This window comes from Polaribacter sp. PL03 (assembly GCF_033875165.1).
Lineage (GTDB): Bacteria > Bacteroidota > Bacteroidia > Flavobacteriales > Flavobacteriaceae > Polaribacter.
Genome location: NZ_JAWZSV010000003.1, coordinates 230,687 through 634,193 on the forward strand (window position 1 = coordinate 230,687; position 403,507 = coordinate 634,193).

The window sequence follows — 403,507 nt, forward strand, 5'->3', positions numbered from 1 at the left end:
TATATCAGAAAATAAAAAAATCTGATAAGTCTATTGCTATTTATGAAAACTTGTTGGCTAAAGATACTTTAAACTTGGTTTTAGAATATCAATTAGGTAAGCTGTATTTAACAAATAAAAAAATTAAGAAAGCAACTTTAATTTTTAAAGATTTAATAAAAAAAGATAGTACAAATGCATACTATTCTTACCAATTAGGGTTGGCTTATTCTTATTTAAGTAAAAGAAATAAAATGATAAATAGTTTTATTTCTACCTACAAAAAAGACAGTACACACATAAAAGCAATCTCTAAATTGGCGCTTAGTTTTTTTAAATTGAGAGATAAAGATTCTACCTATCTTTTTATTGATAGAGGTTTAGTATTACAACCCAATCATGTTAGTATAAACAGAATAAAAGTAAACCAATTGTATAGAGAGAAAAAGTATGAAGAAACAATACCAATTCTTTTAAAATTAGATAGCATAGAAAAAATGGAACTTTATAATAATACAATGTTAGGCAAGGTGTATTATAATTTAGAGATTTTTGATAAGGCAAAAGAACGTTTTAAAAATGCACTAAAAATAGATTCAGAAGATTTTAAAATGTTTACTTATTTAGGACATATTGATATGAAACAGAAGAATTTTACAAGTGCAATGATGAATTATTATAGAGCTACTATAACAGATAAACACAAAAGAGATGAAGAGTTTTACGGTTTAGCAAATGCTTATTATGAAATGAAAAATGCTAAACGAGCATTGGTTTTTTATGAAAAAGCGTTTCAAGAAAATACAAGAAATTACAAAGCTAAATTTCAAATAGCAAAAATTACAGACGACCTTTATAAGGATAAAAAAATGGCATTTAAGCATTTTAAATATTATGAAGAACGTTTTTTAGATAAGGATAAAGAAATGACTACTTATGTTTCAAAAAGAATTTCAGACATAAAAAAAGACTACTTTATGCGAGGCGAAAAGTTAGAATAGAAAAGTCATTAAAATTTAGTAATTTCACACACTAAATAAAAGTATGTTTTTGCGTGTTTTTTCTTTTTTAATACTGTTTATCTTCATCACTTCTTGTGATAAGTTCTCGTTTTCAAAAAGTAATGAAAAAGAACAAGTTTTAGATACAATTGTTAATTTTTCATCTGTAGATACTTCACCATCATTTAAAATTTGTGATTCTTTAATAAACAAAGTAGAGAAATCTAATTGTTTTAGAAACACAATTCATAACAAAATAGGAGCAGAGCTACAAAAGCATGAATTTACTATTAGAGACTCTATATCTGAAGTTATTTATGTAGATTTATTAATCTCTTCTAAAGGGAAGATTGTTTTAGAAGCAATTCAATCATCAGAAAGTATTAAAATACAATTACCTAAATTAGATAGTATTTTAAAGGTTTCTGTAGATTTAATTCCTAGTATTTACCCAGCAATTAAGAGAGGAATACCTGTAAATACAAAATATAGATTGCCAATACTTATAGAATTATAAATATTTGTTTATCTCTTTAGAGATAAAAAAGAGGCTAAAAAAATAAAGGTTGTATACTATTTCGATGTTTTGAAATAGAATACAACCTTTACTATTTTTTAAATTGAAAATACTTAGTTAAGCATGTTCCAAAGTTTATCTTTTAATTCTTGTAAACCTTTTTGAGCTACAGAAGATATAAATATTGCTTCAACACCTTTAGGTAAATCTGCAGCAATTTCTGCTTGTAATTCATCATCTAGCATATCCGTTTTAGATATAGCCAATAAGCGGTCTTTATCTAATAACTCTGGGTTGTGTTTTTTAAGCTCATTTAAAAGAATATCATATTCTTTATTAATATCATCACTATCTGCAGGTATTAAGAATAACAAAGCAGAATTACGTTCTATATGACGTAAAAAACGATGTCCTAAACCTTTTCCTTCTGCAGCACCTTCTATAATACCAGGAATATCTGCAATTACAAATGTTTGATGATTTCTATGTTCTACAATACCTAAGTTAGGTTTTAAGGTTGTAAAGGCATAATCTGCAATTTTTGGTTTTGCAGAAGTTAAAACAGATAATAAAGTAGATTTTCCTGCATTAGGGAAACCAACTAAACCAACATCTGCTAATAATTTTAATTCGATTCTAAACCAACCATCGATACCATCTATACCAGGTTGTGCATATCTTGGTGTTTGGTTTGTCGAAGATTTAAAATTCCAGTTTCCAAGTCCACCTTTTCCACCTTGTAGTAATACTACTTCTTTTTGGTCTTCGGTAATTTCAACAATTATTTCATCTGTATCTGCATCTCTTACTATTGTACCTAAAGGTACATCTATGTAAATATCTTTTGCATCATGCCCAGTACTTCTACTAGCACTTCCTGCACCACCACCTTCTGCTCTAAAATGACGTTTAAATTTTAAGTGAAATAATGTCCACATGTTTTTATCTCCACGCAAAATAATGTGTCCACCACGACCACCATCACCACCATCTGGTCCACCTTTTGTTATGTATTTTTCTCTGTGTAAATGCACAGATCCTTGTCCTCCTTTACCAGAGGTAGCGTATATTTTTATGTAATCGACAAAATTTCCTTCAGTCATAATTATTGTGTAATTGTGTAATTAATAAAACGTATAATCTATAGATTCTACATTTTATAATTAAACGATTTATAAAGTATCAAATACTTTTGAAATTCGTTGTGTAATCTCTTCTATAGAACCTACACCATTAATTCCGTAGTATTTATTTTGAGCGTCAAAATAATCCTTTAAAATAGCTGTTTTTGTATTGTACTCGTTAAAGCGATTTCTAATTTTTGCTTCATCAGTATCATCTGCTCTACCGCTAGTTTTTCCTCTTTCTAATAAACGTGTTACTAAAAGGTCTTCTGAAACCTCTAAAGCAACCATTGCGTTTATTTGTTCTCCTTTTTCTTCTAAAAATACATCTAAAGCTTCTGCTTGAGATTGTGTTCTAGGAAAACCATCAAAGATAAAACCATTAGCATCTGCATTTTTTTCTACTTCTGCTTTTAGCATGCTAATTGTAACTTCATCTGGTACTAAATTACCATCATCCATATACTTTTTAGCTAATAAACCTAATTCCGTTTTGTTTTTAATATTGAAACGAAATACATCTCCAGTAGAAATATGCACTAAGTTGTACATTTTCTTTAAAAATTCTGCTTGTGTTCCTTTTCCGGCTCCTGGAGGGCCAAATAATACGATGTTTTTCATTTTTGGTTGTGTTGATAGTTGATATATCTCGGGATAGTTTCTTCCCAATCCATTATAATCTAAACCATAACCAACAATAAATTTATCTTCAATACTTTCTCCGATATAATCTATTGGTAATTCTTTTCTAAATACATCTGGTTTAAAAAATAAAGTAGCAACTTTTAGTTGTTTTACGTTTTTATCTCTAAATATATTATAAATCTCTTGAAGTGTTGCACCCGTATCTATAATATCTTCTAATATAATTACAGTTCTGCCAGTTAGATCTTCATTAATACCAACTAAATGTTTTACATTTTCTGTTGATGAAGTACCTTCATATGAAGCTAATTTTACAAAAGAAACTTCACAGTCTCCTTCGAATTCTCTTATAAAATCGGCAGCAAATAAGAAGCAACCATTTAAAATACCAACAAAAATTGGAATTTCACCTTTTGGTAAATCTGCTTTTACACTTTTTGCTAAGTGTTTTACAATTGCCGAAATTTTATCCTTATTAATATAAGGTTTAAAATATAAATCTTGAAGTTTTATAATACTCATAAGAGTGCAAATATAACTGCTATTTGTGAAATGAAAAAACCGTTTTCTTATGAATTACTGAAACAAGTTCAATAAAAGAAAACGGTTTATACTATGTTAAGTTAGAACTATTTGTTCTTTTCTTCTTTTTTAGAAGTATCATACATTATTGGTGTTGCCACAAATAATGAAGAATATGTACCTACTATTACACCTACAATTAGTGCAAACATAAATCCTTTAATAGAATCTCCACCAAATGCAAAGATTGCTAACATTACTAATAATGTTGTTAAAGATGTATTTATTGTTCTTCCTAATGTAGAGCTTAATGCTTTATCTACAACATCGCTGTATTTCCATTCTGGGTGCGTTCCTGTAAATTCTCTAATTCTATCAAATATTACCACGGTATCATTTAAAGAATAACCTACAACCGTTAATATTGCGGCAATAAAAGATTGACCGATTTCCATATCGAAAGGCATAAAGTTATATGTAATAGAGAACACAGCTAATACGATTAATACATCATGAAAGACTGCAACTACTGCTCCAATAGAAAAAGATATTTTTCTAAAACGTAATAAGATATATAAGAATACAATTAGTAAAGATCCAAAAACAGCATATAAAGCATCTGTTTTAATATCATCTGCAATTGTTGGTTCTACTTTAATGTAACTCATTACACCAGAACCTTCTTTTTCAAAACCTGGTTTAAAGTTTTCATAAGTAGTATTACCTAAGTAAGATTTTAAACCTGTGAATAAAGTGTTCTGAACCTGCTCATCTACATCCTGACCTTCGTCATCTATTCTATAAACAGTTGTTATTTTTAATTGGTTTGGTGTACCATAAGTTTTTACTTCTGGTGCTGTACCAAATGCATCTTTTAAAGTTTCTGCAACTTTAGTAGAGTTCATGTCTTGATCGAAACGAACTACAAAAGAACGCCCACCTTTAAAATCTACACCTTGTTTTAATCCTATAGAAAATATAGAAATAAGACCACCAATAATAATTGCTCCTGAAATTACATAAGCAATTTTACGTTTATTTAAGAATTCCATATTAATATTCTGGAACCATCCTTTAGAAATAGACGTATTAAAAGTTAATTTAGAGTTTTTATTGATTGCTCCATCAATTAATAAACGAGTAATAAATACTGCAGTAAATAATGAAGTTGCGATACCAATCATTAATGTTAAAGCAAAACCTTTAATTGGTCCTGTTCCAAAAACGTATAATACAATACCTGTTAAAAGAGTTGTAATATTTGCATCTATAATTGCAGATAATGCTCCTTTTATAGAGAAACCTTCATCTACAGATTGTTTTAAACCTTTGTTTCTAAATAAACTTTCTTTAATTCTTTCGAAGATAATTACGTTTGCATCAACAGACATACCAATCGTTAAGATAATACCTGCAATACCAGGTAATGTTAAGACTGCGTTGAAAGATGCTAAAATACCAAAGATGAATAAGATGTTTACAATAAGTGCAATGTTTGCATACAAACCTGCTTTACCATAATATAAAATCATCCAAAGTAAAACTAATAAAATTGCTAATCCGAAAGATAAAAAACTTGCATCGATAGCTTCTTGCCCTAAAGATGGCCCAACAACTTCAATTTGAATAATTCTTGCTGCAGCTGGTAACTTACCTGCTTTTAATACTGTTGCAATATCTTCTGCCTCTTCAATTGTCATGCTTCCACCAGAAATAGAAGTACTACCTCCTGTAATTGCATTATTTACTGTTGGTGCAGTATAAACATTATTGTCTAATACTACAGCAATAAATTTATTTTGTTGAGCAGCTAAATCTGTTGTTAATTTAGCCCAAGCTTTAGAAGCACCACTATTCATAGTCATGCTAACCTCTGGCTTATTCATCTGGCTAAAAACTTGCGATGCATCTAAAATAACATCACCTTCTAAAGGAGCGATATCATTTCTATTAGATTTTATTGCATATAAAGCTACTAATTCATTTGCTTCAAAATCGCTATTATCTGTTCCTGCTGGTTGCGTAGAAAAAGATTTATAATCCCATAAGAATTTTACATAACGTAATTCATTAGGAAGTAAATCTCTAATTTCTTTTCTGTTTAATAAGTTGTTTACAGTTGCAGTATCTAAAACCTTAGCATAACCAATTGTAGAACTTAATTGAGATTGCATTGGGCTTAAGTAAGAGAAAAGCATTTTTTGATTTACAACAGTAGAATCGATAGACGCACCTAATAAATCATCAATATCATCTTTTTTTACAGAATCTTTTACTTTTTCTGTAATAGAAGTATCTTTTAATAATTCTATAGACTTAGAATTAGCAACAGATAAATATTGTAAAACCTCTGCATTAGAATATACTTCCCAAAACTGTAATTCTGCTTTACTTGTTATTAACGTTGTTACACGTTCTATATCTTTAGCTCCTGGTAATTCAATTTGAATTCTACCAGAGTTTCCTATTCTTTGAATATTTGGAGAAGCAACTCCAAATTTATCAATTCTACTTCTTAATACTTCAAAAGCAGTACCTATAGAACTGTTAATTTCTTTTTGTAAAGTTTCTCTAACAGAAATATTATTTTCATCAAAAGAAATTTTATCACTTAACGCCTTCGTTCCAAAGATAGCAGGATCACTTAACTTAGTGTTTCCAGCAATCAATTCGAATTCTTCGAAAAATAAGTCTAAATAATTTGCATTACTACTTTTTTGCTTGTCATCTGCAGCTTCTAAAGCTTTGTTAAAAGCTTCGTTTTTAGAATCATTTGATAGATTTCTTAAAACTTCTTTTACAGAAACTTGTAAGATAGCATTAATACCACCTTTTAAGTCAAGACCAAGATTCATCTCTTTGTCTCTAACATCATTATAAGTGTATTTTGCTACACCTAAGTCTATAATGTCTTTGTTTGCAACACTGTCTAAGTACTTTCTTTCGATTGTAGCTTTTAATCTTGCATCATTATCAGTTACCTTTCTTTCAGAATATTCTTTAGCTTCATCTTCTACTTTGTTGGCTAAAAATGTGAATGATAATTGATATAAACTCACTATTCCAAAAAGAATAGCGAATACTTTAATAAGTCCTTTGTTTTGCATGTTTGTTATTTTATGTCGACTTCTTTTTTTTAAAACGAGCAAATATAGTATTTCAAAGTAGCCTAAGCAATTATTTTAAGACATTTGTGTAGCTCTTTTTACGATTTCTTTTTCACGGTATAAATTAGAGAATAAGAACTCTTAAAAATGCTGTTATTTGTTCTGTTAAAAGGTATTACAACAACTCTTATGTTGTGAAGCTGCTGTATTACTTGTGCATTAAAACATTTTAGGAATATAAATACATTAAATATTTAAAATGATTTTATACTTTTTTCTGATAATTTTTCTTTAACAGTCTTATTCATTTTTTAAAATAAGTGTAATACTTAGTCTTATTTCACCATAAGATATTTCTTCGTTTAGATGTTCATAAATTGGTTTCAATTCGATTTTTCGATTCAATTTATTAAAAGCAACCCTAACTTTATCTATAGTTTCCTTTCTAACATACTTTTCTAATTTTACAGCTTTTCCTTCTGAATATAATTGAGATAAATGTGAGTAAATAGTAGTAATTGATAAGTTTCTTTTTTCGGCAATCTTTACAGGACTTAAATTTTCCTTATATAACTTAAAAGTTTCTTGTATTGTATTTATTTTTCTAGGTTTACTTGTTTCTTTAAATTGACGAATCACATTCATAAACTCTTCGCCGTATTTTTCCATTTTGTTTATTCCAACTCCAGAAATTGCTAAAAATTCATTTTCTGTTACTGGAAGTTCACTTGCCATTAACTTTAATGTTTTATCATTAAAAATGATGTAAGCTGGCATCTTTTCTTCTTTTGAAATAGCATATCTTACTTTCTTAAGAGCAGTAAATAGATCTGTATTTGTATTACTTTTGCTAGCGTTTTTAACAACTTTTTGTTGCTGTTTTTTGTCATCCGAAGTCAAAGGAGTTGTTAAACGTACTGTTTTTTCACCTTTTAAAACTTCCCAACCAATTGATGTTATTTTTAATGCGGAATTTTCACTGTACATTATTTCTATTAATCCTTGGTTTGCCATTTGAATGACATAATCTCGCCAATCGAAAAAAGAAATGTCTCTTCCTATTCCGTATGTTTTTAGGGTAGAATATTGTTTTGTATGAATATCTGCATTATTACTTCCTCTTAAGACATTAATTAACATTGTAATACCGTCTTTTTCTCCCATTCTTACAATTCCAGAAAGTGCTTTTTGTGTTAAAATACTTCCTTCAAAACTTTTAGGTGGATTCTCGCAAACATCGCAATTTCCGCAATCTTCTTTAAGATGTTCTCCAAAATATGATAGTAATATTTTTCTTCTGCATGATTTTGCTTCTGCAAATTGAAGCATTCTGTTTAGTTTTTCTTTTTGCATAACAGTATTAGCACCGTTATCTGCAAACTGACTGTATAGAACAAAGTCTCTCATATTATAATACAGTATGGTTTCAGACGGTAAACCATCTCTTCCTGCTCGTCCTATTTCTTGGTAATAGCCTTCTAAATTTTTAGGTAGATTATAATGAATAACAAAACGAACATTAGATTTATCAATTCCCATCCCAAAAGCAATTGTAGCAACAATTATCTTTGTATCATCATTAATAAAATCGGTTTGTGTGCTTTCTCTGTCTTCAGTATTCATTCCGGCATGATAAAATGCTACCGAATGTCCATTTTGTTTAAGGTAACTTGCTACTTCTTCTGTGTTTTTTCTACTCAAACAATAAATAATACCGCTTTCGTTTTTTCTACGTTCGATGAAATTAGCAATTTCTTGTAATTTTTTCTTTTTCTGAACTTGTCCTCGAACTTCAATACTTAAGTTTTTACGGTCAAAAGAAGAGATAAATAATTTTGAATTTGTTAAACCAAGCTGTTCTTCAATATCTTTTCTAGCAGATTTGTCTGCAGTAGCAGTTAATGCCATAAAAGGTACTAATGGTAACGAGTTTCTAAAGACTTTTAGTTGGGTGTATTCTGGTCTAAAATCATGTCCCCACATACTTACGCAATGTGCCTCATCTATAGCTACTAATTTTATATTTAGTTGTTTTAGCCAAGTGTTGCTAACAGATATTAATTTTTCTGGTGATAAATATAATAATTGTAATTCACCATTAATTGCACTATTAATTACTTTGTTTTCTTCTTGTGTAGAAATAGAGCTATTAAAAAAATCTGCTTTTATTCCGTTTGCTTTTAATGCTTGTACTTGGTCTTTCATTAATGAAATAAGCGGAGAAACTACAATTGTAATTCCGTCGAAAACCAATGCAGGAATTTGAAAGCACATAGATTTTCCGCCACCAGTAGGCATTAATACAAAACTGTCTTTTCCGTTTATTGTTCGGTCGATAATTTCTTCCTGTAACGGTCGAAAATTCTCATAACCGTATATGTTTTTTAAAAGGGTATGTGTTTGTTTTATCAATTTTCTTCAATTAAGGGGCAAACATACATATTGAGCTTTAGAATTACTTCTGAATATTAAATTTTTTAACAAAAAAAATCCAACTCAAAAGAGTTGGATTTTAATCTGTATTAGTAGCTCTAAAATAGCTGCATTTTTTATAATTCTAATAAACCGTTAGTAGCTTTAACTCCAACAGCAGATGCTGCTAAATGTTCTTTTTCAGCATTACTTAAGTTAATTTCGACAATACTTTCAATTCCGTTTTTACCTAAAACAACAGGAACTCCAATACATAAATCGTTTAAACCATATTCACCTTCTAATAAAGTAGAACAAGGAAATATTTTTTTAGTATCACAAGCAATTGCTTGTACCATGCCAGAAACTGCAGCTCCAGGAGCATACCAAGCAGAAGTACCTAATAAACCAGTTAATGTAGCTCCACCAACTTTAGTGTCTTGCATAACTTGTTCTAATCTTTCTTCAGAAATAAATTCTGAAACAGGTATAGAGTTTCTTGTAGCTAATCTAGTTAAAGGAACCATTCCTTTATCTGAATGCCCTCCAATTACCATTCCATCAACGTCAGAAATAGGTGCACCTAAAGCTTCTGCTAATCTGTATTTAAAACGTGCAGAATCTAAAGCTCCACCCATTCCAATAATTCTATTTTTAGGAATTCCTGTAGTTTTATGAACTAAATAAGTCATAGTATCCATAGGATTAGAAACAACAATAATAATTGTGTTAGGAGAATGCTCTATTAAATTAGCAGAAACCATTTTTACAATTCCAGCATTAATTCCAATTAACTCTTCACGAGTCATTCCTGGTTTTCTAGGAATTCCAGAAGTAATTACACAAATGTCAGAATTTGCAGTTTTAGAATAATCGTTTGTACTTCCAGAGATTTTAGTGTCAAAACCATTTAAAGAAGCAGTTTGCATTAAATCCATAGCTTTACCTTCTGCAAAACCTTCTTTAATATCTAAAATAACAACTTCAGAAGCAAAATCTTTAATAGCAATATATTCTGCACAACTAGCACCTACTGCACCTGCACCAACAACTGTAACTTTCATATTTTTATATTTTAATTATTTTTAATATATACACCGCTAAAATACAAATTTTTAGATGATTTTTTAGTTAATTTAAAGCAAAAAAAGACATCTAAACTAGATGTCTTTTTTTGTTATAATTTAAAATATAATTATCTAATACTTATAGCAACACCTAAATTAGCCGTATTGTATTCTTGCAAAGTATAGCTTCCAAATATTTTGAAAAAACCTAAGCTTAATCTAGCTCCTATAGTTGATTTGAATCCACTAGCATCGAACTTAGAATTTATTGGGTCATTAATTGTTCTTGATTGAAGTCCGTAATTTAACTTATATTCTCCTAGCATTTTAAGAGTAGAGCTTCCAGAACCATAACCTACACCACCATATATATTTATAATAGGAAAGTTTAAAGAAGCAATTGCTTCAACTGTATAAGAGTTAAGTTTAAATTCAGCAATTCCATTTTCTACAGTAACTTCGTCACTGTTTTCTATTTTATAGTCTACATTCATTGTTGTATAAGCTGCAAGTAAAGAAACGTGTAAAGGCGTTTTTCCTATAGGACCAAACCAATCTGTAATTTCTTTCTTTATACCAATACCTAATAAGTCTCCTTTTACATCATCTGAACCTACTTTTGGTACTAATCTTAAACTTACTTCAAATTTAGCAGGCAACCCTAAGCTTAATTGCACTGCAGGAGCAGGAACAGCATTTAGTGGTAAGCTCTCTTTTACACCACCAGGTGCATTAAATGTTGTAGTGTAATTAACGCCTCCTTCATTTATATTTACTGTTGTAATTGGTGTTGTATCTTCTGAACCAGCAACAGTTGCAGCAGAAATACTACCTCCGGTTGCTTGGTTTATTGACGTTAAACCAGATAAGTTAAACATTTCATCTTCTTCTGGTACTAAAGATGCATTTAAGCCAATTGAAATATCAAAACCAAAAGGTTTGTGCACTTTTGCTGTATGGTACCAACCGTTATTCATTCCATAAATTAACCCTTTCATTGCAGGATTAATATAAGCTTCAATTAGTTTGGTTCTATCGTTGCTGTTTGCTAAAAGGTATCCTTCAAAGCCTTCTTGCGCATTTGTGTTGAATCCTAAGGCGAAAGCGCCTAAAATAAATAAAATTGATTTTTTCATATTAAAAAAGTTTAATTAATGCTCTTTAACAATTATGGGTTTATAGGGCGAATATATAAAATTATGTTAAAGTAAATATTATGAATGTATTGTTTTACTTAAAAAATAGGGGAAATACTTAGTTATAGGTATCAAAAAAAAACCTCAACTTATAGGTTGAGGTTTCTTTTTATTTATTAAATTAATTGTGAAATCTACACATCAATTTTTGCATATTTTGCATTTCTTTCAATGAAGTCTCTACGTGGTGGTACTTCATCTCCCATTAGCATAGAGAAAACTCTATCTGCTTCTGCAGGACTATCAATTACAACTTTACGTAATGTTCTAAACTCAGGATTCATTGTTGTGTCCCAAAGTTGTTCTGCATTCATCTCTCCAAGACCTTTATAACGCTGAATTGTTGCAGATCCACCCATTTGCTGAACAATTAAATCACGTTGATCATCATCCCAGGCGTATTCTCTTTTTTGACCTTTTTTAACTAAGTATAAAGGAGGTGTTGCAATGTAAATATAACCTTGCTCTACCATTTCTTTCATATATCTAAAAAAGAATGTTAATATTAAGGTAGCAATATGCGATCCATCTACATCGGCATCACACATAATAACTACTTTATGATATCTTACTTTTGTTAAGTTTAATGCTCTTGGGTCTTCTTCAGTACCTATAGAAACACCTAAAGCTGTAAACATGTTTTTGATTTCTTCGTTTTCAAAAACTTTATGTTGCATTGCTTTCTCAACATTCAAAATCTTCCCACGTAGTGGTAAAATTGCTTGAAAATTTCTATCTCTACCTTGTTTTGCTGTTCCACCTGCCGAATCTCCCTCAACTAAGAAAATTTCACATTGAGCTGGGTCGGTTTCTGAACAATCTGATAATTTACCAGGTAAACCACCAATAGACATTACCGTTTTACGTTGTACCATTTCTCTGGCTTTACGTGCTGCGTGTCTTGCGGTTGCTGCTAAAATTACTTTCTGAACAATTGTTTTAGCGTCGTTAGGATTCTCTTCTAAATAATTAGTTAACATTTCTGAAACTGCTTGCGATACTGCAGCAGAAACTTCCCTGTTTCCTAATTTTGTTTTTGTTTGTCCTTCAAACTGTGGTTCTGCTACTTTTACAGAAACAATAGCTGTTAATCCTTCACGGAAATCATCACCAGCAATATCGAATTTTACATTTTTTAATAAACCAGATTCGTCAGCATACTTTTTTAAAGTACCCGTTAAACCACGTCTAAAACCAGATAAATGTGTTCCTCCTTCATGCGTGTTAATGTTGTTTACATAAGAGTGTAAATTTTCTGCATAAGAAGTATTGTAAACCATGGCAACTTCAACAGGAATACCGTTTTTTTCGCCTTCCATAGAAATTATTTGCGAAGTCAATTGCTCGCGCGTAGAATCTAAATATTTTATAAATTCTGGTAAACCTTCATCAGAATGAAAAACTTCAGAAATAAAGTTTCCTTCATCGTCTGTTTCACGTTTATCGGTTAAAGTAATTGTAATTCCTTTATTTAAAAACGATAACTCACGCATACGAGTAGCTAAAGTCTCGTAATTAAATACTGTAGTTTGTTTAAAAATAGAATCGTCTGGTAAAAAAGTAACAATTGTACCTGTAAAATCTGTTTCACCAATTGTTTTTACTGGGTATAAAGCTTTTCCTTGAGAGTATTCTTGTCTCCAAACCTTACCTTCTTTATGAACTGTAGCAACTAAAAGGTTAGAAAGTGCATTTACACAAGAAACACCAACACCGTGTAAACCACCAGAAACTTTATAAGAGTCTTTATCGAATTTACCACCGGCACCAATTTTAGTCATTACTACTTGTAAAGCAGAAACGCCTTCTTTTTCGTGCATTCCAACAGGAATACCACGTCCGTTATCTTTTGTTGTAACAGAATTATCTTCGTTTATTGTAACATCAATAGTATCACAATAACCACCCATTGCTTCATCAATAGAGTTATCTACAACTTCGTACACTAAATGGTGTAAACCACGTACGCCAACATCTCCAATATACATTGAAGGACGCATTCTTACGTGTTCCATTCCTTCTAATGCCTGAATACTGGAAGCATCATAATTCTTTTTTTTCTCTTCGCTCATTATATAAAGTGAATTATTAGTTTTTAGATTGATTAAACTCGTCTTTGTTAAACAAGTTTAGTAAACTCAAATTTACAATTTTTATAAATCATTTAAAAGCTTTTTAGTGATTTTGAATCATATTTGTAGTAATTTCTTGATTTTTTAAAAATGCTTTAAATCGCCTTAAAATGGCTTTAAATTTAAATTTAATTTTTTTTATTGAAGCTGTAATTTAGAAAATATAGAAAGTAGCTTAAAACTTTTATTTTAAAATTATAAAACAAAATCATTTATCTTTTTAATGTGGTATTAAGTCGTTTTTTAGTTTGTAAGCACATAGTCTAGTAATGGTAGGTTAAATTAAAAAACGAGACTAAAAATAAACAGCTACTTTGTTTAAGTGTTTAAATAGATAAAAATCAATTGATAAAGATAGAATCGTTTTTTAGTAAAAGGAAACAGTATTCATGTGTTAAAGATACGGTGTTATTGTTTCGTAAATTATATGTAAACTGTTATTTTAAAGTAGTAGAAAGGTAACTTTTGTATGATTTTAAGTTAACAATAGTTTTGTGATACAGAGATAAATTTGCAGTCGAATTTAATCATAAACTGAAAAAAATGCATTTTAAATTTTTACTTACTTTTTTAACATTATTTAGTGTTACTATAATTAATAGTCAGAATACAGGCGTATTAAAAGGAGTTATAACAACAGAACAAGGAGAACCTATAATGGGTGCAAATGTGCATATAAAAAGTTTATCTGTGGGCACAACTTCCAATGAAGACGGAGCGTTTATTATAAAAAGAATTGCGAGTAATTCTTACAATATTGAGGTTTCTTATCTAGGATACAACACAATTATTAAGAAAATTACCATTAGTAATTCACAGACAATTATGAATTTCATATTAAAAGAAAGTTCATATATGTTAGAAGGTGTTGTTATTACATCTCAAAAAAGAGAGCAAAAGAACAAAGATGTTCCTATTGCGATAACTTCTTACGGAACCGATTTTATAGAAAACCAAGGAACTTTTGAATATGATGCTTTGTCGGAATACGTACCTGGTTTTCAAGTACAAATTCAAAGTGTAAACAACCCAGGTATTGTTATTAGGGGAATTACAAGTGATAGTGGAGATTCTAGGGTAGAACCAAGAGTATCTATTTTTCAAGATGGTGTTTCTATAAGTAAATCTAGAGGTTCTGTGGTAGAATTATATGATATAGAACGTGTAGAAGTATTAAAAGGACCACAAGGAACCTTGTTTGGTAGAGGAGCACAAATTGGCGCAATGCATATCATTCAGAACAAAGCAAAAAATGAAACATCTGGTGCTGTAAAAGTTGGTTATGGTAACTTTAATCAGTTTTTAGCAACAGGTCATTATAATGCGCCTTTAGTAGATGATAAATTATTTTTTAGAGCTGCTGCTATTTATAATAAAAGAGATGGTTTTATTAAAAATATTTCTGGAGGAAATTTAAACGGAAAAGAAACTGTTGCTTTTAGAACTTCTTTTAAATATTTAATAAATGATGATACAACTTTAGATCTTATTGCAAACTGGCAAAAAGATACGCCTCCAGGAACTTCTTTTAAAAGTGGCACTTTTGCACCTTTAAAGGGAGATACAAACCCAAATACTTTTGCAGATTTAGAAAGAGGAGAAGAATTAGGTTTAGATAGAACTGTTTATGGAGTTACAGCTATTTTAAAGCATGAGTTAAATGATACTTGGGATGTAACTTCTACAACTGCGTATCGAAAATTTAATTCGGATGAGGCTTTTGATGCCGATGGAACGGTTGCTCCGGCTTTATTTTTTCATGAAATATCAAAAGGAAAACAATTTAGCCAAGAATTTAGATTTAATTTTGATACTGATGATAAATTTAGAGGTTTTTTTGGAACCAATTTCTTTTATGAAGATGGTTCGCAACATGTGCCTTGGGAATATAATGAGCAAAGTGTGGCTATGTTATTTTTAAATCCTACTTTTTTAGTTTCAAACGGATTTTCAGTTTTGTCGCCAAATTTACCAGATGATCCTGCTACTTTTGGAGCCCTTTCTGGTGCTTTTTTAAAGCAATTTAATACAGAGTCTAATACAAATTTCGGAGAAAATTATTCTGGAGATGTTTTTGCAGATGCTTCTTATGATCTTACAGATAAACTTTCTGTTACTTTAGGTTTAAGAGCTACTTTAGAAAACATTAATGCAGGGTATCAAGTAACAGATTCAGAAAATCCTTCTGCTTTAAGTTATTTATTAGGAAACAATCCTAATGTGTTATTTACATCTACAAATGGTAAAAAAATAGAAGCCAGTGAAACTTTCTTATCAGCAGTTGGTCGTTTTGCTATAAATTATGACATAAATGATAATATTACATTATTTGGAACAACTTCTAGAGGAAGAAGACCAAATGTTATAAGTGTTACTGCAACAGAAACAAATATTTTGTCAGACGAAATTGTTTGGTCTTATGAAATAGGTGGTAAGTCGTTATTTTTAAACAATAGATTACAGTTTGATATGAATGCATACATGTATGCGTATTCTAATTTTCAAACCACAATTACTAAGTTCGAAAACGGAAACCTTGTTTCTACGCCAGAAGATAGTGGAAACGCAAGTTCATTTGGTTTTGAAGCAGCTGCGCAATATGCTTTTACAAAAAGTAGTAGTTTCTTTGCTAATTATGGTTACATAGATGCTTCTTTTGATGATAAAGATACTAATGGTAATGAGCAGGCTTTGGCAGGAAATACATTTAGATTAACACCTAAGCATTCATTCTCGATTGGTTTTAATATCAATCCAAAAATTAATGAAAATTTAGAGTTCTTTTTTAGACCAACATATACCTATAAGTCTAAAGTATTTTTTGAAGAAACAAACTTACCTAATATTTCACAAGAAGGTTTTGGTATTTTAAATTATAGAGTAGGTCTTACTATAAACAAAACATATGAACTTGGGTTTTATATGAATAATGCTTTAGATAAGCAATACATTGTTGATGCTGGTAATACTGGTGGTGCTTTCGGAATTCCGACATTTATTGCTGGAGCACCAAGATTTTTTGGAGCACAATTAAAAGTAAAATTTTAAACTTAATAATTATAATAGAAATGCTATCTATAAATATGATTTACAACATTTTTTAGATAGCATTCTTTTTTAAATTTATAAATAATGAAAAAATCGAGTATTATATTTCTTTTATTAATGCTATTTATTAGTGTTGTAAAAGGGCAAGAAGTTGTAGATTTAGCTACCTTTAAAAGTAGTATTTATCAGAAAGAAATTAATGTAGTTGGAATGAAATTAGGAAATGAAGCCAAAATAATTTGGTCTAAAGAATACAAAGAAAAAAAGTCTCCAATAGCTTTTGTTTACTTACATGGTTTTGGGGCGAGTAGTAGAGAAGGAGAACCTGTACTAAGTCTACTTTCAGAAAAATACAATGCTAATGTTTATATGTCTCGTTTAAAAGAGCATGGTTTAGATAGAGATGATAATTTTATAAACTTAACGCCAGAAAATTATATAGCTTCTGCTAAAGAGGCTTTAAGAATAGGGAAAACAATTGGTGAGAAAGTAATTTTAGTAAGTACATCTACAGGCGGAACTTTAAGTTTAAAGCTAGCTTCAGAAGATGCTACTATTGCAGGTTTAATTATGTATTCGCCATTTATAGGGCTTAAAAATCCTGCATTTGCAGCAATTCTAACTCCAGAAGGTAAAGCCGGATTTATAAAAAGTAATGGTAGTGAAATTATGAAGCAGAAAAGACCAGAAGAAGAAGCTAAATACTGGTCTACTTCTTATCATATTAACGGTTATGAGGCTTTAATAAAAATGTTAGTAAATAATATGACTTCGGATACCTTTTCGAAAGTTAAAATCCCTGTATTTGTTGGCTATTATTATAAGAATGAAGAAGAGCAAGATCAAGTAGTTTCAGTTCCTGCAATTTTAAAAATGTATGATGGTTTAGGTACTTGTGTAGATAAAAAAACTAAAGTTGCTTTTCCTGAAGCAGGAAACCATGTAATTGCATGCGATTTAAGATCTAAAGATTGGCAAGGTGTTTATAAGGAAACGGTTACTTTTATTGATGAAGTAATTTTAGAAAAAGAACAAAAGTTCGATTTTGATTTACAAGGGCATCGTGGAGCAAGAGGTTTATCACCAGAAAATACAATTCAAGCTTTTAATAAGGCGTTAGATTTAGGTGTAAATACATTAGAATTAGATGTGGTTATTAGTAAAGACAACAAGGTGGTAGTTTCTCATGAACCTTGGTTAAATGAAGAAGTAACCTTAGATGCTAAAGGAAATAAGATTACTAAAGAAACTGCTTTGGCTTTTAATATGTATAAGAATAACTACAGAAAAATAAAAAGTTATGATGTTGGTTCTATTGGGAATCCTAAATTTTTAGAGCAGAGAAAAGAAATTGCTTATAAACCGTTATTGTCTGAAGTAATTACTTTTGCTGAAGCTAAAAATAGTGAAATTCGTTATAATGTAGAAATTAAAAGTACACCTACAGATGAAGAAAAAGGATATCAACCTTCCGTTGCTGAATTCTCTAATCTTGTAATAGCGCAGTTAAAAAACTCAAAATTACCTTTAGAAAGAATAACCGTACAAAGTTTCGATCCTAGAGTTTTAGAATATATTCATAAAACATATCCAGAATTTACTTTGGCATTCTTAACGTATCAAAATAATTTTGAAACGAATCTGAAAATGTTAAGTTTTGTACCAGAAATTTATAGTCCGTATTTTATTTTATTAAATAAAGAAGAGGTTAAAAATATTCACAATAAGAATATGAAAGTGATTCCTTGGACCGTAAATAAAAAAGAAGACATGGTTAATTTGCTACATATGGATGTTGACGGAATTATTACAGATTATCCCAATATTGCAATTCCTTTAAGAAAATAAGCATTTTTAAGTAAAAGGAGTAAAATGCCTTAATTTTATCTTTGTATTTCTTTAGACATAAAAGTTAATAAGTAGTTTTTTTATAAATAGACTAACATATTTTATGATATCAGTAATTAAATATCAATATTTTATAGATTGTGTAATGGTTGTATAAAATGATAGAAAAGAGGTTTTTGTACCACATTTTCTGCATATATTTGTCAATATCAATAGATAATATGGCAATTAATAATAACAATCGTAATTTCAATAATCCTAATTTATAGGACGGAAGGTTGTTGTTTAAAAATATATAAAGCCTTCCAAATTTTTGGAAGGCTTTTTTTTTGAATCTAAAATTAAAGACATGAGTAAAATAATGACGGTAGACATTTTGTCTAGTATTAAAGGAGCGAAACCATCGGAATCGGTGAATAAATTATTTGATGTAATTAAAAATGCAAATCAGAATAATAATGCTACAAATACGGTTCATAATAATGTGGTGTCTTTAAAAGATTTAAGAGAAGATGTTGTTATTGAAAGTTCTTCTTTGGAAAAAGAAATTATTAGAGAAAACTTTCCGAGAGAAAAAAACGGATTTTTAGTTGTTGCTAAAGTGATAGAAGATTAATATGGAGTCGCAAATAAAAAAAATACATCAACAATTGATGTCTAAAGAAATTACTTGTACAAGTTTAGTGCAAGAAAAGTTAGACTTATTAAAACAAAATACACATAATACTGTAAACTCTTTATTAGAGGAAACAGCGTTGGTATTGGCTAAAAAAGTAGATACTAAAATAGAAAATGGCGAAGAAATAGGTCTTTTAGAAGGAATTCCTTTCGGGATAAAAGATGTCTATATGATGCAAGGAACGTATACAACTGCAAGTTCAGACTTGTTAAAGAAATACAAAGCTGCATACACAGCAACTTCTATTCAGAAATTATTAGATGCAGGGGCAATACCTTTAGTAAAAGAAAATTGTGATTCTTTTGGACATGGTTCTTCTTCTGAAAACACCATTTTTGGCGCAGTAAAAAATGCTGTAAATTCAGATTTAGTTGGTGGAGGTTCTAGTGGAGGTTCTGCAGTAAATGTTGCAAAAGATTTTACTGTTTTTTCAATTGGTGGAGACACTGGTGGTTCTATTCGTCAGCCAGCAGGTTATAATAAAGTATATGGGTTTAAACCAACCTATGGTAGAATTTCTCGTTACGGTTTAATGGCGTACGCATCTTCTACAGATTGTGTAGGGCCAATTGCTAAGTCTATAGAAGATATTAGAATTGTATTAAATATAATGAGTGGTAAAGATGTTAGAGATCAAACTACTTATAACTCTGAAGTAATTTCTGAAGATGTAAATTCAACAATAAAAACAGTTGGTTATTTTAAGAATTTTATTGAAAGTGAAGCAATTTCATCAGAAATAAAAGAAGGTTTTTTAGCTACTTTAGAAAAAATAAAAGCCAAAGGAATTGCAGTAAAAGAATTAGACTTCTTTAATTCAGATGTTTTAGTTTCGACTTATTACACCTTGGCGATGGCAGAAACTGCCTCTAACTTGTCTAGATTAGACGGTACAAATTACGGAGCAAGAATTGAAGGAGCGAATTTAAAAGATACGTATTCGATTACACGATCAGAAAAGTTTTCTGAAGAAACAAAAAGAAGAATTGTTGGTGGTAACCAAGTATTGTCGCAAGGTTTTTCTGATGAAATTTACTTAAAAGCACAAGACTTAAGAAACCAGATTTCGGCTAGATTTAGTGAAGATTTCGAATCTGTAGATATTATTTTGTCTCCAGTTACACCTGCAAATCCACCAAAAATTGGCGAGAGTTTAAACAATCCTTTGGCAATGTATTTGTCAGATGCTTATACCGTTGGTTTTAGTTTAGGAGAATTACCTACGTTAACCATACCAAAAGGAACTGAAACAGGATTACAAATTACAGCAGACAAGAAAAAAGATGCGGAAGTTTTACAATTTGCTAACTTCTTAAACGATATTTTATAATGGAACAAGCGCAATTAAATGAAGCTTTAAAAGCTCACGATTTAGAATTGATTATCGGTTTAGAAACGCATGTTCGTTTAAATACCAAGTCCAAATTATTTTGTTCTTGTTCCAATGAAGAAACAGAAGAACCAAATACAAATATTTGTTCTGTTTGTACAGGACAAATGGGTGTTTTACCAGCAATAAATAAAGAAGCAATTACAAAAGCTATCTATTTTGGAAAAGCAGTAAACTCTACATTTTCTAACGAGGTTACTTCTTGGGATCGTAAACATTATGAATACCCAGACAACCCGAAAAACATACAAATTACACAGTTTCACAATCCTGTAATTCCAGATGGTAACGTTTCTTGTTATAGAAATGATGGAACTGAATTTACAGTAAGTTTAACGCAAACGCATATAGAAGAAGATGCTGCAAAATTAATGCACGAGAAGAAAATTTCTTTGGTAGATTTTAATAAAGCAGGTGTTCCGTTAATAGAAATTGTTACAGATCCTTGTATTAGAAATATTGAAGATGCTTCTACATATGCACAATATATTCAAAGAATTGTTCAAAATTTAGGTATTTCTGAAGCAAATTTAGAAAAAGGAGAGTTTAAGTCTGATGTTTCTGTTTCCTTAAGAAAAATAGGAAGCACAGTTTTAAACCCAAGAACAGAAATAAAAAACTTAAATTCTTTTAAGTTTATGGTAGAAGCTTTAAAGGAAGAAATTGAAAAGCAATTAAACTACTTTACAGAGCACAAAGATTTTAGACCAGACCAAACTACGGTTTTATGGGATGCAGATTTAAAGCAAACCAAAACCATGCGTAAAAAGGAATTTGAAGCAGATTATCGTTTTATTTCTGAGCCAGATTTACCTTTTGTTGCTATAAAAAGTGTTGTAGAAAGTATTAAAATAGATACAAGTACGTTGCCTTACGCGGTAGAAACTGTTTTAATTAAAGGCGGTGTTTTACCACAAGATGCAAAGTTTTTTACTGCAGATGCAATTCGTTCTAAAACATTTATGGCCATTAATAATGCTATTCAAGATCCGTCTTTTGTTGCAAAAACATTGGTAAATAATATTGCTGCAGATGAATATGAAAACATTCATCAAATTAGCGATTTAGTTGAAATTTTTCAATTATTTAAAGCAGATAAAATAACTTCTGTTTTAGTTCAAAACGGAATAACATCTTACTTAAAAGATGCTAATTTCGATTATAAAAAATATTTTGATGACAATACTATTTCCGAAGAAAAAATACAAGATGCAATTGCAAAAGTAGTATCAGAAAATGAAGCAATTGCAACGGATATTAAAAATGGAAACCAAGGAAAAGCAGGTATTCTTGTAGGTAAAGTAATTGCAATTATTGGTAAAGGAGCTTCCGGAAAAGTAATTAGAACAGGAATTTTAGCGCAGCTTTCTGGAAAAGAGTCTGTAAACAAGAAACAAGAAGTATTAAGCGATGCTTTAGAAACTAGTAATCAAAAACTAGATACCAATAATCAAGAAGAAGAATTACCACTAGTACCAATAATAATCAAAGAAGAATATAGAACTCATAAAATATCTGAATTAACAGAGAAATCAATTTCAGAAAAAGTAACATTATCTGGTTGGGTTTCTAGTGTTAGAGATCATGGTGAGTTAATGTTTATCGATTTAAGAGACTCTAGTACTCAAATTTTTCAAGTACGTTTAAGTAGAGAGTCGTTTCCTAATTTAGATGAATTAGTGAAATTAAAAACAGAATCTGTAATTTCTGTAACAGGTATTGTTGTTCAACGTAAAGAAGATGATTATAATGCTGGTTTAAGAACAGGTAAATTAGAGTTAGAAACATCAGAATTAGAAATATTAAACCTTTCTAAAACGTTGCCTTTTGAAATTAAAAGAGCGGCGAAAAGTAATGAGAAAGTCCGTTTCGAATACAAATTTTTAGATCATAGAAATGATGAGGTTCGAAGAGCAATTGTAAACAGACATAAAGTAATTAAATTACTACGTGATATTTTAGATGAAGAAGAGTTTCTAGAAATAGAAACCCCAATTTTAACTGCTGGAACAGACGAAGGAGCTAGAGAATTTATTGTACCTACTAGAAAACAAGCAGGTTTGTTTTATACATTACCACAAGCGCCACAGCAGTTTAAACAAATGTTAATGGTTGGTGGTTTCGAAAAATATTTTCAAATAGCACGTTGTTTTAGAGATGAAGATTCTCGTGGAGACAGACAACCAGAATTTACACAATTAGATATTGAAATGGCATACGCAAGTATGCAGCAAATTATAGATTTAAACACGAAAATGTTTAATGAAGTTGTGCGTAAAATCTATGGTAAAAAATGGATTTTACATCCGTTTGAAGTAATTACCTACAAAAACGCAATGGATAAATACGGTTGTGATAGACCAGATTTACGTTATGGTTTGCAAATGCAAGACATTACAGAGATTGTAAAAGACACCACATTCCAAGTTTTTAGTAAACCAATTGAAGGCGGTGGTATTGTAAAATGTATTAAGGTTTCTGCTGAAGAGCAAGGAAACAAACGTATGTCTAAAGGGCAAATAGAAAACTTAACAGCCATTGCACAACAAAATGGTTTAGGTGGTTTAGCATATATTATTGTAAATGAAAATGATTTACAATCGCCAATAATTAAGTTTTTAGGTGAAGATATTGCAGCTAATATTATAAAAGCTACAGAAGCAAAAATAGGAGATATTGTATTCTTTTCTGCAGCAGATTATGCAACTGCAAACAAAGCGTTAGATGCCGTTCGTCAAGAAATGGGACGCATTTTAAAGTTGATAAATCCAAAAGAATTAAGACCAGCTTGGGTAGTAGATTTTCCAATGTTTGAAAAAACAGACGAAGGAAGATGGACGTTTACACACAATCCTTTTTCGATGCCAGCAATTTATGATTTAGAAAAGCATATGAATGGAGAAGGAGAGGAAATAGGTACAATTATTGCGCAACAATACGATTTAATCTTAAACGGTTATGAAATTGGTGGAGGTTCTGTTCGTGCACACAAAGCAGAAATTTTAGAAGCAACCTATAAAAATATGGGTTACGATAAAGAAGGAATGTTAAAAAGTGTTGGGACGATGTACAAAGCTTTCCAATACGGAGCGCCACCTCACGGAGGAATTGCTTGGGGTGTAGACAGATTAATGATGATTTTAGAAAAGAAAGCATCTATTAGAGAAGTAATGGCTTTCCCTAAAACAGGTTCGTCTGAAGATTTATTATTTAACGCACCTTCTATTTTGAGTGATAAAAAGGTTGAGGAAATGAATGTGAAAATTATGAGGAAATAGTTTAATTGATCTACAGATTTTTAAAAACCTGTAGGTTTAAATTTTATAAAAAAATAATTAAGAAGAAAGGTTGCCTATTTTAAAAATCTATCTTACTTTTGTTTCACAATGAAAAACAATACAATAAATACAGGTTGGTGGAACTCTCTTATATCATAAGTGAGAAGAAACCTATATGTATATAATATATTTAAAAAGGCTTATCTCACGATAAGCCTTTTTTTTATGATGATTTTTAAATCATTCAAAGTAAAAAAATAAAGAGAAATGTTCCCTCGAGCGCAGTCGAGAGGTTCGCGAAAAGTCTCGACTGCGCTCGACCAGACAAAAAGTAAAATGAAAAAATTACAATTTAAGACAATTCATAAAACAAAAATGGCAGATACAGTTACTCCAGTAGGGCTGTACTTACGTTTTAGAGATAAATTTGCTAACACGCTTTTGTTAGAAGGTTCAGATTATCACAGTAAAGAAGAAAGTTTTTCTTTTATTGCTGTAGAGCCTATTGTAACTATGAAAGTAGACGATTATCAGTTTACGGTTTCTCACAAAGGAACACAAATTGATGAGCAACCTATCAATAAAAACTTCTATGAATTATATGATAATTTCAAGAATACTTTAGAATTAGATTGTCCTGCCGAGTTAAAATCATTCAATGGTTTGTACGGTTATACAACATTCGATTCTGTTCAGTATTTCGAGAATATAAAATTCACAAACAAGAAAGCACCTTCTGCAATACCAGAAATGCAATACAGTTTTTATCGTTTTGTTATTGTTATCAATCATTTTAATGATGAAATGACACTGATAGAAAACATAGAAGAAGGAACTGAATCTCGCATACATGAAGTAGAAACTATTATAGATGCACAATCTTTTAATACACAAAAGTTCGAAATTGTAGGCGAAGAAACTTCAAATGTTACTGGCGAAGAATTTAAAGAATATGTAAGAAAAGCAAAATCGCATTGTAAAAGAGGAGACGTTTTTCAATTGGTGTTATCACGTCAATTTCAACAAAAATTTAAAGGAGACGAATTCAATGTGTATAGAGCATTACGTTCTATCAATCCGTCGCCATATTTGTTTTATTTCGATTACGGATCTTTCAAATTAATGGGCTCTTCACCAGAAGCGCAAATTAAAATATCCGCAGGTAAAGCAACTATTAATCCAATTGCAGGTACGTTTAGAAGAACTGGTGATATGGCAGAAGATATTAAATTGGGTAAAAAATTATCCGAAGATAAAAAGGAAACTGCAGAACACGTAATGTTGGTAGATTTAGCACGTAACGATTTAAGCAAACATGCAGATAAAGTTACCGTTGAGGTATTTAAAGAAGTACAATACTTTAGCCACGTAATTCATTTGGTTTCTACCGTTAGAGGCAAAATTAAAGGAAATCCGATTGAGATTGTTGGAGACACTTTTCCTGCAGGAACGCTAAGTGGCGCACCAAAATACAAGGCAATGGAGTTGATTAACAAATACGAAAATCAAACACGTGGTTTTTACGGTGGTGCAGTCGGAATTATCGGTTTAGACGGATCCGTAAATTTAGCAATTGCCATTCGTTCGTTTGTTAGTAAAAACAACGTTTTGTATTCGCAAGCCGGTGCCGGAATCGTAATTCATTCCGACGAAGCAAAAGAATTACAAGAAGTAAATAATAAGTTAGCAGCGTTAAAGAAAGCGTTGATTTTAGCAGAGAATATTTAGGGCGTTCGAGCGGGCTTTCCACTATATCTTTTTATTTTAAAAAGAAAATAAAAAGGATGCCGTTTCAATCCTTAACGCAAAAAAAAACATTAAAAGATTGAAAATTTAAAGATTCAACAATTTTTAAATTATTTAATCATTCAATTTTTGAATAACAATGAAAATATTAATTTTAGATAATTACGATTCTTTTACCTACAATTTGGTTCACATGGTAGAAAAAATTACAGGAAATTTCCCTGCAGTTTTTAGAAACGATGAAATCAGTATTGCAGACGTAGGAAACTACGACATGATTATGTTATCTCCAGGACCAGGTGTTCCAGATGAAGCAGGAATCTTAAAAGACGTAATAAAAACCTACGCAGGTGTAAAACCAATATTTGGAGTTTGCTTAGGTTTACAAGCAATTACAGAAGTTTTTGGAGGAACAATTATCAATTTAGAAGATGTTTTTCACGGCGTTGCAACAGAAATGAGGGTAACAGACAAAAACGCGACTATTTTTAAAGATGTTCCAGAAACATTTATGGCGGCACGTTACCATTCTTGGGCAGCAACAGATGACGGTTTTCCAGAAGAAATACAAGTAACGGCAAGAGATGAAGATGGATTAATTCAAGCAATTGAGCATAAAATATTTCCTATTTCTGCGGTTCAGTTTCATCCAGAATCTATTTTAACAGATGTTGGTGAGCAATTGGTAACTAACTTTATCAACGCAAATTCATAATGAAAGCAATTTTAAACAGACTTTATAACCACGAAAGATTGTCTAAATCTGAAGCAAAACAAATCTTAAAAGATATTGCTGCAGAGAATTACAATGATGCCCATTTAGCGTCGTTTATGACTGTTTTTATGATGCGTCCTATTACGGCAGACGAACTTGCAGGTTTTAGAGATGCATTAATGGAATTGGCTATAAAAGTAGATTTATCAGATTATAACACAATCGATATTGTAGGAACTGGTGGCGATGGAAAAGATACGTTTAACATATCAACCTTAACCTCTTTTATCGTTGCAGGAACCGGACAAAAAGTAGCAAAACATGGTAATTACTCAGTGTCTTCTCAATCTGGTTCTTCAGATATGCTAGAAAGTTTTGGGTACAATTTTACCAATGATGAAGCTATTTTAAGAGAACATTTAGAAAAGGCAAATATTTGTTTTTTACATGCGCCTAAATTTCATCCGGCAATGAAAGCTGTAAGTGCAACAAGAAAGGCGTTGGCATTAAAAACGTTTTTTAATATGCTAGGACCTTTGGTAAACCCTAGTTCGCCTAAAAACCATATGTTAGGTACTTTTAATTTGGAAGTTGCACGTTTGTACAATTACATTTTACAGGAAGAAGACATTAATTACGGAATTATTCATGCCTTAGATGGTTATGATGAAATTTCGTTAACAAGCGGATTTAAATTCTTTACGAAGAGAGGAGAACAAATTATAAATCCAGAAGATTTAGGACAAAAAAGGATTCAGCAATCAGAAATATTTGGAGGAAATTCAGTTGCTGATGCAGCTAAGATTTTTAAATCTATTATTGGTGGAAACGGAACAGAGGCACAAAACAATGTGGTGTTAACAAATGCTGCTTTTGCATTAACTATTGTTGATGATACAAAACCTTTTGACACGGCATTTAATGAAGCTAAAGACTCACTTTTTGGGTTAAAAGCAAAACAAACATTAGAAAAATTAGTAAGTATTTAAGATGGCAAAAAAGAAAAAGAATTTAATTTCAATTATTCCTGCATTTCTATTAATGGGAGCAGCGGTAGGTATTCAAACTACAGATATATTAAGGGATACTGCTATCGGTTTAATTGTAGGAATTATCGTTTACTTTTTTTTGACACGAAGAAATAAAAATATTAATAAAACAAAGTCTTAATAATGACAATTTTAGATAAAATAATAGCATTTAAAAAGAAGGAAATTGCTAAGATAAAAGCAGAAGTTCCAATTAAAAAATTAGTTGAAAGTCCAAATTTTGGAAGAGAAGTTTTTTCACTTAAAAAATCTTTATTAGAAGTTGGTTCTACAGGTATTATTGCAGAGTTTAAGCGTCAATCGCCTTCTAAAGGTATTATTAACGATAAAGCAACTATTGCAGATGTTACTAACGGATATTTAGATGCAAACGTTGCTGCACAGTCAATTTTAACAGATACTTCTTTTTTTGGAGGTACTATGGCAGATTTAATGGAGGCGAGAATTATTAATCAACAAAAACCAATTTTAAGAAAAGATTTTATTGTTGATGGTTTTCAAATTGTAGAAGCAAAAGCAATAGGAGCAGATGTAATTTTATTAATTGCTTCTTGTTTAACGGCAGCGGAATTAAAGAACTACGGAAACTTAGCAGCAGATTTAGGTTTAGAGGTTTTGTATGAGATACATACACAGCAAGATTTAGATAAAATAAATAATTTAGACAATAAAATTATAGGTATAAATAATAGAAATTTAAACACTTTTGAAGTTGATTTAGAAAACTCTATTAAGTTATCTAGTCAAATACCAGATACTTGTGTTAAGGTTTCTGAAAGTGGAATTTCTGATCCAAAAATTATTACAGGATTAAAAGAATTTGGCTTTCAAGGTTTTTTAATTGGAGAAAATTTCATGAAAACAGAGAACCCAGGAGAAGCTTGTCAAGAATTTATTAGTCAAATTAGATAAGTATGAAACTGAAAGTCTGCGGAATGAAATATGTAGAAAATATCCAAGAAGTTGCAGCATTGCAACCAGATTATTTGGGGTTTATTTTTTATGAGAAATCAAAAAGGAATTTTGAAGGAATTATTCCAGAACTTTCGAAATCTATTAAAAAAACAGGTGTTTTTGTAAATGAATATCCAGAGATTTTAATCTCTTTGGTTGAAGAATATAGCTTAGATGCTATTCAATTACATGGCGATGAATCTGTTGATTATGTAAAGGATTTAAAAAATCAGTTAGCAGAAAGAAGAGCCTTATTTATTGAAGAAAATAAGCAAATAAAAAAGAAGAAAAATCAACATTATATTTCTGAAAATGAAGTAGAGGTTATTAAGGTTTTTGGAATTAAAGATGAATTTAATTTTGATGTTTTATTGCCTTATTTAGAAGTTGTAGATTTCTTTTTGTTTGATACTAAAGGGAAAGAAAGAGGAGGAAATGGAACTAAGTTTGATTGGTCTGTTTTAGAAAAATATCCATTTGACAAACCTTTCTTTTTAAGCGGAGGAATAGGTTTAGAAGATTTAGAACAATTACAAATAATAAGAAAAACTAATTTACCAATTTATGCTGTAGATGTAAATAGTAAATTTGAAAGTAAACCAGGATTAAAAAATATTAATGAAGTAAAAAGCTTCAAGAATACATTATAATATGAAATCAAAATTTCACCCAGACAAGAATGGGTATTTTGGACAATTTGGAGGAGCGTTCATTCCAGAATTGTTACACCCAAACGTACAGGAATTAGCAGATAATTATATTCAAATTATCGAATCAGAAGAATTTCAGACAGAATATAAATCTTTATTAAAAGATTATGTTGGTAGACCAACACCTTTATATTTAGCAAAAAGATTATCTGAAAAATACGGAGCTACTATTTATTTAAAACGAGAAGATTTAAATCATACAGGTGCGCATAAAGTAAACAACACGGTTGGCCAGATTTTAATTGCGAAGAAATTAGGTAAAACTAAAATTATTGCAGAAACAGGAGCAGGACAACACGGTGTTGCTACAGCTACCGTTTGTGCTTTAATGGGATTAGATTGTACTGTTTTTATGGGTGAAAAAGATATTGTTCGTCAAGCACCAAATGTAGCCAGAATGAAAATGTTAGGAGCAAAGGTAGTTCCTGCTACAAGTGGTTCTAAAACATTAAAAGACGCTACAAATGAAGCAATAAGATATTGGATTCAGCATCCAGAAACATTTTATTTAATAGGTTCTGTTGTTGGTCCTGCACCACACCCAGATATGGTTGCTAGATTACAAGCTATAATTTCTGAAGAAATGAAATGGCAGTTAAAAGAAAAAACAGGAAAAGAAAATCCGGATACAATAATTGCTTGTGTTGGTGGAGGTAGTAATGCTGCAGGAGCTTTTTATCATTATTTAGATGATGAAGACGTTGAGTTAATTGCAGTAGAAGCAGCAGGATTAGGTGTAAATTCTGGTGAAAGTGCAGCTACATCTCAATTAGGGCAAGTGGGTATTATTCATGGAAGTAAAACTATTTTAATGCAAGATGAATATGGCCAAATAGTAGAGCCTTATTCTATTTCTGCAGGGTTAGATTACCCAGGAGTTGGCCCTTTACATGCTTTCTTATACGAAACTAAAAGAGCTAAGTTTATGAATGCAACAGATAAAGAAGCTTTAGCTGCTGCATATGAATTAACTAAAATAGAAGGAATTATACCTGCTTTAGAAACAGCGCACGCTTTGGCTGTTTTACCAAAAATTAAGTTTAAAAAAGACCAAGTTGTGGTTGTAAATTTATCTGGTAGAGGAGATAAAGATTTAGAAATTTATATTAAACACTTAGAGGATTAATGAATAGCAATATTTTAAATATTGAAAAAGAGTTATCTGGCTTAAGAAATGAGTTGAAAAATCATTCATTATATAAAAAACTACAAACTTTAGAAGATGTTAAGGTCTTTATGAAACTTCATGTTTTTGCTGTATGGGATTTTATGTCACTTCTAAAAGCTTTACAGATTAACTTAACCTGTGTTTCAATTCCTTGGGTTCCTGTTAAAAATGCAGAGTTAGCACGTTTTATTAATGAAATTACAATTGCTGAAGAGAGTGATTACGATGCAAATGGAGTAATTAAAAGTCATTTTGAGATGTATCTAACTGCTATGGGTGAAGTTGGAGCAAGTACAGCTCAAATTGATAGTTTTGTTAAAAGTATAAAATCTGGTATTTCTGTAGAACAATCATTAGAAAACTTAAATTTACCTATTGAGGTTATAGAGTTTCTAAATTTTACTTTTGATACCATTAAAACAAATAAAAGTCATATAATTGCTGCTGCTTTTACATTTGGTAGAGAAGATGTAATACCAGATATGTTTATTAATATAATAAAGAAAGCAACTATAGAAAATAATAAAAAGTATGATAGCTTTATGTATTATTTAAATAGACATATAGAGTTAGATGGAGATGAACACGGACCTTTATCATTAAAAATGATAGAAGAACTTTGTGGTAAAGACAATAAGAAGTGGGTAGAAGTTTTAGATACGGCAAAGAAAGCATTGCAGCTAAGAATTAATTTGTGGAACTCTATTGAGCAACAATTAATGAATAGAAATTAAAATTATTGATATGAATTCAATTCAAGAAATATTTCAGAAAAAAGATAAAAATTTATTATCTATTTATTTTACATGTGGTTACCCTAAATTAGATGATACTGCAAAAGTAATTTCTACACTAGAGAATAGTAAAGTAGATTTTATTGAGGTTGGTTTGCCTTATTCAGATCCTTTAGCAGACGGACCAACAATACAAGAAAGTAGTCAGAAAGCGTTAGAAAATGGTATTAACTTAGATATTATTTTCGATCAATTAATGACGATTAAAGAAACCAATAAAACACCTTTGGTTTTGATGGGATATTTAAACCAGATGCTAAAATATGGTGAAGAGAAATTCTGCCAAAAAGTAGTTGATTGTGGTATTGATACGGTTATTCTTCCAGATTTACCAATGGTTGAATTTGAAAATCATTATAAACTTTTATTTGATAAATATGGTATTACAAATGTATTTTTAATAACACCACATACATCCGAAGAAAGAATTAGAAAAATAGACTCATATTCTAAAGCATTTATTTATGTTGTTGCTTCGGCATCAATTACTGGAGCAAAAGGTGATATTTCTAGTAATCAAATTTCTTATTTCGAGAGAATTAAAGCAATGAATTTACAAAGTAAATTGATAATTGGCTTTGGTATTTCTGATAAAGAAACATTTACTACAGCCTGTAAGTATGCAAACGGAACAATAATTGGTTCTGCATTTATAAAGAATTTAGGTATAAATGGAGTTGATAAAATTGATGAATTTATTAAGCCTATAATATCATAAAAAAAAGCGAAACTTATTAAGTTTCGCTTTTTTTTTGATATTTAATAAATTTATAATGTTTTAATTAATATTACACCATTAGAACCTCTTACGCCATACTGAGCCGTTTCTGGGCCCTTTAATACTGTAACACTTTTTATGTCTGAAGGAATAATATCTTCTACACTAGAAACCGAAACTCCATTTACTATAAATAACGGGGCTGTAGAACCTTGAAAGCTACCAGCTCCACGAATTAATATAGAATTATCTGAAGACACTACTACACCAGCAACTCTACCTCTTAAGTATTCATATATATTTCTATACAGTACATTATTATTTCTTTTTGTTCTTTTACTTACAATAACTCCTTCTGTTGTAGATGCTACATCTGCACTTATTGCGTCTTTACTATATTTAACAATCATGTTTTGTTTACCATTATAAACAGCATCTTGCAAACCGTAAATAGAAGACAAAGCGCTAATTTTCTTAGGTGTTTTTCTTAACTTAACCTGAATGAAACCACTAATATTTGTAGTTTTCTTTTGCTTTATGTTATCTATAAAAATAAATGCGCCAGCAATAGGTTTGTTTGCAGTATCTTTTACAAAAATTCGTAAAGTATTTTTGTTTTTTTTCTGTGAAAAAGTATTGTAACTACCTAAAAGGAATGAAAATAAAAAAAGAATTCGAATTATTTTTTTCATAATAAAATTTTTTATAAATATAATATTTTTTTTGAAAATAAAGTTAAAACCTATTTCTAGAAGACTTAGTTTAACTTATTTTTATTAATTAACACTAATTAAATTGATATCAAAAACCAATACTGCACCTCCAGGAATTGATCCACGACCATTTATACCATAACCTAAATTATATGGAATTAATAGAATACCTTCTCCTCCTTCTTTAAAATAGGTTATTCCTTCTGTCCAACCAGCAATAACTTGGTTTAATCCAAAAGAAATTCCGTTAGAACCACTTTGGTCAAAAACACTTCCATCTAAAAAATAGCCTTTATATTTTACAGTAACGTTAGATGTACTTGTAGGTCTTGTACCATTACCTTCACTATTAATAACATAATATAAACCAGAATTTGTTCTAGTTGCGTCTAGATCGTTGTCTTCTATGTATTTAACAATATCTGCTTCAGTTTGAGGTATGAAATTATTTTTTTCTGAATTACAAGAAGAGAAAATAATTATTGAGAATAATAAATATAAATATGATTTCATTTTTTTGTTTTATTGAAGTTTCAGCGAATATACTTTGATTATTTTTAATATACTTTCTCTCCGTTTAAATAAGTTGCAGCAGCTTTTGTTTTAGGAATTTCACTTCCTGAAACCGTCATCATATCTTGATTTAAAATTACGAAATCTGCAAATTTACCAACTTCAATAGAACCTTTTTCTTCTTCTTCAAAATTAGAATATGCAGCCCAAATTGTCATCCCCTTTAAGGTTTCTTCTCTTGTTAATACATTATCCATTTGAAACCCATCTTTAGGATAGTTCTCTAAATCTTTTCTTATACTAGCTGCATAAAATGTTAAAAACGGATTTACTTGTTCTACAGGAAAATCTGTTCCTAAAGCAATTTTACCGTATTTATTTAACAAATCTTTAAAAGCATAAGCTCCTTTCATTCTTTTACTTCCTATTCTATCTGCAGCCCAATACATATCTGAAGTAGCGTGTGTTGGTTGTACAGATGGTAAAATATTATCAAAATGATCAAAATCTTCTTCAGAAATTATTTGTGCATGTTCAATTCTCCAACGTCTGTTTTTTGCATCTTTTAAAACATCTTTGTAAGTTTTAAGCATCCAAGTATTTGCAGAATCGCCAATTGCGTGCGTGTTCATTTGGTATTCTGAAGCTGCTATTTGTTTTGCAATTTCTCTATATCTTTCTGGGGCATATATTAGCGCACCAAAATGATTTTCTCTATCTGAGTAAGATGAGCGCATTGCAGCACCTCTAGAGCCTAAAGCACCATCGCCATAGACTTTAAAAGAACGTACATTTAATCTATCTGTTTTAATAATACCTTTTTTAATATAATAATCTATTTGGGCTTGTTTATCACCAGAAACCATAGCGTAAACTCGCATTTTTAAAATTTTATTTGTTTGTAAATCATCTATTAATTCTATCGTTTCTCTATCTAAACCAGCATCATCAACAGTTGTTAATCCGTATGAAAAAGATATTTTTTCAGCATCTAATAAACCTTTAATAGCTGCTTCTCTTGATGTTTCTGGTAATTTTATAAAATCCATTGCAGCATCAATTAAAACACCAGAGATTTCTCCGTCCTTTAACATAATTTCTCCTCCAGAAATTTTTGTGTCTTTTGTTATTCCGGCTAAATCAATTGCAGCCTGATTTACCAATAATGCATGTCCATCAACTCTACCAACAGCAACAGGAATTGTTGGAAATAAGATGTCTAGTTTCTCTTTTGTAGGAAATTCTTTTACTTCCCAATCATTTTGATCCCAACCACGACCTGTAATAAAAGTGGTGTTTTTTTCTTTTTGAAAATCTACTAATTTCTGCAATACTTCATCGTAACTTTTTGTGCCTTCTAAAGATACTTTTTGTTGCTGCAAGCCCATTCTATAAAAATGGCAATGTGCATCAATTAAACCAGGAACAATTGTTTGGTTTTTTGCATCTACAATATTTTTAGACTCATATTTACCGGTAATTTCTTCATTTTTACCAACCGCTATAAACACACCGTCTTTAACAGCGAAAGCAGCAGCTTTGTCAAAATTATTATTTACAGTATAGGTGTTCGAGTTAATAATTATTAGATCTACTTTTTCTTTATCGCAAGAAAAAATAGAGAAGATGGTAACTAAAAGTAAAAGGCTTTTTTTCATTTTTTTATTCTTTAATTTATGAGTTTATATACATAATGTATGCACAGTACATTAATAAAAATTGTAATGGAATTCTAATATAAGCAACTTTCTTAGAGCCAATTGCTGGTCTAATTTTACTGGCATCCCAAATGTGAATTGGAAGAAAAAGTATCATTAATATAAAAATACCTAAGGCTGCATTTTTTACAGTTAAAGATAGGAATAAACCAAAACCTAAAAGGAATTCAATAACTCCAAAAATATAGTTAATTGCTAGTTTTGGAAGAAATTCTGGAATAAAGTTTTTGAAAACTTTAGGTTTTATAATGTGCATAATTCCTGCAAAACAAAAAAGTATTCCGAATAGAATTCTTAAAATAAGTATTAGAACTTCCATAGAAATTATTGTTTTATTAGAGTGTTTTTATATAAATACTTGTCCATTAAATAAACAATACTTGCCATAGAAGCACTACCTAATTCTAGTTCGCGTTTGTTTACTTTGTCAAAAGTATCGCTACTTGTATGATGATAATCGAAATAACGTTGGCTATCTGGTCTGTAACCAACCAAAGTAACTCCATCTCCTTTTAACGGAGAAATATCTGCACCAGAACCACCTTTATCTAAATTATGCAGGCCATAAGGCGATAATAATTTTTTCCAGCTTTGTAAAAGTTTTGTATTTGAAGAATTTGCTTGAATAGAAAAACCTCTTGGTGTATGGCCACCAGCATCCGACTCTAAACCACCAATATGGTTTTCTTTGTTAAATTTAGCTAACTCTGCATATTTTTTTGCTCCACGAGTTCCGTTTTCTTCATTCATAAAGAAGACAATTCTAATGGTGTTTTTTGGTTTTATATTATTTTTTTTGAATAAATATGCAACTTCTAATGATTGTACAATTCCTGTACCATCATCATGTGCACCTTCACCCAAGTCCCAAGAATCTAAATGACCACCAACAACAAAAACATTTTCTGGAGTTTCTGTGCCTCTAATTTCACCAACAACATTAAAGGAAGCTGCGTCTGGTAAAGTTTTACAACTTTGTTTAAAATAGAATTTTAAATTAGGATTTTTCTCTAAATCTGTACTTAAGATATTTGCAGCATTACTACTAATTGCAGCTGCAGGTATGTGCTGTTCTTTTGGTAAATCGTTGTAAGTCATGGTTCCTGTATGAGGAAAATCATCTACAGAATTTGTCATAGAGCGAACAATTACACCTTTTGCACCAAATTGGCCACAGATTGCTGCACCTTGCACTCGTTGGTCTACACAACCACCATAAGCACTAAATGTATTTATTAATGTATTGTCAAAAGGTCTATTGAAAAACACAATTTTACCTTCCATTTTTTTACCTAAAGCTTTTGCTTCATCAAGAGATTTTACTTCTAAAACTTCTGCTAAAATACCTGTATTTGGTGTTGCAATAGAAAAGCCTAAAGCACAAATTGGCACATTTTTTTGAATTCCGTTAGTTGTGTAAGTTGCTATTTCTTTTTCTCCTCGAACCCAATGAGGCACCATAACTGGCTGTAACCAAACAGAATCTAAACCTACTTCGTTCATTATCTTTTCTCCCCAAATAACTGCTTTTGCAGCTTCTGGGGAACCAGATAATCTACCACCAATATTCTTAGTTAAGTCTCTTAACCATTCGTAAGACTTACCTTCTTTTAAAACGCTATTAAATAAAGTTTTAATGTGTGTTGAATCTATTTTTTCTTCCGAAGAAAAACCTTTAGCTATTTTTTCTTCTGTTTTTTTATTACAAGAAAGTATACACAAAGAAATAGTAGTTAGAAGTAGTAGTTTTTTCATGAATTTAGAGTTTAGTTCGCTCTAAAATTACGAAAATGAAATGAGAATTTAGATTATTTAAATTTCATTTATTTTTTTTTCAGCTTCATTATACAACAACCTATATTTTTTAAAGTTTTCTTTTGACATCGATTTTAATTCAGAAACAATTTCTTGTAATAATTCTTTAGCCTTTTCTTTCTTATTATTTCGAATATAGAAGTTCGATAATTCTAATCTTTGTTCGTAATTAGAATACCTTTTATCAATCTTTAAAAGCATATTTTCTGCTTTTTCAACGAATCCTTTTTGCTCTAATGCTAAGCCGTATAAATAAAAGGTTTCTTTAAAATCTTTTTCTAAATTTATTTTTTCTGAATATTGAATAACTTTTTCGAAATTTTGGACTTCAAAATAGCATGTAATTAGCTTATTTAAAGTGTAAGGTTCTTCTTTAAAATTACCTTCTAATGCAGCTTCATAATTAAGAATTGCATTGTTAAAATCTTTATTTTGATGATATGCATCTGCAAGATTAATTTTATTCTGAAAAGTATTAGAAAAGGTTAATTCTTGTTGTAAATTATTAATTTTCTTGGTTGGGTTTACAATATTTGTAATTTCTTCTGTAATAGAATTTACATCTTTTTTATTGATAACTTGTGTAATTAAGTACACAATACAACCTAATAAAGGAATGAAAAAGATAATAAAAAACCAATAGTAGCTGCTTCTGTTTTTGTAAGCATGGTATAGACAATAGGCTTGTAAGCCAAGAATAAAGTAGTAATAAAGCATTTGTAAATATAATTATTTTAAAAGCTACTTAATAAAGGTAATTCTTAAAAATCGAACTTATAAGTAAAGCCTCCTAAAATTTGAAAACCTTGTGTATTAAAATTAGCAAAACGTTCATAATTTGCATTTAAGACATTATTTAATCTTAAAAAAGCAGAAAACTTATCATTAAAATGATAACCACCATTTAAATTTACATCTACAAAAGATGTTAAAGTTTCTACACCACTTATACTAGAAGGAAATTCTGCATTATACAAAACATCTTTACGTTCGTCTACATAAAAAATATTTGAAGTTGCATACCATTTATTTCTTTTATATTTTGCTAAGAAAGAACCTTGTAAACTAGGTAGATTCCAATTTTCTAAAGCATTTGTAGTTGTATAATTGTCATATTGTACTTGTGTAGAAAGGGTAAGGTTTTTATTGTAAATGTATTCTATCTCAGCAAAAATAGAGGTAGATTTTACATCATCATAATAAATACCGTAAGAATTTCCATATTCATAACCTTTTAAAACTTGTCCGTTAGAAACTGTTGTTGTTCCATTAGATTTAGAGTTATTTCTTAAAAACAAAGGTTTGTCTTCTTCCTTTTTTAAGCTTCCTTTTAAATTGTAACTAATATCTCTGGTTATATTTCCTTTTAAGCCAATAAAGAAGTTTGATGTTTCTGCTGTTTGAGTAATTAGTAGTGTGGGAGAAATATACGGATTTTCCTCTGTAAATTCTTTATAAGTATTTGTTTTTAGATTACCTGTTAAACCACCATAAGTATAAACGTATTTATTAAGAATAGTAGCTTGTATAAATAAATCTGGAAATACAAATAAATTGGTAATATCGTTTTCGGTATCTAAGGAAACAAATGTTTTTAAGCCAGCTTTTAAAGAAAAGTTGTTATACTGTATTTTATATTCAGGAATAATTTTTACAGTAATTTGATTGTAATCGATTGTACTAGAGTTATTATAAGTAGTTTCGAAACTTCCTTTAAGAAACTCTAAACCGGTATCTATAGAAAGGTCATTAAAATTACTATTTAGAAAGTCTAATGGTAAATTTAATTTTGCATTAAACTTAGCTAGTATTTCTGTACTTTTAAAATTATCTGTAAAATAAGAAGCAAAAACTTTACCATAGTCAATGTAAGAATCATGAAATTTAAAATCTCCTGTTAGCTTTAAATAACTATAATTTTGAGCTTCATCAATTGAGTTTATAACAGCGTCTGTAAACACTTTGTCTTGCGGTAAGCCATACCAATTATAATTGTTTCTTTCAGCGTCTAAACTTACCTTCCAATCAAAATACCTTTCTTCGTGTTTAAAAAAAGCAGCAGTACTAAAGTTTAAAAAATTACTATTTAAAGCAGAACTTCTAACATTTTCTTCGGAAGCACTATATTTTGCATGTATGCCATATTCATAGTCGAAACGAGTATTCTTATAAATAAATAACTCTGCATAAGGACTTGCATAATTACCAAAACCAGCAGCTAAATAATTATTATATATTCTTTCTTTTACACCAACATTAATTCCTTTTACAACACCGCTTTTAGGAACAAATGTAGAAGCAACAGGAGCAGAGAAAATGGTGTAGTTAAGTTTTTTCTTGTCGCTTTTTTTTAGCAATTTAATAATAGGATCGTTTTTTATCTTTTTTGCGTCTGCAATTTTAGGGTTGTATTTTGTAATTACATTTACAACCTCTGTTTCTACAATAGTATCTTTCTTTTTTTCTTGCGCATTAGCAACAAAAGAAAGTGCACCAATTAAAATAACATAAATAAGAAAGCCTCTTTTCATTAGTTCTTTTTTTCTGGAGTTACTGAATTGTTTGTTTTGGCTTCGTTTTCTTTAATAGCATCAAGCTCTAATTGTGCATCTTTTATAATATCATCAAACTGTTTAAAGTTTTTAATTACATTTTCTAATACAAAAGTAGCTTGATATATATCTTTTAAACCGTAATAATTTTTACCCATTACCACATAACTCTTTACCGCCCAATATTTATAAGTAGCATATTTTGCAATTAATTTCTGAACAATTTTGTTAGATTCTTCATACTTTTTTTGCTGGCTTTTAAAATAAGCGTTGTAATATAAAGCTTCTGCTTTTAACTCTCCGTTTGCTGTTTTTTCTATCTGAGTATAATATTGTTCGGCAGTTACAAAATCTTCATTTTTAATAGAAGCTCTCGCAATAATTGTATTTGCATCACTTTCTAATGTAGTCTCTATTTTGTCTCTCTGTAATAACTTTTTAGCATATTCTATAGCCAAATCATACGCTTCGGTTTCATAATAACCTTTCATTAGATTACTCTGTGCAAATAAGGTATTCTCTAAAATATAAGCCTCTTGCTCTAATTTATCTAAAAGAGGAAGTGCACTTGTAAAATCATTTTTATTTAAATAAATCTGGGCTAATTTATTAAGAGAATCTTCTGTATAATCAGAATTTTTTTCATCAATAATAAATTGATAATACGTAATAGCTTTTTTATATTCTTTTACTTTAAAAAAGATATCTGCCAAGTAATAATAAGCTTTCATTTTATGATTTCCGTTAGGAAAATCTATAGTATATTTTTGAAGGCTTCCTATAATATCTTCACCAACTCTAGACTCTAAATATTTTTTTTCGGCAACAGCAAAAGTAGTATTGTCTAATTCAGAATTTGTAAAGTTTATAAATTTTAAGGTAGAAATCCAATTTACATAATCTTCTAAATTTCCTTCTTCAATATATACATTCCTAGCATTTGCAACGGCTTCTATAGCATCTGGAGAATTAGGGAATTTTGCAGCAACATCTTTATATTTTATTATAGATTGTGCGTTTTGATTGTCATTAAAATAAAGCAAACCTTGTCTTAATAAAGCCCTAGATAAAAAGATACTTTTAGGATGTTTTTCTAACAATCTATCATATGCCAAATGTGCGTTTTTATGATCTTTTAGCTTAGAATATGTATTACCAATTTGGTACAAAGCATCATCTTTTAAATTAGAAACTTGGTAATCATTTATCACTTTTTTTAATGAAGCAATTTTGTTTTTATTTTCATCAATAAAACCATAACTCATTCCTATTTGATAGGCTGCGTAATCTGCACCTAAACCAAAATTGTCTGTAACTTTTTTATATGTAGAAATTGCTTTCTTATAATTAGTTGTGGCGAAGTAGCTATCTCCTAAACGAATTAAGGCATCATATTTTAAGGCATCTGAAATTGTATCTTTTTTTAAGAAATCTTTAAATGAAATTGCTGCATTTTCATATTCTTTTAACTTAAAATAACTATAACCAATATTGTAGTCTACTAATTCGAAATCGTCTATTTTTTCAGATTTTAAAAACTTATTTAAGACAATAAACTTTGTTAAAGCATCTTTATATTTTCCTAACCTGTAAATTGTTTCAGCTTCCCAGTATTGCGCTCTTTGGTTTATTTCTGTATTTATAGATTTTTTTCCTTCAACAAAATAAGAAAGTGCTTCTGTATATTTATTTTCATTAAATAATTGAATACCTCTGTAAAGAGAAACTTCTAAAGTTAACGCTATGTTTTCTTTAGATTTTTTTTCTGATAAGAATGTTAAAGCACCTGTATAATCTTGCTGATTTAAAAAAGATGAAACCACCAATTCATTTATTTCTTTGTACGCTCTAGATTTAGGATAAGTCTTTAGGTAATTCTGTAAAACTTCAGAAACTGGCTCAAAAGGATTTCCTTCTTCATAACTTAATTTTGCGTAATTTAAAGCTGCATCTTCTTTAATATTTCTATCAAAAGCCATTTTAGAAGCAGACTTAAAAGCATTTAATGCTTCAGCTTTTTTATCTAAATTCATATAACACTCCCCTAAATGATAATAGGCATTTTGGGCAACTGTGTTTTTTTCGTCTATAATTTTATTAAAGTTATTTACAGCATTTTCAAAATCGTTTTGTTTGTAATATGCATAACCTAGTTGGTAAAAATCTGTATTAAACCATTTTCCTTTGGTACCTTTATATCCTTTTAAGTAAGGAATAGCTTCTGCATATTTTTTAAGGTTAAAATAACTTTCGCCAATAATTTTAGAAACATCAGATTTAAATTTTCTATCCATTGTTGGCAATAACTTTAAACCAACATCTATACAACGCTTAAATTTACCTGCTTTAAAACTAATATCTAATAAATAGTAAGAAATTTCTGCTCTATAAGAATCATTATCTGCAATTTCTTTTAAAGTAGATTCTGCAATACCATAATCTTCTAATTTATAAGAAATAAAACCATAATAATATCTAGAGTCATTTCCATATTTAGCATCGTTTATTAAAGGTAAAAAACGTGGTTTTGCTAAAGTGTAGTTATTGGTTACTAGAAAACAGTATCCCATTTTAAAATTTAACTCTTTCTTATTTTCATTAGAAAGGTCATCAATATTTACTTTTTTAAACCATTTTAAAGCATAAGAAGCTCTTTTGTTAGCAAAATAATAATTTGCTACATTGTAAAAAGCAGCATTTTTTTTACTACTATTTGGGTTCTCTTCAACAAAATTTAGTACTTTTTTATCGGCATCTGGCTGGTTTAATTTTATGGCACACATGGCTTCATAGTAACCTGCATTTGCTTTTAGATTAGAACCAATAGAAGCATCTTCATTAACTTTATTAAAAGTTTTTTGAGCAGCAGCATATGCTTTTGTGTTGTATAGTTTTAAAGCATTGTTATATGCAGTTAAACTTGTTGCATCTGCAATTGTCTGTTGCGAAAAAGAATTGTTTGCAACAAAGAAGATACATAAAGAAAGAATCAGTTTTTTTAAAAAACGATATTTCATAGAGTTAATTTTATTCTCAAAATGGATAACGAACAATTTCTTAATTTGTTTGATAGATGAACAAAAAAATATCACAATTTTAGTCAAAAATAAGAATTGTTGTCATTTCATAGTAAAAAATCATCAGAAACTTTTAAGTTTGTAGAAACTACTTAATATTATGAGCAATCTTGTTTTACAGTTAGAAAATGCAGAAATTTATCAAAGAGATAATTTGGTGCTTTCTAAAGTGAATTTAACCATTAATAAAGGAGATTTCTACTATTTAATAGGGAAAACAGGAAGTGGAAAAAGTAGTTTAATGAAGACTTTATATGGCGATTTACGTTTGCAAAAAGGTACAGGAAGTATTGTTAATTTTGATTTAAAAGAATTAAAAGAAAAAGAAATTCCGTTTTTAAGAAGAAAAATAGGAATTGTTTTTCAAGATTTTAAGTTATTAAACGATAGAAACGTTTTCGACAACTTAAAATTTGTATTAAAAGCAACTGGTTGGAAAGACCAAGAGCTTATGAAAAATAAGATTCATGAAGTTTTAGATAAAGTAGGTTTAAAGGCTGAATTTGATAAAAAACCATTTGAACTTTCTGGAGGAGAACAACAAAGAGTTGCTATTGCAAGAGCTCTTTTAAATGACCCAGAATTAATTTTAGCAGATGAGCCAACAGGTAATTTAGATCCAAAAACATCTATGGAAGTGATGGAACTTTTAAATGATATTCATAAAAGTGGAAAAACCATTTTAATGGCTACACACGATTATCAATTAATAGTAAAATTTAAGCAAAAGACCTTAAAATGTGAAGGTGGTGAGTTGTTTGAAGTTGCACAACAAGCTACAGTTTAAAAAGAATAGCAATTATTTTCTTTGCGTTTTCTGTAGTGTTAAAATTAAATAATTTTTTTTGACGTGCTTCTATTTGTAAATCAGTATAATTTGTTGCAAATAACTTTTCTGTTATTCTTAAAACTTCATTTTTTGTATTGGCCAACTCGCATAAGTGTTCTAAACCAGTATCTTCTATCATTTTAGTATTTGCAATAATGTGTTTTCCTTGATAGAGCGCATTTAATAATTTTAATTTTATGCCCGTTTTCTGATAAGTGAAAAGTGTATTTATATGTGCATCGTTCAATAATTCTTCTAACTCTCTTTGAGTAGGAATGTCATTGAAATAAATATTTTCATATTTATTTACAGAAGCTAAAATTAATTTGTTCTTACAACTACTAGCTATTACAAACTTAAAAGAAGATTCTTTATAAACATCTATTAAAAACAATGCAACTCTAACATTATCTGCAACTCTTAAATCGCCATGATATAGAATAAATGTTCCTTTTTTGTAATTATTTTCTATTTTTTTTGTTTGATGAAAAACCGGAATATAAGACGCTTTTTTACCATAAATTTTAGAGAAATAGTTTTGTTCAAATGGTGAAATTGTAAAAATACCGGTCGTTTTTTTTAAAATATCCTCAAACCTTTTTAGTTTGAGAGCCTCAATATAAAAGAACGTCTTTTTAAATAAATTAGGTTCACTTTTAGACAATCCTAAAAAGTAATCATGTTCTATATTGTGTGTTCTTACGTATGTGTTTGTAAAATTGAATTTAGTAAGCGGATATGCAGTATGTAAACCTTCAAAAATTATTGGTAACTCTAAGTTTTTAAGGTTATTAATTAACTTATTACAACTTCTGCTTTTAACTCTAAAAGGTAAAATAGAAAACAAAGATAAGAAGCTATTTTTTCTTTTGTAGTAATAAACTTTTTTACAATATTTTTCTAAATTTGGTTGTTTCTCCTTTTTATCAAAAATATAAGTGTGTAAATAAATAGCAACACCTAACTTATGTAATTCTTTTATTTTATAGAAAACATCTATAATACCACCATAATTTGGAGGATAAGGAATATCGAAAGAAACAAGATGTATGCTTTTTTTCATAAAAGACAAATGTAAAATTTAAAAAATGAATACATTTAGACTTTCTAAAAGAATTATGAATATCAATAGAACAGAGATTGCAGATTTAATATATAATAAGATTATAGAAAATAGAAGCGCCATAAAAACTCAATTTTTAAAGACAAATGAGACTGTTGGTTATTTTTTTATGGATGATTTATTACCTACTGAATTAGCTCTTGAAATTCATGCGAAATTTCCTACGACAGAAGAAGCTGTAAAAAGAAAAAATATAAGAGAGTTTAAGTTTACTGCTTTTCAAATGAATAATTACAATAGTCTTTTAGAGGAAGTAATTTATGCTTTTCAAGATGAAAGAATAATTCAATTAATTTCAGAAATTTGTAATTTAGAAGCAGTTTATGGAGATGAAAATTTATACGCTGGTGGTTTATCTTTAATGGGAAAAGATAATTTTCTGAATCCGCATTTAGATAACTCTCACGATAAAGACAGAAAAAGATGGCGTGTTTTAAATTTATTATATTACGTTACACCTAATTGGACACTCGAAAATGGTGGTAATTTAGAAATTTGGCCAGAAGGTTTAAAAAAGAAGCAAACTACTATAGAAAGTAAGTTTAATAGGTTGGTTGTTATGACAACGCATCAAAAATCTTGGCACTCTGTAAGTAAGGTTTTAAAGGATGATGTAAGGTGTTGTGTCTCTAATTATTATTTTTCTGATACACCTTTTCTAAACTCAGATACATTTCATATTACAACCTTTAGAGGAAGATCTTCAGAAAAAATAAAAGATATTTTCTTAAGAATAGATAATGGTTTGCGATCTAATATGCGCAGATTATTTAAAAAAGGAGTTAGAGAAAACCCACATCAATATAAAAAATAATTATTTTAAATTATTAAAGATAGTAAGTAACTTATCTTCTTGTTTTTCCCAGATCAACTCTTTTTTTGCCAGTTTTAATTCTTTGGTAAAATCTTTGTTTAAAATTTGATTAATTTGAAAAGCTATTTTTTTTGGGGTTCTATCAACAACTATTTCACCAACATTATACTTATTTATAATCTTACTCATTTCTGGTAAATCAGATACTAAAACAGGAACTTCTGCCTGTATATAATCAAAGATTTTATTGGGCAATGCAAATCGATAATTTAACCCTAAATCTTCTTCTAAACTTATTCCTAAATCTGCAAGCGGAGTTAATTTATATAATTCATTAGGTGCCATTTTACCTAAGAAAACAACGTTTTTACTTTGTTGGTCTAAAGTATTTTGTTTTTTTAAATGCTTATAAATATCACCATCACCAATAATAACTAAAATATGATTCTCTAAGAATTTCATAGCAGCTATTATTAACTCTAAACCACGCCCAATATTAATAGCACCTTGATATAATATTACTTTTTTTGTTGTTTTTTCAAAAGGAAAACTTCCTAATTCGATTTCTTTTTTAGTAGGAAGATTCATTATTGTTTTAAAAGAACTATTGTATTCCTCTTTATAAAATTGTGCAATACTATTGCAAACAGTGTAGTTGTTTTTTAATTTTGGTAACATCCACTTTTCTAGAGCAAGCCACACTTTTTTTACCTTTGGTCTGTTTACTAGTTCTGGTATTTCGGGAAAAAGCTCATGGCTATCAAAAACAATTTTTTTGTTTAGAATTTTACCTACCAAGTAATTAGGTAATAACGTATCTAAATCATTAGATAATAAGATATCTTTTTTTGTAAACAATAAATATAAAAAAAGGCGGAAGTTATATTCTGCAAAGAAAAGAAAGCCACTATTAAAAAATAAATTAAATCTTTTAGTCTTATAATTGCGGTTTAATTTCTTACTATTATTAAGTTTCCTCCCAATAAGTAGAACGTTAAAATTATTATTTGTTAATGTGTTACATACTTTAGCGACTCTTTGGTCTGTAGATAAATCGTTTGTAACGGTAACAATAACTCTTTTCAAATTAAATATTTTTTGTGCAATATAAAAACATTAATTTTAATTAATGATACTAAACTTATTTCCGCATAAAAAACATTCGTATAATTTGATTATTAAGAAAGACATCCTTTTAGTCTGTTTAATTTATTATATTCGCAGTATATTAATTAGAATTGTGTAAAAAGTATAAAGTCTTTCGCTTTTTTTTATTTATAAAATAAAATAGATTTAAATTTTTGTAAATCAGATTTAATGCTTTAATTCAAAATAGATAAAACATATGAGTAAATGTCCCTCATGTAAATCTGGTCATAAAAAAAGAATAGCTAGAGGTTCTTTTTTAAAAGTTCTTTTTAACGCCAAGATTTACAAATGCAATGAATGTAAAGTTAAGTATCTAAAAATTCCTTTTTTACCAACATCTATAATTATTAAAAAAGGGAATAACAATAAGTAAATAAAAAACATATTTTAAAAAATAAAAACCTCTAACTATTAATAGTTAGAGGTTTTTTAATAATAAGTAGACGCTGTTATTTTAATTATACTATTTAACTAACCCAAAAGCTTCAAGCAATTAAGAAAACAATTTTATTTAGTAGTTAATTAGAGTTTAAAATGTCTGGTTATAATAAATTAACGTACAATAATATTAAAAATAATAACCTCTTTATAGTTCTATTAAAAGGAATGCAATAAGAGGGAATTATGTTAAAATAAAATTAGTAAAAAATTGAATTATTAACGGTCTACCGTTTACACAAATAATCTTTTTAGTTTTTTAGATTTTTTAATCTACTTCAGGTCTATTATAAGAGATAATTTAAAATTTCTCTTTGCTAATAGGGCAATTTGCATATTCTATAATACATCATGCACGTTTTTTGTTATTGCTTTATTATGTTTAAAAGTAATTTTATTACTCGATAAAAGGCTTAAGAATTATAAACTGTGTTAAGCCATTTTTTTTTAACTTAAAACAAGAAGGTTTGTATTATTTAGGATTAGACATTGGGAGTTCTTCTATAAAAGCTGCTTTAGTAGAAGTAGAAACAGGAAAAAGTTTAGGAGTTGTACAAGAACCTAAAGAAGAAATGGGCATGTTTGCTCAGAAAAATGGTTGGGCAGAACAAAAACCAAACGATTGGTGGCTACATATTTGCAATGCAATTACGAAGCTAAAAAAAGAATACAATATAAGTAGAACACAAATTAAAGGTATTGGTATTTCGTATCAAATGCACGGTTTGGTGTTGGTAGATAAAAAAGGGAATCCACTTCGTAAAAGTATTATTTGGTGCGATAGTAGAGCCGTAGCAATAGGAAATACTGCATTTAATGAGATTGGCGAAGAAAAGTGTGCTTCTCATTTATTAAACTCTCCAGCAAATTTTACAGCATCAAAATTAAAATGGGTACAAGAAAATGAACCAGACATCTACAGTAAGATTCATAAATTTATGTTACCAGGAGATTATGTTGCCTTTAAATTTTCGAATAAAATAAATACAACTATTTCTGGCTTATCAGAAGGTATTTTTTGGGACTTCAAAGAAAACTCTATAGCAGATTTTCTTTTAACACATTACGGTATAAATAAAGATTTAGTGCCAGATATTGTAGACACCTTTGGTATTCAATCTTTAGTAGATGAAAAAGGAGAAGAAGAAACAGGAATAGCTGCTGGAACTCCAATTTTTTATAGAGCAGGAGACCAACCAAATAATGCACTTTCATTAAATGTATTTAATCCAGGCGAAGTTGCCGCAACAGGTGGTACATCTGGTGTTGTGTATGCAGTTACAGAAAGCTTGTCAGGAAAAGAAAGCACACGTGTAAATAATTTTGCACACGTAAATTATACAAAATCAAATTCAATAATAGGTAAACTGCTAAACATCAACGGAGCCGGAATTCAGTATCGTTGGTTGTTAAATAATTTGGCAGTAGACTCTTATGAAGAAATGAATATTTTAGCCTCAGAAATACCTGTAGGATCAGACGGAGTTTGTTTAATTCCTTTTGGTAACGGAGCAGAACGCATGCTAAATAACAAAGAAATTGGAACACGAATTGTTAACATGAACCTAAACAACCATCACAAAGGGCACATGTGTAGAGCTGCTTTAGAGGGTATCGCATTCTCATTTGTGTACGGTATGGAAATCATGAAATCAGACGGAATTAAACCTAGCGTTATTAGAGCAGGAAACGATAATCTATTCCGTTCAGAAATATTTGCAAATACGGTAGCAACTTTAATAGAGCAAGAAATCGAAATTTACAATACAACCGGTGCTATTGGTGCCGCAAGAGCAGCAAATTTACACAAAGGCGATTTTGAAGCTTTCGGAAAAGTAATAATGGACAATGATCATGTTATGACATTTATGCCCTTTAAAGACAAAAAACCATACTTAGAAGCCTATGCAAATTGGAAAAAAGAATTAGAACTCGTTTTAAAAAATCAATAAAAAAATAAATTTTTGGGCGTTACCTAAAAAGGTCGGGCTTTACGCACTCGCTTTTTTTACTTAAAAAAGTAAAAAAGAGCTCAAACAGATGCTTCAATCCCTAACGCAATATTATAGAATACAATAAAAGAATTACACTAATAAACAATTATTATAATGGCAAATAAAGAATATTTTAAAGGAATCAACAAAATTCAATTCGAAGGTAAAGAGTCAGACAATCCAATGGCTTTTAAATACTACAATCCAGAACAAGTAGTTGCAGGTAAAAAAATGAAAGAATGGTTTAAGTTCTCAATCGCTTATTGGCATACATTCTGTGGTCAAGGTGGAGATCCTTTTGGTCCTGGAACTCAGAGTTTCGAATGGGATAAAGATTCAGACCCAATTCAAGCAGCAAAAGATAAAGCAGATGCAGCTTTTGAATTTATTAACAAAATGGGCTTCGATTATTTCTGTTTTCACGATTTTGATTTAGTGCAAGAAGGAGCAACTTTCGAAGAATCTGAACAAAGATTAGCAACAATTACAGATTATATAAAAATTAAGCAAGAAGAAAGTGGTGTAAAATTATTATGGGGAACAGCAAACTGTTTTTCTAACCCACGTTACATGAATGGTGCTTCTACAAACCCAGACTTTAATGTGTTAGCTAGAGCTGGTGCACAAGTAAAATTGGCTATTGACGCTACTATTAAATTAGGAGGAGAAAATTTTGTTTTTTGGGGAGGTCGAGAAGGTTACATGTCTTTATTAAACACAGATATGGGTCGTGAGTTAGATCACATGGCACAATTCTTAACAATGGCAAGAGATTACGCAAGAGCGCAAGGTTTTAAAGGAACATTCTTTATAGAGCCTAAGCCAATGGAGCCAATGAAACATCAATATGACTTTGATTCTGCAACTGCAATCGGATTCTTAAAAGAATACGGTTTAGACAAAGATTTTAAAATGAATATTGAAGTAAATCATGCAACTTTAGCACAACATACAATGCAACACGAAATGGCTGTTGCTGCCAAAGCAGGAATGTTAGGAAGTATCGATGCAAACAGAGGAGATTACCAAAACGGTTGGGATACAGATCAGTTTCCTAACAATATACAAGAAACAACAGAAGCAATGTTAGTATTCATTGAAGCTGGAGGTTTACAAGGTGGTGGAGTTAATTTTGATGCAAAAATCAGAAGAAATTCAACAGATATGGAAGATGTTTTTCATGCACATATTGGTGGAGCAGATACATTTGCTAGAGCATTATTAACTGCAGATAAAATTATGACTTCTTCTGCTTATAACTCTTTAAGAGAAAAAAGATACAGCTCTTTTGATGCAGGAAAAGGAAAAGATTTTGAAGGAGGTAAATTAGATCTTAAGGATTTATACAACATTGCTCAAGAAAATGGGGAATTAAAATTACAAAGTGGTAAACAAGAGTTGTTTGAGAATATTATCAATCAACATATATAAATACAAAGAAACCTTTCAGATTTTAAATTTGAAAGGTTTTTTAATAAAACTCAGTTTTAAAAACACTTAAAAAAAACTAACTTCTAGAAAATCATGGGAAAACCAACAAATTCAGGATATCTTATTAAATTAACATTAGTAGCTACTTTAGGTGGTTTACTATTTGGGTATGATACCGGTGTAATTTCAGGAACTGTAGGTTCTCTAGATAGTTTTTTTGTAATTCCCAAAGGCTTATCAGAAACAGCAGCAAGTGCTTTTAAAGGTTTTTTAGTGTCAAGTGCACTAATTGGTTGTATAATTGGTGGGGTTTTTGGAGGGTTAGTTAGTAAAAAATTAGGAAGAAAAAAAGGATTAGTACTGGCCGCAATTTTGTTTTTAATTTCAGCTTTAGGTTCTGCAATGCCAGAAATGTTTATTGGAACCTTTGGTGAACTAGATCATACCTATTCTACAATATTTATTGTGTATAGAATTATTGGAGGTATTGGAGTAGGTTTAGCATCTATGTTATCTCCTTTATACATAGCAGAAATTTCACCAGCAAAAAGTAGAGGTAAATTGGTTTCTTTTAATCAGTTAGCAATTGTTGGAGGGTTTATGGTAGTTTATTTTGTAAACTATTTTATTTCTAAAGGTGGTGGTTCAGACGCTTGGTTAAATGAAGTTGGTTGGAGATGGATGTTTGCTTCTGAAGTAATACCTGCAGGCTTATTTTTAGGACTTTTATTCTTTGTTCCAGACACGCCAAGATCTTTAGTATTACGAAACAAACAAGAAGAAGCTTTAGATGTTTTAATAAAAGTAAATGGTAAAGAAGAAGGGAATCGAGTTTTTGTAGAAATACAAGATTCTATGAATGAGAAAACATCTGGTAACCTTTTATCTTTTGGTTGGTTAGTAATTATCATTGGAGTTTTACTTTCTATTTTTCAACAATTTGTGGGGATAAACGTAGTGTTGTATTACGCTCCAGAAATTTTTAAAACTATTTCATCTGGTACAGATAGTGCCTTGTTAATGACTATTATTGTAGGTGTTGTAAACTTCTTATTTACTATTGTCGCTGTAAAAACAGTAGATAAGTACGGTAGAAAACCATTAATGATTATTGGAGCAGCAGGTATGGCTGTAGCAATGGTTAGCTTAGGCTTCGTATTTTATTTAGGCGCAACTGGCTATTTCGCATTGTTTTGTATGATGTTGTATGTTGCAAGTTTTGCCATGAGTTGGGGTCCTGTAACTTGGGTTTTATTAGCAGAGATTTTTCCAAATAAAATTAGAGGAAAAGCTTTGGCTATTGCAGTTGCAGCACAATGGATTTCTAACTATTTAGTGTCTTTAACCTTTCCTATGATGAATGATAATTCTTATTTAACGGGCTTATTTAACCATGGATTTGCGTATTGGATTTATGGAATTATGAGTGTTTTAGCAATGTTGTTTATCATGAAATATGTTCCAGAAACAAAGGGGAAAACATTAGAAGAGATGGAAAGTCTTTGGAAAAAGAAATAATTAAAAAAAAAATCCTAACTGAAACCACTATTTCTCAATTAGGTTAATTTATAAATTAAAAAAAATGAATACAAAAATAGACCAACAATCAGCAGATAATATTAGAGCTTTAGCTGTTGCAATGGTAGAAAAAGCAAATTCAGGACATCCTGGAGGACCAATGGGAGGTGCAGATTTTATGCACATCTTATATTCAGAATTCTTTAATTTCGATCCATCAGATATGACTTGGGCATTTAGAGATCGTTTTTTCATGGATGCAGGTCATTTATCAACTTTAATGTATGCACAATATTATCTTTTAGGAAACTATGAAAAAGATGATGTTGCTAATTTTAGACAATGGGGTTCAATTACTCCTGGTCACCCAGAAGTAGATGTTGCAAGAGGAATCGAAAATACATCAGGACCTTTAGGTCAGGGACATACTATGGGAGTTGGTGCAGCAATTGCAGCTAAATTCTTAAAAGCTCGTTTTGGAAATTGGATGGATCATAAAGTTTATGGTTTTATTTCTGATGGTGGAGTTCAAGAAGAAATATCACAAGGAGCTGGTAGAATTGCAGGTCATTTAGGACTAAACAATTTTATTATGTTCTATGATTCTAATGATATTCAATTATCGACACCAACTGATGAAGTTACTTCTGAAGATACAGCTATGAAGTACAAAGCTTGGGGTTGGAAAGTAGTTACTATTGATGGTCATAATCATGATGAAATAAGAAAAGCATTAAAAGATGCGAATGCAGAAACTGAAAAACCAACCTTAATTATTGGTAAAACAATTATGGGTAAAGGTTGTGTAACATCTGATGATAAAACTTTTGAAGGTGAATGTGAATTACACGGACAACCAATTGGAGCTTCAGGTGCAGATTATACAAAAACTTTATTAAATTTAGGTGCAAATCCAGAAAGTCCTTTTGATATTTACGAAGATGTTAGTGTCTTTTATAAAGAATTATTAGAGAGAAAAATAATTGAAGCAAAAGAGAAAAAAGTAGATATTTCTATTTGGAGAGAAGCAAACACAGAATTAGCAGCAAAATTAGATTTCTTTTTATCAGGAGAATTACCAGAATTAGATTTTGAAGGTATTGAACATAAAGCCGGTTTAGCTTCGAGAGCAGCTTCATCTGGGGTTTTAGGGTATTTGGCTGAAAATGTAGAAAATATGATTGTTTCCTCTGCAGATTTATCAAATTCTGATAAAACAGACGGATTCTTAAAGAAAACTCACGCACTTAAAAAAGGTGATTTTTCAGGATCCTTTTTACAAGCAGGTGTTGCAGAGTTAACTATGTCTTGTATTGCAAACGGAATTGCATTACATGGAGGTATTATTCCTGTAGTAGCTACTTTCTTTGTGTTTTCAGATTATATGAAACCAGCTATTCGTTTAAGTGGTATTCAAGAATTGGGTGTAAAATATGTGTGGACACATGATGCTTTTAGAGTTGGAGAAGACGGACCAACACATCAACCAGTAGAACAAGAAGCACAAATTAGATTGTTAGAAAAATTAAAAAATCATAGTGGAAACCCAAGTTTCTTAGCTTTACGTCCTGCAGATTCTGCAGAAACAAGTGTTGCATGGAAAATGGCTTTAGAAAATAAAAATTCGCCAACAGGTTTAATTTTATCAAGACAAGGAATTAAAGATTTACCAACCAAAGGAGCATCATCTAGATATAAAGAAGCATTAGCTGCTGAAAAAGGTGGGTATTTAGTAAAAGAAGTAGAAAACCCTGATGTAGTATTAGTTGCTAATGGATCTGAAGTAGCAACTTTAGTAGCTGCAGCAGAAATTTTAGAAGCAAAAAACGGATTAAAAGTAAACATTGCATCTGTAATTTCTGAAGGACTATTTAGATTACAGTCTAAAGAATACCAAAACAGTATCATTCCAAAAAATACACCGTTATTTGGTTTAACAGCAGGTTTACCAGTAAATTTAGAAGGTTTGGTTGGGGATGCAGGTAAAGTGTTCGGATTGGAACATTTTGGGTATTCAGCACCGGCAAACATCTTAGATGATAAATTTGGATTTACAGGAGAAAAAGTAAGTCAACAAGTATTAGAATATTTAAAAACAGTATAAAAATAAAAGTATGAAATTTTTTATAGACACAGCAAATCTTAATGATATTGCAGAAGCAGAAGCTTTAGGGGTTTTAGATGGTGTAACAACAAACCCATCTTTAATGGCAAAAGAAGGTATTACAGGTGCACAAAATATTTTAAATCATTACAAAAAAATATGTGATCTTGTAGAAGGTGATGTTTCTGCAGAAGTAATTGCTACAGACTATGATGGAATGATAAAACAAGGAGAAGAATTAGCAGCTTTACATCCACAAATTGTAGTGAAATTACCTATGATTGCAGATGGTGTAAAAGCATGTAAATATTTTTCGGATAAAGGAATTAAAACGAATGTAACCTTAATATTTTCTGCTGGTCAAGCATTATTGGCTGCTAAAGCAGGAGCAACATATGTTTCTCCGTTTTTAGGGAGGTTAGATGATATTTCTACTGATGGTTTAAACCTAATTTCAGAAATGAGATTAATTTATGATAACTACGGGTTTAAATCACAAATTTTAGCAGCATCTGTTAGAAATACTATGCATGTTATAAACTGTGCAAAATTAGGTTCTGATGTAATGACTGGACCTTTATCATCTATTACAGGTTTATTAAAACACCCATTAACAGATAGTGGATTGGCACAATTTTTAGCTGATTACAAGAAAGGGAATTAGTATTAGAAGTATTGTTCCGAAGAAAAGAAAAAGGTGAATTCAATTTAGAATTCATCTTTTTTTTGTTCTATAAATAATTGAAGATTAGGTTTTATTAAGGTTAAGTTAGTGTTAACTTTAGTATTTGCAGAATCTATAACATATCATGCACGTTTTTTGTTATCCATAATTTTAGTTTAAAAGTATTTTTATTCATCATACAAATATTGAAGCGTTATTAATTTAAAAGACTTCGGTATATATTTTTTAAAAAATAAAATTTAACTTTATGTCGGTAAGTAAAAGGAATTTAATTTTATGTTTTTTAGTGTTCATTTCAAATTTTACTTTATTTTCTCAAGGAAAAATTGAGGGAAAATTAGAGAAATGGAACAAGGTAACAATTAGTTTTAATCATGAAGAATTTAGTGAGAATGATGAAGACAATCCGTTTTTAAATTATAGATTAAATGTTACTTTTAAAAATGGAGATGAAGAAATAACGATTCCTGGTTTTTTTGCTACCGATGGAAACGCTGCAGAAACAAGTGCTAAAAAAGGTGCTGTTTGGCAAGTGCGTTTTATGCCAAATAAAATTGGTAAATGGAGCTACAAAGCTTCCTTTAAAAAAGGAAATGAAATTGCTATAAATGATGATGAAAAAGTAGGTGAATCTGTTGGTTTTGACACTGAAACAGGAAGTTTTATAATAAAAAAAAGTAAAAATAGAACCGATGGTAGATTAATTTATAAAGACCAACGTTACTTATATTACTCTGAGTCTAATAAGCCATTTTTAAAAGGAGGTACAGATAGCCCAGAAAACTTTTTAGGATATTACGAGTTTGATGAAACACCAGCAACTCATAAATACGAGCCTCATGCTAAAGATTGGAAAGAAGGAAACCCAACTTGGAAAAACGGAAAAGGAAAAAATATTATTGGAGCACTAAATTATTTAGCGTATAAAGGAATGAATTCTGTTTATTTTTTAACAATGAACGTGCAAGGAGATGGAAAAGATGTGTGGCCTTGGATTACTAAAAATGATAGAACTCGTTTTGATACAAGTAAATTAGATCAGTGGGAAGTTGTCTTTGATCATATGGATGATTTGGGTTTAATGTTACATATTGTTACACAGGAAACAGAAAATGAATTACTATTAGATATTGGCGAACTAAAAACGCAACGTAAACTATATTACAGAGAATTAATTGCAAGATTTTCACATCATTTAGCAATTACTTGGAATTTAGGTGAAGAAAATGGACCTGTACATTGGTCTCCAAAAGGGCAAAGTGATGCAGATAGAAAAGCAATGGCTAAGTATATTAAAACACATGATCCTTATCAGAATTTTGTTGTCTTGCATACACATTCTGTTCCAAAAGAACAAGATTTATATTTAAAGCCTTTATTAGGATATGAGTTTCTAGATGGTTCTTCTATGCAAACTGCTAACCCTAATTTAATTCATAATATTACAAAAAAATGGATTAATGAATCTCAATTAACAGGTAAAAACTGGGTTGTTTCTCAAGATGAAATTGGGCCTGCAGATGCAGGAGCAAAACCAGATGCAGATGACCCAAACCATGATGCGATAAGAAAGGAAGTTCTGTGGGGAAACTTAATGGCTGGAGGAGCAGGAGTAGAATGGTATTTTGGTTATAAATATGCACATAACGATTTAAATTGTGAAGATTGGAGATCTAGAGGAAATGTATGGGATCAAACAAAACATGCATTAGATTTTTTTAATAAGTACTTGCCTTTTGATAAAATGTATGCAGCAGATGGTTTAACTGAAAATTCAGATGATTACGTTTTTGCTAAAAATGATGAAGTTTATGCGATATATTTGTCTGAAGTAGAGGAAACTAAAATAAATTTATTTGGTTCTACAAAAAAATTCTCTGTTAAATGGTATAACCCAAGAACTGGTGGAAAACTATTAAATGGTTCAATTAAAAAAATTACTGGAGGAGGCAAAAAATCAATTGGTTTTCCACCAAATAAAGATAAAGATTGGGTTGCACTTATTAAATCTACTAAAAATAAAAAAGAAAGTTCTCTAGAAAAGGAGCAAAAAATTATTAGTTTAAATGCTATTCAAGATTTCGATTTATTAGAAAATAATGGGTTGTCTTATTACAAAGATTATCCTAACAATGTATTAGCAATTAATGCATCAGAAAAAGATAATAGAAATAAATTTGCAACTGCAATTTCTAAATTTAAAGGAGCTACAGGTACCTATAAATTTACTTTTGTTACAACTGCAGAAAATGATGGTGAATCTGCTTATGTTATTAAAATTAATGGAGCTGCATTAGATACTATTAAAAACCCTAGAGTTTCCGAGTCTTTTAAAAGTATTAGACATCAAGTTAATACTGTTTATTTACATGAAAATGACATTATAGAAATTACATCTAAAGCGGTTACTAATGGTTTAATACCAGAAGGAAATGAAACGGCTTGGTCTAGAGGAAGATGGAATTCTATCACTTTTACGCCTAAAAATTATTCGCTATTAAAAACGTTAGCAGATATAAAACCATTTGAAGAAAAAGATGGAATGTTAGAAATTGAAGCAGAAAACTATCATTATAAAAATAATAATAGCACAAAAAGAAATTGGGTTGTAAGATCTTTAAACGATAAAGTAAGTGAAAATTTATCTAATGCAAATTATAGTAAATCTGCCAATAAAAATAGTTATATTGAAGCTTTACCAGATACTAGAGTTACCCATGATGATACACTTATTTTAGGTGAAAATTTCTTTCCGGTTTCTGGTACAGGAGGTGTTATTTCATATAAAATAAAAATAAATAATCCTGGAAAATATTATATTTGGGTAAATGCACTTTCTACAGGTACAGAAGATAATGGTGTACATGTTGGTTTTAATGAAAATTGGCAAGAAAGTGGAGCGAGAATACAATGGTGTGAAGGAAAAAATAAATGGAGCTGGTCTTCTGCACAAAGAATGCCAGATAACCATTGTGGTAAAGAAAAAACTGTTTATTTAAATTTTGATAAAGTAGGTGAATATGTTTTGTCTTTTTCGATGAGAGAAGATGGTTTTAAAATGGATCGATTTATTTTATCAAAAAATAGTAACTTTAACCCTAATTAAAATTAAAATTTATGCAATTTAAAAGAAGTATAACTTTTTTTATAATTTTATGTGCTTTTTTCTGTCTAAACCTTAATGCGCAAAATAATGCTCAAGATTTTAATTTTGAAAGTATTAAAGAGGGTATTTCTAAGGTTGGTATTTATAATATAACTCAAGATCATAATGGTTTTATTTGGATAGGAACAAACGGTTCTGGGTTGTATAAATTTGATGGTATAGATTATACTTCTTATAAATTTAAACATCAAGACGCTACATCTATAAGTAGTAATCTTGTTTTTTTTACTTATTTAGCAAAAAATAATGATTTATGGATTGGTACTGAAGATGGTTTAAATCTTTATGATAGGGATTTAGATGAATTTAAAAAAATAAAAGTAGGTCTTTTAGATAATGCCAATATATCTGTTTTAAGTATATTAGAATGTAGAGGCGATCTTTATATTGGCACAAGATTAAATGGCTTATTTAAGCTTAATCTAAAAACTAATAAAATACAAAGGTTAGCTTTTAAAGATGGTAGTAAACCAGCTATAAATAGTATACAAAAGAATAAAAAAGGAGCTATATATCTTGGTACAAGTTTAGGGTTAAGAAAAGTAGATACTGTAAATTCTTTAATTGTAAAACCTAGAAGGTTAGAAGGTTCTAATGTTGTAAGTTTTGAAATTCCTATTCAAACTTTATTGGTAGATAGTAGCAATAATTTATGGGCAGGAAGCTATACTAACGGTGTCTATAAATATCAATTTAAAGATAATGAAATTGCTGGTTTTTCTCAATTTTCAATAACCAAAAAACGTATATTATCTTTAGTAGAATTAGCAGATAAAACCTTTTTATTTGGTTCTGAGAATGACGGTCTTTTTCATACAAAGGCTAATGGAGTTTTAATTAAAAATTACCTTTATAATAAAAAAGATAAAAATAGTATTAGATCAAATTCTATTTGGTCTTTATTTTTAGATAGCAATCAAAGAATTTGGATGGGATATTACAATAATGGTGTTGTAGTTCACGATCAATTATTTGATAAGTTTAATAATATCGAAAGTTTAGAAAATAACCCTAATTCATTACAAACAGGTTCTGTTACAGGTATTATAAAAGGGGAATCTAATAAGTTGTGGATAACAATGGATGGTGGAGGTATAGATGTTTTAGATATGGAAACATCTAAAGTTAATCATATTAATATTTTAGACAACACTTTCTATAAAGGTTTAACAAGTAATTATATACAAACTATTTTATTAGATAGTAGAGGTAATATTTGGGCTGGTAGTTGGGATAATGGTATTTATATCCTTAAAAAAGGAGAGAAAAAGTTCACAAATATTAACATTCAGAATTCAAAAGGGAAATTATTATCTAATGCTATTTTAAGTTTTAAAGAAGATAAAGATGGTGTAATTTGGATTGGGACTTTTTATACGGGTTTATATTCGTTTAATTTAGATACAAATATTTTAACGCATCATAATTCACAAGAATTTTTAGAAAAAGGTTTAGTTACAAGCGATGTTAGAAAAATATTAATAGATTCTAATGAGACTATTTGGGTTGGTACAACTGCAGGTCTTTTTACAATAGATAAAAATCTTAATGGTGCATTAGATATTACTTCGTTTGTAGAACCAATGGCTAAGGCTAATAATAACCAAAAAAGTTCAATTCATATTTTATCATTATATGAAAGTAAAGGCGGTTATATTTGGATAGGAACAAGAGGAGCAGGTCTTTGTAGGTATGATAAAAGAAATAAAGAATTTAAGTGGTATAATAAGTTTTCTGGTTTAGATGAAGAGAATGTTGCAAGTATAATAGAAGATAATTCTGGTAATATTTGGGTTAGTGGAAATTCTGGAATTACAAAATTAGATTTAAAGGCTAACGAGGTTATAAATTACAGCACCAATGATGGTTTACTATCTGATGATTTTAATTTTAATGCAGTTCTTAAAGACGAGGAAGGAAAATTGTTTTTTGGTAATTATAAAGGTATAGATTACTTTAATCCTAAAGATTTAAGTACAAATTCTTGCAAACCATCTTTGTTTTTAACAGGCTTAAAGGTTTTTAATAAAGATGTTATTCCTAAAGAAGAAAATTCTCCTCTTTCTAAAACAATTACAGAAACAAAAAGTTTAGAGTTTAATTACAAACAGTCTGTATTTACTATAGATTACACAGGTATTAGTTATACTAGACCAGAAAAAAATCAATATGCTTATTATTTAGAAGGGTTTGAAAAATCTTGGAATTATGTTGGGAATCAAAGAAGCGCAACATATACTAACTTAGATTACGGTGATTATGTTTTTAAGCTAAAAGCAGCAAACAATGATGGTCTTTGGAATGAAACACCTTTAGAATTAAAGATTAAGATTTTACCGCCTTGGTGGAAAACCAATTGGGCTTTAACATTATATGTTTTACTATTTATTTTAGGGGTTTTACTTTTAAATAAAATAACAAATAGTAGAATTAAAGAAAAAGAACTTATAAAAAATGAAAGAACCCAAAGAATTCAACAAGAAGAATTAAATAAAAATAAACTACAGTTTTTTACAAATATTTCGCACGAATTTAGAACGCCATTAACTCTTATTTTAAATCCCTTAAAGGATATAATGAGAGATAGTTCTTTAAATTTACCAGAATCTATAAAATCTAAACACAGTACAATTTATAGAAACTCCGATAGGTTATTTAGACTTATTAATGAGTTAATGGATTTAAGAAAATTAGAGTTTGATAAAGTAAGAGTTAGAGCTTCTGAATTAAATTTGGTAGATTTTACAAAGAATATTGTGCTTTTCTTTAAAGAAGAAGCTTTAAATAGGAATATATTTTTGACTTTAGATACAGAAATGGCCTTAATTAAAACATGGGCAGATCAGAATATGCTTGAAAAAATTATTTTCAATATTTTGTCAAATGCAATGAAAGTAACTCCAGATAATGGAGTGATTAATGTAAACTTAGTTGACAACGATGAAGACTATATATTACCACTCATTTCATCAACAAAACCTGTAAAAGTAGTAGAAATTATAATATCCGATACAGGTAAAGGTTTAGAAAAAGATCAGGTTAATAAAATATTTGAAAGATTTTATCAAGTAGAAAGTCTTAATAAAACGTACTACGGAGGAACAGGTATTGGGTTGGAAGTAGTTAGTAGTTTTGTTAATTTACATAAAGGTAAGATAGAAGTAACTAGTAAAATAAACGAGGGAACAACATTTAGAATAATTTTACCTAAAGGCAAAGAGCATTTTTCTGCAGATGAAATTAAGAGTTTTATATTAGAAGAAGATGCTCCTAAAAAGGAGATAAACTTTATTCCTGAAAATGAAGTTTTAGGAAAAGAAGAGAAAGTTGAGAGCGAAAAAATAGCATCTAAAAAATATACTATTTTAATTGTTGAAGATAATACAGAGTTAAGAAATTATTTAAAAACAGAATTAAGTAAAACATACAAGGTTTTATCAGCTATTAATGGTGTAGAAGGTTTAAAAATTGCCGAAAAATCTTTTCCAGATGTTATTCTAACAGACGTTATTATGCCAGAAATGGATGGTTTTGAGTTTTGTAGACGTATTAAAACAGATATTAAAACAAGTCATATTCCGTTATTAATGCTTACTGCAAAAGCAAGAATTGATGATCGTATTGAAGGAATTGAACAAGGTTCTGATGCTTATATGACCAAACCATTTGATATGCGTTTGCTTACTTTAAGACTTTCTCAACTAATTACAAGTAGAAAATTAATTTTTGATAAATACTTTAGTGAAGTTAGTGGTGCAAAGGAGAATACAAATGCTACATCTATAGATAAAGAGTTTATTAATAGGGTTTTAGCGTATATAGGAGAAAATATTAGCAATTCTAGTTTAAGTGTAGAAGAATTAGCTAATGAATTAAACTTAAGTAAAAGTCAATCATACAGAAAAATAAAATCTTTAACAGGGCAAACTCCAAACGAACTGTTAAGAAGAATTAGATTAGAAAGAGCATATCAAATATTAGAAACAGGTTCAGCATTTATAAGTGAAGTTGGTTTTAAAGTTGGTTTCTCTTCTGCGTCTTATTTTACAAAATGTTTTAAAGCACATTTTGGAAAACTTCCAACCGATGTTGTAATTAAAGAAAAACAATAATTTTTTTCATTTTCCTTCTTAAATGTAAAATTAGCTACTAAAAGCTAATTCAGATAGTGTGTTTATGCTCAATTACCCCAAAAAGAGCCAAAATTAACATCTCATGCATTCATTTTTTTATTCAAAAGTGTTTCTAGTTTCTATATTTGAGAATTAGTAAGAAGTAAATATGCAGAAAAAACTCCCTTTAAATAATGTAATTGTAGAAGTAATAATTGTAGTTTTTTTAATTCTATTACTAGTTCTAATCTTTAATTAAGTTAAGTTGTGAATACCATAAAAAAAAATAGCATCGCATTTAAATTTCATACAACGTTTTGTGTGTGTATCGTTTCTTTATTCCTTGTTTTATCATGTGAAAAGAAAGAGGCTGAATTTAAGTTTCAAAATGAATCTTTAACAACTGAAGAAAGAGCTACCGATTTAATTAGTCAAATGACATTAAGAGAGAAGATATCTCAGATGAGGTATGATGCTCCTTCAATAGAAAGATTAGGTGTGCCAGAATATAATTGGTGGAACGAATGTTTACACGGAGTTGCAAGAGCGGGTGAAGCAACAGTTTTTCCGCAAGCAATAGGAATGGGAGCAACTTGGAACCCAGAATTAATTTTTAAAATGGGAACTGTTGTTTCTGATGAAGCAAGAGCAAAATATCATAAATTTATTAGTGAAGGACAAAGAAAAATGGGACAAGGTCTTACTTTCTGGACTCCTAACATTAATATTTTTAGAGATCCACGTTGGGGAAGAGGGCAAGAAACTTATGGAGAAGATCCTTATTTAACAAGTAGAATGGGAGTGAACTATATTAATGGTTTACAAGGTGATGATGATAAACATTTAAAAGTTGTTGCAACAGCAAAACATTTTGCAGTACATAGTGGTCCAGAAAAATCTAGACATCAAGATAATTACGTAACTACTAAAAAAGATTTATACGAAACTTATTTACCAGCTTTCGAAGCTGCTGTAAAAGAAGCAAAAGTACATTCTGTTATGTGTGCCTATAATAGATATAATGATAAGCCTTGTTGTGGTAGCGATTTGTTACTTCAAAAAATATTAAGAGAAGATTGGGGTTTTAAAGGTTATGTAGTTTCAGATTGTTGGGCAGTAACAGATTTTTGGGAAGAAGACAAACACGCTGTTGTAAAAACACCAGAAGAAGCTGCAGCACTTGCAGTAACAAGTGGTACAGATTTAAATTGTGGTAGTGTTTATGATCCTAATTTAAATGAAGCTGTTTTAAAGCAGTTAATTAATGAAGAAGAATTAGATGTTGCTTTGGTAAGGTTATTTTCTGCTCGTTTTAAATTAGGAATGTTTGATGATCAGAAAAACGTTAAATGGTCTAAAATACCATATGAAGTAGTTGCTAGCGAAAAGCATTATAAATTATCTGAACAAATTGCTAGAGAATCTATGGTGTTGTTAAAAAACGACAACAATATTTTACCGCTAAGTAAAAACATTAAATCAATAGCAGTTATTGGCCCAAATGCAGATTCTAAACAAGCTTTGTTAGGTAATTATCACGGAACTCCTCATAACTTTATTACTCCGCTAAAAGGATTACAAGAAAAATTACCAAATGCAACTATTAATTATGCATTAGGTTCATATATAGCAGAAGAATGGCCAACATTAAAAGCGATTCCAAAAGAGGTTTTAAAAAATAAAAACAGCATAGGATTACATGCAGAATATTTTGATAATAATACTTTTAAAGGAGAACCTGTACTAGTTAGAAATGATGAAACTGTAGATTTTACATGGACTCCAAAAAGACCTTTAGAAAATTTAAAATCAGATTATTTCTCTGTAAGATGGTCAGGTGAAATAGTACCAAAAGAATCTGGAAAATATAGAATTGGTTTAAAAGCAGGTAACTATGCAAAACTATATGTTAATGATTCTCTTAAGTTTGAATACAGTGCAGATTACGAGCCAAAATTAGAATATTTTGATGCTAAACTTACGGCAAAAGAAAGCTATAAAATAAGAATAGAGTATAGCAATACACTTTCAGATCCTCAAGCACATTTAGTATGGGCAAAATTAAATACAGATTTATTAACGCCAGCAATAGAAGCAGCAAAAAAATCTGAAGTTGTAATTCTATGTTTAGGATTGTCTCCAGAAGTTGAAGGTGAAGAAATGTCTGTTGTTATCGAAGGTTTTGATAAAGGTGATAGATCTAAAATTACATTACCAAAAACACAATTAGAATTAGTTAAAAAGATTCAGAAACTTGGCAAACCAACAGTAGTTGTTTTAATGAATGGAAGTGCGTTGGCTATTAATTGGACAGCAAAAAATATTCCAGCAATTTTAGAAGCCTGGTATCCTGGAGAATTTGGTGGTAGTGCAATTGCAGATATTCTTTTTGGTGATTATAATCCTTCAGGAAAATTACCAATCACTTTTTATAAATCGGTAAAAGATTTACCAGATTTTAAAAGTTATGATATGGAAAACAGAACTTATAAATACTTTAAAGGTGAGCCTTTATTCCCTTTCGGACATGGTTTAAGTTATTCAACTTTTGAATATTCAAATTTAAAAATATCAGAAAAGATAGAGAAAAACGAGGATATTACAATTTCTGTAGATGTAAAAAATACTAGCAAATATTCAGGGGAAGAAGTTGTACAGACTTATGTTTCTCATGACAACAGTACTATTAAAAATAATCCAATAAGAAGTCTGGTAGATTTTAAGAAAGTATTTATAAACTCTAATGAAACAAAAACAATAACATTTAAAATCCCGTCAAAAAAATATGCAAGAATTTCGGAAGAAGGAAAAAGAGTAATAGAATCTGGCATTCTAAACATTAGTATTGGTGGTAAACAACCAGATAAATTGGTTACTCCAAAAGATAACGTATTAATTACAAAAGTTCAAATTCAATAATAAATAAAAACAAATTCAATTAATTAAAATTACTAAAAATGATAAAAATGAAAATCGCTATCATAGCATTAGTTATGATATGTTCTCAGAGTATGTTTTCGCAAACCAAGACTGTTAGTGGTTCTGTGAAAGATGCTACAGGAGAATTATTACCAGGAGTTAGTGTAGTTGTTAGGGGGACACAAAAAGGTGTACAAACAGATTTTGATGGTCTATTTAAGATTGAGAATATTTCATCTACAGATGAGTTAATCTTTTCTTACATTGGTATGACTGCTAAAACTGTTTTAGTTGGAGATAGAGCAAGGTTAGATGTTATTTTAATGGCGTCTTTAGAAAGTCTTGATGAAATAGTTGTTGTTGCTTATGGTAAACAAAGTAGAAAAACAGTTACAGGTGCAATAGCAACTGTAGATGCAGATGAAATTGCTTCATTACCAGTAACAAACGCAGAACAAGCCTTACAAGGTAGAGCTGCTGGTGTAACTATTGTTAATTCAGGTTCACCGGGATCTAGCCCTCAAGTTTTAATTAGAGGTTTAGGTACATTTGGTAACAATAGTCCTTTATATGTTATTGACGGTGTAATTGTAGGTAACCTTTCTGGAATTAGCCCTTCAGATATAGAAAACGTTTCTATATTAAAAGATGCTTCTACTACTGCATTGTATGGAGCAAGAGGTTCTAATGGTGTAGTTTTAGTAACTACTAAAACGGGTAAACTAGGTAAAGGAAAATTAAATTTCTCTGCATATACAGGTGCTCAAATGGTTACGAATAGATATAACCTAATGAATACTACTCAGTATTTACAATTTGCAGCGAATAACAATGTCTTTCCAGATAGACCTTTAGAATTATTTCAAAACAATACAAATTGGCAAGATGAAATATTTAGAGTTGGTCTAATTCAAGATTATAAATTAGATTATTCTAAAGGAACTGAAAATAGTACTCAATTTTTTTCAGCAGAATATTTAAAGCAAGAAGGTACAATTATTAATACTGGTTTTGATCGTTATTCTTTTAGAGCAAACAGTTCTTATACATCAGGAAAGTTTAAGTTTGGACAAACAATGTCTGTAGCAATAAGCAAGTCTAGAGGAGAACAAAGTGGTGGTGGTAGAACATTAATTACACATGCTATAAAATCTGTTCCATTTTTACCTGTATATAATCCTAACAATCCAGGTGGTTTTCAAGGACCTTCAAATGCAGGTGATGAACAAGATGCAGAAAATCCTGTTAGAATTCAAACACTTCCAACATTTAGTACTAATAATTTAGGTATTATTGGTAGTTTATATGGTGAATACAATATTTTAGAAAGTCTTAAATTTAGAACTCAAATAGGTTTAGATTATTTTAATAGCAGAAATAGTACGTTTATACCTAGTTTTTCTGATGATCCTAGTAATACTCACTCACAAAACTTTGCTTCTTATGGTGCAGGTGCAAATTGGGGGCAAGCTTTGGTTCTTACCAATAGTTTAAACTATGTTAAAACATTTGCAGAAAAGCATAATGTTGAGTTTTTAGCTTTAGCAGAAAAAACAGAAAATACTGGTTTAGGTTTTGGTGGTAGTGCAAGAAATCTTGTTACAGATGAATTACAACAATTTGGTTCAGATAGCCAAACTATTGGAAGTGGTAACAGCAAAACAACTAGATTAGGTTATTTAGCTAGATTAAATTATAACTTTGATAGTAAATATATTTTCTCTGCTTCTATAAGAAGAGATGCTTCATCTAGATTTGGTTCGAACAATCGTTGGGGTACATTCCCATCAGCATCTTTAGGTTGGGTTCTTTCTGAAGAAGACTTTTTTGGAGATGATAGTAGTATTAATAATTTAAAATTAAGAGGTAGTTACGGTATTACTGGTAACGATGCTATTGGAGATTATAGATACGCTGCTACACTTGTTGGAGATTTTCAATATCCTTTAGGTGATACAAACGGTGCTGGTTTTACAGAAAATGGAGGTTCAAATCCAGATTTGAAATGGGAAGAAATTTCTATGTTAAATATAGGTCTTGATGTAGGTTTCTTTAATAATAAATTTACTGCTAGTTTAGAATATTATAAAAACACAAGTGATGATTTATTAGTGAATTTACCAACAGCATTGTCTTCTGGTTCTCATGCAGGTAACATTACAGCAAATGTAGGTTCTGTAGAAACAAAAGGTTTTGAAGCTATGTTAGGATATAACGATAATGAAGGAGATTTTACTTGGTCTGCTAATTTTAATATAGGTTCTAGTTCTAATAAAGTTTTATTCTTAGGAGTAGATGAAATTCCTGGGTATGCACTGCAAGATGCTGGTGTAAGCGTTACAAATATTCAAGAAGGAGAAGCTATAAATCATTTTTATGGTTATGTTAGTGATGGTATTTATCAAAACCAAGCAGAAGTAGATGCTGTCTTTTCTGGAGATCTTGGGCAAACTGCTGTACAAGCCGGAGATATAAGATATAAAGATATAAGTGGCGATGGAAAGATTGATGCAGATGATAGAACTGTGTTAGGAGATGGACTTGCAGATTTTACTTATGGATTAAATTTAAGTGCTAATTACAAAAATTTTGATGCTAGTTTGTTTATTACTGGTGTACAAGGAGCTGATGTATACAATACAATTAGATTTGATTTAGAAGGTGGTTCTCGTAGAGTATTTAATGGAACTACTGAATTATTAAATAGCTGGACTCCTAGTAATACATCTACTACGATGCCTAGATTTGGTGGATCTACAGAAAACTTTGCAGTATCAGATAGATTTATCGAAGATGGTTCTTATACAAGATTAAAAAATATTAGTTTAGGATTTACACTTCCTGATAATGCTTTAAACGGATACCTTTCTAAAGTTAGAGTATATGCAAGTGCACAAAACTTATTAACTATAACAGATTATAATGGGTTAGATCCAGAATTAACAGCTGGTGTAGATTTAGGAAGATACCCACAACCAAAATCTTTCTTATTCGGAGTTCAAGTTTCATTTTAAAAAATAATAATCATGAAAAAATATAAAATTTTATTTCTATTTCTTACTGGAGTTTTTGCTATAAATTCTTGTAGTACAGATGATCTCGAGTTATCAGATCCAAATCAAATAACTCCTGAAACCTATTTTGCGAACGAGGCACAAGTTCAGGCAGCTGTAAATGCAGCGTACGCTAACTTACAAACTAGTTCGTTATATGGTAGAATGATGTGGTTTATCAACGACAATATGTCTCAAGAAGCCATGGAAGCTGGTGGTATGGAACCAAATAAAGCAGTTTTCTTATACTTTACTTTTAACTCAACAACTAACTGGATTAGTGAATATTGGGACTCTTGTTATAGAGGTATCAATAAAGCAAATTTTGTAATTGGTAATGCGCCTATTATTGATGCAATACCAACGTCGAAATTAAGTAATGCAACTAAGTTAAAATTTTATGCAGAAGCTAGATTTTTAAGAGCACAATACTATTGGTTGCTAGTAAATAAGTTTGGAGACATTCCTTTAAGAAACGGAGATTTTACAGAAAGAGGAGGTAAACCAAAGAGCCCAAAAGCAGATGTAATAAAATTGATTATTGAGGATTTAGAATATGGTTCAAAACATTTATTATCTAAAGCTTCAGAAAAAGATGTTGGTAGAGCTACTAAAGGTGCTGCACAAGCTTTCTTAGGAAAAGTGTTATTATATGAAAAAAGATACGGAGACGCTTTAACTTCATTCAATAAAATGTCTGGTTACGATTTAGAACCTAATTTCTTAGATAACTTTTTAGAAGAAACAGAAAATGGAATTGAGTCTGTGTGGGAAGTTCAATACGATTTAACTTTAGGAACAGCTAACAAATGGGGTGGAAATGTTCAAGGTCAAGGTCAAAACCACGCTACTTTTAGATCACAAGATTATGGGTGTATCGATTGGTCTGGATCTGCTCCTTCAGATGATTTAGTTAATTCTTTTGAACCAGGTGATAAAAGATTAAATTACACATGCTATTTTGCTGGTGATACTTATAATAATGGAACTAGCACTTTTGATGCAGGTAACTTTTTTGTAGGAAGAGGTTGGAGAAAATACCAAAACTATTATAAGCAACCAAATGAAGTACAAGAATCTGGAATTAATGCGAAAGTAATTCGTTATGCAGATGTATTGTTAATGATGGCAGAATGTGAAAATCAAAGACCAGGTGGTTCTCAACCAACTGCAGTTGCCTTAATTAATAGAGTAAGAGCTAGAGCTGGTGCAACAACAGGAGGATTATTTCCATTGTTATCAACTACTCTTACAAAGGCACAAGTTTTTGAAGCTATTGTACAAGAAAGAAAAGTAGAATTAGCAGGAGAGCAAGTTCGTTTTGATGATCTTATTCGTTGGGACAGAGCAGCAACTTTCTTAGCTGGGACTGGTTTTCAAGCAGGTAAAAACGAATTGTTTCCAATACCTACTGCAGAAATTTCATCAAATCCAAACGTTACAAGTGCCGACCAAAACCCAGGGTGGTAATAAAAAATTAATAATTTGAATTGATTGATTAAAACGGCGTATTCTAACGAAGCGCCGTTTTTTTATTTTAAATATTATACAAGTACCATTAAATGTTTTATTTTAGTAAGTCCTTTAAAATTTTAATTACTATTCCATAAAAAATGCAAAAAAAATAAGATCTTCTGATTGTTTTATAAAATAATGCAGGAGTAACAATTTTTTTTAAAAAAAAATAAATAAATTTTCTCATGAAAAATAGTATAAAACTTATTTGCTTTTCTCTTTTTCTAACAACTTTAAGTTCTTGTTCTAAAGAGGTTAAAACAGCATCGTCTAAAATTTTTAATCAATTAAATCAAGCAGAAACTAATATTGATTTTAAAAATACTCTTATAGAAAATGATTCTATAAATTATTTTACCTATTCATACATATATATGGGTGGTGGTGTTTCTGTAGGTGATATAAATAATGATGGATTGCCAGATTTATATTTTACAGGAAATCAAGTTGACAACAAATTGTATTTAAACAAAGGAAATTTAAAGTTTGAAGATATTACTGATAAAGCTGGTGTTTCTGGAAATAAGGAGTGGCATACAGGAGTTACAATGGCAGATGTAAATAATGATGGTTTTTTAGACATCTATTGTTCGGTTTCTGGAAAATTTGGAACATTAAAAAATCAGTTATTTATCAACAATAAAGATAATACTTTTACAGAACAAGCAGAAAAATATGGTTTAGCAGATGAAGGAAATAGTGTAAATGCTACTTTTTTTGATTATGACAATGATGGAGATTTAGATGTATATGTAGCTAATTATCCTCCTTTAAAATTTAATTCACCAGCATTTGTTTATCAAATGAAAATGAAAAACGTAAAAGACAAAGAGTCGGATCATTTATATAGAAATGATGGAGAAACTTTTACAAATGTTACCGATGAAGCTGGTTTAAAAGCTTTTGGTTTATCTTTAAGTGCTACCGTTGGAGATTTAAATAATGATGGTTGGCAAGATTTATATGTTTCTAGTGATTTTAGTTCACCAGATTTAATGTACATAAATCAAAAGGACGGTACTTTTAAAGAAGTTGTAAAAAAAGCAACTGCACATACTGCTTTCTATGGTATGGGAGTTGATATTGCTGATTTTAATAATGATGGAAATTTAGATATTTTTCAGGTAGATATGGATGCCAAAAGTAACCGTAGGCAGAAGGCAAATATGGCAAGTATGAATCCAGATTTGTTTTGGGGCGTTGTAGATGCCGGCTTTCATTATCAATACATGCAAAATTGTTTTCAGGTAAATTCAGGTGTTTTCGATAATGGAATTCCATATTTTTCTAATATATCTAGAATTACTGGTACTTCCTCTACAGATTGGAGTTGGGGACCATTAATGGCAGATTTTGATAACGATGGGTTTAAAGATGTTTTTATTACAAACGGTACAAGAAGAGAAGTAAATAATAGAGATTTCTTTAACCAATTGGAAGCAAAAAAATTAGGAATGGACAAATCTCTAGAAATGAGTTTGCAAATTCCATCAGAAAAAATAGATAATTTTATTTTTAAAAATAATGGAAATCTAAATTTTGAAAAAGCCAACAAAAAATGGGGAATTGAATATGAAGGTTTTTCTAATGGAGCAGTGTATGCAGATTTAGATAATGATGGCGACTTAGAAATTATTACCAATAATATAGATGATTACGCGGCTGTTTTTGAAAATAAAAGTGCTGATAATAGTAATTTTTTAAAGGTTCAATTTATAGGAGGTTTAAATAATAAATTCGGGTTAGGAAATCGAGTTTATGTTAAAACTACAGATAAAACCCAAATGCAAGAATTAACGTTAACAAGAGGTTTTCAATCTTCTGTAGCGCCAGAATTACATTTTGGTTTAGCTAAAATTTCTAAAATTGAAGAAGTAAAAGTAGTTTGGCAAAATGGGAAAACTCAAATTTTAAATAATGTTTCAGTAAATAAAAATCTAATTTTTAATTATGATGATGCCACAACAGCTGTCATCAATAATAAAGGAGAAAAAGAGAATTTATTTGAAGCTGAAAATAATCTATTTCCTAAGTTCAAACATCAAGAAAACGTACATGATGATTTTGATACTCAGGTATTATTGCCTCATAAAATGTCTAGTTTAGGGCCAGCTTTAGCAATAGGAGATTTAAATAATGATGGTTTAGAAGACTATTTTATTGGAGGATCTAAAGGAAAATTAGGAGGAATGTTTTATCAAACTGAAAACGGTTTCGAAGTACAAAATGTAAGTTTTTTACAAGAAGATCTTTTAAGTGAAGATTTAGGTGCTCTAATTTTTGATGCAGATGCAGATGGAGATAATGATTTGTATGTTGTAAGTGGAGGTTATGAGTTTGATGCAACATCAGAAGCATTACAAGATAGATTGTATATAAATGATGGAACAGGAAATTTTTTAAAAGCAAAAAACGGAGCTTTACCTAAATTTATTTCAAGTGGATCTAAGGTGTATAATGCAGATTTAGATAATGATGGTAAAGAAGATTTGTTAGTCTTAGGTCGTCAAATACCTGGGCAATATCCATTACCAGCAACAACATATTTGTTAAAAAACGTGGGTTTAAAAGGAAATCCAAAATTTGAATTCTTTTCAGATGAGTTTGTAAAACCTTTTAAAGATTTAGGAATGGCAACATCGGCAACAATAACAGATATTAATAATGACAACTTAAGAGATATTATTATTGTTGGAGAATGGATGTCGATAAAAGTATTTCAAAATAATAAAAATGGTTTTGTTGATGTTTCTAAGGAATTAGGCTTAGATAAAAATACTACTGGTTGGTGGTGGAGTATAAATCAAGGAGATTTTGATAATGATGGAGACACAGATTATATTTTAGGTAATAATGGGCTTAATTATAAGTATCAAGCAAACAAAGATGAAACTTTTGATATTTATGTGAACGATTTTGATAAAAACAACAAACAAGATATTGTATTAAGTTATTACAATGATGGTAAACAATATCCTGTAAGAGGTAGATCATGTTCGTCACAACAAATACCTGGTATTAAAAAGAAATTTAAAAATTATGAAAGTTTTTCTGAAGCTACTTTAGTAGATGTTTTTTCTGATAAAGCATTAGAATCTTCTTTACACTATCAAGTAAAATCGTTTGCTAGTATTTATTTAGAAAATAAGAACGGAAAATTTATTGTACATAAACTTCCTCAAGAAGTTCAAATTTCAAGTATAAATGAAATTATTGTTAAAGATTTTAATGATGATGGTAATTTAGATGCTTTAGTTGCAGGTAATTTACATATGTCTGAAGTAGAAACACCAAGAAATGATGCGAGTTATGGTGTTTTTTTACAAGGAAATGGTGATGGAACCTTTAAAGCCGTTTCAAGAAAGGAATCAGGTTTTTTTGCATCAGGTGATGTGAAAGGAATGGGAGTAATTAGTAAAGATGAAAAGGAATATATAATTGCTGTAAGAAATAATGATGATGTAAAATATGTTAAAATCAATAAATAATTTCAATTATAGGTAAACGATACTATTAAAGGAGAAGAATGCCGTTAAAAACCAAAAATGATGTATTTTTTTTACAAAATGCATCATTTTTTATGTTTTAAACAAGATACTATTTATAGTTTTAGAGTTCTAAATAGATAACATTATTATAAACTATAATTAATTATGAAAATCACTAAAATTTTAAGTCTTTTATTCTTTGTAACAGTTTTTATTTCTTGTGAAGAAAATGAAACGTCACTAGAACTTATACAACCTACTTTTACAGCAACAGTTTCTCCAGAAGATACGGGAACTTTTATCTTTGAAAACACAACTCCCAATAAAGGAGATTTCTATAGTTATTTTGAGTATGATATTGCTGGTGATAGAGGTGCGGCAGACAGACCAGGTACTGTAGCTTATTCTTATAAAGCGAGCGGGAATAAAATTGTAACTTTAACTATGTTAGGTAAAGGTGGATATTTACAAACTTCTAAAGCAATTTCTGTTACCGTTGCACCCGATCCTTCAGCAGCATTTGATGGTGGATTAATTGTAAACGGAGGTTTAGAAGACGGTTCTGGAGATGATTTTACGAGTTGGAATAAAAACAATGGTGCAGACTTAATGACTGCGGAAACAACAAGTGTTAAAGGTGGTTCAAGAGCTTTAAAAGTAACAAATACAGAAGATAATGCAGGAGATCATTGGAAAACTCAGTTTGTAAGTGATGCTTTTGATACTGCTGTTGATACTACTTATATTATTTCTTTTTGGATAAAAGGTGACGCAGCAGTTGTTCGTGCTTCTACAAGCCCAGGTTCTGGTAGCGAAACGTATGGAGGTGATATGACAGCAACTTCTGATTGGACAGAATATAGTCAAGAATTTACTGCTACAATAGCTTCATCTACATTATCGTTAGATATTGGCTCAACTAAAGGTACTTTTTATATTGATAATATTAGTGTTGTAGCAAAGTAAAAAGTAAAAATCAAAAATCAACCACCACTTTAAAAAATTAATTTTAAAATTTAAAAAAGTATAAATGAAGTTTAAAAATCTATTTAATATCTTAAAGGTATTACCGTTATTTCTATTAATCATTTCTTGCGGGAGTGAAGAGGTAAATGATGGCCCAATAATAATACCAGTAGCAAAAGTTCAGGCAGCTTTTAATATGTCTATATCTTCAACAGACCCAAACGTACTATTATTAGATAATAGAACCGTTGGAACTGGTGATTTTACCAGCAAGTGGGATTTTGGTAAAGGAGGAAGTTTTGTATTAGACCAACCAGGAATAGAGGAAGTAAGATATGATACTGATGGTACTTTTTCTGTAAGATTAATTGTTGAAAATTCAGCAGGATTAACTGTAGATGCTAAAACAGTAATTGTAGATAGTAAATCTGGAGGTATCTGCCCTAATGGAGTATGTGGTTCTACAAACTCATCAATTCTAAAAGATGCAGCTGCTACTTTTTTTGTAGGTAATATAACAAGATCGTCAAGAGTAAATAGTGGTGGTAAGCATACAGAATTGTTAAAAACATATTTTTCAAGTATTACTTCAGAATATGAAATGAAAATGGATAGAATGCATCCATCTGAAGGTAACTTCGATTTTACTGCAGCCGATGCTATTGTAAATTTTGGAGTAGAAAATGGAATTAATGTACATGGTCATGCTTTAATATGGCACAATGCAACACCAGATTGGGTTAAAAACTTTTCTGGATCTGATGCAGAGTTCGAAGTAATGGTAAAAAATTATATTGTTACAACAGTAACAAGGTATAAAGGTAAAATAGCTTCTTGGGATGTTGTAAATGAAGCAATTGATGATGGTAGTGGAAACCCATTAAGAAATTCTATTTTTAAACAAAAAATGGGAGATGATTATATTAAAAAATGTTATCAATGGGCAAGAGAAGCAGATCCAGATTGTTTGTTATTTTATAATGATTATAACATGGCGTCTACTCCTAGTAAAAGAGCAGCAATGTTTAAAATAGTAGATAGTTTAGGAGATTTAATTGATGGTGTTGGAGCTCAAATGCATATTAATTATAATTTCCCGTCAAAGGCTAATATTCAGGCAGTTGCAGATGGTACTGTTTCTAGAGGACTAAAACTACATTTTGCAGAATTAGATATTAGAGCAAATCCAGATAACAATCAAACTAGTTTAACAGCAGAAAGAGCTAACCTTCAAAAAGCAAAATTTGCAGAAGTTGTAAAAATTTATAATTCAATTCCGTTAGAAAATAAATATGCTTTAACGGTATGGGGTTTAAGAGATAATGAAACTTGGTTAACAGATTTTTGGGGTCATATAGACTGGCCATTAATGTTTAATGAAGATTACAGTAAGAAACCTGCTTACGATGGTTTTATAGAAGGATTACAATAAATAAGTTATTTGTTAAGTGTAATTTGAATTTAGAATCAGTTAAACTTTCTTGTAAAGTTTAACTGATTTTTTTTTTAGAATAAATAATTAGTTAATTTTTAAAATATCATACTATGAATTACAGTAAATGTTTCAATTCAATATTTATAATTACTACAGTTTCTTTATTACTTTCTTGCAGTAGTGGTGTAAAAAAGGAAGAATTAAAAGGTCTAAAAAATTATGCAGATTTTCCTGTAGGAACTGCTATTAAAATAAATACATTATTAAAAGATACACAGCTACAAAAACTACAACAGCGTAATTTTAATAGTATTACTTCTGCTAGTGATATGAAAATGAATAGCATTATGCCTAAAGAAGGTGTTTATTCATGGAAAATTGTAGATAGCATTGTTAATTATGCGCAGAAAAATAAGCAAAGATTATTTGGCCACAATTTAATTTGGCATAGTTCTACACCAAATTGGGTTCAGGAAAAAGCATCAAAAGATAGTTTGTGGTTGGGTACTTTTATGAAGGAATACATAACAAAATATGTAACAAGATATAAAGGAAAAGTTGCTGCTTGGGATGTAGTTAATGAAGGTTTAGAGTCTCATGGAGGTGAAGTAAGAAAAACAATTTGGTACAACGCAGTTGGTAAAGATTATATTGCAAAAGCATTTAAATATGCGCATGAAGCAGACCCAGAAGCTATTTTATTCTATAACGATTTTAATATTGAAAGAGATACGTTAAAATTGAATAGTACTCTAAAAATGATTAAAGATTTACAAGCAGAAGGAGTTCCTATATCTGGTTTAGGTTTTCAAATGCACATTAGAATGGATACACCTGATGAAGTAATTGCAAATTCATTAAAAAAAGCAGTAAAAACAGGTTTACAAATTCATATATCTGAGTTAGATATTATTTTTAATAAACATGATGACACTAGAAAAGGTGGTATACAAGTTTATGAAAAACTAACGGAAGAAATGAAACAAGAACAAGCTAAAAAGTATAAAAATTTAGTTAAAATGTATAAAACTATTGTACCAAAAAAACAACAATATGGTATTACTTTTTGGGATTTTACAGATAGAGATACTTGGATTAAAGGTTTTTTTAATATAAATGATTGGCCAACTATTTTTGATGAAAAACTAGAACCTAAACCGGCTTATTTTGGTTTTTTAGAAGGATTAAAAGAAGAAAATTAAGTAATGAAGAATTTTTTTATAATTGTAATTATTTCTATTTTTTGCTTTAACTGTTCAGGTAAAAAACAAAATATATATCAAATAACCGAAACTACATTTACAAATCCTGTTTTAAAAGGGTTTTATCCAGATCCAAGTATTTGTAAAGTAGACGGTAGTTATTATCTTATAAATTCAACTTTTGCTTATTTCCCAGGAATACCTGTTTTTAAAAGTAATGATTTAATAAATTGGAAACAAATAGGAAATGCTTTAGACAGACCAGAACAATTAGATTTAGAAGGTTTAGGGGTTTCGCAAGGTGTTTTTGCACCTGCAATTTCTTATCATGATGGTGTGTTTTATATTATTAACACAATTGTTGGTGGTAAAAATAATTTTATTATTTCTGCTAAAAATCCTGCAGGTCCTTGGTCTAAAGCAACTTGGTTACCAGAAGTAGAAGGCATAGATCCTTCTATGTTTTTTGATGAAAACGGAAAAGCATATGTTATTTATAATAGTAATCCTCCTAATAATTCACCAGAATATGATGGACACAGAACTATTAAAATTATAGAATTAAATGTTAAGAATTTAAAAACAGTTGGTAAAACTAAAATAATTATAGATAAAGGTGCAAAACCAGAAGACAAACCAATTTGGATTGAAGGTCCGCATATTTATAAAAGAAAAGGATTTTACTATTTAATGGCAGCAGAAGGTGGTACTGCAGAAGATCATTCTGAGGTTGTATTTAGAAGTGAAAATATTTTAGGACCTTATAAAAGTTATGAAGATAACCCAATTTTAACACAAAGAAATTTAAAAGACGATAGAAATAACCCAATTACATCTACAGGTCATGCAGATATTATTGAAGACAATTTAGGCAATTGGTGGGGAGTTTTTCTTGGATGCAGACCTTATGATAATGAAAATCATTTTAATACAGGAAGAGAAACATTTATGGTTCCAGTAAAATGGAAAAAAGGTTGGCCAGTTTTCGATTTACAAGGAGATATTGTAAAAGATAGTTATAAAATTACTTTAGATAAATCACCTACTCTGTTACAATCTAAAAATGCTAATTTTAAAGATGATTTTAATACGAACTCATTAGTTTTTGATTGGCTTTTTTTAAGAACGCCAAAAGAAAAATGGTATTCTCTTTTAAACGGAGAACTAACTATAAATACACGTCCAGAAACTACTTCAGGTATTTCAAACCCAAGTTTTATTGGGTACAGGCAAAAACATTTGTTTGGTGAGGTAACTACAAAATTATCTTTTAAACCAGTTTCAGAAAATGAAAAAGCGGGTTTAATTGCTTTTCAAAATGAAAAACATTATTACTATGTATGTAAGAGTTTAAAAGACAATAAACCTGTAGTTCAATTATTAAAATCTACAGAAAACGGAACAGAAGAAATTGCATTTAAATTAATTAATACAACAGAAAAAATATCTTTTAAGATTGAAGCTAAAGGAAAGTATTATAGTTTCTTCTACTCGATAAACGATGAAGATTGGCAAGTTCTAAATGAAAATATTGATGCTACTTTTTTAAGCACCAAAAAAGCAGGTGGTTTTGTAGGTACAATTTACGGAATGTACACAACTTCATCAGGAGAAAAAAGTACAAATAAAGCTGTTTATAACTGGTTTGAAAATAAGAATCTAAATTAATATTAACAATAATAAATTCACAAATTATGACTTATAAAAAAATTATTTTTATAACTCTATTAACAACAATAATCTCTTGTAAATCAATAGCTATTAAAGAAGAGGTTAAGCTACCAAAGGCTAAAAATGTTATTCTTTTAATTGCCGACGGTACAGGTTTGTCTCAAGTATCATCCGCATTTTATTTTAAAAGTACCAAACCAAATTACGCAAGGTTTAAGTCAATAGGACTTATTAAAACCTCTTCTGCAACAGAAGATGTTACAGATTCTGCTGCAGGAGCAACTGCTTTTTCTACAGGAGAAAAGACATATAATGGTGCAGTTGGTGTAGCTGTAGATTCTACAAAGCTAAAAAATTTGGTAGAAATTTTATCTCCTCAAAATGTTAAAACCGGCTTAATTTCTACCTCGTCAATACAACATGCAACTCCGGCAAGTTTTTATTCGCATGTTTTACATAGAAGCCAATATGAAGATATTACTTTAGATTTAGTTACTTCTGACGTAGACTTTTTAGCTGGTGGAGGAATAAAGTTTCTTAATAAAAGAAAAGACGGTAAAAATTTATTAACGGAATTAGAAGTGAATGGATTTGAGGTAAATACCACTGCTTTGGGAAGTTTTTCAGAAATTAAAAAGCATTCTAAAATGGCATATTTATTAGCAGAAGAGCATATGAATGCAGTTGCAAAAGGACGTGGAGATTTTTTACCTAAAGCAACAGAATTAGGTCTAGAATTTTTGAATAAAGATGCTTCTAAATCTGGTTTTTTTATGATGATAGAAGGTTCGCAAGTAGATTGGGGTGGTCATTCTAATGATGCTGATTATTTGATATCTGAATTGATTGATTTTGATGACGCTGTAGGTAAAGCGCTAGATTTTGCAGAGAAAGATGGCAATACATTGGTTATAGTAACTGCAGATCATGAAACCGGAGGGTTTACGTTAGCTTCTACGCCAAAGAAAAAAGAAGATGGCACCACTTATGACGATTATAAGGAAATTACAGGAACGTTTTCAACCAAAGGGCATTCTGCTACTTTAATTCCGGTGTTTGCTTTTGGTCCAGGTTCTGAGGCATTTACTGGAATCTATGAAAATACAGCTATTTTCCATAAAATATTTGAATTAACAAACTGGAAGAAAAAATAGACTCCTTTTTTTATTCTAAGATTAAAGGCTACAGCAATTGGTAAAAATTTTAAAACTCAAAATAATGTTACATTCTAAAATAGTACATTTTCTTCTTTTAAGCATTTTTATTTCTCAAAGTCTGTTTATAAATGCACAGGATAAATCAGAAAATCAGTTACAAGAATTATCAAGATATATTGGTACTTGGTATGGTGCAGATAATATTAATGATGATGATTTAGGAACAAACCCTAAGGTTAAAATGACCGTAGAACCTACAATTGGTTTTACAAATGGTTTACAAGTAGAAGTTTTTGAAAGTAGAAAAAACGAATGGAAAACTACTTTGGTAGAACTTATTTCTTATGATGTTGTAACCGATAAAATTATAGCAAAAGGCATTAATAATAAAAACGAATGCTTTATTGGTAAAGGAGAATTTTATGAAAATAATTCTTGGATTATGAAAGACGAGAATTTAAATGGAGAACATATTTCTACAGTAAATTTTAATTTCCTAAGCAGTTCAGAAGTTGTTTTAAAAGGAACAGATTCAGCAGGTAAAGAACTTTGGGAAATAAAATATATCAAGAAAAATAAGAAAAACAAAAATATTGGTATTCAGTTGGTTTCAGTAAAAGAGTTAATGGATAAAAACCCAGAAAATACTTTGAAACAATTAGGTAGAATGGGCTATAGTTATATCGAAACCTTTGTGTATAAAGAAGGTAAGTTTTATGGTTATTCTCCAAAAGAATTTAGAGATGTAGTAGAAAAAAATGGCATGCGTTTTTTAGGTTCTATGACTTTTTATAACCCAGTTAATAAAAGTGAAAAAGAAATAGAGAAGTGGTGGAGTAAAACAATTTTAGATCATAAAAAAGCAGGTGTCGCTTATTTATCAACTTCAAATAACAATCTAAAAAACATTAAATCTTTATCGGAATTAAAGGTATTTACAGATTATTATAATTTAGTAGGGAAGCTTTGCGAAAAAGCAGGTTTAAAATTTCTATTTCATAATCATAAAGACGAGTTTTTAGAGGTAGAAGGTAAAATAATTTACGATTATTTTTTAGAGAATACCAATTCAAAGTATGTAAGTTTTCAATCAGATTTATACTGGATGCATGTTGCAGGTGTTAATCCTGTAGATTATTTTGAAAAATATCCAAAACGATTTATAAGTTGGCATGTAAAAGATTATAAAGAACTGGGGCAAAGTGGTAAAATAGACTTTAATAAGATTTTTTTATCAGCAGAAAAAGCAGGGTTAAAATATATAATTGCAGAAGTAGAAGATTACACGTATCCAACAATTACAAGTGTTGGTTTAGCATGGGATTATATGTATTATAAATTATTAAAATAAACGTTTTATGAAGAAATCTTTAACAATTAAATATCTGTTATTAACTATATGTTTCCTTACAATGATAAAAACAAATGCACAAGATCAATTTCGTGTTTTATTGTTTACCCAACATGATGATTGGCATTACAATAGTATACCTGTTGCAGTTCATGCTTTTGAAGAAATGGCATCAGAAAATCAGTTTAAGTTTGATTGGACACAAAGACCAGATGATCTTATAAAGAAATTACCAAAGTATGATGTGGTAATATTTATGAACGCCAATGCAAATTTTTTAACACCAAAGCACATGACCGCTTTAAAAGCATTTATGAAACGAGGTGGAGGTTTTGTTGGTATACATGGTACAGCAGATGGAGAGAATGGTAATAAGTGGTTTGATGGTCTTGTTGGAGCAAGATTTGTAGATCATCCAAAATTACAAGCCGCAATTGTAAAAGTTGAGAATAAAGATTTTCCGGCAACATGGCATCTACCAAATAAATGGCTTCGTAGTGATGAATGGTATAACTTTAAAAACATGAATTTAGAGAAGTTAAATATTCTATTAACTGTTGATGAAGCTTCTTATGATTTTACTGCAGGTTATGATGCTATTCCTTTAAAAGGTATGGGAGAGAAACATCCTATTTCATGGTATCAAGAATATGAAGGAGGAAGATCTTTTTATACGGCTTTGGGGCATAAACCAGAATCATTTAAAGACAAAAGTTTCTTAAATCACCTTTTTGGAGGCATATATTGGGCGGTTAATAAACAAAAAAAATAACTATGAGATTTTTTATAGGACTGTTTTATTTGATTACTATTTTTAGTAGTTGTTCATCATCAAAAAATGAATTAGAAAAAGACATTATTCTACCTTCTATAACATGTAGAGATGGTTTTCAAAATGGAGATGAGGAAGGAGTAGATTGTGGAGGTTCTAGTTGTAATAGTTGTACAAGTTCTGGGCCTGTAATACCTACTTCTGGCTACATGTCTCCAACTACATATAGTGGCTACAACCTTGTTTGGAGTGATGAATTTACAGATACATTAGATACAAAAAAATGGAGTTTTCACAAAGGTTCTGGTTGCCCTAATTTATGTGGTTGGGGAAATAATGAATTGCAATATTATACAGATAAAAATCATTCTTTTGTAGACGGAAACTTAGTAATTGAAGCTAAAAAAGAAAGTATCTCTGGGTCAGAATATTCATCAACAAGAATACATACAGATAATAAATTTGAGGTAAAATATGGTAGAATAGATATTAGAGCCAATATGCCATCTGCAACTGGTTCTTGGGTAGCTTTATGGTTAATAAATAAAGACTATTCTATTGCAGCCCCAGCAGAAAAGTGGCCAAGTGGAGGTGAAATTGATATTATGGAATATTTAGGAGAATCAAAAAATAAATTTTTTGGTACTGCACACTTTGGAAGCGATTTGTCTAATCATAAATACAATTCTACCTATTACACCACAACTGGAGAAAATTTTGATGAAATATTCTATGTTTTTTCGATTGTTTGGGAAGAAGACAAAATTACGTGGCTCATTAATAATGAAGAATACAAAACATTTACACCAAGTAATACAAATGGGCAACCTTACCCTTTTAATGATGAGTTCTTTTTAATTTTGAACTTATCTGTTGGTGGTAACTTACCCGTTACGCCTGTTGCTAGCGAATATTCTGCTTATTTGATTGTAGATTATATTAAGGTTTTTGAGAAAAATTAACACATAAAGTTTAGCTAATTATGAAAAGAGAACTAAAATCGATTGTAAAAATATTTTTATTGAGTATGTTTTTTATGTTGACTGTTAAATGTCAGAAAAATAAAACAAATAAAAGTGATCTGGTTGATAAAGAAATGAGTAAAAAGGACGCTTTAATAAAAAAGGATACTTCAAAAATAATTACAGAAGGCGCTAAATTAGTTTTAGTTTCTGATGCATACGAATTTACAGAAGGACCAGCAGCCGATAAAGAAGGCAATGTTTATTTTACAGATCAGCCTAATGATAGAATTTTAAAATGGAATGCTACTGATAATTCTGTTTTAGAATATATGAAACCTTCTGGTCGTTCAAACGGACTTTATTTTGACAATGAAGGGAATTTACTATCTGCAGCTGACGAAAAAAACGAATTATGGAGTATCAATTCAGATAAAAAAGAAACGGTTCTAGTACGCAATTTTCAAGGAAAAAAATTAAATGGTCCAAATGATCTTTGGGTGGATAGTAAAGGAGGTATTTATTTTACAGATCCTTATTATCAAAGAGATTGGTGGTCTCATAAAAAACCACAACAAAAAGAAAACCGCGTCTATTATTTAGCCCCAAATGCAGATAAACCTATTATTGTATCTAATGATAATTATGTACAACCCAATGGTATTATTGGTTCTAAAGATGGTAGAAAACTATATGTAGCAGATCAAGTAGACAATAAAACCTTTGTTTTTGATGTTCAGAAAAACGGAAGTTTAGCGAATAGAAAATTATTTACAGCTATGGGATCTGACGGAATGACTACAGATAATAAAGGAAATATATATTTAACAGGAACAGATGGTGTTACCGTTTTTAGTACTGATGGTAAACAAATTGAACAAATTGCAGTTCCAAAAGGATGGACAGCAAATGTTACTTTTGGAGGGAAAGACTTTAAAACACTTTTTATAACTTCTTTAAATTCAGTTTACACTTTACAGATGAATGTTCAAGGAATTCGATATAAGAATTAATATAATTTTAAAAGTAAATATCATGAAAAAAACAAAATTTACAAGTACGCTAATTTGTGTTTTAATGCTTGCAATTACTGCTTGTAATAATGATAAAACATCAAAAAAAACTAGTACTAATTTATCTGTATCTGAAACCAACGAAGATATTGCATTAAAACGCGCTTTCGAAAAACGTTTTTTATTAGGAAGTGCAATTAATGATGGTATTGTTTCTGGTAAAGAAAAAGTTTTAAACCAAATCGTAAAAAAGGAGTTTAATACTATTACGCCAGAAAATTGTATGAAAGCAGAATCCGTAAATCCAGCACCTGGAGTTTATGATTTTAAAGCTGCAGATGATTTTGTTGCTTTTGGTAAACAAAATAATATGTTTATAGTGGGACATACTTTAATTTGGCATAACCAAACACCAGCTTGGTTTTTTACTAATAAAAAAGGAGAACCAAATACTCCTAAAGAACAAAAAGAGAGATTACGAAGTCATATTGAAGCAGTAGCAGGAAGATATGCAGGCAAAGTACAAGCCTGGGATGTTGTAAATGAAGTGATAGATAATGATGGATCTTACAGACCAACAACTTGGGTAAATAGTATTGGAGATGGAGATGAAATGGTAAAATTGGCTTTTAAATATGCTAGTGAATATGCACCTAATACAGAATTATATTATAATGATTTTAATGCTTGGAGACCAGAAAAGAGAGAAGGTATCGTGCGTATGGTAAAAATGCTTCAAAAAGAAGGTATTCGTATAGATGGTATTGGTATACAAGCTCATTGGGGACTTAATTTTCCGAAAAATGAATACATTCAGCAAGCTATTGATGCATATGCTGCTCTTGGTATAAAAGTAATGATTACAGAGTTAGATATTGATGTATTACCTTTAACAAAAGAAGGGCAAATTATTGGTAAAAGTATGATGGAGTCTCAATTCCAATTAGAAGAATTTGAAACTTTTTTTGATCCATATAAAAAAGGTTTACCACAAGACGTGGAAAATCAATTAGCAAACAGATACAAGGAAATTTTTGAGATTTTCTTGAAAAATAAAGACAAAATAGACAGAGTAACTTTTTGGGGTGTGCATGATAGCATGTCATGGAAAAACGACTATCCAATTCCAAATAGAACAAATTATCCTCTGTTGTATGATAGAAATTCAAAACCTAAACTTGCAAGAAAAGCTATTTTAGAAACGGTACAATAAACAGCTTGCTTTTAATAATTTAGAATCATTAAAATAGAATAGTCTTAAAATAGATTTATGAATTTAATTACTCCTGAAAATTTTAAATATACTTTAGATAATAAATCAATTAAGTTATTTACATTAAAAAATAAAAACGGAATTGTATCTCAAATAACCAATTACGGAGGTAGAATTGTAAACTTATTTACACCAGATAGAGAAGGTGTTTTTGAAGATGTTGTTTTAGGTTATGGTACTGCAAAAGAGTATTTAGAAAAGCCAGATCATTTCTTTGGAGCAATTATTGGTCGTTATGGTAATAGAATTGCAAATGGTAAGTTTAGTATAGATAATAATGAGTTTTTGTTAGATAAAAATGAAGAAGAAAGCCAATTACATGGAGGTAAAAAAGGTTTTCATGCAGTTGTTTGGGAAGCAAAGCAAATATCCGATTCTGTTTTAGAGTTAACTCATTTTTCTAAACATTTAGACCAAGGTTTTCCTGGTAATTTAGAAGTAAAAGTAGTGTATACATTAACTAATAAAAATGAATTACAAATAGAATATTCTGCAGTTTCAGATGCAAAAACCGTAATAAACTTAACAAACCATTCTTATTTTAATTTATCTGGTAATTTTAATAAATCAATAGAAAATCATTTATTTCAAATAAAATCAGATTATTATTTACCTGTAAATGATAAAATGATTCCTACAGGAAACTTAGAAAAGGTTTCTAATTCTCCTTTCGATTTTAGAAATTTAAAAACATTAAAGCAAGTTATAAATAAACAACACCAACAAATAGAATTAGGTAGTGGTTTTGATCATAATTTTATTTTAGATGATGAAAATACAGGTTTTGTAGCAAAAGTAATTGATAAAAATTCTGGCAGAAGTTTAGAGGTGTATACCACAGAACCAGGAGTACAATTTTATTCTGGCAATCACCTAAATAATTTAGAAGGCAAAAACAATGTTTTATATCAAAAAAGAGCAGCTTTTTGTTTAGAAACCCAGCATTTCCCTAATAGCCCAAATCATAAAAAATTTCCTTCAACATTATTATTACCAGAAGAAGTTTATACGTCAACAACAACATATAGGTTTTATGTAAAATAATCATCTGTGTTAAATAGTAAGCATTAAAACCTTTATTAGATAAAACGGTGCATCATTTCTATTATTTAAAGCATTATTTGTAGTACAATATTCTAAAGATTATAATTAATTTTAAAATCAGATAAGTTTAATGTGTTAAGTTAATTGCTTATCGTTTTTCGAAATTTTTTATAATAAAAAATAGAACACTTTAAAATAATGGAAAGAAAATCTTTTATTAAACAACTTTTAGCGGGATCTGCTGGTGTAACATTATTTGCATCACAGATACAGATGTTACAAGGTTGTACAACTCCTTTAAAAACTAAAAAATTAGGAATAGCTTTAGTTGGTTTGGGGTCTTATTCTACAACACAATTAGCACCAGCTTTATTAGAAACAGAGCACTCTTATTTGTCTGCAATTGTTACTGGTACTAAAGAAAAAGAAGATGTTTGGTCAAAAAAATATAACATCAAAAAAGAAAATATTTACAACTACACTAATTTTGATGAAATTGTAAATAATGATGACATAGACATTGTATATATTGTTTTACCAAATAGTATGCATGCAGAATTTACCATTAGAGCCGCAAAAGCAGGGAAACATGTTATTTGTGAAAAACCGATGGCAACTTCTGTAGAAGATTGTCAGAAAATGATTAATAGTTGTAACAATGCTAATGTAAAACTATCTATTGGTTACAGATTACATTTTGATCCTATTAATGGTTATTTAATGGAACTTGGTCAAAATAAAGTTTTTGGTAAGATGAATACTGAAACTGGTTTTGCATTCACTTTAAAGAATCCTGAAAAATGGAGATTGCAAAAATCTTTATCGGGTGGTGGACCTTTAATGGATTTAGGAATTTATGCATTACAAGCTGCAATTTATATGTATGGTGAATTGCCAACCTCTTTATGGGCAAAAGATACAACAAAAGACACTGCTTTTTTTAACAAGCAAAATATAGAAGGAAGTTTAGAATGGGAAATGACGTTTCCTTCTGGTAAAGCACTTTGTAAAACTTCTTATGAAGAGGATTTTTACTGTTATATAACTGCAAATACAGAAAGGGGAGAAATAGAATTAAACCCTTCTTTTACCTATGATGGTTTAAAAGGTAAAACACCAATTGGTCCAATAGAAATCGAAAATGTAAATCAGCAAGCATTTCAAATTGATGCTTTTGCCTTAAATATTTTAAATGATACTAAAAGTATTGTTTCTGGTGAAATGGGATTGCGTGATATGTACATCATCGAAAAAATTTATGAATCTGCCAGAACAGATGGTAAACAAGTTTTGTTAGATGAAATACCTAATATTTTGGATTTAAGAAAAATAAGGAATTAAAAAAATAATTCATTTTGTATATAAAAAATAAATTTTACTTTTTAATATTTTTATTTAGTTGTTGTGTAGTTTTTTCTCAAAACGAATCACCTGTTTTAACAGCAAATTCAAGACAAATTTTTTGTCCTCAGACTCAAATAGAAATTGCTCCAAATTTCACTATTTCAGATAGTGATAATACTAGTATAGCTCTTTTATTTGTTCAAATATCTTCTGGATATCAAATTAATTTTGATGAATTATCTTTAGTTGGTACTCACCCAACAATAAACACAAATTGGAATGCTTCCGAAGGGAAACTTACGCTATCTGGAATTGGGTCTGATGAAATTTTATTAACTAACTTAGAAAGAGCTGTTAGAAATATTGTTTTTAAAACTACTGCCACTTCTATAGTTAATGAAAAGTTTTTTTCTTTTACTATAAGTGAAGCAAATTACTTACCATCTACCAATCATTTTTACGAATATGTTGCAGAAGATGGAATTACTTGGAGTAATGCAAGAACAGCAGCACAAAATAAAACTTTTTATGGCTTAAAAGGATATTTGGCAACTTTAGCTACGGAAGAAGAGGCAATATTAGCTGGCGAACAAGCAATTGGAACTGGTTGGATTGGGGCTACAGATCAAACAGAAGAAGGTGTTTGGAAGTGGGTTACTGGTCCTGAACCAGAAACTATATTTTGGAACGGAAAGGTAAATGGAAGTACCCCAAATTATGCAAATTGGAATAACAATGAACCTAACAATTTTTTAGGAGATGAAAATTATGCACATATTACAGATCCAAATATTGGAATTCGTGGCGCATGGAATGATTTGCCAAATATTGGAGGTGTTAATGAATATGTACCAAAAGGGTATATTGTAGAATATGGTGGTTCTATTGGTGACCCAACTTTACAAATTTCTGCAAGTACAAGTATTTATTTACCAAAAATAAATACAACAACTAATGCGGTTATTTGTGAATCTGGAATAGCAACTTTAACAGCAACACCAACGGAAGGAATTATTTTATGGTATGACGCATTAAATAATGGGAATTTATTACAAACAGGTTCTTCGTTTACAACTCCTACAATTAATGCAACAACAACTTACTATGCAACAATTTCTATAGATGGTTGTACAAGTTTTAACAGAACCCCAATAACGGTTACTGTAAATAAAAAACCTACAATTAGTGTTAATTTAGTGCATAATATATGTGTAAATACAGCTGTAAGTATAAATGCATCTGTTTCTGCGGGTACTCTTTTTTGGTATGATTCACCAACAAGTACAATTCCTTTGTTTGAAGGTAATGTTTTTACAACACCAATATTATCTGCTGATAAAACATACTATTTAGAAGCAAAAATTGCTGATTGTGTTTCAGATACAAGAACAGCTGTAAAGATTTCTACAAGTACTAACATCCCAGAATTTAATGTAGTAAAGCAAACAGTTGTTTTTTGTTTAAACAGTAACTCTGTAACTTTAGAAACTGAAAATCCTCAAGGAAATTATACATACCAATGGAAAAGAGATAACGCTATAATTACAGGTAATTCAGCTTCAATTATGGTAAGTAGTACAGGAAATTATACCGTAAAAGCAATTTCAAATGCAGGTTGCGAATCTGTAGAAAAAAGTATTTTAGTTGTTAATTCTGAAATAGCAAAGGTTACTAAAGAATCTATTGTAATTAAAGATAATTCGAGTAACAATACAATTGAAATTATAACAGATACTTTAGGTATTGGCGATTATGAATTTTCTTTAGATGATGAGTTTGGAGATTATCAATCAGCATCACTTTTTGAAAATATAGAGACAGGAACACATAACCTATTTATAAGAGATAAAAAAGGTTGTGGAACTGTAAAATATGTTTTCTCTATCTTAAAATATACAGAATTCTTTACACCTAACGAAGATGGAATTAATGATTTTTGGCATATAAAAGGTTATAATAAAGATGTTTACGCTGTTTCAGATATAACAATTTATAATAGATTTGGTGTATTACTCTTTAAAATAGATAACCTAAGTTTAGGTTGGGATGGAAAATATCAAGGTAAAAAAATGCCTTCAAACACATATTGGTTTCGTGCAACGTTAACAGATACAAATGGGTTTTCTACAAAAAAATCAGGAAATTTTAGCTTGATTAGATAAGTATGAATTAGCTGCAAAAGATTATAAGAAACTGATGATAGGTGTTGAATAGACTTTAAAGAAATATTTTTATTAGCATAAAAAGTAAGGTTAAATACCTTTAATATAAAGTAGAAGATTACACCTAATCAACAATTACAAGTTTAGCATGTAAAACATGTATTCTAAATTATTAAAATAAACATTTTACTATGAAATCTCTTACAATTAAAAACCTGTTATTTATCATATGTGTTTTAACAATGATTAATACAAATGCGCAAGACCAGTTTAGCGTTTTATTGTATACCCAACATGATGATTGGCATTACAATAACATACCTGTTGCTATTCAGGCTTTTGAAGAAATGGCAGAAGAGCACCAATTTAAGTTTAATTGGACACAAAGACCAAATGATCTTATAGAAAAGTTACCAAAACATGATGTAGTAATATTTATGAACGCAAATGCCGATTCTTTAAAGACAGTTCATATGACTGCTCTAAAAGTATTTATAAAGAAAGGTGGAGGTTTTGTAGGTATACATGGAACAGCAGATGGTAAAAATAATAATTCTTGGTTTGATGGTCTTGTTGGGGCAAAATTTGTGAATCATCCAAAGTTACAAGCCGCAATAGTAAAAGTTAAGAATAAAGATTTCCCAGCAACATGGCACCTACCAAGTAAATGGCTTCGCAGTGATGAATGGTATAATTTTAAAAAGATGAATTTAGAGAAACTAAACATTCTATTAACTGTTGATGAAGATTCTTATGATTTTACTGCTGGTTATGATGAAATTCCATTAAAAGGTATGGGAAAGACACATCCTATTTCATGGTATCAAGAGTATGACGGAGGAAAATCTTTTTATACCGCTTTAGGTCATAAACCAGAATCTTATAAAGACAAAAACTTCTTAAACCATATTTTTGGAGGTATATATTGGGTTTTAAATAAGAATAAGCAAAACTGAACTAAAAGGATAAAATTAATAGATGCTAATAAGTTTTCTAAAGGTTTTGAAGAACAGGGAATTAAATTATTTACATTAAAAAATAAAAACGGAATTGTATCTCAAATAACCAATTACGGAGGTCGAATTGTAAACTTATTTATACCAGATAGAGAAGGTGTTTTTGAAGATGTTGTTTTAGGTTACGGTACTGCAAAAGAGTATTTAGAAAAGCCAGATCATTTCTTTGGAGCAATTATTGGTCGTTATGGTAATAGAATTGCAAATGGTAAGTTTAGTATAGATAATAATGAGTTTTTGTTAGATAAAAATGAAGAAGAAAGCCAATTACATGGAGGTAAAAAAGGTTTTCATGCAGTTGTTTGGGAAGCAAAACAAATATCCGATTCTGTTTTAGAGTTAACTCATTTTTCTAAACATTTAGACCAAGGTTTTCCTGGTAATTTAGAAGTAAAAGTAGTGTATACATTAACTAATAAAAATGAGTTACAAATAGAATATTCTGCAGTTTCAGATGCAAAAACCGTAATAAACTTAACAAACCATTCTTATTTTAATTTATCTGGTAATTTTAATAAATCAATAGAAAATCATTTATTTCAAATAAAAGCAGATTATTATTTACCTGTAAATGATAAAATGGTTCCTATAGGTAATTTTGAAAGTGTTACCAATTCTCCTTTCGATTTTAGAAATTTAAAAACATTAGAGCAAGTTATAAATAAAGAACATCAACAAATAGAATTAGGTAGTGGTTTTGATCATAATTTTATTTTAGATAAAGAGAATAAAGATTTTGTTGCAAAAGTATTTGATGAAAATTCTGGCAGAGGTTTAGAGGTGTATACCACAGAACCAGGAGTGCAATTTTATTCTGGCAATCACCTAAATAATTTAGAAGGTAAAAACAATGTTTTATATCAAAAAAGAGCAGCCTTTTGTTTAGAAACGCAACATTTTCCAAATAGCCCTAATCAAACCAATTTCCCATCAACTTTACTATTACCAGAAGAAAAGTTTTTTTCAAGAACTATTTATAAGTTTAGTGTTTATAAGTGATTGCTAGAATTTAGTAACACTTTTAAAATAGAATTTAATTCTTGTTATGCAAGAATTGTTCTACTAAAAGCAGTATTTGTTTTACAGCAATCTACATTTTACAGCTAATTTTAAACCAATATCAAGTGATATTTTTTTAAACTACCTATTTGGTGGTTTATATAAAAAAAAGCTCACTTAATAGCAGGTATGCAACATCCATAGAAATTTACAAATAAATATAATATAGATATGTTTAATAAAATAAGTACAACTTTACTCTTAGTATCAATTTGCTTTTTAAGCTGTAAAGAGACAAAAAAAGAAGCTGTTAAAGAAACACCTCAAGACATAACATCTTTACAAAACAGTTTTAAGGAAGATTTTTTAATTGGTACAGCACTTAATACTGGTCAGATTAAAGAAGTAGATAGCGTACAAACAGCATTAATAACTAGAGAATTTAATGCTATTACACCAGAGAACGATTTAAAATGGGAGCAAATTCACCCTAAAAAAGATACTTATAATTTCGATGTCTCAGATGCTTATGTTGCTTTTGGTAACAAAAATAACATGCATGTTGTAGGGCATACTTTGCTTTGGCATAGTCAATTGGCACCTTGGGTTCATGAAATTACAAATAAAGATACTTTAGTAAATAACATTACAAAACATATAAATACAATAGCTGGTAGATATAAAGGTAAAATTGATTCTTGGGATGTTGTAAATGAAGCTTTAAATGAAGATGGATCTCCAAGAGAATCTATCTTTTATAAATTATTTGGAGATGAAAGTTACTTAGAGTTAGCGTTTAAACTTGCCGAAAAAGCAGCACCAGATGCAGAACTAGTTTACAACGATTACAATCTTTGGAAACCAGCAAAAAGAGAAGGAGTAATTAGAGTTGTAAAAAATTTACAAGCTAAAGGTATTAAAGTTGATGGTGTAGGTATGCAAGCACATTGGAGCTTAGAAGGGCCATCTTTAGAAGATATTGAAAACAGTATAATTGCATATTCAGACTTAGGGGTAAAAGTAATGTTTACAGAGTTAGATATTACCGTACTGCCAAATCCTTGGGAATTGGATGGAGCTGCTGTAGAGCAAAGTTATGAAAGCTACGAGAATGATCCTAAAATGAATCCTTATCCTAATGGATTAACAGAAGAAGTAGAATTAAAAATAGCAAAACGTTATGAAGATATTTTTAATCTTTTCTTAAAGCACAAAGATAAAATTAGTCGTGTAACTTTTTGGGGAGTTAATGATGGGCAGTCTTGGTTAAATAATTGGCCAATTAAAGGTAGAACAAATTATCCTTTACTTTTTGGAAGAGATGATAAGCCAAAAGAAGTTTATAATAATGTAATTGCTCTTAAAAATAAGGCAAACTAATAGCTACTAAAAACATGTCAATTAAAACACAAAAATTATCAGTTAGAGAAAAAGTAGGTTATGCTCTTGGAGATTTGGCAGCTAATTTAGTTTTTCAAACTCTAATGACTTATCTGGCGTATTTCTATACAGATATTTATGGTTTAGAATCAAATCACGCATCTGCAATAATATTAACTGTTGGTCTTGTGGCTGCTTTTGGTTTTAACCCAATTATTGGTGCTATTGCAGATAGAACAAATACTAAAATAGGTAAGTTTAGACCTTGGATATTATGGACTGCAATACCTTTAGGTGTAACAGCAATATTAGCTTTTACAACACCAGATTTTGAATACAAAGGAAAAGTTATTTATGCAGTTGTAACCTATACTTTATTGCTCTTATTATATTCAGCAAATAATTTACCTTATTCAGCTTTAAGTGGTGTAATTACAGGAGATATGGGAGAAAGAAATAGTATTTCTTCATATCGATTTGTAGCGGTAATGTTTGCTCAGTTTTTTGTGCAAGTATTTATGTTACCAATTATAGAAACTGCTGGAGGTGGAGATAAAGCTGTTGGTATTGAGTTGGTAATGACTTGGTTGGCCGTTATAGGTACAGTAATGTTGTTAATTACCTTCTTTACTACAAAAGAACGTATCATACCCAAACCAGAGCAGAAGTCTAGTTTAAAAGAAGATTTAGGAGATTTATTTAAAAATAGGCCTTGGGTTATTATGTTGGTTTTAACAACTTTAGTCTTTGTAACCTTGGCTATGAAAGGAGGTTCTTATGTTTATTACTTCAATAATTTTGTAGACGAGAAAGAACTAACAAGTTTTATCAGTCCTATTTTAGATTTTTTATCAAGTATTGGTGTTAATTTCTTTGGAGAAAATCCTGTTTCTGCTGGTTTCGGATTGTTTAATGCAGGTGGTATTATTTTTATGATGGTTGGTATTGGCTTATCTAAAAAATTAGCCGATAAATATGGGAAAAGAGATGTTTTTCAAACATTTTTATTTATTTCAACATTGTTTATTATGTTCTTCTATTTCTTCTCGGCAAAGTCGGTAGGATTGATGTTTTTATCACAAATTTTACATGGTTTTTTCTACGGAATAACAATACCTCTTCTTTGGGCGATGATTGCAGATGTAGCAGATTATTCTGAATGGAAAAACAATCGTAGAGCAACAGCTATTATATTTTCTGCAATGATGGTGGGTTTAAAAGGAGGTTTAAGTATTGGTAGTGCTTTAGTTGCATGGATTTTAGGATTGTATAATTATGTTCCAAAAGAAGCGTCGCAAGTAGAAAGTGCAATTAATGGAACAAAAATGTTAATCAGTATATTTCCTGCAATTCCATTTTTAATAGGATTTGGATTATTGTTTTTTTATGAAATAGATAAAAAGATGGAATTAAATATTGAAAAAGAGTTAAACGAAAGAAGAAACGGTTAAAAATTTATAAAATGCCAGAAAAAAGTATAGAACACATCAATTTTGATGAATTAAATAAAACAGCTATTTCACAACCATTAGTATCTCATATTTACACTGCAGATCCTTCTGCACATGTTTTTAATGGTAAAATATATATTTACCCTTCTCATGATATTGATGCAGGAGAAGCTTTTGACGATTTAGGAAGCCATTTTGCGATGGAAGATTACCATGTAATATCTATGGATAGTGTAGATAGTAAAGCCGTAGATAATGGTTTGGCACTTCATGTAAAAGATGTTCCTTGGGCAAAACAACAAATGTGGGCGCCAGATGCAAATGAAAAAAATGGAACTTACTATTTGTTTTTTCCTGCAAAAGCTCATGATGATATTTTTAGAATTGGCGTGGCTACAAGTAATTCTCCAACAGGACCTTTTAAAGCAGAACCAGAAGCAATTAAAGGTAGTTTTTCTATAGATCCTGCTGTTTTTAAAGATGATGACGGAAGTTATTATATGTATTTTGGAGGTCTTTGGGGCGGACAATTACAACGCTGGAGAGATGGCGAATTTAATGCATCAGAACCAGACAGTCCTACCGCATTTATTCCAGAAGATAATGAAGCTGCATTGTTACCTTACGTAGCAAAAATGACAGATAATTTATTGGAGTTTGATGAAAAGGCAAAAGAATTACAAATTTTAGACGAAAATGGCGATTTGTTATTATCAGGAGATATTGATAGACGTTTTTTCGAAGCGGCTTGGTTACACAAGCACAATGGTAAATATTATTTCTCTTATTCAACAGGAGATTCTCACTTTATCTGTTATGCAATAGGAGATAATCCTTATGGACCATTTACATACACTGGTAGAATTTTAGAACCAGTTGTTGGTTGGACTTCGCATCACTCTGTATGTAAAGTAGATGAAAAATGGTATTTATTTTACCATGATTCTAGTTTATCTAAAGGAGTTACACATTTACGTTCTGTAAAAGTTGCAGAAATTACACACAATGCAGACGGAACTATAGAAACTTTAGAGCCATATAGCAAAATATAAGCAACTTATACAACCATGAAAAATCCAAAGCCATTATTTTTATTATTTATTTATGCGCTATTTTTCTTTAGTTGTACTTCTGAAACTAAACTTCAATTTCCTATCGAAGTTACTACAAAACCAGAAAGTATTACCAAAGGTTTTAAGGGCAATTATTACGTAACCGTAATGAATAATAAAGAAAGTGGCGATGGTGAAGTGGTTGAGATTTCTGCAGATGGTATAAAAACATTTGCTACTGGTTTTAACGAACCAAAAGGAATTGTATTTATAGACAATCATTTGTATTTCTCAGATATAAATCGTGTTTGGAAAGTTGATAAAAATGGTAACGCTACTATTTTTGTTTATAAAGATGCTTTTCCTGAAGAAGCTTTATATTTAAACGATGTGGCTGTAGCCGCAGATGGTAAAGGTATGTATGTGGCAGACATGGGAGCTACCCAATACATGAGAGATCGAGATAATAATCTTTGGCCTCTAGATAGTGAAGAAGCAAAAAAAGTACCAGCTTTAGGTAGAATTTATCATATTTCTTTAAATGGAGATATCACGATTGCCCAAAACACCTCTCATTTAATGCTAAATCCCAATGGAGTTGGTGTAGATAATAATGGTAATATTATGGTAGGCTCTTTTTTTACAGGTAACTTTCTTGTAAAAAAGAATAATAAGTTAACGCCACTTAAAGGAGTTTTTAGAGGTGCTGATGCTGTTGAGCAAGATAGTAAAGGTAATTACTACGTAAGTAGTTGGTCTCAAGGTAAAGTTTGGAAAATTGATGGTAAAACTGAAAAATCTACCGTTTTAATTGAAAATTTAAAGTCTGCTGCAGATTTTTATTTAGAAGAAGATAAAGGAAGATTACTTGTACCAGATATGATGGCTGGTAAAATTTATGAAGTTCACATAGATTAATATACTACAATTAGAAACTTATTTTTATTCCTTTTTAGATAACATTTTTATAATAACTGTCTTTTTCTACAGAAGCTAATTTACTAGCTTTAGATACTTACTTTTTATTATTTATCGATTTCTATGTATTTTAATAACAGATGGTATCTTTTATTAATGGTTGGTGAACTCAATTTTTGTAGATGCTACGGTAAATGATAATAATTACACTTTAGAAGAAAAAGTAGATTTGTTAACTCAAAAAATTGATAAGTTATTAGCTGAAAAGGAATAAATTACTATTCTTATTTATAGAATTAAGAAAAAGAAACTACAGATAGACGTTTTTTAATATAAGTAGATGAGGTTTTTTAAGAAAAATAGAGGAGGTATAAAATTGATTAAAAATAGGCATATAATAGCTATTACTTACACCTAAATTTACATCTATAAAAATAAAACCCTGTAAATTAATAACTTACAGGGTTTATTGTGGAGACGCCGACTCTATAATGTTTAATATTATCTTATGTTACTTTCTTTTTAAAAACCTAAAAAGCTTTATTTCATAGTGTTTAAAGTGTTTTTTGTTTCTTTGTTGTAAAATAAGGTAAAATGAAATAAAAGTTTGGCTGACTAAATGCTGACTAAGTTTTTTTTTTTGCCTAAAAGTTTGTAATGGCAAAAATTAAATTCATCTTACAAGGTAAATCTAAAAACACTCAAATTTATTTGAGGTTATCAATAAGTAAGAGTGTTTCTTTCAAACGAAAAACGGGGTATTCAATTGGTGTTAAAGATTGGAGTCCAAGTACTGGTTTTCCTAAGACAAATAATCCTTTTAGTAAAAATTTAAAAGTCGATTTAAAGAAGCTTGAAGTTTTTATTGAGTCGTCACTTAATAAGAGTAATTCTGAAGGGATTGAAATTACTTCTTTGTGGTTAAATGAATCAATAGCGAAGTGTTTAGGTAAATCTGAAGTGAAAGAATTTGATTATTTGATTCCTTATACAGAAAAATATATAGATAGCCTGAAATATCAATCAACTACTTATGATGGAAAAGGGGTTTCAGAAGCTACAATTAAGAAAAGAACTACGATTTTAAATAAGTTAATTAAGTTTGAGGTTAAGACAAAACAAAGATTAAAAGTTAAAGACGTTAATCTCGCGTTTAGAGAAAAACTTATTGATTTTTTAGATATACAAGAAAAATTGTCTGAAGGAACAATAGGTAGGTATCTTAAAGAGGTTAAAACAATATGTAACGATGCGCAAAAAAATGGTATTGAAGTAAGTTCTCAATTAATACACTTTAAGGGTTTTGCAACAAAAGGATTTAAAATTGTATTGTCGTTTGAAGAAATTGAGAAAATAAAGAGAATGAAATTTGAAGATAAGCGGTTATCAGATGCAAGAGATTGGTTAGTTATAGGTTGTTATACAGGGCAAAGAGTTTCTGATTTAATGAGGATGCATAAAAATATGATTGAGGAGCATCATAAGTTTAGGTTTATTGTTTTAACTCAGAAAAAGACAAAGAAAATCGTTCAAATTCCAATTCATCAAAAAGTTGAGGTTATTTTAAACTCTATAAAAGGTAGTTTTCCTTTAGTTTTTACAAAAAATGCAGATAGTAATTCGGCTTTGTTTAATAAGTATTTAAAATTAGTTTGTGAAAAGGCAAGGTTAATTGATTCTGTAAGAGGTAAATTGAGGAATAAAAAGACGGGGAGGTTAGAGGAAGGGGATTATCCTAAGTACAAATTAGTTACGTCTCATATTTGTAGAAGGTCATTTGCTACAAATTTTTATGCTAAAGAAAAGTACCCTACACCTCTTCTTATGAATATTACGGCTCATAGTACTGAAAAAATGTTTTTAGATTATATTGGTAAGAAGCCTATTGATTATGGAGTCCAACTTGCTGAAATTTGGAAAAAGGAAGAAAGTACAAAATAATCCTTATTGTAGTTAAAAATAAGATAAGTAGAGTAAATTATTTCATAAAAATTACGATATATAAATCTAAAGACTTTATTGTCTTTAATCTTGAGACATAGAAAATGCGCAACAAATTGTTGCGCATTCTTTTTAATTTCTATTCTCTATAAAAGATGAAATTTCACTCATCATAGATTCCCAAGCAAACCAAGAAAGCCAATTAAAATACTGGGTTTCATCGGTAGGGGTGGGGCTTCCTTTTAATTGTCCACATTCATTTTCGAAATCATCTAATATTTTGAGTATTTGTAAATGATTTTCCCTAGCAAAACCCACTGTATCAGTATAATAAATCATTCCAGGAACTGATCCACTATCTGCTGCATAATAATCCTTTGGGTGTTCTATTAATAAAGACCATTTAACACCTCCTTGCTTTAATATTTTTTTATGAAAATTTGGAAATGTACTGTACTTCTCTAAAAATGTTTTCTTACTTAATTTTGACATGATAATTCGTTTTATTCCTAAGGTCTTTAAAGGAATAAAAAGGCTTGAGAACAAGGTGTCTATCCCTTAGAATTATAATGTACTTTATAAGTAACAGGATAAAAATTCTTATCTATAAAGTGAGTGTAAATTTAAAAACAAGAAAGCTTAAAGTTTAACATTTTGATTTTACAGAATTATTAGGATTCAATTTTAATCCGTTCATCTTTCTTAAATTCTCTCGATTTTTAAAAAGCAAGAATGGTTTCCTTAAGTTGTTAAAACCTTTTAAAAAGAGAGAATCATTTTTAGCAATTCCGATGGAGCTCTATTCTTATTATAGGAAAAAAGTAAGTCCCTGGATTTGCTAAAGATATAGAACATCTTAATTGAAATTCTACTGAAATTATTACAAAAAGGAGGTTATGGGGAATTTAAAATTCACAAAGAAGATGAAGTAATTTTATATAAATTATGTGTCTATTTTATTCGTGATATTGAAGCTTGTAAAAAATTAGAAATAGATCTTAACAAAGGAATTCTATTATCAGGACCAGTAGGATGTGGTAAAACAAGTTTAATGAAATTATTACCATACATAGTACCTCATCAAAAAAGCTACAAAGTTATTGCTGTAAGAAATATTGCATTCTCATTCAATAACCTTGGCTTTAAAGTTATTGAAGAATATGGAAGTAATAATTATTATTGTTTCGATGATTTAGGCGTAGAAACAACAGGAAGGCATTTTGGAAAGGACTGCAACGTAATGGGGGAAATTATTTTATATCGTTATGAATTATTTCTAAAAAATAATATTAAAACTCAGGCCACAACCAATTTAAATGCGCAAGAATTAGAAGAAAGATATGGTAATCGTGTTCGTTCTAGAATGCGTCAACTCTTTAATTTAATTGGGTTTGAAAAAGAAAGTATCGATAAACGAAGGTAGGTTTTACAAGAGAGATAAAAATAAGAGTGAAAAATTATTTCACCTTAGTTTACTTTGTTGTGGTTGGTAAAATAATCTTAAAACATATTATTAAACACAATAAGATCTAAAATAATAGAATTTAAAAAATTATACTTGATAAGGCATAGTTCTATAATTTAATACTTATGATATAATTTATTGTTTAGCTCATAAAATAGCATAATTTGTATCTAAAAACTAAATTGATTTGTGGGTGAGTTTTAAACTTATTCCAGAAATAAAATTTATTTATTAGTTTTAATAGAATTAGCATCAAAAAAGCGTAATGTTTTCTCAACGTTCTCTATCCAATAAGACCATTCATGCCCGCCTTTAAATTCTTCAAATTTATGGGGAATATTTTCCTTTATAAGTTCTTTATGAAGTAGTTTATTAGCTTCAAATAAAGAGTCTTTAATACCACAATCAAAACGAATAGGAGGTAAGCTTGTTTTATTTTTCTTTAAAATATCTATTAAATTTGGCGTTTTACTTTCCTTTATATATTCGTCTACAGAATCATCTGTAAAGAGCTGCATTTGTTCTAGTTTGGTAATAGAACTATGACCAGAAATTGCTTTAAATTTCTCAGGAAATCTTCCGCCTAAAGATAAAGCACCATAACCGCCCATAGACAAACCACCTATACAAGTAGAAGTTGAGTTTTTTGCTTCAGGAATATTTTCTTTTATTGCAGTAATCACATCATTTACAATCCAATTATCAAATTGTTTTTGATGATGAGAAAAATAAGCAGAACCATCTTGCCAAAGTCCGTCTGAAGGCATTGCAATAATAGCTGGTTTAATCGTGTTATTTTTAATTAGTTTTTCTGTAGTTACATGCGCACCACCTTTCATTGCCCAAATCCAAGCACTTCCATAAACACCATGTAATAAGATGTAAATAGGTAAATTATCTATGTCATCAACTTCAGGAACATATAAACAAATATCACCTCTGCCTTTTAAATTAGGCGTTTTTACGGTTAAGAATCTTAATCCTTGAGATTCAAAGTTTAAATCTGAAAGTTCTACGGTTTTAAAGCTACTTTTCATATTAAAATACAATTACACCTTTTGCATTTTTACCCGCTAACATATCATCAAAAGCCTGTTGTAATTCTTCTAAAGGATATGTTCTGGTAATCATTTCGTCTAATAATAAATCGCCTTTATCATATAAATTCACCAATTTCGGAAAATCTATTTGTGGTCTACATTTCCCGTATAATGGATTGATGTAAATTTTATCCCATTCAAAAAGGTTCATGTCAATACTAATCGTTTCTTCAATTCCACTAACTTGAACAGCGGTTCCAGCATTTCTGATCATCGCTAAAGGAGCAGCGCCTAAAGCAGGAATAGCAGTACACTCAAAAGCAAAATCAGCACCTCTTCCTTCTGTTAATTTCTTTACTTCTTCTGATGCTTTCATCAATCCAATATCATTTTTATTTGCTAGAATAGTATGGGTTGCTCCAAATTGTTTTGCCATTTCTAAACGTTCAGCATTAATATCAATGGCAATTATTTTTGCTGCTCCAGATATTCTAGCACCTTGAATTACGTTTAAACCAACACCTCCAGTTCCTAAAATTACGGCAGAACTTCCGGCAGTAACTTTCGCTGTATTTACAGCAGAACCGTAACCTGTCATTACTCCACAACTAATTATACTTGCTGAAGGCATTGGCATTTCGCTTTCTAATTTTACACAAGCAGATTCTTTTACCAAAGCATATTCTGCCAACGTACCAATATTAAAAGAACGTTCTATAGGTTGATTATTCCACTTAGAGCCTTCTAAATGTGCATGACCAGGAGTATAACCATTTCCACCAGCAGTTACAGGTGAATTATTTTCACAAATATGTTGGTTGCCTTCTTGACATTGAAAACATTTCATACAAGGTGTTGCCCAGTTTAAAATAACTTTGTCACCTATTTTAAAATCGGTAATATCGGCGCCAATTTTTTCTATAATTCCTGCACCTTCATGACCTAAAATAATTGGTTTTCCCCAGTTTAAAGAATCGTGATCTGTGTGACATAAACCAGCAGCTTTTATTTTTACAATAATCTCATCCCCTTTTGGGTCTGAGATTGTTATCGTGTCAATAATAAAAGAACCATCCCCTTTTGCAATTGCAGATTTAGATTGTATACTCATAAATTTATTTTTTATAAAAATGTTGTAGGTTTCATTGGTATTGAAACATCAACCAACTTCGTTTTATTAATTTTTTGTTTCCCTTTGATAAATCTTGTACCTAAAACAAAGGCTTTTCCATTGTTTATTGCATCTACAGCTAATAATGCATCATCTTTAAAATACCAAACAGAAAAACTAGTGTTTACCGTTTCTTCTTTTCTAACAATCACATCATTATACCCATTTGATAAACCAACCATTTGTAGTTTTACATCATATTGATCTGACCAAAACCAGGGAATCGTGTCATAAACAAGTTGTTTACCACAAATTGATGCCGCTGCAACTTTACTTTGATCTACCGCATTTTGAACAGATTCTAAATGTAGATATTTTTTGTAGTGTGGGTTGTAATGAAAAGTACAATCACCAATAGCATAAATATTTTCATCATTTGTTTGTGAGAATTCATTTACTTTAATTCCTTGTTCAATTTCTAAATCTGCATCTTGTGCAAGCTCCGTGTTTACACGAATACCAACACCAATAATTATAATGTCAGCCTCAAAGAAAGTTGCATCATCACAAAAAACAGTATTTAAACCATTTTCTGTTTTTATAGAAGTAACGTTCTTATTAGTTAGAATTGCTACATCATTTTGTTGATGTAATTCCATAAAATAATCTGACATAACTGGAGCGGTAACTCTGGCTAATACACGTTCTTCTCTTTCTAAAACTGTTATTGATGCACCTGTCTTTTTTAATGACGCTGCAGTTTCAAGACCAATATAACCTCCACCAATAATGACTACTCGCTTTTTTTCTGATGAATCAATAGCTTTTTTTATTTTTATTGCATCGTTAGCTGTTCTCATAGGATATAAATTAGCAGCAGAATCTATTCCAGAAATTGGTGGAATAAATGGTCTTGCACCTGTTGCTATTACTAATTTATCATATTTTTGAGTCCCTTCATTTTCAATAGAAATTGTTTTGTCATTTCTGTTGATAGAAGAAATTTTCACCCCTAACTTTAAAGTGATGTTGTCTTTTTTATAGCTTTCAAGCGGTTTTAAAAGATTGCTATTTAAATCGCCATTAATTATATAAGATTTTGATAAAGGCGGTCTGTGATATGGAATATTTGGATCTGAATCAAATAATATAACTTCTCCTTTCCAACCTTCTTTTCTTAAATTGAAAGCAAAATTAACACCTGCATGACTTGCTCCAATAACTAGACAAACTTGATTCGCTGTATCTAACATCAAAATTTATTTTGCAACTTTAAAAACAACTCCATCTAAATCTTTACTTACTTGAAGCTGACAAGAAAGACGACTGTATTCGTTTGTTAAATCATCAAATTCTAACATATCATTTTCTAGTTCTTCTGCTTGCCCTGTTTTTGCTACAAATTCGGGTTCAACATGTACATGACATGTAGCGCAGGAGCAAACACCACCACAATCTCCATCTATTCCTTTTATGTTATTATTTACTGCTAATTCCATTACTGAACCAGAAGTACCTTCAACAGTTATTGATTCGTTGTCTGCTGTTATAAATGTTATTTTTGCCATTTTATATTATTTTTTAAATTGTACGTTCAATGAATTGAAACCTACTTTTCTATTAAATTCTCCTAAATTTTCTATATTTTCTTTTGAATCTAGAATTGCTATTGAAGTTACTTTTTGTGATAATTTTGCCAATAGTATTCTTAAAATTTGACGAGCATGTGTTGCTCCTAAACAGTTATGAGTTCCAAAACCAAAACTAACATGTGGGTTTACTTTTCGGTCTAAAACGACTTCATTTGGGTTTTCAAAAACGTTTTCATCTCTATTAGCAGAAGCCCAATTTAAAGAAATTCTTGTATCTGCTTTTATAGCATGCTCACAAACGTGAGTATCTTTAGTTGCTACTCTTCCCATTTGAGTTAATGGAGAGAAATAACGAACCAATTCTTCAACGGCATTGTTAATCATTTCTGGTTTTTCTTTTAAAACCGCCAAAGCTTTTGGATTCCCTGCAAAGTAAGCTATAGAGTTTGTTACTGCATTAATCACAGTATCTCTTCCTCCAGCAAAAGTTAAAATTAGTACTCCTTTTACTTCTTCTTTGGTCATCTTTTTTCCATCAACCTCAGAATTTAAAAGCACAGAATACAAACTCTCACTTGGGTTTTCAATAGCAAGATCAATTTGTTTGTCAATGTATTTATATAGAATATTGGCTTTATTTACATCTAAATCAGAATCATCACTTCTAAAAACGTGTGTTCCCCAAGAAATCCATAAATCGGCTTCAGAATACGGTATGTTTAATAGTAATGTTAAAGCTCTAGATTGTAATTTTAGAGCAAATTCTTCAACAATTTCTACATTATTACTTTCTAAGGATTCTTCAACAATTTCTTCTATGATTGTTGCCAATTTAGCAGAGTAATCTTCATCTAAAGGTCTTTTAAACCACGGATTTAAGATATCTCTAAACGATTTATGCTCTGGGGGATCAATTTCAAAAGGTATTTGTCTGGTATCTCTAATTTTTACTTCTGATGGAATTACAATTCTTCCTACTTCTTCTCCTCCAGATTGATAGTTTTGCCATTGATGTGCACATTTACGAACTTCCTTATGGCGTAAAACCATGGTTACAGGATCATTTTGATCATCCATTTTACCAATCCCTTTTTCTTCTCTTGCTTTTTTAAAAGCATCTGGAAATTCACTTGCTTTCATAATGTACTTATAGTGTTAATTATATAGTTGCAAATATTGATTGATTTGTTTTGTAAAACATCTTCTTTTTTTGCAATTTAGTGTACTATTCTGTTGTTTTTAGTTGAATTTTGTTATTTTTAACGTTAAAATAAAGTATATGAACCCGAAGTTTGAGAAAGTTCCTTTAGGAGATAAAAAATCAATACTAGCTTTTCGTTTTTCCGCGAAGAATTTTGATGCTCCTTGGCATTTTCATCCACAACATGAACTTACTTTTATTGAGAAAAATAAAGGAACAAAGTTTATTGGAGATTATGTTGGTCCTTTTGAGAAAGGTGAATTGGTTTTGATAAGGTCTAATTTACCTCATTGTTGGAAAAATGATTTGAACACAAAAGGAATGTCAACTTCTATTGTAATTCAATGGAATAAGGGAATTTTTTCGAAAGTGTACGAATTAGAAGCCGTTTTTAAAATGTTGAAAGATGCTTCTAAAGGGATTATCTTTCATAAAAAGGATATAAAAAAAATACTTCCTGATATAAAAAAAACAATTTCTTTAAAGGATACTGATTTGTATTTGCAACTACAAAAAGTACTTGTAAAATTATCTAGATTAAAATATCAAGAGCTTTCAAAAAGAAGTTTTATAGATGATTTACCAAGTGAGTTTTCATCAAGAATGCGCGATATTCACGATTATATTGATCAAAATTATCAGAAGAAGATTTATTTAAAGCATGTATCTGATTTAGTAAGCATGTCTGAACAATCTTTTTCTAGATTTTTTAGTAAAACTATGGGGAAACCCTTTTTTAGTTTTTTAAATGAATATAGAATTCAAACAGCTAAAAGAATGTTGGTTGATACAGATTGGTCTGTAAGAGAAATTTGTTTTGCATGTGGATATGAGTCTTTAACTTTTTTTTATAAACAGTTTAAAAAGTATAATAATGAAACGCCATTTGTTTACAAAAAAAGTCATAGTAAATAAAAAAAGCCTCTGAGAATTTTCTCAGAGGCTTTAATAGTTATTAAACTAATTCAAATAATATTTAAGGTCTTAAGTTTACTTGTTTTAAACTTAAATTATCCATGTAGAATTTTACTTTTTGACTATTAAATTCATTCCATCCTCTAATTTGAAAGGTTTTATCCCCTGTTTGAGTAAATTTAACCAGTTGAGAACTGTAAACCCATTTTCCTGTTTCAAAACCTGGAGTAAAAGCTGGGTTAGCATCTACACCCCAATTAGTATCTGGCCACCAATAGAATCTAACATCTGGCGGAGCTTTTAACGGATCATTAGCTCCTAGGTCTTCTACATAAACCCAAACACCAATTTCGTAATCTAAACCAGCTTCAGCAGGGAAAGTAACTTGTGTCGCAGTAGCATCATGATGACCAATGATCATACCTCCATTAGCTCTGTATTCAACATATAAACTTGCATTTCCATCTTGTGCTCTTACAGTAGAAATTTCATGGTCAAATTCTCCCCAAATTCCACCCCACCACATATATTGCCAGTTCGCTTTAGTACTGTTTTCAAAACTGTGATCATAATCAGACTTAGTATCTAAAATGTTTTCTGCTCCTTTTCCATAATTTACAACTTGATCTGTAAAAATTGTTGCATTTACTTGATCAGATGTCTTTAAAATACCAGGAGTATAAGATACTTTTGTTATATCATCTGCATAGACAGTTTCATCTAATGTAATTTCAATTACATTATTTACTCCAGCTTTTATTTCTGTAGATACTACATTTACAGGGATCATTGCTCCATTATTTTCAATAGAAAATACAAATGTTGAATTATCAAAAGAATCTGGATCCATATCTCTACTAAATTCTAACTCAATTTTACCGTTGTTTTCATCAAGTTTGTCTAAAGTTACAGGCTCTGTTGATGGAATAACTTTTATTAAATCCTTAATAAAAATAGTATCACCACCAAAAGGTCTTAATCTAGAGGCAATAAATTTTAAATCATAGTTCCCTAAAGATTTATATTGTATATCGACTTCAGTATTTGTACCACCAAATGTTGTTGGATCAACTCCACTAGTACCAAAAGTCCAATTAAAAACTTCTGGAGCACCAATTGTAGTATAAGAAAATCTTACTTTTTTACTTGCAGTAACTTCATTTAATGCAGCATCAGATATTGAAATTGGCGCACCTAAAGATCCATCATCATTTAAGTAATTACCAGTAATTTGTGCTTTAACAGCTGCTAAAACAGTTACTACAATTGTAGTGTCTAATTCTTTTAAACCACTAGGCATTGAGCTGTCTTCGTTACGATAAACATCTCCTTTAAAAACTTGATTTAAAGTTACATTATGCACTCCAGCTTCATTAAAGAAACCTTTTACAGTATTTTCTCCAGAAGTATTTTTGTCTGAACCAAAGATGCTTGATACGTTTTCTGGAAAGGTCCAGGTACGTGAAGCAACTCCACTAGAAATATCACCAAAATCTATATGACCTCCAATATTTATGTTGTTTTCAACATTTGCTTCTGAAGTAACAATAACCCTATGATTTGCTTCTGGTAAATTTAACGTTTGTTCATCATTACATGCATAAAAGGCAAGAAGCGCAATGCATAATATTTTATATATTTTTAAATTTTTCATAATTAGTTATTTATATTCGTATTTGTCTGTAATTCTTGTATAGGAATAGGGAAATAGTTATGATTTTCCGCACTGTAGTTAGTCGCACTTAACGCAAAATCGGGTCTAATTCTACCAGGTATGTATAATGGAGCAGTATCAAATGAAAGGTCAGTGTTTTCCAATCTCCAAACTTCGTCTGCTCTTAACTCTGTAAATACTTCTTTTACAATACCCCATCTTACTAAATCTTTCCATCTATGACCTTCAAAACACAATTCTACTGCGCGTTCTACGCGTTGTAGGTGAGTTAATACTGTTTGTGCATTGGCTTGTACCATTGGGTGTGCTCCATGTACTTGCTTACTAACATGTAATTGTGGGAATTTACCGCCATTATCGTCCATGTATTTTTGAAGTGTTATTACTCCAGCTCTAGCTCTAACCATATCTATATACTCTATGGCTGTTGCATAATCATCACTTGCTCCAAGTACAGCTTCTGCATACATTAATAAAACGTCTGCATATCTAATATGTCTAAAATTAATACCAGATCTGCGGTTAGCAGGTTCTGATGGTAAATGATACCAATTAGAGTGTTTTTTTACATAAGCACTTTGCCCAAATCCAAAACCTTTTACATCAGCAAAATCCAAACCATAATATTTTCCTTCCATAAATCTAACTGCAATCGTAGCATTCATTCTTGTAGATTCTATGTTCCCATTATTGATAGAATTATTTGGGTCCACTTCATCATAAACCAACATTTCTTGTAAGTTATAAGAAGCTAATAAAGTATTAAAACCTCCATATTGTATTGATCCAACTTCTGATGCAATTGAAGAAGATTCAGCACTAGTTTGCCAAGGAGTATCATCAACAGCACCTCCATTTACACCAGGAGCTAAGTCGAAAGAATAATTTACTTCAAAAATAGATTCTGAATTAAATTCATTTTCATGCTGAAAGTTGTCTGAAATATCTTTGGTTAAACTATATACTTTAGAATCTATAACTTGTTTAAATAAACCAGCAGCTGTTGGCCACTCTTTATTGTATAAATGTACCTTTCCTAACAGTGATGTTGCAGCACCCCAAGTTGCTCTTCCCATATCGTTACTTTCCCATGATTGTGGTAAATTATTCATTGCAAATTCTAAATCTGGAAGTATTATTGCGGCATTAATTTCTGCAATAGTAGAAAAAGGTTTAGAAAGTTCTTCTTTAGTTTCTGCTACTTTATCGTGAATTACACCACCACCATAAGTATGTGCTAATTGAAAGTAAAAGAAGGCTCTTAAAAATTTTGCTTGCGCTTCAATTTCTGCTTTTGAGTTACCTGTAAAAAGACTAGCATCTGCATCTTGTATATTTTGAATAACTTGATTTGCTCTAAAGATACCTACATAAAGTTCGTTCCATTTATCCGTTACATGATAAATACCATCGTTATAGGTTAAGTTTCTAAAAAGATTTGGTCTGTACCAAGATTCTGTACCACCAATATCTCCCATAACCATTTCGTATATTAGTTCTCCTCCACTAATGCTTTGAAACTGTAATGCACCATAAACAGTGGTTAATGCACTGTTGTATTGTCTTTCAGATTTCCAGAAAGTATCTGTAGTAATCGCATTTGGATTAACTTCTGTTAAAAAACTATCTTCATCACATGCTACGAAGAATAACGAGCATACAAAAACAAATAGTAATGTATTATTTTTTATTAATTTCATGATTTTTATTTTTTAAAAGCTTAATTGAACACCTAACATGAATTGACGAGTAACTGGGTAGTTCCCTCTATCTACACCTCTTGTAAAGATTCCATCTCCACCAACTTCTGGGTCATACCCTGAGTAATTTGTAAACGTAAATGGATTCGTTGAAGTTAAATACACTCTAGCTTTATCAATACCAGTATCTTCTATACCAGGAATAGTGTATCCAAGTGTTAAAGTTCTAATTCTTAAATACGTTCCGTCTTCTAAGAAATAATTAGAAGCAGCTCTTACATTATTATGAAATGCACTTCGTCTAAAAGTTGGAACATCTGATGTTGGATTTTGTGGAGACCACATGTTATATAAATCTGTATGTCTTCCTTGAGTATAGGCGTACAATTTAGACCCATTATATACTTCTGCACCATGAGAATAAAAAGTTTGTACAAAGAAATCGAAACCTTTATAATCTAAGTTTAACCCTAAACCGGCTTCAAATTCGGCTTGTCCAGAACCAGAGTAAACACGGTCATTATCGTTAACAGCACCATCGTTATTAGTATCTTTATACATCATATCTCCTAATTGAGGCGTACCTGTAGCTGATACGTCAAGCAAATTATAGGCATCTAATTGTTCTTGTGTTTTTATAACACCATCGTTTTGCAATAAAAAGAATGATCCTGCTTCATAGCCTTTCGCTAAAAAAGTAGTGTAATCTATATTTTCTCCTAAAGATGTTGTAGGTCTACCATTGGCATAACCTCTATCTATACCGTTTAAATCCGTTACTTCATTTATATTTTTAGTAAAAGTACCTGAAATACTATATTTTAAGTCATCTCCAATTCGATCTTTGTAACTTAAAGAAAGTTCTAGTCCTTTATTAACCATGTCACCAGCGTTAATTTGCTTAACATCATAAACTCCTGATGCTCGTGTATGGTAAGTACCAGAAGATGCAGGAAGGCGCTCTTGTAAAAGCATATCTTTTTTGTCATTTTGATATACATCTGCAGTTATGTTTAGTTTATTCCTAAACATAGATAAATCTACACCAATATTTTTAGAAATAGTAGTTTCCCATTTAATATTAGGATCTACATAACGACGCTGAATAGAACCATAATTTAATTCTTCGTTTGGACCAAACGGATAATTTATACCAGATTCAATAATTGCTGTAAACTGATAAGGTGCAATACCTTGGTTACCAACTTCTGCCCAACTTCCTCTTAATTTAAGATTGCTAATTGCATCTACGTTAAACCAATTTTCTTCACTAACATTCCAACCAGCAGAAAATCCGAAGAAATTACCATATCTATTATTTTCCGAAAATTTTGAAGACGCATCTCGTCTATAACTAGCAGATAATAAATATTTTTCATCATAATTGTATTGAGCTCTTACTAATTTCCCAGCCAAAGTACTTGTTTGATTGTTACTAGTAGGCTTTATTCCTTCTGCACCAGAACCTAAAGTTTGAAGGCTGTTACTAGCATCTTTACTATATATGACACCAACTCCCAAATTTCTCTGTTTAAATCTTTCGTAAGAAATTACACCTAATAAATTAAGATTGTGTTTTCCGAAGTTTGTAGAATAATTAAGAATGTTTTCAATAGATTCTCTTTTAGAAAATATATAATCCTCATTTAGCAAGGCTTGTTCAGTTGAAGCAGTTGCATTAAGTGCTCCATCTCTAGCGTATGCTAAATATTGAGGACGGAAGAATTTTCTATAATAGTTATATTCATTTGAACCTAAATTTAGTTTGTACTTTAAACCTTTTGCAATTTCATACTCTAAATTAAGTGCAATATTGCTAGACTTTGTTTCTCTTTCGTCTATATTTTCTAATTGACGAGATAGGTAACCGTAAAATATTTCATTCTCCACATCTAGTGTAACACTATTTTCTCCAATGGATGGAATATCACTTAAAGGTCTGCTCCAAGGAGATTGACCAATACTATATTCGTAAAGAGCATAAGGTTCTTGTGTTCTATTTTCAATAGTATAACCAAGAGTTGCAAAGGCTTTAAATTTACCCTTGGTAAATTGCCCAGTTAATCTATTAGCTAACCTATTAAAACCAGAATTAATTAGAACACCATCTTGTTTAAAGTAATTGGTATTAAAGTTTAAGGTTAAGTTCTCTACACCACCAGAAATATTTAAACTAACATTTTGAATAACAGCATTATCATTTTGAACGTCTTCTACAAAATTCGTATCAAAATCTAAAGCATTTGCGTTAATAAAAAAAGTTTGTGGTTGAGATCCTAACTGTTCTGTAGCTATCTCTAAACTATACAGTTGTTGAGCTGTATTCATTAAAGGGGTTCCAGAAGTAATGCTTTGGATACCTGTATAGGTTGAGAGGTCAATTTTCATTTTACCTGCTTTTCCTTTTTTTGTAGTAATTAAAATAACTCCGTTAGAAGCTCTTGTACCATAAATTGAAGCAGCAGCTCCATCTTTTAAAATATCTAAAGATTCAATTTGATCTGGAGAAATGTTTGGGTTCCCTTCATAAGGAATACCATCTACAACATATAATGGTCCAGCTGCACCAGAGGAAACAGATCCTAAACCTCTAATTTGTACGTTTGCAGCTTCTCCTGGTCTACCACTTGATGCTTGTATGTTTACACCTGCTACCTTACCTTGTATTGCTGCACCTAAGTCGGCTACTGGAGATCTACTAATTTCTTCAGCCCCAACGTTAACAACAGCTCCTGTAACTTCTTTCTTCTTTTGAGTACCATAACCCACAACAACAATCTCATCTAACAAAGAAGCGTCAGAAAGTAATGTTACATTAATAGTGGTTTTACCAGTTTTAATTATTACTTCTTTTGTTTTGTATCCTAAATAACTAAAAACAAGTGTCTCTCCAACATTAGCTTTTAATTGATAAGATCCATCCATTTCAGTACTTTGTCCATTACTGGATCCTTTAACAACTACACTAGCTCCTGGTAAGGAATCTCCATCTGCACTAACTGTTCCTTTTACGGTTACACTTTGTGCTTGAACAAAACCAAAACTAACTAGAAGTAATGCTGTAAAAAGCATTTTTCGGTAATTGCATTTTTGCAAATTAATTTTCATTTTTTTATCGAATTTTGAATTATCATACCCAAATATTGTTTTTTTCTTACAATGTACCTATTTATAGTACTTGACAAAAACTGAACAGTGTTAAAAATAGATATTTCAAAGTAATTAACAAGAAATTATGAGTTTTTTTTTCCGTTTTATAAAAAGAAAAAAACTTCTGTAAAAGGATGTTTTTTAAAGTTTGATTTCAATCGTTTTCGTGTTGGTTTATTTAGTTTTACTTAATGTAATTTACTGTTAGTGAGGTTTTTGAGTTGTATTTTTTTTTTTGAGTTGTTGATGATAAAAAGCTCAGAAATTGACTTGTGCAGTTTATGTCAAGTTCGCATTTTAGTGTATAAATACCTTAAAAGTTAACTTTACGATCTAGTTATTATTTATCTAAAAAATATCACCTAAAAGTTAATTATGGATATAAATAAGTTAATATTGTTGTTAAAACTAGTTGTTGTTTTGCTTTTTTTTAGTAAAAATTTTGATGCAAATTCCCAAAGTTTAATTTGGAATAATGAACCTTCACCATTAGAGTTTCAGTTAGGAGAAACCTTATCTCTTAATACAACTTATAATACAGATGGAAATAGTTTTAATTATATCTGGTTAAAACTTGAACGTAAAAATTCTTCAGGTGTAGTTCAAGAACAATTTAATAGTGTTTATTTTAATGGTACAGATCCTGTGTCCGATATAGATACAATTAACTTAAACTATGTGGTTCCAGAAAACATTCCTTTAAGTACTGAATTAACAAATGGGGATTATTACTATTTTTTATTCACAATGTGGACTTCTAGTGGTTGGACAACTATTGATTTACGCCCAGAAATAATAAAAAACAGTAATAATATAGGAGGGACTACAACTGTTGTTGCCAATGTGAATGTAAATCATGTTGTTGGAAGTGTTGATGATTTTGATCGTTCAAAATTTATAGGAATTCATGCAAGTCCGAATGAGAATGAATGGGATGGTGATAATGAAGTAAATGATTTAAGGGATGATTTTTTAAATGGTTTGGATGTTTATATGGGGAGAAATACTGGTGGAATCACTTGGAATTTAAGTCAAATGAAAGAAGATATCAATAACCCTGGGTTTGTAGATGCTACAGATTTAGAGTCTAAAGCTAGTTATTGGAGAGGTATTTATGCAAATAAAACAGAAATTCATCAATATGAAGCTAGAAATAATTTAATTATTGCAGCGCAATTACATCCTTTTTGGACAGGAGAAGGGCAACAAGAAACAGCAAAAGGATGGAAGTTTGCAAATGCAACTGCTACTGGAGATTATATGGGAAGATATATCAAAGAATTTCATTCCTTAAATGGACAACCAAAACCTGCTTTTATTGAAGTAATTAATGAACCCGCATATGTAAGTCATGGAGGGGCATCAGATTTTACAAATAATTTACAAGAAATTGCAGAATTTCATAATGATGTTGCTGATGGCATAAAGGCACATCTTCCAGATGCTAAGGTAGGAGGGTATACAGCTGCTTTTCCAAATTTTGAAAAAGGAGATTTCCAAAGATGGAATAATCGTTGGAAACTATTTATGGATGTTGCTGGCGAAAAAATGGATTTCTGGTCTATTCATTTATATGATTGGCCATCCATTGATGGTGGTAGAAAAGAATTTAGATCTGGTAGTAATGTAGAAGCCATGTTTGATATGATGGAACAATATAGTACCATGAAATTTGGATTTGCTAAACCTTTTATTATATCAGAATATGGAGCGCAAACAAATGATTATAGTAGAGATCAATGGACTTCTTATAGAGATTGGTTGCATGTTAGGTCTTCAAATTCATTATTAATGTCTTTTATGGACAGACCAAATTTAATAGCAAGTGCACTTAATTTTATCATCACAAAAGCAGAATGGGGGTATTCAGATGGAATTCCATATAATCATAGATTAATGAGAAAAGTAGATGAACCTAACAGTTATACGGGTAAGTGGGTTTACACAGATATGGTAAGGTTTTATGAACTTTGGTCTAAAGTAAAAGGAAAAAGAATAGATACCTATTCAGATAACCTAGACATTCAAGTTGATGGTTTTTTAAATGGGGATAAAGCTTATTTAGTCGTTAATAATTTGACTTTTGCAGATGAAACCCTTAATTTGAATATGCTTGGTATTTCTGGAACTACAATTACAAACATTCACAAAAAACAGGTTTTTACTGATGGCACCTCTACAGTTTATGAAGATGAAGATATTGATGTTGATACCAAGTCTTTAGTTTTAAAATCTGAAGCTACCATAATTTTAGAATATACGTTTGCAGATAGTATTAGTCTTAATGAAACAAGCTTAGAAACTAAATATTATGCAAATGAATATTTAAAACCAATAACTGCCAATAAAATTGAAACTTTCACAATTACTAATGTAAATAAATCAAGTTATGGTGAAGCCGTTTTAAGAATTGGTTTAGGTAGGCCTCATAACCTATCCTTAAAACCGATTGTAAAAATTAATAATACAATTATAGATTTACCAAATAATTGGAGAGGAGATACTCAATTAGGAAGAGAAAGGTTCTTTGGTGTTTTAGAAATTCCAATACCTTATAATTTACTAAAAGAAAACAACACAATTTCTATAGAATTTATGGATAATGAAGGACATATTAGTACCGTTACAATGCAGGTCTATAATTTTAGTAACAATATTAGAAGTGTAATATTAAGTACTGAAGATTATTCTTACACAAAAAAAGTGTTGCTTCATCCAAATCCTACTGATGGAATCATTACTATAGAAAATCTTCCAAGTTATAAAAAGGTATACATTTTTGATATTAATGGTTCTAAATTAAAGACTTTTACAAAGAATGAAACGATAGATATAGAAGAGTTTTCAAAAGGAATTTATATTTTAAAAACGGACAATGGGTTTGTTAGAAAAATTATAAGAAAGTAGTTTTTAGTCATAATATCAATTATTTAAGGGGTTGTTCAGTTTATGTCAAGTTAATAAAACAGAAAGAAAAGCAGCAATACTCTAATTTTAGTGATTATTAACTAAAACATATATTACCATGAAAAAAATTACTTTATTGTTACTTTTTATGAGCTCTTTAGTATTTGCTCAGAGAGTAGAACCTACTTTTACAATCTCTAATAAGTCGGATTATCAAATTAACGGAGAACAAGCATTAACCTTTTCACCAGGACAAGTTGTGAGTTACACAATAAACTTTACCCTTGGTTCTACAGATACAGTTGACGATGTAAATAATTTTGTCCTTTTTGGAGTTCAAGATGAAGCAATGACTGACGTAGATCCTGCTACAGGCACATGGGCTAATGAAACTATTGATGGAGGTAATGATTTTGTATACGCTGCTTCAGGAGATTATACAATTCCCGCTAGTACAGAGTTAAGTTCTGCAAACGCAAATTTAACATATAGAATATTAGCGTATTTAGCTTATACACCTAATGGTGGTACAACTATTTATGGAGGTGAGAATGCAAGTGATTCACCTTTAGTTTATATTAGAAGTGCCGCAGAAATAACTGCTTTGTCTACAACAGATTTCACAAAAGAAATAGCTTTAACAATGTACCCTAATCCTGTAGAAAATACTATTAATTTAAAAGGGCAAAATTTGCCTGAAACATATAAAATTACAAATACTCTTGGAAAAATTATTAAACAAGGGAATTTTGAAGGAAGTATTGATGCTTCAGCTTTAAGTAGAGGTATGTACTTTTTAGTTTATGATAATAAAACTTTTACAAAATTCTTAAAAAAATAATTTACGTTAGAGCTTTAATTATTTATTTACTGCCAGTTGAATTTAGTACTAATGGTATTAATTTCAACTGGTTTTTATTTACACATTAATTTATGAAAAATTCAATTTTTATTATTTGTAGTAGTTTGTTTTTAATGTTCTCTTGTTCTAGAAATGTTGAAAAGAAAGATTTTATTGAAGATTTAATTTCAAAAATGACGCTTCAAGAAAAAGCAGGTCAATTAAATTTAATTCCAACAACAGGTTTTAATAAAACTGATTCAGTTCACCTTTGGATTAAAAAAGGATTGGTTGGTCATGTACAAAAATCGATAGGAGTTAAAAATAATTATGAACTGCAAAAAATTGCAGTAGAAAACTCAAGATTGGGTATTCCGTTGCTGTTTCAAGAAGATATAATTCATGGTTATAAAACCATAGCACCAGTTCCTTTAGCAGAAGCATCTAGTTGGGATTTGGCAGCAATTAGAAAATCGGCAGCGATTGCAGCAAGAGAAGCATCATCCGCAGGAATCCATTTAACATTTGCGCCAATGGTAGATATTGCAAGAGATCCTAGATGGGGAAGAATTTTAGAAGGAGCAGGAGAAGATGTTTATTTAGGAAGTTTAATTGCTGCAGCTAGAGTAAAAGGATTTCAAGAATCTAATAAAGAAAATAGCAATATTCTAGCAACCGTAAAACATTTTGTTGGTTATGGAGCTTCTTTAGCTGGTAGAGATTATAATATTTTAGATTTTTCAGAAAGAGAGTTAAGAGAGACCCATTTACCTCCTTTTAAAGCAGCAATTGATGCTGGTGTATCTAGTGTAATGACCGCATATTCTGCTTATGATGGAGTGCCTTTAGTAGCAAATAATTTTTTATTGAAAGATGTTTTAAGAGATGAACTAAAATTTAAAGGTTTAGTAATGACAGATTGGGAAACGGTTGGTAATTTAGTGAAAACAGGAATTGCGAAAAATGATACCATTGCTACAAAAATGTCTTTATTAGCAGGGAATGATATCGATATGTCTACTAAAAAATATGTGAATTTACTTCCAGAAATGGTGAGAAAAGGAATTATTTCTGAAGCTGTTTTAGATAATTCGGTAAGAAACGTATTGTTGTTAAAACAAAAAGCGGGTCTTTTTAAAGATCCTTATGCGTATTTTAATGAAGAACGAGAAGCTAAAGAGCTTTTATCCGAAGAAAACATACAAGCAACAAAAGAGATGGCTGTAAAAAGTATGGTGCTTTTAAAAAATAAGAATAACGTTTTACCACTTTTAAAGAAGAAACAAAGAATTGCAATTATTGGTCCTTTTGCAAAAGCACAAAAAGATTTATTAGGTTGGTGGTCTAGTCAAGGTAACCCAAATGATGTTGTTTCTATTTTTGCTGGAATTAAAAAGAGAGTTCCACAAACCTCAACTATTTCTTATGCTCAAGGTTGTATTGTAGAAGATTTTGAAATAAAAGGAGTAGAAATGATTGCTGACGCTGTAAGAGCTGCTAATAATGCGGATGTTATAGTATTAGCCTTAGGAGAAAAAGAATGGATGAGTGGAGAAGGAGGAGGTACAGCATCTTTGCTTTTACCAGGAGCGCAACAACAATTATTAGATGCAGTTGCAAAAACAGGAAAACCAATTATTACCTTAATTGTTTCTGGAAGACCTTATGTTTTAACAGATGTTGTAAAAAAATCTACCGCTGTTTTACAAGTTTGGATGCCAGGAACTACAGGTGGTACAGCAGTTGCTGAAATTTTGTTTGGAGATTATAATCCTTCAGGGAAATTAACGGTTACTTTTCCTTTTCATCAGGGGCAAGTTCCTATTTATTATAATTATAAGAAAACCAGTCATTCTTTTAATGCAGGACCTAAGAATAATAGATATACAACAACTCATAGAGATATTACTTCTGATCCATTATTCCCTTTTGGTTTTGGATTAAGTTACAATAGTTATTCTTACAAAAATTTAAAGCTTGATAAAACTACAATGAATAAAAATGATAGTATAAAAGTTTCTGTTGATGTTACTAATAAAGGAAAATACAACGGAAGAGAAATTGTACAATTATATATTCATGATAAAGTTTGTTCGGTAACAAGACCAGTAAAAGAATTAAAAGACTTCTTAAGTTTAGAACTTAAACCAAATGAAACGAAAACGGCTACTTTTTATATTACCTCAGATAAATTAAGGTTTATAGGTCTTGATTATAAAACAACAATTGAAGAAGGAGCGTTTGAAGTTTTTGTTGGTAAGAATTCTTCTGATACTTCTAAACTAGACTTTTGGTTAGAATAAAGGTTTAAATTATGTAAAGGTAAAAAGTCTCAACTTATAGAATAAGTTGAGACTTTTAAATTTAGCATCCTTAATACATTAAAACCCAGTTCCTGGAGCCTCAGGACTTGCAGCTTGTGCTTTTTGTGGACTTAAGATTAGATAGGTTCCTAATGCAGTTAAAGCTGCATATTTACCGTAATTCCCTATTTTTTTAATAGCGTCCTTACGAGTAATTTCTTCTTTATTATTTTCTATTTGTTTTTTCATAATGTCTAGTTTATAAAATTCTCGTAATTATTCTAAGATTATTTTTTTGTTCAATTTACCAGATTCAGTTTCTAACTGAACAATATATACTCCTGCAGATAATTTTGGTAAATAAATATTTTTTATTCCATTAGAATCAAAAGATTTGTTCATCATTTGTTTACCAAGAATATTAAATAATTTAATAGTTGAGTTTCCTTGTTGTAAACCTGCAATTCTTAAAGTATAATTATTTGTTTTATAAATACTTATGTTTTCTAAACTAACATCATTCGTACTTAATACACTAGATCTAGTATGTAAATAGAATCTTCCAATTCCGTTTAAAGTCTCATCTAAAGTTATTTTGTAATTAGAATTTAACTCATCTAATCTTGTAAAAGTATTTGTCAATCTATCTTCTAAAAATACTTTCATATCTGAAGGTAAGTTTAAAGCTTCAGCAGAAAAAGTAATTTCTTTTCCAGATGCTGCATTTACTCCAACAGGAACAATCATAGATTCTAAACCTGAATTTGGTAGTGACTGAATTTGATAATTTTTTCCTTCATTATTTGAAACTAACTGTGTATAAACAGCAAAAGGTTGAGAAACTCCACCAAATAATTTACCATCAGAACCATTATCAAAACTTGTAGTTGCGTTCTCTAAATAATTAATTTTTGCATATCTAGTGTTTGTTCCCTCATAAATATTTAATTGAATCCCTGTTTTAGAAGATTTTAAGAACGTATCTGTACTTTGTTTAGATAGCATTGAAGTATTAAACGTAAAAGTACTTGCACCTGCAGAAGCTTCTACAAAGAAACCTTGTCCTGGTGCTATTTGAAAACTTGTACCCTGAACTAGTTTTGCTTCATAACTTTTTGATGTAGCATTCCAAATCCAAATTGTAGACGACTCTAATAAATCGTTCCCTCCAGAATTATTTGCTGTAAATAAATCATTTAATGAAACATATGATGAATATGGGTTCCCAATTAAATTATAACCACTAGTGTTTTTTGTAAGTGCAATGTCTGTAATATTTGCTGTTCTAATATTTCCAATAAATTGAACATTTCCTGAAGCAGTTCTCTTCATTGAATACCCCTTACCTTCTCCAAAAGCAGTACTTGCAACAGGAGCTTCAGCATAAGTCCAATTATTCGCAGCAACCGAATTGTTATATTGGGCAATACCTCTATAGTCTGTGTTTGATGTTCCGGAAGCAATTCCAAAAGATGAAATCCAAGTATCATCATAAGTTTCGTTAGATACTGGTGATGATAGTAAATGCCAGCCTTCTAAGTCACCCACAGCGGGTGTTGATAATGTTCTAAAGTATGCATAACTTCCTGTTGATGTTCCAGAAACTATCAAAGATGCTCCTCCCCAAAGTTGTGAGGTATCTGTTACAGTTAAGTTTCCTGTAACATTTAGTGATCTATTATTACGAACAAGTAATTTCTTAAATGAAAGATCTCCTGTGTAGGTAATATTACTAATAATATCAATATCATCTGTAGTTTGCAATGGCACGTTTGCTGGCGACCAATTTGCAGCAGTAGCCCAATCTCCATCTGAAACAGAAGTATATTTTGCTGCTTCTATAGTAAATTCATCAAAATAATAAGTAGATCCATCCCCAACAGTTCCTGCATTTACTCGTATCCTAAAGTATGAGTTCCATCCGTTAGCATTACCTATAGTTATATTGGTATTATTTCCAGTAAGATCAAATAAAAGTTCTGTCCAAGTATTTGCTGCAAGTGTTACACTTTTTTCTAACTTAAAATTTGCCGCAACTTCAACATCCAAATTAAAAGTTTTGGCTATGGTTGAATACATTTTAAACTTGAGAAACCTATTTGTATTTGCATTAAAACCAGTTGTTGCAGTAGAACCAGTATATGCCATTTGTAATGAATTATCACTATGAGAATTTAAGGTTTCTACAAATTGTATAACATTTGCAGTGGTATTAATGCCGGTGGCATCTAGATTAGCAACTTTAGTTGCTGTAGGCGCATTTGGATCTCCTGCCCAAGATGCTTGTAAAACCACATCATCTACACCTGGAGAATTCTCTTCCATATCAGCTACACTTGTTTGTGCTGTTAGAGACATTCCTATTAAGAAGAATAATCCTAAAAATAGTAATTTGTTTTTCATTTTTTTCATTTTTAGTTAATAATTGATTTTAGTTAATTATAAAACAGATTTCTAGAAATCTGATTATTTTTTTATAAATTTTCCTGTTTTGTTATTGTTTTTTAAGTAGTATATTCCTGGAGCAAGATTATTAATATCAATTCTACCAGAATTGTCTGATTTTAATTTTAAAACTTTTCTTCCTTGAATATCAATTATTTTAAAAAAAGTATTACTTAAATCAGGATTCACAAATAAATGGGTGTTTGCAGGGTTTGGATATAAAAGCAAGCCATTTTTGTTAATATCAATAACATTTAAAGAGCCTTCTACAATATTTATATTAAGTGCTTGCAGGGTTATATGTTTGTCTCCATCACTTGAATAAAAAGTTATCCATAACCAATAGAAATCTCCACTTGGTAAATCTGCAGTTGGTATTGCGTTTTCTAAAGAAATAGTTGCTGTAGAGGTTCCTGATTCAGTATCTAATGCAGAAGCATCTACTACTAAATAATCATTTTGAGGAACCCAACCAGCATTTAGGTGTCTTAACCAATATTTAATTCCACCATATTCTTTAGCAATAACTTTATGGCCAGAGCCTGCATGGTAATTTGTGGTTATCACTAAATCACCTCCAGTACTAAATGCAGTTGTTGTGTATTTGGATGCATCATCAAAAGTTAAAGAAGCAGTTACGCTTTCTGTAACTGTAATTTCCGAGGTATCGGTTTTGTTGCCATCTGTTGTAGTTGCTGTTATTGTAACGGTACCACTTATAACACCGGTAACCTGTCCGTTTGAATTTACAGTTGCAACTGCGTCATCAGAACTAGACCAAGTTATTGTTAAATCGTCTGCATTTGCTGGAGTAATTTCTGATGTAAGTGTTATTTTTTGTCCACCAACTATATCCGCAGTTTCTGGAGTTATTGTTATAGATGCAATATTAATTCCATACCAAGCAACTACATTTATAGTAGCAGAACCAGAAATGGTATTTGCAGGAATAGAAGTTGCCGTAATTGTAACTGTACCTTCCAGTACTCCTGTTACATTACCTTCATTATCTACAGTTGCAATTGTTTCATCACTAGAAGACCAAGTAACATCTTGACTTGCATTTACTGGTAAGAAAGCTAATGATAAACCTTCATCTTCACCAACTCTTACTTCTAATGGGTTAGGTGTTATTGTAATATCTGTTGGATCTACAGTATTAGTATCTATTATTTTATTAACGCCTTCATCAAGAATGGTTAACATTTCACCATCTCTCCATCTTACTTCTACTTTAACAATATGATTTTCTTGTCCTAAGCCAAAATGCGCAATGTTTAATAAACTTTGCGAATGTGCTTCACCAGCAGAACCAACTCTTCTTTTAAATGTTTTATTATCTGTAGTTACCGTAATTTCTGCACCTAATGGATCTACATTAGAATTTGGAGCATAACCAACATTTACAGTTACATAATTGTTGCTATTAGACATATTATTTTTATACATATGCCAAAGACCATATTCATCATCACCATTTAGAATGTCTAACTTTCCATCTTGATTATAATCAAAAGCTTGCCCCATATCTCCATGACTAGAAGCACCTCTGTTATTTGCAGTATGAGAAGTTGTAATTTCAAATTTACCTTGTCCTGTATTTAGTAACATGTAATCTGAAACTCTATTTGTTAAATACCCAAAACGATACACATATAAGTCTTCAAAACTATCATTATTAAAATCTCCTTTAGTTACACCCCAATGATTTCCTCCCTTAGGGATATTCCAAGCATCAGAAACATTGGTATAAGTCTGATTGTTATTCATTAATAGTACATCTTGGTAGTTTCTGTTGTTTGGTATCCAACCAGTTGGTGTAAATTCTGTTACATCATCAATTCTAGCATGAATAGACCAAAATATATCTGCATTACGAACAAATTCCATTTTCCAAACACCATTTCCTGTATGACCAATGTAGAAACCGTTTTCCGTTCTTGCAGTTGGCCAACCATCTGCAGCAGCTTGTGTTATTTCTAAAGTAGTTGTTTTATCCGCTATGGTGTTTTCTTGCTTTGCGCTTCCTAGAAACACAGGATAACCGTCCGCATAAGCATTTCTCGTTACAAATTCGAAACCAGAAAGTGTAATTGAGTTGTCTGCTTTCAATTCAAAAGGTAAAGTTCCTTGGCTACCAGATACTCTCATATCTAACCTTTTTATTTGTGGTAAAAAGTCGGTAGCATTATTATCTGCAATTCCAAAATAGCCTTGCCCTTTCGCTAAATATAAATCTAAATCTCCATCATTATCGATGTCAATATCTGTCATAGATGTAATAGAATAACTACCAACTAAATCGGCTGGTAACCATGCTGTAGAAACATCCGTAAATGTGAAATCTCCATTTCCTTTCCAAATTGATAGTGGAGAGAAAATTACAATATCATCTATATGATCATTATCTAAATCTGTCAATAAAATTCTTTCTCCATTTGCATCTTCAACACCTGCAACATTTATAGTTTCAAAAGTTCCATCGCCTTTGTTTCTATAGAAAATGTGTTGTTCCCCATTATCCCCATTTATTCCTTCAGCATTTATAAGTACTAAATCTAAGTCTCCATCAGAATCTAAATCTGCCCATCTAGGAGAACGACCTCTTGCTCCTTTTGTAATTCCTACAGCTGCATCACTTCTTTCTAAAGTACCATTATTGTTTTTGTAGAACACAGGAGGGGTAGGAGCGGATCCATTTCCACCACCTAAGGTGATCAGTAAATCTAAGTCTCCATCATTATCGTAGTCTGCAGCTGCAGAACCATGTAAATCCATTAATGTCCAAAGAGATAAATCTGTAGCGTTTTTTGTAAATGTTCCGTCACCATCATTCCAATACAATTTACTTGGTGAATCATTATGGTTATTTAAGATTAAATCATAATCACCATCATTATCCATATCTGCAATTGTTGGACCTGCGTATTTTAAACTTGGTTCATCTATAATTCCTGCAGCAGCAGTTTCATCTGAATATTCAGGAATTACTACATTAGAAACATCTGTTAAACTAAAACTATCTATTATTAAATCACTTCCTGTAGCTGCTAACTTTAATTCTGTTGCACCTGTTACAGAAAATTTTACAATACTATTTAAAGAAAAAGTGCCAGATCCTGAAACATCTATATTATCAGCAATAATTTTACCATCTGCATATAAAGAGAAATTTGCATAACTAGTAGCTGAGGTTAATTGAACGTCTAATCTTTTATATAAGCTACCAGAAACTATATAATTTGTTGTGATAGGAGTTAATGTTTGCAAAGTTGCAGGAACTGTTAAAATATCTGCAACAACAGGAGTTACTGTTGATGTTGGAGTCATTGCTATTTCATCTACAAAATAAACATCGTGAGCACCAACTGTACCTTCGTTAAAATGAATTCTTATATTAGATATCCATCCTCCATCATTATTTATTACTGCGTCTGTATCATTACCAGAGAAATCAAACTCTACTTCTGTCCAAGTATTTAATGTTGTTGAAAAACTTTTAGTAATTTCAAAATGATTTACATTTCCATTTCCTAAATGTAAAGTGATATCAAAATCTGTTTGATTTTGAGAATATACCATGAATTTAAAAAACTTATTTGCAGATAAAGCAAACCCTGTTTTTGTGGTATTTCCATTAAAAGCAAGCTGTAATGAGTTGTTTTTATTTGAACTAGCAGTTTCTGTATACTTAACAGAGTTCATTGTTGTATTAATGCCAGTGTTTTTAGGATTAACGACTAAAGAAATTAAAGGTACGTTTGGGTCTGTAAGCCATTCTGCTGCAGCGTCACAATCTGGTTTAGGATTATTAATATCATCAGTTTCAAAATCTGAAATTGATGTTTGTGCGATTAGACTTGATGTAAATGCAACAATAATTATAAGTAGTAATTTTTTCATAAAAAGTTTTTTGATGCGGCAAAATACTTTTTTATTGAAATATCTTTACGGTTGTGAACTTGACAATAACTTAGTGTACTTTAAATCAGATTAATAATAAGCTTGACAAAAACTTGACAAAAACTTGACAATCATACTGAGCATTATGTGTTGTACTTAGTTTTATTTCATTTTTCAACAAAAATTAAAAAGTCAGTAATAACTTATTGTTTTTTTAAAACAATAAGTTACCTTTAGCTTGATAAAAGTAATTTTTGACTAAACCTTTTTTACATTTTACATTGATTTTATGAATTTAAAACCTCTTTTTCTTCTATTAATTAGTATTGTTGTTTTATTAAAACCTATTGATTTTTATGCGCAAGAGGAATCAAAAATAGCTAAGAAAATATATAATAAAGCATTTAGCTTAAAGAACTCTAATCCAGATAGTTCTGTTGTTTTGTTCGAGAAAAGTTACTCGCTTTATTTACAATCTAAAGATACCTTAAATGCTATACAAGCATTATTTCAAGAAGGTTTTGTTTTTGAAACGAGTGCTAAATATGCCAAGTCATATGATGTACTTTGGAAAGCATTATTGTTAATGGATAATATTGAAAATAATGGAGTAAAATCTGTTATTTATCATCGGTTAGGAAGGGTTTATAGTTATTATAAAAGAGAAGATAAAGCAATTGAGTTTTTAACAAAGGCATTAGGGCTACAGAAAAAAATGTTAGATTCTCGTGGTCTTAAAAACAAAGCAAGGTTAGCTTCATATTATTATTCTATTGCAGCTACCTACAGAGAGTTGAATAAGCCAGATTTAGCAAAAAAATATTTAGACTCAAGTTATCTCTATTATAGAGCAAAAGAATCTTTGACACCAAAATCTTATTTAGATTTTGAAAAAGCAATTCTGCTTACTAAAGAGCACAAAGAAAAAGAAGCTCTTAAGATAATGGAAGACATCTACCCTTGGTTTAATACGAATACACCATCTTATATGGTGCTTGTTTATAAGTATTGGGGAGATGCTTATAAGGGTTTAGGTGACGTTGATAAAAGCGAAAAATACTATTTAAAAGCATTAAAGGTTTCAGAAGAATATAAAAGTCATATAGATTTTACACCTTTAGTATATGAGAAATTATCCGACGTATATTTATTAAAAAATAATTATCAAAAAGCTTTTAAAAACTTAAAAAAAGCTAAAGAGCTAGATCGTATTTTTTTTGATAGTAGAAGTAAGGAAAATCAGTCTTTATTAGAAATAAAAGATGATTACAGGTTAGAGAAAGAAAGACAAGAAAAAATAATTAAAGAACAGTATCTTAAGCAGTTAGAGCAAGAGGATCAAATCATTAAGCTGCAAAGAATTATTCTTATCGGTTCTTTAATATTCTTACTTGTATTAGGTTTCTTCTTTTTTAAACATTTAAGAGCAAAACATCATGCAGAAAAAGAATTAATAAGAAAAACAAAAGAATTAGAAATAGAAAAAACAAAAGAACTTCTCGCCTTAAAAAATAAAGAACTAGCTACTTCTGCATTACAATTGATAGAGAAAGATGAGTTCTTAAAAGAATTGAAAACTAGAGTAAGGGAAGGTGGAGATAAAGTAAAGATTCATGAAATAAATAAAGTTTTAAGGTCTGTCTCTGTCAATAATAATAAAAATTGGGATGATTTTAAGATGCGTTTTATAGATGTAAATAAAGAATTCTATGATATTATTTTTGCTAAATTCCCTAAATTAAGTCAAGGAGATCAAAAAATTTGCGCTTTAATTAAATTAAACTTCTCTAGTAAAGATATGGCAAGATTACTAGGTATTTCTGTAGAATCAGTGCATACAGTAAGACATAGAATACGTAAAAAAATGAACTTAGAAAGAAATGTTAATTTAGAAGAATACATTAATTCTCTATAGAATATAGGCTTTTACCAAACTGAACAACTTGACAATTACATTTAGTAAAGTTTTTGTCAAGTCTCTTTTCATTTATTTCCAAACTGTTTCATATACTTTTAACCTAAGAATAATTTTCTTGGGTTGAATTCGTATTTGTAAAAATCAAATTCATTTTAAAGAAGATTATTCTCTTAACAAAAGATAATAATTTAAAATTCAATAAGATGAAAGCAACACAATATGAAGGTAATAAAACCTTTAGTGTTATAGACAAGGAAATCGCAGCTCCAGAACAAGGTGAAGTAAGAATTAAAGTAGCTTATGTTGGTGTTTGTGGTACAGATGTACATATCTATCATGGAATGATGGATAAACGTGTAAATACACCAGAAACTATTGGACATGAAATGTCTGGAGTTATAGATGCAGTGGGAGAAGGTGTAAGTGGTTTTTCAGTTGGAGAAAAAGTAGTTGTTCGTCCGTTAGATGACAGAAAAGTAAAAGCATCAGACAAAGGTTTTAATCACATCTGTGAGGAATTAAAATTTATTGGAATTGATAGCCCAGGAGCAATGCAACAATATTGGAATGTTCCTGCATTTACACTTCACAAGTTAAAAGATACTACCGATTTAAAATTAGCAGCATTAATAGAACCTTTATCGGTAGCTACTCATGATGTTCGCTTAAGCGGATTAGTAAAAGGAGAAACTGCAGTTGTTTTAGGTGGTGGTCCAATAGGATTATTAGTAGCTATGGTTGCCAAAGAAGTTGGAGCAAACGTAATTATTTCTGAAGTAAACCCAAAACGTATTGCCAAAGCAAAAGAATTAGGTTTTGATGCTGTAAGTCCAATAGATATTGATTTAGTGGAATATGTAAGAGAAAAAACTGACGGACGTTTAGCAGATGTTGTTTTTGAAGTTGCAGGAGTTCAACCCGCATTAGATGTAATGACTGAAGTTGCAGGTATTAGAGGAAGAATCTTGATGGTTGCAATTCATGGTGAGAAAAAACCGATTGATTTATTTAAATTTTTCTGGAAAGAATTAAAATTAATTGGAGCAAGAGTTTATGAAAAAGAAGATTATGAAAAATCGATCCAATTAATCACTGCAAATGAGTTGCCTTTCATCGATATGATTACTGATGTGCAGCCTTTAAGTAACATTCAACAAGTTTTTGAAAACATAGACAATAATCCTGACGGAATGAAAGTACTAATGGATTGTAGTTTATAACCTTAAGAAATAATAAAAACAAAAGAAAACATATAATGAAAGAATTATTTAATTTATCAGGTAAAGTCGCTCTTGTAACGGGAGGAACTCACGGAATTGGAATGGCTTGTGGGAAAGCTTTGGCTAAAGCAGGTGCTAAACTGTGTGTTAACGATATTGATGATGAAAAACTAGAATCTTGTAAAGCAGAATACGCTAAAGAAGGTATTGATGTTTTTACAATTAACTTCAATGTTTGTAGTGAAGAAGGTGTAGATAAAGGAATTAGTCAAATTGAAGCAGAAGTAGGTCCTATAGATATTCTTGTTAATAATGCAGGGATTATCAAGCGTATTCCAATTTTAGATATGCCAATTTCTGATTTTGAGCAAGTACTTAATGTAGATTTAGTTGCGCCATTAATTATGGCGAAGCGTGTTGCTCCAGGAATGATTGAGCGTAGAGAAGGTAAAATTATAAACATGTGTTCTATGATGAGCGTTTATGGTCGTCAAAATGTATCAGCATATGCAGCAGCAAAAGGTGGTTTAAAATTATTGACTGCTAATATGTGTTGTGAATGGGCAAAATATGGCGTTCAAATAAACGGAATTGGGCCTGGTTATATAGCAACTGCTCAAACTGAACCGATTCGTATTGACGGTCACCCATTTAACGATTTGGTAATGACACGTACACCTGCAAACAGATGGGGAGAACCAGAAGATGTAGGTAATGCTTCATTATTCTTAGCTTCTAAAGCAGCAGATTTTGTTAATGGACAAGTTTTATATGTTGATGGAGGAATCCTTGCAAACTTTGGTTATGTAAAAGGAGAGAATGAAATTTAATATTTAATAAAACGGGTTTTTATAAATGCTGTAAAAACCCGTTTATTTTTTATTCCATAAAACAATGTAATGAGTACAAAAATAGCAAAGATAGAAACCAAATTATTTAAAGTTCCTTTAGCAGAAGTACTTTCTGATGCTAAACATGGAGACCATTTTCATTTTGAATTAGTAACCGTTACAGTTACTTTAGAAGATGGTAGTGAAGGAACTGGTTATACATATACTGGAGGTAAAGGTGGTCGTGCTATAAAAGCAATGGTAGAATACGATTTTACAGAAGCGCTAATTGGTAAAGATGGTGATGATATTGAAAGTATTTACGATTTTTTAGAATGGCACATTCATTATGTAGGTCGTGGCGGAATTGCTTCTTTCGCAATTTCTGCAATAGATATTGCTTTGTGGGATATCCGTTGTAAAAAACTTAATCAACCTTTATGGAAAGTTGCAGGTGGAACAAATAATACTTGTAAAGCATATTGTGGTGGAATTGATTTAATGTTTCCATTAGAGAAATTACTAGGAAACATGAAAACTTATTTAGCAAATGGTTTTAATGCAGTAAAAATTAAAATTGGTAGAGAAAATTTACAAGAAGATTTAGATCGTATAAAAGCAGTAAGAGAATTTATTGGTCCAGATGTTACTTTTATGGTAGATGCTAATTATTCTATGAGTGTAGAAAAAGCAATTAAAGCAATTGAAGGTTTTAAAAAATATAATATTACTTGGTTTGAGGAGCCTACAATTCCTGATAACTACAAAGGATATGCAGAGATCGTTAATGCAACAGGTTTTCCTTTAGCAATGGGAGAAAACTTACATACTATTCATGAATTTGAATATGCTATAGAGCAATCTAAACTAGCATTTGTACAACCAGACGCATCCAATTGTGGAGGTGTTACAGGTTGGTTAGCTGCAGCAAAATTAGCAGACAAAAATAACATACCTGCTTGTTCTCATGGAATGCAAGAATTGCACGTAAGTTTAGTTTCTTCTCAGTCCAATGCAGGTTGGTTAGAAGTACATAGTTTTCCTATTGATGAATATACAATGAGACCTTTAGTGGTAGAGAATTATAGAGCTGTAGCACCTAATACACCAGGGGTTGGAGTAGAATTTAATTGGGACAAACTAGCTCCTTATAAGCAAAATTAATAGCATTAAATAAAATATATTAATGAGTACTACAGTATCAATATTTGGAACTTTTAAAGAGCAAGAGGTAAATCTATTTTGTTTAAAAAACGCTAATGGTGTTGAAGTTAAAATAACCAATTACGGAGCTACAATTACTTCTATAATTACCCCAGATAAGTCTGGTAAGCTAGAAGATATTGTTTGTGGTTTTAACAACTTTGAGAGTTATTTTTTAGAGGAATATAAAACAAACGCTCCATATTTTGGAAGTACTGTTGGAAGATATTGTGCACAAATTAAAGATTCTAAATTTAATCTAAACGGATTAACTTATCAATTGGCGACTAATTGTGGTAACAATAATTTACATGGAGGTGTTGAAGGTTTTGATAAAAAAATATGGGATGCTAAAATTGTAGACAATAATAATGAAGCAGGTGTTGAGATGTCTTTAGTTAGTGCAAATCTTGAAGAAGGATTTCCAGGTAATGTAATTATTAAAGTGGTTTTTACTTTAACAAATGCAAATGAACTTTGTATAGAATATAATGCAGTTCCTGATGAAGATACTCCCTTAGCAATAACGAATCATACATATTTTAATTTATCAGGTTTTAATAAATCAATAGAAAATCATGAGGCTACAATTTTGGCAAACAAAAAGTTAGCAATGGATGAAACAGGTTCAGCTCTAGATAAAATTGTACACCTAGATAATGAAGTTGATGATTTAAGAAGCCCTAAAAAAATTAAGGAAATACATAAAAAAATGAATGATGGGTTTGCTCATTATTACATTTTTAATAAGAGTGATTTTCAATTAAAAAAAGTAGCTAAATTTTTATGTGAAGAAAGTGGTAGATCGTTAGAAATATCAACAACAGAACCTGGTGTACTATTTTATACAGGAACGTATACTTCAGACAAATTAGAAAGAGAAAATGGTCAGAAATTTGGAAAATATAGCGGTTTTTGTTTTGAAACACAGAGATATCCAAATGGTCCAAATATTAAAAATTCACCAAAATCGATAACAAAAAAAGGAGAAGAATATAAAAGTGCAACTGTTTATAAGTTTAAATATTAAGAATAAAATTTAAATATGAGTATCGAAATAACAGACGAGCAGCAAGATTTCTTAGGAATTACTAATAAAGGTAAGTTAAGCGCAGCAAGTAAAAGAGCTTTAAAATGGCCAACAGATTTGGGTAAAGATTGGTTTTTTGATTATCAGATTGAAGATTTGAAAGGTGATTTAGCTTATGAAGAAGGAGTGGTAAGAAGAGATCCTAGCGCTATTATAAAGTTTGAAGGAAAATATTTTGTTTGGTACAGCAGAAGTATTGGGCCAACTCAAGGATTTGGAGGGAACATTGCTGAAGACAAAGTTTTTCCTTGGGATAGATGTGATATTTGGTACGCAACTTCTTATGATGGTATTACCTGGAAAGAAGAAGGTTTAGCTGTAGAAAGAGGTGAATCTGGAACTTATGATAATCGTTCTGTTTTTACACCAGAAGTTATGGAGCATGAAGGTATGTTTTATTTATCATATCAAACTATAACAGGAGATTATACAGTTCGTATAAAAAATGAAGTTGGTTTGGCTTGGTCAAATAAACCTTATGGTCCTTGGCAAAAAAGTGAGGAACCAATCTTAAAACCTGCTGATAATGGTGTTTGGAAAGGTGAAACTCAAAATAGATTTGCAGTAGAGAAAAAAGGAGATTTTGATAGTCATAAAGTACATGACCCTTGTATTATACCTTTTAAAGGTAAATTCTATTTGTATTACAAAGGAGAACAAATGGGTGAAGCTATCACATTTGGAGGAAGACAAATAAGACATGGAGTTGCTATTGCTGATAACCCAAAAGGACCTTATGTGAAATCGGAATACAATCCTATTTCAAATAGCGGACATGAAATTTGTGTTTGGAAATATAATGACGGAATTGCATCTTTAATTACTACAGATGGACCAGAAAAAAACACAGTTCAATGGTCTCCAGATGGCATTAATTTTGAAATTAAAAGTGTTATAAAAGGAGCTCCTCATGCAATAGGTTTAAACAGATCTGTAAATCAAGAAGTTCATCCTACTCATATTTTACGTTGGGGTTTAACACATAAATATATGAATGATGATTATCAATATATCCAAAGGTTTACAACTTGGGAAATGACACATCATACTGCAAAAGGAGAAAAAATAACATAGTAAAAAACGAATTAACTAAAACTAAAAATATGTCAACTAAAAAATTCTTTGTAATAAAAATTGCAGCTATTGTTGCTTTGGGTGGGTTTTTATTAGGTTTTGATGCTTCAGTAATTTCTGGAGTCGTAAAATTTATTGAACCAGAATTCAATCTAACAAAACTACAATTAGGTTGGGCAGTAAGTTCAATTACTTTAACAGCAGCAGTTGGAATGCTAATTGCTGGCCCAATGAGTGATAAACATGGACGAAGAAGAATTTTAAAATTTGCAGCCATATTATTTACAATTTCTGCTGTGGGTTCTGCCTTAGCAGGGAATTTCTTTTGGTTAATTATTTTTAGAATGATTGGTGGTTTTGCTGTTGGTGCAGCATTAATTATAGCACCAATGTATATTGCTGAAGTTGCGCCTCCAGAAAAAAGAGGTCAATTAGTTTCTTTCAATCAACTAAACATTGTATTGGGTATTTCTATCGCATTTTTTACAAACTATTTAATTCTTAAATGGGGTAACTCTGATGCAGAATGGACTAAAACGTTAGGTTTTGATAAATGGAATTGGAGATGGATGTTAGGTTTAGAAGCTGTTCCTGCAATTTTTTATTACTTAGGGTTAAATTTGGTACCAAAAAGTCCAAGGTGGTTAATGACTCAAAATGAGAAAGAAGAGGCTTTAACAATCATGAAAAAGGTGGTTTCTGACGAAGAAGCAGTTTTACAAATGAATGCAGTAGAACAAAATATCCATGAAGATAAGAATAAAGCAAAATCTAAGGTTAGTGATTTGTTTAAAAAATCAATGCGTAAAGTAATTATCATAGGAATAATTGTTGGAGTTTTTCAACAAATAGTTGGTATTAATGCTGTTTTGTTTTATGCCCCAATGATTTTTGAACAAACGGGTATTGGAACAAACGCTTCATTTATTCAGGCTGCTTTGGTAGGTGTAACCAACCTAGGTTTTACAATAGTAGCGATGCTAGTTATTGATAAATTTGGAAGAAAACCTTTGTTAATTATTGGAATGGCAGGGATCTCTATTTGTTTATTTTTATTAAGTTATGGATTTAATGATGCTACTTATACGCTTTCACAAGAAGCAATAGCAAATCTTCCAAAAGAAATTAATCATGACCAAATTGTGCAACTTCAAGATAAAGTATTTGAAAACGATCTTGACTTTAAAGCTGCAATAGTTTCAACTTTAGGTGAAGAAAGTGCAAGAATACATGAGTCTACCCTTGTTACAGCTTCTGCCAAAATGAATACGCTTTTAATTCTTATCGGAATTATAGGATTCGTTGGGGCATTTGCAATGTCTATAGGTCCAGTAATGTGGGTGCTATTTTCAGAGTTATTTCCAACTAAGATTAGAGGTATTGCTATTGCATTTGTTGGGTTTATAAATCTTGGTGTTGGCTTTTTAGTTCAATTGTTATTTCCTTGGGAATTAGCGTCGCTGGGTAATGCAGGTACATTTTTACTTTTCGGAATATTTGCAGTGATAGGTTTCGTCTTTATTTGGTTAAAAGTACCTGAAACTAAAGGAAAATCTTTGGAAGAATTAGAAGAAATGTTAGTTAAATAATTATGTATTTAGCTAAAGATTAATAAAATGAAAAATATATCAACTTTACTTATTTGTGTTATAATATTGCTTTCTTGTAAACAAGAAAAGCAACTATTTGTAGGCGTTAATCCAAATGCTTTAAAAGTAGATATAATTGTACCAGAACATGGTATGGCAGATCCTCATGCTTGGGTTAAAAATGATACCGTTTTTATAATTGCTGGTCATGATAAATCCTGGGATGCAAAAAGTGCTTTTCCAATGGATAGATGGGAAATTTGGTCATCCGCAGATTTAATAAATTGGAATTTCCATAAAAGTATTCTACCTACTCAAACTTATATTGGTGATCAACCAAATTGTTGGGCAGGTGATATTTGTGAACGAGATGGAAAATATTATTGGTTTTTTTCAAATCGAAATATAGATACTGGTGTTATGGTATCAGATAAAATAGATGGAGAATACAAAGATTTATTAGGAAAACCTTTATTACCAAAAGGAATTGTACCTGTCAATCCATATGACCCAGAAATATATATAGAAAACGATGTCTACACTATTTGTTTTGGAGTGAACACCTATTACATGGCCACATTATCTAAAAATATGAAGTCTTTAGAAAGTAAACCAACTTCTATTTCTGTTATTGATGCAACAGGAAAAGAAATTTCTACAGATGATAAACCAACGTTATTTAAAAGAGGAGATTGGTATTATTTAGTTTATGGGAACAAATATGCAATGGCTAAAAAATTATATGGTCCATACAATTTTAAAGGAGCTTTCTTAGCAGGGGGGCATACAAGTTTTTTTCAATGGAAAGACCAGCAATGGTATGTGTTACAAGAAAATCATGACATCAGTGCTTTTTATCGCGGAGCAAGTCTAAAACCTGTGTTCTTTAATGAAGATGGAACTGTAATTATCCCTAAGGATGATAGAATGTATCCCGGTCCTGGAAGAAACTGGAAGTTTGAAAACAGTACAATGGGTTGGAAATCATTACAAGGTACAACAGTAAATTTAATAGAAAAAGGAATACTTACTGGTAATTTATCAGGCAAAAAAGCAATTATAGAAAGTGCGCCTTGGTTATATACAGATACGAGAGTTTGTAATAAAATTTCTTATACAATCAAAAATAATAGTGCTGCAACCGAAATGAAAGTAGCTATCTATTCTAGAAATGAAGATGCCAGTTTTTGGACTTCAGGTACAAAATCAATTGATTGGGAAAAACAAGAATGGATTACAATCCCAATAAAGTCAAATAGTACAGAATATGTAACATACATTATTAACCTTTTAGATTTTAAAGAAGTTAATGCTAGGTTAATGCAAATGGCAGTGCAACCTGCTTGTAATGCAGATAGTGGCACATGGGAAATTAAAAATATTTCTGTATTTTAAAAAATAAAAGAACTGCTCTAATAAAAACGATAAAAAATGAAGAAATTAACTAAAATAAAAACTTCAATGGATATTCTTCAAAAGAATAAATGGCAACTGATTATAGTAATTGGGTTGATTATAAACTTTAACTTCATGAGTTGTAATTCTTCTAAAAGTAATATTTCACAAAATGATTCTACAAATGAAGATGGTATGGTTTTATTTGACTTTGAGAATGAAACTCAAACTCAATTAGTAAAACCTCAAGATGCAACTTTCGAAATTATTTCATCAGAAAAAAATAATTATTTACAAGTTAACAACGGAAATACATTAAGAGAAACGGGCGTAAAATTAATGAGCCCTAACGGAAAACCTTGGAATTTGTCCTCTTACTATCAAGTAAAAGCAGATGTTTCTAATGTGGGTGATGAAAAAATGCAAGTAGAACTTTTTGTTGGTAATGATCCTGATGGATTGTTAAGATGGTATTGTTCAGATTATATCGATTTAAAACCAGGAGAAAGTAAAACAATCACTGTTAATTTAGCTTGGACTCCTTGGATTTTTAAACCACAAATAAAGATTAATGGTTTACGTGGAGTTCCTGGACAGATTAAAGCAGATTTAACGAAAGTTACTGAGCTAACTTTCTGTTCTAGATACAATACAGAACCTAATAATTTTACAATTGATAATGTTAGAGCTGTTGGTAAATATGAAGAAAAAAGCCCTGATGGATTTTTACCTTTCATAGATAAATATGGACAATATAAACATCAAGATTGGAAAAATAAAATTCATTCTGATAAAGAAATTAAAGAATTTGCTAAGGCAGAATTAGCATATTTAAATAACAGTAAAGGACCAACTGAAAGATCCACTTTTGGTGGTTGGGCAAATGGACCAAAATTAAAAGGATCTGGTTTTTTTAGAACAGAAAAAGTAGATGGAAAATGGTGGATGGTAGACCCGGAAGGGTATTTGTTTTGGACAGCAGGTTTAAACTGTGTAGCTTCAAAGTCCGTTTTTACAGGTGTTTCTCACCGAGAAAATTATTTTGAATATTTACCAAAAAAAGACGATTCTTCTGCTCAGTTTTATCAAGAAGTAGATTATGCAACCCATGGTTTTTATAAAGATAAGAGACCATATAAAACGTTTAACTTTTATCAGAATAATTTATATAAAAAATATGGTGATGATTGGTTAAAAACATTTCAAGATGTTGCTCATAAAAGAATAAAAGATTGGGGGATGAATACCATAGGTTTCATGTCTGATATAGGAGTAACAAAACAAAAAAGAACAGCATATGTTGGTTCTATTTGGATAAAAGATACACCTAAAATAAAAGGTTCAGAAGGTTTTTGGGGAAAGTTTCATGATGTGTTTGATCCTAATTTTAGAATAGCTGTTAGAAATTCTGTAGAATCTCAAAAAGGAGGAGCTAATGATCCTTGGTGTTTAGGTTTTTTTGTTGATAACGAATTGTCTTGGGGGCAGTTAGGTTCTTTGGCTGTTGGTACTTTAAAAAGTCCAGAAAATCAACCTGCAAAGATAGAATTCATCAATGATTTAAAAAAGAAATACAAAATGGTTAATGCTTTAAACATCTCTTGGAAATCGTCTTATAAATCTTGGGAACATTTATTAACATCTACAGAAATACCTAATAGAGAATTCGCAAAAACAGATTTAGTTAATTTTTATAAGAGAATTGCAGAAACATATTTTAGAACTATTAATGAAGAGTTAAAATCGGTTGCTCCAAATCAAAACTATTTAGGTTGCCGATTTGCTTGGGCAAATAATGATGTTGTTTTAACAGCTGCGAGTCATTATTTAGATATTATGAGCTTTAATAAATACGAATATAGCATTGCAGATTTTTCGTTACCAAAAGGAGTTGATAAACCAGTTATGATTGGTGAGTTTCAGTTTGGTGCTTTAGATAGAGGAAGTCTACATGTAGGAATTAAAGCTGCAAAAGACCAAACAGAAAGAGGAGAAATGTTTAAAAGTTATATACAAGGAGCATTAAGAAACCCAAATATCGTTGGTGCTCATTGGTTTCAATATATAGATGAACCAAATACTGGACGTTTTGATGGAGAAAACTATAATGTAGGTTTTGTTGATATTACAGACAATCCTCATGAAGATTTTATAGAAAAAGTAAAAGAAACTACCTATTCTATGTATGAATATAGAAAGAATAACAATTTAGAAAACAAGAATTCTAATCAATCATTATCAAAAAAATAAAAACCATGAGATTAAAAAAACGATATATAAAAACAAATTTAATTATTTTATTGATAACTACGATAGTTATAGTTGCTTGCGGAAGTAGCTCAACAGAGCCCGAAGAACCACAAGAAATAAACGATACACCATCAGCAGTTGATGACACTTTAAGTGTTGATGAAAATAGTAGCTCTGGGACTTCAAATCAAGTAAATGTAGCTTCAAATGATCATTTAGGAAATGATGGTGGAGGTACTGATAATTATAGTATAAAAACTGATCCAACTAATGGTACTATAACTGAAGTAAGTGATGGTGTTTTTGAATATATCCCTAATGCTGATTATTTTGGAGATGACAGTTTTGCATATAATATAACAGATGTTGATGGTGATGTAGATTCTGCATCGGTTGCAATAACTGTAACAAAATTTGCACCAAGTGCTAGTGCTTTTAGTAATATTGATCCAAGTCTTCCTTCATTTGTTTCTATTGAAGATACAACTCCAACAGATAAAAAATGGGTAAAGTTTGAATCGATGTCTGATGAATTTGATTCTTGGGATAGCAGTAAATGGTTTAAATCTACTTGGAATTATCCTGCTCCCGTTTACATGTCTCAGTCTATACAAAACTCAGGAGTTACAGACGGTAAATTGTGGTTAAAAGCAACTTTAAATGAAAGTAACCCTGATGGGAGATGGTTTCAAACAGCAAGAATTCATTCTATAGCTGAAACACAATATCCTATGTACACAGAAGCTAGAATAAAATCTTCTCACATTTCTGCCTACAATACATATTGGTTAAATAATGGTGATATTAATAACAGAGATGAAATTGATATTATCGAGAACAACTCAAAACCTTCTTGCAATGGTTGTCAACCTGAATTTCCAACAAGAATGAATTCGCAATATTTTCATGCTGATGCAAGTAAATCTCCAGTGGAAATTAGAGATGAAGACAATTTTATAAACACCAATTTATCAAATAATAATCCTTTAAAAGGAGTAAAATGGAATGAAGCATATCAAACTTTCGGAGTTTGGTGGAAAGATGCTAAACACATTCAATTTTACTTAAATGGAGAACCTGCTGGAAGTGTTGTAGTAGGTGAAGATAGAGGGGGACAAACATATGCAGGTCGTGAATTTACGCGTGATTTAGAAATAATATTTGATTTATGGACGAATGAAGGAAACTATCTAGGTGGTCTTCCTCCTAAATCAGATTTAGGTGATGATACAATTAATACCATGAGAATTGATTGGGTAAGAACATGGAAATTAGAAGATAAATAAGAATATAAAAATAGAGATAAATGAAGAATATTAGTCAAGAAGAAAGAGACTACTTAGCTGAACAAGGCAAAGAGTCTAACGAAAAAGTTGTTTTTGATTTAAGTGGAAACAAATGGCAATTTGAAGGTATAAGGCCAGACGAAGGTGTTAAAGTTGGTTTTCATGAGTTAAACTTTGATATTACAGGAGATTCATTTAATTGGTCTTTTGCGAAAGTTCCTGGAGATGTGTATACAGATTTATGGAGAGCAGGTAGAATAGAGGATCCGCATTTTGGAAGAAATAGTGTAAAAGCAAAATGGGTTCCAGAAAATGAATGGTGGTACAAACGTCAGTTCGATGTACCTAAAACCATGTTTGACAAACACATTCAATTGGTTTTTGATGGTGTAGATTTTGGATGCGATGTTTGGTTGAATGGAAAATTTTTAGGTTCTCATGAAGGAATGTTTTCAAAATTTAAGTTTGATGTATCAGAAGATATTCGTTTCGAAAACTTGCGTTTCGGAACCAATGTTTTAATGGTTCGTTTACATCCAGCACCAAGAAGATATAGTCAAGTTGCAGGACGTAAACCTGCGTGGCATGGAGATTATTGGGTAAGTTTACCTCCAACAGGAATTTGGAAACCAGTTTATTTAGAAGCAACAGGTAAGGTTACTATTGAAGATACGTATGTAAAACCGGTTATATTAACTGAAGATTCTGCTCGTTTAGATGTAGAAATTGAGTTAAAAAATCATGAAGATGCTGAAAGAGAAGTAGCTATTAACATTGAAGTTGAAGGTGAAAATTTTGAATCTAAAACGTATCAAGTTCAGCAAAAAGTTAAAGTTTCTAAAGGAACTAATAACTATGAAATCAGTTTAGATATTGATGATGCAAAACTTTGGTGGCCTTGGGATTTAGGAGATCAAAACTTATATAATGCTAAAGTTACTGTTATTGAAGGTGAAGATACTTTATTAGATACAACAGATACTTCTTTTGGAATTCGTGAAGTAAAAATGGTACACAATCCTGGGTTTACTTTAGAACAGGTAGAAAATCCTTGGACAGTTATGATTAATGACAGACGTCATTTTATGCGTTCAGGAACTTGGGGAGGACCACCAGATATTTTTATGGGCCGTGCACATCCAAGTAAATATGTAGAGTTAATTCGTTTAGCAAAAGAGTGTAACTTTAATAACTTAAGAATATTTGGATGGCATCCAGAAGAAATTCCTTTATTCTACAAATTATGTAATGAAGCAGGTATTACAGTTTGGCAAGATGTTTTACCATTAGCAAGTTTGTCTTTACCAAAAGATGAAGAATTTAAACAAGCTGTTTTTGCAGAAGCTATTTCATCTGTAAAAGCTCAACGTAATCATCCTTGTTTAGTGTTATTAGAAGGTTCAGAAGAATTGTTTATGACAGCTTCAGACCCAGAACACAATTTAGAATTTGTAAATGCACTTGGTGAGGCTATTAAACCTTATACACCTTTACATTTTATACCTTCTTCACCTTTAAGTGATGAGGTTGGTTTAAATTTAGGTTTTAAACCAAACGAAAGTTTCCACGCGAATGATTTATTTTATGGTGAAGGAGAGTTTGTGATGGAAGAGTATTTCCCTAGTCTAGATTTTGCAGTAATTCCTGAATTAGCAATTTCTTCTTGTCCGAATGTTGAAAGTATTAAGAAGTTTATTCCTGCAGATGAGGTTTGGCCTCCAGGACCAAGTTGGGGACACCATTGGACAGATTTTGATGCACTAAGAACTTTAAATTTTGAAGTTTTAGGAGATCAAAGTAGAGATGGTTTAGAAAAATTTGTTGAAGCTACTCAAATTTCACAAGGGGTTATTTTTCAATATGCATTAGAGCATTTTAGAACGAGAAAACCTAAAACAAGTGCTGTTTGTATTTGTCACTATATCACTTTTGCTCCAGATATGAAATGGGGTATTGTAGATTATTATCAAGAGAAAAAATTATCTTTTGATTATGTGAGAAAAGCATATCAACCTGTTTTAGTCACAATGAAGCATTTTGATAGACGTTGGTTGCCAGGAGAAGAATTTAAAGGAGCAATATGGGTAGTAAATGATTATTATAAATCATTTAAAGACTGTAAAGTTACTATCAAATACTTGGATAATAATAAATCTGTATTCAAAGTAGAAACGTTTGATATTTCTGAAATTGGAGGAGATAGTTCAGGGAAATTTGTTGATGTTTCTTGTAAAGTTCCAGGAGTAATAGGAGATAAATTCTATACAGAAATTTCTCTTGTTGATGCAGATGGAAATTCTATTTCTGAAAATGACTATATGTTATTAGTAGCAGATAAAGAAAAAGATAGAAAAGAATTAAGAGCTATTGGTTTAGAAGCTTTTGAAACGAAGGAAAAATTTGGTTGGGCAAGTTATTTCAGATATTACCCTAGTTTAGGTGGTGAAGATGGAGTTCCAGAAGCGGATCAAAAAATGCCAATTGCAAGAGGTTTTGAGTAAAAAGTAAAGCTTATTTTATAATTTTAAAAGGGATAATTCAATTTTATATTGAGTTATCTCTTTTTTTTTTCTCTAATTTCCCTAAATTTAAAAATAGTTGTAAAGGTTTTAGGTATTGATTTTTAGTGAGTTTTATGCAGTTTTTGTTGAAGTATTTAGCTTGTCAAGTTTTAGTTCAGTTAAAAAAGTAACTTTTAATTACAATATTAATTAGTTTAGTAGAAAATATAATAAGTATGATGAAAAATGCATTAATAATACTAATAAGTTTGTTTAGTATTTCAAATTTAACTAGTCAAGATTGGAATGGGGTTACGATTCCTGTAACTTTAGATGGTGGAGATACATGGGTGTTACAATCTAATGTTTCTGATGATTTTAATTATAGTGCACCAGCTGCGAATAAAGGAACAACCTTTACAAGTAAATGGGATGATTTCTATCATAATGCATGGACTGGTCCAGGTTCTACAGTATGGACTAGACAACATTCATCAGTTGATGGAGGTGAACTAAAATTAACAGCTACTAGATATTTAAGTAGCAGTGTTAATGCAGGTGCGATCCATTCTAATAATACAATTCAATATCCTGTTTATATTGAAGCAAAAATTAAAATAATGAACTCTGTTTTAGCAAATGGAGCTTGGTTATTAAGCCCAGATGATACTCAAGAAATAGATTTTATGGAAGGTTATGGCGCAACATATTCAGATAGTGCAAAAGAAGACATTTCATGGTATGCAGAAAGAATGCATGTTAGTCATCATGTTTTTATTAGATCACCTTTTCAAGATTGGCAACCAAGTGAGACATCAACAGGAAATGGAAATCCAGCACCAAATCCAACTTGGATTACTAGAAATGACGGAGCAGGAAACATTAATTGGAAAGATGATTACCATACGTATGGTGTTTATTGGAAAGACCCTTGGCATGTTTACCATTTTATAGATGGTGTTCAGGTTACTAAAAGAGAAGGTAAAGATCAAATTGATCCTTTATATTATACAAATTCAGTAAATCAAGGGGACTCAAGCAATGATACTAGAACAGGGCTATCTAAAGCAATGGATATTATGATAACTGTTGAAGAACAAGGGTGGAGAACTACAAATGGCAAGTCTGTTATACCAACAAACACAGAATTAGCAAATACAGAAGACCATACATTTAAAATAGATTGGATTAGAACATATAAACCTAGTAGTAGTTTGTCTGTTAATGATATTAAAAACAATTTAAAGGTTGATGTTTTTCCAAATCCTTCTTTTGAGCTGGTAAAAATTAATTCTAGTAAGTTAATTAATAAGATAGATTGTTTTGATATTAAAGGTCAATTGATAGCTTCTAAAAAGTATGATGATGCTTCTGTTACTTTTAATGTAGAAAAGTTTGCTTCTGGAGTTTATTTCTTAAAAATTTCTGCAGAAGACGGATCAAATTCAAGACATAAGATTGTGAAAAACTAAAGAAGTTGTTTGTTTTTAAAAAAGGATAAATTGGTTTATAACTGAATTATCCTTTTTTTTATGCTCTAAAAAACATAATATTTAGTTTTTGAATAATCAAATGAATACTTTTTAATATTAGGTAAAAAATAAAATAATTTGACATAATATATAAAAGTAACTTACTGACTTTGTGGAGGTAGTTAAAATAGTAATAGAGTATTAAAAATTATAAGAATGTAACTATATTTATGCCCAAAAAGAACATTAAAATGAGTGTATTAAATAAATTTAGTTTAGAAGGTAAAACAGCTCTGGTTACAGGTTGTAAAAGGGGAATTGGAAAAGGAATGGCAATCGCCTTGGCAGAAGCAGGTGCAAATATTATTGGCGTTTCTGCATCTTTAGAAAAAGAAGGTAGTGCTGTTTCAAAAGAAATTGAAGCAAGAGGGAAAAAATTCACAGCTTATCAATGTGATTTTTCAGATAGAAAAGCAGTTTACAAATTTATTACAGAAGCAAAAGAAAATCATCCACAGATTGATGTTTTAGTGAACAATGCTGGTACTATTTTACGTGCCCCAGCTATTGAGCATTCAGACGAAATGTGGGACAAAGTTATTGAAGTAAACCAAACGACACAATTTATACTTACAAGAGAATTTGGAAAAGAGATGGTTAAAAGAGGTTCTGGGAAAGTAATTTTTACAGCGTCTTTATTAACTTTTCAAGGAGGCATTACTGTACCTGGTTATGCAGCAAGTAAAGGTGCTATTGGACAAATGACTATGGCTTTTTCAAATGAATGGGCGGGAAAAGGTGTGAATGTAAATGCGATTGCACCAGGTTATATTGCAACAGATAATACAGAAGCTTTACAAAATAATCCAGAAAGAAATAAATCTATATTGGAACGAATTCCAGCTGGACGCTGGGGAAAACCAGAAGATTTTGCAGGACCAATCGTTTTCTTAGCTTCAGACGCTGCATCTTATATGAACGGCTCTGTTGTTCTTGTAGATGGAGGTTGGATGGGGAGATAATTTAAAGAATTAAAAAAGGGTTAATTAATTTGATTAACCCTTTTTTATTTATACTAGTTCGTTTTTAAAATTTACAGCTTCCAAACGATTTAAAACAACATCTTTAATTCTAGGGATTACCTCTTTCATTAAAAATGGTGGATAAGCTCCATTTATATCTTTTCCAATTTCGTTATACAATTCTCTCATATATGTTGTATGAACAATGGTACCTACATTTAATTTTGCAACTCCCATTGTAATTGCTTTTTGGATATCTAAATCAGGGATTCCTGTTCCACCATGTAAAACTAATGGGTTGGGAATAGCTTCTGATATTTCTAATAATCTATCAAAATGAATTTTTGGAGAAGTAGGTGTAAATCCGTGAGCAGTACCAATACCGACTGCCATAATATGAGGGTTTGCTTCTTCAACAATTGCCTTTACGTCTGCAACACTTGCTAAAAAATCATCATCGCATTTTACAACAACACTCCTACCCATTATTTTTCCTATTTCAGCTTCTACTAAAACACCTGCAGATTCTGCATATCTAGTAACTTCTTTAGTCATTGCAATGTTTTCTTTTAAACTTTTTTGAGAACCATCAATCATCACAGAATCATACCCATCATCAATTGCTTGTTTACACATATCTACAGAAACACTATGATCTAAATGAAGATAAATAGGTTGTTTTGTGTAAGGCTGAATTCCTTCTACCATTTTTTTGCAAAGATAACTAGAGTTTAAATCTACAACAGGTGGATATGTCATTACCATTACTGGGCAATTTGCTTCTTCTGCAGCCAATGCAACAGCCTTCATATCGTAAATATCATTTACATTAAAACCGATTAAACATTTTTGAGCGGCTCTATAGTCTTTTTGTAATTGTATTAAATTTTGTTTTTTCATGGTATGGTTTTTAATAGTTTAGGTTTTTTTGAATACTTCTTCCTGTAGTTCCAGGTGCAACAAACTGTAGATTCTCTATGTTTGCCCAATGATTAAATTCTTTTAAGTCTTCTTGTATATGTCCTCTTCCAATAATCCAATGATGATCTAATCCGCTACTTAATATCGTTCCAACTACAGAAGAAGCAGCAACGTTTTTTGGATTTACTTCTCCATAAGCCCCTCTAAATCTCATGGGAGAATCTATAATTTCTCCTTCAAAAGAAAGCATACTAGAAGCATGTGGATATTGATATTTGGCAATTGTAATGTCTCCTTTTTCTAATAAGAATTCTAATAACATTCCGTAAGATTGTTCCTCATCATAATTATCTAAAATACTATGATTTCTAACTTCAAACCCTGTACCTTTTTTTAATAATTTTGTTGGAGAACCTCCACAATGCCACATTCCTAATTTATTTTCTTTGTCGTTAAGAATAGACATGTCTGTTAGAGTTGGCAATGCATTTCCGTTACTAATTTCATTCATAGTAACCATAGTAATTAAGGCGCCCATATCAGATTCATCTGCAACAGGAATTCCTAAATCTTGTACTAAAGCTCCCGCTCCATCACCTGCAATTTGATAATTGTCAAACAACTCAGGCCAATTTTTTAGAGCAACTCCAATATATTCACCTTTACGTGTATAATCAGCGATAGCTAAACTAAAACGAACTGATAAAAACAATTCTCTTTCCGTTACTCCTTGAAATTTACACGATTTAGAGTTGATTAATTTTTGAACAATTGCATCTACATCTTCTTTCTTAAATTTTTCTCCATGTTTCCATACGGTTTCAATATCTACTCGATCTACACTTAAACCAAAATGTTTTGCTATTGACATTTCGTTTAATTCACAGTCATAAAACCCAGGAACTCTCATTCCTCCAACCATTAAAATAGTTGCATGTTGCATTCTTTTTTTAGCACTTACAACTCTAATAAATTTGTCTAAAACAATGTCTAGTTGTTTCGATTTTGGTCTGTCAAAAACCCAAGAATATTTTACTTCAACCGAATTTAGTATGTTTAATAAAAAATTTTGCCCACACAATCTATTTGCTGTTAATCTTCCTCCGGTAATTTCATCATGAGACCAACTTAATAAAGGAATTTTGTTTTCTCTTAACCAATTTCCTAAAGCCAAAGCCAAATCACCAGCAATTTAAGAAGCTTGGTAAATGATTAAACCACTCATACCTTCAATATTAAAATCGTTTAATACTTTTAGTAATTCCTTTTTGGTTTGTACAGGTTCTTTTAAAGCTAATAATTGATTGTTTTCACCAAAAACACTTTTAGTTTGTTCTATGGCTTCAGTGTAAGATCGCTTTGCTTTTTCCCAATCGAAATGCAATTCAAAACCGATTCCAATTAATCCGATTTTTACATCTTTCTTTTCAGGTGCTTTTTCAATTAGTTTTTCCATCTCATCAGATACAATTCCTTTTCTGAATAAAATATCTACGTTTGGGTTTAACGAATCAAAAGTTTGTTCTTCTAGTGTGTTTACGATCATGATTCTATTTGTTTTTTATTATTTCGTTTACTTCTTTTTCTGATGGAAAATAACTTCTCCCACCAAAATGAGTAGCAATTATAGATGCATATGCAGAAGCATATTCCATACGTTCAGCTAAGTTTTTTCCTTTTAATAAAGTGGATGCATAAGCGCCATGAAAAGCATCTCCACAGCCAGTAGTATCTACAACTTTAGTAGAAAAAGCAGCTTGATGTACTATTTTTTTATTTTCTAAAGCCCAACTTCCATTTGCGCCATCAGTAATCACTAATTGTCCATTAGTTATTAAGTTTAATGCGTTTATGCATTCTTCAGATGTGTTTAATTCAGTAATTAGTTGAGCTCCTTCTAAAGGCAAAATGATATGATTTCCTAATGAAATCATTTCTTTTAATACAGAAATATCTCCAGCTTCAATATCTAAAACTGAAGGAATGTTGTATTTATTGGCTATTTTTAAAAGTTCTAAATTTCCAACAACATCATATCCATCAACCAATAATAATTTACAGTTTTTAATCCAATCTTCATTGATGTCTTTTGTTTGAAGAGGTTTGTAATTGTTTGTTGAATAAAAAACGGTACGATCTCCATTTTCTGGGTTTACTTCAACAATAGCAATAGCTGGTTGAAAATTATCACTTTCTAATAGTAGAGAAGTATCAACTTCACATTTTTTTAATTCTTCATTAGCAATTAAGCTTAATGTATTATTTGCTTTATAACCTAAAAAAGCGGTTTTCAAATTGCTTTTGGCAATGACACAGGCCGCATTTCCTGCGGGTGCACAACCTTGTATTATTATATTTGATACTTCGTGTTTTGCTCCTAATTTTACTTTAGAAGGCACTTCAGTCAAAATATCGCAACCATCATTCCTGAAACTATAACATCAAATTGCATGTTTAAACTCTTTTAAATTATAGTGTAAATGTACTACGCCTTTAAAGTGTTTATTAAATACAGAATTATTCATAAAGTGTACTATTTTTCCATATATTAGATATATTGAATTCTTAATGTGAAAATACATACATAATGAAAACTGTTTTTGAACCAATTTCTAATACTTTAAATCAATCTTTTCATTATGGAGTTTTCGAAAAGTTAGAGTTTCAAACTCCTTGGCATTATCATCCAGAATGGGAACTAACATTTATTACTGAAAGTACTGGTATCAGAAGTGTGGGTAATTCTATACAAGCATATCAACCAGGAGAATTGGTGTTATTAGGTCCGAATTTACCTCATTGTTGGAAAACAAATAGAAGTACAAAAGAACTTGCTAAATCTACTGTGATTCAATTTAGAAAAGATGTATTAGGAGATGGTTGGATGGATAAAGATGAGTTTTCTTTGATAAAAAAAATGTTGATTAATAGTAACTTCGGATTAATGTTTAATGATATTACTGCAAAAGATGTAGGTGGTAAAATGGTTTCAATGAAAAAAATGTCACCAACACTTAGGCTAATAGAATTTATAAAATTACTTCATGAATTATCTTTAGAAAAATATGAAGTACTAAGTTTAGGAGCACGTTTTAATGTGAATTCTTTGGTTTCAGATAGAATTAAAAATATTATCGATTTTGTGGATAAAAACTATCAAAACAAAATTGATGCTGCGCAATTAGGTGATTTAGTTTTTATGACTCCAGTTTCTTTTTCTAAGTTTTTTAAAAAGACATTTAATAAAACGTTTACTGCCTATTTAAATGAATATAGAGTTAGTAAAGCTTGCGAATTATTAAAAGAATCTGAAACCTCGGTAGAACAAATAGCTTTTGAAACAGGTTATCCAAATCTTTCTTTTTTCCATAGAAAATTCAAGCTATTTACAAATAAAACGCCTGCTCAGTATAGAGCAACATTCTTCAAATAATAAGATTATATTCTTTATAGTGTTCTAAAAATAGCCACTTTTTTTATTTAGTATATATCATCTAATATATTTTTTATTTCGTTAGGATTCCTATTCTGAGATTAATTGAAAATTCTTTAAGCATTTTATAAAGTAGATGAATAATGCAAAATCATTTAAAATTAGACTTGTCAAGTTTTTATCAAGAAGTAATACTGATGACCTATAATGATAATACATCGTTTTTAATTAAATTTAAACATGAGGATAAAAAAATAATGTGTACCTTTTTTGAGAGGGCAAAATAATACAACTAATTAAAAAAGATGGATATTTTACAAAGTGGTAAAAATACTGTGAGGGTTTTATTATTTATTTTATTGATGATATTAGTTATGAATTGTAAAGAAAATATTAAAGAAAGAAATTTTGGAGAAGTGTTAGAAGAATTACAAACTATTGAAGGTTTGGAAGTTTTACAATCTGGAGAATCTATGATTGCTGTTTCTGGTAAATACCAAGGAAGAATATTTACAAGTTCTTCTAATGGTTTAGAAGGTAAAAGTTATGGTTGGATTAATTGGGATTTGATTACTGATAAAAAAGACCAAATAACAATGGCAAGATTGGGTGGTGAAAGTAGAGTTTGGTTTGGCCCTGAATATGGTAAATTTGCTACTTTCTTTGAGCAGAATAAAAGGCAAGAAGGAGAGGATATAAAAGTGCAAGAAGATTTAAATTCTAAGCAATTTAAAAAAGTAAGTAGTTCTAAAAAATCGATAACATATCAAGCTGATTTACAGATTGTAAATGCTAACAATTATCTATTTAAAATAAATACAAAACGAAAAATTTCTATTCTAGATGGAAAAACAATTAATACTGATTTAAAAATATCTTCGGATATTGATATTTCTGTAGTAGGTTTTAGTGCAGAAACTTGGTTGAAAAATATCGATTCCATTCAATGGACTAAAGACAAAGGGCTTTTATCTATTTGGGAAATAGGAAGTATATTAACATCTGTAGATACCAAAGTTATTATTCCTTTAGAAAAACCTTTAGATAGTTTAAAAACATATTTCGGTACCAAAGAAAAAACTAGATATCAAATAAAAAATAATACACTTTTTTACAAGAGTGATGCTCAATTATTAGGGAAAATAGGAATTCCACCAGAAAATACTAAGAATATTCTGGGAAGTTATTCTCGTAAAAACAATTTGCTAACCATTGTTACTTTCAATTTTAAAAATGATGGTGATTACTTAAATTGTTTTCCAAAAAACACAACTCCTTACAAAGGAGATGTAATCAATATATTTAATGGAGAAGTAAATAAACCTTTGGGCTACAATTGGCCATTTTATGAGTTTGAATCTTTATCATCGTCCAAAGAATTAAAACCACAAGAAGAAATATATCATAAACAAACTACTTATCATATAGAAGCAGATTTTGTTGAGTTAAATTTAATTTCAAAAAAACTATTAGGTATTGACTTAAATGAAATTCCTGTTTTTTAACAATGAAATAATATATTGATTACTAGTTGTTTGTGTTTTGTTCAAGTTTTTGTCAAGTTGTAAATCAATCATTTTTTTAATAAATTGATACATTTATTACTTAAAAGCAACATTATGAAAAATTTAATATTACTAGTTTTATTTGTATTTACGTTTAGTGTTATTACTTCTTGTAAAAACAATAACATTCTTTTAAATTCAATAGAAGTCTCTACTGATAATCCAGAAATTCTAAATTATAAAGTTGAAGGAAACTTAACAAAAAAAATCATTCTTACTATTAATAACCCATCAGCATATGCAAGTTTAAGTGTTTTTGTAAATGATGAGCTTTTAATGGATGACTTTAATATACCAAAGAAAGGAATTCAGAATTTAACGAGTGTAATTCGTTTTCCTAAAATTGGTGATGTAAAAATTCGTTTTCAAGCTTTAGATGAAAATTTAACGATAAGCAGTCTGTATTTTGAAGAGGTATCAGCATTAGAAATTCCTGTTTTTAAAGATATTTCTGTACAAGCAGGATTAGATAAAGTGAGTTCATTAAAGTATGGAGGACCATCAATTGCGGACATTGATAATGATGGAGATTATGATTTTATTGCAAACAACCATAATGCAGAAACGAGTAAGATATATTGGAATAATGGAGATGGTACAGTAACAAAACATAACAAAGACCTTGCAAGATGGTTTAAACATGATTTGCATGGTACTTCTCTTGGGGATTATGACAATGATGGAGATTTAGATCTTGTTTTAGAAGAGGGTGGTGGTAATGGAGCTAACCCAACTAGGCTTAATTTCTACCTTAATGAAAATAATAAATTTATTATGTACACTGGTGATGTAGGTTTAGATAAAGGAGGTCGAGGACGCAGTACTAGATGGATAGATGCGGATTTGGATGGTGATCTTGATTTGTTAATCATTAACGAATCGAGTTTGAAATTTTCTAAACCACAACATTTTTTTTATGAAAATAATGGTGATGGAACCTTTACATATAGGTCTCTAAAAGGACTTGAAGATGTTGAAGAATCACGAGTTTTGGTAACCGATTTTAATAACGATAATATTGACGATATCATTTTTTACGGCCCTTTAACGTTGTGGAAAGGAAATGGAGATTTTACATTTACAGATGTATCAGCGTTAATCCCAGACGAAGTTCGTTCTTCAAAACAAATCATGGCTGTTACGGACATTGATATTGATAATGACGGAGATTTAGATTTGTATTTGGCTCAAGGAATGATCTTTGAACATGGAAAAGGAGAAACTCCTTCCGTAGATTTTAATCCTATTACAAAAGAATTAGCCATAAAAACTAGAGGTTATAAAGGTGATGATGTTTTTAGTTTTAGAGCTGAAAACAAAATTAAATTACATAAATATTATTACTTGGCGCAAGGAGCCATTTTAGGTAAAGATTATCCTATTTTTTTAGGGGCAAATAAGGTTTCAAAAATTGTAAATTCTGGTGATGAGTTAGAAATTAGTCCACAAGAAGCAAAAGGATGGGCAGATGATATTTCTAAAAATGGATTCTATATCGGTTATTTAGGAAACAATGAATGGAAGGCAACTTTGGTTCGTGATGGTAATTTCTTTTGGCAATACAGATTTAGTCTTTCTGGGGTAACAAGTGTTGCGCCAGATTTTATACCTCAGAACAGAAATAATGCCGATGTTTTATTAAGAAACGATGGAGATAAATTTACAGATGTTTCTAAAGCTTGGAATATTCCTAAAGGAGGAAACGCTTTAGGTGTTACAACTGGAGATTTTAATAATGATAGTCACCAAGATCTTTTTGTGTATAGATGGGGTAGAGTAGGAGCAAGAATTTCTGATTATATGTTATTAAATACAGGTAATAATTCTTTTGAAACAACAACAATGCATGGAGCAAATGATGTTGGTGGACCAGGGAATGGAGATATGGGGCAAGCTTTTGATTTTGATTTAGATGGGCAATTAGATTTATTAAATGGTAGTGAAAACGGAGAATGGTATTTGTACAATAATCAAACAAAGTCAGACAACAAGCATGTAACTATTAAAGTAGGTTATTCTCCAAAATCTAATGTAGATCCTATTTCTGCAGAAGTTATTGTAAAAACAGCTGATAATGAATATAGAAAAAGAGTGGGATCTGCAGGAGAAATATTTTCCCAAAGTTTAATGAACATTGTACATTTTGGATTGGGAAATGAATCTGAAATAAAAAGTATTAAAGTTAGATGGAGAAATGGAGAAACTGTAGCGTTTAAAAACAAAGAAGCGAACAATATTTACAATACTGATTATGTAAATATTGATTCTAATAAAAACTCACCAGTTACTTCAATCTCTTTTAAAACAGAAAAAATAGAATTATATAAAGGGAAAAATAAAACTCTAGACGTAAGCGTTTTACCAAAAAATAAGACCAATTCTGAAATTATTTGGACATCTAGTAATACAAATATTCTTACTGTTGATAAAAATGGTAATGCAAACCCAATTAAACCAGGAAAAGCAATTGTAAAAGCATCTTCAAAAGACAATTCTATTTCATCAGAAATTAAAGTTACGGTTGCTCCTTATACTGCACCTTATGTTAAAATACTAAACAAGGAAAAGTATGGGAATCACCAGATAAAAGTGAGTGATAATTTAAAAGTGACTGTTAAATATCATGCAGGATCTGGAAACAAAGTGATTTCGGCAGATGAAGGCGGAATTCGTTTTTGGTTACGTCATTTTAAAAGTAAATGGATACCTGTAAAAGATGTGGTTCTTGTAAATAAAGAAGCGTTAAAAACAACAAGTGGAACAGCAAATATGACTTTTTCATTGAAAGATTATATTCCGTCTAACCAATTACAAGAAAACCATTTTTATCAACTTAGAGTCACTTTTACTTCTAGCGATGGAGATATGTATGAAGATGAAATTCTTCCTTTAGAAATAGTTTCTAAGTAATAAAAAAAAAGTAAACCTCTCTTATTTATAGAGAGGTTTACTTTTTCGAATAAATAAAATAATGTCTGTAATTTTAGGCTAAAAATTCTTGAGATATTTTATCTGTATGTTCACCTAAACTTGGAGATCCTAGGGTTGATGTAAAATACTCACCATCAATCTTTATTGGACACCTTGTTGTCTTATACTCATATCCATCACCCATTCTTACATTCTGAATCATGTCTAAAGATTTAAATCCATCTTGATTAAAAAGTGTTTCCCAATCCATAACATTAGCACACCAAATGTCTGCTGGCTCTAAAATTGAAAGCCAATGTTCTGTAGTATTGGTGTTTAATTTGTTGGCTAAAATCGTTTTTATTTCATCACGTTTTGTAAACCAACTTGCTGGTTCTGGATACTCGGCTAATTCATTGCAACCAATTAATTCTCCAATAAAAGGAATAGAGCCCATTGCTAAAGCGAAATAGCCGTTTTGTGTTTTATAAACACCATAAGGAGCGCCTAAATAAGCATGTGCACTATTACTCTTTGGACGAACAGTTGGTTCTCCTCCATCATGATAAAACGTGGTAATAGATTCAAATTGAAAATCTATAATAGATTCTAACATGCTTACAGAAATTTTTGTACCGATACCTGTTTTGCCTTTTTTAATTAAAGCAGCCAAAATACCTTGTACTAAATGAGAGCCAGATAAAATATCTGCAATAGCAATTCCTACAGGTGTAGGGCCACTTCCATCATTCCCATTTAACCAGGTTAAACCAGATAATGATTGCACAAGTAAATCTTGTCCGGGTTTAGATTTCCAAGGACCTTCATCTCCATAACCTGAAATATTTCCATAAACAATTTTTGGATTTATTTTTTTAATAGTTTCATAATCAAAACCCAAACGTTCTACAACACCAGGTCTAAAATTATGAACTAAAACATCTGCTTTTGCAATCAATTTTAAAACACGTTGTTTATCTACTTCGTTTTTTAAATCTGCTTCAAAACTTTCTTTATTTCTATTAACAGCTATAAATAAAGGAGATTCATTATTCATCTTTAGATTAGAAACATGTAATTGACGACTAATGTCTCCAGTTTTAGGGCGCTCTACTTTAATAACTCTTGCTCCCAAATCTGCTAAACGTAAAGTAGCAGAAGGTGCAGATAAAAACTGACTTAAATCTATAACTAATATATCTTCTAATGGTTTCATCCTATTTATAGATTAAATTCTTTAATAATTGCTTCTGTATTTTGTCCAACTCTTGGTGCTGCTTTTTTATTAAAAAGCCTTTCATCATTTAATCTTATTGGGCAACGTGTTGTGTGTATTTCTTCGCCAGAAATTAATGGTAATTTTTGATCCATTTTTAAAACATCATATGCTTCATGGTTCAATAATTTTTTATAATCAAAAACATCAGAACACCAAATTCCTTTAGGTTCTAAAATATCTAACCAATCTTGTGTGTTTTTTTCGATTAAAAAAGCACGAAGAACATCCATTATTTCATCTCGTTTTTCATACCAAGAATTGGGGTCAGAATAAGATGCTAATTGTGAAATGTTAAGAATGTTAGCTAAATTTGTTAAAGAGCCCATTGCTAAAGATAAATAACCATCTTTTGTTTGATAAACGCCATAAGGAGCGCCTAAATATGCATGTGCATTTCCTTGTTTAGCTCTATTTGGTTTTTGATTATTATCACTTAAATAGCCGGTAATAACTTCAAATTGAAGGTCTAGTGTAGATTCTAATAAACTCACTTCAACCAAAGCCCCTTTATTCGTTTTGATACGTTTTAAAAGACTTGATAAAATTCCATGAGCCAAATGTGTTCCCGTAATTAAATCGGAAACAGCAGCACCAACAGGAGTTGGATTATCATCTTTATCTCCTGTTAACTTTGCAAAACCAGACATCGCCTGAATTAATAAATCTTGACCTGGTTTTTTAACCCATTCACCTTCTGTACCATAACCAGTAACAGATGCATACACTAATTTTGAGTTTATATTCTGAACCGTTTTATAATCTAAGCCAATTTTCTCCATAACTCCTGGACGGAAATTATGTGTCATAACATCAGCTTGTTCTATTAATTTTTTAACACGATCTAAATCATCTGCATCTTTTAAATTGGCAGTATAAGATTCTTTATTTCTATTTACGGTATGAAATACCAAACTACTGCCATCTAAAAATAAGTTTTTTAAAGCAATACCTCTTCCTGCTTCACCAGAACCAGGTCTTTCAATTTTGATAACTCTTGCACCTAAATCAGCTAATCTTAATCCTGCAGATGGTCCAGCCATAAATTGAGAGAATTCTAATACCAAAATGCCTTCTAAAGGTAATTTCATAGTTATTCTTTTAATGATTTTAAATACAACTCATTTAAATCTTTTAATAGCTGTTGTTCATCTCCTCCATTCATCATATACTCTCTAATTGGCGCACCAGCTCTATCTTGAAAATACATATGACCATGATATCTTGGGCGTAAAAAAGCTCTATCTAACGCTGGTAAAGTATCTTTAAAGAAATTATCTGTTAAATCATTTGCACGCTTATCTAACCAAGCTTGTCTATGTCCTGGTTGACCTCCGTTATCAAAAAACACACCTTTTTGAGTTGCTTCTGAACCTACATATTCTACAAATTTACCAGCAATTTCTTGATGCTCAGTATTTGCAGAAATAGCTAATCCAGTACCTCCTAAAGTTGTTATTAATTTTTGATTATCAATTGCAACCATATCATGAAACTTTAAATGCTTTCTAGCATAGCCTTCACGAGAATAATTGGTGTAACCATAAGCGAAAGGACTATAAATATAATCGTCCGTTAAAGTCATTGCTTCATATACTTTAATAGGATTCCAATCATAATTTTCCTTTTTGATATTTTTACCAAGAGCTCTTAATATTTGAAGTGCTTTTATTCCAGTTTTTTCTGAAATAACTTCTTTATCAGAAGTACAAACATCTTCACCAAGTGTAGAGCAAATCATATAGAAACTCATTAAAGTATCTTGTGGGATTCCTGGAATTGCAACCATTCCTGTTTTTGACAATTCTATTAAATCATCAAAAGTTTCTGGGAATTTTAAATTTAATTTCTCGAACAAATCTGGTCTGCTCGCTGCAACAGGTGTAGCAGCATCAATAGCTAAAGCCCATTGTTTTCCTTTTATAGAATAACTTTCATGAGATTTACCAACAGTGTTTACTGCTAGGTCTTTTAAGTATTCATCTGATAAAAATTTATTTAATGGTAAAATTACTTCTGTTCTAGCAGCAAAGCCAGTCCAAGGATGGTCAATAATTAAAAAATCGTAGCGTTTTGCTAATTCATTAATTGGTTCATCTGCAAATGCTTGCAATGATCTTTTCTCCCAAACGATTTCAACATCTGGGTTTAATTCTGTAAAACGTTGGGCAGCGGCTACAATTGATGTAAATCCTCTACTGTGATTCCAAGTTATTCCTTTTAATTGTTTCATGTACTAATATTATTTGTTTTTATGGGTTACATGTGGCTTCCATTGAGTCATTTCCTATTGATTGACGTTAGTTATGGAAGGTTTATAATTTATTCGTAACTCATGTAAATTGTTCGTTTCTGTAAATACTGTTCGATACCGTAAACTCCATCTTCACCACCAATACCAGCTTTTTTATGACCAGAATGATGCCCTTGAATGTAGCCTACAATTTGTTTGTTAATAAAAATGGTTCCTATTTCAAACTCTTGAATAGATCGCATTATTAATTTATGATTTTCTGTATATAAATAAGCAGATAAACTATCATCTCGTTTATTTAATAATTCTTTAGCGTGTTCAAAACCTTTAATTTTAACAATTGGTAAAACCGGTCCAAACATTTCTTCTTGCACGGTTGCATCACCTGGTTTTACATTTGTTAAAATGGTTGGTTCATACCAATTTCCTTTTTCAAATTCTTTACCTTCTGGTCTTTTACCACCTAAAACTAATTCTGCTCCTTGTGCTATGTTCTTTTGAACAACTTCATCGATTCTTTTTAAGGCAGTAGCACTTAAACTAGGTCCCATGTTCACGTTTGTCATTGGGTCTCCTACTGTAATTTTTTGAACTCTTTTTATTAATTTTTCTGTAAACTCGTCTGCAATTTTTTCATCAACAAAAACCATTTCATTACAAATACATACTTGTCCGCAATTTGCATAACGAGATATAGCAGCAGCTTCAACAGCTTTGTCAATATCAGCATCTTCTAAAACTATAAAAGGCGCTTTTCCACCTAATTCTAATACTAATCCTGCCACGTTTTGCGAAGCACCTTTGTAAATAGCTTGTCCTGCTCTTGTGCTTCCAGTCATAGAAATTAACCTCGTAATTGGATTTTCTACTAATGCAGCACCAACAGTATGTCCATAACCAACAACCATACTAACAACTCCTTTAGGTAAGCCAATTTCATCAATTATTTTACAGAATTCAGATGCAGTTATTGGTGTTAATTCTGATGGTTTTATAACCATTGTATTTCCTGTAATTAAAGCGGGACCAATTTTACGTCCAATTAAAGCCAAAGGATAATTAAAAGCCATTAAACCTACCGTAACTCCATAAGGAACTTTGTGTATAGTAAGTTGTTCGTTAGGTTGGTCTGAAGGAAAAATAGCACCTTGTATACGTCTTCCTGCTTCAGCAGAATACGTCATATATCTTATAGTATCATCAACTTCGTAACGAGCTTCTACAAGAGTTTTTCCTTGTTCCATTACCAGTAACTTGGCAAAATGCTCTTTTCTTTCTTCTAACTTCTCTGCAATTTTATACAAATAATTTGCACGCTCTTGAGCTGGTAACATTTGCCAAGCAAATTGCGCTTTATCAGCAGCTTCTAATGCTTGTTGTACTTCGTCTAAACTACTCGAGTAAATTTCAGCAAATATTTCTCCATTTGCTGGGTTTTCTACATCAATCTTTTCTCCTGAACTTTTTTCAATCCACTCTCCGTTAATGTAACATCTGTATACTGTTGTTTCCATAAATACTATTTTTAGTTAAAGATTGCTTTTCTTTTTTCTACGAAGGCTTTTAATCCTTCTTGTGCATCTGGAGTATCATACAATCCATCTGCTAATTGTGTCTCTAATTTTAATCCTTCTTCAAGAGAGAGCTCTATTCCTTTATGAACAGATTCTTTAATGGCTATCATTGCCAATAATGGTCCTTTTGCTAATTTTTCTAAATAAGATTTAGATTGCTCTTTAAAATTTTCTTTAGCATATAATTGATTTACCAATCCAATATCAAAAGCTTGTTTTGCTATGATTGGTTCTCCTGAAATTAAAATTTCTAAAGCTTTACTTTGGTTTACAATTCTGATTAATCTTTGAGTTCCACCATTTCCTGGCATCAATCCTAAATTGATTTCTGGTAACCCTATTAAATATTGACCATCACTTGCCAAACGAATATCGCAAGCTAATGCCAGTTCTAAACCACCACCTAAAGTATGACCATCTAATAAAGCAACTACTATTTTAGGGCTCTTAGAAATTTTGTAGGCTACCAAGTTGGCTTGTATAACCATCTTTTTGTTTTCAGCAACAGAATTTTGTTGAAAAACCTTTACATCTGCTCCTGCACAAAAGAACTTTTCTAATTCGCTTTTTATGGCTATTATTTTTACATTGTTATTACGATTTGCTTCATCAATAATTTCTGATAAAGAGGTCATAAAATCAAGGTCGTAACTGTTGGCTTTTGGTTTGTTAATAACGATATAGCCAACTTTTTTTTCTATTTCTAATCTAATTTGTTTCATCTTATTTAAAATTGATAGATTTTGTTTGCTTTTAAATTGGTTAGAGTTGATTTTTCTCCACTTCTCCAAACCACTTCTACTTTCTCAATTACTTTCTCTTTTCCTAGACCAAAATGAACACTGTTTAAAAAACTTTGAGCATGAGAAGCACTACTAGAACCAATAAGTTTGAATTGTTTTCCAGTTTTTGTTGTGATGTAAACTTTAGCGCCATAAGCATCTACATTAGATTTAGAATTACCAACTCTAAAAAGGGCATAATTGTTTACAGAAACTGTTTCGTTCTCGTATAAATGCCATTGTCCATTATCATCATCTCCACTTAAAATATCTATTTTACCATCTAAATTATAATCGAAAGTTGCCCCCATATCTCCATGAGATTTAGATGGAATATTGTTTGCTCCATGTGTTAAAATAGATTCAAACTCTAAGTTTCCTTTATTTTTAAAAATCACGTCTTCACTTCTTTGGATTAAACCACCAAAACGATATAAGAAGAAATCATTAAAGCCATCGTTGTCAAAATCTCCTGTAGTTATTCCCCAATTGTTTTCCAAGCTTTCTTTAGGCAAATGTTTAGACCCATCTATAAAATGAGTTCCTTCATTAATCAACAAAACATCTGGAACACCCAAGTCTTGAGGAGTCCAATCTGGTACTACTTTTGTAACACCAACAACAGATGCTCTCACATCCCATGCTAAATTGGTTTTTAATAACCATTCTAAACGCCATTTTCCTTCACCCAAATAGCCTAAGTACCATCCGCTTTTGTCTAAAATTTCGGGAAATCCATTCGCTTCATTTTGCGTTACTTTTTGAATGTCAAAAGGCATTTTATGTTCGGTTTTAGAACTTCCAATAAACAACGGAATACTTGGTTTTTCAGGGCCTCTAGGAAAACGATAAAAATCGGAAAGTTGTATAGCTGCATCCGCATAAAAAGTTATACCATCATGACTTTTGTTTCCTTCATCTCTTAAATCTAATCGTTTCAGTTTTTCATCAAAAGAAATAGAATTATTTGCAATTTGATAATAACTTTTACCTCTTGCTAAATAATAATCTAAATCACCATCATTATCTATGTCTGCCTGTGCAGCAGTACTCATCTGGTCTATATTCTGTAACTCTTTAGGTAACCATTCTTTAGATAAGTTGGTAAATGAAAAATCGTTATTTCCTTTCCAAAATTCTGCGGCAGCATAAGGAGAAAATGTTAGTAAATCTAGTATTCCATCATTGTTAAAATCTGTAATTAGTAAACGTTCTGCATTAATTTGTTCAAAAGCTTCACTCTTTTTATAAGTAAATGTTCCGTTTCCATTATTTTCGAATAATAGATTTCTTGGAATTTCTTCATTGACCATTTGTTCTGCATTAATTTGAAGAAAATCTAAATCACCATCATTATCTAAATCTATCCATCTTACAGAACGACCACGAGCTCCCATTTCTGATAACCCAGTTTCTTCTGTAGCATCCACAAATTTCCCATTATCATTACGTAACAAGCGTTGAGGTTGTGGTGTTGACCCGTTTCCGCCTCCTAAAGAAATTAGCAAATCTAAATCACCATCTTTATCATAATCACCTGCAGCCATTCCATGTAAATCTGCTTTTGGGAAAAGCCCTTTTTGTTCTTTAAAAGTATTGTTTTCTTGTGCCCAAAATAATTGAATAGGTGTGTTGTCATGATTACCTAAAAGTAAATCATATTTTCCATCATTGTTGATGTCTGCGATAGTTGGTCCGCCATATTTCCAGTTTTTTTCTGTATTTAAATGGACTTCTTTAGTTACGTCTATAAATTTTATAGGATTGTTTTTCTCTTTACCTTTATTACAACTGATAAGAGAAATTAATAGAAACCCAAGGGCTAATAATTGTTTCGATTTTGTTTTAAGTAAACGTTTCATTTTTTAATTACTTTTTTATTTTTTTACCAAACCTTCTTGTATATAAATTTGAATTTACTTCTTTTGCTTTTTTAATCATTGGTGGATAAGGAATATCTGTATTAGAGACAAAACCTACATTATAATTTTCACCATCGTGGGCTCTACCAGTAAGTGGAGAATCTAAATATTGAAACCAATGTACTCCTACAAAATATGGGTTGTCTATTGCAGAGTTTGCATAATCTGCCCACATATTAGCTCTATCTTTTTGATCTGCTGCATGAACTAAACCTGAGTGAAATAATCCGGAATCTGGGGCTCCCATGTGATATTCTCCAATAATTGTTGGCATATCTATTTCTTCTAAAAACTTCCAGTACTTAGTACCAATACCTTCTTTGTAATGATTGTAACTAAAAACATCAACATATTTAGCTGCCGATTCACGAACTTCTTTTGTGATTCCCCAAACAGCAAAACGACATCCCATGTACATATAGTTTGGCATTTTATCTTCTAAAATATCATGAACAGTTTTAAAATATTTGGTAGCAAAAGCTGTGAGCATTATAGAAAAATCTGCCACCATACCTTCAGGAAATTCATTTTGTTTTTTATAATCAACACCTTTTTCAAGTTCTTTCCAACTAGCTATATTTGTTTTCCAAGCTTTATTTAAGTTTCCAATAGTTTTGTGCTTAGTCTTTAAAATAGTCATAAACTGTTGCTTTAAATAGCTATCTTTTCCTTTAGATAAACCATCTAAAACCAATCCATAATGTGCTTTTGTAGAACTTTCATTCCCCCAACTTCTTTCGTTATCAACAAAAACACCCATACACCAAGGATTGTTTTCGACTTCTTTAGAAACAACATCAATTGATTTTATTACTCTTCTTTCAAATTCTGGATCGAAAGGATCTGGCATTGGTCCCCAATAATCCGAACCAGAATATACCTTTTGAAAATCTCCAATAATCCATCCGTTAGCAAAATAAGGTAAGTTATTTCTGTGATAAAATGCTGGGTCAATCCAGTTTCCAAAGGACGTGAATCCCCAATTACGCATTCTGTTTTCTGTAACTTCTAACCATTTATCAAAAAAAGAATTTTTGCTTGTTTCTCCATATCTACGTTCTAAGTTCGATCTATAAAAACTATATGTTTGTCCATGTTCTATAGGCCCAAAATGAGATTCTCTTCTATAACTATAATGATTAGCTAGAGCATCATCAAATTTTGGTAATTCAAGGAACATATCATTCCTCAACTTATTAACTACATGAGCTGTTTTCATGGTTTCTAGAGGAATATCAATAATCCCTTTAGAATCTTCTGGAGTTACATCTTCTGGGTCTCTATGATATAGTTTTTCATCTGTATAATCGATACCCGTATACGTTGTAGAATTAGCCATACGTACATTTGCTAAACCAATTGAAAAGTATAAGTAACCTTCTGGATCTATTAAAGCCCATTTTCCATCAACTTTTTCTTTTCTAAAATAACCCGTTGCATCTAATTTAGGACCATCTTTCCATCCACCATATTGGCTTCTATCTGACATTAACGTATATTCTGCTAAAGATTTTAATTCTACATCAGCAATTTTCTTTAGTTCTTCATCAGAATGTACTTTTATAGGGAAATCTCTTTTTGCATTTTGCCCAAATTTATCTACAATTCCTTTTAAAAAATTTGGATCTCTTTCCGGGCTTTCTACAATTCTAATATTATCAACTAAAATAGTTTTGTCTTTTAAACCTTCTAATCTAAAAAAGTCTATTCCTGCTATTTCAGAAAAATCCATATTATATAGAAGTCCACTAATTTTCATATGAGTTGCTTCGGTTTTCCAAGCTTTAGGAGTATCTCTTAAACCACTATTTATGTCAGTTTTATTTGAGGTGAGTTCAAAGAAATATGATTTGAATTCACCTGTATCAATGTTTGTAATTCTTCTTACTCTTTCTCCATTTCCGTTTTCGGCATAAACTGTTAAAAAAGTAGTTTCGTCCCCTAAACTTTTAGCATCAAAAACTAAACTATATTTTTTGCTTTTATTTAATTTGAAATCATTTTTCGGTGTTAATTTAACTCCTGTAATTTTTTCATCTTTTTTAAAGGAAATTTCTAATGCATGATTTCCATTATTTTCAACAATTTTGTGACTTCCTTTTATGTCAATGAAATTGTTATTAATGTCTTCTTTTTCGAAATCTAAAAACAAGATTTCAGATTCTGAACTCCAATTTTCTTTTTGTGAAGTTTCTTTTTTACATGAAAAAAATACCACAGAAATAAATGTTAACATTAACAATTTTCTGACAGTTTTAAAAAGATTGTATTTTCCCTTCATATTTGCTTTGGTTTAATATAATTATAGAATTTAGTGTTGTACAGATATAACTTGACAAATAGTATTAATCTCTTGTATTACAGTGTGTAATAGATTGTTATTCATGTTTAAAACTATTCTCTCTACAAGTAAACGAATTAATATTAAATAAGGAAGTGTTTTAGGTGTTTGTACAGTTTAATTCTAGTGGAAATGTACTTGTAACTTTGAGTTTACTAGCTTTTCTTTTTTTATGCTTTCTTTTTACCTTTAGGTTTGGATAAGAAAGTATTTTGGTTAAATGTTTTTTGTGATAGGGTTTCTTAATTCATAAAAGTGATTGTGAACTTAGTTAATTAGCATTGCAGTTTTTTTTTATCAAAGAAGAGCTACATTATCATATGTTTATATTCTATTCACCTTTTGTGCATTTAGATAGACAATAAGAAAAAGTTGTTCAACCTGTTAAATAACAGTGAATTTTAGTTACCAGACAACAGTTAAATAAGCAGAACTTTTCAAGAAAATTAAAACAAAATTCTTTTCTTTTAATTTACCCTCAGTATACGTGGTAATAATAGTGGACTTTAATTATAATTTCAATCTACTTTTTTACTATGAGAAGGTGGTTTAGCCTAAATTTTGCTTCATCTAAATCTTTTATTCCATAAAAATCTGTTACAATTTCAATTATTGATTATTATCGAAATGGTTTTATAACTAAAGTTTTAGGGGGAAATCATCTTAACAGTGTTCATCGAAAAAACAGAATTCACCACATAGGAGATAGAAAAATGAAAACACTCTTAACCCTTGCTAGTGTGTGAGTACGATATAATGCGACAAAGAACTAAAACAATATTATCAGAAAAAAGTAGCAGAAGGAAAACCCAAAATGGTCGCTTTAAATAATGTTAGAAATAAAATATTATCAAGAGCTTTTGCCGTAGTAAAAAGAGGAACACCTTATGTAGAGTTACAAAAATTTGCAGCTTAAAAAATGTTTTTATTTAATTAGGATTTGACCTTGGAATACGTATAAGTAGTGAATTTAGTAAATAAAATACGAACGGCAAAATTCCGTTATTACTTTCAAGTTAATATTTAATATTGGACAAAACACCTAAATGTTCATTTTAAAAGTTGTAAAAAACCAAACAGCGACTAAATCGTCTTGACCTTATGTATACTATTTTGAGTGTACCACTTGGCAATTAATGCATATTACTTTTAAGACAACAAATACAAAATCGCAACTGGTACATATAAGAAGTTTATTAAAACCATAAAAAGAATTAAATGGTTAAGAATTACTATTATTTTGCAACACATACTACTAACGACTCTATATACAGATGGATAGCAGCAGGTGTTATATACAAAAAATCAACACAAAAAGAACAAGACCTTCTAGACTTATTAGCTGGCAATTACAAGGAAAGAGACAAAACTCAAAACGTATTAAATTACTGCTCTGACTTTATTAGCGAGCATCAACAAGATTTTAAAAATTTAAAGAATAACTTAGGTTATAAACTGAATAATTTCCTTAGGGACTACCTTGGTTATAATTTCAAATGGCAATCCAGTATGACCTCCTTTGGAAAGTGGGATGATTTTATAGGAGAAGAAATACAAGAGCAAGATCTTATAAAAGAAATAACTGATCCAACAGGCTCTATAAAGAAACTATTAGACACTGCAGGTGGAGATGTCAAAACGGTAAAACGATTTTTGCCATTTATAATGATTTCCTTGCATACCAGCACAAGAGACAAAGAGAAAATGGAGTTCAAGCATACAGGAAGATTTGTTTTCGACTTTGACAAAATTGGAGATGAAAAGACAACTATCGATTGGATGAATAAAGTATGGAAAGGCACAAAACATGTAAAACCATACATGGCATTCGTATCGCCCAGTGGGAATGGGTTTAAATTATTTTGTCAGGTTGATACCTCAACTAATGATTTCAAAAACGATTTCGCCAGCGAAGAAAGAGAAGATGTAATGACCAAACATAAAGTTTGGTATGAAGGCGCTAGAAAAGAATTAGCAGCAAATTTTTCTGAAATTGCTGCTAATATTGATACTGCTACGAAGGACCCCCAACGTTTAACGCTACTTCCTTTTATATCTAATAAGAAAACTAACTTTAAATACGATCCGAAGGTGTTTTCTAAATATTCAGAAATAGTTGATGCAGAGAAAAAACTACTTAAAGAAGAACTTGCCATAAAGATTAAAAAAAATAAAGTGGAAGTAACGAAAGTTATGGAAGACAATTGTATTAAATCTGAAGAAGATGCTTACCATTTATATGAAAAAAACAAGTCTAACGATTTTGACACCGATTTTGAATTGGACAAGTTTAAAAAAGTAATAGCGTTTATAATACAGTTATCTCAGTAAGATAGTAGAGTAAAAGATTGGTTAAAGAATACATTCACTAGTTATGAAGTCTTAAACAAACAATGTTGGGTTCTGTATGGTGTTTTTCGTAGTATGGCTATTGATGAATTAAGTAAATTAATCCCTCAAGGTTCTAATAAATTAGACAAAAACCATAGCGATTACAGGTGGGCTGATAAAAGTGATGATACGTATGATGATGAGAAAAGAAAAAAGCTAACTCCTGCTCCATTCTATAATTTGGTATTTGAAATTGGAGCTGTTAAAGATTATGAATTGGATAATTTCACAGCAACCTCATCCAATGTATCAGATTTTAAGCTTATTAATGATTATTACGAGAACTACAAATACAATTTAGATTTAAATGAAGGGGGCAAAAAGAATGCTGATCTATCGGAGTTTTTGAGGAAAATTAAACTCTATCTTGATAAAAAAAAGATGAGGTTGCCGTTAATAAAGGATTTGGTAGAGCTACCAGCCGAGGTTGAACTCGGAACCAAAGACTATTTGGACAAAGACAAAATGCATGATTTATTTCAAAATAAATATGCAGAAAAAAAGATTTTCGCTTTAAGATCACAATGCGGTACTTCCTGTGCCGTCCTAAGGTGGGAACCTTAGGTAATAAAACATTTGAATTGCTGGAAAGCTAGAGCCACAATCAATTTCTAATTGATTGAAGGTACGTAAGTGAACAATAAAGAACTTGCGCTAAGTACGCCAATCAGCAGCTAAGCTTTCATATATTTTTCGTGTACCGTTTGACAATTACCGCATATTACTTATAACTAACATATGCGAAATCCCAACTGGTACTTATCAAAATCTATATATGATTGAAAGTTAAGAGACTATCCTAATTAGGAGTACACCAGTAGTCTGGTGGAAGCGGATGTCAGCTAGAACAGCTGAAGATATAGTCCAATCTCATGGGAAACCATGAGCTGGAGGGGCACGCCCTTTCCGAGTAGAGCATAACGAACTCTACTGAATACTACCGACAGGTAAAAACTCAATTGCTACGCATCCTAAATATGGTATTGATGCGAGAACAATACTAGCCGCTCCCTATAAATCTATTAGTACACAAACGGCTATGGATAACTCTAAAAATGGCGACAAAAGAACACAAGTTAATGCGCATTCCAGCATAAACGACACTCTATTTTCTTTTAAATCAAATTCTAAAAAACCTAAAAGAGTCGATTCTGAAACAAGTTTACTTGGTTATGAATTACCAAAAGAAAAGGATCTTTTATTAAATACCACTTACAACCAGATTCTAAATTTAACCTATGAAAAACTTGCAACATTTGAGTATATTTTTATTGACGAATGTCATGCTTTAACCAATGATTTAAGCTTTCGTCCAGAAACAATTGCAGATTTAATTTTCCATCTTATCGAATTTGTTGTTAAATATCCTAATGCTAGCACTAAAATAGTTTTTATGAGTGGGACCCCTAATGTAGAGACCTTGGTTATTCCTGAAATAATGAAAAAGTATGGTATTGACCATTTATTTCAGAAGATCCTAGTTAAAAAGGAGTATGCAGTTTCTCCAACTTTAAATCTAGTCCATTTGGATACGAATGATAAAAATAAAAGAACGAATGCTGTAATGAGGCAACTTAAAGAATATTTAAAAGAAGATAGAAAATTGGTTTGTGTTTTTAATAATAAAGCAAAAATGGACGATTTACATAGAGATATTCAGACGAAGTTGGGAAAAGAAATTAAAGTCGGGTTATTCTATTCTGGATCCACTGGAGTATGTACACAAAACATTTTATCTAGTAAGTTTGGAGATTTTGATGTAGTTCTAACTACAAACTATTTTGTCAACGGGATAAACATTAATAAAGATGGGTTAACAGAAGCAGACATAAAAGCAGGTAAAACCTCCCCTCAGAAGTATGGAATGGTCATCGATTTAGGGAATAAATACAGCCACATTAGTGTAATCGATACAATACAAGCAACGAATAGATTTAGAAACAGATTGTGTGAAACTACTGTGTTTTTTCCAAAAATTTTTAAACCAGATGAAGCCCACCCTACCAGAAAATTTCAATATGATCATGCCGCAAAAACTTTACTCGGTATTTCTAGGTATAATTCTCATTTACTATCCCAAAATGAAAATGCAACTCCGAATCAAGTTTCGGAAGAAGCTGTTGAGGTGAAAAACGTCCATTTTGTAGATGAATTTCGAAAAAACCCACTTAGTATTTCCTTAAATGATATTAATGCAAAATCTATCAAAGAAGAAAACAAAGTAACAGTAGAAAATATGATAAATAAGGAAACAAAAGTTTATGAGGACTGGTTTTACTCTCTGGATGGTTACCAATACTTAGCCAAAGATGCTGGGTTTAACACAATCCTAAAACATATAGAATTAGATGAGGACCTTAAGGCGATGTCAGAACACCAAATTGAATTGGAGAACAAAATTATAAAAACGCTAGTAGAAGACGAAAAGGGAATCTACAAACTTATAGATAAACTTGATAAAGAATATAGAATTAATATTCAAGCTTCTAATAAAGTAATTGATCCAGCCAGCACAAAAGTTGGTAATTTTTCAATTATCGAAAAACAAAATAATGTTTGTACAATTGAAGGAGATTTTCATAGTTCCCATGAAAGAGGGATAAATAAATTGTTTCGATGCTATTTTAAATTGAAGTCTTACTACGATCATCACAAAGCTATGGAGATTATCACCAATCTGATCAATCCTAAAATAGACTTTACACCTTTACAAGGGGAGAGTTTTCTGAAAAACATTACGGATTACGTTAGATCTTGTAATAACATTGGAAAAAACAAATATCTAAAGGCATTGAATTACGTATTATCATTAGATTATTTGGCTGAAAAGAATTTAGGTGTCTTTAAAGTAGAAAAAGCTACTTGGATTTCCTACATAATTACAGAACCTAAACTTGTGGGAATTATTAAAGACAATTGGGTACAACAACAGTTTGATTTGATAACCTATAAACTTAATGCAGTAACACAAAAGAACGATTGGTCTATGTCTGATTCTCAGAGGAAAAAATCCGATCCAAAGAAAGCTTATTTTGAGAAACTTTACGGAGACAATAAAAAAGGACACATTTTGGAATCTGAAAAAGATACTTATCACGAGTGTTTTTCTAATAAAGAGCTTATAAAGAGTTATGATCTTGAAGATTTGGAAAATCAGTTAAAGTTGATATCCCAATATTCTCCATTACGATATACAAAAGAAGGAATACTTAAAAATTTAGAAACCATAATTATACCTAAAATAATTGAAAGTTCTAAATTATTAGATCCTTTGGAAATTGATAAAGATGATTATAGCGAACCTGAACAGTTAACAATAAAAGACGTTGACCGTAAATTTGACAATTTCACAACTAGTATTTCAGAAAAAATAGACAAACATATTCCTGCTATCATTAGGAGAAATAATCCACACCTAGAGCGTCTTTATTGTCATGCAACGAACTGGTTGAAAAATAAAGATATTTTCAGCCTGTTGGAGCATGTTAAGGATTTGATAGAAGATCCAAGGTCAGAATACAGACCTGGATTATTACCGATACTAAAGAAGATTCAGCTTGATTTGAGCACAATCAATCAGATATTTTTAATGGCATTTAAAGCATCAGAACATGCAACGTATAATAATTTAACGAAATACAAAATTTCACCTTTTAAAAAGGGAATGTTTTTCTGTGATAATAATTTTAATTTCGAGAGTTTACTTCCAGAATCAACTTCTGGTATCGTAAATATAAATAAGAATGATATTTATGATTCTCTAATTATGAATTCTAATCTCTACAAAAACACTAAAAGCATTAGACCAAGATCTAGTTCTGGTAGTAGGTCCGTTGTAACCTCAACTTCAAATTACACGAAAGAAGTCTATGTAGTGTTTAATGAAAAGAACGAATTGCTTTATGCTGGTTTTTCAAAAAAACAAGCTTGTGTTTTCTTATGTGACTACGCTTACAATCATGAAGGTTTTAGATTGAAAAAAGGGATTACACCAGTAAAGAATAATGGTAAAGGAATCTATAATCCTGATAATTTTAGGAAAAATTATTTATCAAATAAATCTATAGATAATTATAGTATAAAATTTTATGATATAAACATAAAAGATTACGTTGATTATAATATTTCATTGTAAAAAACAAACCAGCCCAAATGGGCTGGTTTGTTCTCTTTAATCTAAGATTTCTCTCTTTTTCTTAATCCACATAATTAATAATTGGCAACCGTCTTTAATAATTTTGATAATTACATCGTTTGCATCTTCTTTTTGATCCATAATTTATTATGTTTTATTGTTATATAAATAAGGCATTGTTGAGGAAAAAAGGTTCTGGATTTTATTTTATTGTTTTTTCCAAGCTTCTTATTATTGAGCTCCTTAACTTCGCATTTAAATACAGTTTAATTTGAAAATTGATAAAGTAAAAATAATTAAAACAGCGAAACTACAAATCAAAATTAAAAGAGAGCAGTTACAACTTCTAGATAATAAAGTATTCAAGAAGAATAAATTCCAATTTTATACTGAAGAATATCCTTGGACGCCTGTTTATATTGATCTTGAAAAATACAATGAAAATAAAGTTAGTCTTACAACCTATTTTAGCGATTTTTATGGGGAATTTTTATTTGAATGTTGCGATGCGTTAAAAATGCCTTATCTATTTTCATTTGTTCCTAATGAAGATATGATAGATGGTTCTATATTTATCAAAAATACCTCATCAAGAGTTAAAAACAAAAATAACGTTATAAAAAAAAGTGCGTATTTATTGCACCTAGTAAGAACTTTTGAATTAAATGATTTTGATCATTCTGCATCGGGTTGCGTAAAGGCTTTATTTGAATATGATGATATTTCTACAATAGAAATGGTTAGAAATGTATTAATAGCATTTTTTACAAAAAGAGCTATTCATGGAGTTTCATTTCAATTAAAAACTTTTAAAAAGAATACTAAAGAAGTTTTAAAAATAAAAAAAGAGATTAAGAAAAAGAAACTTGACAAGAAATCAACTTCTATATTAGAAAAAGATGACCTAAAAATAATAAAAAATAAAATTTCAGAAGAAAAATTGTTATCTCGAAAAGAGGCGAGTGAGTTATTAAAAATATCCTTACCAACTTTAAGTAATTGGACTAAGCAAAAAATAATAATTTCTTATGGAATTGGAGGAAGAGTTTATTACAAAAAAGAAGAGCTTATAGAAGCTTTAGAAAAATTAAAGAAGTAAGTAAATTAATAGTTACTGACTAAATGCTGACTAAATTTTAATTTAAAAAACCTCAACTAGCTTACTTTAAGTTGGTTGAGGTTTTTAATTGTGGAGACGCCGAGAATCGAACTCGGGTCCAAACGAGCAGCCAAAAGGCTTTCTACATACTTAGTTCTTTCTTAATTTTCGACTGAAAGCTGATTAAGAACAATCTGCTTTTAGCTTAACTTCTTTAGTTTCAAAAACCCTCCGAAGTACCAGGTTTTCTATATTTACTTTTACGATATCCAAAAGTGAAACGCCGTAAATCAGGGCTTTCCGTGGACATAAAGCTTGCACACCTAGTGTGCCGAGGCTAATCCTACTATAATTCGGATTAAGCAGCTAAAGCGTAGTTATCTTCGCCGTTTAAAAAGTTGAAATTAGGTTTTACGAGTATTATTTCATAACTCGGTATGCTTACAAATTCACTGTCCTCGCTGTCAAAACCAGTCGTCCCCTTAATGAAATAGCAAATTTTAATTTGCGTAATTGAATTAATTCTGAACTTGTTTCAGAAACTTTTCAATAGATTTTAATTTGGGCGTTACCACGTAAAAAAAACGTGGTCAGGCTTTCCGTTATATCTTTTTAATGAAAAATTAAAAAGGATGTCACTTCAATCCTTAACGCGGTCTGCAAAAGTATAAAAAATACTGTTGTTTATCATCATAAATTCTAATATCTTCGAGCAAATATTATACCATTCATACAGAATAGGTTTTGTTATCTCTAAAAACAGTAAGATTATGAAGTTTGGCATTATAAAAGAACGCAAGAATCCACCAGATAGAAGAGTTGTTTTTTCACCAGAAAAGCTACAAGAATTCAAAGAAAACTTTCCAGAAGCCGCTATTAAAGTAGAGTCTTCAGAAATTAGAGTTTTCTCAGATGCGGCATATAAAGCTGCAGGATTAGAGGTAACAGAAAATGTATCTAATTGTGATGTTTTATTTGGTGTAAAAGAAGTGCCAATTGAAGCTTTAATCAATAATAAAAAATATTTTTTCTTTAGTCATACTATAAAAAAACAACCTTATAATAGAAAATTATTATTAGCTGTTTTAGAAAAGAATATAGAGCTATACGATCATGAAACAATTATTAAAGAAAATGGTGCACGTTTAATTGGTTTTGGTCGCTACGCAGGTATTGTTGGTGCTTACAATGGTTTTAGAGCAATAGGTTTAAAAAATAATACTTTTAATTTACCGAAAGCAGAAACTTTAGATAGCCAACAAGAATTAATAAAAGAATTAAATAAAATAACTTTACCAAACCTTAAAATTCTATTAACAGGAAACGGTAAAGTAGCTTATGGTGCAAAAGAAATGTTAGATGCAATGAGCATAAAAGAAGTTTCTGTAGAAGAATACCTATCTACTACTTTTAATGAACCTGTATATTGTTTAGCAGATGTTTTAGATTATAATAAACGTAAAGACTTAAAAGTTATAGATAATATAGATTTTTATAATAATCCATCTGCTTATGTTTCAGATTTTATGCGTTTTGCTAAAGTATCAGACTTTTTTATAGCAGGACATTTTTATGGGAACGGAGCACCTTATTTATTTACAAGAGAAGATGCTAAATCTCTAGACTTTAATATAAAATTTGTAGCAGATATTTCTTGCGATGTAGATGGTCCTGTAGCATCAACATTAAGAGCTTCTACAATTGCAGCACCAATTTACGGTTATAACCCACAAACAGAATTAGAAGTAGATTATAAAGAAGAGCATGCTATTGTTGTAATGGCTGTAGATAATTTACCTTGCGAATTACCAAAAGATGCAAGTGAAGGCTTTGGAGAAATGTTTTTAGAAAACGTAATTCCTGCTTTTTTTAATAATGATAAAGACGGCGTTTTACAACGTGCTAAAATGACAGAAAACGGAAAATTGACAGCACGTTTTTCATATTTACAAGATTATATCGAAGGAAAAGAATAATGATTGAAGATAGACAGTTTCTTATAGATTTAGCAAAAATGAAAATGCCTTTTGGTAAATACAAAGGCAGATTTTTAATAGAGTTACCAGAACATTATATTGTTTGGTATAAAACAAAAGGATTTCCTAATGGGAAACTAGGCAAGCAAATGGAGTTGGTTTATGAACTTCAATTAAATGGTTTAGAAGATATTGTTAGAAAAATTCAACGAGATTTTACATAAAATTGAAATCAATTTAAAAATATAATATATTTGTTTAGAGAAAACGATCTAACTTCTATCGTTTTCTCTAATAAATGTGAATATTAATGACTTAATAAATAACCCTGTTTTTGTAAAAACAGCATCTATCTTTTTTCTTTTTGTAGTTATTTACATAATTGTAAAAATTTTACAAAAGGCTACCTTTAAAATAGCCAAAGACAATAGCTCTAAGTATAAGTTTAAAAAAATGATTAATTTTTTAGGCTATATTTTATTCGTTTTCGGAATCTTATATATTTTTAATACAAAACTTTCTGGTATTGGTACAGCTTTAGGTGTTGCAGGGGCAGGTATTGCTTTTGCTTTACAAGAAGTAATTGTAAGTATTGCAGGTTATGTTACTGTATTTACTAGTAATTTCTATAAAGTTGGCGATCGTGTAAAGCTTGGTGGTATTAAGGGAGATGTTATAGATATTGGTTTATTAAGAACAACTCTAATGGAAATTGGAGATTGGGTAAATGGCGATTTATATAACGGAAAAATGGTAAGAGTAGCTAATAGTTTTGTTTTTAAAGAACCTGTTTATAATTACTCTGGCGATTTTCCTTTTCTATGGGATGAAATTACAATACCAATTAAAACAGAAGGAGATTACCAATATGCAAAAGATAAATTCGAAAAAATATTAGAAGAAGAAGTTGGTGCTTTTGCAGAAACGTCTCAAATTTCTTGGGACAAGATGATAGGTACTTATAGTATAGAAAATGCACGAGTAAAACCGATGGTTTCTATGACTTTTAATGAAAATTGGATGACTTTTACATTAAGATATGTTGTAGATTATAAATCGAGACGAGGTACAAAATCTATCTTATTTGATAAGATTTTAACAGCAATAAAAGAATCTAAAGGAAAAATAGAAGTAGGTTCTGCTGCTTTTGAAATTACGGCGCTACCTAAAAAATAATTTAGAAGCATTCATTTAATAATTTATTAATTAACTATTTAATATTATGGTTTTAAAGTACGTCTATTTCGGATTTGCAATTTTAGGTATCTTCCTTTTCTTTTTTCTTTTAAAGAGATTTTTTAGATGGTTACAATCTAAATTAGATACTTTAGATAGAAACGTACTTTTTAAGAAAAAAGAAATTTTGCATTTCTTTAAATTTATTACACCAAGAAGAGAGAAACATATTTTAAAATTTGCTGTAAAATCGATAAGAATTACAATTAGTATTTTCTTTTTAGTACTTTATTTACCTTTTCTTTTTAGTTTTATACCAGAAACAAAAGAAATAGCAAATACTGTTTTCGATTATGTTTTAAAACCTGTTTATTTTATGATAGATGGTTTTTTAAAGTTTATTCCGGGGTTATTTTTTATTGTTGTAATTGTTTTTATTACTAAATATTTACTAAGATTTTTAAAGTATTTAACTGGCGAATTAGAAAGAGAAGCTCTTAAATTAGATGGTTTTCATGCAGATTGGGCAAAACCTACGTTCAATTTAATTAGAGTTGTAATTATTGCCTTTGCAGCAGTAATTTGTTTTCCCTACATTCCTGGTTCAGATTCAGATGCTTTTAAAGGGGTTTCTATCTTTTTTGGTGTCTTATTCTCTTTAGGTTCTACAGCAGCAATTTCTAATATTGTTGCAGGTGTTGTTATAACCTACATGCGTCCTTTTAAAGTAGGAGATCGTGTAGAAATAGGAAATACGGTTGGTGATGTAACAGAAAGAAGTTTATTGGTAACAAGAGTTAGAACTATTAAGAATTTAGATGTAACGGTACCTAATTCAACTATTTTAGGAAATCATATTATTAATTTTAGTAAAAATGCAGCAGAAGAAGTTGGTGTAATTTTACATACTTCTGTAACAATTGGTTATGATGTACCAAGTGGAGATGTTATAAAGGCTTTAGTAAAAGGAGCAAAGAATACCAAAATGATTTTAGAAGCCCCAGAACCTTTTGTTTTGGTAAAAAGCTTAGACGATTTCTATATTAATTATGAAATTAATTGCCATACTAAACACCCAGAAAAAGGAGCTGTAATTTATTCTTTATTGCATGAAAGTATAAAAAACGAATTGCACAACGCTGGTATAGAGATACTATCGCCACATTACAATGCTGTTAGAGATGGGAATGTTTTAACCGTTCCGCCAGAAAACGTACCAAAAGGATATGTGAAACCTGGTTTTAAAATAGGTGATTGAACTTTGTTTTAATCTCTTTTTTAAATTATTGATGTTGTTTCTAAAGATAAAAAACGAATTATTTTGTAAGATAATTTACCTTTCTATAAGGCCATACGTACCGTGTGCTATTCCTAAGATTGTTAGAGAAGAATACCAATAACCAGGAATAACTAGACAATAAATACCTAAAAGTAAAGATAAACCACTTAAATAAAGAAGATTATTACGAGTTTTATTTCTAACAAGTAATAGAAAAAATGCATACATAATTAAAAAAGTAGGAGCAATGTAATCTATAAAACCAAGATTCATTAAAGTAATTAAAGTAGAAAACACAATTACAATTCCTATTAAATATTTTAGAAAAGTACTTTTAGTTTTTCCGTTCCATAAATTAATTTGAAACCTTTTAGAGGTTCTTTTTCCACTAAAAAACAGTGCAAAAGAAGAAAACAAAACAAATACAGCAGCAAGAGAAATAAAGATAATTTCAACAATTTGAGGTGATAATAAACCCAAAGCATGGTCATCAATTAAAAAACTATCTAAAATATATTTATAAGCATAGGCCAAAAAGAAAAAATAAGTTCCTATAAGAATACTTGTAAAACCTTTTAAAGTAAAATTGACTTCAAAATTATCGTGTAAATGTGTGTTTTTTATCATATATGTTATAACTTTCGTAAAGATACAAAAATGATAAGTATTGTTTTTTAAATTATGAAACCAGCAGAAGAATATATATTAAATCAACCAGAACCTTTTAAATCTATCTTATTGCATTTGCAAATACTAATAGAAACTACTTTTCCTGAAGTAGATTTGCAGTTTAAGTGGAAGATTCCTTTTTATTATTTAGATGAAAAACCATTCTGTTATTTAAATTCTTCTAAAAAGAAAGGCTATGTAGATGTTGTCTTTTGGGTTTCTGCACATTTAACAAAATACAACGAGCTTTTAATTACAGAGAATAGAAAAGTTGTAAAGTCGCTACGTTATACTTCTATCGAGGCAATTAATGAAGAAATATTATTATCTGTTTTAGAAGAAGCACATCTATTAAAAGAGAAAGGTTTCTATAAGAAAAAGTAATTATTTTGTTTTAAAAATTAATGCATTTTCTCCTTTAATATAAACATACAACTCAGAATTTGCTGTTGGGTTTACAATACTTAAAGTAGTTATATTTCCTTCAGTTTTTATAAGTGGTTTTTTAGCATACCTATTTCCTTTAAAATTGTAAATAACAAGAGAAGCAGCTTCTAAGTTTTTAAATTTTAATTCGATGTTTTTACCTTTCTCTATTGTTATAATTCCGTTTTTAGGAGAAATTAACTCAGCTTTAGAAGCTAAAAGTTGTTCACCATAAATAGGTTGTTTATAAAAGTCTTCTAACGTAATTCTACCAAAGCGTAAAACCCATATAGACTCTTCAGGAAAATGTGTTTTAAAAATTTTTTCTTTCGGAATATTATAAAAATAGTTGTTAAATTTCTTTACCCATTTTCCGTTAAATTCATAACCTGCTGCCCAGGTTGCATCTAAAATTAACCATTTGTTATTTAATTTTACAGCATTCCAAGCATGATTAGAGTTTCTCTCTGGCTTGCCAATTTCATTAGAATTACTTCTAACGTATCCTTTTATAACTGCTGCTTTTATATCTAATAAATCGCATATTTTTTTAAAGGATTGTGCATATTCTTCACAAACACCTTTTTTAGTTTTAAAGGCAACGTTTATAATTTGATCTTTTAAAGCTTGCATTTTTTCTATCTTTTCAGCTTCCGAAATATAACTAAAGCTATAATTTCTTACAGTAGGATTGTAGAACTCCTTTAAATCGTACCTAATGTTTTTTGCCAACCAGAAAAATGCAGCACGCACTTTTTCTTCATCATTTGTAAAATCTTTTTTAATTCTTGAAGTTAAATCTTCTACTTTAGAAAATTTAGGATATGTAAGAACCATGTTATCTACGTTCTTAAAATTCTGACCTTGAGTTGCTATTGTTATTAGGAAGAAAAGTGCAAATATTTTTTTTATCATATTAAAAGATATATAGCATTCGTTAAACAATTATTGTGCCTTTGTGTATTATTCATAAAAAAAAACCACTCAAATTTTTAAGTTTGAATGGTTTAAAATCTATTTGTAATAGTAAACTATAATTTATTAATTGTTTTTCTAATGGCAACTAAATTAGTTAAAAGTGCTTCTAAATTGTCTAAATGTAACATATTTGCACCGTCTGATTTGGCATTTTTAGGATCGAAATGAGTTTCAATAAACAAACCGTCTACATTATTTACAATTCCTGCTCTTGCAATTGTTTCAATCATTTCTGGTCTTCCACCTGTTACACCCGCAGTTTGATTTGGCTGCTGTAAAGAATGCGTAACATCTAAAATTGTTGGCGCAAATTCACGCATTTCAGGAATTCCTCTAAAATCTACAATCATATCTTGGTATCCAAACATGGTTCCTCTATCTGTAATCCACGCTTTATTAGAACCAGCATCTTTTACTTTTTGTACTGCATGTTTCATTGCAGAAGGACTCATAAATTGTCCTTTTTTTAAGTTTACCACTTTTCCTGTTTTAGCAGCAGCAACTACTAAATCTGTTTGACGAACAAGAAATGCAGGTATTTGTAAAACATCTACATATTCTGCAGCTTTAGCAGCATCAGAAACTTCATGTATATCTGTAACTGTTGGTACATTAAAAGTTTCAGAAACTTTACGTAAAATTTTTAATGCTTTCTCATCTCCAATTCCTGTAAAACTATCTATTCTACTTCTGTTTGCTTTTTTAAAACTTCCTTTAAAAATATAAGGAATTTCTAATTTGTCTGTAATAGTAATTACTTTTTCGGCAATTCTCATTGCCATTTCTTCACTTTCTATTGCACAAGGTCCTGCTAATAAAAAAAAGTTATTAGCGTCTAAGTGTTTTATATTCGGAATTTCTGATAAAATCATTTGATAAAAATTTTAAGCAAAAATACATAAAATTTAACGTCTTTGAATAGTGAAAACTTCAATTTAGAAACCAGTTAAGAATTATAAAATTCCTTTTTATTATTGATTTAATTGGTATATTTATACCTTAAAATAGAATCAAAATGAAAAAAATAGTAAGTTTTTTAATAGTTTTAGTTACCATGTATAGCTGTGGTGTTGTTACAAAAGGAAACGATGGTGAAAATGGAACAGCTGGTAAACCAGGTTTAAATGGAAAAAAAGGTGCTGATGGCATTTCTGGAAACTATTCAAAAACAGAAAAAAATGTTTTTATAGACTCTAACACTGTTAGAAAACACTTGTACACATTGGCTGCAGATGATATGGAAGGTAGAAAATCTGGAACAGCAGGAATTGAAAAAGCAGCTGTTTATATAGAAAACGAATATAAAAAAATAGGTTTAAGCACTTTTGGAGATTTAACAAATTATAGACAAACGCTTACTTTTAAAAATAGAAGAACTAAAGAAGATATTACATCTAGTAATATTATTGGTGTGCTAGAAGGAAAGAGTAAAAAAGATGAAATTGTTATTATTTCTGCTCATTATGATCATTTAGGAATGAAGAAGAGTGGAGAAGGAGATCTTATTTATAATGGTGCAAATGATGATGCTTCTGGTGTAACTGGTCTTTTAGTTTTGGCAGAATATTTTAAAAAGGTAGGTAATGAAAGAACTATAGTTTTTGCAGCGTTTACTGCAGAAGAAATGGGTTTAATTGGTTCTACGCACTTTGGTAAAGGAATAGACGCTAGTAAATATGTTGCAGGAATAAACTTAGAAATGATTGGTAAGACGCCAAGTTTTGGACCAAATACTGCTTGGTTAACAGGTTTCGATCGTTCAGATTTTGGTAAGATTATTCAAAAAAACTTAGTAGGAACAGGTTATCAATTATTTCCAGATCCGTACAAAAAGTTTAATTTATTTTTTAGATCAGATAATGCTTCTTTAGCAAGATTAGGTGTGCCTTCTCATACATTTTCTACAACACCAATAGATGTAGACCCAGATTATCATAAATTAACAGATGAATCTGAAACTTTAAATATGACTATTATTACCCAAACAATACAAGCAGTTGCTAAAGGAACAAAAAGTATAATTAACGGTACAGATACACCAACTAGAGTGGTAATTAAAGAGTAAAGCATTTATTATGAAAAGTATTAAATTCATTTTTATTTTCCTTTTAATAGGTTGTTCATCATCTAAAGTTATTACAGATTACAACGCTAACGAAGATTTCTCTAAGTTTAAAACTTTCGATTTTTACGAAGACAATGGCGAAAATCTTAATGAGTTTGATGTAAAAAGAGTTACAATTAATATTGAAGAAAATCTTAATTCTTTGGGATTACAACAAAGTAGTTTACCAGATTTTTTTGTTTTTTTTGAAACAAAAACTTCAGAAAAGCAAAACAACAATACTTTAGGAATTGGCGTTGGAAATAACGGGATTGGAATTTCTGGAGGAATACCAATTGGCGGTAAAAGGTTAAATGAAAAACTTATTATTAAGTTTATTGAAGCAAAAACAAATGATTTGTTTTGGGAAGGTTCATTAAATAATACCATTAAAGAAAGTAGAACACCAGAAAAAAGAGAAATCTATCTTAAAGCTGTAGTTCTGGAAATATTGAAAGAATTTCCACCAAAAAAATAGACTTCAAAAAAAAACCTCTAAATTAATTTAGAGGTTTTTTTTTATAACATTATGTTTTATCTAAAACTGGTATCTAATACTAAAAGCAATGTCATTATCATAATCATTAAAAGTATTACCAAAGCCAATTTCTGGTCTTAAGTCTAATGAAAGTAATATAGGTGCTTCTGGGAAATTATATTCAATACCAACATCACCAGCAGCAAAAACAAATGTTTCAGAAAAATTGTTGTTTCCTTTTCCACTGTAATTTCCTAAACCACCACCAACACCAGCATACCAATTAAATCCTCCTTCAATATTCCAAACCCATTGGTAAATTCCGGTAGCTTTAAAACCATCATAGTTAGAATTATCTCTTAAACCTAAATCTACTTCTAACCTATTATTGTCACTTAAGGCTCTTTGGTATGAAATTTCTGCTCCAAAACCATCATTATCACCTAAACGCAAACCAATTGCGTTTTTAGAAATACTTTGTGCATTTGTAGAAAATGCACCTGCTACTAAAAGACCTATAATTAAAAATGTTTTTTTCATAATTTATATTTGTTTATAGTACAAATGTACTTTTATAGTTGCTCTAAAATTGACTCAATCAGTTTTATTGTTAATGCAAATGCGTTTTATTTAATGTGTAATCTTGTACCTTTAGAATGACTGCTAAACTCTGGTGCATACATACTCTGTATGGTTGTAATTCCGTTACTAAAACTACCTGCATTATTAACTCTTACATCATATTCAAAAACATAAACACCTTTGGGTAAACGATCAAAAAAGAAATTGGTTGCAGCATCTTTTGTACTCTCATAATACCCTAAATTATCTTGCCATTTATATTTAGAAAATATATTAATGGGTTCTACACCAGAAGCTCTCATGTCTTTCATGTGAATAAACTCCATATCTCTATCAGAACGCAATTCTATTCTAACGGTAATTAAATCGCCTACTTTTACTTGTGTTTTTTCTGTAATTTCTTCCAACTCTTTACCTGTATCAGAATTTACCTTTAAGAATAGTTTTTTATTTAGTTTTAAAGGGGTTTTAGCTGAGGTAATTTTGTCTAAATCTTCAAAATATTGCCAATACAAACTACCCCAAGCAATACCATTTCCTTTTTTACTAATGGTAACATTTGCCATTTCTTTTTTAATATCACTTCCATTCCAAGAAGTTTTAAAATAACCTGTACCAGCTTCTACTTTTACATTTTCTAGCTTTGTTGCATCAATTTTTTTAGTACCAATTTTAAGGTCTACCATTTCTGTTATAGAAACCCAATCGTTACCATTTAATAACAAAGCATATACTGCTTCTGTAGTTGCTTTTGTTGTTTTCCATCTATTTGTTTGTTTATTTTTTAATAGCCAAATTTTAAGATTATCAATGGTTTTTGTATCGTTTTCTATTTCAGAAAAAACTTCAATTAATAAAGCTTGTGTTTCTACAGGAGCTTGATAGTAGTAATAACCTGCAGTATTAGATTTCCAATACATACCTAACTCCTCTGAAGTAATCGAATTTTCTTTTAAAGACTTTAAAATTTTGTTTGCAACTATTTTTTCATCGTTTCTAAAAAGTGATAAAGCAATTTGCCCTTTAGCGTATAAATTGTAATCATTCCAATATTTTTTAGATTGATTTTTATAGTATAAAACCGCCTTGGTAGTACTTTTATTCATAGAAATAGCTTCATAAAAACTACGCATATATAAATATTGAATAGCAAAATAACTTAAATGATTTTGTGCTAAATATGCATTGTATTCTTTAACTCCTTTTTTATATTTAATTTCAGCAGCACTTTCTAATAGTTTTTCATAGCGGTTTAATATTTGTTTGTCTAGATATTTTACAGCATTTTCAATCATTTTTTTTGTTGATGAATCAAATTCTGAAACTCCTAATTTTTGCAAATGCCCAAAGCCTGTTGCTATGTGTTGCGTTATAAAAGTACTTTCATACCTTCCTCCTTTAAACCAAGGAAAACCACCAGAATTCATTTGAATATCTTGTAATTTATTGATGGCTTTTTCTTGTTCGTTCTTCATCTTATTTAAATCGAACAACAATGCAATTCTCTTCTTTTGTTCTGTTTCAGATTGTGCATCTCTTAACCAAGGTGTTTCTTGAATAATTAATGATTTTAATTCTTTATTTTTTTCTAAGTTTGATATTAAGGCATCAGAAGATTTCCAAGCATTAAATACTTCTTGAATTCTAGGGTTTGAATTCGCAACAAAACTTGCCAAAGTATTTGCATAATATCTAGAAAATGTTTGTTCTGCACATTCATAAGGATATTCCATTAAATATGGCAAAGACTGTATTGCATACCAAACTGGGTTAGACGTCATTTCTAAAGTTAATTTGTGGTTTTTTAAAGTAGAAGAGGTGTTATTTTTCAACTTATCTAATGTAAACGTTTTAGTTTCGTTAGAGCGTAACCACATTGGTAAGGTTTCTGTAACCAACATTCTATTAGATAAAACTGGTAATACATTTTGTTCTCCATCAGAAAAATCACCAGCCTTAGCTACAATTTTATATAGAACAGCTTGCACAGATTCTGGAATAGTTAAATTCCAAGATACACCGGTGTTACCATCTTTATCAACCGTAAATTCTTTATTAGAGTTTATGTTTTCTAACTCGGTGTTAATTTCTTTTCCTGTAATAGCATCGGTTAAAATTAGTTTAGCAAAACCACTTAATAGATTATTTGTTAAGTTGGTTATTTTTGCTGAAAGAGTAATTTTATCTCCTTCACGTAAAAATCTTGGTGCATTGGGTATTACCATTAACTCTTTTTGAGTAACGGTTTGCAACGTTTTTGTAGCAGATTTTAATTCTTTTGTATGTGCCAATAATTGTAGTTTCCATTTTGTAAGAGCTTCTGGCATTGTAAAAGAAAAACTAACTTTACCTGTTTTGTCTGTTCTTAATTGTGGGAAAAAGAACGCTGTCTCTTTAAAGTTTTTACGTGCTTTTATTTGTGATAATTCATTATTAATGGCATTATTTGTTGTAATAATAATAGCACCATTTACAGCTTTGTCACCATAAATAGAGATTGCATCTTCCTTTTTTAAAATATTTACTTTTGCGAACTCATTTACATTCAATTTTTCAAATTCTTCTGAAGTTAGAATTTTTCCATCAACAATTATTAAAGGATTTTCTTTTGAATTTATAGAACCAATTCCTCTAATACGAATACTTTTTTGGTTTTCTTTTTTATTGGCAATAGAAACACCAGAAACTTGCCCTTGTAATGCGTCTGATAAGCTATTGTTCATCTCAGATTCTTTTGCCATAATAGAACCTGTTAGAGATTTTCTTTTTTGAGAGCCATATGCAGTAACTACAACTTCGTCTAATTGAGACGTGTCTTCTTCTAATTTTATATTTACATTGCTTTGTTTAATTATTGAAATTTCTTTTGATTTAAAACCAATATAATTAAAAATTAAAACGTCTTTAGTTTTTATCTTAAGAGAATAATTTCCGTTAAAATCTGTTTCAGTTCCATAAATAGTTCCTTTTACAATAATAGAAACTCCAGGTAAAGGTTCTCCGTTATCATCTGAAACAAAGCCGGTAATTATTCCTTCAAAATCTTTTCTATTACTTTGTAGTTTTCGTTTTGTATTTCTTAAATATTGATGATTAAGCCAATTGTTATTATTTAAACTGAACCCGAACCAATTATAAGTTGCATAGCTTATATTAGGATAATTAGCGTAGCTTCTTCTATTATTTTTAATATTAAAATAATTTACCCCAAAACTCATATTTGCATTGCTAGTATGGTAAGAATAATAACTTTTTTTATTTGAAAGTGGATTAAAACGCCAGTTATGAGACTTAAATTCATCTAATGAAGCATCATACATAGAAGCTAACATTTCTGCAGCAACAGCATCGTTTTTATCATTTTTTATAGTAAAGTTCCAAGTTTCTTCTGCACCAGGCTGTAACTTATCTCTAAAAACATTAGTCTTAATTTGTATAGAACTTTTAGGTTCTTCTGGTACATTAATTAGAAAACTGCCACTTTTAAAGTAGTTGTAATTTACAAAGTGATATTTTATTGCAAAACCACCAACATCTTCTTTATGAACTGGTATTTTTAATGTTTTAATTTTATTATTTAATTTAACTAAATAGGTTTCTACAATTTTATTATTTTTTTCAATTTGAACAACTACAGTAATATCTTTGGAAGCAGAACCAATTTGTAACTCCACAAAATCATCAACTTTATAATTGTTTTTATTTTTGTTAATTACAAATAATTTATTGTCTGCAACATGCTTGTCTTTTGAAGAAAATAAGTTAAACTTTCTCTCATCTTTTACTGCTTGTCCAAATTTATCTTTACTTTCTAAAACAGCAATACATTTTCCAGAAAGCCATTTTTTAGTGTTTTTTAATTCAATTACTTTAGCGTCTTTGGTATTAAAGTTCTGTGTAAATAACAAAGCTCCTTTTTTCCAATTTTCTACATCATCTTCGTTTTTAGAATAAGAATCATTAGGAAATAACGCTCTAAATTCAATTTCAGAAATATCTTGATAATCTGGTGTAGACCAAGGTCTATCTCTTAATGGTTTTTTTGGAGCTTGTAATTTGTAGATTTTTAAAGTTCCTTTTGCAGCTATAAATTGTCCATTTAAGTTTTTTGTATCAATATTTATAATTGATTTTTTTTGATCTTTATCTATATTTTCATCCATATAAATAGAAGCTAATAAAGAATGATAACCAACTTTTACAACAGTTGTAGCGCTTCTAGTTTCGCCATTAACATCTGTAACATCAGCTGTAATTTCATATGAGAAAACAGGTAAATCTTTTTTAGAAACACTAGTGTCTGGTATTGCTTTAAACTTAATAGAGAAATTACCAGAACTATTAGAAACGGTCTCACCGCTAGTAATTTCTTGCGCTGTCGAATTAAAATTAGGTCTTCTCCAGTAATACCAATTAGGGTAATTAACTTTTCTGTGTACTCTATAAACCACGTTACCGTCTGTAATATTTGCACCAGAAAAAGCTTTAGCAAAACCATTTATAGTAATCGAATCATTTACTTTTATACTTTCTGTATTTGGCTTAAATTCTGTTTTAAATTTTGGCCTTTTGTATTCTTCAACTGTAATATACTTATAATCGTATTTATTGTTTTTTACTTTTGCAGTTATATGAAAAGAACCTGTTAAACCGTTGTTTGGCAGAATAAATTCTCCGGCTACAGAACCAAATTCATTCAATTTTAATGAAATTGTTTTTATAACCTGCCTATTAACATCTTTTAATGTAAGCTCTACAAATTCATTTGTAAAAATGGTTGATGTATCTCCTTGTTTTTTAATAACAATTGCCTTAAAATAAACAGTTTGTCCTGGTCTATAAATACTTCTATCCGTAAAAATAAAAGATTTTATATTAATTTTTTCATTTGAATTATTTATGTTTTTAGAAATCTGATTGTATAAATAAGAGTTTCCAAAAGTAGCATTGTCGTCTTTAGTTTTTACAGTAATAGTTACATCACTATAACGATCTGTACTTTTAAAAGAAGCAAAACCATTTTTATCTGTAAGTAGTTTTTTATGAATGTAGGTGCCTCTATTTCTTTTTTTATTTCTTAAAAATATCTCAGCATTTTTAATTGGTTCTCCGTTATTTCTATCAACAATTTGGTAATTATATTTATTATCAAAAGTATTTGTAACCAACGTTAAGTTTGTTGCTTGTATAAGTGTTGTTCCGTAAATTGAATCTTCTGTAATTACCTTATTTTCTGAAGCAAGAATTAAATACATACCACCTTTTAATTTTGGTACAATTACTTCTGTAGAGTGGTTTATATAATCGTTTTCATTTCTTAAAATGGTCGTCCAATTTTTAGCTTCTAGAAGCTTTTTAAAGAATACTATTTTTTCTTCATTTTTATAGATTTTATTAAAATCTAATTGTTGTTTTTTAGATATTTTATAAGCTGTAAAATAAAGCTGATTCATATTCTTATAAGAAACGAGTATTCTAGAGTTTTTATTAATAGGGATAAATTCTTCTGCTCTAATAGAAAGGGAAGTCTTTAAAATTTGTGTTTTTAGAATTTTACATTTTATAGCACCTAAACTTTTTGGGAAATTTGTAATAATTTTATTAGAAAGAGCTAATGCTTCTTTGTTTTTAAAACGATTTTTCTCCTCTTTTAAATGATGATAATTATTTGCTTCTTTATGAAATATGTTTGCGATTTCAAACACGTATAATCCGTTAGATTCATTGTTTTTATTCTCTTTAGCTGCTTTTTCTAACGTTTTTAAAAGTGTGTTTTCTTTATTTTTGAAGGTAGCATTGCTATGTACAAAATGTAATCTTTCTATATCTACAGCAGCTAATGCGTTTTTATAATTAGATTTTAAATGAAAAGCAATCAATTTTTGATACGTCTTTAAAGCATTTAACTGTAAGGAAACACTGTCTTTAGATTCAATTTTTAATGTACTAAATACTTTTGCTTCATTTAAAAAATCTGAAGAATCAATAGTAAATTTATAAGAAGGTCTTGTTATAGAAGTTTCGTTAGATTTATAGAAACTTAGAGCATTATTTGCTAAAAAATCATATAAAGTTGGGCTATACGTTTTGTTGTCTTTTTCTAGTTGAAGAATTTCTTCGAACTTACCAATATTTATTTTTTGTAGTGCTGTTGCATCTTTAAGAGAAGCATTAAAGTAAAGGCCAATTTCTTTAAATAATGTGTTTAAATCCCAAGTTCTAAAATCATTTTCATCTACTTTTTCTTTTGTTGCAGTTCTATTGTAAAACCTGTATCTATTCTGAGTAAAGTATTGCCAGTATAAGTTTGCTAATACGTTTTCTAATACATTTTTTGTAGGAAATTTAGTGTTAGAAATATGTTGTTTAAATTGATGAATTACTTTTAATTGTGCATCTTCTTCTAAAGTTAAAGAAAATTTACTTTTGTAGAAAAGTGTTTTAATTAACTGAGGAGAATTTTGCTCTTTTTCTGCTTTTGTATAAATCTGTTCAACAATTTTTAATGCAGATTTTGGTAAATTATCAACTTCTAATTTTTCTACTTCTGTCCAAAGGTTTTCAAAGTTATTTTGTGAATATGTAGTTAAAGAAAATAAAATCATTAATAAAATAGTGGTAGTGGTATTTCTCATAATCAATAGATTTAATGCTGTAAAGCACGTATAAATCGGTTTGTATATCAACTTAAAATTAGTTAACAAGCATTTTTAGTCTGTAAAAGTAACTTTTTGTTGAGTTATGTTCTAAATATAATCAATATTGTAAAGAGCTTTTGTATTTTTACTTTTTTAAAATTTGTTAGATGAACATTCATTTTATTGCAATTGGCGGAAGCGCTATGCACAACTTAGCAATCGCTTTATACCAAAAAGGATACCAAGTTTCTGGAAGTGATGATACTATTCACAATCCTTCTAAATCTCGATTAGAGAAATACGGATTATTGCCAGCAGAATTTGGTTGGTTTCCAGAGAAAATATCATCTAATTTAGATGCTATTATTTTGGGTATGCATGCAAAAAAAGACAATGCAGAGTTGTTAAAAGCACAAGAATTGGGTTTAAAGATTTATTCTTATCCAGAGTTTTTGTACGAACAATCTAAAAATAAAACACGTGTTGTAATTGGAGGTTCTCATGGGAAAACCACTATTACTTCTATGATTTTACATGTATTAAATTATCATGAAAAAGAAGTAGACTACATGGTTGGTGCACAATTAGAAGGTTTTGAAACGATGGTTCATTTAACAGAAGAAAACGATTTTATTGTTTTAGAAGGAGATGAATATTTAAGTTCGCCAATAGATATGCGTCCTAAATTTCATTTATACAAACCCAATATTGCATTATTAAGCGGTATTGCATGGGATCATATTAATGTTTTTCCAACTTTTGATAATTATACAGATCAATTTAGAATTTTTACTGATTCTATGGTTAATGGTGGTAGTATGATTTATAATGAAGAAGATTTAGTCGTAAAAGACGTTGTAGAATCTTCGGAAAATCATATTAAGAAATATCCTTATACAACGCCTAAACATTTTATAGAAAACGGAATTACATATTTAGAGACTTCAGAAGGAAATTTACCTTTAGAAATTTTCGGGAAACATAATCTTCAGAATTTAGCAGGAGCAAAATGGATTTGTCAACACATGGGAATTGATGAAGATGATTTTTATGAAGCAATAGCAAGTTTTAGCGGAGCAAGTAAACGTTTAGAAAAAATTGCAGAAAACAACACTACAGTAATATTTAAAGATTTTGCACATAGCCCAAGTAAGGTTAAAGCAACTACAAAAGCAGTGAAAAATCAATACTCTAATAGAACAGTTTTAGCATGTTTAGAGTTACATACGTATTCTAGTTTAAATGCTGAGTTTTTAGCAGAATATAAAGGAGCATTAGATCCTGCAGATAAAGCAGTTGTTTTTTATTCGCCTCATGCTGTAAAAATTAAACAATTAGAAGAAGTAACTGCAGAACAAATTGCAAATGCTTTTAAAAGAGATGATTTAATTATTTACACTAATCCGCAAGAATTTAAAGACTTTTTATTCAAACAGAATTTAGAAAACACAGCGCTTTTATTAATGAGTTCTGGTAATTATGGTGGTTTAGATTTCGAAGAGTTAAAAGCTAAGATTTAGTTTTTTTTAATCCTAATTGACTTAATTTTTCTTGTTGCCAATTTTTATTTGAAATTAATTCAAAGAACCAATCTCTCATTTCTTTTTTTATTAATACTTTTTTTACTACATTAAATCTTAATTTTAAAAAAAGATATTTGTTTAGGTATTTAATTCTAGTGTCTGGTTTGTCTTTTAGATTTTTATAAAATATTTTTAAGTATTTCTCCGTTTGCTTATTTCTATTATAAGTTAAGGTGTAAGGAGATCCCATAACCTCGTAACTAGAAGCTAAATAGGTGTTTAAATAATGGCTTATTTTTTTTATTTCCATAACGGTATTTTTAGCATCATTTTTTTTTGATAATAAAAATAGGTCGTAGGTGTTTCTTAAAGAAATGTTTTTAAATAAATAACCACTATCGTTAATGTGTTTTGATATAATAGTTAAGCGTAGTTGGTTTTTATAACTTATAAAGTTTTCGTTATTGCAATTAGTCATAACGCTTTTTGATATATAGTCATATCCAAAATATTTAAAGTATTTTTCTGTTATTAATTCGTCATGAATTTCTAAAGCAGCAATTCCATTTTCTTTAACTATCCTTGCATAATGCCTGGTGTGTGGAAAAGGGTGTTTGTTTTTAAGAAATTCTGTATATTTATCATTTTTTAAATTTTTTATAGTTTTCAAATAATCATCTTTTGATACTATAAAATCAATATCACCAACCATTCTTTCTGCAACATCTTCATATAAACCTTCTAGTAAATTACCTGTTCCTTTTAAGAAGATTGGCGTAATGTTATTGTCTAATAATAGCTCGTTTACTTCTTTTGCTTGTTCTATAATTTGTAGGTTTCTTTCTCTATTTAAATCAGTAATATAAATCATGTAGTTAACCAATTCTTCAGGTAAATGCTTAAGAAAATCAGCTCTTTTTAGATTACAGTATAATGCAGGAAAAACATAATGTTCTGTACTTAGCTTTACAACAGCATCCCAATCTATTTCTGTAGATTTTAATTGAGTTTCAATTTCTTTTCTATTTTCTTTTTCTAAAGTAATTGTTAAACATTTAGCAACAAAAAATAAGGTTTCTTTATAATTCATTATTAAAAATTTGAGAAACAGTTGAAATCATTTTTTTGTTTTCTGAATATGTAATTTGATAGCAATTTAAAGTAGTAAACCATTCTAAAAAGACTTCTGAGTTTTCTTTTAGAGGTGATAACCAGGAATCTGGTACTAACTGTTGAAAAGCATCAATTTTAGAAATTTTCTTACAAATTAAATCAGCGTCTTTTTCATATTTAATAAAGACTAAATCTTTACAAGGCAAGTGAGATGAAAAATTATTGTTATTAGGTTTTAAGTATCTAACAATTTTATTTAATCTTTTAAAATGATATTCTGCAGAGTTTTCTAATTCTGGATAAAGTGGAAGTAAAGCATCTAAACTATTTTTTTTGATAGATATGGAAGCAGGAAAGCTATAGACATCTTTTTTAGTAGCGTCTATTGGTACAAAATCATCTGCTAAGCAAGTAAAACCATTTCCTTGTAACAATGCTAAAGAAGTACTTTTTCCGTTACCAGAATCGCCTAAGAATAGAATAGATTTTTTACCATTTGAAACTGCAGATGCATGAAAAACTCCTAACCATTCACTTTCTTCTTTTTTATGAATTTTCTGAATTAATTCCATAGAGAATTTTCCTTGGAAAAAGTGAATTTCTTTTTTACTCCAAGCACCAATAAAATTCTTATCAACGTAGAAAAAAACATAATTATTATTTAAGAAAACGGTAAAAGTAAAAGAGGTATTATTACTATTTTCAACTTCTAAATGAGCAAATTTTGGATGCACCAAATACAATTCATATTCCGAAGAAAACTCAACTTTAAAAACAAGATTATTTATTTTATAATATTTAGTAAATTCAAACAACTTTGGTTTCTTTACATCTCTATAATCATTAACTACTTTAGAATCTATAGAGGTTTTAGGAGCATATATTTTTCTCTCTAAATCTAAAACAAAATCAATTGTTTTATCTAAAGGAACAGTTAGTTTTTTAGCTAAAGCGGTTGCTATTTCTTTAACAGTAATTCCTTTACTTAATCTTTTTAGAATGTCTGCAGTTGTATTTTCTAAAACTAAATATTCATTATTGTTTTCAAACCAAACAATAGTTTTATCTTCTACTGCTTTATATAAAAAGTGAGGTTGTTTTTTCATGAAAAATAAATGTAAGTATTTTTAGTGTATTTAGAAACAAAAAACGTTTCGAAAAATTCGAAACGTTTTTAAAGTTTATAAGTTAAGTTTTAAAAAAAAATATGTTGTTTATTACTAATTTTTACGCCAAAAGAAAGGAGTAAATAGAATTAGAACAGTAAATAATTCTAGTCTACCTATTAACATTAAGAAAGAACAAAACCATTTTGCCGAATTAGATAAATGTGCAAAATTATCTACAGGACTTACAGAACCAATTGCTGGCCCAATATTACCTAAAGAAGATGCAGCAGCACCAATTGCAGACATAAAATCTAACCCAAGTAACGTTAAAATTACAGAAGAAATAATAAAAATTAACATGTAAATAATAAAGAAAGATAAGATGTTAAATACAATTGTTCTGTTTACGGCTTTCCCGTCATATCTAACAGGTATAATAGCATTTGGGTGTAGTGCTTTTTTAAACTCTAAAAAACTGTTTTTTAGCATTACAATATGTCTAACAACTTTTACGCCACCACTTGTAGAACCAGCAGAACCACCTGTAAAGAACAAGGCAAAGAAAATACCGGTAGCAAAGAAATTCCACATTGTAAAATCTGCAGATACAAAGCCAGTTGTAGTTACTACAGAAACAACCATAAAAAGAGAATGTCTAATAGCACTTTCAACCTCACCAAATACTTTTGGGTGTGCTAAAACTGTTTCTAAATTAGGATCTTGAAAAAAGATAATTACTATTGCAATTACTGCTGAAACACCTAAAGTTCCGAATAAGTAATATTTAAATTCTTCACTTTGAAAAACTTTCTGAACTTTTCCTTTTAATGCGAAATAGGTTAAAACAAAGTTAGTACCAGCCACAAACATAAAAAAGATAATAATATACTGTATTAAAGGCTTACCGTTGTAGAAAGCCACACTATCAGATTTTGTAGAAAAACCACCTGTACTCATTGTTGCCATTGCATGATTAATAGCGTCAAACCAGGTCATACCAGCAAACTTCAATAAGAAAAATTCAACTAAAGTTAAGATAACATATATTAAATATAATCTTTTTGCAGTATCGGTAATTCTTGGATGTAATTTGTCTGCAGAAGGTCCTGGAGCTTCGGCCATAAAGAGTTGCATACCTCCAATACCTAAAAGCGGTAAAATAGCAATTGTTAAAACAATAATTCCCATACCACCAATCCAATGGGTTGCACTTCGCCAAAAAAGAATTCCTTTTGGCATATTGTCTATATCTGTTAGTATTGAAGAACCCGTTGTAGAATATCCGGAAATAGTTTCAAAAAAAGCATCTGATATACTAGGTATTGCACCAGAAAGTAAGTAGGGTAACATTCCTGTAAAAGAAAGTGTTAACCAACCTAAAGTTACAATTAAGTAACCTTCCTTTTTCTGAATGGTTTTGTTTGTAGGTTTGTTAACAAAGTATAGAAGAATACCAATAAAAGTAGTAATAATTCCTGCGTTTAAAATTCCCCATTTTTCTGGTTCATCATAAAACATACTAAAAGGAACTGTTAAGAACATAAACAAACCATTTAGAATGGCTGTAATTCCTAAAAAACGATAAATAATTTTTGTGTTTAAAGCTCCCATTTATCTAAATAGACTTTCTACAGTATTTACAGCATCTGGTAAACAGAATACAATTACTTTATCTCCGCTTTCTATTTGCATATCACCAAAAGACATATATGGTTTTCCGTTTCTAATAACTCCTCCAAAAACGGCTTCTCTAGGAAAGTTTAGATCTTTAATGGGTTTTTCTGTAACTTTTGCATTTGGTTGTACTTCAAACTCAAATACTTCGGCATCTATATTGTGTAAGTTCGCTAAGGCTAAAATTTCACCTTTTCTAATATGCCTTAAGATATTACTTGCTGCAATTAATTTTTTATTGATTAACGACTCAATACCAATGGTTTGAGATATTTCAATATAATCCATATTTTCAACTAAAGCAATCGTCTTTTTAACGCCTTTAGATTTTGCAACTAAACAAGACATAATGTTCGTTTCAGAATTACCAGTAACAGCAATAAAAGCATCTGTTTCTCTAATATTCTCTTGTTCTAACAATTCTAAATCTGTACCATCTCCATGAATTATTAAAACGTTTTCTAATTCTTCGGCAAGATTTTCTGCTTTTTCTCTATTCTTTTCTATTAATTTAATATTAAAACCTTCTTGACATAAGTTTCGTGCCGTTTTCTCACCAATACTACTTCCTCCAAGGATTATAACATTCTTAATATCAAATTTTATTTTTCCAATAATTGGGTATAAATCTTTTACATTATAACTTGGTACAGAAAAATACACTTGGTCATTTAATTGATAAGTAGTATCTCCTCTAGGAATAATGGTTTGAGAAACGTTATCTCGTTTGATAGCAATTGTAATAAAATCTACATTAGAAAATTTCTGTTTTGCTTCTTTTACTGTTAAGTTAACTAATGGAGATTTGTAGCTTAATGCGGTTCCCATTACATTAAAAAGACCACTTTCGAACTCTACGGTATCGTTAAAAGAAGACTGATTTAACAGCATCTTAATTTCATTTGCAGCCAATTCTTGAGGTGAAATCATAAAATCTAAACCAAATTGTTTAAAATCTACTTCACACTCATTTAAAAATTCTGGGTTATCTATACGAGCAATTGTCTTTTTAGCTCCTAAAGATTTACCAATTACAGAAATTGTAAAATTGGTATTCTGGCTTTCTGTAACTGCTATTAATAAATCTGCAGAATCGATACCAATTTCTTTTAAAAGTTTAATAGAGGTTGCATCTCCTTTTTTAGTAATTACATCTAAATGTTCATTAATGTAATTTAATCGTTCACCATCAAAATCGATGATGTAAGTGTCTTGAGATTCGTAAGAAAGTAGTTTTGCTAAATGAAAGCCAACATCTCCAGCACCTGCTATAATAATCTTCATATGTAAATATATAGAATATAAGATGCAAAGATACAAAAGTCTGCAAACTGTTTTTTATAAATTGGTTTTCTTTTTATGTGGAAGTTTTAATTACTGAAAAAGAAGAAAAAAACTAAAATCCTATTTTGTACATTTATAAAAAAAAAGCATGGAAAAATTAACTATTAAATCTTGGGCTTTAGATGATAGGCCTAGAGAAAAATTAGTAGCTAAAGGAAAAACAGCATTATCAGATGCAGAATTAATTGCAATTTTAATAGGTTCTGGTAACAGAGAAGAAAGTGCAGTTGCATTATCCAAACGTATTCTAAATTCTGTAAATGGGAATATTAATGAGCTTGCAAAATTATCTGTAGAAAAATTAACAAAGTTTAAGGGAATAGGAGAAGCAAAAGGAATAAGCATAATTACTGCGTTAGAATTAGGTAAAAGAAGACAATTAGAAGTTGCTTTAGAAAAGCCGAAAATTACTAGTAGTAAAGATGTTGCAAATGTAATGCAACCTATAATTGGCGATTTAGAACACGAAGAATTTTGGGTTTTATTTCTAAATAATTCTAATAAAGTTATGGCAAAATCTCAGATTAGTAAAGGAGGTTTAACTGCAACTATTGTAGATATAAGATTAGTCTTTAAAAGAGCGCTAGAATTGGCAGCAGTTGCAATAATTGTATGTCATAATCATCCATCAGGTAAATTAACACCAAGTAATGCAGACAAGAAATTAACTCAAAAAATAAAAGAAGCTGGCGATACTTTAGATATTAAATTGTTAGATCATTTAATTATTACAGAAAAAGCGTATTTTAGTTTTGCAGACGAGAGTTTACTCTAATCTTTATGCTATAAGTAGTAGGCAAAACTTTAAATTTTATTACTTTGCCCCTTTGCAACTAAATTAAACAATGATATTAGTTTATACACATAAAATTACACCAAGAGTTCGTTATATATTTAAACATATTTTAACAAGAATACTCTTAATACCTGTAAGTTTTACTTCTAAAGTAGAAGAATTTGTGGCGCATAATGGTCCTAAATTAACGTATACAAAAACACCATTAGGAAACGAATTTTTTATAAAAAGTAACGATTTGTTATTTGAACAAGGAGTTAACGATTTAGATATTAATATTCAGAAATGGGAAGAAGTACCTTGTTTTTTTGTATCTGGAAGTAAATCTGTAATTCCTTTTGATATTTTTGCTGCTAGTTTTTATTTAATTTCTCGTTACGAAGAATATCTACCACATGTAAAAGACATTCATGGTCGGTATACAGCCACAGAAAGTTTAGCTTTTAAAAACGGATTTTTAGAAAAACCAGTTGTAGATATTTGGGCCTATAAATTATTAGCAAAATTAAAAGAGAAATTTCCAGATTACGAATACAAAAATAGATCTTACGAGTATATTTCTACCATAGATATAGATAATGCTTTTGCATATAAGTATAAGAATTTTATAAGAACATTTGGTGGTTTTATAAACGATTTATTTAAATTAAGATTAATAAATGTTTGGTATCGTTTAACGGTTACATTAAACATTAAAAGAGATCCTTTCGATAATTTTCAGAAAATATTAAACATAAAAAAAGCACAAAATGTACGAACTATTTTTTTCTGTTCTATAGGGGATTATACTACGTTCGATACGAATGTATCTGCATCTAAAAATAAATATAGACTGCTAATAAAAGATTTGGTAGACTATGCAAGTGTTGGTTTACATCCATCTTATTTTACAATGCAAAATGCACTACTTTTAAAGAAGGAAAAAGATAGATTAGAAAATATTACTAATACACCCATAATTAGATCTAGACAGCATTATTTACGCTTTAATTTACCCGAAACGTATCAACAATTAATAGATTTAGAAATAGCAGAAGACCATTCTATGGGATATGCAAGTAACGTTGGTTTTAGAGCAAGTACTTGTACTCCTTTTTATTTTTACGATTTAGATTTCGAAATTCAAACACCATTAAAAGTGTTTCCTTTTGCTTTAATGGATACTACTTTAAATGATTATTTAAATATTACACCTAAACAATCTTTGGGGAAAATTAGAGATTTAAGAAATGAAGTGAAAGCTGTAAATGGTACATTTATTACACTGTTTCATAACGAGAGTTTAAGCAACCATTTACGTTGGAAAGGCTGGAAGCGTTTGTATGAATCTATGATAAAAATTGCAACCTCTTAGAATGATTAGTTTTGTTAAAAGAATAAACGTAGACGTTTTAAAATATAATGCATGCATAGAGAACTCTAATCAGTCTAGAATGTATGCTTATTCTTGGTATTTAGATATTGTAGCAGATAATTGGGCAGTTTTAGTTTTAAACGATTATGAAGCTGTAATGCCAATTCCTTTTAACAAAAAATATTTTATAAAATATAGTACTCAACCTTATTTTTGCCAGCAATTGGGGCTTTTTTCTAGAGGTATAATTTCTAATGATCTTCAGAAGGAAATGTTAAACCATATCCCTTTTAAATTTTTAAAGGTTTCTTTAAGTTTAAATTCTGATAATCTTTTACTATCGGAAGAAACAAGACGTAAAAATTACACATTAAAACTTTCTAAGCAATATGTAGAAACACAAAAATGTTTTTCTAAAGGAAGAAAACATGCTGTAAAAGTAGGCGAGAAGGCTGGGTTAAAATTAGGTATTATTACAATTGATAAACTTATCGAAATTCAAAATAAAAACTACAATTATAAAATACCAGAAGTTACTTTAATCAATTTAACAAAAACGATTCTTCAGAAAAATAAAGGAGAGATTTTAGGTGTTTTTAAAGAAGATAAATTGTTGGGTGGCGGTTTTTTTATAAGTGATAAAACAAGAATAATTTATTTATATTCTGCATTTAACGAAGAAGGAAGAAAATTACAAGCAGCAAGTTTTTTAATTTCAAATGTTATTAAAAAGAATGAAAATTCTAATCTTATTCTAGATTTTGAAGGCGGGAATATGCCTAATATTGGTAAGTTTTATAGAAGTTTTGGTGCAGAAGAAGAAATCTATTCAACCTTTAATAAAGCTTTTTTATAAAATATTTTAAAACTGATTAAAGAAAGTATTCCAGTAAACCACATTAAGACAGCAGAGGTAATTGCAGCACCTTTAATACCGTATTTTGGTATTAAATAATAATTACTAATAACATTTAGAAGTAAAGCAATTAAAGAGATGTAGTAATTTACGTTTGCTTTACCAATAGAAGATAAGAGGTTACCAAAAAGGCCTCTAAAAATAAAAATTCCAGAGACACCAATCATCATTATAAAAAAGGTTGAGGTATATAATATAAAACGATCATCTAGTAAACTTAAAATAAAACTTCCGAAGAAATAAGAAATTATTATTAGTACAATACTTACTATTAGAAAAAGCAGCATGTAGCTTTTTATATACTCTCTTATATAGTTTTTATCATATATTTTTTCTGTAAAAGTTACAAAATCTGTGTTTATAAAAACTCTTGGTAAAAACAATAAACTAAAAGGAATTAAAGAAATATATCTATAGTTTGTTACCATTTCTGCATCTTTAATTAGGTAGCCAATTAAGAGGATATCTATAACAAATAACAATTGTGTTACTACATTAGATAAACTAGCAAAAAAACCATATTTCCAAAAATTAAAATTTAATTCTGGCAGTTTTTTAATCTGTTTTACTTTAATTTTTAATTTCTTAATAAAAAATAAAGAAGCTAAAAGAGGTGTTACTAAGAGCGTAATTATGTAGCCTGTTTCATCTAAAAAGTATGTTAAGAATGTTATTAATAGTACAAAAATAATACTGTGTAACAACTCTGAATATGCAAAGTTTTTATTGTCGTGGTTTAATCTTAGTTGTGCTCTAACAATCTCAAAAAGAAAACTAGGTACAATTAAAAATGATAAAAATATCATATAAGTTTGTGCTTTTTCAAACTGAAAAGGAATAAAAAAACTAATACTAATTATAAGTAGAATTATACCAATAGAACTAAATAAACCATTTTTTAAAACGTACAAAAAAATATTATTTCTATCTTCTTCATTCTTATTTAAAGCGCTAAAACGAATAAGGCTTTGAGGCAAACCTAAGCCACTAATAGGTAAAATAAAGAGAATTATATTATAAGAAAATAGCACTACACCTAAAGCATTATTATCTATAAACTGTAAAGCAACCCAAGATGCTATTAAAGATAATAACCTAGAAATTATGGTAGCAAAAAACACATAACTTCCAGAGCGATTTAAAAAATTTTGTATATAATTTATTATTAATTTCAGAATTAAGAATTTAAAGATTTATAATAGAGTTGTTCGAAATCTGAAACAATTCTATCTTCAGAGAAATGATTTTTTACATAAGTATGCATTTTATTTTTATCTGTTTTAAAATCTAGATGCACTTTTACTATTTTATCTAACAAGGTAATTTCATCTTCTTTAGGAATTAAAAAACCAAAATTTTTAGGAAAATATTCGCTAATTCCACCAACGTTTGTAGATATTACAGGAACTCCGCAAGAAAAAGACTCTAAAATTACACAAGGTAAATTCTCATAATTACTAAACAAGACAAACAGATTACTTTCTTGTAAATGAGAAACAATTTCTTTGTGAGGAATTTGATCTATAAAATGGATCTTAGTTAAATCTATTTTAATTCTTTCTGCAAAAGCTTTGTATTTTAAAGAATTTTCTCCAATAAGTTTTACATTAAAGTTAGTTATACTGCTTTCTAATTTCTTTATAACTCTTAAAAACCCTTCTACATTTTTATGTTTATTTTGCATGTTAGAAACATGAGTAATTGTAAAAGTAGTATTGTTATTCTCTAGTGGAACAAATAAACTTGTATTTACCACATTTGGCACTTTAATATAATTCCCTTTAAAATTTAGGGCTAACATTGCGTCTCTTAAATTATTAGAAACAGGGCAAATAAAAGCAGCATTTTTTGTAATTATTTTAGAAATAAATTTTTGAGTAAAAGATATTTTAGATGCTTGTGGTTGATGATATCCTGTAAAATGTTCTGAAATTATATAAGGTTTCTTTTTAAACCATTTTAAATACAAACTAAAAATACCAAAAGGGAAAATTTCATTTAGATGAACAATATTAAAAGGTGCTGTTCTTTCTAATAAAACTAAAAATGCTTTTCTAAATAGAATTACTTTTTTAAAAGGGTTATTTTCTTTCCTTAAATAAGCAATGTGTGTTGTAATGTTTCTTTCTTCTTTAGAAACTACCTCAATAAGAGAAGTCATTTTTTCATCTGTAATAAGATGAATTACTGTTACTGTGTGCTTTTTTGCAACTGCTTTAGCATGCCTTTCTATAAAGTCTCCGTTTGTAGGTAAAACCTTAGAAGGATACCAACCACAAAGAAATAAAACATGAAGCTTGTTACTCAAAAAATAAAAATTTAGTTTTAACAAATATAACAACTTAATCTTCTTTATTTTGGGAATAATTTCTACTTTTAACAGATGAAAATAGAACACGTTTTTTTTGACTTAGATCATACTTTATGGGATTTTGAAAAAAATTCTGAATTAACTTTAGAAAAAATATTTTTAGATAACAACGTAGATGTTAAAATAGATACTTTTTTAGAGGCTTACATTCCTCTAAATTTAAAGTATTGGAAACTTTACAGACAAGAAAAAGTATCTAAAGAAGAGCTAAGATATGCAAGACTTAAAAATTCTTTTGATGCTGTTAATTATGAAATTTCAGATGCATTAATAAATAAATTAGCCGATGATTATATCGAAAACTTAGCTAATTTTAATCATCTTTTTGAAGGTACGTTTGATTTGTTAGATTACTTAAAAGAGAAATATACACTTCATATTATTACAAATGGTTTTGAAGAAATACAAAGCAAGAAGTTGAAGAATTCTAAAATAGATCATTATTTCGATCAAATTATTACTTCGGAATCTGTAGGTGTAAAAAAGCCAAATCCCAAAGTATTTAATTTTGCGCTAAAAGTAGCAAATGCTAAGAAAGAAAATTCGATGATGATTGGAGATAGTTTAGAGGCAGATATAGAAGGCGCTTTAAATGTAGGTTTAAAAACAATTCATTGTGTTTTTGATGATCTAAGTGAAACAAATAGCGATATTGTTTCTGTAAAAAACTTATTAGAAATAAAGCAATATCTTTAGAATAATATTCGTTTAAACTTAAGTTAAATTCTAAACTATGAAATCCCTCAATAAATTGTGTGTAATTATGTGCACTCTTTTGTTTTTCTGTTGTTCACAATCTTTAGATTTTGATCAAATAGAAGATTATGCTATAAAACCATCTATAACTTCCTCACTTACTTTTTTTACAATTGATGCAACTAGTTTTGCTTCGGCCTTTGGTGTACCAATAATTACAGAAATATCAGAAACTTCAGACTTTAAACTTTTTGAAAATAATTTTGTTAAAAATAATTTGGTACAATTAGATTTTGACATTCAAGTTGTAAATAAATTTAATCGAGATTTTACTATGAAAATCTTACTATTAGATGAAGATGATAATTTAATATATCAATTAAAAGACTTAAATATTACTGCAAATAACTTAGATTTTAAACAAAGAGAGGAAATAGTTGTAGCAACAAATTCTAATGTAATAAATTTTACAAGAATAGAAATTACGTTAAGTCTAGATGATAAAACAACACCTATTAATGCTTCAGATATTGGTGAAATTGAGTTTAAATCTGCCGCAACAATTCATTTAGAAAAACCGCTTTAGTATGAGAAAAATTATACTATTGTTATGTATAGGAAGTTTTTTAAATGTTTACACACAAAACAAACAAGTTTTATATGACTTTGCTGGCTTGCCACAGACCTTATTAATAAACCCAGGCTTAGAAACTAATTATAAATACCATGTTGGCCTACCTTTATTGTCTGGTTTTTCTTCAGAATTTGGTTCTACTGGTTTTAAAGTTTCAGATATTTTTGCAGCAGATAATAGAACTATAACAGATAAAATTACATCTGTTTTAAAAAAAATAGATGCTAGAGATTATCTAAAAATAAATTCTCAAATAGAGGTTTTTAGTCTAGGTTATAGATTAGATGAAAAAACATATTTAAGTGCAGGCTTTTATCAAGAATTAGATGCTATTAGTTACTTGCCAAAAGATATTATTACACTTGTAAATGAAGGGAATTCAGCTTTTTTAAATAAAAGTTTTAATTTTTCTCAGTTATTATATAAAGTTGATGTTTTAGGCGTTATTCATGCAGGAATTACAAGAAAAGTAAATGATAAATTTACAATTGGAGGTCGTTTTAAAATTTATTCATCTGCTTTAAATATAGAATCAACAAATAACGCTGGTACTTTTACTACTAATTTAGGTGATAATAATATTTATATTCATCATTTAGATAATATTAATGTAAATTTTAAATCAGCAGGTTTAGTAGAAGATAATGAGTATGTTAACAGTGCTAGTACGTATTTAAAAAATACTTTTTTAGGCGGTAATTTAGGTTTGGGTTTAGATGTTGGTTTAACATACCATATAACACCACAATTACAGTTTTCGTCTAGTTTGTTAGATGTTGGTTTTATAAACCATAGTAAGAATGTTAAAAATACTTTAATAAAGGGTAGTTTTACCTTCGAAGGAATAGGCTTTAATTATGATGCTAATAATGTTAATTATTGGGACGAATTAAATACTTCATTAAAAGAAGAATTACCAACAACAGAGACTCAAGAGTCTTATATTTCCTGGAGACCTACAAAATTTAATGCTGCTATAAAATATAGTTTTGGTAAGAAAAGAGGTAAATATTGTTATGATAATACCTACAAAAATTTTTATACAGACGCTTTTGGCGCTCAATTATATTCAGTTTTTAGGCCATTGAGTAATCAATTTGCGCTTACTGGTTTTTATGAAAAATCTATTTCTAATAAATTACAAACAAAAGTAACTTATACTTTAGATGAGTATTCTTATTACAATGTTGGCGTAGGTGTTTCTGCTCAAATATGGAAAATTAATTTTTATGGTATTCTTGATAATATTACAGAATTATCGGATATTTCGTCTGCAAATAATGTTTCTTTACAATTCGGTTTTAACCTAATTTTTAATTAAAATGAAAAATACATTAATCATCATATTTTTAATAGCAACAAATTTTTTTAGCTATGGTCAGGAAAAAGAAGTATCTAATTATAAATATATAATTGTTCCTCAAAGATTTAGTTTTTTAAAACATGACGATCAATATCAAACCAGTTCATTAACTAAATTTTTATTAAAAAAGAATGGTTTTACGGTTGTTTTAGATTCTGAAGAATATCCTTTAGAGCTTAACCAGAACCCGTGTAAAGGTTTAACTGCAGAGGTTGTAGATAAGTCTTCAATGTTTAAAACAGAAGTTGTTATAGAATTTAAAAACTGTTATAATAAAGTTATCTATACATCACAAAAAGGAGAAAGTAGACTTAAAGAATATAAGAAAAGTTTTCAAGAAGCAATTAGAAGAGCACATACTAGTATGGGGAATATGAAGTATGAAGCTATTAATAATGAGACCGTTTTTGTTGCTAATAAAGAAAATGTTGTTGTTTCTACTAAAAAAAATAATGTTAATTCACCAAAAGCCACAATAAAAACTATTATACCTGTTAAGAAAAAGTTGTCTAGTTCTTTAGAAAGTAAAAGTGCAACTGTAACTAATACTTTGTACGCACAACCGAAAGAAAATGGTTTTCAATTGATAAATTCTAAACCTGCAGTTGTTTTTTTAATATTGAATACAAATGTTAAAGACGTTTTTATTATTAAAGATAAAAACGGATTACTTTATAAAAAAGGTAATTTTTGGATTGCAGAATTTTATGAGAATGGTCAATTAGTAGAAGAAAGTTATCAGATTAAATTCTAATAATCATATCTATTTTTCCATCTATTTTTTAATATTTCTCTAAATTGATTTTCTCTTTGATTATTACCTGGCTCATACAGCTTTGTTCCCGAAATTTCTTTTGGTAGAAATTCTTGGGCTACAAAATTGTTAGGGTAATTATGTGAATATTGATAATCTTTACCATAATCTAAGTCTTTCATTAACTTAGTTGGTGCATTTCTTAGGTTAAGTGGTACAGATAAATCTCCTGTTTGTTTTACTAAATTTTGTGCTTGACCAATGGCAACATATGATGCGTTACTTTTGGCTGAATTAGCCAAATAAACGGCACATTGACTTAATATTATTCTAGATTCTGGATAACCAATAATAGAAACTGCTTGAAACGTATTATTCGCTAAAATTAAAGCAGTTGGGTTTGCGTTTCCAACATCTTCAGAAGCTAAAATTAACATTCTACGTGCAATAAATTTTACATCTTCACCACCTTCTATCATTCTTGCTAACCAATAAACTGCTGCATTTGGGTCGCTACCACGTATAGATTTAATAAATGCTGAAACGATGTCATAATGTTGTTCGCCAGTTTTATCATATCTAGCTGTATTTTTCTGAATTTTAGACAACACTAACTCATTAGTAATTTCAATTTCATCATCAACAGAAACTAATAATTCAAAAATATTTAAAAGTTTTCTAGCATCACCGCCAGAAACTTGTAAGAGAGCATCTGTTTCTTTTAAACTAATTTTTTTTGTTGAAAGAAACTCATCTTTTTCCATTGCTCTATGAAGTAAAGCAACCAAATCTTCTTTATCAAAAGAATTTAATATATAAACTTGGCAACGAGAAAGTAGTGCGGGTATTACCTCAAAACTTGGGTTTTCTGTAGTTGCACCAATTAAAGTTACCCATCCTTTTTCTACTGCACCTAATAAAGAATCTTGTTGAGATTTACTAAAACGATGAATTTCATCAATAAATAATATTGGGTTCTTAGCAGTAAATAAACCGCCACTTTTTTTAGCTTTCTCTATAACATCTCTAACGTCTTTAACACCAGAACTAATAGCACTTAAAGTATAAAAAGGTCTATTAGAGGCAGTTGCTATAATATTTGCCAAGGTAGTTTTACCAATTCCTGGAGGTCCCCAAAGAATTAAAGAAGGTATTATTCCTTGTTTAATTAAATTAGTTAAAACACCGTTCTTACCAACTAAATGTTGCTGACTAATATAATCTTCTAAAGTTTTAGGTCTAATTCTTTCTGCCAAAGGTTCATTCATTTTGTAAAAATAATAAAGTTTTATGACAGAAGTTGCTATTTTCTAATTTGGTAGCATATTTGTTATTTTTACAACTATGGAAGATAAAAAACAATTAAAAATATCGAAGTCTATATTTTTTATACCAACGCTATATGTTTTTGGTATTTGGTTTATTTATTGGATTGAAATCTATTTCAACTTCAATTTTAATAAATATGGTGTCTTTCCAAGAGAATTAATAGGTTTAAGAGGTGTTTTTTTAACTCATTTTATACATAGTGATACTAGTCATCTATTTAATAATTCAATTCCCTTATTTGTCTTGCTTTTAAGCCTTTTTTATTTTTATAAAGACATTGCCTTTAAAGTTTTAATTTATGGTGCACTTCTGTCTGGATTTATAACTTGGTGTATTGCAAGAGAATCTTACCATATTGGAGCAAGTGGAATTGTTTATCTTCTTTTTAGCTTTATTTTTTTTAGTGGAATTATAAGAAAGCATTATAGGTTAGTAGCACTTTCACTAATTATAATATTTCTTTATGGAAGCATGATTTGGTATGTTCTACCAATAAAAGAAGGAATGTCTTGGGAAGGACATTTATCTGGTTTTTTAGTAGGAATACTATTTGCGGCTTTATATAGAAATAAAGGTATTGTCAAAGAAGAGCATCAATTTGTAGAAACAGAATTCGATTTGTTATTTGATGAAAACGGACAATTTGCTCCACCAATAATAGAGGAGGAGCATGAAGGAGATTTAAATTAGGTATTTATATATTATTTAGTCATTCTTTGTCTTACTGTCTCATATAAGAATGCTCCACAAGCAACAGAAACATTTAATGAAGCTATTTCACCTAATAAAGGTAATTTTGCTTTATAGTCTACCATTTTAAGTATAGATGGGTTAACTCCTCTATGTTCAGATCCCATTACTATTGCAATTGGTTGATTTAAGTTAATGTCATATAACGAATCTTCAGTTTTTTCTGTTGCAGCAACAGTTTTAATTTCTGAAGCTTGCAGTATGAACAAAGCATCTTTAATATGATCTACTTTACAAATAGGTATTTTAAATGCTGCACCAGCAGATGTTTTTATGGTTTCAGCATTTATTGGAGCACTTCCATCTTTCTGAATGATTATACCATTTACACCAGTACATTCTGCAGTTCTAATAATTGCACCAAAGTTTCTAACATCAGAAAGTTGATCTAATAATAGAAAAAGTGGAGTAGTACCACTTTCTAAAGTTTTCTCTATTAAGGTTTCTAAATCTTGAAATTCTACAGGAGAAATTTGTGCTACAGCTCCTTGATGATTACCATTTTTAGACAAACGGTTTAACTTTTCTACAGGTACCATACTTGTAGATAGTTTTTTTTCTTTGATAAGTTGGTTTAACTCATAGAATAGATTTCCTCTTAATTCTTTCTGTAAGTATACTTTGTTTATAGTCGAGCCACTTTCTATAGCTTCTATTATAGCTCTAATACCAAAAATGTTTGTCGTTTCTGTAGTCATGTTATTCTCCATTTTGCAAATGTATGTTAAAAAAAGAGCAAAAAAAAACCATCTCATAAAGAGATGGTTTTAATTTTTGTAATTAAATATTATCTGTCAGCGTTAACGCTTTCGTCAATATTCACATTTGCATCAATTTCAGATTGCGGTACTTTTAAGAAAAATCTCTTATCATCAGCAGTTAAGCTAGAAGCACCTTTAATTCTTTGGTTACCAGTTCTTGTAATTCCTGTTCTGTAACGTTTAGCATCAAACCATTCTACACCAATTTCAGCATATAATTCTTTTCTTCTTTCAACTAAAATTTCATCTAACAATGCTTGACCAGTGTTAGTAGATTTTACAGCTAAAGGATCTCTATTAGACTGTAAAGCAAATAATATAGTATGTGCTCCTGTAGGATTACTATTATAATATTTAGCTTCAGCTTCAACTAATAACATTTCAGCAGTTCTTATTACTGGGTGATCAGAATCGAAGTTAAAAGTAAACTTTCTAGATACAAAGTTTCTATAATCTGTTGGATCTGCAATACTATAAGCATCTACGAATGTATTTCTAATATCTGTTGAAGAGAAAAGGTTTACAAAATCAACATTAAAGTATGTTGCTGCATAAGATAATACAAAGTGATCTGCATGTGCATGAGGAGCTCCCCAATAATAATTAGATTGATCTAAACTTTGTGCATTACCCCAAATCCATTCAGAATCAGAAATATCATTAAATCCATTTGCATAATTAGAATTTAAGTTACTAGCAGGTGTTCCACCTCCGTAAGCTTTAATTGCTGCATCTTCTGCACCAGTCCAATTACCCATTGTTTGATATACTCTGGCCAAAATACCATAAGCAACATTTTGATTTACATAAGATTTTGCTAATCTATCTGCACCTAAATTGTTAGTTGCAAAAGTTAAATCATCTAAGATTAAAGTATACATATCAGCTAACGTACTCATAGGATTACCTTCTGTAGATAATTCTGTATAAATAGGAGGTGCTGGTAATGAAGAATCAAACGTATAAGTGTGTTGAAATTCCATTGCTAATTGAAAGTAAAAGAAAGCTCTTATTGCTCTTCCTTGACCAATAATTTCATTCTTATCTAAGTTAGATAAACCAGTAGAAGCTTGTGCACCATTAATTAAGTTATTTGCTTGATTAATCATGTAATATGGGTAATTCCAGCTAAAACTTGAACGTCTATAAGTAGGCTCACGATTATCATTTGCATAATCATTTAAAAACCATGTTGCACGTTGAATAACATCGTTCCCTTTTACTGTTCTTGCATAATACATAGAGTTTAAACCTGCAGCATCTGTAGATGTAAATTGACCTCTAAATGTTCTCATAATTCCAGATACGAAAGCATCTGCTCCTGCTCTAGAACCAAAGATTACAGCACTTGTTACTGAATCTGTTGGTTGAGGATCGTTTAAGAATTCATCTCCACAACTAAACATTGAGAATGTTAATGAAAGTATGAATAATAATTTAAAATTAAATTTTTTCATTTTTTTTGTTTTTATAATTCTAAGTTAAGACCTAAAGAAAAAATTCTTTGATTAAAAGATCTGTTATCTGTTGTACCAGCTAAACTTTGCTCTGGGTCAATTCCTTTATGACTCTGGAATGTAGCTAAATTATCTCCTTGAAAATAGATTCTTAATTTACCTAATCCAATATTTTCTGCAACATCTGTTGGTAAAGTATAACCAAAAGTTAATGCTTTAACTCTTAAGAAGTCATTTTTAAATAAAAATCTTGTAGAAGTTGAATTAAAATCATTCTGACTATTCTGTAAACGAGGAATATCTGTAACATCCCCTGGGTTTTGCCATCTGTTAACTAAATCTACTGATGAAGCTCTACCGAAATTTTCAAATCCACTCATTAAAGCAGCATAAGTACTATCATAAACATAAGAACCTACACTAAAATTCATTAATAAATTTAAATCAAAATTACCGTATTTAAATGTATTTGTAAAACCACCTTGAAAATCTGGTAAAGATTCTTTTCCTGTTTGGTAACGTGTAGCTTCTTGATAATCGTTAGTAGTTAATTTGTTACCTGTAGGCTCATTTGTAGTAGCATCTAATTCGTCAATAGACCATAAAGCTTCTCCTGTTGCAGTATCTACACCTGCGTATTCTCTAATGTAAAATTCATATAAAGAAGAACCAACTTCCCATCTTTTAGTTCCATTAATAAATGAATCCTGAGTTAATTCAGTAATTTCATTTTTAGTAAATGAAACATTTAAATTAGAAGACCATTCAAAATTTTCAGTTGATACATTTATACTATTTAAGTTAATTTCAACACCAGAGTTTTTAATAGCTCCAACATTTGTAGTAATTCCTGTATTTCCAGTAGAACCAGGTAATGGTTTTGTGTATAATAAATCAATAGACTCTTTTGTAAAGTATTCTACACTACCACTAATTCTATTATTGAATAAACCAAAGTCTAAACCAATGTTTGAAGAAGAAGTCTTTTCCCAAGTTAATAATGGATCACTAACAGAACCTAATACAACACCTGTATTAGTCAATTCATTGTTTCCAGTTTCAAATAATGATAAGTACGGGAAATATCCAATACCTCTATTATTTCCTAATTCACCATATGAACCTTTTAATTTTAAGTAGTTTATTACAGAATTATCTGCTAAAAAGTTTTCTTTAGAAATAATCCAAGAACCACCTACAGAGTAGAAGTTTCCAAATCTAGTATCCTCAGAGAATCTTGATGATCCATCACGTCTGTAAGAACCTTCAACAAAATATTTATTATCGTAGTTATAAGAAGCTCTTCCTAAATAACTTTCTAATCTTTCTTCACTTAAGAATCCTCCAACACCTTCTGGAGTTGTACTACCGTTTAATACTTTTACGTTAGGTAAAAAACCAACACCTTGTGCATTAAAACCATCAATTTTAAACTTATAAGCTTCATGAATTATACTTGCAGAAACATTATGAACATCTCCAAAAGTCTTATCAAAGTTTAATGAATTAATTAAGTTTAAAGTAGAAGTAATATTTCTTGTTTGAGATACTCTACCACCAACATTTGCAGCATAACCAAATTCATTATGAACATACCCATAGCTATCAAATAAAACTCTTTCAAAACCAACAGTAGTTTTAAAGTTTAAGTAGTCTGTAAATTTAATTTGTGCATTACCATTTGCTTGAATATTATCTCTATTATTCTTGTTTACATAGTTAAATAAAGAACCATAAGCATTTTCCCCTTCAAATACAGCTCTAGTACCATTTAATAATTGGCTAGAGTTGTTACCATAATCATAAATAGACTGACCAAAGTTATCTGATAAAAGTTGTCCATTTACATCTCTTCTGTATAATGGGTAAATAGAAGATACTGAAGTTGTCCATTGCACAGCAGATTGAAAAGAAGAACCTGATTGTGTTGGGTTATTTTGCTTTGATGTTGAATAAGATGTATTAAAACCTAATGTTAACCAATCTTTAACCTTAGAAGTTATATTTAATCTTGTAGTAATTCTTTCAAAGTCAGACTCAGCAATACTTCCTTCTTGATCTAAATAGTTAACAGAGAAGAAATAAGTTGAAGCAGCAGAACCACCAGAAGCAGTTAAACCATGTTCATGTCTTACAGCTGCATCGTTAAATAATAAATCTCTCCAATTTGTTTCCCATAATTTATTAGAAGTAACTAAGTTACCATTAACATCTACTGGGTTTGGTACAGATGGTCCGTAAGGATTATATCCTAAACCAGAAACTAATCCATTAGTTGCTGTTTGTGCAGCATCTGCAGGAGTTGCTCCATTTACGTATACTTCAGAATTTTTCATTGCTTCCCAAGTATATCTCATTTGATCATCAGTATTTAACAACTCATGTTGTTTAACAGCTTGATTTGCGAAACCTGTTGAAGTTCTGAATGTAATTCTTGTAGGAGAGTTTAACTTTCCTTTTTTGGTGTTTATTAAAATCACACCATTTGCACCTCTTGAACCATATAATGCTGTTGAAGAAGCATCTTTTAAAACGTTCATAGATTCGATTTGATCTGCACTAATAGAATTTATATTTCCATTATATGGCGTACCATCTAAAATAATTAACGGTGAAGCATCAGCATTAATAGAACCTACACCTCTAATTCTAATCGTTGGATTATCTCCTGGTTGACCACCTGCAGAAACAATAGTTACACCAGGAACAGTTCCTTGTAATGCATTTGTAACAGATACAACTTGTTGTTTTTCTATTACTTCATTAGATACTACAGCTACAGAACCAACAATAGACTCTTTAGTTTGTGTTCCATAAGCAACAATAACAATCTCATCTAAAACTGTATTGTCTGACTTTAAAACAACGTTAATTCTATTAGAACCAGAAACTTTTCTTTCTGCTTTAATATAACCAATATAAGAAAAACTTAAAATATCACCTGTTTTTGCTTTGATTGTGTATTTACCATCAAAGTCTGTTTCAGTACCTTTCGTTGTTCCCTTTATTATAACACTAACACCAGGTAAACTTCCAGATTCATCTGTAATTGTACCAGTTATAGTCTTTTCTTGTGCAAAGGATATTTGCACTACAAACGCTAGAAAAAGCGTTAAAATTCCATTAAACTTTGTTTTCATTGTATAATTATTTGAATTAATTAGTCCCAAAAGTCTTAAATAAAACTTAATAAAACAATTTTTTAACATAAAAATGTTTGATTAATTCTTTTTATTTAGACAAAAAAAAACATCCAACCTTACAAAGGTTGGATGAATTTTTATAAAATATTTGTTTTTTATTTAAATATCCAAAGCGTAGTGTCTAGATTATCAGCGCCTTGTGCGCTAATTGCTGCGTCGTAATTATCTTTATTTAATGCTTGTGCAGTTGCAGAGTATCCATCTCTTTGAGGAATATCTGTAGCATTTGATAATAAATCTGCTGGCGCAACTAAATTAATTCTACCATCCGTACCTTCAGCTTTAAATCTTCTCCATTCTGCCCAACTATTAAATCCTTGTAGGTATAATGAAACATACTTTTCATAAGCTATATCTTCAATTCCAGTATATGGATTTGCTGCGATATACACAGCGATATCTGCTGCGGGTATACCCCATTGTTCCATACTAGCAGTAATTCCTTCTGCATATAAAGACGCTGCATTTTCAGTTGTCCATGTTTTAGCAGCAGCTTCAGCTCTAGCGAATAAAACTTCAGAATACGTGTAAATCATTAAAGGAGCATCACTTGTATTAATTACATTATCTGTAATAAAAGAGTAATTTGCTGTAGTAGAATTTGAAGCTCCATAAGGCGCTCCTATAAAAGTAGCAGTTGTTGTTGTTGGTTCCGCAAATTTAGCTAATCTAGGATCTTCTGGTAAAGTAGATGTACCGGTTCCTATTAGTTTATCTACAAAAACGTCACTTAATAAATAATCTTTTCTAGATTCAAATCTATCTTGCCAAGGATTGTCATTAGAATCTTCAGTTAAATATGTATATTGAATATTCTCTGTATTTGAAGAAATAGCACCTGCCATTGCTTCTTTAAATTTAGCCTCTCCTGTTGTTGGGTCTGCTTTAGATAAACGTAAACCCATAACCATTTTAATAGTATTGGCAAATGTTTTCCATTTAGTCATATCTCCACCGAAGTAAATATCACTATCAGGTCCCTTACCGCTATTAATTGAAGCTAATGCGTTATCTAATTCTGCTAAAAGACCACTGTATATTGCTTCTTGAGAATCATATGCAGGATAAATATTGTTTGCAATGTCTAATGCTTCTGAATAAGGAAGATATCCCCATCTATCTGTCATTCCATGCATAATATATACTTTTAAAATTGTTGCAGCAGCTATTTGGTTTCCATTAGAGCCATATGCTTGTGCAGCAAGTTTAGTATCGGCATTTGTGTTTATTTCAATAATCTGTCTTAAGTCTTCAAGTAAACCATAAGATCCATTAGGACTCCAGTTTAAAGTTTGATAACGTGACTCTTCGTCATATTGACCATTAGATAAATATTGAACATATAGGTTCGATTTTGTGTCTGCTATGTAACCACTAGTTCCTCTTTGTGCATTTGCTAAAAGAGATGCTGTTACTGGTGTACTTGGGTTATTAGGATTAAGGTTTGTATCACCAAAATCCACTGTATCACATGCTGTAAAAGATACTGCAGCAGCAAGAATAAGCGTTTTTATTTTATTTATTTGTTTCATTTTTAAATCTTTTTTTAATTAAAATGACATTCTTACATTGATACCTACTGTTCTAACATTTGGTAATTGTCCACCTTCTGTCCAGTTTACTCCGTTACTTGTTTCAATTTCAGAAGGGTCTAAACCTGGTAATGCAGAGTGAATTAACCAAACATTGTTAGCAAATACACCTAAGTTTAAAGTTTTAAACGGAGTCTTTGCTAATACAGTTGTAGGTAAATCATAATCTAAACGTACTGTTCTTAATTTAACGTAAGATGCATCGTATAACCATCTTTCATGAAGAGCAAATAAGTTACCCCAATATGTACTAGAGCTAACATTATATGAAACCGGAGCACCTGAAGTTGCGTCAACACCTTCGATAAAAACACCACCACCATCTGCAACTGCATCTCTAACTGGGTTACCTAAGTTGTTTTCTCCAACAGTTTCTATTCCTAAACCAGAGTAGTTGTTAAACATTCTTGTAACAGAAAATACTTTTCCTCCTTTTTGAAAGTCAATATCAAAACCAAAATTAAAGTTTTTGTAACGAATATTGTTAGATAATCCCCCAGTAAAATCGGGTAATACATTACCTAAGTGTTGGTTTGTTTCATATTGTGGTGTTCCGCTAGAAGATAATAAAATGTTTCCATCCTCATCTCTACTAAAAGCTCTACCATAAATAGCACCCCATTCTTCTCCAACTCTTTCTTGTAATTGAATACCTCTCCAAGAAGAAGATAATACATTTACATCAATTCCTTCAGATATTTTATCTACAGTTCTTTTTAATGTTGCAAAACTTAATGTAGCATCCCAAGCGATGTCTTCTTTTTTGATAATGTCATAGTTTAACATTACTTCAATACCACTATATGTTTGTTTTCCATCATTCTTAAGTGTGCTTGTATACCCAGTAGACCCATCTAATGTTACACTTACTGGTAATTCTTCATCTATTTTCTTAAAGTATGCAACATCTACACCTAATCTGCTATTAAAAAATCTTAATTCTGTACCAATTTCATAATCTTTACGAACACCACCTCTTAATAAAGGGTTGGCAAAAGTACCTTGTGCAGATAATGTACCAGTACTACCATAAGGAGTTCCAATACCGTAAACAGCAGATAATTGATAAGGAGTAGGGAATAAAGGAGCTTGTGCTGCACTCATTCTTAATTTTCCAAACCTTAAAAAATCATTTTGTTCTATTAATTTAGAAAAAACAAAACTTAATGATCCACCATAAGTATCAATTCTGTTAGCTTCTTCGTACGCAGAAGATCCCCAATCATATCTTGTAAAACCATCTAAAAATAACATATCCTTAAATCCTATAGATGCTTTTGCGAATATCGATTTTGTTTTAAATTTTGTAGAAGAATTGTTTACTGTAGGTCTATCTACAGAAGTACTTAAACTATAAAATCCTAATGTGTTTAATCCTCCAACAGTTGCACCGCTTAAGCTTTCAGATCCTACAGTTGAAAGTTCAAAACCTGCAGTTGCTGTAATATCGAAGTCTTCATTTAAATCTTTAGAGTAGTTAACAATACCAAATAACTCTTCTCTATAGTCCATAGATTCATTTTCACTATACGACGGTAGTGTTTGTCCACCTAAGCTTCCAAATGCTGTTCTATCATTAGATTCATAAGAGTTAAATGTTTTTCTTAAATCTAAACTCATATTTAGGTTCTCATTTACTTCATATTTTAAACCAATCTTACCATAAAGAGCATTTTTGGTTTGAAAATTTAAGTTTTCATTAGCTTCAAAGAAAGGAGAATCCCAGAATAAAGGTGAAGTGTCTGTAGGGCTATTTATGTTCCAAGAAACAAACTGTCCATTTCTCTCATAATTTCTAACTCTGTCCATATCTAATTGACGTTGCCACCATTGGTTTAAGTTAGATACAGTGTTACCGTAACCATTGTCAGGAAAGTTTTGAGTTCTTCTGTCTTGGTAGTTCATGTTAGCATAAGCTGTTAACTTATCTGTAATGTCTAAACTAGCATTTATTGTTGCTTGTACTTGTCTTCTGTTAGAGTTTGGAAAAACACTTGTTCTATCAATATTAGTTAATCCCATTCTTACGTTGTAATCATCACCACCTTTTGCGAAACTTACAGATGTATTATTTGTAACTCCTGTATCAAAAAAGTTTTTAATATTGTCTGGGTTTGCTTCAAAAGCTCTTAATTTTCCAAATTCAGGATCTCCTTGAATCCAAGAGTCCCAGTGACGTACAGGTGTACCATCTAATTTTGGTCCCCAGCTTTCATCAGCGTTATATTCAACCATTGGTTGGCCATTAAAAGCAGACCAAGATGCAGGATGTCTTGTTGCATCGAAGTTAAACGTGTTAAAGTCTTGAGAGTAACCACCACCATATTCATTTTGATATTCAGGAAGAATGTAAACATTTTCCATTGATGTACTATGGTTTAGTGTTACTAAACTCTCTCCACTTTTAGCTGTTTTAGTTGTTATAACTACTACACCATTTATTCCTTCTGGCCCGTATAATGCAGTTGCAGCAGACCCTTTTAAAACAGATAAATCTGCAATATCATCAGTATTTATATCAGATGTAGAACTAACTTTAATATTATCTACAATATATAATACGTTAGAGTTACCTCTTAATCTAATTCCAGAGTTTCCAAAACCAGAAGAAGGAGCACCTACTGCTTGTACACCAGCAACTCTACCAGCTAAAGCATTATTTACGTCTGTTTCTCTAGATCTTACTAAATTCTCTGTCTTTACAGATTGTTGAGAAAACCCAATAGATTTTTTGTCTCTTTTAATACCAAGAGCTGTAACAACTATTTCGTCTAAAACACTTGCATCAACAGTCATTAATACCTTAATAGTAGTAGAGTTACCTACTGTTTTTTCTATAGTTTTGTAACCTACATAACTAAAGCTTAATACATCTCCTGTTTTAGCCTTAATAGAAAAATTTCCACTGAAATCTGTTTCAGTTCCTTTGTTTGTTCCTTTAATAAGTACACTAACTCCAGGTAAAGAACCTGTTGAGTCTGATACTGTTCCGGAAACTGTTTTCTCTTGTGCAAAAGTAATTTGCACAACAAACGCCAGTAATAGCGTCAAAATTCCTTTAAACTTTGTTTTCATTATTGATTTGATTTGAATTAATTATGTCAAATATCTTAATACTTTATTAATTATGCAACGAAATCGTTAATTAATGTTAAAGTTTTTAATAAAGGTTAGTGTGTGCTTAGAAAAAGTTAATCCAATTTATGAAAAGTTGTGTGTTGTTGATGTTTATTTCTGTGTTATTACTAAAGCCGTTGGTAACCGAAATGTTAATCTGAGAATTATTTGTGTTAAATAAATATCCTAATCCAATACTTAAAAGTTTCTCTTTTTTATTAGCTGTCGATATTAATGCTAAATCTGTAATCGAATAAAGGAATGAATTTTTAGTTGTTAAGTATCGATACTCTATATTTTGTAAAACATAGTTTTTTACAAAAATACTTTGTTCACTAAAACCTCTAATCGAATTATTGCCTCCAATTCTATATAATTCATTTTCTATATAGTTTTCTGAATTTAGTAAACCTGTTTTATTTCTTAAAAAAAGACTATTTCTTTTATTTAGATCTAAAATGTAAGAAATTGTAGATTCTATTTTAATTTGTTTAAAAGAATTATTATTACTATTCCTCTTTCCAATTGAAGGATTAATATCTAGGTAAAATTTATCATTTTTAAAAGCATCACCTTTTTTTATTTTATTTTGATACCCAAATCCTATAAACGAACTTTCAAATGTTTCTATGTTATTAAAATTTACAGTTGCTATCTTTTCAGAGCTTTCTGAATAATATGAGAGAAATAAGTTTGAGTTATTTTTTATTTGATATTTTAATTTTAAATTAAAATTTGTGTTTAAAAAAGTTGAGTCTTGTTTGTAGATTGAGAATTTTAATTCCGGAGATACTTTTGTGTTAAATATATAAGGTGTTTTTGTAGCAATTGAAAATTCTTGTCTTTCCTGTCCAAAACTATTCCATACTAAATTTAAACTTTCACCCTTGTTTAGTGTGTTAATTAATTTTAAATCTAAATATCCATTAAATTTTATTTTTCCGTTTTCTTTTGAAGAGAAGTTTACTAACCCGTCAAATGAATTCCCTTTTCTTTTTTTTAAATAGATGTAAGCAAAAGTGGAATCTTTTGTAAATAAAATTTCTGGAGGTTTTTTTTCTGAAGCAAAATTTAAATTTTGAGACAATTTAGAAATAGTATTTAATTTTTGTCTATTAAAAATAGTTGTGTTGTTTATATTAAAATAGTTTTTTATAAAGTTGTTCGGGAAATTGTTATATCCATTAAAGATTAATTTATTAATTTTTCTTTTATCTGAATCTTCAATGTCAATTTCTGTAAAGAGAACTTTACCTATTACTTTAAAGTTTTTTAATTTTATTTTAGAAAATGAATTTCCTGAATTTTCTTTTGCTTTAGATATCTTATTTAACGTTTTTTCTAAATTATTAATTGATACTTTAAAGTTGTTTTTTTTAAGTTTTAGTTTTTGTAAAAGTATTTCTGTTAGATCAATATGTTTTAAAACTACAGAATCTATTTTTTGATTTAAAGTAAAATAAGCAGAATATTTTGTTTCATTTATTTTAATGCTATCTAATGAACTTAAAAAATAACCATTTATTTGAATTCTTTTCTGAACTTTTTTTAATTCATCATTTATAGATTTAGAATTTTTGTAATTCGATTCAATTTTTATTTTAGATAAGAACGAGTTTTCGATTTTATTTTTTGAAAATATTTTTAAAGTTAAATCTTGTGAATTTGTTCTAGTAATAAATGCTAGAATTAATGCAAAGGTTATAAAGTATCTATTTTTTTTATTCAAAATTATATCTATTTTGAAGTTCAAATGTATAAGAAAATGCTTTAATTTTCATGAATTGGAATCCTTTTTTAAAAAATAACTTGCTGATATTTGAATATTTAGAAAATAATTGTACATTTGCGGACTCTTAGAAAAGAGCAAAGTTTAATTATAAACGAAAAACAGTAATTATTTAGTATGCCTACTATTCAACAATTAGTTCGTAAAGGAAGAACCAAAATAACTAAGAAGAGTAAATCGGCTGCTTTGTCGTCTTGTCCTCAAAGACGTGGAGTTTGTACACGTGTTTATACTACAACACCAAAGAAACCTAATTCAGCAATGCGTAAAGTTGCAAGAGTTAGATTGACAAATGGTAATGAGATAAACGCATACATTCCAGGTGAAGGACATAACTTACAGGAGCACTCGATAGTATTAGTTAGAGGTGGAAGGGTAAAAGATTTGCCAGGAGTTAAATATCACGTAGTACGTGGTGCATTAGATACTGCGGGAGTAGAGGGTAGAACCCAACGTAGATCTAAGTACGGAGCAAAACGCCCAAAAAAGTAAATTAGTAACTTTTTTAATGTAAAGACATGAGAAAAAGAGCAGCGAAAAAAAGAGTCTTATTACCAGATCCGAAATTTAACGATCAGTTAGTAACACGTTTTGTGAATAACTTAATGTGGGACGGTAAAAAGTCAGTAGCTTTTAAAGTATTTTATGATGCGTTAGACATTGTAGAGGAAAGAAAAGGTGAAGAAGAAAAATCAGCTTTAGAAATTTGGAAAGATGGTTTGTCAAATGTAATGCCACACGTAGAGGTAAGATCTCGTCGTGTTGGAGGAGCAACATTTCAAATCCCAATGCAAATTAGACCAGACCGTAAGGTTTCTATGGCTATTAAATGGATGATTTTGTACACTCGTAAAAGAAACGAGAAAACAATGGCACAGCGTTTAGCTGCTGAAATTTTAGCTGCGGCTAAAGAAGAAGGTGCTGCTGTTAAAAAGCGTACAGATACTCACAAAATGGCAGAGGCTAACAAAGCATTCTCTCACTTTAGATTTTAATAGAAATGGCTAGAGATTTAAGATTCACAAGGAATATTGGTATTGCCGCACATATTGATGCTGGTAAAACCACAACGACAGAGCGTGTATTGTATTATACAGGTGTTTCTCACAAGATTGGAGAAGTACATGATGGTGCAGCTACAATGGACTGGATGGAGCAAGAGCAGGAGAGAGGTATTACAATTACTTCAGCTGCAACAACTTGTACTTGGCAATTTCCAATGGAAAACGCTAAGACTCTTCCAGATACAAAAGATTATCATTTTAACATTATTGATACTCCTGGTCACGTAGATTTTACTGTAGAAGTAAACAGATCTTTACGTGTTTTGGATGGTTTAGTGTTTTTGTTTTCAGCTGTTGATGGTGTAGAGCCTCAATCTGAAACAAACTGGAGACTTGCAGATAATTACAAAGTGCCAAGAATTGGTTTTGTTAATAAAATGGACCGTCAAGGATCTGATTTTATGATGGTTTGTAAGCAAGTTAAAGAAATGTTGGGTTCTAATGCAGTACCAATTGTTTTAAACATTGGTGATGAGGAGAACTTTAAAGGTATTGTAGATCTAGTTAAAAATAGAGCTATTATATGGCATGAAGAAGGAATGGGTGCAACATTTGATGTTGTAGATATTCCTGAAGAATTAAAAGAAGAAGCTAGAGTATTACGTGCTAATCTTATTGAAGAAGTAGCTAGTTATGATGAAAGCTTATTAGAGAAATTCATGGAAGATGAAAATTCTATTACAGAAGAAGAGGTGCATGCTGCACTTAGAGCTGCTGTAATGGATATGGCAATAATTCCTATGATTTGTGGTTCTGCTTTTAAGAATAAAGGTGTTCAGTTTCTTTTAGATGCTGTTTGTCGTTATTTGCCTTCTCCAATGGATAAGGAAGGTATTGTTGGTGTAAATCCAGATACAGAAGAAGAAGAATTACGTAAGCCTAGTGTAGATGAACCTTTTGCTGCTTTAGCATTTAAAATTGCTACAGATCCTTTTGTTGGTCGTTTAGCATTTTTTAGAGCATATTCTGGTCGTTTAGATGCAGGTTCTTATGTTTTAAATAACCGTTCAGGTAAAAAAGAGCGTATCTCACGTATCTATCAAATGCATGCTAACAAGCAAAACGCAATTGATTATATTGAAGCTGGAGATATTGGAGCTGCTGTAGGTTTTAAATCTATTAAAACAGGAGATACTTTAACTGCTGAAAAATTCCCTCTTGTATTAGAGTCTATGGATTTTCCAGACCCAGTAATTGGTATTGCAGTTGAGCCTAAAACAAAAGCAGATGTAGATAAACTAGGTATTGGACTTGCTAAATTAGCAGAAGAAGACCCTACTTTTACAGTACGTTCAGATGAAGCTTCGGGTCAGACTATTATTTCTGGAATGGGTGAGTTGCATTTAGATGTACTTGTAGATCGTTTAAGACGCGAGTTTAAGGTTGAAGTTAATCAAGGACAACCACAAGTAGAGTATAAAGAAGCAATTACAGCTACAACAGATCATAGAGAAGTTTATAAGAAACAATCTGGTGGTCGTGGTAAATTTGCTGATATAGCTTTTACAATAGGACCTGCCGATGAAGGTGTTCAAGGGTTACAATTCGATTCTGTTATTAAAGGTGGTAATGTTCCTAGAGAATTTGTTCCTTCTGTAGAGAAAGGTTTCAGAGAAGCTATGAAGAATGGACCATTAGCAGGATATGAAATGGATTCAATGAAAGTTACTTTAAGAGATGGTTCTTTCCACGCAGTGGATTCAGATGCATTATCTTTTGAATTAGCTGCAAGAATGGGGTATAAAGCTTCTGCAAAATCTGCAAAAGCAAAAATCATGGAACCTTTAATGAAGGTAGAAGTGTTAACTCCAGAAGCTAATATGGGTGATATCGTTGGAGATTTAAATAGAAGAAGAGGTCAAGTAAACGACATGAGTGATCGTGCTGGATCTAAAGTTGTAAAAGCAATTGTACCATTATCAGAAATGTTTGGTTATGTTACTGCTTTAAGAACTATGTCTTCTGGTAGAGCAACTTCTACTATGGAATTTTCACATTATGCAGAAACTCCTTCAAATATATCTGAAGAAGTAATAGCAAAATCTAAAGGATAATCTACTTTAATAATTACAAGATGAGTCAAAAAATTAGAATTAAATTAAAGTCTTACGATTACAATTTAGTAGATAAATCTGCTGAAAAAATTGTAAAGACTGTTAAAAGTACTGGTGCTGTTGTAAACGGACCAATACCTTTACCAACACATAAAAAGATTTTTACAGTATTACGTTCTCCACACGTAAACAAAAAATCTAGAGAGCAATTTCAATTATCTGCTTACAAAAGATTGTTAGACATTTATAGTTCTTCTTCGAAAACTATTGATGCTTTAATGAAACTTGAGTTACCAAGTGGTGTTGAAGTTGAGATTAAAGTTTAAGTAAAATATTAACTTTCGGTTTAATTTTGTTAAACCGAAAGTTTTTTATACTTTTGCAACCCGAATTAGTGTCGGGTGATGCTTGTTTTAGTGTTAAAACTAAAATAAGTGACATGTCCTAAGCGTTTCGCGAAGGAAAAACGGTAAAAACAAAATCAGCGTTGAATTTGTTTTGCGCTGTTTTTTTTGGAAGAAACTCAAGGGAATTAAGTGAAACGATAGTTTCAAACAAATAATTATTAATATAGACGCGCTGGATAATAATCTATCGTCTAAAATTTTAACTAAATGTCTGGGTTAATAGGAAGAAAGATTGGGATGACCAGCTTATTTGATGAAAACGGGAAGAATATTCCTTGTACAGTAATCGAAGCGGGTCCTTGCGTTGTTACCCAAGTCAGAACCGAAGAGGTTGACGGCTACAATGCGTTACAGCTTGGTTTCGATGACAAAAAAGCAAAGAGTTCTAACAAAGCGTTAGATGGTCACTTTAAAAAGGCTGGCTCTACTGCTAAGAAAAAAGTCGTTGAATTTCAAGGGTTTGAAGGAGAGTATAAATTAGGAGATTCTATATCTGTAGAGCACTTTGAAGAAGGTGAATTTGTAGATGTGTCTGGTGTTTCTAAAGGTAAAGGTTTTCAGGGTGTTGTAAAACGTCATGGATTTGCTGGTGTTGGTCAAGCAACGCACGGTCAACATAACCGTTTAAGAGCTCCAGGTTCAATTGGTGCTGCATCTTATCCTGCAAGAGTGTTCAAAGGAATGCGTATGGCAGGTAGAATGGGTGGAGATAAAGTGAAAGTACAAAACTTAAGAGTATTAAAAGTAGTTGCTGAGAAGAATCTACTTGTTGTTAAGGGAGCAGTTCCTGGACACAAAAATGCTTATGTAACTATTCAGAAATAATGGAAATAGCAGTTTTAGATATTACAGGAAAAGATACAGGAAGAAAGGTTGAGCTTTCTAAAGATGTATTCGGTATAGAGCCTAATGATCACGCTATTTATTTAGATGTTAAGCAATATTTGGCAAATCAACGTCAAGGAACGCATAAGTCTAAAGAAAGAGCTGAAATTACAGGTTCTACTAGAAAAATAAAAAAACAAAAAGGAACTGGTACTGCAAGAGCAGGTTCTATCAAGTCTGGTGTTTTTAGAGGTGGAGGACGTATGTTCGGACCAAGACCTAGAGATTATTCTTTTAAATTGAATAAGAACTTAAAGCGTTTAGCTCGTAAATCAGCTTTAAGTATTCAAGCAAATGATAAAAACTTAGTTGTTGTTGAAGATTTCGATTTCGAAACTCCAAAAACTAAAAATTTCTTAAACGTTTTAAAAGCGTTTCAGTTAGAAACTAAAAAATCTTTGTTTGTGTTAGGTAATGAAAATGCAAATGTGTATTTGTCATCACGTAACTTGAAGAAATCTAAAGTTATTAAAGCTTCTGAATTAAATACTTATGGTGTGTTAAATGCTAATAAGATTATAATGACTGAAAGCTCTTTAGAAGGTATAAACACAAATTTAAGCAAATAGGGAGTCAAAATGAGTATTTTAATAAAACCTATTATTACGGAAAAAGCTACAAACGATAGTGAATTATTTAATCGTTATACATTTGTAGTAGATAGAAAAGCTAATAAATTAGAAATTAAAGGAGCTGTTGAAGCAACTTACGGAGTTTCTATTTTAAGTGTGAAAACTTTAAATTATCCAATACAAAGAAATACTAAGTTTACTAAGAAAGGTTTAGTTACTGGTATTAAGAGTGGGTATAAGAAAGCAATCGTACAGATAGCAGAAGGAGAAAGTATTGATTTTTATAACAATCTTTAAGAAAAGACAAACATGTCAGTTAGAAAATTAAAGCCAATAACACCAGGTCAGCGTTTTAGAGTTGTAAATGGGTTCGACACCATAACAACTGATAAGCCGGAGAAAAGTTTACTTGCTCCGAAAAAACGATCTGGAGGTCGAAACAATCAGGGTAGAATGACAACACGTAATATAGGTGGTGGTCATAAACAAAAATATCGTATTATCGATTTTAAAAGAGATAAACAAGGTATTCCTGCAACAGTAAAAACTATAGAATACGATCCAAATCGTACTGCATTTATTGCTCTATTAAGTTATGCTGATGGTGAAAAGCGTTATGTGATAGCACAAAACGGTTTAAAAGTAGGTCAAGTAATAGTTTCAGGTAAAGAAGTGTCTCCAGAAATCGGAAATGCATTATATTTAAGTGAAATTCCATTAGGAACTACTATTTCTTGTATAGAGTTACGTCCAGGTCAAGGTGCTGTTATGGCTCGTTCAGCTGGTTCTTTTGCACAGTTAATGGCAAGAGATGGTAAATATGCAACGGTAAAATTACCTTCTGGTGAAACTAGATTGATTTTATTAACTTGTATGGCTACAATTGGAGTTGTATCTAATTCAGATCACCAATTACTAGTTTCTGGTAAAGCTGGTAGATCTAGATGGTTAGGTAGAAGACCAAGAACTAACCCAGTTAGAATGAATCCTGTAGATCACCCAATGGGTGGTGGTGAAGGACGTGCTTCTGGAGGTCATCCAAGATCTAGAAATGGTATTCCTGCAAAAGGATTTAAGACAAGGTCTAAAACCAAAGCTAGTAATAAGTATATTTTAGAACGTAGAAAGAAATAATAAGTTATGGCAAGATCATTAAAAAAAGGACCTTACGTTCACTATAAATTAGAGAAAAAAGTGTTAGCTAATGTAGAAGCTGGTAATAAAACCGTAATTAAAACTTGGTCTAGAGCAAGTATGATTACTCCAGACTTCGTTGGTCAAACAATTGCTGTTCATAATGGACGTCAGTTTGTACCAGTATTCGTTACAGAAAACATGGTAGGGCACAAATTAGGCGAATTTTCACCAACACGTTCTTTTAGAGGACACGCTGGTGCAAAAAATAAAGGTAAAAAATAGTAGGCAATGGGAGTTCGTAAAAAAAATATGGCAGATCAGTTAAAGGAAGCTAGAAAGCATCGTGCTTTTGCTAAGCTTACTAACTGTCCTACGTCACCAAGGAAAATGCGTTTAGTAGCGGATCAAGTAAGAGGTGTTGAAGTTGAAAAAGCTTTACAAATCTTAAAATTCAGTCCAAAAGAGGCATCTATAAACTTAGAAAAATTGTTATTGTCTGCAATTGCAAACTGGCAAGCTAAGAATGAAGATGCAGCTATTGAAGAGGCTGGATTATATGTGAAAACTATTTGTGTAGATAGCGCAGGAATGTTAAAAAGATTAAGACCAGCTCCACAAGGGCGTGCTCATAGAATTCGTAAGCGTTCTAATCACGTTACTTTAGAGTTAGGTGCTAAAAATTTAAGTAATCAAGCTAAGTAGAAATGGGACAAAAAACAAATCCAATAGGAAATCGTTTAGGAATCATCAGAGGTTGGGAGTCTAACTGGTATGGTGGAAATGACTACGGAGATAAAATTGCTGAAGATTTTAAGATTAGAGAGTATATTCATGCTAGATTATCTAAAGCAAGTGTTTCTAGAGTAATTATAGAGCGTACTTTAAAACTTGTAACCGTTACTATCACTACTGCTAGACCTGGTATTATTATCGGGAAAGGTGGTCAGGAAGTAGACAAGTTAAAAGAAGAGCTTAAAAAAATTACAGGAAAAGAAGTTCAAATTAATATTTTTGAAATCAAGCGTCCAGAATTGGATTCTAGATTGGTTGCAACAAGTGTTGCTCGTCAAATTGAAAATAGAATTTCTTACAAGAGAGCTATCAAAATGGCTATTCAAGCTACTATGCGTATGAACGCTGAAGGAATTAAAATTCAAATTTCAGGTCGTTTAAATGGTGCAGAAATGGCTCGTTCAGAACATTTTAAAGAAGGTAGAATACCTCTTTCTACTTTTAGAGCAGATATCGATTATTCACTTGTTGAAGCTCATACTACTTATGGAAGATTAGGTATTAAAGTATGGATTATGAAAGGTGAGGTATATGGTAAAAGAGAATTATCACCATTAGTTGGTTTGTCTAAAAAACAATCTGGTGGTAATAAAGGTGGTGGAGATAGAGGAAAAAGACCGCAACCTCGTAGAAGAAAATAATTTTTAAAATTAGAAATTAAAAATGTTACAGCCAAAAAGAGTAAAATACCGTAAGGTACAGAAGGCGAAAGGAAATATGACTGGTATTTCAGGTAGAGGGAATCAACTTTCTAATGGAATGTTTGGTATCAAATCTATTGACCAGAACTTATTAACTTCACGTCAAATAGAAGCAGCTCGTATCGCGGCAACTCGTCATATGAAAAGAGAAGGTCAGTTATGGATTAAGATATTTCCAGACAAGCCTATTACCAAAAAACCTTTAGAAGTACGTATGGGTAAGGGTAAGGGTGCACCAGATCATTTTGTTGCAGTTATTAAGCCAGGTAGAATTTTGTTTGAAATTGGTGGTGTACCAATGGATGTAGCAAAAGAAGCTTTACGTTTAGCAGCTCAAAAACTTCCAGTAAGAACGAAGTTTGTAGTAGCAAGAGATTTTGATATTAACGCTTAATTCGAAATAGAATGAAACAATCAGAAGTAAAAGAATTATCTATAGCAGATCTTAATGAGAAGCTTGGAGCGTTGCAAAAGAATTATACTGATCTTAAAATGGCTCACGCAATAACTCCTTTGGAGAATCCATTGCAATTGAGAATTTTAAGAAGAACTGTAGCAAGAATTGCAACAGAATTAACAAAAAGAGAATTACAATAATTCTATAGTCAGTTTTAAAGATGGAAAAAAGAAATCTTAGAAAAGAGAGAATTGGTGTTGTTTCTAGTAACAAAATGGAAAAATCTATTGTTGTTGCAGAAACTAAAAGAGTAAAGCACCCAATGTACGGAAAGTTCGTATTAAAGACTAAGAAGTACGTTGCACACGACGAAAAGAATGATTGCAACGAAGGAGATACTGTTAGAATCATGGAAACAAGACCTATGAGTAAATCTAAACGTTGGAGATTAGTAGAAATCCTAGAAAGAGCTAAATAATATGTTACAGACAGAATCAAGATTAAAAGTAGCAGATAATACTGGAGCCAAAGAGGTTTTAGTTATTAGAGTTTTAGGAGGAACAAGAAAACGTTACGCAAGTATTGGAGACAAGATTGTTGTAGCTGTTAAATCTGCGACTCCAAACGGAACTGTAAAGAAAGGTCAAGTATCTAGAGCAGTTGTTGTAAGAACTAAAAAAGAAGTAAGACGTAAAGACGGATCTTATATTAGATTTGATGATAACGCTTGTGTTCTTTTAAATCCTACAGAGGAGATGAGAGGAACACGTGTATTCGGTCCTGTTGCTCGTGAGCTTCGTGAGAAACAATTCATGAAAATAGTATCATTAGCACCTGAAGTGCTTTAACATTATAATAAGATGAAGAAGTTTAAAATTAAATCAGGAGATACTGTAAAAGTAATTGCAGGAGACCATAAAGGATCTGAAGGAAAAGTATTACAGATCATCAAGGATAAAGATAGAGTATTAGTTGAAGGTGTAAACTTAGTTTCTAAGCACACTAAACCTAATGCACAAAATCCTCAAGGTGGTATTGTAAAGAAGGAAGCTTCTCTTCACATTTCTAACGTTATGTTAGTTGAAGAAGGTGTAGCTGTAAGAGTAGGTTATCAGGTTGATGGAGATACTAAAACTAGAATCTCTAAAAAAACTAAAAAATAAGAATAATCATGAGTTACGTACCAAGATTAAAATCAGAATACAAAGAAAGAGTTGTAAAAGCTCTTACTGAAGAATTCAGTTATAAGAATGTTATGCAAGTGCCAAAATTAGAAAAGATTGTTGTTTCTAAAGGTGTTGGTGCTGCAATAGCAGATAAGAAATTAATAGATTATGCTTTAGAAGAGTTGACTAAAATCACTGGACAAAAAGCTATATCTACTATGTCTAAGAAGGATGTTGCATCATTCAAATTACGTAAAGGTATGCCAATTGGTGTAAAAGTTACGTTAAGAGGTGATAAAATGTATGAGTTTTTAGATAGACTAGTTACAGCTTCTTTACCTCGTGTAAGAGACTTTAACGGTATTAAAGCTAATGGTTTTGATGGGAGAGGTAATTACAATTTAGGTATTACTGAACAAATCATTTACCCAGAGATAAATATTGATCAAGTTAAAAAAATCAATGGTATGGATATTACATTTGTAACATCTGCTGACACTGATAAAGAAGCAAAATCATTATTAGGAGAATTAGGTTTACCATTCAAAAAAAATTAAGAAATGGCTAAAGAATCAATGAAAGCTCGCGAACGTAAGAGAGCAAAGACAGTTGCAAAATATGCTGAAAAAAGGAAAGCTTTGAAAGAAGCTGGAGATTATCAAGCATTGCAGAAATTACCAAAGAATGCTTCACCAGTTAGAATGCATAATAGATGTAAATTAACAGGTCGTCCAAAAGGATATATGAGACAATTTGGTTTATCTCGTGTAACGTTTCGTGAAATGGCAAATCAAGGTTTAATACCGGGTGTTAAAAAGGCATCTTGGTAGAAAACTAAAATAAAGCTTATTAATAAAAATAGAATGTGTATCTTTGCACGCTCTATTTTTTTTGAGTATAAGAATTTTAACTGATTATAGGTTCAAACATCACAGATTTTTCTGTAGCATAAATAGAGATGTTTTGAAAACCGTAATCGCAATATAAATAAATATGTATACAGATCCAATCGCGGATTTTCTTACTAGAGTAAGAAATGCAATCGCAGCAGGACACAGAGTAGTGGAAATTCCAGCTTCAAACTTGAAGAAGGAAATGACTAAGATTTTGTTTGATCAAGGATTTATTTTAAGCTACCAGTTCAATGACGATAAAGTTCAAGGGACAATTAAGATAGCTTTAAAATATGACAGAGAAACAAAAGAGTCAGTAATTAGAAAAATTCAACGTATCAGTACACCTGGTTTGCGTAAATATGTTGGCTCTACTGAGATGCCAAGAGTATTGAACGGACTTGGAATTGCTATTGTTTCTACATCTAGAGGTGTAATGACAAACAAAAAAGCACGTCAAGAGAATGTTGGAGGAGAAGTTTTATGTTATGTTTATTAATTTGTAAGAAATGAGTAGAATAGGAAAAAATCCCGTTAGCATTTCACAAGGTGTAGATGTAAACATTAAAGACAATGTTGTAACTGTAAAAGGAAAATTAGGTGAGTTAACTCAAAAAATTTCTGACGGTATTACAATTAAAATTGAAGATGGTGTTATCACTTTAGATAGAGCATCTGAAAGTAAAGACCATAAAGCACAACATGGTTTAATGAGAGCTTTAATCAATAATATGATTGAAGGTGTTAGTAAAGGTTGGACTAAGGATTTGGAATTGGTTGGTGTAGGTTATAGAGCATCAAATCAAGGTCAAAAATTAGATTTAGCTTTAGGTTTCTCTCATAATATTGTTTTAGAAATAGCTCCAGAAGTTAAAGTTGAAACAATATCTGAGAAAGGGAAAAACCCGATCATTAAATTATCTTCATTTGACAAACAATTAGTTGGTCAAATAGCTGCAAAGATTCGTTCTTTCAGAGCACCTGAGCCTTACAAAGGTAAAGGAGTTAAGTTTGTTGGTGAATTATTAAGAAGAAAAGCAGGTAAATCTGCATAATAATAGAGCAATATGGCATTATCAAAGCTACAAAGAAGAGCTAGAATAAAGCGTAGAATCAGAAAGATAATTTCTGGTACTGCTACTAAACCGAGATTATCGGTTTATAGAAGTAATAAAGAAATTTACGCTCAAATAGTTGACGATGTAAACGGAGTAACATTAGCTTCAGTTTCATCTCGAGATAAAGATATAAAAGCAGATACTAAAATAGAAGCGGCTACAGCAGTTGGGAAATCAATCGCAGAAAAAGCAACTAAATTAGGATTAGAAAAAATTGCTTTTGATAGAAATGGTTATTTATACCATGGTAGAGTTAAAGTATTAGCAGAAGCTGCAAGAGAAGCTGGTTTAAAATTTTAAGAAATTATGCAAGGTTATAAAAACGTAGAAAGAGTTAAGCCAAGTGGGCTTGAACTTGTAGATAAATTAGTTGGAGTACAACGTGTTACTAAAGTTACTAAAGGTGGTAGAGCTTTTGGTTTCTCTGCAATTGTTGTTGTAGGTGATGGTAATGGTGTTGTTGGACATGGATTAGGTAAATCTAAAGATGTTGCATCTGCAATTGCTAAAGCAATTGAAGACGCAAAGAAAAATTTAGTTAGAATACCTATTCTTGATGGTACTTTACCTCATGAGCAAAAAGGTAAATTTGGTGGAGCTAAAATCTTCATAAAACCTGCTTCTCCTGGTACAGGGGTTATTGCTGGTGGTGCTGTTCGTATGGTATTAGAATCTGTTGGGGTACATGATGTTTTATCAAAATCTCAAGGATCTTCTAATCCTCACAATGCAGTAAAAGCTACTTTTAATGCATTATTGCAATTGCGTAGTGCAACTTCAATAGCGAAGCAAAGAGGTGTCTCTTTAGAAAAAGTATTTAACGGATAAACCTAAGAACGATGGCAAGAATCAAAGTTACACAAGTAAAAAGTCAAATCGGGCGTCTTCAGAGTCAAAAGAGAACTTTAGAGGCATTAGGTTTACGTAAAATGAACCAGACTGTAGAACATGAGGCAACTCCTTCTATAGTAGGTATGGTAAATACAATTAAACACTTAGTTTCTTTCGAAGAAATTAAATAAGATTTATAAAAAAATGAGTTTACACAATTTAACACCAGCATTAGGTTCCATTAAAAAAGGAAAAAGAATTGCAAGAGGTGAGGGTTCTGGAAAAGGTGGTACCGCTACAAGAGGTCACAATGGACAGAAATCTCGTTCTGGTTATTCTAAAAAGATTGGATTTGAAGGGGGACAAATGCCTCTTCAAAGACGTGTGCCTAAGTTTGGTTTCACTAATATTAACCGTAAGGAATATCAGGGAATCAACTTAGATAAATTACAATCTTTAGTAGATAGTGGAAAAATAACAGATACAGTAAGTTTAGATATCCTTATTGCTAATAGATTAGCAGGTAAAAATGACCTAGTTAAAATATTAGGAAATGGAGAATTAAAAGCTAAATTAAATATAACTGTACATAAATATACAGCATCAGCAAAAGCAGCTATTGAAGCAGCAGGAGGTGAAGTTGTAACTTTATAAGAACACGTAAATGATGAATTTTATTAATACGCTAAAAGACATATTCAAAATTGAAGAATTAAAGAATAAAATTCTTCTTACTATCGGTTTAATTGCTGTTTATCGCTTTATGGCTTCTGTTCCATTACCTGGAATAGATCCATTACAGCTGTCAGCTTTAAAAGATAGTACTTCTGGAGGTCTTTTGGGATTATTGAATGCATTTACAGGTGGGGCATTTGCTAGGGCGTCAGTAATGGCTCTTGGTATAATGCCATATATTTCTGCATCTATTGTAGTTCAGTTAATGGGAATTGCGGTTCCATATTTACAGAAACTACAAAAAGATGGAGAAAGTGGTAGGAAAAAAATTACACAAATTACAAGATGGTTGACAATAGTTATAACATTGGTGCAAGCACCAACTTATATTACTGCTATTAAAACTCAATTTAATTTACCTCCTGAAGCTTTCCTAGTTGGAGGTGTTACTTTTTGGATTTCGTCTATCATAATCTTAACTGCAGGTACAATTTTTGCTATGTGGTTAGGAGAGCGTATTACAGACAAAGGGATTGGTAATGGAATTTCATTATTAATTACTGTAGGTATTATTGCTAATTTCCCTTCTGCTTTTTTGCAAGAATTTCTTTCAAAAACAACAAATGCTGGCGCAGGTGGAATTATGATGGTTTTAATTGAAATTATCGTTTGGTTTGTAGTTATTTTATTAACCGTTCTTTTAGTAACAGCTGTTCGTAAGATTGCTGTACAATATGCAAGAAGAACAGTTGCAGGTAATACTCAAAATGTTGCAGGTTCAAGAGACTATATTCCTTTGAAATTAAATGCAGCAGGTGTTATGCCAATTATTTTTGCACAAGCAATTATGTTTTTACCTTTAGCTTTAGGTCAAAAGTTTCCAGCTTTGGTTGGTTTAACAGATCCTAATGGTTGGCAGTATAATGTTATCTTTGCTTTGTTAATTATCATTTTTAGTTATTTTTATACAGCAATTACTATTCCTACGAATAAAATGGCTGAAGATTTAAAAAGAAGTGGTGGTTTCATACCAGGAATAAGACCTGGTAAGGATACAGCAGACAGATTAGATAGTGTTTTATCTAGAATTACTTTTCCAGGATCGTTGTTCTTAGCTGCATTGTCTATATTACCAGCTATTGTTGGTCAGTTTGGAGTACAACAAGGTTGGGCAATGTTTTACGGAGGGACATCATTAATTATTATGGTAGGTGTGGCAATTGATACTATGCAACAAATTAATTCGTATTTGTTAAACAATCATTATGATGGTTTAATGAAAGCGGGGAACAGCAACAGAAAATCGACTAAATAATATGGCTAAACAATCAGCAATTCAACAAGACGGAACTATCACAGAGGCATTATCTAATGCTATGTTTCGTGTAGAATTAGAAAACGGACATATTGTTACGGCACACATTTCTGGTAAAATGCGAATGCATTATATTAAATTATTACCTGGAGACAAGGTAAAATTAGAAATGAGTCCATACGATTTATCAAAGGCAAGAATTACTTACAGATACTAAAAAAAAAACAAAACAGATGAAAGTTAGAGCATCAGTTAAAAAAAGAAGTGCCGACTGCAAAATAGTTCGCAGAAAAGGTAGATTATACGTAATTAATAAACAAAATCCTAGATTTAAACAAAGACAAGGGTAATGGCAAGAATAGCAGGTATTGATATTCCAAAGAATAAAAGAGGGGTTATTGCTTTAACTTACATCTTTGGTATTGGAAGCAGCAGAGCTAAAATAGTTTTAGCAGAAGCAAAAGTAGACGAAAGCATCAAAGTTCAAGATTGGACTGATGATCAAATCGCTGGAATTAGAGAACAAGTTGGATCTTTCACTATTGAAGGAGAATTACGTTCAGAAGTTCAGATAAACATCAAACGTTTGATGGATATCGGTTGTCAAAGAGGAATCCGTCATAGACTAGGACTTCCTTTAAGAGGACAAAGAACTAAGAACAATTCTCGTACAAGAAAAGGTAAGAGAAAAACTGTAGCTAACAAGAAAAAATAAAGTTAGACAAGTAATAAAGATCTAATATTGGTTTAATACTATAAAATTAGAAAACTAAATTACTAAAACTGAATAATTATGGCAAAAGCAAGTTCAAAAAAACGTAAAGTAATAATCGAGGCTATAGGAGAAGCGCATGTAACTGCATCTTTTAATAATATCATTATTTCTTTGACAAATAAAAAAGGTGACGTTATTTCATGGTCATCTGCAGGTAAAATGGGTTTTAGAGGTTCTAAAAAGAATACTCCATATGCAGCTCAATTAGCAGCAGAAGATTGTGCAAACGTTGCAAAAGAGGCAGGTTTACGTAAAGTTAAAGTTTATGTAAAAGGACCAGGTAATGGTAGAGAATCTGCTATTAGATCAATTCATAATGCAGGTATTGAAGTAACAGAAATTATTGATGTTACACCAATTCCTCATAACGGATGTCGCCCTCCAAAGAGAAGAAGAGTATAATTAAATATTTTAACTTGATGGGAACAAGATTATCGAAGGAGAAAGCCTTAATTCATAATCCCCGTCTATAACACTAAAGAAATGGCAAGATATACAGGACCAAAAACTAAAATTGCTCGTAAGTTTGGTGAAGCAATTTTTGGAGAAGATAAAAACTTCGAAAAAAGAAATTACCCTCCAGGACAGCATGGAAATGCAAGAAGAAGAGGAAAAAAATCTGAATATGCTACCCAATTAATGGAAAAGCAAAAAGCTAAATATACTTATGGTATACTAGAGCGTCAGTTTAGAAACTTATTTAAAGATGCATCATCTTCTCAAGGGATTACTGGTGAAATCTTATTACAATTATGTGAATCTCGTTTAGATAACGTTGTTTACAGAATGGGAGTTTCTAAATCTAGAAGTGGAGCACGTCAATTAGTTTCTCATAGACATATTACTGTAAATGGAGAATTAGTTAATGTACCATCTTTCAGATTAAAAGAAGGAGATGTTGTTGCCGTTAGAGAAAAATCTAAATCTTTACAAGCTATTGATGATGCATTAGCATCTAGTAGTAATGTATTTGAATGGTTAACTTGGAATTCAGATAAGAAAGAAGGAACTTTTGTAAAAGTACCTGCTAGATTACAGATTCCAGAAAACATCAAAGAACAATTAATCGTAGAATTATATTCTAAGTAATAAATTAATCATATTGAGATTCAGCCAAAGGGTTTATAAGTGTTTCTTCACACTTATAAACCGCGCAACTGAATTACAATTAAAACGAAGAAAATGGCAATTTTAAATTTTCAAAAACCAGATAAAGTTATAATGATTGAATCTACTGATTTTTCAGGTAGATTTGAATTCAGACCGTTAGAACCAGGTTTTGGTTTAACTGTAGGAAATGCTTTAAGAAGAGTTCTTTTATCTTCTTTAGAAGGTTTTGCAATTACATCATTAAGAGTAGATGGTGTTGAGCATGAATTTTCTACTGTTCCTGGAGTTGTAGAAGATGTTACAGAGATTATTTTAAACTTAAAACAAGTTCGTTTTAAGAAACAAATTGAAGAGACTGATAGAGAAACTGTTTCTATATCATTATCTGGTCAAGAGCAGTTTACTGCAGGAGACTTACAGAAATTTATTTCAGGTTTTCAAGTGTTGAATCCTGATCTAGTAATCTGTAACATGGATAAATCTGTAAAATTAAATGCAGAAATTACAATAGAAAAGGGTAGAGGATTTGTACCTGCTGAAGAAAATAAGAAAGCTTCTGCACCAATAGGAACAATCTTTACAGATTCTATTTATACGCCAATTAAGAATGTAAAGTATGCAATCGAAAATTTTCGTGTAGAACAAAAAACGGATTATGAAAAATTAGTTTTCGATATCGATACTGATGGATCTATTAATCCTAAAGATGCATTAACTGAAGCTGCAAAAATTTTAATTCACCACTTTATGTTATTCTCTGATGAGCGTATCACTTTAGAGGCTGATGAAATTGCACAGACTGAAACATATGATGAAGAGTCATTACATATGCGTCAATTATTAAAAACTAGATTAATCGACATGGATTTATCTGTTAGAGCTTTAAACTGTTTAAAGGCTGCAGAAGTAGATACATTAGGTGATTTAGTTTCTTTTAATAAAAGTGATTTGATGAAATTTAGAAACTTTGGTAAGAAGTCGTTAACAGAACTAGAAGAATTAGTTATTGTTAAAGGTTTAAGTTTTGGAATGGATTTAGGTAAATACAAATTAGATAGAGATTAATCTTTCATATTTTGCTCCTCATAATGAGTCGATGCAAGATGAAAAAATAAAACAAGCGTCATGAGACACGGAAAAAAACACAATCATTTAGGAAGAACAACTTCGCACAGAAAAGCGATGTTAGCAAATATGACTTGTTCTTTAATAGAGCACAAGCGTATTAATACTACAGTGGCTAAAGCAAAAGCATTAAGAGTCTTTGCTGAACCATTAATTACAAAGTCTAAAAGTGATACTACTCACAATAGACGTATAGTATTTTCTCACCTACGTGATAAGTTTGCAGTTACAGAATTATTTAAAGAAATCTCTGTAAAAATAGCTGACAGACCAGGAGGTTACCTACGTATTATAAAGTTAGGAAACCGTCAAGGGGATAATGCTCCTATGGCAATGGTAGAATTAGTTGATTACAACGAAATCTATAATCCTAATGGTAAAAAAGCAAAGAAAACTACAAGAAGAGGGAAAAGCAAAAAGGCTGATTCTGCTCAAGTAGAAGGAACTGCAACAGAAGAAAAATCTGAAGAATAAAAAATGAAAATTTTTTAATCATATAAAAGGGATAAACGTTTACGTTTATCCCTTTTTTTATATTTTTACATCAACAAACACAATTATATAGTAATGAAATATCAAACTAGAAAAAAGGCCTTAGTTTTATTAGCTGATGGAACTATCTTTTATGGAAAATCTGTAGGTATTGAAGGAACTTCAACAGGAGAAATTTGCTTTAATACTGGTATGACAGGTTATCAGGAAATTTTTACAGATCCATCATATTTTGGACAAATTATGGTTACCGCAAATGCCCATATTGGTAATTATGGAGTTAATGATAATGAAGTTGAATCTGACGGAATTAAAATTTCTGGATTAATTTGTAGAAATTTTAGTTTTACACATTCTAGAGTAGATTCTGATGGTAACTTGAAAGATTGGTTTGAAAAACATAACATTGTAGCAATCTCTGATGTTGATACAAGGGCATTAGTCGCTTACATAAGAAATAATGGTTCTATGAATGCTATTATTTCTACTGATATTGATAATATTGAAGAATTAAAAAAGCAATTATCGAATGTTCCTTCTATGGAAGGTTTAGAATTAGCTTCTTCTGTTTCAACTAAGGAACCTTATTTTATTGGTGATGAAAATTCATTAATAAAAATAGCAGCATTAGACATTGGTATTAAGAAAAATATTCTAAGGAATTTAGCAAAAAGAGGAGCGTATGTAAAAGTATTCCCTTACAATTCTAAATTTACAGACTTAGAATCATTTAAACCTAATGGATATTTTATTTCTAACGGACCTGGAGATCCAGAACCTTTAACAGGAGCTCAAGAGCTTGCAAAAGAAATTATAAAAAGAGATTTACCATTGTTTGGTATCTGTTTAGGGCATCAAGTAATAGCTTTAGCAAATGGTATTTCAACTTATAAAATGCATAATGGACATAGAGGTATTAATCATCCTGTTAAAAATTTATTAACTGGTAAAGGTGAAATTACTTCCCAAAACCATGGTTTTGCAATTAATAAAGAAGAAACCGAAAAGCATGATAATGTAGAAATTACTCATGTTCATCTAAATGATCATACAGTTGCAGGTATTAAATTAAAAAATAAACCAGTATTTTCTGTTCAATATCATCCGGAGGCTAGTCCTGGACCACATGATTCAGAATATTTATTTGATCAATTTATTGAAATGGTTAAGAACCATTCGAAAAACTAATATTATCTTTTTTGATTGAAAACGTTTTCGTAAGAAAGCATTTTAAGTGAAATGATTAAGAACCTAATTTTGTAAATTAGCAGTATAAATAGTAAATTAATTAAAACATATATATAATGAGCATTATTATTAGCGTTCACGCACGTCAGATTTTTGATTCAAGAGGAAACCCAACAGTTGAAGTAGATGTTACTACCGAAAATGGTGTTTTAGGTAGAGCAGCTGTACCTTCTGGTGCATCTACAGGAGAACATGAAGCAGTTGAATTACGTGATGGTGGTAAAGCTTACATGGGTAAAGGTGTTTTAAAAGCGGTTGATAATGTAAATAAAGTTATAGCTCAAGAACTTTTAGGAGTTTCTGTTTTTGAACAGAATACTATAGATCAATTAATGATTGATTTAGATGGTACGCCTAATAAATCTAAACTAGGAGCAAATGCTATTTTAGGAGTTTCTCTTGCAGCAGCTAAAGCAGCAGCAAATGAATTAGGAATGCCTTTATATAGATATGTTGGTGGTGTTTCTGCAAATACACTTCCCCTTCCAATGATGAATATTATTAATGGAGGTTCTCATTCTGATGCACCAATTGCATTTCAAGAGTTTATGGTAATGCCAGTTAAAGCAGAGACGTTCTCACAAGCTATGCAAATGGGATCTGAGATTTTTCATAATTTAAAGAAAGTTTTACATGACAGAAACTTATCTACAGCAGTAGGTGATGAAGGTGGTTTTGCACCAAACTTGGCAGGTGGAACAGAAGATGCTTTAGAAACAATAGAATTAGCAGTAAAAAATGCTGGTTATTCTTTTGGTGATGAAATTAAGATTGCATTAGATTGTGCTGCAGCAGAATTTTATGTGAATGGAAAATATGATTATACTAAATTCGAAGGAGAAACTGGTAAAATTCGTTCTAGTAAAGAACAAGCAGATTATCTAGCAGAATTAGCAGCTAAATACCCTATTATCTCTATCGAAGATGGTATGGATGAAAATGACTGGGATGGTTGGAAGTATTTAACTGAAAAAATTGGTGATAAAGTTCAATTAGTTGGTGATGATTTATTTGTGACTAACGTAGAACGTTTATCTAGAGGTATCGAAAATGGTATTGCAAATTCAATTTTAATTAAAGTAAATCAGATTGGTACTTTAACAGAAACTATTGCTGCCGTTAATATGGCTAAAAATGCAGGTTATACATCTGTTATGTCTCACAGATCTGGTGAAACAGAAGACAATACTATTGCAGATTTAGCAGTAGCATTAAATTGTGGTCAAATTAAAACAGGTTCTGCATCTCGTTCAGATAGAATGGCGAAATATAATCAACTTTTAAGAATAGAAGAAGAATTAGGTGCTGTTGCTTATTTCCCTAAGGAAAAAGCATTTAACATCTAAGTTTATCTCTTTATAATAAAAAAGCCTCACATGTAAAATTGTGAGGCTTTTTTTGTTGTTTAAATTCAATAAGTTAATGTTATTTATAAATGCTAAAAATCTATACGAAGACATTTCAGAATTCTCCAAAAATTGGTATCTTCGTGGGATTAAGAAAACATTAAAATAAACTTTTATAGATGGCAGATATAGCAAAATTACAAATAGGAGAAGATTCTTATGAATTTCCTCTTATTAAAGGAACAGAAAATGAAGTTGCAATAGACATAAAATCTTTGCGTGGAGCTACAAAAGGAGTTATTACAATAGATCCAGGGTATAAAAACACAGGTTCTTGTGAAAGTGCTATTACATTTTTAGATGGTGAAAAAGGAATTTTAAGATATAGAGGTTATTCTATTGAAGAATTAGCAGAAAAAGCAGATTTTTTAGAAGTTGCTTATGCATTAATTTTTGGAGAATTACCAAATAAAGAACAATTAGAAAAGTTCCATTCAGATATAAAATCTAATTCTGTTGTAGATGATGATATTAAGAAAATTCTAGATGCTTTTCCTAAAACAGCACATCCAATGGGTGTATTGTCTTCATTAACAAGTGCACTTACAGCATTTAACCCTTCATCTGTTAATGTAGAATCTGAAGAAGATATGTATAATTCAGTTGTTAAAATTATGGGTAAATTCCCTGTTTTAGTAGCTTGGACAATGCGTAAAAAACAAGGTTTACCATTAAATTATGGTTCTAAATCTTTAGGATATGTTGAAAATATCTTAAAAATGATGTTTGAACAACCTAATGAAGAATATGTAATTAATCCTATTATAAAAGATGCTCTAGATAAGTTATTAATCTTACACGCAGATCACGAACAAAATTGTTCTACTTCTACAGTAAGAATTGTAGGTTCATCTCATGCAGGTTTATTTGCTTCATTATCAGCAGGAATTTCTGCTCTTTGGGGTCCATTACATGGTGGTGCAAACCAAGCAGTATTAGAAATGCTAGAAGCTATTAAGGAAGATGGTGGAGACACTAAGAAGTATATGGCTAAGGCAAAGGATAAAAGTGATCCTTTTAGATTAATGGGATTTGGACATAGAGTTTATAAAAACTTTGACCCAAGAGCAACAATTATTAAAACAGCAGCAGATGAAGTTTTAAAAGAATTGGGTGTAGAAGATCCTATTTTAGAAATAGCAAGAGGTTTAGAACAAGAAGCTTTAAATGACCCTTACTTTGTTGATAGAAAATTATATCCTAATGTAGATTTCTATTCAGGTATTATTTATAGAGCAATGGGTATTCCTGTTGAAATGTTTACAGTAATGTTTGCTTTAGGACGTTTACCAGGTTGGATTGCACAGTGGAAAGAAATGCGTTTAAATAAGGAACCAATAGGAAGACCTCGTCAAATCTATACAGGTGAAAATTTAAGACCTTTTCAAACTATCGAAAAAAGATAATTTAAATTACTACATTTACTTTAATAAAAAGCTTCATAATTATATGAAGCTTTTTTTATCACTATTTATATGATAAACTTAAATATTAAAAACGAAACGTCTAGATTAAGATCTGTTGTTTTAGGAATTGCAAATAGTAATGGACCTATACCAAAAGTAGAAGACTGTTATGATCCTAAAAGTGTACAACACGTTATTGCAGGAACTTATCCAAGAGAAGAAGATATGGTTGTTGAAATGGAAGCTGTTGCTGTTATTTTAGAAAAATATAATGTTGAAGTTTTTAGGCCAAATGTTATTAATAACTATAATCAGATTTTTTCTAGAGATATTGCTTTTGTAATTGATAATAAATTAGTGAAAGCAAATATTTTACCAGATAGAGATCAAGAAATAGAAGCAATAAATCATGTTATCTCTAAGGTTGACCCTAAAAACATTATAAAACTACCCGAAGAATGTCATGTAGAAGGTGGAGATGTTATGCCTTGGAATGATTATCTTTTTGTTGGAACATATTCTGGTGAAGATTATTCAGAATATATTACAGCAAGAACAAATGTAGATGCAGTTATTGCTTTACAAGAATTATTTCCGGAAAAAACGGTAAAATCTTTTGAATTAAGAAAGCACAATACAGACCCTAAAGAAAATGCTTTACATTTAGATTGTTGTTTTCAGCCAATAGGAAAAGATAAAGCAATACTACATAAAAATGGTTTTCTAGTAGAGAAAGAATATGAATGGTTGTTAGATTTCTTTGGAAAAGAAAATGTTTTTGAAATAGATAAAGAAGAGATGTTTAATATGAATAGTAATATTTTTTCTATCTCTGAAGACGTTATTATATCAGAAAAAAGCTTCACTCGTTTAAATTCATGGTTAAGAAATAAAGGGTTTACGGTAGAAGAAGTATCATATTCAGAAATTGCTAAACAAGAAGGTTTACTTCGTTGTTCTACAATGCCACTTATAAGAGATTAGTTTTTTATAAAATAAATTGCTTTACTATTGTTTAATAATACTTTCATTATTTAAATAATAAAACTCATATTAATACTTAGTTTTTAGACCGTTTCCTAAAAAAGGAAACGGTTTTTTGCTAAAATGAGTATTCTATAAAAATATGTGTTTATCTTTGTAAAATATTTAAAAAAGATGCAACAAACTACAAATACTATATTAATGATTCGTCCTATTAATTTTAGGAAGAATGAACAAACAGCTGTAAATAATTATTTTCAAGAAGACCTTGATTTAAAAAATGCTGAAATCAATAAAAAAGCCCAAGAAGAATTTGACAGATTTGTTTTCAAATTAAAAAGTTTTGGTGTTGAAGTTGTAGTTGTTTCAGACACCAATACATCTGATACACCTGATTCTATTTTTCCTAATAATTGGATTTCTTTTCATTCTGACGGAACAGTAGGTCTGTACCCAATGTTTGCAGAGAATAGACGTTTAGAAAGAAGAGATGATATTCTTAATGAGTTAGAAAAAAATGATTTTCTTATAGAAAACGTAGTAGATTACACTTCTGCGGAAGAAGAAGAATTATTTTTAGAAGGTACAGGAAGTATTATTTTAGATAGAGTAAATAAAAAAGCATATTGTGCCTTATCTGCGCGTGCAGATGAAGACTTGTTTATAGAATTCTGTGAAGATTTTGAATATACACCAGTTGTTTTTAACGCGAATCAAACGGTTAAAGGAGATAGAGAATCTATTTATCACACAAACGTTATGATGTGTATTGCAGAAACTTTTGCGGTAATTTGTTTAGCTTCTATTGATGATAAATCTGAAAGAAAAAATGTCTTAAAGCATTTAAAAGAAGATGGTAAACAAGTAATTGATATAACTGAAGCTCAAATGCATAGTTTTGCTGGAAATATGTTGCAGGTTCGTGGTGAAAACGATGAATTGTTTTTAGTTATGAGTAAAGCTGCTCATGATTGTCTAACAGAAAGTCAAGTTTCGAAAATAAATAACCATTGTAAAATTATTTCTAGTTCTTTAGAAACAATAGAAACTTGTGGTGGTGGAAGTGCACGTTGTATGATGGCAGAAGTTTTTCTACCAAAAGTTAACTAAGCATTAAAGAAAGGTGTAAAAACCTTTTTTTTATATTTATAAAATGAATTTATTACTATTAGCTATAGCGCCTGTTACAATTCTTATTCTTTATATTTATTTTAAAGATAAATATGAAAAAGAACCAATAGGCGTTTTAACTAAAAGTTTTTTATTAGGTGCAACAGTAAGTATTATTTTAACTTTTATCTTAGGTTATATTGCATCAATCTTTATCCCTTTAACAGACCCCAAAAGTGTTTTTCAACAATTTTTAAAAGCCTTCTTTGTAGTTGCTTTAGTAGAAGAGTTCTCTAAATATATTATTGTTAGATTTTACGCACAAAGAAATAAAGAATTTAACGAACCTTTTGATGGTATTGTATATTCTGTAATGGTTTCTATGGGATTTGCTGCCCTAGAAAATGTATTATACACTTTTCAATATGGAGCAGCAACAGGATTAACTAGAGCATTTACAGCAGTACCTGCACATGCCACTTTTGGTATTTTAATGGGGTTTTTAATGGGGAAAGCAAAGTTTTCTAATAACAGAATTATGCTTAACCTATTAGGTCTTTTACTGGCAACTCTATTTCATGGTGCCTATGACTTTTTCTTATTTATAAACTTTATTCCAGGTATTTCTATTGGTGCATTTATTTCTTTAATAATAGGAATTGTACTTTCAAAAAAAGCAATAAAAAAACATCAAAATAATTCAGTTTTTAAATAATTGTTATTTCTCTAAAACTTCTTCAATTACTATTCCAGATGTTCCATTAGGAGCTTCTATTTTTAATAAATTAGAAATAGTAGGAGCTATATCTATTATATCATATTTTTTAGATGATCTTCCTTTTTTAATTCCGTTTCCGTAGAAAATAATAGGAACATGCGTGTCATAAGAATAACCAGAACCATGACTAGTACCTTTTCTACTACTTATTAATGTTGCTGGAAAAGGAATCATTAAAACATCTCCAGAGAATTTCTGATTGTATCCGTTTTGTAGAGAATTCATAATACCGTCTGTAAAATTTGTAGTCTGTAAAGTTCTTGCAGTAACAGCTTTGTAAACTTTATCAAAATTCATAATTTCATCAGCTAATTTCTGAGCCACTTTTTCTTTATTTAAACCTAAAGATTCAATTTTTTCTTTATCTAAAAAAATCTGATAATTAGATACATTTTCTATCAATTCTTTAGAATTAAAGTACTTCTGTGTAATATTTAAGACATAATCTCTAAACTTTTTAGTATCCATGTAATGAGCAGGAATTTTTAAAGATTGTAAATAAGAAGGTGCATGAACAGCTGCATGATCTGCAGTTAAGAATAAAGTATAGTTTCCTTTACCAACTTCCGCATCTAAAAAGCTAAAAAAGTCTGCTAAATCTTTATCTAAACGTAAATAAGTGTCTTCTGTTTCAACAGCAGAGACACCATATCTATGGCCAACATAATCTGTAGCAGAAAAACTTACTGTTAAAAAATCTGTAAACTTAGTTTTTCCTAATTGTTCACCTTTAATTACTGCTTTGGCAAAATCTACTGTATATGTGTTTCCTGCAGGTATTGTTTTTATTAGATTATAATTTCCATTTTGCGCTCTTAATTTTTTTAAATCCTTCGGAAAAATAGGCTTCTCTTGTCCATTTAGATTCTTTTCAAAAATATTATCATCAGTTCTACTTTGTGTGTATGTTTTAATATCATATAAAGTTTCCCAAGTACTGTTTAGGTAGTCATCTGCTTTATTATTGGTATTAAACTCTGTTACCCAACTTGGTAATTCATCCATATAAAATGAACTTGTAATCCATTGATTTTTATTACTACCATCATACCAATAAGCAGCATTTGCAGTGTGGCCAACAGGTAAAATAGCAGATCTATCTTTAATTGAAATACCTATAGTTTTACCTTGCATGTTTTGTGCTAAATGTAATTGGTCTGTAACTGTAGTCGTATACAATCTATGTGGAGATTTTTTACCAACGTTACCTTCATTACCAATAGTTTTATAGTTTGAATCATCTACACAATAAATGCTTTCTTTTAAAGATTTATCGTACCAATTATTAGAAATAATACCGTGGTTACTTGGTGTTGTACCTGTAAATATTGAAGTATGCCCAACCGCAGTATAAGTTGGTATGTAGTTGTAGTGTGCATTTTCTAATGAAAAGCCATCATTTAATATTCTATTAAAACCACCTTCTTGGTATCTATCTGCAAAACGAGTTAAATAATCATACCTCATTTGATCTATAACAATACCAATTACTAACTTTGGTTTTTTTATTTTTACTTCAGTATTATTACAATTAGAAAATAAGATAATTGAAGCTAATAAGTAGAAAATTGCTTTTTTCATTATTGGAAAATAATTTAATTTTCATCAAAAGTAATTATTTTTTGTTTTGATATGTGATTATTAACATTCAATTAATGATATTTTAATACTTTAGCTTAAAATTAGTTTGAATGACGTATTTAGAACATGTAGGTAAGTATTTTATGATGTTGGGGCGTGTTTTTCGGAAACCACAAAAAGGACGCATTTTTTACCAAGCTCTAATGAAGGAAATAGATGATTTAGGTATAAAATCTTTAGGGATTATTATGTTTATTTCTTTTTTTATTGGTGGTGTAATAGCATTACAGACAGCATTAAATTTAGATAGCCCTTTTATACCAGACTCTTTAATAGGTTTTGCGGCAAAAAGGTCTATTATTTTAGAATTTGCACCAACTTTTTGTTGTATCATTTTAGCAGGTAAAGTAGGTTCGTATATTACCTCTAGTATAGGTACAATGCGTGTTACAGAGCAAATAGATGCTTTAGAAGTTATGGGAATAAATTCTCTTAATTTTTTAGTATTACCAAAAATATTAGCAGCTTTATTCTTTTATCCGTTCTTAATTACTTTGGCTATGGTTTTAGGTATTTTTGGCGGATGGATAGCAGGTGTACTTTCTGGTTTATTTTCTGGAGCAGATTATATTACAGGAATTCAAACAGACTTTAAGCCATTTCTAATTGTTTATGCTTTAATAAAAACACTAATTTTCTCTTTCTTAATATCTACTGTGCCTTCTTATCATGGGTATTATGTAAAAGGAGGTTCTATAGCTGTTGGTAGAGCTAGTACGCAAGCTGTAGTTTGGACAACCATTTTAATTGTAATAGCTAATTATTTTCTAACTCAAATGTTGTTAACTTAATTTATGATAGAAGTTAAAAATTTACACAAAGGTTTTAATGGAGTAGAAGTTTTAAAAGGAATTTCTACAACTTTTCTACCAGGAAAAACAAATCTTATTATTGGGCAAAGTGGTTCTGGAAAAACAGTTTTTTTAAAATCTCTAATTGGTTTACATGTTCCAGAAAAAGGTACTGTTTCTTTTGATGGAAGAATAAATACAGACTTTTCTCAAGAGCAAAAGATGCAATGGAGACAAGAAATTGGTATGGTTTTTCAAGGAAGTGCATTGTTTGATTCTCAAACAGTAGAAGAAAATGTAATGTTTCCTCTAAAAATGTTTACAAAAAGTTCACAGTCTGAAATGTTAGATCGTGTTAATGCGGTTTTAAAACGCGTTAACTTAGAGAATTCAAATACTAAGTTGCCTGCAGAGTTATCTGGAGGTATGCAAAAGAGGGTTGCTATTGCAAGAGCAATAGTAATGAATCCTAAATATTTGTTTTGTGATGAGCCAAATTCTGGTTTAGATCCTCAAACTGCAATTGTAATAGATAATTTAATTCAAGAAATTACAGATGAGTATAAAATTACAACTGTAATAAATACGCACGATATGAACTCTGTAATTGAAATTGGCCAAAAAATAGTTTTTTTAAATAAAGGTGTTAAAGCATGGGAGGGAACAAGTGAAGATATATTTTCTACTGATAATGAAGCAGTTGTGAGTTTTGTTTATTCTTCAAATTTATTAAAAAAAGTAAGAGAGGTATATTTAAATGAAAAAAAATAAAAAAAGCTTGTTTTATTTAAAATAAGGTGTATATTTGCAGCCGCTAAGGAAAACAAATAATGACCTGGTAGCTCAGTTGGTAGAGCATCTCCCTTTTAAGGAGAGGGTCCTGGGTTCGAGCCCCAGCCCGGTCACTTTAAATTAAACTCCACACATTTGTGTGGAGTTTTTTATTTAACATACTTTCTAACATAAAATAAGTTTTTAATAATAAATTTGACTCATAATTTCTTTAAGTTATGAATAGGCTCTATTTTATATTTATTTCAATCTTTTTTATGAACACAACAAACCAAGTAATTTTCGATTTTAATCTAAATTCAAATATATCTAATTGGCAAGTTGTAGATGATGCCGTTATGGGAGGAGAATCTAGTGGGAACTTCAAAATTAATAAAGAAGGTTTCGGTGAGTTTTACGGAAAGGTGTCTTTAGAAAATAATGGTGGTTTTTCATTATTAAGATATCGTTTTTCTTTAATAAAGGTTAGAGAATTTAAAGAGGTAGTTATAAGAGTTAAAGGAGATGGTAAGAAGTATCAATTTAGAGTTAAAGATGCAATTAGTAATTCTCATTCTTTTATTTCTAATTTTGAAACTAATGGCACGTGGCAAGTAATTAAAATTAAGCTTTCAGACATGTATCCTGCCTTTAGGGGAAGAGAATTGTCTATAGGAAACTTCTCATCAGAATATATAGAAGAGATAGCTTTTTTAATAGGGAATAAGACTACAGAAAACTTTGCTTTAAAGATTGACAATATTTATCTTCAATAATTTATTATTTTAGTTTCAATTTAGTTTTTTTGTATCTTTCCCAAGTTCAAAATAACCAAATATGGAAGAAGATATTAAAAAAGATATAACTGCTAATTCTACAGAAGAATCTAAGCAGAACGTTCAGGAGGATGCAAAAGGTTTACTAGAAAGTATAAAGAAGTTTCTTATCGAGCTTTTTGATTTTAGACACGATACAGATCATGAGGCTACTATAGAAGCCATAAAAGCAGATATCCCTTTTAAAGGAGCTACTGCATGGATTCTTATTTTCGCAGTCTTTGTGGCGTCTATTGGGTTAAATGCCAATTCTACAGCAGTTGTTATTGGAGCCATGTTAATATCGCCTTTAATGGGGCCAATTTTAGGTATTGGAATGTCTTTTGCTTTAAATGATATAGAAACATTTAAGAAATCATTAATAAACTTAGGAACCATGATTGGGTTAAGTTTATTTGCTTCATTTTTGTTCTTTTATTTCTTTCCTTTGAGTGAAGATAACTCAGAATTATTAGGGCGTGTTAGTCCAGATATACGAGATGTTTTAATTGCTTTTTTTGGTGGTTTAGCACTAATGGTTGCTAGAACTAAAAAAGGTACTATAGCATCTGTAATTTTTGGTGTTGCAATTGCTACAGCTTTAATGCCACCTTTATGTACTGCAGGGTATGGTTTGTCTAAAGGAAATTTTTCTTACTTTTTTGGAGCTATGTATTTATTTACAATTAATACAATTTTTATAGCCTTGGCAGCTTTTTTAGTTTTAAAACTATTAAATTTTCCAATGCATAAGTATGCAAATGCCGCTAAAAGAAAAAGATACTCTACAATTGCAACAGTAGTTGGTGTAGCAGTTATGATTCCTGCTATTTTTACATTTATAACTGTTTTTAAAGAAAATCAAGTTAAAACTCAAGTAAATAATTTTATTAAAAATGAAATAAAAGTTATTAAGAATTTTCAATTAATGGATGATTCTTATAGTTTTGATGAGAAAGAGATTAATTTAAGTTTCTTTAATGAAGTAACAGAAGGAGAAGAGAACATATTAAATAATCAATTAATTAATAATATTAATTATGCGAAAATTAAAGATTTTAAAATAAAAATTAAAGGGAGTGATACAAAGAGTTTTTCTTTAATAACAACTGCATACCAAGAAAAGAGAGAAGAGTTGCAAGAAAGTAAGAATATTGTTGCTGGCTTACAGAAGCAAATTGCCGGTTTAGAAGAAACTATTTCTAGTTTAAATAATAGAATAGAGCAAGATGCTAAAAGTAAAAATCAGAATGTAATTGCTTTTAGTAGAATAGCTAAAGATGCAAAAATTAGATATGTAGATATCGAAGAAATTGGTTTTGCTAGTATATTATCTTCTAAAGATTTTATAAAAATTGATACGATTCCTGTAGCAACTATAAAATGGAACTTTAAATTACCAGATAGTATTATAGCGCCAAAAGAAAGAGAACTAAGAAGTTGGCTTCAAAAAGAAATGGAATTAGATACACTCTTTATAAAAAGAGATAGATAGAAAAAAAGCTCCTGAAAAGGAGCTTTTTTTCTAATATTATTTTAATAATTACCTGTCGTAAGATTTTACTTCTACATTCTGGTTAAAAAGATATGTTTTTTTATCTGCCATACACAAACACTCATAACGAGTTCTTCTTTTATTTCCTCTTTTATATATAACGTCTTTAAATATAAAAAGGCCTCCAAAAGGAATATCGAAAATAAAGTTTTTCCCTGTTTCAGCTACATTTCCTCGTAAAGCTAAAGATAAATTTACATCTGTATCTGTACTCGCTTTTGGGTTCTTTAAGTAGTGTGCTAAATAAGGTAGTATTTCTTTCGGATAAATATTAGGATTCAAAAAGGGTAGCATTAAATGTTGAAAAACAGCTTTCCATTCTTTTCCATGAGGAAGTACTCTTCCGAATTTTTGATGCGTTACATGATGTGCTATTTCGTGAACTAAAGTTAATAAAAACTGATATTTATTAAGATTATTATTAACTGTTATCTGAAACTTTCCGTTTGGTAAACTTCTAAAATCACCGTGTTTTGAAGCACGTTGTTCTACAATTTTTAAAGTAAAATTATGTTCATTAATAAGAAATTCCAAAAAAGGAATTGCTTTCTGAGGTATGTAATTTTGATAGTTTGAATCCAATTCTTTAATTTACTTAATACTTATGGTGTTGAAGAAGAAACTTGCAACACTTTTCCGTTATAAAACTTATTTCCTGTTAGTGCAAAGTTAAATAAATAATCTGCCATTTCTACTGCAGAAAGTGGTGCTTGATATCCAGGGAAAGCTTCTTCTAGCATTTCTGTTTGTACAGCTCCTAGAGCCAAAACATTAAACGCAATTTGTTGCTCTTTATATTCTTCTGCTAATAATTCTGATAAAGTTATTACTGCTCCTTTTGCAGAAGAATATGCCGCTAAACCAGGAAACTTCATGCTTCCTTGAACTCCTCCCATAGAACTTATAGTAACTACATGACTTCCTTTTTGTAAAAACGGAATCATTAATTTTGTTACCTCTGCAACGGCAAAAACATTTACTTTATATACTTCTAAAAAATCATCCGAAGATAATTCTGTAAAGGGTTTGTTAATTAATTTTCCTGCATTATTTATTAAAATATCAACTTTCTTCCAAGTATCTTTTACAAAATTAGATACTTTAATTAAGTCATCAGTATTAGAAATATCAACAGATAGAACAGTAATATTTTTGTGGTTTATTGCAGATAAAGGTTCTGTATTTCTAGAAAGAGCTAAAACTTTATGACCGTTTTCTGCAAACTGTTTTGCAAGTTCAAAACCAATTCCTCTACTTGTTCCTGTAATAACTACGTTTTTCATTCTTTTCATTTAAAAGCAGCAAATTAGGTATTTTTTCATACATTTAAAGACAAAATAGATACAAATGAAGAAAATATTTTTGCTTTTTATAACCGTATTTTTTATACAGAATTTTATGGCGCAAACTACTTATATTTTATGTGGAAAATTATTAGATACTAAATCTGGAAAAATAGAAGCTAAAAAAACCATTATTATAAAAGAAAATAAAATTTATAAAGTAATGGATGGCTACGTTTCGCCAAAGAGTGCAACGGCTTTAACTATAGATTTAAAAGATAAAATTGTAATGGCTGGTTTAATTGATTTTCATGTTCATATAGAACAAGAGTTTGATAGAAATACAAGGTTAAATAATTATATTTTAAATGAAGCAGATGTTGCGTTTAATTCTGTAGGTTTTGCTAAAACTACACTTTTAAATGGTTTTACAACAGTAAGAGATTTAGGAGGAACTGGTGTTAATATATCTATTAGAAATGCAATTAATGCAGGTAAAATTATAGGCCCAAGAGTTTTTACGGCTGGTAAATCTTTAGCAACAACTGGTGGTCATGCAGATCCAACAAACGGAAGTAGTAGAGTATTAATTGGTAATCCTGGACCCAAAGAAGGTGTTGTAAATTCTGTAGAAGATGCAAAAAAAGCAGTTAGGCAACGTTATAAAAATGGTGCAGATTGTATAAAAATAACGGCAACTGGTGGCGTTTTAAGTGTTGCTAAATCTGGTGATAATCCGCAATTTACAATTGAAGAGATAAAGGCAATTTGTGAAACGGCAAAAGATTACGGAATGCACGTTGCAGCTCATGCGCATGGAGATGAAGGAATGAGGAGAGCTATTGTTGGTGGTGTAAAAACTATTGAACATGGTACATATATGAGTTCTGAAACTATGGAATTAATGAAAAAACATGACGCATATTTAGTACCAACAATTACAGCGGGTAAAGAAGTAGAGGAGAAAGCAAAAATAGCTGGTTTTTATCCTGCAATTGTTGTTCCTAAAGCGCTAGCTGTTGGGCCACAAATTCAAGGAACTTTTGCAAAAGCATATAAAAAAGGTGTAGGAATTGCCTTTGGTACAGATGCAGGTGTTTTTAAACATGGTAACAATGGTAAAGAATTTGGTTTTATGGTAGAAGCTGGAATGCCAGCAATAGAAACAATACAATCTGCAACAATTACAAATGCAATGTTGTTGAACATGGAAAATGAAATAGGACAAATTCAAAAAGGTTTTTTTGCAGATATTATTGCAGTTGATGATGATCCAATAAAAAATATTTCAACAATGGAAAACGTGGTTTTTGTAATGAAAAATGGTGTAGTTTATAAACAAAAATAGTGCTTAGAAAGTGTAACTAAACAGCTAGTAAAGCTACTAATACTTTAGAGTATATAATATTTTTTTTATGATTGGTAAAATTAATTTCAGAAGTAATATTGTTGTTTTCGGTATTCCGTTATTAATGTTTTTATCTTTAATAGCAATTACAAAAAGTTCTAATCTTGTTTCAGAAATTTCATTATTTGTACTTATAGACTTGTTAATAATAATTCCTTTTGTCTACTTTTTATTAATTAGGCATAAAGAAATTTCTAATAAAACAATAATTGTTGTTGCTTTGTTAGGTTTTTTTATTGCGGGTTTTATTCTTCCTAAAGAAAATCTAAGGATTTTAAATTCTATAAAAATTTATGTATTACCCTTCATTGAGGTTTTAGTGTTATTTTTTGTACTGATAAAAAGTAGGAGAGCATTAAAAAAAGTAAAAGAAAGTAAAAATAATTCTTTAGATTTTTATGAGACAGTTCAAATTGTTTGTGCTAAAATAGTGCCTCAAAGTATAGGGAATATTTTAGCTGCTGAAATTTCTGTTATTTATTATAGTATTTTTAATTGGAGAAAGAGGAAGTTAAATGAAAATGAGTTTTCTTATCATAAAGAAAGTACAGCAAATAGTGTGATTTTAGGTTTTTTATTGGTTATTATTGTAGAGATGTTTGTAACACATTCTATGATGAAAATGGGTAATAACAAAGGAACATTTGTTTTAACAGCCTTAAGTATTTATACATTTTTACAAATATTAGCACTTTTAAAATCTTTATCTAGAAGGCCAATTTTTATAGATTTGAAAAAGGAACAAGTAGTTTTAAAATTTGGCATTTTAGCAAATGCAACTATTCCTTTTAAAACAATTAAAGAAATAGAGGTTTCTACAAAAGAATTTTCAGAAAAATCTCCTATAAAATACTTTTCTCCATTAGGAAATTCAGCAGGACATAATGTAATTATTCATCTTAATAAAGAAATAAAATTTGAAAGCTTTTACGGGTTTAAAAAGAAAGCAACCTCTTTGGCTATTTTTATAGATGCTAAAAACGAATTTGTAAATTTAATTAAGAAAGAAATGATTAATCATTAAAAATAATATGCTGGTAGGCACCAATATCCGGATTTGTACTTCTATCGATTCCTAAAAGATCTAATGTAAAGGGTGTTGTAATTGCTTTATTTATAGCGTCACTATCTGTGCCAATAATAAAATCGCTGTTTCGAGTGTCTCTAAAATTAGCAATTCCATTTAAGATAATGCTGCTATAATTTGTGTTGTTCGCAAAATCTACTTCAGCAACGCCATCAAAAGAATTACTAGAATCGTTAAATTTAATCATACTATTTTTTACAGAGTAGTTGAATAAACCACCACCATCAACTTTATCAATTATTAATTCGATATTATTATTTCCATCAAAAATACAATTGGTAAAATTTGCAGCATTTAAATTTCGTGTTTCTATAATTTCTTGGCCAGCATCATTATTATAAACAAAGAAGTTGTTTACTAAAACGGCTGGTAATTGTCTAATTCCGCTATTCCAGTAATTCGCAAAAGTACTATGTGTAAAATTATAAGTTCCACCAACTGTAGCTGCTAAAGAAGCTTGTCCTGCAGAGCCAATAACTACGTTGTTTGCTTCGATATTTGTTTCTCTAGCAAGAATACCAAAATTAGAGTGGTTGTAAATTTCTGTGTTTTCTAATTTTAAAGTAGGCGTAGAGGTTGTGCCAATGCTATCAATTAAAATACCAATAATTCCATTTTTAATTTGTGCATGTTTAATTTCATTGTCTTTACTGCCTGCACGCATCCAAATTGTTCCCCATTGTCCAGGAATTTGACTAAAACTATTTTCTAATCGATCCCCTTCAAATATCACTTTTTCAGTAAGTGTTCCGTTTACTTTTAAAGTAGCTTTGTTATCTACAATTAAACCAGAGTTATCATGAAAATGAACTCTTGCGCCTGCTTCTATAGTTAATGTCTTATTTGTAGGAATTGCAGCATAACCATAAATAACCGTTGGTTTTGTTTTTGTGAAGAGAAGTTCTGTATCTGTTAAAAATCGTCCTTTAATAGTAGTTGGTTGGCCGTCTAAAGTTAAACTGTCAATCTTCATAGAGATGGCATCTTTTCCTGGAAAGATAAAATTAGCATCTTCTACTAAAGTTACCAAGTCTACATCTTGTAATTTATCTCCATTATCAAACAAAATACGATCTGTGTATAATGGGTTTGGTTCATTTGTAACATTTACTGTTGTTTCAATAAAAACAAAAATGCTGTCTTTTGCAAGAATATCAATATCATTAAATTCTTTTCCAGGAATTCCATCAACATTTAATCTGTAACTAGATGATGTTCCTTTTTCTAATTGAATTCTAGGAATTGTAATTGCATTATTACCTCTATTATATACCTTTAAGTTATATGTAGCAGAGCCAATATTTGTAAAAACGGTATCTAAAAAAACAGTGTCTTTAGAGAATTCTAAGCTACCAAAGCTTTGTATCGTAGAAAAATCTTTTCTACAAGAACTTATAGAAATAAGGGCAATACAAATAATAAATGTAATAAAATAGCGCATAAGTTTAATCTCTTTCTCTTTTTCTCGAAATGGCGAAAATACTTGAGAGTTTATTTATAAAAATAGAACTTTTAAAAGTAAGGTTTATTGTTTTATCAATTCTATTTCAAACAATTTACCCCAATGTTTACCTGTAACGAATAATCTATTGTTTTCTGCATCGTAAGCAATACCATTTAAAACTTCATCATTGGCAGCTAATTTTTGCGTTTTAGCCATTTCCTTTTCTAGACCTCTTAAGTCTCCAAGACCTTCTACAATACCTGTCTTTGCATCTATTATTGCAATAGTATTTTTTTGATATTTGTTTGCGTAAATCTTACCATTTACTAATTCTAGTTCATTTAAATAATTAACAGAACGGTCGTTAGTGTAAACTTGTATCGAACGTTTTTCTTGCAAAGTTTCTGGGTCTAAAAACCAAATTTTATCAGATCCATCAGATTTTATTAATTCGGTTTCACTGTGCGTTAAACCCCAACCTTCTTTACTTTTGTTGTAAGCAAATTCTTTTTCTAGTTTAAAAGTTTCTAAATCATAGACAAAACCTTTTTTATTTTCCCAAGTTAACCATATAATTTTATTGTTTACAATTGTCATTCCTTCACCAAAATACTTTTTATCAAGAGATGCTTCTTGTAGAACTTTACCTGTTTTAATAGCAACTTTTCTAAGTTTAGATTCTCCTCTATGCCCTGTAGTTTCATATAAGAAGCCATTGTAATATTCTAAACCTTGCGTGTAAGCTTTTGTGTCATGTGGGTATTCATTAATAATCTTATACTTATAAATAGCAGGTTTACTATTAGCAAACACTTCGATAAAGCTATTTTCTTTCTTCGTTTTTCCACCAAAAAAAGCCAAAGCATTAATTGCATGTTTACCAACACCTAAATCTGCTGTATTAATAGTAGTAGAATTACCCTGGCTAGCAATTTCTTTTCCGTTTACATAAAACTGAACTTTATCTACAGCTTTGTTATTTTCTTCAGTTAATTGTATTGTAATTTTCTCATTTAAAACTACTTTTTTAGGTTTCTCTAAAGAAAACTTATAAGCATCAGAACAAGAAGTTGCAAGAAGTAAAACAGTTAAAAGGGATATTAAAATAGAAAAATTCTTCATTATTTATATAGATTTCAATGTATTAGAACGTAAATATTCAAAAAAAAGACGACAAAAAACAACTTTTAACAGCTAAAAGAACCTTAAATTTGCATTTAGGTCAAATAAAAGTTATTTATTTATTTGTAAATTAAAAAATAAGGTTAAATTTGCATCCTCAAAATAGTTAATAACAGCTATTTAGAATATTGAGTAAAGCTTTACCAATTTTACTCAAAACAAACATAACATTAAAGTATTAAATATATATAAAATGAAAAAAGGAATTCATCCAGAAGATTATAGACTAATCGCTTTTAAAGACATGTCTAACGGAGACGTATTTTTAACGCGTTCTACTGCAGAGACAAAAGAAACTTTAGATGTTGATGGTGTAGAGTATCCTTTAGTAAAATTAGAGATTTCAAGAACATCTCACCCATTTTACACTGGTAAATCTAAACTTATCGATGCTGCAGGACGTATTGACAAGTTCAAAAACAAATACGCAAAATTCAAAAAAGAGTAATTCTTTTAGAATTTTAAAAATATTTAAAACTCCAACATTAATTTGTTGGAGTTTTTTATTGTTTATAATATATGCGTTTCCTTTCAGGTCGGGCTTTACACTGTATCTTTTCTTCATTTTTCAGAAAAGGATGCCGTTTCAAATGCAAAGCATTCACGATTTCAATAAAAATATAAAAGCATGAGTAATCCCTAACGCAAACTATTTGTAAGGGCTACTTCATAATTTCGTACTAAAAGAGTACTTTTATCGTCTTTAAAAAAATATAAAAAATGAGAAATACAATACTTGCTATTTTTATAGGAATCACTGTTTTATTCGGAGTCTTAGTATACTTCGTTCCACAAATAGGTACTATAATATTACTATCTATTTCTGGGTTATTAAGTATAATTGCAATTTATGATAGTTTACAAACCAAACATTCTTTGCTAAGAGCATTTCCATTAATAGCACGTTTGCGTTGGTTTTTTGAAGAAGAAAGAGATAAAATTCAGCAATATTTTATAGAAGACAATTTAAACGGTACGCCAATAAATAGAGAAAAAAGAAGTATTGTTTACCAACGTTCTAAATTAGAAAAAGAGACAGTACCTTTTGGTACACAACATGATGTTTATAAAAAAGGTTACGAGTTTGTAAAACACTCTTTGTTTCCAAAAAACCACCATCAAGTAAGTGGAGAAAGAGTTGTTTTTGGTTCTGATAAATGTGTCCAAAAATATGATAGTTCTATTATAAATATTTCTGCAATGTCTTTTGGGTCTTTAAGTAAAAATGCAATTATGGCATTAAACCAAGGGGCGAAAATGGGCGATTTTGCACATAATACTGGTGAAGGAGGAATTTCACCATATCATTTACAAGGAGGAGATTTAATTTTTCAAGTTGGTACTGGTTATTTTGGAGCAGGAAAATCTGTGGATGGTAAGCGTGTGTTTGATGATGAAATTTTTAGAGAAAATGCTATTCGCCCGGAAGTAAAAATGATAGAAATTAAATTTTCTCAAGGAGCAAAACCTGGTCATGGAGGAATTCTTCCTGCAATGAAAAACACTCCAGAAATTGCAAAAATACGTTCTGTAGAGCCAGGAACCCAAGTAGATTCACCACCAAGTCATTCTGCTTTTTCTAATTACGAAGAAATGATTGTTTTTATTCAGAAAGTAAGAGACTTATCTGGTGGTAAACCCGTAGGAATTAAACTTTGTGTGGGTAATAATGAAGAAATAGAGCAAATGATAAAAACGTTTGCAGCTGCAAATAATTATCCAGATTTTATTTCTGTAGATGGAGGTGAAGGTGGTACAGGTTCTGCGCCAATGGAATTTACTAATTATATTGGTACGCCATTAATTGAAGGTTTGGTTTTTATAAATAAACTTTTAAAAGAACACAAATTAAAAGACCAAGTAAAAATAATAGCAAGTGGTAAAGCAATAGATGCTTTCGATATTGTAAGATATTTAGCTTTGGGTGCAGATGCTGTTGGTATGGCAAGAAGTTTTATGTTAAGTTTAGGTTGTATACAAGCTAGAGAATGTAATTTAGATACGTGTCCTGTTGGTGTTGCAACCCAAGACCCAGATCTTGTAAAAGCATTGGTTGTACAGAAGAAAAATGTTAGAGTAAAAAACTATCATGATAAAACAATTATTGCTGTTAAAGAAGTTGTTGGTGCAATGGGTGTAGATGCTATTTCTGCCATAAAACCAAGTCAGGTTTTTAGAAGAAGAAAAGATGATGAGGTAGTTAGTTTAGAAGAAATTTACTACAAAGCATAAATAAAATATAGTTTATGAAAATTTTCGATATTGTTATTATTGGTTGCGGACCAATAGGAATTGCTTGTGCTTTAGAAGCAAAGAATAAAGGTTTGTCTTATGTTATTCTAGAAAAAGGACCAATAGTTAATTCTCTTTTTAATTATCCTGTAAATATGCAGTTTTTCTCTTCTTCAGAAAAATTAGAGATAGATGAAATTCCGTTTATTAGTAACGAGGCAAAACCAAGAAGAAGTGAAGCTTTAGAATATTATAGAAGAATTGCTACGTCAAATAAACTTAATATTAATTTATTTGAAAAAGTAATATCAATATCTAAAGTAGAAAGTAAGTTTACTGTTGTTTCAGAAAAAAACACTTACAGTTCTAAAAACGTAGTTATTGCTACTGGTTTTTATGATATTCCGAATACTTTAAATATCCAAGGAGAAGATTTACCAAAGGTTTCTCATTATTATAATGATCCGCATTATTATTCCGGACAAAAAGTAGTTGTTATTGGTGCAAGTAATTCTTCTGTAGATGCTGCCTTAGAATGTTATAGAAAAGGAGCAACTGTTACTATGGTAATTAGAGGAAGTGAATTAGGAGAAAGGGTAAAGTATTGGGTAAAACCAGATATTGTTAATAGAATAAAAGAAGGAAGTATTAAAGTCTACTACAACGCTACAGTTAAAGAAATTTCAAAAAATACAATTACTTTAAATACAGAAAACGGACTAGAAACTTTACAAAACGATTTTGTTTTGGCGTTAACAGGTTATAAACCGGATTTTACTTTTTTAGATCAAATTGGTGTTGGTTTTTCTAGTGATGAAAATAAGATTCCTACTTACAATGAAGCAACAATGGAAACCAATATTAAAGGGGTTTATTTAGCAGGTGTTATTTGTGGAGGAATGGATACGCATAAGTGGTTTATAGAAAATTCTCGCATTCATGCAAAAATGATTATTAAAGATATTTTAGTTAAAAAATAGATAATTAGAATTTGTTATTTGTGTTATTAATAATTTAGATTATATGTTAAATAATACTAAAATATGAAAGAAAAGTGTAAAATAATTCAATTTTAAACGACGAAATTATGGTAGCAGAACAAATATAGTTTTGTTAATGTTTAACTTATAATTTCAATAAAATGAATTCTACAATAACAGCACAATTAATAAATAAAGAACAAATTGTATTTTTAAAATTTCCAAAAGAAGAAGTTCTAGATAAAAAAGAAGCAATAAAAAATCGTTGCGCAGATTTAAAGAGAGCAATGGCTTTAGGCAATTTAGAAAGGGGTAAGGTAAATATTCTGTTTAAAGATAATTTAGGTTTAAAGAGAGTAGAAACTACTATTTGGGGTGTTACAGATGTAGCTGTTATTTTAAAGAAAAGAACAATAATTCCGTTAAGACGAATTATTAGTATAGCATAAAAAAAACCGTTTCAATTATGAAACGGTTTTTTTTGAAGTAAACAATTATAGGTTTTACATATAATCTTCAATAGGATTACAAGAACAAATTAAGTTTCTATCTCCATAAGCGTCATCTACTCTTCTTACAGTTGGCCAAAATTTATTATCTGCAATATATTCTAAAGGAAAAGCAGCCTGTTTTCTAGTGTATGGTAACGTCCAATCATCAGCCGTTAGCATTTCTTGTGTGTGAGGTGCATTTTTTAAAGGATTATTAGCGTTCTCTTTTGTAGCATTTTTAATTTCTTCACGAATAGAAATCATTGCGTCACAAAAACGATCTAATTCTGCTAAACTTTCAGATTCTGTAGGTTCTATCATCATCGTTCCACCAACCGGAAAAGAAACTGTTGGTGCATGAAAACCATAATCCATTAAACGTTTAGCAATATCTACAACTTCAATTCCATTCTGTTTAAAACCTCTACAGTCAATAATCATTTCGTGTGCTGCACGTCCTTTATCTCCTGTATATAACGTTTCATAATGTCCGTTTAAACGCTCTTTAATATAATTCGCATTTAAGATGGCATTTTTAGTCGAATCTGTTAATCCTTTAGAGCCTAACATTGTTATGTATCCGTATGATATTAAACATGCCAAAGCAGATCCCCAAGGAGCTGCAGAAATAGCTGTAATAGCATTTTCTCCTCCTGTTTTTATAATTGGGTTTGTAGGTAAAAAAGGAACTAATTGTGGTGCAACACAAATAGGACCAACACCAGGACCACCACCACCATGAGGTATTGCAAATGTTTTATGCAAGTTTAAGTGACAAACATCTGCACCAATTGTTGCAGGATTTGTTAAACCAACTTGTGCATTCATATTTGCACCATCCATATAAACTTGTCCGCCGTTATCATGAATAATCTTGGTAATTTCTTGAATTTCCTTTTCATAAACTCCATGAGTTGAAGGATACGTTACCATTAAAGCAGCTAAATTATCTTTATGTAATGTCGCTTTTTCACGTAAATCTTCAACATCTATATTACCATTTTCTGCAGTTTTTGTAACTACAACTTTCATTCCTGCCATAACTGCAGATGCAGGATTTGTACCATGAGCAGAAGCCGGAATTAAACAAATATTTCTGTGAGAATCATTATTAGACAAGTGGTAGGCTCTAATAGTCATTAAACCAGCAAACTCACCTTGTGCACCAGAGTTTGGTTGTAAAGAAGTACCAGCAAAACCTGTAATAATGTTTAACTGATGTTCTAAGTTTCTTAAAACTTCTTGGTATCCTTCTGCTTGATCTAATGGAACAAACGGATGAATATTTCCCCATTGAGGATTACTTAAAGGCAACATCTCTGAAGCTGCATTTAATTTCATTGTACAAGAACCTAAAGAAATCATAGAATGATTTAAAGCTAGATCCTTACGTTCTAGTTTCTTAATATAACGCATCATATCTGTTTCAGATTGATACGTGTTAAAGATTTCATTTTCTAAAAAAGAAGTATTTCTTTTTAAATTTTCTGAAAGTATTTCTGATGTTGTTTCAGGTACGCTTTTAGAATTTATATTAAAAGCTTCTTCAAAACAAGAAATTATTGCAGTTAATGACTTTAAATCTATTGTTTCATTTATAGAAATTGAAACATGACTTGCATCTACGTAATTAAAGTTAATACTTTTTGCTTCTGCAACTAATCTTAACTTTTCAGCTTCAACTTCAACTAAAATAGTATCAAAATATGCAGCATTTAATTGTTTAAAACCTAGTTCTTCAAGAGATGCTGCAAGCAACTTAGTGTTCTGGTGAACATTATTTGCAATATATTTTAAACCTTCTTTACCATGATAAACAGCATACATTCCTGCCATTACAGCTAGTAAAACTTGTGCTGTACAAATGTTAGAGGTTGCTCTTTCTCTTTTAATGTGTTGTTCTCTAGTTTGCAATGCCATTCTTAAGGCACGCTTTCCATTCATGTCTTTAGTAACACCAATAATTCTTCCTGGAATACTTCTTTTGTAAGCCTCTTTAGTCGCAAAATACGCTGCATGAGGACCACCATACCCTAACGGAATACCAAAACGTTGTGTTGTACCTACTACTACAGCTGCTCCAAATTCTCCTGGAGCTTTTAAGTGTACTAATGATAAAATATCTGCTGCAACTGCTATTTTTATATTCTTATCATTCGCTTTTGCAACAAAGCTTTCGTAGTCAAAAATTTGACCAAATTTACCTGGATATTGTAAAATTGCTCCAAAATAATCATCTCCAAAATCAAAGTCTTCATGACTTCCAACTACTAATTCTATACCAATAGGTGTAGAACGAGTTTGTAAAAGAGATAATGTTTGAGGTAAAATTTCATTAGAAACAAAAAACTTGTTAGCACCTGCTTTTTTCTTTGCACGTTCTCTAACATCAAACAACAAAGCCATAGCTTCTGCTGCTGCTGTAGATTCGTCTAATAAAGAAGCGTTTGCTAACTCCATTCCTGTTAAATCACAAATCATTGTTTGGTAATTTAACAATGCTTCTAATCTACCTTGTGCAATTTCTGCTTGGTAAGGTGTGTATGCAGTATACCAACCTGGGTTTTCTAAAATATTACGCTGAATTACACTTGGTACAATTGCTTCATTATATCCTAAACCAATATAACTTTTAAAAACCTTATTTTTTTCAGAAAGTTCTTTTATGTGCGCTAAATATTGATATTCGCTCATAGAATCCTCTAAGTCTAAAGGTTGCTTTAAAAGAATATTATTAGGAACTGTTTCTTCAATTAACTGTTCTAAATTATCAGCTTTAATGGTTGCTAACATTTTTTCTTGTTCCTTTTCATCAGGACCAATATGTCTACGTTGAAACGAATTTGTATTCATTTAGTTTGTTTTGTGATCGATTGGTTTCAATCGATTTAGTGTTGTTTTTACGTGTCTAAAAAAGCGGTATTTTTTGACTGCTCAAAAGTAAGAATTAAATAAATTAATTACTATCTGAAAAGCAATAAAAAGTTGTTAATTATTAACTAAAAACGAATGTTATGAACAGAAATGTTATTTTTGTTTAATGAAGCTTTTAAAACTCTTTTTTAATTTTTACATAAATACGAGTATTCATGTAGGTTTGGCTGTTTATGCGTTTGGAAAAATAACAGAACAATATTTAGGACTTACTTCAAATAATAATTTAGATTTCTTTATTTTCTTTGGTACAATTACAGGATATAATTTTGTAAAATATGCAGGGGTAGCAAAATTGCACCATAGAAGTCTTACTAATAATTTAAAAGTAATTCAAATATTTTCTTTCTTTTGCTTTTTGGCAATGTGTTATTTTGGTTTTAAAATTCCGCTAACAACATTGGTTTACATTGTTCCGTTTACAATACTTACTTTTCTATACGCAGTACCTTTCTTAAGTGGTTTTCATAAAACTTTACGTCAGGTTAGTTTTTTAAAAATAATAGTAGTTGCTATTGTTTGGGCTGGTTTTACAGTATTAATTCCTGCAGTAGATGCTGGTAAAGAATTCTCGTTTTCTGTTTTTTTATTAATGTTACAGCGTTTTTTAATTGTGGTTGTTTTAATATTACCTTTCGATATAAGAGATGTACAGTATGATGCAATTTCTCTACAAACAATTCCAAAGAAAATAGGTGTAGAAAAGACTAAAAGATTAGGTTTAGCAATAATGGTTCTTACCTTGTTATTAGAATATGCCATTAATGCAAGTGGTATTTCTAAGAATACATTTATGATTTTCTTTTTTTTAGTGCTGGTTTTCTTGATGCGATCTAAAATGAATCAATCTAAATACTACAGCTCATTTTGGGTAGAATCTTTACCCATAATTTGGTGGTTACTTCTTTTAGGATTCCGTAATTTATAGAGGTTTTATAGGTGTTTTTTATCAACTTGAAGATTATTGTTGTTAATTACAAGGGATATCATAAAACTTTAAATTCACTTTTTAATAACCTACTATATTTGTAGATTTACAGAGAATAAATCAACTAAGGTTTTAAAAAATGAGTACCACTAAAAGAAATTATATTTTCGATTTTGACAGTACATTAACTAAAGTAGAAGCTTTAGATGTTTTGGCGGAAATAACGTTGACAAACAACCCTAAAAAAGAAGCTATAATTCAAGAAATTATAGACATTACCAATTTAGGAATTGATGGTGAAATCTCTTTCACAGAGTCTTTAGAAAGAAGAATTAAGTTATTAAAAGCTAACAAAGCAGACTTAACAGACTTAGTAGTAGCTTTAAAAAAGCAAGTTTCTAAATCTATAGAAAGCAATAAAGAGTTTTTTGAGGATTTTGCAGACGATATTTACGTTATTTCCTGTGGCTTTAAAGAATTTATAGATCCTATTGTAAAAGAATACAATATACCTTCTAGCAGAGTGTATGCAAATACATTTGAATTTGCAGAAGATGGCGAAATAATTGGTTTCGATGCAGGCAACCCTTTGTCGAAACACAATGGTAAAATTCAATGTTTAAAAGACATGAATTTAGAAGGAGAAATACAAGTTATAGGAGATGGTTATAGCGATTATGTAACTCGAGAAGCAGGTATAGCAGACAAGTTTTTTGCTTACACAGAAAATGTTTCAAGAATAAAAACAACAGAAAACGCAGACCATATTGCACCTAATTTAGATGAATTTTTATACGTAAACGATTTGCCAAGAAATATATCATACCCAAAGAACAGAATTAAAATTTTATTATTAGAAAACGTACATCCAGATGCTTTTAAAAAGTTATCTAAAGATGGTTTTTCTGTAGAAACAGTTTCTAAAAGTTTGTCTGAAGATGAATTAATAGAAAAAATTAAAGATGTACACGTTTTAGGAATTCGTTCTAAAACAAACGTAACCAAAAGAGTGGTAGAAGCTGCCGAAAAGTTAATGGTTGTAAGTGCATTTTGTATTGGTACAAAACAAATAGACTTAGAAGCTTGTAAAGAAAGCGGCGTAGTTGTTTTTAATGCACCATATAGTAATACACGTTCTGTTGTAGAATTAGCAATCGGAGAAATTATTATGCTAATGCGTAGTGTTTTTCAAAGAAGTACAGAAATTCATAATGGCGAATGGAATAAAACAGCAGAAGGTTCTAGAGAAGTTCGTGGTAAAAAACTAGGAATTGTAGGTTACGGTAATATTGGTAAGCAATTATCTGTTTTAGCAGAAGCTTTAGGTATGCACGTGCATTATTATGATGTTGAAGATAAGTTGTCATTAGGTAATGCAACGAAAATGGATACATTAAAAGAATTGTTAGAAATATCAGACGTAGTTACTATGCACGTTGATGATAATTCTGCAAATAAGAATTTCTTTGGAGAGACAGAAATATCTCAAATGAAAGATGGCGCACATTTAGTAAACTTATCTAGAGGTTTTGTGGTTGATATTCCTGCCTTAGTAGCAGCTTTAAAAAGCGGAAAATTAGCAGGTGCTGCAGTAGATGTATACCCAGAAGAACCAAGAAAAAACGGAGAATTTTATACAGAATTAAAAGGATTGCCAAATGTAATTTTAACACCACATGTTGGTGGTAGTACAGAAGAAGCACAAAGAGATATTGCAGATTTTGTACCAAGCAAAATTATGGCATACATAAATTCTGGAAACACCGTAGACGCAGTTAATTTTCCAAATATTCGTTTGCCAAGACAAACAAAAGCACACCGTTTTTTACATATTCATAAAAACGTGCCAGGAGTTATGGCTAAAATAAATAAAGTTTTAGCAGAATATAACTTAAATATAACAGGGCAATATTTATCTACAGATCCTAAAGTAGGTTATGTAATTACAGACTTAGACAAAGAATATAACACAGAAGTTATAGAAGAATTAAGAAAAATAGAAGGAACCATAAAGTTTAGGGTTTTATATTAATCTATTTTCTAAATAATAAAAACACCCTTTAGGTTTGTAATCTAAAGGGTGTTTTTTTTTTGAAGCTATTTCCTGCTTTCACTACTCGCTTTTTTTAGCCTAAAAAGACATAAAAAAGAGCTCAAACAGACCGTTCAATCAGGGCTAGAATTATTTATTATCTAAAGTTCTTATTAGTTATTTAGTAATTAGTTTAAATAATTACATTTTTATTTTTTCCTTTAAGTCTATTATATCCTTATCCTTTACGTTTAAATAACGCTTACTACCTAAATATCTGTTTTTATTAAACTCATCATAGTTTGGTTGTACAGTATCCATAGAACTCATATGAACGTTGCCAGAAGCATGAATAAATTCCATTTTATTATTCCCTAACCAAATACCAACATGCACAACACGTTGCTTCTTCGTTTTTGTAGCTTTTGTACCAAAGAATAATAAATCTCCTTTTTCTAAACCATTAAAAGTTAAATCTGCATCTACAATTTTACCAGCATTTATTTGCTGAGAAGCATCTCTAGGAATAATAAAACCGTTCATTAGATACACCATTTTGGTAAAGCCACTACAATCTATTCCTTTAGAAGAAGTTCCGCCCCACAAATAAGGAAAGCCCTCTAATCTTTTAGCTACCGTTTCTATATTTTCTTTAGAAGGTTGTAGCTCTTTTAACCAGTTTTCATAGACAACTGTTTCGTTTTTTTTAATAAAACCGGTTCTATTATCGGGGTATTTTACTTCATAAAAATTAGCATCTTCAGATAAGTATTTTAAAAGTCCACCTAAAGTAATATCAGAAATAATAGCTGCATTTTTATTTTTAGAAGCATAAACATAACCAAAAGCTTCTGTAAAAATCACTTTTTTAGAAGCATTCCAAGTATCAAATTCACCTTCATTCATTTTATGAATACCACCTTTATCAACCCAAGAAATATAATTATCTGGAGTTTGAATTCTATAGAAATCGCCTTCTTTATCTAATATTTTTAAAGACATTCCTAACAAACCTTGTGTACCTAATTCTGCAGAATGTTTTGGTGCAGAACGAATATTAATTACAGAATTTCTGGCAACAGCAAACATTTTATTACCAACAACGGTATCTGGTAAAATTCTAATATTGTTTATAATAGAAACGTCTAAAGATTTTAAACTATCTAATAATTTAGAATATGCTTCTTTAGAGTCTGTCATACCCGATGCAATAATTTTACCATCAGAATTATCAAAATTTATATCAAAAATTGCAACTCTTTTATCTGGTGCATATTGTGTTTTTATACTTTTACTTACGCCTTCTAAACCGGTAACTAAAAGAGAGTTATTGCTACAAGAAGCAAACACTAAAAGAGCAAGTGAGTATATAAAATTTTGGAACTTCATTCTTTAGATTTTCAATATTGATAAAAAATAAAGGTAGTAATTTATTAAGATAAATTTAATTCTAAATTTAGATTGTTTTATATTTGAAGACACTCATTTTTTTAGTTGATGAAATATCAGAATAATTTAGCATTTGCGAAGCAGCAAGATAAAGAAGATACACTTTCTTCATTACGAAATCGATTTCATATTCCTAAAGATAAAAACGGTAATAACTGGCTTTATTTTACAGGAAATTCACTCGGTTTACAGCCAAAATCTACCAAAGAATATATCAATCAAGAGTTAGAAGATTGGGCAAATTTAGGTGTCGAAGGGCATTTCGAAGCAAAAAATCCGTGGTTAAATTACCATGAATTATTAACAGATAAAATGGCAAAAGTAGTTGGCGCAAAACCAGTTGAGGTAGTTGTAATGAATACACTTACAACCAACCTTCATTTGTTAATGGTTTCCTTTTACAGGCCAACTAAATTAAAATATAAAATTGTTATAGAATCAGATGCTTTTCCATCAGATAGATATGCTGTACAATCTCAGTTAGAATTTCATGGTTTCTCAAAAGAAGATGTTATCGAATGGAAACCAAGAAAAGGAGAAGAATTATTAAATATAGCAGATTTAGAAACTATAGTTGAAGAACAAGGAGATGAAATAGCGTTGCTATTAATTGGTGGTGTAAACTATTATACGGGTCAGTTTTTAGATTTAAAAAGAATTGCAGAAATTGGGCATTCAAAAGATTGTATTGTAGGAATAGATTTAGCACATGGAGCAGGAAATATCTCTCCAGATTTACACAATTCTGGTGTAGATTTTGCAGCTTGGTGTACTTATAAATATTTAAATTCTGGTCCTGGAAGTTTAGCAGGTTTATTTGTACACGAAAAACATGCTAAAAATAAAGATTTACCACGTTTTGCCGGTTGGTGGAATCATAATAAAGCTACACGTTTTAATATGAGACAACCTTTCGATGTTATGGAAGGTGCAGAAGGTTGGCAATTATCGAATCCGCCAATATTATCTATGGCAGCTATAAAAGCATCTTTAGATTTATTTGATGAAGTTGGTATGGACGCATTAAGAGAAAAATCAGAAAAATTAACAGGTTATTTCGAGTTTTTAATAAATGAAATTAATTCTGATGATATTAAAATAATAACGCCTTCAAGTCCAAAAGAAAGAGGTTGTCAATTATCTATACAAGTTAAAAATGCAGATAAAAGTTTGCATAAAAAATTAACAGAAAATAATATTATTACAGATTGGAGAGAGCCAGATGTTATACGTTGTGCACCAACATCAATGTATAATTCTTTTGAAGATGTTTTTAGAATGGTGTCAATATTAAAGGGATTACTATAATATGAATGTAATATTTCACATTGTAACAGGTGTCACTATTTTCTCAGTTGTTTCCAAAAGAGAGACAATAGAAAATCAAACTAGTTTACCAGTATATTTTTTTAGTTTCGTTCTTGGAGTTATATCACACGGTATTTTAGATTATATACCACACTGTTATCCATTAAATTCTAAAGTTGATGTAATTTTAGGTTTGTTTATGATGCTGTTTTTAATTTATGCTGTAAAAATGCACTCTAAATTGTTAATACTTGTAGTTTTATTAGGATGTATTTTTCCTGATATTATTGATTTGTCACCAGGAATTTTAAATTCAATTTTCAATATTAATTTACCAATTTTTGATAATATTTTTCCTTGGCATTTTCATGAGTATTCTGGTTCTATTTATATTGATGAATGTTCAGTGTCAAATATGAATCATTTATTAACATTGATTTTTTGTACAATAATTATTTATTTAAATAGAATGAATATTCTAAAGAATTTTAAAACAAAATAATGAATAAAAAAGATAAAATATTAATTATTGGTGCAGGTTTATGCGGAAGTTTATTAGCATTAAGACTAGCACAAAGAGGTTTTAAAGTAGCGGTTTTTGAAAGCAGACCAGATTTAAGAACAGTAGATATTTCTGCAGGAAGATCTATAAATTTAGCATTATCAGACAGAGGCTTAAAAGCATTACGTTTATGCGGAATGGAAGAAAAAGCCAGAGAAATATGTATACCAATGTATGGTAGGCTAATGCACGACAGAGAAGGAAATACCTTTTCCTCTAATTATTCTGGAAGAGAAAATGAATACATAAACTCTATTTCTAGAGGAGATTTAAATGCAATTTTACTAGATGAAGCAGAGAAACATGAAAATGTACAAATTCATTTTAATAAAAAATGTAAAAATGTAGATATAGAAAACAACATTGCACATTTTAAAGATTACAAAACTAAAGAAGAATTTTCTGTAGAAGCAGCAGTTATTTTTGGCGCAGATGGTGCAGGTTCATCTTTAAGAAAAAGTTATCTATCAGAACGTAAATTTTTATTTAGTTACTCTCAAAATTATCTAAATCATGGCTACAAAGAATTAGAAATTCCTGCAGACAAATTAGGAAATCACCAAATAAGTAAAGCACATTTACACATTTGGCCTCGTGGAGATTTTATGCTAATTGCATTACCAAATATGGATGGAAGTTTTACCGTAACCTTATTCTTAAGTTATGACGAAGGTGAATTTAACTTTGAAAACTTAACATCCGAAGAAAAAATTACCCAGTTTTTCGAAAAAGAATTTCCAGATGCTTTGGCACTAATACCTAATATTAAACAAGAGTTTATAAACAACCCAACTGGTCCTTTAGGAACTATAAAATGTTCGCCTTGGAGTTATGAGGACAAAACACTTTTAATAGGCGATTCAAGTCACGCAATTGTGCCGTTTTACGGACAAGGAATGAACGCCTCTTTTGAAGATGTTTTTGTGTTAGATGAAATTTTAAATCAAGATTTGGGTGATTGGAAAACAATTTTTAAAACCTATCAAAAAACTAGAAAACAAGACACAGACGCTATTGCAGACTTAGCGATAGATAATTTTCATGAGATGAAAGACCATGTTGCAAATCCGCTTTTTAAAGAAAAAAGAAAAATAGAAATGGATTTGGAGAAAACATTTCCAACACAATATTCTTCTAAATATTCTTTAGTAACATTTAATGAAAACATAGGTTATAATGAAGCCATGAAAAGAGGTAGAGCGCAAGATAAAGCCCTATTAAATCTAATTTCAGATGATACAATTCATACACATTTAGACATGACAAAAGAAGAATTAAAAGTTATTCTAGAGAAAGTTATAATAGAAACAAATACTATTTTAGAAGAAGATAAAATTGCAGGAATGTAATTTTTTTAGAAGCTATTCCTGCTTTTCGCACTCGCTTTTTTTATTCAGAAAAAGAATAAAAAAGAGCTCAAACAAATGCTGCAATCAGGGCTAAACAAATACATAAAAGCTATTAATTAGAAGAAATAAATAGCATGTTTATAAAGTAAATGAAAAAATATATAGTTTTATTAAGAGGAATAAATGTGTCTGGAAAAAATAAACTTCCAATGGCAGAACTACGTACTTTATTAAACGATTTAGGTTTTAAAAACGTACAAACTTATATTCAGAGTGGTAACATTATTTTAGAATCTGATGAAGGTAAATCTGTGATTTGTAATAAAATTAAAGACGGAATTCAAACTAAATTTAGTTATGATATTCCTGTAATTGCAAGAACAATTCCGCAATTTAAAAAAGCAATTGCTAGCTATCCTTTTCCTACAGAAAACACTAAAATAGCTGCATTTGTTTTCTTAAGTAAAAAAGTATATGAAACAAAAATTGATATAAATAATATTGATAACGATCAATATCTAATCGATAATGATATGATTTATATTTATTGTGAAACTGGTTTTGCTAAAACAAAACTTTCTAATAATTTATTTGAAAGAAAGCTAAACGTGAGAGCAACAATTAGAAATTATAATACAGCATTACAGTTATTAGAATTATCTAAATAATATGATTTATACAATTATTGGCGCAGGAATAGGAGGTCTTTCAACAGCACTAGCTTTTGAGAAAAAAGGAATTCCGTATCAAATTTTTGAAAAAGCACCACAATTAAATGAAGTTGGAGCAGGAATTTGGTTAGCACCAAATGCATTGCAAGTTTTAGATAGTTTAGCTGTTTTAGAAGAGGTAAAAGAAAGCGGTAATGCAATAGATAGAATTACAATAGGAAAACCAGATTTATCTCCCTTGTCAGATATTTATCAAGATATATTTAAAGAGAAATACGGTTTTACTACAGTTTCTATTCATAGGGCTGCGCTTCAAAAAATATTATTTAATAAAATTCCGAAAGAGAAAATATTTTTAGACAAAGGTTTTCAATCTTTTAAAGAATTAAATTCAGGAAAAATAGAGATAAGCTTTCACGATAATTCTATAACAGAAACAGATTTTTTAATAGGTGCAGATGGTATTAATTCTAAAGTTAGAAATCAACTTTTTTCAGATAGTAGCAGAAGATATTCTGGGCAAACTTGCTGGCGTGGAGTTGTAGATTTAAAGTTAGATAAGAAATACGCTCACAGAGGCTTTGAGTTATGGGGAAATCAAATTCGATTTGGCATTTCTGAAGTAGCAAAAGATAAGGTTTATTGGTTTGCTGTGGTTTTAGCCGAAGAAAATAGTACAGAAGATACGAGTTTAGTAAAAGAAAAATTACTGAATTTATTTTCTGACTTTGATCCATTAATATTAAAGTTAATTTCTGAAACACCAATAGAGCAAATTTTAAAAAATGATATTAACGATTTAAAACCTTTAACTTATTGGTATAAAGGAAATATCTGTTTAATAGGTGATGCTGCTCATGCTACAACACCAAATATGGGACAAGGAGGAGCGCAGGCAATAGAAGATGCTTATTATTTAAGTAATTTAATTAAAGAAAATACAGGTAAAAATGTATTTAAGTTATTTCAAGAAAGTAGAAAAAAGAAAGTAAATACAGTTGTTAATCAATCTTGGAGCACAGGTAAAATGGCACATTGGAAATACGGAAAAAGGTTTCGGAATTTTGTGTTAAAAAGTATGCCCAAAAAAATAGTAGAAAAAAAGATGTTTGAAATGTATCACATAGATAAATTTTAAAATTAATTTTAAATAAAATAGATGTCAGAAAAAAAAGTAACACCAAGAGGTGCATATCCACATGTAAAAGTTGTGGGCGATTTTATTTTTGTTTCAGGAACAAGTTCTAGAAGAGCAGATAATACTATAGCAGGAGTAGATATTATTGATGAAATGGGAACTAAGTATCTAAATGCAGAAACGCAAACAAGAGAAGTTTTAAAAAATATAGATAAAAATTTACAAACTGTTGGTGCAAGTATAAAAGATGTGGTAGATGTTTCTACATTTTTAGTAAATATGAATGATTTTGCAGGCTATAATAAAGCTTATGCAACATTTTTTGATAAAGAAACAGGGCCAACAAGAACAACCGTTGCTGTGCATCAATTACCACATCCAGATTTGGTGGTTGAGATTAAAGTAACGGCTTTTAAAAAGCGTTAAATGAAAATACAAAACTACATCAACGGAGAATTCTTGCCTCCCATTGCTAATGGGTGGATTGATAACTACAATCCAGCAATAGGAGAAGTGTATGGGCAAATACCAAACTCAACCAAAGAAGATGTAGAAAAAGCTTATGAAGCTGCAGAAAATGCCTTTGCTAGTTGGTCTAATACTACATTAGCAACAAGAAGTAAAATCTTATCTAAAATTGCAGAATTAATAAAAGAAAAATTACCGCTTTTAGCAGCAGCAGAATCTAAAGATAACGGAAAACCAATTAGTTTAGCAAAAACTATAGATATTCCTAGAGCTGCAGCAAATTTTCAGTTTTATGCAAATGCAATTACTCAGTTTTCATCGGAAGCACATGAAAGTATTGGTCTAAACGCGGTTAATTTTACATTAAGACAGCCTATTGGAGTTGTAGCTTGTATCTCTCCATGGAATTTACCTTTGTATTTATTTACGTGGAAAATTGCACCAGCAATTGCGTCTGGAAATTGTGTGGTAGCAAAACCAAGTGAAATTACACCAATGACAGCTTTTTTATTAGCAGAAATTTGTAATGAAGCAGGCTTACCAAAAGGTGTTTTAAATATTGTTCATGGGTTAGGTACAACTACTGGGCAAGCAATTGTAGAACACCCAAATATAAAAGCAATTTCATTTACTGGAGGTACAAAAACAGGTGCTCATATTGCTAGTGTTGCAGCACCAATGTTTAAGAAATTATCATTAGAGTTAGGTGGGAAGAACCCTAATATTATTTTTGCAGATTGTGATTATGAAAAAATGTTAGCAACAACAGTTCGTTCTTCTTTTGCAAATCAAGGTCAGATTTGTTTATGTGGAAGTCGAATTCTAGTGGAAGAAAAGATCTATGAGAAATTTAAGAAAGATTTTATTAAAAAAGTATCTGAATTAAAAATAGGAAATCCGTCTGAAGAAAACATACATATTGGAGCTTTGGTTTCTAAAGAACATTTAGAAAAAGTAAAAAGCTATATTGATATTGCAGAAGATGAAGGAGGTAAAGTTCTTTTTGGAGGAAATAAAGTAACTATAATAGATTGTGAAAATGGGTATTATTTACAACCAACAATAATAGAAGTAAAGAGTAATAAATGTAGATTAAATCAGGAAGAGATTTTTGGACCTGTTGTAACGATTATGCCTTTTAAAATAGATGAAGAAGCGTTGCAATTAGCCAATGATGTAAAATATGGATTGTCTTCTACTTTATGGACGAATAATTTAAAGAGAACCATGCAGTTTTCTAAACAATTACATACAGGAATTGTTTGGGTAAATACTTGGATGTTACGTGATTTAAGAACTCCTTTTGGTGGGCAAAAAGCTAGTGGAATAGGACGAGAAGGTGGTTTTGAAGCATTGCGTTTCTTTACCGAACCTAAGAATATATGCATACAATATGAATAAAGAAATTAGAACAAAAATTATAGAAGTTTGTGATGCTAAAATTGCTAAAAAAGGAGAAAATGTTGGTTTGTCTTTTTATGCATTTTTTAAAAATAAAAATGACAACCCAAAGTTGTTAATGGAAGTTGCGAAATGGTGGATAGAAACACATGAGTTAGATCATTTTGTAAAAGCAATAAAGATTAAACAAATGATTATTGATACTAAATAAGTAAGAAATGAACTTAAATATACAAAACAAGAATGCAATTGTTTGTGGAAGTACACAAGGAATAGGAAAAGCCTCTGCAATTGCATTAGCAAACGAAGGTGTAAATGTTACCTTAATAGCTAGAAATGAAGAAAAGTTAAAAGCTGTTTTAGCTGTGTTGCCTAATAACAAACAGAATCATAATTATTTGGTGGCAGATTTTTCTAAACCAGAAGATTTGAAAAAGGTTTTAGAAACTACAGATTTAAAGTTTCATATTTTAGTAAATAATACGGGTGGGCCAAAAGGAGGAGAATTATTATCTGCTACCTCTGTAGATTTAATAAATGCATTTCAAATGCATATTGTTTGCAATCAGATTTTGGTACAAGCAGTTGTTCCGTTTATGAAAAAAGAAAAATTTGGAAGAATTATTAATGTAATTTCTACGTCTGTAAAAGAACCAATTCCTGGTTTAGGTGTTTCTAATACCATAAGAAATGCTGTTGGTAATTGGGCAAAAACATTAGCGTCTGAGTTAGGTTCGTTTAAAATTACGGTAAATAACGTGTTGCCTGGTTTTACAGATACTTCTCGTTTAGATGAAATTGTTAAAATAAAAGCGAAAAAAGAAAATACAACAGAAGCTGAAATGGTTGCAATTATGAAGAGTTATGTACCCGCAAAACGTTTTGCAAAACCAGAAGAAACAGCTGCTGCAATTACTTTTTTAGCAAGTGAACAAGCAAGTTATATAAATGGTGTTAATCTTCCTGTAGATGGTGGAAGAACGAAAAGTTTATAGATGTAACAGATTTTGCGTTAGGGATTGAAACGGCATCCTTTTTACTTTTTTGTAAAAAGATATAGTGAAAAGCCCGACCTTTAGGGAACGCACAAATATTTATAAGAATTAAGAATCAAGATTTTTAAAACGAAGACATTTTAGACTAACTTTATAATGTCTAGATTTTTGTTTATAAACGTCTAAATATCTAAATAATATGAGCAATTTAGTACAGCCTTTAAATTTTAAAAAGTGGATTGATGAACATCGTCATTTATTGAAACCGCCAGTTGGGAACAAGCAGGTTTGGGATAATGGTGAATATATTGTAATGGTTGTTGGTGGGCCAAATAACAGAAAAGATTATCATTATAATGAAACTCCAGAATTTTTCTATCAGTTAGAAGGAGACATGATTTTGAAGATTATTGATGATAAAGGCAAAATGATTGATGTGGAAATTAATGAAGGTGATATTTATTTGTTGCCAGCAAAAGTGCCACATTCGCCACAAAGAAAAGAAAATACGGTTGGTTTAGTGATTGAATATCCGCGTAGAAAGAAAATGAAGGATGCTTTGCAATGGTATTGTGAAAATTGTGAAAATTTACTGTACAAAAAGAAATTTAAGTTGGAAAATATTGAAACAGATATGCCAATAATTTTCGATAAATTTTATTCTGATTTAGAGAAATGTACGTGCGACAATTGTGGAACTGTGATGGAAGCTCCTAAAAAAGTTACTACTTAATAGCACTAATTATTAGTGCTGTATTTAAATTATAATTGTTGCTTTAATCTTTTAGTTTTAAATCTTTTAATAAAAATATGAAACGCAAATTACGTATAAACGGACATTCACATTTATTGCCTTACCCAGAAGAAATTCCTCAGTTTATGAAGGACAAAGAAATTTTTTGGGTAGATGATGAACGTAAACACATGTTACAAAAAGGGTGGAAACGTCCGGTAACAGATTCTAGTTTTTTCTTAGATGAGAAATTATTGTGGATGGAGAAAAATAAGTTAGACCATGCAGTGGTTTTAAACCTTTCTCAATTATATGGTAATGGTTTGCGTTTAGAAGAAATGAAGAAAGCGTTGCGTTTTCAGAATGATTTTAATGCAAAAGTACAAAGAGAACATCCGTCTAAATTTACGTGTGGTTTTGTGGTACATCCTGGTTTTATTTATGGTGCTTTAGATGAAATGAAACGCTGCGTAGAAGAATTAGGTTTAAAAGTTTTGTGTTTGCCAACGCATTTTATGGATTCTATTGGGCAATGGCGTTGTGTTTTTGATGAAGAAAATGATCGAATTTTTGAGTTAGCAGATAAATATAAATTAGCTATTGAAATTCACCCGTATGACGGAGATAAAATGATAAAATTAGAAAATACCAATTGGCGTTTTCATTTAATTTGGATGTTGGCACAATGCGGAGATGCGTATCATTTTTATACGTTAAACGGAATGCAAGAGCGTTTTAAAAATATTAGAACATGTTTTGCTCATGGAGGTCAATTGGCACAAATGAACTTAGGAAGAAGGATACAAGGTTTTGATGGAAGACCAGATTTGTTTGAAGGGAAAACGCATCCTAGAAAAGCGGTTGGTCATAAAAATATCTTTTTTGATACTTTGGTTCATGATACAGATTCTTTAAAATTAATGTTTAAAAGGCAAGGTGTAAGTCAGGTTTTAATGGGTTTAGATGATCCGTATCCTTTAGGAGAAATGGAAAGTGATAAACAATCTTCTTATCCTGGTAAAATTTTAGATTTAGCAATTGATGAGAAAATTATTACGGAAACAGAAAAAGGACAAATTTGGGAAGATAATGTCTTGCAGTGGTTGTTTGGCGATGATGAGGTTGCTAAGCAAGAATTGATAACTAAAATTTTAGGATAATAATTGTTATCTTAACGATACTAGAAATCTCATAAGTTTAGTTTATGAGATTTCTGTTTATTAGTTGCGCTTAATTATTTTAAATTTAGCAGCGTTTAAAAATGATAATTAGTTACTGTTAACTATTCTTCACATTGTTTTAAAAGATTTTTGGCTCTTTTTAGCATAAACTTTGGGTAAAATTCTGTTTCAATTTTTTCTTCTTTACCAATTTCTATGGCACGTTTAATTTCTGCACAATAAGGCTTTGTAGATTTACCAAAAAAACGAGCAGCACCCATATTCCATTCTGCATTTCCTAAAATTACTCTTGGGTTGTTTGGCGCAATTTGTAAAGCTTTTGTGTAAAGTTTACTCGTTTCTCCAGATAAAGTCATTCCGTATTTTTGTCCGTCGAAAGCAATATACCCTAAGTTTAAAAGTGCTTGTGTAATTATAATTTCTGGGTTGTTTTCTGAATTTGATTTAGCAATATCTAAAAATTCTTTAGCCTTTGTTAATTTTGCTTTTAAAACAGTTTCATCTTTTAAACCGAAGCTACTTAGAATCTCTACCGTTGCAGCATAATAAGCTGGCATCCATTTTGTTGGTGCTGCTTTAGAAATTCTTTCGAATAATTGAGAAGCGGCTGTAGTGTTTCCTTTTTCCCATAATTCGAATGCTTTTTGCATTCCTTTTTGGTATTTTGTTTGCGCAGAAATCCCTGTCGCAATGAAAATTGCGATGATTAAAATTAATTTTTTCATGTTAAAAAGTTTTAGGTTAGTTGTTATATTTTAATTTCAATTGTTTTGTTTGCTGTTAATTGAAATTTAGCATCCTTGTATTTTGGAGGTCCCATAAAACCTCTTGCATTGTTAGAACAACCGTAATCTTCTTTAGGAATTCCTAAGAAGTTAGTATCCATTTTTTTATTATCATTTTCATCATGTACAAATGAAACGGCGTATTCTCCTTTTGGTAAATTTTTAAATATTACCTCAGATTTTTTATTATTAATTTTTACAATATCAGCTTTAAACTGCTTTTTTAAGAAACTATCTTCTTTATTATAAAGACCAATCATTAGAGTTCCTTTATCAGAATTTAAACCAGAAATATTAACCGTTAAGTTAAAAATTTCTTCTTGCGCGTTTGTGTTGTAAACACCGCAGAAAATAAATATTGCTACTAAAAGTACCTTTTTCATGATTGTAGTTTTATTGATGATTCAAATATCTAACGTTTCTTCGAATTATTAAACAATAAACATACCGAATTGTTGTTTTTAGTTTCTGAGTTGTTAGAAAAACTTTATTTATTTTACAAATAACGAAAAAAAGGTGATAATTATTAATTATCACCTTTTTAGATTTTTTATTAAAAGTTAATGATTGATAGCAAAAGAAGCTGCTTTTCCTATTTCTTTAAACTCTTTTAATATTAATTTACTTATTCTTTTTAGGTCGAATTTAATTGAGGTTTTTTTCATTTTAGTTGTTTTTATAAAGTATTATGTTATCTATTGCGGTTTGTGCGTTTGTGTTTATAATTACTAATCTATAAGAGCCTTTTTCTAAACTTAGATTTTCATTAAAGAGACTCCAACCTTTTGGGTTTGTTGTAGGGGAAAAAGTTATAATTGGTTTTGATGTGTCGTTTAAATCATTCTTGTAGATACTTACCTCTAAATTATAATTTCCCCATTTAGAGAAGTCTCCAGGCTTATAATACTGAAATTGAATACCTAATTTACCATTAGAAAAATCTTCTGTAAATGTGATTTCTTTTTCTATAGCAGAAGTAAAATAACCAAGACAAGTGCCCATATTGGTTGCTACAAAGTTAGAATTGTTACCCTCATAAGAATAGGTAAGCCAATCTGTAAAATCTTCTTTTTTTCCCATGTAAACGGTACCACAGTGGTTTGTTTCTTCGGTAACGTTTCTTAATTCTTTGCCAGAAGTGTAGTTTCCAAAAATGCTTGTTTTAAAGCCTTCGTTAGAGTTTTCAAAATCTAAATTGTAAAGTACTTTACCGTCACTTACGCTAAAAGAAATAGATTCTTCGGATGATTGGTTGTTATTATTACTTACAGTTAAAGTGAAGCTATAATTCCCTTTTTCTAAGTTTGTAATCGTAATGTCTTTTTTATCGCTTTCAAAATCTGCAGAACCACCAGCGGTTTTTTTCCATAGAATAGTTTGTGTCTGATTTTCAGGTACTGAAATTGTAGCATTTATTTCGATATTATTCTTTGGTAGGAAAACAGTATTCACAGCATTAATAGCAATTACTGGAGCAGCAAGAGTTTCTACTTCTTCATCTGAACTTGTACAAGAAAAGGTTAAGAATACAGAGAATAATAATAGGGTGAGTTTTTTCATGATAATAAATAATTTTAGAATTGTAATTGTTACTACTTTTGTTGACTTTAGTATTAAACGTTTTACTTTTAAAAAACCCTCCTTTTTTATTTTTTGTAGGGTTTTATCAACTTTAAACGTTTTATAAATAAGAATATATTATATGAAAGAATTGATGTCTGTTTGTGATTCGAAAGTTTTTGAAACACTCTATAACAAATATGCAGATGATGTTTACGGGTTTATGTTTTATAAATGTGGAAATAAAAGTTTGGCAGAAGATTTTGTACAAGAATCTTTTGTTAAAATGTGGTCTAATTGTAAGAAAGTAATTTTCGAAAAAGCAAAAGCCTATTTATTTATGGTGGCTAATAATTTATTTATAAGTGATTATAGACATCAAAAAGTGGTTTTAGAGCATCAGAAAATAAGACCAAATGCTGTAACTTCAGAAACACCAGAGTATGTATTAGAAGAACAAGAGTTTCTAAAAAAATTACAAACGGTTATTGGTAATTTATCAGAAAAACAAAGAGAAGTTTTTTTAATGAATAGAATTGATAAAAAGAAGTACAAAGAAATTGCTGCAGAATTAGAAATTTCTGTAAAAACAGTAGAAAAAAGAATGAGTGCAGCTTTAAAAGAAATAAGAACTTATATAAAAGGAATTTAATATGGAAGCTATAGAAAAGTCTGAAACATTATTGGCTAAATGGGTTTCTGGAGAAATGACCAAAGAAGAACTTAAAGAGTTTGAAAAATCTGAAGATTATAATTTATTTGTTAGAATTACAGAAGAAGCTACTTTATTTAAAAGACCAAAATTTAATAAAGAAGAAGTATTCTCGAAAATAGTAAATGAAATCTCAGAAAACAAAAAGGTAATTTCTTTGAAGGCAGATAAAAAAAGCAAGGTTTTTAGGTTAAAAAATACAATGAGTATTGCTGCAACTTTACTATTGCTAGTAAGTACTTTTTATTTTTTGAACTTTAATACAGAAGTAAATACTGGTTTCGGAGAAAGAAGAACCATTGTTTTACCAGATAATTCTACGGTTATCTTAAATGCAAAATCTAGTTTATCTTATAATAAGAAAAATTGGAAACAAGATAGAACACTAGAGTTAGAGGGAGAAGCATATTTTAAAGTAGCAAAAGGAAGCAAATTTCAGGTAAAGACTACAGAAGGAACTATTAGTGTTTTAGGAACTCAATTTACTGTGTTTGAGGAAGAAGGTTTCTTAACAGTTACTTGTTTTGAAGGAAAAGTAAAAGTTGAAAGAAAGGATGTTGTAGTTATACTGACTAAAGGAAAAACGTTTTCACAATATAAAGACGCAGTTCCTTTAAAAATGGCAACTAAGAAAGTAAATCCAGATTGGTTAAAACAAGAAAGTTCTTTTGTGAGTGCGCCTTTGTTGGTTGTTTTAAAATCGATAGAGAAACAATACCATATTAAAATGATAAATTTAGAATTAAAAAAAGACGAGCTTTATACAGGTAGCTTTGTGCATACGAACTTAGAACAAGCTTTAGAGGCTGTTTTATTACCTATGAATATAAGTTATACCGTTTCTTATAATAAAAAAATTGTTACTTTAAAATAGAAATTTTGCAAAAACGAATCTTACTTTTCTTTTTAGTTTTATCCTTAAATATTTTTTCTCAAGAGGATAAACTAAAAGAGACTTCCCTAAAAAAAGTATTAACAACCATTGAAACAAAGTTTCATATAAAGTTTGCCTATGCAAATCATCTAATAAAAGGGAAAAGTGTTGTATTTAATTTTGATGATAAAAAGATAGCAGAAATAATAGTAGAATTAAAAAAAACGATTCATTTAGATATTAAGGAAATAAGTGAGAATAGATTTCTAATTGTTTTACCACCAAAAGAGATTACTATTTGTGGAAAATTACAAAATACAAATAATATTGCAGAGAAATTAAAAGGAGCCTCTATAAAAATAAAAGGGACAAATATTGGTGTACTTTCAGATAACGAGGGGAATTTTAGTTTTAAAAACATACAAACCTCTGCTGTTTTAGAGGTTTCATTTATTGGTTTTAAAACGATAGATGTTCGTGTTAATAATTTTCTTTTTAAAAATTGCTTATTCATACCAATGCAAGAAGAAGCTACTTTTTTAGAGGAAATTATTATTACAAACTATTTAACAAATTCAATTTCTAAAACAATTGATGGCGCTATTGTATTTAGGCCTAAAAATCAAAATGTACTTCCAGGACTTACAGAACCAGATGTTTTACAAAGTGTACAACAATTACCTGGGGTTTTAAATGTAGATGAAACAGCTTCTGGTTTGCATGTTCGTGGCGGAACACCAGATCAAAATTTAATACTTTTCGATGGAATTAAATTGTTTAATACCGGTCATTTTTTCGGGGCAATTTCTGCATTAAATCCATATATAATCGATAAAGTAACGGTGTACAGAACAGCCTCAAACAGTAAATACGGAAATCATATTGCAGGTGTTGTAGATGTAGAAACATCATCAGACATTGCAACAAAAATGTCTGGTTCTGCTGGCTTTAATTTTACGCATGTAGATGCAAATCTTAAAGTACCGTTTAATGAAAAGGTAAGTGCAATTGTTTCTGTAAGAAGGTCTATTGCAGATATTGTGAGAACACCTACAATAGATAAATTGTCTAACAAAGCTTTTCAGCATTCTTCGGTTACAGAAGACGCTAAAGATGCCAAAGACTTTAATGTTATTAGCGATAATGATTTTAAATTTGTAGACTATAATTTTAAAATAAATTACAAACCAACAGAAAATGATTTCCTTTCTATAAGTCAGATCGGAATTTTAAATAACTTCGATTATAATTTTCTAAACTTAGATTTAGAAGAAAAAAGGTCTGATAATTTAAAATTGAAAAACCTTGGTTACAGTACTAATTGGAAAAGAAAATGGACAGAAAAGTTTTCGCAAAATTTAAATGTTAGTTATTCTAAATATAATTTGAATTACAACAATTTAAAGACTTCTAATGATGTGGAGTATGCTAAAATAGTAAAGAGAAATGATGTTGCTAATTTTGAAGTGAAACTAGATTTTTTACAAACAATAGGTGAGTTTCAACAAATGAAATATGGATATCAGTACGGATATCAGGATATTTCTTATTTTTTAGAAAGAGAAAATAGCAACCAATTTTCTGGAACTAAATTAACGCTAGATAACAATAGCAACAATATTCATACCTTGTTTAGTGAGTATTCATATAACTTTAAGAAAAAGTATGTGTTAAAAATTGGAGTTCGTGGTAATTATTTTAGTTCTATTGATAGATTTTCGATAGAACCTAGAATTTTTATGCAAATAAAAGTTTTACCTAAATTTTGGATGAATAGTTCTTTTGAAGTTAAACAACAAAATACTAGTAAATTATTAGAATTTGATACCATAGATTTTGGTTTAGAAAATCAACTTTGGGCTTTGTCTAACAATAAAGAAATCCCTTTGCTAGAAAGTAATCAGTTTACTTTTGGTGCTTTGTATTCTGCAAATAATTTTACAGTTGATGTAGATTTATATCGAAGAAAAATAAAAGGATTAACAACTTTAACAACGGGTTTTGATAGTTTTATTCAAGAAATTTATACAGGTGAAGCTGTAACGATTGGTTTAGATTTGTTGATAAAAAAAACGTGGCATAATTTTGATACTTGGATAAGTTACAATACCGGTAGTTCTAATTTTACTTTTAGTGATCTTAATGGAGGAAAAGATTTTAGTGGTAATTTTGATGTTTCTCAGTCTTTTTACTGGTCGAATAATTTTAAATATAAAAGTTTTACTTTCTCTACAGGCTTTAGTTACAGGGTTGGTGTTCCGTTTTCTTCTACTGGCGGGTTAAATGATAATTTGGCAATTATTAGAAACGGAATTAATGATGATAGATTACCAAATTACCACAGATTAGATTTTTCTAGTACGTATGATTTTAGGTTGAATAAAAAAGTAAAGGCCAAAGTTGGTTTATCACTATTAAATATTTACAATCAAGAAAACATATTAAAAAGAGAATATGAAAGTAAAAGAACTAAAGGTTTTAACGATGTCGTAGTGAAAAATGATACAAAATCTCAAGGTTTTACTCCGAATTTCTTTTTTAGAGTTTCTTTTTAAAAAACCTTTCGTTTACAAGTTATCTAACTGATTTGTTTTTTTATTATCGCTAATTGTCCAGAAGAAACCTACAAAAAAGAAGCGATCTGCATTTGGTATTATTGCTTGTCTAGTAAAATTTCCATTCGGTTCAGCGGTGTTTTTATAGTTGTAACCAAATACATTCTGAGTTGCTAAAACGTTGTTTACAGAGAAATATAAAATCTTTTGTTGATCTATTAAATACGCCCAATTTAAGCTTAAAGAATTGTAGTTTTTTGTTTGATTATTTAAGAATCCGGCTTCGTTAGGATTTTTATAATTTCTACCAGAAGCAAAGTTATAGCTAAAACCAATTTGACTTTTCCAATCTGCTATCCAATGTTTAGCCACCAAAGATAAATTATGTTTAGAAGCAAAATTGGGTCTTGCAGTAGTTGGATAATTTCTATAATCTCTTTCGGTGTCTAAATACGAGTAAGAAACCCAATAATCTGTGTTTTTTATTTTACCATCTTGTCTCCAGAAAATATCGAAACCTTTGGCATACCCATTTCCGTTATTGTTAAAATTACTTGTAAATATTGGTTGGTTATTATCAAATTTCACCAAGTCTTTGTACTCTTTTAAATAAGCTTCAATTCTAAATATTTGTCCTTGTTTTGTATGTTGATAATTGGCAATTAAATGTGAGGTGTTTTCTGCTTTAAAATCTTGATTGAATTTTAAATATTCGTTTTTAGGATTCTGATAAAACTGACCATAAGCCAAAGAAAATTGTGCATTTTTATTCACTTTATACGCAATAGAGGCTCTAGGTGAAATTGTTGATTCATTTAATAACTCAGAATGTTCTGCACGAACTCCTATTTTTGTTGCCAAGTTTTTAGAGAAGAAAATATCTGTTTCTACAAACGAAGCAAAGATGTTATTTTGAAATCCATATTCTATTTCATTGCTATTATTAGCGGTGTAACCTTCATTAAAATCAGTCATAAAATATTCTGAACCAAAACTTACTTTAAATCGGTTAGAAAACTGTTTTTTAAGCTTCACTTTAAAATGCATTGAGTTTTCATTGTCTGTTACTAAATCGTCAATAATTTTAAGGTTAGAATAGTCGTTTGTAAAACTAAGCCCCGTTTCTATTCTCCAATTATCGCCAAATTTATTCTTGTAAGAAGTATTAAAGTAGAGGTTTCTATTTTTTAGTCCGAAACGAAATCCATCCACAAAATTAATATTATCTTGTATAACATCGAAGTCTGTATAACTAAATGCACCGTATAATTTTAACAAAGATTCATTTTTAAATTTATGTCTATACACCATTTCTCCACTTAAAGACTGTACCGGTTTTTTCCATGTATTTCGATCAGGAAAAGCTTCTTCATAAGGCGCCAGATTAATGTAAGATGTATTTATACTAAATGAGTTGTTTCCCCAAATTTGCGTATTTCCAACGCCTAAACCTAAAGTCATAAAAGACAAATCTGTTTTTTCTTCTGTAGGTTCATCAATGGTGTTTAACTGTAAAACACCAGACAATGCTTGTCCGTATTCTGCAGAATAACCACCAGTTGAAAATGAAATTCCTTTAAATAAGAAAGGAGAAAAGCGCCCGCGACTAGGAATGCTATTTGCACTTGGTGTATACGGTGTAAAAACACGAATTCCATCTACAAAAATCTGTGTTTCTTCTGCCTCTCCACCACGTACAAAAAGTCGTCCGTCTTCATCTACGGTAGAAGTTCCGGGAAGTGTCTGTAAAGCGCCCATAACATCGCCCAAAGCACTTGCTGTAGTAACAATATCTAAAGGTTTTAAAACGGTTACTTTTGCTTTATCTCCAGCTTCAAAAGTTCCTGCGTTTATAACTACAGCATCTAAAGAGTTTACATCGTCTCTTAATTTTATTTTTAAATTTTTAAGTGATGATACATCTGCAGTTTTTATAAAAGGCTCAAAAGATATAAAAGAAATTACTAAGGTTTTAGTTCCTTTTTCTGATGTTGAAAAAGAGAATTCACCTTTATTGTTTGTTGAGGTTCCATCGTAGGTTCCGTCTAAATAAACATTTGCTCCATCAATAGGATTGTTTTTAGCATCGGTTACTTTTCCAGAAATGGTGTTTTGTGCAATTATAGAAAATTGAAAAAATGTTAAAAGTAAAAGAAATATTTGTTTCATCTTGGTTGGTTTGATGATACAAATATGTAGCGTTATTCAATCTAAAAATAAAAACAAATACCGAGTTGTAATTTTTTTAAGATGAATTGTAAAACTCTTGTAAAGTAAGGATAACTATTTTTATGCTGTTATATTTTTTTCAGAAATATATATAGTTTTTTAAGGTCTTCTTATTTATGATGTTTCAGTTTGCTGAAATTAAGCATATTATCTTGGTTTGTATTTGTTAGGGTAGGATTAGAACTCCTGTTTTCTTTATGTTCACTTAATATTACAACTACAATTTTAGGTTCTGGTTAATATTTAATTAACCTTTTTAACACTAAAGTTACTAAAGATTAAGGGAACAGTAATGCTTAGTTAATATTTACAAAGGCTTCTAAGAATACTTTTGTAACCGATTAATTAACCTTTATAAATTAAAAGATGAACAAGTACTTTAAATTATTTTTATTTCTTTTTGTAGTAACTTCTGTAAGTGCAGTTTTTACTAGTTGTAACCCAGAAGATGGTGTTAACGGTGTTGATGGTGTTAATGGATTGGACGGTGAAGATGGTAAATATTTTACACCTTCTCTAAAAATGTTTTCTAACAAATCTTCTTTGGCACCTTTAGTAATATTAAAACCAGACTTTAGTTCTGTTGAAGCTTTCTCTTTAATAAGTTCTACAGATGTACTTTCTAATGGTTTTCGTTTAGTTGGTGCACAAGACGGTGCAGGATTTTTAAAAGATGGAGATGAGTATATTTATGTTGTAAACGCAGAAGACGATTACGCAGTTTCTAGAATTCGTTTTGACAAAGACCTAAATCCTATAGAAGGAGATTGGTTATTAAACAGTGGTGTTGCAGATTATGCAAGACAATGTTCTGGAACTATGTGGGAAGCGGCAATACACGGTGGAGATAAAGATATCTTTTTATCGGCTTCAGAGAGTTATGCTTATGATGTAAAAGGTATAGACCCGTGGATTGAAACACCTACACCTACAGCAGATTTTGGTTTAGATGCTTTAGGTGAATTTTCTTGGGAAAATGCAGTGCCTTTACCACAAGGAGCGTATGCTGGTAAAACGGTAATTGTTGGTGGTGATGATGATTCTAGTGGGTCTGAAGGACAGGTTGTTATGTATGTTTCTGAAAACGGTGATGCCGATTTAGAAAATGGAAAAATATATGTTTTAAGATTTAAACAAGTGTCTGATGGTGCTGGTGGAGCAATGGATGTTGCTGCTAATACTGTTTATAATGAAGGAAGTTTAGATTTTTCTAAATCGTATGATATAGAGTTTGTTGAAATTGTAGATGGTGCTAGTTTAACTAAAAACGAAATGGAAACGGCTTGTACAAATGTATTTGCTTCTCAGTTTATGCGTGTAGAAGATGTAGATTATAGAAAAGGAAGCGATACCAACGCAAGAGACGTATTTTTTGCTGTAACTGGTAGAGGTCCGGGAAGAGGAACTTATAATGATTGGGGTACAGTTTACAAAATCGAATTAGATGCAACCAACCCATTAGAAGGTAAGTTAACTCAAATTATTAGTGGTAATACAGATACTAATAATAAAGATGGTAATCTATCAGAATTACAGAGTCCAGATAATATTTGTGTAACAGAGAACTTTATATACACGCAAGAAGATCCAAACTCTTTTTCTAGAAATCATGCAGCTCAAATTTATCAAAGTGATTTAAATGGTAACAATACTAAAGTTGTTTTGGCTTTAAAAATTGAAAATAATTTAGCTCCAACAGGTTCAACTGGTTTTTCTGGTGAATTTGGTGCATTAACAGATATTTCTGATAAAGTAGGAGTGCCAGATACTTTTATTTTAAACTTACAACCACATTATTGGAAAAGTGATGATTTTATTTCAAGCAGTTTACCACATAACCAAGGTGGACAAATAGTATTATTAAAAGGATTAGCTAGATAATACAAACCATATTTTAAATAGTAAGAATCTTCATTTTTATAATGAAGATTCTTTCATTTTTATAACTTTCAACATGTTTAGATATTTTAAATCGTTATTTTTTTTATTAACTAGTATTCTTTTAATATCCTGTAATCAGGATAAAAAAGAAATGATTCCTATCGTTAATTGGTCTTCTGCACAAGAGTATTATGCTCAAAATTTAGATGTTGCTTTGCTGTATATAGATAGTTTAGAGCTTGAGGGAATGCATGGCGATAAAGCAAAAAAGTATTTTGCTTTATCTAGAGCTGCATTTAAAAAAGCAGAACCTTATGCATCTTATTTAAATCCGGAAGTTGGTCACAGAGCTAACGGACCTGCTTTACCCATATATAAGGAAGATACAGGTAAAATAATAAAACCCGTAGGCTATCAAAAAATAGAAGAAAGTATTTTTGATGATGAAACGTCAGAAGCAGATTTTAAACAAGAATTGTATGTGCAAAAAGGCTTGCTTTCTAACTTAAAAAAAGGGATTCTAAAACGACCATTAAATCCGCAACGTTTTTTTATAGCAACACATCAGCAACTTTTAAGAATTGTAAGTTTAGCTATTTCAGGGTTCGATACACCGGTGAGCCACTTAGGAATTAAAGAAACCATTATTTCTTTAGAAAGTTTGCAAACCGTTTATAAGCAAACGATACAGCGTATTGTAAAACAAAAAAATAAGGAATTAGATGCAGTTTTTCTGAGTAATATAGAAAGCGCTATTGCGTTCATTAAAAAAAACGAAGATTTTGATACCTTTGATCGTTTTACATTTACTAGAGATTACATGAACTCGATTACTAGAAATTGGGTTAAAATAAGAAAAGCGAGTGCACTTTGGAAACCCATAAATTCCACGCCTTTTAATTTTGATGCGCCTACATTTTTTGAAGATAATAGCTTTAATCTAAATTATTTTACGCCAGGAATTAATCAAAATCCAACTGAAAAACAAATAGCTTTGGGGAGAAAATTATTTTCAGATCCTAAACTTTCCGAAAATGGAAAAATGGCTTGTGTTAGTTGTCATTTACAAGACAAAGGTTATGCAGATAATGTCGCATTTAATTCAGATAATCAAGGGAATCCTTTACAGCGAAATACACCAACACTTATAAATACTGCTTTTCAACAAAGTTTCTTTTTAGATGGAAGATCGAATACATTAATAGATCAAATTTCAGCTGTATTTACAAACGATAAAGAGTTTAACTCCAATGTTCATGAATTTTCTGATGCTATTTTAAAAGATTCTACATATACAGCTTTTTTTAAAGGTGCTTTTGGTAAAGTATCTTCAAATAATACAGATGTTATAAAAGCAATTTCATCTTATGTGTCAACTTTAAATGGTTTCAATTCTAAATTTGATAAAAATATTAGGGGAGAAGAAAATAATTTTTCTAATGAAGAAAAACTAGGATACAATTTATTTATGGGAAAAGCTTTATGTGCCACTTGCCATTTTATGCCGTTAACCAATGGTACAGTACCTCCTTTTTTTACGGAGACAGAAAAAGAAGTTATTGGAGTTCCGGAAACTGCAGAAAATAAAAAATTAGATGACGATTTAGGGTTTTATTGGAGCTATAAAGAAGAACTGCATAAAGGGATGTTTAAGACACCTTCTATTAGAAATGTTGCACTAACAGCACCTTATATGCACAATGGTGTTTACAATACTTTAGAACAGGTAGTGGAATTTTATAACCTTGGCGGTGGCGGTGGATTAGGTTTTGATTTAGAGCACCAAACATTACCTTTTGATGAATTGAATCTAACCAAAGAAGAACAAAACGCCATTGTAGCTTTTATGAAAACATTAACGGAACTGCTTGATGAAAAATATGATGAGCATAAATAGTAATTAAGTGTATTTTATTTGTTTATATCTTCTTTAGAATACTTTTTTGATTGATCAAAACAACTTTCTAAAGAAGATGTTTTTTTGCAATATCACTTTGTGTTAAATGCGAATGTTTTCTTTCAAAATTTTATCAGAATTCTTTTTTATTTTTTTGAAGAATATAAAATACAAAACCACTTGAAAAATAGAGCATAACATCTACAAAATCTTTGGTATATCTTGCTAGATATTTAGGGAAAATAAACTCGAACAATATGCTATATAAGAAGCATACGTATAAAATTATTGGTAAACTCAATGTATATTTTTTATCGTTTTTAGACCATTTTAATATGTGCAAACTAATGTATAAAACAATAGGTATTACTAAAAAATCATTTAGATAAAAACGAATAATTTTAGGCAAAGAAACTGAGGAATATTGAAGAAAATAAACGATAGTTCCTGCTAATAGGGAAAATAAAAAATAATAAAAGAGTGTTTTTTTCATATTAACCTGCAGCAACCATTGCAATAAACCAAGCTAAACCTGCGCCAATTGTACTAACAACCATTATTGCAGAATATAAAAGCCAGCCAGCAATTCTATATAACCAAAAAGGATGCTTTTTTAATCTTTGGGCTAAATTAGGATTCTCTTTTTCGTAAATAGCTTTATCTACTTGCTTTTGTTTTACAGCTGCTACTTTTATTTCTCTTTTCTTTTGATGAGAAATTAGAGTATTACAGTTAGTGCAATACTCTTTGTTTGTATTAAAAACACCGCAGTTTGGGCATTTTATCATTCTTTTAATTGCCATAAATTAGCTTTTAAATGAATATTTATTTTTCTTTTTATAAGGTCTAATAATTAAACGCGTTTCTCTATCAAATCTAATGTAACTATACACCCAATTTAGAAAAACAATAGCTTTGTTTCTAAAGCCAATTAAAGAGAATAAGTGGACAAACATCCAAACAAACCATGCAAAAACTCCTTGAAATTTCCACTTTGGTAAATCTACAACTGCTTTATTTCTTCCAATAGTTGCCATAGAACCTTTATCATCATAAACAAAAGCTTTCTGTTTTTTATTGAATAATTTTGCTAAAATATTTTTTGCAACTAGTTTACCTTGTTGAATAGCAGGTTGTGCCATCATTGGGTGTCCGTAAGGCGTTTTTTCAGAAGACATACAAGCAACATCACCTACAGCATATACATTTGTGTATTCTAAAACTTGGTTAAATTCATTTACTTTAATTCTTGCAGCTCTTTCGATAACACATTCTGCGTTTAAACCATCAATCATTTGTCCTTTTACACCAGCTGCCCAAATAACAGTTTCTGCTCTAAAATGATCTTCACCGTTTGTTGTTACAGTTTTTCCGTCATAATCTAAAACACGCAAATTTTTCCAAACATTAACTCCTAGTTTTATCAGAAAATCTTCTGCTTTTTCAGAAGCTTTTGCACTCATTCCTTTTAAAATACACTCAGAACTTTGTATAAGGTTTATCTGCATTTGACGAATGTCTAAATCTGGATAATCTTTAGGTAAAATACCTTTCTTCATTTCTGCTAAAGCGCCTGCTAATTCTACACCTGTTGGTCCACCACCTACAATTACAAAATTCATTAAAGCTTTTCTTTCTTCTAAATCTGATGTTAATAAAGCTTCTTCAAAATTTTCTAAGATTAAACTTCTAATGTTTAAAGATTGCGGAATGGATTTCATTTCCATTGTATGCTTTTTGATATTTGTATTACCAAAAAAGTTGGTTGTAGAACCGGTAGCTATAATTAATTGATCATAATCTAAGTTTCCTATAGAAGTTTCAATGGTATTATTCTCTGGATTGATTTTCTCTACTTCAGCTAACCTAAAATAGAAGTTATCTACATCATTAAAACGCTTTCTTAACGGAAAAGCAATAGAATCTGGTTCTAAACCACCTGTTGCAACTTGATATAACAAAGGTTGAAATGTATGATAATTATGTTTATCAATTAAAACAACTTGTAGTTCTTGTTTTTCTAATCCTTTTGCTGCAGCTAAACCTGCAAACCCGCCACCAATAATAACAACTCTTGGAAAACTAGTTTGTGGAATATTCATATGGTATATTTTATGTCAAAAATACAATATGTTTATTTAAAAAAAGAGAACAGTTTAAGACTAATTCCTAAACTGTTCTGTTTTTACTAAATTGGTATTGATACTCTTTCTCTCATTAATTTTGCAGAAGCAACTAAGTTTTCTAAAGCAGCAATAGTTTCTGGCCAATCTCTTGTTTTTAGACCACAATCTGGATTTACCCAAATATTTTCTGGTGGTAATAAATTGGTTGCTTTTATTAGTAAACTTTCAATTTCATTTATGTTTGGTACTCTGGGAGAGTGAATGTCGTAAACTCCTGGGCCAATTTCATTTGGATATTTAAAATCGACAAAAACATCTAGTAATTCCATTTCCGAACGAGAAGTTTCTATGGTAATTACATCAGCATCCATATCTGCAATATTTGCAATGATGTCATTAAACTCCGAGTAACACATGTGTGTGTGAATCTGTGTTTCGTCGTTAACAACGCTTGCCGATATTTTAAAGGCATTTACGGCCCATTTTAAATAAGCTGCCCAATTACTTTTTCTTAATGGCAAACCTTCTCTTATGGCAGGTTCATCAATCTGAATAATTTTTATACCTGCTTTTTCTAAATCTGCAACTTCATCTCTTATAGCTAAAGCAATCTGATTACATGTTTCTGCTCTTGGTTGATCATCTCTAACAAAAGACCATTGTAAAATAGTTACAGGTCCAGTAAGCATTCCTTTTACGTACTTTTTAGACAAACTTTGTGCAAATTCAGTCCATTTTACAGTCATTGGGTTTTCCCTAGATACATCGCCAAAAAGAATTGGCGGTTTTACGCATCTTGTACCATAACTCTGTACCCAACCAAAACTAGAAAAAGCAAAACCAGCTAATCTTTCTCCGAAATATTCTACCATGTCATTACGCTCAAACTCACCATGAACCAATACATCTAAACCAATATTTTCTTGAAACTTTATAGCACTCGTAATTTCTTTTTCTAAAAAGGAGTTGTATTTTTCTTCGGATAATTGACGCTTCTTGTATTTTAATCTTAAAGACCTAACTTCTTTTGTTTGCGGAAAAGAACCAATTGTTGTGGTTGGAAAAAGAGGTAGTTTTAATGCTGATTTTTGTGTTTTTTGTCTTTCTACAAAAATATTATTTCTTAAACTATCTGCTTCCGTTAATGCATTTATACGATTTTTAACCTGGTTATTATGTATAAGTTTAGAGTTGTTCTTATTGATAAAAGCTAATTTGTTAGTTTCAATCTCTTTAATATCTGATGCTTGTAAATTATTCTGAGTTATTTTTTTAAGCAATATAATTTCTTGTAATTTCTGTTTAGCAAAAGCCAACCATTGCGTTACTTCTTTTGGTATAGAACCATCTTTTTCGTTGACTAAATCATACGGACTGTGTAACAAAGAACATGAAGAAGAAATCCAAAGGTTATCGCCTTTTACCGCTTTTGCTTTGTTGATGATTTCTATGGAAGTATCAAAATTATTTCTCCAAATATTTCTTCCATCAACAATACCTAAAGATAGTATTTGGTTTTTATTTTGATGAATTAAAATGGAATCTAACTCCTCTAAACCTCTCACTAAATCTACATGTAAAACATCAACAGGTAAAGACAGTGCTAGGTTTAAATTATCGTTTAAATCTCCAAAATAGTTTGCGAGAACAAATGTAAGTTTAGGAAACTTAGCTCTTAAAATTGTATAGGTTTCTAGATAGCATTCACGTTCTTTATATGATAAATTTAACGATAAATAAGGTTCATCAAACTGAATATAAGTTACGCCTTCATTTTGTAATTCTGTAATTAATTCGATATAAACAGGTAATAAACGATCTATTAAATCTAATCTATGAAAGCCGCTCTCTTTTTCCTTACCTATCAAAAGATAGGTTAAAGGTCCTATTAATACAGGTTTTGTTTTGATGCCTTCTTTTAGCGCTTCGCGATACTCGCTGATGATTTTACAAGAATTTAATTCAAATTTTTGTTCTTTTTCAAATTCAGGAACTAAATAATGGTAATTTGTATCAAACCATTTGGTCATTTCCATTGCTACAATATCAAAATTATCTTTTTGAAAACCACGCGCCATTGCAAAATATAAATCTACAAATGAAACCTTATTTTTTAACTCTCTAAATCTTTTAGGAATACAATTTAAGGTTAACGACATGTCTAAAACTTGGTCGTATAAAGAAAAATCATTAGAAGGAATAATATCGATTCCTATTTCTTTCTGATGTAACCAGTTTTTCTTTTTAATGTCGCTGGCAATTTTTAATAGCGTTGTTTCATCTATATTTTCTTTCCAGTAACTTTCAATTGCTTTTTTTAGCTCTCTTTTTTCTCCAATTCTTGGATGACCTAAAATAGTAGTTTTCATAGTTATAAGTTTTAATTACTGTACAAACCTATAACTTATAAATAAAAATAATGTATTTTTATTCATATTCAGAATATAAAACTATTTTTGAGAAAAATACAGTGTAAAATACTTTTGTAGACTGTAATTGAACCTTAAAAAGAAAAATACTCTATGTATCAGATTGATGAAATTGATTTAAAACTACTTCGTTTACTGCAAAAAGACGCAGATATTACCACAAAAGAGCTTGCTCAGAGAGTAAATCTTACAAATACTCCTGTTTTTGATCGCATAAAACGACTAAAAAAAGAAGGATATATAAAAAAAACGACTGCTGTTTTATGTAGTGAAAAGTTAGATGTTTCTTTAATTGTGTTTTGTAATATTACGTTAAAGGAGCACACAAAAGAAATAGGGAATCAGTTTGTAAAAGATATTATGTTTCTTACAGAAGTAACAGAATGTTATAATACTTCTGGCGATTTTGATTTTTTATTAAAAGTGATGGTGAAAGATATGAAACATTATCAAAATTTTGTATTACAAAGTTTGGGCTCTGTTAAAGGTATTGGAAGTGCACACAGTACTTTTGTGATGGGAGAAATTAAGAATAACCACGGAATTCCTTTATAATTCTCTTTTAATTTGCTGTAACGTTTTATTCGTATTGATGAACTCTGTAATTACTTTGAAACGAATAATATCTATATCATCGTCAAAATAGTTGGCCCATTTTGTTTCTTTAAATAAAATAGAGATCTGTTTTATTTTTTGTTGTGCTTCATTTAGCGTAAAAAGTAAGTTATTTGTTCCTTCTTTTTTAGGTTGAATGTTCGCTGTTTTTTCTTCAAAATTTACATCAATAAAAAATATTTTTTCTGTTGAATTAATAGGGTAGAAGTCTGCCCATTTTGCAAAACCAATTACTATTTGTTGGTTTTTATAATCCTCGTTTGCGAGTAATTTCCATCTGCAATTAGCAACGCGTCCCCAATGATTCGATTTTCTATACACACCTTCATCACAATAAAAATACATACTAGCAGATTTACTTTTATAATTGGTGTCTTCTGGAAATTGAAAATCATCAATTTGTTTGAATTCGCAAAAAGTATGTTTAAAGAAGTTGGTTTTGTTATAGGTTTTCAAAGTTTTTTTATTTAATGACTAACTTTCTAGAAGGTTCTCTATAAAAACCTTCTACGGTAATTGTGTCTTTATTAAAATTTACTTTAGCAAAAGCAGAGGTGTTTTCTGTGTCTACCATTCCTTTAAAAGTTAAATAATGAACATTATCTACTAATTCATATGCTCCTGCATGATTGTGTCCGTTAAAAAATAACTTTACATTTTTGTATGGTTTTATAACTGCTAAAAATTGTTCTCTATTCCAAATATTATGTTGGTCTATAGGAAAAATAGGAAAGTGACAATAAAAGCCAACTTTTTGGTTTTTCTGAGTAGCGATAGTTAGTTCTTCTTTAATCCATTTTAATTGGTCATTACTTAAAGCGCCATTCCATTTTTTTACAAAAGGTAGATTTTTATCTTTTAATAGCTTAAAAAGTGAGTCTGTTTGTTGTGCTTTTTCTTTGGATGTTGTTCCGTAAAAACTCAAGTCATTACCATCTAAAACAATAAAGCGCCAATCTTTTTCGACAAAACTATAATATCTATTTTTTATATTTAATTTCTTTAGCATTTCTTTTTTCAAAGAATCTTTCACTTCAAAATCGTGGTTACCTAAAACATGATAAGAGGTAGATGCTAGTTTTTTCCATGTTGGTAATATGCTATCAAAGCTTTCTAAATTTTTATCAATAAAATCACCTAAATGAATTGTATAACTTAGAGTGTCTTCATTTAGAGTTTTAACGGCTTCTTTTAATCTTTGAGGAGATTTTTTATAATAACGATCCCATTTAATATCGCAATTACAATATTGGCAATCTGAAACTACACCAATTTTAAATGAAGTGTCTTTTGTTTCTTTACATGAATAAAATCCAATAAAGATTATTAAAAAGAAAATTATTTTTTTCATGTTACAATGTTTGTGTGCAAATATATTCTAATTTATAACAAAAAAAACGCAATCAAATTAATGATTGCGTTCTTATTTATTTAAGAAAATATATTTTTTCTTTCTGTGAATTACTTCACTTCTTCGAAATCTACATCTTCAACATTGTCTCCTTGAGTATCTGCTTCTGGTTGCCCTTGTTGTGCACCAGCGTCAGCACCACCTTGTGCAGCATACATCTCTTCAGATGCAACTTTCCAAGCTTCATTAATAGTTGCTAAAGCAGTATCAATTAATGTTAAGTCTTGAGATAAGTGAGCAGCTTTTAATTCAACTAAAGCAGCTTCAACTGGTGCTTTTTTATCCGCAGATATTTTATCACCAAATTCAGTTAATTGCTTTTCTGTTTGAAAAATCATAGAATCTGCTTCGTTGATTTTTTCTGCAGTTTCTTTTGCTTTTTTATCAGCATCAGCATTTTCTTCTGCGTCTTTTTTCATTTTTTCGATTTCTGCTTCAGATAAACCTGAAGAAGCTTCGATTCTAATCTCGTGAGATTTGTTTGTTCCTTTGTCTAAAGCAGAAACTTTAATAATACCATTTGCATCAATGTCAAAAGTTACTTCAACTTGAGGTACACCTCTTTGTGCAGGAGGTAAACCATCTAAATGGAAACGACCAATAGTATTGTTATCTGCAGCCATAGCTCTTTCACCTTGTAATACGTGAATTTCTACTGAAGGTTGGTTGTCTACTGCTGTAGAAAACACTTGAGATTTTTTTGTAGGAATAGTTGTGTTTGCATCAATTAATTTTGTGAAAACATTCCCCATTGTTTCAATACCTAAAGATAAAGGTGTAACGTCTAATAACAATACATCTTTAACATCTCCAGATAAAACTCCACCTTGAATAGCAGCTCCTAAAGCAACAACTTCATCAGGGTTAACACCTTTACTTGGCGATTTTCCAAAGAATTTTTCAACAGCTTCTTGTACAGCAGGTATTCTTGTAGAACCACCAACTAAAATAACCTCATCTATTTCATCAATAGATAAATCTGCATTTCTTAAGGCAGTTTGACAAGGCTCTATTGTTCTTTTTACTAAATCGTCAATTAATTGCTCAAATTTAGATCTAGATAAAGTTCTTACCAAGTGTTTTGGTCCGCTAGCAGTAGCAGTAACATAAGGTAAGTTAACTTCTGTAGAAGCAGAAGAAGATAATTCAATCTTCGCTTTTTCAGCAGCTTCTTTTAAACGTTGTAAAGACATTGGATCTTTACGTAAATCTAAATCTTCATCAGCTTTAAACTCTTCAGCTAACCAGTTAATTATTTTTTCATCAACATCATCACCACCTAAATGTGTATCTCCAGCTGTAGCTAATACTTCAAAAACACCATCTCCTAATTCTAAGATAGAAACATCATGTGTTCCACCACCAAAATCAAAAACAGCAATTTTTTTATCGTCGTTAGACTTGTCTAAACCATAAGCTAATGCAGCAGCTGTTGGTTCGTTTATCATTCTTTTTACAGTTAAACCTGCAATTTCACCAGCTTCTTTTGTAGCTTGTCTTTGTGCATCGTTAAAGTATGCTGGTACAGTAATTACTGCTTCAGTAACCTCAGTTCCTAAATAATCTTCAGCAGTTTTTTTCATTTTCTGTAACACCATTGCAGAAATTTCTTGAGGTGTATATAAACGACCATCAATATCTACTCTAGGTGTATCATTATCTCCTCTTACTACTTTATAAGGAACTCTTCCTGCTTCTTTAGTAGATTCAGAAAATTTGTTACCCATAAAACGTTTAATAGAATAAACAGTTTTTGTTGGGTTTGTTACAGCTTGTCTTTTAGCTGGGTCACCAATTTTACGTTCTCCTCCTTCAACAAAGGCAACAATAGATGGTGTTGTTCTTTTTCCTTCAGCATTAGGAATTACAACTGGCTCATTTCCTTCCATTACAGAAACACATGAATTTGTTGTTCCTAAATCGATTCCAATTATTTTACTCATAATATTTATTTTAATTTTTTATAAATTCAATTTTACAATTTCTATTAGTCAAACTGTGTGCCAACTGCTTTTTAACTTGAAAATGTCAGTTTATTTTTTAAAATAACAAATAGTCATGTGACATTATGACATAAATTGTATCTAATCTATTGAATAAGAAGAATATTTGAATTGCTGAATTATTTTCCTATATTTGGATAGTTCTTTTAGAATCATAATTTTATACAAACAATAAAACTAAAAAAAATGAGTAAATTTGACGAAAAAGTAGCTTTATATAAGAAATTTATGGACGATAGAAATCTACGTTCTAATGATGATTTATTAGCAGCTGTAACTAAAGGTTTAGGACCTTCTATATACAAAGCAGACGCAGAAACAGTTTCTGGTTCTGATGCTAAAGAATTAGCCACTGTTAAAAATAACTTCTTAATTAAGAAATTAGGAATGGCAGATAGTAAAGAACTAGATGCTGGTATTGAAGAGGTGATGGAGAGAATTGGGAAGTCTGAAAGAAAAAAATATAGAGCAGTAGTGTATTATATGCTAGTTAAAAAGTTTGATAAGGAGTCAGTTTACGGAATGTAAAATTTCTTTTTTTTAATTATATAAAAAAATCCAACTCATTCAGTTGGATTTTTTACATTTACGGCATATATTTTAATCAATTTTACGAATGTCGCAATTTATAAGTGTTTTTGATATGTTGAAGATTGGTGTTGGTCCATCAAGCTCACATACACTAGGTCCATGGAGAGCTGCTGAACAGTGGATTCAGACAATTAGAAATCAAAATAAGTTTGATTTAATAGATCGAATTAAAGTAGATTTATATGGTTCACTTTCTTTAACAGGTAAAGGTCATGCTACAGATTTGGCTGTTTTATTAGGTTTAAGTGAAGCAGACCCAGAATACATACCTATAGAAGATATATTTATTATTATAGAAAGAATAAATGAACAAGAAGAACTTTATTTTAAAGGAGGTAAAACTATTAAGTTTCTTAAAGAAGATATAAAGTTTAATAGAGATTTTTTACCTTTTCACTCCAACGGAATTACATTTAGAGGGTATTCTAATGATGAAGAAATTTCTACAGAAACTTATTATTCTATTGGTGGAGGTTTCATTGTTCAAGAAAATGACAATTTAGAAGAGGAAATAGAAATTAATAAAAAGAACTTTCCTTACCCTATAAATAGAGCCATACAATTAGAAGAATACTGTGAAAGAGATAATTTGTCAATTTCAGAAATTGTACTAAAAAACGAATTAGAGTTACGTTCTGCAGATGAAATTGATTTTGAGTTAAACAGAATCTGGGATACAATGTTAGAGTGTATGTACATTGGTTGCCATACTAAAGGGACACTTCCTGGAGGTTTAAATGTAAAAAGAAGAGCTTTTGATACACATGAAAAATTAATAAAAGATACTGTATATTCTAATCCTAAAGAATGGATTACTGCTATAAGAAGTACCGAAGTTAAATTTAGAGAAATTTTAAAATGGGTAAGTTGCTTAGCACTTTCTGTAAATGAAGTAAATGCCGCTTTGGGTAGAGTAGTAACAGCACCAACTAACGGAAGTGCTGGTGTAATTCCTGCTGTTTTAATGTATTATTTAGTTATAGAAAATCATGAAGCAGATTTTAGCCACGTTAAAAGGTTTTTATTAACAGCTGGTGAAATTGGAAGTATTTTTAAGAAAAACGCTACAATTTCTGCAGCAATGGGAGGTTGTCAGGCAGAAATAGGTGTTTCTTCTGCAATGGCAGCAGGTGCTTTAACAGAATTGTTAGGTGGTACGGCTGCACAATGTTTGTCTGCGGCAGAAATAGCAATGGAACATCATTTGGGTTTAACATGCGATCCAATAGGCGGTTTGGTACAAATACCTTGTATAGAACGTAATTCTATGGGAGCAATAAAAGCAATTCATGCAGCAGAAATAGCCTTGGAAACAAACCCTAAAGAATCTTTGGTACATTTAGATGATGTAATAGATACAATGTGGGAAACTGCCAAAGACATGAATAAAAACTATAAAGAAACTTCAGAAGGAGGTTTAGCTGTTACTGTTAGAATTGTAGATTGTTAAATTTTAAGTACTAATATATAATAGCCGTTTACAGTTTTTAATTGTAAACGGCTATTTTTTATAAAACGAACAAAATTTTATCTCGTAAAAACCAATTCAGTTTCTGAAGATAGACTTTCAGAAAAACGGTATTTATCAATGTTAAAACTTTTTAAACCTTCAATAGTTTTAACATCATTATCAATTATATAACGTACCATTAAACCACGTGCCATTTTTGCGTAGGTCATAACAATCTTATATTCACCATTTTTTAAATCTTTAAAAACAGGTGTAATCATTGGTACTTTTAAAGTTTTCTTTGGTAATGCTTTAAAATATTCTGTACTTGCTAAATTTACTAATAACTCATCATCTTCTAATTCTTCGTTTAAGGAATTTGCCAGTGTATCATTCCAAAATTTGTAAAGATTTTCTGTACTACCAACTTTTAGCCTTGTTCCCATCTCTAAACGGTAAGGTTGTATTAAATCTAAAGGTTTTAGCAAACCGTATAAACCAGACAAAATTCTTAAGCGTTCTTGTAAAACAGGAATTTTTTTAGCACTCAAAGAATTTACATCTATTCCTTTAAAAACGGCACCTGTAAAAGAATAAATAGCTTGTTTAGAGTTTTCTTTTGTAAAAGGAGTTTCCCAAGTCTGGTTTCTTTCATAATTTAAAGCAGACAAATCATCAGAAATCTTCATCAAATCAGATAAGTTCTTTTTAGAAAGTGTTTTTAGTTTCTTATTTAATTTTTTAGATTGTTCTAAAAAACGTGGTTGCGTGTAAATATCTGTTGGTACTTTACTTTCGAAATCTAAAGATTTTGCTGGTGATATTATGATTTTCATTTCTTGAATTTGAAAATTAAGATGATTAGTTTTGTGTGATAAAAGTACAAATGATTACAGTAAATTTGATGTAAAATAAGAACTAAATATTGATATTTATATCAATAAAATTTATGTATCTTAATTAAGATGATTAATAATTTCTAATGAGTAATAGAGCTATAAAATACAAACAATCTCGTTTTTATAAATATATAAAAACGCATCAAAAATTTGCTCCTTTATTATTTTTTATAGGTGGTTTTATTTGGGATTCTTTAACGTTAGGAAGAATAGATAGATTTTATGATATCGTTATTCTTTGTATTTACATGACACTACTAACTATAAGTATTTATATTTATAATTTAGTAGATGGCGATAAGTGGAAAAACACGCTGTTTAGAAAATATGAAGCCTATTTACCATTAGCTATTCAGTTTTTTTTAGGTGGTTTAACAAGTGCTTATGTAATTTATTTTTCTAGAAGTGTTTCATTATCTAAAACAGCATCTTTCTTTTTAATTTTACTTTTTTTGCTCTTTGCAAATGAATTTTTTAAGAAAAGAATTTCTAATAAATATCTGCAATTTGGAGCTTATTATTTTGTGAATTTCACTTTTTTAAGTTTTTTTATTCCGGTAATTTTAAAGGAAATGAGTACAGATATTTTCCTTATTTCTGGTTTAATTAGTCTTTTATCAACATTTGCTCTAATTATTTTGGTTTATAGAAATAGCTATTCTACTAGAGTAGAAATGGTAAAATGGAAAATGATAGGTTTAATATTTAGTATTTACTTATTAATAAATGGTTTTTATTATTTTAGATTAATTCCACCAGTTCCTTTGGCGCTAGATAAAGGTGTTGTTGCTCATATTATTTCAATAGAAAACGGAAATTATTTAGTTTCCTACGAAGTAGATAATTGGTATATCTTTTGGCGAGATCATAAAATAGATTTTAATAGAAATGTAAATAAACCGGTATACATTTTTACGTCTATTTTTGCACCAACAGATTTAAAAAAGAAAATTTATCATCAATGGAAATGGTATAATTATGAAACAGAGGAATGGCAAAATTTAGATAAAATTGGCTTTGAAATTGTTGGTGGAAGAGATAATGGGTATAGAGGTTATAGTTATAAAAATAATGTAATTGATGGAGAGTGGAAAGTAGAGGTAATTACAGAAGAAGGATTGGTTTTAGGAGTTGTAGATTTCAATATAAAAACAAATAATTTTACAGGTACTAATCAAACTATAAATAGAAAATTTTAATCATTTCAGTTCAAATTATTTAATAGAAAATTTATTTTAAAAACCATTTCATTTTATATGAAGTGGTTTTTTTCTGTTTTAAAAAGTCAGTATCTTTAAAAAAAATATTTTTTAATGAAGAATGAGTATACAGATAATAAGTTTAAAGATCTTTTAGATAAGTTACAGCAAGAAAGTTGGCAATTAGAGTTGCTAATATCTGGTTTTGCTATTTTTGGGTTGTTTACCGCTTTAGATCCACTAAAGAGAATCTGGAACGAAGCAATTGCTTTAGAAAGCTATAATAAGTTTTTATATTTAGTTGCTTTTGTAGCTTGTATAGTTCTAATTGTAAACTTAGTTATACATGTAGTTTTAAGGGGTTTATGGATTGGTGCTATTGGGTTACGTTACGTTTCTGGTGAAATAGATTATGATTCTCTAAATTATAGAAAACGTTTTACAAATCATTTAAAGAAAAAAGTAGGGTCTTTTGACAAGTATATTGGCACATTAGAAAATTATTGTAGTATTTTATTTGCAATTACTTTTCTGTATTTATTTTACATATTATCTTTATTTTTAGTAATTCTAATTTTAGTTTTAGTAGGTAATTTTTTCATTAAATCTGGCTTGTTCTCTGAAATGGCAGGTTTTATGTTTCTTGGTTTTTTTGCTATTTTCTTCCTTTTCTTAGCACTTATAGTTTTTATAGATTTTATTACACAAGGGTATTTAAAGAAAAAAGAATGGACTTCCTTTTTATATTTTCCTGTCTACAGATTGTTTAGTGTTATTACACTTTCTTTTCTTTACAGACCTTTAGTTTATAATATTTTAGATGATAAATTTAGTAGAAGATTAACTTTTATTATTACACCAATCTATATCCTAGCATTCTTTTTTACAACATTAACTACTGTTAGATCTAATTATATTCCAAAAAATAAACAGTCTTCTTCATATTACTCTAATAGTAATAATTATATAAATTCTTTGGGTAAAAACCAATACGTTAAAGGAGCTGCTATACAATCTAAGATAATAAACGATAATTTTTTATATGTTTTTATTCCTTTTAAAGAAAGTATCGAGGATTTTATTTTTGAGAGAAATGAAAACTTAAAACCTACAGAAGATATAAGAGGTTTTAGAAATGCCTTTTCTGTAGCTAAAGATAATGAAGTTATTAAATTAAACGATAGTATTAATTTGTTATATTTAAAGGCTTTTCAAAAAATTTATAGTTTAAAATTAGATACTATTAAATTAAAACCTAGTTTTTCTTTTACAGAAATAAATAATCAAATTGGTTTTGAAACAGTAATACCTATAAGAAATATTAAAGAAGGTAAACATGTTCTTAATTTTAAAAGATTAGAAAAATCAACTCCATTTAAATCAGCAAAAACAATAGAACGTAAACACATTTTAGATATACCATTTTGGTATTTCAAAAAATAAAATTTTAAATTATGAAGAAAATACTATTACTATTATTATTATTTATCAGCGTTTCAATTACTGCACAAACAGATCAAAAAATTTATGATATTATTGAAGCAGTTTCTGCAGAAAGGATAAAAGCAGATGTAAAAACATTAACAGAGTTTGGTACCAGAAACACGTTTTCAGACACTATCTCTAACACAAGAGGAATTGGTGCAGCAAGACGTTGGATAAGGTCTGAATTTGAAACTATTTCTAAAGAATGTAATAATTGTATTAATGTTTTTTATCAAAAAGACTTTGTTACCAAAAAAGGGAATAGAAGAGTGCCTCACGATGCTTGGGTAGTTAATGTTGTTGCTGTACAAAAAGGAACAAAATACCCTAATAAGTATGTTATTATGAGTGGAGATATAGATTCTCGTGCAAGTGATACAATGGATTTTACTACGGATGCTCCAGGAGCAAATGACAATGCTTCGGGAATGGCCGGTACAATAGAAGCAGCCCGAGTTTTAAGTAAGTATAAATTTGAGAGTAGTATTATTTATGTAGGTCTTTCTGGTGAAGAACAAGGTTTATTTGGTGGTGCTGGTTTAGCAAAATATGCCAAAGATAAAGGTTGGGATATTATTGGAGTTTTAAATAATGACATGATTGGTAATATTGAAGGAGTTGATGGTGTTATCGATAACAGGTCTTTTAGAATTTTTTCTGAACCAGTTCCTGCAAATGAAACTGAGAGAGAACGTAAAATGAGACGTTTTTATGGAGGTGAAGTAGATGGAATTTCTAGACAGTTGGCAAGATACATTCATAAAAATGTGAAAACATATATGCCAGAAATGAATCCTATGATGATTTATAGATTAGATAGATTTGGTAGAGGTGGGCATCACAGACCTTTTAATGATTTAGGTTTTGCTGGAATTAGAATTATGGAAGCGCATGAAAATTACACACAACAACACCAAGATATTAGAACTGAAAACGGCATTAATTATGGTGATACTTTTGAACATGTAAATTTTCCGTACACTAAAAAGTTAACTGCTGTAAATGCAATTACTATGGCAAATTTGGCTTGGGCACCAGCAGCACCAAAAGAAGTTTTTATTGGTGGTATTGTAGAAGCTAACGTAAAATTAAAATGGAGTAATGTAGCAGGAGCAAAGGGCTATAAGATTTATTGGAGAGATACAACGTCTCCTACTTGGGATCATGCTAGATATGTAGAGGCTACAGAGTTTACTTTAAACGGAATTGTAATAGATAATTTCTTTTTTGGTGTGGCTGCAGTTGGTGAAAACGGACATGAAAGTGTAGTTGTTTTTCCTAATAAAATTATGAGATAAATGTTTATGAAACTTATCTTTAAAAGTATCTTTATTATTAGTTTTCTCTTTTTATTTTATAATTGTACAACAGATAAAAAGAATGAAGTTTTGGTTTTAGGAACTATTCATGGAGGCCATTTAACTGCCAAAGAATTTTCTGTAGAAAAGTTAATTAAACTTATTCAAGAAATTAACCCTGATGTTATTTTAACTGAAATTCCGCCAAATAAGTTTGATGAAGCTATGAAGGGTTTTAAAAGAGATGATTCTATCTCTGAACCTAGAGTAATGCGTTTTCCAGAATATACAAAGGTTATTTTTCCGTTATCTAAAACAATGCCTTTTACAATTATTCCTACTGCAGGTTGGTCTCGTTCTATGGCTTTAGATCGTCAGAAAAAACTAAGAGCAATTAGTAAAGATTCTACAAGAACAGCAGATTGGAAAAAATATACCAAAGCTAATAAAAGGTCTGACTCTATTATGGCAATTACTGGTAATAAAAACGATCCTTATTTTATACACACAAATACTTACGATAGTATTTATAATATTAGTTTAAAAGTTTACAACGAGCTTTTTAATGAAGAATTAGGTCTTGGTGGTTGGGACAATATTAATATTGCTCATTATTGGAATATTGAAAAAGCTTTAGAGAAATACAAAAATCAGAATAAGCGAATTTTAATTACCTACGGAGCAGGACATAAACTTTGGTTTTTAAAAGAATTAAGAAAACGAGACGATATTAAGTTACTTGAATTAAAACCATTTTTAGATAAATTAAAATAGATTAAACGCTTATAAACAACATAATGTCATCAATAACAAAACCAGAAATCTATTTTAAAAATGATGTTGAATGGCGCAATTGGTTGTCTGAAAATCATGATTCATCCGAAGGAATATATCTTATTTTTTATAAAGTAGAAAATAAAGAAGAATCTATGCGTTGGGAAGAAGCAGTTAGAGTTGCGCTGTGTTATGGTTGGATAGATGCTACTGTAAAAAGTTTAGGAAACGGAAAACGCAGACAATATTTTTGTAAACGAAATTCTAAAAGTGTTTGGAGTGCATTAAATAAGAAACATATTAAAGAGTTGATTTCTCATGACTTAATGCACAAACAAGGTTTAGAAATTATTGAAATAGGGAAACAAAACGGATCTTGGACAGCTTTAGATGCAGTTGAAAAAGGAATAATTCCGGAAGAGTTACAACTTGCCTTTGACAAGAATGAAATTGCTTTTTCTAACTTCAAAAGTTTTGCTCCTAGCTATAGAAAGAGCTATCTGTATTGGTTGCATCAAGCAAAAAGAGAAATAACAAGAAAAAACCGAATTATAGAAATAATTCGGTTTTGTAATGAGAATATAAAATCTCGTGGAAATTGGTAGCGAATTAAAGTCCACTTATAAAATTACTATAAGGGTCTTTAAATTGCGTGCCTTCTGCAAAACGATATTTGCTTAACTTTTTAAACTCAACCAAAGCCCACAACACAAATTCTTTCATAAAATAAGTATCTGCTTCATTTAAGTTTGGTTGGTACTGTTTAATAAAAGCATCTAAAGGTTTTACTTTGTCTAATTCTGCTTTGTATTGTACTTCTGTAAATTCATCTAATAATTCAAAATCTTCATCTGCATTAAAGAACCAAGAAATAATTTCGTCATAAGGTGTTTCTTCACTTTGTTTTTCCAATTTTTTTATTTCAGGAAAATAACTAGGAAATAAAGTAGTAACTGCTTTTTTAATTAAGCTTTCTGCAACTACATGTGCACCTTCTTGTTCCCCTTCATACACTAATTCTACTTTACCTGTTATTGCAGGAATAATTCCATCAAAATCATTTAAACGAATCATTGTTTTTTCATCACCAGAAAGTAAGGCTCTTCTTTCTGCAGTACTTAATAAGTTCTCGAAAGCAGAAATACTTAAACGAGCACTTACACCACTTTTGGCATCTATATATTCACTTTCTCTAGCTTCAAAAACAATTTGCTCTAACAAGTCTTTTGCCAATTCTGGTACTTCTATAAACTCTTTTTGAGAGCTTGCTTTGTTTGCTTCTTGTTGTGTAATAGTCTTAGCAGTTTCTATATCTTCTGGGTAATGCGTTAAAATTTGCGAACCAATTCTATCTTTTAAAGGCGTAACGATACTTCCTCTATTCGTATAATCTTCTGGGTTAGCTGTAAACACAAATTGCATATCTAAAGGCAAACGTAATTTAAAACCTCTAATTTGAATATCACCTTCTTGTAAAATGTTAAACAATGCAACCTGAATTCTTGCTTGTAAATCTGGTAATTCATTAATTACAAAAATACATCTGTTAGCACGTGGAATCATTCCGTAATGAATAACTCTATCATCTGCATAAGACAATTTTAAGTTGGCAGCTTTTATAGGATCTACATCACCAATAATATCTGCAACAGTTACATCTGGTGTTGCTAATTTTTCTGCAAAACGTTCGTTTCTGTGCATCCAATAGATAGGAGTAGCGTCTCCTTTTTCTTTGATCAACTCTACAGCGAATCTAGAAATTGGATTTAAAGGATCGTCATTAATTTCCGAACCTTCTACAACCGGAATGTATTCGTCTAATAAATTAACCATTAATCTAGCCAAACGCGTTTTTGCTTGTCCTCTTAATCCTAATAAGTTAATATTGTGTTTACTTAAAATGGCTCTTTCTAATTCAGGAATAACGGTATTTTCGTATCCATGAACTCCTTTAAAAACGGTTTCTTTACTCATTATTTTACTAATAAGGTTTTCTCTTAACTCGTCTTTTATAGATCTAGACTTATATCCAGATTTTACTAATTCGCCTAATGTTTTTATATTTTCTAAATTCATTTCTTTGTTTTAGATGCAAGAATAAAGAGGAAAGAAAACAGATTTTACGCTACTTCTTTTTCTTTAATCTAGTTTCTTTTATTTATCCTTTAATTCTCTTTTTTCTATTTGTTTCGTAATCTTCAAAAATCATTTCACCTAAGCCTTTTAAACCTGTATAAAATGCTTTTCCTTGGTTTGCTTGTGTAAAAGCCTTTACAAATTGCATTAAGTAAGGGTCTTGTGCAATCATAAAAGTGGTAATAGGAATGTGTAATTTTCTTGCTTGTTGTGCCATTGCATAACATTTATTTACAATGTGTTTATCTAAGCCATTACTATTCTTATAATATTGGCCATCTGGTAAACGCAAACAACTTGGTTTTCCATCAGTAATCATAAAAATTTGTTTGTTGGTATTTCTTTTTCGTCTAAGTAAATCCATCGCTAAATTTAAACCGGCAACAGTATTTGTGTGATAAGGGCCAACTTGTAAATACGGTAAATCTTTAATTTTAATAGACCAAGCATCGTTACCAAAAACAATAATATCTAATGTATCTTTAGGATAGCGAGTAGTAATTAATTCTGCCAAAGCCATTGCTACTTTTTTAGCAGGTGTAATTCTATCTTCGCCATACAGAATCATAGAGTGACTTATGTCTATCATTAAAACAGTACTCATTTGACTTTTATGCATGGTTTCTTCTACCACTAAATCACTTTCAGTTAGACTAAAATTATCTATTCCGTTGTTAATCTGTGCGTTTCTAATACTTTCTGTAACCGAAACTTTATCTAAAGCATCACCAAATTGATATGCTCTTAAATCGCCAGTATGTTCGTCTCCAATTCCTGGAGATTTACTTTTATGATTTCCTGCGCCACTTCTTTTAATTTTACCAAAAATATGATTTAACGCTTGCTGTCTAATTGCGCGTTCTGTTTTCGATGTAATTGTTGTTCCTCCGGTTCCATCTCCTTTAACTTCTTCCTTTATGTAGCCTTTTTTCTTTAGATCTTCAATAAAATCGTCAATGGTGTAATTTTCATCCGTCAGTTTATATTCTACATCTAAAGAACGTAACCAATCTATTGCTTCATCAAAATCGCCAGAAGTATGTGTAATCAATTCCTTAAAAATCTCGAATAATTTTTCGAAAGGAGATTGATTTTCTGCTTCATAGGTTTTAAAGACAAAACCTTTTCTTTTTTTGTTGTTTTTCATCACTATAAAAATACGCCTTTATTAAGAGCCTTAAAAAAGATTAACATAGCTTTATTATATGTTCGTATAGATTTGTTTTATTAAATATTAAAATCATTAAACAAAAATTATAATTATATTTACAATATGGCAAAAATTTTAATAACGGGTGGTACAGGTTTAGTAGGTAAAAGGTTAACTAAAATGTTGGTTGATAAAAACCACGAAGTAAGAATTTTAAGTAGAAACCCTAAAGCAGAGAATGAATTTGAATGGAACATTTCTAAAGGATTTGTTGCAGCTAAAGCCATTGAGGATATAGAATATATTGTTCATCTTGCCGGTTCAGGAATTGCAGATAAAAGATGGACTTCAGAAAGAAAAAAAGTAATTATAGATAGTAGAGTAGAGAGCGCTAATTTGTTGTTTAGTAAAATAAAAGAACAACATATTTCTCTAAAAGGTTTTATTTCTGCTTCTGGAAGTAATTACTACGGAGCAAAAACTACAGATAAAATATTTAAAGAGACAGATGAGGTTGGTACCGATTTTTTAGGTGAGGTTTGTTTTAAATGGGAAGCAGCAGCAAATAAATTTAAAGAATTAAATACAAACGTTGCTATTCTTAGAACGGGTGTTGTACTATCTGAAAAAGGCGGTGCTTTAGATAAAATGAAAACACCTATAATTTCTCCTTTAGGTTCTGGAAAACAATATATGCCTTGGATTCATATAGATGATTTGTGTAGTTTGTATATAAAATCTATTGAAGAGAATCTTAATGATGTTTACAATGCTACTTCGCCAGAATACCATACGAGTAAAACGTTTTCTAAGACACTAGCTAAAGCTATTAAAAGACCATATTTACCTATTGCAGTTCCTGGTTTTTTATTAAAATTGATTTTTGGAGAATTGGCAATTATTCTTTTAGAAGGAAGTAGACTGTCATCAGAAAAAATAATAAAAGAGGGTTTTGTTTTTAAGTATAAGAAGTTAGATACAGCTTTAAAAAATTTATAAAAGAAAAAAGACGAACATAAGTTCGTCTTTTTATTCTATGATTTTAAAGTATCTGGGGTTTTTTTTAACTTTAAAAATATTAGAATTTATTTTGAAGCAACATACTCTTTTGGTGATTGCTTTACTCTTTTCATTTTACCTTTCCAAGTTCTACCAGCAAGCGTAGATTCGTAATAAACATACTTTCCTCTTACACTTGTAATTTTCATTCTTAAGCTATTACCTGGTTTAAAAGGTAAATCTGGTAATGTAATTTCATCTAAAGTAATTATACATTCATCTTTACTTACCCAAGTAAGATTAGATTTTATATAATGCTCTCCATTATTGTAATATTCGATATGTTCATCTTCGTTAAAATTAACAATCACTTCTTCACCTTTATATTTATAGGTAAATGTTTCATTAGAAATAAGTGGAACTTCTTCGTACTCTTTAAAATTTTCTGCTAATTCTATATTTGCAGATACATAACCAAGCGTCATTAATCGATCTTGTGCGTTAGTAGACATTCCGAAAAAAAGAATTCCGGCTATTACTAATTGGTTTTTAATTCTTCTCATAGTGTTTAATTTAGGGGTTAAATATATTAGGGGTTATATTATTTATAAACTTGAAAATCTAAAATCCTGCTCCAGGTGGCTCTGGAGACTGTGCTTGTGCTTTTTGTGGTGTTAATATTAAATAGGTTCCTAATGCAGTAAGTGCTGCATATTTACCATAGCTACCAATTTTATTAATAGCTTCTTTTCTTGTTATTTCTTCGTTATTAGTTGTTTTCATTTTAAGCTTAGGGGTTATTCTATAATTATTTTTTTTGTAATTTCTGATGTGCTATTTTTTACTTTAGCAAAATAAATACCCGTTGTTAATTTAGGTAGTTTAACTAAAGTGTTTCCGTTAGAAGAAAAAGAAGTAGAAAAAACCTTTTTACCTAAGATTGTAAAAACTTCTAATTGATTTTTCTTATTAATTACACCTGTAATAGTAAGTTCATTCTTATTAGTATTAAAAACGTTTATAGTATTAAGAGTTTCATTTTCTGTAGATAAAACAGCTGCTCTAGTGTGTAAATAGAAATTACCAGTACCATTTAAATCTTCCGTTAAAACAACTTTGTAATTACTTGTGTTTTCATTAAGCGTTATAAATGTATTATTAGATTTATCTTCTAAATAGACATTTAAGCCACTAGGAATGTTTTTGTTTTCTGTTGAAAAAACAATTTCAGAGCCAGAAATAGCATTAATTCCTATAGGAATAATCATAGCTTCATGATTACTGTTAGGAATCGATTGTATACTTAATTTCTTACTTTTATCTTTTGATACTAAACCAGAAAATATTTGAAAATCAGAAGAAATTCCACCAAATATTTCACCATCATAACCATTATCAAAACCTATTGTAGTTCCGTCTATATAATAGATTTCTGTAAATTTACTACTAGAACCATTGGTTACATTTAGCTTTATTTCTGGTCTGCTTGTTTTTAAGAAAGTATCTGTATTTTGATGACTTTGCGACAACTTCGAAAAGTTGATACCAATGTTATTGTCTACTTCTATAAAAAATGCTTGTCCTGGTGCAATTTCAAAATCTTGCAAAGTAATTTTAGTTTCGTAATCTCCTAAGTTTCCATTTAAACTTTGGTTCCAAATCCATAATGTTTGTGTTTTTAAACTTTTACCATCACCTGAATTTGCAGTTAAAAAATCTGCACTGTTTAAGTAAGATGTATAAGGATTAGAAACTAAATTAAATGAGTTTGTGCCTTGAGATATTGTTTTATTAACGTTTTCTGTATTAACAATACCTGTAAAAGAAATATTACCAGCAGTTGTAAATCTAGTTGTATAACCTAATCCAGAGGTCATTTTATCTAATGTGTCATCTCCGTCAAGTCCGTTTACTTGTCCAACTTTATAATATTCCCATCTAGGAGACGTAGCTTTAGCATTGTTATAAGTAGCCAAGGCAACATTTCTATCTGTGCCGCTTCCAGAACCTTTTGTAATGTTAGGATGCGCAATAACAAAATCTGCTATAGATTGTTCCGATAGGGGAGAACCTATTAAATACCATTTATTAGCATCTATATTTCTATTATAGGTTAAGTTTCCTGTAGATGTTCCTTTTACAATTAAAGAACCTCCAGAATTTATAGTAAAAGTTCCTGTGTTTTCTAAATTTTCATTAATAGTTAAAGATCTATTGGTCTCAATTGTTAATGTTCCTGTAACTAATAAGTTGTTAATCGTTATTTGATTTTTATTTAAAAAAGCAGTTTTTCCTAAAGGAATAGATACGTTGTCTGTAATTAAAGGCGCTCTATTTAAACTCCAATTAGTAATTAAAGACCAATTACCAGAAGTAGCTATAAACTCATTCGTTACGGCATCTGTATTTATAGTTATTTCTGTTTCTTTCTTATAGTAACTACCAACATTTGGGGCTGTATAAGAAACTGTATAAGTTCCAGGAGTTGATGCAGAAACATTTATTTCTCCTGTTGTAGAATTTATAACCAGACCAGATGTAGCAGCAAAGTTACCACCAGAAATACCATTAATAGTTGGGGTTGCATTTAACCCATTAATAGAGTAACTATTTGCGCTATAAGTAAATTTAGAAAAATCATTATAATGGATATCGATAAATTTTTCGATTACTTTTGCATAGTCTCTTGAAAAATAAGGTATTGTAGCATCTCTAGTATCTGATACTCCATAAGAAGAAGAATATACACTTCCTAAATCTCTAACTCTTCTATTAACTTCAGTCATAATACCATCTATAGTACCACCACCACCATTAACTGTTCCACCACCTTGAACTACCGAGTTGTTTGTTGAGGTATTTCCAGAGCCATGTCTAACATTACTGTAGTAATCTCCTGCAAAATAAGCATTAGATCCAGGGTTTGTATCGTCACAAGATCCTTGTCCACCATCACCAATATTACTTGGTACTATTCTGTAACCTTCGTTTCTACCACAACCAGCATGTCCTAATTCTGCGTATTTTTTTCCTCCAGTAGCTTGCATAATACCTCCAAAACTATTTTCTCCACGAATTAAGTCTTCAAAATTAGCATTACTAATGTTGTTTTCAATTAAATTTTTAATAGTTACTCTTGCTAATTCTTCAGCATTTGTTGAAGAATTATTTAAATCTTCATCAAAAGAATTACTTAATAAGTTGTAACCAGCTTCAATTCTAGGAATAGAATGACTTTGCCCGTGTAAATCTATATATAAACCTTTACCAAATTTATTATTTATATCTGCACTAGCAGCATCAATAAAGCCATGAAAAGCATCAAAATATATTTTTGTTGTAGCGTTATTACATGTAGCTACGCTTTCGTTTCTGTTAGGATCTAATTTTCTTCTGTGAAGTCTATTCACAATAATATATGGATATGCCCCAAATTGATCAAAACATTTCTTTTGTATTTCCTTTATTAATACATCTGTATTATCATCCATTTCATTAGTACCACAGCTTCTTGTTGGTAATTCTGATGGTTCTAATCTTCCTCCATGAGGAGCAGATATAATTATTGGCATAGTACCAGGAATGTATTCAATGTATTTTTTACTTGAGTTTTGATATTGTGAAACACCAGGGAATACAGCATCTATTATAGTAATATTATCTGTATATACTTTAGGGCAACCTCCGTTTGTAGTGTAAGAAACTGTATAGTTACCAGTTGTAGATGCAGATACATCAATTACCCCAGTGGTTGTATTTATTACTAACCCAGAAGTTGAACTATAGTTCCCATTTTCACCTGTTGTGCTAGGGTATAAGTCTACATCATTTTTGTTTACAGTTGATGTGTCATAGCTAAAAGTAGCAACATCACCATCTGTAATAGTAATGTTTTTAGTACTGCTATTCTGATCTGGTGCTGTTGTAGTATAGGTAACCACATAACTACCAAGAGTAGAAGTAGAAAGATTAACTTGCCCTGTAGAGTTATCAAGAACTAATCCTGTTGTCGATGAGAATGTTCCACCAGCTTCACCTGTAATAGTAGCTGTTGGGTTGGGTTCTGTTTGACAATATGAAGTTTTAGAGTAAGCAAATGTTGCATTATCTAATGCTTTACCAACTCTAAAATATATTTGCTTTGTAATTTCTGTATTTGGTGCATTGCCAGTTATTTTATCAAAATTGCTATCATTAACCGTTAATACATCAACTCCATCTACATTTATTGTAGCATAACCAGAACCGTTCCAACCATCTCCGTAACTATCATAGATTTTTACAGAATAACCAGAATTTGCAGGAACATTATCGTTTGTTGCTTTGTTGCTTACTACTAGAGGTGCGCTTAAATTATCATCTGAAGAATTTGTAGTTCCAGAGTATCCATTATCTAAGCTTGCTATTATAGCTCCACTAGGGTCTATAAACTCAATTTTATTCTCAACAGAATATTGTGGCCAACTATATCTAATAGTTATGTCTACGTTTTGCGAAAAGAAATTTAATGATTGCGAAAAAATAATCAAGACAAGAAGATGTCTTAAAAAATTAGGGGTAATTTTTTTAGTCATTTATTTTAGGGGTAAAAAAGATTAATTAACCTTAAGTGAAACCCATAAAAAAATGGCTATCAACAAAAAGTTAATAGCCAAATATAGTATATTTTTTTAATTAAAAAATAAAAAGTCTAAAATTTTGAAGTAATGTTTAAAGCAACATCGCTCCAAGTCTTAGAAATTCCATCAGAACCTGTGTGTAAAGCTTCACAAACTTTGTTTAAAGATGCTAAGGCGTCTAAGGCTTTCCAATTGCTAATATCCATTGTTGCACTCATAGCAAAAGTGTTATTTACAATTGTATATTTAAAAGGAATTTTTTCTGAAACTCCATTCATATTAATCATTGCAGATCCAATAGAATCGTTTTCAATCATTAATTTACCAGATAGTAATTTTGTGTTACTCATAACACCAAAGAAAAACTTCTGAATTTTATAATCTCTACTAGAGTCTTTAGTGAAAATACTACTTACAGGAATTGAAAATTCAGCATTATTAATAGCCTCTTTAATTGTATTCCCAGAACCACCTGTAGTAATTTCTACTTGTCTAAATTGGCCACCAACAGGTGTTTTTTCTGTAAACTTATAAGCAGTAAAATTAATTTCATTTGTTGCATTCTTAAGAGAGAAAGCAGCTTTTTTTTCAGATTCTGTAGCTGTAGTTTCTTTCTTATCAGATTTACAAGAAGTAAAACCTGCACTCAATGAAATTGTTAGTAATAGAATAAATACTTTTTTCATAATTGTTTATTTTTTGTTGTTTAATACTGATTTTGCTAATTCAATGTATTCTTTTTTAGCTTCTTCAGAAGACATGCCTTTCAATTGCATCCAAGCATTAATCTTAAATCCGTTTCTAACGTCTAGTTCTCCTTCAAACGGAAAGTTACTTCCAAAATTAGCTTGTTTATAATATGCATAAAACTTAAGCATAATATCTGGTGCTACCGCTTCCTTTAATTTCGAAATTTTATTGAAAGCTTCTCTAAATGCTATATCTAAATCAGAAATCATACTTACTTTTTTGCAACTACTTGTGTTCCTCCTTTTACTTTATCACCAAGTTTTACAGCTAATTTAGTACCAAGAGGTAAGTATAAATCGACTCTAGAACCAAATTTAATAAAACCTGCATCTGTACCTTGTACTACTTTATCGCCTTCTTTTGCATAGTTTACAATTCTCTTAGCTAAAGCACCTGCAATTTGTCTATATAAAACTTCACCTATTGCATCATTATCTATTACTACGGTTGTTCTTTCGTTTTCGGTAGACGCTTTAGGGTGCCACGCAACTAAATACTTACCTGGGTGATATTTACTATACTTAATAACACCACTCATTGCATATCTTGTTACATGCACATTAATTGGCGACATAAAAATAGAAACCTGTAATCTTTTATCTTTAAAATATTCTGGTTCTTCTACTTCTTCAATAACAACAACTTTACCATCTACTGGTGCAATAATTGTATTATCATCTAAACTTGTTACTCTTTTAGGATTTCTAAAAAATTGTAATACAGTAAATAATAAAACTAGAATTACAATTTGAATGGCTTTTACCAACCAAGTAATTTCAATAAATTTCTCTGCCAATAAAATACCTGTAATAGATAAAATAAAAGCAATTATAATAATCTTATACCCTTCTTTGTGAAAACGAATCATACTTAAATAATAAAGTTAATATACAAATATACAAACGGAGCAGCAAATAACAAGCTATCTAACCTGTCTAAAATTCCTCCATGACCTGGCATAATATTACCACTGTCTTTTATGTTTGCTTGTCTTTTTAATTTCGATTCTACTAAATCTCCAATAGTACCAATAATAGATACAATCGCAGCAATAATTAACCAATTAATTAAAGAGAAGTTAGCGTTTAATGTACTAATTATGTAGGCTGCTATTAAAGCAAAAATAAAACCTCCAATAAAACCTTCTATTGTTTTCTTAGGTGAAACAGAAACAAAGAGTTTTGTTTTACCAAAGTTTTTACCTACTAGAAAAGCAAAACTATCATTTACCCAAATAAGAACTAAAATAGAAATTACTATATAAGGTTCGTAGTTTTGATTATAAAATGGGAGTAAGATTAAAAAACAGAATGAGAATATTAAATATCTAATGGTTAAACCTAATTTTTCTCTTTCTGTAGAAAATACAATTTCTTTCTTTGCGAAAAGTTGATATATAAGATAAATAGACGAAAGTATATTTATTCCTAAAATAATAGAGATAGCATAACTGTCTGGTCTTTTTAGCATTAAAAATAATGTGAACCCAAATAGAATATAAGAGATAACACTTTTAAAGTTAGTTATTTTAGAAAGTTCCCAAATGGCAACAATACTAAAAAATGAAACTAATGCTATATAAGATTCTTTAGAAAAAAGAATAGCAGATATAAAAATTAAAACATAAATGATTCCAGAAAAACTCCTTCTTAAAAGGTTGCGCATATTATAAATCTTCTAACAGCAGCAAATATAAGTTTTTTGTATTACTGTTGCCGTAGTTTAAAAAATTATCGTCCGTTTTATTAATTTCATAGTTAGCAACTGATGAAATATTAGTCGGTAAGATATCTTTAGAATTTGTCTTAATACCAGTTAAACCTTCACCTGTATTTTTAACTAACTGACTAGTTGTTGCATACACAATAAAGTTTTCAGATAACTCAGACAGTTTATTACTTTTTAATTGATTTGAAGAAAAAAGTACATCTCCTTTGTCTGCAATTAAATGTTCGCAAGTTGTAAAGAAAGGTATAGATTTCTTCATTTCAGAATAAACAGCTACTTCTTTTTCGTCTAGAAAAGGAAGTAACTCTTTATTTGTAACTAATATTTTGTTCCAATTATTTTCAGATAAGATACTTTTTGTATTGTCAATGACTTCTTGTTTTTTAAGACAATAAAGGAATTTTCCTCCTTTTTTTATGAAATTATGAACAAACAAATCATCTAAAGACAAATCTACTTCTTGTCTTTGAATCTCTTTATCTTCCTTAACAGGTATATTAAAAAGCTTTTTTAAAAAATTCATTTAGTTTAATTGTCGAATGTTAAATTACTCCTCAGTGCTTTCTGCAACTGGGGGAACATTTACTTCTTCTTCAATTTTTTTCTCAACTTTTATTTCAACATCTAATTCATCAAAAGGTCTTTTTCCAAAAACTTTTAATAAATCATCTTTAAATATAACTTCTTTTTCTAAAAGTAATTCTGCTAAAATAGTAAGTTTATCTTTATTATCGTCTAATAATTTAATAGCTCTTTGGTATTGCTCTTCAATTAACTTAGAAATTTCCGTATCAATTTTCTTAGCAGTATCATCACTATAAGGCTTCACAAAAGAATCGTTTCCAGAAGAATCGTAATAAGTAACGTTACCAACTTCTTCATTTAAACCATATACGGTAACCATAGCTCTTGCTTGTTTGGTTACTTTTTCTAAATCGCTTAAAGCTCCTGTAGAAATTTTATCAAACATTACTTTTTCTGCTGCTCTACCACCCATTGTAGCACACATTTCGTCTAACATTTGTTCTGTCTGAACTATCATTCTTTCTGCAGGTAAGTACCAAGCAGCTCCTAAAGATTGCCCTCTAGGTACAATTGTAACCTTAACTAAAGGTGCAGCATGTTCTAACATCCAACTAACAGTTGCATGACCAGCCTCATGAAAAGCAATAACTTTCTTTTCTTTTGGTGTAATTACTTTATTTTTCTTTTCTAAACCACCAACTATTCTATCTACAGCATCTAAGAAATCTTGATGATGAATTGCTTTTTTACCATGTCTAGCAGCAATTAATGCAGATTCATTACACATATTTGCTATATCTGCACCAGAAAAACCAGGAGTTTGTTGCGCTAAAAAGTCAATTTTAACGTCATCTGCTAATTTTAAAGGTTTAATATGAACTTCAAAAATTTCTTTTCTCTCGTTAATATTAGGTAAATCTACATAGATCTGTCTGTCAAAACGACCAGCTCTCATTAAGGCACTATCTAAAACATCTGCTCTGTTTGTTGCAGCAATTACAATAACATTTGTATCTGTACCAAAACCGTCCATTTCTGTTAATAATTGATTTAACGTGTTTTCACGTTCATCATTACCACCAGTCATACTGTTTTTTCCACGCGCTCTACCAATAGCATCAATCTCATCAATAAAAATTATTGAAGGTGATTTTTGTGCCGCTTGCTTAAATAAATCTCTAACTCTAGAAGCACCAACACCTACAAACATTTCTACAAAATCTGAACCAGATAAAGAGAAAAAAGGAACATCTGCTTCACCTGCAACGGCTTTAGCTAATAATGTTTTTCCTGTTCCAGGAGGTCCTACTAATAAAGCACCTTTTGGTATTTTACCCCCTAAAGAAGTATATTTTTCTGGGTTCTTTAAGAAATCTACAATCTCTTGTACTTCTTCTTTTGCCCCTTCTAAACCAGCCACATTCGCAAAAGTTGTTTTTACTTTTGTGTCTTTGTCAAATAATTTAGCTTTCGATTTACCGATATTAAAGATTTGACCTCCGCCACCAGAACCAGCTCCACCACCAGACATTCTTTTCATAAAAAATAACCAAACAGCAATTAGTATTATAAAAGGTAAAAAACCAATTAAGGTATCTACCATACTAGTTCTACTTTCATTTTTTAAATCGAAAGTAAGTTCACTATCTTTTTTAGCTCTTTCTAAATCATTTTCAAAATTCTGTAAATCACCAAAATTGTACTCATATAAAGAAGTACCTTTTCTGTAGAAAGCAGATTTTATTAGCTTTTGATATTTAGCCTTTTTTATAGCTTCTTCTTTTATAAAAACTTGAGCGACGTTATTATTAACTACTATAATTTTTGATATATCATTGTCTCCCAGAACTTCATTAAATTCATTCTTAGAGATGCTTTTAGTTGCTAGATCGCCACTACTAAAAAACTGAAAACCAATTAATAATACTACTACTGCACCATATATCCAATAAGCATTAAACTTAAATTTTGGTGCATTTTTGTTGTTGTCTTTTTTATTTTCGTTCATTTTTTTATAAAATCTAAAAGTTTATGCTGGTTTTATTTCTGTAATTTTTGCATCTCCCCAAAGGCTTTCGATATCATAATAATCTCTAATTTGCTTTTGAAAAACGTGTACTGCAACATTTACATAGTCCATTAAAATCCACTCAGCATTATTTTCTCCTTCGATATGCCAAGGCTTATCTTTAAGTTGCTTGCTAACTATTTTTTGAACAGAACCAGAAATTGCTTTTACTTGCGTATTGGAATTACCAGAGCAGATTATAAAATAATCGCATACGGTATTTTCTATATCTCGTAAGTCTAGTAACTGAATGTCTTCTCCTTTAACCTCTTCAATTCCCTGAATTATTACAGAGATTAAATCATCTGTACTTACTTGCTTTTTAGTCATTAATTTTTTTCTAATTTAAACGCAAAGTTATTATATTTTTGCGACTATTTTGTGTATTATTGAACTACTTTACACTTTATTTAACAATTGAAAATAATCAAACTTAGTGCCATCGATTCTACCAATTCTTTTTTAAAAGAAATGGCGGTTAATTCTGTGCTAGAAAATTTTACTATTGTTGTTACAGATAGCCAATTAAAAGGTAGGGGACAGCAAGGTAATAGTTGGGTGTCTGAGTCTTGTAAAAACCTGATGTTTAGTGTTTTTGTGAATTTTATAGACTTAGATATTGTCTATAAAAAATATTTAAATTATGCTGTTTCTTTAGCTATTTTCGATGCTTTAAAAGAAGAAAATATTCCTTCTATTTCTATAAAATGGCCTAACGACATTCTGTCAGGAAACAAAAAAATATGTGGAGTTTTAATAGAAAATAGTTTAAAAGGAGCTAAAATTTCGTCTTCTGTAATAGGAATTGGTTTAAATGTGAATCAAACAAAGTTTCCAATCGACTTAAAAAAAGCGAGCTCTTTAAAACTTATTACCAATAAAAATTTTGATTTAGATAAAATTTTAAAACAGATTGTATCAAAATTAAATGAAAGAATAGCAGTCTTAAATTCTAAAGATTTTAATGCATTAGAATTAGATTATTTAAATGTATTGTATAAAAAAAACATCCCAACTATGTTTAAAGATAGTAAAGATGTTTTGTTTATGGGGCTTATTTGTGGTGTTTCTTTAGAAGGAAAACTTCAAGTAATGTTAGAAGATGATTCTATTAAAGAATTCGGATTAAAAGAAATTTCTTTTCTTTAAATCTTACCAATATTTTCAGACAATGTATCTACAAATTTAGTTAGTGGTTTCTTAACCATCATTGCCATCATCGCATTAAATTCTCCATTAAAATTTAAAGAAACTTCACTTTTGTTTTCTTCAATTTTAGTTATATCTGCAGATAATGTAAAATTTAATTTACTACTTGCTGCACCTAAAGTAATGTTAGAAAATTCTGTTTTTTCCTTTAATACCAATCTAATTTCTGGCATACCAGGTAAACCGAATAAAAAAGAATCACCATCAACTTCAAATTTATTAGTGTTTTCTGGCATAATTTGTTCAAAATTATTCAAATCACTAAAAAAGTTAAATAATTCTTCTTGAGACTTCTCTAAAACAACTGTGTTTCCTTCAATATTCATTTTATATTTATTTTATTGGTTCCAAGTACTTGGTTCTTTTCTCCATTCGTGTAATGTAATCAATTCTTTTTCAGAAATATAGTTGCTCTCTAAAGCTTGTTCTAATAAATTATCATAATTACTTAAGGTAACTAAATCTATATTTTTCTTTTTAAAGTTATCTGTTGCCACATCAAAACCATAAGAGAAAATAGCAACCATACCTTTAACTACTGCACCTGCTTCTTTTAAAGCATCTACAGCATTTAAACTACTATTACCAGTACTTATTAAATCTTCAATAACTACCACATTTTGTCCGCTTTCTAGATGGCCTTCAATTTGGTTTTTTCTACCATGTTTCTTAGGCTCTGGCCTAACATAAATAAAAGGAACACCTAATTCTTGCGCAACTAAAATACCAATAGCAATGGCACCTGTAGCAACACCAGCAATAACATCTGGTTTACCAAATTCTTTCTCTACAATTTTAGCAATTTCTTCTTTTAAGAAAATACGAACTGGAGGATAAGAAAGTGTTACTCTATTATCGCAATAAATTGGCGATTTCCAACCTGATGCCCAATTAAAAGGATCTCTGGGGTTTAGCTTAATTGCTTTTACTTGCAGTAAAAGTTCAGCTGTTTTTTTTGCCGTATCTTTGTTTAAAATCATATCGCAAATGTATAAAGTTTTTGTAAATGATAGGCCAATTATTTTAACATCTTCACAAAATAAAGTGAATAATTTTCCGGTGTATATTCTTAAAAATATTGTACTAGAAGAAATTATTCATAAACTTAAAAGTAAGAAAATTAAAGGTGCTAACCTATATACGCCAGATTTAGAGAAATGTTGGTTAGAATTACTAGCTACTTTTCATAAAGTTTCTGCTGCTGGTGGCTTGGTTTTAAACCCTAAGAAAGAAATATTATTTATTTACAGAGCCAATACTTGGGATTTACCAAAAGGTAGAATCGAAGATGGCGAATCTATAGAAGAAACTGCTGTAAGAGAAGTAGAAGAAGAATGTGGTATTTATAATTTAAAATTGATACAACCATTAACAACAACATATCATGTGTATTTTCAAAATGGTATGAAATTAAAAGAAACGTTTTGGTTTTTAATGACTTCAGATTATCAAGGAACGTTAATACCACAATTAGAAGAAGGAATTACCCAAGTGTTATTTAAAAATAAAGAGGAAGTTACTCTTGCACTTCAAAATTCATACAAAAACATAGAATTGGTCTATGATACTTACTTGAATCTGTGATATTCTCGAAAAACCTACTATCTTTGCCGACTTCTAAAAAGGCACAATAAAATGACTGAATTTTTAAAAAAAATATTACCAAATGCAAAGGATGATGTTCTTGCAGGAATAACCGTTTCTTTAGCAATGATACCAGAAGTTGTGGCATTTGCTTTTGTGGCACAAATTAGTCCTATTGTAGCTTTATTTGGTGCTTTTGTAGTAGGTATTATCTCTGCCGTTTTTGGTGGAAGACCAGGTTTAATTTCTGGAGCAGCAGGAGCAGTAGCTGTTATTTTTGTACATATGATACAAGAAGGGCACGCAAAAGGTTTATTATTTGACACGCCTGTAGAAAATATGGGATACTTTTATCTCTTAGCTGCCGTTGTTCTAATGGGGATTATACAAGTGTTTGCTGGCTTATTTAAATTAGGGAAATTTGTGCGTTTAATTCCGCATCCTGTAATGATGGGATTCGTAAACGGATTAGCAATTGTTATTTTTATGGCACAATTGGGCATGTTTAAAGAGAATCAAAAAGATTTCTTTGGGCAGAACATGCGTAAAACCAAATCGAAAGAGTTGGTCTATAATGTAGCTAATAACCAAGTAAAAGATCTAGCATCTAATACCGTATTGTTTTCTATTGATGGCAATTCAGTAATAAACGCAAATACTAACGAAGCTGTATTTTTAGTTTCAGATGGTCAGGTTTTCGATATTAAGACAAAAAAAGTAGTTTACAACGCATCAGAAAAAGGATTTTATTCTGTAACAGATAGTGGTGTAGTAAAATCTACTATGCAAGGAGAAACTTTATATATAATGATTGGTTTGGTTTTATTAACCATGTTAATTGTTTGGGGTTTACCTAAAATAACTACAAAAATACCGGCGGCTTTAACTGCTATTTTAATTGTTACTTTAATTTCAATTTTTAGTGGATTAAATTCTATTAATGTTGGAGATTTTATTAGAGATGGTGGAGGAGCAGGTTTAAACGGAATTGCAGAACTTTCTAAGAACTTAAATGTTTTAGAATTATGGAGCAACCTTCCTTTTAATTTAGATACACTAAAATTTATTGCGCCTTATGCTTTTCTAGCAGCTTCTGTTGGTTTAATAGAAACGTTAATGACCATGAATTTGGTAGATGAATTAACAGAAACTAGAGGAAACGGAAATAAAGAATGTATTGCACAAGGAGCCGGAAATATTGTTAGTGGTGCCTTTGGTGGAACAGGTGGTTGTGGTATGATTGGGCAAACAGTAATAAATATTAATGCTGGTGGGCGTGGACGTTTGTCTGGTGTTATGATGGCATTAACCTTATTAACTTTTATTTTATTTGCAGATAAATATATAGAGCAAGTTCCTATTGCAGCATTGGTTGGTGTAATGTTTATGATGGTTATAGAAACCTTTGCTTGGTCTAGTTTTAGAATTTTAAAGAAAATTCCAATGTCTGATGCTGCTGTATTAATTATAGTGTCTGCCGTAACGGTTTTCTTCGATTTAGCAATTGCAGTTTTTGTTGGGGTTATTATTTCGGCATTATCTTTTGCATGGACAAGTGCAAAGAAAATTAGAGCAAGAAAACGTTTTAAAGCAGACGGTACTAAAGTGTACGAAATTTGGGGACCTCTTTTCTTTGGAAGTATAACAGAGTTTAATGAAAAGTTTGATATTAAAAACGACCCTGATGTTGTAGAAATAGATTTTGTTGAAGCGCGTGTTTCAGATCATTCTGCTATAGAGGCTATTTTTAATTTAGCAGAGAAATACCAAGCTGCAGGAAAGAAAATTACTTTAAAACATTTAAGTGAAGATTGTAAAGTGCTACTTTACAAAGCTTCTCCTATTTTTACAGGTATTATAGAAGAAGGTATCGACGATCCTCGTTACCATTTAGCAGCCAATCCAGAAAAGTTTCCTAAACCTTTAGGGGAGTATAAGTTTTAGATAAAGTATTTATAGATTATTAAAAAAGCTCAACTTTTAAAAGTTGAGCTTTTTTTTATGTAATCAATTTAATTTATGAAGCATAAATTATTTGGAACTAGTTAAAATTCACACTTCATTATTTAGAATTTTATTAATTGCAATTGCTATTTTCTCAGCCATTAAAGGAGGGACGGCATTACCAATCATTTTATAATTGTATCCCATGTTTTCTATAAATTCAAAATCATTAGGAAAAGATTGAATTAGTGCAGCTTCTTTAACAGTAATAGTTCTTGCTTGTTCTGCATCAGGGTGAATAAACATCAATCCATCTTTATATAAATGAGCTACTATCGTCTGTGATGGTTTATCCCAATCTAAACTCCTATATTTAGCATGTTTAGAGTTCCTGCCTACTAGGTTATTATAAAATTGAATACGCTCAATCATAGGACGTTTATTCATGTTTTTAGAAACCCATTCTCTAAAGATTTTTATATCACGTTCATTCTGAAATCTAGGTTTATGATTTTCCTCAATAAATTTATCTTCATCAATTGGTATATAGCAGTATTTCCTACCATTAAGTGTGGTAATTTTATCTGATGGTTTAAATTTAGGAAGATGATTTATAACGTCTCGTAAAGTTTTTGGTGTTTTTATTTTATGTTTATTTATTTCAGAATAAATAGAATCTAAATTAATATTTTTAGTTTTAGAAGCTCTTCTTACTCCTACAATAATAACTCTATTTCGTTTTTGCGGTACTCCAAAATCACTAGCTGATAATATTACATTTTTTAGTTCATCTGGTGTTTTTATATCGTAACCATGTTGATCAAAATATTCAAAAATTCTTTCTGTTACCTTTTTATCTCCTGGACACGCACTTAATATTCCAGGCACATTTTCAAAAACAAAAATATTAGGCTGAAATTCTTCAACGACTTTAATAAAGCTTTCAAAAAGGTAATTTCGATAATCTTCTTTCATCGAATTTTTATCTTGAGCTCTTCCTGCGACCGAGTATGCTTGACAAGGAGGCCCGCCTATTACAAGATCTACTTTCCGTTTACCAACGAGGCCTTTTAATCCATACTTTTGGACTTCAATGTGATTTGTACTCCCAAAACTTTTAATAGTTTCCTCTTTCCAATTACCATTAATCAATTCTTCCGTTTTCTGAATATCAAAATGTAAAACTCTTTTAAAAGCATCCTCATTAGTATGCTTCCATTTTTTCTCTAATCTAGATCTAAGAGTTCTTACCATCGGAATTTCCCATTCAACATGGGCAAGAGCATCATATTTACCTGACATAATAAATCCTTCAGATAAGCCTCCACAACCTGCAAACAAATCAATAAAAGTTAATTTTTTATTTTTCATCTTGCTTAATACGGTCTAATACATTTTTAAATTCTTCAGCAAAAACACCTCCTAGTAATGGTGGTACAGCATTTCCTATTTGTTTTAGCTGATTTCTAGTACTTCCTGTAAAGAAATACCAATCTGGAAAAGATTGTATTCTAGCAGCCTCTCTAGGTGTAATACTTCTAGGGTGTTCTCCTGGGTGTACATATGAATTTCCATCTGTTTCTAAATGAGCTATTATTGTTTTTGAAACACTTTCAGGGTTAAGTTTAAAATATTTATCACCAAATCCTTTTACTTTTTTATTCCCATTTTTATCGATAACAACCCCATAAGTAACTTTTGAAAGTGCTTTTTCATTCACAGGATCATTTAGATATTTTCCTGCTACAAGATTTTTATAAATAAACAAATCTCGCTCATTATGGTATCTTGATTTATGATTAAACAAATACTTAGGTGTTATTAACTTATCGTTATACGTATTAATAGAATTAAGGTATTTATTACTACTACTTTTACTTATTAATTTACTGTAAGGTTCATCAGAAATGTTCTTTCCAAAACAAACACTCATATTGCTAAAAGGAACTTCTGCTTCCTCTTTATAATTATTAGGTTTAGGATTCGATTTTATCTGAGGTAAATCGTAAATCACATCTTTTAATTTTAACGAATCCTGTTTTGTTTTAATAATTTCTTCAAAAATATCAGATGCATTAATATCATATTTTTCAGACAGATCTTTTCGAACTCCAATAAAGAAAATACGTTCCCTGTTTTGGGCAAGACCAAAATCTTTTGCATTTAGGATATGAGAAGAAGCATTATAACCAAATTTACCTGTATCGGTTAATGATTTTTCAATCAAATCTCTATAGCCTGAAGCAGAAGCTAGGCCTTTTACATTTTCAATCAATATAAGTTTTGGTGATAGTTTTTCTGCAAATTTTAAATAATACTTAAAAAGCTGATTTCTTGGGTCGTCAATAAACCCCTTGGTTCTTTCCTCTAAAGTAGCTTTTTTTGAACGTCCTATCATAGAAAACCCTTGACAAGGAGGACCTCCAGCAAGAACATCTATGTGATTTATATTCGAAAGAATATTCTTTATAACATCATTATCCTTAATAGTAGGAACTTTTTCCCGAAGCTCAACTTCTTTATTTGTTTCTATAACCATATGACCTTGCATATCATAAGTAACTTCACCATTGCCTAGATGTTCATAAAGTTCTTTTATATCCCCAAGAATAACGCGTTCTTGATTAGTTTCAGGATGAGTCTTTTTTAAGTTTTTCTTAAAAGTATTCAAGGCTGGTTCTGCAATATCATTCGCTAATTCAAGATGAAAACCTTTGTTTCCGAACCCAATTGAAAGTCCTCCTGCACCTGCAAATAAATCTATATAATTGTATGTTTTTTCATTTTTCATCAAGATGCTAAAATTACATTGATTCTTCCAGTGTTAAAAGATTTAATTCAAATATATTTTGTGTAACACACTAGAGACTGTAAATCAGATTCTTGCCCAAGTTTACCCAAGTAATACATAAATAAGTAGTATAAAAATTAAGGGTTAGCCATTTAATTATCTGCCAGATTAACTATATTTACTACGCTAAGAAAGAAATTAATGATCACTAAAACTATTAATGCCCAACCTAATCCTGAATTTTTAATTAAATCAATTTCAGAACAAGGTTATTCGTTAGAGACAGCTTTATCGGATTTATTAGATAATTCCATTTCGGCAGAAGCTGATAAAATAGAAATATTAACAGAGCATATATTAAATCATACTGCAATATTTATTACAGATAATGGAAAAGGAATGTCTGAAGTCGAACTTTCCGCTAACATGCAATTCCCAAGTAGAGATATGGAATCAGAAAGGGAGCTTCATGATCTTGGACGATTTGGATTGGGGATGAAAACCGCTTCATTTTCACAAACCAGAAAATTTACAGTTATCTCAAGAAAGAAAGGTACAAAAGAATATTCGGGATTGACTTGGGATGTTTCTCATTTAAAAAATACTGGTAAATGGGAAATTATTATTAATACCAAGGATGAGATTAAAGTTATTCTAGATAGATATATAAAAACTTCTGAAAATCACTTAGAAAAGTTCAAAGATTATCAGCCTAATACAATTGTAGTTTGGGAAGAATTGAAAAATTTTAATAATTATTTAGATTCAGATAAACATGTAAAACAATTGAATGAAGAATTAACCGCAACTACAAGTGAATACTTAAGTGTTGTTTTTCATAAGTTTATGGAATTAGCTCATAATCCATTAAAAATAAGGTTAAATAATCTATTGGTTAAGCCATTCAATCCTTTTAGATCTTCGGAAGGAAATTCAGCAAGAGCATTAGAGTCTAGAGAGATGTTTTTAGGTAATGATGTTTTAAAAATGGAAGGCTTTGTTCTTCCTGTAGATGCGTCAGATAGTAGTAATATGTGGAAACCTTCAAACAAGAGTCTTTTGGATATGGAAGGAATATATGTTTATAGAGGTAATCGAATTATTTTCTTCGGAGGATGGAATGGTATAATACGAAAGCAAGCTAAACTAAAACTAGCTCGTTTAAAGATTCAGGTAGGCAATATGAACGATGATAAGCTTCAGCTGAATGTTGCTAAATCAAAAATAGCAATACCTTATGATTTAAAGTTGGGGGTTTTAAGGTATATAAGTGAATTAAAAACAGAAGCTGTTAAAGAGTATAATAATCGTGGATTAAAAAGTAATTTCAAAAAAGATTCAAACTCTGAAAAGAGCATAGAGTTATTACAAAAACAATCAACAACAAAAGGGACTATCTATTCTATAAATCAAGAATATCCGTTAGTAAAAATAATATCTAATGAGCTGAATTCAAATGCTTCAAAATATTTTAAAACATTATTAAAAGGTATAAATATACTTTTAAATAAACAGCGTTATACAGATAGTAATTATATGGATCTTATACAAGATGGTATAAGTATAGAGGATGTTATTGCAACTACTAAAAAACTGTTAGATACAGGCGTATCAAAAGATGATATTTTTAATATTTTTTTACGAGACAATGGTTATAATGAAAGTAATTTACCTGAATCATTAAAAAATATTTTATAAAAAAAAAATAAAGCATGAAAGAAATAATTTTAAGTATTCTAAATAAAGATTCTAAAAAATTCACAAAAGAAAACAACGATGTATTTTCTTTAGAATTTTATAATAATCTTGATGAAAATAAAGTAAAAGATGGAACACGTAATATTTGTGAAATTTTAGAAAAGGAATTTTCTAATGAGTTATTTACTAAATACTTTCTAATAGCAGTTAATCAACATAAAGCAACTAACCCTATTACAATTCAAGAGAGTTTTATGCTTAAGGTTAATGCTAATAAATGGCTAACAGAGGTAAGACAAAATGATATCGGATGGAACAATGATGCTGTAACGACCTATAGAGAGCGTTATTTTGCTTATTTAAAGAAAATTGGTAGAAACGAAAATATAATAAAGGAAACTAGAAGAAGTACTTTAAATATTATAGAGAACCTTGGAGACCCAAAAAGTAATGAAGGGTTTTATAAAAAAGGAATGGTTGTTGGTAGTGTACAATCAGGAAAAACTGCAAATTTTAATGGGGTTATAAATACAGCAATAGATGCGGGTTATAAAATGATTATCGTTCTTTCAGGTATTATGGAAGATTTAAGAGTACAAACTCAAGCTAGATTAGAAAAAGAAGTTATCGGTTCATTAGGTGCTGGTGGTTTGGGTATAGGTGTCGGTTTGGATAATCCATTTCCTGATAATGTCGTTTCATCAGTAACGTCTTTAGGGTCAGATTTCAGTAGAGGGTTATTAGATGCTAACTTTCAATTATATAATAAGAACATCTTAGTAGTTAAGAAAAATGTTCACATATTAAAGAACATATTGCTTTGGTTGAATGAAAATGTAGACGAAAAACACCCTAAAATTGACATACCTTTATTGATAATAGATGATGAGTGTGATAATGCATCTTTAAATAATATTGGTCATAAAGGGGCTGAGTATGCAACTAAAACAAACGCAGAAATCAGAGCTATATTAGCAATGTTTTCTAAAAAATCATATTTAGGTTATACAGCAACACCTTTTGCTAATGTATTCCAAGATAGAAATGAAACTCCAGGTACAAAATTTAAATTAACAGATAGAAAGATCGATTATAATTTTAAATTAGTTGATAATTTGTTCCCTGAGCATTTTATTGAAATGCTTCAGCCTCCGTCTAATTATGTCGGAATAAAACATTTTTTCGACACAAGAAATGACGAAATTAATAAAATAGAAAGTTTAATTGCTAGGCCTATTGATTTTGATGACTCTGAATATTATAATAGTATTCCGCAAAGGTTTAATAAAGATCCAGAATATCCTACTGTAAGCACAGCGCCTGGAACTAGAGCAGCTAAAAAAGACGATGTATATCCAAATTCTGACAATGGAATTCCTAAATCGTTAAAAGAGGCTATCCATTGTTTTATATTATCTATAGCTATTAGAAATAGTAGAAAAGAAGCTTTAATTAATTCTCCTTTTTATCAGCGACATCATACTATGCTTGTTCATGTATCTTTATTTGGTTTATGGCAAAATAGGTTAAAAGAATTAGTAGAGCGTTTTATGAAGGAAATCACAAATAAGCTTAACCATGATGGTTTAGATGCTCCTGTTTTTATGGAATTTGAACGTGTATGGATGAAACATTTCGACTACATAGTAAATAATATAAAAAGTGAATTATCAGAGGGTTATGTAGATGATTATTTAACTCCAAAAGACTTTGTAAACGACATAAAACCACTATTAATTAAAGCCGTAGCTAATATAGAGGTAGTGGCTATTAACTCATACACAAAATCAGATTTAGATTATAAAAATGAAGATAAAAAATATATAGCTATTGGAGGTAACAGGTTATCTCGTGGATTTACACTAGAAGGCTTAACGATAAACTATTTTTTAAGAAGAGCTAACACTGCAGATACCTTAATGCAAATGGGGCGTTGGTTTGGTTATCGTATAGGTTACTTAGATTGCTGTAAATTATTTACAACATCAGAAAATATAGAAAAGTTTAATGAAGCTTCAAAGATTATAGAAGATCTTGAAAATAAGTTTAAGTATTTGGCAGGTTTACCAGGAAGAACTCCTGGGGATTTTACATTATGGGTACAAAATAATCCAGATGTCATAAAATTAACTAGAGGCAATTTCTTAAAAGGATTATCAACCAAGAGTCTTAGTTTTGAAGACACAGTGCAGCAGTCTACTCAGTTTTTAATTGATAAGGAAAAAATTAGTACTGCGTATGATGCCTTTAAAGATAAATTTTCTCAAATTGAATGGAAAAAAGAAAAAAGTCATCCTAATTATATAGTATACGATACAGATCAAGATGGTCTAATGGAGTTTATTAACTTGCCAAATGCAATGTTAAATTTCAATATTTTAGGGCTTAAGGAATACTTAGAATCTTGCTCACAGGCGAATAAGCTTAAGAAATGGCGAGTTGCATTAAGTGTTAGCAATAGAAATACGGGGCTCGATATTGAACTTAAGGGCAAGGTAAAAAATTATAAGTTTAAGAAAGTAGTACGTTCTGGTCCAAGTATTGGAGGCAATCCTGATAAACCTTCTTTAAGTTATAGTTCTCTTGTCGATAAAGATTTATTTAAGGCTAGAAGTAGTACTATAATATCGCCAGATGATTTCTCTTTGTATCTAACAACCGCAGAAATAGTTAAGCTCAAGCAAAATTACCATACAAGAAATAAAGAAGAAAATAAAGGAAAAACAGTTCCCGATCGTGAATATAGATCATATATGGATTCTTCTCAAGGACTTTTAGTCATTTATCTAATTGATTTATGTAATGTTTTTGATGTAAAAGGGAATGAGGAAAAGCCTTTAAAAAATTATGCAGACAGTAAAGGAATAAATGAAGAGTTTCAAAAGAAAATACCATTGATAGGCTTTGCTTTAGGTTTTCCTACAGAAATAGGTGTCAATGGAGCTGATTATGTTACTCAGCATGTTCACAAAGAACCAGAAGAGATGAATTTAGAGGAACTTAAAGACTTTGTTTCAATACGTGATTTTGATATAGATTTAAATAATAACGATTGGACAACTGATTCTTTACTTGAAGCAATTTATGATAATCCTGATAATGATGAAGACAATGTACTAGACGATTCAGATGAAGTTACTGTTGAAATAAATTAGAAAAATATGAATACAATTCAATTAGAAGATCAATGGTCAAGGCTAAAAGGACAAAAAAACTCTGGTTTTATTACATTGCGAATAGATGCAAATTGTAAACCAGATTTAAATTTAGGAATTAACTCTAAAAAAAATAGATGTTTATTATTAATGTTACCAAAAGGTTTTAATATTGATTTTATAGGTGAAACAAAGGAAAATATAAAAACTTCATACAATAGAAAAGATAATTGTATTGTTTTAGAATTATTAGATGGCTACTATCATAATCTATTTGATGACTTAATCATATCATTATATTTCAAAATAAATAAGATAGAAGACGTAAAAGAGTCAACAAGTATTTTTATTAGTACAATAAATAAATGGGCTAGTTTTTTAGCTAATGCAAGAGGTGATAAGTTAACTAAAGAAGTCATTAAAGGACTTTATGGAGAATTAACAGTTGTAGATGAATTATTAATTAAATCGTCTCTCTCTGATGTTAATGAAGTATTACAATCATGGCAAGGACCGTATGATGCAAATACCGATTTTATCTTTGATAAAAAGAATATAGAGGTAAAAACTAAAAATTATGATAGCTCTATTATTAGGATTTCAAGTGAATTTCAATTGGATGATGAATTGGGGAAAGAGTTAGAACTTTTGGTTGTTTCCTTAGAAACAGATAATAATTTAGGAGAAGATTTAGAGGCTTTAGTTAATAAGTTAAAAGGACATATTTTAGATGCTAATGGTGATGTTTCTATTTTATTTGAAGCCTTAGCTCAGAAAAACTTATTTACTTCTAATTTAAAAGAGTATAGTAATTATAAATTTACTCTAAAAAAACATGAAACATATTCTTGTAATATGATTCTTGAAAATAATGAAGTATTCCCAAGGCTTATGGATACACTACTTCCTGATTACATAAAAAAAGTAAAATATAATATTAACCTACAAGAACTTAATAGTTTTATTGTTGCTCAAAAAATATTTTAAATTTGGAAACTAAAGAATACTTTTCGTATCGTAAAGAATTATTGAATAACTCAGTATATCCAGATGGTGGTGGGTATGCTGATAGTCTTTTATTAGATAATGTATTATCAGATTTATTAGAAACTAAGCTTATTGATTCTGAAGATATAAATAATTGTTTTTATAATTCATCTTTAGATGGTGTTTTTCTTAAAGTTGATGCTTATTGTATGAATGAAACAGGAGAGCGTCTGCAACTATTTTTAATTAATGAAAACGCAACAAGTCAAGCAACCAAAGAAGAAGATTTAGTCATAAGTACTAAGGCTGAATATGATGATATATTTAACAAGACCAATAATTTTTTAAAGAAATCAATAAAAAGACACTTAGAGCTTCAAGATTCTGATCCAGCATATTTTATTTTAGAACAATTAAAATCATCAGATTTTATAGACAAAATAGATGTAGTTGAAATATTTTTAATTTCACCGACACTAACTGTTACTATGAAAAATGAACAAATAATCGGCTTAAAAAAAATAGAATTTAGGGATAAGGAAATGAAAACATCATTTCAGAAAGGAAATAAACGTGAAGAAAAAAGTATCCTGCTAACATATACATTGATAGACTTAAATTTTCTTTATAATGTATCGCTTTCCAAAGGGAATGAATATGCATTAGAAATTAATATAGAAGAAGTATTTGGTTCTAAAATTGAAGTTTTAAAAGCTGCAGAAACCGCAGATTTTGAATCTTACTTATGTGTATTGCCTGCAGATGGTATTGCCTCTCTTTATAGAAGATACTCTACTAGGCTTCTAGAGAAAAATGTAAGATCGTTTCTTCAGTTTAGGGGGGTTAATGGAGGGATGCGTAAAACAATTCGTGAAACTCCTGAAAAGTTCATTGCTTACAACAACGGACTTACCATTACTGCTACAGATAGAAATTTGGTAGAGGATAACGGAAAGCTATTTTTAAAATCACTTACTGATTTTCAGATTGTAAATGGTGGGCAAACAACTGCAAGTATATTTTTCTCAAAGAAAGATAACTTAGATATCTCAGAAATTAATTTAATGGCTAAAATAAATATAGCTAAAAATTTAAATGAAGAAGATTTAAATACATTAATTAGTAACATTAGTTTGTATTCTAATTCTCAGTCAAAAGTATCTAGAGTAGATTTAAGATCTAGAGATCCAAAAATGGATCGAATTAAGAAATTATCAGATACAGTTTTAACTCCAACTGGAGGGAAATGGTTTTTTGAGAAATCTAAGGGAGAATTTGCAACTAGAAAAAGATTAACCGGTGGTAAAATTGAAAAAGATTACCCTAGAAAAGTAAGGTTGTCAAAAACAGATATAGGAAAGTATCATACTGCTTGGGGAGATCAACCATGGTTAGTTAAAAAAGGAGGGGAGAAAGTGTTTAGAACATTTATGGAGAATCTAAACGGGGAAGGTATTCGTAGTAATGAGTTAGAAATAGACAGAGCTTTTTATGAGGATTTAATAGCTAAAACTATCTTATTTAAAGGGATGGAGGACATTCATGGTACTCGTGGTAATGCTATCGGTCAGCTTAGAGCTGCTGTAGTTCCTTATTCTATTTCTGTATTGTACAATATGTTCGGTGGTAGTGAGAAGAGGGATGCTAAATTTGATTTAGTAAAGTTATGGAAAAGTCAGGAAATTGATGACAGTTTAAAGGTTTTCTTAAAATCATTAATGAAGGAAATGTATGTTCTAATCGAAAAATATAAATCGAGTACAGATATATCCGAAAACACCAAGAAAAAAGAATTATGGGAGTCTATTAAAAAAAGCAAGGAGTTAAAAGAGTTTATAAAGTCACCTAATGCATTATTTATTATTGACAATTATAAATTGAGAACAACAAGAAATAACAAGAATAAAGAAGTAGATTTTAGTAAATTGAATGATATTGTTGAACTCTTTTCAAAAACAAAGCCATATTATTTTAGACTAGAAACATTTTTGATTAAATACAATGCAAATATTGAAGACCCAATTTCATATTCTCAAAAACTTTTTAGTTTATATGTTGATGAATTATTTTCAAGTAAAAAAATATCAGATAGAGGTATTAAGTTTTTCAATGATCTATTCTTAGCAATAAGAATAAAAGCGAATTCAATCTTTGATGAAATCAAAATTGAACCAGATTTATCTATAATAACAAGTTTAGACAAAATAATGACAATTTATGGTAATATATTAAGAGATAATAAGGATGTCGAAGCAGTATTTAATGGTCATGAAAAAATAGCTATAAATAAAGGGTTGAAATACACAAGTTCAATATCTCAAATTGGTAAATCACTGGCTAGGGGTGAATGTCCTGATTTTAAATATATAAATTTAGCTACGGCCTATTTTTCACAATAAAGATAAGTGTTGAATTTTAATGAATAATATTTATTGTTTCCCAAATGCTTTATTGTGAGGTTTTAATATTAATTATTTGCTGTATTTGTTTTTTTAATGCTTCATTCGTTACTACTTTATGAGTTTTAATGTTAGTTAACGCTTAATGTTGTTTGTCTGATAGAATTGTCTTCTTTTGGATATTTATCATCTAAAATAAACAAGATTTTCAAATAAACACGTTATTTTCTAACTTTTAAACCATCCCAAAATCCACCAAAGGCAAACTTCTTACACGTTCTCCTGTTGCATTAAAAATAGCATTGCAAATTGCGGGTGCCATTACAGGAACTCCAGGTTCACCAACACCAGTTGGTGGTTCTTTCATGGCATCTACAATATTAATATGAATATTAGGAGCGTCTTTCATTCTTGTCATCTCATAATCGAAGAAATTATGTTGTTCTACAGCTCCGTTTTTGGCAGAAATTTTACCATACAGAGCTAGAGACATTCCAAACATTGCAGCACCTTCTAATTGGTTTTTAATATTGTCTTTATTTAAAGCCAAACCACAATCTATGGTTGTCCAAATATTTTCGACCTTTACTTTTTTATTAATTACAGAAACCTCTACAATGGTTGCAACGTAACTGTAAAAACTATAATGAATAGCAACACCAAAACCATGGTTTTTAATAGGTTTTATAGCCCAATTAGCCATTTTTGCAGTTGCAGTTAATACATTTTTAAAACGCTTAGAGTTAAAAGGAAAGTCAGATTTTCCGTTAATAATTCTATCTTTTCCTATAAGATCTAAACGAAATTGTACAGGATCTTTTTTTGCAGCAAAAGCCAATTCATCTACAAAAGAATTAATACCAAAACCACTATGAATATGAACAACAGAACGCAACCAACCAATTCTTAAATTAGCTTCTGCCTTTACTGTTTCTAACCTAAAGTTATCTAAATCATACGGATTGTTGACAAAACCTTGCCCAAGTTCGAAACCAGAAGGATAGTCTGATAAAGGTTTGAAAGAAGAAACAATAGAAGGAAAACCAACTCTTTGTAACCAACCAGTAACGTTTCCTTTTTTATCTAAGCCACCTTTTAAATATTGTGCACTTGTTGCATGGTAAAAACTATGTTGTATGTCGTCTTCACGCGTCCAAACTACCTGTACAGGCGCATTTATTTTTTTAGAAATGGCAACAGCTTCTACAACAAAATCAGATTTAGATTTTCTACCAAAACCACCACCTAAAAATGTAACATTTACAATAATATTTTCTTCGGCAATTTCAAAGAAATGAGCTAACTCGCTTCTTGCAGTTTGTGGATCTTGTACAGGTGCCCAAACTTCTATTTTATCGCCTTGAAACCAAGCTGTAGCATTTGGCACTTCCATTGGTGCATGTACTAAAAACGGAACATTATAAGTTGCTTCTACAGTTTTTTCTGCAGCATTAAAAGCAGTAGTTACATTGCCTCGACTACCAGGAACTAGTTTGCCCGTTTTGTGAACACGTTCTGTAAGTGTTTTTTTGAATTCTTCGGAATCAAAAGATTCATTTTCTCCATTATTCCACTCGATATCTAAATCTAATTTTCCTTGAAAAGCAGCCCAAGTATTGTTGGCAATTACTGCAACACCACCTAACATACCAAAGAATTTTCCTGTAGGAGGAATTAATCTAGGAACTTCGAAAATTTGTTCTACACCAGCTGTTTTTTCTGCTTTGTCTTTCTTAAAACTTTTTACCGTACCAAATGTTACAGGACATCTTGCAATGGCTGCAAACTTCATGTTTGGTAAGCGAACATCTATACCGTAAGTTGCTGTACCGTGTGTAAAATCTTTTAAATCTACACTTTTTAAAGTCTTTCCTATAAATTTAAAATCTGCTACGTCTTTTAGTAGAATACTCTCTTCATTTGGTATTGAAACAGAAGCTGCTGCTTCCACTAAATCTCCAAAGAATATTTTATCGTTTGTATTTTTATTAATTATAAAATGATTTTCTGCTTTACAATCTGTTTCAGCAACATTCCATTTTTTTGCTGCAGCAGTAATTAACATCATTTTTGCAGTTGCACCCATTTTACGTAATGGTTCTAATCTAGTTCTTACACTTCTAGAACCATCTGTATTTTGGTTTCCATATTTTTCATGACCAATTGCTTGTTTCACAGTAACAAATGCCCAATCTGCTTCTAATTCATCTGCAATTGCAGAAGCTAAAGAAGTTCTAATTCCTTGTCCCATTTCAGAACGAGGCGCAATTAAAGTTACGTTTCCGTTTTTTTCTATTTGTACAAATACATTCGGATTAAAACCTGCTTTGTTTTCTGAAGGAATAAAATCTTTTTTATCTGAAGAAACAGAACAACCTAAAATGATACCACCAGTTGCTAAACCAAATAACTTTACAAAATCTCTTCTGTCTATTTTCTGAATTTTACTCATTATGCTTGGTTTTTAAGTTCAACTGCTTTGTGAATTGCTTTTTTAATTCTGGTGTAAGTTCCACATCTACAGATATTAGAACTCATCGCTTCATCTATATCTTTATCTGTTGGGTTTTCTGTAGAATCGAGTAGAGAAGTGGCAGCAATTAATTGTCCCGATTGGCAATACCCACATTGTGGTACATTTCCGTCGTTCCAAGCTTGTCTTAAAAACTCTAAATTTTCTGAACTTCCTTCGATAGTAAAAATTTCTTTTTCAACAGCATAAGAGACAGGAATACTACAAGACTTTGTAAGTTTACCGTTTATAAGCACAGAACATGCGCCACATTGGCTAACACCGCAACCAAATTTGGTACCTGTTAAGCCTACAATATCTCTAATTGCCCATAATAAAGGCATATCTTGTTGTACTTGAACTGTGTACGTTTTTCCGTTTATTAATAAGTTTGTATTCACTTGTAGAAATTTTAGAAGTACAAGTTACGAATAATTTGATTTTTTGAATTATAAATATTGGTTAAAAATGAAGTATATAGAAACATAGGCTTTGTTTGCTATATACAATTGCACCAACGTTTGTTACTTCTACTTTTTAGGAGAAGTTTCATAAGGATGAGAGCATAAAGAGGAGAAACTGTATGTGATTTCTCGCTACGTTCGAAAATATAAAACTAAGTGGTAAATAATACCTATTATACTTTCTCTATTTCTCTATTTCTCTGTGAATCAATGTGTCCAATATCTTAAAACAAAATACAAACAGGCATTTTAGCAGAAATTTCATCCACTAAAGTCAGTTTTCCTGTATTTTCATTTCGCTTAAAAGAAACAATGTTATTTGTATCTTGATTGGCAACAATTAAAAAGTCTTCGTTTGGAGATAAAGAAAAGTTACGTGGATGTTTCCCTAAAACAGATTGATAATCGACTGTTTTTAAGGTTCCGTTTTGTGTATTTACATCGAAAATAACAATAGATTCATGTCCGCGATTAGAAGCATATAAGAATTTACCATCTTTAGAAATATGTATATCTGCTGCTTTACTAAACGCAGTAAACGTTTCTGGTAAAGTAGAAATTGTTGCGTCTATATAGTAGTTGTTATTTTTTTCTTTGATAAGAGAAACGGTGTTATTTAATTCATTTAAAACATAGATCCATTTATTATTTGGGTGAAATGTTAAATGTCTAGGACCAGCACCTTCTGCCATTTGTAAGTTTTTTTGATTAGTTAAAATCAATTTATCTGTAATAGAATCAATTTTAGAAAACCATAATTGATTTGTACCTAAATCTACAGAAATAATTTCTTTTTTAGTTGGATGAAACCAAGCTGAATGTGCGTGTGGAGATTCTTGTCTGTTTGTTGTTCCTCTACCAACATGTTGCTGCACACTTAACAAATTAGATAGTTTACCAGAAGAATCTGCTTTTAATAAACCTACATTTCCTCCGCCATAATTTGCAGTTATAATATAGTTTTTATTATTAATTGCTACAAAACAAGGGCCTGCGCCTCCAGATTTTTCTTTACCAATTAATTCTAGAGAATCGTTTTTAATTTTAAAAGATTTAATAAAACCCATTCCATTTTCATTTGTTTCACCAACAACAAAAAGCGTTTTTTTATCATTAGATTTTGCTAAAAAAGTAGGGTTTATAGTTGTAGCAACTAAACCTATATTTTTTAACTTTCCTTCTTTAGAAAGACTGTATTTGTAAATTCCTTTACTTTCTTTTTTTGTGTATGTACCAACATAGAAGCTGTCTTCTTGTGCCATTTTTATTGTTGAATTTTTACATCCGAAGAAAACGAAAACGAAAATTAAAATAATAGGTAGAATATTTTTCATGTATTAAAAGAGTTTGAAAATAGGTAAGTATAAATGAGCAGGCTCATAATGAGGTGATTTTTTATATACAAAATCTAATTGTGCTCTTGTATTTTCTGCAAAAGCAGCATCATTTTTAAGTTTTTCGTTAAACTCTTTTTTAATTTTTGGGTTTTCCTCTAAAAAAGCAGAGGCAATATCTTCAAAAACATAAGCAGAATAACCTTCTTTTTGTTGTAAAATAGTATCGAAAAAGTTCCAGTTAAAAAATGAATCTGTCGCTTCTGCTTCTAATGTTTCTAGTAAATAACGTATTCCGTTTTGGTTTGTAGGTATGTATAAATCTCCAGATCTAAAAGTTACTTCTTTTGTTGTCTTAGTTAAGGTAGTGTTATAATGTAAATAATGCCCTTCGTAAGCAGCACTTCTTGTTTTATAATCTGCAATATGGCTTACTTCTACTGTAATTAGAGTGTCGTTTTTAAAACGAGTAAATTCTATATTGTTATTCTCTAATCTATCTACAATTTTATGCCAACCTTGTTGTAAAATATATGCACTAGGAATTGTAATTTCTTTATCTGTCGTAAAGTTATTATAGTATTTAGTTTCTTTTTCGAAAGGTTTAGTAGTGTCGTAAAACAACCTTTTTCCGTTGGTTACTTTACTGTCTATATAACTAGCTTCATAGCCTTTAAAGTTTAACGTAGTTGGGTTTTCTCTATCTATTTTATAAGTAATAGGATATGTTTTTTTTGCTATAATTTCTTCAACAGCACTTGCACGAAGTTTTTTTATAGTTTCAGAATTTTTTTCTGTAAAATCGAAAGCAGAAAGCATTAATTCATAGGTTTGTTCAACTCTAATTTTATAAGGTTTTAACATGTGTGTTTCAACCATCATACCTAAGGTGTTAAATAAGGTTGTGTAACCTGTAGAATATCTTGGCGAATCGAAAAATTGAGAAAAACCAGCTTCTGGTGTGTTGCCCCAAACATTTACATAAGGTGTAATTATAATGTTTTTTTCTTTTAAGGAAGCTTCTATTTCAGGACGCATTGTAGCTTCTAGAAAGCGACCTAAATTACCACCTAATTTATTATGTTGTGTAAATAAATGTGTAATTGCATATTGGTAATCTGCACCGTTACTTACATGGTTGTCTATAAAAACATCTGGATTTACAGTATGAAAAATCTCTGCAAAAGCAGCTGCATTTTTTGTGTCTTGTTTTATAAAATCTCTATTTAAATCGAAGTTTCTAGCATTTCCTCTAAAACCATATTCTAAAGGCCCATTTTGATTTGCTCTTGTATGAGAATTTCTATTTAAAGAACCACCAACATTGTACACAGGAATTACGGCAATTAAAGAGTTTTCATATTTTTTTTGAAGAGAGTCGTTTTGTACAATATCTCTTAAAAGCATCATAGAAGCATCAATTCCGTCTGACTCGCCTGGGTGAATTCCGTTATTTATTAAAATTCTGTTTTTTGTAGAATTTGTAATTTCATCAATATTAAAAATACCTTCTCGATTATAAACCACCAAATGCAAAGGTTCGCCAGCATCTGTTTGTCCGAATGAAAATAAAGAAATTTGCGAATATTCTTCTGCTAATTGTTCATAGTAAGTAATAATGTCTTTGTATTCTGGCGTTTCTTTACCGTTAGATTTTTCGAATTGTATTGTAAAATCTAGCTCACTTTTAGAAGCATTATCGCAAGAAATTAAAAAAACAAGAATACTTAATAATAGCAATTTTTTCATAAAAATATTATTTAACACGTACTGGTTTAGGAACTAATTTGGTATAATCACCATTATTTCTAATAACATCTCTTACAATAGAAGAAGAAATATAAGAAGTTTTTGCTGCGGTTAATAAAAACACCGTTTCTATAGCTGCTAAATCTCTATTGGTATGTGCAATTGCTTTTTCAAACTCAAAATCTGCAGGGTTTCTAAGACCTCTTAGAATAAAATCTACATTATTTTGTTCGCAAAAATGGACTGTTAAACCGGTATAAGTAACTACTTTAATTTTAGGATTGTCTTTAAAACAATCTTCAATAAATTTTTTGCGTTCTTCTAGAGAAAACATATATTTTTTATCAGCATTTACACCAATAGCAATAATAAGTTCATCGAAAAGTGTAACACCTCTTTCTATAATATCAAAATGACCTAATGTTATTGGATCGAACGATCCTGGGAAAATTGCTCTTTTCATTTCTTTGTTTTTTTTGATGCTTTTAGATTTCTCTGTAAAAATTAACCTTATTTAAGTGCTGTTTCAATTGCGTTTTCAAATAATTGGGATAGAGTAATACCAGCTTCTTGTGCTTGTTGTGGTAAAATACTTTTTTCTGTTAGACCAGGTACTGTATTTATTTCTAAAAAATAAGGTTCATCTTTAATAAATATATATTCAGATCTAGAAAAACCAGACATATTTAATATGTTATATACTTTTTTAGCTACCTTTTCTACTTTTTCTTGTTGTGTTTTAGTAATTCTTGCAGGTGTAATTTCTTTAGATTTCCCTTCATACTTGGCCTCATAATCGAAAAAATCGTTTTCTGACACAATCTCTGTAATTGGTAAAACTTTTGTTTCGCCTTTATATTGAATAACACCAACAGAAACTTCTGTACCGTCTAAGAAAGATTCAATTAAAATTTCTGAATCTTCTTTATAAGCAACTTCTATAGCTGGTAAAATAGCTTCTTTGGTATGTGCTTTCGATATTCCGTAGCTAGAACCGGCATTGTTTGGTTTTATAAAACAAGGCAAACCAACTTTGTCTATAATTTTGTCTAGATTAATTTCATCGCCTTTATTTAAGTAAATAGAAGTTGCGGCTTTAATACCATATGCTTTTACAGCACTTAAAGTATCTCTTTTATTAAAGGTTAAAGCCATTTGATAAAATGGGGCAGAAGTGTGCTTTAAATTAATGAGATTAAAGTACGCTAATATCTGTCCGTTTTCTCCTGGCGCGCCGTGAATTGCGTTAAAAACGCAATCGAAGACCATACGTTTGTTGTTAAGAATGAAAGAAAAGTCGTTTTTATCTATTAAATATTCGTTTTCTTCAGCATCTAAAACAACCCATTTTTCCTTTAAAATTAGAACTCTAAAAGAGTTGTACTTATGGCTGTCTAAATGGTTGTAGACTACATTTCCGCTCTTTATAGAAATGTTTACTTCGGATGAATAACCACCCATTATAATGGCAATATTTTTCTTCATTTTATTAAAAATAATAAAACAAATTTATCAAAATATAAATAGAAACAGCAACGTTTAGTTTTTATATCTTTGTGTGATTAAAAAAATGATTATGAGTTTGGTTCAGTTTTTAAAAAGTAAAACTTTTTTTGTGCAAATAGCAATTGCTATTGTTTGTTTATTATTGGTAGTTTTTGGATTAAAATTTTGGTTAGGAGTTTCTACAAATCACAATCAGAAAATACAAGTACCAGATTTACAAAAATTATCTTTAGAGGAAGTAGAGAGAAAATTAAAAGAGTTAGACTTAGATTTTAAAATTATAGACAGTGCTAGTTACAACCCAGATTATCCTAAAAAATCTGTAATAGAACAAACACCAGAAGTAGGAGAATTTGTAAAAGAAAAGCGTAAAATATATTTAACTCTAAACCCATCTAAGTATAGAGATATTACACTTACTAATTTAAACGGACGTACAAAAAGACAAGCTTCTTCTCAATTAAGAGCTATGGGTTTAATTGTTGGTACCAACTATACGTACGTAAATGATATTGGTAAAGATGTTGTAAGAGGTTTGCGCTTTAAAGGAAAAATAATAAACGAAGGAGATAAGTTACCGCTAAATTCTATTGTAGATTTAGTTTTAGGTGACGGTAAAGGTAGGTAGTTGTCTTTATTATGGGCAGTATCAAGAGAATAGTTAGTAGTAAAAAATAACAAATTAGAATATTTATTTTGCAAGAAAATCAGAATCAAGATTTAGAGAAAGAAGAATTGTACGAACACCATAATTTTGTGGCAACAGAAGGGCAAGAACCTTTGCGTGTAGATAAATTTTTAATGAATTTTATTGAAAACGCTACAAGAAGTAAATTACAACAAGCTGCAAAAGCAGGAAATGTTTTGGTTAATGATGTTTCTGTAAAATCGAATTATAAAGTAAAACCTCATGATGTTGTTAGAGTTGTTTTATCATATCCGCCAGCAGAAAATTTATTAGTTGCAGAAGACATTCCTTTAGATATTGTTTATGAAGATGATGCTGTAATTGTTGTAAATAAACCAGCAGGAATGGTTGTTCATCCAGGTCACGGAAACTATTCTGGTACCTTGGTAAACGGTTTAATACATCACGTAGAAAACTTACCTACCAATTCTAATGAAAGACCAGGTTTGGTGCATAGAATTGATAAAGATACAAGTGGTTTGTTAGTAGTTGCAAAAACAGAATTTGCTATGGCTAATTTATCTCGTCAGTTCTTTGATAGAACAACAGAACGTTTGTATTACGCATTGGTTTGGGGTCATGTAGCAGATGATGAAGGTACAATCGAAGGAAACATTGGTAGAAGCTTAAAAAATCGTTTACAAATGGCTGTTTTTCCTGATGGAGATTTTGGTAAACATGCAGTTACACACTATAAAGTATTAGAAAGACTTACGTATGTAACTTTAGTACAATGTAAATTAGAAACAGGTAGAACACATCAAATTAGAGCGCATTTTAAACATATTGGTCACACTCTTTTTAATGACGAACGTTATGGTGGAGATGATATTTTAAAAGGAACAACTTTTACAAAATATAAGCAATTTGTAAATAACTGTTTTAAAGTTTTACCAAGACAAGCTTTACATGCAAAGACCTTAGGTTTTACACATCCTACAACAGGAGAGTTTATGCGATTTAATTCTGAAGTTCCTCAAGATATTCAAGATTGTTTAGAGAAGTGGAGAACTTATTCAGAAAATTCTAAAGACATAGAAATAGAAGTAGAATAATCTATTTTAAATATATTTATAAAAAAAGCGATTTAGTATTTCTACTAAATCGCTTTTTTTGTTTTAATAATAATATTTCTAAAATTAGAAATTCAACAAATATTTACCATTAAACTATTTTAGTTTTAACAACAACCAGAACCAGGTTCACAAGAATTACCTTTTGCAATTTCTGCAAAAATAAGTTTTGGTTTTTCTACTGCAATACCACAAGCATCTAAAGCTAAGCATGCTGTAATTTTAGAAGTTAATAAGAAGTTTGTTCCATCAAAATCTAAGTTATACTTACCAATAGTTTCTTTTCCTTGATATTCTACTTCTATTTCTAAATCATTAAAATTAAACATCTTTTCAGATAATTCTATAATGTTTACCAACTTTTCTGGGTGTAATCTATGGTCGTAATCGTTTTCTTCCCAAAGTTGAAAGTTAATAACAGTTTCACTTCTTACTTTACCACCACAATCTATAAAATCTTTTGTTATTTTACCAACTTCTGTAACATGAAAATGAGGTTTAACCATTTCTCCGTTTGGTAATTGGAAACCTATTTTTTCTAAACCTTTTAAGTGATTTTTAATTTCTGATAATTTCATAATTTCTTTTTTTAGTTCTTAACTTAATTTTTAATTTCTGAAAAAACGTACACCATTTCTAATGCTATCTGTAAACTTCTTTCTTCATATTTTTCTGCCTCATTTTCTTTTCCATCAAACAATTTAGGATCTTCATAAGTAATAGGAATTCTTTTTTCTGCACCTGTTATAAAAGGGCAACCTACATCTGCATTAGAACAAGTCATTATTGCTGCAAATTCTGATTTACAATTAAAGTCAGCATCATATTTTTTAGAAAAACCAATAATAGGAGCCTTGTTATCGTTGTACTTTACTGCATAAACAGGGTTTGTTCCTTCAGAAATTTTTAAAATATTAAAACCTGTATTTTGTAAAGTTTCTACAGCTTTAGGAAACATAGCAGTTGCTTCTGTACCACCAGAATAACTAAAGACATTGTTAACATTAAAATAAGTGGCTATAGTTTGTGCCCATATTTGTGTTAAATGACTTCGTCTAGAATTGTGTGTACATATAAAGTTTAAATTTATATCTTTTTTAGAAGTAACCTTTTCTTGTACATAATTAATTAACGGTTGTAATATTAATTTTCTTTCATTAGATATTTTATTTGTATCTAATGTTAGCATTGTTTTTTCTATTTTTTGGTAAACTGTGCTCTTCATGTTTCAATTTTTTAACAGCAATTTTCTGTTGAATTTGTATTTAAAAATAAATTTAAAGTACTTTTTATTTTCACCCAATTATCTTGGTCTATGCAATAACAAACACTTGTGCCTTCTATTTTTCCTTTTATAATACCTGCTTTTTTCAACTCTTTTAAATGTTGAGAAATTGTAGGTTGTGCTAAACCAATATCTTTTACTAAATCTCCACAAACACACGTTTTTAGTTTTATTAAAAACTCTAAAATGGCAATTCTAGCAGGATGTCCTAACACTTTTGCTATTGCAGCAATTTCATTTTGTTGTTCTGTAAATATTTCTGACTTAGTTAAACCCATATTAATTTGTTTATTGCAATATTACGATTAATAATTGTTTTAGAATATATTTATTGTGTATTTTTAAGTTTATAAAAAATTAATGAAGAGTTTTTTCCTTTTTATTTTTTGAAAAGTAATGGTTTTATAAGTAAATAATTTCTTGTTTTAATAGAAGACTTTTTAAGAAGTATATTTCTTAAAATTCTAAATATAAAACATCGTTTATTCGTGTTTCTGTATCAGAAATAGGGAAGTCGTAAGAAGCTATTTTCTTAAAACCTGCTTTATTATAAAACTCAAGAGCTCTGTAGTTTTTTATCCAGACATATAACCAAATTCCTTTTTGGTTTTGTTGTTTTACTAAATTTAAATTATGCTGAAATAACTCTTTTCCCAAGCCCAAGCCATAAAATTCTTCTATTAAATACAAACGTTCCATTTTAGTAATGTTTTTATCGCTTATATGATCGTTTTCACTGTTGATAATCACTTTAGAAAAACCAGCTAAAACATCATTAGAATAAATTAAATTGTATTGATAATCTGTATTTTTTATCTCTTTAATTAAATTTTTCTCACTAAAACTATTCTCTAAATAAGCTTCCATAATTTCTTTAGGAATTACATCTTTATGAGGTGTAAAAAAGGCTTTCTTACCTACCTTAGACAATGCTTTTACATCACTAATAGTTGCTTTTTTTATAGTAAACATACTTAAGTAGTTAGAAATTTATAAAGACCTAGCATTAAAAGTATCGCCTTGGTTTACATCACCAGTGTCAAATCCTTTTTTAAACCAACGCATTCTTTGAGCAGAAGTACCATGTGTAAAAGAATCTGGTACAACTCTACCTGTAGATTGTTTTTGCAAACGATCATCTCCAATAGCATGTGCAGCATTTAAAGCTTCTTTTAAATCGCCTGTTTCTAAAATTAAATCTGTTTTTTTAGAATGATGTGCCCAAACACCCGCATAAAAATCTGCTTGTAATTCTAACATTACAGAATATCTGTTGTATTCTGTTTGGCTAACTTTACCACGCATAGACTGTACTTTTCTATTTATACCTGTAAGATTCTGAATATGATGCCCAACTTCATGTGCAATTACATATGCTTGTGCAAAATCTCCAGGAGCATTTAGTTTTCTACTCATTTCTTGAAAAAAACTTAAATCTACATATAACTTATCATCTCCAGGGCAATAAAAAGGACCTGTTGCACTTGAAGCAGAGCCACATGCAGAATTTACAGAACCTGTAAAAAGCACCAAAATAGGCTCCTTGTAATTAGGTAATAATTCATTCCAAACATCTTCTGTACTTATTAAAACACGTTTGCTAAATTCTGCTAATTCATTTTCTTCTGCAGTACCTTTATATGAACCAGAAGATTGAACCTGGTTGCTAGAATTACCCATTAAAAAATTTAAAGGATTATTACCTGTAAAGTACATTACACCTGCAACAACTGCCACAATAATTAATCCTTTTTTAGAAGTAATTAATTTTAATAAAACACCAATTATCATAGGATTTAATCCACCGCCACCAGAACTTCTTCCAGAAGAAGCACCTCTTCTATCATCTACATTAGAACTTTTTCTATTTCCTCTCCACTTCATAATTTTATATTTTAAAAAGATAAATTTACTGTTTATTTTTTAGTTGATAAAATTCCGCTTTAAAGAAAGTAGATTTACTTTGTTACATTGAAAGTATACGTGATTATAACGTTGTCTTTATAAAGTATGTGTACATCGTAAAAACCATTTGTTTTAAATTTATAATCGATAAAAATGGACTCTTTTATTCTGGTTACTGAACTTGGTTTTGTTTTTTTAATATATAAATTTTCTCTAATTTGTATTTCTATTTTATCTAAATCGATATTTTTCTTTGCGTGAAGTTCAAATTTAATCTCTTCGTTAAGAGAAACATTATTTTCCATTTTCTCTGGTTGCATTGGTGTTATATGATGTTTATAAATTTCGCCATAAATTAAAGGTGCAATTACAAACTCTTTAGATGTTTTATTTTTTAATAAGGTCCATTTTTTATCTAAAGGAAAATGATTTTTAACAAACAATGTAGGCGCTGTTAGAAAGTAACCATCATTATAATCGAATATAAAACTATTTTTAGCTAAATCTGTATAACCACTTGCCCAAGTAGCATCTACTAAGTACCATTTGTTATTTAGTTTTACAGCATTCCAAGAATGATTTGGTATCGATAACTTACCAATATTAGCACTAGTATTTCTGCCATAACCATCTACAATTACACAGGTTATATTCGCTATTTTACACATTGTTTTTAAAAGATATGCGTAACCTGTGCACATGGTTTTTTTATTTTTAAGTAAACTTCTAAAAACTTTTTTTGAATACTTTTTATTCCATTTTAAATAAGAAATACTATCATTTTTTAATTTCTTACGATTTTTAGTTACACTTTTGTGCATATAATAATCTCCTTTTATATTCTTGCTAATCCAAATATAAATCGCTCTAAATTTTTCTACATCTGTATCTAATTTAGAAGTTAATTTATAGGTTAACAAAGGAAGGTTCTTTAAATTATTACCTTTATATAATTTAGCTATGTTGTCTGCTTTATCAAAATTTATATTTTTAAAATCTAATTTTTGACACGTTATTTCTATAGTTAAAAACAGGAATAATAAGATTGGTATATGCTTCATATAACTATAATTTTATTAAGATTTCTTTTTAGACTTGTAAACCTGTCTAACATCAACAATACCCATTAACATATAAGAAGATTCTTTAAAATTTATATTTAAATTAAGTATCGCCTTATTTGTTTTATTATTTATTACTATTTTCTTAGTTTCATAACCTAAGTAAGAACAAATTAAAATATCTCCATTTTTTAATTGTTTAGGAAATTTGAACCTTCCATTAATATCTGTTTCAGTTCCTTTACTAGTTCCTTCTAAAAGAATGCTAACTCCTGGTAATCCACCAGAAATATCAGAAATAATACCTTCTACTGTAATTGCGTTATTATCCTGCTTTATTTGTTTTTTTACTGGTTTTTGTTGTGCATGCATTGTTCCCATAGTAAAAAAAGATAAACATGCTAAACCAATTCCGCCAAGGAAACTTAGTTTTCTTTTAGAATGTTTTTTATTAGATAAGGTAACTAGTTGTTCTTTTTTAAACTGGCCACAAGTATTATTTGTATTCTGTTTAAAATAACTAATAATCTCATTTGAAGTCATTTTAGAAAAGTCTATAACTTCTTTTTGGCAAGAATTACAAAAACCACCTGTAGTAGTTTTTTTAAATGAATTAAAATTTTCTAAACAAGGCTGCTTAACTGTTATGTTCACTTTATTTTTCATGATATTTTTTTTAGTTATATATCAAAGCTAAATAATAGATTAGTAGTTTAAAAGCAGGTTTTAGTAAAGTGGTTTGTTTTAGAAGTGAAGTAGTGGTTTGGGTTAGTTTAACAAGTCTATAAAATAAAAAAACCTCTTTGAATTAACAAAGAGGCTTTTAGTTTTAGAGATTACTGCTTTTACAGCATCTTTTTTATTATTTAATAAGCTCGTAAGAACGTTTAATAAAGTTTGTTAAATCTTCACCATGTAAAAGGTTTTGAGATAATTTAGCTAAATCAAAAGCTTGAGAAATTAAACCTTTTTGTGCAGCTGCATCTTTGTTATTTAAGATTTCAGAAACTAATGGGCTATTTGTATTTACTACTAAGTTATACATGTCTGGGAAGTTACCCATTCCCATCATACCACCTCCACCACCAGAAGCTTGCATTTCTTTCATTCTACGCATAAATTCTGGAACCGTAATAATAAACGGAGAAGAAGTAGAGTCCATAGCTTCTAATTGAACCGTGTAAGATTTAGAGTTTACAGCACCTTCAATAATTGGCTTTAAAGTTTCCTTTTCTTCATCAGATAATTTAGAAATTACGTTATCGTCTTTCTTAATTAAATTATCAATATGATCTGCATCAACTCTAGAAAAAGTAACTTTATCACCAGAACCTTCTAATTTTTGCATTAAATGCGAAATAATAGGAGAATCTAATAATACCACTTCATATCCTTTTGCTGTTGCTTCTTGAATATAACTGTGTTGTGCATCTTTATTAGCGGCATATAAAATAACGTGTTTTCCGTCTTTATCTGTCTGAGAATCTTTTGTTTTTTCAATTAACTCATCAAAAGTAAAGTAAGAACCACCAACTGTTGGGTATAAAGCAAATTTCTGAGCCTTGTCAAAAAACTTATCTTCAGACAACATTCCGTATTCGATAATTACTTTAATATCGTTCCATTTAGTTTCAAAATCTGCTCTGTCTTTTTTGAATAGAGAAGCTAATTTATCACCAACTTTTTTAGTAATGTAACCAGATATTTTCTTTACAGCACCATCAGCTTGTAAACCAGAACGAGAAACATTTAAAGGAATGTCTGGAGAATCGATAACACCTTTTAACATTTGTAAGAAGTCTGGAACGATTCCTTCTACATTGTCTGTTACAAAAACTTGGTTTTGGTATAATTGAATTTTATCCTTTTGCATATCCATGCTTTGAGATAACTTAGGGAAAAATAAAATTCCTGTTAAGTTAAAAGGATAATCTACGTTTAAATGAATATGGAATAAAGACTCTTCAAATTGCATTGGATACAATTCTCTGTAAAAATCTTCATAATCTTTATCACTTAAATCTGCAGGTGCTTTAGTCCAAGCAGGTTCTGTATTATTAATAATATTATCTACAGTAATTTGTTTGTGTGCTTCTGTAGTTTCTTTACCTTCTGCATCTTTTGTAGTTGCTGGTGTAAACTCTGGATCGTTAATTTCTTCTGTTCCAAATTTAATTGGCACTTGGTTAAAACGATTGTATTTGTTTAATAAACCACCAATTTTACTTTCTTCTAAAAAGTCTAAAGAATCTTCTGCAATGTGCAAAATAATTTCTGTTCCTCTATCAGATTTTTCGTGCTCAACTAATGTAAATTCTGGTGAACCATCACAAGTCCAATGTGCAGCAGGTGCATCTTTAAAAGACTTTGTAATTAATTCTACTTTTTCTGCAACCATAAAAGCAGAGTAAAAACCAAGACCAAAATGTCCAATAATTCCTGCTTCATTGTCTTTATAATTATCTAAAAACTCTTCAGCTCCAGAAAATGCAATTTGGTTGATGTATTTTTCAACCTCATCTGCAGTCATTCCTAAACCTTGATCTTTAATTGTAATTGTCTTAGCTTCCTTATCGATGCTTACTTCAATCTTAGCATCACCTAATTCTGTTTTAGCTTCACCAATAGCAATTAAATGCTTTAGTTTAGAAGTTGCATCTGTTCCGTTAGAAATTAATTCACGTAAAAATATTTCGTGATCCGAGTACAAGAACTTTTTAATCAGTGGAAAAATATTCTCTACCGATACATTAATATTTCCTTTTGCCATTTTATGTCTGTTTTGTTTAATTTATTATTTGTGATTTACTAATAGTCAAAAAAAATACCAAAGAGTGTTTTATGACAAGATGACAGAGATACTTTCATAACTTTATTTTTTGCTATTTTTAGAATCTAGAAACTTATGTATTTAAAAGATGAAGGTAACATACGATTATGTAATTATTGGAAGTGGCTTTGGTGGTTCTGTAAGTGCTTTACGTTTATCTGAAAAAGGATATAAAGTTTTAATAATTGAAAAAGGAAAATGGTTTGGAGAAAAAGATTTTCCGAAAACCAATTGGAACTTAAAAAAATGGATGTGGAACCCTAAATTTGGTTTGCATGGTATTTTTAAAATGACTTTTCTAAATCATGTTACTGTACTTTCTGGCGTTGGCGTTGGTGGTGGTTCTCTAACCTACGCAAATACATTACCTGTGCCAAAAGAAGATTTTTTTAAAACAGGTAGTTGGGCAAACTTAAATTCTTGGCAAGAAATTTTAGCACCTTTTTACAAAACGGCTCATAAAATGTTAGGCGCAGCAGAAAACCCCAAATTACATGACTCAGATTTATTACTAAAAGAAATCGCAAAAGATTTAGGCAAAGAGAAAGATTTTGAAGCAGCAAAAGTAGCTGTCTTTTTTGGTGAACCAGGTAAAACGGTTAAAGATCCTTATTTTAATGGCAAAGGGCCAGATAGAAAAGGCTGTATACATTGTGGTGCTTGTATGACAGGTTGTAGGTATAATTCTAAAAATACATTAGATAAAAACTATTTGTACTTGGCACAACAATTAGGAGCTAAAATAATAGCAGAAAAAGAAGTTTTTAATGTTGAGCCTTTAGATGAAAAGAACAGTGCTAAAGGATATAAAATAAGTTACAAAGCAAGTATTGGCAGCAATAAAAAAGAAAGTGTTATTACAAAAGGCGTTATTTTTTCTGGTGGAGTTATGGGTACAATACCGCTATTATTAAAATTGAAGGATTCTTCTTTACCTAAACTATCGCACTTTGTTGGTAAAGATATTCGAACAAATAACGAATCTTTATTATCTGTTACCTCTACAAAGAAAGACGATAAAGATTATTCTAAAGGAATTGCAATTGGTTCTGTTTTACATACAGATAAAAATAGCCATTTAGAACCTGTTCGATACGCAAAAGGTTCTAGTTTTTCTAGAGTATTAATGATGCCAACTGTTGTTAATAAATTTGCAATATTTAGAATTTTAGGTACTATTAAATTGTTGTTTACAAAGCCAATTCGTTTTATTAAAACAATATTCGTTAAAAAATACGCTCAGAAAACAACAATCTTACTTTTTATGCAAACCTTAGATAGTACATTACAAATAAAAAAAGGAAGGTTTACTAAAATGAAAACATTAACCCAAAAAGGAGGGAAACCAGAAGCGTTTATACCAGAAGCAATTTCTCTAGCAAAAAAAGTTGGAGAGAAAATAGACGGAATTCCGTTTTCTAGTTTTACAGATATTTTATTAGGAACCACAACAACAGCTCATATTTTAGGTGGTGCTGTGATGGGAAAAGATACAGATAATGGCGTAATCGATAAAGACTGTAATGTTTTTGGTTATGATAATATGATGGTTTGCGATGGTTCTATAATTTCTGCAAATCCCGGTGTAAACCCTTCTTTGTCTATTACTGCAATTTCTGAATATGCGATGAGTAGAATACCTAACAAATAATTATAAAATTCTTATTATTTGTATATTATTTTTTTAAAAATGATACTTTAAATAGGTAATTTTCACTTTTTAATAATAGTGGTTTTGTAGGCGCATTATTTTATTCCTATTTTTGCCTTTACAAACAATTAGCAAATAAAATATACACCATGTATAATTCTAAAATAACCGGCCTTGGCTATTATGTTCCAGAAAATGTTGTTACAAACGACGATTTAAAGGAATTTATGGAAACTTCGGACGAATGGATTCAAGAAAGAACAGGAATAAAAGAAAGACGTTGGATAGATCCTAAATCTGGAGATACTACAGCAGTTATGGGAGCAAAAGCTGCTAGAATTGCTATAGAAAGAGCTGGTTTAACTAAAGACGAGATCGATTTTATTGTCTTCGCAACTTTAAGTCCAGATATGTATTTTCCTGGTGGTGGCGTACAAGTGCAAGAAATGTTAGATATGCCAACAATTGGTGCATTAGATGTTAGAAACCAATGTTCTGGTTTTATATACGCAATGTCTGTTGCAGATCAATTTATAAAAACAGGAATGTATAAAAACATTTTAGTTATAGGTTCAGAAAATCATTCTGGTGGATTAGAAAAATCTACAAGAGGAAGAAATGTTTCTGTAATTTTTGGCGATGGTGCAGGAGCTGCTGTACTATCTAGAAGTGAAGAAGCAGGAAAAGGTATTTTGTCTTCTCATTTGCATTCAGAAGGAAAACATGCAAAGGAATTAGCTTTAGAAGGTCCATCTACACAACGTTGGGTGCCAGAAATTATAGAAGCGAATGACCCAGATGATGTTTCATATTATCCTTATATGAATGGTCAATTTGTGTTTAAACATGCAATTGGGCGTTTTTCTGAAGCAATTGTAGAAGGCTTACAAGCCAATAATTTAGAGAAAGAAGATATCGATATGCTAATTCCTCATCAAGCGAATTTACGTATTGCACAGTTTATACAAAAGAAGTTTCAGTTGTCTGATGATAAGGTGTATAACAACATTATGAAATACGGAAACACTACTGCTGCTTCTGTAATTATAGCGTTAACAGAAGCTTGGGAACTAGGTAAAATTAAAGACAACGATTTAGTTGTTTTAGCTGCTTTTGGAAGTGGTTTTACTTGGGGAAGTGTTATTATTCGCTGGTAAACTTAAAAAGATATTAGGCTAGAAAAAGACTCGTTAAAACGGGTCTTTTTTTTGTTTATAATTGATTATCAGCTTAAAGTAAAATTATTTCTTGAGCAAAAAATCGATATTTGTTTATTATTTAGTTATTTTTGTTAAACAAAAATAACGAATCACTAGTTTTATGAAATCATATATATTAAAAATAGTATTACTTATTGTAATTGCTTTTATTTCTGAAAATACATGCGGCCAAAACTTTCATGGTAAAGCCATTTACATTTCTAAATCTAAAATGGAACTTGGTAATTGGGGTGCGAAGTTAACAGAAGAACAGAAAAAGCAAGTTGCAAATCGTCTTAAAAATAGATTAGAAAAGAGATATGTTTTAAGTTTTAATAATGCTGAAGCTACTTTTTTAGAGGAAGAAAAAATTGATGCTGTTTCTGGAGCAACAGATTCTTGGGGTGGATATTTTTCTAGAGGAGATCATTATAAAAATATAAAAGAAAGTAAAATTATACAAAGTCAGGAGTTTTATGGAAAACGATTTTTAGTTAAAGATAAATTATACCGCATCGATTGGACTATTGGTTCTGAGTCTAAGAAGATAGGTGAGTATACGTGTTATAAAGCAAAAGCTTTTGTACCTTATTCAGAATTAAATTGGTTTAATTTCTCTTGGGGAGATTTAAGAAAAAATACAGAAAAAGACGCAGATAAAAAAGAAACAACAGAAAAAATGATTATTGTAGAAGCTTGGTATGCACCAGAAATTCCAGTTTCTCAAGGACCTGCAGAGTATTGGGGTTTACCTGGTTTTATTCTAGAAGTTAGTGCAGAAAACACTACTTTATTATGTACAGAGTTCTCGATTAGTAAAGAAAAAACTGTAAAGATAGAAATGCCAAAAAAAGGTAAAGAAATTACAAAAGAAGAGTATACTGCAACAGTTCGTGAAAAAATGGTTGAAATGCGAAACAATAGAATGGGTAGAAGAGGTTAAGTTTATTTTAAGAACTAAGCATATAGAAAAGGTTAGATTTTTAATACCTTTTCAATTATTTTATATCCTTTTGTTTTAAAATAGTTTTAGTTAGATGAATGTCAGTAATATTTTTCTGTTAATTGGTTTGGTTTCTAACAGAGAAAGTAGCTCAAACGGCACAATTACAAAACTCCTCCGCTACCTTCGGTTTCATTTTTTTCTCTATACTTTCTATTCCTAGCTCTGTTTTTTCCACCACCAAAATCGTAAGAAAAGCCAAGATAAACAGCACTATATTCTAAAGTATATCTACCCGTTTGAGAAAACGGATTTGTTGCAGAGAAATCTAATTTGTAAGCATCAAATATATCTGTGCCTCTTAATGTAATTGCACCATTACCATCTAAAATACTTAATTGAGCAGATGCATTTACTATAAGGTAAGGTGCTACTTTAAATTGTACGCCTTCACTTTTTCCTCTATAAGAAGTAGCTAATTGAAACTTTAATTTTTTCGAAGCTTTAAAACTATTACTTATTCTTATTCTAAAAAGAGTGTTTTTAATGCTTTCTTGGGTGTTATTAATTAAACCTTGGCTATCTTGTGTGTACAAGCTAGAACTTGGTCTAAAACTCCACCAATTATTCATTTTAAAACTAGAAGAAAACTCAACACCATAACTGTCTGCAGTTTCATAATTAGCATAAGACAAAAGTTGTTTATCTTCATTTGTAATATCCTTATTAATAATTCTACCAATTTTATCTGATGTTTGTCTGTAAAAAGCACCAAAAGTAAGATATCCTTTTTTAATTGTTCTAGTGTAATTTACTTCGTAAGAGTTGGTAAATTGCGGACGTAAGGTTTGGTTACCAATAGAGGTACTTAAAGGAGACGTCCATTCTTGTATAGGTGTAACTTGCTCAACACCTGGTCTGTCAACTCTTCTGCTATATCCTATTTGAAATTCGTTTTTATCTGAAGCATAATACGTAAAATAAGCAGAAGGGTAAAGTGTGAAAAATGTATCTTTATAAGGCGCAATTGCTGTTTGCTCTGTATTAGAGAATTTACCATTTACAGAGAAATGTTCTAAACGCATTCCTCCTTGAAAAGCAATTTTTTTATACTCTTTTGTGTAATTTACATATCCAGCATAAATTTCTCTATCGTAATTAAAAGAAGAGTTTCCTTTGGGTTTAATTGTAGCACTTCCGTTAGTTTCTATTGCTTGATCTGTAAGAATATTATTAAACGTATTCTGATTTCTAGCTTCTAAGCCAAATTCTAATTTACCATTAGAAATAGGTTTTGTATAATCTATATTTACTAAAAAAGTATCTGTGTTGTTTATAATCTTATTGGTGTAATTATAAATTTTAGAACTTGTATTTACCGTTTCTTTATTAAAATCGTTTTGCGGATTTTTTGTGGTGGTGTAATTAATTTCAAACTCTATATTTTGTCCTTTATCATCAATATTTAATTTATAATCTAAATTATAAGTTTGTTCTTTAATATCGAATTGTGATAAATTAGAAGCATTAAAAATTGAATTATTGTTTTCTGTAACTCTTGTATCTATAGTAAAATCGGTATCAGCAAAATTCTGAGAGGTATAAAAAGACAAAGTATTTTTATTATTAATGTAAAAATCAATTCCTGTTTTTAAATAATTACTCGTTGTATTGTCTGTATAGTTAATAGACTGATTAAGGTTTTTGTCTTCTCTTTCAAATAAAGCAACAGTTTCAAATTTACCTAAATCTAAACCATAATTTGTATAAATGTTTACTTTCCCTTTTCTGTAATTTAAATCTAAAGAAGTGGTTGGTCTGCTATTTATGCTATGTTCTAAACCAATATTTAAACTTCCATTAAAGCCAATTGTGGTATTTTTTTTCAGTATTATATTAATAATTCCACTCATTCCTTCCGGTGAATGTTTTGCAGACGGATTTGTTATTAACTCTACACTTTTTATAGAAGAAGAAGGAATTTGTTTTAGAAGTTTGGCCGGAGATAAGTTAGATGGTTTACCATCAATTAAAACCCGAACATTGCTATTTCCTCTTAAATTAATGCTACCAGATTGAAAATTTACCTCAACAGAAGGTATATTTTCTAATAATTGCAAAGAATTTGTGCCAGCAGAAGCCAAGTCATTACCAACATGAATTACTTTTCGATCTATCTTTTGTACAATTGTAGATTTCTCCGATTGTATGACAACCTCGTCTAATTGATGAATATTCTTTTCTAAGTGTATTGTAGAAATACTAAATTCTGATAACTCTTCAGATAAAATAATAGTCTTTTTTATGGTCTTGTAGCCTATAAATTGAATGTCTACATAAATAGTGTCTAAAGGAAGTTTAACTATTTTAAAATAGCCTTTATGGTTTGTTATACCTCCGTTTATAATACTAGACGCTTTATCTTTGCAAATAATATTTACATAGGGTAGCGTTTTTTTTGTTTTAATATCAATAATTTTTCCTGTAATGCTTCCAATATTTTTTAAAACTTTACCCTGGGTTTGGGCATAAAACGTAAGAGATAAAAAAATTAGAAATAGAGATATATACTTTTTCATAATTTAAAATTATGTCTGTAATATTCATAGCAAACAAACTATTACAAACTTCGATAAAAATACTTAATTTTTTGTTAATGTAATACCTCAGCTCTTGAAAAAGAAGTTATTAAATTTTTATTTAAAAATATATTTTGAAACTTTAAATTATGTATTTCTATCTTTATCTTTGTAAAGAGTTGAAAAAGTCTATTTAAATATAAAAAAATGAAAGTAACATTGGTTATAGGAGCTTCTTTAAAAGAAGAAAGATATTCTAACAGAGCAATAAAAAAATTAAAAGCTAATAATTTAGAGGTTGTTGCTATTGGATTAAGAGAAGGTGAAGTTGTAGGGGTTTCTATAGATACAGAAAAGGTTTCTTATAAAAACATAGATACCGTTACATTATATTTAAACCCAAAAAGACAAGAAGAATATTATAATTATATTATAAGTTTGGCACCAAAGAGAGTTATTTTTAACCCTGGTACAGAAAACATGGAGTTTGTGAAATTATTGCAAGAAAATAATATTGCAAGTGAAATTGCATGTACTTTAGTGCTGTTGGCAACAAATCAATATTAAAAAGGTACAAGAAGAAAAATTTAACGGAGTTTACTTTACTGTAAAAACTAAACCTGGTTTAGCTAAATCTACATTGTTAAAAACAGTTTTTGCTTCTTTTTGAAACAAAGTAGTGTCTGGGTATCTTCCAGAAAAATGACCAATTACTAGTTGCCCAACATTTGCGTCTTTGGCAATTTGTGCAGCTTCAATAGAAGTAGAGTGCTTTGTTTTCTTAGCTAAATCTTGCCTGTCATGCAAAAAAGTAGCTTCGTGATATAGTAAATCTACATTTTTAATAATAGGAACAATATCTGGTTTATAGCTTGTATCACTACAAAAAGCATAGCTTAATGGTTTTTGTGGGTCTATTGTTAACGCTTTATTAGAAATTATTTCACCAGTAGTTAATGTAACGTCTCTACCAGCTTTAATATTTAAATAATCTGCTTTATCAATTTCTGGATATCCGCTAATATTTAACATATTTAGTTTTCGAGGCTTCTCTTTTTCAGTAAATAAATAACCATTTGTGTACACTCTATGTGTTAATGGTATAGTTCTTACAGTAACTCTATCATCTTCATAAATAAGTTCACTTTCTTTAGAAGATAATTCATGAAAAACCATATTGAATTTCGCGTGAGATTCAGAAATTTTTAGCATCTGTAAAGTTGCCTTTTTTATTCCTTTAGGACCAAAAATATGCATTTCTTTTTCTCTACTTAACATGCCATAAGTAGACAGTAAACCTACTAAACCATAATAATGATCGCCATGTAAATGAGATATAAATATATGATCTATCTTAGAAAAACCAACTTTATATTTTCTCATTTGGCGTTGCGTACCTTCACCACAATCTACTAAAAAATGATTGTTATTTATTTCTAAATATTGCGAAGTTGGAAAGGCGTTAACACGTGGTGTTGCAGAATGACAACCTAATATGGTAAGGTTTATCATTTAATAACAAATCTTTTAGAGATTACGTTTTTATTATTTTGTACACTATAAATATACATACCTGCAGCTAAATTATTTTTATAAAACGGGATGCTGTTTTTACCAGCTTTAATCTTGTATGATTTAGAAAATACTGTTTTGCCTAAAACGTTTCTTACTGTTAGAATTATTGAAGAGTCTAGAGTAGAGTTAAAGGTAATTTTAGTAGAATTTGTAAATGGGTTAGGAGCAGTAGATAAACTTTCTACTGATTTTTCTTGTGAAAAACCAATAAAAGAAACCGATAAAAGTAAAATAAAAAGTAATTTTTTAATCATCCATTTGCTTTTTTAAAATCCCAACTCTCTCTCTATAGTTTCCATTTCTAAGATATCTTCTGCTTCTTGTAAAGTAGGTACAATATTTAGATTTTCAGGAAAATCATCTACATTAATAGTCGAATTAACAACTACAAATGATGTGCCATTTTGTTGTTTTTGTTCGGCTATATTCAAAAATAATAAAAAATCTTTGTTATTTATACTAATATCGTTAGAAATTTGAAGTATTAAATGGTCTTTTTGAAAATTATTTATCTTTTCAAATAATAAATTTTGAAATTCTTTGAACGAATTTTCATCCGAAGAAATAAGTGTATAATTGTCTTTTTTAGTAATAAGCATTTTATCTTTTTATTTGTTGTGCTAATAAATAAATAACTGCCATTCTTACAGCAACTCCGTTTTCTACTTGATTTAGAATAATAGAATCATTAGAATCTGCAACGTCGCTTGTAATTTCTACACCTCTATTTATTGGTCCTGGATGCATAATTACAATTTTCTTGCCAAGGTTGTCTAAGATGTCTTGGTTGATACCAAAAAGTTGCGTGTATTCTCTGGTAGAAGGAAAATATTTAATATCCATTCTTTCATGCTGTACACGTAAAACATTAGCAACATCGCACCATTCTAGTGCTTTTTTTAAATTTGTTTCTACTTCTACGCCTAAGCTAGCAATGTGTTTTGGTATTAAGGTAGTTGGCCCACAAACCTTAACTTTTGCACCTTGTAATTGCAATGCAAAAATGTTAGACAATGCAACTCTAGAGTGTAAAATATCGCCAACAATAACTATTTTTTTACCTTTTACGCTTCCTAATTTTTCTCTAATAGAGTAAGAATCTAATAAAGCTTGTGTTGGGTGTTCGTGCGTTCCATCACCAGCATTTATAATTTTTGCATCTACATGTTTAGATAAGAAAACACCTGCACCAACATTACCGTGTCGCATTACAACAATATCTACTTTCATAGCTAAGATGTTGTTTACGGTGTCGATTAACGTTTCTCCTTTTTTTACTGAAGATTGGCCTGCAGAAAAATTAATTACGTCTGCAGAAAGTCTTTTTTCTGCAAGTTCGAAACTTAGTTTTGTTCTAGTACTGTTTTCAAAAAACAAATTTGCAATAGTAATATCTCTTAAAGAAGGTACTTTCTTAATAGGCCTATTAATTACTTCTTTAAAATGATCTGCAGTTTTAAAAATAACATCAATATCATTAGGTTTTAAATATTTAATACCCAATAAATGTTCTACGCTTAATTCTGACACATCAAAGTTTTTAAGTTAGATATTTGTTTATTCTTCTTCATTTTTATATTTAAAATAGTTCTTAAATAATTATTTAAGTTCTATAAAAACAGCGTCTTTTTTATGAGTCTCGTTCCAGGTAACTAAAACCTTTTCCTCATTAATAGCATCTACCTGTCTGCCTTTATAATTTGGCTGAATTGGTAAATGTCTACTAAAACGTCTGTCTATTAATACTAATAATTCTATACTTTCTGGTCTTCCGTATGATTGAATGGCTGTTAATGCAGCTCTTATACTTCGCCCAGAGAATAAAACATCATCAATAATAACTACTTTTTTATCTTCAACAAGAAAGTTCATTTCTGTAGTTTCTGCTGCTAAAGGTGTCTCTTTTCTTCTAAAATCATCTCTATAAAAAGTGATGTCTAGAAGACCTAACTCTAAGTTTTTAATATTGTAATCTGTTTTTAATAAGTTTGCTAATCTATTGGCTAAATAAGAACCTCTAGGTTGTAACCCAATTAATACAGTATTAGAAAAATCATTATGGTTTTCGATAAGCTCGCAAGCAAATCGATGAAGAATAATTTCAATATCTTTTGAGTTAAGTAAGGTTTTTCTGCTCATAAGAATGCTACCAATTTAGGCTGATAGTTATTGAAAATCAAAATTAGCGTAAATTTATGTATGCACAAAATTATTAGCTACTAAATAAAATAAGTGTTTTTGTTAATTAAATTGTTGAAAACAAAAACTGCAATTCTAAATGATGTTCTATAGTTATAGTACCTTTATTTCCTAATTCAAATATCATAGTTATGTCTCTATTAAAATTTGAATCCATGCTTAAAACCAACAATATTTATTTTTTTGATTTGGTTGAGTTTGAGGAAATTATAGTACATTATTTAGATTCTGGTAAAATATCTCTAGCAAAAAAAGCAATAAAGCTTGGTCTAGAACAACACCCAGAATCTATTGACTTAAAGTTGTTAATGGTAGAGTCTTATCTTACTGAGAACGAAATTGATAAAGCAACAATATTATTAAAAAAAATAGAAATTATAGCGCCAGATAATGAGGAGGTTTTCATTCAAAAAGCAACTATAAAATCTAAGAAGGGTTTACATAAAGAAGCAATTTTAGATCTAAAAACAGCATTGTCTTTTACTGAAGATAAAATAGATGTTTGGTCTTTAATGGGTATGGAGTATTTATACTTAGATGATTTTAAAAACGCTAGAATAAATTTTGCATACTGTATAGAAGCAGATTATGAAGATTACTCTGCACTTTACAATATTGTATATTGTTTCGATATGCAAAAAGAGCATGAAGAAGCTATAAATTATTTAAACGCTTATATAGATAAAAACCCGTATTGTGAAGTTGCGTGGCATCAATTAGGAAGACAACATTATGTCTTAGAGAATTATAAAAAGGCATTAACTTCTTTTGATTATGCCGTTTTAATTGATGAATCTTTTCTAGGTGGCTATTTAGAAAAAGCAAAAACTTTAGAGCAATTAGGCAATTACCAAGACGCTATAGATAATTATTTAATTACAATAGAATTAGACGACCCTACAGCTTTTGTGTACATTAGAATTGGAGAATGTTACGAGAAAATTGAAAAACTAGAAGCTGCAGTTTCTTATTATAAAAAAGCGGTTCATGAAGATCCTTTGTTAGATAAAGGATGGATTCTGTTAACCAATTTATATTTCGATCAAGAACAATATCAAAAAGCAGCATATTATCTTGCAAAAGCTTTAAAAATTGATGAAGTAAATGGTTTGTATTGGAGACGTTATGCAGAAATTAATTTAAAACTAAGTTTTTTTGAAGAAGCAGTTGTAGGCTTTAACAGTTGTTTAAGGCTAGGAGATACCTCACCAGAAATTTATATAGGTTTAACAGATGTTTTATCTTTTTTAGGTGAATTTAATGATGCTTTAAAAGTGTTATTAGTTGCACAAAAATCATACAAAGGTTTTGCGGAGATAGAGTATAGGTTAGTAGGTTTGTTCTTCGTCTTAAGTAAAGAAAAGTATGCGTTTACGCATCTAATAACTGCTATGAAAATAGACTACGACTATCATACAATTTTAAATGAATTGTACCCTTCTGTTTATGATAATGTAGAAATAAAAAAACTATTAGTAAATTATAAAAAAGCAATAGAATAATTGTTTTAACATTTTAAGATAAAAAAAACTGAACGTTATCGTTCAGTTTTTTTATTTTTAAAAGGGATGTTTTTTATTATAAAAAGTAAGTGCTGCTTTTTACAAAACAGCAACTTACCAAGTAAACTAATAAAACCAAGTATTAGTAACTATATTAGAAGTTAGCTTTCTAATAATTTATATAAAAGTTATATGCAAATACTACAATTATGGTTAGTATTTTAAATAGTATAGAATCTTTAATGAGGTCTAAAAATGAGTTCATGTTGGTTGTTTAAGAAGTCTTTAATTTCTTTAGAAATTAGACTTTAGGTTGTTTTATCCTCTAGAAATGCTTCCGCCAGAAGTAGATTTTTTATTTACTATTGTAGGGTTTCCTTTAAAATCTATATCTCCACCACTTGTAGCGTTTGCCTCCATCTTTTCAGATGCATATATATTTATGTCTGCACCACTAGTAGCTTTTACAATAACATTTTCACTTTTTAAGTTATAAGCATCAATAGAGCTTCCGCTAGTAGCATTCGAAGCATGGTTTATAGTAACTCCAGAAATATTAATATCAGAACCGCTTGTAGCACTTGTAGCTACACTTTCTGCATCAACTTTAAAATTAATGTCTGCGCCACTTGTTGCACTTATAGAAATTTCTTTAGTTCTAATAACTGTTTCACTATAAACATCGCTACCACTTGTTGCCTTTAAAAGAGTAAGGTTTTCTAGTGTTACATATACTTTTTTAGCTTTAGACCTCCAAATATTTTTTTCTACATATATATTTAAAACTCCTTCATTTACTTTTGTAATAATAAGATCGTGAAGATTCTCATCGGCTTCAACAGATATTTTAGTATCTCCTTGACTAATATATAAATCTATTCCCGAGCTTACTTTTATACCAGTAAAACTGCCTTCTAGTTTACGTTGCTTAACAGTAACATTTTTGTTTCCGATAACCTTATTAAATATATCTGCGTTACAAGAGCTAAAAAGGGTTGTTACAAAAAGTACTATAAATAATTGGTTGATTGATTTTTTCATGATGTTGGTTTTAATTTAGATGATAAATATCTTTTAATAGACGCTTATCATCTAAATATAGTTGCTCAGTTGTTATTTCTTTGGGTTAAATTGTTTAAATAGTATCGTTGTCTACTTCTGTATCATCAATTTCATCTACACAATCTGTACATTTTAAAACTTCTTCAGTCATTTCAAAATTATGGTTTACCATATCTCTATCATCAATTCTTGCTTCATTTTTTACATCATATAAAAATGTTTTTATAGAATTATCAAAATATATTTTTGTTTTTGATGGTATAAAAATGGTAACATCTATTTCTTCATCTTTAAAAATATTTTTTACTTCGGATAAGAAAAAAGCATCTAGTACAATTTCATTATTTTTAATAGTGTAGTTGTATTCAATTTTTTCAGCATTTTTATTTGCTCTAATATTACTTCTACCATAAGATTCTTTCTGTACAATAATATAAGCAGCACCAGTATTACTTCTTTTAACATCTATATGAACATCGTTTGTATAAATCATTCGTTTATTATTTACTTCAACCTCATGTCTTCTAGAAGATCTTCTTAGGTTATGTTGGTAATAGATAGCATCATCATTTTGTACTTTTAGAACTAGCGTATCATTTTTAGTAAGATTTAATTCATTTTTTTCTACAGATTTACCATAATTAGCGTGGGTTGTACCAAACTCTATTGCTGTAAAAATTATGGTTAACAATGCAGCTATCCAAATTGCTAATAAAGTTAGAGAGGTTGCTTTGCTAAACTGTTTAACATTGCTAGATAATATTCTAAGACCTAATACAAGTAGTATTAAAAACGGAATTCCTGTTAATAGAAAAAGTGAAACTGTTAACAACCATTTAGGTAAACTTGCGTCGTAGAAAAAATCTGGATAGCTAATAAAATTACCATCTATATTTAAAAATTCTAAACTTCCAACAGAAAACCCTCCAATAATTAGAGATAAAATAACGCATGCACCAACAATTACAAAAATTACCCCCATAAACTTTCCTAATACTTTAAAGAAAGCAAGTATAATTTTACCAATTGTATTTAAAAAATCTTGTAAGCCGTTATTTTTTTTTGTCTTTCCTGAAAAAGTTTCATTCATTTTTGCAGAAAACTCATTTGCCCCATCTTTAAATTTTTCTGAAGCTTGGTTTGCGACATTTCTAACATTTTCTGAAACATTTGTAAATTCTTCACGAATCTTTTTTTCAATATTATCTATGTTAACAGGTTCTCCTTCCATTTGTAGTTTTTCTGCCGTAGTTTTAGCTTCTGGCAATAAAATCCAAAGAATTATGTATAATAGAATACCAAAACCTGCTCCAAAAAACAAGGCTAATAAACCAAGACGAACCCAAATAGTATCAATATCAAAATAATGTGCAATACCAGAAGCAACACCACCTAGAAACTTATCATCACCGTCTCTAAATAATTTTTTACCAGAAGCATTGTTTCTTGTATAAGAATAATTAGCATCTGAATATGCTTCTTCTGCTTCGGTATAATCTTCTGGTTGCCCCATAATAACAATAATATCTTCTATATCGCTTTCATTTACAACTTGTCTAGCATCTGTAATTTTTTCTGATAAAAGTTCGCTAATACGTGCTTCTATATCTGCAATAATTTCGTTTTTTCCTTGAGGATCTTCACTTAAAGATTTAGAAATAGATTCTAGGTACCTTCTTAGTTTTTGATAGGCTACTTCGTCTATGTGGAAGAAAAATCCGCCTAAATTAATATTTATTGTCTTATTCATCTGAAGTTGGTTTTGTGCTAATTACTTGGTTAACTGCGTTTACTAAATTACTCCATGTTTTGTCTAATTCTTTTAAAAACATGACTCCGTTTTCGGTTAAAACGTAGTATTTTCTTGGTGGTCCAGAGGTTGATTCTTCCCATCTGTAGGTTAATAATCCTGCGTTTTTTAAACGTGTTAATAACGGATAAATGGTTCCTTCAACCACAATCATTTCTGCACTCTTTAGAGTAGAAAGAATTTCAGAAGTATAAGCATCTCCATTTTTTAAGATGGATAAGATACAGTACTCTAAAACACCTTTTCTCATTTGTGCTTTTGTGTTTTCTATCTTCATGTATTGTCGTTTATTTTATAAATTTTATGGTAAAAGGATATTTATAATTCTCTCCTTCTTTTGCTTTTATAGAAGCAATTATTACCAAAGCAATTCCTACTAAATAAATTATTCCTGTTACAGTTCCAAAACCAATAAAGCCTAAAAAACTATTAGTGTTAAAATCGAAATTAATATGAAAATTATCGAAATTATCTATGTTTCTAAAAAATGTACCAAATGCAAAAGGTATAAATGCAACTGTTAAAATAAAAGAGTACAAAGTATAGCTTAGGTTAAAGTTTACTGCTTCTTTGCCTTGTTCATCTAAAAACGGACTTCTTTCTTTTAATGTTTGCCACGCTATAAGAGGTGTTATTATATGGCCAAAAGGAAATATAAAACCTGCAAAAGCAGAAATATGTATTAAAAAGGCATTGGTGTTTTGGTTGTTTTGTCTCATAATTTGTAAAGTGTATAATACTTTCTTATGCAAATATATATCTTATAAAAGGTATTGTGCAATACATAGTACTGTAATTAACATTTTTTTAACATTTTATATTTGTCTTTTTTTAAGTAAAAAAGTGGTAAATTGTCAGCAAATAAAGGGATTATGAAGATTACACCAAGAAGAATTACTTTGTACATGTTATTTAAGTTGCCGTTAGGTTATTTAAGTGGAATGAGAGTAATATCGATAACAGATACAATAGCAGAGGTGAAAATTAAGCATAAATGGATGAATCAGAATCCATTTAAAAGCATGTTTTGGGCTGCTCAAGGTATGGCTGCAGAAATGGCTACAGCTGTTTTAGTTATGAAAGCAATTTCCGTTTCTAAAGAAAAAGTATCTATGTTGGTAACACACCAAGAAGCAGATTTTTTTAAAAAAGCTACTGGTAATATTTTATTTTCTTGTGCAGGTGGAACTGAAATTATAAATGCTATAAAGAAATCTAAACAAACAAAAGAAGGGCAAGTTGTTGTTTTAACATCTGAAGGGAAAAATGAAGAAGGAGTAGTGGTTTCTAAGTTTACTTTTGAATGGAGTATAAAAGTAAAACTTTAAAATTTATCTATATATTAGTAAAAAACACTTTTAATTAATCTTTTATTAAAGGTGTTTTTTTTGATATAATTTAAGCGTTTCTTCGGTATAATCACAATCTTGAAAAATACCACAAGACACATTTGTTCGTGCTAAAGATTTTGTTGTTTCAAATTTTTTAGACAATGCTTCTATTTCTGGAGATAAGTATTTCATGTTTTTTTCTTTTTATAGGTTCGTTGAAAAGCATTATTCTGCGAACGTTGTTGTGTGTTTAAAGTTGAGAATTTTGTAAACGGCTATTTTAAGTAGGAAAATTGTTGTTTGCAAAAAAAAAGCAATTGCAATTAATTAAGCTAAAATTAAGCAATTTTTATTATTCGGTGTTGTGTACAGTTAATTTTATTTTTTCAATCTTATGTTTTTATTAAATTTTAATATTTCTCCTTTTTTCGGGTTTTGTAATTTTTTATTTATCCAAAATATAAAAGCTAATGAAAACAATATTCCAATTATAATTGAGCCATAAACTCCAATCAATTCAGCCAATAAAAGAACTAATTTTTTAATAATAGAACTTTTTCGACTTTCAGGTATTTCAATTCCATTTTCTAAATCTAAAGCTGTAGAATAAGTTAAAGCGATAAATACAATTCCAATTCCTAAAGTTGTCAGTTGTGATAAAACTTGTTTAAAAAGCGAATAATTTTTTACATCAATGCCGACAAGTTGATTTTTTAAGTAAGTTTTAATTTCTCCAAAAACATTTTTTTCAATAACGAATTTTTCTGCTTCAACGTCTTTATCTTTAAATTCAAATTGAACCGAAACATTATTTTCGATAAAGATCATTTCCTTTATTTTTTCATATCTGAAACTTTTAACAGTTCCTAAATTTTTATTTTCGATTAGTTCATTAATATCTAATTCTTTCAGTTGTTCAGAAATCCAAATAGATTTTTCAGTAACTATTAGATATTTATTTGTTAATTCATTTTCATTAATTATCCAATTTTTCATTTACTTTCAAAATTTCCTTCTATGTTGCACAAAACAACTTAATAAAGATACGATTATTTTTTTCTAGGGTTTTACATACTCTTCATCTAAAACAACAATTAAACCAACAACAGTGTCATGAATTGCTTGCTTATGCTCATTTGAAGCTACAGAGAAGAATGAAATCTAGCTTAACAGCACTTTATATAAATATAATTCAAGCTTTAGGTAGGCTTAGGTTGTTCTCGTTTTTAATATTTCTAACTTTAATTTTTGAAACTTTGTGGCCAACTGTATTTACTAAGAAATAGACCATTAATGGTTCATATAAAATGAAAATAAATAAAAAAGCTAAAACTTTTGTATATACTGGAGGCTTGTTAAACATTGAGAAAATATCTGTAGTAATAACTATTAGAATAATTAATACAATATTATCTATTACTGCTGCTTTACTCTTAAAAATACACCAGGATATTCTATGCTTTTCATTTATTTATAAAAAAGAAAAACCGAGTTTTAACTCGGTTTTTAATCTTATTTATTTTCTTTAGCTTTTATGTCGCTTATGTATTTGTCTAGACGCTTACCATAAATAGATTTTTTAACATCTATAGATAAAGACTTATTTATAGTGTCTAATAATTTAATATTAGCATCATATAATTCTGTTAAGGCAATATAAGGTGCAGCTTCAGAATCTGAATTTGTTAAAGCAAAATTTGTTGTGTACAAATATTTTCTTCTAATCATTCTATTGAAGTCGTTTTGCACTTTATCTATTAAATCGATATCTTTAGATTTAGTTGCGTCAAATTCTTTTTTAATAAACTCTAAACGTTGATTTTTAAATTGATTGTTAATTTTTGAGAAGTTATTAAAAACCGTTTGATTCTTAGACCCAATAATTTCTGGATTAAAACCAAAAATATCAACATTATCGTTAATTGTAATCGTTCCTTTATTTCCGAAGAATAAAATTCTTTTTTCTGTTGTTTTAGCATCAAAAGTTAAATAATACATTACAGAAGATTCTACGTTATCTGTTAGTCTAAAATTACCATCGCCTAAAACAGTTACAGAATCTACAGAAATTAAAGCTGTATCATTCATTTTTTGAAGATATAGAGTTCCTTTCTTTAATCCTTTAATGTTTCCTTCAACAATCATGTTTCCATCTTTTTTAGATGAACAGGCAATCATTAAAATTGATACTACTAAAACGGCTATTATTTTCTTCATTATTCTAATATTTAGTCTGCAAATATGCTTTATTTTTTTAAATGGTTGAGGATAATTCCATTAAAATTGTACATAAAATTGCACCAACTGTACCAATTGCATAACCAAAAACGGCTAATAAAACACCTACAGTTGCCAGAGATGGATGAAATGCTTGTGCAACAATTGGTGCAGATGCAGCACCACCAACGTTTGCTTGACTACCAACAGCTAAAAAGAAATAAGGTGCTTTTATAATTTTAGCAACAATAATTAGTAGCACAGCATGTATAGTCATCCAAACAAAACCAATTGCAATTAAACCTGGGTTTTCAAAAGCCTGATTCAAATCCATTTTCATACCAATACTAGCTACTAATAGGTAAATAAAAATACTACCTAATTTACTAGCACCAGCACCTTCGTAGTTTTTTGCTTTTGTATAAGATAAAATAACAGCTACAATAGTAGAAATACTAATTAACCAGAAAAAACCAGAACCTAAGAAAGAAAACACATTTCGCCAAGTTTGAGATTGAATAGTTGCAACAAATTCAGAGAAAAATTCGCTTAGATATTTTGCAGAAAAATGCCCAAAACCAACGGTTCCAAAAGCAATTGCAAGCATAATCATATAATCTGTTAAAGTAGGATTTTTCTTTACTTTTTGGGTAAATGTTATTACCTTTTCTTTTAATGCTTCGATAGCAGAGGTATCTGCTTTTAACCATTTATCTATTTTGTCTTTCTTACCAATTCCTATAAGTAAAATAGCCATCCAAACATTTGCAACAACAATATCTACAATTACCATTCCGCCATATTTTGCAGGGTTGTATTTGTAAATTTCTAACATGGCAGTTTGGTTTGCTCCACCACCAATCCAACTTCCAGCTAGAGTAGAAAGTCCTCTCCAAACAGCATCAAAATCTGCACCACCAACTGTTTCTGGTGAAAAAATAGAAATTAATAATATAGCCAACGGACCACCAATTATAACACCTACAGTTCCTGTAAAAAACATAATTAAAGCCTTTGAGCCTAGATTAAAAATTGCTTTTAAATCGATACTTAAAGTCATTAATACTAATGCAGCAGGTAATAAAAAACGGCTAGCTACATAATATAATTGTGATGAGTTACTTATAACTTCACCAGTTGCTGTTGTTGTTTTCCATTCGGGTGATATAACACCAAAGGTTGTAAAAAGCGCAGGAATAAAATATGCCATGAATAAACCAGGAACTATTTTATAGAATTTAGGCCAAAAACCTGTTTTTAAACTTTCTGTGTAGAAAACGAATCCTAAAGAAATCATTAAAATACCAAAAACAATTGCATCGTTTTTAAAAATTGGCTCCATTGTTATATTGTTTTTTTAGAAAAATTGGTGTTTAAAATTACTCCTAATTGCAGTCTTTTTAAGATTACATTCGGAGTTTTAATTTGAAAATAACCAGCTTTTAGTTTAATGTTATTGTTCAATTTGTAAAGAAAACCTGCACCAGTCCAATTTTGAGCAAATCTTTTAGATTGATTTAAGTTTAAGAAAATCTCATTAAAAGCATAAACACTCCAAGTATTAGAAATTGGGTAGCTAACATTTAAGTCGTAACGCAACCAATTTTGAAACTGATCTGTATTTCCATTTTTATGAATAAAACGTTGTTCTAATCTAATGCGATGTTTTCCGGTAAATTTACCCCAGTTAGACTTTAAGTTTAAGTCTTCATAAAAGCGAGATTCATACAAATTTATAGAAGAAGCATCATATTCTAAATCTCCGGTAGCATAACTTAAACCAAGTGTTAAATTGGTTTTTTTATTGAAGGTGTAATTAATACCTAATCTATAAATTTCTTGTTGAAATTCGCTTGTTAGCTCATAATATCTAAAATGCGCCATAGTTTTAAGCGTATATTTTTCAGACAATTTATGCGAACCATTATACATATACCAAGTACCTAATTGATCTTCAGCAGATTTTTGAGCTTGAGCATTATTAATAATAAAACTCAAGCACAACAATAGAATTATTTTACGCATATTTTAATTTGTTGAATATATTTTTGTTTCTTTAAACAAAGATACTTTTATGTTTTCAGTTGCGGTTTTGTAAGTTTGCCAATCTTTATTAAAGAACGAATTTGTTTCGCTTATTACTTTTTTAAATTCTTCCTTAAATTGATTCATTAAAACTCTTTCTGTGGAGGTTTGTGCTCCAAAACGAGAACGCACATAACTACTAGCTTGTCCAAAACGTTGGTTAACCGTAATCTCTGGGTTTCTAGTAATACCTTGTCTTTTATCAATAGTTCCTAAGAATTTAGCAGTTAAAGTTTCAATTTTTTTAATAATCTCTGAAGATGACTTAATCTCTGCTTTGTATTTCTTTTTATCTTCTTTAGATAATTGAGATTTAATAGCAGTTGCAGTATTTTTACTTTCTACTAATTGTTTTACAACATTTGCAATCTTTTCTTGATAGCTTTCTAGTTCTTTACTAGCAGCATATTTCTGATTTATTGCAGCATCTGAAATTTTTAATCTAGGATCAAACTCAACTTTTATGGTCTGCTTAGAAACTTCATTTCCAAAAGTCATTTTCAAATTGTAAGTTCCTGGTTTTACAGAAACACCACCAGCTTCTCTAGTAGATTTTCTTATTCTTCTAGAGGCTCTATCAACTCCTTTTTCTCTTAAATACCAAGTAGTTTTATGAATACCACTTTCTTTAGGAGTTTTAAATTTTAAAGTTCTAATTTGTCTTTTACCATCAAATATTTCTAATTTAATAGAATCGTATTTAACAGCATTTTTATCTTCCTTATCAACTTCTGGTTTATTAATAAAGTAAGATATAATTGCGCCACCTCTTCTGTTTTCTCCTTGGTAAGTTGCATCTGCACCAAATCTACTTCCTGTTGGTTGTTGTCTTGCAGCTTGGTAAGCAGTTGGAGGAGAAAATAACACCAATTTATCATTAGTAACATTCTTGTTTGCAATTGCTCTTAAAGGTCTAATATCATCTAAAACCCAAGCAGCTCTGCCAAAAGTACCAATAACTAAATCTTGTTCTCTAGGGTGAATAACTAAATCTTTCACAGGAACTGTAGGGAAACCATTTGTCCATTTTGTCCATTTATCGCCTGCATTTATAGAAATATACAAACCATCATCTGTTCCTAAGAATAGTAAATTTTCATTTTCAGGATCTTCAATAATACACAAAGCATAACTCTGCACATCATTCTCGTCAATGATACGTTCCCAAGATTGTCCGTAGTTTTTAGTTCTATACGCGTAAGGAGTATAGTTAAAACGTCTATAATCATTAGCAACTAAAAGTGCTTCTCCTTTATTTTTATTTGACGCTTTAATTTGAGTTATCCAGCTATTTTCTGGTAAGCCTTTAATGTTTTTAGCAACGTTTGTCCAAGTTTCGCCACCATTTTTAGTAATGTGTACTTGTCCGTCATCTGTTGCAGCCCACAAAACATCTTTCTGTAAAAGAGAAGGTTCTATTACTAAAACGGTACAATGGTTTTCTGCCCCAGTAGCATCCATAGTTAAACCACCACTTTCGGCTTGCTTTAATTTTTCTGGATCATTTGTTGATAAATCTGGAGAAATTACGTTCCAGGTTAAACCTTTATCGGTAGATTTATGTACAAACTGACTTCCGAAGTATAAGGTGTTATTATTAAAAGGATCTATATTGATAGCAGAATTCCAGTTGAAACGTAATTTTACGCTAGCGTCTTTATGTGTAGGTTTTACAGAATAATTATTTCCTGTTTTATAATCATATCTAGAAACAGAACCTTGCTGGCTCATTGTCCAGCCATAACGAGAATCATCTTTATCTGGTACAACATCAAAACCATCTCCAAAACTAATTTCTTGCCAATAAGAGTTTCTAATTCCTTGAGACTTCCAAACATAAGCAGGCCCTCTCCAAGAACCATTATCTTGCATTCCACCATAAACATTATAAGGAAATTCATTATCTACATTAATATGGTAGAATTGCGCTACTGGTATGTTACCTATAAAACGCCAAGATTTTCCGCCATCTTTTGTAATATTTAATCCACCATCATTTCCGTCTAACATAAACTTACCGTTAGTTGGGTGAATGTACCAGGCATGGTGGTCTGGGTGTACACCATTATCTACACCGTAAGCAGGCATTAATTCTTTAAAACTTTTTCCGCCGTCTTGAGAAACATTTATATAAGTGAAAACAGTGTATAGTCTGTTTTCGTTTTGAGGGTCAACATAAATTTCTGAATAATAAAAAGGACGATTTCCAATACCTGGTTTGTCGTTTATTTTTTTCCATTTAAAACCTCCATCTTCACTTTTATATAATGCATTTTTCTTCGATTCTACTAAAGCATAAATTACATCTGGGTTATTAGGTGCAATTGCCACACCAATTCTACCTAACTCTCCTTTAGGAAAACCTTCTTTTTCTGTAATTTGTTTCCAATTTTCTCCTCCATCATGTGTAATATACAAACCACTTCCAGTTCCACCAGATTTAAAAAACCAAGGATCTCTTTTGTGTTCCCACATTGCTGCAATTATTTTATTAGGGTTTTTAGGATCCATAATTAAATCTGCAGCACCAGATTTTGTGTTTGTAAATAAGATTTGTTTCCAAGTTTTACCACCATCTATTGTTTTATATACACCACGCTCTTTGTGCTCTCCCCAAGGAGAACCAATTGCGCCAGCATAAACAATATCTGGGTTTGTAGGGTCTATAAGTACTCTATGAATATGTCTTGTTTTTTCTAAACCCATGGCTTTCCAAGTTTTACCAGCATCTAAAGATTTATAAATTCCAAAACCACCGTTTAAACTATTTCTTGGGTTTCCTTCTCCTGTTCCTGCCCAAATAACACTTGGGTTCGATTGTTGAATAGCGACAGCACCAATAGAAGCTGTTAATTCTTTTTCGAAGATAGGTTCCCATTTTACGCCACCAGAAGTAGATTTCCAAATTCCACCAGAAGCGGTTCCAACATAAATAATTTCAGGATTATTTTCTACAACGTCAATGGAAGTTACACGCCCAGACATTCCTCCAGGACCAATGTTTCTTGGTTTCATGTTCTTTACTAAGTCCATAGAAAACTCTTGTGACAAGAGTAGTGTTGTTGTACATAAAAAAAGTAGTGTAAATAGTTTTTTCATTTGAATAGGTTTGTTGATTTTTTTTAATACTGGCCAACAATATACAAAATAGAAAACGCTCAATATAAATTGAGCGTTTTTTAACATTTTTGTTTTCTATATAAATATGTATTGTTATGATTTTATAGGAGAATAAAAAGAATAAATCTCAAAAAGCTAATGCTATTATATCAAAGAAATTTATAGTCTATTCCTCTTTCTTTTTAGGTTCTCGTTTCGCTTCTTTTAAAGCTTGCATTAGCATCCATTCTATTTGTCCGTTAGTAGAACGAAACTCATCTGCAGCCCATTTTTCGATAGCTTTTATCATATCTTCATTAACTCGCAACGCGAAAGCTTTCTTTTTTGTCATTTTATTTTTTTACAAATTGAACAATTGTTTCAATTAGTTTTTCTGAAATTGGAAATTCTGATGAATAGTAAGAAGCTAAATTGTCTTCATCTTTTTGAATATCTTTTAAAACATGGTTCATGTTTTCTATAATAACCAATTTAGAAGCTGGTTTTGCAGCATGTAGTGCTTTCGCATCTTCAATTTTTACTTGAAGATCTTTGTCTCCATTAATAATTAAAACAGGAATTGTTAATTTTTTTATTTCTTCTATTGGGTTTAATTGCAACCAAGAGTATAGAAAAGGTTGATTTTGTTTTGCAAAAACACTCATTAAAAACGGATTTACAACATCAATTTTACCTTTCTTTCTTAAGGTATCAAATTGTTGTTGTGCAGCTTCACCTAAAGTAAGGTTGTTTTTACTAATTTGTTTAACAATAGTTTTATCTATTGTTTCACCTGCACCAGCAAGAGAAATATATTTATCTACGTTTTTTGAAGCCAATAAAGCAATTAAAGAACCTTGACTATGGCCAATTAAAATAATTTTAGAAAAGCGGTTTTCTTCTTTAAAATAATTTATAACTTCTTCTGCATCTAATGCAAAATCTATTACTTTGGTATTCTTTAAAAAAAGACCATTATTTTTATTAGCAGTTCTTTTATCATAACTAAAAAATGCAATGTTTTGTTTATTTACTGCATCTCTAAATTGCTTAATATAATTCGCTTTTATGTTTTGTGCTGGCTGGTTCCCATTTCTATCAACAGGGCCAGAACCATGAACCCATATAATTAAGGGTATTTTTTCTTCAGAGAAGGTTAAGGTTCCTGGAAGCTGTATTTTTTTATTATTTATTGTTATTTCTTCGGATTTTATTTGTGCAGTAGCAATAGAAATTCCGAATAAATAAACAACTACATAGGTTATAACTCTAATCATACTATTTTGTTTTGGTATGTTTTTAAAACATTTACAGCAGCTTCTTTCATTTGTGTACCAATTAATAACTTTTTACCGTTTTTCAACTGAAGTTGTATGCCAATATCTCCAGAAATATTTACACATTTCCCTTTTTCTTTATTCCAAAGAGAACCGCCTTTAATTCCCCAGCCACCATATTCTCCAATAGGATCGTATTTTCTAACAACAGCTGTCTTAATTTCTGGCCATGTAATTGTTCTATACTTAAAATGGAATGGTAAAAACTGATAATGAATTCCTTTTTCGTCTATTCTAGTTTTTAATTTAAAGAAGAAAATAAATGAAATAGTCACTAAAATTCCAGAGAGAGTTAGTACAAACTCATTAGTTGTCATGTTAGAGTTTTCTTCCAAATATTCTGTTGTAATTACAGTTATTGGCACAATAATGCTAATTGCTAAAAGTACTATTAACCAAGTTTGTGTAAAACGTTGTTCTTCTTTAAAAACTTTCATTTTACCTGTTTTTATCCCTTTCTAAAACTATCGCATTCCAATTTTGGGGCATTTCTTTTAAAATCCAACCTTCTCTTGCGTATTGATTTAATAGATCTTCAAAATTTTGGACTCTATTTCTAAAACCTAATTTTAAGGTAACAACTTTATATTCTTTCATTTTTTTTAATATTAATGACTTAATGTACCTGTATTTACAATTGGCGAAGCTTCTTTGTCTCCACATAAAATAACCAACAAATTACTAACCATTGCAGCTTTTCTTTCATCATCTAGCTCTACAATTTGTCTTTTGTTTAATTCTTCTAAAGCCATTTCTACCATTTCTACAGCACCTTGTACAATTTTGTGTCTTGCAGCAACAATTGCGGTAGCTTGTTGTCTTTTTAACATGGCAGAAGCAATTTCATTAGCATAGGCTAAATACCCAATTCTAGCTTCTAAAACTTCAATACCTGCTATTGTTAAACGTTCGTCTATTTCTTTTTCTAAAGCTTCAGAAACCTCATTTACACTAGAACGTAATGTAATATCTTCATCATGGCCTTCATCTGCAAAATTATCATAAGGGTACATACTTGCTAGTTTTCTAACAGCTGCATCTGTTTGTACACGAACAAAGTTTTCATAATTATCTACATCAAAAGCTGCTTTGTAAGTATCTGTAACGCGCCAAACTAAAATTGTAGAAATCATTATAGGGTTTCCTAACTTGTCATTTACCTTTAAACGTTCACTATCAAAATTACTTGCTCTTAAAGAGATTGTTTTCTTTTTATAAAAAGGATTTGCCCAATACAAGCCATTATCTTTAATTGTTCCTACATACTTACCAAATAATAAAACAACCTTAGAAGTATTTGGGTTTACCAATATAAAACCGAAAAAGCCAATGAAACTAATTACTGTAATTAAAATATATACAGCATTTTTCTGTTGAATAGAGAAGGTAATACTTCCAAAGAACAACATTAGAACAATTACTAACATTAAATACCCGTTAGCTGGTTTTATTATTTTTTCTGATTTCATTGTGGTTAATTTAGTTTGATATTAAATTGATATCACAAATATATCGAATTATTTTATTGATTTCAAAATAATTTTGACATTTATTTTTTATAACTTCGCAAAAACTTATATAAAATTTTAAAGATGAAACTTAAATTATTTTTATTAATATCTTTCTTTTTCTTTGCAAAACCAACTGCAGAAGAAGCTGTTTTTTGGGGACAAAACGGACATAGAGCAACTGGTAAAATTGCCGAAAATCATTTAAAGAGAAGAGCTAAAAAGAAAATAGACAAATTATTAAACGGACAAAGTTTAGCATTTGTGTCTACTTATGCAGATGAAATAAAGTCTGATAGAGCTTTTAGTAAGTATTATTCTTGGCATTATGTTAATATGAATTTGGATGAATCTTATGCAGATACAGCGAAAAACCCAAAAGGAGATATTGTTACAGGAATTAATAAATGTATAGAAGTTTTAAAAGATAAAACTAGTTCTAATGAAGATAAATCTTTTCATTTAAAAATGTTAGTGCATTTTGTGGGAGACTTGCATCAACCAATGCATATTGGGCAAAGAGAAGATAAAGGTGGTAACACTATACAGGTTCAATGGTTTGGCCAGGGAACAAATTTACATGCTGTATGGGATACTAAAATGATTGAAAACTGGAATATGAGTTATTTAGAATTAGCAGATAGTGCTAAAGATTTATCTAAAAAACAAATAGAGGCTATCGAAGCAGGATCTATTGTAGATTGGGTAGATGAAATTCATGAAGTAACAAAGGAAGTTTATAAATCTGCAAAAGTAGGAGAGAACTTACGTTATAAGTATTCTTACGATCACTTTGGTACGGTTAGAAATCAATTACAAAGAGGAGGAATTCGTTTAGCAAAAATATTGAATGATATTTTTGGTTAAACCAATGATAAATAAAAATATAAAAACCTCATTAATACATATTAATGAGGTTTTTTTGTTAAGAATCAGTTAATTCTTAACTTCGTTATTAATTAATATGTAATTTTATAAATATGAAATTAAAATCAATTTTTCTGTGCTTTATATTTTTAGGGTTTGTTTCTTGTAAAAAAGGAACTTCTAAGATTGAAAATGAGGCAATAAATACACCAGCAATTACTGTTAAATCTTATACTTATAATGAGTTAAAGCCATTATTAGAAAAGAAGGATGACAAGATATATGTTATTAATTTTTGGGCAACTTGGTGTGCGCCATGTGTAAAAGAATTGCCAGATTTCGAAAAACTAAATAAAGAATATACTTCTAAGAATGTAGAGGTTTTATTAGTAAGTTTAGATTTCCCAAAACAAGTAGATCGAAAGTTAATTCCTTTTATAGTAAAGAAAAACTTACAATCTAAAGTAGTGCTGTTAGACGATATTAATGAAGATGTTTGGATTAAGGCTATAGATTCTAATTGGTCTGGTGCAATACCTGCAACTATTATTTACAATAAAAATAAAAGAAAATTTTATGAGCAATCTTTTACTTATGAAACTTTAGAGGCAGAATTAAAAACCTTTTTAAAAGAATAAATTATGAAAATATTAAAACTGGTATTACTATTAACTTTTGTTGGTGTGTTAAGTGCTTTTACTTTTAAAATAACAGATGGTTATAAAATAGGAGATAAAATAGAAAATTTTTCTCTTAAGAATATCGACGATACATCTGTGTCTTTATTAGATTACAAAGAAGCTAAAGGATTTATAATTATTTTTACGTGTAATACTTGTCCGTATTCTGTTGCTAATGAAGACAGAATTATTGCTTTAGATAAAAAATACAAAACATTAGGTTTTCCTGTAATTGCTATAAATCCAAACGATCCTATTGCAGTTCCAGATGATAGTTTTGCTAAGATGAAAGTTAGAGCTCAAGAAAAAGGATTTAAGTTTCCTTATCTGTTAGATGACGGTCAGAAAGTATATCCTAAGTTTGGTGCAACAAAAACACCGCATGTTTATATTGTAACTAAAAAAGACATGAAAGTACAGTATATTGGTGCAATAGATAATAGTTCTAGAGATGCAGATAATGTAACAGAAAAGTATGTGGAAAATGCTGTAGATGCTCTATTAGCTGGTAAAGAGATAGAGAAAAAAGAAACAAGAGCTATTGGTTGTTCTATAAAAGTACAGTAAAAAAAAGCCTTCTTATAAAATTGAAAAATCTCAAACAGATTAATTGTTTGAGATTTTTTTATGCTGTAAATTTAAAACAGTATTCTTTTACTTGATTAAGTTAATTTATATTAAAAGAGTAAATCCCCCTTTTATTGCACAATTAATGAAAACGGGAACTGGTAGTTGAAAGTAACAGGTTTTCCGTTATGAACAGGAGCATAAGTCATTTTAGGAATTAATTTCATAACTCTATTAACTTCTTGTATAATAGCAGAACTAGGTTTACTAGATCTTGTTTTAATATTTGTTATTTCACCTTTTACGTTTATGTTAAAGTTGATATATACTCTTAATCTACCTGCAGCTAAGCCAATTCTATTTGTTATGCCTCCATCGAAATTTTTAGAAAAACCTTTTTGTATTGCACGACTAAAACATTTTTTAGCAATTGTAATGTCTTTAGAAACTTCACAACCAGGATAAATAGGTGCTCTTAGATAACTTACTATAGAACTTGTGTTTATAATAGTTTTATTATTAGAAAATGATAAGAGTTGTAACGAATAAATATTGAAAGGAGTAATGTCTGCAAAATTTAGTTTTGATTGCGGATATTCTTTAAAAAGAGCAATTACTTTTTTATTAACTTCTTTAGATCTTGCATTTGTGTGAATATTGAAGAGTACTTCATTAGCATCCATTTCAAAAGATATAATTAGACGTTCATAAACTTTATTTAAACCTATTTCTTCAATCTCCTTTTCTAATAGATGCTTTGCAAAGAACAAAGAAAGTTCATTGTCTATACTAGGCTTAGTAAATGATTCGTACTCGGGTTGTCTCTTTTTATAAATGGGTATTTCACCTTTTTTAAAAGTTATATATGTGCCGTAGTTAGATTTTAAATTTACACCATTAAGTGTTTCTTCTTTTTTAATTGCTCCAAAAGAATTTAGAACTCTCTCAACTTCGTTTTTAAAAATTGATGGAACTTTTGTTTTATCATTTAACACCAAACTATCTGAAGAAATAGTGTATCTAATATAAAGCTTAGTTTCATCCTCTTTTATAGAATCTAACAAAGAGAAGTCTAATGAATTAAATAAGTGTTTTTTTACCTCTGTATTCCAACAAATTTTTATGTCTTCGAAATATTCTAAATCATCGCAATTAGCACAAACTGGTGGAGATTCTATAATAACTGTAGAACTGCAGTTAAAAATGTATTTATCTTTTTTTTTAGAGATAATCTGAAGATGATATCTATTTTTCTTGTCTAATTCTACAAGGTTTAATTTTTCTAAAGGATAGTTTTCAAAAGCTTCTAAAATTTCTTTTTTCAGTAGTTTGTTTCCGAAAGAATTAATCTTAATAGCATAAGGTTTGTTTTTACTATTGATTAAAAAAGATAAAGCAATATTGCTGTTTTTAGGAGCGAATACTGCTTTATTTAAATTTTTCATAGAAACCTGTTTCTTAAAATATGTAGACAACTCATTTTTAGAGTCAGGTTTATGGTCTTTAGTAATTTTAGTCCAATCTATATTTTGAGCATTTACAATACTATGAATAAAAAATACAGTTATTAGAATATACTTTTTCATAGAATTTTATTACTTAAAATATAATTAATCGATGCTTAAATGGAACAATGCATCTCCTTTATTTACAATTGGTGTTTTATTAATGCAAAAGATATGACAATCAAAAGGAGCATAAATTTTCTTTTTAAACTCACCAAAAGGATCTTGAATAACACCTAATACTTCTTTCTTTTTTACAAAGCTACCGTTAGCAACTCTAATTTTAAACATACCAGAATCAGATGCTCTTAGCCACTTAGCTTTGTGTACAAAAACAGGTGTAGCTCTAACGGTAATTTCTCCTTCAATTAAGCCTAAACGAATTAATACATTCTTTGTTCCGTTTACGCCTTCGTTAATAATTGTAGGGTTTAATTCTTTAGATTTTCCACCTTCAAAAAGTAAAACAGTTTTACCCATTTTATGTAACGTGTCTCTTAAAGATTTAGTAATGTTTTCAGAAAAAACAATCATTGGTGGGTTAAAAACCTTTGCCAGTTCTAATGCTTTCTCATCATCTTTACTACATCTTATTTGAGCAATATTATCTCTGTCGCCACCACCAGTATGAAAATCAATAACATAATCTATAATAGGTGCAATTTCTTTAGTAAATTGATATGCAAATTGGCTAGCTAAAGAGCCGTTTGCAGAGCCAGGAAACATTCTGTTTAAATCTCGTCCGTCAGGAAATTCTCTAGTCTGAATTAAATACCCAAAAATATTAAAAACAGGAATACATATAATGGTTCCATTTTTTGGTTTATTAATTTTTAGGTTAATAATCTCTCTAATAATTCCAACGCCATTAGTCTCATCACCATGTATACCTGCTAGTAATAAAACAACAGGTCCAGGATTATGAGAACGTTCTATAATTATAGGAACTTTTACAGTAGTTCTAGTATGTAATTTTGCTACTTCTAAATCTAAAACAGTACGTTTTCCTTTAGGAATTTCTTTTCCTAAAAGAATAAAAGGGTTATTCGACATGAATTTCTAAATAACGAATTATTTCTTTTGCAATATTTTTACCTGTAGCTACTTCTATACCTTCTAAACCAGGAGAAGAATTTACTTCTAAAACCAAGGGTCCTTTAGATGATTGTAACATATCTACACCAGCTACACCTAAACCTAAAGCTTTGGTTGCTTTTAATGCTGTTTTTTCTTCTTCGTCTGTTAATTCGATAATAGTTGCATTTCCACCTCTATGTAAGTTAGAACGAAATTCGCCTTCTTTTCCTTGACGTTTCATTGCTCCAATTACTTTACCATCAACAACAAAAGCTCTAATATCTGCACCACCCGCTTCTTTAATAAATTCTTGCGCAATTACTCTTGCACCTAAACCATTAAAAGCTTCTAAAACAGAAGTTGCTGCATTTTTAGTTTCTGCTAAAACAACACCTAAACCTTGTGTACCTTCTAATAATTTTAAAATTAAAGGAGCACCACCAACAGATTCTACTACATGTTCTACATCTTTAGTATAATTAGCGAAAACTGTTTTTGGTAAGCCAACACCAGCTCTTGCTAAAATTTGTAAACTGCTTAATTTATCTCTAGATTTTACTAAGGCTTGAGAAGAAACTGCAGAAAATACTTTCATCATTTCAAACTGACGAATTACTGCGGTACCATAAAAAGTTACAGAAGCACCAATTCTAGGTATAATAGCGTCGATGTTTTCTAAGTACTCACCTTTATAAAATATTTTAGGTGATCTTCTTTCGATTTCGATGTTACATTTTAAATGGTCTACAACCATTACTTCATGACCTCTTTTTTCAGCGGCTTCTACCAATCTTCTAGTTGAATACAATTTAGGATTTCTAGACAGAATTACAATTCTCATTATATTTTATTTTTTAATTTGTGTGATAAATCTTTCTTTGCAGTGTCTATCACAAATTCTTTGTTTAAAAATTTTCTCCCTAACAATATAGGGAATTTCATGTCTTTACGTTCACTTAAAGTTAAATGAATTGGAAAAGTTTTATCAAACATTTCAATTTTAGTTTCTATCATAAACCTTTTTTCTGAAATTCCGTTTGAACTTTTTACAAGTTTCATTTTATAGTTCTTGGTAGAGAACTCTTTATTATTGTAAAAAACATGTTCTGGGTCGAATAATGTAAATTTTATAAAACTCTCATTATTTACTGTAATTTCTTCAATATTAGAACAATGTATTGATGAAGTATAAGCACCAGAATCGATCTTAACATCTATATCTTCTAATATTAATTCAGGAAAATCGGCCTTATCTATTCTACCAATTGTAATTTTCATTAGTTTAATTTATATGAAGTAAAATTAACAATACTTATTCATTAAAAAAGAAAAAATTTTACAATTTTGCTATTGCAGCTTCAGCACAACGTTCTCCATCCATTGCTGCAGAAACTATTCCGCCGGCATAACCACCACCTTCACCACAAGGATATAAACCTTCTATTTCTACATGCTCTAAATCTTCTTTTCTAGGAATATTAATAGGAGAAGATGTTCTAGATTCTACACCAATAATATTTGCTTCATTTGTGTAATAACCATGCATTTTACTACCAAAAGCAGCAAAACCTTTTCGCAATCTACTACCAATAATTTTGGGTAATAAAGAGTGTAAAGGCGCAGATTTTAATCCTGGTTGGTATGAACAATCATTCAAATCGTTAGAAAGCCTTCCATCTACAAAATCTACCAATCTTTGTGCGGGTGCAGTTTGTGTTCTTCCACCAGCTAAAAAAGCTATTTTTTCTAAATCTTTCTGAAACTCTAATCCTTTTAATTCTCCAAAATGTTCATATTTTTTGAAGTCCTTTTCTATATCTAGTTCTACAACAATACCAGAGTTTGCAAATTTATTATTTCTTCTACTTGGCGACATTCCGTTTACAACAACTTCTCCATTTGCTGTAGCTGCCGGTACAATAAAACCACCTGGGCACATGCAAAAAGAATAAACACCTCTGTTATTAACTTGGTGCACTAAACTATATGCTGCTGCAGGTAATAACTCATCTCTTTCGCCAGAGCAGTGGTATTGTATTTGATCTATAATTTCTTGCGGATGTTCTACACGAACTCCCATTGCAAAAGATTTTGCTTTAATTCTTATTTCTTTTTTATGTAATAATTCGTAGATATCTCTAGCGGAATGTCCGGTTGCTAAAATAACAGAATTAACAGCTATTTCTTCTCCATTTAGAAGTCGAACAGCTTGTAGTTTATTATTTTTAAGAACAAAATCTGTAACTCTAGTTTCAAAACGAATTTCTCCACCAAATTTTAAGATATTCTCACGAATGTTTTCAATTATTTTAGGTAATTTATTTGTACCAATATGCGGATGCGCATCTACTAATATTTGTTCTGTTGCACCATGAAAAACTAGATTTTCGAAAATTCTTCTAACATCTCCACGCTTTAAAGAACGTGTATATAACTTTCCATCAGAATAGGTTCCTGCGCCACCTTCACCAAAACAATAATTAGAATCTTCATTTACAATATGATCTTGATTAATTGCTTTTAAATCTCTTCTTCGTTCTTTTACGTTTTTTCCACGTTCCAATACAACAGGTTTGTAACCTAATTCTATACAACGCAATGCAGCATACATTCCTGCAGGACCAAAACCAATAATATGAACCTCTTTGGCATTAGAAACGTCTTTATATTCAAATGTATAATCAGATTTTTCTGGAACTTTCTCATCTATATAAACAGCAACTTTATAATTAAAGATGATATCTTTTTTACGAGCATCAATAGATTTTCGTAATATTTTTACTGCGGAAATTTCGCTTTTGTCAATACCTAACTGTCTAGAAGCTTTATATAAAAGAATATTTTCTTTACGCTCTTCTATTAAATTTACACGAAGCTGAATGTCTTTAACCATTCTGCAAAAGTAATTAAATTATAAGTGATTTTAGTGAAGAAAATTGCAGAGAATCTTAAGAATTTATTGATGTTAAATTTGATGCGTTTTTTAATGATAGTTTGAAGTTATTTTATTTTTGATGTTTTAGTAAAATTAAGCCAATTCACATTTTATCATTCGATCATTACCAAATAAATCTTTCTTTAATTCAATATTTATAAACTCTTTTTCTCTTAACATTTCAGCGGTTTCTTTTCCTAAATATTGATTGATTTCAAAAAATAAGAATCCGTTTTTTGTAAGATGTTTCTTTGCTAAATCTGCAATTTTTTTATAGAATAATAAAGGGTTTTCATTCGAAACAAACAATGCTAAATGTGGTTCATTCTCTAGTACATTATTTTTAATTTCTACTTTTTCTAATTCTCTAACATAAGGTGGGTTAGAGATAATTATGTTAAATTGTTGAGGTAGTTCTTTTGTTTCTAAAATATTCACTTCAATAAAAGCTACATCAACCTTATTTAAAGCGGCATTTTCTTTTGCTATTTTTAAAGCTTCCGTAGAAATATCTATTCCAGTAATTTTTGCATTTTGTAAGTTTTTAGCTAGAGATATAGGTATGCAACCAGTTCCTGTACCAATATCTAAAAGTGAGAGTGTTTTAGTTTGGATCTTAGTTTTTAACTGCGGAATTTCTAAAAGAATCCACTCAACTAATTCTTCTGTTTCAGACCTTGGTATTAATGTATGCTCATTAACAATAAAAGGCAAACCATAAAACTCTGTGTTACCCAAAATATATTGAATAGGTTCTTGCTTTTGTAATCTTTTAATAATGCTTTGTAGCGTAGCTAAATTGTTATCAGTAATTAAAAAATCTGGTTTTAAAACAGTATCAATTCTTTTAAGACTTAGTTTTTCTTCCATTAAAATAAAGAAGAAACTTTCTATTTCTGTACTTGGATAGATTTCTGAAAGTGCTTCCGTAAAAAACAATCTAAATTCTTTAAGAGTCATAAGTTTTATAATAACGGACTAAAAAATCTGCACAAACGTTCTAATGTTTTTTGTTTGTTAGATCTATTTAGAAAATCCTTTAAATTAATTTTAGTTGCTTTGTCTTTTCGATTATTAAATTCTTCTCTAATTTCTGATGTTAATTCGGTGTCAAAAATAATGGCATTTAATTCATAATTATGTTCGAAACTTCTACAATCGAAATTTGTAGAACCAATAGATGCAATTTCATCATCTATAAAAATTACTTTACTATGTGCAAAGTCATCTCTTAAATATATTTTTACTCCTGCTTTTAATAAACTTTCAAAGTAAGAATACATGCTGTAAGTTGCTACTCTAGAATCTCCTTTTTTAGGTAAAATCAACGTTACTTTTATGCCACTTAAAGCGGCTATTTTAAAAGCTTCTAAAATGGAAAAAGTAGGTATAAAATAAGGGTTCATCACACAAATACTTTCTTCAGCTAAATTTATAAAGCTTAAATATTGTTGCATAACTACAGATTGGTCATAATCTGGCCCGCTAGAAACAATATGAATTTTTGCGTTCTTTTCTGAAGGATATGTTTTTGTGTATTTTTCGTTTTCGCTTAAATCTGTTTCAGTTGCATAGTAATAATCTTTTAAAAAAGATTTGTGCAAACTTGTTACAGCATCACCTTCAATTTTAATATGTGCGTCTTGCCAAATACCTAAAAAATCGTCATCATTTATATATTCATCTGTAATGTTTACACCACCCGTAAACCCAATTTTATTATCAATTACACATATTTTTCTGTGATTTCTGTAGTTTAAAGTAAAAATAAAGTTACCGTATTTAAGAGGCATTTCTGGGTAAATTTCTACGCCAATAGCTTCTAATTCTTTCTTTATTTTTTCTTTTAATTGATAACTTCCAATCGCGTCATACAAAATTCTAACTTCTACGTTTTCTTTTCTTTTTTGTTTTATAAGTGTTAGTAATTCAGAAAATATTTTACCTTCTTCAATAATATAGTATTGCAGATGTATAAAATCTTTGGCATTTTTAATAGCTTCAAAAAGAATTTCAAAAGTTTCTTTACCGTTTTTTAAAACATGTACTTTGTTATTAATATCTAAAGGAATACCGGTGTTATTGTATATAAGGTTCGATATTTTTTCTGATTTCTTATTTTTTAAATGAGATGTGTTTTTATTCTCCTTATTTTTAAAAGTACTTTTAATATAATTTTTTCTTTTTTTAGTTTCCTTTAACTCGAAAAACTTAATTTTTCTTCGGTTAATTCCAAATAAAAGAAAAATAAAAACGCCAATAAAAGGAAAGAAAAAACAAATAAGAGACCAGCTTAAAGATTTAGATGGTTTTACACCAAAATATAAGATGTTGTAAAATGCCCAACTAAAGAGAATTATGTGAATTGCAGAAAGTATATAATAGATCAAATTAGTAGTTTATATTTTTTTAAGCATCCAAACATTACAAGAATAGTGGCCTGTGTTTCCCATTGGTTTATCTAAATTAAGAAAGCCATTTTTTTTATATAGTTTTCTAGCAGCTTCCATATAAGGCATTGTTTCTAGGTAACAACTTTCGAAACCAAAATCTTTCGCTTTTTCTAAACATTTAGAAATTAAACGAGTGCCTAAACCTTTTCCTCTTGCAATTGGTAAGAAATACATTTTCTGAAGTTCGCAAATATTGTCTTCGCAGTTATCTAATTTTGCAATACCTGCACCGCCAATAACCTTATTTTTGTGTTCTACAACAAAATACGCTACGTTCTCTTTTTGGTATGTTTCAAACATTAAATCTGTAGCTTTATCTTCATAAGCAGTGCCAATTTTAGGAGCGCCCATTTCTAAAATTACAGTTCTAATTACTTTAGATAGATCTAAATTGTCTGTTGGTTTTATTTCTCTTATTATAAAATCTTCATGTATCATTTATTACCGTATTTTTGCAAGAGCAAGTTACCTAAATTTTATTTTTTTTTAATGAAAATTACACTATATTTTTTTGTTTTAGTTTTATTAATAACTGGTTGTTCTGTGCAAAAAGAACCTGTTTTTATTAAGGTAGATAATGTAAAGGTTTTAAGTTTCGAATCTGATACTATTAAATTAAAAGCAGATGCCTTTTTTGAAAACCCTAATGATGTTGGTGGTAAAATTTCTACAGATGAAATAAAAATATTTGTAAATGGGGCAGAAGTTGCTCAAGTTTTTTCAGAAGAATTTAAAGTGCCTGCAAGAAAAGAATTTTCGATTCCTTTAATAGCTCATATTCCTACAAGAAATATTTTAAGTTCTAATAAGAACGGTGTTTTAGGAGGTTTGTTAAATTCTTTAATCTCTAATAAAGTAAATGTTAGAATAAAAGGGAATTTAGAATATGTTGTTTTCGGTTTTAAAAGAGAGTTTTTAATTGATAAAAGTCAAGAAATAAAAATTAAATATTAAGTTATTAACCACGAATTATACATAAAACGCTGTTTACAAATTGCTAAAAATGGATTAGGAACAACACGCCCTAATCCGTCTGTTGGCGCTGTAATTGTACATCAGAATAAAATTATAGGAGAAGGTTTTACATCTCCTTGTGGTGGAAACCATGCAGAAGTAAATGCAATTAATTCTGTGCATAATAAAGAGCTTTTAAAAGAGGCAACTATTTATGTAACGTTAGAGCCTTGTAGCCATTTTGGTAAAACGCCACCTTGTGCAGATTTAATTGTAAAAAATAAATTAGAACAAGTTGTTATTGGGTGTTTAGATTCTAATAGTTTGGTTGCTGGGAAAGGAATAAAGCGTTTAGAGCAAGCAAATATTAAAGTAGTTGTTGGTGTTTTAGAAAATGAATGTAGAATGCATCATAAACGTTTTTTTACGGTTCAAGAAAAAAAGCGTCCTTATATTATTTTAAAATGGGCAGAAACTAAAGATGGTTTTGTAGCGCCAATATCTAAAACAGAAAATAAACCTGTTTTTATATCTAATACATATTCACAGCAACGGGTTCATAAATTACGAAGTAAAGAACATGCAATTCTTGTTGGTACAAATACAGTTTTTGCAGACAATCCTAAATTAAATGTTAGAAGTTGGTTTGGAGAAAACCCAGTTAGAGTTGTTTTAGATCGCACATTAAGAATTTTTGAAAATGCAAGTGTTTTAGACGGAAGTGTAAAAACAATTGTTTTAACAAGTAAAATAAGTAAAGATAAAGAACAAAGAGAAAAATTAATTTTTGAAGAAATAGATTTTTCTACCAACGTTGCTTCTCAAATTTGTTTAGTGCTGCAGAAACACAACATTCAATCTTTAATAGTAGAAGGAGGAACGCAAACATTGCATACTTTTATAAATGAAAATTTATGGGATGAAGCCTTGGTTTTTGTGGGTAATAATAGTTTTGGAGACGGAGTTAGATCTCCAGAAATTAAAAAGAATTATACAGAAGAAAACATTTTAAAAGATGTTTTAAAAATATATAAGAATGATTAAAAACATCGTCTTCGATTTTGGAGATATTTTTATCAACTTAGATAAAAAACGATTTGCAAATGAGTTGCAAAAATTAGGTATTTCTCAAGAATCAGAAGAATTACATCCTGCTTTACATGCGTATGAAAAAGGACTTATTTCTACGGAAGATTTTACTGTTTTCTTTAAGAATAAATTAAATGTTTCTTCAGAAAAATTAATAAATGCTTGGAACTCTATTTTGCTAGATTTTCCTAAAGAGCGTTTAACGTTTATTGAAGAATTGGCTAAAAGTAAGAAATACAGACTTTTTTTATTAAGCAACACAAACGATTTACATATTTCTTGGATAAAGAATGATTGGGGAATGGATTTGTATAATTCCTTTAAAGTTTGTTTCGAACAATTTTATTTGTCACACGAAATAAATTTTAGAAAACCTAATAACAATATTTATGAATTTGTTTTAAATGCCAATAATTTATTAGCAGAAGAAACACTTTTTATAGATGACACAAAAGAAAATACAGACGCTGCAAAGTCTTTAGGAATTAATGTTTGGCATTTACTTCCTGGGCAAGATGATGTTGTAGAGTTATTCACTAAAAAACATATTTAATTTGATCTTTTTACTTTTAAGTATCCTTTTTTCAACAGGGTTATTCGTTATTTTTAAATATTTTGGCATTTATAAAATAGATGTTTTAAAAGCAATTTTTGTAAACTACATTGTCGCTTTTTCTATGGGGTTTTTGTTAGCGGAAAGACAAATACCAATTTCAGAAATTTATTTAGAACCTTGGTTTCCTGGTTCTTTAGTCTTAGGAGCTTTGTTTATTTCTATCTTTTTTGTAATGGCAATGACAGCTCAAAAAAATGGAGTTTCTGTAACTTCTATTGCAGGTAAAATGTCTGTAGTAGTTCCGGTTTTGTTCGGTATTGTATTATACAATGAATCTGTTACTTTCTTAAAAATATTAGGAATTATTATAGCATTAATAGCAGTGTATTTATCTTCTGTAAAAGAAGAAAAGTCTCAAAGTAAAGGAACCTTATTGTTTCCTATTTTACTTTTTATAGGTTCTGGTACCATAGATACGTTATTAAAATATGTGCAAGTAAATCATGTTGCAGATGAAGATGTTTCTATTTTTTCTGGAAGCTTGTTTGGTATTGCAGCAATTTTTGGTTTTATTATATTAATAATTAAAACGATTAAAAAAAGAGAATCATTTGGTCTTAAAAACATTGTTGCAGGTATTATTTTAGGTGTTCCAAATTATTACTCAATAGTCTTTTTAATAAAAGCGCTACAAAACAAAGAATTTGAAAGCTCAACTTTATTTACTATTAATAACGTCGCAATTGTAATTGTGTCAACTTTGGTTGGTTTGTTATTATTTAAAGAGAAGTTTAGTTTAAAAAATAGAATTGGTGTTGCTTTGGCTATTTTAGGAATTATACTAGTAACTATCGCATAAATGGAAGAAGACGTATACAAAACAATAGAAAAACCATCTGAAGAGACTCTTTTTAAAGAAAAAGGGAGTAAGTTTTTTGGTTATACTTTTCCTGTTTTGTCGGAGGATGATGTAAAAGAGAGGTTAGAGGAACTTCGGAAAAAGCATCATGCAGCGCGTCATTTTTGTTACGCCTACCAATTAGGAATAGAGAAAATTAGGTTTAGAGCAAATGATGATGGTGAACCAAATAATTCTGCAGGAATGCCAATTTATGGTCAAATTCAGTCTTTTGAAGTGACCAATATTTTAATTGTTTCTGTTCGTTATTTTGGAGGAACAAAATTAGGTGTTGGAGGTTTAATTTCTGCATATAAGACGTCTGCTCAAATGACTTTAGAGGCATCTAATATTTTAGTAAAAACCATAAATATTCAATACAAATTAACTTTTAATTACGATTTGATGAATGCTGTACAGAGAATCATCAAAGAAAAAAACTTAGATATTGTAAACCAGAAACTAGAAATGGATTGCCAATATATTATCTCTGTTAGAAAAAATGATGCAGATTCCATTTATGCAATTTTCGATAATTTATATAAGGTTGAAATTAAGGTTTTTGAATAATATTTAGTTTTATTTTAAAAAATAATGTAACTTTATTTCAACCTAATGGTGTAATAAAATTTTCTAAATTATTTTTTAAACGCTATGAAATTAAGACGCATCGCATATACTAGTAAAGCAACTATTCATTTTAGTAAACGAGATTTGTTAGATTTACTTCACGATTCTAGAGCATATAATTCTATGGATAAGATTAGTGGAGTTCTAATTCATAAAAACGGTTATTTTTTACAAATTATAGAAGGCGATTCTAAAGATGTTGATGATCTTCTTACACGTCTTCATAAAGATACTAGACATACCGATTTTAAAATTATTAATGATTCTTTTGTGCCAGATAGGATGTTTTCTAAATGGGCTATGGGTTGTGCAGATTTTGATGATCCTACATTGGCTATGATACCGGGAATTAGAACAGATTTAAATGACCCAGTTGTTGTAGATAATTTAATAAACAGCCTTTCTGAAGTAGCAACTTTATTGCATAATAACTTAACAGAATATCATATTAATGGAACCAATAAATCTAATTAATTCTTAGAAATTAAAAACCTAAACCCTCTAATAAATAATCTGGACAACGCATTGGTCTTTTTGTTTTAGAATTCATAAAAGCCAAGACAGAACTTCCTGTACAAATTAATTCATCATCCTGATTTTTAATTTCATAATTAAATTCAATTTTTACCATTGGCTTTTTTTTGAGAAAAGTATGAATGGTTAAAACATCATCATAAAGTGCAGATTTTATAAAATTAAAATTTATAGAAATTACAGGAAGCATTATTCCGCTCGTTTCCATATCTTTATAAGTTACTCCTAAAGAACGCAACCATTCTGTTCGTCCTAATTCGAAAAATTGTGCGTAATTTCCATGGTATACAACGCCCATTTGGTCGGTTTCAGAATACCTAATTCTAGTTTTTGTAGATGATTTTTTCAATTATTATAGATAAAATTTATTTTAGCATTTTACGTAAAAAATAGTTAATAATCAATAGCAAATTGATTTTTTTATACTGAATTTTATTCACACTTTTGTACAACCTAAGAAAGCAGGTTAAAATCTCTTTTTTCCCCATAATTAATAACCCAATAAGCACCATAATAATACATGACTTTAACTGCTGACTCAGTTTGGAATGAATGCTTGTCTTTTATAAAAGACAATATTAAGCCACAAGCATACAAAACTTGGTTTGAACCAATCAAACCCGTAAAACTTTCTGGAGAGGCGTTAACGATACAGGTGCCTAGTAAATTCTTTTACGAATGGTTAGAAGAACATTATATTAAGTTATTAAGAGTTGCATTGGTAAGACAGTTAGGTAGTGATGCCAAATTGGTTTACGATGTAAAAATGGAAAACAATTACAGCAGTAATAGACCGCAAATTGTTAAGATACCTAGTTCTAACAGAGATCCTTTAAAACCACAAAAGGTTGCAGTTCCTTTAGATTCTAGTAAAAGAGAATTAAGAAACCCATTTGTAATTCCAGGATTACAAAAGGTTAAAATAGAATCTCAATTAAACCCAAACTATAATTTTGTAAACTTTATAGAAGGAGATTCTAACAGGTTAGCACGTTCTGCTGGTATGGCAGTTGCAAACAAACCAGGTGGTACTTCTTTTAACCCACTATTAATTTATGGTGGTGTTGGTTTAGGAAAAACACATTTAGCACACGCTATTGGTGTAGATATTAAAGACAAATACCCAGATAAAACAGTATTGTATATTTCTTCGGAAAAATTTACACAACAATTTATAGATTCTGTAAAGTCTAACACAAGAAATGATTTTATTCATTTTTATCAAATGATAGATGTGTTACTTATAGATGATGTTCAGTTCTTATCTGGAAAAGCAGGAACACAAGATGTTTTCTTCCATATTTTTAACCATTTACATCAAAATGGTAAGCAAGTAATTTTAACATCAGACAAAGCGCCAGTAGATATGCAAGACATAGAGCAGCGTTTGTTATCTCGTTTTAAATGGGGATTGTCTGCAGAATTACAAGCACCAGATTATGAAACTAGAATTTCTATTTTAGATAATAAGTTGTTTAGAGATGGTGTAGAAATGCCCGAAGATATTGTTGCTTATATTGCTAAAAACATAAAATCTAACGTAAGAGAATTAGAAGGTGTTATTATTTCTATGATTGCGCAAGCTTCTTTTAATAGAAGAGAGTTCTCTTTAGAGTTGGCAAAACAAATTGTAGATAAGTTTGTAAAGAATACGAAGAAAGAAGTCTCAATCGATTATATTCAGAAAGAAGTTTCTAAGTATTTCGATATGGATGTTGCTACTTTACAGTCTAAAACAAGAAAACGTCATATTGTACAAGCGCGCCAATTAGCAATGTATTTTGCGAAGAGATTAACTAAAACATCTTTGGCAAGTATTGGTAACCAAATTGGGCAAAGAGATCATGCAACCGTTTTGCATGCTTGTAAAACAGTAGACAATTTAACTGAAACAGATAAGCAATTTAGAAAATACGTAGACGACTTAACTAAGAAGTTAACGTTTTAAATTAGCGTTTAAAATTATAATTTTTTTAATTTTATTTTGATGAAAAAAGTACTAATGGTTTGTTTAGGGAATATTTGTCGTTCTCCTTTAGCAGAAGGTATTTTAAAATCTAAAGTAAATAAAGAAACTATTTTTGTAGATTCTGCAGGAACAGCTGCATACCACATTGGTAATTTACCAGATGTACGTTCTATTGAAGTTGCTAAAACTTACGGAATAGACATTACAAATCAAAAAGCTAGAAAAATTACAGTAAAAGACTTCGATGTTTTTGATTTTATTTATGCTATGGATGAAAGTAATTATGAAAATATACTTTTGTTAGCTAGAAATAGTAATGATAAGCAGAAAGTAAAAATGATTTTAAAAGAATCGGATGCCGCTAAAAATAAATCAGTTCCAGATCCATATTACGGTGGAAATTCTGGTTTCGAAAATGTTTACAAGATGTTAGATGAAGCTTGTACTATTATTGCGAGAAAATTAGCTTAATTAATTCTTCGAATAATCATCACTAGAAAATACATACAACAATACTTAAAATATAAGAAATGATTGGTAAACTCTATTTAATACCCACAACATTAGGAGATACAGAACCTTTAGAGGTAATGCCTTTGTCTGTTAAAAAAGTAGTTGAAGAAATTGATTATTATATTGTTGAAAATGAAAAAACAGCAAGAAAGTTTATCAAAAAAATTTCACCGAAAAAATCGCAACCCTCATTAAATTTAATGTCTTTAGATAAATATGCTGAAGAAATTGAAACTAGAAGATATTTAGATGTTTGTAAAGAAGGTATTAATGTAGGTTTGTTATCTGAAGCAGGTGTGCCAGCAGTTGCAGATCCTGGTGCAAGTATTGTAAAGTTAGCACATGAAAATAATATTCAGGTTGTACCACTAGTTGGCCCAAGTTCTATTTTAATGGCAATGATGAGTTCTGGTATGAATGGGCAAAATTTTGCTTTTAACGGTTATTTGCCAATTGATAAGTCGGATAGGAAAAAAGCACTTAAAGATTTAGAGAAATTATCTTTAGATAAAAATCAATCTCAAATTTTTATAGAAACTCCTTACAGAAATGAGAAGATGTTTGCAGATTTAAAAGCAGTATTATCTCCTAGTACAAATTTATGTATCGCAGCAGACATTACGTTACCATCAGAATTTATTAAAACACTATCTGTGCAAGATTGGAATAGTCAAACACCTAATTTACACAAGAAACCTGCTATTTTTATTATTCATAAGTAAAGAGAATTCCTGTTTATATAAGACAGTCTTATTATAAAAAAAAAACACTATAATAGATTATTGGAATCTATTAAAGTGTTTTTTTTTGTTGAAAAAATGGTTTAAATTTTTGCATTTTTATCTGCTATAATATTAGATACGTTGTAGCTAGCAAACCTTTTTAGGTAAGATTGAATACTAGCTCCGTAAGCATCAGAAAAACGTTCAGAACCATTACTTCTTAGAAATTTCTTTACATTACCTGCGCCACTTAAATGTGCTGCAGCCAAAATTCCAGATTCTGTAATTTTAATTCCGTTCATTGTTTTACCAACAGAACGTACTATGTCTTTTCTAAGAATCCATTTGTTTACTTTACATAAAGCTACAAATGCTTTTTCTTGTAGAGCAGGAGTTCTTAAAAATTTTTGTGTGTCGTAAATATTAAATCTATGTAATGTAGTTTTGCCAAATTGATACTTGCCTAAGTAACCTAAGGTATTTACAGTTGCATATTTTCCTTGAGATTCTTTAAATGCTACTGCTTCTTTAAAAGCAACAAAATCTCTTTTTAGATAAAAAATGTCATTTCCTATAGATTTAGGAAAACTTAATTTAGTTATTGCTTTTGTTTCTGATTTAGGAACAATTTTTTTATCAACTGAAGTTGCATTGATAAAAAGGATAACTATGCTGATTAAGAGTATTCTATTTTTGATAAAAACTGTATTTCTGTTTTGCGGGTGCAAATCTACAATACATTTTTAAAGTAATTGATTATCAATATGTTAAATTTTACTAAAAATACAAATAATGAAATTTTACTTGTCCTTTAGTGTTTATTTCTAGTGTTGGTGAAGGTATCTTTATGAAATTAACAACAGAAAAGACAGATTGTAACAATTTTGATTTTGTCTCAATTTTAGTCAAATCTAAGTCTAAACTTAGGTAGAATTGTCTGTAAGGGTCTTGTGTTATTGGGTTAGTTGGTTTTGTTTCTCCATATAGCATTCCTTCTGCACCATAACCAAAAGCTACATTTAACCACTTAGGAATGCTACTTTGTTTATTAAAAGACCAAATATTGGCAGAAAGCCAATAAGTTTGACCGTTATAATCTTTTAAAGATTGTTGCAAGAAATTTTCGCCCAAAGTATTTGGTCTTTGTTTTGCAAAATTTGTTTGATGAAAAGAGTATTTAACTGTAATTCTTTGTTCTTGCCATAACAACTCTTGGCCAACCAATAAAGCTGTTCCTGTTGCATTGGCTAATATATCTCCAGGTGACGCTCCCCATTCTTCAGAAAAACCGTCTAATACTTCTACAGCAGTTAAAAAGGTAAAACCTAAAGTGGCGCCATAAATAAGTTGATTTTTTTTTGATACACCAGACCAATCTAGCACTTCCATACCTACTTTTCCTAAATAATAAGAGGTCATTAAATGTCCCGCTTTATCCATTTGTTTCCAATCGTTGTTATCATTTTTAAAATGAAAACTAGAACGAGGATAATCTTTGTACCAAAGTCCGTTTAAAGCTAATAAAGTTCCGCCCGTTAAAAGGCTTTCAGTAATTATTACAGCATTTCTTCTTTTGCTATTTAAAGAATCAGATTTTTTAAAGAAAGAAGACTCTTGCGCATTTGTATTTATTGCACATATTAAAAGTAAAAAAAAAATGATTGTTCTATGTATTGTTAAAATCATTAGAAAGTAACTATCTATTAACTTTTTGTTTATTCATCCATTGATGATATTTAGCGGCATTTCTATTGTGTTGAGCAAGAGATTTGGCAAATGCATGATACCCTAATTTATCAACATTTGCACACATATAAAAGTAGTTATGCTTTTCAGCATTTAAAACACCATCAATTGCAGAAACGTCTGGCATTGAAATTAAAGTAGGAGGTAAGCCTTTGTTTTTATAAGTATTGTAAGGAGAGTTAATTTCTAAATCTATAGTTAGAACTCTTTTTACTACATAATCTTGTCCTTTTACTTCTTTTACACAATATATAATAGTAGGATCTGCTTGTAGAGGCCAACCTTTATTTAGACGATTTAAATACAAACCTGCAACTATTGGTCTTTCAGAGTTTTGTGCTGTTTCTTTTTGAACTATCGAAGCCAACGTAATAACTTCATCTTTTGTAAGATTTAATTTTTTAGCTTTTTGTAATCTATTCGTATTCCAAAACCTTTTGTAAGACACTAACATTTTTGTTCTAAACTTATCTGGTGAAACTGTCCAATAAAACTCATATGTATTAGGAGTAAAAATTTGAAGTACAGATTTATCATTCAGGTTATTTTCTTTTAAAAATTTTTCATCCTTAAATGAATTTAGTAAAGAAATTGAATCTGCTTCTATTTGTTCTGCTATTCTACCAGCAAATTTTTCTAAAGTATCTTGGTTGTTAAAAGATAACTTAAAAGGTGTTTGTCTTCCGCTTCGTAACATATTTACAAGATCGTTATTAGACATTCCTTCTGTTAGAATATATCTACCTGGTTTAGGTTTAGAAAAATTCTTTTTGGCTGCAACCCAAAGAAAGGTTTCTGGGCTATTAGAATATGCTTCTAATTCTTTTTTAATATCTAACAAACTATCTGTAGAAGTTATAAAAAGAACATGTTCTTTTGTAATTGCTTGTCCAAATATTTTTTGATAATAATTGTAACCAAACATTCCGCCAATTATTAAAATAGCAACAAATGTGTAAATAATTTTTTTCTTCAAGTGTAATTGTTTTTAAACGTGTAAAGTTACTATTTTATCAATTGAAATAGTATTTCATCTTTAAATTTTCCTTCAGATAAAATCCAATCTTTTTTTAGACCAATTTTCTCGAATCTATGTTTTGTAAACAAAGAAATACTCTTCGAATTTTCTGCAGTTATATTTGCATACAATTGATGCAAATCTAAATAAGTAAACGCATAATTAATTAATACAGACAAAGCTTCTGATGCGTGTCCATTTTTCTGAAAATCTGGATGTATTAAAATACCAATTCCTGCTCTTTTATGTTGCGGATTAAAATCAAACAAATCAATCATTCCTAATTGTTTTTTTGTTGATTTTTCTTCAATTAATAAGCGTAGTTGTTTTGCTTCAAAAATATCTAAATGTGCATTTTCTAAATATTGTTTTAAAAGAAACTTAGAAAACGGAGTTTGAGTATGACTAACTTCCCAAAAAGATTCGTTGTTTTCTATATTGTATAGAAAATCTAAATCTTCTGGTTCTAGCGCACGTAAATTTATATTTGTTCCTTTAAGTTTGTGCATTATATCTGTATTTCACCGGTAAAAACAAAAGTTGCAGGCCCTTTTAAGAATACATTCTTGTAAACGCCATTTTCTTCAGAAAAAGAAACTTCTAAATTACCACCTTCTACAGGTAATGATATTAAATTACTTTTAGTTTTATTTGTTTTGTGCATTGCAATTGCAACTGCGGTAACACCAGTTCCACAAGCTAGAGTTTCATTTTCTACACCTTTTTCATAAGTTCTAACTCTAAAAGTAGTGTTGTTAATTTGTTCAACAAAATTTACGTTACTTCCAGGAGCAGAATAGGAATTCCTAATTTTCTTGCCATTTTCAAAAACAGGGTAATTATCTAATTTATCAACCATCTCTACATGATGTTGTGTTCCGGTATATGCAAAAACTGAAGTATCATTTACTTGTACATCTTCAACATCTATCATCTTTAAAGAAACAATATCATTTTCTATTTCAGCAAAATGAGGACCATCAACAGCAATAAAATTTGTACTATTTGTAATAATACCTAACTGTTTAGCAAATGCAACAGTACATCTTCCTCCATTTCCACAGAAAGTTTCACTTCCATCAGCATTAAAATAAATCATTTTAAAGTCAAACGTTGTGTCATTTTCAATTAAAATAACGCCATCTGCACCAATACCAAAATTTCTATCGCAAAGTTTAGAAATTAATTTTATATCTTTCTTGTTGAAGGTCGAAGATCTATTATCTACCATCACAAAATCATTTCCTGTACCTTGATATTTATAAAAAGTCAAATTCATAAAGCAAAGATAGTTATTTATGTCATATTTAAACGGTGTTAAAATGTGGTTAAAGTCCGTTAAAATCAAGTTAAACAGATTTTTTTAATATGTTAAAATTCTATCTTTGAATAATAAAATTAATAATAATGAAAAAAGCATTCAGTTTTCTTGGTATGGCAATTTTAGGAGGAGCACTTACTTTAGGTGGTTACAAGATGCTATTCAATGAACAAATAGTAGTAGAAAGAACAGTAGATAATCCTATAGAAACTGTTAGAGCAAATTATAATTCGAGTTATAAAAGCACAGGTGCTGTAGAAACATCTACAGACTTTACAGTTGCTGCAGATAAAACTGTACATGCAGTTGTACACGTTAAAAATACAGCAATTAGAACACAAACAAATAGAGCAGATCTTTACTTTGGTCGAGGAAGCGGACAGAGGCAATACGAGCAAGTAGGTACAGGAAGTGGTGTTATAATTTCTGCAGATGGTTATATTGTAACTAATAATCATGTAATAGATGGTGCAAGTGCATTAGAAATTACATTAAACAATAAAAAGAAATACAAAGCAGAATTAATAGGTAGAGACGCAGCTAATGATATTGCTTTATTAAAAATTAATGCAGATGTAGATTTACCTTATGTACCTTTTGCAAATTCAGATAATATTAAAATAGGAGAATGGGTTTTAGCAGTTGGTAACCCTTATAATTTAACATCTACGGTTACAGCAGGTATTATTTCTGCTAAAGGAAGAGATTTAGAAGGAAACAATAATATAGAATCTTTTATACAAACAGACGCTGCGGTAAACCCTGGAAATAGTGGTGGAGCTTTGGTAAACTCTAGAGGAGAATTAATTGGAATTAACACAGCAATTTCATCTAAAACAGGTTCTTTTATTGGGTATTCCTTTGCAGTACCATCTAATATTGCTAAAAAAGTTATAGACGACATTTTAGAGTTTGGCGCGGTGCAAGAAGCTATTTTAGGTATAACAGTAGATGCTAAGTACCAGGAAGAAGGCGTAAAAGTTTCAGACGTTTCTAATGAAGGAGGAGCAATTAAAGCTGGGTTAAAATCTGGAGATATTATTACAAAGATTAACAATGTAAAAATTTCTAAGTTTTCTGAATTAAGAGGGCAGTTAACAGCAAAAAGACCAGGAGAATCCGTTAGTATTACTGTAAATAGAGATGGCGTTTTTTTAGTAAAAGAAGTTAAATTAAGTAAAAAAGTAGCTTATACTTCTACCAGTATTAATGTAATTTTAAAAGACGTTTCTAAAAGTGATAAAAGTAAATACAATATTACTAGCGGAGTAAAAATTATTAAAAATCAGAATAAATACTTAATCTATTATGGTGTAGAAGAAGGTTTTATTATTACTAAGATAAATAAAAACCCAATAACTAGTGCCCAAGAAGCATCTGAATTGTTAGACGCTTCTTTAGGTAAAGGGAAACCCCTTTATATTGAAGGTATAAATTTAAAAGGAGAAAGAGAACGTTACGTTTTTAGATAGAATCTCAATTTAATGCATATTAAAATCCTGATTTATAATCAGGATTTTTTTTATTTTAAAAGTTTTAACGAAATCGATTTCGTATTCTTAAAAAATTAAATACTTTTGCCGAAAATTAAATAATAGTAACACAACTATGTCAACAAAAGTAAATTACAACGAAGAAGTTTTATCGCAAGCGCAAACAAGAAGAGCTACAGTAGAATTTATTAATATCGTAAACGATTTATGGTATGATAAATCTATAGAGTTAGTACTTTTTAGAAACCCTTTAATAGATAAAAGAGCTAGTGAAGTTCTTAATTTAATTGCATATGCTAGAGAGTTTGTAAGCAAACCAATCTCAATACAAGATGCATTAGATATTGCGAAAGCAATACAACAAATAGAGTTACCTTCTTCTAAATTAGATATTGGTAAGTTAGCATATGAATGTTATTTAAATTCAGTTAAAATAGAAGATAAAGTTGCCTTTGTTCAACAAAAATTAAAAGATGCAACTATAGCAAAAGACATTAAACCTAAAGATGTAGTTTTATATGGTTTTGGTAGAATAGGTCGTTTATTAGCAAGAGAATTAATGTCTAAAATGGGTAAAGGTTCTCAATTAAGGTTAAGAGCAATTGTTATTCGTGGCGAAATAAATGAAACGGTATTAGAAAAAAGAGCATCATTATTAAGTATAGATTCTGTACACAGAGATTTTTTAGGAACCGTAGAAGTAGATGTAGAAAATAATGCATTAATTATTAACGGTACTACAGTTTATGTAATTTCTGCAAAACAACCAGAAGATATCGATTATACAAAATACGGAATTAACGATGCATTAATTATAGACAATACAGGTGCCTTTAAAAATGATGTTGAATTAAGCAGGCATTTAAAAGCTAAAGGAGCAAGTAAAGTTTTAATTACAGCACCAGCAAAAGGAGTTCCTAATATTGTTCATGGTGTAAACCACAAACAAAATAGCCCAGATAACGTAGATATTTTCTCAGCAGCATCATGTACAACAAATGCAATAACACCTGTTCTAAAGGTTTTAGAAGATAATTACGGAATTAAAAAAGGACATTTAGAAACAATTCATGCATATACTAACGACCAGAATTTAGTAGACAATATGCACAGTAAATATAGAAGAGGAAGAGCTGCCGCTTTAAATATGGTTATTACAGAAACAGGTGCAGGAGCAGCAGTTTCAAAAGCAATACCAGCATTAAAAGGCAAATTAACTTCAAATGCAATTAGAGTTCCTGTACCTAATGGTTCTTTAGCAATTCTTAACTTACAATTAAACACAAGAGTTACAAAAGAACAAGTAAACTCTTTAATTAAAAAATATGCTTTAGAAGGCGATTTAGTAGAGCAAATTAAATATTCTATCGATAACGAACTAGTTTCTTCAGATATTATTGGTACAACTGCACCATCAATTTTCGATAGTAAAGCAACAATTACAGACAACGAAACAATTGTAATTTATGTTTGGTATGACAATGAATATGGTTATTCACACCAAGTAATTCGTTTAGCAAAACACATTGCAAAAGTTAGAAGATTTACCTATTATTAAGACACTCTTAGTGCAAATTCATTTAACAATTGTTAGATGTAAAAACCCGACGCATTTTTTGTGTCGGGTTTTGTTTTATTTTTTTTAGAAGCTATTTCCTGCTTTCCGCACTCGCTTTTTTGTGAAAAACAAAAAGAGCTCAAACAAATGCTTCAATCAGGGCTAAGTAAGTCTATAAAATATATGCAGGCTAAAAGTTTTTTAAAAGCTAAGAATCTATTGTGTTCAAAATTTAAACTTTCCTTAATTTAGCAATCAAAATAAAAAGCATGAAAATTAAATTTTTAATAATATCTATCTTATTTTTTACCCTTGGTGTAAATTCACAAGAAAAGTTGCCATACCATCAAATTCCAAAAATGGCAGAAAAGTATTCAGGCCAAAATACGTTGGCAAGAATGGTAGACGCTTTGGCTTTTAGATATTATTGGGCAACAGAAGGTTTGCGTGCAGAAGATTTAGCATACCAACCAAAAGGAGATGGTAGAAATTGCCAAAGAACTATTAACCATTTATACGACGTATCTAATATGATGCTTCGTTTGGCAAAAATAAATTTTAAACAAACAGTAGAAAAAGAAAAAATGACGTTTAAAGAAATGAGAAAACAAACACTTTTAAATTTCGAAGCGTTAAGTAATAAAATTAAAGCAAGTAGAAATTTATCAGAATTTACAATTAAAAAAGATGGCGAAATAAGCATTCCTTTTTTTAATGTAATTAATGGGCCAATTGCAGACATTATTTGGCATTCTGGGCAGGTTGCAAGTTTTAGAAGATCTTCTGGTAATCCTATAAACTCTAAGGTGAACCATTTTACAGGAACAGTAAGAGAATAAATATAAAAAGTCTCAATTTTAATTGAGACTTTTTATATTAAAATTTATTCTTCTTCAAATAAATCAATCTTACAATCTATTTCTTCATTTAAGAATTCATCTTTACTCATCCAATAATCAGAAGTAGTTAATCGATATGTATTTTCATTTTTTTCTAAATTCCAAATAACATCATTTGCTTCATCAAATTCTTCTTTAGCGTTTAATTGACTTCCAAATAAACGAATAACAACGTTGTGGCTATCTAAGTTTTTAGCAAAACATTTTAAAACAATTTCTTTTGTAATTTCTTTTGGTGAATTTAACAGAGGCGTAATTTCAAAATCTACCAAAGTTGCTTTAGTATTAGGAAACTTACCGTTATAAGCTTTATGTAATAACTGGTTTACATTAAAAAGTTGCTTGTGTAAATTAATTTTAGGGTATTCTTCAGAAATTTTGTCAACCAGCATTTCATAAGAAATAGAATCTATTTGTCCTTCATTTAAATTATTAGACAATTTATAGTCTAATACAATCGCAGCAGCCTCATGTGGCTCAAAATCTGCAATTGCCATAAATAATAATTCTTGTAATTCCTGTAAATCGTTACTTTCTTCGTTAGGAAAGTCAAATTTTTCTAAAAGTGCTTTAAAATCTTCTACATTCCATGCGTTTTCAAGCGTGTCAACTGTAGAAATTTTATGTATTTTTATAGCGTATTTCATTTTTTTATTTCATTTTTGAATGAATATATAAAATACGTTTTTTTTAATTCAAACACAAAGTTTTCGATAAATATATTATGACTGCAGAACATAGAATACAACAACTTCGAGAAGAGTTAAATAAGCATAATTATAACTATTATGTCTTAGATAATACAACCATTTCCGATTTTGATTTCGATATAAAACTAAAAGAATTAGAAAAGTTAGAAAAAGAAAACCCTATTTTTTTCGATGCAAATTCTCCAACACAAAGAGTAGGAGGAACCGTTACTAAGAATTTTAATACGATTGTACATAAAAACAGAATGTATTCATTAGATAATTCTTATTCTAAAGAAGATTTATTAGATTGGGAAAAAAGAGTTGAAAAAGTTTTAGGAACTACAGACTTAGAGTTTACTTGCGAATTAAAGTTTGACGGAGCTTCTATTAACCTAACTTATGAAAACGGACAATTTATAAAAGCTGTAACTCGTGGAGATGGTTTTCAAGGAGATGAAGTAACGGCTAATATTCGCACAATAAAATCTATTCCATTAATACCAAATGGAGATTTTGTAAAAGATTTTGAAATGCGAGGTGAAATTATTCTGCCTTTAGATGGTTTCATTAAAATGAATGAAGAGCGTGTAGAAAATGGAGAAGAAGAATATAGAAATCCTAGAAATACAGCTAGCGGAAGTTTAAAATTACAAGACAGTGCAGAAGTTGCAAGACGTCCTTTAGACTGTTTGTTGTATCAGGTAGTAACATCAGAAAGAAAATATAAAACACATTTCGAAAGTTTAGAACATGCTAGAAAGGTTGGTTTTAAAGTTCCAGAATCTATAACACTAGCAAAAACCATCGATGAAGTTTACGATTTTGTGAATTATTGGGATGCTAATCGCCATAATTTACCCTACGAAACAGACGGAATTGTTATAAAAGTAAATAATTTACAACATCAAGAAGAACTTGGTTACACTGCAAAAGCACCCCGTTGGGCAATTGCCTATAAGTTTAAAGCAGCACAAGTTTCTACAATTCTAAATGAAATTACATATCAGGTTGGTAGAACTGGTGCAATAACACCTGTTGCAAATTTAAATCCTGTTCAATTGGCAGGAACAACAGTAAAACGTGCATCTTTACATAATGCAGATCAAATAGCTAAATTAGATATTAGAGAAAAAGATACCGTTTTTGTAGAAAAAGGAGGAGAGATTATTCCCAAAATAATTGCTGTAGACTTTACAAAACGACCAGAAGATTCAGAACCAACAATATATGCAACCAATTGTCCGGAATGTAATACTGTTTTGGTTAGAACAGAAGGAGATGCAAAACATTATTGCCCAAATGAATTTGGCTGTGCACCACAAATAACAGGAAGAATTCAACATTACATTTCTAGAAAAGCAATGGATATTGATGGTTTAGGAGGTGAAACAGTAGATTTATTGCGCAAAGAAGGTTTAATTCAGAATTATGCAGATTTGTACGATTTAAAAGTAGCACAAGTAATTCCGTTAGAAAGAATGGCAGAAAAATCTGCACAAAACATGATTGCTGGAATCGAGAAATCAAAAGAAATTCCATTTGAAAAAGTGTTATTTGCACTCGGAATTCGTTTTGTAGGAGAAACAGTTGCTAAAAAACTAGCAAAACACTTCAAATCGATAGATAATTTAATGAATACAACGTTCGAAGAATTAATTAAAGCAGATGAAATTGGAGATCGAATAGCCCAAAGTATTATCGATTTTTCTAATAATTCAGGCAATATTCAATTAATAAACCGTTTAAAAACATACGGATTGCAATTAGAGGTTTCTGCAGAAAATTTAGAGAATCAAACAGAGTTGTTACAAGGACAGGTTTTTGTGGTTTCTGGCATTTTTCATCAGATGTCTAGAAACGAACTAAAAAAAGCCATAGAAGATAATGGTGGAAAAGTAAGTTCATCAATTTCTAAAAAAACAAACTTTATAGTTGCTGGCGATAATATGGGGCCAAGTAAACTTACAAAAGCACAAGATCTAGGAGTCGAAATTATAACAGAACAAGATTTTATAGATAAAATTAGTTAAAACATACTTTGGTCTTTAATTTGCAATAGATTTTATAAATCTCCAACAATACATTTTTTGAAGAAAATACTATACATATATATAATGACAATTTCTATACTCACTTTTTCACAAAAGCGAGATGTAGATTCATTGCCTAAAAACATAGATGAGTATCTTTTTGTAAAACCAGGAGATTCAATAATTATTCAGTTAAAAGAAATTGCCTTATTACCAAAACCTAAATTTAATTCAAAAGAAGACATTCGTTATTATTTATGGTTTAGAAAGAAAGTGTATAAAGCCTATCCATTTGCAAAATTGGCATCAGAAAGGTTAGATAGTTTAAATGTTAGACTCGAAAAAATAGAATCAAAAAGCAAGAAGAGAAAATACACAAGGTTAATTCAGAACTATATAGAAGGAGAGTTCACAGATCAAATTAAAAAGATGACCACAACAGAAGGTCGTATTCTTATAAAATTAATTCATCGTCAAACCGGTAAAACAGCATTTAATAATATAAAAGGACTTAGAAGTGGTTGGAAAGCGTTTTGGTACAATACAACAGCCAATATTTTTAAACTGTCTTTAAAAACAGAATACCATCCAGAAACTACAAACGAAGATTTTTTAATAGAAGATGTATTACAACGTGCTTTTCGCGATGATAAATTAGACGCACAAAAGTCTAAATTAAACTTCGATTTCATAAAGGCAATAGCATCTAGAAAAGCAAAAATTAATGTAGAAGAATACAAAGAGATGTTTGCAAAGATGCGAAAGAAAAAAAAGAAGAAGAAAAAGAATTGATTTTTTTAGTGTGTTCCCCCGCGAAAAGCGAGGTCGGGCTTTACATTATATCTTTTTATTGGTAACTAATTTCAGAACCTCTTATTATTTTTTAATTTATTTTCTCCTTAAAAAAGGCACTATTACTTATTTAAATATAAAAAGGATGTCATTTCAATCCCTAACACAAGCTAGTTTATAAAATTTAATCAATTTAAAAAGTTAAAATACCAGTTTAATTTAGGTGTTATTAAAACAGTAGAAAGGTTTTTTAATAACTAGAACTTTATTTTTAATTGGTAAGAGTCTTTTTATTAGCACTTTAAATATTTCATATAAAATAAAGGTTAAAGTATAGTTGTTAGATTAAAAATGAGTTGTATGTTTGCACCCGCTAACAGCTATATTGTTTTGTTAGTTTCGTTCATTAAAATTTGTTTTTAGATCTTTATCAA

Annotated in this window: 339 protein-coding genes, 1 tRNA gene, 1 other RNA gene and 1 pseudogene (1 of these 342 only partly in view); 198 read left to right on the plus strand and 144 right to left on the minus strand. The window is 29.9% G+C overall.

Annotated features, from left to right (window positions below; genetic code table 11):
- Both SHK09_RS07180 and SHK09_RS07185 read left to right on the plus strand, forming a co-directional pair.
- On the plus strand, positions 1-980 hold the 3' portion of the coding sequence (locus SHK09_RS07180) for a tetratricopeptide repeat protein (protein ID WP_319810104.1). The gene continues 274 nt to the left of window position 1, outside the view; the window shows 980 of its 1,254 coding nt (coding positions 275-1,254); its start codon lies off the left edge, out of view; its stop codon occupies positions 978-980.
- A 43-nt stretch (positions 981-1,023) separates the two neighbouring features.
- Entirely contained in the window at positions 1,024-1,497 is a 474-nt protein-coding gene (locus tag SHK09_RS07185; RefSeq protein ID WP_319810105.1) for a hypothetical protein, read from the plus strand.
- Positions 1,498-1,610: 113 nt separating this feature from the next.
- On the opposite strand, the gene obgE is transcribed toward SHK09_RS07185, so the two are convergent.
- The 7 genes from obgE to gyrB form a co-directional block, all read right to left on the minus strand.
- Positions 1,611-2,600, minus strand: coding sequence for a GTPase ObgE (gene obgE, locus SHK09_RS07190; protein WP_319810106.1), 990 nt, complete (start codon positions 2,598-2,600; stop codon positions 1,611-1,613).
- 69 nt (positions 2,601-2,669) lie between these two features.
- On the minus strand, positions 2,670-3,788 hold the full coding sequence (locus SHK09_RS07195; protein WP_319810107.1) for an adenylate kinase: 1,119 nt from the start codon (positions 3,786-3,788) through the stop codon (positions 2,670-2,672).
- A gap of 107 nt (positions 3,789-3,895) precedes the next feature.
- The gene (secDF, locus tag SHK09_RS07200; RefSeq protein ID WP_319810108.1) at positions 3,896-6,895 is read right to left on the minus strand and encodes a protein translocase subunit SecDF; all 3,000 of its coding nucleotides are present in this window, start codon (positions 6,893-6,895) and stop codon (positions 3,896-3,898) included.
- A gap of 300 nt (positions 6,896-7,195) precedes the next feature.
- Positions 7,196-9,307, minus strand: a complete 2,112-nt coding sequence (gene recQ / locus SHK09_RS07205) for a DNA helicase RecQ (protein WP_319810109.1) — start codon at positions 9,305-9,307, stop codon at positions 7,196-7,198.
- 137 nt (positions 9,308-9,444) lie between these two features.
- Positions 9,445-10,371 carry a malate dehydrogenase gene (mdh, locus tag SHK09_RS07210; protein ID WP_319810110.1) on the minus strand — a complete coding sequence of 309 codons (927 nt, stop codon included), beginning with the start codon at positions 10,369-10,371 and terminating at the stop codon, positions 9,445-9,447.
- Positions 10,372-10,502: 131 nt separating this feature from the next.
- Entirely contained in the window at positions 10,503-11,510 is a 1,008-nt protein-coding gene (locus SHK09_RS07215; protein WP_319810111.1) for a DUF6588 family protein, read from the minus strand.
- Positions 11,511-11,704: 194 nt separating this feature from the next.
- The gene (gene gyrB, locus SHK09_RS07220) at positions 11,705-13,642 is read right to left on the minus strand and encodes a DNA topoisomerase (ATP-hydrolyzing) subunit B (RefSeq protein ID WP_319810112.1); all 1,938 of its coding nucleotides are present in this window, start codon (positions 13,640-13,642) and stop codon (positions 11,705-11,707) included.
- Between the two features lie 603 nt (positions 13,643-14,245).
- Between gyrB and SHK09_RS07225 the strand changes: the two genes are divergently transcribed.
- The 14 genes from SHK09_RS07225 to trpA all read left to right on the plus strand — a co-directional run bounded on the left by SHK09_RS07225 (position 14,246) and on the right by trpA (position 31,799).
- Positions 14,246-16,750, plus strand: coding sequence for a TonB-dependent receptor (locus tag SHK09_RS07225; protein ID WP_319810113.1), 2,505 nt, complete (start codon positions 14,246-14,248; stop codon positions 16,748-16,750).
- An 84-nt stretch (positions 16,751-16,834) separates the two neighbouring features.
- A complete protein-coding gene (locus tag SHK09_RS07230) occupies positions 16,835-18,598 on the plus strand; it encodes a glycerophosphodiester phosphodiesterase family protein (RefSeq protein WP_319810114.1) in 1,764 nt (587 codons plus the stop codon).
- Between the two features lie 349 nt (positions 18,599-18,947).
- A complete protein-coding gene (locus SHK09_RS07235) occupies positions 18,948-19,214 on the plus strand; it encodes a hypothetical protein (protein WP_319810115.1) in 267 nt (88 codons plus the stop codon).
- A gap of 1 nt (position 19,215) precedes the next feature.
- Positions 19,216-20,607: an amidase family protein gene (locus SHK09_RS07240; RefSeq protein ID WP_319810116.1), complete on the plus strand. Its 1,392-nt coding sequence runs from the start codon at positions 19,216-19,218 to the stop codon at positions 20,605-20,607.
- Positions 20,607-23,945 carry a bifunctional amidotransferase subunit GatB/aspartate--tRNA ligase AspS gene (gatB/aspS, locus tag SHK09_RS07245; RefSeq protein WP_319810117.1) on the plus strand — a complete coding sequence of 1,113 codons (3,339 nt, stop codon included), beginning with the start codon at positions 20,607-20,609 and terminating at the stop codon, positions 23,943-23,945. The genes SHK09_RS07240 and gatB/aspS overlap by 1 nt, the downstream gene beginning before the upstream one ends.
- 336 nt (positions 23,946-24,281) lie before the next feature.
- Positions 24,282-25,673 carry an anthranilate synthase component I family protein gene (locus SHK09_RS07250; RefSeq protein ID WP_319810118.1) on the plus strand — a complete coding sequence of 464 codons (1,392 nt, stop codon included), beginning with the start codon at positions 24,282-24,284 and terminating at the stop codon, positions 25,671-25,673.
- Positions 25,674-25,830: 157 nt separating this feature from the next.
- Positions 25,831-26,406, plus strand: a complete 576-nt coding sequence (locus tag SHK09_RS07255; protein WP_319810119.1) for an aminodeoxychorismate/anthranilate synthase component II — start codon at positions 25,831-25,833, stop codon at positions 26,404-26,406.
- A complete protein-coding gene (trpD, locus tag SHK09_RS07260) occupies positions 26,406-27,395 on the plus strand; it encodes an anthranilate phosphoribosyltransferase (protein ID WP_319810120.1) in 990 nt (329 codons plus the stop codon). The genes SHK09_RS07255 and trpD overlap by 1 nt, the downstream gene beginning before the upstream one ends.
- A 1-nt stretch (position 27,396) precedes the next feature.
- Entirely contained in the window at positions 27,397-27,576 is a 180-nt protein-coding gene (locus SHK09_RS07265) for a hypothetical protein (protein WP_319810121.1), read from the plus strand.
- 2 nt (positions 27,577-27,578) lie between these two features.
- Positions 27,579-28,367: an indole-3-glycerol phosphate synthase TrpC gene (trpC, locus tag SHK09_RS07270; RefSeq protein ID WP_319810122.1), complete on the plus strand. Its 789-nt coding sequence runs from the start codon at positions 27,579-27,581 to the stop codon at positions 28,365-28,367.
- 2 nt (positions 28,368-28,369) lie between these two features.
- Positions 28,370-29,059, plus strand: coding sequence for a phosphoribosylanthranilate isomerase (locus SHK09_RS07275; RefSeq protein WP_319810123.1), 690 nt, complete (start codon positions 28,370-28,372; stop codon positions 29,057-29,059).
- A 1-nt stretch (position 29,060) separates the two neighbouring features.
- Positions 29,061-30,245 carry a tryptophan synthase subunit beta gene (gene trpB / locus SHK09_RS07280; protein WP_319810124.1) on the plus strand — a complete coding sequence of 395 codons (1,185 nt, stop codon included), beginning with the start codon at positions 29,061-29,063 and terminating at the stop codon, positions 30,243-30,245.
- A complete protein-coding gene (locus SHK09_RS07285; RefSeq protein WP_319810125.1) occupies positions 30,245-31,021 on the plus strand; it encodes a DUF3050 domain-containing protein in 777 nt (258 codons plus the stop codon). The genes trpB and SHK09_RS07285 overlap by 1 nt, the downstream gene beginning before the upstream one ends.
- A 10-nt stretch (positions 31,022-31,031) precedes the next feature.
- A complete protein-coding gene (gene trpA / locus SHK09_RS07290; protein WP_319810126.1) occupies positions 31,032-31,799 on the plus strand; it encodes a tryptophan synthase subunit alpha in 768 nt (255 codons plus the stop codon).
- 50 nt (positions 31,800-31,849) lie between these two features.
- On the opposite strand, the gene SHK09_RS07295 is transcribed toward trpA, so the two are convergent.
- The 8 genes from SHK09_RS07295 to SHK09_RS07330 form a co-directional block, all read right to left on the minus strand.
- The gene (locus SHK09_RS07295; protein ID WP_319810127.1) at positions 31,850-32,491 is read right to left on the minus strand and encodes a TonB-dependent receptor plug domain-containing protein; all 642 of its coding nucleotides are present in this window, start codon (positions 32,489-32,491) and stop codon (positions 31,850-31,852) included.
- Positions 32,492-32,575: 84 nt separating this feature from the next.
- Positions 32,576-33,025: an FKBP-type peptidyl-prolyl cis-trans isomerase gene (locus SHK09_RS07300; RefSeq protein WP_319810128.1), complete on the minus strand. Its 450-nt coding sequence runs from the start codon at positions 33,023-33,025 to the stop codon at positions 32,576-32,578.
- A 44-nt stretch (positions 33,026-33,069) separates the two neighbouring features.
- Complete coding sequence (locus SHK09_RS07305) at positions 33,070-34,683, minus strand: amidohydrolase (protein ID WP_319810129.1); 1,614 nt, start codon at positions 34,681-34,683, stop codon at positions 33,070-33,072.
- Between the two features lie 16 nt (positions 34,684-34,699).
- Positions 34,700-35,062: a MauE/DoxX family redox-associated membrane protein gene (locus tag SHK09_RS07310; protein ID WP_319810130.1), complete on the minus strand. Its 363-nt coding sequence runs from the start codon at positions 35,060-35,062 to the stop codon at positions 34,700-34,702.
- A gap of 5 nt (positions 35,063-35,067) precedes the next feature.
- Complete coding sequence (locus SHK09_RS07315) at positions 35,068-36,498, minus strand: M20/M25/M40 family metallo-hydrolase (protein WP_319810131.1); 1,431 nt, start codon at positions 36,496-36,498, stop codon at positions 35,068-35,070.
- Positions 36,499-36,555: 57 nt separating this feature from the next.
- The gene (locus SHK09_RS07320) at positions 36,556-37,275 is read right to left on the minus strand and encodes a hypothetical protein (RefSeq protein ID WP_319810132.1); all 720 of its coding nucleotides are present in this window, start codon (positions 37,273-37,275) and stop codon (positions 36,556-36,558) included.
- A 44-nt stretch (positions 37,276-37,319) separates the two neighbouring features.
- The gene (locus tag SHK09_RS07325; RefSeq protein WP_319810133.1) at positions 37,320-39,089 is read right to left on the minus strand and encodes a TonB-dependent receptor; all 1,770 of its coding nucleotides are present in this window, start codon (positions 39,087-39,089) and stop codon (positions 37,320-37,322) included.
- On the minus strand, positions 39,089-42,127 hold the full coding sequence (locus SHK09_RS07330) for a tetratricopeptide repeat protein (protein ID WP_319810134.1): 3,039 nt from the start codon (positions 42,125-42,127) through the stop codon (positions 39,089-39,091). Before SHK09_RS07330 ends, SHK09_RS07325 begins: the two co-directional genes overlap by 1 nt.
- Before the next feature lie 160 nt (positions 42,128-42,287).
- On the opposite strand from SHK09_RS07330, the gene SHK09_RS07335 reads away from it, so the two are divergent.
- On the plus strand, positions 42,288-42,974 hold the full coding sequence (locus SHK09_RS07335; RefSeq protein ID WP_319810135.1) for a cell division ATP-binding protein FtsE: 687 nt from the start codon (positions 42,288-42,290) through the stop codon (positions 42,972-42,974).
- On the opposite strand, the gene SHK09_RS07340 is transcribed toward SHK09_RS07335, so the two are convergent.
- Complete coding sequence (locus tag SHK09_RS07340; protein ID WP_319810136.1) at positions 42,964-44,079, minus strand: hypothetical protein; 1,116 nt, start codon at positions 44,077-44,079, stop codon at positions 42,964-42,966. The genes SHK09_RS07335 and SHK09_RS07340 overlap by 11 nt on opposite strands.
- A gap of 25 nt (positions 44,080-44,104) precedes the next feature.
- Between SHK09_RS07340 and SHK09_RS07345 the strand changes: the two genes are divergently transcribed.
- On the plus strand, positions 44,105-44,953 hold the full coding sequence (locus SHK09_RS07345) for a 2OG-Fe(II) oxygenase (protein ID WP_319810137.1): 849 nt from the start codon (positions 44,105-44,107) through the stop codon (positions 44,951-44,953).
- Here SHK09_RS07345 and SHK09_RS07350 read toward each other — a convergent pair whose 3' ends face one another.
- Complete coding sequence (locus SHK09_RS07350) at positions 44,954-46,039, minus strand: glycosyltransferase (RefSeq protein ID WP_319810138.1); 1,086 nt, start codon at positions 46,037-46,039, stop codon at positions 44,954-44,956.
- Between the two features lie 968 nt (positions 46,040-47,007).
- On the opposite strand from SHK09_RS07350, the gene SHK09_RS07355 reads away from it, so the two are divergent.
- The 31 genes from SHK09_RS07355 (at position 47,008) to SHK09_RS07505 (ending at position 97,634) form a co-directional block, all read left to right on the plus strand.
- On the plus strand, positions 47,008-48,492 hold the full coding sequence (locus SHK09_RS07355) for a xylulokinase (RefSeq protein ID WP_319810139.1): 1,485 nt from the start codon (positions 47,008-47,010) through the stop codon (positions 48,490-48,492).
- A gap of 147 nt (positions 48,493-48,639) precedes the next feature.
- Positions 48,640-49,965, plus strand: a complete 1,326-nt coding sequence (gene xylA, locus SHK09_RS07360; RefSeq protein WP_319810417.1) for a xylose isomerase — start codon at positions 48,640-48,642, stop codon at positions 49,963-49,965.
- Between the two features lie 93 nt (positions 49,966-50,058).
- Complete coding sequence (gene xylE, locus SHK09_RS07365) at positions 50,059-51,483, plus strand: D-xylose transporter XylE (RefSeq protein ID WP_319810140.1); 1,425 nt, start codon at positions 50,059-50,061, stop codon at positions 51,481-51,483.
- 64 nt (positions 51,484-51,547) lie between these two features.
- Complete coding sequence (locus tag SHK09_RS07370) at positions 51,548-53,587, plus strand: transketolase (protein ID WP_319810141.1); 2,040 nt, start codon at positions 51,548-51,550, stop codon at positions 53,585-53,587.
- 10 nt (positions 53,588-53,597) lie between these two features.
- A complete protein-coding gene (gene fsa, locus SHK09_RS07375; RefSeq protein WP_319810142.1) occupies positions 53,598-54,251 on the plus strand; it encodes a fructose-6-phosphate aldolase in 654 nt (217 codons plus the stop codon).
- Positions 54,252-54,519: 268 nt separating this feature from the next.
- Complete coding sequence (locus SHK09_RS07380; RefSeq protein WP_319810143.1) at positions 54,520-57,378, plus strand: DUF5060 domain-containing protein; 2,859 nt, start codon at positions 54,520-54,522, stop codon at positions 57,376-57,378.
- A gap of 11 nt (positions 57,379-57,389) precedes the next feature.
- Positions 57,390-61,550, plus strand: coding sequence for a two-component regulator propeller domain-containing protein (locus tag SHK09_RS07385; RefSeq protein WP_319810144.1), 4,161 nt, complete (start codon positions 57,390-57,392; stop codon positions 61,548-61,550).
- 267 nt (positions 61,551-61,817) lie between these two features.
- Positions 61,818-64,469 carry a glycoside hydrolase family 3 protein gene (locus SHK09_RS07390; protein WP_319810145.1) on the plus strand — a complete coding sequence of 884 codons (2,652 nt, stop codon included), beginning with the start codon at positions 61,818-61,820 and terminating at the stop codon, positions 64,467-64,469.
- Between the two features lie 47 nt (positions 64,470-64,516).
- A complete protein-coding gene (locus SHK09_RS07395; protein ID WP_319810146.1) occupies positions 64,517-67,483 on the plus strand; it encodes a TonB-dependent receptor in 2,967 nt (988 codons plus the stop codon).
- A gap of 12 nt (positions 67,484-67,495) precedes the next feature.
- Entirely contained in the window at positions 67,496-68,992 is a 1,497-nt protein-coding gene (locus SHK09_RS07400) for a RagB/SusD family nutrient uptake outer membrane protein (protein ID WP_319810147.1), read from the plus strand.
- Positions 68,993-69,222: 230 nt separating this feature from the next.
- Positions 69,223-72,525: a VCBS repeat-containing protein gene (locus SHK09_RS07405; RefSeq protein WP_319810148.1), complete on the plus strand. Its 3,303-nt coding sequence runs from the start codon at positions 69,223-69,225 to the stop codon at positions 72,523-72,525.
- 165 nt (positions 72,526-72,690) lie between these two features.
- A complete protein-coding gene (locus SHK09_RS07410; protein WP_319810149.1) occupies positions 72,691-73,491 on the plus strand; it encodes a carbohydrate binding domain-containing protein in 801 nt (266 codons plus the stop codon).
- A gap of 64 nt (positions 73,492-73,555) precedes the next feature.
- Complete coding sequence (locus tag SHK09_RS07415; RefSeq protein WP_319810150.1) at positions 73,556-74,923, plus strand: endo-1,4-beta-xylanase; 1,368 nt, start codon at positions 73,556-73,558, stop codon at positions 74,921-74,923.
- Between the two features lie 113 nt (positions 74,924-75,036).
- Positions 75,037-76,128 (plus strand): endo-1,4-beta-xylanase, encoded by a 1,092-nt coding sequence (locus SHK09_RS07420; RefSeq protein WP_319810151.1) that lies wholly within the window; start codon positions 75,037-75,039, stop codon positions 76,126-76,128.
- A gap of 3 nt (positions 76,129-76,131) precedes the next feature.
- Positions 76,132-77,796, plus strand: coding sequence for a glycoside hydrolase family 43 protein (locus tag SHK09_RS07425; RefSeq protein WP_319810152.1), 1,665 nt, complete (start codon positions 76,132-76,134; stop codon positions 77,794-77,796).
- 26 nt (positions 77,797-77,822) lie between these two features.
- Complete coding sequence (locus SHK09_RS07430; RefSeq protein WP_319810153.1) at positions 77,823-78,953, plus strand: alkaline phosphatase; 1,131 nt, start codon at positions 77,823-77,825, stop codon at positions 78,951-78,953.
- Between the two features lie 64 nt (positions 78,954-79,017).
- Entirely contained in the window at positions 79,018-80,307 is a 1,290-nt protein-coding gene (locus tag SHK09_RS07435) for a sugar phosphate isomerase/epimerase (RefSeq protein WP_319810154.1), read from the plus strand.
- 7 nt (positions 80,308-80,314) lie between these two features.
- Positions 80,315-81,079: a ThuA domain-containing protein gene (locus SHK09_RS07440; RefSeq protein ID WP_319810155.1), complete on the plus strand. Its 765-nt coding sequence runs from the start codon at positions 80,315-80,317 to the stop codon at positions 81,077-81,079.
- Between the two features lie 2 nt (positions 81,080-81,081).
- A complete protein-coding gene (locus SHK09_RS07445; protein WP_319810156.1) occupies positions 81,082-82,041 on the plus strand; it encodes a glycoside hydrolase family 16 protein in 960 nt (319 codons plus the stop codon).
- A gap of 134 nt (positions 82,042-82,175) precedes the next feature.
- Entirely contained in the window at positions 82,176-83,054 is an 879-nt protein-coding gene (locus SHK09_RS07450) for an SMP-30/gluconolactonase/LRE family protein (RefSeq protein ID WP_319810157.1), read from the plus strand.
- 22 nt (positions 83,055-83,076) lie between these two features.
- Positions 83,077-84,267, plus strand: coding sequence for an endo-1,4-beta-xylanase (locus SHK09_RS07455; protein ID WP_319810158.1), 1,191 nt, complete (start codon positions 83,077-83,079; stop codon positions 84,265-84,267).
- A gap of 57 nt (positions 84,268-84,324) precedes the next feature.
- Entirely contained in the window at positions 84,325-85,371 is a 1,047-nt protein-coding gene (locus SHK09_RS07460) for an aldose epimerase family protein (protein ID WP_319810159.1), read from the plus strand.
- Positions 85,372-85,569: 198 nt separating this feature from the next.
- Entirely contained in the window at positions 85,570-86,712 is a 1,143-nt protein-coding gene (locus SHK09_RS07465; protein ID WP_319810160.1) for a Gfo/Idh/MocA family oxidoreductase, read from the plus strand.
- Between the two features lie 14 nt (positions 86,713-86,726).
- Positions 86,727-88,877 (plus strand): T9SS type B sorting domain-containing protein, encoded by a 2,151-nt coding sequence (locus SHK09_RS07470; RefSeq protein WP_319810161.1) that lies wholly within the window; start codon positions 86,727-86,729, stop codon positions 88,875-88,877.
- A 191-nt stretch (positions 88,878-89,068) separates the two neighbouring features.
- Entirely contained in the window at positions 89,069-89,833 is a 765-nt protein-coding gene (locus SHK09_RS07475) for a ThuA domain-containing protein (RefSeq protein ID WP_319810162.1), read from the plus strand.
- 18 nt (positions 89,834-89,851) lie between these two features.
- Complete coding sequence (locus SHK09_RS07480; RefSeq protein ID WP_319810418.1) at positions 89,852-90,892, plus strand: aldose epimerase family protein; 1,041 nt, start codon at positions 89,852-89,854, stop codon at positions 90,890-90,892.
- Positions 90,893-91,123: 231 nt separating this feature from the next.
- Positions 91,124-92,272, plus strand: coding sequence for an endo-1,4-beta-xylanase (locus SHK09_RS07485; RefSeq protein WP_319810163.1), 1,149 nt, complete (start codon positions 91,124-91,126; stop codon positions 92,270-92,272).
- Between the two features lie 14 nt (positions 92,273-92,286).
- Positions 92,287-93,723 carry an MFS transporter gene (locus SHK09_RS07490; protein WP_319810164.1) on the plus strand — a complete coding sequence of 479 codons (1,437 nt, stop codon included), beginning with the start codon at positions 92,287-92,289 and terminating at the stop codon, positions 93,721-93,723.
- A gap of 11 nt (positions 93,724-93,734) precedes the next feature.
- Positions 93,735-94,775 carry a glycoside hydrolase family 43 protein gene (locus SHK09_RS07495; protein ID WP_319810165.1) on the plus strand — a complete coding sequence of 347 codons (1,041 nt, stop codon included), beginning with the start codon at positions 93,735-93,737 and terminating at the stop codon, positions 94,773-94,775.
- Positions 94,776-94,790: 15 nt separating this feature from the next.
- Positions 94,791-95,693, plus strand: a complete 903-nt coding sequence (locus SHK09_RS07500; protein WP_319810166.1) for a gluconolaconase — start codon at positions 94,791-94,793, stop codon at positions 95,691-95,693.
- Between the two features lie 657 nt (positions 95,694-96,350).
- Positions 96,351-97,634: a phage integrase SAM-like domain-containing protein gene (locus tag SHK09_RS07505; protein ID WP_319810167.1), complete on the plus strand. Its 1,284-nt coding sequence runs from the start codon at positions 96,351-96,353 to the stop codon at positions 97,632-97,634.
- A 132-nt stretch (positions 97,635-97,766) separates the two neighbouring features.
- Here SHK09_RS07505 and SHK09_RS07510 read toward each other — a convergent pair whose 3' ends face one another.
- Entirely contained in the window at positions 97,767-98,126 is a 360-nt protein-coding gene (locus SHK09_RS07510) for a hypothetical protein (RefSeq protein ID WP_319810168.1), read from the minus strand.
- 370 nt (positions 98,127-98,496) lie between these two features.
- On the opposite strand from SHK09_RS07510, the pseudogene SHK09_RS07515 reads away from it, so the two are divergent.
- A pseudogene (locus SHK09_RS07515) lies at positions 98,497-99,057 on the plus strand (ATPase); the annotation flags it as partial.
- Positions 99,058-99,323: 266 nt separating this feature from the next.
- On the opposite strand, the gene SHK09_RS07520 reads toward SHK09_RS07515, so the two are convergent.
- The 5 genes from SHK09_RS07520 to SHK09_RS07540 are packed head-to-tail and all read right to left on the minus strand — an operon-like array spanning position 99,324 to position 103,982.
- Complete coding sequence (locus tag SHK09_RS07520) at positions 99,324-100,136, minus strand: alpha/beta hydrolase (protein ID WP_319810169.1); 813 nt, start codon at positions 100,134-100,136, stop codon at positions 99,324-99,326.
- Between the two features lies 1 nt (position 100,137).
- Positions 100,138-101,250, minus strand: a complete 1,113-nt coding sequence (locus SHK09_RS07525) for a Zn-dependent alcohol dehydrogenase (protein WP_166382830.1) — start codon at positions 101,248-101,250, stop codon at positions 100,138-100,140.
- 11 nt (positions 101,251-101,261) lie between these two features.
- Complete coding sequence (locus SHK09_RS07530) at positions 101,262-102,503, minus strand: FAD/NAD(P)-binding oxidoreductase (protein ID WP_319810170.1); 1,242 nt, start codon at positions 102,501-102,503, stop codon at positions 101,262-101,264.
- Positions 102,504-102,509: 6 nt separating this feature from the next.
- Entirely contained in the window at positions 102,510-102,818 is a 309-nt protein-coding gene (locus SHK09_RS07535) for a 2Fe-2S iron-sulfur cluster-binding protein (protein WP_319810171.1), read from the minus strand.
- Positions 102,819-102,824: 6 nt separating this feature from the next.
- Positions 102,825-103,982 (minus strand): cytochrome P450, encoded by a 1,158-nt coding sequence (locus SHK09_RS07540; protein ID WP_319810172.1) that lies wholly within the window; start codon positions 103,980-103,982, stop codon positions 102,825-102,827.
- 139 nt (positions 103,983-104,121) lie between these two features.
- On the opposite strand from SHK09_RS07540, the gene SHK09_RS07545 reads away from it, so the two are divergent.
- Positions 104,122-104,958 carry an AraC family transcriptional regulator gene (locus SHK09_RS07545; RefSeq protein WP_319810173.1) on the plus strand — a complete coding sequence of 279 codons (837 nt, stop codon included), beginning with the start codon at positions 104,122-104,124 and terminating at the stop codon, positions 104,956-104,958.
- Positions 104,959-105,019: 61 nt separating this feature from the next.
- Here SHK09_RS07545 and SHK09_RS07550 read toward each other — a convergent pair whose 3' ends face one another.
- From SHK09_RS07550 to SHK09_RS07560, 3 genes are read right to left on the minus strand one after another with little or no spacing between them, the layout of a single operon-like run.
- Positions 105,020-106,612, minus strand: coding sequence for a hypothetical protein (locus SHK09_RS07550; RefSeq protein WP_319810174.1), 1,593 nt, complete (start codon positions 106,610-106,612; stop codon positions 105,020-105,022).
- Positions 106,613-106,614: 2 nt separating this feature from the next.
- A complete protein-coding gene (locus tag SHK09_RS07555) occupies positions 106,615-108,333 on the minus strand; it encodes a RagB/SusD family nutrient uptake outer membrane protein (RefSeq protein ID WP_319810175.1) in 1,719 nt (572 codons plus the stop codon).
- 12 nt (positions 108,334-108,345) lie between these two features.
- Complete coding sequence (locus tag SHK09_RS07560) at positions 108,346-111,405, minus strand: TonB-dependent receptor (RefSeq protein ID WP_319810176.1); 3,060 nt, start codon at positions 111,403-111,405, stop codon at positions 108,346-108,348.
- A gap of 453 nt (positions 111,406-111,858) precedes the next feature.
- Between SHK09_RS07560 and SHK09_RS07565 the strand changes: the two genes are divergently transcribed.
- The 3 genes from SHK09_RS07565 (at position 111,859) to bglX (ending at position 117,534) form a co-directional block, all read left to right on the plus strand.
- Positions 111,859-114,390 carry a T9SS type A sorting domain-containing protein gene (locus tag SHK09_RS07565; protein WP_319810177.1) on the plus strand — a complete coding sequence of 844 codons (2,532 nt, stop codon included), beginning with the start codon at positions 111,859-111,861 and terminating at the stop codon, positions 114,388-114,390.
- A gap of 118 nt (positions 114,391-114,508) precedes the next feature.
- A complete protein-coding gene (locus SHK09_RS07570; RefSeq protein ID WP_319810178.1) occupies positions 114,509-115,231 on the plus strand; it encodes a T9SS type A sorting domain-containing protein in 723 nt (240 codons plus the stop codon).
- Between the two features lie 92 nt (positions 115,232-115,323).
- Entirely contained in the window at positions 115,324-117,534 is a 2,211-nt protein-coding gene (bglX, locus tag SHK09_RS07575) for a beta-glucosidase BglX (protein WP_319810179.1), read from the plus strand.
- Positions 117,535-117,612: 78 nt separating this feature from the next.
- Here the strand turns inward: bglX and SHK09_RS07580 are convergent, their stop codons facing one another.
- The 3 genes from SHK09_RS07580 to SHK09_RS07590 form a co-directional block, all read right to left on the minus strand.
- Positions 117,613-117,783: a hypothetical protein gene (locus tag SHK09_RS07580; protein WP_203394986.1), complete on the minus strand. Its 171-nt coding sequence runs from the start codon at positions 117,781-117,783 to the stop codon at positions 117,613-117,615.
- Positions 117,784-117,810: 27 nt separating this feature from the next.
- Positions 117,811-119,937 carry a T9SS type A sorting domain-containing protein gene (locus tag SHK09_RS07585; protein WP_319810180.1) on the minus strand — a complete coding sequence of 709 codons (2,127 nt, stop codon included), beginning with the start codon at positions 119,935-119,937 and terminating at the stop codon, positions 117,811-117,813.
- Between the two features lie 63 nt (positions 119,938-120,000).
- Positions 120,001-123,882 carry an Ig-like domain-containing protein gene (locus tag SHK09_RS07590; RefSeq protein ID WP_319810181.1) on the minus strand — a complete coding sequence of 1,294 codons (3,882 nt, stop codon included), beginning with the start codon at positions 123,880-123,882 and terminating at the stop codon, positions 120,001-120,003.
- A gap of 289 nt (positions 123,883-124,171) precedes the next feature.
- Here SHK09_RS07590 and SHK09_RS07595 point away from each other — a divergent pair, with 289 nt between their 5' ends.
- From SHK09_RS07595 to SHK09_RS07655, 13 genes are all read left to right on the plus strand, one after another.
- Positions 124,172-125,797, plus strand: coding sequence for a tetratricopeptide repeat protein (locus SHK09_RS07595; protein WP_319810182.1), 1,626 nt, complete (start codon positions 124,172-124,174; stop codon positions 125,795-125,797).
- Between the two features lie 206 nt (positions 125,798-126,003).
- Entirely contained in the window at positions 126,004-127,020 is a 1,017-nt protein-coding gene (locus tag SHK09_RS07600; RefSeq protein ID WP_208889877.1) for a zinc-dependent alcohol dehydrogenase, read from the plus strand.
- A 35-nt stretch (positions 127,021-127,055) separates the two neighbouring features.
- Positions 127,056-127,850, plus strand: coding sequence for a gluconate 5-dehydrogenase (locus SHK09_RS07605; protein WP_166382878.1), 795 nt, complete (start codon positions 127,056-127,058; stop codon positions 127,848-127,850).
- Positions 127,851-127,919: 69 nt separating this feature from the next.
- A complete protein-coding gene (locus SHK09_RS07610) occupies positions 127,920-129,014 on the plus strand; it encodes a mandelate racemase/muconate lactonizing enzyme family protein (RefSeq protein WP_249560541.1) in 1,095 nt (364 codons plus the stop codon).
- 22 nt (positions 129,015-129,036) lie between these two features.
- Positions 129,037-130,083 carry an aldose epimerase family protein gene (locus SHK09_RS07615; protein ID WP_319810183.1) on the plus strand — a complete coding sequence of 349 codons (1,047 nt, stop codon included), beginning with the start codon at positions 129,037-129,039 and terminating at the stop codon, positions 130,081-130,083.
- Positions 130,084-130,098: 15 nt separating this feature from the next.
- Positions 130,099-131,217, plus strand: a complete 1,119-nt coding sequence (locus tag SHK09_RS07620; protein ID WP_208889874.1) for a glycoside hydrolase family 117 protein — start codon at positions 130,099-130,101, stop codon at positions 131,215-131,217.
- Positions 131,172-132,806, plus strand: a complete 1,635-nt coding sequence (locus tag SHK09_RS07625) for a sugar porter family MFS transporter (RefSeq protein WP_319810184.1) — start codon at positions 131,172-131,174, stop codon at positions 132,804-132,806. The genes SHK09_RS07620 and SHK09_RS07625 overlap by 46 nt, the downstream gene beginning before the upstream one ends.
- Positions 132,807-132,833: 27 nt before the next feature.
- Entirely contained in the window at positions 132,834-134,201 is a 1,368-nt protein-coding gene (locus SHK09_RS07630; RefSeq protein WP_319810185.1) for a family 43 glycosylhydrolase, read from the plus strand.
- 36 nt (positions 134,202-134,237) lie between these two features.
- Entirely contained in the window at positions 134,238-136,451 is a 2,214-nt protein-coding gene (locus SHK09_RS07635; RefSeq protein ID WP_319810186.1) for a beta-agarase, read from the plus strand.
- 5 nt (positions 136,452-136,456) lie between these two features.
- The gene (locus SHK09_RS07640; RefSeq protein WP_166382890.1) at positions 136,457-137,737 is read left to right on the plus strand and encodes an Ig-like domain-containing protein; all 1,281 of its coding nucleotides are present in this window, start codon (positions 136,457-136,459) and stop codon (positions 137,735-137,737) included.
- A 20-nt stretch (positions 137,738-137,757) separates the two neighbouring features.
- Positions 137,758-140,238: a glycoside hydrolase family 2 protein gene (locus SHK09_RS07645; RefSeq protein ID WP_319810187.1), complete on the plus strand. Its 2,481-nt coding sequence runs from the start codon at positions 137,758-137,760 to the stop codon at positions 140,236-140,238.
- A 236-nt stretch (positions 140,239-140,474) separates the two neighbouring features.
- The gene (locus SHK09_RS07650; protein ID WP_319810188.1) at positions 140,475-141,710 is read left to right on the plus strand and encodes a T9SS type A sorting domain-containing protein; all 1,236 of its coding nucleotides are present in this window, start codon (positions 140,475-140,477) and stop codon (positions 141,708-141,710) included.
- A gap of 251 nt (positions 141,711-141,961) precedes the next feature.
- Positions 141,962-142,732: an SDR family oxidoreductase gene (locus tag SHK09_RS07655; RefSeq protein WP_249989269.1), complete on the plus strand. Its 771-nt coding sequence runs from the start codon at positions 141,962-141,964 to the stop codon at positions 142,730-142,732.
- A gap of 48 nt (positions 142,733-142,780) precedes the next feature.
- Here the strand turns inward: SHK09_RS07655 and SHK09_RS07660 are convergent, their stop codons facing one another.
- The 4 genes from SHK09_RS07660 to SHK09_RS07675 are packed head-to-tail and all read right to left on the minus strand — an operon-like array spanning position 142,781 to position 146,052.
- On the minus strand, positions 142,781-143,632 hold the full coding sequence (locus SHK09_RS07660; RefSeq protein WP_319810189.1) for a class II fructose-bisphosphate aldolase: 852 nt from the start codon (positions 143,630-143,632) through the stop codon (positions 142,781-142,783).
- 10 nt (positions 143,633-143,642) lie between these two features.
- Complete coding sequence (locus SHK09_RS07665; RefSeq protein ID WP_319810190.1) at positions 143,643-144,833, minus strand: hypothetical protein; 1,191 nt, start codon at positions 144,831-144,833, stop codon at positions 143,643-143,645.
- 12 nt (positions 144,834-144,845) lie between these two features.
- Positions 144,846-145,199: a hypothetical protein gene (locus SHK09_RS07670; RefSeq protein WP_319810191.1), complete on the minus strand. Its 354-nt coding sequence runs from the start codon at positions 145,197-145,199 to the stop codon at positions 144,846-144,848.
- Between the two features lie 4 nt (positions 145,200-145,203).
- On the minus strand, positions 145,204-146,052 hold the full coding sequence (locus SHK09_RS07675) for a carbohydrate kinase family protein (protein ID WP_319810192.1): 849 nt from the start codon (positions 146,050-146,052) through the stop codon (positions 145,204-145,206).
- Positions 146,053-146,240: 188 nt separating this feature from the next.
- Here SHK09_RS07675 and SHK09_RS07680 point away from each other — a divergent pair, with 188 nt between their 5' ends.
- The 3 genes from SHK09_RS07680 (at position 146,241) to SHK09_RS07690 (ending at position 151,561) form a co-directional block, all read left to right on the plus strand.
- Complete coding sequence (locus SHK09_RS07680; RefSeq protein WP_319810193.1) at positions 146,241-147,086, plus strand: AraC family transcriptional regulator; 846 nt, start codon at positions 146,241-146,243, stop codon at positions 147,084-147,086.
- A gap of 305 nt (positions 147,087-147,391) precedes the next feature.
- A complete protein-coding gene (locus SHK09_RS07685) occupies positions 147,392-148,591 on the plus strand; it encodes a DUF6786 family protein (protein ID WP_319810194.1) in 1,200 nt (399 codons plus the stop codon).
- Positions 148,592-148,705: 114 nt separating this feature from the next.
- A complete protein-coding gene (locus tag SHK09_RS07690; protein WP_319810195.1) occupies positions 148,706-151,561 on the plus strand; it encodes an FG-GAP-like repeat-containing protein in 2,856 nt (951 codons plus the stop codon).
- Between the two features lie 73 nt (positions 151,562-151,634).
- Here SHK09_RS07690 and SHK09_RS07695 read toward each other — a convergent pair whose 3' ends face one another.
- From SHK09_RS07695 to SHK09_RS07725, 7 genes are all read right to left on the minus strand, one after another.
- Positions 151,635-152,777 (minus strand): CaiB/BaiF CoA transferase family protein, encoded by a 1,143-nt coding sequence (locus SHK09_RS07695; RefSeq protein ID WP_166382912.1) that lies wholly within the window; start codon positions 152,775-152,777, stop codon positions 151,635-151,637.
- Between the two features lie 5 nt (positions 152,778-152,782).
- Positions 152,783-153,928: a CaiB/BaiF CoA transferase family protein gene (locus tag SHK09_RS07700; protein WP_166382914.1), complete on the minus strand. Its 1,146-nt coding sequence runs from the start codon at positions 153,926-153,928 to the stop codon at positions 152,783-152,785.
- A gap of 2 nt (positions 153,929-153,930) precedes the next feature.
- Complete coding sequence (locus tag SHK09_RS07705) at positions 153,931-155,070, minus strand: ABC transporter substrate-binding protein (protein WP_218598552.1); 1,140 nt, start codon at positions 155,068-155,070, stop codon at positions 153,931-153,933.
- Positions 155,071-155,159: 89 nt separating this feature from the next.
- Positions 155,160-156,605, minus strand: coding sequence for an aldehyde dehydrogenase (gene aldA / locus SHK09_RS07710; protein WP_319810196.1), 1,446 nt, complete (start codon positions 156,603-156,605; stop codon positions 155,160-155,162).
- An 11-nt stretch (positions 156,606-156,616) separates the two neighbouring features.
- Complete coding sequence (locus tag SHK09_RS07715) at positions 156,617-157,387, minus strand: enoyl-CoA hydratase/isomerase family protein (protein WP_319810197.1); 771 nt, start codon at positions 157,385-157,387, stop codon at positions 156,617-156,619.
- A gap of 5 nt (positions 157,388-157,392) precedes the next feature.
- Positions 157,393-159,309: a CRTAC1 family protein gene (locus tag SHK09_RS07720; protein ID WP_319810198.1), complete on the minus strand. Its 1,917-nt coding sequence runs from the start codon at positions 159,307-159,309 to the stop codon at positions 157,393-157,395.
- Positions 159,310-159,316: 7 nt separating this feature from the next.
- The gene (locus tag SHK09_RS07725; RefSeq protein ID WP_319810199.1) at positions 159,317-161,605 is read right to left on the minus strand and encodes a beta-galactosidase; all 2,289 of its coding nucleotides are present in this window, start codon (positions 161,603-161,605) and stop codon (positions 159,317-159,319) included.
- 1,614 nt (positions 161,606-163,219) lie between these two features.
- On the opposite strand from SHK09_RS07725, the gene SHK09_RS07730 reads away from it, so the two are divergent.
- The 4 genes from SHK09_RS07730 to SHK09_RS07745 all read left to right on the plus strand — a co-directional run bounded on the left by SHK09_RS07730 (position 163,220) and on the right by SHK09_RS07745 (position 169,335).
- Positions 163,220-164,041 (plus strand): BT4734/BF3469 family protein, encoded by an 822-nt coding sequence (locus tag SHK09_RS07730; protein ID WP_319810200.1) that lies wholly within the window; start codon positions 163,220-163,222, stop codon positions 164,039-164,041.
- A gap of 93 nt (positions 164,042-164,134) precedes the next feature.
- Positions 164,135-164,665 carry a hypothetical protein gene (locus SHK09_RS07735; protein WP_319810201.1) on the plus strand — a complete coding sequence of 177 codons (531 nt, stop codon included), beginning with the start codon at positions 164,135-164,137 and terminating at the stop codon, positions 164,663-164,665.
- A gap of 475 nt (positions 164,666-165,140) precedes the next feature.
- The gene (locus SHK09_RS07740) at positions 165,141-168,236 is read left to right on the plus strand and encodes a DEAD/DEAH box helicase family protein (protein ID WP_319810202.1); all 3,096 of its coding nucleotides are present in this window, start codon (positions 165,141-165,143) and stop codon (positions 168,234-168,236) included.
- A gap of 271 nt (positions 168,237-168,507) precedes the next feature.
- Positions 168,508-169,335, plus strand: a complete 828-nt coding sequence (locus SHK09_RS07745; RefSeq protein WP_319810203.1) for a helix-turn-helix domain-containing protein — start codon at positions 168,508-168,510, stop codon at positions 169,333-169,335.
- An 88-nt stretch (positions 169,336-169,423) separates the two neighbouring features.
- Here SHK09_RS07745 and ssrA read toward each other — a convergent pair.
- Positions 169,424-169,817: a transfer-messenger RNA gene (ssrA, locus tag SHK09_RS07750) on the minus strand.
- Between the two features lie 288 nt (positions 169,818-170,105).
- Between ssrA and SHK09_RS07755 the strand changes: the two genes are divergently transcribed.
- The 4 genes from SHK09_RS07755 to SHK09_RS07770 all read left to right on the plus strand — a co-directional run bounded on the left by SHK09_RS07755 (position 170,106) and on the right by SHK09_RS07770 (position 173,745).
- Positions 170,106-171,311: an NAD(P)-dependent oxidoreductase gene (locus SHK09_RS07755; RefSeq protein ID WP_319810204.1), complete on the plus strand. Its 1,206-nt coding sequence runs from the start codon at positions 170,106-170,108 to the stop codon at positions 171,309-171,311.
- Positions 171,311-171,535 (plus strand): DUF3820 family protein, encoded by a 225-nt coding sequence (locus tag SHK09_RS07760; protein WP_319810205.1) that lies wholly within the window; start codon positions 171,311-171,313, stop codon positions 171,533-171,535. The genes SHK09_RS07755 and SHK09_RS07760 overlap by 1 nt, the downstream gene beginning before the upstream one ends.
- A 229-nt stretch (positions 171,536-171,764) precedes the next feature.
- Positions 171,765-172,487: a mechanosensitive ion channel family protein gene (locus SHK09_RS07765; RefSeq protein ID WP_319810206.1), complete on the plus strand. Its 723-nt coding sequence runs from the start codon at positions 171,765-171,767 to the stop codon at positions 172,485-172,487.
- Positions 172,488-172,533: 46 nt separating this feature from the next.
- Complete coding sequence (locus tag SHK09_RS07770; protein WP_319810207.1) at positions 172,534-173,745, plus strand: mechanosensitive ion channel family protein; 1,212 nt, start codon at positions 172,534-172,536, stop codon at positions 173,743-173,745.
- 75 nt (positions 173,746-173,820) lie between these two features.
- Here SHK09_RS07770 and SHK09_RS07775 read toward each other — a convergent pair whose 3' ends face one another.
- A complete protein-coding gene (locus SHK09_RS07775) occupies positions 173,821-174,393 on the minus strand; it encodes a hypothetical protein (RefSeq protein WP_319810208.1) in 573 nt (190 codons plus the stop codon).
- 54 nt (positions 174,394-174,447) lie between these two features.
- Between SHK09_RS07775 and SHK09_RS07780 the strand changes: the two genes are divergently transcribed.
- The gene (locus tag SHK09_RS07780; RefSeq protein WP_319810209.1) at positions 174,448-174,819 is read left to right on the plus strand and encodes a DUF1801 domain-containing protein; all 372 of its coding nucleotides are present in this window, start codon (positions 174,448-174,450) and stop codon (positions 174,817-174,819) included.
- On the opposite strand, the gene SHK09_RS07785 is transcribed toward SHK09_RS07780, so the two are convergent.
- Both SHK09_RS07785 and kdsA read right to left on the minus strand, forming a co-directional pair.
- On the minus strand, positions 174,820-175,776 hold the full coding sequence (locus tag SHK09_RS07785) for a transglutaminase domain-containing protein (RefSeq protein ID WP_319810210.1): 957 nt from the start codon (positions 175,774-175,776) through the stop codon (positions 174,820-174,822).
- A 116-nt stretch (positions 175,777-175,892) separates the two neighbouring features.
- Positions 175,893-176,711, minus strand: coding sequence for a 3-deoxy-8-phosphooctulonate synthase (kdsA, locus tag SHK09_RS07790; RefSeq protein WP_319810211.1), 819 nt, complete (start codon positions 176,709-176,711; stop codon positions 175,893-175,895).
- Positions 176,712-176,854: 143 nt separating this feature from the next.
- Here kdsA and SHK09_RS07795 point away from each other — a divergent pair, with 143 nt between their 5' ends.
- Both SHK09_RS07795 and SHK09_RS07800 read left to right on the plus strand, forming a co-directional pair.
- Positions 176,855-177,904: a M28 family peptidase gene (locus SHK09_RS07795; protein ID WP_319810212.1), complete on the plus strand. Its 1,050-nt coding sequence runs from the start codon at positions 176,855-176,857 to the stop codon at positions 177,902-177,904.
- A gap of 10 nt (positions 177,905-177,914) precedes the next feature.
- Positions 177,915-178,421, plus strand: a complete 507-nt coding sequence (locus tag SHK09_RS07800) for a DUF4136 domain-containing protein (protein WP_319810213.1) — start codon at positions 177,915-177,917, stop codon at positions 178,419-178,421.
- 60 nt (positions 178,422-178,481) lie between these two features.
- Here the strand turns inward: SHK09_RS07800 and SHK09_RS07805 are convergent, their stop codons facing one another.
- Positions 178,482-178,961, minus strand: a complete 480-nt coding sequence (locus SHK09_RS07805) for a hypothetical protein (protein ID WP_319810214.1) — start codon at positions 178,959-178,961, stop codon at positions 178,482-178,484.
- Positions 178,962-179,047: 86 nt separating this feature from the next.
- Entirely contained in the window at positions 179,048-185,638 is a 6,591-nt protein-coding gene (locus SHK09_RS07810) for a carboxypeptidase-like regulatory domain-containing protein (protein WP_319810215.1), read from the minus strand.
- Positions 185,639-185,808: 170 nt separating this feature from the next.
- On the opposite strand from SHK09_RS07810, the gene SHK09_RS07815 reads away from it, so the two are divergent.
- Positions 185,809-187,161, plus strand: coding sequence for a UDP-N-acetylmuramate--L-alanine ligase (locus SHK09_RS07815; protein WP_319810216.1), 1,353 nt, complete (start codon positions 185,809-185,811; stop codon positions 187,159-187,161).
- Here the strand turns inward: SHK09_RS07815 and SHK09_RS07820 are convergent.
- The 4 genes from SHK09_RS07820 to trkA form a co-directional block, all read right to left on the minus strand.
- Complete coding sequence (locus SHK09_RS07820; RefSeq protein WP_319810217.1) at positions 187,151-188,254, minus strand: nucleotidyltransferase family protein; 1,104 nt, start codon at positions 188,252-188,254, stop codon at positions 187,151-187,153. The genes SHK09_RS07815 and SHK09_RS07820 overlap by 11 nt on opposite strands.
- Positions 188,244-189,383: a hypothetical protein gene (locus SHK09_RS07825; RefSeq protein ID WP_319810218.1), complete on the minus strand. Its 1,140-nt coding sequence runs from the start codon at positions 189,381-189,383 to the stop codon at positions 188,244-188,246. The genes SHK09_RS07820 and SHK09_RS07825 overlap by 11 nt, the downstream gene beginning before the upstream one ends.
- A gap of 114 nt (positions 189,384-189,497) precedes the next feature.
- Positions 189,498-190,997: a TrkH family potassium uptake protein gene (locus SHK09_RS07830; RefSeq protein WP_319810219.1), complete on the minus strand. Its 1,500-nt coding sequence runs from the start codon at positions 190,995-190,997 to the stop codon at positions 189,498-189,500.
- On the minus strand, positions 190,998-192,344 hold the full coding sequence (gene trkA / locus SHK09_RS07835; protein WP_319810220.1) for a Trk system potassium transporter TrkA: 1,347 nt from the start codon (positions 192,342-192,344) through the stop codon (positions 190,998-191,000).
- 148 nt (positions 192,345-192,492) lie between these two features.
- Here trkA and radC point away from each other — a divergent pair, with 148 nt between their 5' ends.
- The 3 genes from radC to SHK09_RS07850 all read left to right on the plus strand — a co-directional run bounded on the left by radC (position 192,493) and on the right by SHK09_RS07850 (position 195,410).
- Positions 192,493-193,179, plus strand: a complete 687-nt coding sequence (gene radC, locus SHK09_RS07840; RefSeq protein ID WP_319810221.1) for a RadC family protein — start codon at positions 192,493-192,495, stop codon at positions 193,177-193,179.
- Between the two features lie 70 nt (positions 193,180-193,249).
- Entirely contained in the window at positions 193,250-194,554 is a 1,305-nt protein-coding gene (locus tag SHK09_RS07845; protein ID WP_319810222.1) for a polysaccharide deacetylase family protein, read from the plus strand.
- 1 nt (position 194,555) lies between these two features.
- Entirely contained in the window at positions 194,556-195,410 is an 855-nt protein-coding gene (locus tag SHK09_RS07850) for a hypothetical protein (RefSeq protein ID WP_319810223.1), read from the plus strand.
- Here SHK09_RS07850 and SHK09_RS07855 read toward each other — a convergent pair.
- Together SHK09_RS07855 and SHK09_RS07860 are read right to left on the minus strand one after the other, a co-directional pair.
- Positions 195,380-196,663 carry a polysaccharide biosynthesis C-terminal domain-containing protein gene (locus tag SHK09_RS07855; RefSeq protein WP_319810419.1) on the minus strand — a complete coding sequence of 428 codons (1,284 nt, stop codon included), beginning with the start codon at positions 196,661-196,663 and terminating at the stop codon, positions 195,380-195,382. The two genes, SHK09_RS07850 and SHK09_RS07855, sit on opposite strands and share 31 nt — an antisense overlap.
- A complete protein-coding gene (locus tag SHK09_RS07860; protein ID WP_319810224.1) occupies positions 196,648-197,778 on the minus strand; it encodes a glycosyltransferase family 4 protein in 1,131 nt (376 codons plus the stop codon). The genes SHK09_RS07855 and SHK09_RS07860 overlap by 16 nt, the downstream gene beginning before the upstream one ends.
- A 75-nt stretch (positions 197,779-197,853) precedes the next feature.
- Between SHK09_RS07860 and SHK09_RS07865 the strand changes: the two genes are divergently transcribed.
- Genes SHK09_RS07865 through SHK09_RS07880 form a run of 4 tightly spaced genes read left to right on the plus strand, consistent with a single transcriptional unit; the run spans position 197,854 to position 201,288 of the window.
- Positions 197,854-198,537, plus strand: a complete 684-nt coding sequence (locus tag SHK09_RS07865; RefSeq protein WP_319810225.1) for a YjjG family noncanonical pyrimidine nucleotidase — start codon at positions 197,854-197,856, stop codon at positions 198,535-198,537.
- A 37-nt stretch (positions 198,538-198,574) separates the two neighbouring features.
- Positions 198,575-199,123 carry a hypothetical protein gene (locus tag SHK09_RS07870; RefSeq protein WP_319810226.1) on the plus strand — a complete coding sequence of 183 codons (549 nt, stop codon included), beginning with the start codon at positions 198,575-198,577 and terminating at the stop codon, positions 199,121-199,123.
- A gap of 1 nt (position 199,124) precedes the next feature.
- The gene (locus tag SHK09_RS07875; RefSeq protein WP_319810227.1) at positions 199,125-200,492 is read left to right on the plus strand and encodes a DUF5723 family protein; all 1,368 of its coding nucleotides are present in this window, start codon (positions 199,125-199,127) and stop codon (positions 200,490-200,492) included.
- A 1-nt stretch (position 200,493) separates the two neighbouring features.
- A complete protein-coding gene (locus tag SHK09_RS07880; RefSeq protein ID WP_319810228.1) occupies positions 200,494-201,288 on the plus strand; it encodes a hypothetical protein in 795 nt (264 codons plus the stop codon).
- Here the strand turns inward: SHK09_RS07880 and SHK09_RS07885 are convergent.
- On the minus strand, positions 201,285-202,556 hold the full coding sequence (locus SHK09_RS07885; protein WP_319810229.1) for a replication-associated recombination protein A: 1,272 nt from the start codon (positions 202,554-202,556) through the stop codon (positions 201,285-201,287). The two genes, SHK09_RS07880 and SHK09_RS07885, sit on opposite strands and share 4 nt — an antisense overlap.
- Positions 202,557-202,632: 76 nt before the next feature.
- On the opposite strand from SHK09_RS07885, the gene SHK09_RS07890 reads away from it, so the two are divergent.
- Positions 202,633-203,307, plus strand: coding sequence for a rhomboid family intramembrane serine protease (locus SHK09_RS07890; RefSeq protein WP_319810230.1), 675 nt, complete (start codon positions 202,633-202,635; stop codon positions 203,305-203,307).
- A gap of 11 nt (positions 203,308-203,318) precedes the next feature.
- Here the strand turns inward: SHK09_RS07890 and rlmB are convergent, their stop codons facing one another.
- From rlmB to SHK09_RS07920, 6 genes are all read right to left on the minus strand, one after another.
- Positions 203,319-204,065: a 23S rRNA (guanosine(2251)-2'-O)-methyltransferase RlmB gene (rlmB, locus tag SHK09_RS07895; RefSeq protein WP_319810231.1), complete on the minus strand. Its 747-nt coding sequence runs from the start codon at positions 204,063-204,065 to the stop codon at positions 203,319-203,321.
- Between the two features lie 89 nt (positions 204,066-204,154).
- Positions 204,155-205,585 (minus strand): RagB/SusD family nutrient uptake outer membrane protein, encoded by a 1,431-nt coding sequence (locus tag SHK09_RS07900; RefSeq protein ID WP_319810232.1) that lies wholly within the window; start codon positions 205,583-205,585, stop codon positions 204,155-204,157.
- 11 nt (positions 205,586-205,596) lie between these two features.
- Positions 205,597-208,725: a TonB-dependent receptor gene (locus tag SHK09_RS07905; protein ID WP_319810233.1), complete on the minus strand. Its 3,129-nt coding sequence runs from the start codon at positions 208,723-208,725 to the stop codon at positions 205,597-205,599.
- A 158-nt stretch (positions 208,726-208,883) separates the two neighbouring features.
- Complete coding sequence (locus SHK09_RS07910) at positions 208,884-210,320, minus strand: SusD/RagB family nutrient-binding outer membrane lipoprotein (protein ID WP_319810234.1); 1,437 nt, start codon at positions 210,318-210,320, stop codon at positions 208,884-208,886.
- 18 nt (positions 210,321-210,338) lie between these two features.
- On the minus strand, positions 210,339-213,455 hold the full coding sequence (locus SHK09_RS07915; protein WP_319810235.1) for a SusC/RagA family TonB-linked outer membrane protein: 3,117 nt from the start codon (positions 213,453-213,455) through the stop codon (positions 210,339-210,341).
- A gap of 106 nt (positions 213,456-213,561) precedes the next feature.
- Positions 213,562-215,226, minus strand: a complete 1,665-nt coding sequence (locus tag SHK09_RS07920; protein ID WP_319810236.1) for a hypothetical protein — start codon at positions 215,224-215,226, stop codon at positions 213,562-213,564.
- Positions 215,227-215,403: 177 nt separating this feature from the next.
- On the opposite strand from SHK09_RS07920, the gene rpsL reads away from it, so the two are divergent.
- The 38 genes from rpsL (at position 215,404) to SHK09_RS08110 (ending at position 239,664) form a co-directional block, all read left to right on the plus strand.
- On the plus strand, positions 215,404-215,778 hold the full coding sequence (gene rpsL / locus SHK09_RS07925) for a 30S ribosomal protein S12 (RefSeq protein WP_018943587.1): 375 nt from the start codon (positions 215,404-215,406) through the stop codon (positions 215,776-215,778).
- A gap of 26 nt (positions 215,779-215,804) precedes the next feature.
- Entirely contained in the window at positions 215,805-216,281 is a 477-nt protein-coding gene (gene rpsG / locus SHK09_RS07930) for a 30S ribosomal protein S7 (protein ID WP_319810237.1), read from the plus strand.
- A 5-nt stretch (positions 216,282-216,286) separates the two neighbouring features.
- Positions 216,287-218,404, plus strand: a complete 2,118-nt coding sequence (gene fusA, locus SHK09_RS07935; protein ID WP_319810238.1) for an elongation factor G — start codon at positions 216,287-216,289, stop codon at positions 218,402-218,404.
- Between the two features lie 20 nt (positions 218,405-218,424).
- A complete protein-coding gene (rpsJ, locus tag SHK09_RS07940; protein WP_075342599.1) occupies positions 218,425-218,730 on the plus strand; it encodes a 30S ribosomal protein S10 in 306 nt (101 codons plus the stop codon).
- A 288-nt stretch (positions 218,731-219,018) separates the two neighbouring features.
- A complete protein-coding gene (gene rplC / locus SHK09_RS07945) occupies positions 219,019-219,636 on the plus strand; it encodes a 50S ribosomal protein L3 (protein ID WP_319810239.1) in 618 nt (205 codons plus the stop codon).
- A complete protein-coding gene (gene rplD / locus SHK09_RS07950; protein WP_319810240.1) occupies positions 219,636-220,265 on the plus strand; it encodes a 50S ribosomal protein L4 in 630 nt (209 codons plus the stop codon). The genes rplC and rplD overlap by 1 nt, the downstream gene beginning before the upstream one ends.
- Positions 220,266-220,274: 9 nt before the next feature.
- Positions 220,275-220,565: a 50S ribosomal protein L23 gene (rplW, locus tag SHK09_RS07955; RefSeq protein ID WP_319810241.1), complete on the plus strand. Its 291-nt coding sequence runs from the start codon at positions 220,275-220,277 to the stop codon at positions 220,563-220,565.
- Positions 220,566-220,577: 12 nt separating this feature from the next.
- Complete coding sequence (gene rplB / locus SHK09_RS07960; RefSeq protein WP_319810242.1) at positions 220,578-221,402, plus strand: 50S ribosomal protein L2; 825 nt, start codon at positions 220,578-220,580, stop codon at positions 221,400-221,402.
- 6 nt (positions 221,403-221,408) lie between these two features.
- On the plus strand, positions 221,409-221,687 hold the full coding sequence (gene rpsS, locus SHK09_RS07965; protein WP_088323519.1) for a 30S ribosomal protein S19: 279 nt from the start codon (positions 221,409-221,411) through the stop codon (positions 221,685-221,687).
- Between the two features lie 6 nt (positions 221,688-221,693).
- Positions 221,694-222,107: a 50S ribosomal protein L22 gene (gene rplV / locus SHK09_RS07970; protein WP_319810243.1), complete on the plus strand. Its 414-nt coding sequence runs from the start codon at positions 221,694-221,696 to the stop codon at positions 222,105-222,107.
- A 2-nt stretch (positions 222,108-222,109) separates the two neighbouring features.
- Positions 222,110-222,838, plus strand: a complete 729-nt coding sequence (gene rpsC / locus SHK09_RS07975) for a 30S ribosomal protein S3 (protein ID WP_147116873.1) — start codon at positions 222,110-222,112, stop codon at positions 222,836-222,838.
- Between the two features lie 22 nt (positions 222,839-222,860).
- Positions 222,861-223,292 (plus strand): 50S ribosomal protein L16, encoded by a 432-nt coding sequence (gene rplP / locus SHK09_RS07980; RefSeq protein WP_100947455.1) that lies wholly within the window; start codon positions 222,861-222,863, stop codon positions 223,290-223,292.
- Positions 223,293-223,303: 11 nt separating this feature from the next.
- Positions 223,304-223,495 carry a 50S ribosomal protein L29 gene (gene rpmC, locus SHK09_RS07985; RefSeq protein WP_319810244.1) on the plus strand — a complete coding sequence of 64 codons (192 nt, stop codon included), beginning with the start codon at positions 223,304-223,306 and terminating at the stop codon, positions 223,493-223,495.
- Positions 223,496-223,515: 20 nt separating this feature from the next.
- Positions 223,516-223,773 (plus strand): 30S ribosomal protein S17, encoded by a 258-nt coding sequence (gene rpsQ / locus SHK09_RS07990; protein ID WP_018943599.1) that lies wholly within the window; start codon positions 223,516-223,518, stop codon positions 223,771-223,773.
- Position 223,774: 1 nt separating this feature from the next.
- Complete coding sequence (rplN, locus tag SHK09_RS07995; RefSeq protein ID WP_068451523.1) at positions 223,775-224,143, plus strand: 50S ribosomal protein L14; 369 nt, start codon at positions 223,775-223,777, stop codon at positions 224,141-224,143.
- 12 nt (positions 224,144-224,155) lie between these two features.
- A complete protein-coding gene (gene rplX, locus SHK09_RS08000) occupies positions 224,156-224,458 on the plus strand; it encodes a 50S ribosomal protein L24 (RefSeq protein ID WP_319810245.1) in 303 nt (100 codons plus the stop codon).
- Positions 224,459-224,466: 8 nt separating this feature from the next.
- Positions 224,467-225,018, plus strand: a complete 552-nt coding sequence (gene rplE, locus SHK09_RS08005; RefSeq protein WP_299670759.1) for a 50S ribosomal protein L5 — start codon at positions 224,467-224,469, stop codon at positions 225,016-225,018.
- A gap of 3 nt (positions 225,019-225,021) precedes the next feature.
- On the plus strand, positions 225,022-225,291 hold the full coding sequence (gene rpsN, locus SHK09_RS08010) for a 30S ribosomal protein S14 (RefSeq protein WP_319810246.1): 270 nt from the start codon (positions 225,022-225,024) through the stop codon (positions 225,289-225,291).
- 163 nt (positions 225,292-225,454) lie between these two features.
- Entirely contained in the window at positions 225,455-225,853 is a 399-nt protein-coding gene (gene rpsH / locus SHK09_RS08015; RefSeq protein WP_319810247.1) for a 30S ribosomal protein S8, read from the plus strand.
- Positions 225,854-225,863: 10 nt separating this feature from the next.
- Positions 225,864-226,409, plus strand: coding sequence for a 50S ribosomal protein L6 (gene rplF, locus SHK09_RS08020; protein WP_319810248.1), 546 nt, complete (start codon positions 225,864-225,866; stop codon positions 226,407-226,409).
- A 12-nt stretch (positions 226,410-226,421) separates the two neighbouring features.
- Positions 226,422-226,772, plus strand: coding sequence for a 50S ribosomal protein L18 (gene rplR, locus SHK09_RS08025; RefSeq protein ID WP_319810249.1), 351 nt, complete (start codon positions 226,422-226,424; stop codon positions 226,770-226,772).
- Between the two features lie 3 nt (positions 226,773-226,775).
- Positions 226,776-227,300, plus strand: coding sequence for a 30S ribosomal protein S5 (gene rpsE, locus SHK09_RS08030; protein ID WP_319810420.1), 525 nt, complete (start codon positions 226,776-226,778; stop codon positions 227,298-227,300).
- Between the two features lie 11 nt (positions 227,301-227,311).
- Positions 227,312-227,494 (plus strand): 50S ribosomal protein L30, encoded by a 183-nt coding sequence (rpmD, locus tag SHK09_RS08035; RefSeq protein WP_319810250.1) that lies wholly within the window; start codon positions 227,312-227,314, stop codon positions 227,492-227,494.
- Between the two features lie 13 nt (positions 227,495-227,507).
- The gene (gene rplO / locus SHK09_RS08040) at positions 227,508-227,957 is read left to right on the plus strand and encodes a 50S ribosomal protein L15 (RefSeq protein ID WP_319810251.1); all 450 of its coding nucleotides are present in this window, start codon (positions 227,508-227,510) and stop codon (positions 227,955-227,957) included.
- A gap of 13 nt (positions 227,958-227,970) precedes the next feature.
- Positions 227,971-229,293 carry a preprotein translocase subunit SecY gene (gene secY, locus SHK09_RS08045; RefSeq protein ID WP_319810421.1) on the plus strand — a complete coding sequence of 441 codons (1,323 nt, stop codon included), beginning with the start codon at positions 227,971-227,973 and terminating at the stop codon, positions 229,291-229,293.
- A gap of 1 nt (position 229,294) precedes the next feature.
- On the plus strand, positions 229,295-229,510 hold the full coding sequence (gene infA / locus SHK09_RS08050) for a translation initiation factor IF-1 (RefSeq protein WP_004568721.1): 216 nt from the start codon (positions 229,295-229,297) through the stop codon (positions 229,508-229,510).
- 16 nt (positions 229,511-229,526) lie between these two features.
- Complete coding sequence (ykgO, locus tag SHK09_RS08055) at positions 229,527-229,643, plus strand: type B 50S ribosomal protein L36 (RefSeq protein WP_004568720.1); 117 nt, start codon at positions 229,527-229,529, stop codon at positions 229,641-229,643.
- Positions 229,643-230,008, plus strand: coding sequence for a 30S ribosomal protein S13 (rpsM, locus tag SHK09_RS08060; protein WP_319810252.1), 366 nt, complete (start codon positions 229,643-229,645; stop codon positions 230,006-230,008). The genes ykgO and rpsM overlap by 1 nt, the downstream gene beginning before the upstream one ends.
- A 78-nt stretch (positions 230,009-230,086) precedes the next feature.
- Positions 230,087-230,470, plus strand: coding sequence for a 30S ribosomal protein S11 (gene rpsK / locus SHK09_RS08065; RefSeq protein WP_077809818.1), 384 nt, complete (start codon positions 230,087-230,089; stop codon positions 230,468-230,470).
- An 81-nt stretch (positions 230,471-230,551) separates the two neighbouring features.
- On the plus strand, positions 230,552-231,157 hold the full coding sequence (rpsD, locus tag SHK09_RS08070) for a 30S ribosomal protein S4 (RefSeq protein ID WP_319810253.1): 606 nt from the start codon (positions 230,552-230,554) through the stop codon (positions 231,155-231,157).
- 93 nt (positions 231,158-231,250) lie between these two features.
- A complete protein-coding gene (locus SHK09_RS08075) occupies positions 231,251-232,243 on the plus strand; it encodes a DNA-directed RNA polymerase subunit alpha (RefSeq protein ID WP_319810254.1) in 993 nt (330 codons plus the stop codon).
- A gap of 60 nt (positions 232,244-232,303) precedes the next feature.
- Positions 232,304-232,777 carry a 50S ribosomal protein L17 gene (gene rplQ / locus SHK09_RS08080; protein ID WP_319810255.1) on the plus strand — a complete coding sequence of 158 codons (474 nt, stop codon included), beginning with the start codon at positions 232,304-232,306 and terminating at the stop codon, positions 232,775-232,777.
- A 93-nt stretch (positions 232,778-232,870) separates the two neighbouring features.
- Positions 232,871-233,983 (plus strand): glutamine-hydrolyzing carbamoyl-phosphate synthase small subunit, encoded by a 1,113-nt coding sequence (gene carA / locus SHK09_RS08085; protein ID WP_319810256.1) that lies wholly within the window; start codon positions 232,871-232,873, stop codon positions 233,981-233,983.
- A gap of 116 nt (positions 233,984-234,099) precedes the next feature.
- Positions 234,100-235,389, plus strand: a complete 1,290-nt coding sequence (gene eno / locus SHK09_RS08090; RefSeq protein WP_319810257.1) for a phosphopyruvate hydratase — start codon at positions 234,100-234,102, stop codon at positions 235,387-235,389.
- 179 nt (positions 235,390-235,568) lie between these two features.
- Positions 235,569-236,855 (plus strand): citrate synthase, encoded by a 1,287-nt coding sequence (locus SHK09_RS08095; protein WP_319810258.1) that lies wholly within the window; start codon positions 235,569-235,571, stop codon positions 236,853-236,855.
- Positions 236,856-236,924: 69 nt separating this feature from the next.
- Entirely contained in the window at positions 236,925-237,839 is a 915-nt protein-coding gene (locus SHK09_RS08100) for a dimethylarginine dimethylaminohydrolase family protein (RefSeq protein WP_319810259.1), read from the plus strand.
- Positions 237,840-238,013: 174 nt separating this feature from the next.
- The gene (gene ctlX, locus SHK09_RS08105; RefSeq protein ID WP_319810260.1) at positions 238,014-238,949 is read left to right on the plus strand and encodes a citrulline utilization hydrolase CtlX; all 936 of its coding nucleotides are present in this window, start codon (positions 238,014-238,016) and stop codon (positions 238,947-238,949) included.
- Positions 238,950-238,992: 43 nt separating this feature from the next.
- Complete coding sequence (locus SHK09_RS08110; RefSeq protein ID WP_319810261.1) at positions 238,993-239,664, plus strand: PrsW family intramembrane metalloprotease; 672 nt, start codon at positions 238,993-238,995, stop codon at positions 239,662-239,664.
- 3 nt (positions 239,665-239,667) lie between these two features.
- Here SHK09_RS08110 and pafA read toward each other — a convergent pair whose 3' ends face one another.
- Positions 239,668-241,308: an alkaline phosphatase PafA gene (pafA, locus tag SHK09_RS08115; protein WP_319810262.1), complete on the minus strand. Its 1,641-nt coding sequence runs from the start codon at positions 241,306-241,308 to the stop codon at positions 239,668-239,670.
- Between the two features lie 110 nt (positions 241,309-241,418).
- Here pafA and SHK09_RS08120 point away from each other — a divergent pair, with 110 nt between their 5' ends.
- The 5 genes from SHK09_RS08120 (at position 241,419) to SHK09_RS08140 (ending at position 245,240) form a co-directional block, all read left to right on the plus strand.
- Positions 241,419-242,159 (plus strand): ABC transporter permease, encoded by a 741-nt coding sequence (locus SHK09_RS08120; protein WP_319810263.1) that lies wholly within the window; start codon positions 241,419-241,421, stop codon positions 242,157-242,159.
- Between the two features lie 3 nt (positions 242,160-242,162).
- Positions 242,163-242,930, plus strand: a complete 768-nt coding sequence (locus tag SHK09_RS08125; RefSeq protein WP_319810264.1) for an ABC transporter ATP-binding protein — start codon at positions 242,163-242,165, stop codon at positions 242,928-242,930.
- A 61-nt stretch (positions 242,931-242,991) separates the two neighbouring features.
- A tRNA-Lys gene (locus SHK09_RS08130) sits at positions 242,992-243,064 on the plus strand.
- Positions 243,065-243,208: 144 nt separating this feature from the next.
- Complete coding sequence (locus tag SHK09_RS08135) at positions 243,209-243,706, plus strand: CIA30 family protein (protein WP_319810265.1); 498 nt, start codon at positions 243,209-243,211, stop codon at positions 243,704-243,706.
- 61 nt (positions 243,707-243,767) lie between these two features.
- Positions 243,768-245,240, plus strand: coding sequence for a DUF389 domain-containing protein (locus SHK09_RS08140; RefSeq protein ID WP_319810266.1), 1,473 nt, complete (start codon positions 243,768-243,770; stop codon positions 245,238-245,240).
- A gap of 48 nt (positions 245,241-245,288) precedes the next feature.
- Here SHK09_RS08140 and SHK09_RS08145 read toward each other — a convergent pair whose 3' ends face one another.
- Positions 245,289-245,882, minus strand: a complete 594-nt coding sequence (locus tag SHK09_RS08145; RefSeq protein ID WP_319810267.1) for a SprT-like domain-containing protein — start codon at positions 245,880-245,882, stop codon at positions 245,289-245,291.
- A 20-nt stretch (positions 245,883-245,902) separates the two neighbouring features.
- Positions 245,903-246,583, minus strand: a complete 681-nt coding sequence (locus tag SHK09_RS08150) for an SDR family oxidoreductase (RefSeq protein ID WP_319810268.1) — start codon at positions 246,581-246,583, stop codon at positions 245,903-245,905.
- A gap of 64 nt (positions 246,584-246,647) precedes the next feature.
- Here SHK09_RS08150 and SHK09_RS08155 point away from each other — a divergent pair, with 64 nt between their 5' ends.
- Together SHK09_RS08155 and SHK09_RS08160 are read left to right on the plus strand one after the other, a co-directional pair.
- Complete coding sequence (locus SHK09_RS08155; RefSeq protein ID WP_319810269.1) at positions 246,648-247,931, plus strand: metal-dependent hydrolase family protein; 1,284 nt, start codon at positions 246,648-246,650, stop codon at positions 247,929-247,931.
- A 67-nt stretch (positions 247,932-247,998) separates the two neighbouring features.
- Positions 247,999-249,015 carry a hypothetical protein gene (locus tag SHK09_RS08160; RefSeq protein ID WP_319810270.1) on the plus strand — a complete coding sequence of 339 codons (1,017 nt, stop codon included), beginning with the start codon at positions 247,999-248,001 and terminating at the stop codon, positions 249,013-249,015.
- On the opposite strand, the gene SHK09_RS08165 is transcribed toward SHK09_RS08160, so the two are convergent.
- Together SHK09_RS08165 and SHK09_RS08170 are read right to left on the minus strand one after the other, a co-directional pair.
- Entirely contained in the window at positions 249,005-250,519 is a 1,515-nt protein-coding gene (locus tag SHK09_RS08165; RefSeq protein ID WP_319810271.1) for a hypothetical protein, read from the minus strand. The two genes, SHK09_RS08160 and SHK09_RS08165, sit on opposite strands and share 11 nt — an antisense overlap.
- 84 nt (positions 250,520-250,603) lie before the next feature.
- A complete protein-coding gene (locus SHK09_RS08170) occupies positions 250,604-251,644 on the minus strand; it encodes a glutaminyl-peptide cyclotransferase (protein ID WP_319810272.1) in 1,041 nt (346 codons plus the stop codon).
- Positions 251,645-251,897: 253 nt separating this feature from the next.
- Between SHK09_RS08170 and SHK09_RS08175 the strand changes: the two genes are divergently transcribed.
- From SHK09_RS08175 to SHK09_RS08190, 4 genes are all read left to right on the plus strand, one after another.
- Entirely contained in the window at positions 251,898-252,152 is a 255-nt protein-coding gene (locus tag SHK09_RS08175; RefSeq protein ID WP_319810273.1) for a type B 50S ribosomal protein L31, read from the plus strand.
- Between the two features lie 272 nt (positions 252,153-252,424).
- Complete coding sequence (locus SHK09_RS08180) at positions 252,425-253,936, plus strand: FMN-binding glutamate synthase family protein (protein WP_319810274.1); 1,512 nt, start codon at positions 252,425-252,427, stop codon at positions 253,934-253,936.
- 14 nt (positions 253,937-253,950) lie between these two features.
- Entirely contained in the window at positions 253,951-254,916 is a 966-nt protein-coding gene (locus SHK09_RS08185) for a YpdA family putative bacillithiol disulfide reductase (RefSeq protein WP_319810275.1), read from the plus strand.
- Between the two features lie 161 nt (positions 254,917-255,077).
- Complete coding sequence (locus SHK09_RS08190) at positions 255,078-255,365, plus strand: hypothetical protein (protein ID WP_319810276.1); 288 nt, start codon at positions 255,078-255,080, stop codon at positions 255,363-255,365.
- A 54-nt stretch (positions 255,366-255,419) separates the two neighbouring features.
- Here the strand turns inward: SHK09_RS08190 and gcvP are convergent, their stop codons facing one another.
- Complete coding sequence (gene gcvP, locus SHK09_RS08195; protein ID WP_319810277.1) at positions 255,420-258,260, minus strand: aminomethyl-transferring glycine dehydrogenase; 2,841 nt, start codon at positions 258,258-258,260, stop codon at positions 255,420-255,422.
- A gap of 187 nt (positions 258,261-258,447) precedes the next feature.
- On the opposite strand from gcvP, the gene SHK09_RS08200 reads away from it, so the two are divergent.
- Entirely contained in the window at positions 258,448-259,269 is an 822-nt protein-coding gene (locus SHK09_RS08200; protein WP_319810278.1) for a hypothetical protein, read from the plus strand.
- Between the two features lie 139 nt (positions 259,270-259,408).
- Positions 259,409-261,301: a phosphoglycerate dehydrogenase gene (gene serA / locus SHK09_RS08205; RefSeq protein ID WP_319810279.1), complete on the plus strand. Its 1,893-nt coding sequence runs from the start codon at positions 259,409-259,411 to the stop codon at positions 261,299-261,301.
- Between the two features lie 201 nt (positions 261,302-261,502).
- Here serA and SHK09_RS08210 read toward each other — a convergent pair whose 3' ends face one another.
- Positions 261,503-262,690, minus strand: a complete 1,188-nt coding sequence (locus SHK09_RS08210) for an SH3 domain-containing C40 family peptidase (RefSeq protein WP_319810280.1) — start codon at positions 262,688-262,690, stop codon at positions 261,503-261,505.
- A gap of 108 nt (positions 262,691-262,798) precedes the next feature.
- On the opposite strand from SHK09_RS08210, the gene kynU reads away from it, so the two are divergent.
- From kynU to SHK09_RS08265, 11 genes are all read left to right on the plus strand, one after another.
- Positions 262,799-264,058 (plus strand): kynureninase, encoded by a 1,260-nt coding sequence (gene kynU, locus SHK09_RS08215; RefSeq protein ID WP_319810281.1) that lies wholly within the window; start codon positions 262,799-262,801, stop codon positions 264,056-264,058.
- A 1-nt stretch (position 264,059) separates the two neighbouring features.
- On the plus strand, positions 264,060-264,560 hold the full coding sequence (locus tag SHK09_RS08220) for a hypothetical protein (RefSeq protein WP_319810282.1): 501 nt from the start codon (positions 264,060-264,062) through the stop codon (positions 264,558-264,560).
- A complete protein-coding gene (locus tag SHK09_RS08225; protein WP_319810283.1) occupies positions 264,560-265,969 on the plus strand; it encodes an NAD(P)/FAD-dependent oxidoreductase in 1,410 nt (469 codons plus the stop codon). The genes SHK09_RS08220 and SHK09_RS08225 overlap by 1 nt, the downstream gene beginning before the upstream one ends.
- Positions 265,970-266,118: 149 nt before the next feature.
- Positions 266,119-266,637 carry a DUF1697 domain-containing protein gene (locus tag SHK09_RS08230; protein ID WP_319810284.1) on the plus strand — a complete coding sequence of 173 codons (519 nt, stop codon included), beginning with the start codon at positions 266,119-266,121 and terminating at the stop codon, positions 266,635-266,637.
- Between the two features lies 1 nt (position 266,638).
- A complete protein-coding gene (locus SHK09_RS08235) occupies positions 266,639-267,778 on the plus strand; it encodes an FAD-dependent monooxygenase (protein WP_319810285.1) in 1,140 nt (379 codons plus the stop codon).
- A 21-nt stretch (positions 267,779-267,799) separates the two neighbouring features.
- Positions 267,800-268,204 (plus strand): RidA family protein, encoded by a 405-nt coding sequence (locus SHK09_RS08240; RefSeq protein ID WP_319810286.1) that lies wholly within the window; start codon positions 267,800-267,802, stop codon positions 268,202-268,204.
- Complete coding sequence (locus SHK09_RS08245; RefSeq protein WP_319810287.1) at positions 268,205-269,647, plus strand: aldehyde dehydrogenase; 1,443 nt, start codon at positions 268,205-268,207, stop codon at positions 269,645-269,647.
- Positions 269,640-269,858: a DUF6500 family protein gene (locus tag SHK09_RS08250; protein WP_319810288.1), complete on the plus strand. Its 219-nt coding sequence runs from the start codon at positions 269,640-269,642 to the stop codon at positions 269,856-269,858. The genes SHK09_RS08245 and SHK09_RS08250 overlap by 8 nt, the downstream gene beginning before the upstream one ends.
- Positions 269,859-269,865: 7 nt before the next feature.
- The gene (locus SHK09_RS08255) at positions 269,866-270,642 is read left to right on the plus strand and encodes an SDR family oxidoreductase (protein ID WP_319810289.1); all 777 of its coding nucleotides are present in this window, start codon (positions 269,866-269,868) and stop codon (positions 270,640-270,642) included.
- A 199-nt stretch (positions 270,643-270,841) separates the two neighbouring features.
- Complete coding sequence (locus tag SHK09_RS08260; RefSeq protein ID WP_319810290.1) at positions 270,842-271,375, plus strand: 3-hydroxyanthranilate 3,4-dioxygenase; 534 nt, start codon at positions 270,842-270,844, stop codon at positions 271,373-271,375.
- 77 nt (positions 271,376-271,452) lie between these two features.
- Entirely contained in the window at positions 271,453-272,535 is a 1,083-nt protein-coding gene (locus tag SHK09_RS08265; protein WP_319810291.1) for an amidohydrolase family protein, read from the plus strand.
- Positions 272,536-272,657: 122 nt separating this feature from the next.
- Here SHK09_RS08265 and SHK09_RS08270 read toward each other — a convergent pair whose 3' ends face one another.
- The 3 genes from SHK09_RS08270 to SHK09_RS08280 all read right to left on the minus strand — a co-directional run bounded on the left by SHK09_RS08270 (position 272,658) and on the right by SHK09_RS08280 (position 274,901).
- On the minus strand, positions 272,658-273,281 hold the full coding sequence (locus tag SHK09_RS08270) for a hypothetical protein (protein ID WP_319810292.1): 624 nt from the start codon (positions 273,279-273,281) through the stop codon (positions 272,658-272,660).
- A 23-nt stretch (positions 273,282-273,304) separates the two neighbouring features.
- Complete coding sequence (locus SHK09_RS08275) at positions 273,305-273,724, minus strand: DUF2141 domain-containing protein (RefSeq protein WP_319810293.1); 420 nt, start codon at positions 273,722-273,724, stop codon at positions 273,305-273,307.
- A gap of 283 nt (positions 273,725-274,007) precedes the next feature.
- Positions 274,008-274,901 (minus strand): PKD domain-containing protein, encoded by an 894-nt coding sequence (locus tag SHK09_RS08280; protein ID WP_319810294.1) that lies wholly within the window; start codon positions 274,899-274,901, stop codon positions 274,008-274,010.
- A gap of 142 nt (positions 274,902-275,043) precedes the next feature.
- On the opposite strand from SHK09_RS08280, the gene SHK09_RS08285 reads away from it, so the two are divergent.
- Genes SHK09_RS08285 through SHK09_RS08295 form a run of 3 tightly spaced genes read left to right on the plus strand, consistent with a single transcriptional unit; the run spans position 275,044 to position 279,042 of the window.
- Positions 275,044-275,553, plus strand: a complete 510-nt coding sequence (locus SHK09_RS08285) for an RNA polymerase sigma factor (protein ID WP_319810295.1) — start codon at positions 275,044-275,046, stop codon at positions 275,551-275,553.
- A 1-nt stretch (position 275,554) separates the two neighbouring features.
- Positions 275,555-276,487, plus strand: coding sequence for a FecR family protein (locus SHK09_RS08290; RefSeq protein ID WP_319810296.1), 933 nt, complete (start codon positions 275,555-275,557; stop codon positions 276,485-276,487).
- 5 nt (positions 276,488-276,492) lie between these two features.
- A complete protein-coding gene (locus tag SHK09_RS08295) occupies positions 276,493-279,042 on the plus strand; it encodes a carboxypeptidase-like regulatory domain-containing protein (protein ID WP_319810297.1) in 2,550 nt (849 codons plus the stop codon).
- Positions 279,043-279,054: 12 nt separating this feature from the next.
- Here SHK09_RS08295 and SHK09_RS08300 read toward each other — a convergent pair whose 3' ends face one another.
- Complete coding sequence (locus tag SHK09_RS08300; RefSeq protein WP_319810298.1) at positions 279,055-281,211, minus strand: TonB-dependent receptor; 2,157 nt, start codon at positions 281,209-281,211, stop codon at positions 279,055-279,057.
- Between the two features lie 426 nt (positions 281,212-281,637).
- On the opposite strand from SHK09_RS08300, the gene SHK09_RS08305 reads away from it, so the two are divergent.
- Both SHK09_RS08305 and SHK09_RS08310 read left to right on the plus strand, forming a co-directional pair.
- Positions 281,638-283,152 carry a hypothetical protein gene (locus SHK09_RS08305; RefSeq protein ID WP_319810299.1) on the plus strand — a complete coding sequence of 505 codons (1,515 nt, stop codon included), beginning with the start codon at positions 281,638-281,640 and terminating at the stop codon, positions 283,150-283,152.
- Between the two features lie 151 nt (positions 283,153-283,303).
- Positions 283,304-285,049, plus strand: coding sequence for a cytochrome-c peroxidase (locus SHK09_RS08310; RefSeq protein ID WP_319810300.1), 1,746 nt, complete (start codon positions 283,304-283,306; stop codon positions 285,047-285,049).
- Between the two features lie 494 nt (positions 285,050-285,543).
- Here the strand turns inward: SHK09_RS08310 and SHK09_RS08315 are convergent, their stop codons facing one another.
- The 3 genes from SHK09_RS08315 to metE all read right to left on the minus strand — a co-directional run bounded on the left by SHK09_RS08315 (position 285,544) and on the right by metE (position 289,544).
- Positions 285,544-285,852: a hypothetical protein gene (locus SHK09_RS08315; RefSeq protein WP_319810301.1), complete on the minus strand. Its 309-nt coding sequence runs from the start codon at positions 285,850-285,852 to the stop codon at positions 285,544-285,546.
- Positions 285,853-285,855: 3 nt separating this feature from the next.
- Positions 285,856-287,151 (minus strand): NAD(P)/FAD-dependent oxidoreductase, encoded by a 1,296-nt coding sequence (locus SHK09_RS08320; RefSeq protein ID WP_319810302.1) that lies wholly within the window; start codon positions 287,149-287,151, stop codon positions 285,856-285,858.
- Positions 287,152-287,237: 86 nt separating this feature from the next.
- Positions 287,238-289,544, minus strand: coding sequence for a 5-methyltetrahydropteroyltriglutamate--homocysteine S-methyltransferase (metE, locus tag SHK09_RS08325; protein WP_319810303.1), 2,307 nt, complete (start codon positions 289,542-289,544; stop codon positions 287,238-287,240).
- Positions 289,545-289,697: 153 nt separating this feature from the next.
- Here metE and SHK09_RS08330 point away from each other — a divergent pair, with 153 nt between their 5' ends.
- Positions 289,698-290,159, plus strand: coding sequence for an Lrp/AsnC family transcriptional regulator (locus SHK09_RS08330; protein WP_319810304.1), 462 nt, complete (start codon positions 289,698-289,700; stop codon positions 290,157-290,159).
- Here the strand turns inward: SHK09_RS08330 and SHK09_RS08335 are convergent.
- The 3 genes from SHK09_RS08335 to dnaK form a co-directional block, all read right to left on the minus strand.
- Positions 290,154-290,675 carry a hypothetical protein gene (locus SHK09_RS08335; RefSeq protein WP_319810305.1) on the minus strand — a complete coding sequence of 174 codons (522 nt, stop codon included), beginning with the start codon at positions 290,673-290,675 and terminating at the stop codon, positions 290,154-290,156. The two genes, SHK09_RS08330 and SHK09_RS08335, sit on opposite strands and share 6 nt — an antisense overlap.
- A 7-nt stretch (positions 290,676-290,682) precedes the next feature.
- Positions 290,683-291,570, minus strand: coding sequence for a metallophosphoesterase (locus SHK09_RS08340; RefSeq protein ID WP_319810306.1), 888 nt, complete (start codon positions 291,568-291,570; stop codon positions 290,683-290,685).
- A 110-nt stretch (positions 291,571-291,680) separates the two neighbouring features.
- Positions 291,681-293,573, minus strand: a complete 1,893-nt coding sequence (dnaK, locus tag SHK09_RS08345) for a molecular chaperone DnaK (RefSeq protein WP_319810307.1) — start codon at positions 293,571-293,573, stop codon at positions 291,681-291,683.
- 246 nt (positions 293,574-293,819) lie between these two features.
- Here dnaK and SHK09_RS08350 point away from each other — a divergent pair, with 246 nt between their 5' ends.
- A complete protein-coding gene (locus SHK09_RS08350; protein WP_319810308.1) occupies positions 293,820-294,161 on the plus strand; it encodes a DUF2853 family protein in 342 nt (113 codons plus the stop codon).
- 88 nt (positions 294,162-294,249) lie between these two features.
- Positions 294,250-295,674, plus strand: a complete 1,425-nt coding sequence (locus SHK09_RS08355) for an L-serine ammonia-lyase (protein WP_319810309.1) — start codon at positions 294,250-294,252, stop codon at positions 295,672-295,674.
- Positions 295,675-295,751: 77 nt separating this feature from the next.
- Here SHK09_RS08355 and yaaA read toward each other — a convergent pair whose 3' ends face one another.
- Positions 295,752-296,510: a peroxide stress protein YaaA gene (yaaA, locus tag SHK09_RS08360; protein WP_319810310.1), complete on the minus strand. Its 759-nt coding sequence runs from the start codon at positions 296,508-296,510 to the stop codon at positions 295,752-295,754.
- Between the two features lie 146 nt (positions 296,511-296,656).
- Between yaaA and SHK09_RS08365 the strand changes: the two genes are divergently transcribed.
- The 5 genes from SHK09_RS08365 (at position 296,657) to SHK09_RS08385 (ending at position 301,934) form a co-directional block, all read left to right on the plus strand.
- Positions 296,657-297,772, plus strand: coding sequence for a DUF2914 domain-containing protein (locus SHK09_RS08365; RefSeq protein ID WP_319810311.1), 1,116 nt, complete (start codon positions 296,657-296,659; stop codon positions 297,770-297,772).
- 114 nt (positions 297,773-297,886) lie between these two features.
- Positions 297,887-299,215 carry a hypothetical protein gene (locus SHK09_RS08370; protein WP_319810312.1) on the plus strand — a complete coding sequence of 443 codons (1,329 nt, stop codon included), beginning with the start codon at positions 297,887-297,889 and terminating at the stop codon, positions 299,213-299,215.
- Positions 299,216-299,226: 11 nt separating this feature from the next.
- Entirely contained in the window at positions 299,227-300,555 is a 1,329-nt protein-coding gene (locus tag SHK09_RS08375; RefSeq protein WP_319810313.1) for a M28 family peptidase, read from the plus strand.
- Between the two features lie 6 nt (positions 300,556-300,561).
- Positions 300,562-301,329 carry a hypothetical protein gene (locus SHK09_RS08380; RefSeq protein WP_319810314.1) on the plus strand — a complete coding sequence of 256 codons (768 nt, stop codon included), beginning with the start codon at positions 300,562-300,564 and terminating at the stop codon, positions 301,327-301,329.
- Between the two features lie 23 nt (positions 301,330-301,352).
- Positions 301,353-301,934: a YdeI/OmpD-associated family protein gene (locus SHK09_RS08385; protein ID WP_319810315.1), complete on the plus strand. Its 582-nt coding sequence runs from the start codon at positions 301,353-301,355 to the stop codon at positions 301,932-301,934.
- A gap of 4 nt (positions 301,935-301,938) precedes the next feature.
- Here SHK09_RS08385 and SHK09_RS08390 read toward each other — a convergent pair whose 3' ends face one another.
- Positions 301,939-303,405, minus strand: coding sequence for a magnesium chelatase (locus SHK09_RS08390; protein WP_319810316.1), 1,467 nt, complete (start codon positions 303,403-303,405; stop codon positions 301,939-301,941).
- A gap of 82 nt (positions 303,406-303,487) precedes the next feature.
- On the minus strand, positions 303,488-304,612 hold the full coding sequence (locus tag SHK09_RS08395) for a vWA domain-containing protein (protein WP_319810317.1): 1,125 nt from the start codon (positions 304,610-304,612) through the stop codon (positions 303,488-303,490).
- Positions 304,613-304,738: 126 nt separating this feature from the next.
- On the opposite strand from SHK09_RS08395, the gene SHK09_RS08400 reads away from it, so the two are divergent.
- The gene (locus tag SHK09_RS08400) at positions 304,739-305,614 is read left to right on the plus strand and encodes a TIGR01777 family oxidoreductase (protein WP_319810318.1); all 876 of its coding nucleotides are present in this window, start codon (positions 304,739-304,741) and stop codon (positions 305,612-305,614) included.
- A gap of 86 nt (positions 305,615-305,700) precedes the next feature.
- Here the strand turns inward: SHK09_RS08400 and SHK09_RS08405 are convergent, their stop codons facing one another.
- From SHK09_RS08405 to rsfS, 10 genes are all read right to left on the minus strand, one after another.
- The gene (locus SHK09_RS08405) at positions 305,701-306,177 is read right to left on the minus strand and encodes a hypothetical protein (RefSeq protein WP_319810319.1); all 477 of its coding nucleotides are present in this window, start codon (positions 306,175-306,177) and stop codon (positions 305,701-305,703) included.
- A gap of 58 nt (positions 306,178-306,235) precedes the next feature.
- Positions 306,236-306,397: a hypothetical protein gene (locus SHK09_RS08410; RefSeq protein ID WP_319810320.1), complete on the minus strand. Its 162-nt coding sequence runs from the start codon at positions 306,395-306,397 to the stop codon at positions 306,236-306,238.
- 14 nt (positions 306,398-306,411) lie between these two features.
- Entirely contained in the window at positions 306,412-310,188 is a 3,777-nt protein-coding gene (locus SHK09_RS08415) for a T9SS type A sorting domain-containing protein (protein WP_319810321.1), read from the minus strand.
- 116 nt (positions 310,189-310,304) lie between these two features.
- The gene (locus SHK09_RS08420) at positions 310,305-310,919 is read right to left on the minus strand and encodes a YceI family protein (RefSeq protein ID WP_319810322.1); all 615 of its coding nucleotides are present in this window, start codon (positions 310,917-310,919) and stop codon (positions 310,305-310,307) included.
- A 6-nt stretch (positions 310,920-310,925) separates the two neighbouring features.
- On the minus strand, positions 310,926-311,192 hold the full coding sequence (locus SHK09_RS08425) for an acyl-CoA-binding protein (protein WP_319810323.1): 267 nt from the start codon (positions 311,190-311,192) through the stop codon (positions 310,926-310,928).
- Positions 311,193-311,194: 2 nt separating this feature from the next.
- On the minus strand, positions 311,195-311,851 hold the full coding sequence (locus tag SHK09_RS08430; protein WP_319810324.1) for a phosphatidylserine decarboxylase family protein: 657 nt from the start codon (positions 311,849-311,851) through the stop codon (positions 311,195-311,197).
- Between the two features lie 2 nt (positions 311,852-311,853).
- Complete coding sequence (locus tag SHK09_RS08435; RefSeq protein ID WP_319810325.1) at positions 311,854-312,648, minus strand: phosphatidate cytidylyltransferase; 795 nt, start codon at positions 312,646-312,648, stop codon at positions 311,854-311,856.
- A 1-nt stretch (position 312,649) separates the two neighbouring features.
- A complete protein-coding gene (locus tag SHK09_RS08440; RefSeq protein WP_319810326.1) occupies positions 312,650-313,234 on the minus strand; it encodes a hypothetical protein in 585 nt (194 codons plus the stop codon).
- Between the two features lie 24 nt (positions 313,235-313,258).
- Positions 313,259-315,244: an ATP-dependent zinc metalloprotease FtsH gene (ftsH, locus tag SHK09_RS08445; RefSeq protein ID WP_319810327.1), complete on the minus strand. Its 1,986-nt coding sequence runs from the start codon at positions 315,242-315,244 to the stop codon at positions 313,259-313,261.
- 21 nt (positions 315,245-315,265) lie between these two features.
- Entirely contained in the window at positions 315,266-315,634 is a 369-nt protein-coding gene (rsfS, locus tag SHK09_RS08450; protein WP_319810328.1) for a ribosome silencing factor, read from the minus strand.
- Positions 315,635-315,721: 87 nt separating this feature from the next.
- Between rsfS and SHK09_RS08455 the strand changes: the two genes are divergently transcribed.
- Positions 315,722-316,453, plus strand: coding sequence for a biotin--[acetyl-CoA-carboxylase] ligase (locus SHK09_RS08455; RefSeq protein WP_319810329.1), 732 nt, complete (start codon positions 315,722-315,724; stop codon positions 316,451-316,453).
- Here the strand turns inward: SHK09_RS08455 and SHK09_RS08460 are convergent.
- Entirely contained in the window at positions 316,450-316,839 is a 390-nt protein-coding gene (locus SHK09_RS08460) for an SRPBCC family protein (RefSeq protein ID WP_319810330.1), read from the minus strand. The genes SHK09_RS08455 and SHK09_RS08460 overlap by 4 nt on opposite strands.
- 12 nt (positions 316,840-316,851) lie before the next feature.
- Positions 316,852-317,493, minus strand: coding sequence for an orotate phosphoribosyltransferase (pyrE, locus tag SHK09_RS08465; protein ID WP_319810331.1), 642 nt, complete (start codon positions 317,491-317,493; stop codon positions 316,852-316,854).
- Positions 317,494-317,500: 7 nt separating this feature from the next.
- Here pyrE and SHK09_RS08470 point away from each other — a divergent pair, with 7 nt between their 5' ends.
- Both SHK09_RS08470 and SHK09_RS08475 read left to right on the plus strand, forming a co-directional pair.
- Entirely contained in the window at positions 317,501-318,097 is a 597-nt protein-coding gene (locus SHK09_RS08470) for an NUDIX hydrolase (protein WP_319810332.1), read from the plus strand.
- Between the two features lie 51 nt (positions 318,098-318,148).
- Positions 318,149-320,041 (plus strand): SulP family inorganic anion transporter, encoded by a 1,893-nt coding sequence (locus SHK09_RS08475; protein WP_319810333.1) that lies wholly within the window; start codon positions 318,149-318,151, stop codon positions 320,039-320,041.
- 108 nt (positions 320,042-320,149) lie between these two features.
- Here the strand turns inward: SHK09_RS08475 and SHK09_RS08480 are convergent, their stop codons facing one another.
- Both SHK09_RS08480 and SHK09_RS08485 read right to left on the minus strand, forming a co-directional pair.
- Positions 320,150-321,412, minus strand: a complete 1,263-nt coding sequence (locus tag SHK09_RS08480; RefSeq protein ID WP_319810334.1) for a DNA cytosine methyltransferase — start codon at positions 321,410-321,412, stop codon at positions 320,150-320,152.
- Entirely contained in the window at positions 321,402-322,832 is a 1,431-nt protein-coding gene (locus SHK09_RS08485; RefSeq protein ID WP_319810422.1) for a DNA cytosine methyltransferase, read from the minus strand. The genes SHK09_RS08480 and SHK09_RS08485 overlap by 11 nt, the downstream gene beginning before the upstream one ends.
- Positions 322,833-323,033: 201 nt before the next feature.
- On the opposite strand from SHK09_RS08485, the gene SHK09_RS08490 reads away from it, so the two are divergent.
- From SHK09_RS08490 to SHK09_RS08505, 4 genes are all read left to right on the plus strand, one after another.
- On the plus strand, positions 323,034-324,530 hold the full coding sequence (locus tag SHK09_RS08490; protein ID WP_319810335.1) for an ATP-binding protein: 1,497 nt from the start codon (positions 323,034-323,036) through the stop codon (positions 324,528-324,530).
- A 254-nt stretch (positions 324,531-324,784) separates the two neighbouring features.
- A complete protein-coding gene (locus SHK09_RS08495; protein WP_319810336.1) occupies positions 324,785-327,685 on the plus strand; it encodes a Z1 domain-containing protein in 2,901 nt (966 codons plus the stop codon).
- A gap of 6 nt (positions 327,686-327,691) precedes the next feature.
- Positions 327,692-328,672, plus strand: coding sequence for a PD-(D/E)XK motif protein (locus tag SHK09_RS08500; RefSeq protein WP_319810337.1), 981 nt, complete (start codon positions 327,692-327,694; stop codon positions 328,670-328,672).
- 2 nt (positions 328,673-328,674) lie between these two features.
- A complete protein-coding gene (locus SHK09_RS08505) occupies positions 328,675-331,071 on the plus strand; it encodes an AIPR family protein (RefSeq protein ID WP_319810338.1) in 2,397 nt (798 codons plus the stop codon).
- 235 nt (positions 331,072-331,306) lie between these two features.
- Here the strand turns inward: SHK09_RS08505 and SHK09_RS08510 are convergent, their stop codons facing one another.
- From SHK09_RS08510 to SHK09_RS08535, 6 genes are all read right to left on the minus strand, one after another.
- Positions 331,307-333,523: a xanthine dehydrogenase family protein molybdopterin-binding subunit gene (locus SHK09_RS08510; RefSeq protein ID WP_319810339.1), complete on the minus strand. Its 2,217-nt coding sequence runs from the start codon at positions 333,521-333,523 to the stop codon at positions 331,307-331,309.
- The gene (locus SHK09_RS08515) at positions 333,523-333,984 is read right to left on the minus strand and encodes a (2Fe-2S)-binding protein (RefSeq protein WP_319810340.1); all 462 of its coding nucleotides are present in this window, start codon (positions 333,982-333,984) and stop codon (positions 333,523-333,525) included. The genes SHK09_RS08510 and SHK09_RS08515 overlap by 1 nt, the downstream gene beginning before the upstream one ends.
- 287 nt (positions 333,985-334,271) lie before the next feature.
- A complete protein-coding gene (locus SHK09_RS08520) occupies positions 334,272-335,381 on the minus strand; it encodes a lactonase family protein (RefSeq protein WP_319810341.1) in 1,110 nt (369 codons plus the stop codon).
- Positions 335,382-335,384: 3 nt separating this feature from the next.
- On the minus strand, positions 335,385-337,130 hold the full coding sequence (locus SHK09_RS08525) for a M14 family metallopeptidase (RefSeq protein ID WP_319810342.1): 1,746 nt from the start codon (positions 337,128-337,130) through the stop codon (positions 335,385-335,387).
- A 7-nt stretch (positions 337,131-337,137) separates the two neighbouring features.
- A complete protein-coding gene (gene coaD, locus SHK09_RS08530) occupies positions 337,138-337,593 on the minus strand; it encodes a pantetheine-phosphate adenylyltransferase (RefSeq protein WP_319810343.1) in 456 nt (151 codons plus the stop codon).
- Positions 337,594-337,640: 47 nt separating this feature from the next.
- Positions 337,641-338,615, minus strand: a complete 975-nt coding sequence (locus tag SHK09_RS08535) for a D-alanine--D-alanine ligase (protein ID WP_319810344.1) — start codon at positions 338,613-338,615, stop codon at positions 337,641-337,643.
- 85 nt (positions 338,616-338,700) lie between these two features.
- On the opposite strand from SHK09_RS08535, the gene SHK09_RS08540 reads away from it, so the two are divergent.
- Complete coding sequence (locus tag SHK09_RS08540; RefSeq protein ID WP_319810345.1) at positions 338,701-339,264, plus strand: PASTA domain-containing protein; 564 nt, start codon at positions 338,701-338,703, stop codon at positions 339,262-339,264.
- Between the two features lie 68 nt (positions 339,265-339,332).
- Positions 339,333-340,379 (plus strand): RluA family pseudouridine synthase, encoded by a 1,047-nt coding sequence (locus SHK09_RS08545; RefSeq protein WP_319810346.1) that lies wholly within the window; start codon positions 339,333-339,335, stop codon positions 340,377-340,379.
- Positions 340,380-340,504: 125 nt separating this feature from the next.
- Here the strand turns inward: SHK09_RS08545 and SHK09_RS08550 are convergent, their stop codons facing one another.
- The 8 genes from SHK09_RS08550 to htpG all read right to left on the minus strand — a co-directional run bounded on the left by SHK09_RS08550 (position 340,505) and on the right by htpG (position 347,418).
- Positions 340,505-340,975, minus strand: coding sequence for a DUF6428 family protein (locus SHK09_RS08550; protein ID WP_319810347.1), 471 nt, complete (start codon positions 340,973-340,975; stop codon positions 340,505-340,507).
- A 23-nt stretch (positions 340,976-340,998) separates the two neighbouring features.
- Positions 340,999-341,622 (minus strand): protein-tyrosine-phosphatase, encoded by a 624-nt coding sequence (locus SHK09_RS08555; RefSeq protein ID WP_319810348.1) that lies wholly within the window; start codon positions 341,620-341,622, stop codon positions 340,999-341,001.
- Between the two features lie 11 nt (positions 341,623-341,633).
- Positions 341,634-341,960 carry a metalloregulator ArsR/SmtB family transcription factor gene (locus SHK09_RS08560; protein ID WP_319810349.1) on the minus strand — a complete coding sequence of 109 codons (327 nt, stop codon included), beginning with the start codon at positions 341,958-341,960 and terminating at the stop codon, positions 341,634-341,636.
- A 178-nt stretch (positions 341,961-342,138) separates the two neighbouring features.
- Positions 342,139-342,654 (minus strand): GNAT family N-acetyltransferase, encoded by a 516-nt coding sequence (locus SHK09_RS08565; RefSeq protein WP_319810350.1) that lies wholly within the window; start codon positions 342,652-342,654, stop codon positions 342,139-342,141.
- Positions 342,655-342,672: 18 nt separating this feature from the next.
- On the minus strand, positions 342,673-343,566 hold the full coding sequence (locus SHK09_RS08570; RefSeq protein ID WP_319810351.1) for a neutral zinc metallopeptidase: 894 nt from the start codon (positions 343,564-343,566) through the stop codon (positions 342,673-342,675).
- Positions 343,567-343,640: 74 nt separating this feature from the next.
- Positions 343,641-344,648: a transglutaminase domain-containing protein gene (locus SHK09_RS08575; RefSeq protein WP_319810352.1), complete on the minus strand. Its 1,008-nt coding sequence runs from the start codon at positions 344,646-344,648 to the stop codon at positions 343,641-343,643.
- A gap of 15 nt (positions 344,649-344,663) precedes the next feature.
- Entirely contained in the window at positions 344,664-345,314 is a 651-nt protein-coding gene (locus SHK09_RS08580) for a carboxypeptidase-like regulatory domain-containing protein (RefSeq protein WP_319810353.1), read from the minus strand.
- A gap of 196 nt (positions 345,315-345,510) precedes the next feature.
- Positions 345,511-347,418: a molecular chaperone HtpG gene (gene htpG / locus SHK09_RS08585; protein ID WP_319810354.1), complete on the minus strand. Its 1,908-nt coding sequence runs from the start codon at positions 347,416-347,418 to the stop codon at positions 345,511-345,513.
- A 148-nt stretch (positions 347,419-347,566) separates the two neighbouring features.
- Between htpG and SHK09_RS08590 the strand changes: the two genes are divergently transcribed.
- The 3 genes from SHK09_RS08590 to SHK09_RS08600 all read left to right on the plus strand — a co-directional run bounded on the left by SHK09_RS08590 (position 347,567) and on the right by SHK09_RS08600 (position 351,271).
- Positions 347,567-349,129, plus strand: a complete 1,563-nt coding sequence (locus SHK09_RS08590; RefSeq protein WP_319810355.1) for a GMC family oxidoreductase — start codon at positions 347,567-347,569, stop codon at positions 349,127-349,129.
- A gap of 149 nt (positions 349,130-349,278) precedes the next feature.
- Positions 349,279-350,286 carry a beta-ketoacyl-ACP synthase III gene (locus SHK09_RS08595; RefSeq protein WP_319810356.1) on the plus strand — a complete coding sequence of 336 codons (1,008 nt, stop codon included), beginning with the start codon at positions 349,279-349,281 and terminating at the stop codon, positions 350,284-350,286.
- Positions 350,287-350,449: 163 nt separating this feature from the next.
- Positions 350,450-351,271: a GLPGLI family protein gene (locus SHK09_RS08600; protein WP_319810357.1), complete on the plus strand. Its 822-nt coding sequence runs from the start codon at positions 350,450-350,452 to the stop codon at positions 351,269-351,271.
- A 164-nt stretch (positions 351,272-351,435) separates the two neighbouring features.
- On the opposite strand, the gene SHK09_RS08605 is transcribed toward SHK09_RS08600, so the two are convergent.
- Positions 351,436-353,850: an outer membrane beta-barrel family protein gene (locus SHK09_RS08605; RefSeq protein WP_319810358.1), complete on the minus strand. Its 2,415-nt coding sequence runs from the start codon at positions 353,848-353,850 to the stop codon at positions 351,436-351,438.
- Positions 353,851-354,057: 207 nt separating this feature from the next.
- Here SHK09_RS08605 and SHK09_RS08610 point away from each other — a divergent pair, with 207 nt between their 5' ends.
- Positions 354,058-354,417, plus strand: a complete 360-nt coding sequence (locus SHK09_RS08610; RefSeq protein ID WP_319810359.1) for a CoA-binding protein — start codon at positions 354,058-354,060, stop codon at positions 354,415-354,417.
- Positions 354,418-354,447: 30 nt separating this feature from the next.
- Here the strand turns inward: SHK09_RS08610 and SHK09_RS08615 are convergent, their stop codons facing one another.
- The 5 genes from SHK09_RS08615 to pyrR form a co-directional block, all read right to left on the minus strand.
- Positions 354,448-355,362 carry a ribonuclease Z gene (locus SHK09_RS08615; RefSeq protein ID WP_319810360.1) on the minus strand — a complete coding sequence of 305 codons (915 nt, stop codon included), beginning with the start codon at positions 355,360-355,362 and terminating at the stop codon, positions 354,448-354,450.
- Positions 355,359-355,679: a T9SS type A sorting domain-containing protein gene (locus SHK09_RS08620; protein ID WP_319810361.1), complete on the minus strand. Its 321-nt coding sequence runs from the start codon at positions 355,677-355,679 to the stop codon at positions 355,359-355,361. Before SHK09_RS08620 ends, SHK09_RS08615 begins: the two co-directional genes overlap by 4 nt.
- A gap of 12 nt (positions 355,680-355,691) precedes the next feature.
- Positions 355,692-356,024, minus strand: a complete 333-nt coding sequence (locus tag SHK09_RS08625) for a hypothetical protein (protein ID WP_319810362.1) — start codon at positions 356,022-356,024, stop codon at positions 355,692-355,694.
- A gap of 1 nt (position 356,025) precedes the next feature.
- On the minus strand, positions 356,026-356,955 hold the full coding sequence (locus SHK09_RS08630; protein ID WP_319810363.1) for an aspartate carbamoyltransferase catalytic subunit: 930 nt from the start codon (positions 356,953-356,955) through the stop codon (positions 356,026-356,028).
- A gap of 69 nt (positions 356,956-357,024) precedes the next feature.
- Positions 357,025-357,564, minus strand: coding sequence for a bifunctional pyr operon transcriptional regulator/uracil phosphoribosyltransferase PyrR (gene pyrR, locus SHK09_RS08635; RefSeq protein WP_319810364.1), 540 nt, complete (start codon positions 357,562-357,564; stop codon positions 357,025-357,027).
- A 191-nt stretch (positions 357,565-357,755) separates the two neighbouring features.
- Here pyrR and SHK09_RS08640 point away from each other — a divergent pair, with 191 nt between their 5' ends.
- Positions 357,756-359,126 carry a tetratricopeptide repeat protein gene (locus SHK09_RS08640; protein ID WP_319810365.1) on the plus strand — a complete coding sequence of 457 codons (1,371 nt, stop codon included), beginning with the start codon at positions 357,756-357,758 and terminating at the stop codon, positions 359,124-359,126.
- Between the two features lie 318 nt (positions 359,127-359,444).
- Here SHK09_RS08640 and SHK09_RS08645 read toward each other — a convergent pair whose 3' ends face one another.
- The 4 genes from SHK09_RS08645 to SHK09_RS08660 form a co-directional block, all read right to left on the minus strand.
- The gene (locus SHK09_RS08645; RefSeq protein ID WP_319810366.1) at positions 359,445-360,167 is read right to left on the minus strand and encodes a head GIN domain-containing protein; all 723 of its coding nucleotides are present in this window, start codon (positions 360,165-360,167) and stop codon (positions 359,445-359,447) included.
- Between the two features lie 94 nt (positions 360,168-360,261).
- A complete protein-coding gene (locus SHK09_RS08650; protein ID WP_319810367.1) occupies positions 360,262-361,938 on the minus strand; it encodes a PspC domain-containing protein in 1,677 nt (558 codons plus the stop codon).
- A complete protein-coding gene (locus SHK09_RS08655) occupies positions 361,931-362,275 on the minus strand; it encodes a PadR family transcriptional regulator (RefSeq protein ID WP_319810368.1) in 345 nt (114 codons plus the stop codon). The genes SHK09_RS08650 and SHK09_RS08655 overlap by 8 nt, the downstream gene beginning before the upstream one ends.
- 10 nt (positions 362,276-362,285) lie before the next feature.
- The gene (locus tag SHK09_RS08660) at positions 362,286-362,717 is read right to left on the minus strand and encodes a DUF4870 domain-containing protein (protein ID WP_319810369.1); all 432 of its coding nucleotides are present in this window, start codon (positions 362,715-362,717) and stop codon (positions 362,286-362,288) included.
- Positions 362,718-362,870: 153 nt separating this feature from the next.
- Between SHK09_RS08660 and SHK09_RS08665 the strand changes: the two genes are divergently transcribed.
- Positions 362,871-363,326: a DUF4442 domain-containing protein gene (locus SHK09_RS08665; protein ID WP_319810423.1), complete on the plus strand. Its 456-nt coding sequence runs from the start codon at positions 362,871-362,873 to the stop codon at positions 363,324-363,326.
- Positions 363,327-363,371: 45 nt separating this feature from the next.
- Here SHK09_RS08665 and SHK09_RS08670 read toward each other — a convergent pair whose 3' ends face one another.
- From SHK09_RS08670 to SHK09_RS08720, 12 genes are all read right to left on the minus strand, one after another.
- A complete protein-coding gene (locus SHK09_RS08670) occupies positions 363,372-363,521 on the minus strand; it encodes a hypothetical protein (protein ID WP_319810370.1) in 150 nt (49 codons plus the stop codon).
- A 186-nt stretch (positions 363,522-363,707) separates the two neighbouring features.
- Positions 363,708-364,325 carry a hypothetical protein gene (locus tag SHK09_RS08675; protein WP_319810371.1) on the minus strand — a complete coding sequence of 206 codons (618 nt, stop codon included), beginning with the start codon at positions 364,323-364,325 and terminating at the stop codon, positions 363,708-363,710.
- Positions 364,326-364,521: 196 nt separating this feature from the next.
- Positions 364,522-364,800: an RDD family protein gene (locus SHK09_RS15430; protein ID WP_413774276.1), complete on the minus strand. Its 279-nt coding sequence runs from the start codon at positions 364,798-364,800 to the stop codon at positions 364,522-364,524.
- A gap of 41 nt (positions 364,801-364,841) precedes the next feature.
- Positions 364,842-365,546: a DUF4369 domain-containing protein gene (locus SHK09_RS08680; protein WP_319810372.1), complete on the minus strand. Its 705-nt coding sequence runs from the start codon at positions 365,544-365,546 to the stop codon at positions 364,842-364,844.
- A gap of 37 nt (positions 365,547-365,583) precedes the next feature.
- Positions 365,584-366,888, minus strand: coding sequence for a DUF819 domain-containing protein (locus SHK09_RS08685; RefSeq protein WP_319810373.1), 1,305 nt, complete (start codon positions 366,886-366,888; stop codon positions 365,584-365,586).
- Between the two features lie 2 nt (positions 366,889-366,890).
- Positions 366,891-367,571 (minus strand): DUF2490 domain-containing protein, encoded by a 681-nt coding sequence (locus SHK09_RS08690; RefSeq protein ID WP_319810374.1) that lies wholly within the window; start codon positions 367,569-367,571, stop codon positions 366,891-366,893.
- Between the two features lie 3 nt (positions 367,572-367,574).
- Complete coding sequence (locus tag SHK09_RS08695) at positions 367,575-370,730, minus strand: VPS10 domain-containing protein (protein WP_319810375.1); 3,156 nt, start codon at positions 370,728-370,730, stop codon at positions 367,575-367,577.
- Between the two features lie 187 nt (positions 370,731-370,917).
- Entirely contained in the window at positions 370,918-371,082 is a 165-nt protein-coding gene (locus SHK09_RS08700) for an Arc family DNA binding domain-containing protein (RefSeq protein WP_319810376.1), read from the minus strand.
- 1 nt (position 371,083) lies between these two features.
- Complete coding sequence (locus SHK09_RS08705; protein WP_319810377.1) at positions 371,084-372,007, minus strand: alpha/beta hydrolase family protein; 924 nt, start codon at positions 372,005-372,007, stop codon at positions 371,084-371,086.
- Positions 372,004-372,504: a hypothetical protein gene (locus SHK09_RS08710; RefSeq protein ID WP_319810378.1), complete on the minus strand. Its 501-nt coding sequence runs from the start codon at positions 372,502-372,504 to the stop codon at positions 372,004-372,006. Before SHK09_RS08710 ends, SHK09_RS08705 begins: the two co-directional genes overlap by 4 nt.
- 1 nt (position 372,505) lies before the next feature.
- Complete coding sequence (locus SHK09_RS08715) at positions 372,506-372,664, minus strand: DUF4177 domain-containing protein (protein ID WP_319810379.1); 159 nt, start codon at positions 372,662-372,664, stop codon at positions 372,506-372,508.
- A gap of 11 nt (positions 372,665-372,675) precedes the next feature.
- A complete protein-coding gene (locus tag SHK09_RS08720) occupies positions 372,676-373,536 on the minus strand; it encodes an SPFH domain-containing protein (RefSeq protein WP_319810380.1) in 861 nt (286 codons plus the stop codon).
- Positions 373,537-373,659: 123 nt separating this feature from the next.
- Here SHK09_RS08720 and SHK09_RS08725 point away from each other — a divergent pair, with 123 nt between their 5' ends.
- The 3 genes from SHK09_RS08725 to SHK09_RS08735 all read left to right on the plus strand — a co-directional run bounded on the left by SHK09_RS08725 (position 373,660) and on the right by SHK09_RS08735 (position 375,689).
- Positions 373,660-374,442 (plus strand): S1/P1 nuclease, encoded by a 783-nt coding sequence (locus SHK09_RS08725; protein ID WP_319810381.1) that lies wholly within the window; start codon positions 373,660-373,662, stop codon positions 374,440-374,442.
- Positions 374,443-374,555: 113 nt separating this feature from the next.
- Entirely contained in the window at positions 374,556-375,080 is a 525-nt protein-coding gene (locus SHK09_RS08730) for a TlpA family protein disulfide reductase (protein ID WP_319810382.1), read from the plus strand.
- Positions 375,081-375,083: 3 nt separating this feature from the next.
- Entirely contained in the window at positions 375,084-375,689 is a 606-nt protein-coding gene (locus SHK09_RS08735; protein ID WP_319810383.1) for a thioredoxin family protein, read from the plus strand.
- 131 nt (positions 375,690-375,820) lie between these two features.
- Here the strand turns inward: SHK09_RS08735 and SHK09_RS08740 are convergent, their stop codons facing one another.
- The 8 genes from SHK09_RS08740 to SHK09_RS08775 all read right to left on the minus strand — a co-directional run bounded on the left by SHK09_RS08740 (position 375,821) and on the right by SHK09_RS08775 (position 384,097).
- The gene (locus tag SHK09_RS08740) at positions 375,821-377,275 is read right to left on the minus strand and encodes a hypothetical protein (RefSeq protein WP_319810384.1); all 1,455 of its coding nucleotides are present in this window, start codon (positions 377,273-377,275) and stop codon (positions 375,821-375,823) included.
- Positions 377,276-377,299: 24 nt separating this feature from the next.
- Entirely contained in the window at positions 377,300-378,247 is a 948-nt protein-coding gene (locus SHK09_RS08745) for a succinylglutamate desuccinylase/aspartoacylase family protein (RefSeq protein ID WP_319810385.1), read from the minus strand.
- The gene (rimK, locus tag SHK09_RS08750) at positions 378,237-379,112 is read right to left on the minus strand and encodes a 30S ribosomal protein S6--L-glutamate ligase (RefSeq protein ID WP_319810386.1); all 876 of its coding nucleotides are present in this window, start codon (positions 379,110-379,112) and stop codon (positions 378,237-378,239) included. The genes SHK09_RS08745 and rimK overlap by 11 nt, the downstream gene beginning before the upstream one ends.
- Positions 379,112-379,549 carry an ATP-dependent zinc protease gene (locus tag SHK09_RS08755; protein WP_319810387.1) on the minus strand — a complete coding sequence of 146 codons (438 nt, stop codon included), beginning with the start codon at positions 379,547-379,549 and terminating at the stop codon, positions 379,112-379,114. The genes rimK and SHK09_RS08755 overlap by 1 nt, the downstream gene beginning before the upstream one ends.
- A gap of 58 nt (positions 379,550-379,607) precedes the next feature.
- Positions 379,608-381,164 (minus strand): NAD(P)/FAD-dependent oxidoreductase, encoded by a 1,557-nt coding sequence (locus SHK09_RS08760; protein ID WP_319810388.1) that lies wholly within the window; start codon positions 381,162-381,164, stop codon positions 379,608-379,610.
- Positions 381,165-381,299: 135 nt separating this feature from the next.
- Positions 381,300-382,166: a peptide chain release factor N(5)-glutamine methyltransferase gene (prmC, locus tag SHK09_RS08765; protein ID WP_319810389.1), complete on the minus strand. Its 867-nt coding sequence runs from the start codon at positions 382,164-382,166 to the stop codon at positions 381,300-381,302.
- Positions 382,167-382,171: 5 nt separating this feature from the next.
- Positions 382,172-383,596, minus strand: a complete 1,425-nt coding sequence (gene cls, locus SHK09_RS08770; RefSeq protein WP_319810390.1) for a cardiolipin synthase — start codon at positions 383,594-383,596, stop codon at positions 382,172-382,174.
- Positions 383,597-383,605: 9 nt separating this feature from the next.
- Entirely contained in the window at positions 383,606-384,097 is a 492-nt protein-coding gene (locus tag SHK09_RS08775) for a GNAT family N-acetyltransferase (RefSeq protein WP_319810391.1), read from the minus strand.
- Positions 384,098-384,148: 51 nt separating this feature from the next.
- On the opposite strand from SHK09_RS08775, the gene SHK09_RS08780 reads away from it, so the two are divergent.
- From SHK09_RS08780 to SHK09_RS08805, 6 genes are all read left to right on the plus strand, one after another.
- Positions 384,149-384,613: an LEA type 2 family protein gene (locus tag SHK09_RS08780; protein ID WP_319810392.1), complete on the plus strand. Its 465-nt coding sequence runs from the start codon at positions 384,149-384,151 to the stop codon at positions 384,611-384,613.
- A gap of 3 nt (positions 384,614-384,616) precedes the next feature.
- Positions 384,617-385,657, plus strand: coding sequence for a bifunctional diaminohydroxyphosphoribosylaminopyrimidine deaminase/5-amino-6-(5-phosphoribosylamino)uracil reductase RibD (ribD, locus tag SHK09_RS08785; protein WP_319810424.1), 1,041 nt, complete (start codon positions 384,617-384,619; stop codon positions 385,655-385,657).
- On the plus strand, positions 385,650-386,255 hold the full coding sequence (locus tag SHK09_RS08790; protein WP_319810393.1) for an HAD-IA family hydrolase: 606 nt from the start codon (positions 385,650-385,652) through the stop codon (positions 386,253-386,255). The genes ribD and SHK09_RS08790 overlap by 8 nt, the downstream gene beginning before the upstream one ends.
- Before the next feature lies 1 nt (position 386,256).
- On the plus strand, positions 386,257-387,117 hold the full coding sequence (locus SHK09_RS08795) for an EamA family transporter (protein ID WP_319810394.1): 861 nt from the start codon (positions 386,257-386,259) through the stop codon (positions 387,115-387,117).
- Entirely contained in the window at positions 387,118-387,726 is a 609-nt protein-coding gene (locus tag SHK09_RS08800) for a YigZ family protein (RefSeq protein ID WP_319810395.1), read from the plus strand. It abuts the gene before it with no gap.
- 84 nt (positions 387,727-387,810) lie between these two features.
- Complete coding sequence (locus SHK09_RS08805) at positions 387,811-388,260, plus strand: BLUF domain-containing protein (RefSeq protein ID WP_319810396.1); 450 nt, start codon at positions 387,811-387,813, stop codon at positions 388,258-388,260.
- Between the two features lie 10 nt (positions 388,261-388,270).
- On the opposite strand, the gene SHK09_RS08810 is transcribed toward SHK09_RS08805, so the two are convergent.
- Positions 388,271-388,669: a thioesterase family protein gene (locus SHK09_RS08810; RefSeq protein ID WP_319810397.1), complete on the minus strand. Its 399-nt coding sequence runs from the start codon at positions 388,667-388,669 to the stop codon at positions 388,271-388,273.
- A 171-nt stretch (positions 388,670-388,840) separates the two neighbouring features.
- On the opposite strand from SHK09_RS08810, the gene dnaA reads away from it, so the two are divergent.
- Genes dnaA through SHK09_RS08825 form a run of 3 tightly spaced genes read left to right on the plus strand, consistent with a single transcriptional unit; the run spans position 388,841 to position 391,524 of the window.
- Entirely contained in the window at positions 388,841-390,268 is a 1,428-nt protein-coding gene (gene dnaA / locus SHK09_RS08815) for a chromosomal replication initiator protein DnaA (RefSeq protein WP_319810398.1), read from the plus strand.
- Positions 390,269-390,307: 39 nt separating this feature from the next.
- Positions 390,308-390,760, plus strand: a complete 453-nt coding sequence (locus SHK09_RS08820; protein ID WP_319810399.1) for a low molecular weight protein-tyrosine-phosphatase — start codon at positions 390,308-390,310, stop codon at positions 390,758-390,760.
- Between the two features lie 59 nt (positions 390,761-390,819).
- Positions 390,820-391,524 (plus strand): SAM-dependent methyltransferase, encoded by a 705-nt coding sequence (locus SHK09_RS08825; RefSeq protein WP_319810400.1) that lies wholly within the window; start codon positions 390,820-390,822, stop codon positions 391,522-391,524.
- Between the two features lie 101 nt (positions 391,525-391,625).
- On the opposite strand, the gene SHK09_RS08830 is transcribed toward SHK09_RS08825, so the two are convergent.
- Genes SHK09_RS08830 through dapF form a run of 5 tightly spaced genes read right to left on the minus strand, consistent with a single transcriptional unit; the run spans position 391,626 to position 395,567 of the window.
- A complete protein-coding gene (locus SHK09_RS08830; protein WP_319810401.1) occupies positions 391,626-392,252 on the minus strand; it encodes a peptidoglycan-binding protein LysM in 627 nt (208 codons plus the stop codon).
- Positions 392,253-392,301: 49 nt separating this feature from the next.
- The gene (locus SHK09_RS08835) at positions 392,302-393,210 is read right to left on the minus strand and encodes a DUF2279 domain-containing protein (RefSeq protein WP_319810402.1); all 909 of its coding nucleotides are present in this window, start codon (positions 393,208-393,210) and stop codon (positions 392,302-392,304) included.
- A gap of 10 nt (positions 393,211-393,220) precedes the next feature.
- Positions 393,221-394,246, minus strand: coding sequence for an endolytic transglycosylase MltG (mltG, locus tag SHK09_RS08840; RefSeq protein WP_319810403.1), 1,026 nt, complete (start codon positions 394,244-394,246; stop codon positions 393,221-393,223).
- A gap of 29 nt (positions 394,247-394,275) precedes the next feature.
- Complete coding sequence (locus SHK09_RS08845; RefSeq protein WP_319810404.1) at positions 394,276-394,797, minus strand: GNAT family N-acetyltransferase; 522 nt, start codon at positions 394,795-394,797, stop codon at positions 394,276-394,278.
- Complete coding sequence (gene dapF / locus SHK09_RS08850; RefSeq protein WP_319810405.1) at positions 394,797-395,567, minus strand: diaminopimelate epimerase; 771 nt, start codon at positions 395,565-395,567, stop codon at positions 394,797-394,799. Before dapF ends, SHK09_RS08845 begins: the two co-directional genes overlap by 1 nt.
- 128 nt (positions 395,568-395,695) lie before the next feature.
- On the opposite strand from dapF, the gene SHK09_RS08855 reads away from it, so the two are divergent.
- The 3 genes from SHK09_RS08855 to SHK09_RS08865 all read left to right on the plus strand — a co-directional run bounded on the left by SHK09_RS08855 (position 395,696) and on the right by SHK09_RS08865 (position 399,499).
- Positions 395,696-397,081 (plus strand): trypsin-like peptidase domain-containing protein, encoded by a 1,386-nt coding sequence (locus SHK09_RS08855; protein WP_319810406.1) that lies wholly within the window; start codon positions 395,696-395,698, stop codon positions 397,079-397,081.
- A gap of 136 nt (positions 397,082-397,217) precedes the next feature.
- Positions 397,218-398,660, plus strand: a complete 1,443-nt coding sequence (locus SHK09_RS08860; protein WP_319810407.1) for a glyceraldehyde-3-phosphate dehydrogenase — start codon at positions 397,218-397,220, stop codon at positions 398,658-398,660.
- A 269-nt stretch (positions 398,661-398,929) separates the two neighbouring features.
- A complete protein-coding gene (locus SHK09_RS08865; RefSeq protein WP_319810408.1) occupies positions 398,930-399,499 on the plus strand; it encodes a hypothetical protein in 570 nt (189 codons plus the stop codon).
- Positions 399,500-399,543: 44 nt separating this feature from the next.
- On the opposite strand, the gene SHK09_RS08870 is transcribed toward SHK09_RS08865, so the two are convergent.
- Positions 399,544-400,206, minus strand: coding sequence for a hypothetical protein (locus SHK09_RS08870; RefSeq protein ID WP_319810409.1), 663 nt, complete (start codon positions 400,204-400,206; stop codon positions 399,544-399,546).
- Positions 400,207-400,283: 77 nt separating this feature from the next.
- Between SHK09_RS08870 and ligA the strand changes: the two genes are divergently transcribed.
- Together ligA and SHK09_RS08880 are read left to right on the plus strand one after the other, a co-directional pair.
- Positions 400,284-402,281 carry an NAD-dependent DNA ligase LigA gene (gene ligA, locus SHK09_RS08875; protein WP_319810410.1) on the plus strand — a complete coding sequence of 666 codons (1,998 nt, stop codon included), beginning with the start codon at positions 400,284-400,286 and terminating at the stop codon, positions 402,279-402,281.
- Between the two features lie 84 nt (positions 402,282-402,365).
- A complete protein-coding gene (locus SHK09_RS08880; protein WP_413774277.1) occupies positions 402,366-403,073 on the plus strand; it encodes a DUF4294 domain-containing protein in 708 nt (235 codons plus the stop codon).
- Positions 403,074-403,507: the final 434 nt, after the last annotated feature.

What these genes read in the sequence shown, in the direction of transcription:
- SHK09_RS07185 (WP_319810105.1), top strand. Translation starts at nt 1,024, where the DNA reads ATGTTTTTGCGTGTTTTTTCTTTTTTAATACTGTTTATCTTCATCACT.
- obgE (WP_319810106.1), bottom strand. Translation starts at nt 2,600, where the DNA reads ATGACTGAAGGAAATTTTGTCGATTACATAAAAATATACGCTACCTCT.
- SHK09_RS07195 (WP_319810107.1), bottom strand. Translation starts at nt 3,788, where the DNA reads ATGAGTATTATAAAACTTCAAGATTTATATTTTAAACCTTATATTAAT.
- secDF (WP_319810108.1), bottom strand. Translation starts at nt 6,895, where the DNA reads ATGCAAAACAAAGGACTTATTAAAGTATTCGCTATTCTTTTTGGAATA.
- mdh (WP_319810110.1), bottom strand. Translation starts at nt 10,371, where the DNA reads ATGAAAGTTACAGTTGTTGGTGCAGGTGCAGTAGGTGCTAGTTGTGCA.
- SHK09_RS07215 (WP_319810111.1), bottom strand. Translation starts at nt 11,510, where the DNA reads ATGAAAAAATCAATTTTATTTATTTTAGGCGCTTTCGCCTTAGGATTC.
- gyrB (WP_319810112.1), bottom strand. Translation starts at nt 13,642, where the DNA reads ATGAGCGAAGAGAAAAAAAAGAATTATGATGCTTCCAGTATTCAGGCA.
- SHK09_RS07225 (WP_319810113.1), top strand. Translation starts at nt 14,246, where the DNA reads ATGCATTTTAAATTTTTACTTACTTTTTTAACATTATTTAGTGTTACT.
- SHK09_RS07230 (WP_319810114.1), top strand. Translation starts at nt 16,835, where the DNA reads ATGAAAAAATCGAGTATTATATTTCTTTTATTAATGCTATTTATTAGT.
- SHK09_RS07235 (WP_319810115.1), top strand. Translation starts at nt 18,948, where the DNA reads ATGAGTAAAATAATGACGGTAGACATTTTGTCTAGTATTAAAGGAGCG.
- SHK09_RS07240 (WP_319810116.1), top strand. Translation starts at nt 19,216, where the DNA reads ATGGAGTCGCAAATAAAAAAAATACATCAACAATTGATGTCTAAAGAA.
- gatB/aspS (WP_319810117.1), top strand. Translation starts at nt 20,607, where the DNA reads ATGGAACAAGCGCAATTAAATGAAGCTTTAAAAGCTCACGATTTAGAA.
- SHK09_RS07250 (WP_319810118.1), top strand. Translation starts at nt 24,282, where the DNA reads ATGAAAAAATTACAATTTAAGACAATTCATAAAACAAAAATGGCAGAT.
- SHK09_RS07255 (WP_319810119.1), top strand. Translation starts at nt 25,831, where the DNA reads ATGAAAATATTAATTTTAGATAATTACGATTCTTTTACCTACAATTTG.
- trpD (WP_319810120.1), top strand. Translation starts at nt 26,406, where the DNA reads ATGAAAGCAATTTTAAACAGACTTTATAACCACGAAAGATTGTCTAAA.
- SHK09_RS07265 (WP_319810121.1), top strand. Translation starts at nt 27,397, where the DNA reads ATGGCAAAAAAGAAAAAGAATTTAATTTCAATTATTCCTGCATTTCTA.
- trpC (WP_319810122.1), top strand. Translation starts at nt 27,579, where the DNA reads ATGACAATTTTAGATAAAATAATAGCATTTAAAAAGAAGGAAATTGCT.
- SHK09_RS07275 (WP_319810123.1), top strand. Translation starts at nt 28,370, where the DNA reads ATGAAACTGAAAGTCTGCGGAATGAAATATGTAGAAAATATCCAAGAA.
- trpB (WP_319810124.1), top strand. Translation starts at nt 29,061, where the DNA reads ATGAAATCAAAATTTCACCCAGACAAGAATGGGTATTTTGGACAATTT.
- SHK09_RS07285 (WP_319810125.1), top strand. Translation starts at nt 30,245, where the DNA reads ATGAATAGCAATATTTTAAATATTGAAAAAGAGTTATCTGGCTTAAGA.
- trpA (WP_319810126.1), top strand. Translation starts at nt 31,032, where the DNA reads ATGAATTCAATTCAAGAAATATTTCAGAAAAAAGATAAAAATTTATTA.
- SHK09_RS07295 (WP_319810127.1), bottom strand. Translation starts at nt 32,491, where the DNA reads ATGAAAAAAATAATTCGAATTCTTTTTTTATTTTCATTCCTTTTAGGT.
- SHK09_RS07300 (WP_319810128.1), bottom strand. Translation starts at nt 33,025, where the DNA reads ATGAAATCATATTTATATTTATTATTCTCAATAATTATTTTCTCTTCT.
- SHK09_RS07305 (WP_319810129.1), bottom strand. Translation starts at nt 34,683, where the DNA reads ATGAAAAAAAGCCTTTTACTTTTAGTTACCATCTTCTCTATTTTTTCT.
- SHK09_RS07310 (WP_319810130.1), bottom strand. Translation starts at nt 35,062, where the DNA reads ATGGAAGTTCTAATACTTATTTTAAGAATTCTATTCGGAATACTTTTT.
- SHK09_RS07315 (WP_319810131.1), bottom strand. Translation starts at nt 36,498, where the DNA reads ATGAAAAAACTACTACTTCTAACTACTATTTCTTTGTGTATACTTTCT.
- SHK09_RS07320 (WP_319810132.1), bottom strand. Translation starts at nt 37,275, where the DNA reads ATGCTTTATTACTACTTTATTCTTGGCTTACAAGCCTATTGTCTATAC.
- SHK09_RS07325 (WP_319810133.1), bottom strand. Translation starts at nt 39,089, where the DNA reads ATGAAAAGAGGCTTTCTTATTTATGTTATTTTAATTGGTGCACTTTCT.
- SHK09_RS07330 (WP_319810134.1), bottom strand. Translation starts at nt 42,127, where the DNA reads ATGAAATATCGTTTTTTAAAAAAACTGATTCTTTCTTTATGTATCTTC.
- SHK09_RS07335 (WP_319810135.1), top strand. Translation starts at nt 42,288, where the DNA reads ATGAGCAATCTTGTTTTACAGTTAGAAAATGCAGAAATTTATCAAAGA.
- SHK09_RS07340 (WP_319810136.1), bottom strand. Translation starts at nt 44,079, where the DNA reads ATGAAAAAAAGCATACATCTTGTTTCTTTCGATATTCCTTATCCTCCA.
- SHK09_RS07345 (WP_319810137.1), top strand. Translation starts at nt 44,105, where the DNA reads ATGAATACATTTAGACTTTCTAAAAGAATTATGAATATCAATAGAACA.
- xylE (WP_319810140.1), top strand. Translation starts at nt 50,059, where the DNA reads ATGGGAAAACCAACAAATTCAGGATATCTTATTAAATTAACATTAGTA.
- SHK09_RS07370 (WP_319810141.1), top strand. Translation starts at nt 51,548, where the DNA reads ATGAATACAAAAATAGACCAACAATCAGCAGATAATATTAGAGCTTTA.
- fsa (WP_319810142.1), top strand. Translation starts at nt 53,598, where the DNA reads ATGAAATTTTTTATAGACACAGCAAATCTTAATGATATTGCAGAAGCA.
- SHK09_RS07380 (WP_319810143.1), top strand. Translation starts at nt 54,520, where the DNA reads ATGTCGGTAAGTAAAAGGAATTTAATTTTATGTTTTTTAGTGTTCATT.
- SHK09_RS07385 (WP_319810144.1), top strand. Translation starts at nt 57,390, where the DNA reads ATGCAATTTAAAAGAAGTATAACTTTTTTTATAATTTTATGTGCTTTT.
- SHK09_RS07395 (WP_319810146.1), top strand. Translation starts at nt 64,517, where the DNA reads ATGAAAATCGCTATCATAGCATTAGTTATGATATGTTCTCAGAGTATG.
- SHK09_RS07400 (WP_319810147.1), top strand. Translation starts at nt 67,496, where the DNA reads ATGAAAAAATATAAAATTTTATTTCTATTTCTTACTGGAGTTTTTGCT.
- SHK09_RS07405 (WP_319810148.1), top strand. Translation starts at nt 69,223, where the DNA reads ATGAAAAATAGTATAAAACTTATTTGCTTTTCTCTTTTTCTAACAACT.
- SHK09_RS07410 (WP_319810149.1), top strand. Translation starts at nt 72,691, where the DNA reads ATGAAAATCACTAAAATTTTAAGTCTTTTATTCTTTGTAACAGTTTTT.
- SHK09_RS07415 (WP_319810150.1), top strand. Translation starts at nt 73,556, where the DNA reads ATGAAGTTTAAAAATCTATTTAATATCTTAAAGGTATTACCGTTATTT.
- SHK09_RS07420 (WP_319810151.1), top strand. Translation starts at nt 75,037, where the DNA reads ATGAATTACAGTAAATGTTTCAATTCAATATTTATAATTACTACAGTT.
- SHK09_RS07425 (WP_319810152.1), top strand. Translation starts at nt 76,132, where the DNA reads ATGAAGAATTTTTTTATAATTGTAATTATTTCTATTTTTTGCTTTAAC.
- SHK09_RS07430 (WP_319810153.1), top strand. Translation starts at nt 77,823, where the DNA reads ATGACTTATAAAAAAATTATTTTTATAACTCTATTAACAACAATAATC.
- SHK09_RS07435 (WP_319810154.1), top strand. Translation starts at nt 79,018, where the DNA reads ATGTTACATTCTAAAATAGTACATTTTCTTCTTTTAAGCATTTTTATT.
- SHK09_RS07440 (WP_319810155.1), top strand. Translation starts at nt 80,315, where the DNA reads ATGAAGAAATCTTTAACAATTAAATATCTGTTATTAACTATATGTTTC.
- SHK09_RS07445 (WP_319810156.1), top strand. Translation starts at nt 81,082, where the DNA reads ATGAGATTTTTTATAGGACTGTTTTATTTGATTACTATTTTTAGTAGT.
- SHK09_RS07450 (WP_319810157.1), top strand. Translation starts at nt 82,176, where the DNA reads ATGAGTAAAAAGGACGCTTTAATAAAAAAGGATACTTCAAAAATAATT.
- SHK09_RS07455 (WP_319810158.1), top strand. Translation starts at nt 83,077, where the DNA reads ATGAAAAAAACAAAATTTACAAGTACGCTAATTTGTGTTTTAATGCTT.
- SHK09_RS07460 (WP_319810159.1), top strand. Translation starts at nt 84,325, where the DNA reads ATGAATTTAATTACTCCTGAAAATTTTAAATATACTTTAGATAATAAA.
- SHK09_RS07465 (WP_319810160.1), top strand. Translation starts at nt 85,570, where the DNA reads ATGGAAAGAAAATCTTTTATTAAACAACTTTTAGCGGGATCTGCTGGT.
- SHK09_RS07475 (WP_319810162.1), top strand. Translation starts at nt 89,069, where the DNA reads ATGAAATCTCTTACAATTAAAAACCTGTTATTTATCATATGTGTTTTA.
- SHK09_RS07485 (WP_319810163.1), top strand. Translation starts at nt 91,124, where the DNA reads ATGTTTAATAAAATAAGTACAACTTTACTCTTAGTATCAATTTGCTTT.
- SHK09_RS07490 (WP_319810164.1), top strand. Translation starts at nt 92,287, where the DNA reads ATGTCAATTAAAACACAAAAATTATCAGTTAGAGAAAAAGTAGGTTAT.
- SHK09_RS07495 (WP_319810165.1), top strand. Translation starts at nt 93,735, where the DNA reads ATGCCAGAAAAAAGTATAGAACACATCAATTTTGATGAATTAAATAAA.
- SHK09_RS07500 (WP_319810166.1), top strand. Translation starts at nt 94,791, where the DNA reads ATGAAAAATCCAAAGCCATTATTTTTATTATTTATTTATGCGCTATTT.
- SHK09_RS07505 (WP_319810167.1), top strand. Translation starts at nt 96,351, where the DNA reads ATGGCAAAAATTAAATTCATCTTACAAGGTAAATCTAAAAACACTCAA.
- SHK09_RS07510 (WP_319810168.1), bottom strand. Translation starts at nt 98,126, where the DNA reads ATGTCAAAATTAAGTAAGAAAACATTTTTAGAGAAGTACAGTACATTT.
- SHK09_RS07520 (WP_319810169.1), bottom strand. Translation starts at nt 100,136, where the DNA reads ATGAAAAGTAGCTTTAAAACCGTAGAACTTTCAGATTTAAACTTTGAA.
- SHK09_RS07525 (WP_166382830.1), bottom strand. Translation starts at nt 101,250, where the DNA reads ATGAGTATACAATCTAAATCTGCAATTGCAAAAGGGGATGGTTCTTTT.
- SHK09_RS07530 (WP_319810170.1), bottom strand. Translation starts at nt 102,503, where the DNA reads ATGTTAGATACAGCGAATCAAGTTTGTCTAGTTATTGGAGCAAGTCAT.
- SHK09_RS07535 (WP_319810171.1), bottom strand. Translation starts at nt 102,818, where the DNA reads ATGGCAAAAATAACATTTATAACAGCAGACAACGAATCAATAACTGTT.
- SHK09_RS07540 (WP_319810172.1), bottom strand. Translation starts at nt 103,982, where the DNA reads ATGAAAGCAAGTGAATTTCCAGATGCTTTTAAAAAAGCAAGAGAAGAA.
- SHK09_RS07545 (WP_319810173.1), top strand. Translation starts at nt 104,122, where the DNA reads ATGAACCCGAAGTTTGAGAAAGTTCCTTTAGGAGATAAAAAATCAATA.
- SHK09_RS07550 (WP_319810174.1), bottom strand. Translation starts at nt 106,612, where the DNA reads ATGAAAAATTTAAAAATATATAAAATATTATGCATTGCGCTTCTTGCC.
- SHK09_RS07555 (WP_319810175.1), bottom strand. Translation starts at nt 108,333, where the DNA reads ATGAAATTAATAAAAAATAATACATTACTATTTGTTTTTGTATGCTCG.
- SHK09_RS07560 (WP_319810176.1), bottom strand. Translation starts at nt 111,405, where the DNA reads ATGCTTTTTACAGCATTACTTCTAGTTAGTTTTGGTTTTGTTCAAGCA.
- SHK09_RS07565 (WP_319810177.1), top strand. Translation starts at nt 111,859, where the DNA reads ATGGATATAAATAAGTTAATATTGTTGTTAAAACTAGTTGTTGTTTTG.
- SHK09_RS07570 (WP_319810178.1), top strand. Translation starts at nt 114,509, where the DNA reads ATGAAAAAAATTACTTTATTGTTACTTTTTATGAGCTCTTTAGTATTT.
- bglX (WP_319810179.1), top strand. Translation starts at nt 115,324, where the DNA reads ATGAAAAATTCAATTTTTATTATTTGTAGTAGTTTGTTTTTAATGTTC.
- SHK09_RS07580 (WP_203394986.1), bottom strand. Translation starts at nt 117,783, where the DNA reads ATGAAAAAACAAATAGAAAATAATAAAGAAGAAATTACTCGTAAGGAC.
- SHK09_RS07585 (WP_319810180.1), bottom strand. Translation starts at nt 119,937, where the DNA reads ATGAAAAACAAATTACTATTTTTAGGATTATTCTTCTTAATAGGAATG.
- SHK09_RS07590 (WP_319810181.1), bottom strand. Translation starts at nt 123,882, where the DNA reads ATGAAAAAATTACTACTTATAATTATTGTTGCATTTACATCAAGTCTA.
- SHK09_RS07595 (WP_319810182.1), top strand. Translation starts at nt 124,172, where the DNA reads ATGAATTTAAAACCTCTTTTTCTTCTATTAATTAGTATTGTTGTTTTA.
- SHK09_RS07600 (WP_208889877.1), top strand. Translation starts at nt 126,004, where the DNA reads ATGAAAGCAACACAATATGAAGGTAATAAAACCTTTAGTGTTATAGAC.
- SHK09_RS07605 (WP_166382878.1), top strand. Translation starts at nt 127,056, where the DNA reads ATGAAAGAATTATTTAATTTATCAGGTAAAGTCGCTCTTGTAACGGGA.
- SHK09_RS07610 (WP_249560541.1), top strand. Translation starts at nt 127,920, where the DNA reads ATGAGTACAAAAATAGCAAAGATAGAAACCAAATTATTTAAAGTTCCT.
- SHK09_RS07615 (WP_319810183.1), top strand. Translation starts at nt 129,037, where the DNA reads ATGAGTACTACAGTATCAATATTTGGAACTTTTAAAGAGCAAGAGGTA.
- SHK09_RS07620 (WP_208889874.1), top strand. Translation starts at nt 130,099, where the DNA reads ATGAGTATCGAAATAACAGACGAGCAGCAAGATTTCTTAGGAATTACT.
- SHK09_RS07630 (WP_319810185.1), top strand. Translation starts at nt 132,834, where the DNA reads ATGAAAAATATATCAACTTTACTTATTTGTGTTATAATATTGCTTTCT.
- SHK09_RS07635 (WP_319810186.1), top strand. Translation starts at nt 134,238, where the DNA reads ATGAAGAAATTAACTAAAATAAAAACTTCAATGGATATTCTTCAAAAG.
- SHK09_RS07640 (WP_166382890.1), top strand. Translation starts at nt 136,457, where the DNA reads ATGAGATTAAAAAAACGATATATAAAAACAAATTTAATTATTTTATTG.
- SHK09_RS07645 (WP_319810187.1), top strand. Translation starts at nt 137,758, where the DNA reads ATGAAGAATATTAGTCAAGAAGAAAGAGACTACTTAGCTGAACAAGGC.
- SHK09_RS07650 (WP_319810188.1), top strand. Translation starts at nt 140,475, where the DNA reads ATGATGAAAAATGCATTAATAATACTAATAAGTTTGTTTAGTATTTCA.
- SHK09_RS07655 (WP_249989269.1), top strand. Translation starts at nt 141,962, where the DNA reads ATGAGTGTATTAAATAAATTTAGTTTAGAAGGTAAAACAGCTCTGGTT.
- SHK09_RS07660 (WP_319810189.1), bottom strand. Translation starts at nt 143,632, where the DNA reads ATGAAAAAACAAAATTTAATACAATTACAAAAAGACTATAGAGCCGCT.
- SHK09_RS07670 (WP_319810191.1), bottom strand. Translation starts at nt 145,199, where the DNA reads ATGATCGTAAACACACTAGAAGAACAAACTTTTGATTCGTTAAACCCA.
- SHK09_RS07680 (WP_319810193.1), top strand. Translation starts at nt 146,241, where the DNA reads ATGAAAACTGTTTTTGAACCAATTTCTAATACTTTAAATCAATCTTTT.
- SHK09_RS07685 (WP_319810194.1), top strand. Translation starts at nt 147,392, where the DNA reads ATGGATATTTTACAAAGTGGTAAAAATACTGTGAGGGTTTTATTATTT.
- SHK09_RS07690 (WP_319810195.1), top strand. Translation starts at nt 148,706, where the DNA reads ATGAAAAATTTAATATTACTAGTTTTATTTGTATTTACGTTTAGTGTT.
- SHK09_RS07695 (WP_166382912.1), bottom strand. Translation starts at nt 152,777, where the DNA reads ATGAAACCATTAGAAGATATATTAGTTATAGATTTAAGTCAGTTTTTA.
- SHK09_RS07700 (WP_166382914.1), bottom strand. Translation starts at nt 153,928, where the DNA reads ATGAAATTACCTTTAGAAGGCATTTTGGTATTAGAATTCTCTCAATTT.
- SHK09_RS07705 (WP_218598552.1), bottom strand. Translation starts at nt 155,070, where the DNA reads ATGAAACAATTAAAAGGAATAACTTGGAATCACAGTAGAGGATTTACA.
- aldA (WP_319810196.1), bottom strand. Translation starts at nt 156,605, where the DNA reads ATGGAAACAACAGTATACAGATGTTACATTAACGGAGAGTGGATTGAA.
- SHK09_RS07715 (WP_319810197.1), bottom strand. Translation starts at nt 157,387, where the DNA reads ATGAAACAAATTAGATTAGAAATAGAAAAAAAAGTTGGCTATATCGTT.
- SHK09_RS07720 (WP_319810198.1), bottom strand. Translation starts at nt 159,309, where the DNA reads ATGAAACGTTTACTTAAAACAAAATCGAAACAATTATTAGCCCTTGGG.
- SHK09_RS07725 (WP_319810199.1), bottom strand. Translation starts at nt 161,605, where the DNA reads ATGTTAACATTTATTTCTGTGGTATTTTTTTCATGTAAAAAAGAAACT.
- SHK09_RS07730 (WP_319810200.1), top strand. Translation starts at nt 163,220, where the DNA reads ATGACCTCCTTTGGAAAGTGGGATGATTTTATAGGAGAAGAAATACAA.
- SHK09_RS07735 (WP_319810201.1), top strand. Translation starts at nt 164,135, where the DNA reads ATGGCTATTGATGAATTAAGTAAATTAATCCCTCAAGGTTCTAATAAA.
- SHK09_RS07740 (WP_319810202.1), top strand. Translation starts at nt 165,141, where the DNA reads ATGGATAACTCTAAAAATGGCGACAAAAGAACACAAGTTAATGCGCAT.
- SHK09_RS07755 (WP_319810204.1), top strand. Translation starts at nt 170,106, where the DNA reads ATGAAGTTTGGCATTATAAAAGAACGCAAGAATCCACCAGATAGAAGA.
- SHK09_RS07760 (WP_319810205.1), top strand. Translation starts at nt 171,311, where the DNA reads ATGATTGAAGATAGACAGTTTCTTATAGATTTAGCAAAAATGAAAATG.
- SHK09_RS07765 (WP_319810206.1), top strand. Translation starts at nt 171,765, where the DNA reads ATGATTAATTTTTTAGGCTATATTTTATTCGTTTTCGGAATCTTATAT.
- SHK09_RS07770 (WP_319810207.1), top strand. Translation starts at nt 172,534, where the DNA reads ATGGTTTTAAAGTACGTCTATTTCGGATTTGCAATTTTAGGTATCTTC.
- SHK09_RS07775 (WP_319810208.1), bottom strand. Translation starts at nt 174,393, where the DNA reads ATGATAAAAAACACACATTTACACGATAATTTTGAAGTCAATTTTACT.
- SHK09_RS07780 (WP_319810209.1), top strand. Translation starts at nt 174,448, where the DNA reads ATGAAACCAGCAGAAGAATATATATTAAATCAACCAGAACCTTTTAAA.
- SHK09_RS07785 (WP_319810210.1), bottom strand. Translation starts at nt 175,776, where the DNA reads ATGATAAAAAAAATATTTGCACTTTTCTTCCTAATAACAATAGCAACT.
- kdsA (WP_319810211.1), bottom strand. Translation starts at nt 176,711, where the DNA reads ATGATTTTATCAGAAATTCCGAATATAAAACACTTAGACGCTAATAAC.
- SHK09_RS07795 (WP_319810212.1), top strand. Translation starts at nt 176,855, where the DNA reads ATGAAAAAAATAGTAAGTTTTTTAATAGTTTTAGTTACCATGTATAGC.
- SHK09_RS07800 (WP_319810213.1), top strand. Translation starts at nt 177,915, where the DNA reads ATGAAAAGTATTAAATTCATTTTTATTTTCCTTTTAATAGGTTGTTCA.
- SHK09_RS07805 (WP_319810214.1), bottom strand. Translation starts at nt 178,961, where the DNA reads ATGAAAAAAACATTTTTAATTATAGGTCTTTTAGTAGCAGGTGCATTT.
- SHK09_RS07810 (WP_319810215.1), bottom strand. Translation starts at nt 185,638, where the DNA reads ATGAGAAATACCACTACCACTATTTTATTAATGATTTTATTTTCTTTA.
- SHK09_RS07815 (WP_319810216.1), top strand. Translation starts at nt 185,809, where the DNA reads ATGAACATTCATTTTATTGCAATTGGCGGAAGCGCTATGCACAACTTA.
- SHK09_RS07820 (WP_319810217.1), bottom strand. Translation starts at nt 188,254, where the DNA reads ATGAATTATAAAGAAACCTTATTTTTTGTTGCTAAATGTTTAACAATT.
- SHK09_RS07825 (WP_319810218.1), bottom strand. Translation starts at nt 189,383, where the DNA reads ATGAAAAAACAACCTCACTTTTTATATAAAGCAGTAGAAGATAAAACT.
- SHK09_RS07830 (WP_319810219.1), bottom strand. Translation starts at nt 190,997, where the DNA reads ATGGGAGCTTTAAACACAAAAATTATTTATCGTTTTTTAGGAATTACA.
- trkA (WP_319810220.1), bottom strand. Translation starts at nt 192,344, where the DNA reads ATGAAGATTATTATAGCAGGTGCTGGAGATGTTGGCTTTCATTTAGCA.
- radC (WP_319810221.1), top strand. Translation starts at nt 192,493, where the DNA reads ATGGAAAAATTAACTATTAAATCTTGGGCTTTAGATGATAGGCCTAGA.
- SHK09_RS07845 (WP_319810222.1), top strand. Translation starts at nt 193,250, where the DNA reads ATGATATTAGTTTATACACATAAAATTACACCAAGAGTTCGTTATATA.
- SHK09_RS07850 (WP_319810223.1), top strand. Translation starts at nt 194,556, where the DNA reads ATGATTAGTTTTGTTAAAAGAATAAACGTAGACGTTTTAAAATATAAT.
- SHK09_RS07865 (WP_319810225.1), top strand. Translation starts at nt 197,854, where the DNA reads ATGAAAATAGAACACGTTTTTTTTGACTTAGATCATACTTTATGGGAT.
- SHK09_RS07870 (WP_319810226.1), top strand. Translation starts at nt 198,575, where the DNA reads ATGAAATCCCTCAATAAATTGTGTGTAATTATGTGCACTCTTTTGTTT.
- SHK09_RS07875 (WP_319810227.1), top strand. Translation starts at nt 199,125, where the DNA reads ATGAGAAAAATTATACTATTGTTATGTATAGGAAGTTTTTTAAATGTT.
- SHK09_RS07880 (WP_319810228.1), top strand. Translation starts at nt 200,494, where the DNA reads ATGAAAAATACATTAATCATCATATTTTTAATAGCAACAAATTTTTTT.
- SHK09_RS07885 (WP_319810229.1), bottom strand. Translation starts at nt 202,556, where the DNA reads ATGAATGAACCTTTGGCAGAAAGAATTAGACCTAAAACTTTAGAAGAT.
- SHK09_RS07890 (WP_319810230.1), top strand. Translation starts at nt 202,633, where the DNA reads ATGGAAGATAAAAAACAATTAAAAATATCGAAGTCTATATTTTTTATA.
- rlmB (WP_319810231.1), bottom strand. Translation starts at nt 204,065, where the DNA reads ATGACTACAGAAACGACAAACATTTTTGGTATTAGAGCTATAATAGAA.
- SHK09_RS07900 (WP_319810232.1), bottom strand. Translation starts at nt 205,585, where the DNA reads ATGAAAAAATTTAATTTTAAATTATTATTCATACTTTCATTAACATTC.
- SHK09_RS07905 (WP_319810233.1), bottom strand. Translation starts at nt 208,725, where the DNA reads ATGAAAACAAAGTTTAATGGAATTTTAACGCTTTTTCTAGCGTTTGTA.
- SHK09_RS07910 (WP_319810234.1), bottom strand. Translation starts at nt 210,320, where the DNA reads ATGAAACAAATAAATAAAATAAAAACGCTTATTCTTGCTGCTGCAGTA.
- SHK09_RS07915 (WP_319810235.1), bottom strand. Translation starts at nt 213,455, where the DNA reads ATGAAAACAAAGTTTAAAGGAATTTTGACGCTATTACTGGCGTTTGTT.
- rpsL (WP_018943587.1), top strand. Translation starts at nt 215,404, where the DNA reads ATGCCTACTATTCAACAATTAGTTCGTAAAGGAAGAACCAAAATAACT.
- rpsG (WP_319810237.1), top strand. Translation starts at nt 215,805, where the DNA reads ATGAGAAAAAGAGCAGCGAAAAAAAGAGTCTTATTACCAGATCCGAAA.
- fusA (WP_319810238.1), top strand. Translation starts at nt 216,287, where the DNA reads ATGGCTAGAGATTTAAGATTCACAAGGAATATTGGTATTGCCGCACAT.
- rpsJ (WP_075342599.1), top strand. Translation starts at nt 218,425, where the DNA reads ATGAGTCAAAAAATTAGAATTAAATTAAAGTCTTACGATTACAATTTA.
- rplC (WP_319810239.1), top strand. Translation starts at nt 219,019, where the DNA reads ATGTCTGGGTTAATAGGAAGAAAGATTGGGATGACCAGCTTATTTGAT.
- rplD (WP_319810240.1), top strand. Translation starts at nt 219,636, where the DNA reads ATGGAAATAGCAGTTTTAGATATTACAGGAAAAGATACAGGAAGAAAG.
- rplW (WP_319810241.1), top strand. Translation starts at nt 220,275, where the DNA reads ATGAGTATTTTAATAAAACCTATTATTACGGAAAAAGCTACAAACGAT.
- rplB (WP_319810242.1), top strand. Translation starts at nt 220,578, where the DNA reads ATGTCAGTTAGAAAATTAAAGCCAATAACACCAGGTCAGCGTTTTAGA.
- rpsS (WP_088323519.1), top strand. Translation starts at nt 221,409, where the DNA reads ATGGCAAGATCATTAAAAAAAGGACCTTACGTTCACTATAAATTAGAG.
- rplV (WP_319810243.1), top strand. Translation starts at nt 221,694, where the DNA reads ATGGGAGTTCGTAAAAAAAATATGGCAGATCAGTTAAAGGAAGCTAGA.
- rpsC (WP_147116873.1), top strand. Translation starts at nt 222,110, where the DNA reads ATGGGACAAAAAACAAATCCAATAGGAAATCGTTTAGGAATCATCAGA.
- rplP (WP_100947455.1), top strand. Translation starts at nt 222,861, where the DNA reads ATGTTACAGCCAAAAAGAGTAAAATACCGTAAGGTACAGAAGGCGAAA.
- rpmC (WP_319810244.1), top strand. Translation starts at nt 223,304, where the DNA reads ATGAAACAATCAGAAGTAAAAGAATTATCTATAGCAGATCTTAATGAG.
- rpsQ (WP_018943599.1), top strand. Translation starts at nt 223,516, where the DNA reads ATGGAAAAAAGAAATCTTAGAAAAGAGAGAATTGGTGTTGTTTCTAGT.
- rplN (WP_068451523.1), top strand. Translation starts at nt 223,775, where the DNA reads ATGTTACAGACAGAATCAAGATTAAAAGTAGCAGATAATACTGGAGCC.
- rplX (WP_319810245.1), top strand. Translation starts at nt 224,156, where the DNA reads ATGAAGAAGTTTAAAATTAAATCAGGAGATACTGTAAAAGTAATTGCA.
- rplE (WP_299670759.1), top strand. Translation starts at nt 224,467, where the DNA reads ATGAGTTACGTACCAAGATTAAAATCAGAATACAAAGAAAGAGTTGTA.
- rpsN (WP_319810246.1), top strand. Translation starts at nt 225,022, where the DNA reads ATGGCTAAAGAATCAATGAAAGCTCGCGAACGTAAGAGAGCAAAGACA.
- rpsH (WP_319810247.1), top strand. Translation starts at nt 225,455, where the DNA reads ATGTATACAGATCCAATCGCGGATTTTCTTACTAGAGTAAGAAATGCA.
- rplF (WP_319810248.1), top strand. Translation starts at nt 225,864, where the DNA reads ATGAGTAGAATAGGAAAAAATCCCGTTAGCATTTCACAAGGTGTAGAT.
- rplR (WP_319810249.1), top strand. Translation starts at nt 226,422, where the DNA reads ATGGCATTATCAAAGCTACAAAGAAGAGCTAGAATAAAGCGTAGAATC.
- rpmD (WP_319810250.1), top strand. Translation starts at nt 227,312, where the DNA reads ATGGCAAGAATCAAAGTTACACAAGTAAAAAGTCAAATCGGGCGTCTT.
- rplO (WP_319810251.1), top strand. Translation starts at nt 227,508, where the DNA reads ATGAGTTTACACAATTTAACACCAGCATTAGGTTCCATTAAAAAAGGA.
- secY (WP_319810421.1), top strand. Translation starts at nt 227,971, where the DNA reads ATGAATTTTATTAATACGCTAAAAGACATATTCAAAATTGAAGAATTA.
- infA (WP_004568721.1), top strand. Translation starts at nt 229,295, where the DNA reads ATGGCTAAACAATCAGCAATTCAACAAGACGGAACTATCACAGAGGCA.
- ykgO (WP_004568720.1), top strand. Translation starts at nt 229,527, where the DNA reads ATGAAAGTTAGAGCATCAGTTAAAAAAAGAAGTGCCGACTGCAAAATA.
- rpsM (WP_319810252.1), top strand. Translation starts at nt 229,643, where the DNA reads ATGGCAAGAATAGCAGGTATTGATATTCCAAAGAATAAAAGAGGGGTT.
- rpsK (WP_077809818.1), top strand. Translation starts at nt 230,087, where the DNA reads ATGGCAAAAGCAAGTTCAAAAAAACGTAAAGTAATAATCGAGGCTATA.
- rpsD (WP_319810253.1), top strand. Translation starts at nt 230,552, where the DNA reads ATGGCAAGATATACAGGACCAAAAACTAAAATTGCTCGTAAGTTTGGT.
- SHK09_RS08075 (WP_319810254.1), top strand. Translation starts at nt 231,251, where the DNA reads ATGGCAATTTTAAATTTTCAAAAACCAGATAAAGTTATAATGATTGAA.
- rplQ (WP_319810255.1), top strand. Translation starts at nt 232,304, where the DNA reads ATGAGACACGGAAAAAAACACAATCATTTAGGAAGAACAACTTCGCAC.
- carA (WP_319810256.1), top strand. Translation starts at nt 232,871, where the DNA reads ATGAAATATCAAACTAGAAAAAAGGCCTTAGTTTTATTAGCTGATGGA.
- eno (WP_319810257.1), top strand. Translation starts at nt 234,100, where the DNA reads ATGAGCATTATTATTAGCGTTCACGCACGTCAGATTTTTGATTCAAGA.
- SHK09_RS08095 (WP_319810258.1), top strand. Translation starts at nt 235,569, where the DNA reads ATGGCAGATATAGCAAAATTACAAATAGGAGAAGATTCTTATGAATTT.
- SHK09_RS08100 (WP_319810259.1), top strand. Translation starts at nt 236,925, where the DNA reads ATGATAAACTTAAATATTAAAAACGAAACGTCTAGATTAAGATCTGTT.
- ctlX (WP_319810260.1), top strand. Translation starts at nt 238,014, where the DNA reads ATGCAACAAACTACAAATACTATATTAATGATTCGTCCTATTAATTTT.
- SHK09_RS08110 (WP_319810261.1), top strand. Translation starts at nt 238,993, where the DNA reads ATGAATTTATTACTATTAGCTATAGCGCCTGTTACAATTCTTATTCTT.
- pafA (WP_319810262.1), bottom strand. Translation starts at nt 241,308, where the DNA reads ATGAAAAAAGCAATTTTCTACTTATTAGCTTCAATTATCTTATTTTCT.
- SHK09_RS08120 (WP_319810263.1), top strand. Translation starts at nt 241,419, where the DNA reads ATGACGTATTTAGAACATGTAGGTAAGTATTTTATGATGTTGGGGCGT.
- SHK09_RS08125 (WP_319810264.1), top strand. Translation starts at nt 242,163, where the DNA reads ATGATAGAAGTTAAAAATTTACACAAAGGTTTTAATGGAGTAGAAGTT.
- SHK09_RS08135 (WP_319810265.1), top strand. Translation starts at nt 243,209, where the DNA reads ATGAACACAACAAACCAAGTAATTTTCGATTTTAATCTAAATTCAAAT.
- SHK09_RS08140 (WP_319810266.1), top strand. Translation starts at nt 243,768, where the DNA reads ATGGAAGAAGATATTAAAAAAGATATAACTGCTAATTCTACAGAAGAA.
- SHK09_RS08150 (WP_319810268.1), bottom strand. Translation starts at nt 246,583, where the DNA reads ATGAAAAACGTAGTTATTACAGGAACAAGTAGAGGAATTGGTTTTGAA.
- SHK09_RS08155 (WP_319810269.1), top strand. Translation starts at nt 246,648, where the DNA reads ATGAAGAAAATATTTTTGCTTTTTATAACCGTATTTTTTATACAGAAT.
- SHK09_RS08160 (WP_319810270.1), top strand. Translation starts at nt 247,999, where the DNA reads ATGATTGGTAAAATTAATTTCAGAAGTAATATTGTTGTTTTCGGTATT.
- SHK09_RS08165 (WP_319810271.1), bottom strand. Translation starts at nt 250,519, where the DNA reads ATGCGCTATTTTATTACATTTATTATTTGTATTGCCCTTATTTCTATA.
- SHK09_RS08170 (WP_319810272.1), bottom strand. Translation starts at nt 251,644, where the DNA reads ATGAAGAATTTTTCTATTTTAATATCCCTTTTAACTGTTTTACTTCTT.
- SHK09_RS08175 (WP_319810273.1), top strand. Translation starts at nt 251,898, where the DNA reads ATGAAAAAAGGAATTCATCCAGAAGATTATAGACTAATCGCTTTTAAA.
- SHK09_RS08180 (WP_319810274.1), top strand. Translation starts at nt 252,425, where the DNA reads ATGAGAAATACAATACTTGCTATTTTTATAGGAATCACTGTTTTATTC.
- SHK09_RS08185 (WP_319810275.1), top strand. Translation starts at nt 253,951, where the DNA reads ATGAAAATTTTCGATATTGTTATTATTGGTTGCGGACCAATAGGAATT.
- SHK09_RS08190 (WP_319810276.1), top strand. Translation starts at nt 255,078, where the DNA reads ATGAATTCTACAATAACAGCACAATTAATAAATAAAGAACAAATTGTA.
- gcvP (WP_319810277.1), bottom strand. Translation starts at nt 258,260, where the DNA reads ATGAATACAAATTCGTTTCAACGTAGACATATTGGTCCTGATGAAAAG.
- SHK09_RS08200 (WP_319810278.1), top strand. Translation starts at nt 258,448, where the DNA reads ATGAAGCTTTTAAAACTCTTTTTTAATTTTTACATAAATACGAGTATT.
- serA (WP_319810279.1), top strand. Translation starts at nt 259,409, where the DNA reads ATGAGTACCACTAAAAGAAATTATATTTTCGATTTTGACAGTACATTA.
- SHK09_RS08210 (WP_319810280.1), bottom strand. Translation starts at nt 262,690, where the DNA reads ATGAAGTTCCAAAATTTTATATACTCACTTGCTCTTTTAGTGTTTGCT.
- kynU (WP_319810281.1), top strand. Translation starts at nt 262,799, where the DNA reads ATGAAATATCAGAATAATTTAGCATTTGCGAAGCAGCAAGATAAAGAA.
- SHK09_RS08220 (WP_319810282.1), top strand. Translation starts at nt 264,060, where the DNA reads ATGAATGTAATATTTCACATTGTAACAGGTGTCACTATTTTCTCAGTT.
- SHK09_RS08225 (WP_319810283.1), top strand. Translation starts at nt 264,560, where the DNA reads ATGAATAAAAAAGATAAAATATTAATTATTGGTGCAGGTTTATGCGGA.
- SHK09_RS08230 (WP_319810284.1), top strand. Translation starts at nt 266,119, where the DNA reads ATGAAAAAATATATAGTTTTATTAAGAGGAATAAATGTGTCTGGAAAA.
- SHK09_RS08235 (WP_319810285.1), top strand. Translation starts at nt 266,639, where the DNA reads ATGATTTATACAATTATTGGCGCAGGAATAGGAGGTCTTTCAACAGCA.
- SHK09_RS08240 (WP_319810286.1), top strand. Translation starts at nt 267,800, where the DNA reads ATGTCAGAAAAAAAAGTAACACCAAGAGGTGCATATCCACATGTAAAA.
- SHK09_RS08245 (WP_319810287.1), top strand. Translation starts at nt 268,205, where the DNA reads ATGAAAATACAAAACTACATCAACGGAGAATTCTTGCCTCCCATTGCT.
- SHK09_RS08250 (WP_319810288.1), top strand. Translation starts at nt 269,640, where the DNA reads ATGAATAAAGAAATTAGAACAAAAATTATAGAAGTTTGTGATGCTAAA.
- SHK09_RS08255 (WP_319810289.1), top strand. Translation starts at nt 269,866, where the DNA reads ATGAACTTAAATATACAAAACAAGAATGCAATTGTTTGTGGAAGTACA.
- SHK09_RS08260 (WP_319810290.1), top strand. Translation starts at nt 270,842, where the DNA reads ATGAGCAATTTAGTACAGCCTTTAAATTTTAAAAAGTGGATTGATGAA.
- SHK09_RS08265 (WP_319810291.1), top strand. Translation starts at nt 271,453, where the DNA reads ATGAAACGCAAATTACGTATAAACGGACATTCACATTTATTGCCTTAC.
- SHK09_RS08270 (WP_319810292.1), bottom strand. Translation starts at nt 273,281, where the DNA reads ATGAAAAAATTAATTTTAATCATCGCAATTTTCATTGCGACAGGGATT.
- SHK09_RS08275 (WP_319810293.1), bottom strand. Translation starts at nt 273,724, where the DNA reads ATGAAAAAGGTACTTTTAGTAGCAATATTTATTTTCTGCGGTGTTTAC.
- SHK09_RS08280 (WP_319810294.1), bottom strand. Translation starts at nt 274,901, where the DNA reads ATGAAAAAACTCACCCTATTATTATTCTCTGTATTCTTAACCTTTTCT.
- SHK09_RS08285 (WP_319810295.1), top strand. Translation starts at nt 275,044, where the DNA reads ATGAAAGAATTGATGTCTGTTTGTGATTCGAAAGTTTTTGAAACACTC.
- SHK09_RS08290 (WP_319810296.1), top strand. Translation starts at nt 275,555, where the DNA reads ATGGAAGCTATAGAAAAGTCTGAAACATTATTGGCTAAATGGGTTTCT.
- SHK09_RS08300 (WP_319810298.1), bottom strand. Translation starts at nt 281,211, where the DNA reads ATGAAACAAATATTTCTTTTACTTTTAACATTTTTTCAATTTTCTATA.
- SHK09_RS08305 (WP_319810299.1), top strand. Translation starts at nt 281,638, where the DNA reads ATGAACAAGTACTTTAAATTATTTTTATTTCTTTTTGTAGTAACTTCT.
- SHK09_RS08310 (WP_319810300.1), top strand. Translation starts at nt 283,304, where the DNA reads ATGATTCCTATCGTTAATTGGTCTTCTGCACAAGAGTATTATGCTCAA.
- SHK09_RS08315 (WP_319810301.1), bottom strand. Translation starts at nt 285,852, where the DNA reads ATGGCAATTAAAAGAATGATAAAATGCCCAAACTGCGGTGTTTTTAAT.
- SHK09_RS08320 (WP_319810302.1), bottom strand. Translation starts at nt 287,151, where the DNA reads ATGAATATTCCACAAACTAGTTTTCCAAGAGTTGTTATTATTGGTGGC.
- metE (WP_319810303.1), bottom strand. Translation starts at nt 289,544, where the DNA reads ATGAAAACTACTATTTTAGGTCATCCAAGAATTGGAGAAAAAAGAGAG.
- SHK09_RS08330 (WP_319810304.1), top strand. Translation starts at nt 289,698, where the DNA reads ATGTATCAGATTGATGAAATTGATTTAAAACTACTTCGTTTACTGCAA.
- SHK09_RS08340 (WP_319810306.1), bottom strand. Translation starts at nt 291,570, where the DNA reads ATGAAAAAAATAATTTTCTTTTTAATAATCTTTATTGGATTTTATTCA.
- dnaK (WP_319810307.1), bottom strand. Translation starts at nt 293,573, where the DNA reads ATGAGTAAAATAATTGGAATCGATTTAGGAACAACAAATTCATGTGTT.
- SHK09_RS08350 (WP_319810308.1), top strand. Translation starts at nt 293,820, where the DNA reads ATGAGTAAATTTGACGAAAAAGTAGCTTTATATAAGAAATTTATGGAC.
- SHK09_RS08355 (WP_319810309.1), top strand. Translation starts at nt 294,250, where the DNA reads ATGTCGCAATTTATAAGTGTTTTTGATATGTTGAAGATTGGTGTTGGT.
- yaaA (WP_319810310.1), bottom strand. Translation starts at nt 296,510, where the DNA reads ATGAAAATCATAATATCACCAGCAAAATCTTTAGATTTCGAAAGTAAA.
- SHK09_RS08365 (WP_319810311.1), top strand. Translation starts at nt 296,657, where the DNA reads ATGAGTAATAGAGCTATAAAATACAAACAATCTCGTTTTTATAAATAT.
- SHK09_RS08370 (WP_319810312.1), top strand. Translation starts at nt 297,887, where the DNA reads ATGAAGAATGAGTATACAGATAATAAGTTTAAAGATCTTTTAGATAAG.
- SHK09_RS08375 (WP_319810313.1), top strand. Translation starts at nt 299,227, where the DNA reads ATGAAGAAAATACTATTACTATTATTATTATTTATCAGCGTTTCAATT.
- SHK09_RS08380 (WP_319810314.1), top strand. Translation starts at nt 300,562, where the DNA reads ATGAAACTTATCTTTAAAAGTATCTTTATTATTAGTTTTCTCTTTTTA.
- SHK09_RS08385 (WP_319810315.1), top strand. Translation starts at nt 301,353, where the DNA reads ATGTCATCAATAACAAAACCAGAAATCTATTTTAAAAATGATGTTGAA.
- SHK09_RS08390 (WP_319810316.1), bottom strand. Translation starts at nt 303,405, where the DNA reads ATGAATTTAGAAAATATAAAAACATTAGGCGAATTAGTAAAATCTGGA.
- SHK09_RS08395 (WP_319810317.1), bottom strand. Translation starts at nt 304,612, where the DNA reads ATGAAAAACAACAAAAAAAGAAAAGGTTTTGTCTTTAAAACCTATGAA.
- SHK09_RS08400 (WP_319810318.1), top strand. Translation starts at nt 304,739, where the DNA reads ATGGCAAAAATTTTAATAACGGGTGGTACAGGTTTAGTAGGTAAAAGG.
- SHK09_RS08405 (WP_319810319.1), bottom strand. Translation starts at nt 306,177, where the DNA reads ATGAGAAGAATTAAAAACCAATTAGTAATAGCCGGAATTCTTTTTTTC.
- SHK09_RS08410 (WP_319810320.1), bottom strand. Translation starts at nt 306,397, where the DNA reads ATGAAAACAACTAATAACGAAGAAATAACAAGAAAAGAAGCTATTAAT.
- SHK09_RS08415 (WP_319810321.1), bottom strand. Translation starts at nt 310,188, where the DNA reads ATGACTAAAAAAATTACCCCTAATTTTTTAAGACATCTTCTTGTCTTG.
- SHK09_RS08420 (WP_319810322.1), bottom strand. Translation starts at nt 310,919, where the DNA reads ATGAAAAAAGTATTTATTCTATTACTAACAATTTCATTGAGTGCAGGT.
- SHK09_RS08425 (WP_319810323.1), bottom strand. Translation starts at nt 311,192, where the DNA reads ATGATTTCTGATTTAGATATAGCATTTAGAGAAGCTTTCAATAAAATT.
- SHK09_RS08430 (WP_319810324.1), bottom strand. Translation starts at nt 311,851, where the DNA reads ATGATTCGTTTTCACAAAGAAGGGTATAAGATTATTATAATTGCTTTT.
- SHK09_RS08435 (WP_319810325.1), bottom strand. Translation starts at nt 312,648, where the DNA reads ATGCGCAACCTTTTAAGAAGGAGTTTTTCTGGAATCATTTATGTTTTA.
- SHK09_RS08440 (WP_319810326.1), bottom strand. Translation starts at nt 313,234, where the DNA reads ATGAATTTTTTAAAAAAGCTTTTTAATATACCTGTTAAGGAAGATAAA.
- ftsH (WP_319810327.1), bottom strand. Translation starts at nt 315,244, where the DNA reads ATGAACGAAAATAAAAAAGACAACAACAAAAATGCACCAAAATTTAAG.
- rsfS (WP_319810328.1), bottom strand. Translation starts at nt 315,634, where the DNA reads ATGACTAAAAAGCAAGTAAGTACAGATGATTTAATCTCTGTAATAATT.
- SHK09_RS08460 (WP_319810330.1), bottom strand. Translation starts at nt 316,839, where the DNA reads ATGAATATTGAAGGAAACACAGTTGTTTTAGAGAAGTCTCAAGAAGAA.
- pyrE (WP_319810331.1), bottom strand. Translation starts at nt 317,493, where the DNA reads ATGATTTTAAACAAAGATACGGCAAAAAAAACAGCTGAACTTTTACTG.
- SHK09_RS08470 (WP_319810332.1), top strand. Translation starts at nt 317,501, where the DNA reads ATGTATAAAGTTTTTGTAAATGATAGGCCAATTATTTTAACATCTTCA.
- SHK09_RS08475 (WP_319810333.1), top strand. Translation starts at nt 318,149, where the DNA reads ATGACTGAATTTTTAAAAAAAATATTACCAAATGCAAAGGATGATGTT.
- SHK09_RS08480 (WP_319810334.1), bottom strand. Translation starts at nt 321,412, where the DNA reads ATGAAAAATAAAAAATTAACTTTTATTGATTTGTTTGCAGGTTGTGGA.
- SHK09_RS08485 (WP_319810422.1), bottom strand. Translation starts at nt 322,832, where the DNA reads ATGAAAAATGAAAAAACATACAATTATATAGATTTATTTGCAGGTGCA.
- SHK09_RS08490 (WP_319810335.1), top strand. Translation starts at nt 323,034, where the DNA reads ATGATCACTAAAACTATTAATGCCCAACCTAATCCTGAATTTTTAATT.
- SHK09_RS08495 (WP_319810336.1), top strand. Translation starts at nt 324,785, where the DNA reads ATGCTTAAGGTTAATGCTAATAAATGGCTAACAGAGGTAAGACAAAAT.
- SHK09_RS08500 (WP_319810337.1), top strand. Translation starts at nt 327,692, where the DNA reads ATGAATACAATTCAATTAGAAGATCAATGGTCAAGGCTAAAAGGACAA.
- SHK09_RS08510 (WP_319810339.1), bottom strand. Translation starts at nt 333,523, where the DNA reads ATGAGTAAAATTCAGAAAATAGACAGAAGAGATTTTGTAAAGTTATTT.
- SHK09_RS08520 (WP_319810341.1), bottom strand. Translation starts at nt 335,381, where the DNA reads ATGAAAAATATTCTACCTATTATTTTAATTTTCGTTTTCGTTTTCTTC.
- SHK09_RS08525 (WP_319810342.1), bottom strand. Translation starts at nt 337,130, where the DNA reads ATGAAAAAATTGCTATTATTAAGTATTCTTGTTTTTTTAATTTCTTGC.
- coaD (WP_319810343.1), bottom strand. Translation starts at nt 337,593, where the DNA reads ATGAAAAGAGCAATTTTCCCAGGATCGTTCGATCCAATAACATTAGGT.
- SHK09_RS08535 (WP_319810344.1), bottom strand. Translation starts at nt 338,615, where the DNA reads ATGAAGAAAAATATTGCCATTATAATGGGTGGTTATTCATCCGAAGTA.
- SHK09_RS08540 (WP_319810345.1), top strand. Translation starts at nt 338,701, where the DNA reads ATGATTATGAGTTTGGTTCAGTTTTTAAAAAGTAAAACTTTTTTTGTG.
- SHK09_RS08550 (WP_319810347.1), bottom strand. Translation starts at nt 340,975, where the DNA reads ATGAAATTATCAGAAATTAAAAATCACTTAAAAGGTTTAGAAAAAATA.
- SHK09_RS08555 (WP_319810348.1), bottom strand. Translation starts at nt 341,622, where the DNA reads ATGAAGAGCACAGTTTACCAAAAAATAGAAAAAACAATGCTAACATTA.
- SHK09_RS08560 (WP_319810349.1), bottom strand. Translation starts at nt 341,960, where the DNA reads ATGGGTTTAACTAAGTCAGAAATATTTACAGAACAACAAAATGAAATT.
- SHK09_RS08565 (WP_319810350.1), bottom strand. Translation starts at nt 342,654, where the DNA reads ATGTTTACTATAAAAAAAGCAACTATTAGTGATGTAAAAGCATTGTCT.
- SHK09_RS08570 (WP_319810351.1), bottom strand. Translation starts at nt 343,566, where the DNA reads ATGAAGTGGAGAGGAAATAGAAAAAGTTCTAATGTAGATGATAGAAGA.
- SHK09_RS08575 (WP_319810352.1), bottom strand. Translation starts at nt 344,648, where the DNA reads ATGAAGCATATACCAATCTTATTATTCCTGTTTTTAACTATAGAAATA.
- SHK09_RS08580 (WP_319810353.1), bottom strand. Translation starts at nt 345,314, where the DNA reads ATGAAAAATAAAGTGAACATAACAGTTAAGCAGCCTTGTTTAGAAAAT.
- htpG (WP_319810354.1), bottom strand. Translation starts at nt 347,418, where the DNA reads ATGGCAAAAGGAAATATTAATGTATCGGTAGAGAATATTTTTCCACTG.
- SHK09_RS08590 (WP_319810355.1), top strand. Translation starts at nt 347,567, where the DNA reads ATGAAGGTAACATACGATTATGTAATTATTGGAAGTGGCTTTGGTGGT.
- SHK09_RS08595 (WP_319810356.1), top strand. Translation starts at nt 349,279, where the DNA reads ATGTATAATTCTAAAATAACCGGCCTTGGCTATTATGTTCCAGAAAAT.
- SHK09_RS08600 (WP_319810357.1), top strand. Translation starts at nt 350,450, where the DNA reads ATGAAATCATATATATTAAAAATAGTATTACTTATTGTAATTGCTTTT.
- SHK09_RS08605 (WP_319810358.1), bottom strand. Translation starts at nt 353,850, where the DNA reads ATGAAAAAGTATATATCTCTATTTCTAATTTTTTTATCTCTTACGTTT.
- SHK09_RS08610 (WP_319810359.1), top strand. Translation starts at nt 354,058, where the DNA reads ATGAAAGTAACATTGGTTATAGGAGCTTCTTTAAAAGAAGAAAGATAT.
- SHK09_RS08615 (WP_319810360.1), bottom strand. Translation starts at nt 355,362, where the DNA reads ATGATAAACCTTACCATATTAGGTTGTCATTCTGCAACACCACGTGTT.
- SHK09_RS08620 (WP_319810361.1), bottom strand. Translation starts at nt 355,679, where the DNA reads ATGATTAAAAAATTACTTTTTATTTTACTTTTATCGGTTTCTTTTATT.
- SHK09_RS08625 (WP_319810362.1), bottom strand. Translation starts at nt 356,024, where the DNA reads ATGCTTATTACTAAAAAAGACAATTATACACTTATTTCTTCGGATGAA.
- pyrR (WP_319810364.1), bottom strand. Translation starts at nt 357,564, where the DNA reads ATGAGCAGAAAAACCTTACTTAACTCAAAAGATATTGAAATTATTCTT.
- SHK09_RS08640 (WP_319810365.1), top strand. Translation starts at nt 357,756, where the DNA reads ATGTCTCTATTAAAATTTGAATCCATGCTTAAAACCAACAATATTTAT.
- SHK09_RS08645 (WP_319810366.1), bottom strand. Translation starts at nt 360,167, where the DNA reads ATGAAAAAATCAATCAACCAATTATTTATAGTACTTTTTGTAACAACC.
- SHK09_RS08650 (WP_319810367.1), bottom strand. Translation starts at nt 361,938, where the DNA reads ATGAATAAGACAATAAATATTAATTTAGGCGGATTTTTCTTCCACATA.
- SHK09_RS08655 (WP_319810368.1), bottom strand. Translation starts at nt 362,275, where the DNA reads ATGAAGATAGAAAACACAAAAGCACAAATGAGAAAAGGTGTTTTAGAG.
- SHK09_RS08660 (WP_319810369.1), bottom strand. Translation starts at nt 362,717, where the DNA reads ATGAGACAAAACAACCAAAACACCAATGCCTTTTTAATACATATTTCT.
- SHK09_RS08665 (WP_319810423.1), top strand. Translation starts at nt 362,871, where the DNA reads ATGAAGATTACACCAAGAAGAATTACTTTGTACATGTTATTTAAGTTG.
- SHK09_RS08670 (WP_319810370.1), bottom strand. Translation starts at nt 363,521, where the DNA reads ATGAAATACTTATCTCCAGAAATAGAAGCATTGTCTAAAAAATTTGAA.
- SHK09_RS08675 (WP_319810371.1), bottom strand. Translation starts at nt 364,325, where the DNA reads ATGAAAAATTGGATAATTAATGAAAATGAATTAACAAATAAATATCTA.
- SHK09_RS08680 (WP_319810372.1), bottom strand. Translation starts at nt 365,546, where the DNA reads ATGAAGAAAATAATAGCCGTTTTAGTAGTATCAATTTTAATGATTGCC.
- SHK09_RS08685 (WP_319810373.1), bottom strand. Translation starts at nt 366,888, where the DNA reads ATGGAGCCAATTTTTAAAAACGATGCAATTGTTTTTGGTATTTTAATG.
- SHK09_RS08690 (WP_319810374.1), bottom strand. Translation starts at nt 367,571, where the DNA reads ATGCGTAAAATAATTCTATTGTTGTGCTTGAGTTTTATTATTAATAAT.
- SHK09_RS08695 (WP_319810375.1), bottom strand. Translation starts at nt 370,730, where the DNA reads ATGAAAAAACTATTTACACTACTTTTTTTATGTACAACAACACTACTC.
- SHK09_RS08700 (WP_319810376.1), bottom strand. Translation starts at nt 371,082, where the DNA reads ATGACAAAAAAGAAAGCTTTCGCGTTGCGAGTTAATGAAGATATGATA.
- SHK09_RS08705 (WP_319810377.1), bottom strand. Translation starts at nt 372,007, where the DNA reads ATGATTAGAGTTATAACCTATGTAGTTGTTTATTTATTCGGAATTTCT.
- SHK09_RS08710 (WP_319810378.1), bottom strand. Translation starts at nt 372,504, where the DNA reads ATGAAAGTTTTTAAAGAAGAACAACGTTTTACACAAACTTGGTTAATA.
- SHK09_RS08715 (WP_319810379.1), bottom strand. Translation starts at nt 372,664, where the DNA reads ATGAAAGAATATAAAGTTGTTACCTTAAAATTAGGTTTTAGAAATAGA.
- SHK09_RS08720 (WP_319810380.1), bottom strand. Translation starts at nt 373,536, where the DNA reads ATGAAATCAGAAAAAATAATAAAACCAGCTAACGGGTATTTAATGTTA.
- SHK09_RS08725 (WP_319810381.1), top strand. Translation starts at nt 373,660, where the DNA reads ATGAAACTTAAATTATTTTTATTAATATCTTTCTTTTTCTTTGCAAAA.
- SHK09_RS08730 (WP_319810382.1), top strand. Translation starts at nt 374,556, where the DNA reads ATGAAATTAAAATCAATTTTTCTGTGCTTTATATTTTTAGGGTTTGTT.
- SHK09_RS08735 (WP_319810383.1), top strand. Translation starts at nt 375,084, where the DNA reads ATGAAAATATTAAAACTGGTATTACTATTAACTTTTGTTGGTGTGTTA.
- SHK09_RS08740 (WP_319810384.1), bottom strand. Translation starts at nt 377,275, where the DNA reads ATGAAAAAGTATATTCTAATAACTGTATTTTTTATTCATAGTATTGTA.
- SHK09_RS08745 (WP_319810385.1), bottom strand. Translation starts at nt 378,247, where the DNA reads ATGTCGAATAACCCTTTTATTCTTTTAGGAAAAGAAATTCCTAAAGGA.
- rimK (WP_319810386.1), bottom strand. Translation starts at nt 379,112, where the DNA reads ATGAGAATTGTAATTCTGTCTAGAAATCCTAAATTGTATTCAACTAGA.
- SHK09_RS08755 (WP_319810387.1), bottom strand. Translation starts at nt 379,549, where the DNA reads ATGAAAATTACAATTGGTAGAATAGATAAGGCCGATTTTCCTGAATTA.
- SHK09_RS08760 (WP_319810388.1), bottom strand. Translation starts at nt 381,164, where the DNA reads ATGGTTAAAGACATTCAGCTTCGTGTAAATTTAATAGAAGAGCGTAAA.
- prmC (WP_319810389.1), bottom strand. Translation starts at nt 382,166, where the DNA reads ATGACTCTTAAAGAATTTAGATTGTTTTTTACGGAAGCACTTTCAGAA.
- SHK09_RS08775 (WP_319810391.1), bottom strand. Translation starts at nt 384,097, where the DNA reads ATGATACATGAAGATTTTATAATAAGAGAAATAAAACCAACAGACAAT.
- SHK09_RS08780 (WP_319810392.1), top strand. Translation starts at nt 384,149, where the DNA reads ATGAAAATTACACTATATTTTTTTGTTTTAGTTTTATTAATAACTGGT.
- SHK09_RS08790 (WP_319810393.1), top strand. Translation starts at nt 385,650, where the DNA reads ATGATTAAAAACATCGTCTTCGATTTTGGAGATATTTTTATCAACTTA.
- SHK09_RS08800 (WP_319810395.1), top strand. Translation starts at nt 387,118, where the DNA reads ATGGAAGAAGACGTATACAAAACAATAGAAAAACCATCTGAAGAGACT.
- SHK09_RS08805 (WP_319810396.1), top strand. Translation starts at nt 387,811, where the DNA reads ATGAAATTAAGACGCATCGCATATACTAGTAAAGCAACTATTCATTTT.
- dnaA (WP_319810398.1), top strand. Translation starts at nt 388,841, where the DNA reads ATGACTTTAACTGCTGACTCAGTTTGGAATGAATGCTTGTCTTTTATA.
- SHK09_RS08820 (WP_319810399.1), top strand. Translation starts at nt 390,308, where the DNA reads ATGAAAAAAGTACTAATGGTTTGTTTAGGGAATATTTGTCGTTCTCCT.
- SHK09_RS08825 (WP_319810400.1), top strand. Translation starts at nt 390,820, where the DNA reads ATGATTGGTAAACTCTATTTAATACCCACAACATTAGGAGATACAGAA.
- SHK09_RS08835 (WP_319810402.1), bottom strand. Translation starts at nt 393,210, where the DNA reads ATGATTTTAACAATACATAGAACAATCATTTTTTTTTTACTTTTAATA.
- SHK09_RS08845 (WP_319810404.1), bottom strand. Translation starts at nt 394,797, where the DNA reads ATGCACAAACTTAAAGGAACAAATATAAATTTACGTGCGCTAGAACCA.
- dapF (WP_319810405.1), bottom strand. Translation starts at nt 395,567, where the DNA reads ATGAATTTGACTTTTTATAAATATCAAGGTACAGGAAATGATTTTGTG.
- SHK09_RS08855 (WP_319810406.1), top strand. Translation starts at nt 395,696, where the DNA reads ATGAAAAAAGCATTCAGTTTTCTTGGTATGGCAATTTTAGGAGGAGCA.
- SHK09_RS08860 (WP_319810407.1), top strand. Translation starts at nt 397,218, where the DNA reads ATGTCAACAAAAGTAAATTACAACGAAGAAGTTTTATCGCAAGCGCAA.
- SHK09_RS08865 (WP_319810408.1), top strand. Translation starts at nt 398,930, where the DNA reads ATGAAAATTAAATTTTTAATAATATCTATCTTATTTTTTACCCTTGGT.
- SHK09_RS08870 (WP_319810409.1), bottom strand. Translation starts at nt 400,206, where the DNA reads ATGAAATACGCTATAAAAATACATAAAATTTCTACAGTTGACACGCTT.
- ligA (WP_319810410.1), top strand. Translation starts at nt 400,284, where the DNA reads ATGACTGCAGAACATAGAATACAACAACTTCGAGAAGAGTTAAATAAG.
- SHK09_RS08880 (WP_413774277.1), top strand. Translation starts at nt 402,366, where the DNA reads ATGACAATTTCTATACTCACTTTTTCACAAAAGCGAGATGTAGATTCA.